The 323,180-nt window shown below is 57.0% G+C and carries 323 protein-coding genes, 2 tRNA genes, 3 pseudogenes and 2 riboswitches; of the genes and pseudogenes, 160 read left to right on the forward strand and 168 right to left on the reverse strand.

The genetic code is table 11. The features are described from left to right. The first annotated feature begins 282 nt into the window (after nucleotides 1-282). A complete protein-coding gene (locus ACR0BU_RS07665) occupies nucleotides 283-1,044 on the forward strand; it encodes an NAD kinase (protein WP_480736681.1) in 762 nt (253 codons plus the stop codon). Nucleotides 1,045-1,311: 267 nt separating this feature from the next. Here ACR0BU_RS07665 and ACR0BU_RS07670 read toward each other — a convergent pair whose 3' ends face one another. The 4 genes from ACR0BU_RS07670 to ACR0BU_RS07685 all read right to left on the reverse strand — a co-directional run bounded on the left by ACR0BU_RS07670 (nucleotide 1,312) and on the right by ACR0BU_RS07685 (nucleotide 7,667). Then, nucleotides 1,312-2,745, reverse strand: a complete 1,434-nt coding sequence (locus ACR0BU_RS07670; RefSeq protein ID WP_480736683.1) for an amidase family protein — start codon at nucleotides 2,743-2,745, stop codon at nucleotides 1,312-1,314. Nucleotides 2,746-2,838: 93 nt separating this feature from the next. Then, nucleotides 2,839-4,728 (reverse strand): propionate-CoA ligase PrpE, encoded by a 1,890-nt coding sequence (prpE, locus tag ACR0BU_RS07675; protein WP_480736684.1) that lies wholly within the window; start codon nucleotides 4,726-4,728, stop codon nucleotides 2,839-2,841. A gap of 232 nt (nucleotides 4,729-4,960) precedes the next feature. After that, nucleotides 4,961-5,350 carry a GFA family protein gene (locus ACR0BU_RS07680; protein ID WP_298936791.1) on the reverse strand — a complete coding sequence of 130 codons (390 nt, stop codon included), beginning with the start codon at nucleotides 5,348-5,350 and terminating at the stop codon, nucleotides 4,961-4,963. Nucleotides 5,351-5,393: 43 nt separating this feature from the next. Further along, a complete protein-coding gene (locus ACR0BU_RS07685) occupies nucleotides 5,394-7,667 on the reverse strand; it encodes an NADP-dependent malic enzyme (RefSeq protein ID WP_480736685.1) in 2,274 nt (757 codons plus the stop codon). Nucleotides 7,668-7,810: 143 nt separating this feature from the next. Between ACR0BU_RS07685 and ACR0BU_RS07690 the strand changes: the two genes are divergently transcribed. From ACR0BU_RS07690 to upp, 6 genes are all read left to right on the forward strand, one after another. Further along, complete coding sequence (locus ACR0BU_RS07690) at nucleotides 7,811-8,896, forward strand: cupin domain-containing protein (RefSeq protein ID WP_480736687.1); 1,086 nt, start codon at nucleotides 7,811-7,813, stop codon at nucleotides 8,894-8,896. A gap of 87 nt (nucleotides 8,897-8,983) precedes the next feature. Beyond that, entirely contained in the window at nucleotides 8,984-9,376 is a 393-nt protein-coding gene (locus ACR0BU_RS07695) for a cytidine deaminase (protein WP_299076599.1), read from the forward strand. Between the two features lie 4 nt (nucleotides 9,377-9,380). Next, the gene (locus ACR0BU_RS07700; RefSeq protein ID WP_480736689.1) at nucleotides 9,381-10,688 is read left to right on the forward strand and encodes a thymidine phosphorylase; all 1,308 of its coding nucleotides are present in this window, start codon (nucleotides 9,381-9,383) and stop codon (nucleotides 10,686-10,688) included. Continuing rightward, nucleotides 10,685-11,896, forward strand: coding sequence for a phosphopentomutase (locus ACR0BU_RS07705; RefSeq protein WP_480736690.1), 1,212 nt, complete (start codon nucleotides 10,685-10,687; stop codon nucleotides 11,894-11,896). Before ACR0BU_RS07700 ends, ACR0BU_RS07705 begins: the two co-directional genes overlap by 4 nt. Beyond that, a complete protein-coding gene (locus tag ACR0BU_RS07710) occupies nucleotides 11,893-12,879 on the forward strand; it encodes an adenosine deaminase (RefSeq protein WP_480736692.1) in 987 nt (328 codons plus the stop codon). Before ACR0BU_RS07705 ends, ACR0BU_RS07710 begins: the two co-directional genes overlap by 4 nt. Next, nucleotides 12,876-13,508, forward strand: coding sequence for a uracil phosphoribosyltransferase (gene upp, locus ACR0BU_RS07715; protein WP_299076587.1), 633 nt, complete (start codon nucleotides 12,876-12,878; stop codon nucleotides 13,506-13,508). The genes ACR0BU_RS07710 and upp overlap by 4 nt, the downstream gene beginning before the upstream one ends. 6 nt (nucleotides 13,509-13,514) lie before the next feature. Here the strand turns inward: upp and ACR0BU_RS07720 are convergent, their stop codons facing one another. Next, nucleotides 13,515-14,528 carry a hypothetical protein gene (locus ACR0BU_RS07720; RefSeq protein WP_480736694.1) on the reverse strand — a complete coding sequence of 338 codons (1,014 nt, stop codon included), beginning with the start codon at nucleotides 14,526-14,528 and terminating at the stop codon, nucleotides 13,515-13,517. A gap of 154 nt (nucleotides 14,529-14,682) precedes the next feature. Here ACR0BU_RS07720 and ACR0BU_RS07725 point away from each other — a divergent pair, with 154 nt between their 5' ends. From ACR0BU_RS07725 to ACR0BU_RS07735, 3 genes are all read left to right on the forward strand, one after another. Further along, complete coding sequence (locus ACR0BU_RS07725; protein ID WP_299076581.1) at nucleotides 14,683-15,618, forward strand: DMT family transporter; 936 nt, start codon at nucleotides 14,683-14,685, stop codon at nucleotides 15,616-15,618. Then, a complete protein-coding gene (locus tag ACR0BU_RS07730; RefSeq protein WP_480736696.1) occupies nucleotides 15,615-16,271 on the forward strand; it encodes a sulfotransferase family 2 domain-containing protein in 657 nt (218 codons plus the stop codon). The genes ACR0BU_RS07725 and ACR0BU_RS07730 overlap by 4 nt, the downstream gene beginning before the upstream one ends. Nucleotides 16,272-16,512: 241 nt before the next feature. Continuing rightward, nucleotides 16,513-17,223: a Hint domain-containing protein gene (locus ACR0BU_RS07735; RefSeq protein ID WP_480736698.1), complete on the forward strand. Its 711-nt coding sequence runs from the start codon at nucleotides 16,513-16,515 to the stop codon at nucleotides 17,221-17,223. Nucleotides 17,224-17,276: 53 nt separating this feature from the next. Here the strand turns inward: ACR0BU_RS07735 and ACR0BU_RS07740 are convergent, their stop codons facing one another. The 7 genes from ACR0BU_RS07740 to ACR0BU_RS07770 form a co-directional block, all read right to left on the reverse strand. Beyond that, a complete protein-coding gene (locus ACR0BU_RS07740) occupies nucleotides 17,277-19,478 on the reverse strand; it encodes a 3-hydroxyacyl-CoA dehydrogenase NAD-binding domain-containing protein (RefSeq protein WP_480736700.1) in 2,202 nt (733 codons plus the stop codon). After that, nucleotides 19,471-19,959 (reverse strand): cupin domain-containing protein, encoded by a 489-nt coding sequence (locus ACR0BU_RS07745; RefSeq protein WP_480736701.1) that lies wholly within the window; start codon nucleotides 19,957-19,959, stop codon nucleotides 19,471-19,473. The genes ACR0BU_RS07740 and ACR0BU_RS07745 overlap by 8 nt, the downstream gene beginning before the upstream one ends. Next, a complete protein-coding gene (locus ACR0BU_RS07750; RefSeq protein ID WP_299076566.1) occupies nucleotides 19,959-21,170 on the reverse strand; it encodes an acetyl-CoA C-acetyltransferase in 1,212 nt (403 codons plus the stop codon). The genes ACR0BU_RS07745 and ACR0BU_RS07750 overlap by 1 nt, the downstream gene beginning before the upstream one ends. A gap of 11 nt (nucleotides 21,171-21,181) precedes the next feature. After that, nucleotides 21,182-21,820, reverse strand: coding sequence for a glutathione S-transferase family protein (locus ACR0BU_RS07755; RefSeq protein WP_480736703.1), 639 nt, complete (start codon nucleotides 21,818-21,820; stop codon nucleotides 21,182-21,184). Between the two features lie 404 nt (nucleotides 21,821-22,224). After that, nucleotides 22,225-24,006 carry an acyl-CoA dehydrogenase C-terminal domain-containing protein gene (locus tag ACR0BU_RS07760; protein WP_480736706.1) on the reverse strand — a complete coding sequence of 594 codons (1,782 nt, stop codon included), beginning with the start codon at nucleotides 24,004-24,006 and terminating at the stop codon, nucleotides 22,225-22,227. A gap of 48 nt (nucleotides 24,007-24,054) precedes the next feature. Next, nucleotides 24,055-24,456, reverse strand: a complete 402-nt coding sequence (locus ACR0BU_RS07765) for a MerR family transcriptional regulator (RefSeq protein ID WP_120636255.1) — start codon at nucleotides 24,454-24,456, stop codon at nucleotides 24,055-24,057. Between the two features lie 275 nt (nucleotides 24,457-24,731). Continuing rightward, a complete protein-coding gene (locus ACR0BU_RS07770) occupies nucleotides 24,732-25,100 on the reverse strand; it encodes a MerR family transcriptional regulator (RefSeq protein WP_298936773.1) in 369 nt (122 codons plus the stop codon). 115 nt (nucleotides 25,101-25,215) lie between these two features. Here ACR0BU_RS07770 and ACR0BU_RS07775 point away from each other — a divergent pair, with 115 nt between their 5' ends. The 3 genes from ACR0BU_RS07775 to ACR0BU_RS07785 are packed head-to-tail and all read left to right on the forward strand — an operon-like array spanning nucleotide 25,216 to nucleotide 27,475. Then, nucleotides 25,216-25,635 carry a PaaI family thioesterase gene (locus ACR0BU_RS07775; protein WP_299076557.1) on the forward strand — a complete coding sequence of 140 codons (420 nt, stop codon included), beginning with the start codon at nucleotides 25,216-25,218 and terminating at the stop codon, nucleotides 25,633-25,635. A 1-nt stretch (nucleotide 25,636) separates the two neighbouring features. Further along, nucleotides 25,637-26,155, forward strand: coding sequence for a PaaI family thioesterase (locus ACR0BU_RS07780; RefSeq protein WP_298936771.1), 519 nt, complete (start codon nucleotides 25,637-25,639; stop codon nucleotides 26,153-26,155). A gap of 3 nt (nucleotides 26,156-26,158) precedes the next feature. After that, the gene (locus ACR0BU_RS07785; RefSeq protein ID WP_480736708.1) at nucleotides 26,159-27,475 is read left to right on the forward strand and encodes an MATE family efflux transporter; all 1,317 of its coding nucleotides are present in this window, start codon (nucleotides 26,159-26,161) and stop codon (nucleotides 27,473-27,475) included. Here ACR0BU_RS07785 and arsC read toward each other — a convergent pair. The 4 genes from arsC to ACR0BU_RS07805 are packed head-to-tail and all read right to left on the reverse strand — an operon-like array spanning nucleotide 27,472 to nucleotide 29,631. Further along, a complete protein-coding gene (arsC, locus tag ACR0BU_RS07790; RefSeq protein ID WP_480736709.1) occupies nucleotides 27,472-27,813 on the reverse strand; it encodes an arsenate reductase (glutaredoxin) in 342 nt (113 codons plus the stop codon). The two genes, ACR0BU_RS07785 and arsC, sit on opposite strands and share 4 nt — an antisense overlap. Continuing rightward, nucleotides 27,810-28,868, reverse strand: a complete 1,059-nt coding sequence (locus ACR0BU_RS07795; RefSeq protein WP_480736711.1) for a quinone-dependent dihydroorotate dehydrogenase — start codon at nucleotides 28,866-28,868, stop codon at nucleotides 27,810-27,812. Before ACR0BU_RS07795 ends, arsC begins: the two co-directional genes overlap by 4 nt. After that, nucleotides 28,865-29,296 (reverse strand): DUF1330 domain-containing protein, encoded by a 432-nt coding sequence (locus ACR0BU_RS07800; protein WP_480736713.1) that lies wholly within the window; start codon nucleotides 29,294-29,296, stop codon nucleotides 28,865-28,867. Before ACR0BU_RS07800 ends, ACR0BU_RS07795 begins: the two co-directional genes overlap by 4 nt. After that, nucleotides 29,293-29,631 (reverse strand): DUF952 domain-containing protein, encoded by a 339-nt coding sequence (locus tag ACR0BU_RS07805; RefSeq protein WP_480736714.1) that lies wholly within the window; start codon nucleotides 29,629-29,631, stop codon nucleotides 29,293-29,295. Before ACR0BU_RS07805 ends, ACR0BU_RS07800 begins: the two co-directional genes overlap by 4 nt. 108 nt (nucleotides 29,632-29,739) lie before the next feature. Here ACR0BU_RS07805 and ACR0BU_RS07810 point away from each other — a divergent pair, with 108 nt between their 5' ends. Both ACR0BU_RS07810 and mnmH read left to right on the forward strand, forming a co-directional pair. Continuing rightward, nucleotides 29,740-31,317, forward strand: coding sequence for a bifunctional metallophosphatase/5'-nucleotidase (locus ACR0BU_RS07810; RefSeq protein ID WP_480736715.1), 1,578 nt, complete (start codon nucleotides 29,740-29,742; stop codon nucleotides 31,315-31,317). Nucleotides 31,318-31,584: 267 nt separating this feature from the next. Further along, a complete protein-coding gene (mnmH, locus tag ACR0BU_RS07815) occupies nucleotides 31,585-32,637 on the forward strand; it encodes a tRNA 2-selenouridine(34) synthase MnmH (protein ID WP_299076539.1) in 1,053 nt (350 codons plus the stop codon). On the opposite strand, the gene selD is transcribed toward mnmH, so the two are convergent. The 7 genes from selD to ACR0BU_RS07850 are packed head-to-tail and all read right to left on the reverse strand — an operon-like array spanning nucleotide 32,628 to nucleotide 40,714. Further along, on the reverse strand, nucleotides 32,628-34,787 hold the full coding sequence (gene selD / locus ACR0BU_RS07820) for a selenide, water dikinase SelD (protein ID WP_480736717.1): 2,160 nt from the start codon (nucleotides 34,785-34,787) through the stop codon (nucleotides 32,628-32,630). The genes mnmH and selD overlap by 10 nt on opposite strands. Nucleotides 34,788-34,792: 5 nt before the next feature. Then, nucleotides 34,793-35,179, reverse strand: a complete 387-nt coding sequence (locus ACR0BU_RS07825) for a Na+/H+ antiporter subunit G (RefSeq protein ID WP_298936762.1) — start codon at nucleotides 35,177-35,179, stop codon at nucleotides 34,793-34,795. Between the two features lie 7 nt (nucleotides 35,180-35,186). Then, nucleotides 35,187-35,456 (reverse strand): K+/H+ antiporter subunit F, encoded by a 270-nt coding sequence (locus tag ACR0BU_RS07830; protein ID WP_298936761.1) that lies wholly within the window; start codon nucleotides 35,454-35,456, stop codon nucleotides 35,187-35,189. Next, complete coding sequence (locus ACR0BU_RS07835) at nucleotides 35,453-35,950, reverse strand: Na+/H+ antiporter subunit E (RefSeq protein ID WP_299076530.1); 498 nt, start codon at nucleotides 35,948-35,950, stop codon at nucleotides 35,453-35,455. The genes ACR0BU_RS07830 and ACR0BU_RS07835 overlap by 4 nt, the downstream gene beginning before the upstream one ends. Beyond that, a complete protein-coding gene (locus ACR0BU_RS07840) occupies nucleotides 35,950-37,491 on the reverse strand; it encodes a monovalent cation/H+ antiporter subunit D (protein ID WP_480736719.1) in 1,542 nt (513 codons plus the stop codon). Before ACR0BU_RS07840 ends, ACR0BU_RS07835 begins: the two co-directional genes overlap by 1 nt. Beyond that, the gene (locus tag ACR0BU_RS07845; RefSeq protein ID WP_120636239.1) at nucleotides 37,488-37,847 is read right to left on the reverse strand and encodes a Na+/H+ antiporter subunit C; all 360 of its coding nucleotides are present in this window, start codon (nucleotides 37,845-37,847) and stop codon (nucleotides 37,488-37,490) included. Before ACR0BU_RS07845 ends, ACR0BU_RS07840 begins: the two co-directional genes overlap by 4 nt. Then, nucleotides 37,847-40,714 carry a monovalent cation/H+ antiporter subunit A gene (locus tag ACR0BU_RS07850; RefSeq protein WP_480736720.1) on the reverse strand — a complete coding sequence of 956 codons (2,868 nt, stop codon included), beginning with the start codon at nucleotides 40,712-40,714 and terminating at the stop codon, nucleotides 37,847-37,849. Before ACR0BU_RS07850 ends, ACR0BU_RS07845 begins: the two co-directional genes overlap by 1 nt. Nucleotides 40,715-40,936: 222 nt before the next feature. On the opposite strand from ACR0BU_RS07850, the gene ACR0BU_RS07855 reads away from it, so the two are divergent. Together ACR0BU_RS07855 and ACR0BU_RS07860 are read left to right on the forward strand one after the other, a co-directional pair. Continuing rightward, nucleotides 40,937-41,407: a rhodanese-like domain-containing protein gene (locus ACR0BU_RS07855; protein ID WP_480736721.1), complete on the forward strand. Its 471-nt coding sequence runs from the start codon at nucleotides 40,937-40,939 to the stop codon at nucleotides 41,405-41,407. After that, nucleotides 41,407-42,219, forward strand: a complete 813-nt coding sequence (locus ACR0BU_RS07860) for a CE1 family esterase (protein WP_480736722.1) — start codon at nucleotides 41,407-41,409, stop codon at nucleotides 42,217-42,219. Before ACR0BU_RS07855 ends, ACR0BU_RS07860 begins: the two co-directional genes overlap by 1 nt. On the opposite strand, the gene mdoH is transcribed toward ACR0BU_RS07860, so the two are convergent. The 7 genes from mdoH to ACR0BU_RS07895 form a co-directional block, all read right to left on the reverse strand. Further along, the gene (gene mdoH / locus ACR0BU_RS07865) at nucleotides 42,220-44,091 is read right to left on the reverse strand and encodes a glucans biosynthesis glucosyltransferase MdoH (RefSeq protein WP_480736949.1); all 1,872 of its coding nucleotides are present in this window, start codon (nucleotides 44,089-44,091) and stop codon (nucleotides 42,220-42,222) included. Next, complete coding sequence (locus tag ACR0BU_RS07870; RefSeq protein ID WP_480736724.1) at nucleotides 44,088-45,587, reverse strand: OpgD/OpgG family glucan biosynthesis protein; 1,500 nt, start codon at nucleotides 45,585-45,587, stop codon at nucleotides 44,088-44,090. Before ACR0BU_RS07870 ends, mdoH begins: the two co-directional genes overlap by 4 nt. Continuing rightward, nucleotides 45,584-46,804 (reverse strand): OpgC family protein, encoded by a 1,221-nt coding sequence (locus tag ACR0BU_RS07875; RefSeq protein WP_480736726.1) that lies wholly within the window; start codon nucleotides 46,802-46,804, stop codon nucleotides 45,584-45,586. Before ACR0BU_RS07875 ends, ACR0BU_RS07870 begins: the two co-directional genes overlap by 4 nt. Nucleotides 46,805-46,833: 29 nt before the next feature. Continuing rightward, a complete protein-coding gene (locus ACR0BU_RS07880; RefSeq protein WP_298936752.1) occupies nucleotides 46,834-48,204 on the reverse strand; it encodes a tetratricopeptide repeat protein in 1,371 nt (456 codons plus the stop codon). 179 nt (nucleotides 48,205-48,383) lie between these two features. Next, the gene (locus tag ACR0BU_RS07885) at nucleotides 48,384-49,568 is read right to left on the reverse strand and encodes a CaiB/BaiF CoA transferase family protein (protein WP_480736727.1); all 1,185 of its coding nucleotides are present in this window, start codon (nucleotides 49,566-49,568) and stop codon (nucleotides 48,384-48,386) included. Continuing rightward, nucleotides 49,555-51,174 carry a thiamine pyrophosphate-binding protein gene (locus ACR0BU_RS07890; RefSeq protein WP_480736729.1) on the reverse strand — a complete coding sequence of 540 codons (1,620 nt, stop codon included), beginning with the start codon at nucleotides 51,172-51,174 and terminating at the stop codon, nucleotides 49,555-49,557. The genes ACR0BU_RS07885 and ACR0BU_RS07890 overlap by 14 nt, the downstream gene beginning before the upstream one ends. A gap of 79 nt (nucleotides 51,175-51,253) precedes the next feature. Then, nucleotides 51,254-51,712: a DUF302 domain-containing protein gene (locus ACR0BU_RS07895; protein WP_299886905.1), complete on the reverse strand. Its 459-nt coding sequence runs from the start codon at nucleotides 51,710-51,712 to the stop codon at nucleotides 51,254-51,256. Between the two features lie 146 nt (nucleotides 51,713-51,858). On the opposite strand from ACR0BU_RS07895, the gene ACR0BU_RS07900 reads away from it, so the two are divergent. Then, a complete protein-coding gene (locus tag ACR0BU_RS07900; RefSeq protein WP_480736730.1) occupies nucleotides 51,859-52,212 on the forward strand; it encodes a DUF1636 family protein in 354 nt (117 codons plus the stop codon). On the opposite strand, the gene ACR0BU_RS07905 is transcribed toward ACR0BU_RS07900, so the two are convergent. The 9 genes from ACR0BU_RS07905 to cbiE all read right to left on the reverse strand — a co-directional run bounded on the left by ACR0BU_RS07905 (nucleotide 52,200) and on the right by cbiE (nucleotide 59,045). Next, on the reverse strand, nucleotides 52,200-52,694 hold the full coding sequence (locus ACR0BU_RS07905) for a hypothetical protein (RefSeq protein ID WP_480736731.1): 495 nt from the start codon (nucleotides 52,692-52,694) through the stop codon (nucleotides 52,200-52,202). The genes ACR0BU_RS07900 and ACR0BU_RS07905 overlap by 13 nt on opposite strands. Nucleotides 52,695-52,757: 63 nt before the next feature. Next, nucleotides 52,758-53,456, reverse strand: coding sequence for a CbtA family protein (locus ACR0BU_RS07910; protein ID WP_480736732.1), 699 nt, complete (start codon nucleotides 53,454-53,456; stop codon nucleotides 52,758-52,760). A 4-nt stretch (nucleotides 53,457-53,460) separates the two neighbouring features. Next, nucleotides 53,461-53,631, reverse strand: coding sequence for a CbtB domain-containing protein (locus ACR0BU_RS07915; protein WP_298936745.1), 171 nt, complete (start codon nucleotides 53,629-53,631; stop codon nucleotides 53,461-53,463). Nucleotides 53,632-53,667: 36 nt separating this feature from the next. After that, a riboswitch (cobalamin riboswitch) is annotated at nucleotides 53,668-53,876 on the reverse strand. A 43-nt stretch (nucleotides 53,877-53,919) separates the two neighbouring features. Beyond that, entirely contained in the window at nucleotides 53,920-54,663 is a 744-nt protein-coding gene (gene cobF, locus ACR0BU_RS07920; RefSeq protein ID WP_480736734.1) for a precorrin-6A synthase (deacetylating), read from the reverse strand. Then, nucleotides 54,656-55,384, reverse strand: a complete 729-nt coding sequence (gene cobA / locus ACR0BU_RS07925; protein ID WP_298936743.1) for a uroporphyrinogen-III C-methyltransferase — start codon at nucleotides 55,382-55,384, stop codon at nucleotides 54,656-54,658. The genes cobF and cobA overlap by 8 nt, the downstream gene beginning before the upstream one ends. Then, complete coding sequence (locus ACR0BU_RS07930) at nucleotides 55,381-56,697, reverse strand: cobyrinic acid a,c-diamide synthase CobB (protein WP_480736735.1); 1,317 nt, start codon at nucleotides 56,695-56,697, stop codon at nucleotides 55,381-55,383. Before ACR0BU_RS07930 ends, cobA begins: the two co-directional genes overlap by 4 nt. Further along, complete coding sequence (gene cobM, locus ACR0BU_RS07935; RefSeq protein ID WP_480736736.1) at nucleotides 56,690-57,484, reverse strand: precorrin-4 C(11)-methyltransferase; 795 nt, start codon at nucleotides 57,482-57,484, stop codon at nucleotides 56,690-56,692. The genes ACR0BU_RS07930 and cobM overlap by 8 nt, the downstream gene beginning before the upstream one ends. Next, nucleotides 57,481-57,849: a cobalamin biosynthesis protein gene (locus tag ACR0BU_RS07940; protein WP_300072354.1), complete on the reverse strand. Its 369-nt coding sequence runs from the start codon at nucleotides 57,847-57,849 to the stop codon at nucleotides 57,481-57,483. The genes cobM and ACR0BU_RS07940 overlap by 4 nt, the downstream gene beginning before the upstream one ends. Continuing rightward, nucleotides 57,846-59,045 carry a precorrin-6y C5,15-methyltransferase (decarboxylating) subunit CbiE gene (gene cbiE / locus ACR0BU_RS07945; protein ID WP_300072352.1) on the reverse strand — a complete coding sequence of 400 codons (1,200 nt, stop codon included), beginning with the start codon at nucleotides 59,043-59,045 and terminating at the stop codon, nucleotides 57,846-57,848. Before cbiE ends, ACR0BU_RS07940 begins: the two co-directional genes overlap by 4 nt. Here cbiE and ACR0BU_RS07950 point away from each other — a divergent pair. Continuing rightward, nucleotides 59,044-59,793 carry a cobalt-precorrin-6A reductase gene (locus tag ACR0BU_RS07950; protein WP_480736737.1) on the forward strand — a complete coding sequence of 250 codons (750 nt, stop codon included), beginning with the start codon at nucleotides 59,044-59,046 and terminating at the stop codon, nucleotides 59,791-59,793. The two genes, cbiE and ACR0BU_RS07950, sit on opposite strands and share 2 nt — an antisense overlap. Here ACR0BU_RS07950 and cobJ read toward each other — a convergent pair. From cobJ to ACR0BU_RS07985, 7 genes are read right to left on the reverse strand one after another with little or no spacing between them, the layout of a single operon-like run. Continuing rightward, nucleotides 59,766-60,518: a precorrin-3B C(17)-methyltransferase gene (gene cobJ / locus ACR0BU_RS07955; RefSeq protein ID WP_300072348.1), complete on the reverse strand. Its 753-nt coding sequence runs from the start codon at nucleotides 60,516-60,518 to the stop codon at nucleotides 59,766-59,768. The genes ACR0BU_RS07950 and cobJ overlap by 28 nt on opposite strands. Continuing rightward, the gene (locus ACR0BU_RS07960; protein WP_480736738.1) at nucleotides 60,515-61,243 is read right to left on the reverse strand and encodes a precorrin-2 C(20)-methyltransferase; all 729 of its coding nucleotides are present in this window, start codon (nucleotides 61,241-61,243) and stop codon (nucleotides 60,515-60,517) included. Before ACR0BU_RS07960 ends, cobJ begins: the two co-directional genes overlap by 4 nt. After that, nucleotides 61,240-61,869, reverse strand: coding sequence for a precorrin-8X methylmutase (locus ACR0BU_RS07965; protein WP_480736740.1), 630 nt, complete (start codon nucleotides 61,867-61,869; stop codon nucleotides 61,240-61,242). Before ACR0BU_RS07965 ends, ACR0BU_RS07960 begins: the two co-directional genes overlap by 4 nt. Next, entirely contained in the window at nucleotides 61,869-62,996 is a 1,128-nt protein-coding gene (gene cobG, locus ACR0BU_RS07970) for a precorrin-3B synthase (RefSeq protein ID WP_480736741.1), read from the reverse strand. Before cobG ends, ACR0BU_RS07965 begins: the two co-directional genes overlap by 1 nt. Then, complete coding sequence (gene cobN / locus ACR0BU_RS07975) at nucleotides 62,993-66,286, reverse strand: cobaltochelatase subunit CobN (RefSeq protein WP_480736742.1); 3,294 nt, start codon at nucleotides 66,284-66,286, stop codon at nucleotides 62,993-62,995. Before cobN ends, cobG begins: the two co-directional genes overlap by 4 nt. A 3-nt stretch (nucleotides 66,287-66,289) precedes the next feature. Then, nucleotides 66,290-67,345 (reverse strand): cobalamin biosynthesis protein CobW, encoded by a 1,056-nt coding sequence (gene cobW / locus ACR0BU_RS07980; protein WP_480736743.1) that lies wholly within the window; start codon nucleotides 67,343-67,345, stop codon nucleotides 66,290-66,292. Then, complete coding sequence (locus ACR0BU_RS07985; protein ID WP_480736744.1) at nucleotides 67,342-67,731, reverse strand: DUF1636 family protein; 390 nt, start codon at nucleotides 67,729-67,731, stop codon at nucleotides 67,342-67,344. The genes cobW and ACR0BU_RS07985 overlap by 4 nt, the downstream gene beginning before the upstream one ends. A gap of 84 nt (nucleotides 67,732-67,815) precedes the next feature. After that, a riboswitch (cobalamin riboswitch) is annotated at nucleotides 67,816-68,022 on the reverse strand. 735 nt (nucleotides 68,023-68,757) lie between these two features. On the opposite strand from ACR0BU_RS07985, the pseudogene tnpC reads away from it, so the two are divergent. Continuing rightward, a pseudogene (tnpC, locus tag ACR0BU_RS07990) lies at nucleotides 68,758-69,561 on the forward strand (IS66 family transposase). On the opposite strand, the gene ACR0BU_RS07995 reads toward tnpC, so the two are convergent. The 3 genes from ACR0BU_RS07995 to ACR0BU_RS08005 all read right to left on the reverse strand — a co-directional run bounded on the left by ACR0BU_RS07995 (nucleotide 69,478) and on the right by ACR0BU_RS08005 (nucleotide 70,388). Beyond that, nucleotides 69,478-69,705, reverse strand: coding sequence for a hypothetical protein (locus ACR0BU_RS07995; protein WP_298936798.1), 228 nt, complete (start codon nucleotides 69,703-69,705; stop codon nucleotides 69,478-69,480). The pseudogene tnpC and the gene ACR0BU_RS07995 overlap by 84 nt on opposite strands. After that, entirely contained in the window at nucleotides 69,695-69,922 is a 228-nt protein-coding gene (locus ACR0BU_RS08000) for a hypothetical protein (RefSeq protein ID WP_298936730.1), read from the reverse strand. The genes ACR0BU_RS07995 and ACR0BU_RS08000 overlap by 11 nt, the downstream gene beginning before the upstream one ends. A 136-nt stretch (nucleotides 69,923-70,058) precedes the next feature. Then, nucleotides 70,059-70,388, reverse strand: a complete 330-nt coding sequence (locus tag ACR0BU_RS08005; protein ID WP_298936729.1) for a DUF202 domain-containing protein — start codon at nucleotides 70,386-70,388, stop codon at nucleotides 70,059-70,061. Between the two features lie 133 nt (nucleotides 70,389-70,521). Here ACR0BU_RS08005 and ACR0BU_RS08010 point away from each other — a divergent pair, with 133 nt between their 5' ends. The 3 genes and pseudogenes from ACR0BU_RS08010 to ACR0BU_RS08020 all read left to right on the forward strand — a co-directional run. Continuing rightward, nucleotides 70,522-71,007 carry a LysM peptidoglycan-binding domain-containing protein gene (locus ACR0BU_RS08010; protein ID WP_298936728.1) on the forward strand — a complete coding sequence of 162 codons (486 nt, stop codon included), beginning with the start codon at nucleotides 70,522-70,524 and terminating at the stop codon, nucleotides 71,005-71,007. Nucleotides 71,008-71,122: 115 nt separating this feature from the next. Further along, a complete protein-coding gene (locus tag ACR0BU_RS08015) occupies nucleotides 71,123-71,449 on the forward strand; it encodes a hypothetical protein (RefSeq protein WP_480736745.1) in 327 nt (108 codons plus the stop codon). A gap of 521 nt (nucleotides 71,450-71,970) precedes the next feature. Beyond that, nucleotides 71,971-72,475, forward strand: a pseudogene (locus ACR0BU_RS08020) (IS5 family transposase); the annotation flags it as partial. Between the two features lie 135 nt (nucleotides 72,476-72,610). Here ACR0BU_RS08020 and ACR0BU_RS08025 read toward each other — a convergent pair. Further along, nucleotides 72,611-72,684: transfer RNA gene (locus ACR0BU_RS08025), tRNA-Cys, on the reverse strand. A gap of 226 nt (nucleotides 72,685-72,910) precedes the next feature. Here ACR0BU_RS08025 and ACR0BU_RS08030 point away from each other — a divergent pair. From ACR0BU_RS08030 to ACR0BU_RS08040, 3 genes are all read left to right on the forward strand, one after another. Continuing rightward, on the forward strand, nucleotides 72,911-73,564 hold the full coding sequence (locus ACR0BU_RS08030; RefSeq protein WP_480736746.1) for a protein-L-isoaspartate O-methyltransferase family protein: 654 nt from the start codon (nucleotides 72,911-72,913) through the stop codon (nucleotides 73,562-73,564). A 95-nt stretch (nucleotides 73,565-73,659) separates the two neighbouring features. Continuing rightward, on the forward strand, nucleotides 73,660-75,078 hold the full coding sequence (locus tag ACR0BU_RS08035) for a TolC family outer membrane protein (protein WP_299076438.1): 1,419 nt from the start codon (nucleotides 73,660-73,662) through the stop codon (nucleotides 75,076-75,078). A 75-nt stretch (nucleotides 75,079-75,153) separates the two neighbouring features. Next, on the forward strand, nucleotides 75,154-75,948 hold the full coding sequence (locus ACR0BU_RS08040) for a hypothetical protein (RefSeq protein WP_480736747.1): 795 nt from the start codon (nucleotides 75,154-75,156) through the stop codon (nucleotides 75,946-75,948). A gap of 3 nt (nucleotides 75,949-75,951) precedes the next feature. On the opposite strand, the gene ACR0BU_RS08045 is transcribed toward ACR0BU_RS08040, so the two are convergent. Beyond that, nucleotides 75,952-77,409 carry a cobyric acid synthase gene (locus ACR0BU_RS08045; protein ID WP_480736749.1) on the reverse strand — a complete coding sequence of 486 codons (1,458 nt, stop codon included), beginning with the start codon at nucleotides 77,407-77,409 and terminating at the stop codon, nucleotides 75,952-75,954. 60 nt (nucleotides 77,410-77,469) lie between these two features. Here ACR0BU_RS08045 and ACR0BU_RS08050 point away from each other — a divergent pair, with 60 nt between their 5' ends. Further along, nucleotides 77,470-78,039: a cobalamin biosynthesis protein CobQ gene (locus ACR0BU_RS08050; protein WP_299076429.1), complete on the forward strand. Its 570-nt coding sequence runs from the start codon at nucleotides 77,470-77,472 to the stop codon at nucleotides 78,037-78,039. Between the two features lie 72 nt (nucleotides 78,040-78,111). Here the strand turns inward: ACR0BU_RS08050 and ACR0BU_RS08055 are convergent, their stop codons facing one another. After that, a complete protein-coding gene (locus ACR0BU_RS08055) occupies nucleotides 78,112-78,432 on the reverse strand; it encodes a DUF6280 family protein (RefSeq protein WP_120633238.1) in 321 nt (106 codons plus the stop codon). A 218-nt stretch (nucleotides 78,433-78,650) separates the two neighbouring features. Between ACR0BU_RS08055 and efp the strand changes: the two genes are divergently transcribed. Next, nucleotides 78,651-79,214: an elongation factor P gene (efp, locus tag ACR0BU_RS08060; protein ID WP_298936722.1), complete on the forward strand. Its 564-nt coding sequence runs from the start codon at nucleotides 78,651-78,653 to the stop codon at nucleotides 79,212-79,214. Between the two features lie 64 nt (nucleotides 79,215-79,278). Here the strand turns inward: efp and ACR0BU_RS08065 are convergent, their stop codons facing one another. Beyond that, nucleotides 79,279-80,220 carry an ABC transporter transmembrane domain-containing protein gene (locus ACR0BU_RS08065; RefSeq protein ID WP_480736750.1) on the reverse strand — a complete coding sequence of 314 codons (942 nt, stop codon included), beginning with the start codon at nucleotides 80,218-80,220 and terminating at the stop codon, nucleotides 79,279-79,281. Between the two features lie 111 nt (nucleotides 80,221-80,331). Further along, complete coding sequence (ygfZ, locus tag ACR0BU_RS08070; RefSeq protein ID WP_480736751.1) at nucleotides 80,332-81,069, reverse strand: CAF17-like 4Fe-4S cluster assembly/insertion protein YgfZ; 738 nt, start codon at nucleotides 81,067-81,069, stop codon at nucleotides 80,332-80,334. Nucleotides 81,070-81,142: 73 nt separating this feature from the next. Here ygfZ and ACR0BU_RS08075 point away from each other — a divergent pair, with 73 nt between their 5' ends. Continuing rightward, nucleotides 81,143-81,817 (forward strand): TIGR04283 family arsenosugar biosynthesis glycosyltransferase, encoded by a 675-nt coding sequence (locus ACR0BU_RS08075; RefSeq protein WP_480736752.1) that lies wholly within the window; start codon nucleotides 81,143-81,145, stop codon nucleotides 81,815-81,817. A gap of 7 nt (nucleotides 81,818-81,824) precedes the next feature. Here ACR0BU_RS08075 and ACR0BU_RS08080 read toward each other — a convergent pair. Further along, nucleotides 81,825-82,580, reverse strand: a pseudogene (locus ACR0BU_RS08080) (hypothetical protein); the annotation flags it as partial. A 199-nt stretch (nucleotides 82,581-82,779) separates the two neighbouring features. Here ACR0BU_RS08080 and ACR0BU_RS08085 point away from each other — a divergent pair. Together ACR0BU_RS08085 and ACR0BU_RS08090 are read left to right on the forward strand one after the other, a co-directional pair. Beyond that, complete coding sequence (locus ACR0BU_RS08085) at nucleotides 82,780-83,619, forward strand: EamA family transporter (RefSeq protein ID WP_480736753.1); 840 nt, start codon at nucleotides 82,780-82,782, stop codon at nucleotides 83,617-83,619. A 251-nt stretch (nucleotides 83,620-83,870) separates the two neighbouring features. After that, entirely contained in the window at nucleotides 83,871-84,521 is a 651-nt protein-coding gene (locus ACR0BU_RS08090) for a hypothetical protein (protein WP_480736754.1), read from the forward strand. Nucleotides 84,522-84,584: 63 nt separating this feature from the next. Here ACR0BU_RS08090 and parE read toward each other — a convergent pair whose 3' ends face one another. Together parE and ACR0BU_RS08100 are read right to left on the reverse strand one after the other, a co-directional pair. After that, the gene (gene parE / locus ACR0BU_RS08095; protein ID WP_298936716.1) at nucleotides 84,585-86,543 is read right to left on the reverse strand and encodes a DNA topoisomerase IV subunit B; all 1,959 of its coding nucleotides are present in this window, start codon (nucleotides 86,541-86,543) and stop codon (nucleotides 84,585-84,587) included. Nucleotides 86,544-86,746: 203 nt separating this feature from the next. Further along, complete coding sequence (locus ACR0BU_RS08100) at nucleotides 86,747-87,631, reverse strand: isocitrate lyase/PEP mutase family protein (RefSeq protein WP_300067112.1); 885 nt, start codon at nucleotides 87,629-87,631, stop codon at nucleotides 86,747-86,749. 127 nt (nucleotides 87,632-87,758) lie between these two features. On the opposite strand from ACR0BU_RS08100, the gene ACR0BU_RS08105 reads away from it, so the two are divergent. After that, a complete protein-coding gene (locus ACR0BU_RS08105) occupies nucleotides 87,759-88,367 on the forward strand; it encodes a carboxymuconolactone decarboxylase family protein (protein WP_299886987.1) in 609 nt (202 codons plus the stop codon). Between the two features lie 43 nt (nucleotides 88,368-88,410). On the opposite strand, the gene ACR0BU_RS08110 is transcribed toward ACR0BU_RS08105, so the two are convergent. After that, nucleotides 88,411-89,289 carry an alpha/beta fold hydrolase gene (locus tag ACR0BU_RS08110; RefSeq protein WP_480736757.1) on the reverse strand — a complete coding sequence of 293 codons (879 nt, stop codon included), beginning with the start codon at nucleotides 89,287-89,289 and terminating at the stop codon, nucleotides 88,411-88,413. A 222-nt stretch (nucleotides 89,290-89,511) separates the two neighbouring features. On the opposite strand from ACR0BU_RS08110, the gene ACR0BU_RS08115 reads away from it, so the two are divergent. Further along, nucleotides 89,512-90,876: an MATE family efflux transporter gene (locus tag ACR0BU_RS08115; protein WP_300067171.1), complete on the forward strand. Its 1,365-nt coding sequence runs from the start codon at nucleotides 89,512-89,514 to the stop codon at nucleotides 90,874-90,876. Between the two features lies 1 nt (nucleotide 90,877). On the opposite strand, the gene ACR0BU_RS08120 is transcribed toward ACR0BU_RS08115, so the two are convergent. Both ACR0BU_RS08120 and ACR0BU_RS08125 read right to left on the reverse strand, forming a co-directional pair. After that, nucleotides 90,878-91,279 (reverse strand): hypothetical protein, encoded by a 402-nt coding sequence (locus tag ACR0BU_RS08120; protein ID WP_480736759.1) that lies wholly within the window; start codon nucleotides 91,277-91,279, stop codon nucleotides 90,878-90,880. Between the two features lie 190 nt (nucleotides 91,280-91,469). Beyond that, on the reverse strand, nucleotides 91,470-92,675 hold the full coding sequence (locus tag ACR0BU_RS08125) for a pyridoxal phosphate-dependent aminotransferase (RefSeq protein ID WP_480736760.1): 1,206 nt from the start codon (nucleotides 92,673-92,675) through the stop codon (nucleotides 91,470-91,472). A gap of 92 nt (nucleotides 92,676-92,767) precedes the next feature. Here ACR0BU_RS08125 and ACR0BU_RS08130 point away from each other — a divergent pair, with 92 nt between their 5' ends. The 3 genes from ACR0BU_RS08130 (at nucleotide 92,768) to ACR0BU_RS08140 (ending at nucleotide 93,990) form a co-directional block, all read left to right on the forward strand. Then, nucleotides 92,768-93,160, forward strand: coding sequence for a helix-turn-helix domain-containing protein (locus tag ACR0BU_RS08130; RefSeq protein ID WP_299076396.1), 393 nt, complete (start codon nucleotides 92,768-92,770; stop codon nucleotides 93,158-93,160). Further along, nucleotides 93,157-93,414, forward strand: a complete 258-nt coding sequence (locus ACR0BU_RS08135) for a succinate dehydrogenase assembly factor 2 (RefSeq protein ID WP_480736762.1) — start codon at nucleotides 93,157-93,159, stop codon at nucleotides 93,412-93,414. The genes ACR0BU_RS08130 and ACR0BU_RS08135 overlap by 4 nt, the downstream gene beginning before the upstream one ends. Nucleotides 93,415-93,492: 78 nt before the next feature. After that, on the forward strand, nucleotides 93,493-93,990 hold the full coding sequence (locus tag ACR0BU_RS08140; RefSeq protein ID WP_298936708.1) for a MarR family winged helix-turn-helix transcriptional regulator: 498 nt from the start codon (nucleotides 93,493-93,495) through the stop codon (nucleotides 93,988-93,990). On the opposite strand, the gene ACR0BU_RS08145 is transcribed toward ACR0BU_RS08140, so the two are convergent. The 3 genes from ACR0BU_RS08145 to ACR0BU_RS08155 are packed head-to-tail and all read right to left on the reverse strand — an operon-like array spanning nucleotide 93,991 to nucleotide 95,827. Then, nucleotides 93,991-94,704 carry a DUF1194 domain-containing protein gene (locus ACR0BU_RS08145; RefSeq protein ID WP_300067103.1) on the reverse strand — a complete coding sequence of 238 codons (714 nt, stop codon included), beginning with the start codon at nucleotides 94,702-94,704 and terminating at the stop codon, nucleotides 93,991-93,993. Next, nucleotides 94,701-95,402, reverse strand: coding sequence for a DUF1194 domain-containing protein (locus tag ACR0BU_RS08150; RefSeq protein WP_298936705.1), 702 nt, complete (start codon nucleotides 95,400-95,402; stop codon nucleotides 94,701-94,703). The genes ACR0BU_RS08145 and ACR0BU_RS08150 overlap by 4 nt, the downstream gene beginning before the upstream one ends. Then, nucleotides 95,399-95,827 (reverse strand): VOC family protein, encoded by a 429-nt coding sequence (locus tag ACR0BU_RS08155; protein ID WP_300067101.1) that lies wholly within the window; start codon nucleotides 95,825-95,827, stop codon nucleotides 95,399-95,401. The genes ACR0BU_RS08150 and ACR0BU_RS08155 overlap by 4 nt, the downstream gene beginning before the upstream one ends. Before the next feature lie 175 nt (nucleotides 95,828-96,002). Between ACR0BU_RS08155 and thyX the strand changes: the two genes are divergently transcribed. Further along, nucleotides 96,003-96,908 (forward strand): FAD-dependent thymidylate synthase, encoded by a 906-nt coding sequence (gene thyX / locus ACR0BU_RS08160; RefSeq protein WP_300067099.1) that lies wholly within the window; start codon nucleotides 96,003-96,005, stop codon nucleotides 96,906-96,908. Between the two features lie 452 nt (nucleotides 96,909-97,360). Here thyX and ACR0BU_RS08165 read toward each other — a convergent pair whose 3' ends face one another. Further along, complete coding sequence (locus tag ACR0BU_RS08165) at nucleotides 97,361-97,567, reverse strand: cold-shock protein (protein ID WP_010439113.1); 207 nt, start codon at nucleotides 97,565-97,567, stop codon at nucleotides 97,361-97,363. 215 nt (nucleotides 97,568-97,782) lie between these two features. Here ACR0BU_RS08165 and ACR0BU_RS08170 point away from each other — a divergent pair, with 215 nt between their 5' ends. After that, entirely contained in the window at nucleotides 97,783-98,100 is a 318-nt protein-coding gene (locus ACR0BU_RS08170) for an ArsC/Spx/MgsR family protein (RefSeq protein WP_480736765.1), read from the forward strand. Between the two features lie 41 nt (nucleotides 98,101-98,141). Further along, nucleotides 98,142-98,510: a hypothetical protein gene (locus ACR0BU_RS08175; protein WP_299076375.1), complete on the forward strand. Its 369-nt coding sequence runs from the start codon at nucleotides 98,142-98,144 to the stop codon at nucleotides 98,508-98,510. A 1-nt stretch (nucleotide 98,511) separates the two neighbouring features. Here ACR0BU_RS08175 and ACR0BU_RS08180 read toward each other — a convergent pair whose 3' ends face one another. The 7 genes from ACR0BU_RS08180 to ACR0BU_RS08210 all read right to left on the reverse strand — a co-directional run bounded on the left by ACR0BU_RS08180 (nucleotide 98,512) and on the right by ACR0BU_RS08210 (nucleotide 104,508). Beyond that, nucleotides 98,512-99,030 (reverse strand): DoxX family membrane protein, encoded by a 519-nt coding sequence (locus ACR0BU_RS08180; protein WP_299076372.1) that lies wholly within the window; start codon nucleotides 99,028-99,030, stop codon nucleotides 98,512-98,514. Beyond that, nucleotides 99,027-99,788 carry an HvfC/BufC family peptide modification chaperone gene (locus ACR0BU_RS08185; RefSeq protein ID WP_480736767.1) on the reverse strand — a complete coding sequence of 254 codons (762 nt, stop codon included), beginning with the start codon at nucleotides 99,786-99,788 and terminating at the stop codon, nucleotides 99,027-99,029. The genes ACR0BU_RS08180 and ACR0BU_RS08185 overlap by 4 nt, the downstream gene beginning before the upstream one ends. Next, a complete protein-coding gene (gene bufB, locus ACR0BU_RS08190; RefSeq protein ID WP_480736768.1) occupies nucleotides 99,785-100,642 on the reverse strand; it encodes an MNIO family bufferin maturase in 858 nt (285 codons plus the stop codon). The genes ACR0BU_RS08185 and bufB overlap by 4 nt, the downstream gene beginning before the upstream one ends. A 71-nt stretch (nucleotides 100,643-100,713) precedes the next feature. Beyond that, nucleotides 100,714-101,016 carry a BufA1 family periplasmic bufferin-type metallophore gene (locus ACR0BU_RS08195; protein WP_120633216.1) on the reverse strand — a complete coding sequence of 101 codons (303 nt, stop codon included), beginning with the start codon at nucleotides 101,014-101,016 and terminating at the stop codon, nucleotides 100,714-100,716. A 221-nt stretch (nucleotides 101,017-101,237) separates the two neighbouring features. After that, a complete protein-coding gene (thrS, locus tag ACR0BU_RS08200; protein ID WP_300067092.1) occupies nucleotides 101,238-103,196 on the reverse strand; it encodes a threonine--tRNA ligase in 1,959 nt (652 codons plus the stop codon). Nucleotides 103,197-103,354: 158 nt separating this feature from the next. Beyond that, complete coding sequence (locus tag ACR0BU_RS08205; RefSeq protein WP_480736770.1) at nucleotides 103,355-103,765, reverse strand: MAPEG family protein; 411 nt, start codon at nucleotides 103,763-103,765, stop codon at nucleotides 103,355-103,357. Continuing rightward, nucleotides 103,765-104,508, reverse strand: coding sequence for a metalloregulator ArsR/SmtB family transcription factor (locus tag ACR0BU_RS08210; RefSeq protein ID WP_480736772.1), 744 nt, complete (start codon nucleotides 104,506-104,508; stop codon nucleotides 103,765-103,767). The genes ACR0BU_RS08205 and ACR0BU_RS08210 overlap by 1 nt, the downstream gene beginning before the upstream one ends. 125 nt (nucleotides 104,509-104,633) lie before the next feature. Here ACR0BU_RS08210 and ACR0BU_RS08215 point away from each other — a divergent pair, with 125 nt between their 5' ends. From ACR0BU_RS08215 to ACR0BU_RS08240, 6 genes are all read left to right on the forward strand, one after another. Then, the gene (locus tag ACR0BU_RS08215) at nucleotides 104,634-105,389 is read left to right on the forward strand and encodes an alpha/beta hydrolase (RefSeq protein ID WP_480736774.1); all 756 of its coding nucleotides are present in this window, start codon (nucleotides 104,634-104,636) and stop codon (nucleotides 105,387-105,389) included. Next, nucleotides 105,377-106,378 carry an alpha/beta hydrolase gene (locus ACR0BU_RS08220; RefSeq protein ID WP_480736775.1) on the forward strand — a complete coding sequence of 334 codons (1,002 nt, stop codon included), beginning with the start codon at nucleotides 105,377-105,379 and terminating at the stop codon, nucleotides 106,376-106,378. Before ACR0BU_RS08215 ends, ACR0BU_RS08220 begins: the two co-directional genes overlap by 13 nt. A 195-nt stretch (nucleotides 106,379-106,573) precedes the next feature. After that, nucleotides 106,574-107,503, forward strand: a complete 930-nt coding sequence (locus ACR0BU_RS08225; protein ID WP_480736776.1) for a formylglycine-generating enzyme family protein — start codon at nucleotides 106,574-106,576, stop codon at nucleotides 107,501-107,503. Between the two features lie 126 nt (nucleotides 107,504-107,629). Continuing rightward, nucleotides 107,630-108,055, forward strand: a complete 426-nt coding sequence (locus tag ACR0BU_RS08230) for a VOC family protein (RefSeq protein WP_300067082.1) — start codon at nucleotides 107,630-107,632, stop codon at nucleotides 108,053-108,055. Nucleotides 108,056-108,075: 20 nt separating this feature from the next. Then, on the forward strand, nucleotides 108,076-108,690 hold the full coding sequence (locus ACR0BU_RS08235) for a hypothetical protein (protein WP_480736951.1): 615 nt from the start codon (nucleotides 108,076-108,078) through the stop codon (nucleotides 108,688-108,690). An 84-nt stretch (nucleotides 108,691-108,774) separates the two neighbouring features. After that, nucleotides 108,775-109,491, forward strand: a complete 717-nt coding sequence (locus ACR0BU_RS08240) for an alpha/beta fold hydrolase (protein ID WP_480736778.1) — start codon at nucleotides 108,775-108,777, stop codon at nucleotides 109,489-109,491. Here the strand turns inward: ACR0BU_RS08240 and ACR0BU_RS08245 are convergent. Continuing rightward, complete coding sequence (locus ACR0BU_RS08245) at nucleotides 109,482-110,066, reverse strand: DUF6151 family protein (RefSeq protein WP_480736779.1); 585 nt, start codon at nucleotides 110,064-110,066, stop codon at nucleotides 109,482-109,484. The two genes, ACR0BU_RS08240 and ACR0BU_RS08245, sit on opposite strands and share 10 nt — an antisense overlap. A gap of 5 nt (nucleotides 110,067-110,071) precedes the next feature. Next, complete coding sequence (phaZ, locus tag ACR0BU_RS08250; RefSeq protein WP_299076343.1) at nucleotides 110,072-111,343, reverse strand: polyhydroxyalkanoate depolymerase; 1,272 nt, start codon at nucleotides 111,341-111,343, stop codon at nucleotides 110,072-110,074. 111 nt (nucleotides 111,344-111,454) lie between these two features. Here phaZ and ACR0BU_RS08255 point away from each other — a divergent pair, with 111 nt between their 5' ends. The 3 genes from ACR0BU_RS08255 (at nucleotide 111,455) to phaR (ending at nucleotide 114,524) form a co-directional block, all read left to right on the forward strand. Then, on the forward strand, nucleotides 111,455-113,257 hold the full coding sequence (locus ACR0BU_RS08255) for a PHA/PHB synthase family protein (protein ID WP_480736780.1): 1,803 nt from the start codon (nucleotides 111,455-111,457) through the stop codon (nucleotides 113,255-113,257). 131 nt (nucleotides 113,258-113,388) lie between these two features. Continuing rightward, entirely contained in the window at nucleotides 113,389-113,835 is a 447-nt protein-coding gene (locus ACR0BU_RS08260; protein WP_298936687.1) for a phasin, PhaP, read from the forward strand. A 134-nt stretch (nucleotides 113,836-113,969) separates the two neighbouring features. Continuing rightward, on the forward strand, nucleotides 113,970-114,524 hold the full coding sequence (gene phaR, locus ACR0BU_RS08265; RefSeq protein WP_298936686.1) for a polyhydroxyalkanoate synthesis repressor PhaR: 555 nt from the start codon (nucleotides 113,970-113,972) through the stop codon (nucleotides 114,522-114,524). A 58-nt stretch (nucleotides 114,525-114,582) separates the two neighbouring features. On the opposite strand, the gene ACR0BU_RS08270 is transcribed toward phaR, so the two are convergent. The 7 genes from ACR0BU_RS08270 to ACR0BU_RS08300 all read right to left on the reverse strand — a co-directional run bounded on the left by ACR0BU_RS08270 (nucleotide 114,583) and on the right by ACR0BU_RS08300 (nucleotide 123,438). Beyond that, nucleotides 114,583-115,797, reverse strand: coding sequence for a DegT/DnrJ/EryC1/StrS family aminotransferase (locus ACR0BU_RS08270; RefSeq protein WP_480736782.1), 1,215 nt, complete (start codon nucleotides 115,795-115,797; stop codon nucleotides 114,583-114,585). Between the two features lie 115 nt (nucleotides 115,798-115,912). Then, nucleotides 115,913-117,217: an NAD(P)/FAD-dependent oxidoreductase gene (locus ACR0BU_RS08275; RefSeq protein WP_480736783.1), complete on the reverse strand. Its 1,305-nt coding sequence runs from the start codon at nucleotides 117,215-117,217 to the stop codon at nucleotides 115,913-115,915. A 9-nt stretch (nucleotides 117,218-117,226) separates the two neighbouring features. Next, nucleotides 117,227-118,585: a glutamine synthetase family protein gene (locus ACR0BU_RS08280; RefSeq protein WP_299076330.1), complete on the reverse strand. Its 1,359-nt coding sequence runs from the start codon at nucleotides 118,583-118,585 to the stop codon at nucleotides 117,227-117,229. Continuing rightward, a complete protein-coding gene (locus ACR0BU_RS08285; protein WP_480736784.1) occupies nucleotides 118,585-119,265 on the reverse strand; it encodes a type 1 glutamine amidotransferase in 681 nt (226 codons plus the stop codon). Before ACR0BU_RS08285 ends, ACR0BU_RS08280 begins: the two co-directional genes overlap by 1 nt. A gap of 59 nt (nucleotides 119,266-119,324) precedes the next feature. Further along, the gene (locus tag ACR0BU_RS08290) at nucleotides 119,325-120,644 is read right to left on the reverse strand and encodes a glutamine synthetase family protein (RefSeq protein WP_480736785.1); all 1,320 of its coding nucleotides are present in this window, start codon (nucleotides 120,642-120,644) and stop codon (nucleotides 119,325-119,327) included. A 139-nt stretch (nucleotides 120,645-120,783) separates the two neighbouring features. Beyond that, nucleotides 120,784-122,970 (reverse strand): xanthine dehydrogenase family protein molybdopterin-binding subunit, encoded by a 2,187-nt coding sequence (locus ACR0BU_RS08295; RefSeq protein WP_480736787.1) that lies wholly within the window; start codon nucleotides 122,968-122,970, stop codon nucleotides 120,784-120,786. Between the two features lie 3 nt (nucleotides 122,971-122,973). Further along, nucleotides 122,974-123,438, reverse strand: coding sequence for a (2Fe-2S)-binding protein (locus ACR0BU_RS08300; RefSeq protein ID WP_298936679.1), 465 nt, complete (start codon nucleotides 123,436-123,438; stop codon nucleotides 122,974-122,976). Nucleotides 123,439-123,577: 139 nt separating this feature from the next. Here ACR0BU_RS08300 and ACR0BU_RS08305 point away from each other — a divergent pair, with 139 nt between their 5' ends. The 5 genes from ACR0BU_RS08305 to ACR0BU_RS08325 all read left to right on the forward strand — a co-directional run bounded on the left by ACR0BU_RS08305 (nucleotide 123,578) and on the right by ACR0BU_RS08325 (nucleotide 127,731). Then, nucleotides 123,578-124,201 carry a TetR/AcrR family transcriptional regulator gene (locus ACR0BU_RS08305; protein WP_480736788.1) on the forward strand — a complete coding sequence of 208 codons (624 nt, stop codon included), beginning with the start codon at nucleotides 123,578-123,580 and terminating at the stop codon, nucleotides 124,199-124,201. A 105-nt stretch (nucleotides 124,202-124,306) separates the two neighbouring features. After that, a complete protein-coding gene (gene dusA, locus ACR0BU_RS08310) occupies nucleotides 124,307-125,323 on the forward strand; it encodes a tRNA dihydrouridine(20/20a) synthase DusA (protein WP_298936677.1) in 1,017 nt (338 codons plus the stop codon). Nucleotides 125,324-125,362: 39 nt separating this feature from the next. Then, a complete protein-coding gene (locus ACR0BU_RS08315) occupies nucleotides 125,363-126,187 on the forward strand; it encodes a sulfite exporter TauE/SafE family protein (RefSeq protein ID WP_480736953.1) in 825 nt (274 codons plus the stop codon). Beyond that, nucleotides 126,181-126,966 (forward strand): hypothetical protein, encoded by a 786-nt coding sequence (locus tag ACR0BU_RS08320; protein WP_480736790.1) that lies wholly within the window; start codon nucleotides 126,181-126,183, stop codon nucleotides 126,964-126,966. Before ACR0BU_RS08315 ends, ACR0BU_RS08320 begins: the two co-directional genes overlap by 7 nt. 36 nt (nucleotides 126,967-127,002) lie before the next feature. Next, complete coding sequence (locus tag ACR0BU_RS08325) at nucleotides 127,003-127,731, forward strand: SpoIIAA family protein (RefSeq protein WP_480736791.1); 729 nt, start codon at nucleotides 127,003-127,005, stop codon at nucleotides 127,729-127,731. Between the two features lie 605 nt (nucleotides 127,732-128,336). Here ACR0BU_RS08325 and ACR0BU_RS08330 read toward each other — a convergent pair. Genes ACR0BU_RS08330 through ccmI form a run of 3 tightly spaced genes read right to left on the reverse strand, consistent with a single transcriptional unit; the run spans nucleotide 128,337 to nucleotide 130,277 of the window. Then, nucleotides 128,337-128,570: a DUF1289 domain-containing protein gene (locus ACR0BU_RS08330; protein WP_480736792.1), complete on the reverse strand. Its 234-nt coding sequence runs from the start codon at nucleotides 128,568-128,570 to the stop codon at nucleotides 128,337-128,339. 16 nt (nucleotides 128,571-128,586) lie between these two features. Further along, on the reverse strand, nucleotides 128,587-129,051 hold the full coding sequence (ruvX, locus tag ACR0BU_RS08335; protein ID WP_480736793.1) for a Holliday junction resolvase RuvX: 465 nt from the start codon (nucleotides 129,049-129,051) through the stop codon (nucleotides 128,587-128,589). Next, on the reverse strand, nucleotides 129,048-130,277 hold the full coding sequence (gene ccmI, locus ACR0BU_RS08340; protein WP_480736794.1) for a c-type cytochrome biogenesis protein CcmI: 1,230 nt from the start codon (nucleotides 130,275-130,277) through the stop codon (nucleotides 129,048-129,050). Before ccmI ends, ruvX begins: the two co-directional genes overlap by 4 nt. A 176-nt stretch (nucleotides 130,278-130,453) precedes the next feature. Between ccmI and ACR0BU_RS08345 the strand changes: the two genes are divergently transcribed. The 6 genes from ACR0BU_RS08345 to ACR0BU_RS08370 all read left to right on the forward strand — a co-directional run bounded on the left by ACR0BU_RS08345 (nucleotide 130,454) and on the right by ACR0BU_RS08370 (nucleotide 137,665). Next, the gene (locus tag ACR0BU_RS08345; protein WP_480736796.1) at nucleotides 130,454-131,698 is read left to right on the forward strand and encodes a sarcosine oxidase subunit beta family protein; all 1,245 of its coding nucleotides are present in this window, start codon (nucleotides 130,454-130,456) and stop codon (nucleotides 131,696-131,698) included. A gap of 298 nt (nucleotides 131,699-131,996) precedes the next feature. After that, nucleotides 131,997-132,326 (forward strand): sarcosine oxidase subunit delta, encoded by a 330-nt coding sequence (locus ACR0BU_RS08350; RefSeq protein ID WP_480736797.1) that lies wholly within the window; start codon nucleotides 131,997-131,999, stop codon nucleotides 132,324-132,326. A 67-nt stretch (nucleotides 132,327-132,393) separates the two neighbouring features. After that, nucleotides 132,394-135,408 (forward strand): sarcosine oxidase subunit alpha family protein, encoded by a 3,015-nt coding sequence (locus ACR0BU_RS08355; protein ID WP_480736799.1) that lies wholly within the window; start codon nucleotides 132,394-132,396, stop codon nucleotides 135,406-135,408. Continuing rightward, entirely contained in the window at nucleotides 135,401-135,967 is a 567-nt protein-coding gene (locus tag ACR0BU_RS08360) for a sarcosine oxidase subunit gamma (RefSeq protein ID WP_480736801.1), read from the forward strand. Before ACR0BU_RS08355 ends, ACR0BU_RS08360 begins: the two co-directional genes overlap by 8 nt. 768 nt (nucleotides 135,968-136,735) lie before the next feature. After that, complete coding sequence (locus tag ACR0BU_RS08365; RefSeq protein WP_480736803.1) at nucleotides 136,736-137,209, forward strand: hypothetical protein; 474 nt, start codon at nucleotides 136,736-136,738, stop codon at nucleotides 137,207-137,209. Between the two features lie 30 nt (nucleotides 137,210-137,239). Continuing rightward, the gene (locus ACR0BU_RS08370) at nucleotides 137,240-137,665 is read left to right on the forward strand and encodes a hypothetical protein (RefSeq protein WP_480736805.1); all 426 of its coding nucleotides are present in this window, start codon (nucleotides 137,240-137,242) and stop codon (nucleotides 137,663-137,665) included. A gap of 69 nt (nucleotides 137,666-137,734) precedes the next feature. Here the strand turns inward: ACR0BU_RS08370 and ACR0BU_RS08375 are convergent, their stop codons facing one another. Further along, on the reverse strand, nucleotides 137,735-138,124 hold the full coding sequence (locus ACR0BU_RS08375) for a hypothetical protein (protein ID WP_480736806.1): 390 nt from the start codon (nucleotides 138,122-138,124) through the stop codon (nucleotides 137,735-137,737). A 100-nt stretch (nucleotides 138,125-138,224) separates the two neighbouring features. Next, nucleotides 138,225-139,037, reverse strand: a complete 813-nt coding sequence (locus ACR0BU_RS08380; RefSeq protein ID WP_480736807.1) for an FkbM family methyltransferase — start codon at nucleotides 139,035-139,037, stop codon at nucleotides 138,225-138,227. A gap of 46 nt (nucleotides 139,038-139,083) precedes the next feature. Between ACR0BU_RS08380 and ACR0BU_RS08385 the strand changes: the two genes are divergently transcribed. From ACR0BU_RS08385 to ACR0BU_RS08395, 3 genes are all read left to right on the forward strand, one after another. Continuing rightward, complete coding sequence (locus ACR0BU_RS08385; RefSeq protein WP_299076272.1) at nucleotides 139,084-139,683, forward strand: superoxide dismutase; 600 nt, start codon at nucleotides 139,084-139,086, stop codon at nucleotides 139,681-139,683. Between the two features lie 4 nt (nucleotides 139,684-139,687). After that, entirely contained in the window at nucleotides 139,688-140,569 is an 882-nt protein-coding gene (locus ACR0BU_RS08390) for a metallophosphoesterase (protein WP_298936158.1), read from the forward strand. A gap of 222 nt (nucleotides 140,570-140,791) precedes the next feature. After that, on the forward strand, nucleotides 140,792-141,253 hold the full coding sequence (locus ACR0BU_RS08395) for a host attachment family protein (RefSeq protein ID WP_298936157.1): 462 nt from the start codon (nucleotides 140,792-140,794) through the stop codon (nucleotides 141,251-141,253). Nucleotides 141,254-141,295: 42 nt separating this feature from the next. Here the strand turns inward: ACR0BU_RS08395 and ACR0BU_RS08400 are convergent, their stop codons facing one another. Next, on the reverse strand, nucleotides 141,296-141,847 hold the full coding sequence (locus ACR0BU_RS08400) for an LOG family protein (protein ID WP_480736808.1): 552 nt from the start codon (nucleotides 141,845-141,847) through the stop codon (nucleotides 141,296-141,298). A 126-nt stretch (nucleotides 141,848-141,973) separates the two neighbouring features. On the opposite strand from ACR0BU_RS08400, the gene ACR0BU_RS08405 reads away from it, so the two are divergent. From ACR0BU_RS08405 to ACR0BU_RS08415, 3 genes are all read left to right on the forward strand, one after another. Then, entirely contained in the window at nucleotides 141,974-143,335 is a 1,362-nt protein-coding gene (locus tag ACR0BU_RS08405; protein ID WP_480736809.1) for a LysM peptidoglycan-binding domain-containing protein, read from the forward strand. Between the two features lie 75 nt (nucleotides 143,336-143,410). After that, nucleotides 143,411-145,210 carry an ABCB family ABC transporter ATP-binding protein/permease gene (locus ACR0BU_RS08410; protein WP_480736810.1) on the forward strand — a complete coding sequence of 600 codons (1,800 nt, stop codon included), beginning with the start codon at nucleotides 143,411-143,413 and terminating at the stop codon, nucleotides 145,208-145,210. A 45-nt stretch (nucleotides 145,211-145,255) separates the two neighbouring features. After that, on the forward strand, nucleotides 145,256-145,654 hold the full coding sequence (locus ACR0BU_RS08415; protein ID WP_299076260.1) for a DUF2147 domain-containing protein: 399 nt from the start codon (nucleotides 145,256-145,258) through the stop codon (nucleotides 145,652-145,654). 41 nt (nucleotides 145,655-145,695) lie between these two features. On the opposite strand, the gene ACR0BU_RS08420 is transcribed toward ACR0BU_RS08415, so the two are convergent. After that, a complete protein-coding gene (locus ACR0BU_RS08420) occupies nucleotides 145,696-149,493 on the reverse strand; it encodes an efflux RND transporter permease subunit (protein ID WP_480736812.1) in 3,798 nt (1,265 codons plus the stop codon). Further along, nucleotides 149,490-150,722 carry an efflux RND transporter periplasmic adaptor subunit gene (locus ACR0BU_RS08425; RefSeq protein ID WP_298936151.1) on the reverse strand — a complete coding sequence of 411 codons (1,233 nt, stop codon included), beginning with the start codon at nucleotides 150,720-150,722 and terminating at the stop codon, nucleotides 149,490-149,492. The genes ACR0BU_RS08420 and ACR0BU_RS08425 overlap by 4 nt, the downstream gene beginning before the upstream one ends. 225 nt (nucleotides 150,723-150,947) lie before the next feature. Between ACR0BU_RS08425 and ACR0BU_RS08430 the strand changes: the two genes are divergently transcribed. The 5 genes from ACR0BU_RS08430 (at nucleotide 150,948) to ACR0BU_RS08450 (ending at nucleotide 156,337) form a co-directional block, all read left to right on the forward strand. After that, complete coding sequence (locus ACR0BU_RS08430) at nucleotides 150,948-151,619, forward strand: hypothetical protein (protein WP_480736813.1); 672 nt, start codon at nucleotides 150,948-150,950, stop codon at nucleotides 151,617-151,619. Between the two features lie 42 nt (nucleotides 151,620-151,661). Then, nucleotides 151,662-152,984 carry a PQQ-like beta-propeller repeat protein gene (locus tag ACR0BU_RS08435; RefSeq protein WP_480736814.1) on the forward strand — a complete coding sequence of 441 codons (1,323 nt, stop codon included), beginning with the start codon at nucleotides 151,662-151,664 and terminating at the stop codon, nucleotides 152,982-152,984. A gap of 48 nt (nucleotides 152,985-153,032) precedes the next feature. Continuing rightward, nucleotides 153,033-154,496, forward strand: a complete 1,464-nt coding sequence (gene der, locus ACR0BU_RS08440) for a ribosome biogenesis GTPase Der (RefSeq protein WP_480736815.1) — start codon at nucleotides 153,033-153,035, stop codon at nucleotides 154,494-154,496. A gap of 164 nt (nucleotides 154,497-154,660) precedes the next feature. Further along, complete coding sequence (locus ACR0BU_RS08445) at nucleotides 154,661-155,647, forward strand: fatty acid desaturase (protein WP_480736817.1); 987 nt, start codon at nucleotides 154,661-154,663, stop codon at nucleotides 155,645-155,647. An 84-nt stretch (nucleotides 155,648-155,731) separates the two neighbouring features. Beyond that, the gene (locus ACR0BU_RS08450; protein ID WP_480736818.1) at nucleotides 155,732-156,337 is read left to right on the forward strand and encodes a helix-hairpin-helix domain-containing protein; all 606 of its coding nucleotides are present in this window, start codon (nucleotides 155,732-155,734) and stop codon (nucleotides 156,335-156,337) included. 54 nt (nucleotides 156,338-156,391) lie between these two features. Here the strand turns inward: ACR0BU_RS08450 and serS are convergent, their stop codons facing one another. Beyond that, entirely contained in the window at nucleotides 156,392-157,684 is a 1,293-nt protein-coding gene (gene serS / locus ACR0BU_RS08455) for a serine--tRNA ligase (protein WP_300066997.1), read from the reverse strand. Nucleotides 157,685-157,764: 80 nt separating this feature from the next. Then, nucleotides 157,765-159,432: a mechanosensitive ion channel family protein gene (locus tag ACR0BU_RS08460; protein ID WP_480736820.1), complete on the reverse strand. Its 1,668-nt coding sequence runs from the start codon at nucleotides 159,430-159,432 to the stop codon at nucleotides 157,765-157,767. Nucleotides 159,433-159,633: 201 nt separating this feature from the next. Here ACR0BU_RS08460 and yajC point away from each other — a divergent pair, with 201 nt between their 5' ends. From yajC to ACR0BU_RS08510, 10 genes are all read left to right on the forward strand, one after another. Next, nucleotides 159,634-159,921: a preprotein translocase subunit YajC gene (gene yajC, locus ACR0BU_RS08465; protein WP_298936143.1), complete on the forward strand. Its 288-nt coding sequence runs from the start codon at nucleotides 159,634-159,636 to the stop codon at nucleotides 159,919-159,921. Between the two features lie 33 nt (nucleotides 159,922-159,954). Next, complete coding sequence (secD, locus tag ACR0BU_RS08470; RefSeq protein ID WP_480736821.1) at nucleotides 159,955-161,616, forward strand: protein translocase subunit SecD; 1,662 nt, start codon at nucleotides 159,955-159,957, stop codon at nucleotides 161,614-161,616. A gap of 1 nt (nucleotide 161,617) precedes the next feature. Then, on the forward strand, nucleotides 161,618-162,586 hold the full coding sequence (secF, locus tag ACR0BU_RS08475; protein ID WP_480736822.1) for a protein translocase subunit SecF: 969 nt from the start codon (nucleotides 161,618-161,620) through the stop codon (nucleotides 162,584-162,586). Continuing rightward, nucleotides 162,579-163,325 (forward strand): TSUP family transporter, encoded by a 747-nt coding sequence (locus tag ACR0BU_RS08480; RefSeq protein WP_300066988.1) that lies wholly within the window; start codon nucleotides 162,579-162,581, stop codon nucleotides 163,323-163,325. The genes secF and ACR0BU_RS08480 overlap by 8 nt, the downstream gene beginning before the upstream one ends. Nucleotides 163,326-163,334: 9 nt before the next feature. Then, nucleotides 163,335-163,688 carry an Mth938-like domain-containing protein gene (locus ACR0BU_RS08485; protein ID WP_480736824.1) on the forward strand — a complete coding sequence of 118 codons (354 nt, stop codon included), beginning with the start codon at nucleotides 163,335-163,337 and terminating at the stop codon, nucleotides 163,686-163,688. Between the two features lie 67 nt (nucleotides 163,689-163,755). Then, nucleotides 163,756-164,370 carry a heme ABC exporter ATP-binding protein CcmA gene (gene ccmA / locus ACR0BU_RS08490; protein WP_480736825.1) on the forward strand — a complete coding sequence of 205 codons (615 nt, stop codon included), beginning with the start codon at nucleotides 163,756-163,758 and terminating at the stop codon, nucleotides 164,368-164,370. After that, nucleotides 164,367-165,023 (forward strand): heme exporter protein CcmB, encoded by a 657-nt coding sequence (ccmB, locus tag ACR0BU_RS08495; protein WP_298936137.1) that lies wholly within the window; start codon nucleotides 164,367-164,369, stop codon nucleotides 165,021-165,023. The genes ccmA and ccmB overlap by 4 nt, the downstream gene beginning before the upstream one ends. A gap of 61 nt (nucleotides 165,024-165,084) precedes the next feature. Next, a complete protein-coding gene (locus ACR0BU_RS08500; RefSeq protein WP_298936136.1) occupies nucleotides 165,085-165,858 on the forward strand; it encodes a heme ABC transporter permease in 774 nt (257 codons plus the stop codon). Next, nucleotides 165,855-166,013 carry a heme exporter protein CcmD gene (gene ccmD / locus ACR0BU_RS08505; protein ID WP_298936135.1) on the forward strand — a complete coding sequence of 53 codons (159 nt, stop codon included), beginning with the start codon at nucleotides 165,855-165,857 and terminating at the stop codon, nucleotides 166,011-166,013. Before ACR0BU_RS08500 ends, ccmD begins: the two co-directional genes overlap by 4 nt. Next, complete coding sequence (locus tag ACR0BU_RS08510) at nucleotides 166,006-166,545, forward strand: DsbE family thiol:disulfide interchange protein (RefSeq protein WP_298936134.1); 540 nt, start codon at nucleotides 166,006-166,008, stop codon at nucleotides 166,543-166,545. The genes ccmD and ACR0BU_RS08510 overlap by 8 nt, the downstream gene beginning before the upstream one ends. 14 nt (nucleotides 166,546-166,559) lie before the next feature. Here ACR0BU_RS08510 and ACR0BU_RS08515 read toward each other — a convergent pair whose 3' ends face one another. Next, nucleotides 166,560-167,261, reverse strand: a complete 702-nt coding sequence (locus tag ACR0BU_RS08515; RefSeq protein ID WP_480736827.1) for an SDR family NAD(P)-dependent oxidoreductase — start codon at nucleotides 167,259-167,261, stop codon at nucleotides 166,560-166,562. Nucleotides 167,262-167,390: 129 nt separating this feature from the next. After that, nucleotides 167,391-170,081, reverse strand: coding sequence for an aconitate hydratase AcnA (acnA, locus tag ACR0BU_RS08520; RefSeq protein ID WP_480736829.1), 2,691 nt, complete (start codon nucleotides 170,079-170,081; stop codon nucleotides 167,391-167,393). 225 nt (nucleotides 170,082-170,306) lie between these two features. Here acnA and ACR0BU_RS08525 point away from each other — a divergent pair, with 225 nt between their 5' ends. Beyond that, entirely contained in the window at nucleotides 170,307-171,008 is a 702-nt protein-coding gene (locus ACR0BU_RS08525; protein WP_480736831.1) for a DUF1223 domain-containing protein, read from the forward strand. Here ACR0BU_RS08525 and ACR0BU_RS08530 read toward each other — a convergent pair whose 3' ends face one another. From ACR0BU_RS08530 to purB, 4 genes are all read right to left on the reverse strand, one after another. Continuing rightward, a complete protein-coding gene (locus ACR0BU_RS08530) occupies nucleotides 171,009-171,932 on the reverse strand; it encodes a lysophospholipid acyltransferase family protein (protein ID WP_480736832.1) in 924 nt (307 codons plus the stop codon). 138 nt (nucleotides 171,933-172,070) lie between these two features. Beyond that, a complete protein-coding gene (locus tag ACR0BU_RS08535; RefSeq protein WP_480736833.1) occupies nucleotides 172,071-173,171 on the reverse strand; it encodes a flagellar motor switch protein FliG in 1,101 nt (366 codons plus the stop codon). Nucleotides 173,172-173,238: 67 nt separating this feature from the next. After that, complete coding sequence (locus ACR0BU_RS08540) at nucleotides 173,239-173,778, reverse strand: tetratricopeptide repeat protein (protein WP_299887171.1); 540 nt, start codon at nucleotides 173,776-173,778, stop codon at nucleotides 173,239-173,241. A gap of 369 nt (nucleotides 173,779-174,147) precedes the next feature. Next, complete coding sequence (gene purB, locus ACR0BU_RS08545) at nucleotides 174,148-175,452, reverse strand: adenylosuccinate lyase (RefSeq protein WP_298936169.1); 1,305 nt, start codon at nucleotides 175,450-175,452, stop codon at nucleotides 174,148-174,150. 89 nt (nucleotides 175,453-175,541) lie between these two features. Between purB and ACR0BU_RS08550 the strand changes: the two genes are divergently transcribed. The 3 genes from ACR0BU_RS08550 (at nucleotide 175,542) to ACR0BU_RS08560 (ending at nucleotide 176,956) form a co-directional block, all read left to right on the forward strand. Further along, nucleotides 175,542-175,874 (forward strand): hypothetical protein, encoded by a 333-nt coding sequence (locus ACR0BU_RS08550; RefSeq protein WP_299076195.1) that lies wholly within the window; start codon nucleotides 175,542-175,544, stop codon nucleotides 175,872-175,874. Nucleotides 175,875-175,888: 14 nt separating this feature from the next. Next, a complete protein-coding gene (locus tag ACR0BU_RS08555; RefSeq protein ID WP_480736834.1) occupies nucleotides 175,889-176,293 on the forward strand; it encodes a DUF6314 family protein in 405 nt (134 codons plus the stop codon). A 75-nt stretch (nucleotides 176,294-176,368) separates the two neighbouring features. Next, nucleotides 176,369-176,956: a biotin transporter BioY gene (locus tag ACR0BU_RS08560; RefSeq protein WP_480736835.1), complete on the forward strand. Its 588-nt coding sequence runs from the start codon at nucleotides 176,369-176,371 to the stop codon at nucleotides 176,954-176,956. 173 nt (nucleotides 176,957-177,129) lie between these two features. Here the strand turns inward: ACR0BU_RS08560 and ACR0BU_RS08565 are convergent, their stop codons facing one another. Beyond that, entirely contained in the window at nucleotides 177,130-178,344 is a 1,215-nt protein-coding gene (locus ACR0BU_RS08565) for a bifunctional alpha/beta hydrolase/OsmC family protein (protein WP_298936124.1), read from the reverse strand. A 284-nt stretch (nucleotides 178,345-178,628) separates the two neighbouring features. Between ACR0BU_RS08565 and ACR0BU_RS08570 the strand changes: the two genes are divergently transcribed. After that, nucleotides 178,629-178,823 carry a hypothetical protein gene (locus ACR0BU_RS08570; protein WP_298936123.1) on the forward strand — a complete coding sequence of 65 codons (195 nt, stop codon included), beginning with the start codon at nucleotides 178,629-178,631 and terminating at the stop codon, nucleotides 178,821-178,823. Between the two features lie 10 nt (nucleotides 178,824-178,833). Here the strand turns inward: ACR0BU_RS08570 and dddP are convergent, their stop codons facing one another. Next, nucleotides 178,834-180,177 carry a dimethylsulfonioproprionate lyase DddP gene (dddP, locus tag ACR0BU_RS08575; protein ID WP_480736836.1) on the reverse strand — a complete coding sequence of 448 codons (1,344 nt, stop codon included), beginning with the start codon at nucleotides 180,175-180,177 and terminating at the stop codon, nucleotides 178,834-178,836. A 123-nt stretch (nucleotides 180,178-180,300) separates the two neighbouring features. Here dddP and ACR0BU_RS08580 point away from each other — a divergent pair, with 123 nt between their 5' ends. Continuing rightward, nucleotides 180,301-181,044 (forward strand): heme-dependent oxidative N-demethylase family protein, encoded by a 744-nt coding sequence (locus ACR0BU_RS08580; RefSeq protein WP_480736837.1) that lies wholly within the window; start codon nucleotides 180,301-180,303, stop codon nucleotides 181,042-181,044. Between the two features lie 36 nt (nucleotides 181,045-181,080). Here the strand turns inward: ACR0BU_RS08580 and ACR0BU_RS08585 are convergent, their stop codons facing one another. The 5 genes from ACR0BU_RS08585 to ACR0BU_RS08605 all read right to left on the reverse strand — a co-directional run bounded on the left by ACR0BU_RS08585 (nucleotide 181,081) and on the right by ACR0BU_RS08605 (nucleotide 185,274). Then, on the reverse strand, nucleotides 181,081-181,989 hold the full coding sequence (locus ACR0BU_RS08585) for a hypothetical protein (protein WP_480736839.1): 909 nt from the start codon (nucleotides 181,987-181,989) through the stop codon (nucleotides 181,081-181,083). Between the two features lie 199 nt (nucleotides 181,990-182,188). Then, nucleotides 182,189-182,983 (reverse strand): lytic murein transglycosylase, encoded by a 795-nt coding sequence (locus tag ACR0BU_RS08590; protein ID WP_298936117.1) that lies wholly within the window; start codon nucleotides 182,981-182,983, stop codon nucleotides 182,189-182,191. 83 nt (nucleotides 182,984-183,066) lie between these two features. Then, the gene (locus ACR0BU_RS08595; RefSeq protein ID WP_480736840.1) at nucleotides 183,067-183,345 is read right to left on the reverse strand and encodes a hypothetical protein; all 279 of its coding nucleotides are present in this window, start codon (nucleotides 183,343-183,345) and stop codon (nucleotides 183,067-183,069) included. 151 nt (nucleotides 183,346-183,496) lie between these two features. Next, a complete protein-coding gene (gene glnA / locus ACR0BU_RS08600; protein ID WP_298936115.1) occupies nucleotides 183,497-184,903 on the reverse strand; it encodes a type I glutamate--ammonia ligase in 1,407 nt (468 codons plus the stop codon). Between the two features lie 32 nt (nucleotides 184,904-184,935). Then, complete coding sequence (locus ACR0BU_RS08605; RefSeq protein ID WP_050602105.1) at nucleotides 184,936-185,274, reverse strand: P-II family nitrogen regulator; 339 nt, start codon at nucleotides 185,272-185,274, stop codon at nucleotides 184,936-184,938. A gap of 169 nt (nucleotides 185,275-185,443) precedes the next feature. Here ACR0BU_RS08605 and ACR0BU_RS08610 point away from each other — a divergent pair, with 169 nt between their 5' ends. The 3 genes from ACR0BU_RS08610 (at nucleotide 185,444) to tig (ending at nucleotide 190,080) form a co-directional block, all read left to right on the forward strand. After that, entirely contained in the window at nucleotides 185,444-187,135 is a 1,692-nt protein-coding gene (locus ACR0BU_RS08610) for an NAD(P)H-hydrate dehydratase (protein ID WP_480736841.1), read from the forward strand. Nucleotides 187,136-187,440: 305 nt separating this feature from the next. Continuing rightward, complete coding sequence (locus ACR0BU_RS08615; RefSeq protein WP_298936113.1) at nucleotides 187,441-188,565, forward strand: porin; 1,125 nt, start codon at nucleotides 187,441-187,443, stop codon at nucleotides 188,563-188,565. A gap of 183 nt (nucleotides 188,566-188,748) precedes the next feature. Beyond that, complete coding sequence (gene tig / locus ACR0BU_RS08620; protein ID WP_298936168.1) at nucleotides 188,749-190,080, forward strand: trigger factor; 1,332 nt, start codon at nucleotides 188,749-188,751, stop codon at nucleotides 190,078-190,080. Nucleotides 190,081-190,175: 95 nt separating this feature from the next. On the opposite strand, the gene ACR0BU_RS08625 is transcribed toward tig, so the two are convergent. The 6 genes from ACR0BU_RS08625 to rpsF all read right to left on the reverse strand — a co-directional run bounded on the left by ACR0BU_RS08625 (nucleotide 190,176) and on the right by rpsF (nucleotide 193,960). Continuing rightward, nucleotides 190,176-191,030, reverse strand: coding sequence for an acyl-homoserine-lactone synthase (locus ACR0BU_RS08625; RefSeq protein WP_298936112.1), 855 nt, complete (start codon nucleotides 191,028-191,030; stop codon nucleotides 190,176-190,178). Between the two features lie 108 nt (nucleotides 191,031-191,138). After that, a complete protein-coding gene (locus ACR0BU_RS08630; protein ID WP_298936111.1) occupies nucleotides 191,139-191,840 on the reverse strand; it encodes an autoinducer binding domain-containing protein in 702 nt (233 codons plus the stop codon). A 237-nt stretch (nucleotides 191,841-192,077) separates the two neighbouring features. Beyond that, complete coding sequence (locus ACR0BU_RS08635) at nucleotides 192,078-192,563, reverse strand: transglycosylase SLT domain-containing protein (protein WP_480736842.1); 486 nt, start codon at nucleotides 192,561-192,563, stop codon at nucleotides 192,078-192,080. 154 nt (nucleotides 192,564-192,717) lie between these two features. Then, on the reverse strand, nucleotides 192,718-193,338 hold the full coding sequence (rplI, locus tag ACR0BU_RS08640; protein ID WP_299887200.1) for a 50S ribosomal protein L9: 621 nt from the start codon (nucleotides 193,336-193,338) through the stop codon (nucleotides 192,718-192,720). Between the two features lie 12 nt (nucleotides 193,339-193,350). Then, nucleotides 193,351-193,578, reverse strand: coding sequence for a 30S ribosomal protein S18 (gene rpsR, locus ACR0BU_RS08645; protein ID WP_058310770.1), 228 nt, complete (start codon nucleotides 193,576-193,578; stop codon nucleotides 193,351-193,353). A 28-nt stretch (nucleotides 193,579-193,606) separates the two neighbouring features. After that, the gene (rpsF, locus tag ACR0BU_RS08650) at nucleotides 193,607-193,960 is read right to left on the reverse strand and encodes a 30S ribosomal protein S6 (RefSeq protein ID WP_298936108.1); all 354 of its coding nucleotides are present in this window, start codon (nucleotides 193,958-193,960) and stop codon (nucleotides 193,607-193,609) included. Nucleotides 193,961-194,246: 286 nt separating this feature from the next. On the opposite strand from rpsF, the gene ACR0BU_RS08655 reads away from it, so the two are divergent. Both ACR0BU_RS08655 and ACR0BU_RS08660 read left to right on the forward strand, forming a co-directional pair. After that, nucleotides 194,247-194,765 (forward strand): hypothetical protein, encoded by a 519-nt coding sequence (locus tag ACR0BU_RS08655; RefSeq protein ID WP_298936107.1) that lies wholly within the window; start codon nucleotides 194,247-194,249, stop codon nucleotides 194,763-194,765. 125 nt (nucleotides 194,766-194,890) lie between these two features. Then, the gene (locus ACR0BU_RS08660) at nucleotides 194,891-195,463 is read left to right on the forward strand and encodes a YceI family protein (protein ID WP_298936106.1); all 573 of its coding nucleotides are present in this window, start codon (nucleotides 194,891-194,893) and stop codon (nucleotides 195,461-195,463) included. A gap of 67 nt (nucleotides 195,464-195,530) precedes the next feature. Here ACR0BU_RS08660 and ACR0BU_RS08665 read toward each other — a convergent pair whose 3' ends face one another. Next, nucleotides 195,531-196,757, reverse strand: coding sequence for a cytochrome b/b6 domain-containing protein (locus ACR0BU_RS08665; protein WP_480736843.1), 1,227 nt, complete (start codon nucleotides 196,755-196,757; stop codon nucleotides 195,531-195,533). 175 nt (nucleotides 196,758-196,932) lie between these two features. On the opposite strand from ACR0BU_RS08665, the gene fabD reads away from it, so the two are divergent. From fabD to mltG, 7 genes are all read left to right on the forward strand, one after another. Next, a complete protein-coding gene (gene fabD, locus ACR0BU_RS08670) occupies nucleotides 196,933-197,871 on the forward strand; it encodes an ACP S-malonyltransferase (RefSeq protein ID WP_480736845.1) in 939 nt (312 codons plus the stop codon). Between the two features lie 42 nt (nucleotides 197,872-197,913). Continuing rightward, nucleotides 197,914-198,651 (forward strand): 3-oxoacyl-[acyl-carrier-protein] reductase, encoded by a 738-nt coding sequence (fabG, locus tag ACR0BU_RS08675; RefSeq protein ID WP_299887211.1) that lies wholly within the window; start codon nucleotides 197,914-197,916, stop codon nucleotides 198,649-198,651. A gap of 210 nt (nucleotides 198,652-198,861) precedes the next feature. Then, entirely contained in the window at nucleotides 198,862-199,095 is a 234-nt protein-coding gene (locus ACR0BU_RS08680; protein ID WP_008756330.1) for an acyl carrier protein, read from the forward strand. A 138-nt stretch (nucleotides 199,096-199,233) separates the two neighbouring features. Next, nucleotides 199,234-199,773 (forward strand): GNAT family N-acetyltransferase, encoded by a 540-nt coding sequence (locus tag ACR0BU_RS08685; protein ID WP_480736847.1) that lies wholly within the window; start codon nucleotides 199,234-199,236, stop codon nucleotides 199,771-199,773. Nucleotides 199,774-199,895: 122 nt separating this feature from the next. Continuing rightward, the gene (locus ACR0BU_RS08690) at nucleotides 199,896-200,639 is read left to right on the forward strand and encodes a 1-(5-phosphoribosyl)-5-[(5-phosphoribosylamino)methylideneamino]imidazole-4-carboxamide isomerase (RefSeq protein WP_298936096.1); all 744 of its coding nucleotides are present in this window, start codon (nucleotides 199,896-199,898) and stop codon (nucleotides 200,637-200,639) included. A gap of 206 nt (nucleotides 200,640-200,845) precedes the next feature. Next, nucleotides 200,846-202,111 carry a beta-ketoacyl-ACP synthase II gene (gene fabF / locus ACR0BU_RS08695; protein WP_480736848.1) on the forward strand — a complete coding sequence of 422 codons (1,266 nt, stop codon included), beginning with the start codon at nucleotides 200,846-200,848 and terminating at the stop codon, nucleotides 202,109-202,111. Then, complete coding sequence (gene mltG, locus ACR0BU_RS08700) at nucleotides 202,112-203,272, forward strand: endolytic transglycosylase MltG (protein ID WP_299076142.1); 1,161 nt, start codon at nucleotides 202,112-202,114, stop codon at nucleotides 203,270-203,272. It begins immediately after the preceding gene. A 104-nt stretch (nucleotides 203,273-203,376) separates the two neighbouring features. Here the strand turns inward: mltG and ACR0BU_RS08705 are convergent, their stop codons facing one another. Both ACR0BU_RS08705 and ACR0BU_RS08710 read right to left on the reverse strand, forming a co-directional pair. Then, nucleotides 203,377-204,639, reverse strand: coding sequence for a DEAD/DEAH box helicase (locus ACR0BU_RS08705; RefSeq protein ID WP_480736850.1), 1,263 nt, complete (start codon nucleotides 204,637-204,639; stop codon nucleotides 203,377-203,379). Between the two features lie 325 nt (nucleotides 204,640-204,964). Next, complete coding sequence (locus ACR0BU_RS08710) at nucleotides 204,965-205,501, reverse strand: winged helix-turn-helix transcriptional regulator (protein ID WP_480736852.1); 537 nt, start codon at nucleotides 205,499-205,501, stop codon at nucleotides 204,965-204,967. A gap of 40 nt (nucleotides 205,502-205,541) precedes the next feature. Between ACR0BU_RS08710 and ACR0BU_RS08715 the strand changes: the two genes are divergently transcribed. Together ACR0BU_RS08715 and ACR0BU_RS08720 are read left to right on the forward strand one after the other, a co-directional pair. Beyond that, on the forward strand, nucleotides 205,542-205,919 hold the full coding sequence (locus ACR0BU_RS08715) for a VOC family protein (protein WP_298936089.1): 378 nt from the start codon (nucleotides 205,542-205,544) through the stop codon (nucleotides 205,917-205,919). Between the two features lie 495 nt (nucleotides 205,920-206,414). Further along, nucleotides 206,415-207,758: a DNA-packaging protein gene (locus ACR0BU_RS08720; RefSeq protein WP_480736954.1), complete on the forward strand. Its 1,344-nt coding sequence runs from the start codon at nucleotides 206,415-206,417 to the stop codon at nucleotides 207,756-207,758. A gap of 63 nt (nucleotides 207,759-207,821) precedes the next feature. On the opposite strand, the gene ACR0BU_RS08725 is transcribed toward ACR0BU_RS08720, so the two are convergent. Beyond that, the gene (locus tag ACR0BU_RS08725) at nucleotides 207,822-208,850 is read right to left on the reverse strand and encodes an adenylate/guanylate cyclase domain-containing protein (RefSeq protein ID WP_480736854.1); all 1,029 of its coding nucleotides are present in this window, start codon (nucleotides 208,848-208,850) and stop codon (nucleotides 207,822-207,824) included. 230 nt (nucleotides 208,851-209,080) lie between these two features. Here ACR0BU_RS08725 and ACR0BU_RS08730 point away from each other — a divergent pair, with 230 nt between their 5' ends. The 16 genes from ACR0BU_RS08730 (at nucleotide 209,081) to ACR0BU_RS08805 (ending at nucleotide 221,600) form a co-directional block, all read left to right on the forward strand. Then, nucleotides 209,081-210,244: a phage portal protein gene (locus ACR0BU_RS08730; RefSeq protein ID WP_480736855.1), complete on the forward strand. Its 1,164-nt coding sequence runs from the start codon at nucleotides 209,081-209,083 to the stop codon at nucleotides 210,242-210,244. Next, nucleotides 210,237-210,455: a GTA head formation protein, RCAP_rcc01685 family gene (locus tag ACR0BU_RS08735; RefSeq protein ID WP_480736856.1), complete on the forward strand. Its 219-nt coding sequence runs from the start codon at nucleotides 210,237-210,239 to the stop codon at nucleotides 210,453-210,455. Before ACR0BU_RS08730 ends, ACR0BU_RS08735 begins: the two co-directional genes overlap by 8 nt. A 26-nt stretch (nucleotides 210,456-210,481) precedes the next feature. Further along, nucleotides 210,482-211,027 (forward strand): HK97 family phage prohead protease, encoded by a 546-nt coding sequence (locus ACR0BU_RS08740; RefSeq protein WP_480736858.1) that lies wholly within the window; start codon nucleotides 210,482-210,484, stop codon nucleotides 211,025-211,027. 35 nt (nucleotides 211,028-211,062) lie between these two features. Beyond that, nucleotides 211,063-212,241, forward strand: coding sequence for a phage major capsid protein (locus ACR0BU_RS08745; protein ID WP_300066893.1), 1,179 nt, complete (start codon nucleotides 211,063-211,065; stop codon nucleotides 212,239-212,241). 169 nt (nucleotides 212,242-212,410) lie between these two features. Then, nucleotides 212,411-213,010: a head-tail connector protein gene (locus ACR0BU_RS08750; RefSeq protein ID WP_480736859.1), complete on the forward strand. Its 600-nt coding sequence runs from the start codon at nucleotides 212,411-212,413 to the stop codon at nucleotides 213,008-213,010. Then, the gene (locus ACR0BU_RS08755) at nucleotides 213,007-213,345 is read left to right on the forward strand and encodes a phage head closure protein (protein WP_299076117.1); all 339 of its coding nucleotides are present in this window, start codon (nucleotides 213,007-213,009) and stop codon (nucleotides 213,343-213,345) included. Before ACR0BU_RS08750 ends, ACR0BU_RS08755 begins: the two co-directional genes overlap by 4 nt. Further along, nucleotides 213,342-213,755 carry a DUF3168 domain-containing protein gene (locus ACR0BU_RS08760; RefSeq protein ID WP_298936080.1) on the forward strand — a complete coding sequence of 138 codons (414 nt, stop codon included), beginning with the start codon at nucleotides 213,342-213,344 and terminating at the stop codon, nucleotides 213,753-213,755. Before ACR0BU_RS08755 ends, ACR0BU_RS08760 begins: the two co-directional genes overlap by 4 nt. A 20-nt stretch (nucleotides 213,756-213,775) precedes the next feature. Beyond that, nucleotides 213,776-214,189, forward strand: coding sequence for a phage major tail protein, TP901-1 family (locus ACR0BU_RS08765; RefSeq protein WP_299076111.1), 414 nt, complete (start codon nucleotides 213,776-213,778; stop codon nucleotides 214,187-214,189). 5 nt (nucleotides 214,190-214,194) lie between these two features. Then, nucleotides 214,195-214,515 (forward strand): gene transfer agent family protein, encoded by a 321-nt coding sequence (locus ACR0BU_RS08770; protein WP_300066883.1) that lies wholly within the window; start codon nucleotides 214,195-214,197, stop codon nucleotides 214,513-214,515. Continuing rightward, nucleotides 214,512-214,721, forward strand: a complete 210-nt coding sequence (locus tag ACR0BU_RS08775; RefSeq protein WP_480736860.1) for a rcc01693 family protein — start codon at nucleotides 214,512-214,514, stop codon at nucleotides 214,719-214,721. Before ACR0BU_RS08770 ends, ACR0BU_RS08775 begins: the two co-directional genes overlap by 4 nt. After that, nucleotides 214,708-215,370 carry a phage tail tape measure protein gene (locus ACR0BU_RS08780; RefSeq protein WP_480736861.1) on the forward strand — a complete coding sequence of 221 codons (663 nt, stop codon included), beginning with the start codon at nucleotides 214,708-214,710 and terminating at the stop codon, nucleotides 215,368-215,370. The genes ACR0BU_RS08775 and ACR0BU_RS08780 overlap by 14 nt, the downstream gene beginning before the upstream one ends. A 15-nt stretch (nucleotides 215,371-215,385) precedes the next feature. Continuing rightward, nucleotides 215,386-216,018 (forward strand): phage distal tail protein, Rcc01695 family, encoded by a 633-nt coding sequence (locus ACR0BU_RS08785; RefSeq protein ID WP_480736862.1) that lies wholly within the window; start codon nucleotides 215,386-215,388, stop codon nucleotides 216,016-216,018. After that, nucleotides 216,018-216,905 (forward strand): DUF2163 domain-containing protein, encoded by an 888-nt coding sequence (locus tag ACR0BU_RS08790; RefSeq protein ID WP_480736863.1) that lies wholly within the window; start codon nucleotides 216,018-216,020, stop codon nucleotides 216,903-216,905. Before ACR0BU_RS08785 ends, ACR0BU_RS08790 begins: the two co-directional genes overlap by 1 nt. Continuing rightward, nucleotides 216,902-217,348: a C40 family peptidase gene (locus tag ACR0BU_RS08795; RefSeq protein ID WP_480736865.1), complete on the forward strand. Its 447-nt coding sequence runs from the start codon at nucleotides 216,902-216,904 to the stop codon at nucleotides 217,346-217,348. The genes ACR0BU_RS08790 and ACR0BU_RS08795 overlap by 4 nt, the downstream gene beginning before the upstream one ends. Continuing rightward, nucleotides 217,348-221,295, forward strand: a complete 3,948-nt coding sequence (locus ACR0BU_RS08800; RefSeq protein WP_480736867.1) for a baseplate multidomain protein megatron — start codon at nucleotides 217,348-217,350, stop codon at nucleotides 221,293-221,295. Before ACR0BU_RS08795 ends, ACR0BU_RS08800 begins: the two co-directional genes overlap by 1 nt. An 8-nt stretch (nucleotides 221,296-221,303) precedes the next feature. Next, entirely contained in the window at nucleotides 221,304-221,600 is a 297-nt protein-coding gene (locus ACR0BU_RS08805) for a DUF7742 family protein (RefSeq protein ID WP_480736868.1), read from the forward strand. Here ACR0BU_RS08805 and ACR0BU_RS08810 read toward each other — a convergent pair. Next, complete coding sequence (locus tag ACR0BU_RS08810; protein ID WP_480736870.1) at nucleotides 221,581-221,919, reverse strand: TraR/DksA family transcriptional regulator; 339 nt, start codon at nucleotides 221,917-221,919, stop codon at nucleotides 221,581-221,583. The two genes, ACR0BU_RS08805 and ACR0BU_RS08810, sit on opposite strands and share 20 nt — an antisense overlap. 84 nt (nucleotides 221,920-222,003) lie before the next feature. Here ACR0BU_RS08810 and cysE point away from each other — a divergent pair, with 84 nt between their 5' ends. Then, nucleotides 222,004-222,813: a serine O-acetyltransferase gene (cysE, locus tag ACR0BU_RS08815; RefSeq protein ID WP_480736872.1), complete on the forward strand. Its 810-nt coding sequence runs from the start codon at nucleotides 222,004-222,006 to the stop codon at nucleotides 222,811-222,813. A 66-nt stretch (nucleotides 222,814-222,879) separates the two neighbouring features. Here cysE and ACR0BU_RS08820 read toward each other — a convergent pair whose 3' ends face one another. The 5 genes from ACR0BU_RS08820 to ACR0BU_RS08840 all read right to left on the reverse strand — a co-directional run bounded on the left by ACR0BU_RS08820 (nucleotide 222,880) and on the right by ACR0BU_RS08840 (nucleotide 228,402). Next, on the reverse strand, nucleotides 222,880-224,184 hold the full coding sequence (locus ACR0BU_RS08820; RefSeq protein WP_480736873.1) for a pyruvate dehydrogenase complex dihydrolipoamide acetyltransferase: 1,305 nt from the start codon (nucleotides 224,182-224,184) through the stop codon (nucleotides 222,880-222,882). Between the two features lie 14 nt (nucleotides 224,185-224,198). Then, complete coding sequence (locus tag ACR0BU_RS08825) at nucleotides 224,199-225,569, reverse strand: pyruvate dehydrogenase complex E1 component subunit beta (protein ID WP_480736874.1); 1,371 nt, start codon at nucleotides 225,567-225,569, stop codon at nucleotides 224,199-224,201. A gap of 15 nt (nucleotides 225,570-225,584) precedes the next feature. Further along, the gene (gene pdhA / locus ACR0BU_RS08830; protein ID WP_298936060.1) at nucleotides 225,585-226,574 is read right to left on the reverse strand and encodes a pyruvate dehydrogenase (acetyl-transferring) E1 component subunit alpha; all 990 of its coding nucleotides are present in this window, start codon (nucleotides 226,572-226,574) and stop codon (nucleotides 225,585-225,587) included. 175 nt (nucleotides 226,575-226,749) lie between these two features. Continuing rightward, nucleotides 226,750-227,049, reverse strand: coding sequence for an FtsB family cell division protein (locus ACR0BU_RS08835; RefSeq protein WP_298936058.1), 300 nt, complete (start codon nucleotides 227,047-227,049; stop codon nucleotides 226,750-226,752). A 162-nt stretch (nucleotides 227,050-227,211) separates the two neighbouring features. After that, nucleotides 227,212-228,402: a phosphoglycerate kinase gene (locus tag ACR0BU_RS08840; protein WP_480736875.1), complete on the reverse strand. Its 1,191-nt coding sequence runs from the start codon at nucleotides 228,400-228,402 to the stop codon at nucleotides 227,212-227,214. Between the two features lie 134 nt (nucleotides 228,403-228,536). On the opposite strand from ACR0BU_RS08840, the gene ACR0BU_RS08845 reads away from it, so the two are divergent. Next, nucleotides 228,537-229,043, forward strand: a complete 507-nt coding sequence (locus tag ACR0BU_RS08845) for a peptidylprolyl isomerase (protein WP_298936054.1) — start codon at nucleotides 228,537-228,539, stop codon at nucleotides 229,041-229,043. Further along, nucleotides 229,036-229,593: a peptidylprolyl isomerase gene (locus ACR0BU_RS08850; RefSeq protein ID WP_299076066.1), complete on the forward strand. Its 558-nt coding sequence runs from the start codon at nucleotides 229,036-229,038 to the stop codon at nucleotides 229,591-229,593. The genes ACR0BU_RS08845 and ACR0BU_RS08850 overlap by 8 nt, the downstream gene beginning before the upstream one ends. A gap of 123 nt (nucleotides 229,594-229,716) precedes the next feature. Here ACR0BU_RS08850 and ACR0BU_RS08855 read toward each other — a convergent pair whose 3' ends face one another. From ACR0BU_RS08855 to ACR0BU_RS08885, 7 genes are all read right to left on the reverse strand, one after another. Beyond that, nucleotides 229,717-231,006, reverse strand: a complete 1,290-nt coding sequence (locus ACR0BU_RS08855; RefSeq protein WP_480736876.1) for a hypothetical protein — start codon at nucleotides 231,004-231,006, stop codon at nucleotides 229,717-229,719. Between the two features lie 208 nt (nucleotides 231,007-231,214). Then, nucleotides 231,215-231,904 carry an aquaporin Z gene (gene aqpZ / locus ACR0BU_RS08860; protein WP_299076060.1) on the reverse strand — a complete coding sequence of 230 codons (690 nt, stop codon included), beginning with the start codon at nucleotides 231,902-231,904 and terminating at the stop codon, nucleotides 231,215-231,217. A 187-nt stretch (nucleotides 231,905-232,091) separates the two neighbouring features. Then, nucleotides 232,092-232,901: a M90 family metallopeptidase gene (locus ACR0BU_RS08865; RefSeq protein WP_480736877.1), complete on the reverse strand. Its 810-nt coding sequence runs from the start codon at nucleotides 232,899-232,901 to the stop codon at nucleotides 232,092-232,094. Between the two features lie 132 nt (nucleotides 232,902-233,033). Then, on the reverse strand, nucleotides 233,034-233,534 hold the full coding sequence (locus ACR0BU_RS08870; RefSeq protein ID WP_120632856.1) for a bactofilin family protein: 501 nt from the start codon (nucleotides 233,532-233,534) through the stop codon (nucleotides 233,034-233,036). Beyond that, complete coding sequence (locus tag ACR0BU_RS08875; RefSeq protein ID WP_299887303.1) at nucleotides 233,524-234,849, reverse strand: M23 family metallopeptidase; 1,326 nt, start codon at nucleotides 234,847-234,849, stop codon at nucleotides 233,524-233,526. Before ACR0BU_RS08875 ends, ACR0BU_RS08870 begins: the two co-directional genes overlap by 11 nt. Nucleotides 234,850-235,025: 176 nt before the next feature. Next, a complete protein-coding gene (locus ACR0BU_RS08880; protein ID WP_480736955.1) occupies nucleotides 235,026-235,844 on the reverse strand; it encodes a ferritin-like domain-containing protein in 819 nt (272 codons plus the stop codon). Between the two features lie 87 nt (nucleotides 235,845-235,931). Continuing rightward, the gene (locus ACR0BU_RS08885; protein ID WP_298936043.1) at nucleotides 235,932-236,393 is read right to left on the reverse strand and encodes a peroxiredoxin; all 462 of its coding nucleotides are present in this window, start codon (nucleotides 236,391-236,393) and stop codon (nucleotides 235,932-235,934) included. A gap of 68 nt (nucleotides 236,394-236,461) precedes the next feature. Here ACR0BU_RS08885 and ACR0BU_RS08890 point away from each other — a divergent pair, with 68 nt between their 5' ends. The 4 genes from ACR0BU_RS08890 (at nucleotide 236,462) to ACR0BU_RS08905 (ending at nucleotide 243,014) form a co-directional block, all read left to right on the forward strand. Next, entirely contained in the window at nucleotides 236,462-239,851 is a 3,390-nt protein-coding gene (locus tag ACR0BU_RS08890) for a YhdP family protein (protein WP_480736880.1), read from the forward strand. Between the two features lie 44 nt (nucleotides 239,852-239,895). Continuing rightward, nucleotides 239,896-240,942, forward strand: a complete 1,047-nt coding sequence (gene queA, locus ACR0BU_RS08895) for a tRNA preQ1(34) S-adenosylmethionine ribosyltransferase-isomerase QueA (RefSeq protein WP_480736881.1) — start codon at nucleotides 239,896-239,898, stop codon at nucleotides 240,940-240,942. A gap of 112 nt (nucleotides 240,943-241,054) precedes the next feature. Continuing rightward, nucleotides 241,055-242,326 (forward strand): MFS transporter, encoded by a 1,272-nt coding sequence (locus ACR0BU_RS08900; protein WP_480736882.1) that lies wholly within the window; start codon nucleotides 241,055-241,057, stop codon nucleotides 242,324-242,326. Nucleotides 242,327-242,435: 109 nt separating this feature from the next. Then, the gene (locus tag ACR0BU_RS08905) at nucleotides 242,436-243,014 is read left to right on the forward strand and encodes a DUF924 family protein (RefSeq protein WP_480736884.1); all 579 of its coding nucleotides are present in this window, start codon (nucleotides 242,436-242,438) and stop codon (nucleotides 243,012-243,014) included. Here the strand turns inward: ACR0BU_RS08905 and ACR0BU_RS08910 are convergent. After that, nucleotides 243,011-243,445 carry a hypothetical protein gene (locus tag ACR0BU_RS08910; protein WP_298936037.1) on the reverse strand — a complete coding sequence of 145 codons (435 nt, stop codon included), beginning with the start codon at nucleotides 243,443-243,445 and terminating at the stop codon, nucleotides 243,011-243,013. The two genes, ACR0BU_RS08905 and ACR0BU_RS08910, sit on opposite strands and share 4 nt — an antisense overlap. A 215-nt stretch (nucleotides 243,446-243,660) precedes the next feature. Between ACR0BU_RS08910 and lpdA the strand changes: the two genes are divergently transcribed. Beyond that, nucleotides 243,661-245,055 (forward strand): dihydrolipoyl dehydrogenase, encoded by a 1,395-nt coding sequence (lpdA, locus tag ACR0BU_RS08915; RefSeq protein ID WP_298936035.1) that lies wholly within the window; start codon nucleotides 243,661-243,663, stop codon nucleotides 245,053-245,055. Between the two features lie 57 nt (nucleotides 245,056-245,112). On the opposite strand, the gene ACR0BU_RS08920 is transcribed toward lpdA, so the two are convergent. Beyond that, complete coding sequence (locus ACR0BU_RS08920) at nucleotides 245,113-246,498, reverse strand: M20/M25/M40 family metallo-hydrolase (protein WP_480736887.1); 1,386 nt, start codon at nucleotides 246,496-246,498, stop codon at nucleotides 245,113-245,115. A 335-nt stretch (nucleotides 246,499-246,833) separates the two neighbouring features. Between ACR0BU_RS08920 and hemA the strand changes: the two genes are divergently transcribed. From hemA to ispG, 3 genes are all read left to right on the forward strand, one after another. Beyond that, nucleotides 246,834-248,057, forward strand: coding sequence for a 5-aminolevulinate synthase (gene hemA, locus ACR0BU_RS08925; RefSeq protein WP_480736888.1), 1,224 nt, complete (start codon nucleotides 246,834-246,836; stop codon nucleotides 248,055-248,057). A 129-nt stretch (nucleotides 248,058-248,186) separates the two neighbouring features. Next, on the forward strand, nucleotides 248,187-249,395 hold the full coding sequence (locus ACR0BU_RS08930; RefSeq protein ID WP_480736956.1) for a helix-turn-helix domain-containing protein: 1,209 nt from the start codon (nucleotides 248,187-248,189) through the stop codon (nucleotides 249,393-249,395). Nucleotides 249,396-249,466: 71 nt separating this feature from the next. After that, nucleotides 249,467-250,588 (forward strand): flavodoxin-dependent (E)-4-hydroxy-3-methylbut-2-enyl-diphosphate synthase, encoded by a 1,122-nt coding sequence (gene ispG / locus ACR0BU_RS08935; RefSeq protein ID WP_480736889.1) that lies wholly within the window; start codon nucleotides 249,467-249,469, stop codon nucleotides 250,586-250,588. Between the two features lie 27 nt (nucleotides 250,589-250,615). Here the strand turns inward: ispG and ACR0BU_RS08940 are convergent, their stop codons facing one another. From ACR0BU_RS08940 to ACR0BU_RS08955, 4 genes are all read right to left on the reverse strand, one after another. Continuing rightward, nucleotides 250,616-251,581 (reverse strand): Hint domain-containing protein, encoded by a 966-nt coding sequence (locus ACR0BU_RS08940; RefSeq protein ID WP_480736891.1) that lies wholly within the window; start codon nucleotides 251,579-251,581, stop codon nucleotides 250,616-250,618. Between the two features lie 221 nt (nucleotides 251,582-251,802). Further along, complete coding sequence (locus tag ACR0BU_RS08945; protein WP_480736893.1) at nucleotides 251,803-252,828, reverse strand: agmatine deiminase family protein; 1,026 nt, start codon at nucleotides 252,826-252,828, stop codon at nucleotides 251,803-251,805. Between the two features lie 84 nt (nucleotides 252,829-252,912). Next, nucleotides 252,913-253,671: a DsbA family protein gene (locus ACR0BU_RS08950; protein ID WP_299076022.1), complete on the reverse strand. Its 759-nt coding sequence runs from the start codon at nucleotides 253,669-253,671 to the stop codon at nucleotides 252,913-252,915. Beyond that, nucleotides 253,668-255,050, reverse strand: a complete 1,383-nt coding sequence (locus ACR0BU_RS08955; protein ID WP_480736895.1) for a M48 family metalloprotease — start codon at nucleotides 255,048-255,050, stop codon at nucleotides 253,668-253,670. The genes ACR0BU_RS08950 and ACR0BU_RS08955 overlap by 4 nt, the downstream gene beginning before the upstream one ends. Between ACR0BU_RS08955 and ACR0BU_RS08960 the strand changes: the two genes are divergently transcribed. From ACR0BU_RS08960 to ACR0BU_RS08970, 3 genes are all read left to right on the forward strand, one after another. Continuing rightward, on the forward strand, nucleotides 255,049-256,212 hold the full coding sequence (locus ACR0BU_RS08960; protein WP_480736896.1) for a pyridoxal phosphate-dependent aminotransferase: 1,164 nt from the start codon (nucleotides 255,049-255,051) through the stop codon (nucleotides 256,210-256,212). The genes ACR0BU_RS08955 and ACR0BU_RS08960 overlap by 2 nt on opposite strands. 66 nt (nucleotides 256,213-256,278) lie before the next feature. Beyond that, nucleotides 256,279-257,499, forward strand: coding sequence for an N-acetylmuramoyl-L-alanine amidase (locus ACR0BU_RS08965; protein ID WP_480736898.1), 1,221 nt, complete (start codon nucleotides 256,279-256,281; stop codon nucleotides 257,497-257,499). Nucleotides 257,500-257,593: 94 nt separating this feature from the next. Then, complete coding sequence (locus tag ACR0BU_RS08970) at nucleotides 257,594-260,083, forward strand: penicillin-binding protein 1A (protein WP_480736899.1); 2,490 nt, start codon at nucleotides 257,594-257,596, stop codon at nucleotides 260,081-260,083. On the opposite strand, the gene ACR0BU_RS08975 is transcribed toward ACR0BU_RS08970, so the two are convergent. Next, nucleotides 260,077-260,910 (reverse strand): aminoglycoside phosphotransferase family protein, encoded by an 834-nt coding sequence (locus ACR0BU_RS08975; protein ID WP_480736900.1) that lies wholly within the window; start codon nucleotides 260,908-260,910, stop codon nucleotides 260,077-260,079. The genes ACR0BU_RS08970 and ACR0BU_RS08975 overlap by 7 nt on opposite strands. A 77-nt stretch (nucleotides 260,911-260,987) precedes the next feature. Here ACR0BU_RS08975 and prfB point away from each other — a divergent pair, with 77 nt between their 5' ends. From prfB to ACR0BU_RS08995, 4 genes are all read left to right on the forward strand, one after another. Further along, nucleotides 260,988-262,115, forward strand: a complete 1,128-nt coding sequence (gene prfB, locus ACR0BU_RS08980) for a peptide chain release factor 2 (protein ID WP_299076004.1) — start codon at nucleotides 260,988-260,990, stop codon at nucleotides 262,113-262,115. After that, nucleotides 262,116-262,823 (forward strand): M50 family metallopeptidase, encoded by a 708-nt coding sequence (locus ACR0BU_RS08985; protein WP_480736901.1) that lies wholly within the window; start codon nucleotides 262,116-262,118, stop codon nucleotides 262,821-262,823. A 128-nt stretch (nucleotides 262,824-262,951) separates the two neighbouring features. Next, nucleotides 262,952-264,352, forward strand: a complete 1,401-nt coding sequence (locus ACR0BU_RS08990) for an amidase (RefSeq protein WP_480736902.1) — start codon at nucleotides 262,952-262,954, stop codon at nucleotides 264,350-264,352. Between the two features lie 25 nt (nucleotides 264,353-264,377). Next, on the forward strand, nucleotides 264,378-265,160 hold the full coding sequence (locus ACR0BU_RS08995; RefSeq protein WP_299887353.1) for a DUF2189 domain-containing protein: 783 nt from the start codon (nucleotides 264,378-264,380) through the stop codon (nucleotides 265,158-265,160). Nucleotides 265,161-265,167: 7 nt separating this feature from the next. On the opposite strand, the gene ACR0BU_RS09000 is transcribed toward ACR0BU_RS08995, so the two are convergent. The 4 genes from ACR0BU_RS09000 to ACR0BU_RS09015 form a co-directional block, all read right to left on the reverse strand. Then, a complete protein-coding gene (locus ACR0BU_RS09000; RefSeq protein WP_298936015.1) occupies nucleotides 265,168-265,914 on the reverse strand; it encodes a helix-turn-helix domain-containing protein in 747 nt (248 codons plus the stop codon). A gap of 317 nt (nucleotides 265,915-266,231) precedes the next feature. After that, entirely contained in the window at nucleotides 266,232-266,792 is a 561-nt protein-coding gene (ilvN, locus tag ACR0BU_RS09005) for an acetolactate synthase small subunit (protein WP_298936014.1), read from the reverse strand. Next, nucleotides 266,792-267,196, reverse strand: coding sequence for a hypothetical protein (locus ACR0BU_RS09010; protein WP_298936013.1), 405 nt, complete (start codon nucleotides 267,194-267,196; stop codon nucleotides 266,792-266,794). Before ACR0BU_RS09010 ends, ilvN begins: the two co-directional genes overlap by 1 nt. A 5-nt stretch (nucleotides 267,197-267,201) precedes the next feature. Then, a complete protein-coding gene (locus tag ACR0BU_RS09015) occupies nucleotides 267,202-268,953 on the reverse strand; it encodes an acetolactate synthase 3 large subunit (protein WP_298936012.1) in 1,752 nt (583 codons plus the stop codon). 422 nt (nucleotides 268,954-269,375) lie between these two features. Here ACR0BU_RS09015 and ACR0BU_RS09020 point away from each other — a divergent pair, with 422 nt between their 5' ends. Beyond that, nucleotides 269,376-270,221 (forward strand): HalD/BesD family halogenase, encoded by an 846-nt coding sequence (locus ACR0BU_RS09020; RefSeq protein WP_480736904.1) that lies wholly within the window; start codon nucleotides 269,376-269,378, stop codon nucleotides 270,219-270,221. A 510-nt stretch (nucleotides 270,222-270,731) separates the two neighbouring features. On the opposite strand, the gene ACR0BU_RS09025 is transcribed toward ACR0BU_RS09020, so the two are convergent. Both ACR0BU_RS09025 and ACR0BU_RS09030 read right to left on the reverse strand, forming a co-directional pair. Next, nucleotides 270,732-271,379, reverse strand: a complete 648-nt coding sequence (locus ACR0BU_RS09025; RefSeq protein WP_298936010.1) for a response regulator transcription factor — start codon at nucleotides 271,377-271,379, stop codon at nucleotides 270,732-270,734. Next, on the reverse strand, nucleotides 271,376-272,809 hold the full coding sequence (locus ACR0BU_RS09030) for a cache domain-containing protein (RefSeq protein WP_298936009.1): 1,434 nt from the start codon (nucleotides 272,807-272,809) through the stop codon (nucleotides 271,376-271,378). The genes ACR0BU_RS09025 and ACR0BU_RS09030 overlap by 4 nt, the downstream gene beginning before the upstream one ends. 247 nt (nucleotides 272,810-273,056) lie before the next feature. On the opposite strand from ACR0BU_RS09030, the gene ACR0BU_RS09035 reads away from it, so the two are divergent. The 3 genes from ACR0BU_RS09035 to ACR0BU_RS09045 all read left to right on the forward strand — a co-directional run bounded on the left by ACR0BU_RS09035 (nucleotide 273,057) and on the right by ACR0BU_RS09045 (nucleotide 277,557). Continuing rightward, on the forward strand, nucleotides 273,057-274,139 hold the full coding sequence (locus ACR0BU_RS09035) for a TRAP transporter substrate-binding protein (RefSeq protein WP_298936008.1): 1,083 nt from the start codon (nucleotides 273,057-273,059) through the stop codon (nucleotides 274,137-274,139). A 119-nt stretch (nucleotides 274,140-274,258) separates the two neighbouring features. Continuing rightward, nucleotides 274,259-275,185, forward strand: coding sequence for a TRAP transporter small permease subunit (locus ACR0BU_RS09040; protein ID WP_298936007.1), 927 nt, complete (start codon nucleotides 274,259-274,261; stop codon nucleotides 275,183-275,185). 17 nt (nucleotides 275,186-275,202) lie between these two features. Further along, on the forward strand, nucleotides 275,203-277,557 hold the full coding sequence (locus ACR0BU_RS09045) for a TRAP transporter large permease (protein WP_480736905.1): 2,355 nt from the start codon (nucleotides 275,203-275,205) through the stop codon (nucleotides 277,555-277,557). A 140-nt stretch (nucleotides 277,558-277,697) separates the two neighbouring features. On the opposite strand, the gene ACR0BU_RS09050 is transcribed toward ACR0BU_RS09045, so the two are convergent. From ACR0BU_RS09050 to ACR0BU_RS09065, 4 genes are all read right to left on the reverse strand, one after another. Next, nucleotides 277,698-278,087: a VOC family protein gene (locus tag ACR0BU_RS09050; protein WP_298936005.1), complete on the reverse strand. Its 390-nt coding sequence runs from the start codon at nucleotides 278,085-278,087 to the stop codon at nucleotides 277,698-277,700. 7 nt (nucleotides 278,088-278,094) lie between these two features. After that, nucleotides 278,095-278,919, reverse strand: a complete 825-nt coding sequence (locus tag ACR0BU_RS09055; protein ID WP_480736906.1) for an arginyltransferase — start codon at nucleotides 278,917-278,919, stop codon at nucleotides 278,095-278,097. A gap of 75 nt (nucleotides 278,920-278,994) precedes the next feature. Next, nucleotides 278,995-279,426, reverse strand: a complete 432-nt coding sequence (locus ACR0BU_RS09060; protein ID WP_300066764.1) for an RDD family protein — start codon at nucleotides 279,424-279,426, stop codon at nucleotides 278,995-278,997. A 67-nt stretch (nucleotides 279,427-279,493) separates the two neighbouring features. Beyond that, complete coding sequence (locus ACR0BU_RS09065) at nucleotides 279,494-279,916, reverse strand: DUF2852 domain-containing protein (protein WP_480736907.1); 423 nt, start codon at nucleotides 279,914-279,916, stop codon at nucleotides 279,494-279,496. A gap of 148 nt (nucleotides 279,917-280,064) precedes the next feature. On the opposite strand from ACR0BU_RS09065, the gene ACR0BU_RS09070 reads away from it, so the two are divergent. From ACR0BU_RS09070 to ACR0BU_RS09090, 5 genes are read left to right on the forward strand one after another with little or no spacing between them, the layout of a single operon-like run. Next, nucleotides 280,065-280,448, forward strand: coding sequence for a nuclear transport factor 2 family protein (locus tag ACR0BU_RS09070; RefSeq protein WP_299075977.1), 384 nt, complete (start codon nucleotides 280,065-280,067; stop codon nucleotides 280,446-280,448). A gap of 49 nt (nucleotides 280,449-280,497) precedes the next feature. Further along, nucleotides 280,498-283,293 (forward strand): [protein-PII] uridylyltransferase family protein, encoded by a 2,796-nt coding sequence (locus ACR0BU_RS09075; RefSeq protein ID WP_480736909.1) that lies wholly within the window; start codon nucleotides 280,498-280,500, stop codon nucleotides 283,291-283,293. After that, on the forward strand, nucleotides 283,277-283,555 hold the full coding sequence (locus ACR0BU_RS09080; RefSeq protein ID WP_480736910.1) for a hypothetical protein: 279 nt from the start codon (nucleotides 283,277-283,279) through the stop codon (nucleotides 283,553-283,555). Before ACR0BU_RS09075 ends, ACR0BU_RS09080 begins: the two co-directional genes overlap by 17 nt. 39 nt (nucleotides 283,556-283,594) lie before the next feature. Next, nucleotides 283,595-284,803: an RSP_2647 family RNA methyltransferase gene (locus ACR0BU_RS09085; RefSeq protein ID WP_480736911.1), complete on the forward strand. Its 1,209-nt coding sequence runs from the start codon at nucleotides 283,595-283,597 to the stop codon at nucleotides 284,801-284,803. Further along, complete coding sequence (locus ACR0BU_RS09090) at nucleotides 284,800-285,348, forward strand: RSP_2648 family PIN domain-containing protein (protein ID WP_480736912.1); 549 nt, start codon at nucleotides 284,800-284,802, stop codon at nucleotides 285,346-285,348. The genes ACR0BU_RS09085 and ACR0BU_RS09090 overlap by 4 nt, the downstream gene beginning before the upstream one ends. A 63-nt stretch (nucleotides 285,349-285,411) precedes the next feature. On the opposite strand, the gene ACR0BU_RS09095 is transcribed toward ACR0BU_RS09090, so the two are convergent. From ACR0BU_RS09095 to ACR0BU_RS09125, 7 genes are all read right to left on the reverse strand, one after another. Continuing rightward, nucleotides 285,412-286,098 (reverse strand): M48 family metallopeptidase, encoded by a 687-nt coding sequence (locus ACR0BU_RS09095; protein ID WP_298935988.1) that lies wholly within the window; start codon nucleotides 286,096-286,098, stop codon nucleotides 285,412-285,414. 119 nt (nucleotides 286,099-286,217) lie between these two features. Further along, nucleotides 286,218-286,811, reverse strand: coding sequence for an NAD(P)H-dependent oxidoreductase (locus ACR0BU_RS09100; RefSeq protein ID WP_480736914.1), 594 nt, complete (start codon nucleotides 286,809-286,811; stop codon nucleotides 286,218-286,220). Between the two features lie 114 nt (nucleotides 286,812-286,925). Then, a complete protein-coding gene (locus tag ACR0BU_RS09105) occupies nucleotides 286,926-288,110 on the reverse strand; it encodes a vWA domain-containing protein (RefSeq protein ID WP_480736915.1) in 1,185 nt (394 codons plus the stop codon). Nucleotides 288,111-288,114: 4 nt separating this feature from the next. Continuing rightward, nucleotides 288,115-288,285, reverse strand: a complete 171-nt coding sequence (locus tag ACR0BU_RS09110; protein ID WP_298935985.1) for a hypothetical protein — start codon at nucleotides 288,283-288,285, stop codon at nucleotides 288,115-288,117. 16 nt (nucleotides 288,286-288,301) lie between these two features. Continuing rightward, complete coding sequence (locus ACR0BU_RS09115) at nucleotides 288,302-289,660, reverse strand: DUF2927 domain-containing protein (protein ID WP_298935983.1); 1,359 nt, start codon at nucleotides 289,658-289,660, stop codon at nucleotides 288,302-288,304. Beyond that, a complete protein-coding gene (locus tag ACR0BU_RS09120; RefSeq protein WP_299887586.1) occupies nucleotides 289,657-290,046 on the reverse strand; it encodes a GNAT family N-acetyltransferase in 390 nt (129 codons plus the stop codon). The genes ACR0BU_RS09115 and ACR0BU_RS09120 overlap by 4 nt, the downstream gene beginning before the upstream one ends. Nucleotides 290,047-290,209: 163 nt before the next feature. Continuing rightward, nucleotides 290,210-291,055: an AAA family ATPase gene (locus ACR0BU_RS09125; protein WP_298935982.1), complete on the reverse strand. Its 846-nt coding sequence runs from the start codon at nucleotides 291,053-291,055 to the stop codon at nucleotides 290,210-290,212. 384 nt (nucleotides 291,056-291,439) lie between these two features. On the opposite strand from ACR0BU_RS09125, the gene dksA reads away from it, so the two are divergent. Beyond that, nucleotides 291,440-291,862 carry an RNA polymerase-binding protein DksA gene (gene dksA, locus ACR0BU_RS09130; protein ID WP_120632936.1) on the forward strand — a complete coding sequence of 141 codons (423 nt, stop codon included), beginning with the start codon at nucleotides 291,440-291,442 and terminating at the stop codon, nucleotides 291,860-291,862. Between the two features lie 72 nt (nucleotides 291,863-291,934). Beyond that, complete coding sequence (locus ACR0BU_RS09135; RefSeq protein ID WP_480736917.1) at nucleotides 291,935-293,083, forward strand: FAD-dependent monooxygenase; 1,149 nt, start codon at nucleotides 291,935-291,937, stop codon at nucleotides 293,081-293,083. 4 nt (nucleotides 293,084-293,087) lie between these two features. On the opposite strand, the gene xth is transcribed toward ACR0BU_RS09135, so the two are convergent. Further along, nucleotides 293,088-293,867 carry an exodeoxyribonuclease III gene (gene xth / locus ACR0BU_RS09140; protein WP_480736918.1) on the reverse strand — a complete coding sequence of 260 codons (780 nt, stop codon included), beginning with the start codon at nucleotides 293,865-293,867 and terminating at the stop codon, nucleotides 293,088-293,090. A gap of 283 nt (nucleotides 293,868-294,150) precedes the next feature. Next, nucleotides 294,151-294,474: a HesB/IscA family protein gene (locus tag ACR0BU_RS09145; protein ID WP_120632998.1), complete on the reverse strand. Its 324-nt coding sequence runs from the start codon at nucleotides 294,472-294,474 to the stop codon at nucleotides 294,151-294,153. A 76-nt stretch (nucleotides 294,475-294,550) separates the two neighbouring features. On the opposite strand from ACR0BU_RS09145, the gene ACR0BU_RS09150 reads away from it, so the two are divergent. Beyond that, nucleotides 294,551-295,693: a deoxyguanosinetriphosphate triphosphohydrolase gene (locus ACR0BU_RS09150; protein ID WP_480736920.1), complete on the forward strand. Its 1,143-nt coding sequence runs from the start codon at nucleotides 294,551-294,553 to the stop codon at nucleotides 295,691-295,693. On the opposite strand, the gene ACR0BU_RS09155 is transcribed toward ACR0BU_RS09150, so the two are convergent. Further along, nucleotides 295,694-296,245: a putative pterin-binding protein gene (locus ACR0BU_RS09155; RefSeq protein ID WP_480736921.1), complete on the reverse strand. Its 552-nt coding sequence runs from the start codon at nucleotides 296,243-296,245 to the stop codon at nucleotides 295,694-295,696. 133 nt (nucleotides 296,246-296,378) lie between these two features. Between ACR0BU_RS09155 and argS the strand changes: the two genes are divergently transcribed. The 6 genes from argS (at nucleotide 296,379) to ACR0BU_RS09185 (ending at nucleotide 302,020) form a co-directional block, all read left to right on the forward strand. Continuing rightward, entirely contained in the window at nucleotides 296,379-298,124 is a 1,746-nt protein-coding gene (gene argS, locus ACR0BU_RS09160; protein ID WP_480736922.1) for an arginine--tRNA ligase, read from the forward strand. 39 nt (nucleotides 298,125-298,163) lie between these two features. Further along, entirely contained in the window at nucleotides 298,164-299,276 is a 1,113-nt protein-coding gene (locus ACR0BU_RS09165; protein ID WP_480736924.1) for an SPOR domain-containing protein, read from the forward strand. Continuing rightward, entirely contained in the window at nucleotides 299,273-300,280 is a 1,008-nt protein-coding gene (gene nagZ / locus ACR0BU_RS09170) for a beta-N-acetylhexosaminidase (RefSeq protein WP_480736925.1), read from the forward strand. Before ACR0BU_RS09165 ends, nagZ begins: the two co-directional genes overlap by 4 nt. Continuing rightward, nucleotides 300,270-301,058 carry a segregation and condensation protein A gene (locus tag ACR0BU_RS09175; protein ID WP_480736927.1) on the forward strand — a complete coding sequence of 263 codons (789 nt, stop codon included), beginning with the start codon at nucleotides 300,270-300,272 and terminating at the stop codon, nucleotides 301,056-301,058. Before nagZ ends, ACR0BU_RS09175 begins: the two co-directional genes overlap by 11 nt. Continuing rightward, nucleotides 301,055-301,711: an SMC-Scp complex subunit ScpB gene (gene scpB, locus ACR0BU_RS09180; RefSeq protein WP_480736928.1), complete on the forward strand. Its 657-nt coding sequence runs from the start codon at nucleotides 301,055-301,057 to the stop codon at nucleotides 301,709-301,711. The genes ACR0BU_RS09175 and scpB overlap by 4 nt, the downstream gene beginning before the upstream one ends. A 66-nt stretch (nucleotides 301,712-301,777) precedes the next feature. After that, complete coding sequence (locus ACR0BU_RS09185) at nucleotides 301,778-302,020, forward strand: hypothetical protein (RefSeq protein WP_298935969.1); 243 nt, start codon at nucleotides 301,778-301,780, stop codon at nucleotides 302,018-302,020. 3 nt (nucleotides 302,021-302,023) lie between these two features. Here the strand turns inward: ACR0BU_RS09185 and ACR0BU_RS09190 are convergent, their stop codons facing one another. From ACR0BU_RS09190 to ACR0BU_RS09225, 8 genes are all read right to left on the reverse strand, one after another. Further along, nucleotides 302,024-303,103 (reverse strand): 2'-deoxycytidine 5'-triphosphate deaminase, encoded by a 1,080-nt coding sequence (locus tag ACR0BU_RS09190; RefSeq protein ID WP_300066705.1) that lies wholly within the window; start codon nucleotides 303,101-303,103, stop codon nucleotides 302,024-302,026. Nucleotides 303,104-303,163: 60 nt separating this feature from the next. After that, nucleotides 303,164-303,240: transfer RNA gene (locus tag ACR0BU_RS09195), tRNA-Pro, on the reverse strand. Between the two features lie 61 nt (nucleotides 303,241-303,301). Next, on the reverse strand, nucleotides 303,302-303,874 hold the full coding sequence (locus ACR0BU_RS09200) for a MerR family transcriptional regulator (protein ID WP_480736929.1): 573 nt from the start codon (nucleotides 303,872-303,874) through the stop codon (nucleotides 303,302-303,304). 18 nt (nucleotides 303,875-303,892) lie between these two features. Then, a complete protein-coding gene (gene ihfA / locus ACR0BU_RS09205) occupies nucleotides 303,893-304,195 on the reverse strand; it encodes an integration host factor subunit alpha (RefSeq protein ID WP_120633007.1) in 303 nt (100 codons plus the stop codon). A 96-nt stretch (nucleotides 304,196-304,291) separates the two neighbouring features. Then, complete coding sequence (locus tag ACR0BU_RS09210) at nucleotides 304,292-305,263, reverse strand: beta-ketoacyl-ACP synthase III (RefSeq protein WP_480736931.1); 972 nt, start codon at nucleotides 305,261-305,263, stop codon at nucleotides 304,292-304,294. Between the two features lie 21 nt (nucleotides 305,264-305,284). Continuing rightward, entirely contained in the window at nucleotides 305,285-306,373 is a 1,089-nt protein-coding gene (gene plsX / locus ACR0BU_RS09215; protein WP_299075929.1) for a phosphate acyltransferase PlsX, read from the reverse strand. A 24-nt stretch (nucleotides 306,374-306,397) separates the two neighbouring features. Further along, a complete protein-coding gene (rpmF, locus tag ACR0BU_RS09220) occupies nucleotides 306,398-306,604 on the reverse strand; it encodes a 50S ribosomal protein L32 (RefSeq protein ID WP_037316137.1) in 207 nt (68 codons plus the stop codon). A 205-nt stretch (nucleotides 306,605-306,809) separates the two neighbouring features. Then, a complete protein-coding gene (locus tag ACR0BU_RS09225) occupies nucleotides 306,810-307,346 on the reverse strand; it encodes a YceD family protein (RefSeq protein ID WP_480736933.1) in 537 nt (178 codons plus the stop codon). Between the two features lie 84 nt (nucleotides 307,347-307,430). On the opposite strand from ACR0BU_RS09225, the gene ACR0BU_RS09230 reads away from it, so the two are divergent. The 3 genes from ACR0BU_RS09230 (at nucleotide 307,431) to ACR0BU_RS09240 (ending at nucleotide 310,621) form a co-directional block, all read left to right on the forward strand. Then, nucleotides 307,431-307,904 carry an outer membrane protein assembly factor BamE gene (locus tag ACR0BU_RS09230; RefSeq protein ID WP_299075923.1) on the forward strand — a complete coding sequence of 158 codons (474 nt, stop codon included), beginning with the start codon at nucleotides 307,431-307,433 and terminating at the stop codon, nucleotides 307,902-307,904. A gap of 99 nt (nucleotides 307,905-308,003) precedes the next feature. Continuing rightward, nucleotides 308,004-308,744 carry a GNAT family N-acetyltransferase gene (locus ACR0BU_RS09235; protein ID WP_480736935.1) on the forward strand — a complete coding sequence of 247 codons (741 nt, stop codon included), beginning with the start codon at nucleotides 308,004-308,006 and terminating at the stop codon, nucleotides 308,742-308,744. A gap of 68 nt (nucleotides 308,745-308,812) precedes the next feature. Further along, entirely contained in the window at nucleotides 308,813-310,621 is a 1,809-nt protein-coding gene (locus ACR0BU_RS09240; protein ID WP_480736937.1) for an ABC-F family ATP-binding cassette domain-containing protein, read from the forward strand. A 73-nt stretch (nucleotides 310,622-310,694) separates the two neighbouring features. Here the strand turns inward: ACR0BU_RS09240 and ACR0BU_RS09245 are convergent, their stop codons facing one another. Continuing rightward, a complete protein-coding gene (locus tag ACR0BU_RS09245) occupies nucleotides 310,695-311,240 on the reverse strand; it encodes a sugar O-acetyltransferase (protein ID WP_299075914.1) in 546 nt (181 codons plus the stop codon). Nucleotides 311,241-311,249: 9 nt separating this feature from the next. Beyond that, nucleotides 311,250-312,005: a 3-hydroxyacyl-CoA dehydrogenase gene (locus tag ACR0BU_RS09250; RefSeq protein WP_480736939.1), complete on the reverse strand. Its 756-nt coding sequence runs from the start codon at nucleotides 312,003-312,005 to the stop codon at nucleotides 311,250-311,252. Nucleotides 312,006-312,218: 213 nt separating this feature from the next. Between ACR0BU_RS09250 and ACR0BU_RS09255 the strand changes: the two genes are divergently transcribed. Further along, nucleotides 312,219-312,935, forward strand: a complete 717-nt coding sequence (locus tag ACR0BU_RS09255; protein ID WP_480736940.1) for a hypothetical protein — start codon at nucleotides 312,219-312,221, stop codon at nucleotides 312,933-312,935. Nucleotides 312,936-313,029: 94 nt separating this feature from the next. On the opposite strand, the gene tyrS is transcribed toward ACR0BU_RS09255, so the two are convergent. Beyond that, the gene (gene tyrS, locus ACR0BU_RS09260; protein WP_480736942.1) at nucleotides 313,030-314,283 is read right to left on the reverse strand and encodes a tyrosine--tRNA ligase; all 1,254 of its coding nucleotides are present in this window, start codon (nucleotides 314,281-314,283) and stop codon (nucleotides 313,030-313,032) included. A 63-nt stretch (nucleotides 314,284-314,346) separates the two neighbouring features. On the opposite strand from tyrS, the gene ACR0BU_RS09265 reads away from it, so the two are divergent. Beyond that, nucleotides 314,347-315,474: an anhydro-N-acetylmuramic acid kinase gene (locus tag ACR0BU_RS09265; RefSeq protein WP_480736943.1), complete on the forward strand. Its 1,128-nt coding sequence runs from the start codon at nucleotides 314,347-314,349 to the stop codon at nucleotides 315,472-315,474. 45 nt (nucleotides 315,475-315,519) lie between these two features. On the opposite strand, the gene ACR0BU_RS09270 is transcribed toward ACR0BU_RS09265, so the two are convergent. The 3 genes from ACR0BU_RS09270 to ACR0BU_RS09280 form a co-directional block, all read right to left on the reverse strand. Then, nucleotides 315,520-316,431 (reverse strand): fatty acid desaturase, encoded by a 912-nt coding sequence (locus tag ACR0BU_RS09270; RefSeq protein WP_480736944.1) that lies wholly within the window; start codon nucleotides 316,429-316,431, stop codon nucleotides 315,520-315,522. A 90-nt stretch (nucleotides 316,432-316,521) separates the two neighbouring features. Beyond that, entirely contained in the window at nucleotides 316,522-317,205 is a 684-nt protein-coding gene (locus tag ACR0BU_RS09275; protein ID WP_298935954.1) for a class I SAM-dependent methyltransferase, read from the reverse strand. A gap of 31 nt (nucleotides 317,206-317,236) precedes the next feature. After that, entirely contained in the window at nucleotides 317,237-317,656 is a 420-nt protein-coding gene (locus ACR0BU_RS09280; RefSeq protein ID WP_298935953.1) for a cupin domain-containing protein, read from the reverse strand. Nucleotides 317,657-317,739: 83 nt separating this feature from the next. Between ACR0BU_RS09280 and ACR0BU_RS09285 the strand changes: the two genes are divergently transcribed. Continuing rightward, a complete protein-coding gene (locus tag ACR0BU_RS09285; RefSeq protein ID WP_480736958.1) occupies nucleotides 317,740-319,158 on the forward strand; it encodes a protein adenylyltransferase SelO in 1,419 nt (472 codons plus the stop codon). Nucleotides 319,159-319,275: 117 nt separating this feature from the next. On the opposite strand, the gene ACR0BU_RS09290 is transcribed toward ACR0BU_RS09285, so the two are convergent. Continuing rightward, on the reverse strand, nucleotides 319,276-320,154 hold the full coding sequence (locus tag ACR0BU_RS09290) for a LysR substrate-binding domain-containing protein (RefSeq protein WP_480736945.1): 879 nt from the start codon (nucleotides 320,152-320,154) through the stop codon (nucleotides 319,276-319,278). 91 nt (nucleotides 320,155-320,245) lie between these two features. On the opposite strand from ACR0BU_RS09290, the gene ACR0BU_RS09295 reads away from it, so the two are divergent. Next, complete coding sequence (locus tag ACR0BU_RS09295; protein ID WP_480736947.1) at nucleotides 320,246-321,814, forward strand: trimethylamine methyltransferase family protein; 1,569 nt, start codon at nucleotides 320,246-320,248, stop codon at nucleotides 321,812-321,814. A gap of 41 nt (nucleotides 321,815-321,855) precedes the next feature. After that, on the forward strand, nucleotides 321,856-322,947 hold the full coding sequence (locus ACR0BU_RS09300; RefSeq protein ID WP_480736948.1) for an aminomethyl transferase family protein: 1,092 nt from the start codon (nucleotides 321,856-321,858) through the stop codon (nucleotides 322,945-322,947). The last annotated feature ends 233 nt before the right edge of the window (nucleotides 322,948-323,180 follow it).

Here is a 323,180-nt window from a genome sequence, read left to right on the forward strand (position 1 = left end):
TTCGATCTCATCACGCTGGCGACCCAGCTCGGACGTGATCGAGCCATAAAGCTCAGGGTCACGATCAGATAGGGACTGGGTGAAAAAACCGGTATCACGAAGATTGGCGTTCATTTGCGCTCCACATGGCTGGATGAAAATCTTGAAGATTTCCTATCGGAAACTCCGCGGGTGCAAAAGGCTTAAAACGACGATTTGGTCAACTGCGGCGTCAAGTCTGGCCTATCGGGGAAAGGTATGTTTGTTTCGGAACCAAATGTGCAGCACCGGAAACCGGAACAGATGAAAAAGAGAATCGCATTTCTTGCCAGCGATGCCAAAGTGGCACAAACGGCACGTGACGATCTGGTGGACAAATACGGAAACGCCGCCCCGCGGGATGCCGATGCCGTGGTCGCCCTTGGCGGGGACGGGTTCATGCTGCACACGTTGCACAATATGCAACATCTGGACACGCCGGTTTACGGCATGAACCGCGGAACCATCGGGTTTTTGATGAACGAGTTTCACGAAGCTGATCTGATGGACCGGCTTGCCGCGGCCGAAGAAGAGGTCATCAACCCGCTGGCCATGAATGCAATGGACCAGTCTGGCAAGCTTCACAAAGCCCTTGCGATCAACGAAGTATCGCTGCTGCGCGCGGGACCACAGGCTGCACGCCTGAAAATCAGTGTCGATGACAGGGAACGCATGGCCGAGCTTGTTTGTGATGGGGCTTTGTTGTCCACGCCTGCGGGATCGACCGCGTATAACTACTCAGCCCATGGCCCAATCCTGCCGATCGGTTCAGATGTTCTGGCGCTGACCGCGATTGCCGCGTTTAGACCTCGGCGTTGGCGGGGTGCGCTACTGCCCAAGATCGCCAATGTGCGTTTCGATGTATTGGACGCGGACAAACGGCCCGTGATCGTCGCCGCCGATTCCGTTTCCTTTCCCGATATCGATTGGGTCGAGATTCGCTCGGAACCTGCGATATCCCACCGGATTCTATTTGACCCAGGACATGGGCTTGAAGAACGGTTGATATCCGAGCAATTCACATAAAACGCCGGATCTACGCGATTTTTGACACGTTATGTGACCCAGTTCACAGGCGGTCGGTTCACCGTCGGCTAACCTGATCTTGCTCGGAGAACACGTCACGGTGGAAGTGAGTGGCCACCAAACGGCGTTTTCGAACAGTTGCGCAAATTTCGCGCTGGCGAGGGTGGGTGGTGCTACGCTCGTCATCAAAAATCCGAGCATATTTTAGTATGCGGACCCCGGGCAAAATAACCCGGGGTCTATTTTGTTTAGGGTGCGGATTTTGCCTCAGCCTCTCATTTTGTCCCAGAGTGGAATGCACATCTGTCCGACCCGAGCTTCGATCGCGGCGGCGGCATCTACGGCCAGATCTTCGCGCCAGCGCCGTGCAGCAATCTGAACGTTGATAGGTTGCGGTCCCTGTGGCAGTTCCGCCAACCGGGCAGGAACACATGCTGCAGGCAGCCCTAAGAAATTCATCGCATAAGAATAGACGGCGCAGCCCAAAACTTCGTGTACGCCTTCTACCCCTTCGGTGTCACGGTCGGGTTTGAAAAATGGCTGTGGCAGGAAGGGCGACAGGACAAGGGGATAGTCTTGAAGAAACAGTGACCACTCTCTGGCGTAGTGGCTGCGCTTGGCCAACATTTGCACCAGTTCGGTTTCCACGATCGGCGGGAACTCTTGAAAATAGACGTCAAAAATATCCCGAATTGTCTGCGAGCCCGCCGCTTCGATATCTGATTTCATCAGGGTCAGAACTTCACCCATCAGCGTCCGATACCCGATCCGACCGCATTCAAACACGTCTGGCGGATCAATTTCGTCGACGACATAGCCTGCATCGACCAAAGCCTCGTGGGCGGTGTCCAAGGCTTTCTCGACCTCGGGATGAAGCGCGTAACCAAAGGTGTTTTTGGTAAACGCCACTTTGATGGGGGCTTCTACAGGGGCACCGCGCCAGGCGATTGGCACGTGGAATGGATCACGCGGATCAGGTGCGATCAGGCTGGGCATCGACAGATGCAAGTCCGCGGCAGACCGGGTGATCAGGCCCTGAACCGACATGGATTGCGCCAGCAGACCTCTTTCGGCTTGCTGGCTGGGGTTCCATGCAGGGACGCGACCGAGGCCGGGTTTGACTGTCACCGCCCCGGTCGCCGCGGCTGGAAAGCGCAGGCTGCCACCAATGTCATTGCCATGAGCCAGCGCGCCGACGCCAGCCATCACGGCAGCGGCCGCACCTCCGGAAGATCCGCCGGGTGAAATATGCGCGCCCCAGGGGTTATGTGTTCGTCCATACAGTGGGTTGTCTGTATCCGCGCGAAACGAGAATTCTGGTGTGTTTGTTCGCCCGATCACAACGGCGCCAGCCTCTTCCAGATTGGACACAACCGGCGCGTCATCTGGCGCGATGACATCTTTCAGAGCGACCACGCCATTGGTGGTGGCATGTCCTTTCTGATCGACATTTACCTTGATCGTGACGGGCACCCCGTGCAGCGGACCGGTTGGCTCGCCTTTTGCCCGAGATTGATCAAGTGCACGGGCCCGGTGCAAGGCTTCAGCGCTCAGGTCTTCGACAATCGCGTTTAAGGCTGGATTCACGTCTGCCATGCGGTCAAGCGAGGCTTGCACCGCGTCTTGGGCGCTCAGATCACCGCTACGCGTTAAACTGGTCAAGTCAGTGGCGCTGAGCCGCCAGATGTCGCTTTGTGTCATGAACCCTCTCTGTCTTAGAACGACAGTAGGGGGCCTGTTTTGAGTTGCAAGCGAAAGCCGGAGAATTGAGGGCGGCTTTGGGCCGCCCTCATGTTATTGTGCGTAGCCGATGGTTTGCAGTGCCGACTTGATCTCATCCAGAATGACGGGATCGTCGATCGTGGCCGGCATCTTGTAGTCCTGACCGTCCGCAATCGACACCATTGTCCCACGCAGGATTTTGCCTGACCGGGTCTTGGGCAAACGGTCCACAACCACAGCCAGTTTGAAGGCAGCAACCGGGCCGATTTTCTCGCGCACCATCTTGACGACTTCCTGAGAAACTTCGCCGTGATCACGTCCGGCCCCAGCGTTCAGGCACAGGAAACCAACGGGCATTTGCCCTTTCAGCTGGTCCGAGACGCCAATGACCGCGCATTCGGCGACATCCGGATGTGCGGCCAAAACCTCTTCCATGCCACCAGTGGACAGACGGTGGCCAGCAACGTTGATGACATCATCGGTGCGCGCCATGATGTAGAGGTAACCATCCTCATCAATCATTCCCGCATCGCCGGTTTCATAGTATCCGGGGAAATGCTGAAGGTAGGATTTTTTGAACCGCTCCTCAGCATTCCACAGTGTCGGCAGCGTCCCCGGAGGCAGCGGAAGCTTTACTGCAATGGCACCCAGTTCGCCGGGTTTCATCGGGTGTCCACCTTCGTCCAGAATCTGAACATCATATCCGGGCATCGGTTTCGCAGGTGAGCCCAGCTTCACGGGCAGTTCTTCGATGCCCAGCGGGTTGCCTGCGATGGTCCAACCGGTTTCGGTTTGCCACCAATGATCGATCACCGGAACTTTCAGTGCCTTTTGCGCCCATTCGATCGTGTCGGGGTCTGCCCTTTCACCTGCCAGAAACAAGGCCCGTAGGCTTGAAAGGTCATATGTCTCAAGCAATTCACCCCTTGGGTCCTCGCGTTTGACAGCGCGGATCGCGGTGGGTGCGGTGAAGAAACTGCGCACTTTGTGTTCTGATATCACGCGCCAGAAGGTGCCTGCGTCGGGTGTGCCGACTGGCTTGCCCTCGAACACGATAGTTGTGTTGCCGTGGATGAGCGGCGCGTAGCAGATGTAGGAATGCCCGACCACCCAGCCAACGTCTGAAGCTGCCCAGAACACATCGCCCGGATCGACATCATAGATGTTCTTCATCGACCAGTTCAGCGCCACAAGGTGGCCAGCGGTTGGCCGAACGACTCCTTTGGGGGCTCCGGTTGTGCCAGAGGTATAGAGGATATAGGCCGGATCATTACCCGCCACAGGCACACATTCTGCAGGTTCGACGCCATATTGAAACCCGTGCCAATTGTAGTCGCGACCCTCGATAAGCTGGGCAACCTCTTGTTCGCGCTGGAAGACGACGCAAAAGTCGGGCTTGTGGTCCGCCATATCGATGGCACCGTCCAGCAAAGGCTTGTAGTGGACGACACGGCCTGGCTCCATCCCGCAGGATGCCGCGATGATCGCTTTGGGTTTGGCATCGTCAATGCGGACCGCCAACTCGTTGCTGGCAAAGCCGCCAAACACAACCGAATGAACCGCGCCCAACCGGGCACATGCCAACATCGCCTCAAGCGCTTCGGGGATCATCGGCATATAAATGATGATGCGGTCACCTTTTTTGATACCTTTGGCCCGCAATGCGCCAGCGAGTGTAGCAACGCGGTTGCGCAGCTCGACATAGGAAATTTCGCGTTTTGTGTGCGTGATCGGACTGTCGTAGATAATGGCGGCCTGTTCGCCACGCCCGTTTGCCACGTGTCGGTCCACGGCGTTCCAGCAGGTATTGACCTGCGCGTCGTTGTACCATTCATACAGCGGCGCATTGTCATCAAACAAAGCTTTGCTAGGGGCTTTGACCCAATCGATCCCTTTTGCGGCGTCCATCCAGAACGCCTCGGGGTTGGTTTGCCAGCTCTCATAAACGTCCTGATATGCCATCTCGTCCTCCTCCCAAAGCCTTGCGCATGTTGTTATGCATCCCTGCTGCTTCGAACAAGCGGCGCGATTGACGGCGCGTCAGTTTATCGCAAAATCTTTGCAGGGGACCTTGGATTTTCCTGCAAATTTTTGCAAACCCCTTTTTGTGCTGCAGCTTGGGTGCGCCGCTGCGAAGGTTTTGCAAATCTGCAAACTTAGTCGTGCAAAATCCCGCCGCAGCCGAAGAATCGACTCAGCCTGCGCTTTTGGCATAGCGTGGCAGACTGTCCTGAATACTTAACCACCTTAGATGATCCGCATGAAACACATGGAACCGAGGTGGCAGAGTATCCGGATCTTCAAGCGTCGCGGTGTAGAGGTGGATGTTCTCGGTGTCTTGGGCGTTGCGATACGCCATTTGAGTGCCACAGACCCCGCAGAAAAGTCGCTCCACAGCGTCAGATGACCGGTAGATTTTTGGTGCCTCCCCATGCCAATCAACGGAATCGTGCGGCAGCCCAAAAAACGCTGTGACAGGCGACGCGCAATTGCGGCGACAATCGGCGCAATGACAATAACAGCTCCAAGCGACCTGACCTTCGCTTTCCCAGCGCACCGCTTTGCAATGACAATGCCCTTTCATGCTGACCTCCCTGAATGGCGGCCAGCCAATAGGGCCGCCTGATCTAACCGTAATGCGCGACTGGCGTTCCGGCAATGGCAGCCATATTCAGCAATCCGCGCGCCGTGATCGCCGGGGTAACGATATGGGCCTTGTTGCCCATGCCCATCAGGATGGGGCCCACCTCGATTCCATCAGCTTTCATCTTCAGGATGTTGCGCACCCCACTGGCCGCGTCAGCATGGGCAAAGATCAGCACATTGGCGGCCCCCTCCAGACGCGATGCCGGGAAGATGCGGGCCCGCAGATCGGGATCAAGGGCCGCATCCAGGTTCATCTCACCCTCATAGACAAAGTCCCGAGGTTCCTGGTCCAGAATGTCCAGCGCGGCACGAAGACGCTTACCGGACCCTTCTTCCTGATTTCCGAATTGAGATTGCGAACAGAACGCGATCTTTGGTTCGATCCCAAACCGGCGGACATGGCGCGCCGCGCCGATCGTGGATTCAGCCAGTTCCTCGGGTGTCGGAAGTTGACGCACATGCGTGTCGGCAATGAACAACGGGCCATCTTCAAGGATCATCAAAGACAGCGCACCGTGTGGGCGTAAATCGCCATCGTCCAGCACCTGTTCGACATAGTTCAAATGCCACCGAAACTCACCAAAGGTTCCGCAGATCATGCTGTCCGCCTCCCCACGATGAACCATGATCGCGCCAATGGCCGTTGTGTTCGTGCGCATGATTGCCTTGGCCAGATCCGGCGTCACGCCTTGGCGCTGCATGATCTGATGATAAGAACTCCAGTAGTCATAATACCGTGGGTCATTTTCCGGGTTCACGATCTGGCAATCCTTGCCGGGACGAATGGTCAGACCCAGTTTTTCGCAGCGCGCTTCAATCACGTCCGGCCGCCCGATCAGGATCGGCGTTTCGGTGGTTTCTTCCAGAATGGCTTGGGCGGCGCGCAGGACGCGTTCATCCTCGCCTTCGGCAAAAACGATCCGGCGAGACGCAACGGCAGCGGCCTCGAAGACCGGGCGCATTAGCAGGGCAGATTTGAATACGGATTGGTTCAGCTTTTCCTTGTAGGCTTCCATATTCTCAATCGGCCGCTTCGCCACGCCGCTGTCCATTGCAGCCTTGGCGACGGACGAAGAAACAACGCCCACCAATCGCGGATCAAACGGCTTAGGAATCAGGTAATCTGGCCCGAAGGTCAGCTGTTCCCCCTTGTAGGCGGCTGCGGCTTCGGCGCTGGTTGTAGCGCGGGCCATGTCGGCAATACCATCAACGCAGGCGATCTGCATTTCATCGTTAATCTCGGTCGCGCCGACATCCAATGCGCCTCGGAAGATAAACGGGAAACACAATACGTTATTGACTTGATTGGGAAAATCGCTGCGCCCTGTGGCGATGATCGCATTTGGTGCAACCTCTCGCGCAGCTTGCGGCAGGATTTCAGGCGTTGGGTTGGCCAGTGCAAAGATGATCGGACGATCGGTCATTTTCTCGACCATCTCGGGCTTCAAAACGTTCGGTCCGCTGAGGCCCAGGAATAGGTCGGCGCCACCTATGACGTCGTCCAGGGTTCGCAAATCCGACTTCTGCGCAAACTGATCTTTGTGGGGGTTCATGTCCTCGGCACGGCCCTCATAGACCAGACCATGAATGTCGCACAGCCAGATGTTTTCCCGCTTGACGCCCAATTTGACCAACATGCTCAGGCAGGCAATGCCCGCTGCACCGCCGCCGGTTGAAACGACTTTGATGTCTTCAAACGACTTTCCAGCTACGTGCAGCGCATTTTTGGCGGCCGCGCCCACGACAATAGCTGTGCCATGCTGATCGTCATGGAAGACGGGAATGTTCATCCGCTCACGGCACAGCTTTTCGACAATGAAGCAATCCGGAGCCTTGATGTCTTCAAGGTTGATCGCCCCGAAAGTAGGCTCCAACGCGCACACGATATCAGCCAGTTTTTCGGGGTCAGGCTGATCGACTTCGATATCGAAACAGTCGATCCCGGCGAATTTCTTGAACAGAACGGCCTTGCCTTCCATGACGGGCTTCGAGGCGAGTGCTCCGATATTGCCCAAGCCCAATACAGCTGTCCCGTTTGATACCACTGCGACCAGGTTCCCACGTGACGTATAAAGCTCGGCATTGGCTGCATCTGCTTTGATTTCCAAACTTGCCTCGGCCACGCCCGGCGAGTAGGCGCGCGCCAAATCACGGCCATTCGCCATCGGTTTGGTGGCCTTGATTTCAAGCTTCCCGGGCTTTGGATGGGCGTGATAGTCTAGCGCGGCTTGTCGCAGGCTGGGTGTATCTGACATGGCGGGACTTCCTGTTGGATATTTAGTTTAACGTTAAACTATTGATGACCCAAGGGAAACAGGGAATTGAAACGACCCGCAGGCACGCTGCTGCTTGCAAAACCAAAGGCTCGCATTCACTGTCCCGCCTGAAGGAGAGCATCATGAGCGACACCATAGCTGAATTCCGCATTCCCACCAGAGAATTGCGTGATGACATCCCGTTTTACACCAAGGTGTTAGGGATGCGGATGGACATGATCTATCCTGCTGACGATCCCAGTGTTGCTGTGTTTTCCGGACACGGTCTGCGGCTGCGAATTGAAAAAGACGCGCCCGAGGCGCCGGGAACCTTGCGCATCCTGACGGAAGATCCCGGCAGTTTCCTGGATGGTCAGCGCAGTGTGGTGGCGCCAAACGGGACCCGAATCGAGATTGAAGAGCGCTATCCCCCTTTGGAGATGCCTGAAACCGTCCATTCCTTTGTGGTCCGCAGGTTGAAGGATCAGGCGCCATGGATCATCGGGCGGGCGGGAATGCACTACCGCGATCTGGTGCCCGACCGGCTTGGGGGGTCCATCATTGCCAGCCATATCCGCATCCCCGATGGCGGACCGGTGCCGGACATGGTGCATTTTCATAAGGTCGGGTTTCAACTGATCTTTTGCATCCACGGCTGGGTGGACGTGGTTTACGAGGATCAGGGCGACAAAATGCGACTGACGGCTGGGGATTGCTTTATCCAGCCTCCTGAAATCCGCCATCGGGTACTTGAGGCGTCAGACAATGTTCAGGTGATCGAGATTGGTGTTCCTGCCGAACACGTAACCGAGATCGATCATGATATGGATCTGCCTACCCCACATGTCCGACCAAATCGGGAATGGCGCGGTCAGCGATTTGTCTACAATCAAGCCAAGGACGCCGATTGGCGGGCGTTCCGCCTGCCGGGCTATATCTGTCGCGACACGACGATTGCTGAAAACACAAAGGGTGTCGCTGGTGTGGTGGTGGTGCGCCGGGGGCAGGGTGATCCAGTCTGGGCCAGCCACGATACCGATATTCATTTTACATTTGTCATGAACGGCGAAGTCACGCTGGAGGGTGAAGGCCGGGATTCCTACCGGTTGGAGCAGGGGGATGCATTCGTCATTCCGCCCGGTATGCGGACGCGACTGGCGGATCCATCGCAAGACGTTGAACTGTTAGAGGTCACTCTGCCAGGCGTTTTTGGTACGAAACTGGGGTGAATGATCGTGCAGGGGTCTTCAACTCCCCCTGTGCTTTCCTTTAAGGTATGTGTTTCTGACCAGATGATCAAAAATTGGGGAATCGCTATGTCGCTCAAAGACGCTGCCTTGTCCGTCCGGGAAAAAGCTTATGCGCCTTATTCGAACTTCAAGGTTGGTGCGGCGATCCGAGCCACGTCGGGTCAGGTTTTCTCGGGCTGCAATGTTGAAAACGTGGCTTACCCTGAAGGCACTTGTGCCGAGGCTGGCGCGATTGCTGCGATGGTTGCTGCCGGTGAACAGGAACTGGCCGAAGTGTATGTGGTCGCCTCCAGCCCTCAGCCAGTTCCGCCATGCGGCGGGTGCCGCCAGAAACTGGCGGAGTTTGGAAAGCGTGACGTGAAAGTGACGTTAGCAACCATTGATGGATTAGAGCTGGAAACAACAATCGGGCAACTTCTGCCCGGTGCATTTGATGCGTCGCATATGGAGGGTACGTGAGCCTATGGACGCCCGCTCGATCATTGCAAAGCTGCGGCAATCCGAAGTGCCCACGCGTGAAGAACTGATCTGGTTCGCACAAGGTTTGGCCGATGGCGGTGTCAGCGACGCGCAGGCCGGTGCTTTTGCGATGGCTGTTTGCATGGGCGGTTTGGGCGCGCAGGGCAGGGCTGATCTGACTGTCGCCATGCGTGACAGTGGTGAGGTACTAATCTGGGACGTAGACGGCCCGGTCATCGATAAGCATTCAACCGGCGGCGTCGGGGATTGTGTCAGTCTGGTTTTGGCGCCAGCTTTGGCAGAATGCGGTGCCTATGTTCCGATGATTTCAGGCCGGGGGCTGGGCCACACCGGTGGCACGCTTGACAAGCTTGAGGCCATACCCGGCGTCAGTACTCAAATCAGTCAAGACCGTTTGGCGCAAGTACTACGTGACACGGGCGCTGCCATCGTTGGCGCAACGGGTCAGATCGCCCCGGCGGACAAGCGGCTATATGCTGTTCGGGATGTGACAGCGACGGTCGAAAGCTTGGACCTTATCACGGCCTCGATCCTGTCAAAGAAACTTGCCGTCAGCCCGGATGCTCTGGTGCTTGACGTCAAAGTCGGCAGCGGCGCGTTCATGAAAACCATTGAAGATGCACAAAAATTGGCACGGGCACTCACCGAAACTGCGAACACTGCGGGATGTCGAACCTCGGCTGTCATTACCGATATGAACCAGCCCTTGGCGCCTGCATTGGGCAATGCGTTGGAAGTGGCCGAGGTGATGAAGACACTTACGGGTGCGACGAAGTCCCCATTAGCAGAGATTTCGGCCGAACTGGGCGGTGTGCTGCTATCTGACGCGGGGATGTGTGACACGGTGGATTTAGGTCGCACGAAAATCGCCGAGATCATCGCTGATGGGCGCGCCGCAGATCGGTTCGGTCGGATGATGGCCGCCGTTGGTGGCCCGGTGCAGTTTGTCGATACATGGGCGCGTTTCCTGCCCGAGGCAAACGTGATCCAAGAAGTGCCCGCACCCAGCGATGGATATGTCACCGCCATAGATGGCGAGGCGCTGGGCCTTGCTGTTGTGGCGCTGGGCGGTGGGCGTCAGGTGGAGAGTGATCAGATTGACCCGGCCGTTGGTGTGTCGCAAATTCTTCGGTTGGGGGATCGGGTTGCCAAGGGCGAACCGCTTGCATGCGTGCATGCGGCACGCGAGGACGCCGCGCAGCGCGCAGCGGCAACCATTTCTGCAGCAATGACGATTCACGACAAACCCATCGCGGCGCCGAACCCTGTGCACGAAAGGATCACCGCATGACCCGTGCATTTCTGGTGGTGATGGATTCCGTCGGTATCGGCGGCGCGCCGGACGCAGACCAGTTCTTCAATGGAGAAACCCCAGATGCCGGGGCCAATACGTTGGCGCATATTGCGCAGGCCTGCGCTGAAGGACGGGCTGAGGAGGGGCGATCAGGTCCCTTGCACCTGCCAAATCTGGATGTGTTGGGTTTAGGGGCCGCCACGCGGCTCGCGTCAGGGGATGCAACGCCGGGCATGGATGCCGACCCGACGGGCTTGTGGGGCTGTGCGCGTGAACATTCGCCCGGAAAAGACACCCCGTCAGGGCACTGGGAGCTGGCCGGGGTTCCCGTTCCGTGGGACTGGCATTACTTTCCCGACACAAAACCGACCTTTCCAACCGATCTCCGCCGGGCCGCAGCCGAAGCTGCCGGCACCGATGGCATCCTCGGTGATTGTCATGCCTCCGGCACAGCAATAATCGCCGAGCTGGGGGCCGAGCACATGCGCTCGGGCTGGCCAATCTGCTATACCTCTGCCGACAGCGTCTTTCAGATCGCGGCGCATGAGGAGAGCTTTGGCCTCGATCGGTTGCTGGACATGTGCCAGACGCTTGCGCCGCGCCTGCATGACATGAAAGTGGGCCGCGTGATTGCCCGCCCGTTTGTAGGATCGCCTGAGACAGGCTTTACCCGCACCACCAACCGCAAGGATTTTGCAATCCTACCGCCCGCACCGGTCTTGACCAACTGGGCGCAGGATGTGGGGCGTCGGGTTCACGCGGTCGGAAAGATCGGGGACATCTTCTCGATGCAGGGGATTGATACGCTGCATAAGGGATCGGATGCTGAGCTGATGCAGCATTTGTCCAACCTCGTGGACGAGGCAGAAGACGGGAGCCTGACGTTCGCCAACTTTGTCGAGTTTGACAGCCTCTATGGCCACCGCCGTGACATCAGCGGCTATGCTCGTGCGCTGGAGTGGTTTGACCGGGAACTTGGTATGATCCTGCAAAAACTGCGTCCGGGTGACCTGTTGCTGCTGACGGCTGACCATGGCAATGATCCCAGCTGGATCGGCACTGACCATACGCGTGAACAGGTTCCGGTTTTGATTGCTGGTTGCGGGGCAGGCCAGATCGGACAGGTTGAATTCGCTGATATCGCCAGCAGCATCGCCCATCATCTGAACATTCCGGTGCAAGGGCCGGGAAGGACTTTTCTATGACCGTCGCTAACCTACCCAAAATCGAACTGCATCTGCATCACGAAGGGGCCGCCCCTCCGGCTTTCATCCGTCAGCTGGCGCATGAAAAGCGTATTGATCTGAGTGGCATATTCAATCCGGACGGGTCATATGACTTCCGTGATTTCGCGCATTTCCTCAGCGTTTACGAAGCCGCCTGTGAAGTCCTAAAAACACCCGAAGACTTTCGCCGTCTGACATTGGCCATTCTGGAAGAAAGCGCCGCGAACGGCGTGGTTTATTCTGAAACCTTTCTTAGCCCTGATTTCTGCGGTGGTGGGGATCTACATGCCTGGCAAGACTATCTGAACGCCATTCAGGACGCAGCTGACGAGGCTGAGGATAAGTTTGGCATTACTCTGCGTGGCGTTGTCACCTGTGTCCGCCACTTCGGTTCTGAACAGGCCAAGCGCAGCGCCTATTGTGCCGCTGAAACTGCCGGCAACTGGATCACCGGATTCGGCATGGGCGGCAACGAATCCATTGGTGCCCAAGGTGATTTCAAATGGGCCTTTGAATGCGCGCGCGAGGCGGGTTTGCAACTGACCACACATGCAGGTGAATTTGGTGGCCCGGAAAGTGTTCGCGATGCCGTCCGCGACCTGAATGTCGAACGGATCGGTCATGGTGTGCGGGCTATTGAAGACCCTGACCTTATCCACGAACTGGCCGACCGGGGTATCACGCTGGAAGTATGCCCGGGTTCTAATGTGGTTTTGGGTCTGTTTCCAAATATCGAGGCCCATCCGATTGCGCGGCTGCGTGATGCCGGGGTCAACGTCACCGTCTCAACCGATGACCCGCCGTTTTTTCACACGACCATGCGGCGCGAATATGAGATGTTGAATGCAGCCTTCGGCTGGGAGGCGGAGGATTTTGCCGCTTTGAATGAAACCGCCCTGAACGCGGCCTTTTGCGATGAAGACACGCGTGCGCGGGTCAAGAAAAGACTGGAGATAACATGAGCGAACATCTGACCGTCGTTGATCACCCGCTGGTGCAGCACAAACTGACGCTCATGCGGGACAAAGGCACTTCGACCGCCGTGTTCCGGCAGTTGCTTCGCGAGATCACCTTGTTGCTGGCCTATGAGGTCACGCGTGAGCTGAAATTGACCACCCGCCACATCGAAACCCCGATGGAGGAGATGGATGCCCCCATTCTGGCGGGCAAAAAACTGGCGCTGGTGTCGATCCTGCGGGCCGGGAACGGGATGTTGGACGGGGTGCTGGAACTGATTCCATCAGCACGCGTCGGGTTTGTCGGGCTGTACCGCGATGAAGAGACGCTGAAGCCGGTCCAGTACTATTTCAAAGCGCCCGAGGGGCTTAAGGATCGGCTGGTAATCGCGGTTGATCCGATGCTGGCCACCGGCAATAGTTCGGCCGCAGCCATTGATCTGCTGAAAGAGGCCGGTGCCACCGATATTCGCTTTCTCTGCCTGCTGGCCGCTCCAGAAGGCGTTGCACGCATGAAAGAGGCGCATCCGGATGTGCATATCGTGACGGCCGCGCTTGACCGCCAGCTCAATTCCAAAGGCTACATCATGCCGGGTTTGGGCGACGCGGGCGATCGAATGTTTGGCACTAAGTAATCCAGCCTATTCGCCGCAGATATTTTGTAGCTGGACCCAGTCACGGTCCGGCAGCACCTGCTCCAGCGCGCGTCCAGCCATCGGGTCGGCCTCGATCAGGCCGAGCACCGTTTCGCCGGTGATGTCGCGCGCATAAGCGTATGGGGTTGAAGGAAGTGCCGCCTGTGCAAAGACGGCCAACAGGTCCTCTTCGCCGACAGTGGGACGGGGCTGTGACAGAACCTGTTCGGTGTACGTGTCCACAATACTCGGCGTCAGACGGCCAGTTGTCAGCAAACGGAAGGCTGTTGATGGCCCGGTCCGGTCCAGCAAGTCTTCCAGCGGATCCTGGTTTTCGGACCGTGCGCGTTCTGCGATGACATAGCCCGCGGCAACAGCGGGGTCTTCGTGATCCTCGACCAGCGAACGGCTTAGCAAAACAGTACCGCCAGGCAGGCTCAGGCTGTCCCTTACTCCGGCGGGCAGGATAACGATCTGGCGTACTCCAGTACGCCGGGCCAGCCGATCCAGTGAGGCTTGGGCGTCCTGTGAGGCGCATGCCTGACCTGAAACCCGCTCAATCCGATGTAGGATTGTATCGCCGATCTCCTGCCGTTTGACCTCAGGTACGACCGAGACCACATGGCGTTGCAAAGCGGCTGGTAACCACAACAGCAACACAGCAAGCACCGCAACAACAACCCCGCCGACACTTAGCCATCGCAAACGCCCCGGATGCGGGCGGGACCGGTCGATTGCGCGCTGGAGGCGGTCAATCGCCTCAAGCATCGTTGTCTCGGCCTCGGCCAGTTCCAGCGTTTCATCCGGATCTCCGTCAGGGTTGAAGATCGCAGGAAAATCCCCGGGGTTCTGCCGTTCGAGCGCGGCCAATGACCAATGCGTCAGTGCCTTGTCATTGAAATCGGAAATTGTAAGCGTGGCTTTACCAATCGACACAACAACCTCACGCCGCTGCTCATCGGGCGAGGGGCGCCACAGACCGGTGGCTTCGATCCGCTGGTACTGTTTCAGGGCCGTCATCGGGGTGAGGTCTGCTCGTTATTGTTTTGCGACAGCTTAGCATGGTGAAATCACATGGCGCAAACCTGTTGCGTCACCTTTCGGAATTGTGCTGGATACGTCAACGCGCAGAGGTTCGGGGTCGCCGACCTTTGAAACTGGGTAAAGGCGCAGAATGCAGTCAGATAAAACAACGTCACCGATACTCGCGTCGGTTCTTATGGTCAGCGCTATGGCGATCATCGGGGTGATCGATAACGTCGTGATCTTGCTGGCCGATACTATCGGGCTGTGGCAATTCCACCTGAGCCGGGCTTTGTTGATGTTGCCACTTATCGCAGGTCTGTCGCTTTTTGGGTTGGGTGGATTGAGGCCAAAGCGTTTGGGCCCGGTCATTTTGCGAAGTGTGCTGATCACGATGGCCATGTTGTTCTATTTTGCGTCGCTGGCGATGATGCCAATTGCGCAAGCTTTGGCGGGGTTATTTACGTCGCCGATTTTTGTGCTGCTGATCTCATCCTTGGGGCTGAAACAAACCATTGGACCTTGGCGCATAATGGCCGTTCTAATCGGCTTTACCGGCATTTTGTGTGTGCTGCAGCCGAACCCGGGCGAATTCGATGCCAAGACGCTTCTACCAGTTGTCGGAGGGTTGTTTTACGCGCTCAGTTCGATTGTCACCCGTAGCCACTGTTCGGATGAAAGTACCGTCGCACTGTTGGCCAGTATGATCATTACGCTGGGCCTTGCAGGTGCGATCGGAGTTGCAGTTTTGTCGGTGTTCCCCATCGCTTCACCGGAGGGGCCGGATGGGTTTGTTTTCCGGGGTTGGGTCTGGGACATGCGACCGGCCGTATCGTGGATCCTGATACAAGCCTGTGGATCGACCGTCGCCGTTTTCATGCTGATCAAGTCTTATCAGATAGGCGAGCCATCTTATGTGGCCGTTTTTGAGTACTCGGTAATGATCTTCGGCCCACTTTTTGCATGGGTCGCGCTAGGCCAGACCATCGGAACCATGCAGATCGCCGGTATCGCGTTGATCGCAACCGCCGGCGCGCTGCTGGGGTGGCGGGCAGGGCGCGCGCCCGCGGGGCAGGCGGCGACGTGATCATCTCGACCAGTCAACGCTATGTCTTTGTTCATATCCCTAAAACGGGGGGGACCTCGCTGATGCAGGCGCTGGAACAAGGGGTGAGCGAGGATGACATTCTATTTGGCGACACCCCCGTTGCAATAACGCGCCGTGCGCGGGCCAAAACGTTAGACGCTCGTGGGCGTTTATGGAAACACTCGACGCTGGCGGATATCGATGGGGTATTGCCTGAAGGTGAGTTGCAGAACTTGTTTGCCTTTACCATGGTACGCAACCCATGGGATCGGATCGCCAGCTATTACCATTGGCTACGGGTGCAGAAGTTTAACCATGCGGCGGTGGCCCTGGCGAAAACAACAGATTTTGAAAGCTTTGTATTAAATCCCGCAATGCTGCGCTCGTTTCAACAGCATTCTGCCGGATCCTACATGACAATGGCGGACGGGCGCGAGCACTGTCAGGCGTACATCCGGCTTGAGCATTTCGAACAAGACGCCGACCCGATGTTCAGGCACTTGGGCTACAAGGTGGATTTGTCGCATCTGAACCGCTCGACCAGACAGCAGGATTATCGCCAATACTACAAAACACAATCTGCCGAAGCGGTGGCGCGGGCCTGTTCAGAAGATATTCAGAGATTCGGATATCAGTTTGATACGGGGCGTTAACGATAGTTTCCAAACGCGCATAAAACGGCGTTAACTTCGCAGCTCTGTCCAAAGAATAGCGGTCAAACGAGCCCATGATGGCTCAATTTGGGCGCAAATATGTCGAAAATAAGTCGGACCTTCATTTTCGTGCTAGCACATATGGACAAGTTAATTGTGCCATAAGGGGGTGCGGCACGTGTTAGAAGTAGTGAGTGTTTCAGGTTTTTTAGATCAAACCGGTGATGTTGATCAGGCCTTTTTGAGTGAATCGGTAAACGCGCGTCGGAGCGGGCTGGTAGATGGCACTAAAGTCGCCACAACCCGTGGATGGAAACTGGTAGAACAACTTGTGGCCGGAGATCTGGTGCGCACGTTGGACAATGGCTTCAAAGAAGTGCGCCGGATTTCTACGAATACAGTAACCATACCCGCCGGTGAAAATCGTGTTGAGTATTTGCCGGTGTTTGTCCCTGTGAGGTCGGCCTACAATGGGCGACCGGTCTGGCTGATGCCCGAGCAGGGGATGGCCCTGAATCTCGGCAAGGTCGATCCCGAAATCAGTGGGTTTTCCATTGTTCCGGCCAGATTGCTCAGCGGCGCAGGCCAGCTGACGTCACAAGCGCCTGGCGCGACGTTTGAGGTCAGTTCGTTGTTCTTCGATGCGGATGAGATTGTCTTTGTCGAAGGTGGCCTGCAGGCATATTGCCCATCAGGACGTTTTACCATGCGAAACACGCCCGGGAATTCGGGCTATGATGTTGTTGAAGACGATGAAGCCATCGTGCTCGTAAATTCGATTGCAAAGAGTGGCGATATGTCGGCCCTCGCAAACCCATTGGGTGCATTGCCAGCGCCCATCCCGCAGGAAACGGTTTTACCGGTTCGTCCACCCAGTGGAATTCGCCGACCGGGTCGTCCGGGCCGGCCAGATGTGCCGGCCTTGTTTCTGCGGTCTGAATGGCAGACCTAACCAAACATTGAAAACGATGCAGGCGCGTGATTTCACGCGCCTGCATCACCGTTTCAAGCGGCTTTGGCTTCAGGGTCAAAGCGGCCATAGAAGCTTTGGCCTTTCTCTGCCATCTCGCGCAGCAGCGGTGGGCATGCAAACCGGTCTCCATACGCTTCTGTCAACTGGTCACAGCGCTCGGCCGCGTAAGGTGTGCCGATGATGTCCAGCCAGCTCAGCGGACCACCGGACCATGGCGCAAAGCCCCAACCCAGGATGGCGCCAACATCGCCTTCGCGGATGTCTTCCAGAACGCCTTCTTCCAGCGCGCGAACGGCTTCCAGAACCTGCGCAAACATCAAGCGTTGCTGCACTTCGATCAGTTCAGGCTGATCCTCTGCCAGCGGATACTTGTCCTGCAGACCTTTCCAGTATTCGGTGCGCTTACCCTTTTCGTCATAATCGAAGAAGCCAGCACTTGCCTTGCGGCCAAGGCGGCCCTGTTCTTCCATCCAGAAGATCAGATCGTCAGACGGGCTTTCTGGATAGGCGTTGCCCATCGCCGCTTTGGTCGCACGAGCGATCTTGGCACCCAGATCAATCGAGGTTTCGTCGGTCAGCTGGATCGGACCAACCGGGAAACCCAACTGACGTGCCGCATTGTCGATCAGGATCGGGCTAACCCCCTCGGTGATCATGCGCGCGCCTTCGTTGATGTAAGGGATGATGCAGCGGTTCGCGTAGAAGAAGCGCGCATCGTTGACCACGATCGGTGTCTTGCGGATTTGCCGCACGTAGTCCAGCGCCTTGGCGACCGCGCGATCACCGGTTTCTTTGCCTTTGATGATCTCGACCAGGAACATCTTTTCGACCGGCGAGAAGAAGTGGATGCCAATGAACTGATCCGAACGCACCGAGGCTTTCGCCAGATCAGAGATTGGCAGCGTCGAAGTGTTCGAGGCAAAGATGCAATCCTCGGGGATGATTGCCTCGACCTTTTTGGTCATCTCGGCCTTCACACCCATATCTTCGAACACGGCCTCGATGATCAGATCGCAGCCTTTGAGATTGTCCAGATCCGGCGTCGCGGTGATGCGACCCAGCATGGCTTCTTTCTTTTCAGCTGTGACCTTGCCGCGCTTCATACCCTTATCCAGATAGGTCTCGGTATAGGCTTTACCCTTGTCCGCGGCTTCCTGATCGCGGTCGACCAGAACCACTTCCATTCCGGCCTGAGCGGATACCAGCGCGATACCCGCACCCATCATGCCCGCACCCAGAACGCCGATCTTCTTGACCGACTGATCCGGTACACCAGCGGGACGCACAGCGCCCTTTTCCAGTGCTTCCTTGTTCAGGAACAGCGACCGGATCATCGCGCCCGACGACGGATTCATCAGCACGGAAGTGAACCAGCGCGCCTCGATTTTCAGGGCTGTGTCGAAATCAACCAGCGCCCCTTCGTAAACTGCGCTCAGCAGAGCCTTGGCAGCTGGGAAGGCGCCCTGGGTCTTGCCATGCACCATCGCCGAGGCGCCGACGAAGTTCATGAAACCAGCTGGATGGTAGGGCGCGCCTCCGGGCATTTTGTAACCTTTGGCATCCCAAGGCTTGACGATATCCGCATCTTTGGCGTTCAGTACCCATTCCTTGGCGGCTGCAAGCGGATCGGCGGCGATCTCGTCAATGTACCCTGCGCCTTTGGCCTTTTTTACGTCCAGCATCTTGCCTTCCAGTAGGAGCGGTGCAGCCGCGATGGCGCCGACCTTGCGCACCATACGGGTGGTGCCGCCTGCGCCGGGGAAGATGCCGACCATGATTTCGGGCAGGCCATATTTCGCCTTGGGGTTTTCGGCCGCAAAGATGCGATGTGTGGACAGGGGAAGTTCCATGCCAATACCTGCGGCGGTGCCCGGCAGGGCGGTGGCAATCGGCTTGCCGCCCTTCTTGGTCTTGGCGTCCATACCGGCCATTTCGATCTTGCGCAGCAGGGCGTGCATCCGCATCGTGCCATCAAATAGGCCCTTGGCGGGATTGTCGCCCGCTTCTTCCTTCATCACGGCCAGCAGGTTCAGGTCCATTCCGCCTGCGAAAGAGCCTTCTTTGCCGGACGTTACGACGATGCCTTTGACATCCTCATCGGCCAGAGCATGATCGATGCAATCGCTCAGCTGTGCAAGACCGTCAAAGGACATCACATTCATGGTTTTGCCGGGGACGTCCCAAGTGATAGTGGCGACGCCGTCCGCGTCTTTGCTCAGAGTGAAATCAGTCATTGCCATCTCCAATTTGGTCAGCCGTCAGCGGGCTGCCATCTTTGCGGGTGAAAGAGAATCCGTTCTCATCATCCTTCACCATCATGTCTAAATCGCTGTAATAGCCGGTCTCGGTCGGGGTCCGTGTGCCCACCACCAGAAAGGTCATGGGCGCATCGGTCTTGTTCACAAGGTGATGGCCGTTAGCTTCACCTGCGGGCCAGGCGGCGCAATCACCGGGCTGCATATCGTGTTCGCCATCATTGTCGATCAGCGTGCAAGAGCCGCTGAGGATGATGGCAAACTCGTCCTGCTCCATGTGGTAATGGCGCAGCGAAGACAGGCCCTGCGGTTCCAACCGCACGATATTGACCCCGTATTGAGACAGGCCACCTGCATCGCCGACGCGCTGGGCGAAACGACCTGCGGTTGCTTCGGCCAGCTTGCCGGGATAGGACGAGCCACCTTGAAACGGGATCTGAGAGAGGTCCAGCTTGGGCATCAGACGCGCTCAATGATAGTCGCCGCACCCATTCCAGAGGCGATGCACAGCGTTGCGAGGCCAGCTTCTTTGTCCTGACGCTCAAGCTCATCCAGCAGGGCACCGATGATCATTGCGCCGGTGGCACCCAACGGGTGGCCCATTGCAATCGAGCCGCCGTTGACGTTCACTACGCCGGGGTCAACATCAAACGCCTGCTGGAACCGCAACACGACCGAGGCGAAGGCTTCGTTCACTTCGAACAGGTCCAGATCGCTGATCTTCATGCCGTTATCGGCCAAGATTTTCTCGGTCACTGGAACCGGGCCGGTCAGCATGATGGTTGGATCGGTGCCGATCTTGGCAGTCGCCTTGATACGGGCACGCGGTTTCAATCCGTACTTTTCGCCGAATTCCTTGTTGCCGATCAGAACCGCTGCCGCACCGTCCACAATACCCGAGCTGTTGCCGGCGTGGTGGATGTGGTTCACGCGCTCAAGATGCGGGTACTTCAGCATTGCCACCTTGTCGAATCCAGGCATCTGCTCGCCCATCATCTGGAAGGACGGGTTCAACGCGCCAAGGCTTTGCATGTCTGTGCCGGGGCGCATGTATTCGTCGCGGTCAAGAATGGTCAGGCCGTTTTGATCCTTGACGGTGATCACAGACTTTTCAAAGCGGTTGTCTTCCCAAGCCGCCGCCGCACGTTTCTGCGATTCAACCGCCAGCGCGTCTGCGTCATCACGGGTGAAACCGTACTCAGTGGCGATGATATCGGCCGAGATACCCTGTGGCACAAAATAAGTGCCCATCGCCAGTGAAGGATCAACGGCAATCGCCGCGCCGTCGCTGCCCATTGCCACACGGCCCATCATCTCAACACCACCAGCGATGTAAGCTTGGCCTGCGCCGCCTTTGACCTGGTTTGCGGCCAGGTTCACGGCCTCCATGCCAGATGCGCAGAAGCGGTTGATCGCCAGACCGGGGATCGATTGGTCCAGATCCGAGGCCAGAACTGCCGAGCGCGCCAGACAGCCGCCTTGTTCCATCACCTGCGTGACGTTACCCCAGATCACATCCTCAACGGCGTGGCCTTCCAGGTTGTTGCGCTCTTTCATGGCGTTTAGGGTCACGGCGGACAGGCGCACCGAGGTCACCTCGTGCAGGCTGCCATCCTTACGGCCCTTGCCGCGTGGAGTGCGCAGGGCGTCATAGATATATGCTTCAGTCATGGGGTCTCTCCTTAAGCGCGATCCGACGGGTTGCCGGGCATCAGGTCATAGGGGTGTTTCCAACCAGGCTGCTCGGATAGACGAGTCAGCCAGGCGTCGATATGAGGCCAGTCGGCGCGGTCAAAGCCGAAAGGTTCGGGGTAATACAGATAGCCGCAGCAACTAAGATCGGCGTTGGTCACTCGGTCGCCAACGATCCAGTCGCGGCCGTTCAGATGATTGTTCAGAACGTCGTAGGCCGCTTTCAAACGCCCTTGATTGAAGGTGATGACATCCGGGTTGCGGTGTTCTTCGGGCAGAAAGTTGATCAGAAATCGGGTCAAGCCTGCCATCGAACTAAGCTTGTGGTTGTCCCACAGCACCCAGCGCAGAATGTCGTAGTTCTCTTCCCTTGTCTTGCCGCCGAACTTGCCGGATTTCTCGGTTACATAGGCCTGAACAGCGCCCGATTGACTGGTGCGGAATTCACCGTCGATAAGAACCGGAGCCTCGCCCAACTCATTGACCTCAGAACGGTATTCGGGTGTGCGCGTGACGCCTTTGAAGAAATCGACGAAGACTGGCTCCCACTCCAGGCCGGACATCTCGAGCGCCAACGCGGCCTTGTAGGAGTTTCCACTTTCTCCAAAACAATGAAGTTTGATGGTCATGCGATCGCCCCTCCCAAGGCGCTTTTGGCTCAGCCGGAATTGAGTATTTTTGAAAAGATGAAGGTTTAACAGTAACCTTTGATCAACCTTCTTCCAGTTCAATGGTTGTGCGGTACAGGCTGGAGAGCCGATGGCCGCAAAAGGTGAAGTCGTCCCTGTCCTGATGGCGAGTGCGCCCGGTGGCAGGGGCGCGTCTGATCTTCATCTTTTCACAAATACTCCCGCCGGAGGCATCCGGCCTTCAGATTGCCGCTGGTCGATGAGTGGTTCGAACTGCTTTTATCCTTTCGTACTCTTAGTCAGGAATTGAAGGCGTTCAGGCGCGCGGTCAGACCAAAGCACATTGCCATTCATGTCCACATGTATCCTGGGTCCGGGTGATTTCACCCGAACCCAGTTTGAGATCAGAAGTCTGCTGCGTCCAGAGCCATAACCGTGTCCGCGCCGGTCTGAATACGCGCCAGGTGCATGCCCGTAGCAGGCAGGCGACGCGCCATGTAGAAACGACCGGTGTTGATCTTGGTTTCGTAGAAGTCTTTGTCCGATGCGCCACTGTCCAAGGCTTCCTGAGCGGCTTTGGCCATATGTGCCCACATCAAACCCAGGCAAACATGACCGAACATGTGCATGAAGTCGTACGAGCCAGACAGGGCGTTGTTCGGGTTTTTCATACCTTCCTGCATGAAATACATGCCAGCGGCCTGCAGATCCTTCGACGCGGCTTTCAACGGTTCGATGAAGGCCTTGTCATAGGCTTCGTCTTTGCCGGCGTTTTCCTTGCAGAAGGTTTTGACCATGTCGAAGAAGGCCATGACGTGCTTGCCGCCATCCTGCGCCAGCTTGCGACCGACGAGATCCAGCGCCTGGACGCCGTTGGCTCCTTCGTAGATCATCGCGATGCGAGCGTCGCGGGTGTATTGCGACATGCCCCATTCTTCAATGTAGCCATGTCCACCGTAGACCTGCTGGGCCTGAACGGTCATGTCGTAGCCTTCATCGGTCAGGAAACCCTTGATAACGGGCGTCAGCAACGAAATCAGGCCGTCCGCATCCTTGTCGTTGGACCGATGCGCCTTGTCGATCATCGACGCGCCCCACAGGATGAATGCACGAGCGCCTTCGGTGAAGCTTTTCTGGTCCATCAGATTGCGACGAATGTCGGGGTGCACGATCAGGGGGTCGGCAGGACCGTCCGGATTCTTTGCACCGGTCACATCACGACCTTGCAGGCGATCCTTGGCGTACTCCAAAGCGTTTTGATAAGCAGCTTCGGCTTGGGACAGGCCCTGCATGCCGACACCCAGACGCGCTTCGTTCATCATGGTGAACATCGCGCGCATGCCTTTGTGCTCGTCGCCCAACAGCCAACCGGTGGCTTCGTCATAGTTCATGACGCAGGTTGAGTTGCCGTGGATGCCCATCTTCTCTTCGATCTTACCGACCGAGACACCGTTACGCTCACCGACTGAACCGTCTTCTTTGACAAGAAACTTGGGCACGATGAACAGGGAGACACCCTTGATACCGTCGGGCCCGCCGGGGATCTTCGCCAGCACCAGATGGATAACGTTGTTGGCCATGTCGTGATCACCGGCCGAGATGAAAATCTTCTGTCCGGAAATCTTGTAGCTGCCATCGCCTTGCGGTTCTGCCTTGGTCCGCATCATACCCAGGTCGGTTCCGCAATGCGGTTCCGTCAGGTTCATCGTGCCGGTCCATTCACAGCTGACCATGTTTGGCAGGTATTTGTCTTTCTGCTCGTCGGTTCCGTGCGCCAGAATGGCCGAGGCCGCACCATGGGTCAGGCCCTGATACATCACAAACGCCTGATTGGCGCCCGAGAACATCTCACCCACGGCTGTACCCAGCACATAGGGCATGTTCTGGCCTCCATACTCTTCCGGCATGTCGAGGCCAGGCCAGCCACCTTCCTTCATCTGCTCGAAGGCTTCTTTGAACCCTGTGGGCGTATAAACAACGCCGTTTTCCAGGCGGCAGCCTTCGGTATCGCCGACCACGTTCAGCGGATGCAGAACGTTGGTGGCGACTTTGCCTGCTTCTTCCAGAACAGCGCCGGTAAACTCGGCTTCAAGTTCGTTGTATCCCGGAATATTTGATTCCGAGATTTTCAGAACGTTATGCAGTATGAACTGCGTGTCTTTTGTTGGCGCGTTATAGACGGGCATGTGAAGCTCCCTTAATTCATATGTCCGGGTGACAGGCAGTCGAGAGGTTTACTCGGCGGCCTTCTTTTCCTGTTTCATCGAGGCAATGACTTTTTCGCCCCAACGCAACTGCTCTTTCAGATCGTCGATCGCTTGTGTCAGTTCTTCACGGCGCGATTCCATGTCCGCCAGGCGCTCGCACGCGATCTCGAATGTGCGGGACATCTGGGTCACCTGTTGGTCACCTACATGGTACAAATCCAGAAGCTGGCGGATCTCTTCCAGGCTAAATCCGAACCGTTTGCCGCGCAGGATCAGCTTGAGCCGGGCGCGGTCGCGTTTGGTGAATAGCCGTTTCTGCCCCTCGCGGTGCGGAAACAAAAGCTCTTTGGCCTCATAGAACCGCAAAGTACGGGGCGTGACGTCATAAGTCTCGCACATCTCGCGGATGGTCATCAGATCTTCAGTCATTCGTCATACTCTCGTCACTGGCATCATGAGCTATGAGTTGCGTAGTTGATACGCGCTTTACAACATGTGAGTGACGTTGACGTAATCCAGACGCTGCGTCACTTCTAAGTTGACGTAACATCTGAACGCGTAAGGAGCTTTTGACGCAGTTTTCTTTCCGTTGCGTCAACCGAATTGATGGCGTTTTTGAGCAGCGCGTCGAATAAATGGATGCGCATTCTTACGGGCGTGTCGGTTTCGAGCGGGGCGATTCTCTATCCCGACAGGGCGCTGTCTCAGCCTATTGACTTAAACGTTTGATCCCGAAGGCGCTTGAGTTCATCCATGGCTTCGTCCAGCTGCTGGCGCTGCTGACGAAGTTCATCCATTTGACGATCGGCCATTTCAACAAAAGTTGCCATCTGCGCCTTGTTCCCCTGATCTTCATAGATCAGCAGCCACTGCCGAATTTCTTCCAGTGGAAAGCCGAATTTGCGCCCACGCATGATAAGCTTCATGCGGGCGCATTCGCGCGGGCCATAGAATCTGGATCGGCCTTCCCGATCGGGCTGCAGCAACTCGATATACTCGTAGTATCGCAGGGTGCGCGGCGTCACGTCGAACTCGGCGCACATCTCTTTGAATGACAAACGTTTGTCGGACATTCCTGGTCTCCTCGCCAGCAACCTAGGGCGTCGTGGCGGCAAGCGCAACAGGTGGGCTTGCCCTTCGATTGGGCTGCGGCTCATAAAGGGGGGCAAGACAACAGGACAAAACCCAATGGTCGACAAGACAGTACTCGCCCGGCAGTTCATCGAGGCGATCCCGCACGCAAGGGCGCTGGGCCTTAAGCTGATGCAGATCGGTGAAGGTGAGGCCGAAATCTCGATGCCGTACAACGAGGATCTGATCGGAGATCCGCGTACTGGCGTCATTCATGGCGGCGCGGTGTCGACCATTCTGGATACCTGCTGCGGCGCTGCTGTGATGAGCCATCCGGCTGCACCTGGCGGCACTGCGACCATCGACCTGCGCATCGACTATATGCGCGCCGCGACGCCGGGGCAGACGATCACTGCCCGGGCCAGTTGCTATCACATAACCCGTAACGTCGCCTTTGTACGGGCGACCGCCATGGACGAAGATCATGACGACCCGGTGGCCACCGCCTCGGGATCTTTCACGGTTGAGGGGAAATAAAATGGCCAGACCCCGCCCCGAACCGATTCAAGTTGTCAAACACCGGCGCGATGCAGCATTGCGCGCGCTGGTGGATGGCGTGCCGTACATCCGTTTCCTCAATATCAGTTTCGATCGGCGAGGAGATGAACTGACAGGTGTCCTGAATTTTGACGACAAACTGATTGGAAACCCTTTGCTGCCCGCCATTCATGGGGGTGTTACCGCTGCTTTCCTGGAGGTCACGGCCGTGATCACCCTGAGTTGGGAGCATATGTTCCCCCGCATCGAAAGCGGTGAGATTGATGCGGATGCCATCATGACTGACAAGAGCATTCGATTTCCCAAAACAATCGACTTTACCGTTGACTACCTACGCTCGGGCCTGCCCCGAGACGCGTACGCGCGGGCGTTCATCAACCGCGCAGGTCGGCGCTATGCTTCAGTACGCGTTGAAGCCTGGCAGGATCACCACAGCAAGCTGTTTGCACAGGGAACGGGTCACTTCCTAATGCCGCAAAACCGCACCGACAAAAGCTGACACATGCAGGACGCGTCGGCACCGATAACCCACCGGCGGGTGCTTAAAGTTGCATTGCCGATTGTTCTGTCGAACGCCACGGTTCCGATCCTGGGGGCTGTGGATACAGGCGTTGTCGGCCAGATGGGCCTTGCGGCACCAATCGGAGCAGTCGGAATCGGCGCAGTGATCTTGTCGACGATCTACTGGATCTTCGGCTTTCTGCGCATGGGTACAACTGGCATGGCGGCCCAGGCGCGCGGGGCTGGGGACGTTGCTGAGACACGCGCCTTGTTGATACGCGGTCTCTTGCTGGGGGTCGCAGCAGGGTTGTTTTTCATCGTCGCGCAGGTTGCCGTTTTTGCTGGCGCTTTTGCGCTTTCCCCGGCCAGCCCCGAGGTCGAGGGGCTGACCCGTGACTACCTTGAGATCCGGATATGGGGCGCGCCTGCCACCATCGCCCTTTATGCAGTCACAGGGTGGTTGATCGCGGTTGAACGAACGCGTGGTGTGTTTGTGCTACAGCTCTGGATGAATGGCCTGAACATCCTGCTGGACCTGTGGTTCGTATTGAGTTTGGGCTGGGGTGTCGAAGGTGTCGCCGTGGCGACATTGATTGCGGAATGGACCGGGCTGGCCTTGGGGTTGTGGCTTTGCCGTGATGCCTTTGAGGGCAAGCTGTGGCGCGACACAGCGCGTATTTTCGACGCCGAGCGTCTGCGTCGGATGCTGCAGGTCAATGGCGACATCATGATCCGTTCGGTTCTGTTGACGGGTTCGTTCACAACCTTCCTGTTCGTCGGTTCTGATCTGGGTGACATCAATTTGGCGGCCAATCAGGTACTGCTTCAGTTTCTGGAAATCACGGCCTTTGCGCTGGATGGCTTTGCCTTCTCTGCCGAGGCGCTGGTTGGTGGTGCCGTTGGGGCCCGCGATCGGTATCAGGTACGGCGCGCCTCTGTGATGGCTTCGCAATGGGGCGTCGGTGGCGCCGTGCTGTTGGGCGCTGTCTTCTTTATAGCAGGGCCTGCATTGATTGATCTTATGTCCACCTCACCCGAGGTGCGCGAAGCCGGGCGAGAATACCTGATCTGGGCCGCGCTTGCCCCGGTGATAGGGGTGGCGAGTTGGATGTTCGATGGGATCTATATTGGGGCGACCTGGACGCGGGCAATGCGGAACGCGATGCTGCAATCCGTGGCGATCTATGTGGTGGCTTTGTTTGTTCTGGTGCCCGCATTTGGTAACCATGGTTTATGGGCTGCGCTTATGGTTCTGAACATTGCACGGGGCGTAACACTGGGCTGGCGCTATCCCAAGCTCGAAGCACAGGTTGCCTAAAGCAAGCCCAGCAGGTTTTCCGGAGGACGCCCAAGCGTGGCTTTTTCGCCTGCAATTGCCAGGGGGCGTTCGATCAGAATCGGGTTCTCAGCCATTGCACGTATCAGGTCCTGTTCTGGTGAGGATTTCGTCAGACCGAGCTCTTTGAACAGCTTTTCACCCGTTCGCATCATTCCAATCGCCGCCACGCCCAGCAGGGTTTGCGCAGTTCGAAGCTCATCCTCCGAAGGCGCATCCTCAAGATACTTCCGCAGCTTGATCTCCGCGCCTTGATCTTCAAGCAAGGCGAGGCCTTCGCGGGACTTCGAACAACGCGGGTTATGCCAGTATTCGATCACAACCAGCCCTCTCTTTTGCTGCCAACGGCTTGCGCCACAGTGTCAAATCCATCGCGGGCAAGCAACTGATCCAGCCCCTGTGCAATGTCCGAGGCCAAGGATAAGCCGCCATAGACCATTGCGGTGTAAAACTGCACCGCCGACGCGCCCGCGCAGATCTTGGCATAAGCCTGTTCCGCAGTGCCGATGCCACCAACACCGATCAATGGAATTGATCCGTTCGTCAATTCGCTAAGCTGGGCCACAACGCGGGTCGATTTTTCAAATAACGGCGCACCGGACAAACCGCCCGCTTCGCCCTTGTGCACGCTGCGCAAACCGTCGCGCGACAGTGTTGTGTTGGTAGCGATCACCCCGTCAACGCCGGTTTCTCGGGCGACCTCGGCGATGTCTTGCAGTTCCGCCGGAGTTAAGTCTGGTGCGACTTTCAGGAACACAGGGATTGTTTGGGGAAGGGTGTCACGGGTTTCGATCACACCGCTCAGCAGCGCGCTCAACGCGGCTTTGCCCTGCAAATCTCGTAGTTTCTCGGTATTGGGCGACGAGACATTGACCGTCGCGAAATCCAGATGTGCGGCGCAGTGTGCCAGCACCTTGGCGAAGTCGCCGGGCCGGTCGTCGCTTTCCTTGTTGGCGCCCAGATTCAGGCCAATCACCGCATTTTTCGGACGGTTGGCCAGTCGCTGGGCCATGATCTTCATGCCGTCATTGTTGAAGCCAAAGCGGTTGATGGCAGCCTTGTGCTCGGTCAACCGAAAAAGGCGCGGCTTTGGGTTTCCGGGCTGCGGTCGTGGTGTGACAGCGCCAACTTCGATGAAGCCGAAACCTGCCTGAGACAGCGGGCCAAGAACCTCACCATTCTTGTCAAATCCAGCGGCCAGTCCAACCGGGTTTGGCAAGTTCAGTCCCGCAACTTGGGTCCGCAGGCGTGGCGAGGTGACCGGGCCCGGGGCAGGAGCCAAACCGGCCTTCAAAGCCTTGATCGATATGGCATGTGCGGTTTCCGGATCCAAGCGATGTAAGGCGGCAAGCACCAGCTTCTCGGTCAGTTTCATCCGAATGCATCCCCACCATCGGCCGAACCGCAGCGGATAAGGCGCGACGTTTCCACTGCGGCCTGACGATGGATCACCGCAGCCTGATAGACTGGGTCGGTTACCATCTCAAGAAACGCATGCGCCGTCGGATAGTGGGCAATGAAGACCTCGTCCCAAATCTCATCTGATGAACCGATCAGGGTGGTTTGGAACTGGCCGCGCCACATGATCGACGCGCCCAGCCGGGCAATGACCGGCGCGGTCGCGGTGCCATAGTTGCGATAGGCTTGCGCGCCCGTCAGGCCCGCTTTGGCCAGATTGTGATCCGCCGGGTAGTTCGCCGTGGTCCGAAACTTGACCATATTCAGCATCTCGATAGGCTGATCCCGATCCAGCGCCTTGAAGGCTTCGAATTGCGCGCGTTCGGGATCGATATAGGCCGTCATACCATCTCCTCAGGGAAGCTATGGTACTGCCCGTCAAAAGGTAAGGGCCGAGACCAGACTACATCCGTCATCTGAATCTGCCGGTAAAGATGTGGGAACTCTGCTCCACCGCGCGAAACCTCCCATTTCAGATCGTGCCCCATTGCCGCTGCATCGCAGGCCAGAAGAACCAGATCTTCGACACCGGCAAAGTGCTTGGCGGCCGTTTCAGCAGCCTGTTCTGCGGACGAGAAATGCACAAACCCGTCGGTTACATCAATCGGCGCACCGTCCGAGGCACCGTTGGCCTGCAGGTGGGCCCATTCGTCGGCCCTAAAAATCTTGTATATCAGCATGACGTGGTGATGCCTCGCAAAGCGAGGGGAATCAAGCCGGATTTCCCCCTTTGACTCTTTCCTTTCCTCAGCGCACGATCTGGGAAAACAACAATAGGGAGTTTTAGTATGTTGACCCGATTTCTGGCTTCGGCCGCCATATTGGGCCTGACCGCAGGTATCGCGGCTGCCGATTACAAGTTGACCATTTTACACACCAACGATTTCCACTCTCGCTTTGAGCCGATCAATAAGTACGACAGCGGCTGCGGTGCCGAGGACAATGCCGAAGGAAACTGCTTCGGTGGATCGGCGCGTCTGGTGACAGCAGTGGAAGAGGCGCGCGGACGGGCAGAAAACTCGATCCTAGTGGACGGCGGCGACCAGTTCCAGGGGTCGCTGTTCTATACCTATTACAAGGGCAAAGTGGCTGCCGAGTTCATGAACAAGTTGGGCTATGACGCGATGACCGTGGGTAACCACGAATTCGACGATGGACCCGAAGTTCTGCGCGGCTTCATTGATTCGGTCGATTTCCCCGTCCTGATGTCGAACGCCAATGTGGCCGACGAAGAGCTGCTGACCGATAAGATAAAGAAGTCGACGGTCATTGAGATTGGTGGCGAGAAGATCGGTCTGATTGGCCTGACACCCGTAGATACGGACGAACTGGCATCGCCTGGTCCGAACGTCACGTTTTCCGATCCGGTACCGGCAGTTCAGGGCGAAGTGGACAGGCTGTCCGCGGAAGGTGTCAACAAAATCGTTGTACTCAGCCATTCGGGCTATGGCGTAGACCAACGCGTTGCACAGGAAACCACCGGCGTTGACGTCATCGTAGGTGGCCATTCGAACACCTATTTGTCCAACGTGTCCGACAAAGCAGCTGGGCCGTATCCGACCGTCGTCAACGGTGTTCAGATCGTTCAGGCCTATGCCTATGGCAAGTTCCTGGGTGAGTTGAATGTGACCTTTGATGATGACGGTAATGTCGTCGAAGCAGCGGGTGAGCCGCTGATCATGGACAACACGGTGACCGAAGATCAGGCCGCACTGGATCGGATCGCCGAACTGGCCGTTCCGCTCGACGAAATCCGCAACAAGGTCGTCGCCAGTTCCGCCGATGCGATCGAAGGCGACCGCGCCATTTGTCGTGTGCAGGAATGTCAAATGGGCAACCTTGTCGCGGATGCCATGCTTGCACGTGTCGCCGACCAGGGTGTTCAGATCGCAATTGCGAATTCGGGCGGTTTGCGGGCATCGATTGACCCGGGCGAAGTCACGATGGGCGAAGTGCTAACCGTCCTGCCGTTCCAGAACACGCTCTCGACCTTTGAGATCAGTGGTCAGGGCGTCATTGATGCGCTGGAGAACGGCGTGAGCCAGGTGGAAGAGGTCAAGGGCCGCTTCCCACAGGTGGCAGGGTTGACCTTTGCATGGGATGCCTCGGTTGCACCCAATGAGGGCCGCGTCAGTGATGTGATGGTGGCCGAAGGCGACGGATTTGTTCCGATTGATCCCGCCGCCACCTACCTGGTTGTGACCAACAACTATGTGCGAAATGGCGGCGACGGATACAGCGTGTTCGAAGGTGACGACAAGAACGCGTATGATTTCGGCCCTGATCTGGCAGATGTGACAGCAGAATATTTGGCGGAAAACGCACCATACCAACCGTATCTGGATGGGCGCATCAAGCAGAAGTAGACTGAATCTGGATTGAGAAAGCCGTGTCATGCTGATGCGGCTTTTTTCCTTCGGGCGCCTTTGGTGTTTGAGCTGGGTAATTGGCCATTGTTTCTGGACGAGGCGGGAAAAGAGGCCGGACGCCTCATGCCGCTGCGCGCTGGTCTACAATCGAGTTGTCCCGAGCGCAAACTCCATCCGTGCCGAAGTATGAGAGCCGGTTGAGGCCCTGGAAGATTGAATCCGAACGGCCTTTCCTTCGTTGATCCAGCGGGCTAGACCGCTCGCATGGCCGTGAAGCTTAACAACCTGACGCATCTCTATTCGCATAGTTTCGACACTGTGATCGACGTGCGCAGTCCGGCTGAATTTGCCGAGGATCATTTGCCCGGTGCGATCAACCTGCCGGTTCTGGACAATGAAGAACGCGCCCGGGTTGGCACGATCTATGTGCAGGAAAGCCCGTTTCTGGCCCGTAAGCTGGGCGCGGCACTGGTGTTTCGCAATGCGGCCAATCACATCGAAAACAACCTCAGCCATCACGAAGGCGGTTGGAGACCATTGGTGTATTGCTGGCGCGGAGGCCAGCGGTCGGGCTCCTTTACGTGGATGCTGCAGCAGATCGGTTGGCGGGCCGAAGTGATTGAGGGCGGTTATCGCAGCTACCGACGGCTGGTAAACGCTTATCTTTATCACGATCCGTTGCCGCACCAGCTGGTGGCTTTGGACGGATACACCGGAACCGCCAAAACCGAAATACTGGGGCAACTGCAAAGGCGCGGCGTGCAGGTTTTGGATCTTGAGGGGTTGGCCAACCATCGGGGGTCGTTGCTCGGGGATATGCCCGGCGGTCAACCGGGACAGAAGGCTTTTGAGTCTGCGTTGTCCGCTGCGTTTTGCGCTTTGGATGTATCCCGCCCGGTCGTGGTCGAAGCGGAATCATCCAAAATCGGCAACCTGATCCTGCCGCCCAGCCTGTGGACTGCACTGTGCGCGGCCCCTCGGGTTCAGATCACGGCCCCGATCGCGGCGCGCACGGCCTATTTGGTTCGCGCCTATGATGACATCCTTTCTGACGCCAAGGGCCTGCGAGATCGGCTGTTGCCACTGCGCTTTCATCGCGGGAATGAGGTTGTGAACGGTTGGCTGCAATTGATCGAGGAAGGCGAAAAACGGGAGCTCACCCGAGCATTGATGGAGAGCCACTACGACCCGTCTTATTTGAAGTCTCGGCGGGCCCGCGACGCAAACGTGCTTGCTCAGGTCCATCTTACAACTTTGGATGACCCGGGGCTGGCAGACGCTGCAGCACGGATTGAAACGCTGCTGACTCAGCTCTGAAAACGCAGCCCCGGTGTTTTTGTCAACTGCCCAATGATCGAGGCCGGGTAGCCCGCGTCGCGCAGATCCCGCAGAACGGTTTCAGCACCATCTGCCGCAACAGCCGCTAGCAGACCTCCAGCAGTTTGCGGATCAAACAAAAGCGCAGCCTTGCCATCGGACGGCAATTCCATTGCGATGGACCTGTTGTCGGCAAAGATCGTCGACCGAATGCCCTGATCGCTCAGATCTTGCGCGCCTTGCATCACCGGGACGCTGAACAGATCGAGCGTTGCGCCACAATCAGAGGCCTCGCAAATGCCTTGCAGGTGACCGGCCAGACCAAACCCGGTCACATCCGTCATGGCGTGTGCGTCCGACAGGATGCTGGCTGCCGCGCTCTGCGGCTGTGTCATATGCTGGAATGCGGCCGTGACCGAGGCTCCGTCTGCTTTGCCGGCCATCTCTGCCGCCATTAACACACCGCTGCCTAAGGGTTTGGTCAGGATCAGGGCATCACCCGGACGACCGCCCGCCAACGTGATCGGATCGTTTTCGCACAGGCCGGTTAAGGTAAACCCGATGGTCATTTCATCACCCATCGAGCTGTGGCCACCCACGATTTCGGCACCGGCTGCCCGCATCACATCATTGGCAATTGTCATGATCTCGGACATGGTGCGATGCTGCAACTCGGCTGACATCCGAGGCAGAATGACTGTCGCGGTAGCTGCTTGTGGCGCGGCCCCCATGGCCCAGATATCCCCCAAGGCGTGCACGGCTGCGATGCGAGTCATCAGGGCCGGATCCAGTGTGAAGGCGCGCAGGTGGTCCGAGGTCATAACCTGCCGCGTGCCGCCGGTTAGCAGCACTGCGGCGTCATCGCCGGGCAGCGAGATGACATCGGATCGCTCAGGTGGGGATAATGCTTGCAGAGCAGACCGCAGAGCACCGCGCCCGACTTTAGCGCCGCACCCTCCGCACATGGGTTTGTCACCCAAGGTCTCGCGCAGGCCGGACGCATGATCGCGGGGCAGGAGCGACGGTCGCATTTGCGGCAAATCGCGAAACTTGTTCATGAAGCTCTGATCGATGTGGTTCTTCCATGTCCACATTAATGGGCCGCTGAAAGATGTTCCAAGACGTTCGGCCAGCGCGGATTTTCGACCCAGTGAGATCAGTTTAAGGTAATCTTTCTGAGGGGCATACCGTTTCATTCTACCAGCGCCCAGAGCGGCCCGCAGATTGTTGAAAAGGATCGGCGCCTCGCGCACCGCGTATACGCCAGCTTTGGGACGTGGGTTTTCCGTGAGATGCACGCAATCGCCAGCGGCAAAAACCGCCGGATCACTGGATTGCAAATGCCCGTTCACTTGAAAGTACCCGTTCTGCAAGTCCAGGCCGGTGTTTGCGATCCAGTCATAGGGGCGGGCCCCGGCTGCGCCGGTGACAAATGTTGCAGGGATTTGGCGACCGTCTTCCAGCTCCACATGATCTTTGGCTATGCGCGCGATCGAGGTGTGCTCTATCACATCAACACCAAGATCGGTCATTGCGTTCCGGATTGTTGCCGCCGCTTTCTGATTTGTCGCGGTGAGGACCGATGCATTGTCGATCAGCGTCACTTGCGACGCTCGTCCTTTGGCCTTTAGTGCATGTGCCATTGCCATGGCCAGTTCAACGCCCGCAACGCCGCCGCCGATAACCACAATCGCGGCCGATCCGCTACCTTCCAGATACGCGGCCCAACACGCAGCCAACCGCCCCAAAGGCTTGGCGGGCACAGCATGGTCGGCAAAGCCTGTCAACGAAGGCATTTTTGATGTAATGCCAACATTGACGGATGCGACATCGAACGCCACCGGGGGACGCCCGGGCACGTGAATTTCTCGCTTTTGGGTGTCGATCCCGTTCACAGCCCCTAAGACCACCCTGGCCCCGGCAAACCGCGCCAGTCTGACCAGATCGATATCCAGTTCCGAACGCTCATAGTGACCGGCGACAAACCCTGGCAACATGCCCGAATACGGCGCGGTGGGTCCGGGATTGATCAAGGTTAAGCGGGCACCTGGCAGGGGCTTCATGCCCCACTTTCGCAACACCAGCGCGTGCGTGTGTCCTCCGCCAATCAGAACCAGATCGCGGGTCAGGGGCAGCGGGGGAGTGTGCATTTGTCTCAGTTCGTGCTGTGGTCGGGGACGTCTTCGACCTGCTCGACCGCGTGGGTGGCCCAAAGCTCATCCTCGCCCGCATCCGGCAGGTCCTCGGGCTTTTCATGACGGTGAATGTGCCATTTGGCAATGAACAGGGCCGTGATCGGGGCAGTGAGGAACAAAAACAAGGTGATCAGCAGCTCGTGCAGCGACAGATGCCCTTCGATCAGGACGGAATGGCAGATCGAGGCCAAAAGAACGCCGCCCACACCGAGGGTTGTCGCCTTGGTCGGAGCATGCAGGCGAGACATCGGATCCTTCAGCTTGATCATGCCAAACGAGCCGACAAAACCGAATATGCCCGAAACGATAAGGAAGAATGCGATCAGAAGTTCGAAGATAAATTCCATCAAACCCTCACTCGATAATGTTGCCGCGCAGCATAAAGCGGGCATAGGCGACGGTTGAGACAAAACCCAGCATGGCAATGATCATGGCAGCCTCAAAAAATATTTCGGTGCCTTTGAACAGGCCGTACAGGATCATAAGGGCAATGGTGTTGATCACCATCGTGTCCAGCGCCAGAACTCGGGTACCAACCCCTTCGGCCGTGATGATCCGCCAGAGACACATGATGATCGCTGCCCCAAAACAGGCAAACGCAAAGTGTATGGCAAAACCCATCATTCGAAAATCTCCTTCAGACGACGTTCATAGCGCTGCTTGATCTGATCCCGCACGGCGTCCGGGTCTGAGGTGTCAAGACAGTGGACAAGCAGGTTATGTCCTTGCGCCGACAGATCACAACTGACCGTGCCAGGTGTCATCGTGATAGTGCCAGCCAGAACGGTGATCGCTTCGGGCGTGCGCAATTCCAGGGGGATACATACCCAGTTCGGCTGCCGGTCGGCGTCACGCTTGAACAGGATGATCTTTGCGACCGTGACATTGGCAACAACGATATCCCAAAGCACGACCAGCATGTATTCGATCACCATCGGCCAGTTGCGTAGTTTGGGACGGTCTGGCCAGTAGGGCTGGGTGACGAAGGGGATAATAATTCCCAAAATCAAGCCAAAGACCAGCGAGTTCAGCGACGGCGCGTTTGCCAGAAACAACCAGACAAGCGTCAGTAGAATCGTCAGTTGGGGGTGCGGGAAAATACGGCGCAGTAGTCTCATCACTCTTCACCTCCCAGTACGGCCGAGATGTAACGCTCGGGCGTGAACAATTGCTCTGCTGTCTTGCTTGTGTACTCCAAAGCGGGCCCGGCAAACAGGGTTAGCAGGATCAGACCCGCAACCGCACCGAAGACCGCCGTAAAGGCCAGGCCGGGTTGCGGTTCGGGGGCAGATCGCTCATCCGTTTTCTCCTCCTCTGGTGCGTCTTCCCCCGCATATTCGACATCGTGGCTCTTCCAAAAGATCAGCGAACCGGCACGTGCCAATCCAACGATGGTCACGAAGGATCCGACCAGGATCACAAACCAAACGGCGTTGGCGTTTGATGCATCGCGTGCGGCGTCCAAAACAAGCAGTTTACCAACAAAGCCCGACAACGGCGGCATCCCTGCCATCGCGATTGCGCCAACAAAGAACAGGGCCGCGACCAGTCCGCTTTGCGGCATCGGTGGCTTGGGTGTAATTGTACCGCCGCGGCGTTCCATCACCAGATCAGCAACCAGGAACAGCAACGCTGTCGCCAACGTCGAGTGGAAGATGTAGTACAGTGCGGCCGCAGCTGCTTCGGGCGTGAACAACGATATTGCGATCAGTAGCGTGCCCATTGAGGCGATGGCACAGAATGCCACCATGCGGGCAATATGCTGCGCACCAAGGATACCAATAGCCCCAACCGCAAGCGTCAAAATGGCAGCCGGTTGCAGCCAATCGCCGACCAGACCTTGCGTCGCTTCGACCTCGGGCCCGAAAGCCAGCGTGTACATACGCAAGATCGAATAGGCCCCGACCTTGGTCATAATCGCAAACAGCGCCGCCACAGGTAACGGCGCGTTGGCATAGCTTGCAGGCAACCAGAAATGCAGTGGCAGAACAGCGGCCTTGATACAGAAAACCAGCAACAACAGCACGGCACCAACCCGCAGAAGGGCGGTATCTTCGGGTGGTAACTCTGCCACACGCACGGCGATGTCGGCCATATTCAAGGTGCCCGTCACACCATAGAGCGTTCCCAAGGCGAACAGAAACAAGGTTGAACCCAACAGGTTGTAAGCGACATATTGAACGCCCGCCTTCAAACGCACCGACCCGCCGCCGTGGGTCATAAGTCCATAAGATGCGATCAGCAGAACTTCGAAGAACACAAACAGGTTGAACGCGTCCCCGGTCAGAAACGCTCCGCAGACGCCCATTAACTGGAAATGAAACAGCGCGTGGAAATGGTTGCCGCGCTGATCCCAGCCGGACCCAATCGCATACAGTACTATTGGCAAGGCCAGGAGTGCCGTTAGCAACACCATCATGGCCGACATCCTGTCCAGTACCATGACAATGCCAAACGGGGCGGGCCAGTCGCCCAATTCATAGACCTGGATGTCCCCGCCAGAAGCTTGCGCCGTGATCGTCAGCGCAATACCCAGCAATGCGACCACACCGGCGACCGAGAAGATGCGTTGCAGGTCCAGATGATATCGCAAGACCATGATGATAAACGGCGCAAGGATCGCGGGCAGGACGATCGGCGCAACGATCCAGTGGTTCATGCGTCTTCTCCCGGCGCGTCAACGCAGTCCTGCGCGGTCATGTCGATATGGTCATCCTTCGAAGACAGATAGGCGCTGAGCGCGATCATCACGATCACCGCCGTCATCCCGAATGAGATCACAATGGCCGTCAGCACAAGCGCCTGAGGCAGCGGATCGGTGTAAGGAACCTCTTCATATTTGTTCAGAACTGCGGGCGCATTCAGTGCCAGCCGTCCGGTCGCGAATAGAAAGACGTTCACCGCATAGGTGATCAACGACAGGCCCAAAATGACTGGAAATGTTCGGCGGCGCAGGATCAGGAAAATCCCGGCAGCGGTCAGAACGCCTACGGCAGAGGCTACGAGCGCTTCCATCAGACCTGCTCCTTCTCTTCTTCTTCCGGCGGATCATCCCGCAACGGATTAATGTCCATTGGGAATTCCTGTGCCATACCGGGTTGCCATGCAAACCTGGACAAGCTGTCCAGCGCCAGCATGACGGCACCCAGAACGGCCAGAAACACGCCGGTGTCGAACAACATCGCGGTGGCCCACTCGAATTCTTCCAGTGGAGGCCAGTTGATGTAGCCGAAATCGCTGGTCAGGAAGGGGCGTTCGTTGAACCACGCGCCCAAACCTGTCGCAGCCGCGATCAGAACACCCCAGCCGATTGTCCCATGGTAATAGAACCTTTGGCGTTCGATGGCCCAGGTATAGCCGCTGGCCATGTATTGCATCAGATAGGCTATGGCGACGATCAGCCCGGCAATAAAGCCGCCACCGGGTTGGTTGTGTCCACGGAAGAAGATGTAGGCCCCAACCATCAGCGCGATCGGCATCATCACGCGCGTTACCACAACCATCATCAGCGGATGCGCGTCGCCCGATTGTGGCCAATGAGGTTTGCGGTTCAGCAGATAGCCACGCACATTGGTGCTCAGCACAGATTCCGTCAGGGCGTAGATGATCAGCGCTGCGATACCCAGAACGATGATTTCGCCAAAGGTATCAAACCCCCGGAAGTCCACCAGGATCACGTTAACCACATTGGTGCCGCCGCCGCCTTTGTACGAGTTTGCCAGGTGGAAATCCGAGATCGTTGGAAATGCGAAGTCGCGCATCATGATCGCATAGATCAATGCGCCTGACCCGATCCCGGCAACAACTGAAATTGCGGCATCACGCCAGCGTCTTGCAGGGGCGCTGTCCCATGGAGTTTCGGTTGGCAAAAAGTTCAGCGACAACAAGAGAAGGATCATGGTAACCACTTCGACCGAAATCTGTGTTAGTGCCAAATCCGGCGCGGAAAGGTAGTTGAAGGCAATGGATACGATCAGGCCGACAACACCGATAAGAACCAGGGATAACAATCGGTTGCGGTGGAACCACATGATCCCAAGCGTCGCGCCGACCAGACAGATCCATCCGATGATCGGGATAATTTGGGCTGGTAGCGGGACGCGTGTTTCGATCCCAATTGTTCCAGTCGAATACGCGTAGTAGCCCAACCCGACAGTGAAGGTGACAAAGATGACCGCATATCGGCTGAGAACACCGTTGTGCAACTCGTCGGTTATCAGACGGCTGAGTCTGGTGAATGCGTCGATAATCGCCTCAAAGATAACTTTTGCTTCAGGGCGCGGCAGGGCGTTCCAGATCTGCTCACCGCGTCGATGCAGGGCAAGCAGGAACAAACCACCCAGCGTAGCAACGACCGACATGTACAGGGCTGGGGTGAAGCCATGCCACAGTTTCAGCGAGTAATACGGCAGCTTTTCACCGCCAATGACCGCGCTTGAGACAACGGCAACCAATGGGCCGACGATTGCGGCTGAGTAGAGACCAATAAGCACGACCAATATGACAAGAAAGGCCGGTGCCAGCCACAAGCCAACGGGCGGGTCATGCGGCTTTGCCGGATAGTCATCACGCTGAGGCCCAAGGAACACGTGGCTTACAAAGCGGAAGGAATACGCGGCTGAAAACACCGCAGCCAGAACTGCTAAACCTGGCACCAGATAATGTGAATTCAACCAAGTGGTATGAACGGTTTCCTCCAGCATCATTTCCTTTGACAGGAAACCGTTTAGAGGTGGCAGACCCGCCATCGACAATGCTGCAATTGTGCCAATGGTAAAGGTGATCGGCATCAGGTGACGCAACCCACCCAACCGCTTTACGTCTCGCGTGCCCGTTTCGTGGTCCACGATCCCCGCTGTCATGAACAGCGCAGCTTTGAAGGTCGCGTGGTTGATGATGTGGAACATAGCGGCAACGGCCGCAAACTTGGTGCCAAAGCCCAAAAGCATGGTCACCAACCCAAGGTGCGACACCGTCGAGAAGGCCAGAAGCGCTTTTAGGTCATCTTTGAACAGTGCAATCACCGCACCAAGCAACATCGTCACCAGCCCCGTTGTTGCAACGATGTAAAACCACGCATCCGTTCCGGCCAGGACCGGCCACATGCGCGCCATCAGGAACAGTCCTGCCTTCACCATCGTTGCCGAGTGCAGATAGGCCGAAACCGGGGTTGGAGCTGCCATCGCGTGCGGCAGCCAGAAATGAAAGGGGAACTGCGCGGATTTGGTGAAACAGCCCAGCAGGATCAGGATCAATGCAGGCATGTAGTGGGGCGATGACTGGATCAGCTCTTTGTTCTGCAAAATGATACTAAGGTCGTAGGACCCAACAATGTTACCCAGGATCAGCATCCCGGCGATCATCGCCAAGCCGCCACCGCCCGTCACAGCAAGCGCCATCCGTGCACCTTGCCGCCCTTCGGGCAGGTGTTTCCAATAGCCAATCAACAGAAAGGAACTCAGCGACGTGAGTTCCCAGAAGATAAGCAAAAGCAATATGTTGTCGGACAGAACGATCCCAACCATCGCACCCTGAAACAGCAGCAGATAGGTGTAGAACTGACCCATCGGATCTTCGCGCGACAAATAGAATCGGGCATAGAGAATGATCAGCAATCCGATGCCAAGGATCAGCAAGGCGAACAGGAACCCAAGTCCGTCCAGCATGAAGTTCGCATTCAGTCCCAGCCCTGGCATCCAGTCGAACCGAGCGGTGATCACCTCACCTCGCAAAACCGCCGGGCTATGGATCAACAAACCCATAAGCGCCAAGAAGGTGGTCAACCCTGCGGCCGAGGCTGCTGCGTTTCGTCCCGCCCGGATCAGGAGGGCTGGGAAAACAGCTCCGAGAAAGGGAAGGGCCGCGATGAGGAATAGGGACAAGTGCGATACTCCGGTCTGGGCGGTCTATGTGTTCTTGGTTTTCTAAGGATAATTTATTGACTGTCCAGATATTGCAAGTTTTTCACAGAGTTCTACGGCAATCTCTGGATCGGGTTTGCCCTGCGTAGTAATGACGCGAACTTGATCCGAGGGTCAGAATTCAGAGCAGAAATGACTCTCGGCCTGTGGTAGAACCGGCGCGGCAGATCAAAGGAAGATGACATGTCGGACAAGGTGAACCGGACCCGCAGGTGGGTTTTGCTTGGTGGTGCAGCCGCCATTGCGACCGGTTTTGCGATCCGGGAGTACCGCTTGATCCCGCAAGATTATGCGGGTGGTCAGTTGGATGTGGCCAAGGCCTACAAGCAAGCCCAATCCGGTGATATTTTATTGGTGGACATCCGCACCCCGCAGGAATGGCAGGCGACCGGAGTGGGTGACGGTGCGCACCCTTTGGATATGCGACGCGAGGACTTTGTCCAAGCGCTTGAGCGTCTTACCGACGGCAACCCTGAAACCCCCGTGGCACTGATTTGTGCACGAGGCGTGCGGTCGGCGCGGTTAAGCAACCAGCTGACCGTGGCAGGGTTCACAAACATCATAGACGTACCCGAAGGCATGCTGGGTTCGGCCGCAGGCCCGGGCTGGATGCGTGTTGGGCTTCCAGTCAAAAGTTACAAAGAGGACACATAATGCGCGCGAAACACTTGATGGCTTTGTGTTTTGCTTTTTCCGGGCAGGCGGCTGTGGCTGCGTGTGGCGCGGACGAAGGCACCTGTGACATTTCATCTGGCAGCTACCACATCGAATTACCGGACAGCGAAAACCCGCCATTGGTGATATTTTTGCATGGCTACGGTGGCAGCGGGTCCGGCACGATGAAGAACCGGAGCATGGTCGAACCGTTGCTGGCCCGGGGATACGCAGTGATGGCGCCGGAAGGGGCCGTTCGAAATGGCCGCCAAAGCTGGAACTTTTACGATGGATTTGGCGACCGCGACGAAAAAGTGTTTTTGACCGAGGCCGTTCAGGACGCGACGGACCGGTTTGGCATAGATGGCGACCGTGTGGTTCTTGGCGGTTTTTCGGCCGGAGCGTTTATGGTGAACTACCTGGCGTGCGCAGCGCCCGAAACCTTTTCGGCCTATGTGCCGGTGTCTGGCGGTTTCTGGCGGCCCCATCCTGAAACCTGCGGCGGACCCGTGCGGTTGTTTCACACTCATGGCTGGGTCGATAACGTAGTCCCGCTGGAAGGGCGGCTTCTGGGCGGCGGCCGCTACCATCAAGGAGATATCTTTGCTGGTTTGGAAATCTGGCGCGAAGCCAATGAATGCGTTGACACCAAGCCTGATGGTTTTGGGACAACCGATCAATTTATGCGCCGCAGGTGGACATGCGCTGACGGCGGTGCACTTGAATTCGCTTTGTTCCCGGGCGGTCATACCGTGCCCAATGGCTGGGCAGATATGATGGTCGACTGGTATGAAGGGCTGCCGGGCGGTTAGTTACTCCGCCGGTGTCATGACACCTTTACCATCCAGCAAACGTTTCAGTTCCGTCCGGTGACGGCGGGCTGAACGGGTGATGGCGGGTTCGTTAAAATCCTCGCGCATTCCGACCATATGCCGGGCCACACCGACGGACACGCCGCTTAGCGCTGACAATGGTATTGCCAGCGCAAGGCTGATCGCAATTGGGGCCAACCAGAACGATACCAGACCTGCCAGGATACCGGCGCTAAGTGCAACACCGATGATCGTTTCCAGCGCATGGCACAGGATCAATGTCCGCAGGCTATAGCTGCCGCCATCCCGTTCCTGCGGTTTCCAGCCTTTTTGAATGCCAAGCACAGTCCGAAAGACGGCAATCATCTGCTGCACCATCAGGATCGGCGCATAAAGCACCGACAGGATCACTTCGGCCAGAAACGAAGTGAAGAACCGACGCTTTCCACCAAAGTCGGAATAGCGCACGCCGCTGAGGGGCAGGGCCGCGACCCCCAGAACTTTGGGGGCAAGCAGCATCGCGTACATGACGAGAATGATCAAGACATGCCGCGTTTCGGTCATTTCTGGCCATTGCGGGAACATCGGGTTGTCAGGGCTGAAATAATGCAGGACCGAGGCGTCTTCGCCCTGACCGATCAATGCCCACATCACCAGCAGCGCAAACCACAGGGGCGACATCAGATATCCCACGGCTCCGTGGAACATGTGAAAACGTGACACCGAGCGGAATCCACGCGACCCGAGCAGTTTCAAATGCTGCAGGTTGCCCTGACACCAACGCCGATCTCGCATGGCATGATCAATGAGGGTTGGAGGTGTCTCTTCGTACGATCCACGAATACGCGGCAGAAAACGCACAGCCCATCCGGCACGGCGGAGCAGACCAGCCTCGACAAAGTCATGGCTCATTATCAGTTCTTCCTGCCCGTTGAAGGACCGGAGTTTGGGCAGCCCCGCACACGTTGCGAAGGCTTTGGTTCGGATGATGGCGTTATGACCCCAATAATTGCCTTCCTGGCCGCACCAGCGGGCCAGACCTTCGGCAAAGGCGATGCCGTAAACGCCGTTGGCGAATTGCTGCATGCGGGCGAAAACCGACTGCGCGCCGATCAGTTGTGGGTAGCTCTGGATCAGGCCTGCACCAGGATCACGTGCCAGCGAGTCGGTCAGGCGGGCAATGGCGCGGCCGGTCATCAGGCTGTCGGCATCCAACACCAGCATTGCATCCCAATCCGAGCCCCAGCGGCCGACCCAGTCGGCGATATTGCCGACTTTACGGTCTGTGTTTTGTTCGCGGCGGCGGTAGTACAATTCCAATCCTGGGGCCAACGTTGTGCGCAGCGCTTCGATGCTGGCTTGCTCCTGTGCGGCAATCTCAGGGTCACGTGTGTCCGAAAGGACAAACATGGCATAGTGATGCTGCCCACCTCGCGCCTGCAACTCCTCCAGCATGGTTCTGGCGTTGCCAAGCACGAACCATGGGACCTCGTTGTAGACCGGCATCAGCAAGGCCACGCGCAAGGCTTGTGGACGTCCCTGACGGGCCGGGCGCTCCTGACGAGACAACGAGACCATGCCCAGCAATACGGTGCAGACCGTGAACGAGATCCAGAAGAAGTTAAAAGAGATCAGCGCCAGAAGGACGGCTTCGATCAGATTGATCCCCTCGGCCCCGAACCAATCGGTCATGACCCAGAACAAACCGAGTGTCGCAGCCATTGCCGGTGAAAACGCCAATGCCCTCCAGAACCCGGCTGAGTGCCGACCGGTGCGCGACGGCACTTCGGCATCTCGGAACCCGGCGCGAAAATCTTGCGCGGGCATCGCCAAAGGAGCCTGTGGCGGCATGATATGCAGGTCGTGGCTCATGTCGTCCATCTGTACAACCAGACTTCTGACGCGGCTTGTTTGCCAAGCCTTAGTTGGGCGCGCAATTCGACGTGGTCGCGATCGCCGGGCTGGAACGAGAAGGCCAGTCGTAGGCCACCAGTGTCGGGGTTCCGCTGCAAGACGCCTTCCGAGGTTTCCACATGCGGTGATTGCACATAGATATTGAGCGCTTCGGGGTCTTCAAACAGTTCACTGGCCTCGAAATCGATAACGGCTAGACGCCCTTCACCAAAAGTGTTTTCGCCCATGGCGGTATTGATCACGCGGGGCATCGGCGTGCGCTGCGGTTCTTCACCCCAAATCAGGCTGTAGGATAGGTCCACTTGCTGACCGGGCACATAGGGTTCGGCCGGACGCCAATAGGCAACGATGTTGTCATAGATCTCCTGGTCAGCCGGGATTTCCACCAGCGTAACTGTGCCTTTGCCCCAATCGCCTTGCGGCTCGACCCACAGACTGGGCCGTTTGTGATATTGGGCTTCGAGATCGGCGTAATCGGAAAACGTGCGCTTGCGCTGCATCAGGCCAAAGCCTCGCGGATTTGTATCGACAAACGACGAAACCTGCAGGCGAGTTGGGTTTGCCAACGGGCGCCAGATCACTTCGCCCACGCCATTGCGGATCAGCAGCCCGTCGCTGTCATGCACAGCGGGGCGAAAGTCGTCGAACCGACCGTGATTGGTTTGATCGAACAGGAACATCGAGGTCCCCGGCGCGATTCCCACGTGATCCAGTTCAACACGAGGGAACAGGGTTGCTTCGATCTCCATCGTGCAATCTGCACCAGCGGTGACGTTAAACCGATAGGCGCCGGTCACACTGGGGCTGTCCATAAGGGCGTGCACAACCATATTGCGCTGGCCGGGCTCAGGACGTTCTAACCAGAAGCGGATGAATTCAGGAAATTCTTCACCATCCGGATCGCCGGTTTTCAGGGCGAGCCCACGGGCCGACAGGCCATAAACCTCGTGCAGGCCAATTGCACGGAAATAGCTTGCACCTTGGAACACACAGAACTCATCCGTTTTGCCGGGACGGTGCATTTCCGTCCGCAGGCGTAAGCCTGAGAATCCAAGCGTCTCATCCACGGGAAGCTGCGGCACTTCGTCGGATTTATCGAACATCTCCAGATCAAAGGCGACGGGTTTGGTCATACCGTTTTCGACGGTCGATACCTGAACGGTCCGCGGGAAGTAGAGACCGGGTGTGAAGAAATCGATGTTGAACGGCGTTTCGGTTTCAAACCAAAGCGCACGATCCAGCCGGAAACGGATAGACCTGTATTGTGGATACGTCAGATCCTGCCATTCCTGTGGAACCATTTCGCGTTCGGCAAAGGGACGACTGGCCAGATCGCGAGCCAGTGCTATGACGTCATTGCGGTTAAACGGCACCTCTCCGCCCGATGCAAAGGTCGCGGGCGCCAGAAACAGCGCGGAAGTTGAAGCCAAAAAAGCGCGACGAGTTAAATTCATTTCTTCGATTTCCAAGGCTGTGACTTAAACCACGCGGCCAAATAGGCCACGCCAATGATCATGGCAAAGCCAATCATGTTAGCGACGAACACGCTGGCAAAATCCCGCCCAGTTTGATCCAGAGCGACGCCAATCAGCCGAGCGGCGGCCATCGAGAACACAAACACCGCCAGCGATTGTTGACCCACCTTGGTGATCAGTGTCAGCACCACCTGCCAAGCGCGCGCGCCGACACTATCACCAGATGCAATCAGGCGGTGGCCGTGTTCACCCGCAATCACCCAACCCAGATAGGCGAGCGACAAGAAGTGCAGATAGCGGAACAAGCCGAACTCAGTCTTTCCACGGAATTCCTTGGTCATGGGCCAGATGTCTCGGATTTGCTCAGCCAGACCCGGTGCGGCAGATTGGACCCACAAGAAGACTTTCCACGATCCGAATGGCGCCGACAGGATCAGAAACAGCGCTGCTGCCCAGATCAGGGATTTTGAGACGGGTGGGGCAGGGATCCAGCCGCGCATGAAGGCGAAACCGGTGAAAAACAGCAATTGCCAGCCAAACGGGTTGAAAAACCATTGCCGGTCAGACCAAGGCTCGGCCGGAAGGGCCAGAATACCTGTTTGAGCGACCAGCCAGATCGCAACCGAGGTTGCGGCAACAGCCCAGAACCCACCCCGTGATAACGCCATGAACAACGGCATCATCGCCAGGACCACAAGATACATCGGCAGAATGTCAAAATAGTTCGGCACGTAAGTCAGGGTAAAAATGCCGACCATCTGAGGCAGCGGATCGTTGAAGAAATGCTGCAGGTTCAGGGATGAGACATAACTTTTTTCAAACAGGCCGGAATTGTCCAGCGCAGCCATGCTCATGGCGACAAAGAAAAACAGGCAGACATGCGCCCAGTAAACCTGCCAAATGCGGAACGCGACGCGGGCACTGCCCAGCAACCACCCCTTGCGCAGGAATGCGCCGCCAAAAGCGATCGCCGAGGCCATGCCCGAGCAGAACACAAAGATCTCGGTCGCGTCGGAAAAGCCGAACCGGGCGGGAATCCACTTGGCCCAGGGGTCATTCGGGATATGGGCGATCAGGATGATGAACATCGCGATGCCGCGATAGAAATCCAGGCGCGGATCGCGCACACGGGCGGTCGGGGCCACGGCCGACGCCGTAACCGGAGCAAAATCAGAAGCGGGCGATACAGTCGCCATACGGTTTCTGTCCTTCTTGGTCTTTTTTGTTATTCTGCGGGGACGCTATGTGCGTCATCGCTGTCGCGGGCCGCGTCGATCAGGGCGCGGCGCGCAAGTGCGTAATTGTCTTCGCCTCCAGCGCGTTTGGCGCGGCGGTCATCCAGGATACGTTCCACCGCCTCCAGACGACCTGCGCGCAGGCCCGAATCGATGGTTATGCGTTCGAATACATCGCGTTGGGCGTGGCTGCCACCGGCCAATTGCATCGATCCTCGGGCGTTCGACAAGAAGTCGAAGGCGGCGCCATATTGGCCGTCGCCAAACGCCTCTAACCCTTTGGCCGCTGCGACACCGGGATCGGACATACGGATAGGTGTATCCCCATGATTACGCCCGGCGTCTTTTTGAATACGTTGCAGCATTTTGCCCGTGGCCTCGGACCGGTTGTCGCCGGTCAAAGCCAGCAAATAGTGCAGGTCTGCAAAAATCAGACATCCGTCTTCGGTTCGTGCCGCACTCAGATCGGCCAGTTCTTCCCATCTATTGCCGACATCCACGCCTTCCAATTCCAGGCGTGAGAGCAACGATGTGGCGTTTGAAATGTCCCGATAATCGTCAGTCTTATCTCGGCGGATATGTTCGTCATACAGCTCTATCACGTTCTCCACCTGACCAAGATCCAGATGCATCAAAGCCTTGTGCCACCAGACGTGATAGCGAAAGTTGTTGCAATGCGCCCACGCGTCCTCGCGCCCGGCCAGCCAATCAAGGCCCAGCTTAGCGTTTCCGGTCATTTCATGGACATGTGCAACCGCGTGGAGTCCCCAAGCATCGTCAGACACCATCCAAAGAGCCTGACGACCTGCGATCTCGGCTTTTTCGTAGGCACCGGTTTCTTCCAGCGCAAAGGAATGACAGCCAAGCAAATACCCACGCCCGGCGTGGTCGGGCTCATAAGCGGGCATGACGCGCTCGATCGAGCGGCGCATACCCTCGGAATCGCCAAGTACGAACCGTGTCGCATGGCTGAGCTTCATGGCCAGCGTATCGTCGGGATGGGCACGCAAAATCTCTTCGAATTTCTGCACAGCTTGTGTAGGCAGGTCGGCCAGATACAGCTCTAACGCTTGGACATACAGCTTTTCACGCGCCGAGACTGGCTGTCGCTGCATTGCTGTATTGGCCGCCGCCAGTGCCTCACTAGCAACCGGTAGCATCTCGCGTCGGCCCAGCAGAACCATGAACAAGCCCTTGATCGCGTGACCCAGCGCGAAATCAGGTTCCAGTTCCAGTACTTTTCCCAAGTGCTGCGGCGTGACCGCAGCATGCGCCATGAACCCCAGCAGAACACCATTCCAGGCGTCGACACTTGCCGTCTGGGTCAGGGTGTTCATTTGTCCAAAAACGTCTTGTTTCATACTTGGGTCCAATCTCATTGCGACATTTGTCATTGTTCGATGTAACAGAGTGTGCAGGCGGCTCGTAACAGTATCGACCCTGCTCTCGAATTGGTGAAAACCCGTGTGTGTAAAAAACGAAAAAAACCGCCGATTCAACGGCATGTTTCAGCAAGTTGCCGCCTAAAGAGGCAAGTGTTTCAATCCTCGAACGGGTTTTCGGCGCTTAGAACACGATCTGTGTCCGCCCCAAAAACAGGCGGAGCATCACGGTATGTTACAGGCGTGCGCGACAGATTCAGGGGATTCCCAATCAATTGGACTTCGCCTGGTTGGGCCTGCATGGCGACTTGCATTTGTCGGGCCGTAACCTGCTCTGTTGAGAAAACCTGATCAAGCGTCTGTACTGGTCCGACAGGTACCTTCCGTGATTCGAGCTCTGAAATAACGGTGGTCGTACTGTGGTTTTTCAGGGCAGGGCGCAAAACAGCGTTCAATGCGTCCCTGTTTTCCAGTCGTGCGGGATTGGTGGCAAAGCGTGGATCATGCGCAAGCGCGTCTTGTTCAATAAACGCGCAGAACCGTTTAAATTGGCTGTCATTTCCAACCGCCAGAATGACGTGGCCATCGGCCGTTTCATAGACCTCATAGGGCACGATATTGGGATGCCCATTTCCGCGACGTTCGGGGACAGAGCCTGAGGTCAAGTAGTTCACGCCTTCGTTTATTAGCCAGGCCACTTGCGTATCGACCAAAGCCAGATCGATCTGTTGGCCCTCGCCGGTCAGATCGCGGTGGCGCAAGGCGGCTAGAATGCCAACGGCGGCGTACATGCCGCACATCACATCCGCGATGCCAACACCCACTTTCATCGGCGCGCCATCCGGATCGCCGGTCAGGGACATGATCCCACCATACCCCTGCGCCATCAGGTCATAGCCGGGTTTTCTGGCATTGGGGCCGGTCTGACCGTAGCCCGAGATTGAACAGTAAACGAGGCCGGGTAGATCATCCGCCAAGCTTTTGTAATCCAGCCCGTATTTCGCCAAGCCGCCGGGTTTGAAGTTTTCGATCAGGATATCTGCATGGGACGCCAATCGCTTGATTTCAGCCTGTCCTTCGGGCGTGGTGATGTCGATGGCCACGGATTTCTTGTTGCGGTTGGCTGACATGAAATACGCGCTCAGATCCGAGCGGTTGCCATCGGCGTCTTCAACATAAGGCGGTCCCCATTGACGGGTATCGTCGCCGCCTGTGGCCGGGTTTTCGATCTTGATGACGCTGGCGCCCAGATCGCCCAACAATTGCGTGCAAGTCGGCCCGGCCAAAATGCGAGAGAGATCCAGAACCTTGACGCCCTTCAGTGGCCCATCAGATGCGGCCATCGTAACCTCCTCGGTCAATTTCCGCGGCGATGACGGTAAAGCGGTCGGCTGCCTGGGCTGCGTCCAGTGCGGCCCGCAGTTCCTGGCGGTTGTGCACGGTGTGACCGTAGCCGCCAAGCGCGCGACCTAGGGCGGCAAAGTCATGACGATCAAAATCAACACCGCGATTGCCCATCTGCCTTTGGCGCTGCTTCAGCTCGATAAGAGCGAGGCTTGCGTCGACAAAGACCAGAAAGATCGGGTTGCCACCGAACTCAGACGCTGTCGATAGCTCTCCGGCGACCATAAGGAACCCGGCATCGCCGGAGAAACTGATGACTGGGCGCTGGGGCTCAACCAATTTCAGGCCGATCGCCATCGGCACTGCACAGCCCATGGTGCACAATGCAGACGATTGGATCAGGCCGCGCGCCTCGCTACAGTTCCACATCTGACTCAGCAGGATGCGGTGCGCGCCGCTGTCGGCCGTTGCAAGCGTTTCAGCAGGCAGAGCGGCCCGTGTTTCCGCAATAACTGCGGCAGGCCCCCATTCATCATCCGTCGGGAAAACCCGAGCCAATGCGGTTTTGACCTGATCGGGTTCACTATTGGGCCAAGTCGCCCGGGCAGGATTTCCTTTGGCAATTGCTTCAAGGGTTGCGCCGGTGTCAGCCACCAGATTCAATCCCGCCTGATGCATATAGTGATCGTTCATCACCGCAGAAATATCGATCACGCGCGTTTCTTCAGGATCCCAGATTTCACGCCAGCCGGGGCGCATTTCGATTGGATCATAACCAAGACAAAGAACCAGATCGGCCTGCTCCACCAAGGGGACAAGATGTTGATCCGCCAAAGGTGACAACCCGGCCCCGCCAAGACACAGGGGATGATCCTCAGGCACCACGCCTTTGGCTTTGTACGTTGTCACGAAAGGGATGCCGAAATGTTCCAAAAACGCCTGAACAACGCTGCTCGATCCGTCATACAAAACGTCCAGACCAACAATGGCAAAGGGGCGTTCTGCCTCGGCCACCCAGCGTCGGGCTTTTTCAAGACAATTGCCCTCAGGCCCGACGGCCGCGGCTTTCGCCAATCTGCGCCGTTTCGGCGAACTGACGCGCGTATCCGCAACCGAGATTGGGACATCAATATGAACCGGACCGGGCCGACGCTGTGTGGCGAGCGACACGGCCTTGTCCGCAACGATATCTGCGCCCTCGGCGGTCAACAGGAATGTGCCTTTGGTGATCGAACGGTAAACCTGGCTGTGATCCATGACCTGATGGGTGTAAGTCAGCGCCTCATCCGCCTCGACACACCCAGTCAGAACGATCATGGGCACACGGTCCTGCAGCGCATTGGCAACCACGTTGATGCCATTCATCGCGCCGGGGCCAAGCGTGGCCACAAGGATTGCAGGCGCACCGTCGCGGTGATGCACAGCCTCGGCCATGAAACCGGCGGCGTTTTCATGTTTGGTCAGATGAAACGTGATTCCAGCCTGTTCCAGCGCATCAACCAAAGTCAGAACTTCACCACCCGGCATGCCAAATGCGTGGCGGCATCCGGCCTCGTAAAGGCGTTGGGCCAGAAGATCAGCCGCGCGGGGAGGGGTGTCCTGCATCAATCGTGCTCCGAATTACTCAATGTGACGCAGATTGCGGAGGACGCACCCGGACGCAAGGCGGATCACGCCAGTGTGACTATTTGACAGCGTTTTCTGCGATGTCCTGAAACCTGTTATCCAATTCTGATGCGATATCAGACAAGGCTTCGCCCCCCTCATAAACGTAAGGTGCAAAGACAAAACTTGGCGTTTTGTAAGACAGTGTCGCCGTGCCGTCGTCATCTTCCGTGACATAAAATCGGATGGGAGCCTCAATCATGGCAGCGGTTGAGGTTTCAAGCACGCGCACGGCAAAGTCGTTGTTGAAAACACCGATCACCATGTTGCCCGGAATCGTGATCCCTCGCGCGGCTGCCGCTTTGGTTGGCCCGGCCTGCGTGACAACGATCAGCCCGTTTTCTTTCACCGCTGCTTTTGTATCCGCCACCAGTTCGTCGTAGCTTTTCCCGGTGTCGTAAACAGCCCAACCGGACAAAGCTTCGTCGGCCAGTGCAGGTAAGGCCAGCAGACATATGATTGCCCCAAGAACTTTCATCCGATGACCTCCGCTTTTTTGGTCGGACCCTTGATGCCAGAAATCGGACGGATACGCACTCACATTCTTGTGCGGTCCAACGTGACGCGGACTTGCGCCTTAGTCGGTAAAGCCGCAGAAACAGGAAAACGAAAGGCAAGCTAAACGTGGACCAGACTCGCATTCTCATTTGCAACAGCTGTTCCGGCACCCGTGATCGCGATGCAGAGCGTCAGGCTGTGGCGCGCGCGCTTGCCAAGGCAGGTCTGGCAGAGCGTATTGAGCTGGCCGAGCATGCTTGTTTCAATGGCTGTCAGGATCCGGTGGCGCTGGCGCTTCAGGGGGACGGCATGGCCTCTTACGTGTTTTCCGGGGTCGATGTGGTGGCGGATGCGAATGATATTGCAGCAACCTGCCTGACCTATCTGGATAGCCCTACGGGCTGGATTGAAGACGCCCGGCCATGCGGGCGGCTTCGTTTGTGTTTGCGAACGCGCATACCGGCGCTTCAGTCGACCTGAATCACTTGTGAGGCGCTGACGGGAACCCCTTCGACCATTAGCTGGCTGTGGCTGTTGCTATTCAGCGAAACCTCGATTTCAACCTCGCCCTTGGGCAGGTCTGCAAGATGCATCCAATTGCCGTAGAGCCGCGCGAGCTTTAGGTCATTGGCATATACATGCGCGTGCCCTTTGCCCGGTTGGTCCGCAGCAGATGCGCTTTCCGGTGCGAATTCGAAGTTTTGCGGCAAGACATGCAGGTTCCAACCGGCCATGGGGTCTTTGACCACAGTAACTTTCACGCTGGGCGCGTTTGGTCCAGCAGGCAAGTTGATCACTGCAGAATGATCATGCGCTGCGGTCTCGGCCTGATGGCCTCCATGATGCGCGGGATCAGAATGATCATGGCCATCAAACGTGACGCCGTTGGCCGCAGCCAGCACAAAGCCAGCCCCACCACCAAAGATCAGGCCAATTGCAAACAAAGCAAGTGAGCGGGACATCTTGTATCCTTGAAAAGGGAAAAGCCCGCCGGGGTGGTTCCCGACGGGCCGTTAAGTCGCCAGTTAGGCATGCGCTTCGGCGTGCTTAGCCTCTTTTTGCCAGAAGTATCCTGCAAAAGACCCAACCAGAACCCAAGCGGCCAAACCGATGCCAAACGCTCGCGCCGCGAATAGGGCGCCGATCTCGGTCGGGACGGGGCCGGTGAAAAACTCTGGCTCGGGTGCGCCGATGATATGAGGCGCCATCAGCAGAACCGTAGCAATCACATAGCTGATGAGGTTGGAGCCAAAAGCGATCAACCACATGGCTACGGCAGCGGTTGCAACGGTCGCAAACCACCAGATCTGACGTGCGAAGACATCAGCGGCGGCCACACCCGGCACTTCGGGTGCTAGGGTGAAACCCGGTGCGAAATGCACTGCGACAAATCCGGCAAGCCCCCACAATATGCCCGTTCGGCCATCAACTTTATGGCCTTGTCCTTCGGCGATCGACATCAGTGCCACAACAATCAGCGAGTAGCCGGTGTAAGTCAGCATGGTGAAGATCACGCTAAGGGCGTCACGCTGAAGATCCGAGAAGATGCCTGGCAGTTCGGGATGTGCGGTGACGGCCGCGCCGCCGAAATGCACCAACTCACCTGATTCATACAGCTCTGCGTGCAGCAATACGGGTTGCACGAATACCAACTGCAGCAAGGCGGCAATCAGCCCCGCTGCAGCGCCAGCGAACAAAGCGCTGGTCAGAATGCGACTGAACATGGGCTCAGTGGCAGGGGAAGCCGGTGGCGTGACGCACGTCATGGGCGGCGTCATGCAGCGCGGATGCCTGCACGTGACCTGCCAGTGTGACGATGCCAAGGCCCAGAACTACTGCGAAAACTGCTGGAATTAGGCCTGCGCGCGAGGCGGATGCCTTAAGTGTTTGTGTTGTCATTTCTTGTCCTCCTGTGCCGTCGCACCCGACGGCCGGTGTTTCAATACTCGCCTGGCAGGTCTCCTGGCTCGCGGGTCGGTGCCTCTGTTCGCCTTCCCCCCAAAACTTCGGGAGTGGCTGGTTGAACACAGGCTCACCGCTTACAGTCGCGGGGGCGGCTTTGGATTAGACTTCAAAGGAAGGCGCACCAAATTCCCTCTTAGCATCCGGATATCTCCGGCAGGACCAGACGCTCCCATTTAGCCGGGAACGTCGCGCCGACGCAATCGCCATTTGCGACGTTTCGTGTCACACAGCGCGTTTTTTCAGGATATAGATATCCATGATCCAGCCATGATCAGCCCTGGCTTGTGCGCGGGTTGCAAGGATGTCTTCGGCCACTTCATCCAACGGTCCATGGATCAAGATTTCTTCTGTCATACCCACATAAGCGCCCCACCAGATGTCATAATCTGCCATTGCAAGGCTTTGAAACGAACATTCCCCATCCAGCATGACCGCGATTGTTGATACGGCTTCGGGCCAGCCTTCGTCACGCAGGCGGCGGCCGGTCGTAACGACATAGGGCGCGCCGATGTCGTTTATTGGAATTCCGTGCGCTGCGGTTAATGCCTGCAGAGCGGTAATGCCCGGGATCACGCGTTTGACGGGTTTGGGCTCCAACCGCGCGGCGATTCGAAGAGAGCTGTCATAAAGCGAAGGATCCCCCCAAATCAGCAACGCAACATTGCGCGCGTTTGGGTGCGAGTCGATTGCGTCCTGCCACCGTAGCGCGATGGCATCATGCCAGTCATCGACACCCTGCAGATAACCGTCATCACCGCGTCTTTTGGGAATGTCGAAATAAGCAATCGTCGGTTGGGTGTCCGTCACTTGCGCAATGATCTGCTCGCGTATTCCGGCCAGATCGGCTTTGTTCTCGCCCTTGCGCGGAATCAAGATCAAGTCCGCTGCGCGGATGGCTTCTGCACCCTGAAAGGTGACATGGTCCGGATTGCCGGTACCGATGCCAACCAGATTCAATTCATACATCGTCGAACTCCGCCAACGGGCCATACAAGATCAGCGCCGGAGCGGTTCCGATCTCGGATTGCAGCCTGTCCGACAAAGCCCCGATGGTCGATCGATGCAGCACTTGATCAGGGGTCGACACGGATTCGGCCATGAGCGCGGGCGTGTCCAGAGGCAGGCCATGCGCGTGCAACGCCTCGACCAGCAGTGGAAATGTCCGTTTGCCCATGAAGACAACGGTTGTGGCGTATGCATCTGCCAGCGCGGGCAGGTTCAGATCCTCCGGCAGTTTGCCGCTGACATCATGGCCCGTAACAAATTGGACCCGCCGCGCGGTCAGACGCCGGGTCAAAGGAATACCCGCGGCCGCCGCCGCTGCGATGGCGGACGGAATACCCGGTATGATCTCGTAGTCGATCCCAGCCTCGCGCAGGGCCACGAGTTCTTCCTCCAACCGCCCGAACAACCCGCCGTCACCGGATTTCAACCGAACAACCCGGGCGCCAGTTTCGGCATACTCAACCAACAACCGGCTGACATGGTTCTGTTTTGGTGAAGGGCGGCCTGCGCGTTTGCCGACGCCCACCAGATCCGCATCATCACGCGCATGGGTCAGAATCGGGCCACTGCTCAGATCATCAAACAGCACCGCGTCGGCGTTTTGCATCCGATCGACGGCTTTCAGGGTCAACAACTCCGGGTCACCGGGGCCAGAGCCGATGAACGAGACAAATCCGCTCATGCCGAGGCCTCTGCAATCAGGTGGAAGAACGTGCCCGTCACATTGCCTCGAACGGACCCGGTTTGTGGCCCTTCAGCGCCCTCGGCGTCGAAGACCCGGGCCAGAGGGGCGTCTGGCTGGTCCACAATTGAAGAATAGTGAAACTCGTGCCCGCGTAGGGCTGTGCCAGCAGTAAGCCCGGGCATGGGCGCCAGCAATTCAGCTTTGCGGTAGCCCAAGTTGAATTTGCGCTTTTCATAAGATGTCACAAGGCCCAGCAGACCGGCCATCTTGTGGCGCATGCCTTCCTTGTCAATCAAACCTTCGCCCAACGCCATATAGCCACCGCATTCACCATGGACAGGTTTGGTTTCGGCGTGTTTGCGTAGCCCTGCCAGGAATGTCTCGGCAGCGGCCAACTTGCCTGCATGCAACTCGGGATACCCGCCCGGCAACCACACGATGTCGGCATCTTTTGCTGGGGCTTCATTGGCCAACGGGGAAAACGGCAAAACCTCTGCCCCGGCAACGCGCCAGCCTTCCAGCAGATGCGGGTAGGTGAATGAAAACGCGGCATCCTGCGCCAATGCAATCCGCTGGGCTGGAGGCCGCGGCAGCGCGGCTGACGACGGCCCGTAGGGGCCCGAGGAAGCCGCACGTTTGATCGCCTCAAGATCCACATGTTCACGCAGAAACGCAGCGTATCCGGTGATGGCGCTTTCTAGATCGGGATGCTCAACAGCTTGGATAAGACCCAGATGCCGCTCTGGCAGGGTCAGATCGCCCCGACGTGGCAGGACCCCCAAAACGGGCAGCCCCGCGCGCTCCATGCCCAATCGGGTCAGGCGTTCATGTCTGGGGCTGGCGCACCGGTTCAGGATGACACCGGCAAAGGGCAGGTCGGGGTTGTACATCCGAAATCCCAAAGCAGTGGCTGCTGCCGATTGCGCCTGTCCACCCACGTCCAGAACCAGAACGACGGGCCATCCCATGCGCAGGGCGGTTTCTGCGCTGGTTCCATGCCCCAGCTCTCCGGGTTTTGCGACGCCATCGAACAAGCCCATTGACCCTTCGGCCACCACAATATCCGCGCCTTCTGCCTGTGCCGAAATCGCGTTCAGCAAAGGCTCTCCCATCGCCCAGCTGTCCAGATTGAACGAGGCGCGACCCGCAGCTGCCCGGTGAAAGGCCGGGTCGATGTAATCCGGTCCGCTTTTGAAGGGTTGAACGGTTAAGCCGTCATCTGCCAACGCCCGCAACAGGCCCAGCATCACGGTTGTCTTGCCAGTGCCCGAGGATGGGGCTGAAATCAAAACACCGGGGGGGTTAGTCATCTCCGTGGCTCCAGCTTGACCAAGGGCTTTCAGCGCTTTGCGGGCGATAGCGGCGATCATAGGTTCGCGAATACAAACAGCTTTCGTCGAACCCTTCACCAGCCAGTGCAGGGCCAACCAAAATCAATGCCGTGCGCGAGATGCTGTCGCCCAAGGCTTCTTTCATTGTGCCCAAGGTCGCGCGAATGACACGCTCATCCGGCCAGCTTGCGCGGTAGACAACCGCCACTGGGCAGTCCGAGCCATAGGCTGGGGACAGGTCGTCAATGACCTTGTCCAGATTCCCAATCGAGAGATGAATGGCCAGGGTCGCGCCCGTTTTGGCAAAGTTCACCAGCGTTTCGCCTTGGGGCATCGAAGAGGCCCGTCCAGGCGTGCGGGTCAAAACCACCGATTGCGCCAGTCCCGGCAGCGTGAGCTCAGTCCCCAATGTCGCCGCTGCTGCGGCAAAGGAGGGCACGCCAGGCGTGACGCTGACCGGAATACCCATCTCTTTCAAACGCCGGATTTGTTCGCCCATTGCGGACCAGACTGACAGGTCGCCTGAATGCAAACGGGCCACGTCCTGTCCGGCCGTATGGGCGGTCTGGATTTCTGCCATAATCTGATCCAGATCCATTGGTGCCGTGTTCACGACCCTTGCGCCTTCTGGGCAGTGGCCCAGAATTTCCTCTGGCACCAGCGACCCGGCATACAGACACACCGGGCAGGACGCGATAAGGTCGCGCCCGCGCAAGGTCAGCAGGTCGGCGGCGCCGGGTCCGGCACCGATGAAATGAACGGTCATGTTTGTCCTCCGATGGCGACGGCGCAGGTCGCAAGCCGGTCGTCTGAAATCTGTCTGGGTGAAAGTAGCCGTGCGCCAGATCCGGCGGCGGCAATGGCGGATGCTTCGGCGACGCTGCCGGTGCCGTATGCGGCACCGCTGCGAGGCGAACAGGTGAGGGTGCGTTGCGCAGCCAAATCTTCAGGCGCGACGAAATGCAGGGGCAGGGCGGTTGTCGCAACAAACTCCGCCAAAGCGGCATGGCCTGTCTTGTCCAAAACCGTGGCCAGCGCGTCCACGGTATGTCCACAACATGCCTTGTCAAAGGCTGCCCTTAGGCTGTCCGCCGTGGCGGTCGAAGAAAACCCAAGCCCTGCAACGATCATAGAGTCACGCTCCACTGCACCACCGGGTAGGCAGACTTCCAACCGCGCCGCGGGCCCAACGCACCAGCTTGCGCCAGTTCGATACGCAGCAGGTCCCCACCCAGTTTTTCCTGCCACGCCGCCAGTAGCGCTTCGCTTTCCAACGTAACGGCGTTTGCGACCAGACGGGTGCCCGCGCGCAGGTTCGCGCGAAGCCAGTCCAGCAACTCAGTGCTGAGCCCACCACCGACAAAGACAACATCTGGCAGGGTCAAACCGCTCAGGGCGTCAGGGGCGGTTCCATGAACAACGTCCAATCGATCCTGCCCCAAGCTGTCGGCATTGCGGCGAATACGGCTGGCCCGATCTTCCAACGGTTCAATCGAGGTGGCGGTCAGCGTCGGATCGCACATCAACCATTCGATGCTGATCGACCCGGTGCCGCCTCCAATATCCCAAAGATGTTCGCTCCGTCGCGGGGCCAACGCTGACAGCGTCAGCGCGCGAATAGGGCGCTTGGTAATCTGCCCATCCGTTTCGAATATGTCGTCCGGTTTACCTGCAACTTTTGGCAGAGCCCGGCCATCCCCCGCAACATCAAGACCGACGCAGACCGGATGCTCAAACGTCTCAAGCAGTGCTTGGGTCAGCGACATGCTGCGCGCCCGTTCGCGCGGTCCGCCAAGCGCCTCCATGACGTGCAGTGTTGTGTCGGCAAATCCGGTTTCTGTCAGATAGGTCGCCAGTTCCGCCACCGCTTGCCCGTTGCGCAGCAGCAGGATTGTTCGCAGCCCTGATGACAAGTGAGGGCGCAGCCGCGTCAGCGGGGCGGCGTGCAGGCCAAAGGTCAGCGTGGTTTCCAGCGGCCAACCCAGCCGCGCTGCGGCCAGTGAAAATGTGGATTGCCCGGGGATCGAGACCCACTCTCCGGCATCGAAACTTCGCGCGATAACCGATCCTGCGCCAAACCAGAACGGATCACCCGAGGCCAGAACGACTGTCGGCCGCCCCCGCAATTTGCTCAGGATTGGCAAACCATCAGCAAATGGAACCGGCCATTCAACACGTTTTGCGCCGGTTTCAGGAATCAGCGACAGATGCCGCGGCGGCCCCATGATGATTTCGGCCCGGTCCAGCACTTGACGGCTTGCCGGTGACAGGCCATCCAGTCCATCTTCGCCCAACCCCAGAATGGTCAGCCACGGAGCTTTATGCATGCCCAACCTCCTGATCCTTGGCGGCACGACCGAGGCCAATGCGTTGGCCCGCAGCATATCTGACCTTGGCGTTTCCGCGACCTATTCTTATGCCGGACGCGTCGACACGCCGCGGTCGCAACCTTTGCCGGTGCGGGTTGGTGGGTTTGGTGGGGCCGAAGGACTGGCGCGTTACATTCAGGATCACGGGATCACCCATGTGATTGATGCGACACATCCCTTCTCGGCACAAATGAGCCGAAATGCGATTGACGCATGTGTTTCTACGGGTGTTCGCTTGGCTGCGCTGACCCGACCAGCGTGGGCACACCAGGACGGGGATCGCTGGCAACGAGTTCCCGATGTCACGGCCGCTGTTGACGCATTGGCTGGTCCGACGCAGCGGGTCTTTCTGGCCATTGGACGAATGCACCTTGATGATTTCGCAGACCAACCTCAGCACCGCTATTTGTTGCGCCTGGTGGATGAGCCCGAAGCATTGCCATTGCCGAACGCGGACGTGGTTGTGGCGCGTGGGCCGTTCACGCTTGAAGGTGATCGCGCATTGATGGAGCGCCACGGCACCCAAGTGGTGGTGTCCAAGAATGCGGGTGGCAAGGGTGCGCGCGCCAAATTGGATGCCGCGCGCGCGTTGGGTATACCTGTCGTCATGATTGATCGCCCAGCATTGCCACTGCGGACAGAACTGTCGAGCGTCGCGCAGGTGTTGGACTGGCTGGATCATTCCGGTGTGAACCTCGGGGTGTAGACAATTGGAGTCCCGGACCGCTCAATTACTCGTGTCAGCGACGATCCTACAATCACCACTGTCTGCATATCTGCCATGTCCGGCGTCGCCTCGGCCAGAGTTGAAATGCGGATCGCCTCGTCCGGGCGTGAAACTGCCCGTGCAAACAGGATCAGTCGTTCGGGCTCGCATTCCTCGTGCAGGATTTCTAGCGTTTTAACAAAGCCTTCCGGGCGAGACTTCGAGCGAGGATTATAAAACGCCATTGCGAAATCCGCCTGAGCGGCCAGGCGCAACCGCTTCTCGATCAAGGGCCAGGGTTTGAGATTGTCACTGAGGTTGATGGTGCAAAAATCGTGCCCCAAGGGTGCACCGGCGCGGGCCGAGGCAGCGAGCATTGCGGTGATCCCGGGCAATACATCGATTGGAATGTTGCGCCACGTGTCCGGGCCGTTTTCCAGCGCTTCAAACACAGCCGCCGCCATGGCAAACACGCCGGGATCGCCTGAGCTTACGACGACAACGCGCCTTCCGTCTGCGGCCATTTGCAGGGCGTGTTGGGACCGGTCGATTTCAACCCGGTTATCACTGGCATGCAGGGTAAGCCCCTCGCGCTCGGCGACCCGTGCAACATAGGGGATGTAACCAACGATATCCGTCGCGTCGGCCAGCGCGGCGGTGACTTCGGGTGTCACCAGTTCGTCATTGCCGGGGCCGAGGCCTGCAATCTTGATCCATCCCGTCATGGTCGCCGTCCCTGGCCGTGCACAATTATGATCGAAAAATATGGGGTTATCTTATCGCAAGCCTCAGACAGCTTCGTCACTGTCTGGTTCGGCATCTGCGCATACTCTACGATCCACGCACGCTCATAAACGCCAGCCTTCTGCAGCGCCCGTTTCACCTTGTTGATATTGCGCCCAATTTTCATGACCACCAAAGCATCTGTTTGCGCCATCCGTTGCGCCAGATCTTCCTCGGGAAGGGTGCCCATCAGAATGGTCAGGACATCATCCCCCCAGGTGATCGGATCACCCGTAGCGGTCCAGGCGCCTGACATACCGGTGATGGCGGGTACAACATCTACATTAACGTCACCGCGCAATCGATTGTAAAGATGCATGAAAGATCCGTAGAAAAATGGATCACCCTCACAAAGAACAATCACATCTTCGCCCTGATCCGACAAAGCTTTGAGACGTGCCGCGCAATCTTTATAGAATGCGGACAGCAACTCGTTGTAGCGTGGATCGCTGAGCGGGATTTCGGTTGTCACAGGGTATTCCATCGGGAATTCGATGGCGTCCTCAGGGATCATGCCGTTTACGATTTTGCGCGCCTGACCACTGCGGCCAGGTTTGCGGAAGAATGCGACGTGACGGGCGTTTCGCAACAGCCGGTCTGCCCGCACACTCATCAGGTCCGGGTCACCGGGGCCGAGGCCCACACCGTATATCTTACCAGCACTCATTCTTTGCGGCTCGCGATTGCGTTGATCGCGGCGACTGTGATGGCGCTGCCGCCCAAGCGACCTTTGACGATGCAGGACGGAACAGGCTGTGCCTCCCACAGCGCATCTTTCGATTCCACTGCGCCGACAAACCCGACAGGGCAACCGATAATGGCTGCAGGGCGGGGGCAGTCGGGATCTTCCAGCATGTTCAGCAGGTGGAACAACGCGGTGGGTGCGTTTCCGATTGCCACCACAGCGCCGTCCAAGTCTGGACGCCATAGCTCCAGCGCGGCGGCTGAGCGAGTGTTGCTCATCTCAGCGGCTAGCGGGCGTACGCGTTCGTCATGCAAGGTGCAGATCACCTCATTGTCTGCGGGCAGGCGGAACCGGGTTACACCTTCGCTGACCATGCGTGCGTCGCACAGGATAGGCGCTCCTTTTTCCAAAGCGGCACGGGCCACGTGCACAAAATCAGGCGAGAAATGCACAAACTCCTCCAGCCCGACCATCCCGGCAGCGTGGATCATGCGCACGGCGACCTGTTCTTCATCAGTGTCAAACCGGGCAAGATTGGCCTCGGACCGGATCGTTGCAAAGCTTCGTTTGTAGATCGCCGCGCCATCGGTTTCATATTCATAAGGCATCAGATCAGGTCCATGGTCATAAGTGTGTTTGCGTCAAGCCCGCTTTGGCAGGGCTCATCCCCTGCGCGACCCCGTTTGACAAGATTAAATCGCCCTGCGTTGCCTACCAAAGTGACATCCGCGGGCCCCATGCGGGCGCAGCCCTTTGCGCAACCTGAAACGTGCAGGCTGCCACCCACGCGCGGTGCCAGGGCACGGGCGATATCGCGCGTTTCCACCTGAGCCTGCGGGCAGAACGGTGCCCCGGGGCAGGCGTCGGTGGTCATCAGCGGGTCGGTGCCGTCTGTTACAAAGTCCTGGGCGGATATCGCCGCCCCGCCTTCCAACAGGATCAACCGCCACGGGGTGACACGCAGGGCAGATGCGCCCGTGTTGTCAAACAGACTGCGCAGGCTGGCGGCGTGCAACTGGCCGAACGCCGCACCGTACACCACGCCTTGATCACAGGCGCCGAGGCGTAGGGCAGCTCCCACAGGTCCTGGCTCGTTGCCTTGCCAATCCTGCGGCAGGTTTTGAGAGGCGACCAAACGCGCCATGCGCCGTGCGTCCGTCGATGAGTTCTTTGAAAACCAACCCGCCAATGCAATCAGTTTGTCGATGGCTTCTTCCTCGGCGACACGGCGACCGGTTTCGGCACCATCGGCGCGCAAGATCAGATCACCCGAGTTTAACTCCAGCCGAATGTCCGCGGAATCACCTGCCAGCAAACGCTCGGGCCCGGTATCTATGGCAAAACCAAACTTGGCGGGAAGGGACGGTAATTCTCCCAACCGGTCGATCAAGCCTTGCGTCAACCGCATGGTCAGATCACCTGACCGGTAAAGCGGTGAGACCAGAATATTGCGACGTACTTCTATACCCGGTTCGGCATCCAGCAGATCCAGTTGTGCCAACTCTGTCAGCAACAGTTGATGATCATCGATCGCAACGCCACGCAGTTGCAGGTTCGAGCGGTTGGTCAGGTCGATTGTTCCGTTCCCAAATCGCTCTGCAAGGTCGCACAGACCCGGTACCTGACGTGTGTCCAACCGTGCCAGTCGCGGTCGGACCCGCACCACCAGCCCGTCGCCCGACATCATTGGCCGATGGGCGCCGGGGCACCAGCCCTGAACGATGGGGGCGCTCATCGCATCCCCTCCAGGTCGGCGCGGATCGAGTTTCGGCGCGTGTCCCACAACCCGGCATCCAGCAATGCGCGAAATCTGTCCTGCATGGCTTGATGCGCCTGCGGGTTGGCGTCATGCAGGAAGGCGTCCACCTCAGCGTCACCAAGGGTCGCGTCGTGATAAAGGTCGAATAGATACGGTGCGACGGTGCCGGACAGATGCGCGAACGAGGCCATGTGATCCAGCGTCGCCGCGATCTCGGCGGCCCCGCGGAAACCATGCCGCTGCATGCCTGCGATCCAGCCGGGATTGGCCGCGCGGGCGTAGACGACGCGGCTGATTTCTTCGGGCAAGGTGCGGGCGCGGGGGGTGTCGGGGTTGGTATTGTCCAGATGGTACAGCTGCGCGGTGCCGCCGGTGACTTTCTTGGCGGCGGCAAAACCAGCCTCATGCGTGGCATAATCATTGGCCAACAGCAGATCGGTCTCGGTCAGGTCCTGCAGGTGCACAAAGCTGTCTGCTTGTGTGACGCGTTGGGTGATGCCGTCAAGATCCTGCGCAATGTGCTCGCCTTCCAACGCGTATGAGCTGGCGTTCAGCCACGCTTCGCCCGCTTGGATGCGTGCCTCATCCGTGTAGGTTTCGGACAGCTGCGTCATGTTCAGGCCATAGCTGCCCGGTGCCGGACCATAGACCCGCGCAGCGGGCGCGAGACCGGCATACGGGTTCCAGTCTGCGGATTCGTCGCGGTCCGACAAGGCGCGCACGGCCTGACCGTATAAGGCCGACAGGGGCGGAAATACGTCGCGAAACAGGCCAGAGACGCGCAGGGTTACGTCCAGCCTCGGGCGGTCCAAATCGGTGATCGGCAAGACTTCGATGCCCGAAACGCGCTCAGATCCTGCGTCCCAGACCGGTTTTACACCCAGCAGGTGCAGCGCCATGGCGAATTCTTCGCCAGCCGTGCGCATAGTGGCGGACCCCCACAGGTCAACGATCAGGCCTTTAGGGTAGTCGCCTTCTTCTTGCAGATGCCGGCGGACCAGTTCTTCGGCCAGTTTCACACCTTGGGTATAGGCCGCGCGGGTCGGCACCGACCTCGGATCGGTGGTATATAGGTTCCGCCCGGTCGGTAGCACGTCGGACCGTCCCCTGTAAGGTGAACCGGAAGGGCCTGCCTCGATCCGTTTTCCAGCCAGCGCATCCAGCAACGCAGAGCGTTCTGCGTCGGCTGACGGTTCGGTATCGAAGCTGGCTGACACGGCAGGTTTGCGGCCATAGATATGTAACCCGTCTCCGAACTGGCTTTCTTTGATATCGCAGACAAATCGATCGATGCGGGTGATCGCCTCGGCGGTGCAACTGGCTTGGTTGAGGCTGAGATCGTTCTCCAACCCGATGGCTTTCGCTTCGTCGCGGATGTCTTCCTGCAATCTGTCGCGGCGCGTTGGATCCAGCCCGTCGGCGTTCGAAAATTCATCCAACAGCGATTCCAGACGAACCATCCGGTCCGGCGTGCCGCTTTCCTTCATCGGTGGCGGGATGTGCCCCAGCGTGACCGCTCCGATCCGGCGTTTGGCCTGTGCGGCCTCGCCGGGGTCGTTCACGATAAAGGGGTAGATCACCGGCAGATCGCGGATCAGTGCCTCGGGCCAACACGTCGCGGACAGGGCTACGGACTTACCCGGCAGCCATTCCAGCGTCCCATGTGCGCCAATATGGATCAGAGCATCGGTGCCAAGACACTTTCGCAGCCACAGGTAAAAGGCGACGTATCCGTGGCGCGGAGTCCGGGACAGATCATGATATTCATCGTCTCGCAGCTCGGGTGTGCCGCGCTCCGGTTGCAATGCTACGAATGCCTTTCCACGTCGAAGCGCCTTAAAGTGGAACGTGCCATCAGCTACGGCAGGGTCGTCCTCAGGTTGGCCCCAGACAGCTTCGAGATCTGATCGCAACTGCTCGGGCAGGTCCGTAAGTGCCGACAGGTAGTTCTCTAACGGCCACGATATCCGGGCGTTCAGCAAGGTTTCGGCAATCGGCTCAGCCGGGCCAGTGTCGTAGCCTTCCGCCTGCAAATCACTCAACATAGCCTCGGCAGAGGCCAGTGCGTCCAGCCCGACAGCATGGGCCATTTGCCAGTCCTTGCCGGGATAGGTTGAAAGAACCAGAGTAGGCGTTTGCTTGGCCACAGGTTTTTCGCTGAGGTTCAGCCAACCTGTTACCCGGTCGACAATCGCCTCAATCCGTTCGGCATCGGCGCGGTGGGCAAAACGAGAATACTCCAGATGCGGATCGCGTTTTCCTGGTTCCTTGAACGACGCGATGCCTGCTGACACCCGCCCGTCCACTTCGGGCAGAACCACATGCATGGCGAGATCGGCTGGAGAGAGGCCGCGTTCTGCCTCGGCCCACGCCTTGCGGCGCGCGGTTGACAGAGCGACCTGAAACACGGGCACGCCCGCAGCGTCCAGCGGTGACGTACCCGACGCGCCCTTGCCCGAGAACGAGGTGGCGTTAATGATGGCTGACGGGTTCAGCGCGACGACCTGATCCCGCAACCAATCTGCCGCAGCTGGTGCCTTCAGGGAGGGGGCAAACATCCCTACGGCCTCCAACCCCCGGCCACGCAGACTGCGGATCAGCGCAGCAACCGGCGCGGTATCCGCCGAGGTCAGGTAAGCGCGGTAAAACGTGACAAGCACGCGCCGGGCATCGCCAGCAAACGCGGCTTCGGCTGGCATCACACCACGATCCGGGCACCATGCACCGCATTCGGGAATTGCCTTGGACCCCATTACAGGCCCGGCATAAAGTCCTGCTGCCAACGCCATCTGCGCCAGTGCCGCCTGCGCCGCGACTTCGCCCCCGTTGTCACACAGATGCGCCAATCGCCGTAAGGTCGAGACGGGCAGGGTCGAATAGTCGTCAAGCCGCGTATCTTCACGTCCATCCGCTGGCAGCACAGCCAGTGCGATGTCTTTGGTTTGGGCCAGTGACAGAACCTGCTGTAGGCCATAGGACCAGTAAGGCACGCCGCCAATCAGGCGGACCAAGATGCCTTTGGCGCCTTCCAGTGTTTGTTCCACATATGTGTCAACAGAAAGTGGGTGCTTTAACGCCGTCAGATTCGCAAGCCGCAGCGTCGGCATCCGACCCTCGGATCCGCCACCGCGATGCCAGCCCGCCGCAAAAGCGCCAAGGTCACTGTCGGAAAAGGACAACACAACCAGATCCGCCGGGCTTTGGCCCAGATCGGTTGGGGTCTCGGTTTCCTCTAACCCGTGGCTTTCGCGGAAGACGACGTGCATGGCTTATTCGGCAGCCTCGGTCACACCCACGAGGATATGGCGAATTTCAGCCTCTTTGATGTCGTCATGCTCGGCGATCACCACCAGACGCGAGCGGCGCTCTTCACCCGACCCCCACGGGCGGTCGTACTGGTGACGCACACGGGCACCGACGGCCTGCACCAGCAGACGCATGGGTTTGCCCTGAACGGCCGCATAGCCTTTGACCCGCAGGATATTCAGCTCCTTCGCAAGACGTTCGATATTGGCGACCAGTTCGGCAGGATCGGCCTGTTCCGGAAGATCGACGATGACGCTTTCGAAATCATCATGTTCGTGATCATCATGGCCGTCATGATGTGACGGACGGGCGTCCATGTCATCCTCGGCAGCTGCCCCAAGCCCAAGCACAACGCGCACATCCACCGCACCTTCCGCAACCTCGACAACGGGCAGGGGCCGTGGGGCCTCGGCCGCTATGATCTCTTTGGCCTTTGCCACACCTTCGGGACCTGCCAGATCAGGTTTGGTCAGCAAGATGATGTCAGCGCAGGAAATCTGATCCTCGAACACCTCGGACAGCGGCGTCTCATGGTCAATGGACTCATCGGCCATGCGCTGGGCGTCGACTGCCTCGACGTTCGGCGCAAACCGACCGGCGGCGACGGCCTCGGCATCCGCCAGAGCAATTACGCCATCCACGGTGATCTTCGAGCGGATATCTGGCCAGTCGAAAGCCTTAAGCAACGGTTTCGGCAGGGCGAGACCCGAGGTTTCGATCAGAATATGATCTGGGCGCGGTTCCAGCGCCATCAGCGCCTCGATGGTCGGGATAAAATCATCGGCCACAGTGCAACAGATGCACCCATTGGCCAGTTCCATGATGTTCTCGGCCGGGCAATCCGGGATCGCACAGGATTTCAGGATGTCGCCGTCTACGCCCACATCGCCAAACTCGTTGACCACAATCGCCAGACGCTTACCCTGCGGGTTCTGCATCAGGTAGCGGACCAGCGTCGTTTTGCCCGAACCCAGGAAGCCGGTGATCACAGTGACGGGGAGTTTTTCGAGATTGCTCATTCCAGGGCTCCAATCGGGGGAATACGGGCCGCACAGTTCTTGCGGAAGTGTTCAGGACGCTCGCGCCATTTTACCAGGCCATCTTCGGCCGCCAGGTATCTAGTGGCACCTTCGACGATGATGTCGACATCGTCATCTTCGTTCAGGTTCTCATAGACGAAAGTCCAGCGGGTTGGCCCGCCGCGCAGGACGATCGAACAGCCCTGCTTGCAGTTCGACAGGCACTCCACGGGCTTCAGTTTCACGCCGTCGGGCAATTCTGCCTGTTCTAGCGCCTTGTGCAGTAAGGTGCCGGGGCGCTGCGCATCGTCTTCGATGGGCAATCCACGTCGGCAAGTTGTGCAAACCAGTAGTTCGACTGGTGTGGTCTCGGTCACGTCTCTCATCCCCCTTATCGGTTCATTGGGGGACGGGGTTTCATGCGGGCCACGCTGTTCGCTATGGTCCCGACACCGGAACACCCCGTCCGGTCTGGTCTTCGGGTGCTGGCAGGTCTCCCGGCTTGCGGATGTCAGAGCCTAGGCTCTGCCGGATGTCCCGCCTTCCCGGCCAATTGGCCAGTGGCATTGGGCACCCTCTCCGGTCACGGTCGCGGGGGCGGCTGCGTTTGGCGGTAGACCCGTTGACGCATTCCCTTTTCATCTGCTGTCGCAGACACCAACGAAAGGGACATGCGGCACGCGTGGGCCGCTTGTCAAGCGCGTTACGCGTATGGTGAGGAACCGGGGATGAAAAGCGACCTGCCAGCGTCTCTGGGCGTCATGATCGCTCGAGGCCCGCCAAAGCGCGGGCGTCGAAGCGCTGTCAGCGACCGATTTGGATTTCACCACCCCGAGGTCCCAGTTTGAGAGGCAAGACCACGAAGAGAAAGAGTCGGCTACCCGGTCGTTCCACAAGGTCGCGTCGCAGATTAACTTTGTCACCTGCTTGGGCAAAACGATTTGCCAATGGCTTGCGCAAAACCGATTTGGATCAAGTGGATGGAGGCGAGCGCCCGACCCGGTATCACTTCCCTAAATCGTTGAATAGCCATGATTATTGGGGGGTGAGGTTGGCTTGCGTGTCTCACTTTGTGTTGCACAACGCGCAAGTCAGTGTGACTATTGTCAATAAACAACCCTTATTCCCAGTATTCCGGCAAACCTCACCGCATAACGTCAATAACGCGGCGATCGCTATGCTTACAGACTCCGACGCCGCTCGCCGACGTAAAGCCAGAACTGTCTGCATAGTTCATACTGCAACGCCTAGTTGAACCCTTATCACCAAACATCAGAGCGACGAGGCTGAACGCGCGCCGAGGACCAGGCCCCTTGGCTCATGTGCTAGTCTCAAAGTCTGTCGATCATCTTCCATTATAGCCGCAATCGCAGATTTACGCCCGGGAGGGCACTGATCTGGATCGCTCGGCAATGGCCGATTGGGTTCGCCGGTCAACAGCACTGCTTGAACCCCTCGCCGATGAGATCGGGCGGATCGTCCGGCGTGGAGATGCGCTCTTTGCTGACGATATGCCCGTGAAGATGCAGACACCGGGGCAAAAGAAGACCAAAAGGGCCCGGGTCTGGACCTATGCGCGCGACGGGCGGCCATGCTCGGGCCAAACACCGCCCGGTGACTGGTATCAGTCTACCATTGATCGCAAGGTTGAGCATCCCGTCAGCCACCTTGCAGGCTACAAGCGATGGATCCACTCGGATGACTACTCCGGGTTCAACGGCTTGTTAGGTCACGATATGGCCGATGAAATGGCCTGCATGGCGCATGTAAGGCGCGAGTTTGTGGATGTGTTTGCATCCCAGGGCAATACTATCGCGGAGGAGGTCGTCCGTCGGCTCGCAGAGCTCTATGGCTTTGAGTAAGAGGCGCGGGGCAAACCGCCCGACGATCGCATCGCGCCGCGGCAATCGCACGCAAAACAGGTCTTCGATGATCTGGAGATTTGGCTACGCGCACAATTGCCCAAGATTTCTGGAGACTCCCCATTGGCCCAAGCGATACGTTACGCCCTTAGCAGGATACCAAAAGCGCGACCTTATCTCGAGAACGGGCACCTGGAGTTGGATAACAACACGACCGAACGTGCCGTCAAACCCGTGACCATAGGCCGGAAAAACTGGATGTTCGCTGGCTCAGAAAGTGGCTGCAAAGCAATGGCCATCACCTTCACCCTGATTGAGACCGCCAAACTCAAAAGCGTCGATCTCCAGGCGTGACTTGCCTGGGTCCTCGCCAAAATCGTCGACCACAAGATCATACGCCTCGACGAACTCCTCCCATGGCGCTACGCCGCCACTGCAGCGTAAAAGGATTTGTAGCGGTTCAACAGAGCGGGGCAACGGACGGGCACTATCCGCCAACATAGACTCCGGTTTTTGGCCGGTAGAAAATTTTCTGGTCGTGAAGCCGTCCAAGAAGGTCGCTAATCCGGTGTCGATACTCTTTCCTTTCAGCTTTTCCGACATCATCTTCGTTGGGCGGCTCATGGGTCAGGGAATTCAAGGCGCGGCGAAGCGAGTCTTCGATAATATCTATATCCTCGACGGATAGTTCGAACATATCGTTGTACTGGGGCATACTGAGACCTCTTATCTGGTTGCGAGCCTTAAGGGTGCACCACCAGCCCTGGGTTTTCCACCGCTCCTTATTGTTGAAGCGTGAGAGTCGGCGCGCTGTAGTCAGGTGATGCATTCCAACGATATCGCAAGCCGTGTCAGGCAACACCCGAGTCACGCTTTTCCGCTTCAATCAAACGCTTTGTACGCAGATAATCCAGGCCGCCTAAAACTAACACCAAGCCCGAAACCGGAAATGCCAAAAGCCCGATGCCGACTTGCATCGACTGTGCTTCATAAAAATGCAGCAAACCGAGCCCCGCGATAGCCAGGCCTAACGCGGTTTTCACGTAAGCCAGCAACGTTCGACGATTGGCCAACTCCGTGCGCACGACTGACAAAACCATATTGTCTATCTCTCGACGCCGCTTGGTTTGGTTATCGTTATCACTCGTGAGGTTCTGGACCGAGCTGACTTTCGGATTCATCTCTCACCGCTCCTGATTGTTGACCTTCGAAAGTCCGTGTTCCCAAAAAGATGTGTCTGATATCACCCGACGGATTTGGTCGCTGGGACGATTTGGGGTATGAGTTTCCTATTTAACTGTAAGGAGCTCAATTATGAATATCGAGATTCTCCAGCCGAAACCCTTTGATATTGTCGGCAGCACAATCATGATTGCAGGAAATGCTGTTGGCTTCGAAGGTCATCTTTCGATTTCTGTCAGCGAAGGGCACGTCGAGTTTAGCGGCGCGGCCTCAGCTGGAGCAATCGCACTGCGACAGTTTCAAGCCAAAGTAGAGATACCGGCCAATCCTAATTTCCAGCTTGATCGTCTTTTTGTGACGGTGACTGACGACAGTGGTGGTGGTGAAGGTGTGGTCCCTACTGTCCATGTTCCGGTGTTTTACGGGCCACGCATTCTGACCGACTATGTTGGCTATCGGAACTACACTGTCGCGCCGGGTGACACGCTGAGTTCAATCTCAACAGCGCACTACGGTAATCCAGGCCAAGTGTCCGTTATCCAGCGCGCCAACGCACACCTTATTGATGATCCCAATGTGATTTTTCCGGGTCAGGAACTACGCATTCCGATTGCCTAGCAGCAATTCCAATGAGTGATCCAAATGTCCACTTTGCGGACCAAGCTGCCATTGCTTGGTTGCCACCAGTCGATCATTGTTGTCCAATTGCAGTTGTCATCAGCGGAGTAAAATCGTGCCGAATGCCTCGGAAGTTAATGCAGTTTTGAACCAACTAACCAATGATGAAAGACGTTCACTGATCCTATGGTATCGAAACTACATGGTGTCTGTTACTGGAGTTGATCCCAGCCTGTTTGGAGTGGACTTTCAGGCGAATATGGATGCCGCGCTGCTGGATGGCGATAAGAATGGTAGTCTCAGAATTAGTGCGAAAGACGTAATCGTTGCAATCAACAACTCCGAATTGGGCGAAGAAACAGTCGAAATGAGAAGGCACTTTCACCAAGAGCTCGGAAGTGAACTGTGGTTACGGCTTACGGCGATTGGAAGCGGTATCTAGATGGGATTGGCACGGTCGCTTTGGGCTCAGAGCGGACCTTAGAGAGGAACATCCCTTCCCCCTCAAAGCAGAGTCGTTGTGACAGCTATTAAAGACGGCTGAGCATTCTTCACTAAAACCACACCCGCTCCATTGACTGTGCCGCTGACACAAATACTGGATTGCGCCAGATTCGCCGAGCAGGTTGAAAAGATGCAGTTATGCATGATTTCGCCCCGCCGTTTTGATGAGATCTCAAAACCTGCACGACAGTTAGGTTAACAACAAGACCGGGATTCGCCTGTTTGGGGCATCCCTTTTCATACCGCCGCCGGCATAGTTTCGCTATACCGTGAAGCATATCCCGCGTAGTAGATGTAGCAGGGCATCTGGGCAGATATGCAGTTCTGCAAATCTCGATACCGGCATGCCGGGACGGCTTCGTAGCTGGCAATAGCGGGAAATGGCGACCGTACTACGGTCAGGACCCATTGATTTCCGCTTAGGAGCGTGATTCACGGTTCGAAAACCGAGCGGTTAACATGTCTGATCTTTTCTGGCTGAAAGATCCGCAGATGGCGCGTCTTGAGCCCTTCTTTCCTAAGTCCCACGGCAAGCCACGTGTCGATGACAAACGTGTGCTGAGTAGCATTATCTTCATCGATCGCAATGGCTTGCATTGGTGAGATGCACCTGCCGAGTACGGTCCGAATAAGACCTTGTACAACCGATGGAGCGACAAGGGTGTGTTCGCCCGGATTATGGCGGGTCTGGCTGTCGAGCACAGCGGACAGAAGAGCGTCATGATCGACGCCACATATCTCAAAGCACAACGTACAGCCTCCAATCTGGGGGTCAAAAAGCGGGCGTGGACGCCTGATCGGTCGGACCAAAGGCGGCATGAACACCAAACTGCACGCTATCTGCGACAGCCAGGGCCGACCGCTCAGCCTCTTCGTCACCGCCGGTCAGGTCAGCGACTACATCGGGGCATGGGCATTGCTCAGCGGCCTGCCGAATGTCGATTGGCTACTCGGGGACAGAGGAATCTAAACCTAGGTTATGTGCCTGGAAAAAATGGGTTATTTTTGCTCCATGTTGCGGGATTTGTTGCGGGAAAATTCGTGCTAGGGGGCTTGAGAAAATATTGCTGTTTAAAAACAATGAGTTAGATTGTAGATTTGGAGGCGAGTACCGGAATCGAACCGGTGTACACGGATTTGCAATCCGCTGCGTCACCACTCCGCCAACTCGCCTTTTCAAGTAAAATCAAATACTTGCCGTGGTGTGGGTGGCGTTTTAGCAGCTTTCTCTGGAGGCGTCCAGTGGATAGGGCGCAAATTTAGCGGCGCGATTGCAAATTGCGGAAACGTGCCGACCGCATCCTGATCGGCAGGCGTAGATTGCGGCATCTGGGCCGTTGCTGCGCTTTGTCGGATATGGCACAAGCCAGATAACCTTGGGAATAGAACGAGAGATCCTATGACTGATTTCGTAGCCCGGCGCCGTACGATGGTTGATACGCAAGTTCGGCCCTCTGACGTGACGAAGTTCCCGATCATTGATGCCATGCTGACTGTTCCGCGCGAGAGCTTTGTGCCTGACGCGCAGCGCGAAGCGGCCTATGTCGAAGGGCTGATCGATTTCGGAAACGGGCGCTGTATGCTTGAACCGCGAACCCTGGCTAAGATGTTGGATGCGCTGAACATCTCGAATGACGAGATGGTTCTCGATATCGCGCCGGCCATGGGGTATTCTACAGCGGTTGCCGCCCGGATGGCGCAGCTGGTCGTAGGCGTCGAAAGCGACGAAACGCTGGCTGCCGAGGCGCAGACTTTATTGTCCGAGGCTGATGCGGACAACGCAATCATTCATGTCGGAGCGCTTGTACAGGGCGCGGTCGAGCATGGCCCATATGACGTGATCATGATTCAAGGCGGTGTCGAGCAAGTGCCGGACGAATTGCTGGATCAGCTCAAGGATCACGGTCGCATCGCTTGCCTGTTTGTCGAAAAAGGCTTGGGAACGGTACGGATCGGGCACAAAACAGGTGGCCGGGTCAGTTGGCGCGATGCGTTCAATGCTAGCGCTCCGGTTCTAGAGCATTTTTCCGCTGAGTGTGCATTTTCGCTATAGTCTGGCGTTGGATAATTCTGTCGCCTTGATTAGTTGAAATCAAAGACGCAAACTGCTTTTAGGGCAGCGTAATTTCTATTTGAGAGGATTTGGTTATGCGTGGAACAGCAACAGGCAAGCTGGTCAAAGCGTTGGCAGTGACCGCAGGTCTTACGCTAAGCGTCATGCCATTTCGCCCGGCATGGGCTGACAATTTGACCGATGCGTTTATCGGGGCTTACAACACCAGCGGTTTGCTGGAGCAAAACCGAGCCTTGCTGCGCGCCGCAGATGAAGATGTTGCCATCGCTCTGGCGGCGCTGCGACCCATCATTAACTGGACGGTCCGGGTCAGCCAAGACTATACGAAAACACGCCGCGGTACGACCGTCGCGACAACCAATCCCACCGACTTTTTCTCGGGCCTAACGCTCAGCCAGCTGTTGTACGATGGCGGTGCCTCGGCACTGGGAAAGCAGTCGGCGCAGGAAACGGTATTGTCGACCCGGCAATCACTTATCGATATCGAGCAGCAGATCCTGTTTCGCGCCGCGACCGCATATCTGAGCGTTCTTCTCCAGGAAGAAACGGTTCAAATCCGCCAAAACAACGTTGATCTGTCTAGCGAAGAACTGCGCGCCTCAAATGATCGGTTCGAAGTGGGTGAAGTTACCAGAACTGACGTCGCCCTGTCCGAAGCACAATTGGCCAGCGCGCGCGCTGATCTTGCCGATGCACGCGGCGATCTCAGCACCGCACAGGCGGAGTACGTGAATGCGGTCGGGAAACTGCCAGGGCGCACTGCTGGTCAGCCCGGGCTGCCGAACCTGCCGCGTTCGCAATCCGACGCGGTTAACCTGGCCCAACGGAATCACCCGTCTATCTTGTCTGCGCAGCATCAGGTGCGGGCGCTGGATTTGGTCGTTCAGCAACAGCGCGCCAACCTTGGCCCAAATGTCAGCCTGAATGCGGATGCCGGAATCACTGAAAGCTACGACGACGACAATTATACAAACGACGCGACTGTTTCGCTGAGCCTGACACAGCCGATCTACGCCGGTGGCCGTCTGGCCGCCGCTGTGCGACGTGCAATGGCCACCCGGGATGCGTCGCGCGCGAACCTGCTAAATGTGCAAAAAGACATTACGCAGGGCGTAACGGATGCTTATGTCCGCTTCGAAACCGCCACGGCCAGCCTCACCGCATCGACCGAGCGTGTCCGCGCATCGCAGGTCGCCTTTGACGGGATTCGGGAAGAAGCGACGCTGGGCGCACGAACAACGCTGGACGTGCTGACAGCTCAGCAAGATCTGCTTGATGCGCAACTGGCCGAAATTGCCTCGCGGACCGAACGTTCACTGGCTGCTTATCAGCTGTTGCAGGCGCAGGGGCTGCTGACCGCCGAACGCATGGGTCTTGCAGTTCAGATCTATGACCCGACGCTTTATTACAATCTGGTCAAAACGGCGCCGGCCAAGGTCAGCAAGCAAAGCAAGGATCTGGATCGCGTCCTCAAAGCGTTGCGGCGGGACTGATAAACAATACTTGTTGTTGTGAGGCTACGATTGTTTGGCTAGACTCGACCCCAAGGATAGAGCGGTAGAAAAACAATGTCTGATGGTGTCGTAAAAGCAGGTATCGAAGATGTCTTGTCTTCGGTAAAACGGTTGGTCAGTGACGACGGCCGCAAAAATTCAGTTTCGGATCAAGGGTCTGGGGGGCGTAAGCCCGGGCGGCTGGTTCTTACGGACGCCTTGCGTATTAGCAAACCCGCTAAGGTTGAGGAGGGCGCTGCCCCTCTCAAGCTTGACCCAGAGTATAGCGCCGAGGATTCGGCCAAACCGATGTTGTTGCGCGCCTGCGATATCGTTCGTACGGAGGCTGCGGCAAATCAGGATGACAAAACGCAGGGCGATACGGCAGACGCCCCGCAGGAGGCTGTTCCCCCGAATGATCCGGCAACCAGTTTAAGCTCCAAGATCGAAGCTCTGGAGGCTGCGATTGCACGGACCGAGGATCAATGGGAACCTGACGGGGACAGCGATGATGCCTACTCCGGCACCCCGACACGGGCGTTGCGGTGGAATGTTCAAGAGACGACCGCCGAGACGGAGCAGGAAGATCAGGTTGAACTGGATGGTCATGAAGCCGACGAAGCCGACGCTCAGGCGGCGACGTTTATTCGTGACCCTGAGGTTTCTGAACCGTCGATCTCTGAGGAAGACCCGGTAGATACCCTCGATCAGGTCATGGCAACCATGGATGAGGATGAGCTGCGCCACTTGATCGCCGAAGTTGTTCGGCAAGAGCTGCAAGGCGCATTGGGTGAACGGATTACACGAAACGTCCGCAAAATGGTTCGGCGAGAGATCGCCCGGGCATTGGCGGCGCTGGACGTGGAATAGTCTTCAGCTGATAGATGGCGGTTGAGCCAGATCCAACAGAAGATCCAGATCCATATGCTGTTCCAGATGATCGGCCAGAGCATCCAATGTCTGTTCGACCCCATCCTCATAGGCGGTCTCTGAATCTACGCCAAACCGGGACAGAAAGCTGGCGCGGAATGCATCGGATGAGAAGATGCCGTGCAGGTAACTGCCCATGATGCGCCCGTTCGGGCTTGCTGCGCCTTCCGGACGGCCTTCGATTTCCAGCCAGGCGCGGGTGCAATCCGGTCCTTTGGTATGGCCCATATGGATTTCATACCCGTCGACAGGTTCACGGTTCGGCAGCGCGTTGGCCTTGCGCAGTATGACCTGCTTTTTTCCACCCATAACCGTGTCGACATCCAATAATCCCAACCCGTCCACCTTACCCGGTCGGCCGTCGACGCCGTCGGGATCCGATATGGTCTTACCCAGCATCTGATAGCCGCCGCACAAGCCCAGAACATGCCCGCCTCGGCGCACATGGGCATAGAGGTCAACGTCCCATCCTTGCCCCCTGAAATAGGTCAAATCGCCGATTGTTGATTTGCTGCCGGGCAACAACACAAGGTCCGCATCGCCGGGCAGAGGGCGACCTGCAGGGACGATCTCGACACTTACAACGGGTTCCGCCGACAACGGGTCCAGGTCGTCGAAATTCGCCATCCTTTCCAGCTGTGGCACAACAACTTTACAAGCGCCGCCGGTGTGAGACCGGATATCCATCATATCTTCGGCAGGCAGTTTCCAGGCATCGTTAAACCAGGGGACAACGCCCAGACAAGGCCATCCGGTGCGCGCGGCTATGTCATCGCGCCCCTCGTCAAACAGGGACACATCCCCTTTAAAGCGATTGACGGCAAATCCCCGGATCATCTTCAGATCGGCCTTGTCCAGAACGGCTTGTGTGCCAACGATCTGGGCAATCACTCCACCCCTGTGAATATCACCTACAAGCACCACCGGCACCTGGGCTGCACAGGCAAACCCCATATTCGCAATGTCTCCTGCGCGCAGGTTGGTTTCAGCTGGGCTACCTGCACCCTCGATTAGCACAAGATCCGCGTCACGGCACAACCGGCCAAAGCTCTCCAATGCGGCGCCCAGCAGCTTGGACTTGTCCTTGCGATAGTCACCCGCCTTCATTGTGCCTGCACGCTGTCCGTGAACGATAATCTGGGCGCCAGTGTCCGTTTCGGGTTTCAATAGAATGGGGTTCATATCCGTATGTGTCGAAAGCTTGGCGGCACGGGCCTGCAGCGCCTGCGCACGGCCAATCTCACCGCCATTTTCGGTCACGGCGGCATTGTTCGACATGTTTTGTGGCTTGAACGGAGCAACCCTCAGCCCCCGTCGTGTGAAGGCCCGCGCCAATCCGGCCACCAGAACCGATTTTCCGACATTGCTGCCTGTGCCCTGAATCATGATGGCGCGAACCATGGTGAGTCTCCTATGTTTGACGCGCAGATGACCTGATTTGAGACCGAAGGGGAAGCCCGGATGAACACACCTGCACATCTATTGATCGGCGCTGCGGCTTTTGCCCGGCCTGCCAACGGGCGCATCCTGTGGGCAGCTTTGCTGGGGTCGCTACTGCCCGATTTGTCACTTTATGTGTTGGCTGGTGTTTCTTTGTTTGTACTGGGCATCCCCGAGCAGGTGGTGTTTGGCCAACTCTACTATTCATCCGCGTGGCAGACGGTCTTTGCGATCGACAATTCCTTTATCCTTTGGGGGTTGGCCTTAACGATCGGAATATGGCGAGGCTGGCGTGTATTAATCGTTGGGGCAGCGGCAGGATTGATCCATCTGGCAATGGATTTTCTGCTGCATGCAGGCGATGGTCGTGCGCAATTCTGGCCAATCAGCTCCTGGGTGTTTCACAGCCCTGTCAGCTATTGGGACAGTACCCATCATGCGTTTTGGGTCGCTCCGGTCTCAGCGTTGGCCTGCCTGACATCCTATGTCGTTTTGTGGCAACAAGGCATGCCGGTATGGGCCAAACTGTTTTTTGCCGCGTTGGTGGGTGCAGAAATCTGGGTGGCCCGCCAATGGCTGATGTTCTTCTGAGCAGGCAACGCGCAAAAGAAAAACGCGCTCCGATTGAAAGGAGCGCGCTTTTCTTCAAAAAGTCGACTTGATCTAGGCGGCTTCGGCTTGTTGTGCAGCGTTGCGACGTTCGCTTTCTTCACGCGACAGGGCCACGGATGTCCGCACGCCACGGCCGACGAACTCCATCAGGCCACCGACAACACGCTCGTTCGGGTCAATACCCGCGCACGACAGCACTTCGCGCCCATCGCGCGAACGCGCCCAGCGGGCGATCTGTTCCGGGCCATTGCCATACTTCTTGTCGTCAGCGATGGCGTCATCAAGCGCAGCCAGTACAACGGCCGCGAAAAGTTTCTTTGCACGATTGCCTTGTTCGTTGTTAAAGGCAGTGCCGTCAACGAAATCTCTCATCTCGTTATCCTTGTTGTTCTTGCTCTTGCAATTTCGGCATGACGGCTCTTATGACCTATTAGGTGCGATTCGGATACACCTAAAATGCATAGTTGCGTTGCGTCAGTTGCATGGCTTGCTGCATGTGCAGCACTAGGTCTCGTTGTCTTGTCAGGTGTGGTCCCGCCAGATATAGGGGCGGCAAACGACGCATCAACCGTTTGTGAAGGATTTAAGTCATGCCCAAGATAAATGGGAACGAAATTCGCCCCGGCAACGTGCTTGAGCATAATGGCGGGCTGTGGGCGGCCGTCAAAGTAGACCATGTGAAACCGGGTAAGGGCGGGGCATTTGCCCAGGTCGAATTACGCAACCTGCGCAATGGCTCGAAGCTGAACGAACGTTTCCGGTCGGCGGATAAGGTTGAACGGGTCCGGCTAGAGCAGAAAGACCAGCAGTTCCTTTATGAATCCGACGGCATGCTGGTGTTCATGGATTCCGAGACCTACGAACAGATTGAATTGCCTGCAGATTTGCTGGGCGAGCGCCGCCCGTTCTTGCAGGATGGCATGACTATTGTTGTCGAGTTCTATGAGAGCGAAGCGTTGAACGCCACGCTGCCACAGAAAGTTACGTGCAAAATCGTCGAGACCGAGCCGGTGGTGAAGGGTCAGACAGCAGCAAACTCGTTCAAACCTGCGGTTTTGGACAACGGCGTCAAAGTCATGGTTCCACCTTTTGTCGGCCAAGATGAGATGATCATCGTGAACACCGAGACCATGGAATACTCGGAACGCGCGTAAGGTTTGCGCTTTTCGAAACTGGATTGAAAAAGGCCGCGCTGGCAATCGCCGCGCGGTCTTTTTATTAGGTCTTGGAGGGACGCCGATAGCGGGCCGGGTCCGGGCCAAAAAGCTCTAGCATCAGCTCGTACTTGATGCGGTTGGCGCTGACCTGACGATAAAACGTAATCAGAAAAGCCGTGGGCCCCTGAATCCGGCTTAATCCACTGATTGCTGCGACGACTGTGCCAACATCGGTTTTTCCCTGCATCACCAGCCACCCGCCCAGCATGAGGACGCCCACCGTCCCGGCGCCGTTAATCACGCTCAGCAGGAATTTGGCGGATAGCTTCCAAATGAACATTCTGCGTCGTGTTTCGTAGATTTCATCGAATTGGGCATTGATGTCCTGTTCCGCTGTTTCGATGTCATCAGCCGTCAAACGATCTGTTGCGCTGCGCAATATCCGAACCCGTTCCGCAACAAACACATTCACCTTGCGCTGCGACATCAAGACGATCAGAATCTGAGGTACAATCATCGAAAATGCGATCAGGCCCAGACCCGGCTGCGTGGACGAGATATAGCCGATAACACTGACCAAGGTCCCGATCTGAACCACTGGGTCGGAAAAGGCGCCACCAGCGAATTTCCCTAGATCTTCGGCCTCGGCAGAGATAGCCGTTGTCATCGTGCCTTTGCGGACGGATTCTCCGGTCTCATCCACATCTGCGGCACGTAACAAAAGGCGCTGACGGATTAGCCGGATCATATCTTCACCCAATGTCCCTGCGCGATAGCCCAGGATCCATTTCAGGCTCAGGCTCAGCAAGATCACCGCCATCATACCCACGCCGAGCAGGATCAAACGCTTTGTTTCGATATGGTCCGAGGTCAGGTGATTGATGATGTCACGTTGAAACTCAAGCGGAACGGCTGCTAGCCCAGCCACCGCGATCGACAGAAGAATAAGGATGATCTGCCGCCCGGCGCTGGCACGCCAAATAGCCGAATACAGCTGCAGCATGTTGGTATCCCTGTCACTTCACCACCGCCAGTTTGACAGGGCGGTTCCAGAGTTCAAATGTTATGCGACCGAGCGGCACAACAAGCGTAACGGAATGGCAACAGGCGCGGGCTAATCGCCCAGCCGCACCACCGCATCCCCGGCGCGCATATCATCGCCCGCACGATCAAATCGCAGATAAGCAATCGCTTGCCCACCAGATTGCGTGAATAACGTCCCGGCGGGCTTTCCGTTCGACTCAATTGGCGTGCCAACTGGGGCAGTGCCGTCGATCTGCACGCGCTTTAGACCTTTGCGCAATTCGGTTTTGTGTTTCATGCGTGCAGTGACTTCCTGCCCAACATAGCAACCTTTTTTAAAATCCACGCCGTTCAGAACCTCAAAGCCAGACTCCAGAATATAGCTGTCCGGGGTCAGTTCAATTTCAGTCTCGGGAATGCAGTGGCGCACTCGGATGGCGTCCCAATCTGTTTCATCATCGCTTTCAGGGCCTGCTGCGTAAGCGCGCCAGCCCAGATCCGGATGGCGCGGGTCGGGCAGGGCGCCATTAGGTGTCGGGCCGGTGCCGCGCTGCAAGTTCAGGTCGGTGATTTCAATCGCAACATCCGCGCGCAGTTTGTACATGCCCAGGCGCTTGAACAGGCCGTCGGCCAAACCCTGGGCAACATCCAGCAGAATCGCATCACCGTCGCGTTTCAGAAAGAAATCTGCCAGATACTTCCCTTGTGGCGTCAGAAGCGCGGCGTACACCAGGCCGCTATCCAAGCCGCCCAAATCATTGGTGACCATATCTTGCAAAAAGCTCTCGGTGTCCGAGCCTGTCAGGCGCAGAATGCGGCGGGTCGGCATGGCTTGGTCCTCGTCATTTGCTTGGGCACCGTGATATAGGAACTCTCGCTGCCAAGACCAGAGGTTATCGGACGTGCCCGCCCCAATAAGCATCGTGATCCCAACCCTGAACGCTCAAGATGCGTTGCCTGCGTGTCTGCAAGCATTGATGGAGGGGCTGCACGGCGGTCTGATCCGTGAACTTGTGATTTCCGATGGTGGTTCCAGCGATCTGACACTCGATCTCGCCGAAGAGGCCGGAGCAACTGTGATCAGCGGAGCGGCGTCGCGCGGCGGACAGCTGCGTAACGGCTGCGCGCAGGCCAAGGGGGATTGGTTGCTGGTTTTGCATGCCGATACGGTTTTGCAACCGGGGTGGAGCGAAACGGTAGAACACCACCTGAAAACAGACACACCCGCAGCTTTCCGGTTGGCATTTCGAGCTAAGGGGATCGCACCGAAATGGGTGGCCGGCTGGGCCAATCTGCGCAGTCGTGTATTTGGGTTGCCGTATGGTGATCAGGGTCTGCTAGTGCCGCGTGATACCTACCTGTCGGCTGGTGGCTATCAGGATCAGCCGCTGATGGAGGACGTGGCTCTGGTGCGTGCGCTGCCGCAGATGACATTGCTCAATGTGCAGGCGATTACGAGTGCGGAACGCTACCAGCGGTCGGGCTGGGTTCGGCGGGGCGCGCGGAATCTGTGGACTCTGGCTCGGTATTTTCTTGGGGCAGACCCCGAGCGGCTGGCGCGGGCGTATCGGCGATAAGCGTCGTCCGCAGTTCCACTATGGATTTACCCAATCGGAACGGCGCGGCGAAACTGACAAGACACAGAGCGACAATCTGCAAAACCAGTATGTGTGCGTTGGATTGCAGATACTCCCACTCATCCTTCAACTTGCCGACCTGATCGATCAGATCGTCATAGCTCTGCGCTAGTATCAGATAGTCTCCGGCAATGGCCGGAACCTTACGACGCATGTTGTCGATCGCGGCTTGTGTCGGCTCGTCTAATGAGGTGAAAACAAGGAACTGGTCGATATCAAAGGCGTCGGCCTTGGCGGCCATACCTCGAATCTCGTCCATGTCGTCCTTGGACTGACCGCCGAACAGAAATTGCAGCCCTTGCAGCGGCGCGACCTCGTTCGTGACGGCAATGAACAGCGGCAGATCGGCGTTGCTGGCGGTTGAGGCCGACAGGAACTCGACCTTGTCACATAAAACGGCGGTATCTGGGTCAAAAGCCGGATCGCAGAAGCGCAACCGGAACCGCGCGGCGTCGCGATCAAAGGCCAGTGTCGCAGCATAGGCCACGTCGATCTGCCGATCCAGCCGAGAGCTGTCGGCCGTATAAAGCCCGGCCAGCACCGCCACCAGTGCACCGATGCCACCCAATACGACCCAAACCAGATCGGCGAGCTTCCACGCCCGGTGGCCCGCCGGTTTGCGGAACAGAAAGCCCGTGCCAATGGACCCGATCACAAAGAACATGATCAGCAAGGGCAACTGGTTGTCGGTCACAAAACTCATGCTGGCAACATTAAGTGCTCAGCGGTGTTGCGCAACAGTGTTCACGTGCAGTTGTAGCCGCTTGTTACCCACCGGTTAGATCGTTCAGGGCGCGATTGCATGCTCCCTTAGGACACGGTTCTGCGTTGAGTTTGGCACTGCGGTATGCAATTGACGACATTGGCTTATCATCGGCCGACACTTGCTTGAAGGTTCCAGTGTGTCCCTGTTTGTCATCACCATTGTTCTGACTGCGGCCTTGTTGCATGCCGTTTGGAACGCGATCGTTAAAACGGCCGCCGACCAGACAACCACTTTGGGCCTTGTGGCTTTCGGCCACGTTATCCCTGCGGCGGTGATGGTGCTGCTGTTGCCGCTGCCCAGTGCCGAAAGCTTTCCGTTCATCCTGATCTCGACCGTGGTGCATTTCGGCTATTACTTTATGCTGGGCAAAGCCTACCAGCATGGCGATCTGAGTGTGGTCTACCCCATTGCCCGTGGCATCGTGCCCGCGCTGGTGTCGCTCTGGGCGATGCTTTTGGTGGGGGAGGTTCTGCCCCCCCAAGCCTGGGTGGGGATTGCCCTGATCGCGCTGGGCATTCAGCTCAGCAGTTGGAGCGCATTGCGATCCGGCGTCGGGCGCTGGGCGCTGGGCTTTGCACTGGGCACCGGGTTCTGCATTTCGATCTATTCGGTGGTCGACGGCATTGGCGTGCGGCTGTCGGGCAATACGCTCAGCTACTGGGCGTGGGGCGCGTTCCTGCACCTGTTCATCGCTGGGTTCGTGGGGGTGCGCAAGCGGGACACACTGGCGGCGCTGCCCGCCAAGGTCTGGATGATCGGCATTCTGGGCGGGCTGGTGTCGATGACGGCCTATGGGTTGGTGCTGTACGCCAAGAACTTTGCGCCTTTGGGGGCAGTGTCGGCGTTGCGCGAAACTTCGGTGATCTTCGCGGCGCTGATTGGGTTTGTGTTTTTGCATGAGGGCAACTGGATGCGTCGTCTGGGGGCGGCGGTGCTGATGGCGGGAGGCGTTGCGCTGATCGGGTTAGCGGTTTGAGGGGTGTGCCGGGCTGAAGCCCGGCCTGCGCTGTGTTGAAGTGTTTCGAATTCACGCACGGGCTGGGCGCCAGGATTGTGGCGTTTTAGGATAGGTGTTCAATCCCATCAGTTTTCCACATCAAGATGCGTGTGAACATCCATCCTACGTTTACTCTTGTTCAATTGAGGTGAGGAAAACCCGACTTTCAAGAAGCCAGTTAGTGGTCTCAGATGCATCTATGGATTGGAAAGCAACAGGATTGATGCTGATTGTTTGACGAAAGGAAAATGCGAGTCTTGCTTTCAGCGGTAGCGCTAGTTTTTGGTGCTGCCTCGGCAAAGGCCGAGATTGGCACATCGGAAATCTGGTCGAAATGTCGATCAACGGCTTCTTGCGTAGTCGAATACGATCATCTCTCTACTCAAGACGTCGAGCCATTTCTATTTTTGGGCCGCGTTGTGGATAGTGATCACCCTAGATGGAGGCAGTATCGAAAGGCCATCCGTAAGTTTCCAGATGTCCAAAGCTGTTTGGCAAAAGAAGAACAAATGAAAGAAAACCCAAACTTGCTAAAGCTGGATTGGAAAAGAGTAGGTTACGGGAGTAGCGCGGAGGTTTGCATTTTCCGCATTTCGCGAAGTCTGGGTACTCTCGATAGAATTCAAAGCTGGATGAGTTATCACGACTTCCGAGTGGTGGGATACAGCAGATATAGAAGTGAGAACTTTGTTCCTACTAGAATAAACCAACCTGTCGGGAATGTCGCAGGCTATTGGTCGGTAGAACAGTACAGGGAAAGAAATCCTACGCTATTGTGGCGTTTCTTTGAGTTTGACCTGATTTATAGCTACGGAATTGTTTTGGGCGTTTCAGACGAGTTCAAAGTAGTGGGAGCTCATGTCTCCACGCCAACAAAATAGGCTCACGCAGTAGGCTTAACTCAAGTTATCGTCCAATACTTGGAGGGTTGGAGGCTCACTGAATCAAACATCCAACTCCTCCACAAACCGCGCGTTCTCCTGAATATATTGGAACCGCAGTTCGGGTTTTTTACCCATCAGACGCTCGACCAGATCGCCGGTCTCGCCGGGTTCGTCTTCGTCGATGGTGACCCGGATCAGTTTGCGGGAGGCCGGGTCCATCGTGGTCTCTTTCAGGTCCTTGGCGTCCATTTCGCCCAGACCCTTGAAGCGGGACACGTCGATCTTGCCCTTGCCACCCAAGCCTTTCTCTAACCACTCGTCGCGCTCGGCCTCGTCCAGACAATAGACGCGTTTGGCGCCTTGGGTCAGGCGGTAGAGGGGCGGGCAGGCCAGATACAGGTGGCCCGCGTCAATCATGGGCCGCATCTGGGTGAAGAAGAACGTCATCAGTAGTGCTGCGATATGCGCGCCGTCCACATCCGCGTCGGTCATGATGATGATCTTGTCATAGCGCAGGTCGTCGACATTGAACCTTGTGCCAAGGCCGACCCCCAGCGCTTGGGTCAGGTCACTGATCTCGGCATTGGTGCCAAGTTTGGAACTGGCCGCGCCCAGCACGTTCAGGATCTTGCCGCGCAGGGGCAGCAGGGCCTGCGTTTTGCGATTGCGGCCCATCTTGGCGGACCCGCCCGCAGAATCGCCCTCGACGATGAATAATTCCGTGCCGTCCCGTGTTGAACTAGAGCAGTCCACCAACTTGCCGGGAAGACGAAGTTTTTTAGTGGCGGACTTGCGTTGTGTTTCTTTCTCGGCCCGCCTGCGAAGGCGCTCTTCCGAGCGGAGGATCAGGAAATCAAGAATGGCTCCCGCGGACTTTGTGTCCGCGGCGAGCCAGTTATCGAAATGATCCCGGACAGAGTTTTCGACCAGCCGCTGCGCCTCGACCGTGGCCAGACGGTCTTTGGTTTGGCCCACGAATTCCGGTTCGCTGATAAAGCACGACACCAGTGCGCAGCCACCGGTGATCAGGTCTTCGCGGGTGATCTGCGCGGCTTTCTTGTTGTTGATCAACTCACCATAGGCCTTGATCCCCTTGAGGACCGCAGCCCAGAAACCCGCTACGTGGGTGCCGCCTTCGGGGGTGGGGACGGTGTTACAATAGGATTGGATGAACCCATCGCGCGACGGCGTCCAGTTGATCGCCCATTCGACCTTGCCGGGGGCGTTGAATTTCTCGGTAAAGTCCACGGTGCCCGCAAATGGCTGATCGGCATAGGTGGACGATCCGTTCATCGTCTCTTTCAGATAATCCGACAGGCCACCGGGGAAGTGGAACGTGGCCTCGGTCGGGGTTTCGCCGTCGTCGATGGCGGTCTTCCAGCGAATCTCGACGCCCGAGAACAGGTAAGCCTTGGAGCGGATGGATTTAAACAGCCGCGCAGGTTTGAACTTGTGATGGCCAAAGATGTCCGCGTCGGCGTGGAAGGTCACTGTGGTGCCGCGCCGGTTTGGCGCCGCGCCAACCTTTTCCACGGGCCCTAAAGGGACCCCGCGTGAGAATCGTTGTTCAAACAGTTGTTTGTCGCGCGCCACCTGCACAACCATCGAATCCGACAGGGCGTTCACAACCGAAGCACCCACACCGTGCAGACCGCCCGAGGTCTGATAAGCCTTGCCCGAGAATTTGCCGCCCGCGTGCAGGGTGCAAAGGATCACCTCAAGTGCGGATTTGTCGGGGAATTTGGGGTGTGGGTCGATAGGAATGCCTCGCCCGTTGTCGCGGACGGTCAGGGCGTAGTCGTCGTGAAGCTCGACCTCGATCCGGTTGGCGTGGCCCGCCACGGCCTCGTCCATCGAGTTATCGAGGATTTCGGCAACCATATGGTGCAGCGCACGCTCATCCGTGCCGCCGATATACATGCCGGGGCGTTTGCGAACCGGTTCAAGCCCTTCGAGCACCTCGATGGACGAGGCGTCATAGGTGGAGGTCGCGCTGGGCGTCAACAGATCGTCAGGCATGTGTGCTGCTCTTGTTTTTCAGTTTCCTCCATTATGGCAGGTGATGTGGTCCGGGGGAAGAGGGACGCGAGGTGTTGTGGACGGTTTGGCTTTGATTGACGAAAACAAACCAAACCTGGCAATTTGGGCAAAATGCCTGCTGCCCGGTTGGCAACCACTGCCGAATTTACGTTACCATCCAGAAGGGCCCTCGGCTCCTCGGCTCATCTGTTCAACAGCGCTTCGATTTCTGCCTCGCTCGCCGCACCTTTCAGGATCGTGAAGTCGCCCCGTTCCAGCATCGCTTGAGTACCCTCTATGACCACCTGTTGAGTAACCCTGGCAAGTCCGCCGCCAATTGAAATGCGGGATGCACCAAGTGCCCCCATTTGTTTTGTGGTCAGATCACGCATATCGCCTGCGGCCAGAATGTTGACCGGTGTTCCAGTGGCGGCCAGAGCGCGAGTGGTGTCCGCATCGACCAGCGGGGCATAGATCACATCAGCGCCTGCTTGGGCGAACGCTTGGCAGCGTCTCAATGCCTCAGCCTGATCATAGTTCCGCAATTGCCAACCGTCCGCCCGGGCCGTCAGCACAATTCCCGCCGCGCCAGCAGCGATCACCGCCGCTTCTATACGGGCCAGAGCAAGCTCAAATGGATAGGAGTCTGTCCCAGGAAAGGCAGTATCTTCAATCGAAACGCCTGATAGACCTGCCTTTGCCGCCAGTTGCACTGTTTCGGCAACTGTCTCGGGGCTGTCGCCAAATCCGTTTTCAAAATCGCCGTTCACCGGTACATCGACTGCAGCGCATATCTCGGTTGCATGCTGCAGGGCCAAGTCACGTGTCATCTGACCGCCATCGGTCAGCCCTTGCGTGAACCCATAGCCTGATGAGGTCGTCGCCAACGCCTTTGCACCCATGTTCGCCATTACCTTCGCTGACCCGATGTCCCAAGGGTTCGGCATCACCACCGGCTTGCTTAGAACGTGAAGTTCGCGGAAACGGTAGGTCAATTCATCGCGGCGCAAGACATGATCCTCTTTCGATTGATAACAAAAAAGCTCGCTATAGACGACATTCATCGCAACAAATGGCGAGGTCAACACGGGGTACATCCCATTTGTTCGAGACACCTTCCGAGATCAGGAAGATTGATCTACGAATTCACCTCGTAACCGGCGAGAACACCTCCTAGTCTCCGGACACCAATCAAAATCAAGGAGAACAGGCGAGATGAGCTGGATCAAGACTGTGCCGTTTGATGAGGCAACCGGCAGGCTGAGGAAACTCTATGATCGGGTCACCGGCCCTGACAACAATGTAGACAATATCATGATGGTGCATTCCTTGCGACCGCATTCGATGGAAGGCCACATGGCGATCTACAAGAATGTGCTGCACCATTCGGGCAATCAGATCCCCAAGTGGTTTCTTGAGGTTTTGGGCGTCTGGGTCAGCTCACTGAATCGCTGCGGTTATTGTGTCGAGCATCACTTCAATGGGTTGCAGCGCCTTCTGGGCGATGCAGCGCGAGGTGAAGCCATTCGCGCAGCGATAGAAGCAGGCAGACCAGAAGACGCGCTGTTGGACGCACGGCAGGTTGCGGCGATGGAGTATGCTCGGCAACTGACCCAAGCTCCGGCCGATCTGGTGGAAGGGGATGTCGTTAAACTGCGGGACGCCGGATGGGATGACGGCGAAATCCTCGAGATCAATCAGGTTTGCGCGTATTTTTCTTATGCGAACCGGACTGTTCTGGGCCTGGGGTGCTCAACCGACGGGGACGTTTTGGGTCTGTCGCCGAACAATTCGGACAACCCCGAAGACTGGGGTCATCGATGAGATGGATCTGCGTGTTGAAGTGTCGATTCAATGCGAACATGCCTCAATCTGTTGGGATCCAATCAAGAATTGCCTGCGCCATCGCGTCGGGTTTTTGATGATGCAGCCAGTGGTCGGTTCCTTGGATTGAGATACGGGTCAAGTTTGGCGCGAATTCTTCAAGCCCTTCTGTGGACACGGGAAGCAGCGCCTTATCTTCGGGTCCCCACAGCAAAAGATGCGGGCAGGGAACCATAAGCCGTTCGACAGGCAATTCGGGCAGATCAGTGCAGGGCTGGTCCGGGGCCGCCACGACCAGAGGTGAGGCGCGATACCAGTTCAACATAGCCTCCAACCGTCCGGGCCGTGCCCATTCGGCACGGTAGGCGTCCATTTTGGCATCCGACAACCAGCCAAGCCCCATCCCGTGGCGAAAGAACTGCTCAAGCTGGGCATAGTTGTTGGCAGACAGCCGATTGGCCGCATCCGGCGCACGGAGTTTGTTTATGTATTGCGAGGCCTTTGACTGTGCGCCGCCCGCGGCCATTGCCCGTTGAAACGGGACCGGGTGAACACCGTTTGCAACGATCAAACGATCCACCAAATCCGGTCGAAACATCGCCAGGCCATAGGCAACCGAGGCACCCCAGTCGTGGCCCAGAACCGTGACACGGGAATACTCTTGCTCGATCATCGCAGCCATATCCGAGACCAGTTGGGACAGCGCATACTTTTCAACACCCGACGGTGCCCAGCTTTGCCCATAGCCGCGTTGATCTGGCGCGATACAGTAAAATCGGTCGGTCAGGTGGGGGGCGAGATCACCCCACGCACCGCCGAACTCGGGGAACCCATGCAGCATCAGCAAAGGTGGGTTTTGGGGCTGGCCCCAGGCTCTGACAAAGAAAGGTCGGCTGTTCAGGTCGATAAGCTTGGTTTCCAATGTACCCGCCTTTTGTGTTCAGTTTGCATGCGAAACACACGAGACGCTAGCCGCTGCGTGATTGCCAGAATTGTAAACCGTGTTTCCTGTCTTGTAGCGTGTAACCTGGTACAAAAATCGTCACGTTTCGCGGGTAGCTTAACCCGCAGAATTTTGATCTCAAATTGAAATTTCAACGATCCGCTCTTGTCCCGAACTCGGGCCGCGCATATGGCTGGAATGATGATCAAGGTGATGACATATCCTGGCCATTTCCGAGCCATTGCCGTTCTGGGTCTGCCGCTGGTTGGTGGGCATCTGGCGCAGTTTGCGATCGGCCTGACGGATACGATCATGCTGGGTTGGTACGGGGTCGAGGCGTTGGCTGCAGTGACGCTGGCTGGCAGCTACTACTTTGTGTTGTTCTTGTTTGGTGCTGGGTTTGGCTGGGCGGTCATGCCGATGGTCGCGACCGCCGCTGCGGAAGCGGATGAAACCAGCATTCGGCGCTCGACGCGCATGGGGCTTTGGCTTTCATTGCTTTATGCGACCCTGGTGATGCCGTTGCTCTGGTGGTCTTATCCGGTTTTGATTGCCCTTAAGCAGGACCCGCAAGTTGCTGAAACCGCGTCAAAATATCTGCGCATTGCCGGATGGGGGTTGTTCCCTGCGTTGCTAGTCATGGTGGTGAAATCCTACCTCGCCGCGTTGGAGAGAACGCAGATCGTTTTGTGGATCACTGTTGTGGCTGCCCTGGTCAATGGGGTGACCAATTATGCGTTGATCTTCGGCAATTGGGGTGCGCCCGAGCTTGGCGTGATGGGGGCCGCCATCGCGTCGATCGTGACGCAGGTTGTCTCTTTGATCGCGGTTATTATCTACGCCGTACGTGTTCTGCCCGAGCACAGCCTGTTCCAACGGTTCTGGCGACCGGATTGGGAGATGTTCTTTAGCGTACTGCGACTGGGGGTGCCCATCGGGCTGACCACACTTGCCGAGGTTACCCTGTTTGCAACCTCTGCCATTATGATGGGCTGGCTGGGTCAGGTGCCGCTGGCCGCGCATGGGATCGCGCTGAACCTGGCGTCGGCCACGTTCATGGTGCATCTCGGTTTGTCGAACGCAGCCACCATCCGGGCAGGCAATGCGCTGGGCCGAAGAGACCGCGCACATCTTGAGAAAGGTGCAATTGCCGTGACAGGTATGTCGCTGGTGATGTCCGTTCTGACGATCATACTATTCTTGACCTGCGCCGAGCCGTTGATTTCATTGTTCATGGAAGCCGACGATCCGCAACGCACCCAGATCCTCATGATCGGCACCGGTTTGCTGGCTATGGCTGCTCTGTTCCAGTTGGTTGACGGGGCGCAGGTGATTGCATTGGGGCTGTTGCGTGGCTTGCAGGACGCCAAGATACCCATGGTGATGGCCGCGCTCAGCTACTGGGTCGTGGGTATTCCCGCGTCCTACTATTTTGGTTTCATCCGCGGAATGGACGGGATCGGCGTCTGGTTGGGCCTTGTTCTTGGTCTCGCCTGCGCAGCTGTCTTGTTGATGGCCCGGTTCTGGATGCGGTCCGTGCGAGAAGTCGGCGTTCCGGCCGAATAGATCACTCTTTGCTCAGCCGGTCTGCCTTTTTGCGTACCAGGACCGACCGCAGATCGTGCATCGCCATCAAAAGCCGATCAGTCACATCTTCAAGCTGGTCGTCTGAGGCCTTGGATTGGGCCCATTGCGTGGTCAGATTCAGGTAGTCAACCGCACGGTGAATATCGTCGATATCCCGTTGCGCCAACAGCGTTTTGCGATCTTCCATCCAACGCGCGATCTCGACCTTATCTGCGTCAGACAGGGTGCGTTGACCGTGCGGTTTCACCTCGCCATTGCGGATATTGATGACAGCGATCTGATCCATTTCGATCCGGCGCTGCCGGTTTTCTGTGTCGATTTTGAAAACAACCGCTCCGTTCTCGCGGACTCGAAAATAGTATTCGGGTAACTGGGTACTCATTCCATCTCACTTAAGTCTTGTGACACGCAACACGCCTCCATCGGGGTTACTTCTCGGAACCATAACGGGAACCTGGTCGTTTGTGGTATGAATTTCCAAAATCGCGGAAATTCACTGGACAAATCGTGATAATAAGCCCGGCCCAACGGGCGGGGCAGGTCGTTCATGACTTGGCCCGTTGTTGCCCGGGTTACGATTTCAAACTCTCGCAGAAATGCTGAATGCGCGTGCAGGCCTCGGTCAGAGCTTCATCCGAAGTTGCATAGCTGACACGAAAGTTGGGTGACAGGCCGAAGGCAGCACCAAACACTACGGCCACGTCCACCTCTTCAAGCAATGCAGTCGCAAAAGCCTCGTCGTTTTTTATGACAGTCCCGGCGGGCGTGGTCTTACCGATGAGACCGGCGATCGACGGGTAGACATAGAACGCGCCTTCAGGGGTAGGGCATGTGATCCCGTCAATGGCATTCAACATCTCCACTACCAGATTGCGGCGGCGTTTGAACGTTTCGTTGTTCGGGGCCAGAAATGACTGGGTTCCGTTCAACGCTTCGACAGCAGCCCACTGGCTTATTGAACAGGGGTTCGAGGTCGATTGCGATTGGATCTTGCGCATCGCAGCGATGAGTTCGGCGGGACCCGCTGCATATCCGATACGCCAGCCCGTCATGGCATAGGCTTTGGACACACCGTTACAGGTCAGCGTGCGATCATACAGCCCGGGTTCGACCTCGGCCGGGGTGCAGAATTCGAACCCGTCATAGGCCAGATGTTCATACATGTCGTCGGACATGATCCAAACCTGCGGGTGGCGCATCAGAACATCCGTCAGCGCTTTCAACTCGTCCCGGCTATAACCAGCGCCAGTTGGGTTCGAGGGTGAGTTGAAGATGAACCACTTGGTCTTTGGCGTGATCGCGGCCTCAAGCTGGTCAGGCGTCAGCTTGAAACTGTTTTCCAGCGTCGTTTCGACCACAACTGGGGTGCCTCCGGCCAGCAATACCATGTCTGGATAGCTCACCCAATAGGGCGCTGGGATAATGACTTCATCACCATCGTTCATTGTCGCCATCAGAGCATTGTAAAGCGTCTGTTTACCGCCCGTTCCGACCGAGATTTGCGCAGGCGTATAATCGAGCCCGTGATCGCGTTTCATCTTGGTGCAGGCCGCCTGCTTCAGTTCAGGAATGCCGTCAGGCGCCGTGTATTTGGTCTTACCTGCTGCAATTGCCGCTACGGCTGCGTCCTTGATGTTCTGAGGGGTGTCGAAATCCGGTTCACCCGCGCTCAAGCCGATCACATTACGTCCGGCAGCCTTCAACTCGGCCGCTTTGGCTGTCATCGCGATGGTGGGCGAAGGTTTTACGCGTGACAATGTCGCAGACAGGAAACTCATATTCGGCCTCGGTTTGTATGTTCAACCTGTCTGTCATAGGGTGCGCCCGAATGACGATCAAGCAGTATACAAAAATAGAATTGGAGCCCCAAATGAATGACGAGACCGACTGGTACGGACCGGACGCAGCAACATTTGGGGATCGCCTGGCAGGTGCGCGTGAAGCTGCTGGTATGAGCCAGTCTCAGATTGCGCGACGGCTGGGTGTCAAGAAGGCAACAATCGCCGCTTGGGAGAACGATTTGTCCGAACCCCGTGCGAACCGTTTGTCGATGATGGCAGGCATGGTGAACGTGTCTATCGTGTGGCTGTTGACCGGCGAAGGCGAAGGCATGGACGCCCCGCTGGACGCTGACGATACCAACCTGGATCTTGCCGGTGCTGTAGCCGAATTGCGGGCAATCCGAGGCGAAATGCGCGCGAGTTCAGAGCGTGCGGCACGCCTTGAGAAAAAGCTGCGCCTGATGCTGGAGCCTGCGAAGTGACTGAGGCACGCGACGTCAGGATCAAGCGCATGAAAATGCGGTCGATGCGACGGGGGATCAAGGAAATGGACTTGATCCTGTCTGCCTATGCAGATCGCAATCTGGCTGCGATGGATGCATCCAGCTTGGATAATTATGACGCGTTGCTGCACGAAAACGATCAGGATCTGTATCAATGGGTCACTGGTCAGATCCAGCCGCCGACCACCTATGCAGAACTGATCGCGGACATCGCGCAGACCTTTCAAAAATAACAGAAAACCCGGCTTAACCGATTTTTCGGGATTTCGGTTCATCGTGGCGGAAACACCACGACTGAATCGGAGGGTCGGATGAGTATGGAATTGCAGGTCTCCGCGTTGGGAGCCAAAGGGTTTATGACCAGCTATCTTGAAGCGTTGGCACTGGTAGAGCGGCTCCATCGGTTGCTTCTGGACGTCATCAAGGATGAATTCGAGCGTGTCGGCGAGCTTGAGATCAATGCGGTTCAGGCCTTACTGTTGTTTAACATCGGCGATCACGAGGTCACTGCCGGTGAACTGAAAAGCCGTGGTTACTATCAGGGCAGCAATGTCAGCTACAATCTCAAGAAACTGGTTGAGATGGGTTATATGCACCATCAAAGATGCGAGATTGACAGGCGCTCGGTCCGAGTTCGCCTGACCCCTCGCGGGCGGGAAATTAGGGACGTCGTTTCAGACCTGTTTGCCCGTCATGCCGAAGGGCTGCAAAGCCGGGGCGTACTGGGTCTGGAAGGGATCGAGGATATCACGGGTTCCTTGCGCCGGGTCGAACGGTATTGGACGGATCAGATACGCTATATCTATTGATCAGCGGCGCGCATCTGACAACACCAGCCCTTCCAGTTCCCGGATGAGCTTACGGGTCATGGCGTCCTCGTAGGCCTCAAAGCCCAACGCGACTTCGACAAACGCATTCGGCCCCAGAATGACCCAGCTGTTGTAGTAAGCGGACAGCTCGCCGATCTGAACATAGCGCTTGTCACCGTGACTGGGATCATCTGCACCGATCACCAGACCATTGATGGTAATGCCAGACGCAAGCAAAGCAGATTTCACGTCACGAGGATGCGGCCCCAGATTGTGTTTGCCGTCCCCCGACAAATCCAGCGTGCGTTTCCAACAGTCTTTTTGTTGCGCCAACAATCCAGCGCCGAACTGCATGGCTGATCCAACGGCTGTCCCTTGTGGCGCAGAACTTCGGGCAACCGCATCGAGCTTGGTTCTGATTTGCTCAAGATCTGAGAGCGAGCGAATGTCTGTCCAATTCAGCAGAACTCTGTGATGGCCGGGTTCGCTCCATTCAAAAATGGCGAGCCGTATCGACGCTGAGCTGTTCGAAAGGATCAACTGAGCAACTTCGGGCCGACGCAGCGCTGCGGCCAAGCCACCTAGTTGTAACCTGTATTCTCTGCTGTCTACGGATCCGGACACATCCAAACCCAATGCCAAAGCCTGACGGCACTGCGCCGACGCCGCCCCGGCCAGAAGGCTTAGCAACACGACCAGAACACGGAGTGTCATGGGTCTGCGTCTTGCAAAGCGCCTATTTGCAACCCGCGCAGTTCTCGCTCCAGCTTCCGGCGCATGGCGCGCTCGAAGTCTTCGAACCCTTGCGCCACTTCCAGAAACGCGCCGGGGCCATGCAGCACGTTGTTTTCAAAGAACGGGATCAAAAACAGCTCACCTTCGAAGTCTGCCGCGTTGATCACAAGACCGTTGACGACAGTATTGTCAAAAGGAAAGTGCCGATAAGCGATCTGAGGTCCATACCCATCATTGTTTGAGCCGTCACCTGAAAGGTCGATTGTCTGAAACAGACATTTCGGCGCTTTCTGCATCAGTGTCGCGCCAAATGCCAAGGCATACCCCATAGCAGTGGCCGAGCCTATATCGGATCGCGCGGACTGACTTATCTGGGACGAGGCGGTCAGCAGATCGCCTAGATCATCAATCAACAACCAGTCCAGAATGACCTGCTGGCTCGATCGCCCGCCCCATTCGTAAACCGCCAGGGCAACGGGCATGGGCGAGGCAAAAAACGCCTCCTGTACTTCGGGTGCGATCAACGCCGCGGCAAGCCCTTGTCTTTGCAGGGTATCTTCGAACTCGTCGACCGAAACGGATATATCCAAGGCGAGCGCCAGCGCCAGTCGACAGGGTTCTGCCTGAACCGGGTTGGCCACCACGGCCAACCCCAGTGCTATCAGTTGACGGATCACCAGTGACCGGTGTTTTCCATGCTGCTCCAGGGCTCAGCTTGGGCCAGCGCCTCACCATTTTGCAACAACTCGACCGAGATATTGTCGGGCGATCGCACGAAAGCCATTCGTCCATCACGCGGAGGACGATTGATCACAATACCGTTGTCCCGAAGGTGCTGACACATCTCATAGATGTTGTCGACGCCATACGCGAGGTGACCAAAATGGCGGCTGTCGCTTGGCAATTCGTCGTCCCCATCCCAGTTGTAGGTCAGTTCGATCGGTGCCTCTTCTTGACCCGGAGGTGCGAGGAAGATCAGCGAAAAGCGTCCTGCTTCGCTGTCATACCTGCGTATCTCCTTCAATCCGAGCAACCCATAAAACGCCATGGATTTCTCCAGGTCTTTCACGCGGACCATGGTGTGAAGATATGTCAGCCCCATTGTGGCTTTCCTTTTGCGATTAAACTTGGGGTCAGCTTAGCGCGCTAAGGGGACGAGTCGAGGGGGCAGGGAAACACAAATTAAAAAATGCGCACCAACCGGCACATCTCGCGGTTTCGGCGACGGGGATGACGAGATATAGTGGTTGGCGACTCATTACCAGAAAGGAAGTTTCATGCCGCTGTCTGCCGACCAATTGGCCGAGATCGAAGCGCAACGCGCGCAGTCGCATCCAACACGCCGCGTCGTTTCAGCGGGAATGGAAGACCACCTGTATACCGCTCACCAGGTTCTGGATCACGGGTTTGTTCGCGTGATCGACTATATGGGTGACGATTCTGCCATTTGTCAGGCTGCACGGGTGTCTTACGGCACGGGCACAAAGTCCGTTCAAAATGACGAAGGGCTGATCCGGTATCTGATGCGACATTGGCATTCGACACCGTTCGAAATGTGCGAGGTCAAGCTGCATGTCAAACTGCCGGTTTTTGTGGCTCGCCAGTGGATTCGTCATCGAACGGCAAACGTCAACGAATACTCGGCACGCTATTCGATCCTGGATCGTGAATTTTACATCCCGGCGCCTGAACACGTTGCTGCGCAATCCGAGGTCAACAATCAGGGTCGCGGAGATGCCCTGGAAGGTGAAGAAGCTGCCCGTGTGTTGGAAATGCTAAAGGCGGACAGTGCGCGCTGTTACGACAACTATGAGGCAATGATCAATCAGGACGGGCAGCAGGGTCTGGCACGAGAACTGGCGCGAATGAACCTTCCGGCAAACATCTATACGCAGTGGTACTGGAAGGTGGATTTACACAACCTGTTCCATTTCCTTCGTTTGCGGGCAGATCCGCATGCGCAATACGAGATTCGGATTTACGCCGACATGATGTGCAAGATCGTGGCTGATTGGGTTCCGTTCGCATACAAAGCCTTTGAGGACTACCGGCTTGGTGCCGCCAATCTGTCCGCCCAGATGGTCGATAGCCTTCGTCGTATGCTGGCAGGAGAGGTCGTTACCCAGGAAAACTCGGGGATGACCGCGCGGGAATGGCGTGAGTTTGAAGCCATTATTCGCTAAACTCGGCTCTAGCAGATAGCGTTTGTCTATACATAGCGTCATGGAACTGCCACTTTGGTTTCGTGACGAATGTCTCACTTATTCTTGCTGTATGCCTGTCCTTTGGGTTGGCTGCACCGGCTCCGGCGAAATCTCCGATCGCCAAGGTCATTTGCAAACCGACCGGGCGGCTTCATGACAAATCGAAGCGCCAATTGAGGTCAGAGCGCGTGGCAACAGGGATCTGCGGACCAGAACAGGTTAGGGAAATCTGGAGCGGTGAACGGGCGACTGGACCTTGCTCGTGACCTACGCAGCAGGCCGTCTTGCATCGTTGCTTTGGGCCAAAACTGGCTAACGCATGCTGCAGAGACGCCAGCACGGGGATAAGGCAGATGCCGACAAGGGGCGGTTAACGGCCGGAAATTGGCCGCCAACCTTAATTGATACTCCCGGCGCGGGGCAGGGGGGCGTTACAGGGGTTTTAAATCAGAAGCCATTTGGCGGCCGTCACGTCCGTCCTCCAACTCGTATGAGACTTTCTGATTGTCTGCTAGTCCGGTCAGGCCGGACCGTTCTACGGCTGAGATGTGAACAAACACATCTTTGCCCCCTTCATCAGGGGCAATAAACCCATAGCCTTTCGTGGTATTGAACCATTTCACGGTGCCGGTTGGCATGTCCCGTGTCTCCTTCTACTTACGCATTGTCCCACAAATTGGTGGGGGCCGTGGTCGGAGAAACGGCAAATCTTTACTGCTTCCAGAACAAGATACAGTCCGAATTGCATGTTTCACCTTTTTCAACATTGCATGGTGAAGTAAAAAATCAAGAATTACCGCCATAAATGGGCGGGTTTGCCCAAAACTGAGTCAATCGCTGGAGTAGGAAATATATGCGCCTTTATGGTTTGAAGACGTGCGACACATGCCGTAAGGCGCTGAAATTATTATCTGATGCTGAATTCATTGACGTTAGAAGCGAGGGCGTGCCAGACATTGTACTGTCGCAGGCTTTTGCCGATTTCGGCGATGCTTTGCTCAATACAAGGTCAACTACCTGGCGCGGGCTGGATGAAGAACAGCGCGCCCGCGTACCGATGGAGTTGTTGAAAGCCCATCCCACGCTGATGAAGCGCCCCTTGATCGAAAAGGATGGGGCGCTGTTGCTTGGCTGGACCCCCGAGACACGATCAAAGCTTGGTGTTTCTTGATCCAGTACTTATCTGCTCAAGCGCAACTGCGAGGATAGTTTATGCGTAACGCTGCCATGATTTTGGGCGTCATTGCCGGTTTGATCGGAATGATTGTGGGATTCTTTGGATATGGGTATGTCGAAGTGATCAACCATTTCGGCGATATCGAAGGGGTCGCGGAGCAGGTCGAAAATCCGGATTTGATCCAGGCCGCTTCGATCATTGCACCGCTGTTGGCTATTGTAGGCGGCGCCATGGCCCATGCCCGGGCTTTGATCGCTGGTATCTTGTTGTTGTTGTCGGCAGCCGGGATGTATTATGCGTTTGGATTTGGCGTTTTTACCATGTTCCCAATCGCCTTTGCCGGCGTCGCCGGTGTCCTTGGGCTGGCCGCGGGAAAACCGGATGAGCCCAAGGCGCATTTCTAAGTCATTTCAGGCGCAGGATTTTGTCTAACGACAATGGGCCCGCGCCATTGATGACGATTACCAACATCAGAAACGTCCACATCACGCGCTGATCCATAAGCGTAATTGCATTGTCGAAAAGGCCACCAAGCGCAACATTGTGACCATTCACATCAACCAAGGTCTGCACCCAAATAAACCCGATCATACCCAATGCGGCCAAGCGGGTCAGCAACCCAACCAGCAATAGGGCGGGCAGAACGAATTCCGCAACGGTGCCAAAGAATATGACAATACGCTGGAACAAGGTCATCTGCGAAACATCGTACAGTACTGCCTCGGCAGCTTTTGGAAAAATCTGACCAAATGCACCGGCAGAAGGGGAAAAGATCGAGCCGTCGATCTTCAGCATTGCCGAATTCCAGTAGTAGACTAGCAAAACGGCGACAAACACCAGCCGTGCAAGTGTTGGGATAAGCCAGTTGGACGCGTGGTCCACCTTTCCCAGAACGTTATTGTGAAGTGAGATCAGGGCAGTCATGTCTCCAGCCTTTCGATAGTCACAGAAGTTATTGCACCGCCCTGCAAAAGCAGTGCCAAAGTGGTGCCAAGGTCAAAATCGGGTGTTTCTGCAGCGGTTTGTTCAAACGCGCCGCCTATTGTCTCGCCATTTTGAAGACGCTCAATCCAGGCCGCACCACCGGATGGCAGGGTTTGCGGGATCGGGTCGTATTCGGGCCGTGTGATCAGAACATCTTCGGCCTGGGCATCGGGTTTTGGCGCGCCTGCTTCGGTGTTGAACCGCCAGATCGCGAAAATCGGCCAGTCCGAGCGAACAATCAGCATCGATGGGGCAAAGGTCAGCCGTGCTTGCATGACCGCAGCGGGCGACACAGCAAGTGCATCCTCTGGTGCAGCTTGGCTGTCGGCTGCATGGTAGGACCGCCGCAACGCTAGTTCTAACCGGGCGATATCCGGCAGGTACCCCAGATGTGACAGCTGGGGCATATCGGCCAGAAAATTTGGAAATTCTTCACCGTAAAACATCATCAGCGGAGATGACGGCGGGTGCTGACGCAGGAAGATCCCCGCAAGACCATCCATGTTCTGCTTACCGAGCAACTTGGTGATGACAGGAAACGCCTGATGCATCGCTTCGGTCAGGGACACGGCCACGTTGTTACGGTACACGCTGAAACGTCGACCGGCAGGTTGTTCCACAGCATCCGTCAGACCACTAGGAACAGGGACCTGTGCGTCCAGCAAGGCCGCTTGAAATTCCGTTTGGGACACGCTCATGCCGGTATCCGCTCCAACGCCGTTTGCGCACGCACGGCCTCTTCTCGGAGCACGGGCCAATCGGGGACATCCGTATCCCATTCGACCAGAACCGGTTTTGGGCCTGAGCGGTCAAGGACATAGTCCAGAAGAGCCCAGACCGGGTCCACAACTTCGCGCCCATGGCTGTCAATCAGCAGAGGGTGTCCGTGGTCGTCTTCATCCTCGTCGTGCCCGCCAAGGTGGATTTCGCCGACCTTATCCAACGGGTAGGCGTCGATATAGCCTTGCGGCGAGAAGTCCAGATTGGTGGCCGATACAAATACGTTGTTCACATCTAGCAACAGGCCGCATCCGGTGCGCCGCGCAATCTCCCGCAAGAAATCGGGCTCGGACCAAGTGCTTTCCTCAAAGGCCAGATAGCTTGAGGGGTTTTCAAGCAGCATCTGCCGTCCGACCGTTTCCTGCACCTGATCAATGTGGTCGCAGATATTGGCCAACGTTGCGTCCGTGTATGGCAGGGGCAGAAGGTCGTTCAGGAAATGGCTGTCATGCGTGGACCAAGCCAGATGTTCGGAAAAGCTGGCGGGGTTCAGCCAACTTACCAGATGCTTCAGCCGGGCCAGATGATTGGCATCCAGCGGTCCTTCGCTGCCAATGGATAGACCAACGCCGTGAACCGAGATTGGGAATTGCTCTGACAGATGGCGCAGTTGTGCCAAAGGCCGACCGCCATCACCCATGTAGTTTTCTGCGTGAATCTCAAGCCACTCGACAGGCTTAGCGTGTTCAAGAATCTGAGCAAAGTGCTGCGGCTTGTATCCAACGCCCGGTGCTGCGGGCAGACGGTTTGACCTGAGTGCATTGTCCAGCATTTGTCAGTTCCTTGATCACAAATAAAGGGGCGGGCGAAACGGCCCGCCCCCAAAACTTGTCTGGCCGAAACTTATGCCGGCAGATCGCGGTCCAGTGCTTCCAGCGAACCCTTGCGTGCGGTGCCGTTTGCTTCGGCAGGCAGTTCGATATCCGCACAGGTGCCAGCATCAACCAAAGTCCATGCGTTGCCCTGGTAGTCAACGGTCGAGGTGCCGGCGCAGGTGGTGCCGGGGCCTGCTGCACAGTCGTTCTGACCGGCCAGCGAAACGCCATAGCATTTCTCTTTGGCTTGTGCAGATGCTGTGGTGGCGGCGCCCGAAACGGCTGCGGCGACGGCGCTTGCGATGACCAGGGTTTTTGCGGTGTTCGACATCTCGGTAATCCTCTTAATGACTGCGTATGTCTGCTTGTGACAGTGACAAAGGTAATGGCATGTACGGCACAGTTAAATTCACGAGCCCGTGTCTCACAACCCCGTCAAAGAACGTCATGCGCTCTTGCAGGTTAACAAATTGTTTTTGAATTGAAAATTGTTAATTGTTTCAATCCGGCCCCTAAGGCGGGGCCGGATTTTTGGCGATTTGCTGCCGAATGTTACAGCCGATCCGGCGGGGTTGCCGCTTGTGCCAGCTCTTTTGTTACAGCCTCAAGCGGTTGAACCTGCGTTTGTTTTTCGCCCAGGCGGCGTACGCTGACCGTACGCTCGTCGACTTCGCGGTGACCAATGGCCAGTATGACGGGAACTTTGCCCACGGAATGTTCCCGGACCTTGTAGTTGATCTTTTCGTTGCGAATATCCGCTTCGGCCCGCACGCCTGCGGCTTGCAGCTGGGCAACGACTTCGTTCACGTAGTCGTCTGCATCAGACGTGATCGAAGCCACCACGACCTGACGCGGCGCCAGCCAAAACGGCAACTTACCCGCATGTTCTTCGATCATGATGCCAACGAAGCGCTCGAATGAGCCCAGGCAGGCGCGGTGCAACATGTAAGGACGCTGCTTGCTGCCATCGGCGGCGATATAGGTCGCACCCAACCGCTCGGGCAGGTTTGGGTCGACCTGGAAAGTGCCGCACTGCCAAACCCGACCAATGGCGTCGGTCAGGTAGAAGTCCAGTTTGGGCCCGTAGAACGCTCCATCCCCGGGTTCCAGCGTGAATTCGCGTCCGGTTGCCTTGATGGCAGATTCAAGTGCGCCCTCGACATGATCCCAGCTTTCGTCGCTGCCAACGCGTTTTTCCGGACGGGTGGCGAATTTGATCTCGAAATTGTCAAAGCCCAGATCCGAATAGACATCCGCAAGGTAGTTGATGAACTTGGCGCATTCGTCCTGAATCTGATCTTCGGTGCAGAAGATGTGCCCATCGTCCTGCGTGAAGCCGCGTACGCGCATGATGCCGTGCAGCGCGCCAGATGGTTCATAGCGCGAGCATGATCCGAACTCGGCCAAACGCAGGGGCAGGTCACGATACGATTTCAGACCCTGATTGAATATCTGAACGTGGCACGGGCAGTTCATCGGCTTAAGCGCGTTTACCGCCTTTTCCTTGGCATGTTCTTCTTCGACTTCGACGATGAACATGTGCTCTTGATATTTGTCCCAGTGGCCAGAGGCTTCCCACAGCTTGCGGTCCACGACCTGAGGTGTGTTGATCTCACGATAGCCACCTGCGCGCTGTTTGCGACGCATGTAGTCCTGTAACTCGGTGTAGACGGTCCAGCCATTGGGGTGCCAGAACACCTGACCGGGGGCCTCTTCCTGCATGTGGAACAGGTCCATTTCCTTGCCCAACTTGCGGTGATCGCGCTTGGCGGCCTCTTCCAGCATATGCAGGTGGGCCTTGAGTTTTTCTTTGCCGGTAAAGGCCACACCATAGATACGCTGCAGCATCGCGCGGTCGCTGTCGCCGCGCCAATAGGCTCCGGCGATGGACATCAGTTTGAACGCGTCACCCGGGACCTGCCCAGTGTGCTGCAAATGCGGGCCGCGGCACAGGTCCTGCCAGTCGCCGTGCCAATACATGCGCAGCGGCTCATCGCCGGGGATGGCCTCGATCAATTCGACCTTATAGGGCTCGTTATTGTCCGTGTAGAACTGGATCGCACGATCGCGGTCCCAGACCTCGGTCCGCACAGCGTCCCGCTTATTGATGATCTCCTTCATCTTTTTCTCGATGAGGCCGAGATCTTCGGGCGTAAAGGGTTCAGCACGGTCAAAGTCATAGTACCAGCCGTTTTCGATAACGGGGCCGATGGTGACCTTGGTATCGGGCCAGATTTCCTGCACAGCGCGGGCCATGATGTGCGCTAGATCGTGGCGCACCAGCTCGTTCGCCTGCTCTTCGTCTTTCATGGTGTGAAGGGCGATCTGCGCATCAGACTTGATGGGCCATTGCAGGTCCCAGTGCTGGCCATTGACCGTGGCCGAGATGGCCTTTTTAGCCAATGAGGTCGAGATATCGGAAGCGACCTGTGCGGGCGTGACGCCTGCGTCATAGGATCGGGAATTGCCATCGGGAAAAGTAAGGGAGACTGACTGTGAGTCCAGGGCCATATCGGCTCTCCTCGTCGGTTTGGCGCCCACTGAACGCCCGGTTGCGGGTATATGTGTCTGGGCTATTTGCCGCCCGATGGGCATGAAGTCAACTAGTAAGGGAGGTCGGTCAGAAAACGCCACTCAATTCGTGATCGCGTGGCGTTTTCCAAAAGTTGTCAGCCTGCAGCAAAAACGGCGTAGCCCATAATCAGGCAGCAGACCCAGCCAACCGTGAACAAAATCGGCCGGATCGGCATGCGGGCGATCCCGGTAATCATGCCGGCCGCGTGCAGGACGCGAATCCAGAAAAACAGGATCGCAGTCCAGTAGGTCAGCGTGGAAAACCCGTCCAATGCGTTAACGATCAACACCAAAACAGCGAACGGCATGGCTTGTTCCAGCAGGTTCAGCTGGGCCCGATGCGCGCGCTGCACCCAGGGGCGCAGGTTCGAGATCTGCGCGGGTCGGGCAAAAGCCTCTTCTTCCGAGGGGTCCGATGAAATGCCAACAACGTAGGGTATCCACATCGAGACCGCCAACAGCATGAGACAGGTAAGAACGCCTAATTCAGTGGGATAATCGGTCATCACACAGCCTCCTTCAGGGCCGAGCCCGTTTCCAGCCAGGTTTTGAGAGACGCAGCCAGTCGCGCCCAGCCTTCAGCAAAACCTTCCTGGCCTTCGGCAAGGTTATAGTGCTCGATGGTCAGTTTGCAGACATCGCCTTGTGGTTCGATTAGATAGACCATTTGCGAAGACAGGGCGTCTGGGCCCATGAACATCGGTTCAAATCCCATTTCTATTCGGGATTTTGGATCCAGCTTTTGGGTCACCTGCCGCAGCATTTCATTTCCGTCCGGCGTGATGAAATGCACGGTTTCACCGGGCGACACCTGGCCTCGTACTTCGTTACACAAAAAGTGGTAGGCAGCCATTTGTTCCGGCGTGGTCAGAGCGTCCCACAAGGCATCCTGCGTGCAGCGAATAAAGGTCTGCATCATGAAATCCGGTTTTCCCATTCGTGTCTCCATTTCCAATTTGAGTTTCATCGCGCTGACCGCGCGGGCTTGAGGTTGCAGAAAGGGTGCAACCCAGCGATCCACCATCTCCTGCAGGGGCAAGGGGTTAAGGTAGTGATGCTTGAAACGACCCTGCCTGCGGGTCAGGACAAGATCCGCTTCCTCCAGCAGTTTAAGGTGCTTCATGACGCCAAAACGGGTCATGTCGAAATGCTCTTCGAGCTGAGACAGGGATTGTCCGTCCTTCTGCCGCAACCGGTCAAGGATTTCGCGGCGCGCCGGGTCATTGAGGGCTTTGAATAAAATGTCCATGAAAGGCTTATACGTGATTCTATAGTCACGTGACAATATGGTCACCTAAAAATTATTGAATTCCGGTTTCCACTCATCCATTGGGCGGGCTAGGCTGGCGAAAATCAACAACAAAGGCCGGAATGATGAGCCGACTTCTGACAACCGATCAAGGGCGACAGATCGCCTATGACATGACCGAGGGGCGGGGGCCGACAATCGTGTTCCTGTCCGGGCTCAAGTCCGACAAAGAAGGTACAAAGGCCGTGCATCTTGAGGCTTGGGCGAAAGCGCGTGGACAAGGATATCTGCGGTTCGACTATTCGGGTCACGGCGAAAGTTCCGGCGAATTCACAGATGGCTGCATCGGCGATTGGCATCAGGACACCGCCGCTGCAATTTCTTCCCTGACACAAGGCCCCCTGATCGTTGTGGGATCTTCCATGGGTGGATGGCAGGCGCTGTTGCTGGCGCGCGCCGTGCCCGAACGGATTGCTGGGATGGTCACAATCGCCGCCGCGCCAGATTTCACCGAAGATGGATATTGGGCGTCCTTCAACGCAGACCAAAAGGCCACATTGGACGTGGTCGGCCATGTGGAATTGCCGTCGGACTATATGGAGCCTTACGTGATCACCAAGCGGATGATTGAGGATGGACGACAGAACCTTGTCCTTCGATCGCCGCTTGACCTGCCATTTCCGGTTCGCTTTCTGCAGGGCACAGCGGATACGGCCGTGTCCACAGAAACTGCGGTGCGTCTTTTGGAGCACGCGAGCGGTCCGGATATGCGATTGCTATTGGTTAAAGACGCGGATCATCGATTCTCGGACGGACCCTGCTTGGGTCTAATTGAAGACGCGATACTCGACGTAATAGGAGAACACGAATGCAGCGCGTAGGTTGGTTTCTGGGGCGCTTTTTGCTGGCGCTGTTTGTTGTAGGTGGGTTGGTCTACTGGTTTGGCCCTCGTGAAGACGTCAACCTGCACCCGCGCTTTGACACGGGCAAGTTTGGCGAAGGCGTTCAGGTCTATTTCAAAAGTTCGGAATCTGCCCATGACGATATCGTGCCGGGCGTTGAAAAGCGGGTCATCTGGCAGGACGGGTTCAAAGAGCAGCGCACGCCATATTCCGTGCTGTATATTCACGGATTTTCTGCAAGCTCGGAAGAAATTCGCCCGGTTCCAGACTTGGTCGCCGATGCGTTGGGCGCAAATCTGGTCTACACCCGCCTTCAGGGTCACGGGCGCAGCGGCGACGCGATGGGGCAGGCGACGGCCTCGGGCTGGATGCAGGACACCGCCGAAGGTCTGGCCGCCGCACGGGCTGTAGGCGAGAAAGTCATCGTCATGTCGACTTCGACTGGCGGCACATTGGCGGCAGCAGCAGTGCTTGATCCAGACCTGAGCAAGGATGTCGTTGGAATGGTCTTTGTGTCGCCGAATTTCGGGGTCAATGCACCGGGGTCTTGGATACCTGGTCTACCCTGGGCCAGAAACTGGTTGCCGATCCTCATGGGGCAAACACGGGATGTGTCTGGACCCAACCCCGAGAAAAACAAGTATTGGTCGTCCGTCTACCCGTGGGTTTCGGTTGTCCCGATGACGGCACTGGTGCAGACGGTCTATGCATTGGATTTCTCGGATGTTTCGGTCCCGGCGCTGTTCTGGTTCTCGGACGATGATCAGGTCGTGCGGCCCGAACGGACCCATCAGATCGCCGAAAACTGGGGCGCCTCCGCAACGGTCAAACTGGTGACAATGGGGCCAGGGGATGATCCGCATGCGCATGTGATCGCCGGACGCCTGATGTCACCAAACCAAACCGACATCGCAGTTGCTGGCATTCTGGACTGGCTTCAAGCACTGGGTGTTGAGCCGTCTGAATAAGCTGCGTTGTGCTTGAATTTTTTGCATTCACGCCGAGTTGGCGTGAAGCAGAGCACCAGTGACACCTTCCAAGATGGAACAGAGATGAATTTGAGCGACCACAAAAATAAAAAGATAAAACAATTCATAGAGGTAAACTAGGTAACTGAATTGGTATCAGCTTGTTTGCTCTGGCTCACGTGTCTTGCGCCTGGTTTGCTGATTGCGGAAGAAAGTAAGCTGTACAGTTTGAAAAATGGACAAACAGTTGCGCCGTTAGAGCAGTTTCAGGAATGCGAACAATGCCCTGAGATGATCGTCATGCCATTAGGTTCTTTCATGATGGGCGCGACACAGGAAGAGTCTCGAGACCCGTTCGACTTTTACGGCGAAAATGCAACTAAGACGCGAAGGGCGCAGGATGATATTCACATTATCCCGTACGAGCATCCGCGTCACGAGGTCGAAATTGACATCCCGTTTGCCATGGGACGAAACGAGGTGACCCATGCCGAATGGATGCGATGCGTGAATGCCGAAAGGTGTACACACAATCCAGAGCATCGGATTCTTCGGCTCGGCGGATATGTGCTCTTGGGACCTGATCATCCTGTCATCAACGTGTCTTTCGAGGATGCGCAGGAATACCTGAGTTGGCTAAATTCCTTGGTCGGTGATGACGTGTATCGCCTGCCGACTGAGGCAGAATGGGAGTATTCCGCCAAGGCCGGAGCGCAGACAAGGTATGCACAGGGCAATGACATAACCGCAGAGCAGGCGAATTTTTCCGGTGATGCCACAGAGACCACGCTTGGAGTAAGGCCGCCCGGCCTTGCTGATCGCGATATGTCCGTTCGGGTTGAAGAATTGGATGCCGCGAACTCCTGGGGTCTTCGTCACATGTCCGGGAACGTGCAGGAGATTACGCAGTCATGCTGGTCGGAAACGCACCTGGGGCTTGCCAGTGACAGCGAATACCTGAGTATCCAACCCGATACCAATAACTGTTGGCGTGTCTTGAAGGGTGGAAGTTACGCCAAGGGGGTTGACGGATTGAGGCCCGCCGTAAGGGGCAAAACCCCCCCGGGCTGGCGCAGCGACAGTCGTGGATTTCGCTTAGTAAGAGAACTGAATTTATGGAAGTAATCCAAAGTTTCAAATCTCAACGGTGAGACTTCAGGCGCTTGATTCCGGTTCTTGTCTTAAGCACAGTCTCGAAGTCGATGCATGGTCCGGCCGAAACCTTTAGAGTGAGATCAAAGGAACCAACCCGTGGAACAACGTGTCAGCCTTATTACTGTCGGCGTAGAAGACCCCGAAACCGCGGCCCGATTCTATGAAGCATTGGGCTGGAAACGGGTTGATAGCCCGGACGGGGTCATTGCCTATGACCTGATCGGTCAAACCTTGGGGCTGTACCCGATTTCGGCCTTGGCAGATGAGATTGGTGTTGATGTTGGTACGCTGGGCCAGGGGGCATTGACGCTCAGCTACAATTGTCGATCCAAAGAAGACGTTGCACAGCTGTTGACCCGCGCCCAGGCGGCTGGGGCCGAGGTTCTGAAACAGGCCTCCGACGTGTTTTGGGGTGGGCATCATGGGTATTTTCGCGCCCCGTGCGGCACGATCTGGGAGGTGGCTTATAACCCATTCTCGGCCCTGGGACCGGATGGCGCGTTTCGCTGGAACGGGTACTGATCATGCGCAAGCCGGGCAGCATGTGGAGCCTTGAGACCTTAGGTCGTGTGCGGCTGTCCCGGCACTTCTTCATGCGCGATTTTCTGTATTCCGAGATCGGAAGCTTCCATGAGAAACAAAACATCCCTGACAACCCTGATCTGGTCATCGCAACGGGCCGTGCCTTTTGCGAGACCCTTCTTGATCCGCTTGAGGAAACATTTGGTCGTGTTGCGGTGCGCTCGGGATATCGCTCTCCTTCGCTGAACCAGTTCGGCAATGAGAACAAGCTGAACTGTGCCCGCAACGACAACCCGCTGGAATGCCATATCTGGGACCGTGGGGAAGGGGATGCACAGATTGCTGGCGCGTCCGTGGTGATCCCGTGGTTTGCGGATCAATATGCAAACGGACGGGATTGGCGGGATCTGGCGTGGTGGATGCACGACCATCTCGACTATTCCGAGATTTGGTTTTTCCCCAAGCTTTGTGCGTTCAATCTGGTGTGGCGACCCAATCCAATCCGTAGGATCGACAGCTATATCGCTCCTCGGGGATGCCTGTTGCGACCGGGCGCAGAACCGAATGAAAACCTGCCGACCCGGCAAGCACGATATAGCGATTTTCCGACCTTGCGGTCCATCGCTTATCCGTGAAGTTTCCCTTGCCCGCCCACAGCAAAACTTTCATCCTTGGGGGAAACGGAAAGACCCGGATGACCGAGTTGATGGAGGCCCCGCGTGATTGAGCCGCTGGTGTTTTTGCCTGGTTTAATGTGTGACGCGCGATTGTTTCGGCCTCAGATCGATGTGATGTCGCGGGACCGCGCCGTCACGGTGGCACCGATATCTTCGGATGAGCGTATCGAAGAAATAGCCTCGGGCTTGCTGGATCAATTGCCGCATCGGTTTGCGTTGGCTGGCTTAAGCATGGGCGGAGTTGTGGCGCTGGAGCTTATCCGTCGTGCGCCCGAACGCGTCTCTCGACTGTGTCTTATGTCGACCGATGCACAGGCCGATACACCGCAAATCGCCGCCGGTCGCGAGGATCTGATCGTCGCCGCACGGTCCGGTCGGCTTGAGGAAGCTATGCGGCGCGTTGTCGGGTCGGATACTCTGGCCCCGGGGCCGCAGAGGATTCCGATCCTGAACAATCTGCTTTCAATGGCGATGGACCTGGGGCCGGAATTGTTCGTTCGCCAGATGCGGGCTTTACAACGGCGTCCGGATCAGCAGGGAACCCTGAGACGGATCAAAGTTCCCACGCTGATATTATGCGGTTCACATGATACGCTGACACCGGTTCGTAAACACGCCTTTATGGCTGATTTGATTCCGGGTGCTGTCCTGCAAACCATCGAAAATGCAGGGCATTTACCAACGCTTGAAACACCGAATGTTGTGATCGACGCATTGCGGAATTGGCTGAGTGTTCCCTGCCGGCCGGATTACGGGTAAAGCGCGTCGCGTTCGCTTTTGCTGATGACCGCAGGCGTTGCTACTGATTCACCGGTCTCGGCATTGAAGAACGGTGTGTTTTTCCATGCTCCGGTCAACCGTGATCTGGCAGCGCGTTTGAAAAGCCTATAGATAGCGGCCCCAATATTCTCGTGCTTTTGCGTTCCATCTGGCTGAGGCACAGAACCACGTGATATCACTGGGCCAAGCGCCGATGGCTCTGCAATGCGGTCCACAATCACACCGACAAACGGGAACTTGGGCGTTTTGAACGTGTTCGCTACCGGCGTGTTACAGCATGTCGCGTACCAGCGGTACATTCCCTTTGGGCTTAACTGCATCACAGCCAGGTTTTCGGCGCCCTGATGGAATTCGATCGCTTCGGGTGAAGTCTGCAATATCTCAACGGGTCCCGGAGAGGGGTCTGGTTGGTCAAAATACAGTTGGGCGGCACGGCAATCGGTACAAAAGCACTCGGCATGCGTGCCCGATTTTATCCCGTCTGGCTTGATATGGCCTTGTACAGAACCACAGCTACAGGCAAAGGCGAGATCGGAGTTTTCGCTTTTACCCATTGGTTTTAGGCCACCTTGTTGCGGTTCGCAGCGCGCCGGCGTGGTTTGCGGCTGTTCTGGTTCATGAAATCGATCACCAGAGGTCGAATGTTGTCACGCCAACTGCGCCCCGCAAAGATACCATAGTGGCCCGCACCGGGTTCAACATGGCTGGCTTTTTTGCTGTCTGGCAAGCCGGTGCACAGATCCAGCGCGGCAATACACTGGCCAGGTGCCGAAATGTCGTCATTCGCACCTTCAACGGACTTCACAGCAACATCAGTGATCTTTCCGATGTCCACTTTGTGCCCAGCGACGACAAATTCGTTGCGGGCGATCTCGCGGTTTTTGAAGACACGTTCGACCGTCGACAGATAAAACTCAGCCGTCATGTCCATGACCGCCAGGTATTCGTCATAGAACCGGTTGTGTGCGTCCTGGTCCGATGCTTCGTCCCGCGCAACCCGTTGGATCTGATCTGTGAATGCCTTGGAATGGCGATCGGCATTCATGGACATGAACGACGCCAGTTGCAGCAAGCCGGGATACACCATACGCCCGACGCCTTTGTATTTAAAACCGACGCGCTGAATCATCGTTTCTTCCAACTGCCCCATGGTGACGCGTCGGCCGAAATCGGTTACATCCGTCGGCGTTGCGTCCGGGTCAACCGGGCCACCAATCAGGGTCAATGTGCTGGGTTGGGCCTTGGGTTCAACCTCGGCCAGGTAGGCTGTCGCGGCTAATGTCAAAGGTGCAGGCTGGCACACCGCGACAACATGCGTGTCCGGTCCAAGTTCTTTCATAAAATCTACAAGATATAGGGTATAGTCCTCGACATCGAACTTACCTGCAGACACAGGAATATCGCGCGCGTTATGCCAATCGGTAATGTAAACTTCGCAGTTGACCAACAGGCTTTTGACTGTCGAGCGCAGCAGCGTGGCATAGTGCCCCGACATAGGCGCAACCAAAAGGACTTTGCGGGCTTGCTCTTCGCGACCGTTAACCCGGAAGTGAACCAGATCGCCGAATGGGCGCTCCAACACCGTGGTTACTTCGACCAGATGATCTTTGCCATCTTCGCAGGTAAAGGTCCGGATACCCCAATCGGGCTTCACGACCATGCGCTGAAAAGTACGTTCGGTCACCTCGCCCCAGGCCGCCACCAAGCTGAACGCGGGGTTCGGAACCATGGAAAACAATGGGTAAGAGGCCATCGCACTTGCCGTGGCGCCAAGCCACTGGTTGGTATTGCGCGTGGCTTCCATCATGTCGTAGGTCATCATGTAACGCATCGAACGGATCTCCGGAGTGTGAGCCTAAGAGTTCGGACCATTCGCCGCTTTGCCCCCCGGCACCCACGACGTTATTCTGCACAGCAGCGAGGCTAGGGGAGAATTGTTAAAATGACAACAAGTGAAGGCCACATGCCCGAAGCGACCGACGAACACATTGAACGCCTTAAAGAAAATATGGAAAAGGTCGAACAACTCTCCAAACGCCTGATTGAAGTTATGGCTGGAAAAAAGGCGCATACCGCTGCGCTGGACGGCCCGAATCAAGAGCTTTTCGCACGAGCAGCAACAGCCTATTGGGCCGAAGCTTGGCAAAATCCCGCCAAGTTGTTGGAACAGCAGATAGAATTTTGGGGAAAATCGGTTCTGAACTTCGCTGAGGCGCAGCAAGCCCTGACCACCGGTGAGGTCGAAGACGAGGATGCTAAGCCTGCCGACAAACGATTTTCAAACCCCTTGTGGGAATCCAACCCTTACTTCCGTCTGGTTCGCCAACAATACCAGACCAATGCAGAAGCGATCGCGCAGGCCGTAGCGTCGGTGGACGATTTGGATGCAAAGGACCGAAGACGCCTAAGCTATTTCTCGCAGCAGATCATCGACATGATGTCGCCAACGAATTTCCTGCCGACAAATCCGGACGCACTTCAAAAAGCGGTCGAGACAGACGGGCAGTCTTTGCTGCAAGGTTTGGAAAATCTGGTCGCAGACCTGGAAGCCAACGATGGCGAGTTGGTTGTCAAACTTGCCGATGAAAGTGCTTTTGAAGTTGGCGGCAACCTGGCGACCACGCCAGGGGATGTTGTCTATCGCAACCGGATGATGGAGCTCATTCAGTACAAGCCAGCAACAGAAACGGTTTTCGAAACGCCCATCGTTCTGTTCCCGCCCTGGATTAACAAATTCTACATTCTGGACCTCAAGGCCCAGAACAGCCTGATCAAATGGATCACGGAGCAAGGGTATACTCTGTTTGTCGTAAGCTGGATCAATCCAGACGAAAGCTATGCCGAAACCGGGATGGAGGACTACATTCGGGACGGTTTCCTGGCAGCGATCGATGAGGTCAAGAAGATCTGTAAGGTCAAGCAGGTCAACGCCGTCGGCTATTGCATCGCGGGCACCACGCTCAGCCTGACTCTATCGCTGTTGAAACAACGCGGCGATAAGTCGATCAAATCTGCAACTTTCTTCACGGCCCTGACCGATTTCTCGGAACAAGGTGAATTCACGCCGTTCCTGCAAAACGACTTCATCGACGGCATCGAAGAAGAAGTGAATAGAGAAGGTGTTCTGCGATCCTGGATCATGGGGCGCACAATGTCATTTCTGCGCTCGCGCGATCTGGTCTATGGGCCCGCAATCCGCAGCTACATGATGGGAGAAACGCCTCCTGCATTTGATTTGCTGTTCTGGAATGGTGATGGGGCCAATCTGCCGGCCAAGATGTCAGTCGACTATCTACGAGGCCTGTGCCAACGCAACGAATTCGTATCGGATGGCATCGAATTGATGGGCCACAAGCTGCATGTCAAAGACGTGGATGTTCCGTTGATGGCCATCACATGTGAGACCGACCATATTGCTGCATGGAAAGACTGCTATCGCGGCGTGCAACAAATGGGGTCACGGTCCAAGACCTTTGTGGTTTCGGAATCAGGCCATATCGCCGGCATCGTTAACCCACCCAGCAAGAAGAAATACGGCCACTACACCAACACAGATATGAAAGCGGAGTCGGACAGCTGGATGAAACAGGCCGACTTCCACAAAGGGTCCTGGTGGCCGATGTGGGAAGCCTGGCTGAAGAAGCGATCCGGCAAGCAAATCCCGGCCCGCGACACAGGTGATTCGAACCATCCGCGACTGGCTCCGGCGCCAGGCACCTATGTGGTGGCCAATCCAAACAACTGATTTCATTTTGAAACCTCCTTTTTCTGCAGCGCAGCAAGAAAAAACTTGCAATGCTGCGATGCAGCAATCATATTGTTTGCAAGCTGAGGAAAACCGGGGTGGGCCCGGCACAGCAAAAAGGATTTAGTACGATGGCAAAGACTCAAGACTTTAGCGCGATCATGAAAGACATGATGGGCGCGTTCCCTGTGGACACCTCCGCAATGGAAGACGCATTCAAATCGACCGCTTCGCTGAACGAAAAGCTGTCGGGCGTTGCTTTGGAAGCTGCTGGTAAATCGGCTGAGATCTCCAGCAAGTGGACCAAAGAAACTCTGGCCAAGATGACTGAAATGTCGAAAGCCAAGGCAGAGCCTGCGGATTACGCAAAAGCAGCAACCGATTTCGCAAGCGCGTCGGCTGAAGTTGCAGCTGAAAACCTGGCTGCTTTCGCTGAAATCGCGAAAAAAGTTCAGACCGAAACCGTTGAGCTGCTGATGGCGGCGGGCAAAGACGCTGCTGAAGATGCGACTGCTGCAGTTAAGAAAGCCACCAATGACGTGACAGCTGCTGCCAAGAAAGCAACTGCTGCCAAGTAAGAACGTCCGCGAGAGGCACCCATTCCTCCCAATTGGTGTTATCGCGCTGGGCAGGTCGATTGACCTGCCCTTTCTTTTTGTGCTGCACTCGCATAACCTGTGCTGCAACGCATCATCCTTGGGGAGGGTAAACGGTGTCGGATCAAGAAAAACCACTGCTGATCAAGCGCTACGCGAGCCGTCGGCTGTATAATACCGAGACCAGCGACTACGTCACGCTCGAAGATATTGCGGGTTTCATACGCGATGGCCGGGAAGTGCAGATCATCGATCTGAAAACCGGCGACGACCTGACGCGTCAATACCTGCTTCAGATCATCGCAGAGCATGAAAGCCGCGGCGAAAACGTTCTGCCGGTCAATGTTCTGAATGATCTTGTGCGCAGCTACATGGTGCCAGGCGGGGGCGTTATGCCACAGTTTCTACAAAGCTCGTTCGAGATGCTGCGCGAAAGCCAAAGCAAGATGATGGAGAACATGAGTGCCATGAATCCGATGTCGCAGATGCCGGGTTTCGAAGCGATGCAGGCGCAGCAGCAAGCATTCTTAAAGGCGATGACAGGGGGTCTGTCCGGTAAATGGTCAGGGCCAGACAAGGAAGAAGAAGAACAACCGAAATCCAAGGAAGATCTTGATGAGATCAAGCAGCAACTGGCTGAACTTCAGCAGAAGCTTTCGAAGTTGAATTGATTTTGGATCATCGCGCGAACGAAGGCCCGCATATTGCGGGCCTTTTCGGTTTTGGCATTCAGGTTCCGTAAACAGGGACCGGACCTGTGACTTCACCGACCGACGCAAGCAGGATATCGGCAATAATGTCCAGCTCATCTCGGGTCAGACGCACTGGTAGGCGCACATCGCAGGCTTTCATTAGCATATCACGGGTTTGGGGCAGATCGAATGTCTCGGGTAGGAACTGCCAGTTCCAGAACGCCCGCGCATTGTCCTCGCTTAGGCCAAAAACCTGAACCTTTACGCCGCGCGCCTCGGACGCGGCAGCAAAGGCGCGAATGTCACTATCGTCCATCCCGACCAGATTGAACTGGATCGAATCCGGCGCGCGGCGTTCGGGGGCCAACGGGGCAGGGACGTCGATGTAAGGCGATGTGTTCAGGCGATCCGCCACATAGTCGTGGTTTTCCAAACCGTCATGCACCCGCCGCGCCAGCTCGGGGATCTGAGGGCGGATCACAGCTGCGCTGAGGTTGCTCATCCGCAGATTATAAAGCGGCAACTGGTTCTGCCACTTTGCAAACGCCTGTTCCAATTCAGGTGTATTGTCGCCATGTGGGGCTTTGTGCTTTTTCCAGTTGTGTTCATACGCGCCGGACATGATCACAGCCCGTGCCACCAGATCAGCATCGTCGGTGATCAGGATGCCACCTTCGCCCGCGTTAATCATCTTGTACGACTGGAATGAGAAGCACCCGATTTTGCCGATGGTGCCGATGTTGTGGCCATGCCATGTGGTGCCCAACGAATGGGCTGCGTCCTCGATCACCGGAATGTCGCGCGCATCGCACAGTTCCATGATGGCGTCCATATCCGAGGTATGGCCACGCATGTGGCTGATGATCACGGCCTGAACGCTGTCGAGCTTGGCTGCAAAATCCACCATGTCGATGCGATAGTTTTCGCCTACTTCGCACAAAACCGGGATACAGTCGGCGTGCACAATCGAAGAGGGAACCGCTGCAAAAGTAAAGCCCGGGATCAGAACCCTTGCATCGCGCAGCAGGCCCAATGCCTTTAACGACAGGAACAGCGCGGCCGAGCAGGAAGACACCGCCAGCGCATATTTTGCTCCCAACAATTCGGCGAATTCCGCCTCAAGCAGGGCAACTGGCGCGTCTTGCGGCGCGGTGTAGCGGAACAGGTCCCCTGATTGCAGCAGGGCATCAATGGCGTCCCGTGCGGATGCGGGGATGGCTTCGGCGTCATGGACGTTGGGTGGCAGCGTCATATTTGGTTTTCCCGAATTCTAACTTTTGTTTATTTAAATTAAATGACCTGCCAATGCCAAGACCCCTTTCGCCTCTTCGGCGAAATTTCACCAAACTGTCGCAATGAGAAGCGGGTCAGATCCCCAATCGGTCCCGCAGCGCATACCAGGTCATTGCCAGCACCAGAAGCGGGCTGCGCAAGGCCGAACCACCGGGAAAGGGCAGAGCAGGCACGCGAGACATGGTGTCAAACCCTTCGGCCTGACCTTGTATGGCCAGAGCCATCAATTGACCGGCATGGGTGGCCGTTCCGACCCCGTGGCCGGAATAGCCCGATGCGGACAGGATGTTGGGGGCGACCCGCGTCAGATAGGGCATCCGACGCATCGTGATGCCTAGGGTCCCGCCCCAGGCGTAGTCGATTTTAACGTCTTGAAGATGAGGGAAAATCTGAGCCATCGGTTTGCGAACTGTGGCGGCGATATCTGACGGAAACTGATACCCATAGCTTTCACCTCCACCAAACAGCAGGCGACCATCGGCGCTAAGGCGGAAGTAGTTCACGACGAACTTTGTATCGGCAATCGCCACGTCCTGCGTCAGAACCCGTGCTGTGTCGGCCCCGAGTGGCTCAGTCGCGGCGATGAAGTTGTTGATGGGCATAACGCGAGAAGCCACCTGCCGGTTCAGATCGCCAAGATATCCATTGCAGGCCAAAATGACGTGATCGGCTGTGACCTGCCCCTGCGCGGTCTGAACGCAGACGCGCGGGCCTTGTTCGATGTTCAGCACTTCGGTGCTTTCGTGAATGCGGGCGCCTGACTTTGCAGCCGCTTTGGCAAGACCCAAGGCGTAGTTGAGCGGGTGCAAATGACCCGCCCCCATATCCAAAAAACCGCCCTTGTAAGTCGGAGACGGGCATAGCGCGTGCCCGGCCTCCGCATCCAAAACCTTGATCTGGTCATAGCCGTATTTGCCCGAAAGATGCGCGGCGTGCTCATGCAATTCGTCACGGTCAGAGTCGCTCAGCGCCATCTCGGCCACGCCGGGCTTGAGGTCGCAGTCGATCTGGTGTTCTGCAATCAAGGATTTAACCAGATCCTTGGCATCTTCGGCCAAATCCCAAAGCTTGCCGGCATCTGCGTCGCCCACCAGACGCTCCAGATCCTCCTGCGCCATCCGCTGCGCGCTGCCCAATTGACCGCCATTGCGGCCTGAGGCGCCGAAGCCGACGCGATGCGCCTCTAGCACCACCACGCGAAGCCCGGCGTTGGCCAGATGTAGCGCCGCTGAAAGGCCGGTGTACCCGCCGCCGACGACGCAGACATCTGCGCTGGTATCGCCTTCCAACGCTGGAAACCGGTCCATCGGATGCGCCGTTGCAGCATACCAGCTTGGCGGATACTCGGCCTTGCGGTCGTTGGAATAGAGCAGGTTCATCGCGTCGCCTCAGACGTTCATCAGCAGATGCTCACGCTCCCATGGAGAGATCACTTGCAGGAACTCTTCGTACTCTGCCCGCTTTACGATGCCGTATACCCGTGCGAATTCCGGGCCAAGGATTTCGTGTAAGGCGGTGGCTTCATCAAATAAGTCCAACGCGTTGCCCATCACCTGAGGAATGTCCCCTTCACCTTCATAGGCATCGCCGTGGAACTGGCGGCGGGGGCGTTCCTGCTGGGTCAGGCCCAGATAGCCGCAGGCCAGCGACAGCGCGATACCCAGATACGGGTTGCAATCCATTCCAGCGATGCGGTTTTCAACCCGTCGTGCCTCGGGACCGGACAGGGGGACGCGAATGCCGGTGGTTCGGTTGTCGCGCGCCCATTCCAGATTGATTGGGGCCGCGTGATCTTTGACATAACGACGATAGGAATTCACATAGGGCGCCATCACTGCCAAGCCAGCGGGCAGGTGGTTCTGCAGCCCGGCAATGAAGTGGTAAAACGCGTCTGTCTCTCCACCCTGAGGGCCGGAGAAGATGTTCTGGCCGTTTTCCATATCGATGATCGAGTGATGGATATGCATGGCCGAGCCGGGCTCGTCCTCGATCGGTTTTGCCATGAAGGTGGCGAAGCAATTGTGGCGCAAGGCGGCTTCGCGGATCAGGCGTTTGAAATAGAACACCTCATCGGCCAGCTTGACGGGGTCGCCGTGACGCAGGTTGATCTCTAACTGCCCGGCGCCGCCTTCCTGCGTGATGCCATCGATCTCAAAGCCTTGATGTTCGGCAAAGTCGTAGATGTCGTCGATCACCGGACCGAATTCGTCCACGGCCGTCATCGAATAGGCCTGTCGCGCCGCTGCGGGTCGGCCTGAGCGGCCCATCATGGGCTTGATCCCCTGTGCCGGATCGACGTTGGGAGCAACCAGGAAGAACTCCATCTCGGGCGCGACGATCGGGTCCCAGCCCCGATCATGATAGAGTTGTACAACGCGTTTCAGCACGTTGCGTGGGCTGAAGGGGACCGGTTCGCCCTCTCGGTCATAAGCGTCATGAATGACCTGTAACGTCCAATCGCCAGTCCAGGGCGCGGCGCTGGCAGTTGAGAAATCCGGCTTTAGGATCATGTCCCGTTCGATGAACCCGTCTTCGCCCGCGGCTTCGCCCCAGTCGCCGGTGATCGTCTGGTAATAGATACTGTCGGGCAGATAAAAGTAGGATTGCCGCGCGAATTTGGACGCAGGAACCGCCTTGCCGCGCGCGATGCCGGGCAAATCGGAAATGATACACTCAACTTCGTCCAGCCGGCGGCCTTCGAGGTAATTCGTTGCCGCCTGAGGCAGTTCGTCTGTCCAATCGGCCATCAGGCCCTCGCTTTCTTAAGGAAGTCCGCCATGTATCGTGCGATTTTGGCATTGTCGTCCGGGGCGGTTTGTCGGTTTGCAGCGTCCTGCATCAAGCTTTCCGGGACAACACCTTTGCCACGTGTGCGCATCAGGCCTGCAACGAATTCGTTGGAAAACTCTGGATGCGCTTGCACCGTCCATATCTGGTCGCCATAGGACAACATTGCATACTGGCAGAACTCGTTTTTTCCCTGAACTTGCGCACCTTCGGGCAAGACAGTCACCTGATCCTGGTGCCAGGCGTTTAGACACACGTTTTTGCCACCAAGGTCATAGGTCGTGCGGCCAACAGCCCATCCTCCCGAAAACTTCTCGACGGTGCCCCCAAGGGCCTGCGCAATGATCTGGTGGCCAAAGCACACGCCTATCAACGGTTTGTCGCTGCCGTGAATGTCACGCACCAGTTCTTCAAGTTTGGGGATCCACGGCAGATCTTCATAGGCGCCGTGGCGCGATCCTGTGATCAACCAGCCATCTGCGTCTTGCGCGCCTGCTGGAAAAATCCCGTCCACGACCGCAAAAGTCTGAAACTCAAACCCGTTTCCATCCAGAAGGGCCGGAAACAGAGAATCGTAATCCCCGAATTCGCTTTTCAGAACGTCAGGGGTATGGCCGGTTTGTAGAATACCGATTTTCATGGGTCACCGAATTTGATCAAATTAAATCTAGCGGACTCGGAAGCGCTGGGCAAGAGGGGTCAAACCGCCTCTAGGTAACTCAGCCAGTGTTGGTCTTCGGGGCGGTCTGCGAACCGCGCAATTTCCTGCCGTTTTGTCATCGCCATGTATCGGATCAGGTCGCCTGGAAAAATACGCGCAACCAGCGGGTCGGTTTCGAAGGCGTCGATAGCTGATGCCCAGTCGGAGGCCAGTTGCGGCAGGCCTGCGATTTCGTAGGCGTTCCCTGAAATCGGGTCCGGTGGTTGCAGGCTATCCTCGATTCCGAGCAGAGCTGCGCCCAACACGGCTGCCAGCATCAAGTACGGGTTGATGTCTCCGCCTGCCACGCGATGTTCAATACGCCGCGCTTCGGGCGCGCCGCCAGGAATGCGGATGGCAGCGGTTCTGTTTTCATAGGCCCAGCTTGCGCCGGTTGGGGCGTGGGCGCCGGGCACCAGCCGGGTGTAGGAATTGCCGTGTGGCGCAAAGATCAACGTGCTGCCGGGCATGGCCTGAAGGCACCCGCCGACAGCCGCCCGCAGGATGTCTGTCCCGTCCAGCCCACCATCATTGAACACATTGCGACCCTTGCTGTCGATGACCGAGAAATGAATGTGCATGCCGTTGCCTGCGTCGTCTGGATAAGGCTTGGACATGAAGGTAGCTGCAAACCCGTGCTTTCTGGCCAAGCCGCGCGTCAACGCTTTGAAAAGCCATGTATCGTCGGCGCATCGCATGGCGTCTTGATGGTTCAGGTTGATTTCAAACTGGCCAATTCCACTTTCGGAAATCGCGGTCTGCGCAGGAATGCCCATAGCCGCGCAGCCATCATAAAGGTCGGTGAAGAAGGCTTCAAACGCGTCCATTTCGACGACTGATAAAACGGCTTCCTCGGACAGACGGCGCCCGGTCATTGGGTTGGTCGGTGGTTGCGGGCGCGGGCCGGATGCATCAATCAGCGTGAACTCCAACTCCGTCGCCGCAACAACAGACCAATCCCGCTTGGCATAGCGCGACAACACAGTAGAAAGCGCATGGCGGGGGTCGCCTGCAAACGGCGTGCCATCGTCATCGTAAAGGCACATCGGCACCAAAGCCGTTTCAGAGTTGAGCCAGGGCATCGGCACAGGGCCCCGCCCGGTCGGCAGCAAAATCCCGTCGGCGTCACCAGTTTCAAACACCAGTGGGCTGCCTTCGATATCGGCTCCCCACAGATCGACGTTCAGGGCTGAAAATGGCATGCGCACCGAACCTTTGTTCAGCTTGCTGCCATATTCAGGCGGCACGCGTTTCCCCCGCATCTGTCCGTTCAGATCACAGGCGGTGACGCGAATATTGTGCAGGGCGCTCAGGTCCATCGGGGCCTCCGTTCCTCTCGTTACCCGAGATGTACTGGAGGTGCTCCGACTTGTCACGAAATTTGATCAAATTATTTCATTGCGGAGAATAAAGGTTCTCCGCGCCAGCCCACGAAGGGACCGGCGCGGGACGTTCAAGTCAGAAGAAGTTGACCCCATTTTCGACCATCGGCAGTTCCGCGACGTGGACACCTGACAGCGCGCTGATCGCGTTTGCCAGGGCAGGGGCCGACGGCGGCGTGCCAGGTTCACCCACGCCGGTCGGGGCCTCGGCAGAGGGTACGATATGTACATCGATTGCCGCGATGTCCCCGATCCGCAGTGGTTCATAGTCGGGGAAGTTGAACTGATCCACAGCGCCACTTGTCAGCGTGATCTGATCGCGCATCACGTGACCGATACCATAACCGATCCCGCCTTCCATCTGGGCGCGAACCACGTCGGGGTTCACTGCGATGCCGCAGTCAACGGCGCAGGTGACTTTTTCGATCCGAACACCGTTTTCTGGATCGCCTGACACTTCGACAACCTGAGCGGCGTAGGATCCGAAGGACTTATGCACCGCGATGCCTTGCGCCCGACCAGCTGGCGCATTGCCCCAACCGGCTTTTTCGGCAACCAGTTTCAGCACGCCCGCCTTTCGTTTCTGATCGGCATCACCATCATTCGCCAGATGCGCCAGCCGAAATTCGACAGGATCGCGTCCTGCAGCTTGCGCTGCGAGATCCATCATCGTTTCCATTGTGTAGGCGGTGTGAGTGTGGCCGACGGACCGCCACCACAAAACCGATGTTGCCTTTGGCGTATCGGTCAAACCCAAGGCCATACCGGGGATAGTGTAGGGGCTGTCCGCAATACCCTCGATCGAGCTGTGGTCGACACCGTCATGAACCGCGAAGGATTCGAACGCCGTGCCCTTCATGATCGATTGTCCGGCCACCTGATGATGCCACCCGATAATGTTGCCATCAGCATCCAGCCCAACGCGGACTTTGTGGCCAAACGCAGGGCGGTAGTATCCGCTGCGCATGTCGTCTTCGCGCGTCCAGACCAGCTTGACCGGGCGTGACCGGTCGGTGACCACAAAGGCCAGACCCGCCTCAACCTGGTAATCCGCGTCCGGCGTGGCACGTCGTCCGAAAGATCCACCAGCCAGCATTGTTTTGATCTGAATCTTTTCGGCAGGCAGTTCAAAGATTTGCTGGTAGGCCATATGCGGGCCTGTGGGCATCTGACTGCCATCATGCAGAACGATGTTGCCGTCTGCGGTTTGCTCGATGGTGCAGTTCAGCGGCTCCATTGCTGCATGGGCCAACAAGGGGAAGTAAAAGGTCTTTTCAATCACCTTGTCAGCGCCATCAATCGCCGCAGCAATTGCTGCCGCATCGGCTTTGTTCACATTGTAGGTAGGTTCAGAGTCCAATGCCGCCATGATCTCGGCCTTGATCTGATCCGAGTGACGGGTCTCGGCCGCAGACATATCCCATTCTACCTCAAGCGCATCACGTGCTTGCATCGCGGCCCATGTGTTTTCAGCATACACCGCAACGCCTGCCTGGTTCGGCAGGACCGCCGCGTTGATATAGCCGTTCACTTCTTTCGACCCGCTGTCATCAAAGCTAACGGCAAGCCCGCCTTTGGCTTCAGGGCGCTTGATCATGGCGATCATCTGGTTGGGCAGATGCACGTCCATCGCATACATCGCTTGCCCGTTCCCTTTGATGGCCGAATCCTTGCGTCTTACGGCCTCGTTGCCGATCAGGCGGAATTCTGCAGGATCTTTCAGGCGTGGTTCAGCCGGAACTTCCAGCTGAGATGCTGCGGCAACGAATTCGCTGATCGGGGCAGATTTGTCACCAGCTTTGACGATGCCTTCTTCGATAGTGACGGAAGACGCGTCTACACCCCAGTCTTGTGCGGCGGCGTTGATCAGCATTTCACGCGCGGCGGCACCAGCTTGACGATACTGCATCCACGAGTTTGCCATCGCGGTGGATCCACCTGTTCCCTGAAATGGACCAAACAAAAGGTTATTGTAGACCTGCGGGTCGGACGGGGCGAATTCGTATTCGATCTGGTCCATGCGCAGACCGATTTCTTCGGCGATCAACGTTGGTAGGCCGGTTGCAGGACCCTGGCCCTTTTCAAAATGCTTGACGATAGCAGTAACTGTGCCATCCGCGTCAATTTTCACAAACGGGTTGAACTGTGCGGAGTCAGTTGAAGCTGCCGCCAGCGCGCCGTCCGTGCGTGCACCGACCAGCAAGACGGCACCAGCAGCTGCAGCGCCCTTCAAAAATCCACGGCGGGAGGTGTTGATGGTCATGGATCAGGCCTCCAGAATGTCAGATGCGCGCTGAATGCCAGCGCGGATGCGTTGATAGGTGGCGCATCTGCAGGCATTGCCATGCATGTATGCGTCGATTTCATCGGCAGATGGTTTTGGATTCTCGGACAGCAGCCCAACCGCTGACATTACCTGACCCGACTGGCAATAGCCGCATTGAACCACATCCAGTTCGACCCAGGCCTGCTGTACCGCAGCACCGATCTTATCATCACCGATGGCTTCGATCGTGGTGATTTCGGCATCTTCAACGTCTTCGACATAGGTCTGGCACGAGCGTGTTGGCTCTCCATTCACATGCACGGTGCAGGCGCCGCATGAGGCGACGCCGCAGCCGAATTTGGTTCCGGTCAGCTTAAGCTCATCCCGGATCACCCACAGCAAGGGCGTGCCGGGTTCGGCGTCAACCGTGTGGGTTTCGCCGTTCAATTTCAAAGTCAAAGCCATAGGGGGACTCTCCTGTTCGCGCTGGTTTCCTGAATCGGTAAACTGGCGGGTTTACAAGTTACACAAATCTTCACGGGTGTAAACTGCAGAGTTTACGTAGCGTTTGACCCAAGCCCGTCAATAGGTCTATAGCTCTGACATGAACGAATGCAGTACACCAAACGCGTCAAAGCGCGCACAGATTATCGAAGCTGCCGTGGCCGAATTTCAGGAAAAGGGCTTTGCCGCTTCGAGCATGGATCGCATCTCGGCCCGGGCCGAGGTGTCCAAGCGGACGCTGTACAAATATTTCGAAAGTAAAGAAAATCTGTTCCGCTCGATTGTGATCGAGCTGTCGAGCCGGTTTGCCGAAGTATTGGAGATCCGATACGAAAAAGGACGCGGTATTCGTGAGCAATTGACTGAATTGGCCTGGGCTGAAGGGCGTATTCTCATGCTGCCAGACGTCATCGCGATGTCGCGCATGGTGATAAGCGAAACCTTGCGCAACCCGGCGCTCGCGGCTGAGGCACAGGGCAAACTGGACAAGACGGCTAGGTTTATCGACATGCTTCGCGATGCGTCTGAGGACGGTCAGTTGCGGATCGACAACCCGGAACAGGCCGGGCGCGAATTTATTGGTCTGATCAAGGCCCGCGCGTTCTGGCCGATGCTATTCACGGGCGAAGTTCTCAGCCAATCGGAAATGGCAGAGACGATTGAAAACAGTGTCGAAATGATAATCAGCCGATATGGCATCGCAGCCGAGAAAGCTGGTGTGTAAGTCTGACACGCTACCAATGGGAAGGTCGGGCGAGAATGTGTTAATCCTCTGCGGCCCGATTCGGACTACCGATATCTCGAGACAGGTAAACAGGATTGCAAACCCTTGTATGACGGAATCGTTGCTGTGACTGGCAAGGCCAACAAAGCCGCACGTTTAAGCGTGGCGCCGATGATGGACTGGACGGACCGCAATTGCCGGTACCTGCACCGGCTGCTGAGTTCGGAAACGCTGTTGTATACCGAGATGGTAACGGCTCCTGCTCTGGTCCGTGGCGGTGCCCTGCATTTGTTGGAGTACAATGATGCCGAACACCCGGTTGCACTGCAACTTGGCGGATCGGATCCGGAAGAGTTGGCGCGGGCTGCCCGCATTGGGGCGGATGCGGGATATGATGAGATCAACCTGAATTGCGGCTGCCCATCGGACAGGGTTCAGTCGGGCACCTTTGGTGCTGTGCTGATGAAAGACCCAATGCGGGTCGCTGAATGTGTCGCGGCGATGGGTGAAGCTGTGAATGTGGACGTGACCGTCAAGTGCCGGATTGGTGTCGACGCGCAAGAGCCGAGGGATGTTTTGCCCGCGTTTCTAGACCAAATTCGCACTGCTGGATGCGAGCGTGTCACGATTCATGCGCGCAAGGCCTGGCTTCAAGGCCTCAGCCCCAAGGAGAATCGGGACATTCCGCCCTTGGACTATGATCTGGTCCACCAGATGAAAGCGGATTTCCCGGATCTTCACATTTCCCTCAATGGGGGTGTCACGTCCTTGGATGAGGCGACGGCGCATTTGGATGCGGGCCTTGACGGCGTGATGATAGGACGAGCCGCCTATCACCAGCCAACAGATATCCTGTCCGAGGCTGACACACGCATATTCAAGACGGGGACTGCCCGTGATCCGATTGCCATTGTTCGACAAATGGTTCCTTATGTCGAACGGCATATTGCCAATGGCGGGCGACTGCACCAAATCACGCGTCATATGCTCGGGCTATTTGCGGGACGGCCCGGCGCGCGGGCTTGGCGGCGGGCGTTGTCCGAAGGGGCAGTGCATGACGGGGCAGGACCCGAGGTTATGTTGCAGGCGCTTGATCGCGTGGCGCCTTTGGCCGAGGTTTGATCGAAGGAAACTCCGGTTCAAAGCCGGACTGGGGGAATGATGCCCGAGACGATGTTGCTGGCCCAGATGCTGGGCCTTTTGCTTGTGATCGGGGCTCTGGCCGGCGTGCTGGCCGGTCTTTTGGGGGTAGGTGGTGGTATCGTTTTGGTGCCCGCTTTTTTCTATGCGTTCCAGACGCTTGGATATGGTGGTCCACAGCTGATGCAATTGTGCCTGGCCACATCCCTTGCCACGATCATCGTCACCTCGATCCGATCCGTTCTGGCCCATAACAAAAAGGGCGCAGTGGATTGGGATATCCTGCGCGGTTGGGGCCCCGGCATTGCAATTGGGGCCGTCTTTGGTGTTTTGGTGGCCTCCGCCTTGAGGACCGAGGCGTTGCAGGCGTTGTTTGGTGTTTTGGGTATGGTGATCGGGGCCTATCTGGGGCTTGGCCGCTCGGACTGGCGACTGGGTGACGCAATGCCCAAAGGCGTCAGGCGCGCTGCGCTGTCGCCATCTGTTGGGTTTCTGTCCGTCCTGATGGGGATCGGAGGCGGCAGTTTTGGCGTCCCGTTGATGAGCTTATTCAATACGCCCATTCACAGGGCGGTGGCGACGGCGGCCGGGTTTGGTGTGATCATTGCAGTGCCGTCTGTTTTCGGCTTTCTGTTTCTGGCTATTGATGCGGACCATCGACCACCTTGGACCATTGGGGCTGTGAACATTGTGGCCTTTGGAATCGTCGTGGCGATGACAATGATCACCGCGCCTTGGGGGGTTAGACTGGCGCACGCGATGGACCCGAAACCGCTAAAGCGCGTCTTCGCTGTGTTCCTGACGCTGGTGGCGTTAAACATGTTACGCAAGGCATTGGGGTGGTGAAAGATTTCTGGTCCAAGGGATGGGTAAAGTTTCCCTACGATCCGACTGTGGCTGAATGGGTGAACCATGCTCTGCCAGTCGCCTGCGAATCCGTCTCCAATCCTGCATTTGCCGAATGGATGGATTGCGAAGGCACTTGGTTTGTTGGCGTGGATGCCTTGCCCAATGATACCGAGGGCAGGGTGGCACAGTCCCGGCCACTGTCTGGCCCGGCTATCGATTTTCTGGCCGAGCATTATGGCAAATTGCCTTTGCACAAGGGGCAGGTCTCGGTCATCTATCCCGGCTATCCGCGTCCGCGCTGTGGGGAAAGCGAGGCGGCGGGTCGGTATCGCCGAAACCGCGATGCGGCCCATGTGGATGGATTGCGTCCTATCGGGCCAGATCGGCGCCGCAGGATCGACGAACCACATGCTTGGATTCTGGGCATTCCGCTCACCGAAGCAAGCGAGGACGCCGCGCCGATGGTCTTGTGGGAAGGGAGCCATATCCTCATCCGCGATGCGTTTGAATTCGCTCTTGCAGATCACCCGCACGAAACCTTGCACGAGGTCGACATCACCGAGGTTTATCAGGCGACACGTCGTGAGATATTTGAGACCTGCCGTCGGATCGAATTGCCTGCCAAACCTGGCGAGGCGTATCTGTTGCATCGCCATTGTCTGCACGGGGTGGCACCGTGGGGGGCAACTGCGACTGCGAGCCCCGATGGACGGATGATCGCCTATTTTCGACCGGAATTTGCCGGGGGTGTAGCCGAATGGATCAAACTTCCCTAACCTCTTGTCATTCATTGACATTGAGGGATTTGATCCATGATTACGGTTCATACAAATTCTGATGGCGCACTGATCGAGGTTGAGCTTTCCGGTCAGGTCACCAGCTCGGATTACACCAACACTCTGGTTCCTGCGATCGAGGCGGCCTTGGCCGAACATAACGCGGTGCGGCTGCTGGCAATCGTACAGCCTGAATTCAAAGGCTACGATCTGGGTGCGGCGTGGTCAGATACCAAGCTGGGCCTAAGTCATTGGCGCGGGTTCGAACGGATTGGCGTTGTGGCGGATCAGGGATGGGTTCAGACAAGTATTCGTCTTGCCGCTCCGATTCTGCCATGCCCTGTTCAGGTATTCGAAATGGCAGAACTAGAGGCAGCCCGCCGTTGGATGCGCGAGTCACTCGGTTCAATTCACGTCACCGATCTGGGTGATCCTTGTGTTCAGGTAAGCCTGTTGGGCAAGCTAGATCCTGAGGAATACAAGCAAACGGAAAAGGACTTGGACGCGCTGTTACAGGACCGGTCGGGCTTCCGCCTGTTGATCGATCTGAGAGACTTCGATGGTTGGCAGGGGTTGTCGGCCCTTGCGGCTCATTTCAGGTTGGCCAGCCGGCATATCGGGATGCTAGATCGCGCAGCCATTGTCGGAGACAAATCCTGGCAACACATGGCGCAAAGGGTGGCCAGCCATGTACTGGGGACCCGAACGCAGTTTTTCGGGTCTGAAGATTATGAAAATGCCAAGAACTGGTTGGCGATCGGGTAACCTCGTTTCCGACATTTCGACCGGGGTCCAGCACCGGTCGGACCTCTTCGAAACGCGGATATAGTCGCACGATGCTTAACGCCAAACCGTCGATGCAGGCGTACCGGAGACGTCACATTAAGACTCAACTCGAATTTTGGCGTGAAGGACGTCACGTAAGGTATCACTTTTTGAGTTTATTTCTTGACTGATTGGTCAAGAAAATAAAAGAGCGAGGGTATTCCCTCCAAACCAGCGGGAATTCTGATAACTCGCATTGCGTCGCTGTGGATCGCCACTCACTCAAGCCGTTGTCTTCGAACTCTTTCCCCCCTCGGAGTTCAGACCAGATCTACAGTGACGCAGGACAAACCAAGTCGGAGTATCCGAGAGGCGGGTTATGCCGTTTGCAAAAAACATACTTCGGATACGTACGTTTAGCATGTCCATCTCTGGTGCTCTACGTTCAGACCCGAGGCTCAGGCTCAGACGCTAACTACAAATCAATCCGAGATAGTCGAGCTGCTTCGACCCAAGCTTGAGGCGAACAATTTGCATACGATTCGACTGCATGCAGGTTTCATGCGGCTAAGAAAACACACAAGTAATTATTTAGAACAAAGGCCTTAGGGCTGGTTCAATCTGGCCGCTCGTCCGCCACGCCGCTTGCAAAGCCTTGGTTTGCGCTCTGGCAGATCTGCCATCACCTCGGCCCGCTCGGTACAGTCCATTTTGGACCACCTGGAGATCTCGTCGATGGTCCGATAGCAACCTGTACAGATCTTTTCGGTCGGATGGACGACGCAGATCTGGATGCAAGGGCTTTCGACCTCGTTCCGTTTCCAAACCATATTTGTCATCAGTGGTCTCCGACCGTTACAAAAAGCGCATCCTGTCGAGCGCCCCCTGCAAGATATAACCGGCAGCAACGTGATCGATAACCTGTCCGCGACGTTTTCGTGTCGTATCCGCCTCAAGCAGTGCCTTTTCTGCCGCAACCGTGCTGAGCCGTTCGTCCCAAAACCCGATTGGCAATTCGGTCAACCGCGACAGATTGCGGGCAAACGCACGAGTGGATTGGCAGCGCGACCCTTCGGTGCCGTCCATATTCTTGGGAAGGCCCAACAGGATGCCGCCAATTTCACGGTCATCCACAAGCTCTAGTAAACGGGCGGAATCCAGCGTGAATTTCTTGCGTCTCACCGTTTCCAAGGGGCTGGCAACCGTGCGCATTCGGTCCGAAACGGCAACACCGATGGTCTTTTCACCCAAATCCAGACCCATCAGCGCAGACACCGGCGATAGGGCTGCGGCAAAGACTTCAAATTCATCGTGAATCATTGTGCAATCCCGGCCTGAAGTGCTGCTGCGTCGATCATTTCCAGCGCGGCGGCGTTGTCAGCAAACACGATCACGGCTTCATCGCGGATGTCTATGGCGCGCTGGGCCTGACCCAAAACACCAAGCGCCGCAATCAGACGGGCCCATTCCTCGGGCGATCCTCCTTCGGTGGCCAGACGGTCGGACAGTTGGTTCACCATCCCCTGAATCATCTCTTGCCGCTCTTCCGGGCTCAATTCGGCTGCGGCAGCAACGTCACCCTGACTTGGGCCGGGTTGGGCTGTTGCGGCACTCAGGTCGGGAGCGTTGAAAACACCGGCCCGGAAGGCCAGTTCTTCAATCTGTCCGCGAATGGCATCCGCCCATGGCGCGCCAGGCGGGGCGTCCTGCACGGTTTCCATCCACACGCGGTAAGCAATATCCGGTCGCCCAACCTGGGCCAGCATCTGGCCCCAATAATACCGGGCCGGGCCATGCCGGGGATCACGCTTAAGCGCTTGGTCCAGGGCCTGTTCGGCCTCGGGCGAGACATATCCACTTGCCGCAAGGATCATCATCTCGGCTAGATCCGAGTAAGCGTCCGCTGTCGCCGCTTCGCCGGATAACTCAACCACTTTCTTCTGTGCCGTGTATCCTGCCGTGAAATTACCTGCGTTGGTTTCGTGCTGGGCCAGTAGCATATGGCCCTGCAGATCGTCGGGGCGTGCGGCAACCGTGTCGCGCAATTGCTTCAAAAGACTGGCATAGCTATCTTCCAACTGCCGAGGCACAGCTGGGGGCGCCAATTCTTCAGCGGCGGTTTGAGAGGGCCGATTGGCTCGGACCTCTTTGGCCATGTCCACCCTAGCGGTCAGAGGCATGTCTGGTAGTCCCACCGCCCCCATCCGGTGGTACATCGCCATGGCACCACCGATCAGAACCAGCGTAAGTAGCGCAATTGCAACGACCGATACAGATCGTGTTGGGCCACCGCTTTTGCCTTCGTCTTTCATTTGGGCGTCAGCTGCCAGAATGCGACGCGAGATTTCGGTGCGAACACGATCGGCATCGGCCTCACCAATCACGCCGCGGGCCAGGTCGCGGTCAACGCTCGCAAGCTGCTCACGATAAACCCGCAGGTCGTAGGCGGCCGCTGGCTCATCGCTGCGCCGGTTGCGCAACAGCGTGTAGCTTAGGAAAGCCGCAATCAGCAGCGCGACAAGAAATATCAGAACCCAGAACGTCATGGCCCCTCCGAAGTGGCTGCTCTGACTTAGACCCGCAAGCCGTCCGACAAAAGGGACAAATGGCCGCGAATGGCGCACATGTCGCAATAGTGCGTTATTGCGGCGTTGCACGGCAGGGGTAAACTGTCGGTACACGGCATATCTGCGCCCAATCACCGAACCGGATGGATTCGCATATGAAACACTATTCAGCCTTTGCTGTGGCGCGGGAAGCGCTGCGCCATCACACCGGATGGGAGCGCGCCTGGCGTTCGCCCGAACCAAAAAAGCGGTATGACGTCATCATCGTAGGTGCTGGTGGGCATGGTCTTGCGACCGCCTATTACCTGGGCAAGAACTACGGCATCCAAAACGTTGCAGTGATTGAAAAAGGCTGGCTGGGCGGCGGCAACACCGGGCGGAACACCACCATCATCCGGTCAAACTATCTTCAGGACCCGTCGGCGGCGATTTATGAAAAAGCCCGCAGCCTCTACGAGGATCTAAGCCAGGACCTGAACTACAACGTCATGTTCAGCCCGCGCGGTGTGATGATGCTGGCGCAGACCCAGCACGAAATCCGTGGCTATCAGCGCACCGCCCACGCCAACGCACTGCAAGGCGTCAAGACCGAGTGGATCACGCCTAAACGTGTCAAGGAACTGGTGCCGATCATCAACCTCGACGGCCCGCGCTATCCGGTTCTGGGCGCGCTGTGGCAGGACCGCGGCGGCACCGCGCGCCACGATGCTGTGGCTTGGGGCTATGCCCGCGCATGTTCAGCCATGGGCATGGACATTATCCAGCAATGCGAAGTGACTGGCGTTCGGTCGGAAAACGGTCGTGTTGTTGGGGTCGACACCACGAAAGGCGCCATCGATTGTGACAAGCTGGGCATGATCGTCGCAGGTCATTCCGGTCAGCTGGCCGAAATGGCGGGTTTCCGTCTGCCACTCGAAGCGATTTCGCTGCAGGCGCTTGTGTCCGAGCCGATCAAGCCCTGCATGGACGTCGTCGTGATGGCCAACACCGTGCACGGCTATATGTCGCAATCCGACAAGGGCGAGATGGTGATCGGCGGAGGGACCGATGGTTACAACAACTACACCCAACGTGGATCTTTCCATCACATCGAAGAAACCGTGCGGGCTTTGGTCGAGACGTTCCCGATGATCTCGCGCCTGAAGATGCTGCGTCAGTGGGGCGGGATCGTGGACATGACCGGCGACCGGTCCCCGATCCTGTCGAAAACACCTTTGGGCGGGTGCTTTATCAACTGCGGTTGGGGCACTGGTGGCTTCAAGGCCATCCCTGGTTCAGGCTGGGGCATGGCACAGCTGATGGCCACGGGTCATTCACCGCTGACCGAAGCCTTCACGCTGGACCGTTTCAAAGAGGGCCGCTTTATCGACGAAAGCGTCGCCGCCGGGGTGGCGCACTGATGGTGGCGTATTCTCTGGAGCGCGCCGGAAAACCGGCTGTCTCACTAAAAATCTTGCGGGTAGTCACCTTTCACGCCCTTGTTGATCGCCTTTCTGTGGTCATAACTGGCGTTCGGAGCGTGGGGGCTGTGTGTCTGTCGAAGGTCTTGAGAATATCGCCCGCGAGAGTGGCGTCTGATCAGCAGCCAAACCAATCCGATCAGCGCAAAAGTGCCAATCAAAAGCGTTATCAAAGGTCCTGTATTCATGCCTGCAATCTGGGCGTGGGGCCTTTGAGTTTCAAGCGAGGAGTGACGTCATGCTGATCCTGAATTGCCCGTACTGCGGCGTCGATGCCGAAGAAACAGAACTGGCCGCAGGTGGCGAGGCGCACCTGAAACGGTTCGGCCCAGGCTCATCGGATGACGAGTTCCACGACTACCTGTTCATGCGTGAAAACCCCAAAGGCGTTCATTTCGAACGCTGGCGCCATGCCAACGGCTGCGGCAAGTGGTTCCACGCGGCCCGTTGCACGCAAACACTCGAAGTCTTTGGCACTTACACTGCGCAGGTATTTGAGCCGCCGAAAGAGATCAAGGATGCCATCACAGCCAAACGCCCTGGTTGGACGTGGAGAGAGCTCGACTGATGCTTCATCTTTTTAAAAATACTCCCGCCGGAGGCTCCGACGCCTCCATCTGCGAAAGGTCCGCACCATGAGCACCCGTCTCGCAAATCAAGGCCGACTGATTGACCGGTCGAAAAAGGTCACCTTTACCTTCAACGGCACCTCTATGCAGGGGTACGAAGGCGACACGCTTGCTTCGGCCTTGCTGGCCAATGACCAGATGATGATGGGCCGATCGTTCAAGTATCACCGCCCACGTGGCGTGGTCGCCAGCGGTGCGGAAGAGCCAAACGCGCTTGTCGGTCTGGGGCAGGGTAGCCGGTTCGAGCCGAACCAACGCGCCACAACGACCGAGCTGTTCAATGGTCTGACCTCTGTGTCGCAGAACCACTGGCCGAACCTGGAGTTCGATATCGGTTCGGTGAATACTTATCTGTCCCGGTTCCTGCCGGCGGGTTTCTACTACAAGATGTTCATCCACCCCAAGCCATTCTGGAAACATGTGTACGAACCCTTCATCCGGCAATCGGCCGGTCTTGGCAAAGCGCCGGACAAGGAAACCAAGGACGCCGACACCTATGAGCACTTCTACGCTTTCACCGATGTTCTGGTCATCGGCGGAGGTGTCGCAGGGCTGCAGGCCGCCAAGGCTGCCGCGCAATCTGGCGCCAAGGTCCTGCTGATCGAGCAGAGCGCCCATTGGGGCGGTCGCGCTCCGGTTGACGGCGGCGCGATCAATGGCGAGCCTGTGGATAAGTTCGTGGAACAATTGGTCTCCGAACTGGAAACACTGGATAACGTAACCATGCGCGCGCGCTGCATGGGCGCAGGGGTCTATGACCACGGCTATGTGTTGGGCCACGAGCGTCTGAACGATCATAAACCGGGCACACAAGGCCCTCGTCACCGTTTATGGCGTATCCGCGCCAAGCAGGTTGTCACAGCGACAGGGGCGATTGAGCGCCCACTGTCATTTGCCGGAAATGACGTTCCCGGCGTAATGCTTGCCTCTGCCATGCGGGACTATACGGTGAACTGGGGTGTGACACCTGGCGAACGTGTGATTGTCGCAACGAACAATGATGACGCTTATCGTACAGCTATCATTCTGAAGAAAGCAGGTGTTGATGTGCTGCGGGTCGTTGACGCGCGCGCCGCCGCGGGTTCGCTGGCAGAAGAAGCGCGTCAGCTTGGCATCCGGGTGGATCCGGGCAAAGCCATTGCCAGGGTCAAAGGCGGCAAGCGCGTCAAGAAAGTCGCGATCTGCAATCAGGAAGGTGTTGGCGGTGCCCGTGAAGAGGTCGAGTGCGATGCGGTTGCCATGTCAGGCGGCTGGTCTCCGGTTGTTCACATGTGGTCCCATTGCGGCGGCAAGTTGATCTGGGATGACGCAAACGCTCATTTCCGTCCTGATCCAAAACGCCCGCCTTTGGGCGCGGATGGCGCAGGGTTTGTCGTAGCCGCCGGCGCTTCGAACGGGCCACTGGCGCTGGGCGACGTGCTGACCGATGCGCATGCGGCAGGCAAGGCGGCCGCTAAAGCGGCGGGTTTTAAGCCCAAGAACACCAAAGCGCCCACTGGCGAGGCGACGGCCGAAGCGCCAATGGAAGCGGTCTGGCTGATGCCAGCGAATGCCGAGATTCAGCTGCGCATGAAGTCCTGGCTGGATTTCCAGAACGACGTCAAAGTGTCTGACGTTCAGCTGGCAGCGCGCGAAGGATACGAAAGCGTTGAACATACCAAGCGTTACACCACTCTGGGTATGGCAACGGACCAAGGTAAGTTGAGCAATATCAACGGTCTGGCGATCCTTGCTGATGCTTTAGACTCCGAGATTCCTAAGGTCGGCACCACCACCTTCCGCCCGCCTTACACGCCTATTTCGATGGGTGCGATTGGCGGCGAGGCGCGCGGTGATACGTTCCAACCCATCCGCCAAACACCGATGCACAACTGGCACGACAAGAACGGTGCAGATTGGGAACCGGTCGGCCACTGGCGCCGGACTTATGCCTATGTTCGTCCCGGTGAGTCCGTGCATGACGCCGTAAACCGCGAAGTGACGAACACCCGCGAGAACCTCGGTCTGCTGGATGCTTCAACGCTCGGCAAGTTGATCGTCAAAGGTCCGGATGCGGGCAAGTTTCTGGACATGATGTATACCAACATGATGTCCACGCTGAAGGTCGGCAAATGCCGCTATGGCCTGATGTGTTCAGAAAACGGCTTCCTGATCGATGACGGCGTTGTTGCCCGTATCGACGAAGACACGTGGCTCTGCCACACTACTACGGGCGGCACTGAACGCATCCATGGTCACATGGAAGAATGGCTGCAAACCGAGTGGTGGGACTGGAAAGTCTATGTCGCCAACGTGACCGAGCAATACGCGCAGGTCGCCGTGGTTGGCCCCAACGCCCGTAAGGTTCTGGAAAAGCTGGGCGGCATGGATGTCTCGAAAGAGGCGCTGCCCTTCATGGAGTGGCGCGATGGCAAGATCGGTGACTTCGATTGTCGCGCCTATCGTATCTCTTTCTCAGGTGAATTGTCCTATGAGATCGCGGTGCCAGCTAGCCGGGGTCAAGCGTTCTGGGATGCTCTGATGGACGCGGGCAAAGAGTTTGGCGTGATGCCGTACGGCACAGAGTGTTTGCACATCTTGCGAGCCGAAAAAGGCTTTATCATGATCGGTGACGAGACCGACGGCACCGTGATCCCGCAGGATCTGGGGCTGCACTGGGCGCTGTCGAAAAAGAAAGAGGATTACCTAGGCAAACGCGCCCATTCGCGCAGCCATATGGCCGATCCCGAACGTTGGAAGCTGGTCGGTCTCGAGACTGTGGATGGATCGGTTGTCCCTGACGGGGCTTATGCGGTGGGTGAGGGCGTCAATGCCAACGGTCAGCGCAACATGATCGGGCGCGTAACCTCGACCTATTACTCGGCCAATCTGGGTAAAGGCATCGCCATGGGGCTGATCAAACACGGTCCTGATCGCATGGGCGAGATTGTCGAATTCCCGGGCACCGATGGCATAATCTACAAGGCAAAGATCGTGGATCCGATCTTCTTCGACAAGGACGGGGAGAAGCAGAATGTCTGAACCCATTAGCGCACTGAACCACGCGAGCTATGACGGTATCGCCCGGGTCGAAGAATGCGGCCTGCAGGGTATGATCACGTTGCGCGGCAACTTGTCCGACAAGGTTCTGATCAAGGCCGTGAAGGACGCGACCGGCCAGAAGATGCCGGGTCAGCGCGAGGCCAATGTCGACGGAGACACGGGCGTCTGCTGGATGTCATCGGATGAGCTGCTGGTTCTGGTTCCTTATGCCGAGGTTGAGGCCAAACTGGCAGCAATGAACAACGCGCTCAGCGGTGTCCACGCTTTGGCAGTCAACGTCTCGGATGCGCGCGCGGTCTTCCGTATCTCGGGTGCAAGCGGGCGCGAGGTCCTTGGAAAACTGGCCCCGGTCGAACTGTCGGTCGAGGCCTTTCAGCCCGGCCAAATCCGCCGCTCGCGCCTTGCGCAGGTTGCCGGTGCTTTCTGGATGGACGATGCCGATACCTTCCGCGTGGTCTGCTTCCGGTCGGCTGCAGAATACGCGTTCAACCTGCTGAAAGTTGCGGCACAGCCCGGCAGCGAGGTTGGGGTTTACTAGGCGCTCCAGAAACATTCACTGATTGAACTGTGGCCGCCTTACGACACTAGGGCGGCCATTTTCTTTTGATGTTGCGGTCTCATCAAGGAAACATCTAGGGGTTTAGTTGATCAATATCGAAACCGGCGTAGGTGCGTAGAACTCTCGCCTCAACGTAGAGCAAGAAGTCTGTCAATGAATATGGGTTAACCTATTGTTAAGATAATTTTTTTGTAAAGAAGAATGAGGCCTTGCTGATGGCCTTCTTGACCCACGCATAATAATTTCAAAGAAAAAATGACCAGAATACTGCTTGCTTGCTTGATAGCCCTGTACGCTCAAACTTCACCTTTGGTTGCAGAGACGTACACAGAGACATTTGAGTGTACGTTTGGCAAAGGTATCCGAAACCGCCCAACGCCAACGCGCGTTCTGTTTTCGATCGACGAATTTGGTCGTTCGGCTTTATTGCACAACGTTGAAATTCCAAAGATCGACACCCTGAAGGGGTCGGGTCAGATAACACGGAATAGCATTCGCCGGTTGTCGATCGCTTGGAGCGGGAGAGAATACATCTTTTCCGCAAGTGGAAGAAGTGTTGCATCCAACGAAACCCGGCCGCGAGCTGTAGATTTGCGAGATGTCGAGTTCACGATTTTTCTCGACCGCCGCACAATGAAGGCCAACGTGCGGTCCAACGCGCTTAGGTTAAATGTTTCGCGGGATGGCCATGCTAAAGGCAAATGCCTGCTTGTCACCGCGCCAAAGTAAACAAACGGAGCTTCAAATTTGAAAACTAAGATAATCACCTTGGCGTTGAGCCTATTGGTAACGCCCGCAGCCGGAATTGCCGAAACCTTCAAAGAAAGTTTCGAGTGCCATTTTGGACGTGGCCTTGTGAATCGCCCGACGCCAAGCCACCTGGTTTTTTCGGTAGATGAATTTGGCCGCTCGGCACTCATCCATGAGGTCGATATTCCCGACATCAACACTCACTCCGGACCCGGCCGGGTCAAGCGCGACAGTATCCGACGTCTTTCGATTGGATGGGTCGGTGAGAACTACGTTTATTCTGCAAGCGGACGCAGCATTGCGTCGAACGAGTCTGTTATTGATGCCATTGACCTGAAAACTCAGGAATTCTCAGTCTTTTTGGACCGGAAGACAATGAAAGCTACAGCTCGGTCGTCCTCACCTAGTGCCTATTTACCGCGGGATGGGTACGCCACCGGAAAATGCGTAGCGGTCGCAACGCCAAAGTAAATTCATAAGCATTTCGAGGGGTACTAAATCATGAAGTTTGCTATCACAGCACTGGTTGCTGGATTGTTTGCCGGGGCTTCTCAAGCCGAAGTCATAACCTACGATTGTAGCTTGCATAACCTTGAGCAGGGTTGGATTTCTGAACGGGTCATCTTGAGCGTGGATGCTGAAAACAAGCGCGCCCGTGTGTACGATGTCTATATCCACGAACTGGATGGACAGCCCAAGGACACCAAATTCAAAACCACCCGCAAGGGTGAGTACAGAATGACATGGAAAATGAATATTCCCATGAGCCAAGGCGGGACTGCTTATGTCAGCTATACCGCGACGTTGAACCCGAAAACGCAAGAGCTGAATCTACTAGCACGGTTCCCACAGGTGAATGCGACCAACCGCCCAAGAGGCGATGGGCCTTGTAAGGTGCAGTCGGGCGAGTCGCTCTACGGCTCTTGAGACCAGTGCGATTTATTCGCACCCGCTGCCAAGTGTGGTTGTCAAGCTCCGGTACTACCGGAGCTTGGCTTACTTTTGGATACGACAAGTCCCGGTGCCGTAAGGTTTGTTTGAGGCGTTTGTGCTGACAAACGCCATTCTTACAGTCACACTTTTCTTGGCGGGGTTGAGATTGGCTTGGTATCGAACACGCAGGTTACCGCCTGCAGAGGCTATCATTGTTCGGTTCCACGACAGTCGATAGCCTTTGGCACCGCGATCTTTGAACCGTGTGGCAAGCCACTCGGGATTGTCTGCAACCAGCGCCGCTTTGTTTTCTGCATCCACGCGAAACGCGTATTCCTTCGCAATCCAGCCGTGGCTGTCCTGCTTGGTCATCGTGCAGCTATAGTTTACGGTTTCAGCGAGCGCGCCTTGCGCAAAAAATGTGGTGATAAAAGCTAACGTAAGATACTTCATTTTTTCCGATACTCATTGATTTAGCGTGTAAGACTGATCAATTTATCCGAGTAAGCGCAATGGCAAAAACCCGCTCGGTGATGAAATTTCCGACACTAAATCAACCGTGCAACAAGATCGTCCGGTATTGTGCAAGCGCCTCGGGCTCCAATAGCATTTCGACCTGAACAGGTTGCAGCTTGTCGGTGGTGATATTGGGGTAGAAACTCAGTTGCTCCAGCAGCGTTTTGGTGCGTTCCAACCTGTCCTGTTCGGCCAAAAGGGGGGAATGTAACGACAGGTACAGAGTTGGCCGTTGTTTTCGTAGCCAGGGCAATAGTGTTGGTAACACAAAGAACTCGGCTCCTTCGATATCCATCTTGACCAGCGACACAGCAGATAGATCATTGGCGGCTTCGAACTGATCCCATGCAATCGTCAACGCATCGCTGCCGTGTGCGCCGTCATGCAGCAGTGAGCTGGTGGAATCTCCTGGTTCACCCCTGACCGAAGCCATGCGCGCTACGCCGAACTGGTCCGAAAGTGCCACCCCAAAAGCCGAAACGTTCTGGATGTCGTTCAGCTCCAGGTTCCACGCAAGATGTCGAAACGCCGTTGGATCCGGTTCGAAACACCAGACATGTCGGGCTTTGCGGGCACCATACAGCACGGTAGGGCCGATCCACGCACCTATGTCCAGATAATCGCTGGTTGGGGACAGATACCTGTCGAGCACGGAAAAGGTCTCGGGCTCCCAGTGGCCAGCCGCCGCCATGCGCCAGAATTTTGAATGATAAGGATCCAGGCGGAACGGCTCGCCGTTCAGGGTGCCCGCATAATATCCGCGGGCGCGGTAGAACATCTTGCGCGCCTGTGTCAGCATTGCCGCCTCCGGGTTTTCTTGTCTCAGCCCTTGACCTGCGACGGTTGCCAAAGCATTTAACCTTTGGAACCGCAACTTACATTTACAGGGGGCCGACATGGCTTTTGAACTTCCTGATCTTCCTTATGCACATGACGCGCTGGCAGCCAAGGGCATGTCCGCGGAAACGCTGGAATATCACCACGATCTTCACCACAAGGCCTATGTCGACAACGGCAACAAACTGATCGCTGGAACCGAATGGGACGGCAAGTCGCTGGAAGACATCATCGTTGGCACCTACGACGCAAACGCCGTCGCGCAAAACGGTATCTTCAATAACATCAGCCAGCTTTGGAACCACAACCAGTTTTGGGAAATGATGGGCCCTGGTGGCTACGCGATGCCCGGTGAGCTGGAAAAAGCTTTGACCGAAAGCTTCGGTTCGGTCGACGAGTTTAAGTCGCAGTTTAGCGCTGCTGGCGCCGGTCAGTTTGGCTCGGGCTGGGCATGGCTGGTCAAGAACGCTGACGGGTCGTTGGCTGTGACCAAGACCGAGAACGGTGTGAACCCGCTGTGCTTTGGCCAGACCGCGCTGTTGGGCTGTGACGTTTGGGAGCACTCTTACTACATCGATTTCCGCAACAAGCGTCCGGCTTATCTGTCGAACTTCCTCGACAATCTGGTGAACTGGGAAAACGTCGCGTCGCGGATGTGATCCATTGACCCGACGAGGGTTCATCAAAGGCCTGCTAGCGGTGACGCTGGCAGGCCTTTTTGCGTCCCTGTATGGGTTTTTCATTGAACCGGCTTTGCGGTTGCGCGTGCGGAAATGGCGGTTGAAGCGTCCGGACTGGGCCGCGGCACCTGTGCGTATTGCTGTTCTGGCCGATTTGCATGCGGGTGAGCCCCATGTCGGATTGCGCAAAATTCAGCAAATTGTGCGGCGAACAAATGCGTTATCGCCCGATTTGGTATTGTTGCTTGGAGACTACGCCGCAGGGCACAAGATGGTGTCCCGCGCAGTGCCAATTGCGGACCTGGCCCGCCTACTGGTCGGTCTGCATGCGAAACACGGCGTCTATGCCGTGTTGGGCAACCACGATTGGTGGGATGACCAAAACGCGCAAAAGCGCGGTGGAGGCCCTAACATCTATGCACAGGCACTTGAGCAGAACGGGATACCAGTGCTGTCTAACGCGGCAATCAAACTGGAATCGTTGGGGATCTGGTTGGCCGGACTGGAGGATCAGCTTGCCCTGAAACGAGGTGGTCAGGAGTTTCAGGGATTGGATGATCTTCCTGCAACGCTTTCGCATGTTACCGATGATGCACCGATTGTGATGATGGCGCACGAACCGGACATATTTCCCACCGTTCCCGACCGCGTGGCACTGACCCTGTCGGGGCATACACATGGCGGCCAGGTGCGTTTGTTTGGCTGGTCACCAGTTGTGCCGTCGCGATTCGGCAACCGGTATGCATATGGTCATGTTCGCGAAGGCGGGCGCGATCTTGTGATCTCTGGCGGAATAGGGTGTTCGATCCTGCCGGTTCGCTTCGGCGTTGTTCCCGAAATCACGGTGGTTGAAGTGTCGACTTAGATCGGTGTTTTTTTGTCGGTGGAAAGCTGCCGACCTGTCAACAATCGGCATGAGTACCCATTGTAAGAACGCCCTCAATACATAGCTATACTGTGCGGGAGGAGAGAACCGCCAATCAATATAAAACAGCCGGGCAGCGTGCCAAAACCAAGGGCGCGTGACAGAACAACTGTGCCCGATAGTCGAGGGATATCCACATATTAACCGTATCAGGAGATCACTATGGTCGCACTTGCACAGGGAACATGGGTTATCATTGCAGACGGGGAAAAGGCGCTGTTTATGGAAAACATAACAGATGCCGAAGATCCTAATCTGGTTGTCGTTTCGGTCGAGGAACAAGACAAACCGGTATCCAGACCATCAGACCGTGCAGGTCGGCGCAACGACGGTGGGCCAAAGCAGAAATCAGCGATTGAAGAAGCAACCTGGAAGGACCATGCAAAATCCTTGTTCGTGCAGGATCTGGCAGATCTTTTGAACCGCAAGGGGCTGAAGGGTGCGTATAAACGCTTGGTGCTGGTCGCCAGCCCACATGTCCTGGGCCTGCTCAGACGCCGGCTGCACAGTGAAGTCCTGACCAAAGTTGTGGCTGAAGTGGATAAGACCCTGACCAATCACCCGCTTCACAAAGTCGAACAAGTTCTCAGGAAAAGTCTGCAACCGGCCAGACGACCAGCCTGATCTTTCAAACGGGCGGCTCAGGCTGCCCGTTTTGCCACAGTGTCAGGCCAACTTTTCCCGTAAGACTGCCATCGCGGTTTCAGCGTCATCGACCCAGGAAACGAAGTCGGCCATAGACCCATCAGCAAAGCCCTGGCCAATTACTTGATCCAGAAGCGCATGCAGCGCGTCCCAATATCCACCCACATTCACAATCAGAATGGGTTTGTCGTGCAGGCCCAACTGCCGCCATGTCAGCGCCTCGAACAGTTCGTCCAACGAGCCCGGGCCGCCGGGCAGAACAACAACAGCATCGGCGTTCATGATCATGACCTTTTTGCGCTCGTGCATTGTCTCAGTGACTACGAAGCGTGTCAGGTCAGTCTTGCCGACCTCGCGTTGCAGTAGATGCACCGGAATGACGCCAAACGTGTCGCCTCCGGCCGCTTGGGCGGCGCGCGCGACCTCTCCCATCAACCCAACATCTCCGGCACCGTAGACCAGCCTCCAGCCTTCGTGGGCCAGAAGCGTCCCGAACTCATGGGCGGCTTCGGAATAAGCCTTATTCGCGCCATTGCGTGACCCGCAATACACACAGACGGATTTCTGAGACATCAAAGGGGCTCTCCGGGGTTGTGTCAGAAGTTTTGACCCGTGATAGCGGGATTGATAGATTGGCTCAACTGTCCGCCGGAACGCTTTTGACTCAAGATGTTCGCTGCGCGGAGCGAAAGGAAAAGAATGGACGCCAAATCGGGAAACGGAAACTCGGGCAATTTCATCTGGGGTGTCATTGCGGGTCTCATCGCGATCCTGGGAGCGGGTGGATTGTACCTCTCTGGCGCTTTTACCAGCGCGCCAGAGCCAGAAGACGCACTGCAAGAGCAAACCGTGTCCGCGCCTGCGCAGGAGACCGAACAGCCGGAACAAAGCTCTGCACCCGCCGAGGCTGACGGAAGCGCGACGGAAACTGACGAACAGACTGCAGAAACGCCGGCCGTACAGCCTGCAACTGAGCCCGCAGATCCGGCGAATGCGGAACCTGGTGAGCCGACCGAAACAGGGTCCGAAACCGCGCCGGCGGACAGCGCAGAGCAAGTGGCCAGCCCGCCCGTTTTGGACCAGATCTTCGTTGAAACAGATGGCAATGCGCTGTTGTCCGGTTCGGCTGAACCAGGTAGCCAGATACAGGTTCTGTTGGACGGTGAACCGGTTCACGAGTTTACGGCAGACAGCAGCGGTCAGTTTGCTGAATTTGTCTCGATCCCCTTTAGCGACGATGCGCAGGGTCTTGTGTTGCAGACAACGCAGGGTGATCAGACGGCGAAATCGGATGACTACCTGATTGCGGCGCTGCCTGAACCCGCCGAGGAAGAGGTTGCCAGCGCAGAAACCCCCGCTCAACCCGAGTCGACGACGACCGAGACGCCAGAGCAGCCTGCAACCGCAGATGCCGGGGATACGCCAGACCAATCCGAAGATGTTGCCGAAGCTGCGAGCACCGAAGTGCCATCCGCAGAGCCTGCCGAAGATACCAGTGATGACCAACAAGTTGCCGTCCTGCGATCGGGTGAGGAGGGGGTCGAATTGGTGCAACCCCAATCGACGCAAGACACGGACCCTGAGCAGGTGGCATTGGACACCATCGGATATTCGGACACTGGTGACGTACAACTGACAGGGCGCGTACAGGATGGGTCCGCCGTGCGCCTGTATCTGAACAACGAACTAGTGGCCGATCTGTCACCTGGAGAAGACGGCAATTGGCGTGGTGAGCTCGAAGGGATTGACCCTGGGGTCTATACCTTGCGGGTGGATGAGGTGACATCGGACGGAACCGTACTCAGCCGCGTCGAAACCCCCTTCAAGCGCGAACCGGTTGAGGTTCTGCAGGCCGCTGAAGCCGAGGATCGACCTCAGACATCGGATGAAACACCACCGATCCGTTCGGTGACCGTGCAAAAGGGCGACACGCTTTGGGCCATCTCACGTGACAGGTTTGGTGACGGAGTCCTGTACGTAAAGCTGTTTGATGCCAATCGCGAGTTGATCCGTGACCCGGATCTGATCTATCCCGGGCAGGTCTTTACAGTCCCTCAGTAAAAAACGCCTCTGGCCTATCACGGGCCAGGGTCTATCTCTGACCGCAGACAAGGCACGTGATGAGACGGAACACCTATGCAATCGGATGACGATACCGACGACCGCCAGTCCGGCTGGCGTACAATCCGAAAGGTTGCGCCGTATTTGTGGCCCGATGACGAGCCATGGGTAAAGCGCCGGGTGATGATTGCGATGGCAATGCTGGTTCTGGCCAAGTTGATCGCAGTTTACACTCCGATTTTGTACAAAGGCGCAGTTGACGGCCTGGCGGGCGAGGGAGTTCCGCCGCTTGCGCTGGGCGCGGTTGGGTTGACCGTTGCTTATGGTGTAGCCCGGCTTATGACCGTTGGCTTTCAGCAGTTGCGGGATGCAGCCTTTGCGCCGGTGGGCCAGCGTGCTTTACGGGCGCTGGCATTGGAGACGTTCGGACATATACATCAGCTTTCGATGCGCTACCACGTCACGCGGCGCACTGGCGGTCTGAGCCGTATCATCGAGCGTGGCGTCAAAGGCGTTGAGTTTTTGCTGCGCTTCTTGCTGTTCTCGATTGGTCCGCTAATCCTGGAACTGCTGTTGGTCGGCATTATCCTGATGTGGTTGTTCGACGTCTGGTACCTGGTTGTCGTGGCTGTCACGATCGCTTTCTACATCTGGTTTACTTTTGCGGTGACCGAATGGCGCGTGAAACTGCGGCGCGAGATGAATGATCAGGATACCGAGGCCAATCAGCGCGCCATCGACAGTCTGCTGAATTTCGAAACCGTCAAGTATTTCAATGCAGAAAGGCGCGAAGCTGAACGATATGACGTGTCGATGAGGGCTTATGCCGGCGCAGCACTGAAAACGGCCTATTCGCTTGCCTTCTTGAACTTCGGCCAGTCCTTCCTGATCACCTGTGGTCTGATCGGCGTTATGGTTCTGGCGGCTATCGGAGTGCAGAGCGGATCGCTTACCGTTGGCGATTTCGTGATGGTCAACGCCTATATGATTCAGATCACTGTACCGCTGAACTTTCTGGGCACAGTGTATCGTGAAATCCGCCAGTCGCTGGTTGATATGGGTCAGATGTTCGATCTGCTGGAGCAACCCGCCGAGGTGACCGACAGGCCGGATGCAACGCCTTTGCAGGTCAATGGCGGAGAGGTAACCCTGGACAACGTCCATTTCGGCTATGACCCGGATCGCGAGATTCTCAAAGGGGTGTCACTGTCCGTTCCAGCTGGTCAGACCGTGGCCATTGTTGGCGCGACCGGGTCGGGCAAGTCGACGATTGGGCGGTTGTTGTTCCGTTTCTATGACGTGACGGGTGGGGCTTTGAAGATTGACGGGCAGGACGTGCGGGATGTGACGCAGAACAGCCTGCACGCGTCCATTGGTGTGGTGCCGCAGGACACTGTGCTGTTCAATGACACGATCCGCTACAATATCGCTTATGGCCGGGATGGGGCGACGCAGGACGATGTTGAGGATGCGGCCAAGGCCGCCCAGATCCATGATTTTATCGCAACATTGCCAGAGGGCTATGACACCAAGGTTGGCGAACGTGGTCTGAAACTGTCGGGTGGCGAAAAACAGCGTGTGGGCATCGCGCGGACACTTCTCAAAAACCCGCCAATCCTGTTGCTGGACGAGGCGACCTCGGCATTGGACACCGACACGGAACAAGACATCAAAGATGCGTTGGCACGTGCGGGTGAGGGGCGGACCGTGATCACCATCGCCCATCGCCTTAGCACCATTGCCGAGGCCGATCAGATTGTGGTTCTGGAAAGCGGTGAGATTGTCGAACAAGGCACCCACGATGAACTGCTTATGCGCGAGGGTCGTTATGCGCAGCTTTGGAACCGGCAGCAATCGGATACTCAGGCGGCCTGATCGCAAATTGTTTAGGACGAAACACCGATATGTGGAGGCATTTTAATGCGTAGCACTTTATTGAAAGCTCTCGGACCAGCCCTGGCGGTTCTGCTGTTTCCGGTTATGGCTATGGCTGATCCTATTGTTGGGGTCTGGAAAACAGAACCCGACCGGAAGAACTTGATCTCTCACATCAAGATCACAGCTTGCGGAGATAATTTTTGCGGCAAAATCCAGTCAGCCTATGACGCCGCTGGCAAAGAAGTTCAAACTCCGAACATCGGTAAAAAGCTGTTTTGGGATGTGGCCAGTGAAGGCGATGGCAAATACGGCGGAGGGGAATTTTGGGTCCCTTTGATTGATGTCGATGCTGTCCCTCAGATGACCTTGCAGGGGGATCAACTGATGGTCAAAGGGTGCGAGCATCTGGTGTGTGCTCATCAAACTTGGACCCGCCTATAGACGGCAAACAAAAAGGGTCGGAAAACCCGGCCCTTGTCTGATTACTCCGCAGCTTTCAGTGGGGCTCCGGGTTGATGTTCCGATCTGTCGTCTTGCTGATCTGCCTGATCCGGAACGGATCCCGGAATGTCGCTCCAGACAATCTCGGTTGATTGCATTGCGCGGGCGCTGCGTCCGATAGCCATATCTTGCGCGATCTGACTGGAACGACCGGCCGTCACCCGGGCGAGAAGTCTGGCAATCCAAACGGCATAGGTCGCGACCCACACGCGCAAGGCCAGGAAGGAAGGCGTCACGATCAACGTCAGCACGGTGGCGATGCCCAGGCCGAACACAACCGCCGTCGCCAGCTGTTTCCACCACAAGGCCGTCGGGCTGTCGATGCTGTAACCACCATTGATGAAGTCCAAAGACAGGCCGAACATCATCGGTGTCAGACCAGCCATCGTAGTCAAAGTAGTCAGCAGAACCGGACGAATACGAGCCTCGGCCGTGCGGACAATTGCATCGATCCGGGGCATATAGCGGCTGTATTCCTGATAGGTATCAATAAGAACAATGTTGTTGTTCACCACGATACCCGCCAAGGCAACGATCCCCGTTCCGGTCATGATGATCGAGAAAGGCTGCTGCATGACCATCATCCCGATCAGCACGCCTGTGGTCGAAAGAACCACGGCCAACAGAACCAGAACCGAGTTGTAGAACGAGTTGAACTGGGCCAGTAGGATGACAAACATCAAACCCAGCGCACCTGCAAAAGCGTTTACCAGAAACGCGCCGGATTCGGCCTGATCTTCCTGATCACCGGTCCATTCCCAACTGATCGTTTTGGCGAAGGGTTCGGTGTCCAGCCACTCGGTTAGAACTGCAATCCGTTCGTTCGGGTTAATCAGGATTACCTGGGCGTCACCATTTTCCATGGCTGACCGCAGGCTTTCCACGCTGTCCGCGCCTGTCAACTGAACCAGATCGAACCGTTTACCATCCGTGGTGGTCAGGGTCGCGCTTGTAGACGCAAAGCCGTCTTCCAGTTCCCGAACAACGGCCAATCGCTGCTTGGTGCCATCGGGGCCGTCAGTCACAACTTTACTCAAGCCCGGTTCAACATCCGCTTTGACGTCATAATACCGTTCCTGATCCACGCGATTGATCTCGGCCAGCTTAGCCACCGGTTGCCGGGTCACGAAGTTGGACAGCGGTACAAGCCCGTCCTGCGTCCGGACCTTAAGAACGTCCAGTGTGGACAGCACGCGGTCTTCTTCCGGCAGGCGAACACGGATTTCGATTTCTTCATCCGTGGTATCCGGGCGCATTTCGCCCAATAGAATGCCTCGGGTCACCAACTGAACCATGGCACCAACGGTTGCGACGTCAGCCCCAAAACGGCCCGCCTTCGCCACATCAACGTCGATTTGCCAGTCGATACCAGGCAGGGGCAGGGTGTCTTCGATCTTGATCAGACCGGGGGTGGTTTCAAACGCCTCTCGTGCGGCATCCGTGGCCGAGGTCAGGTCATCCCACCCGTTTCCTTTGATGCGCAGGTGGACGGGTTTGGCCGAGGCCGGGCCTTGTTCCAACGGCAGAATCTCGACCACGAAGCCGGGAATTTTTGCCAGCTCGACGTTCAGTTCTTCAAGCACAAAGTCGCCGTCATATTCCGGCGCAACCACGTGCCGGTCAAACAGACCGCCAGCAATAGGCTCAGAGATATTCGGACGATCTTCCCAAGGGATGATTTCGAACTGGACCCGTCCTACCGTATCGGCCGGCGCGGATGCACCACCGGTGTTCTGGTTCAGCCCGCCTTCGCCAGCAAACGAAAAGACGTTGATCACGGCCGGGTGTGATGCGATCACTTGCTCGGCTTCGTAGACCATAGCGTCCATCTCGGTCAGCGAGATGTTGCCGCGCGCGCGCACATAAGCAGTCGCCTGTTCCGGCTCGCTTTCGACAAAGAACTCGACGCCGCGATTGTTGGCCCCATAAGCGGACATGACCATCATGACCGCGAAGCCAATGGCGACGATCGACACGATCGGCATGATTGGATTGCCGACCAGGAATTTAATGACATAGCCGAATGGTGTGTGTTCCTTGGCTGTATGTACGCGTGTTTCCGGCGCGCGTTCTAGTCTCGCAGCACCCAAAGTGACCGATCCGGCAAAAGCGCCTGCGATCACAAGAATTGCACCGAACACGACACTGCCCGGCGTGCCTGCGGGCAAAAGATAAGTTGGGTTCAACACCTGCATCGCCCCCAGGAACACGAGGTAGAACGAAGGGGGCACCAAGACCGCCCGCAGCCACCAGGGTGTTCGTGCCCTCAGCCAGTCGGAGGAGCGGTCAAAAACACGGCTGAGCCGTCCGGACACACCGCCCATGACCGGCAGGTAGATCAGCGCGACGATCAGAGACGCTGACAGAACAAAGATCAGCGTGACCGGCAGCATCCCCATGAACTCACCCGGTACGCCAGGCCAGAACAGCATTGGAAGGAAGGCACATAGCGTCGTTGCCGTTGATGACACGATAGGCCAGAACATCCGCTGGGCTGCCTCGACGTAGGCGTGCATTGGGCCGACGCCGTCCTTGATACGTTTGTCCGCGTATTCCACCACAACGATGGCGCCATCAACCAGCATGCCCACCGCAAGGATCAAACCGAACATCACGATGTTCGAAATGCTAATACCCATGACGGCCAAAAACGCAAAACACAAAAGGAAGGAGGTCGGGATAGCAAAGCCCACCAGCAAAGCGGCGCGCGACCCCAACGAGGCAAGCACCACGATCATCACCAGCGCAATCGCGGTCAGCACTGACCCTTCAAGCTGGCTGACCATCGATCCGACAATCCGGCTTTGGTCGTTTGAGGTGCCGACGTCGACAGCGGCCTGCAATTCAGCTGGCCATTTGGTCTGAGCATCGGCAATGGTGGCTTTGACCTGTTCAACTGTGTCGATCAGGTTGAAACCCTTGCGCTTGACCACCTGCAGCGCCACGGTTGGTGCGCCGTCAAAACGGGCTGTGCCTTCGCGGTCTTCAAAGGTGTAGTTGATCTCGGCGAGCTCTCCCAAGGTCACGACGCGGTCGCCGTTGACCTTGATCGGTAGCTCGTAAACGTCTTGCGCGGTTTTGAAGGATGATGGGATCTTGACCGAGAACGTGCCTTGTTCAGTTTCAACCTCACCCGCAGCAATCAATTGGTTGTTGTTTTGCACAACGCTGATCAGCTCCGCAGCCGTTACGTTATACGCTTCCAACCGCAGAGGGTCGATTATGACCTCCAGCAACTCATCGCGATTGCCGGCAATCCCGGCCTCCAACACGGAATCCAGCGCTTCCAAATCGTCCTGAAGGTCCTTGGCTACGCGGGCCATGGTTCGTTCGGGTACCGAACCAGTCAGGTTCACGATGACTATGGGAAACTCCGAGAAGTTGATTTCGTACAGGGAATATTGTTCAGCGCCTTCGGGGAATTCTGCCTGCGCCGTATTCATGGCATCACGCACATCCGCCATGATGGCCGTTTTGTCCCAGCCAAAATCAAACTCGAGCGCGACACCGCCATAGCCTTCGGCGGCAGTCGAGGACATTTCTTTCAGGCCATCCAGATCCGCAAGTTCGGTTTCCATCGGCTTGACCAGAAGGTTTTCTGAGTCTTCAGCGGAAATTCCCGGGAACTGGACCGAGACGAACAACGCAGGGATTTCAATGTCCGGCTCACCTTCCTTCGGCAGGCTTACATACGCAAACCCGCCAATGACCAGCGAGATCGCGATAAATGCCAGAACCATTCGGGCCCGTTCGGAAGCCCAGCTTACAATACCCGTCATTGCGAAGCTTCCCGATATGTCGGCGCAACCGTCACGCCACGTGTCACGAATTCCTGACCGACTACAATGACGTCAACAGTTTCAGCCAAACCGTCGATCCAGACACCTTTTGATGTGTCGCGCAAAATGCGAACGGGCATAAAGTCTACAACATTGCCGGTTCCGACGGTGCGAACACCCAGCTGTCCTTCGTTGTTCAGGGTCAGGGCAGATTGTGGCAACAGATGCGCTTTGGCCCCTTCGGCGGCAATCCGGATCGTTGCCGTTTGACCATCGCGGATGGTCAGGTCAGCGTTCGGTACCGTGATCTCGACTTCGAATGTGCGGGTGGTTTCATCTGCAGACCGGCTCAGAAAGGTAACCCTGCCCGTGACCTGCCGACCCGTAACCAGCTGGGCTTCGGCCTCAGAGCCGACAAGAACGCGGTTCACTTCGGTTTCTGGTACAAAGCCAACCAATTTGATCGGGTCCAATTGGATCACGGTCGCGCACAAGGCACCGGGCTGCAACAAGCTACCTAACTCAGCAGTGTCGCTTTCCAGCAGGCCTTTGAAAGGCGCCTCAATGGTCAGTCGGTCGATTTCACGCTGGGCCGCTTCGACCTCGGCGGCGGCGGCTTCGATACCGGCCCGAGTGGCTTCAAGCCCGGCTTCGGCCGACTTAATACCAGCCTCGGCGGTGCTCATTGCGGCCTCGCTTGAGATGCGGCGGGTTTCAGACCCGAACCCTGAATCGGACAGTTTACGGGCAGCCGTCAGATTGATGTCGGCTTCTGCTACCAGCGCATGCGCTTCTTCCAAACGTGCCTCTGCCTCGGGGACGCGGCTTGCGGCTTCAAGTTTGCCAGCCATCGCCTCTGCCAGGCTAGCGGGGCGGGTTCCGGGGTCTAGCTGGCACAGCAGGTCGCCAGCCTCGACAAATGCACCGCGGCGTTTGGGTTCTGAGATGACCGTTGAAGTGGTTTCAGCCAGAACTTCGACTTGTCGGTTTGCTTTGGTTTGCCCACGCAGCAAGACAGCGCTGTCGATTTCGCGCGCCTCTGAGCGGAAAGCGATGACACCAACGGCGGTTTCGCTGACACTCGTTTCTTCGGTTGCCTCGCCACCTTCTGTGGCGGGTACGTCTGCCTCGCCGCGACCAGCGAAGGCAAATAGCGCGTCGCGTTCAAAAACAAGGAAATACAGGGCGACAATGACCAAAATGGCGTTGATGAAAGAAATCAAACGCATGCAGTGCTTCTCCTAAGAACAATGCGCCAAAATTATTTGACGTGCATGCCTCAAAATGGGGCCGGGCATGTATCTTTTCCACACTAAACTGAATAGTTCGGTTTATTTTTTTTCGCAAGACCGGATCGACGCGGCGTATTTGTGCAAAATCGGACCCTTGGCTTGGCCGTGGTGCCGGGGTATGACATGGCGCACGATAGCAAGATACACAGCCTGGGGGCAGGAATGAGCGATACCGACAGTTTCATTGATGAGGTCACAGAAGAGGTGCGCCGCGACCGGATGTATCTGCTTTTGCGCCGGTGGGGCTGGATTGGTGTTGTGGCTGTCATCCTGATCGTTGGTGGAGCGGCCTATAACGAATACCAGAAAGCGCGCGACACCTCTCACGCGCAAGAGCTGGGCGACTCGATTCTCGCGGCTTTGGATGAGAATGATTCCGCAGCGCGTGCAGCAAGCCTAGATGGCGTTCAGGCGCAATCCCCGGGCGGTGATGCGGTGTTGAACATGCTACTCTCGGCCTCTCAGATAGACGCCGGATCCGAAGAAGATGCGGTCAACAGCCTCAACAGCGTTGCCGTTCAGGGTGAATTGCCCGAGATCTACCGCGCGATTGCAAGTTTTAAGGCGCTGCTGTTGCAGAGTGATACCTTGCCAGCCGCTGATCGCCGCCTGCAATTCGAAGCTTTGGCCGTGCCGGGGGCGCCGTTGCGCCTGTTGGCCGAAGAACAGTTGGCGTTGATTGACGTGTCCGAGGGCAATATCGACGCCGCGCTCGACCGGTTGCAAGCTTTGCGTCAGGATGCCGAAGTGGGCGTCGATCTGCAGCAGCGTGCGGCCCAATTGATTGTGGCGTTGGGCGGCGAACCTGAACCGCTTGTGGCGCAGCAGGGCTGATCTGGCGGGACAACAAACTATGACAGGCGAGTTCAGAAGAATATGGTAACAAGATTTTTTTCCCGTTTGGGAGTGCCAGCAGCTGCCGTTGCGCTGACGACACTGGCCGCCTGTCAGGAGCCCGAGATCATTCTGCCAGGTGCGCGCGAAGATATTCGCCCGGCATCTGACACCGAAACGGTGGAAACCCGTGGATCGCAACCCGTCAGTCTCCCAGCGCAAAATGCGAATGCAAGCTGGCCTCAAAGCCCCGGTACGGCGGCCTTTCGCACAACCAATGCTGCATTGCGCGGCACCCCGCAGTTGACGTGGTCGACGTCGATCGGCAATGGCGACTCGCGCAAGCAGCGCATCACGGCCGAGCCGGTGGTCGCTGGAGGGTTGATCTATACGCTTGATTCCGGTGCTACGGTTTCAGCTGTGTCGCCGCAGGGACAGCTTGTTTGGAACACCAACCTTATCCCGGCCAGTGACGGAGACTCGGATGCCACGGGCGGCGGAATGGCCTATTCCAATGGCGTCCTCTATGTCTCGTCCGGCTTTGGACGACTGACAGCTCTTGATGCCAAATCGGGCGCGATCCGCTGGCAAAAGCGTTTGAACGCAACTGGCAGCGGCGCGCCGTTGGTCAGCGACGGATTGCTGTACTTGGTCGCCGGTGATGAAACCGGTTGGACTGTGGATACCAAAGATGGCCGTATCGCATGGCAAATCGAAAGCACGCCGAGCGTTGGCAATGTTCTCGGGGCACCTGCGCCTGTCCTGACGTCGGATCTTTCGGTTTTTGCCTTTGGGTCGGGTGATATTACAGCGACGTTCCGCAAGGGCGGCATTCGCCGTTGGAACGCTTCGGTCGCAGGTGGGCGCCGGGGGCGCGCTGCAGCACAGATCGTTGATGTGACCGGGGGCCCTATAGTTGCAGGTGACACAATATATATCGGCAACCATTCGGGTCGTACTGTAGCATTTGATGCCGCATCGGGTGAGCGTCGCTGGACTGCTGACGAAGGCGCCGTCGATACGGTTTGGCCAGCGGGGAACAGCATCTACTTGATTAGCGACCGCAGCCAATTGGTGCGTTTGAATGCGTCGGATGGCACTGTCGTCTGGGCACAGGATCTGCCGGGTTTCGTCAAGGACAAGCCTAAGCGGCGCGGCCCGATCTTTGCCCATTACGGCCCAATCCTGGCTGGCGGGCGCATTGTTGTCGCGTCGAATGACGGATATCTGCGTTTCTTCAATCCGGTGGATGGATCGCTTGTGCATCGCGTTGAAGTGCCGGGTGGCGCGACGACAGCACCTGTCGTTGCAGGTCAGACCCTTTATGTGGTTTCGACCAAGGGCCAACTGCACGCTTTCCGTTGACGACAAGATGCGCTAAAGGGCGCGTCTGAGTCTTGAAAGTTGAGTATCATGTCGCTGACCCTCGCCATCGTGGGGCGCCCCAATGTGGGCAAATCCACACTGTTCAACCGCCTTGTAGGCAAACGACTGGCCTTGGTCGATGACCAGCCTGGCGTGACGCGTGACTTGCGCGAAGGCGAAGGGCGACTGGGCGATCTGCGGTTTACCGTGATCGACACGGCGGGGCTTGAGGACGCAACCGACGATAGCCTTGAGGGGCGCATGCGCCGCCTGACCGAACGCGCCGTCGACATGGCCGATGTCTGCCTGTTTATGATTGATGCGCGCGTGGGGCTGACCCCCACCGATGAGATGTTTGCCGAAATTCTGCGCAAGCGGTCAAAACACGTGATCCTTGCGGCCAACAAGGCCGAAGGCAACGCGGCTGATGCAGGGGTGCTAGAGGCCTACAACCTAGGTCTCGGCGAACCGGTTCGTCTTTCAGGCGAGCATGGTGAAGGGATGGCTGACCTATATGATCAGCTCATGCCTTTGGCGGATGCGGCCGAAGAACGGGCGGTGGATGACACCCCCATAACGAACATTGAACTGGATGAGGATGGCGAGGGCGAGACGCCTCTGATCACGGCAGAAAAACCATTGCAGGTGGCTGTTGTTGGTCGTCCGAATGCCGGAAAATCCACGCTGATCAACAAGATCATGGGCGAAGATCGCTTGCTGACGGGGCCCGAGGCCGGGATCACGCGCGACGCCATCAGCTTGCGTGTCGACTGGGCGGACCCTGACGGGAACAGCACACCGATGCGTATCTTTGATACCGCAGGCATGCGCAAGAAAGCCAAGGTTCAGGAAAAGCTGGAAAAGCTATCAGTTTCGGACGGGCTGCGGGCCGTCAAGTTCGCCGAGGTTGTGGTTGTTCTTCTGGACGCGGCGATTCCGTTCGAACAGCAGGACCTGCGCATTGCAGATCTTGCCGAACGCGAAGGCCGTGCTGTTGTCGTTGCCGTCAACAAATGGGACATCGAGGAGGACAAGCAGGAAAAGCTGCGCGATCTCAAAGAATCTTTCGATCGGCTGCTGCCACAGCTACGTGGCGCGCCGCTGATTACCGTCTCTGCAAAAACAGGTCGGGGGCTTGAGCGGCTTCGTGATGCCATCTTGCGCGCCCATGATGTGTGGAATCGACGAGTGCCAACGGCTGCACTAAACCGCTGGCTGACGGCCATGCTGGAGCAGCACCCGCCACCAGCGCCGCAGGGACGACGGATCAAACTGCGCTACATGACCCAGGCCAAAACTCGGCCGCCGGGATTTGTGGTTATGTGTTCCCACCCCGACAAGATGCCGGCCAGCTATTCCCGGTACCTGGTGAATGGTCTGCGCGAAGACTTTGATATGCCCGGCTCGCCTATCCGCCTGACACTGCGCGGGAAAGGGGATAAGAACCCCTACAAAGGGCGGCGCAAGAAAAACGCTGGTGCATTGGCCAAACATCTCAAGGGTAAGGCGTAACTGCGCCAATTTTCAGCACTTTTACTGTCAGGGCGTGACAGTCTGTTTTCGGCGCGCTAGCATTTGCTTGCGTGCATATGTTTTCGTGTGCGCTGCTTGTACACGGGTGATCCGTGCATAGTTTTGGAACAGTTTGAACCGGACCATCGTGGGGAGCGGGCTGGATGGATCTGAGGGAATATACTCGACAATACGCAGTTCAGGACAACGGGCTTGCTGCGCTAAGCTATTTCGGCACATTTGCGGTGTATTTCGCATCGCTGGCCCTGGCGATTACTTATGTTGACCGCTGGTACGTTATGGTGCCGGCGGGGATCGTCTTTGCCTTTTCTGCCGTTCGTTTATACGTGCTGCAACATGATTGCGGGCACCACTCGCTGTTTGAAACACGCGAGCAAAACGAATGGGCCGGGCATGGCCTGTCGCCTTTTACATTTGCGCCGTTCGAAGTGATGAAACAGAACCACAATCTGCACCACAGCGGTATCGGAAATCTGGAGCATAGAGAGACCGGCGAAATCCACACGATGACCCTGCGCGAGTGGCGCGCGGCGGATTGGAAAACCCGGCTGTATTACCGGCTGTACCGCAATCCGTTCATCCTTGTGCCGCTTGGTGCGCTGTTTACGTATTTCATTCGTTACCGTTGGCCCAAGAACACTGTGCGGTTCGGGGTAACGGGCGTTTTGCTCCACAACGTCTCGATCGTGATTTTTCTGGGCTTGCTTTACATGATTGCCGGCACTACCGGCATTCTTGTTTGGCTGGTATTCTCTTTTCTGGGGGGGATGCTGGGCGTATTCCTTGTGTATTTGCAGCATAACTTCGAAGATACGTATTGGGATCGCCGTCCGGACCTGAACCCGCAGTTGGCGGCCCTGGAAGGTTCATCGGCTTTGGATTTCGGCTGGTGGTTCGACAATGCCGTGGCCTGTATCACGCTGCACGACATTCACCACTTCAATGCGCGTATCCCGTCTTATCGGCTACGCGCTTGTCATTACAACCTGCCGCCCGAATTCACCCCTAGACGGATCAAATTTCCCGAGGCAGTGGCGGCTTTGAACCTCAAGCTTTGGGATGAGGACGCGAAACGGCTTGTGCCGTTCCCAAAGAACGAGCCTAAATCGGATCTGGCTCACAGCAGCTAGGACTGCAGGCTGAAGCTTTGAAAAGCTTGTAGGTTCGTATATCTTGCGTATATACGAATGTGCAGGGAGCAAAAGAAGGGACCAATGATGACCGCAGTGACCGATGTTAAAGGTGTAGGAGAAACGCTGGGCAAGGCGTTGAACTCCAACGGTTTCAGAACCGCAGAAGCGATTGCCAAGGCAAACCCCGCGGATTTGGTCAAGGTTCCTCGCATTGGTGCTGCTCGTGCGCTTGTGTTGATTTCTGCGGCAAAAGACGCCATCGCCTCCAAACCTGCAGCCGCTACTAAAGCAGCTGCCAAACCGGCGGCGCGTCGTGCACCGGCGCGAAAACCGGCGACCCGGAAACCTGCCACCCGAAAGCCTGCGGCACGTAAGACCGTTGCTGCCGCTGCTGCTGAAAAACGGGCTGAAGATGCCGCGCGCAAGGCGGCCAAGGAAAAAGCTGAGGCCGAGTTGGCCGCAGCCGAGGCCAAGAAAAAAGCCAAAGCCAAGGCCAAGGCCGAAAAAGCTGCCAAAAAACGCAAGGAGATGGAGGCCGCATTCACCAAAGCCAAGGACAAGGTGAAAGCCAAATCCAAAAAGGACAAAAAGTCCAAGAAGGATAGCAAAAAGAAGGCCGACAAAAAGAAAGACAAAAAGTCAAAGAAGGACGGCAAGAAAAAGGATGGAAAAAAGGCGAAGAAGTAATCTTCTTCGCCTTGTTACGCTCGCTGAACCGGCGTCTTGGGCGCCGGTTTTTTGTTAGCTTAGTGTGCCGTCAGTTTGCAGCGTCAGCTTTTCACCCAGGTAGGGGCCCAAAGGCTGCGGCAGCGATACGGTGCCGTCCTCGTTTTGTCCATTTTCCAGAACCGCGATCAGGCAGCGCCCGACGGCAAGGCCCGACCCGTTCAACGTATGGACATATTCCGGTTTGCCACCGCCTTCGGGACGGAACCGGGCGTTCATTCGACGTGCCTGAAATGCACCCGTGGTCGATACCGAGCTGATTTCGCGATACGCGTCCTGTCCGGGCAACCAGGCCTCGATGTCGAACGTACGGCGTGCACCAAAGCCCATATCGCCGGTGCACAGGACAACGGTCCGATAGGGAATGCCCAATTGCTCCAACAAGTCCTCGGCGCAGCGGAGCATGCGTTTCTGTTCTTCATCCGAATTGTTCGGATGGGTGATCGAGACCATCTCGACCTTTTCGAACTGGTGCTGACGCAGCATGCCTGCTGTGTCTTTGCCCGCGCTTCCAGCCTCGGACCGGAAACAGGCGGTATGCGCGGTCATGCGGATGGGCAGGGTGGCTTGATCCAGAATATCGCCTGACACCGAGTAGGTCAGAGTGACCTCAGATGTTGGGATCAACCACCAGCCATTTGTTGTCTGATAGCTGTCATCGCCGAACTTAGGCAACTTGTCTGTGCCATACATAGCCTCGTCGCGTACCAGAACCGGTGTTTGCATCTCGGTCAGGCCGTTTTTGTCGATATGCGTGTCCAGCATGAACTGGGCCAAGGCCCGGTGGATGCGGGCCACGCCCTTGGACAGGTTCACAAACCGGCTGCCGCTGGTTTTAGCGGCGGTTTCAAAATCCATTGCCGCCGCGACGGCCGGGATTTCATAGTGCTCTTTTGGATCGAAATCGAAGTTGCGCGGCGCACCCCAGCGATTGACCTCGACATTGTCGTTTTCGTCTGCGCCTTGCGGGACGTCATCGGCGGGCAGGTTGGCGATGCGCGCCAGCTGATCGGTCAGCAGCGCGTCCAGGTCCTTAGCCTCAGTCTGCATCTGGGCGATTTCCGCCTTTTTCTCGGCGACCAGCGCGCGCAGGCGTTCGAACTCGACCTCATCGCCGCGCCCTTTGGCGGCGCCAACTTCTTTGGACGCCTTGTTCTGTTCTGCCTGCGCCGTTTCCGCAGCCAGAATCTTGGCACGGCGACTCTCATCCAGGCGCAACAGGTCTGACGACACCGGCGCGTCCCCACGGCGCGCAAGGGCGGCGTCAAAGGCGGCGGGGTTTTCGCGAATGGCGCGGATGTCGTGCATGAGTCATGTCCTTAATGCGTGAATCACTAAAGGCGCTTATGCACTATCTCGCGGGCAGGGTGTAGCGCTGGCGTAGGAAATTACTCCGTGTTTGCATCATCCTGATCGTCTTCATGTGCAAGATGCCCATCCCAGGGTTCTGACGGGATTTTAGGTTCCGGTGGATCAGCCATGTAGGACGGGGTCATGATCTGTACGTTGTTCTCGTTGAACACGGCGACAATGTTGCGATGCAGGTCCGATTTGATCCGGGGAATGATGCTGCCACGGGTGGTATATCCGTTGATCTGATAGTCGATCGCGTAGTCTGCCAGCGCGGTCCACAGCACAAAGGGTTCCGGCTTGGTTTTGATGCTTTTGGTCCGATGGGCGGCCTCGATCAACATGGCCTCGACCTTGGCCGGAGGTTCTTCATAGCCAATGCCAACCGTTGTGTGCAAAAGCAGGCCACTGCCGTCGGTCTTTTTTGAAAAATTGATCACATCTGAGTTCATCAGCTGTGCGTTGGGGATCGAGATCAGCTCGTTCTTGATGGATTTCAGGTGTGTCTCCATCAGTTTGATCCGCACAACATCGCCGACATGTTCGCCAATCTGAATGCGATCCCCGATTGAGGTGGACCGCCGATAAATCACGAACAGCCCTGCCAGCATGTTGGATACAACCGAATTCGCACCCAGCGACAGCATTGCCCCCACCAGAATGGTCAGGCCCTGAAAGGCCGCTGAATCCGAGCCCGGAATGTAGGGCACAGCGAAGACAAGCGCGATCAAAACCACAACGACACGCGCAATGTTGAAGGTCGGCCCGATCCAGTGCTTGTCGAAATCGCGCATCTCAAACGTGCCAGCTTCGACGGCATCAAAAAATACGCGCATCCCTTTGATAATGTACAACGTCACCCATGTGATCAGGGCCAGCATGATCAGATTGGGGACATAACTGACGATGCCTTTGACGATCACCAGCACCGGGTCAGTGAGATAGGTCAGCAGAACTTCGGCGATGTATCTGGTTTCTGCAAAGGACAGCAGGACAAAGGACAGGTAGTAATAAAACCCCAGGAAAAAGACAACCAACAGAACGAAATTCAGGCCATAGCGGATCAAACCCGCGATGGCTTCGGCCTGGACATGTTCGGCAGTCGCAGTTTCAACGCCTTTCAGATAGCGCTGTACGATCTCGAAGGTGCGCCGTTTAATCCTGCGATATAGCCACATGATCAGGGTGACGAAAAGTATGAAACCAATGGTCCATGCCCCGGCCTCGATTGCGCCGGATACACGGGCCTGATCAGTTCGGTTCGCCCGGTAGCTGGCAATCGCCGCCCCGATGACATCGCCATGCAACTGACTGAGAACGCTCAGTTCAACTTGTTCCAGCTCAGCATCCGCCGCCGTGACAACCGAAACCTGAATGCCATCAACTAGGATGGCTGTGCCCAGCTCGGTCTGTTCATAGGTGATTGTGACACTCGGCGCTTCTGACGCTTCGGCGGCGTTGATGATCTGGTTTTGAACCCTTTCTGCCCGTTCGCTGGCGGGCAGGGCGCTTGTGCCGCGCAAGTGGAACAGCGCCTCACCATCTACGACCACAGGAGCCTGGAAAACATCCGATTGTGTGGCGTCGGTTTCCGCATTGTCAGACGCGTCTTCTTGTGCGTGAACCGGCCCGACCAATTGGATGATCAGAAAAACAGCAAGCAGGAAATGAACCAGCAACTGGAAGCGTTTGAAAAGATGGGGCATCGGTCCTCCTGCGGGCCGACTATATCCAAGTGCGTCTGCGTTCCTAGGACATATCTGCAACGTTCACGATCATCTTTTGTGTTTGGTGCGATATTCGGGTGGGTTGCAGCGCCGCGTTTGCTTGCAAACGCTTAAATCAAAGCATAGGTTCGCGCCAAATTTGCGGAAACACGCCGCAACATCTGAACAAAGGAATATCCCATGGATGGTGGCGCAATCGCCCAATTTCTCCCGCTGATCCTGATTTTTGCGATCATGTATTTCCTGCTGATCCGTCCGCAGCAGAAGAAAATGAAGGAACATCAGGCTATGGTTGAGGCTGTGCGCCGGGGCGATCAGGTCGTTACCCAAGGCGGTCTGATTGGCAAAGTGTCCAAGGTCAAGGAAGGCGACAACGAGATTGAAGTCGAAATCGCCGACGGTGTTAAGGTTCGTGTGGTCAAGTCGACAATCGCTCAGGTGCTGAACAAGACCGAACCGGCGAAGTAATTTCGCGCCACAGTTCCTTGAAAAGGCAGGGTAATGCTGCAAATTGATACCTGGAAGCGGGTTCTGATCTGGCTGGTCTGCGTGACTGGCCTGCTGATGGCCCTGCCGAATGCGTTTTATACGCGTGTCGAACAATCGAACGATGCCAAAGCCGCTATTGAGCTGGGCATCGACACACCCGAGATGCAGGCCGAGGCCGCGCAGTGGCCGAACTGGATGCCGTCGTCTCTGGTCAATCTGGGCCTCGATCTGCGCGGGGGTGCGCATCTGCTGGCCGAAGTACAGGTTGGTGACGTCTACGAATCCCGTATGGAGGCCATGTGGCCCGAGATCCGGGATGCGTTGCGGGATGAACGCGCAACGATTGGAACCATCCGCAAACAACCGTCCGACCCTGATGAGATTCGTGTTCGTATCAGCGAGCCCGCAGGTATGCCCCGCGCGCTTGAGGTTGTGCGCGGTCTGGCCCGTCAGGTGCAGACCCTGACCGGTGTGGGCGCCACGGATATCGAGGCGCGTGCCGAGGGTGACACGATTGTTGTGCAACTGTCCGATGCCGAAAAGCTGGCCTCGGATGATCGCACCGTTCGCCAGTCGTTGGAGATTGTGCGCCGCAGAATTGATGAGGTCGGCACACGTGAACCGACAATTCAGCGCCAAGGTACCGATCGTATTCTGATTCAAGTGCCGGGTATCGGTAGTGCCAGTGAGCTGAAAGAGATCATCGGGACGACCGCTCAGCTGACGTTCAATCCGGTGGTTAATCGCGGAACAGACGCGGATGCCGTGCCTGGGATCGGTGAAAGTCTTGTGCCTTCGTTGGACGAACAGGGACTGTTCTACATGATCGAGTCCGCCCCGGTTGTGACTGGCGAAGAATTGGTGGACGCGCAACCGGCGTTTGACCAAAACGGCCGCCCGGCGGTGAGCTTCCGTTTTAACACGTCTGGTGCCCGCAAGTTCGGTGACTACACCCGTGACAATGTCGGCTCACCCTTCGCCATTGTTCTGGATGACGAGGTCATTTCAGCCCCGGTCATCCAAAGCCATATTCCGGGGGGGTCTGGTATCATCACCGGAAACTTCACTGTCGAAGAAAGCACCAACCTGGCGGTTTTGCTGCGTGCTGGCGCGTTGCCTGCGGGCTTGGAGTTTCTCGAAGAACGCACCATTGGTCCCGAGCTGGGTCAAGACAGCATTGACGCCGGTAAAGTTGCGACCATTGTGGCATTCGTTGCCGTGCTGGTCTTTATGGCGCTCAGCTATGGTTTGTTTGGCCTGTTCGCCAATATTGCGTTGATCATAAATGTCGGGCTGCTGTTTGGTCTTTTGTCCCTGATTGGGGCGACACTGACGTTGCCGGGCATTGCGGGGATCGTTCTGACGGTGGGTATGGCGGTGGATGCCAACGTGCTGATCTTTGAACGTGTCCGCGAAGAACTGAAATCCGCCAAAGGCCCTGCGCGCGCGATCGAACTGGGTTATGAGAAGGCTTTGTCAGCCATTCTTGACGCCAACGTGACCACGTTCATCACCGCCGTCATTCTATTCGCCATGGGTAGCGGCCCTGTGCGCGGCTTCGCCATCACTCTGGGCTTGGGCATTTTGACATCGGTCTTCACTGCGATCTTCGTGACCCGCCTGATGATTGTCATGTGGTTCGAGCGCCGCCGTCCGAAAACGATCGAGGTTTGACATGAGACTGAAACTCGTACCCCAGAGCACCTCGTTCGATTTCTTCAGCCGCTGGAAGCTGTGGCTGGGCATCTCCGGCCTTATGATGGTGATCGCTTTCACATCTTTCATGCTGCAAGGTCTGAACTTTGGTATCGACTTCCGCGGTGGCACAACGATCCGAACGCAAAGCGCGCAAGAGATCGATGTAGGCATGTATCGTGATGCGATTGCGCCACTGGAACTGGGTGATGTCACAATCACCGAGATTTTTGACCCGACTTTTGGTCCGAATGAGAATGTCGCAATGATCCGCATCCAGGCACAGGAAGATGCCGAAGCGGTCGAAGCGTCAACGATCAGCGCCGTCGAAGCGGCGTTGGCGGGTGCCGTGCCCGACGTTAAATTCGTGTCTGTTGAATCCGTTGGTCCCAAAGTTTCCGGTGAATTGATCCAGACGGCTGTTATCGCGGTTGTTTTGGCTATTGGAGCAGTGCTTGTCTATATCTGGCTGCGGTTCGAATGGCAGTTTGCATTGGGCGCTGTGGCTGCGTTGGTGCACGATGTAATCCTGACAATCGGCATCTTCTCGGAACTGCAAATTCGGTTCGATCTGGCCATTATCGCGGCGCTTCTAACCATCGTGGGTTACTCGCTGAATGACACTGTGGTCGTGTTTGACCGGGTGCGAGAGAACCTGAGGAAATACAAGAAGAAGGACCTCAAAGAGGTTCTGAACATCTCGATCAATGAAACGCTTAGCCGGACAGTGATGACCTCGGTTACCACGCTGCTGGCTCTGATCTCGCTTTACGTGCTGGGCGGTGATGTGATCCGCGGATTTGTCTTTGCGATGATCTGGGGTGTGATCGTGGGGACGTATTCTTCTGTCTTCGTCGCGTCGACCATCCTTTTGTGGCTGGGCGTCAAGCGCGACTGGTCCAAACCGTCAAACACCTCTGGCAATCAATTTGCCAACGTCGATGCCTGAGATTTTTGGTCAGTCCCCACAGGGGCTGGCCATTATTCTATTTGCAGCTTTTATGGGCGGCATAGTGCGGGGCTTTTCAGGTTTTGGTACGGCTCTGATATTCCTTCCACTCGCAACACCTCATCTTGGTCCGTTTGGTGCACTGATCGGGCTGACGATCATGGACATCTTTGGTCCGCTGCCCAATCTGCGTCGCGCATGGTTGGTGGTGGACAAGGGCGATTTGACCCGGCTTGTTCTGGGCTGCGCCCTGGTCTTGCCATTGGGCCTTTGGCTGTTGACGCAGGTCGAACCCGAGGTGTTTCGCTATGCGGTCAGCTTCGTTGCCCTGTTCATGCTTGCAGTTTTGATCCTTGGTGTGCGGTATCGAGGCAGGGTCAGCCGAACCATGGTCACTGCTATCGGTGGGGCCGCCGGGTTTCTGGGTGGTGTTGCCGGTCTGCCCGGTCCCGCCGTCATTCTGTTTTACATGTCCCGCCCTTTGCAAATCGAAACGATACGGGCGACGATTTTGTTGTTCCTGTTCGGTTTTGATTTCCTGATCCTTGGATATCTGACGGGGATGGATCGTGTGACGCTGGCGACTGCCGGTCTTGGGCTGGCCCTGGCGGTGCCAAATCTGATGGGCAACTGGTTGGGCGGCTGGCTGTTCCGACCGGACCGAGAGCAGCTGTACCGGGCCGCAGCTTACCTTGCGATTGCATTGGCGGCCTTGTCGGGCCTGCCGCTTTGGGGCTAGAACGCATCTATGCGGTTGAACGAAATCACATATGGCAACGCAGTACCGATTGACGGCTACGGACCTGGCTTTTTTCGCATTGGCGGCAAGGCATACGAAGGTGCTGTCTTGACTGGACCTGAAGGCACAAGCGTTTGGGGCGGATATGCGGATCAGACGTCGCTATTGGCGCTGGCGGATAAGGTAGACGTTGTGTTTATCGGCACCGGTGCCGAGTTGGCGCACATTCCGCCTGCATTGCGAAACGCGCTGGAAGCCGCCGGAATGGGGGTTGAGAACATGAACTCTCCGGCCGCATGCCGCACCTATAACGTCTTGTTGTCCGAGGGCCGCCGCGTCGCGCTGGCCCTGTTGCCGGTCTGAGATCGCGTCAGTGACCTGCGGCAAATCCCGCCTTTTGCCCCCAACGGCAATGCGATAGGCGGGCCCCATGACATTGACCGTAACCGATCTGACCATCACCCGAGGCGGCGTCCCCGTGCTGGAGGGTCTGAACTTTGCGCTGGAAACGGGCAGGGCCCTTATTCTGCGCGGCCCAAATGGGATCGGGAAGACCACATTGCTGCGAACGCTGGCCGGGTTGCAGCCACCGCTTATGGGGACGATTGAGGGCGCAGAGGATCAGATCGCGTATGCGTCGCATTCGGACGGTTTGAAGCCGACCCTGACGGTGACTGAGAACCTGGCTTTTTGGGCCTCAGTTTTCGGCACAGGCAGTATTAAGCCTGCGCTGGATACTTTTGGATTGAATGAGTTGGCAGACCGTCACGCCGGTAACCTGTCCGCCGGGCAAAAACGCCGGCTTGGACTGGCGCGCATGTTGGTCACCGGGCGCCCGATCTGGATGCTGGATGAACCAACGGTGTCTCTGGACAAGGATGCAGTACAGATGTTTGCCGAAGCTGTCCGAGCGCATCTTGCAGAGGGCGGTTCGGCGCTGATTGCCACCCATATCGACCTTGGTCTAGACGGGGACATTCTGGATGTCGGTGCCAACAAGGCCAAGCCCGGCCCACTGGATGACTTCGACGGAGGCTTTTTATGATCGCCCTGTTGCTGCGTGATCTGAAACTGGCCTTTCGGGCTGGTGGTGGTTTTGGTTTGGGTCTGGCCTTTTTTTTGATCGTAACTGTTATGGTGCCGTTTGCCGTCGGCCCTCAGTCTTCGTTGCTGGCCACGATCGCGGCGGGGGTGTTGTGGCTGGGCGCGCTTTTGGCGTGCCTGCTATCGCTGGATCGACTGCTTGCGTTGGATTGGGAAGACGGGTCGCTGGATCTGTTGGCCACGGCGCCTTTGCCGCTTGAGGCGGTCGTTACAGTCAAGGCACTGGCTCATTGGTTAACCACTGGATTACCCCTGGTTCTGGCCGCTCCGATCCTGGGAGTATTGTTGAACCTGCCTGCTCCGGGGTTCTTTTGGCTAGTCATTTCACTGTTGGTTGGCACGCCGGCCCTAAGCGTGATCGGGACGTTCGGCGCGGCCCTGACCGTGGGCCTGAAACGGGGCGGTTTGTTGCTGTCGCTTCTGGTGCTTCCGCTTTACGTGCCGACGCTGATTTTTGGGGCCGAGGTTGCCCGCCGCGGTGCACTCGGAATGGAGACGCAAACACCACTGCTGATGCTGGCCGGGATCACGGCTGCAACCATCGCTTTGCTGCCTTTCGCCAGCGCAGCCGTATTGCGGATCAATCTGCGGTGAACCGCCACAGTTTTGACCGATGTCAATTGAGAACAACTCGGATTTGGACTAGATAAAACCCATGTCTATCGTAGCCAAAGCCAACGCCCTTTGGGAATACGCCAACCCGCGAAAATTCCTTGCGACCAGCGAGCGTGTCTTGCCGTTTTTCTGGATCACCTCGATGTTTTGTATCGCCTTAGGGCTGGTTTGGGGGTTTTTCTTCACACCGGACGATTACAAGCAAGGGTCGACGGTCAAGATCATCTATCTGCATGTCCCCGCAGCACTGATGGCAATCAATTGCTGGTTGATGATGCTGGTAACCTCGCTGATCTGGCTGGTGCGTCGACACCACGTCAGCGCGCTGGCGGCGCGGGCAGCGGCCCCGATTGGGATCGTGATGACCTTGATCGCTCTGGTCACAGGAGCGATCTGGGGACAGCCGATGTGGGGCACCTGGTGGGCCTGGGATCCGCGGCTGACCTCATTCCTGATCCTGTTTTTGTTCTATCTGGGCTACGTTGCGCTATGGGAGGCAATCGAAGATCCCGATACGGCGGCCGATCTGACCTCGGTCCTGTGTCTGGTGGGATCGGTCTTTGCGATCCTTAGCCGCTATGCAGTGAATTTCTGGAACCAGGGTCTGCATCAGGGGGCTTCGGTTCTTCGGGCGGGGGCCGTCACCGGCACAGATACCGAAGAGAAGGTCAGCAACATCTTTTTCTACCCGCTGTTGGTCTGCATCATTGGTTTTGTCCTGCTGTTTGTGGCTTTGGTTCTGTATCGCACAGGCACGGAAATTCGGGCGCGTCGGATAAAGGCGTTGCTGGCACGGGAGAGGGTAGGCGGATGATGCCAGATCTTGGACAATACACTGATACAGTTCTGACATCTTATGCGGCATCGATTGTGTTATTGGCGGCACTGATCGTGTTCAGCGTGCTGCGCGGTCGTAAAGTGCGGGCCGAGATGGAAAAGGTTGAACAAAGGATGACGCGAAATGGCTAAAATCTCGCCCCTGATGGTTGCGCCGCCGCTGATTTTTGGCGCCTTTGCCGTGCTGGCAGGGATTGGCATGTTCCGCGACGATCCAAATGCCCTGCCATCAGCCCGCGAAGGTCAGGCCGCGCCGCCGGTTGTCCTGACCGAGTTTCCGGGCAAACCGTTGTTCGATGACACAACGTTGCGCGACGGAGAGGTCAAGCTGGTCAACTACTGGGCCAGTTGGTGCGCCCCGTGCCGGGCCGAACACCCCAATCTTGAGGCTTTGTCGCAGGAAGGCATTCCGGTCTACGGGATCAACTATAAGGACAAATTGGACAATGCTGAGGCTTTCCTGACCGAGTTGGGCGACCCCTACGAAGCCATCGGACGGGATGAGCAGGGACGCATGGCACTGGATTGGGGCCTGTATGGCGTGCCGGAAACCTACGTGATTGACGGCGAAGGCACAGTTATTCTGCGGTTTGCCGGGCCAATAACTCAGCGCGTTATCGAAAGCACGATCCGCCCGGCGCTGGAAAAAGCCGCAGGCGGATAGCGGTGGCAATGCCGCTAGAGCCGATAGCCGCCCGTTACGCCCAAGACTTCTCCGGTTACAAAACCAGCAGCATCTGAAGCGAGAAACCGCACGACCTTGGCGATATCTTCGGGCGTCCCGGCCCGACCAAGCGCAGTGTCTTTCACAAACAGCGCGGTCAGCTCCTCGGGTCGTGGCGCTTCGGGGATGTTGATTGCGCCCGGAGCAATGGCGTTCACCCGGATGCCTGACGGGCCGAGTTCTTTGGCCATCCCGCGGGTCCAAAGGTTCAGGGCCGCTTTGCTGGCACCATATGTAACGGCATCTTTGGGTGGCAATACGGCGTTCATCGACGAGATGCTGACTAGCGACGCACCGCGTTTCAGGTGAGGCAATGCAGCCGCCAATAAGGCGGCCGGTGCCAACAGGTTGAGGTCGAGCATTGCCCTATGTTCTTCGGCTCGGAAATCCTCTTTCGGTGTGGATCGCACAAGGCCCGCATTGTTCACAATGACATCCACTTGGCCGAAACGATCGATCACCTGATCGACAACCTTTTCAGCCTGACCTGCTTCCGTCAGATCGGACTGGATGGCCAGAAGATCATCGCCAACAAGAGAATTGTCCGGTTCGGTCGAAAGCCAGGTGAAGGCAACGCGATGATCGCGGCTCAGGTCTTCGACAATTGCGCGTCCGATGCCGCGAGCACCACCTGTGATCAGAGCAACTTTTTTCATAGGGGCACCAAACCGTCAATTCGACCGGAAGGCAATGTCGCCACGTTGAAAAAGTGTTTGGTAAGGGGCCGCATCTCCAAAAAAGGGCACTCACCTGAGCGCCCTTTTTTGTGCCAATTTTTGATCGCGTTAGCCGGCCTTGGCCAGATTGCGCAGAACGTAGTGAAGCACGCCGCCGTTTTCGATGTACTCGATCTCGGGTGCGGTATCGATCCGGCACTTCAGTTGAATGGTCGTCTCTGCCCCGTCGGCATAGGTAATCGTGCACGGAACTTCCTGCAGCGGTTCGATCGAATCCAAACCATGGATCGAAACGGTTTCGTCCCCCGTTAGGCCCAGAGATTTGCGCGTGTCACCACCGGTGAATTCGAACGGGATGACACCCATACCAACCAGATTCGAGCGGTGTATACGCTCAAAGCTTTCGGCGATCACGGCCTTGACGCCCAACAACGCGGTACCCTTGGCCGCCCAGTCACGCGACGACCCCGCACCATACTGCTCGCCACCAAACACCACCAGAGGCGTGCCCTGATCCTGGTAGGCCATCGATGCCTCATAGACCGAGGTCTGCTTGCCGTCGGGGCCTTTGGTATAACCACCTTCGACACCGTCCAGCATCTCGTTTTTGACACGGATGTTGGCGAACGTGCCGCGCATCATGATCTCGTGATTGCCTCGGCGCGACCCATAGGAGTTGAACTCGCGCGGCTGAACCTGACGGTCGATCAGGTATTTACCTGCCGGAGTTGTCGTCGCGAAGGACCCCGCGGGTGAGATATGGTCGGTGGTGATCATGTCACCCAGAATCAACAAAACCTTGGCGCCCACGATGTTCGAGATCGTGCCCGGCTCAGGGCCCATACCCTGGAAATAGGGTGGGTTCTGGATGTAGGTCGAGGTTGGCGGCCAGTCATAGGTTTCCTGTTGGGGAACCTCGACCTCTTGCCACTTTTCATCCCCTTTGAAGACGTCAGCATATTTCGTTTGGAACGCTTCGCGAGTCACGGTCGCTTCGACCAAATCTGCGATTTCCTTCTGGGTCGGCCAGATGTCTTTCATATAGACATCATTGCCGTTTTTATCGGTACCGATCGGTTCCGACGTCAGATCGATGTCCAGTGTCCCGGCCAGCGCGTAAACCACGACCAGCGGAGGTGAGGCCAGATAGTTGGCGCGTACATCAGGCGAGATACGTCCTTCGAAGTTCCGGTTGCCGGATAGAACTGCGGTGGCAACCAGATCACCCTCGGCAATTGCCTCAGAGAGCTCGGTCTGAATGGGCCCTGAGTTGCCGATGCAGGTGGTGCAGCCATAGCCGACCAGGTTGAAGCCGATCTTGTCCAGATCTTCCTGCAGGCCAGCGGCCTCAAGATAGGCGGACACAACCTGGCTACCCGGCGCCAGCGAGGTTTTCACCCAGGGTTGCCGGTTGAGGCCCAAAGCAGCCGCTTTGCGCGCCACCAGACCGGCGCCGATCATCACGTATGGGTTCGAGGTATTCGTACAGGATGTGATCGACGCGATCACGACCTTGCCAGAATCTATGGTGTAGTCTTCGCCTTTGACAGCGACTTCCTTGCCCATGGGACGCTTGAACGTTTCGGCCATTTCTTTGGTGAAAGCAGCCTTGGCGTCTGTCAGCGCCACATAATCCTGAGGGCGTTTAGGGCCCGAGATCGCTGGAACGATGGTACCCATATCCAGCGACAATGTGTCAGTGTAGATCGGCGCATAATCCGCGCCACGCCAGAACCCGTTTTCCTTGGCATAGGCCTCAACCAGAGCAATTCGATCTTCGTCCCGGCCGGTATTGCGCATGTAGCGCAGCGTTTCGCCGTCGATCGGGAAGAAACCGCAGGTCGCGCCGTATTCCGGCGCCATATTGGCGATGGTCGCGCGGTCAGCCAACGGCAGAGTATCCAGACCACTCCCGTAGAATTCGACGAATTTCCCGACAACGCCTTTCTCGCGCAACATCTCAACTACCTTCAAGACAAGGTCAGTCCCTGTGGTGCCTTCGACCATCGCGCCGGTTAGTTCAAAGCCGACAACCTCTGGGATCAGCATCGAGATCGGTTGACCCAGCATCGCGGCCTCGGCCTCGATCCCGCCAACACCCCAACCCAGAACGGCCATGCCGTTTACCATAGTGGTATGGCTGTCGGTGCCGACCAGCGTATCGGGATAGGCGACTTCTTCGCCGTTCTGGTCGGTGTCGGTCCAGACGGTCTGGGCCAGATACTCCAGGTTCACCTGATGGCAGATGCCCGTGCCAGGGGGTACAACGCGGAAGTTATTGAACGCGTTCTGGCCCCATTTCAGGAACTGGTAGCGTTCCATGTTCCGTTCGTATTCGCGGTCCACATTCATCTGGAACGCGCGCGGGTTGCCGAATTCATCGATCATCACCGAGTGGTCAATGACCAGATCGACCGGGTTCAGCGGGTTGATCTTCTGCGCGTCACCACCCAGCCCCTTGATGCCGTCGCGCATCGCGGCAAGGTCCACAACGGCCGGAACGCCGGTGAAGTCCTGCATCAGCACGCGGGCCGGGCGATACGCGATCTCGCGCGGGTTCTTACCGCCATTGGCGCCCCATTCGGCAAAGGCCTTGATGTCGTCGACCGAGACGGAAAACCCGTCATCCTCGAACCGCAACATATTTTCCAGCACGACCTTGAGAGCGGCGGGGAGTTTCGAGAAATCGCCCAGACCGGCCTCTTGCGCGGCGGGGATCGAGTAATAAGAAACGGATTTGCCATTCACGCTCAGGCTGCGGCGTGTTTTGGCGGTATCCTGTCCGACTTTGATGGGCATCTGTGGCCTCCCTCTCAAATGACTTGGATTTTGGGATTCGCTGAAGGTTATCTGCATCACCAATGCCGCTGGTTCAAGGAGGAACAGCTAAACTGCGGCAATTTTTGTATACCATTGCACACATTTCAGTTGGGGCGGAGCAACATAGCCTCAAGAAACCTTGATTGGTTGTTGAGCGGCAAAGAGTTTATTTCTGTCACTCAACCCTTTCATTCGGGATACATCATGTTCAGAGCCGCCGCCACGACCGCCGTCTTTTCCATCCTCCTTGCTTGGTCCGCCGCAGCCGAAGATGATCCCGTCGTGATCGAGCTGTTCACCTCACAAGGATGCTCCTCCTGCCCACCAGCAGACAGAATCATGCATGATCTGGTCAAACGCGATGACGTGATCGGACTGGCGCTGCATGTGGACTATTGGGACTACATTGGGTGGAAAGACGAATTTGCAGACCCAGATCACACCTTGCGTCAGCGCGCCTATGCCCGGCAGGGCGGTCGGTCCATGATTTACACGCCGCAAATGGTCGTTAATGGCCAACATGACATCGTGGGCGCCAAGTTCCGCCAATTGAATCAGTTGATTGACACTCATCAGAAGGCCAAACCTGAAGCGTCAGTGACAGCCGTTCGGACAGAAAATGAAGTGGTTGTGGGCGTCACGCCTGCCCAGCTGCCAGCAGGGGCGGTTTACGATGTTCGGATCGTTCAGTACTCCCCAATGCGCCATGCGTCGATCAGACGTGGTGAACTGGCTGGGCACGAGTTGGACTATGCCAATGTCGTTGAGAACTGGCAGATCGCAGGTCAATGGGATGGGCGGACTGTGCAGCAATTCTCAGCAGATCTTCCTACGGAAATGCCTGCGGTTGTACTGATTCAAGAGACTGGTCACGGCCCAATTGTGGCGGCGACTCGCGTGAAATGATCAGGGCATATCCTCGGGCTGCACGCCAAGGCCATTCCAGTTCTTCCAGCGACGATGAACCCAGAACCATTGCCCCATATGCTGACGAACCATCTTTTCAAGATCGTCAGTGATGAACTGCGTCATTGTTTTGGGATCACTATGTTCGACGGGGTCATGCAGCATGATCTCAAAATCGATACCGTTGGGCTGGCGAATGGCATAGCACGGGATCATCACTGCGTTATACTTGATTGCCAGCTCTGCATTTAGCACAGATGTCACCGCCGGTTTCCCGAAGAACATCAGCTCTTCTCCGCCCTGCGCATGAAGGTCCGAAACGATCGCAATGACACCGTTCTTTTTAAGCGTCCGGACCATTTCGACCATGCCACGACGCCCCTGTTCGAACATTGGCGTGCCGGTTTTGTAGAACGCCTCGACATAAGCTTCATTGAAATACGGGTTGGCCATCCGACGGAAAAGGCAGCCAATAGGCTGACCGCTGTGTGCCTGCAACGCTATTCGCGCCGCAAGATAGTGCCCGAAATGGGCGGTGATCATCATGACCGGTCGGCCTTCGGCCAGGGCAGCGTCAAAGGCGGCAACGCCCGGGCCAGAGATTTTTGCAGTCTTTTGGCGTTCTGTGAAATCCTCGGGTGAGAAATGTTCCATGATCGCGCGACCGGCATTGTCTGGAACATCACGGCTAATCTGTTTGACTTCAGCTTCGGTCAGGTCCGGGCAGGTCAGTTTCAGGTTTCGGCGCACACGTGTGCGAAATCCCACGACAGGTGCAAGGCCACGCATGATCGCCCCCATCGTCGCGACGCGCCGCTCATAGGGCAGCATCCGCATTGCGCCAATGACCCCTTTGAGGAACAAACTGGCGACATAGTATTTACCAAGCTCAAATCTGCTGAGCTCCGACTTTTCGACGGGCATTGAGGCGTCTCACCGCGTGTTGCGAATTGCTGAACCAGACATATAGCCCGGCGCGCGCAACCTCAAGCGCCCACTTTCGGGGTGAGTTCTGAGCTTACAAAGCAAGCGAGGAATTCGACTAAGCCACTGTAGCCAAGTTTAATTTTCCTCGTCGTCGTTATCCGTTTCAATCAAGGAAATTGTCCCCTCGTCAACCATATCTCGAATGGCACCAACGATCTGTGTCATCGCATCTTCCGCTTCTGATTGCTTGACACGACCGCGCTCAGCGATTTCTTCCCGAATGTTGTCGGCCATGCGCGAGGACATGCTGGATAGCAAAAACTCGACCGATATCTTGTCATCATCCGCCGCAGCCCCGGCCAAAGCGGTCACCAGAACGGGTTGATCCACCTCTCTGAGAACCGCGGGCACGTCGCGGGCCACGATGCGGCTTGAGATATGAGCAAATGTGAAGATCGACTGCCGCACGACACTGGCGAATTCTGAATCTTCTTCATCCAACGCTGTCAGCAGACCATCGCGGGTTGTTGAGGCGGATTGATTAAGGATCGCCCCGACGCGAGCCCCAGGGCCATCGGTAAACGCCTGCGCTGGCCGCTGATCCAGCTGTGCTGCCAGAGACCAGCCGATACGTTCGACAGCTTCGGGCGTCACATTGGTTGTTTTGGCAACGGCATACGTAATCCGACGGGCGACCGGCCCGGGCAGAAGGCCAAGCAATTTAGCGGCCTTCGCAGTCTCCAGTTTGGACAATATCACGGCCGCGACTTCGGTGCTTTCGGCCTGTGCCATGGCCGCCAGATCCTCGGCCGGGATCTCGCGGAGGCGCTGCCATGGGTCACCGATCTGGCGCACTCCCGCAACTTTGCGCAATCGGGCGGCGGTCGCCGGAGCAATCTTGCCATTGATCGCGTCCAAAGCACCGGCAAGCCCATGCGGAAACGACAGACCAATATTGTCCAAGGCATCTCCGAACTCTTGGGCCACCGAGTCCAAGGTGACGCGGTCCACAAGGCCCATCTCGCCCAATTGGCGTGTCAGCTTTTCCTGCAAATCGTCGGGCAGATCTTCCAATGGGATATCTGCGCCCTCGTTCAACAAAAGCCGCACAACAATTGCCGCCTTTTGCCGGGCGTTGAGCGTGCGGGGAACAACCTGGGCTGCGGTGCCATCCCCATCGACGGCCGGAGGTTTTGCCCCCGGCACCATTTGTACTAGTGCGTTTGTGTCCTGCATCTGCCTGCGGTGCCAATATGAGTTCCACAGGCAGAATACGGAGAGTCGGGTAAAGAAAGGCTAAAGCTTAGTAGCTGTATGTCAGCCCGGTCCGGATCGCTTCGCGCAGAGACGCTTCGGCCCAGCTTCCTTCGCCACCACGCGCTTTGATTTCGCGCCACTGTTCAATCGCAAGTTCGGTTTTGCCTTCTGAAACAAAGCCCTGTCCCATATAACTGCGGGCAAGGATGTTGTCTGGATTGGTCGTGATGGCATTTTCGTAGAATGCGTTGGCCAGTTCCAGTTCGCCCATCTTACGGTAGGTGAAACCCCAATACGTCAGGACGCGATCGTCGTCCTGGTCCATGACCCGCAGAATGTCCTGGGCGTTTACGTACTGACCGTCATAGGCGAGTTCGCGCACTGCATCGTACAGTTGATCTTCGGTGAAATTGCTTTTGTTCGGCTTGACACACCGGCCTGCCGCTTCGTCGAAGACGCGTCCAAACAGGCATTTCTTGGTTGTGTTGGTCGGTTTTGGTGGGTTGCTGTCGCCACCTGCGGCGTGAACAACTGGGGCAAAGGCAAAGGCTTGAAGTGCAATTGCTGAAACTAATACGAGGCGCATTTTCCTACTCCGTTCTCGGGGCTGCTTTAGAAATCATAGTGTGATCATCTAAAAAGCTAACACCGGATCGGTGGATTCTATTCACAATGCGGACAAAAAAATGTCAGCTATTAACGGTTTTTTGACAGCTTTGGGATTCACTGTCCCACGAAGCGCCCGGAGCGCAGGATTGCGTTTGCTTGGAATGGCCACTGCAGGCGAGGCTGGCGGACGCCAAGCACACAAGCGCGAATGAGCACAATATGGTTCGGACCATGGTGGTTCTCCCTCAAGGAAAATGCCGGTTGAGGGTAACGCACTTTTGCCGACCTGGCAAAAAATCAGGGCCCGGACAGCATCCGGGCCCGACAGGACACTTAAAAAGGGTGCCTATTCGCCGAATACACGTGCGAAAATCGTGTCGACATGTTTGGTGTGATAGCCGAGGTCAAATTTTTCTTCGATTTCCTCGGGGCTCAGCGCAGCAATCACGTCCGCGTCACCCAGAAGCTCGGTTTTGAAATCCTTGCCTTCTTCCCAAACTTTCATCGCGTTGCGCTGAACCAGACGATAGGCGTCTTCGCGGCTGACGCCCGCTTGGGTCAGGGCCAGCAGCACACGCTGGCTCATGACCAGACCGCGGAACTTGTTCATGTTAGCCAACATGTTGTCGGGGTAGACGACCAGCTTGTCGATGACACTAGTGAGTCGCGACAGGGCGAAATCCAGCGTGACGGTCGCGTCAGGGCCGATGTTGCGCTCGACTGACGAATGCGAAATGTCCCGCTCGTGCCAGAGAGCCACGTTCTCCATCGCAGGCACGACGGCCATGCGCACCAGACGGGCCAGGCCGGTCAGGTTTTCGGTCAGAACCGGGTTACGCTTATGCGGCATTGCGGACGAGCCCTTTTGACCTTTTGAGAAGAACTCTTCGGCCTCCAGAACCTCGGTCCGCTGCATGTGGCGGATTTCGGTGGCGACGTTTTCGATGCTGCTGGCGATAACGCCCAACGTCGCAAAGAAGGCGGCATGTCGGTCGCGCGGGATGACCTGCGTGCTGATTGGCTCGGGCACTAGCCCCAGTTGATCACAGACATGTTCCTCGACGCGCGGATCGATATTGGCGAAGGTGCCGACCGCACCGCTGATCGCACCAGTTGCAATTTCGGAGCGGGCGTCGCGCATGCGGGACAGGTTGCGATCCATCTCTGCGTAAAAGCGGGCGAACGTAAGCCCCATGGTGGTGGGTTCGGCGTGGATACCATGGCTTCGGCCGATGCGTATCGTTTCTTTGTGTTCGATTGCGCGGCGCTTCAGAGCAGCCAGCAGACCTTCGAGATCGGCGATCAGAATGTCAGCGGCGCGGGTCAGTTGCACGTTGAAGCAGGTGTCCAACACGTCCGAGCTGGTCATGCCCTGGTGAACGAAACGTGCCTCGTCGCTGCCCACATGCTCGGCCAGATGCGTCAGGAAGGCGATGACGTCGTGTTTGGTGACGGCCTCAATCTCGTCGATACGCGCCACGTCGAACTCCACGTCCTTGGCCTTCCACACGGCATCGGCATTTTCGCGCGGGATGACACCCAGATCCGCCATCGCATCGCAGGCATGGGCCTCAATCTCGTACCAGATGCGGAACTTGGTCGCGGGCGACCAGATGGCGACCATGTCGGGGCGGGAATAACGTGGAATCATTGGCAGCGGCACCTTTTTGTGATTTGGCATGAGGCGATGGCGCGGGGTTTAAACGCACGCGCTCAAGGGAACAAGGCGCGAGTTCACGAATGAGACGGTTTGCCCTGATTTTGGCGATCTGGCCCGGATTTCTGGCAGCGGAAGAGTTTCGCAAACTGTCCGGCGATGAGATCCTTGCGGCACTGTCCGGCCACAAGCTTACTTATGGCGAAGGTATCTGGCAGACCTTCGACGACACTATGCTGACGCAGTACTATTCGGGACGTCCCAGTTCGGGCCGCTGGGCCGTGCGCGAGGATCGTTATTGCTCGCTCTGGCCGCCTTCGGATCTTTGGGCCTGCTACGACGTTCAGAAAAGCGGAGATACCATACGTTTCGTTGATGATGCCGGTGCGACAACTGACGGAACCTACGACAAGTGAGCCTGCCAAGCCGAATGTCTGATTTTGAAGGGCGTTGGAACCTGACACGCATCATTCGGGACGCAAGGGCTGGGCAGATCGTGCAGGCTATAGGTCAGGCAGATCTGCGCCAGACAGATGGCGGATTGATCTATGATGAACAGGTGAAGCTGCGCATTCCGGGACAGCCGGAAATGACCGGCACACGTCGATACCTATGGCGTGACGGGGGCGATCACATCGAAATTCACTTTGACGACGGTCGGTATTTCCATGCGTTGAAGCTGGGTGTGGTAAAAGCCGAAGATCACCATTATTGCCCGCCCGACAGCTACGACGCGGCCTACGATTTTTCGACATGGCCGCGTTGGAATGTGCGCTGGACCGTGTCCGGGCCGCGAAAATCCTACGAAATGCACACGGAATATATGCTGCGATAGCGTAATCATCTTGCAGATGCGGCGCGGGCAGGGCATTCCTGTCGCAGAATCTCGGTCCGTTTAGGGAGAAATAACATGAATGCAAACGTACTGGCCAACGCATTTGGCCCGCGTGAAGGAACGGCGCTGCGCGTCAAACAGGTGGTTCTGGTTGCACTGGGCATTGTCGCTCTGGCCGTAGCTGCCAAAATCAAAGTGCCGATGTGGCCGGTTCCGATTACGATGGGCACCTTTGCCGTTTTGACCATCGGTACCGCTTATGGTGCACGTCTGGGTCTGGTCACCATGATGGGTTACCTTCTAATCGGCGCGCTTGGCTTTGACGTCTTTGCAGGCTCATCAGCTGAGAAGTTTGGCCTGACCTATATGATGGGCGGCACGGGCGGCTATCTGGTCGGCTACGTGCTGGCAACCGCAATGCTGGGCGCATTGGCCGCGCGCGGTTGGGACCGCTCGGTCGGTAAGATGGCACTTGCGCTGGTGCTGGCGAACGTACTGATCTACGTACCTGGCCTCTTGTGGCTGGGTCAGCTGTACGGCTGGGACAAGCCGATCCTGGAATGGGGTCTGACGCCGTTCCTCGTCGGTGATGCGATCAAGCTGGGCCTTGCGGCACTGCTGATCCCGGGCTTGTGGAAATTGGTAGGTAACGCCCGCACGTAATCCCTGATTTTTGCAAAAAACAAACCCGCGCTTGGAGTAATCCAGGTGCGGGCTTTTCTTTGCGCTGGACGCTGTGTTGGCATGGTCTGCGCTTGTAGATCGATACCGCAGCCGATCCGTTGATCGTCGCCCTGAGCACTAGAACTGTTCTTGAAACGCCAACAGTGGTGCGCTCAGGGGAGCAGTTCGGTTGTAATATGCGCAGACCCTTCCAGCGTTCGGTGTACAGGACATTTGTCCGCAATCTCTAACAGACGTGCGCGCTGTTCCTGATCCAGTGGCCCGGTCAGCCGAATTTTGCGGCGGAACTGGTCGACTTTGCCTTCATTTGCCAGTCCGGCATCCTGTGCATGAACTTTGTCATGACACACATCGACACTCACGCTGTTCAGAGGCCAGCGCTTTCGGCGGGCATACATGCGGATGGTCATCGAGGTGCAGGCTCCCAGTCCGGCCGAGACAAAGCCATAGGGGGACATGCCCCGGTCCGTTCCGCCATAAGACACGGGTTCATCTGCGACTGCGTGATGGCTCGGGCCAGCTTGGATGTCCTGTAAGAAGCCGGTTGGGTCTGCTTCGGTGACCCGCACGACCCCTTCTGGTGCGCCCGGCGGCGGGGCAGGTGGCGACAGGCTTACGTAACGCGACACCCACGCAGTGATGACATCTGCCGCATACTCTGCGTCAGCGGCACGCGTAATCAGGTGATCGGCGTCATCGAGGGTGACGAAGCTTTTGGGATGTTTCGCGGCCATAAAAATCGCAGCGGCATTGTCGATACTTACGGTTTCATCGCGCGGGGCGTGTAAGACCAGCAATGCGGCTTTGAGATCCTCGATTGCAGGTGTCAATGCGGCCTCTGAGATATCATCTACAAACGCCTTGCCAATTCGGAAAGGACGCCCGCCAAGTGCAACCTCGGCGCTTCCTTCCTTTTGAATTTGCGGCAACGCTGCTTCGAAATGATGGGACACATGACCGGGATCTGCTGGTGCACCCAAGGTTACGACGGCTTTGATCGACGGGATGCCCGCCCGCGCTCGCAAGACAGCAGCGCCGCCCAGAGAATGACCGATCAAAAGGGCAGGGGCCATGTTTCGCCCTGCCAAAAACTGAGCTGCTGAAATCAGGTCTTCGACGTTTGATGTGAAAGTCGTGTTCGCAAACTCGCCTCCGGAATGGCCGAGTCCGGTGAAATCGAACCGTAATACAGCTATACCCATGGCCGCCAACCGTGCAGAGATACGCCGCGCGGCGGGGATGTCTTTGGAACAGGTAAAGCAATGTGCAAACAAAGCTGTGGCCAGCACGGGTCCGTCGGGCAGGTCAAGGCGCGCGGCCAGCTGGCTGCCGTCATGTCCGGCAAAAGTAATGCGTTCCGTGGGCATATCGGCTCCTTGGTTTGCTGGGGGAAGCACGCTCAATACTGTGGGCTACCCCGGCGTGTCACAACCCTTATGTCAAAGGCGTAACGGGAAGGTGAGGAGTGTGAAGGTAATTTTGACTGGGACTTGGAAAACGCATAACAGCGAAGCTTAGCCTCGTCCGGTGCCAAAAGCCGCTTCATGATAAATATCACAAAATATGATGCTTTCCCGAACAAACATTCGTTTCACTAATTTAACGCTCGAACCCATCTTGGCTTTGTAGTCGATTTACTTAGGAGGCTCAGATGACACATACAGCTTTAGCACCCCAAGCGTCTCGGATGCGTCTTGGAACATTGATCGCGATATTGATGACGGGCGCATTGGGATTTGCCCTTGGTCAGGCTTGGCCTGTCGCTGATTCCAACACGACGAGCCAGACAAGCGTGGACATCGAAGACTGGCATGGCAATGTCCGGCGGTCTAACTGGCCGAATTGAGGTTCCCGCCTCACTCAAGACCCATTAGTTGGGCGTCAAACGGATACTTGGACAGGTTCTCATAGCCATCCTCGGTAATGAGGACCTGATCTTCCAGTTTGATTGAAAAATCCCCTCCGACCTCGCCAACAGCAGCCTCGACGCACAACACCATCCCCGGCACCAACGGATAATCATAGGCACCAGCAACAGCCTTGTCGGGGTAAGCCACCAACGGCCATTCATCGCACAGGCCTACACCGTGCATCAGGCAACCGTATTTCTGTGCCTGAAACTTGTCGTCAAGTTTGTGCGTATTCGCCGTCAGTTCGGGGATCATCACGCCGGGTTTCAACATCTCCATATTGGTCATGATGTGTTCATGTGCATGTTGCATGGCGTAGATCATGTCAGGGCGGGGCTTTCGGTCTCCAATCCACCACGTGCGGGAAATATCGACGCAAATTCCATACGAGCCGATCAGGTCCGTATCAAACGCAATGATTTCATTTTGCTGGGTGATCCGTGGGCCGCATTCCTGAAACCATGGGTTTGTGCGCTGGCCCGAGGATAGCAACCGGGTTTCTATCCATTCGCCGCCACGACGGATGTTTTCGGAATGCAAAATCGCCCAAATGTCGTCTTCGGAAGTTCTGCCGTCTCCGACATTGGCGCGTGCGAATCTCTCCATTTCGGCCACCGCAGTTTCACAGGCGTTGCTGGCGCAGCGCATTGCCAGAATTTCGTCCTGACCTTTCACGGCGCGTGTCTTCTCGGTAACTTCTTCGCCTTCCATGATTTCAAAGCCTTGCGACTCGAGCGCGCGCAACCCGTGCAGCATGATCTTGTCCACCGCCAGCCGTTTGTTGCCTCCGCCATGCGTATCGATCAGTGCACGCACCTCGTTCGCGAATACATCGGCCGCTACATCCGTTTTGTCGCCCCGGTCGAAATAGAAAAGATCAGCGCCCGAGCGTTGCTCGCGCACCAGAGGGTTGAATGTGGAAAGGAACGGAGACTTTTTGTAGTCCCAGATCACCATATAGCCATCGGCGCACAACAGCACCGCCCGGAATGGGTTATGGGTATTCCATAGCTGCATATTGGTGCTGTCTGTGGCGTATCTGATGTTCAAGGGATCAAACATCAGCAACCCGCCATAGCCGCGATCAACCACGGCTTGTGTCAACCGTTTCCAACGGTATTCCCGCATCCGTTCAAGGTTGGGAAGCACCAGCCCGGCAGCCGCCCATTCATCAAAGGCCAGTTGAGGCGGCCCGATTTCGATCCGGTCGTTATCATTGGGAGTGCCATCACCCAATGTGTCGCCTCGGGTTGGATCAATCTTGCGGGTATCCCGATAGTGATGGTTCACAGCTAGCCTCCCTGCTTGCTGGTCAAGCCTGCGGATTCATCAATACCCCGTCTGAGAAAAATGCGACGATCTGGTTGTCGCTTTTTGACCGACACCAAGCTCAGCACATGATAAATCAGGTCTATGGCTATCATTTTGCAGGAAAAAATCCCCTACGACCCGTTCAGTCCGCGTGCCTTGCCGGGCGTTCAACCGGCCCAAATGGAAACGTGGCTGCATCAGGATGATGCCTTTGCGGCGCAGATGCAGCGGCGAGAAGCATTACTGGATGAACGGCGCGACGAAGTTCTGGCGTTGAGACGAGAAGCAGAACCCGCAGCGCGGGAGCTTTTGGATCTGGTTTTGACCCAAGCCTATCCGGGGGCCATCGATCATGCACAGCGACCAGATGGGGTGACGGTTCGTATCGATCGGACTGAGCCTTTGGAAACGCTCTGCAGATTGGTGCAGGAGGATTTCTGTATTCTGCAAAAGCAGGGTGATGAACATGTTTTGACAGGGGCGATCCTCTGCTTTCCAGCCAGTTGGCGATTGTCAGAGAAATTTATGCGACCGCTTGTTGATATTCATGTGCCGGTCGCCAGCTATGATGGCGATATTGCCCGGCGGGTACAGCGACTGTTTGACGGTATTCGGCCGGATCGGCCGCTCTGGCGGTTCAATGTTTTATGGTATGAGGACCCTGAACTTTTTCAGCCCCGTAGTGCCAGGGAGCCGCGCAAAACTCGCGACCGTGCTACCACATCTTACCTGCGCAGCGAGCGGCAGACATTGTTGCGCCTGCCAGAAACAGGCGCAGTTGTGTTTTCGATCCATACTTGTGTTCTGGCCGCTGACAGCCTGCCAGAAATGGAAAACCCCGCCTGACGGCGGGGCCTCCTAGGAGGGTCTTGGGTAGTTTGCTTACATGCCCAGCACGACGGCAACATCGGCAAACGCATTGCTGGCATTCAATGCGACGATGGCGACCGTAAAGACCAGGACTTGAGTGTTCAGACGAAAATCCTCGCCGCGAATCAGATTGACTGCGGCCATGGACATTGCGATCGGGGTCGACACGCTGGCAATAACACCTGTCACGCACCAGCTGCTTAGCCGCAACACATCGCTTGGCCGTTCGGGATCATCTTCCTCGGTCGTGGCGTGGGTGTGGACTGCGGCAGGCTCCTGCTCTTCCGTCCGGAAGGCGATACTCAGAAGTTGCTCGTCAGACAATTGAATAGGTCGAGGTGCTGTTTCCGGGGAATCGGTTTCTTCAATATCAGGGTCAGCGATGTCCAATCCGGCGAACTGACCTGTCACAGACCTAAAGATCTGCTTTCTGTCACGCTGTCGGCTTGGAGCCAGGGTGTCAAACGCGCTCATGAACTGTTCGATCGTCAGAACGGTATGAGGCGACAGCCACTCGACACGTCGGGTCGAACAGATATCAACCATACGGTAGAGGATGACCACGAGCATCAGTTCGGACACTTCGGCGTCGTCCATAAGCGGGGATACGGGTGTAACCGTGATAGCCATCCTGTTTCGGGGGCTTGAGACATAGGGTCTTACGATTGTCTTCAATCCGGCAGCACGGTCCATACGCTCATAACGGTCTTCTTCGTCACCGGTATCAGTATCCAGAGACAAACGCACCATATACTGGCTGGATACGATGCTGGCCTCTGTTTCGCTCAGCAACGCTTTACGCTCGACCAGATGGCCGTAATCTTCCAGCGTTGCGGCGACGATTGTGCCGAACCGCTCGATCGCGCCTTCAGTGTCGCCGTCGAATTGCAGGCCGCCATGGTAGCTGTTCTTCCGAGCCACTGCTTTGTCCCTTATCGCATTTCGTCTGGAAGATCATTCTAACGGTCGATCTGGGGGAGAATTTGGCAATAAATGCAAAAAAAACAAAAAATACAAAGATTGATTACGCTTTGGAAACCATGAAACTAAGGGCTTTGTTCGCCACTATGGCGAGAATGTGGCTGAATTGAGTTTTTGGGCGCTCAGAACCATGGCGCGTTCACCCGTCGATTCGGGCGGCCATAATCGCGATGGATTGCTGGTAAACCGTCGCCGCATTCCACTGCTGAATCACCGCGAAATTCGGCTGCCCCTGCTGATAGCCACGACCGGGTTTCCAGCCCTTCTTACGCAGGAAATTCGCGGTCGAGGCCAGCGCGTCGGTCATGTTGTAAAAGTCCACTTGCCGGTCGCCGGTGGCATCGACTCCATACGTAAGTGCGTTGCCGGGCAGGAATTGTGTATGGCCCAGCTCGCCATGTTTTGCCCCCTTTGTTGCCATTGTGATGCTGCCCTGATCGACCAGCTTTAAGGCACCAATCGCGTGCGGAACAAAGAACTCGGATCGGCGACAATCATAGGCCAGAGTGGTTATTGCTGACACAACCTGACTATCTCCCATGAAGTTCCCAAAGCCGGTTTCCATGCCGTGAATGGCAATCAGCACGCCCGCGGGGACGCCATATTGCCGTTCAAGAGCAGCGTAGAATTGCGGGTTCCGAGCTTTGCGTTTGCGCCCTTGCGCTACGATAGTATTGGCCCCACGCACTTGCATGAACTTGTCCAGCGAGTATTTGAAGCTTTTTTGATTGCGGTCTGCAGCAATCGTGCGTGTTGCGTACTGGGTTTGCGCAAGAGCCTGCAGTCCTTTCTTTTTCACACCCGATCTGCGCGCTTGCTTGGCGAAATCGGCTTTCCACGCCTCGAAGCCAGCGCTGGTATTGCCGCAAGGGGCGGCCAGCGCGCCCAATGGCAGTACAAGTGCACAGGCAATGAGAGAGGCGAAACGTAGCATGAGCATTTTCCTTTTGAGCATCGAGCCCAGATCAACTGGCCGGTTTGCATCCAGCCGACGCAGCCCGGTACGGATTGATAACTTTACAATCCACGCTGCAAATCATCTGCGGTTAGAACAGGTTGAATTTCGATCGAAGCGTCAAGGGCCGCAAATAGCGGTTCGTTGACTACGGGCATGCGGGCTTGGTCGTTTTCTTCGAAGATAACGATGCCCATCCGTTTGCCGCCCTCTAGCGCAAAATAGGCCGCTTCCGCGTTAACATCTTTAACCAAGGCGGCAATCGCCTGCCCAAGGGTTCCGTCTTTTTCGGCTTGGTTGCCCTTTTCGACCGGGATTGTGAATTTTAGCATCAGGCGCATGGAACTCTCCCAGAGTTTCGATCGCGGTTTCTCGGGTAAAGGCTCCGACGTTCGGGCGTGCCAGTCAAGGTGATTGCTTTCGACTTGTTATCAAACGGAAAAAGGGCGCCGAACCAACGGCGCCCATTCAAGTCTTCGAAAAGCCTATTGCTTAGCAGCTGTAGTACATTCCGTATTCTACAGGGTGCGGCGTGTGCTCGTAGGTTTCGACTTCTTCCATCTTCAATGCGATGTAGCCGTCGATCTGGTCTTTGGTGAACACGTCGCCTTGCAGCAAGAAGTCGTGATCGGATGCCAGAGCTTCCAGAGCTTCGCGCAGGCTGCCGCAAACGGTTGGGATGTCGGCCAATTCCTCGGCAGGCAGATCGTAGAGATTCTTGTCCATGGCTTCGCCCGGATCGATCTTGTTCTTGATACCGTCCAGACCGGCCATCAGCAGAGCAGCAAACGCAAGGTAAGGGTTCGCGGCCGGATCGGGGAAACGGGCCTCGACGCGCTTGGCCTTGGGGCTTTCGGTCCATGGAATACGGACACAACCCGACCGGTTACGGGCCGAGTAGGCGCGCAGAACGGGGGCCTCGAAGCCAGGGATCAAGCGCTTGTAGCTGTTGGTCGATGGATTGGTGAAGGCATTCAGGGTCTTGGCGTGTTTCAGAACACCACCGATGAACCACAGGGCTTCATCCGACAGATCAGCGTATTTATCGCCCGCAAACAGCGGCTTGCCTTCCTTCCAAATCGACATGTTGACGTGCATGCCGGTGCCGTTGTCACCTGCGATCGGCTTTGGCATGAAGGTGGCCGATTTGCCGTAAGCATGCGCGACGTTGTGGATGACGTACTTGTACTTCTGCAGCTCATCGGCCTGTTTGGTCAGACTGTCGAAGATCAGTCCCAGTTCGTGCTGACACGAAGCAACTTCGTGGTGGTGTTTGTCGACTTTCATGCCCAGACGCTTCATGGTTGACAGCATTTCTGAACGCAGGTCTTGCGCTTCGTCGATCGGGTTGACCGGGAAGTAGCCGCCCTTGACGCCCGGACGGTGACCCATGTTGCCCATCTCGTATTCGGTGTCGGTGTTCCACGATGCGTCTGTCGCATCAACTTCGTAGGATACCTTGTTGATACTGTTCGAGAAACGGACGTCGTCGAACAGGAAGAATTCTGCTTCAGGACCAAAGTATGCTGCGTCGCCGATACCCGAGGACTTCAGGTATGCCTCGGCTTTCTGTGCGGTACCGCGCGGGTCACGTTCGTAGGCTTCGCCGGTGTCGGGTTCGACGACCGAGCAATGCACGCAGATGGTCTTTTCTGCATAAAACGGATCGACATAGGCGCTGTCCGTATCGACCATCAGCTTCATGTCGGATGCTTCGATCGACTTCCAGCCGGCGATGGACGAGCCATCGAACATGAAGCCTTCTTCCAGAAAATCCTCGTCAACCTGATCGGCCATCAGGGTCACGTGCTGCAGCTTGCCGCGCGGGTCGGTGAAACGAACGTCGACATATTCTGCGCCTTCGTCCTTGATCAGCTGAAGAACTGCGTCCTTGCTCATTCTCTTGGTTCCTCTGATTTGAGATTGTTCAATTACAGCGCGTCCGAGCCGGTCTCACCGGTGCGGATACGGATGGCTTGTTCAACTGGCGAGACAAAAATCTTGCCGTCACCGATTTTGTCTGTCTTGGCCGCCGAGACAATTGCCTCGATTGCGGCATCCACCTGATCGTCGTCCAGAACGACTTCGACTTTTACTTTGGGCAGGAAGTCGACCACGTATTCTGCACCGCGATACAATTCGGTGTGGCCTTTTTGACGACCGAAGCCCTTGACTTCGATCACGCTGAGGCCCTGGACACCAACGTCCTGCAATGCCTCTTTCACTTCGTCCAGTTTGAACGGCTTGATGATCGCTTCGATCTTTTTCATCCCGGCTCACCTCGCATGGTTGTCAGAATGGCAGTGATCACGTCTAAGATCGTGCAGCAATGCGATTGCCGAATTGATCAGCGGTGGAAGTACTGAAATCAATCGGCAGGTGAAATTTTAGTCGTTTTGCACAAAAAGTAATCGAAATTGAATCGGGTTGGGGTTTGGGATGACAGAATTGCTGACAGCGGCGCAGATGCGGGCGATTGAAAAGGCGGCGATCGAGTCCGGCCAGGTGACAGGTCTGGAACTGATGGAACGGGCCGGGCAGGGCGTTGTCGAAGCGATTTTCGAGGAATGGCCAGAGTTGGCGAAATCCACGGGGATTGCGGTTGTGCTTTGCGGGCCCGGCAACAATGGTGGAGACGGTTTCGTTGTCGCCCGGTTGTTCAAAGAATGGGGCTGGAATGTCGAGGTTTTTCTCTACGGAGATGCCAACAAGCTGCCATCCGATGCGAGGACAAATTATGACCGTTGGTGCAAGTTAGGAGCAGTTAATGATTATCTTGCTGAATTGCCTGACTATCTTCTTACCCTGAATACAGAAGACACAGGAGTTGTTGTTGATGCGTTGTTCGGTACGGGGCTGACGAGACCTTTGAGTAAAGACGCTCAACTCAAACTGATGGGTTTTCATTCGCAGATGCCCGTTTGTTTCCTGCACCAGGTGTCAGTGGATGTGCCCAGCGGTAACGACAGTGATAGCGGGCGGTTTCTAACCGATGAAAACGATACGTTCGGGGCTATGCACACAGAACTCTGTGTGACGTTTCATCGCCCTCGCCTTGGACACTATCTGGGGAACCCATCATTCAACTCACTTCGTGTCAAAAGTATCGGTTTGGACGAACTGAATGAAGCGGCCCGTCTTCGCCAGCTCAAGGAGAATCTCAATAAGCTGTTTGGGTTTGCTTCTGGTGTGAAAGATACCGATGAAGTGAGGAAGCTTCTGTATAGTGGTGAGGGAACTTCCGCTCTGGCTGAAAGCACGAAGGATTACCCAGCTGAGTTGTTAACTGGGCCATCGGAGGACACCGAAAAATCTTTGGACAGCAACAAGTATTCGCACGGACACGCAATCGTCCTGACCGGAGGGCCGGGTAAAACCGGCGCGGCGCGACTGTCGGCTCGGGGTGCTCTGCGAATAGGGGCAGGACTAGTGACCTTGGCTGTTCCACCGGAAGCGGAGACGGAAGTCGCGGCGCAGGTGACGGCCATCATGTTACAGCGGGTCAAGGGCGCTGATGCGGTGTCCGCTTTGCTGCAGGATGAGCGGCTGAATGCTCTCTGCCTTGGTCCCGGATTGGGTCTGGAGAGGGCGCGTGATTTGGTACCGGTTGCTTTGGCGGCCAGACGCTCAACAGTACTGGATGCGGATGCGTTGACGGCGTTTGCGGATGATCCCCACGTACTCTTTGGTTTACTACATGAGAATTGCGTGTTGACCCCACACGGCGGTGAATTCGCGCGGCTGTTCCCCGATATCTCTGAGAAGTTGCTTGCAACTCCGACCAAGGGTCCGGCCTATTCCAAGGTTGATGCCACGCGAGAGGCTGCTGTGCGGGCAGGGTGTGTGATCCTGTTCAAAGGGCCGGATACTATCATTGCCGCACCGGACGGGCGGTGCGTGATCAATTCGGCACATTATGACCGGGCTGCACCTTGGCTGGCGACGGCAGGGTCGGGCGACGTGTTGTCAGGGTTCATCACTGGATTGCTGGCGCGCGGGTTCGCACCGATGCAGGCTGCCGAAACGGGTGCTTGGTTACATGTCGAATGCGCTCGGCTTTTTGGTCCGGGTCTGATTGCGGAAGATTTACCGGAACAGCTCCCAGAGGTTTTCAAACAGTTAAGTACCTGAACGCGTTGAGCAAGAAACGCCTGGGTTTCAACCCGTTGAACAGAAAGCGACACCTATGTGCGTTACTGCATAGCAGGTGTTCACCAGTTATCTCGGTCGACGGCACAATTTGTTTGTCCGACTCTGCGCCGACTCGTGTATGATGTTATAAGTACCTGTAAGTGAAATCATTTTTCGAAAGCTTGCGCGTTCTTTTGTTGCGAAAATACAATGCTAGCTTAGAACGGATCAGCGACCACTGGAACGCTCGCGATCTATAATCATCTGAGCAGTACCGGAAATCGGAATCTTTCAAGGTGAGTGAAATGACCTTCAATCTAAAACTCTCGTCCATAACCGCAGTATTGGCCGCTACAACGGCACTTCCCGCCGCGGCTGAGCTGAAATATGAAAACAATAGTGGTGGCTACGTCCTGTTATACGGCCAGCTCAACCCTGCAATCATATCCGTCGACGACGGGCAGCAGACAGAAACCCGTTTGTTGGACAATGCCATTTCGAACAGCCGCGTTGGTTTGCGCCTGTTGCAACCGTTTGGCAGCAATGAGTTTACATTCCGTTTTGAAACAGCGCTTGGGTTGCCAAGCTCGTCCGAATGGAACCAATTGGGAACCGACTTTAGCGGTTGGACGCGTTCGGATATTCGGCATGTGGATTTCGGTCTCAAAGGCAGTTGGGGTAAAGTTTCGGCTGGCCAGGGCAGTATGGTGTCGGATGGGGCGGCCGAGACCGACCTGTCTTATGTTGGAACGGCGCTGTATTCATTTACCAACGATGAAAACTCGGGCTTTTTCTATCGCGGAACGGACGGTGTTTTGAGTGACATCACAGTCGGCGATTCCAGCGATAACTTTGACGGTTCGCGCCGTGGTCGTGTGCGGTATGACACGCCAGACTTAAGTGGGTTCTCAGCTGGCATCGCCTATGGTCAGAATATCTTGTCCAGCAGTGATGACGATGACTATTATGATGTCGGCGTCGGCTATGAGACCACGTTTGCCGGAGGTATCGAATTCGCGGCATCGCTTGCTTACGCAGTTCGCTCGCGTGACGATAACTCCGGGGATCGCAAGGACACCATCGGGTCAGCTTCGGTGCTGATGCCCAGCGGGTTAAGCTTTACCTTTGCGGCAGGCACCCGTGATGAGGAAGAGGTCGGCGTTTCTGACCCGAGTTTCTGGTATGGCAAGATTGCTTACGAAGGCGATTGGGTGTCTTGGGGCAAAACCGGGGTTGGTGTCGACTATTACGATGGCTCCGACTTTGAAAGCGACGGCTCCAGCACCAAGTCCTGGGGCGTCGCGGTTGTTCAGCGGATCGACAGCATCAACACCGATGCCTACCTGAAGTACCGGACTCATGATTTTGATGACGGTACGTCTTTCGACAAGAACGAGGCCTGGGTTTTGGGCGCGCGCTGGAGGTTCTGATCCTGGCTGGGATTGCATAGACACGCCCCGGCCAGTTCCGGGGCGTTTTTTTGTCTGACACCCCATTAAAACAGGGCGGATTAGCCAGTTGCCCCTTGCACGTAGACGGCAGGACAAATAGAAGGCGTCAAATTTGCCTGGCGCGCCGTTTTGCGCGCCCCGAATCCTATGGGGACTACCATAATGCAGGTTACCGAGACGCTGAACGAAGGTCTGAAACGCGGCTATAACATCACCGTATCTGCGGCCGAGCTGGACAATAAGGTCAACGAGAAACTGACCGAAGCACAGCCTGAAGTCGAGATGAAGGGTTTTCGCAAAGGCAAGGTGCCGATGGCGCTGCTGAAAAAGCAGTTTGGCCAGCGTCTTCTGGGCGAAGCGATGCAGGAAACCATCGACGGTGCCATGAACCAGCATTTCGAAGACAGCGGCGAACGTCCGGCCCTGCAGCCCGAGGTCAAGATGACCAATGAGGACTGGAAAGAAGGCGATGACGTTGAGGTCGCGATGTCCTACGAGGCGCTGCCCGAGATCCCTGAAGTTGACCTGAAATCGGTCGAGCTGGAAAAGCTGGTGGTCAAAGCCGACGACGCAGCCGTTGAAGAAGCGCTGAACAACCTGGCCGAAACTGCTCAGGATTTCAAAGCGCGCCGCAAGGGCTCGAAAGCCAAGGACGGCGACCAGATCGTGTTTGACTTTGTTGGTAAGGTCGACGGCGAAGAATTCGAAGGTGGATCGGCCGAAGATTACCCGCTGGTTCTCGGCTCGAACAGCTTTATCCCTGGTTTCGAAGAGCAGCTGGTTGGTGTGAAAGCCGAGGAAGAAAAAGACGTTAACGTATCCTTCCCCGAGGATTATCAGGCCGAGCATCTGGCTGGTAAAGACGCCGTATTCAGCTGCACGATCAAAGAGGTCAAGGAGCCTGTCGCGGCAGAGCTGAATGACGAGTTGGCCAAGAAGTTTGGCGCTGAAGATCTTGATGGTCTGAAGGGGCAAATCTCGGAGCGGCTGGAAGCGGAATATGCAGGTGCGTCGCGCGCTGTCATGAAGCGCGCCTTGCTGGACGCGCTGGACACCAAAGTGTCCTTCGATCTGCCGCCCTCATTGGTCGAGGCGGAAGCCAAGCAAATCGCACATCAGCTTTGGCACGAGGAAAACCCCGAAGTTGAAGGCCATGATCACGATCCGATCGAGCCGACGGATGAGCACAACAAACTGGCAGAACGCCGTGTGCGTCTGGGCCTGCTGCTTGCTGAGTTGGGTCAGAAAGCAGAAGTTGAAGTGACCGATGCCGAGATGACCCAGGCGATCATGAACCAAGCCCGCCAGTACCCGGGCCAGGAACGTCAGTTCTTCGAGTTTGTCCAGCAGAACGCTCAAATGCAACAGCAGCTGCGTGCGCCAATCTTTGAAGACAAAGTTGTCGATTATGTCTTCGAACTGGCTCAGGTGGCTGACAAAGAAGTTAGCAAAGACGATCTGCAAAAAGCCGTTGAGGATTTGGAAGAGGAATAATCCTCTTCCTCCCCGTCAAGGGGCGCAAATAGAAGCGGAGCCGCCTGAAATTAGGCGACTCCGCATGGGTGGCTTTGTACTATGAGGTGAGGGGGTCAGGCCTCATGAGCAAAAGCACGGGGGGTCTTTAGCAGAGCGGTCTTTTGCTCTGGCGTGAACGTGTGAGACAGTGCCTCGATCAGCTTTAAGACATCTTGCCTTTCAGCTTCGTTTTTCGCCGCACTCATCTGCTCAACGAAATACTTCTCAAGGTCTGTTCGTGGTTTGTGGTCGTGGTTCGCAGGGCTAAGCTCCGCATCTTTCCGGCTTGCGAACAGCTCCAACGCCTGTTCTTCTTCGAGGAAGACATCGTGGTGAATGTCAGCGAAGTTTCTAACTCGTGAGATGCGTTCGTCTGAGCAATCTAGCAACGCGGCGAGCGCCGGGACTTTACCCATCTGCACTTTTTTCCCAACATAGTCGTAGGGTGCGTTGTCGGATCTTTTCAGAACGCGATCCATCACGGGATCAATCACGGTGATGATATCCTGAATGCCAGCATTCTTGGCATATTCCAGAGACCCAATCATTAGCTCGGATGTCGCATAAGCGACCGAGTTCTTGTCCTTGCCGCGGTTCAGGCGTTGGGTATCCACACAAAAGCGCGTCGATTCCCAGACGGTTGCGCTGCGCAATGGTGCTTCACCGTCCAGAATGGCGGAAAACACGTCGGACAACATGTGAGGTCCAGTGGTCTGTAGGGCACGCACGGCTGCGACGACATTCCCCCCGTCGTCGAGTCCGATTACATATGCCGGGTCCAGATGATCGAATTCGTCGATCTCTTTGCCATCTTCGATTTTGACGTCCCATCCCAGGCGCCCGCCAAATACTCTTGCTCTCAACTCAAACATTTCGTCAAGAACCTCGCCAAACAGGTGTCTGTTCAGCCCATCAACTACGATGATCATTTCTTTCCCCCTTCGAGTGGTTGTTCGGTAAACTAGACGTTACCGTTTTGAAGGGGTTTTTCTATTGGGGGTTTCCCGTATTTAGGCGGAATTTAGAAATTTTTTAGGTTACCCTGGGGTAATCAGGCCAATTGCTATTGCGCGACCCACTGCTTGCGGGGTCGTCAAGGCACTTAGCTTCTCTCTGCTTGAACGCAGATGAACCTCTACCGTGCGGTGCGAAATCGACAAAATATCGCCGATATCCTGTTGCGACTTGCCAGCGGCCACCCATTGTAAAATCTCGGCTTCGCGGGTGGACAATGTCGGATGATAAAGCGCGCTCGTGAACTCATCAGAGGTAACAACGTTGTCGTGAATGTGCACGGCCATCGACTGCAGATCGCCTATGACGTGCGTGTACAGTTTACGCCACTCTTCCTTGCTGCAGTCACGTGTGGCGCTGAGTAATCCAATGTCACCATAAGGACCGCGCACCGGGATCGTGACACCTTGGCTTGGAAGGCCAAAATCATGTGCGTCCCTGAAAACACGCTGAAAATCGGGGCTGCGTTCCAGTCGGCTCCAGTCTACAGGGGCAATGCTGCGGCGGCTCATGTGAATGGTCGGGTCTATCATAATCAGACCTTGCGACTGGTAGTGATCTTTCCACTCATCGCCATAGGTCACATATCCAGCCACGGTGCCCGCAGTTGGGTTCATGCCAGCATAGGCCGCATGATCCATATCGTGTTTTTCACAGATCTGTCGCAGAAACTCAGTATACCGAGTTTCTGAGTCCGGTAGGGTGCTTAGATCGACAATTTCCATATGTTGCCTACCAGCTGCGGCCCATCCGGCAACCCGATGGTGTCGTCGAGCGTGCCATTACCTTAGAGTGGAACCCATTTACCTCACGGCGATGAGAACACCACACTTTTCAAAACATGACAAGGCGACGCACGATTTGTCTATGCATTTCGCCATACTGGATCAGGTAATTAGAGCATTTTTATCACTGTGTGGCCTTGGCTGCTGGTCAAATCCAGAGGTTTTGGGCTCAAAACGCTAAGGCGCAGGCCTCAAACCCGTTTCCACCAACATGCCGCGGGCCTTAGCTTCGGGGTAGAAACCTTTCGCATAAAGAAAGATCGCCCGTTGTTGGTTTCCATCGGACAAAAGCCATGCGCCGTGCAGGTATTTTCCCGCAAATTCCAGGTTTGTATCTGCATTCAGCAGGCCCTCGGCATTGCCTGAGTAGCCCATCGAGCGTGCAGTAGCGGGTAAAATCTGCAGCAGGCCATAATACGGGCGGTTGACGGCCCAAGGACGATGCGTGCTTTCACGGATCGCCAGTTTATGAACCAATTCGCGCGGCAACTCATAGTGATCGGCCCATTTGTTGATTGAGGCGCGCAATTCCGGAGTTTCATTTGGATAGAGTGGGGGATCAAACGTCTGCGGGTCCCCGCGAGACACTTCTGCCCCGCCACAGGCGGCCAAAGGGGCCATAAGCAAGATTGCTGTAAGATGGCGACGCGAGAATACTGCCATGTTGATCTCCAAGCTGCGCGAGATGATGATATGGATCGAATGTCAAACCGCAAGCTTATGGTCAAAATCTGGCCAAATGTTGCTCGTCCCGAACACTCATAAAAAAAGGTCGCGCAAAAGCTGCGCGACCCTCAAATTTTAGAAGTCAGGGCGATTAGGCCTTGGCTTCGTCTTCTTCAGCCGGAGTTGCTTCGGGTGCCAGATCTTCGTCTTCCGATGCGGCCGAGCCGATATCGTCAAACAGTTCGGCGATCTCGAATTCAGCAGCGGCTTCTTCTTCAGCTGCCAGCTCCTGGATTGATTTTCCGGACGCTTGTAGTTCGGCTTCTTCCTGCGAGCGGGCGACGTTCATGCTGATTTCGACTGTAACTTCGGGGTGCAGACGAACCGCGACAGTATGCAGACCCAGATCCTTGATCGGAGCAATCAGGGCGACCTGTTTTTTGTCGACGGAGAACCCTGCTTCTGTGGCGGCGTCGGCTGCATCACGCGGGGTGACCGAACCGTACAGAGCGCCGGAATCTGAAGCCGAGCGAATCACGATGAACTGCTGACCGTCCAGCTTTTCAGCCAGTGCATCAGCTTCTTTCTTGGTTTCCAGGTTGCGCGCCTCAAGCTGCGCTTTCTGGGCTTCGAACGAGGCGATGTTGGCCTCGGACGCGCTCAGCGCTTTGCCTTGGGGCAGCAGGAAGTTGCGGGCGAAGCCAGGCTTCACGTCAACGACGTCGCCCATCTGGCCCAGTTTCGCAACACGTTCTAGAAGGATAACTTGCATGTCAGTCTCTCCTTACTTCACGGCGTAGGGCAGCAGGGCGAGGAAGCGGGCGCGCTTGATAGCACGGGCCAGTTCACGCTGCTTTTTTGCCGAAACGGCGGTGATACGCGAGGGAACGATCTTGCCGCGCTCGGAAACATAGCGCTGCAGCAGACGGGTGTCTTTATAATCGATCTTTGGCGCGTTATCGCCCGAGAACGGGCAGACCTTGCGGCGGCGGAAAAATGGTTTTGCGGCCATGGTTTAGTGTCCTTTCTTCAGGCTTTGATCAACGGCGCTCGCGGCGGTCGCCACGTTCGTCACGCTTCTGCATCTGAACCGACGGGCCTTCGACGTGGCCGTCGACCTTGATGGTCAGAACGCGCATGACGTCATCATGCAGACGCATCAGGCGCTCCATTTCCTGAACGGCGCCAGCGGGGGCGTCGGTCTTCAGGAAGGCATAGTGGCCTTTGCGGTTCTTGTTGATCTTGTAGGCCATCGTCTTGACACCCCAGTACTCGCTGTCGACGACATTGCCGCCGTTGTCAGCCAGAACGGTGCCGAAATGTTCGACGAGGCTTTCTGCCTGCGTGTTGGACAAGTCCTGACGCGCGATCATTACATGCTCATACAGTGGCATGTTTACTCCTGTTTATATCGAGGCGCATTTCAAAGGCGGGGCCAGTTCGTCCTTCGCGACCCTGCCACGAGAGGCTGCGCGATTCATAAATAGTGCGAAGGATGGCCCCGTATACACTTTTGTACGTCCGTAGCAAGCCCTGCCACAGATGCCTTCGAGACGCCGCCCAATTTCCTTTAGGCCGCCCAATTCCTGACGCTTTTCGGCTCAAAGTTGTTTCGCATACCGGGCACGACCCGGACGGATAAAAAACCTGAGACGGTATCGTTATATAGGGCGAAGTGTTATGACCGCGATGAACACTAATACATTCCAAGAACAAGCGTCAGGCACGCGTTTCGACCACTCTGTGCCCTTGATGATTTCATTTGCACCAAACTGGAAAGCCCGCTTGATCCTGTCGCGTGTTTTCGGCGCGTTCTTGATCCTGTCGGCGTTTTCCATGTGGCTGATGCCGGGATCGGTGGTTGGTGCAGATGTCTGGCCGCTGAAGCTGGCGGCATCGATGTTGTTTCTGATTGTTGGTGTCAGTCTTCTGACCATCGAAATTCTGGATCCTCGTCCTGACGCCTATTTCGATCCCATTCGTCAAGAAGTTCGGGTGTTGCAGAAGAACGAGGAAGGGCGCCCGCAAACTGTACTGCGCCGCAGCTATGACACCTTGGGCGGTGCCCGCTTCGACGATGATGAGGTGCAGCTTTATGACGTGGACGGCAGCCTGCTGATGAAACTACCGCTGCAATCGGCGGATGTCAGCCGAGCGCTGAAAGGGCAACTGAGCCAGAGCGTAACAATTTTCGCCTAGATTCTATTCTGTTCAAAAAGGAACAGACTCTGTGAATCGAAAGTACTTGTGTGCCGCCGTTAGGCGGCACATTTTGTTTTTGAGCAACCCAAACGGTTTGCAAACACAAAAACGCGGAGATTGTCATGAAATCCACCCTTCTTGCTGCTGCACTGGCCGTATCGGCGACGTCGGCATTCGCCAGCGCCGAGAAATACGTTCTGGACCCAAGCCACAGCCAAGTCGTTTTCAGCTATGACCACCTAGGTTTTTCGACCACCACCGGCATGTTCTCGGGGTTTGAAGGCGAAATCCTGTTTGATCAGGAAAACCCTGCGGCATCTTCCGTGAACGTATCCATGCCGGTGCTTGAGATGTTCACGGGTTGGAAGCCGCGCGAAGATCATTTCATGACCGAAGATTTCTTCGGCGCGGCCGAGGGCGACATGATCACGTTCGCTTCGACGGGTATCGAAGTAACCGGTGAAGGCACAGCCAATATCACCGGCGATTTGACCATGAACGGTGTGACGAAGTCGGTCGTTCTGGACGCCAAGCTCAACAAGGTTGATCAACACCCGATGGCCAATAAGCCTTGGGCTGGCTTCAATGCCACCACCACTGTTACGCGCAGCGAGTTTGATCTGGGCCAGTTCGCGCCCTTTGTCAGCGATGATGTGCAGATCCAGATCTCGGTTGAGGCGCAAAAGGCCGATTAACCCTGCCTTTCAGACACCAAAAAGATCGCCGGCGGCCTTCGCCCCGGCGGTTTTTTCATGATTGGAACTATTCGCCTCGGGTCGCTGTCAATTCGACTGCGACATTCACGGCGAAGGCAAGCGAATCCTCCGCGGGCATCTGAGCTCCGATGTCAAAATCCAGACGGTTAAGTTCAAGCTCGCCAAGCATCGTTGCGCTGTTGTCCTGCAGTTCAAGTGTAAAAGGCAACACCACGTCGAGTGTTTTGTCGCGAATGGTCAGAGGGCCGCGCGCTTCGTAACCGGCATCGGTTTTGAACAAATCGGCGTCAAATCGCGCGGTCGAAAACTGACCACTGTCGAAGAAATCGGCGCCCATGGCCTGATCAGTGACCGTGCCCAAGGCAAGCGATCCGATGGCCACTGCCACGTCGACCGAACCCGCAAGCCCAGGCTCGGGCGGATCGTCAAAAGTGATGGCAGCAGTCCACTCGGCAAATGTGCCAGTCACCGGGCTGCCCAATTGAGTGATGGTTATCGAAAGGGTGCCTTCCTGAACCTGCCAGTCTGATTGCACCGCTTCCAGTTCAGCAGATTCGATGCCTTGGGAGGAGTGATCTGAGAAGATACCCATGCTCCAACCGCCTGCCAGAACGGCTATCCAAACGGCAAGACCAGCAACGGCTGGAACAATAGAGTGATTCTGCTTGGGTGGTTCGGGTGCTTCGGACCGACCAGGTAGCATCCGGCGCAGAGTGCTATCTTTATCTACTACATGGTGCTTGAGGGCACCCATAATGTGTAGCGCCAAGGAGCCGACCAATACCCAAATGAACAACCAGTGCAGGCCAGCGGTTACCTCGGCTAGATATGCGGATTTGGGTACAAATGGCAGATTTTGTCCGAAGGGCCACAAGATTGGGGCGAAACCTTCGGCTGCGGCGTGGTGGGTCCAACCGGTCAGCGGCACCAGAACCAATGACGCATACAGCATCCAATGTACGATCTCAGCGGCGAAAGCCTCGGGTTTGTTTTCTGCGTTCAGAAGGCCTGGCTTGGTTTGCGTCATTGCCCACAAAATTCGGGCAAGCGCCACAACGAACACCGTAACGCCAACCGTCTTGTGCAGCGAAAACAACTGAGAGGCCGCTGCGATGTCTGCTTCGGTTGTCGGAATTGTCGGGTCATAAATGGCGTGCGCCAAGTTATTGGAGATCCAGCCAAGGGGTAGGGCGGTGAAGATCAATAATGCAGTCAGCCAATGGAAGGCTTTGGTCACGCTGCCGTAGCTGGAGAATGTATTGGTCGAGGACATTTCTTGACTGCTCCGGGGTTGCTCGGTTGAGCCTACACTAATGCCAACCAGTTGAGGCACAAGCCTGAGGAAATGCACAGCCAGGGTGCCAAAATGCAGGGCAAACGCAATGCTTGTGCCGCGACCCATGTCAGTTTACACCCCGCCGCAACTTGACGTCATCCATGAGGTTGCAATGACACTTGCGTTCGTTTTTCCCGGGCAGGGCGCCCAGGCCATTGGAATGGGCAAAGCATTGGCTGAGGCATATCCTGCCGCACAGGCTGTATTCGATGAGGTGGACGAAGCGCTGGGGGAGAAGCTGAGCAGCTTAATCTGGGAAGGCGATATTGCCGATCTTACACTCACCCAAAACGCACAGCCGGCACTGATGGCCACATCAATGGCCGCGATGCGCGCGCTGGAGGCTGAGGGCGTTTCGGTTACCAACGCATCATTTGTGGCCGGTCACTCGCTGGGTGAATACTCGGCACTGGCCGCAGCGGGGGCGTTGACCGTGGCCGACACAGCGCGTTTGTTGCGCACACGTGGTCAGGCGATGCAAAGCGCGGTGCCGGTCGGGGAAGGTGCGATGGCGGCCATCTTGGGGCTGGACCTGGAGGTTGTGCGCGCCGTTGCAGATGAAGCAGCGCAAGGCGAAGTCTGTCAGGCCGCAAATGACAACGATCCGACGCAAGTCGTGGTGTCCGGATCCAAGGCTGCGGTTGAACGCGCGGCTGAGATTGCCAAAAACAAGGGTGCAAAACGCGCAGTGATGCTGCCGGTTAGTGCGCCGTTCCATTGTGCATTGATGCAGCCTGCCGCAGATGTGATGGCAGAAGCTTTGTCCGCTGTCGAGATAGTGGCGCCTGCGGTGCCCTTAATCGCAAATGTGCGTGCAGACGTAGTCAGCGACCCTGACCTGATCCGGCAATTGCTGGTCGAGCAAGTCACTGGGTCAGTCCGCTGGCGCGAAAGCGTGCAATACATGGCGGCCCAAGGCGTGACCGAGACATGGGAAATTGGTGCGGGCAAGGCGCTGTCGGGCATGATCCGAAAGATTGACCGTGCCATTGCGGGCAAGGCTGTGGGCACACCGGAAGACGTACAAAAGGCTATCGAGGCCGAATCGTAAGCTCAAAACTCGTCACAAAAGACGAACCAAGAGGAAAACCGAATGTTTGATTTGACAGGTAAGAACGCGCTGGTCACCGGTGCATCTGGCGGCATCGGCGGCAATATCGCGCGCGCTCTGCATGATGCAGGTGCGACCGTAGGATTGTCCGGCACACGGGTCGAACCTCTGCAGGCTTTGGCGGATGAGCTGGGCGAACGCGCCCATGTGCTGCCTTGCAATCTGAGTGACTCTGAGGCGGTTGCAGCTTTGCCAAAACAAGCGGCCGAGGCCATGGGGTCCGTCGACATTCTTGTAAATAATGCGGGCATCACGCGGGACAATCTGTTTATGCGTATGTCAGACGATGAATGGCAGAGCGTCATTGACGTGAACATGACGGCCACCATGAAACTGTGTAAAGGCGTGATCCGCGGGATGATGAAATCTCGTTGGGGCCGGATTGTGAACATCTCGTCCGTTGTGGGGGCGATTGGCAACCCCGGTCAGGCCAACTATGCCGCGTCCAAAGCTGGAATGGTTGGCTTTTCCAAGGCTTTGGCACACGAAGTTGCCACACGAGGCATAACCGTGAACGCCGTCGCCCCAGGCTTTATCACAACGGCGATGACCGAAAAGCTGACAGAAGAACAAAAAGCAGGCCTGTTGCAGCAAGTGCCTGCCGGACGTATGGGTGAGCCCTTGGAAGTTGCAGCCGCCGTCGTGTACCTGGCTAGTCCTGAGGCTGCTTATGTTACCGGAAGCACCTTGCATGTGAATGGCGGTATGGCCATGTTGTGAACGCAGTAAGGGGCAAGTGCGAAAGCGTTTGCCTCTTGCGTCGACTGTGCTATAGGCGGCGCATCTATGCAGGGGTCGGTCGCTAAGGTCGGCCTTCTACTTTCCCGGAAAGCCGGGACCCTAACCGCCCGGAACGGGCAAACCAAAGCCACCCCGAGCGGGCAAGGGCAGAACCGGGCGTACCGCCCTGAAATGGAATGAGGAATAGACATGAGCGACGTCGCAGATCGCGTTAAAAAGATCGTTGTTGAGCACCTGGGTGTTGAAGAAGACAAAGTAGCTGAAAATGCTTCCTTCATCGACGATCTGGGCGCAGACAGCCTGGACACCGTAGAACTGGTTATGGCCTTCGAAGAAGAGTTCGGCATCGAGATCCCCGACGACGCCGCCGAGACCATCCAGACCTTTGGCGACGCCGTCAAATTCATCAGCGAAGCGTCCTAAGCGTTTCGAAGTCAAAGAAAACGGCGCTTCCGGGCAACGGGAGCGCCGTTTTTTTGTGCCTGCTCTGAATTCATGCTTGCGCAATGCTTTGACGCTTTGCACTGTTTCCCCTGAGGCATAATTCCAGGCGGGCAGGGCATGATAAGATCCACCCCGATGATAAACACGGCCCGCTTGACGCTATGCGCTATGCGGCCAGAAGATTTCGACAGGTTCGCCGAGATTTGGCGCGACCCTTGTGTGGTGCGCCATATCGGTGGGTTACCGCGATCGCGCGGAGAGGCCTGGGATTCCTTTTTGCGGAATGCTGGCCATTGGCATATGGCCGGTTTCGGGCAATGGGGTGTTCTGCAGCAATCGAATCGCAAGCTGATCGGGCAGGCCGGATTCTTCTATGGTAACCGCGACATGGGTGATGATTTCGATGGGTTCCCTGAGGCCGGATGGGTTTTAGCGCCTGAGGTGCAGGGTCAGGGCTTGGGGTATGAAGCAGCACAGGCTGCGCATGACTGGTTCGACCGGATCATGCCAGGGCCCCTGGTTGCAATGGTCGACGCGACCAACGGTGCGTCGCAAAAGCTTGCGAAAAAGCTGGGTTATGTGCTGTTGCGCGAAGCGGAATACAAGAACACGGCCGTGCATCTGTTGCGGCGGAACGGGCCGCCGGCCCGAGTGTGATTCCGCCGCTACTCTGACATGCCGCAAAATGCTCAAACTGTGCCGATCTTGTAGAATCGGGATGATCTTTCACGTGTATGGTATGCTGGATTTTCAGAGCGATTGAGCGGAGGAACAAGCTCATGAGGATTTACCCCACGATGGAATTGCAGAACGGCCGGTGTGTCACGCTGGACAAAGGCCGTCTGGAACAGGCGATGATCTGGCATGTGAATCCAACCGAAACGGCGCGCAGTTGGTCTGCGGCCGGGGCCGAATGGATGCACCTGACGGATTTCGATGCAATCGAAGGTCGGAATACCAATGTCGAGCTGGTCGAAGAGATCATCCGCACAGCGGAAATGCCCGTGCAACTGGCCGGTGGGATGCGCACCCGTGAACAGGTGGAGCACTGGATCGACAAAGGAGCCGGGCGGATTGTTATTGGTACGCTTGCGGCATGGGATCCGAACCTGGTCAAGGAATTGGCCAAGCTGTACCCGGATCAAATCGTGCTTGCCGTAGATGTGTGGCGGGGGTTTGTGATGACCGAAGGTTGGCGCAGTCAAAGCGCGTTTTCGCCTGAGGCATTCATTGATGCATTTGCCGACACGCCGTTTGCGGCCATTCTGGTCACCGATATCGATAGCGATATGGAAGACATCGAGGCGCAATTGGGCCTGATTTCGGGTCTGGCGCAGCACTCCCGCACGCCAGTGATCGCCAGCGGTGTGGTGCGCACATCCGACGATATTTCGAGACTTGCCTATATCCCTAATATCGCAGGTGCTTTGGTGGGGCGGTCCTTGTTCCGCAAAACCGTTGACCTATCCGAAGCGCTGGAAGTTGCAACAGCTGCACACGAGCGCGTGGCCCAGTTTCAGTAACTCCTGAACGGTTTGCGATCTGCCTCTCCCGTTTCATGGAGAGGCGGCTTTTTCGTTCTATCGGCATGAGCAGACAGGCATCGACCGTTTTGTACGCCGCCATCGGCGACAGGATGCCGGTGCGGAACATGCCGTTGCTCTTGCCCCCGGACCCCGGGCCGGGGTATGAGCGGTTCTCATAACAGGAAGCAGGCAAGAGGCACTTCATGCGCAGAGTCGTTGTAACCGGTCTTGGATTGGTCACTCCTTTGGCCAGTGGGGTTGAGGAAACCTGGTCGCGGCTGCTGGACGGAGAATCCGGCGCGGGACCAATCACGCAATTCGATGCCGAGGCAAGCGGGGTCACAACGACCTATGCCTGCGAAGTCCCTCGTGGTGATGGCACAAATGGCACGTTCAATCCGGATGACTGGATGCCACCGAAAGAGCAGCGCAAGATCGAGGATTTTATCCTTTATTCTATCGCTGCAGCTGAAATGGCTTGCAAAGATGCCGACTGGCTGCCCGAGGACGAAGAAGATCGCCTGCGCACTGGCGTTCTGATTGGTTCAGGCATTGGTGGGCTGGGATCGATTGCAAACACTGCGAACTTGATCCGCGATAAAGGTCCGCGCCGTGTGTCGCCATTCTTTATTCCGGGTGCTTTGATCAACCTGGCCTCGGGTCAGGTGTCGATCCGCCACGGGTTCAAGGGACCGAACCATTCAGTCGTAACCGCCTGTTCGACGGGCGCGCACGCGATTGGAGATGCCAGCCGTATTATCCGCGCAGGCGATGCTGATGTGATGATCGCCGGCGGTGGTGAAGGCTGCATTTGCGAGATCGGAATTGCCGGGTTCAATGCGTGCAAAGCGCTCTCGACGAAATACGCTGACAATCCCAAAGCCGCCAGTCGCCCTTACGACGTAGACCGTGACGGCTTTGTCATGGGCGAAGGGTCAGGCATCGTGGTTCTTGAGGACTACGAACACGCCAAGGCCCGCGGTGCCAAGATCTATGCCGAGGTGTTGGGCTACGGCATGTCTGGTGATGCATATCACATCACAGCCCCAAGCGAAGACGGTGATGGTGCTGAGCGTTCAATGAAAGCCGCGCTGCGCAGCGCTGGGTTGGAGCCGACCGATCTTGACTACATCAACGCTCATGGTACTTCGACCATGGCGGATACGATCGAGTTGGGCGCGGTAGAGCGCTTGCTCGGAGATCACGCCAGTGAGGCAACAATGTCGTCGACCAAATCTGCCACCGGACACCTATTGGGGGCTGCGGGCGCGATCGAGGCAATATTCTCGATCCTTGCCATCCGCGATCAGGTTGCGCCGCCAACGATCAATCTGGACAATCCGGCGGTTGAGACTGCACTTGATCTGGCACCCAACGCAAAGCGTGAGCGCAAGATCGATGTGGCTTTGTCAAACTCGTTCGGGTTCGGCGGTACGAATGCCAGCGTGATCTTTGGAAAGGTTGGATAAATGTGGCGGGCTCTTGCTTCTAATATGCTGACCGTTCTGGTTGTCGGCCTGTTCCTGGCGGGCGGGCTGATCCTTTGGGGTCAAACGCAGTACAAAGAAGAGGGCCCGCTTGAAACCGCGATCTGCTTGCAGGTCAAAAGCGGTTCGAACATGACAAATGTCAGCCGCGAGCTGGAGGATCAGGGCGCGATCAGCAATGCCACGATCTTTCGCATGGCCGCAGATTACACGGACAGATCACAGCAGTTGAAAGCCGGCAGTTTCCTGGTGCGTGAAGGCGCGTCGATGGAGCAGATCATCGGCGAGATCACGAGTAGCGGCGCCAGCACATGCGGGTCCGAAATTGAGTACCGTATCGGTGTCACACGCGCCCAGATCCGGGTTCGTGAGTTAAACCCGGCAACGCTGGATTTTGAGGACGTGGCGTCGTTTGACGCCTCTGAGGAAGAAATTCCGGCAGCGTACACTGAAAAACGGGAAGAGGCTGATACGCGATATCGCATCTCTCTGGCGGAAGGCGTGACCTCGTGGCAGGTGGTCGAAGCGTTGAAAGCAATTGATGCATTGACCGGCGAGGTGTCTGAGATTCCGGCCGAAGGTATGTTGGCACCCGACAGCTACGATGTGACGTCTGGCCAGGATCGCGCTGCGGTCCTGCAAGCGATGCAGGACAAACAACAGCTGCGGATCAATGCCGCCTGGGAAAGCAGGCAGGATGGCTTACCGTTGGAAAGCCCAGAAGAGATGTTGATCCTGGCCTCGATCATCGAGAAAGAGACAGGTGTTCCGGAAGAGCGGGGACAAGTTGCCAGTGTCTTCGTGAACCGGCTGAACCAAGGCATGAAGCTGCAAACGGATCCAACCGTGATCTATGGCGTCACCAAAGGTCAGGGGTCGCTGGGTCGCGGTTTGCGCAGAAGTGAGCTGCGCCGTGCAACGCCTTGGAACACTTATGTTATCGACGGTTTGCCGCCAACACCGATTGCTAACCCCGGTCAGGCAAGCCTTGAAGCTGCTGTCGCGCCAGAGCAGACGAATTTCGTGTTCTTTGTCGCGGATGGGACCGGTGGTCACGCCTTTGCCGAGACTTTGCAAGAGCATAACCGCAACGTTGCGAAATGGCGTGAAATCGAAGCGGAACAACAAAGCTCTGGAAACTAGAGCCACCGGTTAGAATTGCCGACCGGTTCAGAATATATGCTCGCGCGAGCCTATCGCCAGCGCGAGCATTGTTTCGCAGCGCGAACCAAATTTAGGCCGCTACACTAGGCTGCTGGCCGACGCTTTGGGCGGCGGCGCTTTGTATTGCCGGGCTTGGGGCTTCCATTGGCTGCCTTCGGTTTGAAGTTGCGGCGACGACTGTTTTGGCGCTGCGCAGGCTTCTTGGTCTCGATGTATTCCGGCATTGTGCCGCTGGCGACTGGAATATCGGCTTTCATCAGCTTTTGAATTTGACGCAGCAGCTCGACCTCTTCGCCCGAGCAGAAGGCGATTGCCTCGCCCTCACGACCGGCACGGGCGGTGCGGCCGATGCGGTGGACATAGTTGTCGGGCACCTCGGGAAGGTCATAGTTGATCACATACGCCACGCCGGGGATGTCGATGCCGCGCGCGGCGACGTCAGTGGCGACGAGGATGTTGATCTCGCCGGAACGAAAGGCCTTGATCGCGCGGTCGCGCTGACCCTGGCTTTTGTTGCCGTGGATCGAGGCGGCATTAAACCCATCTGCGACCAGTCCCTTCATCAGTTTCTCGGCACCGTGTTTTGTGCGTGAAAAGACCAGGGTTAGGGCATCCTTGTCCTTCGACAGGATCTCGCGCAATTTGATGGGTTTTCCGGGTTTGCTGACGAAGTGGAGCGACTGCGTGATCTTGTCAGCGGCCTTGCCCGGAGGCGAGACCTGAACCCGCTGAGGGTTATTCAGATAGGCGCGGCTGAGTTCCTCCATCTGTTTCGGCATGGTGGCCGAGAACAGCATGGTCTGGCGCGGCGTGCCCAGTTCCGGCGCAATGCGGCGCAGAGCGTGGATGAAGCCCATATCGAGCATCTGGTCGGCCTCATCCAGCACTAGATGCTTGACCGAGCTCATATCAACGGCGCGGCGATCCATCAGGTCGATCAGGCGACCCGGCGTGGCGACGAGGATGTCGGTGCCGCGCGATAGGAACATGATCTGTTTGTTGATCGACTGGCCGCCCACAACGGTAGCGACCCGTAGTTTCGTGTTCTTGGTCAGGTTGCGCAGGCTGTCGGCGATCTGGTTCACCAGCTCGCGCGTGGGTGCAAGGATCAGCGATTTGGCCATTTTGGGCGCGGGTTTGCCGGGCTGGGCCAGCAGGTGATCGATAAGTGGCAGGCCAAAGGCGAGTGTTTTGCCGGTACCGGTTTGGGCGAGGCCTAGGATATCATGACCCTCAAGCGCCAAAGGGATGGCCTTGTTCTGGATCGGTGTCGGTTGGGTCAGTTTGGCATTTTTCAGCGCGTCGTTCAGGGCGGGCGCGAGGCCCAGCATGTCGAAGTCGAACAATTAATATTCCTTTTTGATCCACGGGGTCAGCCCGCAGACATATCGTGACTGGCCACGCAAAGCGCGTGACCGACAGGGGTTGTGCGAGACCTCGGGACGTGCAGGCTTTTCCTGCCGCATCTGGCCATCGCGTTAAGAACCCTGCGTGAATGGGAACTGGAAATAGGTTTGGCGCTGTGGGGCTGGTTACGGCCCGCCGATGCTCACGCGTCAGCGCTGTGTTAGGGGCCAGATGAGGGTTTGACCCAGAAATGTCAAGCGCAGGCTTGGGTGGGACGCGTTGCTGGGCCGCAAATGACACATGCACCAAGGCAAAGGTCTTACCTCAGAGGAGAAGGTCAACAACCCGACTGATTGCGGCCCCTGTATTCACAGCTTTGTAAGTTGGAAATGGCATCCGACCCGAGGTTACAATGTCGCGCCGGATCCAATCTTGCGCCTCTAGCTGATGCAGGGAAGACGACAAGGCTCGATCTGTGATCGGTGACAGATCTGACTTGATCATTGAAAACCGATAGGGGGAACCGGTCAGCGCCAGGATTGGTACAGTCCATGTTTTGCGAAGTAGCCCGAATTCCCTTTCATCAGGCACTGTCTTAACGAAGGATTGAGCCATTTCAGCGGCCTGATGCCCAGTTGTGGTCAATCGGAACTCTGGGCGGAGCGGGTGACCGTGACCTGGGTTTCTTTCGATCATGCCAAGCTGAACAAGGTGCGCGAGACTGGACGCGAAGGCCGTTCTGCTGGCGTTGGTGGCGGCCAGAAGCGGCGCCTGTCGACCAGGAAGCCCTGAATGCAGTAGGGCCAGAATGTTCAGTGACCAGGCGCGAGAGGTCAGCTTGACAAGTGTACTAATGTCCATAAAGTATAGTTACTTTATTTTTAATAAATGGGGAAGTTCAATGCCACTTGTTTCGTTAAAAAACACTATCACCCTTGCGATTTCCGTTCGGGATCGGCATGCCAGCGCGGATTGGTACAACGACAAACTTGGATTTGAACTGGTCCATCACATTGATGAAGCGGGCTGGAGCGAATTGCACACCAATGTTGAAGGTGTGACATTGGGTTTGGGCGAACAGTCGGAGCCTTCACCGGGAAATAGCGTTCCCGTGTTCGAAGTCGCTGACATCGCCAAGGCGCGCGGCACCCTAGAGGCCGCGGGTGTGAAGTTCGACGGCGATACTGACACAATCGAAGGAATGGTCAGCACGGCCACGTTTTATGATCCGGATATGAATGCGTTGATGTTGGCACAGGATCTGACCATCAGTGGATGAGACAGGTCGGAAGTTTGTGACATGCTAGCAATTTATTAACCATCACCGTTCGGTCCCCGTTGCGTATGTGTTGCGCAAAACATTGACTTTACGTCCTTTTTTTCGTATGGTTTGTGTCATGCTAGAAGAAGTGGGCAACGGCCCCGGGGTGACCCGGTGGCCGTTTTTCGTTTCTCTCGTGCGGGAACACTCACGCATGAGGTCAATACGCAAACATGACTTTGATTACCCCGGAAGAGCGGATGTCCCAGACGGCAGAATTGTTGCAGTCACTAGAGGCGTCCATTCGCGGTCTGCGCCAAGCAGCGGAAGAATTGCGCAGGCAGATCGGAACCGGGGAGGATGCAGATCTTGCTGGTTCAGCCAAGCAACTCGGGCAGTTAGAGGGGCTGATCCGAAGTTGTCAGAAAGTGGAGACAAGCTTTGTCGAACAACATCATAGACAAGCCGGAATTGCCCAAGGTGGATACGCACTCGACCTTGAGCGCGCTCGATTTGAAGTCGGGTGCAGGTTGGCTCGCCTCCGCCGATGCTGCGGTGCGGGAGAGGTTTCTGAGTGAAATCGGGGAGGGGGGGCTATGCGCCCTCCCTTTCTTATTCGAGTTTTGGGCGCTGCCGCACCAATCACCGCCTGAAGGCGACTGGCGATCCTGGGTGATCATGGGCGGGCGTGGAGCTGGCAAGACACGAGCCGGCGCTGAGTGGGTGCGATCAATGGTCGAAGGGTCGCTGCCGTTGGACAGGGGTGAGGCGGGTCGCGTGGCCTTGGTGGGCGAAACCTTCGATCAGGTGCGCGATGTGATGATTTTTGGCGATAGTGGGATTTTGCACTGTTCGCCCCCGGATCGTCGGCCCGTGTGGAAGGCGTCGGAACGCAAGCTGGTCTGGCCCAACGGCGCCGAGGCGCAGGCGTTTTCGGCGCATGATCCCGAAGGTTTGCGCGGGCCGCAGTTCGATGCGGCCTGGGTGGATGAACTGGCCAAGTGGAAGAAGGCCGGTGAGACCTGGGATATGCTGCAGTTTGCGTTGCGGTTGGGGGAACGCCCTCGGGTCTGTGTGACGACCACGCCGCGGAATGTGAAAGTTCTGAAGGAATTGCTGGCGTCGCCCTCCACTGTGCAGACCCATGCGCCAACCGAGGCGAACCGGGCCAATCTGGCGGAGTCGTTTCTACAGGAGGTACGGGCGCGCTATGCGGGGACACGGCTGGGGCGGCAGGAGTTGGATGGGGTGCTGCCGTCGGATACCGAAGGGGCGCTATGGACGGGCTCGATGTTGGACGCGGCGCGGGTTGATCAAGTGCCGGAACTGGATCGCATTGTAGTCGCATTGGACCCAGCGGTTACGGCTGGGGCGGATGCGGATGCCTGTGGGATCGTGGTGGTCGGCGCGCAAGTGCAAGGACCGCCCGAGGAGTGGCGGGCGTTTGTTTTGGCAGACCGGACAGTGCAGGGCGTCGGCCCGGCGGGCTGGGCGCAGGCGGCGATAGACGCGATGGATGAATTCGGGGGTGAGCGACTCGTGGCCGAGGTCAACCAGGGCGGGCAACTGGTAGAAGAGGTCGTGCGGCAGGTGGACCCTCTGGTGCCTTATCGGGCGGTGCGGGCCTCACGCGGCAAGGTGGCGCGGGCAGAACCTGTGGCGGCTTTGTACGAGCAAGGGCGGGTGGCGCATGTGGCGGGGCTGGACGCGCTGGAGGAGCAGATGTGCCAGATGACCGCGCGCGGGTTTGAGGGGCAGGGTTCGCCCGACCGGGTCGACGCACTGGTCTGGGCCTTGCATGAGTTGGTGGTGGGGCCTGCAGGGGCGTATCGACGGCCTAGGGTGCGGGTGGTGTGAGATCTAGGATGGACATAAAACCTGATCCTCGGCCAGATCCATCGAATTCAGATAGGACTCTGATCAATAATAAAAATCCGCTGACCACAGGCTCAGTTCATCCTGCTTTCCCGGTGCCTTGAATGAGGGTAGCCGGGTAAGTCTTTGATGATGTTCGATTGGCAGTTGACACACAACGTCGTTCGACAGGACGATATCCGCATTGAACATTTTTGCGGCACCTTCGATGCGGGCAGCGGTGTTCATGGGATCACCTAAAAGTGCGATCTCTTTCTTCCAGTCCCCAATCTCACCGGCGGCGACTTCGCCGCAGTGGATTGCCACTCGTATGCGCGCCGCGGCGCTATATCTTTTTTTGTAAAATTCAGCGCGGCTTGCCAGGATCCGGTGCATTTCCCGGGCACATGTCAGGCAAGTAGCGTTCGCGAGCCCATTTGATAGTTTCCATGTCACGATGACCGAGTCCCCGACATATTTGTGTACGTCCCCGCGCGTCATCTCTACCGCATCCGCAAGATCCAGGGCCACATCGCGCAGGAAGTCATGAAAGCGGAGCTGACCGATGGTTTCTGCCAGCGCCGTAGACCCGATGACATCGGCGAAAAGAATGACACGCTGCTCTAACCGCGCTTTAGTATAGCGCCCTGTAAAGAGGGCGACAGTAGCCTCTTTTCCGAGTAGGCGCGTGACCTCGATACCGATCGAAAAGGCAAAGGCAATGGCAGCGGATATGGCAAAAAGTTCCGCGAAGGCTGGGCCTTTCCAGGGTTGATCGGTGTCGGTCAACATGTCAGGAACAAGCAGGCCGAAGACGATAAAGAGGCTATACGCAGCGCCCCGAAGGATCATCAGAAGGATAGGGCGCAATCGGCGTGTCATTCTGCGTTTCGGGTTCGAGAAAACCTGATATTCGGCAAGTAAACAACACAGAGAAATGACGAAACCGGTCAATGCGCCGGTCCAGATGTCACTCCACAACGTATCGGGTGACGCCCGCACGGCACCGATCACTGCGCCAGTCAACGAGGAAAGAGCGATCACTTTCGCCGAGACATTTATGGATCGGGAGAAAAACGCGCCCATTTGGTGCATATATAGGCCTTCGTGGCTGGAGACTAAAAAGTGAGGTAAGAGCGGCGGATACGCTCGTATCCTAAGGCCAACCTTCTTGGGTGCAAGCGAGATAGGGTTGTTTTTTCCCTCTGTTCAAGGGGGAGTGGTTGTTGCCCAACCCCCGCACGCCCCGTTCCCGAGGCTTAAACTTCTCTCCGTCATAACTCCTTTCAACAAGCCGGGCAGAGCGGTGGCTGAAAGGAGCACAGATGGTATTCGATTTCTTGCGTCGTAGATCGACTGGTGAGGCGCTTGAGACAAAGGCAAGTGCTGCGGGGCCGGTGGTGGCGTGGCAGACGGGTGGGCGTGTGGCGTGGAGCGCCAGAGATACCGTCTCGCTGACGCGGACGGGGTTTTCGGGGAACCCGGTGGGGTTCCGCTCGGTCAAGCTGATTGCTGAGGCGGCAGCTGCCTTACCTTTGGTGCTGCAGGATCAGGGACAGCGCTATGATATGCATCCGATCATATCCCTGATGCGCCGTCCGAATGCGGCGCAGGGGCGGGCGGAGTTGATGGAGGCTCTTTTTGGTCAGTTGCTGCTGTCGGGCAATGCTTATGTCGAGGCGGTGCAGGCTCAAGAAGGCTTGCCGATTGAGCTGCACGTTTTGCGCTCGGACCGGATGAGCGTGGTGCCGGGGGCGGATGGTTGGCCCAAGGCGTATGATTACGCGGTGGGCTGTAAGAAACACCGGTTTGCGGCTGATGCGATCTGTCATATCAAGTCGTTCCACCCTCAGGATGATCACTATGGGTTCTCGCCGATGCAGGCGGCGGCGATGGCGATTGATGTGCATAACAGCGCGTCGCGGTGGTCGAAATCTCTGCTGGACAATGCCGCGCGGCCTTCGGGCGCGCTGGTGTGGAAGGGCGGCGATGGCCATGGGGTTATGGCTGAGGATCAGTTCCGTCGCCTCTCGGATGAGATCGAGCAGAACTATCGTGGGGCGCGCAATGCAGGCCGTCCGATGGTTCTGGAAGGGGGGCTGGATTGGAAACCGATGGGTTTCTCGCCCTCAGACATGGAGTTTCAAAAGACCAAGGAAGCCGCCGCCCGCGAGATCGCGCTGGCCTTTGGGGTCCCGCCGATGCTGCTGGGGATACAAGGCGACGCGACCTATTCGAACTATCAGGAGGCCAACCGGGCGTTTTATCGCCTGACCGTGTTGCCCCTGGTGACGCGGGTGGCGGCGGCGGTGTCGGAGTGGTTGGCGGGCTTCACTGGTGAGGAGCTGGTGCTGAAGCCCGATCTGGATCAGGTGCCCGCGTTGTCTGCTGAACGCGATGCGCAATGGACGCGGGTGAGCCGTGCCGAGTTCCTAACGGATGCCGAGAAACGTGCGCTGCTGGGGCTGCCGGAGCGTGCCGATGAGTGAGGGATACCCGCCGTTCGACTGCGCGCCGGGCCTGCGTTTGGCTGCGCATGAGCAGGTGGCCGAGATCCAGCACGAGCATCTATGTCGGCGGCTGGATCAGATAGAAGAGATGATGGAGCGGTTGGAGAAGCGTTTGTGGCTGGCGGTTTATGGCGTGGCGGCGGTGATCCTAGCGCAGGCGTTTCAGTCTATTCTGGTAGCAACGCCGTGAATTCAGATGGTTATGAGGAATTGTTCATGGAATTGGAACGCAAGTTTACGCGGTTTGGCGACGGGCTGTCCGTTTCTGACGACGCAGTGATCGAAGGCTATGCCAGCCTGTTTGGTCAGGTCGATCAGGGCAGCGATGTGGTGCAGCGCGGGGCCTATCGCGGCTCGCTTGACGGGCTGGCCAAGGCGGGTCAGCGGGTCAAGATGCTGTGGCAACACGATCCGGTACAACCCATCGGCGTTTGGGACGAGGTGCGTGAGGATGACCAGGGACTGTGGGTCAAGGGGCGTTTGCTGGAGAGCACGCAGAAAGGTCGTGAAGCGGCTGAGCTGATCCGGGCGGGTGCCATTGATGGGCTATCGATTGGCTATCGCACCAAGCGGGCCGTGAAGAATGACAAGGGCCAGCGGGTCCTGACGGAACTGGAGCTGTGGGAGGTGTCGCTTGTGACGTTCCCGATGCTGCCCAGTGCGCGGGTGGCGGCAAAGGGGACGACCCCGGATGCCGAAGACATCCTGCGCAGTATTGCCGAGGTGTTCAACACTGCCCGGCTGGAGCTGGCGCGAACCTAGCGCGCCGTAACCTCACCCCCAAAAAGGAAGTGCTGATGAGGAAGACCGAAACCCCGGCCTTGACCGGAGAGGGTGTGCCCCTGGTTCAGGAGGTGAAGCAGGCAATGGCCAGCTTCGTAAACGAATTCAAGGACCTGAAGACTGAAGTTAAAACCAAAATGCAACAGACAGAAGAGCGACTGACTATGCTGGATCGTAAATCAACCATGGCGGCGCGTCCGCATCTTGCGGCGTCTATTGAGGACGGCGCACCGCACCAGAAGGCCTTTGATGCCTATGTGCGCTCCGGTGAAGATGACGGGCTGCGCGGGCTGGAGATGGAGTCGAAGTCTCTGTCCAGCGCGGTGAACAGCGACGGTGGTTATCTGGTCGATCCCCAGACCACCGAGATCATCAAGTCTGTTTTGAAGTCGACCGCTTCGATCCGCTCGGTTGCCGGGGTGGTGAATGTCGAGGCGAACTCGTTCGATGTTCTGGTCGACCATACGGATGTCGGTGCGGGTTGGGCGGATGAAAGCTCGGACACAACCGAGACGGCCACACCGATGATTGATCGCATCTCGATCCCGCTGCATGAGCTGAGCGCCTTGCCCAAGGCGTCGCAACGATTGCTGGATGACAGCGCGTTTGACGTGGAAGGCTGGTTGGCCGGTCGTATTGCAGACAAATTCGCGCGGGCCGAAGCGGCAGCCTTTATCAATGGCGATGGTGTGGACAAGCCTAAGGGCATTCTGACCCACAGAACCACTGCGAACGATGCCTGGATCTGGGGCAACTTGGGGTATGTGCCAACCGGTATCGACAGCGGCGTCGATGCAGATGCGATTGTCGATGTGGTTTACGCGCTGGGCGCGCAGTACCGCGTCAACGGTACCTTTGTGATGAACTCTAAAACCGCCGGTGTTATCCGCAAGCTGAAAGACAGCGATGGCCGCTTCCTGTGGTCGGACGGTTTGGCTGCGGGTGAGCCTGCGCGTCTGATGGGGTATCCGGTACTGATCGCCGAGGATATGCCGGACGCGGCGACCGACAGCTTCTCAATCGCGTTTGGCGACTTCCAGTCCGGTTACACCATTGCTGAGCGTCCCGATCTGCGTGTTCTGCGCGATCCGTTCAGCGCCAAACCGCATGTCTTGTTTTACGCGACCAAGCGGGTGGGCGGCGACGTCAGCGACTTTGCGGCGATCAAGTTGCTGAAATTCGGCACCGCCTAAGCGGTGACGGATCCGGGGGGCCTTGGCCCCTCGGGCGGCGGGCGCGGGCTGGCGTAAGACCCCCGCGTTGTCTAGCTGCTCCCCTCCGTCCGAGCAACGTGGGGCGGCGCGTGCCCGTCATTTTCCTGAGCGAGGCCCCCGGAGGGGTCCGAGATTGCGGAGTGAATAGATGATGTTGATCGAAGAAACCGCCATCGCGGATGCGGCGCTGCCGGTGGATCAGTTCAAAGCGCATTTGCGGCTGGGCACAGGGTTTGCCGAGGCGAGTCTACAAGACGAGGTCCTGAAGGGTTTTCTACGGGCGGCGATTGCGGCGATTGAGGCGCGTACAGGCAAGGTGTTGATCGGGCATGAATTTTCGTGGAGCCTGAACAACTGGCGTGATCCGGCAGGCGAGGTATTACCGGTGGCGCCGGTCACAGCGATTGATGCTGTAATGGTGACCGACACGGCTGGGGCCGAGACGGTCATAGACCAAGACGCCTACCGTTTGGAGCGGGATAGTCTGCGGCCTCGGATACGACCGGTATATGGCGCGCTGCCCGCGATTGCGACCGGTGGATCGGTCAAGATCGCCTTCACCGCAGGGATGGCTGTGGACTGGGATGGATTACCAGCCGATTTGGGGCAGGCGGTTCTGTTGTTAGCGGCGCATTACTATGAATACCGGGATGAAACGGCGTTGGGCGACGGCTGCATGCCTTTCGGTGTAACCAGTCTGATCCAGCGCTATCGGATGGTGCGGTTCGGCGCAGGAGTGGCGAAATGAAGACGCCACGTTTGAACCGAAAGCTGGTGCTTGAAGCGCCAGTGCGGGTGGCCGATGGCGCAGGCGGCTATACCGAGATCTGGGCAGCTCAGGGAACGCTTTGGGCCGAGGTCACGGCGCGCAGCGGGGCCGAGCGGCAGATCGCGGGTGTCCCCGTATCGCGTGTTGGCTATCGCATAGTTGTGCGGGGTGCGCCCGAGGGCTCGTCGATGCGGCCTGCGCCGGATCAGCGGTTTCGTGAGGGCAACCGCCGCTTCGTGATCCGGGCGATTGCCGAGCGCGACCCGCTTGGACAGTTTCTGACCTGTTTTGCAGATGAGGAGGTGGCGGCATGAGTTATGGCGTTTCGGCTGCTTTGCAGGCGGCGGTTTACCAGCAGTTGTCGGCGAATTCAGATGTCGTGACGTTGTCTGGTGGGGCCATTTACGACGCGGTTCCGGCAGGTGCAGTGCCGCAAACCTATGTGACGCTGGGTCCGGAAGATGTGCGCGAGGCCTCAGACAGGTCAGGTGGAGGGGCGGTGCATCGGTTCACGGTATCTGTCGTGTCAGAGGTCGCTGGGTTTGGCGCGGCCAAGACGTTGGCGGGAGCGGTATGTGATGCGCTGGAGAATGCGCCACTGACCTTGGACCGGGGCCGCCTGGTTGGGCTTTGGTTCGAACGGGCCTCAGCCAAGCGCACTGGAACCGGAGGTGCTGTGCGCCAGATCGATCTGAGATTCCGCGCCCGCGTGGAAGACAATTAAGCAATCATTGGAGAGAGCATATGGGTGCCCAGAACGGTAAGGACCTGCTGGTCAAACTGGATATGAACGGCTCGGGGCTGTTCGAAACCATCGCGGGGCTGCGCGCCACACGGGTCAGTTTCAACGCCGAAAGTGTGGATGTCACCAGTCTGGAAAGTCAGGGTGGTTGGCGCGAGTTATTGTCCGGGGCGGGGGTTAAATCTGCTGCGATTTCGGGCTCGGGAGTGTTCAAGGACGAAGGTACTGATGAGCGTACCCGGCAGCTTTTTTTTGACGGCGAGACGCCCGGATTTCAGGTGATCATCCCCGATTTCGGCATTGTCGAGGGGCCGTTTCAGGTGACCGGCATCGAGTATGCAGGATCACACAATGGCGAGGCCACCTATGAGATAAGCATGGCGAGTGCTGGTGCTTTGACCTTCACAGCGCTGTAACCCTGATGGCAAATCCATGGACGGGAGAGGTGGCACTGACCATCGATGGGGAGCGGCGGCTGCTCAAACTGACATTGGGTGCATTGGCGGAATTGGAGCAAGAGCTGGAAACAGTGTCGCTGGTGGATCTGGTACAGCGTTTCGAAGGCGGGGTGTACACCAGTAGCGATGTTCTGGCGTTGATCGTAGCCGGGCTGCGGGGGGGCGGTGCGAATGTGCGCCGGGACGATCTGTTGCGTGCTGAAATTGAAGGCGGGCCGATGGCTGGCGCACGTGCAGCGGCCGAGTTGCTGGCGCGGGCGTTCATGGTTCCCGGTGACGCATGAACGGGTTGGACTGGCCCGTCCTGATGCGGGCCGGGCTGGTCGGCCTAAGGCTGCCTCCGGATCAATTCTGGCGCCTGACGCCGGCTGAGTTGCGGCTGATGCTGGGTCACGGCGCAGGTTTGCCGGCGATGAACAAGGCTGGTCTGGATGCCTTGCTGGTAACCTATCCGGACAAGACACAAGGAGAGCGTGATGACGGATCGTGACGGCTTTGACGACTTGCAGGAACGGGGCGAGGCACTGGGTGACTCGCTGGGCGATGCTGCATCAATGGCAGCGGCTTTTGATGGACAGATGAGGCGGATCAGTGCCGCTTTTGAGGAAACCGGCAAGGATGTCGCCACGCTGGAGCGCGGCATGTCCGGTGGGTTGCGCAAGGCTTTTGATGGCGTGGTGCTGGATGGGATGAACTTGTCGGATGCGTTGGATGTACTGAAGAATTCGATGATCCGCACCGCTTATTCTGCGGCGATCAAACCGGTGACGGACCATTTCGGCGGCATGCTTGCGGGTGGCATTGGTGGGCTGGTGCAAGGGCTGTTGCCTTTCGCGGATGGCGGCAGCTTTAGCCAGGGTCGGGTGATGCCATTTGCCAATGGTGGTGTGGTCAGCGGACCAACGACGTTCCCGATGCGTGGCGGAACCGGTTTGATGGGCGAGGCCGGGCCTGAGGCGATCATGCCGCTTGCACGCGGGCCGGACGGAAAACTGGGCGTGCGAAGCGCGGGCGGCGGGCAGCCCGTGAACGTTGTGATGAATATCTCCACCCCGGATGTGCAGAGTTTCCGGCGCTCGCAAGGTCAGATCGCGGCTCAGATGAGCAGGGCGCTGGGCCGTGGCAATCGCAATAGATAAACGAGGGAGCAGGTCATGAGTTTTCATGAGGTAAGGTTTCCGGCGAGTCTGAGTTTTGGCTCGGTCGGTGGTCCGGAACGGCGTACGGATGTCGTGACTTTGGCCAATGGGTTCGAGGAACGCAACACGCCCTGGGCCCATTCGCGGCGGCGCTATGATGCGGGTCTGGGAATGCGGTCTCTTGATGACATTGAAACGCTGATTTCCTTTTTCGAAGCGCGCCAAGCTCAGATGTTTGGGTTTCGTTGGAAAGACTGGTCGGACTTCAAGTCCGGCAAGGCGACCGCCGAGGTCACGGGTGAAGATCAGGTCATCGCGCGCGGCGATGGGGTGCAGACCCGGTTTCAGCTGGTCAAAACCTATAGCTCGGGCGGGGTCAGCTATGTCCGCCCGATTGTGAAACCGGTGCTGGGAACGGTGCGTTTGGGTTTGGATCAGGACGAAGTTCGGGAGGGGGTCGACTTTGAAGTGGATCTGACAACCGGGACGGTCACATTTGCTGACCCGCCGCCCGAAGAGGTCGACATCACGGCCGGGTTCGAATTTGACGTGCCGGTGCGCTTTGATACCGAGAAGATCCAGACCAGTGTCGCCAGCTTTCAGGCGGGCGATGCACCAAGTGTTCCAGTGGTCGAGGTACGGGTTTGATGGCGGGCGATAAGCAGGGTTTGCACGCTCATCTACAAAGCGGGCTGACAACGGTGTGCCGATGTTGGGCGATCACGCGCACCGATGGGCAGGAGTACGGGTTTACCGATCATGACATTGAACTGCGATTTGACGGGTTGGTCTTCAAGGCCAGTACCGGCCTGACCGCCGCAGCGATTGAGCAGGCAACTGGTCTGTCGATCGATAATTCCGAGGCCATGGGCGCGCTTTCTGACGCCTCAGTGCGGGATGAAGATATTGAAGCGGGGCGTTTTGACGGGGCCGAGGTGCGTGCCTGGCTGGTCAATTGGGCCAACCTGGATCAGCGCATGCTGCAGTTCCGAGGATCGATCGGCGAATTGCGGCGCGCAGGTGGTGCGTTTCACGCCGAGTTGCGCGGGTTGACTGATTTGCTGAATCGGCCATTGGGGCGCGTCTATCAAAAGCCTTGTACGGCTGTGTTGGGGGATCGGGTATGCCGATTCAACGTCGTCACCCCGGGGTATTCGGTAGAAGCCGAAATTCTTGGGTTTGACGGCGGAACGCTGCTGCGCCTGCTCGGTGGAGAAACCGCGGATGAGGCTTGGTTCGAACGCGGCAGGTTGGATGTGGTGTCTGGCCCTGCAAACGGTTTGTGGGCGTCGATAAAGCAGGACAGTCGCATAGACGGTGGCCGCGAGATTACGCTGTGGTCCAGCATAGGTGGCGGTCTTGCCATCGGGGACAAGGTTAAGCTCACCGCCGGATGCGACAAGCGTATGGAGACTTGCCGTCTGAAGTTCAACAATACACTGAATTTCCAGGGTTTCCCTGATCTTCCCGGCGAAGACTGGGTGATGGCCGTTCCTAAGAAAAACAAGCCGAACAAAGGGGGGAGCATCAGGTGAGTGCGCGCAGAGAAGACATTGTCGCAGAGGCCCGCTCTTGGTTGGGCACGCCATATGTACATCAGGCGGCAGCCAAAGGGGCCGGTACGGATTGTCTGGGTCTGCTGCGTGGTGTCTGGCGGGCGCTTGTCGGGCGGGAACCTGAAGCTGTGCCAGCCTATAGCAAGGACTGGTCCGAACCGCAGGGCGAAGAACGCATGTGGGCTGCCGCGCAGCGACATCTGATTGAAAAGCCAAAATTCGTGTTGGAAGTGGGTGATGTGCTGCTGTTTCGAATGCGAGATCGAAGCGTCGCCAAGCATCTTGGCATCGTCAGTGAAACCGGCGAAGCGCCGCGTTTTATCCACGCATATTCCGGATACGGCGTTGTCGAAAACGCATTGAGCGATCCCTGGCGCCGCCGGGTGGTCGCCTGTTTTGAATTCCCGTTGGAGGATCTCTGATGGCTACTATTCTTCTTTCTGCCGCAGGGGCTGCGCTGGGCGGTTCAATCGGGGGCACGGTCGCCGGGTTGTCGACCGCGATCATTGGGCGCGCGGTGGGTGCCACGGTGGGTCGGGTCATCGACCAAAGGCTGCTGAGTCAATCTGTGATGGGAGATGGCAGTGAGGTCATTGAGACTGGCCGGATGGATCGATTCCGGTTGACCGAGACCGGCGAAGGCGCACCGGTCACGACCGTTTTTGGCCGCATGCGCGTTGGCGGTCAGGTGATCTGGGCGTCGGATTTTCTGGAAACCCAAAGCACCACAACCGACGGCGGCAGCGGAGGCAAGGGAAAGCCCAAAACACCCGAGGTTACGACCGTCACTTACAGTTACTCTGTTTCTCTGGCGATTGCCGTCGGTGCGGGTGAAATTGCCGACGTTGCGCGCATCTGGGCCGATGGTGAAGAACAGGAACGTGTCGGCCTGAATATGCGCATCTACTATGGCACCAAGGATCAATTGCCTGACCCGTTGATCGAGTCCATCGAGGGTGCAGGAACCGTGCCCGCCTATCGCGGAACGGCTTATGTTGTAATTGAAGACTTCCAATTGGCCGCTTTTGGCAATCGTGTTCCGCAATTCTCATTTGAAGTGGTGCGTCCTGCGCAGCCCGATATGCCGGATCATGACAGCTCGTTGCCTCAAATCGTTCGCGGCGTCGCGCTGATGCCGGGAACCGGCGAATACGCGCTGGCCAGCACGCAGGTGAACTACTCTAATCAGTTTGGTCACCATCGGGCAGCCAATGTGAATTCTGCTTCGGGCCAGCCTGATCTGGTGACATCGACGCAAGCGCTCGAGAAAGAAGTGCCGAGCTGTGACGCCGCATCGTTGATCGTATCCTGGTTCGGAGATGATCTGCGTTGCGGTTCATGCCAGATCCGGCCAAAGGTCGAACAGAAGGAAATCGACGGTCAGGGCATGCCCTGGACGGTGTCGGGACTGAACCGCGACAGTGCTCTGATCGTGAAGCAACTGAATGATCGCCCGATCTATGGCGGTACGCCTGCGGATGCGGCGGTGGTGCAGGCTATCCGGCATTTGAAAGCCACCGGAAAACGCGTCATGTTCTATCCGTTTATCCTGATGGAGCAATTGCGGGGAAACAGTTTGCCGGACCCGTGGTCTGATCGGCTCGAACAACCCCATTTACCATGGCGTGGGCGGATCACGTTGGATATCGCACCGGGGCGTGCGGGCTCACCGGATCAGTCAGCAGCGGCCGACGCTCAGGTTGCCGCGTTTTTTGGTCACGCGCGGGCCAGTGACTTCTCTGTTGGAAATGGCACGGTGTCTTATCACGGTCCTGCAGAATGGGGTTTGCGACGGTTCATTCTCCACTATGCGGCGTTGTGTAAGGCGGCAGGCGGCGTGACCTCGTTCTGCATTGCGTCCGAGATGCGCGGCCTAACACAGATCCGTGGCGCATCCGGGTTTCCTGCTGTCGGGCAAATGCGTGCGCTGGCTGCTGAAGTGCGTCAGATACTGGGGCCGAACACGAAGATCGGGTATGCTGCGGATTGGAGCGAGTATTTCGGCTACCAACCGACCGGAAGCGGTGACAGGTTCTTTCATCTCGATCCGCTTTGGGCCGATGACAATATCGACTTCGTCGGTATCGACAATTACATGCCGCTCTCGGATTGGCGTGACGGCGAAAAGCATCTGGATGCCGAGGCCGGTGCGCCGTCCATATACGATCTGGACTATTTGCGCGGAAACATCGAAGGCGGAGAAGGATATGATTGGTATTATGCGTCGCCAGAAGAAGCATTGGCCCAGATCAGAGCACCAATCGAGGATGATGCGCACAATGAGCCGTGGATCTGGCGTTACAAGGATTTGCGCAATTGGTGGTCGAACCCGCATCACGAGCGGATAGACGGTGTCCGGCAGGCAAACCCAACCGATTGGGTGCCGGGATCAAAGCCGATCTGGTTCACCGAACTGGGATGCGCCACAATCGACAAAGGCACGAACCAGCCGAACAAGTTTCTGGACCCAAAGTCGTCGGAATCCTTTTTGCCTAAGTACTCCAATGGGCTGCGCGATGATTTCATTCAGGTGCAGTACCTTAAGGCGACGCTGGGCTATTGGAATGATCCGCAGGTCAATCCGGTATCAAGCGTTTACGGCGGTCCCATGCTGGATCTGTCAAACGCCTATGTCTGGGCCTGGGATGCTCGTCCATTCCCAGCGTTTCCGAATTTGCGAAGTCAGTGGAGTGACGGTGAGAACTATGCGCGTGGCCATTGGTTGAATGGGCGTTCCGGATCACGAACTCTGGCATCGGTTGTGACCGAGATCTGTCATGGGGCCGGCGTTACGGACATTGATGTGTCGGGGCTCTACGGCATTGTGCGCGGCTACGTGATCGAGGACGTGACAAACGCGCGTTCGGCCTTGCAACCGCTGATGCTGCGCTATGGTTTTGATGCCATCGAGCGCGACGGGGTGCTGCGGTTTCAGATGCGAGATGGCTATGGGGCTGTGCAACTGGATCCCGATCATCTGGCCGTCAGCTCCGATCTAGACGGCACGGTCGAATATCGCCGGGAAGCCGAAGCCGAAATGACTGGCCGCGTGCGCCTTCGGTTTGTGCAATCTGACGCAGATCATGATGTGGTCGCGGAAGAAGCGGTTTTGCCCGATACCAGCACACATTCGGTTTCGGTCAATGAAATGCCATTGTCGATGACCCGCGCAGAAGGGCGGCAGACCGCAGAACGCTGGTTGAGCGAGGCACGGGTGTCCCGCGATACGTCCCGTTTCGCATTGCCGCCCTCGATGATGCATTTGGGTGCCGGTGATCTGGTGCGCCTGTCGGATGAGGATGGTGGAGCGGTTTATCGGATCGACCGTCTGGAAACAGCTGATTTGCAATTGGCAGACGCTGTTCGGATAGAACAGGGGGTCTACAAGGCCGCTGAATTGCAAGAGGATGCCTTAACCGTAAAGCCTTATGTGGCCCCTGTTCCCGTTCTGCCAGTCTTCCTGGACCTGCCGCTGATCACCGGGGCTGAAGTGCCTCACGCGCCATACCTGGCGGTTTCAGCCGACCCATGGCCCGGCAGCGCGGCGGTTTATTCGTCCGCCGCTGACGAGGGGTACATTCTGAGCGATGTGATCACCGGTCAGGCCATCATTGGCCGTACCGAAACGCCTCTAAGGCGGGCGAGTGCCGGGATTTGGGATGAAGGTCCGGCCTTGCGGGTCAATTTGATCGGGGGGGTATTGGAATCCAGCCCACGCGACCTATTGCTGAACGGTGTTAACCTTGCCGCAATTGGCGATGGCACGCCCGATAACTGGGAAGTGTTCCAGTTCTCCGATGCAGCGTTAGAGGCGTCGGGCACCTATGCCCTGTCTGGCCGGCTGAGGGGGCAACTAGGCACTGACGCATTGATGCCAGATATGTGGCCCGAAGGATCGTTGTTCGTGCTGCTGAACGACCGGGTCTATCAGACCAGCCTGTTGCGGACCGAGCGGCGCATCGCCAAGCACTACCGTATCGGCCCGGCGACGCGCGGATACGATGACCCGTCATACCAACATCTGGTCCAAGCGTTCGGCGGCAACGGTTTGCGACCCTACGCACCTGTGCATCTAAGGGCAAATTCGACCACCGTAGGGTTCGAGATGTCGTGGATACGGCGCACCCGGCTGGACGGTGATGATTGGTCTGGCCTGGATGTGCCCTTGGGTGAAGAAAGCGAGTCTTACCTGCTGCGCCTATTAGAAGGCGGCACGGTGGTGCGAGAAGTCGTCACGACCGAGCCCAATTGGTTGTATTCAACTGCGATGCAAGCAACCGATGCGCTGACGGGGCCATTCGAGGTGGAAGTTGCGCAAGTCTCCGCCGTTTACGGGCCGGGTCATGCGTCCCGTCTTACTATTGGGTAGGCTGTTTGATGCGCCCTGTTCTTCACGGTGATGTCAGTTCTGCGGCACGGGCTTTGTTATCTGTGCCGCAGATTGACCGAGAGCGTCTTTGCATTCGGATGATTGCTGAGGCTGAATTGGCCGACGCGCATGTCCTTAGAACCGGTCGGCTTCATCCGATCTATGGTAATGGCTCGCTCATGGTGGTTGCGCGAAACAGGTCGTTGCCGGACGAACCCGGTTTCGACGATCTTGGGTATTGTCAGTGTTTTGAAACGGTTCTGCGCCATCTTGTCCGATTTAAAATCAGCCAGCAGCACAGCTGACGCATTTGCTCGCCGCCAGATCCAAGTTCAGCCGCCCATTCGGAATGTCATCACCGCAATCCTCGCAATACCCATACTCGTCCTGTTGAATGCGGATTAACGCAGCCCTGAGGCGAAAGGTTTCGAGGTCACGGTTGGCCTGTTGTGCCTTCGCCATCGCCTGATTTTGTAATGCATCCATGCGGCTGAGGCGGCCAACGGCCTGCTGGTCTAGTTCTACAACGGCCTGCGCCGTCTGGCCTGACGCGGACAGCTGTACCAGTTCCGCCAAACGCGCGCGGATTTTTGTTTCGAAATGGGCGCGTTTTAACTCATTCATTCTTGTTGCATCGCCGTTCACAGGTTTGCGTTTGGTATTTTTGTCACTAAATGGCATTCTAGGCGCAGCAAAGGATCAAAAGCTATGTTTGAAACGCGCAGACAAGTGACGAATGTTGACCCGGTCTGGGATCGTATCACTTCTGAGGCCCACGAAGCGGTCGAGAAAGAACCCCTGATGGGTGGTTTGGTGCACGCCTGTATCTTGCATCACCGGAGTTTGGAGCGTGCCCTGTCCTACAGGGTGGCGGCAAAGCTATGCTCGAACGAGATGTCGATGATGGTTCTGCGCGAGATTGTCGATGAAGCCTATGTCGACGACCACAGCTTGCTTGAAGCCGCTCGTGCCGACCTGATGGCCGTCTATGAGCGCGATCCGGCCTGCCATCGACTGCTACAGCCGATCCTGTATTTCAAAGGCTATCAGGCCATGCAGGCCTATCGTGTGGCGCATTGGCTGTGGCGCAAAGGGCGTTATGATCTCGCGTATTTCTTCCAGATGCGGTCCTCCGAGATCTTCGGGATCGACATTCATCCGGCCGCGAAAATTGGCAAGGGCATCATGATCGACCATGCTCATTCCATCGTCATTGGCGAGACCGCTGTGGTGGGCGACAATGTCTCGATGCTGCATTCGGTCACGCTGGGCGGAACCGGCAAGGAAGAGGAACAGCGCCATCCGACGATTGGTGACGGTGTTCTGATCGGGGCCGGGGCCAAGGTTTTGGGCAATATCGAAGTGGGTCACTGCAGCCGTATCGCTGCCGGATCAGTGGTGTTGCAAGAGGTTCCGGCCTGTAAGACGGTGGCTGGTATCCCTGCCAAGATCGTGGGGGAAGCGGGGTGCGATCAGCCATCCATTTCTATGGATCATATGCTGGGCAAGGACCAATAGCCTGAGTTGAATGAACAAAAAAGCCGCCTCAAATTTGAGGCGGCTTTTTTGTGTGTGTTCGCCGGGTTAGGCCAGCATGACCATCGGGTTTTCCAGATTGTCGACTATGGCCTGCAAAAGCTGTGCGCCAAGCGCGCCGTCGATGACCCTGTGATCGACCGACATTGTCACGGACATGATGGTTGCAACAGTCAATTCTCCATCGTCGCCAACAACGGGTTTCTTTGCGCCAGTACCGACCGCCAGAATCCCCGCATGTGGTGGGTTCACAATGGCGTCGAAATTGTCGATGCCGAACATGCCCAGGTTTGAGACCGCGAAAGTGCCGCCCTGATATTCATGCGGCGCCAGTTTGCGTTCGCGCGCGCGACCTGCGAGGTCTTTCATCTCGGTTGAGAGTGCAGACAGCGATTTTGTGTCGGCGTCCTGCAAGACCGGAGCGAACAGACCGCCCTCGATTGCTACAGCGACGGCCACATCCGAGGGCTTCAGTTGCAGCACCCGGTCGCCTGCCCAAACGGCATTGCATTCGGGCACCTGTTGCAGCGCGTTGGCGACGGCCTTGATGATGAAGTCATTGACGCTCAGCTTCACGCCGCGGACTTCGAGTTGTTTGTTCAACTGGCTGCGGAACTTCAGCAGCGCGTCCAGCTTGATATCGCGGCGCAGGTAGAAGTGTGGGATGGTTTGCTTGGCTTCGGCCAGACGGGCGGCGATGGTTTTGCGCATCCCGTCCAGCTTGACCTCTTCGTACTCTCGGCCTTCGTACATCCGCGCGACCATATCCGCCGAAGGACCAGTCGGGGCCGCGGCCGCGGCGGGTGCTGCTGCCACGGGTGTAGGCGTGGCAACAGGTGTCGTTGCTGTTGCACCCTCTACATCGGCCTTGACGATCCGGCCATGTGGGCCCGAACCAGCAATCTGAGCAAGGTCGAGACCTTTCTGGGCAGCAATTCGGCGCGCCAGAGGCGAAGCAAAGATACGGTCGCCATCGGCTTTGACCGGAGCGGCGGGGGCAGGGGCGGGCGCCTCGGACACCGCTGGCGCGGCAGCCTCGTTGCCCGCGGCGGCTGCGGGTGCAGCCGCTGGGGCTTTGGCAGGTGCGGCGCCAATATCATCAGCGCTTTCGCCGTCTTCCAGAAGGATTGCGATGGCAGTGTTGACCTTGACCCCTTCAGAACCTTCGGGGATCAGGATCTTGCCGACGACGCCTTCGTCAACCGCCTCGAACTCCATCGTGGCCTTGTCGGTTTCGATCTCGGCCAGAAGGTCACCGGACGAGACGGTGTCGCCCTCCTTGACCAGCCATTTGGCAAGCGTGCCTTCTTCCATTGTCGGTGACAGTGCGGGCATCAGAATTTCAGTAGGCATCTGTCTGTCGCTCCTTACCGGTAGGTCACTTGTTTGACTGCGGCGATCACCTCATCAGTGGTCACCAGAGCCAGTTTTTCCAGGTTTGCGGCATAGGGCATTGGCACGTCCTTGCCGGTGCAGTTGATGACGGGGGCGTCGAGATAGTCAAACGCTTCCTGCATCACGACGGATGAGATATAACTACCGACCGAGCCTTGAGGCCAGCCTTCTTCGACCGTCACCAGACGGTTGGTTTTCATGACCGAATTGATGATCGCGCCGGTATCCATCGGACGGATGGTGCGCAGGTCGATCACCTCGGCACTGATCCCGTCTTCGGCCAGTTTGTCGGCAGCCTCAAGCGCGAACTGCATGCCGATGCCAAAGCTGACAACGGTCACGTCCGACCCTTCGCGCCAGATGCGGGCCTTGCCCAGCGGGATCGTCAAGTCATCCACCTGTGGCATGTCGAAAGACCGGCCATATAGGATTTCATTTTCCAGGAAGATGACCGGGTTGGGGTCACGAATGGCAGATTTCAAAAGGCCTTTGGCATCCGCCGCCGAATAGGGCGCGACCACCTTGAGGCCTGGAACCTGCATATACCATGCGGTGTAATCCTGAGAATGCTGGGCCGCCACGCGCGCCGCTGCACCGTTGGGGCCACGGAAAACGATCGGGCAGCCCATCTGACCGCCGGACATATACAATGTTTTGGCGGCTGAGTTGATGATCTGGTCCATCGCCTGCATGGCGAAGTTGAAGGTCATAAACTCGACAATCGGTTTCAGCCCCGCCATTGCGGATCCAACTGCGATGCCGGTAAAGCCGTGCTCGGTAATCGGGGTGTCGATCACGCGCTTTGCACCGAATTCGTCCAGCAAGCCTTGCGAGATTTTATAAGCACCTTGATATTCGGCGACTTCTTCACCCATCAGGTAGACATCTTCGTCACTGCGCATTTCCTCGGCCATGGCGTCGCGCAGGGCTTCGCGGACGGTCTGCTGAGCCATCTCGGCATCTGCAGGCCAATCGGGCGACAGATCAACGACCGGCGCGGCAGGGGCCGACGCAGGAGCGGTGGCCTCAGCCGCCACAGGGGCGGCATCGGCAACCGCTGCGGCTGCGGGTGCAGCCGCGGGCAGGGCCGAGGCGTCTTCGCCTTCTTCAACCAGAACCGCGATGGGCGTGTTGACCTTGACCCCTTCGGTGCCTTCGGCGATCAGGATTTTGCCAACGATGCCTTCATCGACCGCTTCGAACTCCATCGTGGCTTTGTCGGTTTCGATCTCGGCCATGATGTCGCCCGAGGATACGGTGTCGCCCTCCTTGACCAGCCATTTGGCCAATGTTCCCTCTTCCATAGTGGGTGAGAGTGCGGGCATGAGAATTTCGGTTGCCATGTCTTATTCGTCCTCTCAGGCGTAGATATCTGTCCAGAGCTCATCCAATGACGGCTCGGGGCTTTCTTTCGAGAATTCGGCGGCCTGGTTCACGACCTCTTTGATCTCTTTGTCGATTGCCTTCAGATCATCCTCGGTCGCATGTTTGCCAGACAGCAGCAGTTCGCGCACATGTTCGATCGGGTCGCTGTGTTCGCGGACCTTCTGAACCTCTTCGCGGGTGCGATACTTGGCCGGGTCAGACATTGAATGACCGCGATAGCGGTAGGTTTTGATTTCCAGAATGTAAGGGCCCTTGCCAGAGCGGCAATGTGCAACGGCCTTTTGGCCCGCTTCTTTGACGGCCAGCACATCCATACCATTGACGATTTCACCCGGGATGCCGAACGCCTCGCCACGGTGATAGATGTCTTTGGTCGAAGTTGATCGTTCCTGCGACGTGCCCATTGCGTATTGGTTGTTTTCGATCACGAAGACCACGGGCAGGTGCCAAAGGGCGGCCATGTTGAATGTCTCATAGACCTGACCCTGGTTGGCGGCGCCATCACCGAAATAGGTGAAGGTAACGCCACCGTTTTCTTTATATTTGTCGGCAAAGGCCAGACCCGCACCCAAGGGGACCTGCGCACCGACGATGCCGTGGCCACCGTAGAAATGCTTCTCTTTCGAGAACATGTGCATCGAGCCGCCCTTGCCCTTGGACAGACCGCCAATGCGCCCGGTCAATTCGGCCATAACGCCGCCCGGCTCCATCCCGCAGGCCAACATGTGACCGTGATCGCGATAAGACGTGATGCGCTTGTCGCCTTCCTGGGCGGCAGCCTCGAGGCCAACAACAACTGCCTCCTGTCCGATGTACAGGTGGCAGAACCCGCCGATCAAACCCATCCCATATAGCTGACCTGCCTTCTCCTCGAATCGGCGGATCAGTAGCATTTCGCGGTAATAGGTTTTTAGCTCTTCCGCAGAAACGTTTGGTTTCTTTGTGGTTTTTCGCGCAGCCATCGTGGCGATCTCCCCCTTCCGGACAGATAGTTTAGCTTTAAACTATCTCATAGAGTATTTGAGACAATCTGGCGAGTGGAAATGTGACGCAGCGTCGAAGCCCGCGGTTTCCGGCAGAGCTTAAGGCGTTGGAAGTCTTGAAGGATGTGTCTTAAGATCAACAGGCGGCAGGAGGCTATTGGATAACGATCTCGTCCGCGCGGATCATACCCAGGATCGATCGCGCTTGCTGATCGAGCAGGTCGAGATCCAGATAAGTGTCAGACAAGCGACGCGTCAGGTTTTCCATTTCGGCGATCTCGGCATCAAGCTGAGCCAGGTTGCGCGACAGGGCATCCCGTTCCGCAGCAATCTCGACCCGCCTGAACAGGCCATAGTCGCCTTGCACGGCAGCAAAGGTGAAATACACACCCAGCATGAAAGCCACCGAGAAAAAGACAACTGCGCCCAAACCGGGCCGATGGGAACGGGACACTCTGTTTACCGCCGTATGAAATCTGCCTCAAAAACGTGCCCTTTGCGGGCATCTGTCGGCACTATGTCACAGGTGATTCGCTATGTGAATCCCCTGATTCGCAAAAAGCGCCGAAATGCCTCTTGGCGCTTTGTCGTGATGTGCAAGCATCAGTAGGCCGGGTTAGTGCTCAAGTGCTGCAACACCCGGCAGTGTCTTGCCTTCCATCCATTCCAGAAACGCGCCACCGGCGGTTGAGATGTAGGAAAAATCATGCGCAGCGCCCGAAGCATTCAGGGCAGCGACCGTGTCGCCTCCGCCAGCGACCGAGACAAGTTGACCGGACCGGGTCAGCGCCGCAGCTTTCAGGGCAGCGGCATTGGTGGCGGTGTCAAACGGCTCCAACTCGAACGCGCCCAGCGGGCCGTTCCAAATCAGCGTTTGGCTTTGGGCAAAAACCTCGGTGATCTCGGCAACGCTGTCTGGGCCGGCGTCCAGGATCATGCCGTTATCTGGACATTGGTCGGCAGGCAGTACTTGATGCGGGGCGTTGGCCTCGAATTTCTCTGCGACCACGATGTCACTTGGCAGAACGATTTTGCATCCGGTTTTGTCGGCTTTGGTCAGAATATCTGCCGCCGTATCTTTCATCGCGGTCTCGGCCAGCGAGTTGCCGACGTTGATGCCCTTGGCGACCAGAAAGGTGTTTGCCATGCCGCCGCCGATCACCAGATAGTCGACCTTGTCGATCAGGTTGCCCAGCAGTTCCAGCTTGGTTGAAACCTTGGCCCCACCAACCACCGCTGTCACCGGACGTTTAGGGGCACCCAGCGCACCTTCCAGCGCCTCCAACTCGGCCTGCATCAAACGGCCTGCACAGGATGGCAACAGGCGCGCAATGGCTTCGGTCGAACTGTGGGCGCGGTGCGCGGCCGAGAAGGCGTCGTTGCAGTAGATATCGCCCAACCGGGCCATGCCAGCGGCAAGATCAGGATCGTTTTTCGTCTCGGCTGCGTGAAAGCGGGTGTTTTCCAGCAGCAAAACCTGACCCGGTTGAAGTTCTTCTGCTGCCAGTTCCGCTTCGACGCCGACACAATCAGCGGCAAACAGAACCTGGGCGTTGAAGGCGTTTTCCAGCGTGGGCACCAGTTGCTTCAATGACAGGCTCTCGCGCCGCTCGCCGCCGGGGCGTCCAAAATGGGCCAGCAGGATCGGTTTGCCGTCCGCCGCAAGAATGTCACGCACGGTTGGCACGATGCGCTGAATGCGGGTGGCATCCGTCACAGCCCCATCCACGACCGGCACATTAATGTCGACGCGCACCAGCACGCGTTTGCCGTTCAGGTCGATATCGTCCAGCGTTTTCCAGCTCATCGCGTGATCCCTAAGTGTTGAAACTGATTTAGGCGGTTCTTTTCCTGCATTTTGCCCTCAGGTCAATGCGTCACTTGGCATTCGTGCGCGTGCGTCATAGGTATTTGCGCAAGATAAAACGACAGGAGGGCCTCATGGCCGAGATCAAGGATCCCGAAAACACAATCATCGTCGAACTGAGTGGTGGCAATGTCATCATCGAACTGTTGCCGGATGTAGCACCGCAGCACAGTGCACGGATGAAAGAGCTGGCACGTGCAGGTGAATATGACAACGTGGCGTTTCACCGTGTGATTGACGGGTTCATGGCGCAGACCGGTGACGTACAGCACGGCGACATGGAAGACGGGTTCAATCTGCGCATGGCTGGCACCGGTGGATCGTCACTGCCAAACGTTCCGGCCGAGTTCTCGAAGCTGCCACATGACCGGGGCACATTGGGCGCCGCACGCTCGCAAAACCCGGATTCGGCCAATTCGCAGTTCTTTATCAACTTCAAGGACAACCATTTCCTGAATGGTCAGTACACGGTCTATGGTCGTGTGATCGACGGGATGGAGCATGTGGATGCCATCGTTAAGGGTGAGCCACCAGCGAACCCGGATCGTATGATTAGCGTCAAGGTGGCCGCAGATGCATAAGCTGGCCGCTGTTTTTGCCCTGCTGGCCAGCCCCGCGCTGGCCACGGGTCTACAGATCGAGGTCGAGGGTGAGGGCGCCAACGGCACGATCACAATCGACCTGTTTGATGACGTCGCCCCGAAACATGTCGAGCAAATCTCGGCATTGGCAACCGAAGGCCAGTATGATGGCGTCGTCTTTCACCGCGTGATCGAAGGCTTCATGGCCCAGACCGGGGATGTGGAATTCGGCGATCAATCCGCTGAAAACTTTAATATTAACAACGCTGGTCGCGGCGGATCCGCTCGTGCAGATTTGCCGGCTGAATTCTCGGACGTCACCTTTGATCGTGGAGTTGTCGGGATGGCGCGGTCGCAAGATCCCAACAGCGCCAATTCGCAGTTCTTCATCATGTTCGAACCAGGCCCGTTCTTGGACGGCCAATACACGGTTGTTGGTCAGGTCACCGAGGGAATGGATGTCGTTGATGCAATCAAACGTGGCGAAGGTCAGAACGGCGCGGTTGTCGGTCAGCCGGATGTGATGAAAAAGGTCACCGTCACAGAATAAACTTTAAGAACCCGGCGCCAATGGATGCGGCGGGTTCTAACTTGTCTGCCTGCTTGATGGTGACCGCACTTTTCCGGCAGAATTGATCCGCCCAAAGCCAGCGACGTTGACCAAAGCCCGGCGTCAGTTCACCTTCTCTGATGTCCGAGGTTCTGATCTGGACACGCTGTTTTTGATCCGTGCCAGCAATCCATTTTCGTTAATGTAGCGCTGATAGGCGCGGTAGGATGGCGCTTGTGACAGGCATCGTTCCTCGTGCCATGCGCGCAGGAAATAGATGGCATTCACACCCAGCAAAGCGATGCAATTGGCAACGCCCGCCCAGAAATCCACCGCGATGAAGGGGATCGAAACCAGCCACCAGCTGATGTTCTTGCTGATGTAAGATGGATGTTTGCTGATATTGTAGGGGAAGTCACAGGCGAGCCCCCGATATGTGAGGTTCGAAAACCTTAGGCCCATACGAGCTGCCGTCAGGCAATACATCCCCAAAAAGAACAGGATTGTGCTGCCCCAGATCGTATAGGCGACCGGGTAATTCCAAAGCCATGCGCCCCAGGCGAAATCGTCCTGAACATAGTTGAAGTAGTCTCGGGACAGGACTTGCCAGAATGGGGAATAGCAGATTATGCAAACCAGCCACCCTGAAACCGTGGTTTCGGTCCAGCGGATATGGGAAATCAATAGGCGCGTAGCAGTTGCATATCCTATGACAACAACGGTCAGGTCCAGGAAGAACGAAAACCTGAAAAGATACTCGTAGACTTCTGGAAACCCCGAGGCATCCCAAAGCGATCTGGACTGGAAAAACGTCCAGTCATAAACCAGATAACAGAACATCAGCGGCAGAAAGAACCCTTTGACGCCAAGGCCCAGCAGATAGACTTTCAAACCTCGCGCCTTGGTGGATTGGCGGCCCATGGTCAGGACAACCTGCCCAAGATGCCACATCCCGTCACGTGGGTGACGCATCATGAAATGAACCGATGTCACAACGGCCAAAACGACGCCCAGGATAAGCCCCCAATAGTCTGCCAATAGCGAGAAGAAAGGCGTGTACCAGTCGCCCCGGTACAGATCAGCCGACCAGTAGAGCAGCGCCAACAGGGCAGCGCTTGTGATCAATCCAACCAGCTTGATCTGAAAATCCCGAATATAGGTGGGGTCGGAAAAATTACGCAACCTGTAGACCAGACCGCTGCCCGGCAATCGATGCAGTTTGGCAAAGTAGAATTCGGACAACGCCATCAGACCGAAGACGGACAAGGCAAATAACACGGTTTGATCCCGGTCCGAAACACTCGGCATATCCGGCCACAGGTAGTGAAGAACCGGGATGCTGATCACAGCCACCAGACCGGTTGTTGCCGGGATCGCGGACGCGGGGCGTTTGAAACCAGTGCGGGATTTCATGAATTCGAACTCGTATACATATGGCCTGATTTTCGTGGCTTTTTACTGGAATTCAACCGGCCAATTCAGCAGTGCCGGAATCTTACACGATGTGTGACCTGCGAATTTCGAACGTTGCAACCTTGGTCGCACAAGGACCGGTCGGATCGACGCAATACAAACACGGTAGTCGACGCAACCGACATAGTTGCGCCTTTGAGTGGCTGTTTTACTTGTCTGCCGACATGATTTTCCAGATCACCGCGCCCAAGGCGCCACCGATTAGCGGAGCGACCCAGAACAGCCAAAGCTGCGATAGAGCAGGTCCATCGGCAAACAATGCCACGCCAGTCGATCGCGCCGGGTTGACCGAGGTGTTCGTCACTGGAATCGATACCAGATGGATCAGCGTTAACCCAAGTCCGATGGCGATTGGGGCGAACCCGGCCGGTGCTTTGTCCGATGTTGCACCCAGAATGATGAGAATAAAGAACGCGGTCATCACGATTTCGATCACCAGCGCAGACAGCATCGAATAGCCCTCGGGCGATGCGTCCCCATACCCGTTTGAGGCGAAACTGCCGACCCCGATAAAGTCCGGTGCACCGCTAACGATCAGGTACAGAACCGCCGCTGCTGCCATAGAGCCAAATACCTGAGCCGCCCAGTAGGGGATCAAATCCTTGGCTGGAAACCGTCCACCGATCATCAGGCCAAGGCTGACCGCCGGGTTGAAGTGACCGCCCGAGATATGACCGACTGTGTACGCCATAGTCAGAACCGTCAGGCCAAATGCCAAGGACACACCCAGCCATCCGATCCCGACATCAGCGACGCCCGCCGCAAGTACCGCACTGCCACAGCCCCCAAGGACCAGCCAGAAAGTGCCGAAGAACTCGGCCATGAGTTTGGAAGACATGAAAACTCCTAAGTCAAAACAGTCTTATGAAATTGTGCAACAAGACTTATCTTATGTCAGATTGGCGCGAATGGGGAATTTCGATTGATGTTTTGTCACATGCCAACTGGCTCGATGACCAATATCAGTTACCAGCTGACCGCCTTTCGCATGGCCGGCGCCGTTATGCGAAGTATCTTCGGACGGGCTAAACCCAGGTCGCGGGATCAAGGTGAAAGAGCTTTTCCAGTTGTTCGTAGACTTCCGGGTTCTCTTGTTTTAACGCCTGCGGTTTCTCAAAAAACACTTCGACGGCTACGGCAAAGAACTCTTCATGACCCTCTGCGCCATAGGGGTCGATAACAACTGGTTGCCCGGTTTCAACAGCGCGTACATGGGCATTGTAAGCTGTCAGAAAGACATTCTCCCATTCATCAAAGCTCTGTCCGCGGCTTAGAACGGGGACGCCATTTGTGCTGCCAGATAGATCGTCGATTTGATGCGCAAACTCATGAAAGACAACATTTTGGCCATCATGGTCATTCATCGCGCCTTGCTGACTGTGCGCCCAGGACAGGATCACCGGGCCGCGATTCCAGCTTTCACCGGTCCTTATGACTTCCTTCTCGGTCACGACATACCCGCTGTGTTTGCTTTGCCGGGATTTGAAGGCATTGGGATAAATCAAAATGGTCGTCAGGTTGTCGTACCACATATCATTGTTGGCCACGAGAAGACTCGCCTGTGCAGCAATCGACAGCTGCATCTCTTCTGTGACCTCCAGACCGTCACAACCGAAAAAGTTCACTTGATCCAGAAACAGGTTTACCTTTCCATCCAGCTTGGCGCGCAGGTCCGGCGGTAACCGTCGCACAATGGGAACGTGGCTTTCGATGAGGTCGCTTTGATACGTCGTCAGCGGAGCAGCCAGCAACGACTTACGCGCTTGCGACTTGGACCATTGGCGAAAGATCAGGGCCCCGGCGATCAGTGCGACAATTGTAAGAAAAATCAACATAGGGGAATTCTATCTGTATCAGACCCGAGTTGGAACTCTGATCACGTATCGACCTGCTCGTGGCAGCTTACCCCAACAAGAAACGCCGCAGGCTGACCTGCGGCGTTTGAATTTCTGTTGTTATGAAAGAACTTACTGTTTGACTTCGGCCGCCGGGTTGGCACCCGGTTTCGAGCTGCGGCCGGGGTTCAGCGGATCATCCTGACGCTGGACGGAGCCTTCAAAATGCGCGCCGCTTTCGATGGCGATGGTCTTGTGGATGATGTCGCCTTCCACACGTGCGGTAGAGGTCAGGCGCACTTTCAGGCCACGTACCCGGCCCACGATACGGCCGTTTACAACAACGTCATCCGCGGTGACTTCGCCTTTGATGGTTGCGGTTTCACCGATTGTCAGCAGGTGGGCGCGGATATCGCCTTCAACCGTGCCTTCAACCTGAATGTCGCCGGTTGTCTTTAGGTTGCCTGTGATGTGCAGGTCCGAGGACAAAACCGATGCGGGGGGCTTTGGCTTGGGCGCGGTGCTGGCCTTCGGTTCTGCCGGTGCTGGTGCCGCCGGAGTCGCCGGGGCAGCCGGTTTTGTTGCCTCAGCCTCTTTGGATCCGGGCTCGTTGATTTTGCTCTTAGAAAACATTTCTCGCAGCCTTGATGTAAGTCATTGGGTTAACAGGTTTTCCGTTCACGCGCACCTCATAGTGAAGATGCGTGCCGGTCGACCGTCCGGTGCTACCCATATCAGCAATATGATCCCCGCGCGAGACCCTTTGACCGACCTTTACGTTGATCTTGGTGTTATGAGCGTAAAGTGTCTCAATTCCAAACGCGTGTTTGATCTTGACCAGCCGTCCGAAGCCCGATTGCCAGCCTGCATGTGACACTACACCATCAGCTGTCGCGAAGATGTCGGTGCCCTGCGCACCGGCGAAATCTGCGCCGTTATGCATGCGCCGTCCGCCAGTTTTGGGGTCGCGCCGTGTGCCATATCCGCTGGTAAAGCGAACGGCGGCCCGAACGGGGCTGGCAAAAGGCGCTTTTTCTGCTGCGAGACGATAGAGGTTCAACTGATCCATCTGCTGCAGCAGTGTGTTGGCGCGGATCTCATCTGCGGACAGCTCTTCTCCGCGTGTGCTGAACGTTAAAGGGGTTAACGGACCGCCAATACCGCTATATCCGCGCCGGACCTCTTCGATGATACGATCTGTGGGCATGCCAGCCTGCCGGAACATTTTGTCTAATGGTTCGACCGAGATAACCATGGCCTCTTCCAGCTGACGGAAAATCTCGTCGCTGCGTTCCTGCATCAGTTGGATTTCGAGCTCGAGATCGTCGCGCTGATCCAAGGCGTTCTGCGCGTTTGCGGCGATCTGGTCACGCTCTTCGGCAGTGCGCGCCAGCGCTTCGGTCATGAATTCCATCTGGACAGGATTGGCGACGGCAGCCTGATACAAGTCCGCGCCTTCAGCGTCTTGTTGCAACTCTGCCAGTTCGGTCCGAACTGCCTCACGCTGCTTCATCGTCGCGCGCAAAGTGGTTTGGATCACTTCGATCCCGGTTTCCAGCTCGCGGCGGCGGTTTTCCGATGCCAGAAGTTCGGACTGCATCACTGAGATCTGGTCCAGCGCGGCGTTGAACCGATCTTGTGCGGCCAGTGCCTCATGCGCTCGTGCATCGCGTTCTGTCGACAACACATTCAGGCGCTCTTGATAGGTCGCTTGATCCCGTTTCGCTTGTTCGCGGAAATTTCCCGACCCGATACTGTCCATCAGCAGGATCGCTGTTGCGACTGCAGTCCAACCCACGATCACGGCGACACCTGCCACCGCAAAAAACTGAGTTTCCGAACTGAGACGTATAAACCGCGTGTCCTGATCCGATTTCAGGAACACACGACGTTCTGGAAATTGCCGTTCTAGTAGTGAGTGTAGTTTTATTGCCAGACGTGTTCTCACGCGCCTCACCTTTCATCCCCAAGATCGGGACCGGTCGTGAGTGGTTCGCCGCCCCTTGGGCGGACTGCATAAAGGGGCAGCCGCGTTCGGGCAAGTTTGTTGACTAATATGGGTCTGAGAACAGGCAATTCCCGCGCGTCATCGGCGAGAAGTTGCCGAAACCAACCTAAAAAGGATCACTTTGAGACTGAGCCGGGCGCGGGCACATCTTCGGTCAGAGGCCAGTAAAAATCTGGCGGCAGGCCCGCCTCGGCGCGTTTCTCTTCGTTGAAAGGCGGTTTCAGCTGCCCGTGAAAGTAGCGGCGGACCAGTTGATGAAACACTTCTTTCGGGTCCAGATTTTCGCGCCCGCACAGGAAATGAAACCATTTCGATCCATAGGCAACATGCCCGACCTCTTCGGCGTAGATCAATTCCAGCGCGGCGATCGCGTGTTCGGCCTTTGCGTTGCGAAATATGTCGATCATGCCGGGTGTTACGTCCAAACCCCGAGCTTCAAGAACCATAGGTACTACGGCAAGCCGCCCCATCAGATCTTCGGCAGTATCTTCTGCGGCGCGCCACATTCCGGCATGGGCGGGCAGGGCGCCATAGTGGCTACCCATCTGATCCAGGCACTCGCACACCATCTCAAAATGGCGCGATTCCTCTTCGGCGCATTTGACCCAATCGTCATAGAACCCGATGGGCATCGGGACATGACCAAAGCGGGCGATGATATCCCAATGCAGATCGACAGCATTCAGCTCGATGTGTGCCACGGCGTGCAGCAGCGCGATACGCCCGGCGTCTGTACCGGGGCGGCGTCTCGGGACATCACGCGGGGACAGCAATTCAGGTTTGTCTGGGCGCGCCGGATTCAACGGTGGTGCTGCGGTGCCAACCTCAATCTCGGGCGCGTCGCCCTTGCGCGCCGCAAACCATGCAGCGGCGTGGCGCTTGGATAAGGCGGTCTTGGCCCGCCCATCCGCGGTTGTCAGGACCTCAGTTGCCATCTCGGTCAGTGTTAAAGCCACGGGTTTGCTCCGCCTGTCATTGGTCTGGGTGCGGCATAAACCGGATGGCAACCCAGGTCGAGGGCGTTACAGCGCTTTGACCGCCTCCAGCACCGCGTCCACATGACCAGGCACTTTCACTTTGCGCCAGACATTTGCGATGCGGCCTTCGCCATTGACTACGAACGTCGACCGTTCGATCCCCATCGACTTGCGGCCATACATATTCTTTTCGACCCACACTCCGTAATCCTCGCAGACGGTCGAGTTCTCGTCCGATAGCAACGGCGTGGTCAGCCCATGTTTGGCGACGAATTTGTCATGTTTGGTCACGCTATCGCGTGAGATGCCAAAGACCTTGGCACCTGCATCGGCAAAGGCTTGAAGTTGCTCTGAGAAACCGATGGATTCCTTGGTGCAGCCCGGCGTATCATCACGGGGATAAAAGAACAAAACGACGGTACCGCCGCGCAGGTCCGATAAGGTCACTTCGCCGCCGCCGTCGCGGGGTAGTGTGAAATCAGGGGCGATGTCTGAGACGTCAGGCATTGGAAACTCCGCTAAAGATTCTTATAGGCTGCCCGATATCATAGGGCGGCACGGGCAGGTTGAAAGGCGTGGACACCAAATTGGCGCAGCAGGAACATGACGGGGGCGAACAGCCGGGTAAATCCCCGCGTCGTCGGTCGCGCCGTCGCACTGCGGGAATTTGGACCATGCGCGGCGTGTTGTTGCTGGTTTTTCTGGCCCTATTCGCGGGTTTCATGGTCATTGGCCAGCGCATGCACGCGCCTGCCTGGCTGCGAGACCGGGTCGAAGCGCGGCTGGAGCAAACGCTTGGCGGTCTGCAGATCCGTTTCGGCGATGTCAGCTTTGTCATTCACGAAGGGTGGCGGCCCCGTCTGAGGTTAACGGATGTCAGCATCAGCGACGCAGCAGGACAGCAGATTGCGCAAGTGTCCGATATGCGGGCCAGCCTTGCCATGCGTCCCTTGCTGCGGGGCCACGTCAGGCCGAAGCGCATTATCCTTAGCGGGGCACAGGTTGCCCTGACGCGCGGAAAAGACGGCGCGCTGACGCTGACCGTCGGCGCCGGAAGTGCGCCGGTGCGAGAAGCGCCAAACTTGGCGCAGCTGATCGAGACCTCGGATCAGGTCTTTCTGTCCGAAAACCTGTCCGCACTGACATCGGTGGAACTGGATGCGATTACCTTAGACTATCGCGATCTTCGGCTGGAACGATCCTGGGTTCTGGATGGCGGGCATATATTGGTAACCCGCAGCGCCAGCGAAATGCGGTTGGCGACGGGGTTTTCCGTTCTGGCTGGGCGTGATTACGTCAGCACGATCGAGGCAAATTACACCAGCGTTCTGGGGTCCCCCGCCGCGCGGTTCGGGGTTTCAATCACGGATCTGCCGGCAGAAGACATTGCCGGTCAAAGCCCTGCGCTGGGTTGGTTGCAGGTGCTGAGAACGCCGATTTCAGGCGCGTTGCGCGGCAGTATTGATGGCAAAGGCGCCGTCGGGCCATTGTTTGCCACGTTGAATCTTGGCGCTGGCGCAGTGCAACCAAATCCGGAAACCCGTCCCGTCCCCTTTGAATCTGCGCGCACATATTTCACGTATGATCCGCGCCGTCAGGCGCTCGATTTTAACGAGGTTTCCGTAAAGTCCGCTTGGGGGTCGGTGCAGGCCGAAGGCACTGCGTTCCTGGCTGGGGTCGAGGACGGCATCCTTGACAGTTTGGCGGCACAGCTGCGTTTAACCGGCATTAATGTAAACCCGGCAAAACTGTTTCCCGAGGCCCTTCAGCTGTCTCAGGCGGATCTCGACTTCAAGATGGAGTTTGCGCCCTTTCAGCTGCACCTTGGGCAAATGACCGTCTACGACACGGATCACACCGTGCGTGCGTCGGGTAATCTGACGGGGCGGCCAGACGGCTGGGCTGTTCAGCTGGATGCCCATCTGGATGGCATGTCATCGGAACAGGTTTTGGGATATTGGCCCGAGCGTCTGGCCCCAAAGCCACGCGAATGGGTTACAGAAAACCTGTACGAAGGCGACCTCTCGGACATGGATTTCGCCTTGCGGCTAGAGCCCGGAGGCAAACCAGATATCTATCTGGATTTCGGGTTCGAAAAAGCCAAGATCCGATTTGCCAAAACGCTGCCTCCGATCGTTGGGGCACAGGGGCAGGCCAGCCTGATCAATGGCAGATTTACCGCAACAGCCGAAAACGGGGTGGTTCAGGCCGATCAGGGCGGCGGGGTAGATGCGTCGGGGACGTCTTTTATTATTCCAGATACCGATATCAAAAAATCCGCACCAGCGATTGCGCGGATCAGGGCAAAAGGCAGCGTAACGGCTGCGTTGTCGTTGCTGGACAGACCTCCGCTGGAACTGCTGACCAAAGCCAACTTGCCGGTCGATCTAGCTGATGGGTCGGTGTCTTTGTCCGGAACACTGTCACTACCGTTGAAAAAGGGCCTGAAGTTTCAGGACACAGAATTCCACTTCGATGGCGATCTGGGGAATTTGAACAGCGGCCGACTGGTGCCAGGGTTTACGGTCAGTGCCGACATGCTTGATCTTAGCGGGGATCAGACAGGTGTTCAGATTGAAGGTGAGGGACTGTTCGATGGCGTTCCCATTCAGGCGAAATGGCGGCAACCTATTGATGGAGAGACCGCACAACGCAGCGAACTGACTGGCCAGATCGAGCTATCCCCGCGGTTGATGCAGGCGATTAACGCAGGCTTGCCGCAAGGTATGCTAACCGGGCAGGGCACTGCGGATATCGCCTTGGGGATCGGCGCAGGCGAACCACCCAAGCTATCCGCGTCCTCAGACTTGGAAGGGGTCGCGCTTGCCATTCCTGAATTGGGCTGGCGCAAGACCAACGGCAGCAAAGGAAACCTAACGGCCGAGGCGACATTGGGACAGAGGTTGAGTGTCGACTCGTTGCGGCTGGACGCTGCAGGTCTGCGCACGGCCGCATCTATCTCGTTTCGGGAAGATGGCGGTTTTGACCGCGTCCGTTTCAGCTCGTTCGAGATTGGCGATTGGCTGGCTGTTCCGGCAGAGCTGGTGGGGCGTGGCGCTGCAGTGCCAGACATTCGGATTCTGGGTGGTGTTATAAATCTAGGCCGTGCAACGTTTGCCGAAGGCGGAGGGGCCGGGGACAGCTCGGCAGCCGCCGGGCCAAAACTGGATGTAGCGCTGGATCGATTACAGGTCACTGAAACAGTCGCCTTAACCGGGTTCAAAGGCTCGTTTGCGACCACTGGGGGCATCAATGGCGGGTTTACGGCACAGGTCAACAGCGGAGCCTCTGTTCGCGGGCAGGTTATCCCGCGTGGCGGTCGCAGCGCAGTCACCCTTACGTCCGAGAACGCAGGCGCCGTTCTGCGATCAGCCGGTCTGCTGACGCAAGCACGGGGCGGCGGTCTTGATTTGCAGTTAGAGCCGGTTGGCGCGCCGGGCAGCTATGACGTGATCCTGAAAATCATCAACACGCGCATTCAGGACGCACCGGCCATGGCTGCATTGCTCAACGCCATCAGCCTGATCGGGCTGCTGGATGAGATGGCAGGGCAGGGCATATTCTTCTCGACGATCGAAAGCCGGATGCGGCTCACGCCGACGGAAATCAAGGTGTTGAGCGGCAGCGCCGTTGGCCCTTCTATGGGGTTGTCTTTTGACGGTACCATTGATCCCGTCGCAGGGATGTTGAATTTGCGTGGCGCCATCTCTCCGATCTATCTGGTGAATGCGATTGGCAGCGTGTTCACCCGCAAAGGTGAGGGCATAATAGGTTTCAACTATACGCTGACCGGACCGCTGGATTCGCCGCAAGTGTCCGTGAACCCATTGTCTGGCCTTGCCCCATTGTTCTTGCGAAATCTGTTGCGGGCGCCAGCCCCCACCGTTTCGGACGGACCCAATGCGCAGCCGCAGAAACCTGATGAACCGAAGCGTACTTTCGGATCCCCCCCCAGAGACAACTGACCGGGGATATGGCCGAATCTTTTCCTGCCTAGTATGGCGCATCCATGAAACTCAGCGATTTTGATTTCCAACTTCCCGAAGACCTGATTGCAACGCGGCCCGTCAGCCCGCGCTCGTCCGCGCGCCTTTTGGTGGCGCATGGGGGTGCGATCGCAGATCGTCACGTGTTTGACCTGCCGGATTGGCTGCAGCCCGGCGACCGGTTGGTGTTGAATGACACGCGGGTGATCCCGGCGCGTCTTAGCGGGCGGCGCCATCGGCACAGCGTGCAGGGCGCGGTTTCGGCGGCGATCGAGGCGACTTTGCTGGACCCACGGGCTGATGGGACATGGTCCGCACTGATCAAGCCTTTGAAAAAGGTAAAGCTGGGCGAAGAGATCTTGTTTTCGGACCAGCTCAGCGCGACGCTGGAGCAGGTCAGCGATGGTCAGGCCTATCTGCGCTTCAACCTGACAGATGATGATTTCGACGCCGCGCTGGAACAAGCAGGGGCCATGCCACTGCCACCTTACATCGCCGCCAAACGCCCTGCAGACGACAAAGACAAGATGGACTACCAGACGATCTGGGCGCGCAATTCCGGGGCGGTCGCCGCGCCAACGGCGTCGCTGCATTTCGACGAACCGCTTATGAGCGCTCTGGCCGAGCGCGGTGTCGAAGTCAGCCATGTCACATTACATGTGGGGGCGGGCACGTTTTTACCGGTCAAGGTCGAGGACGTGACCACTCATAAAATGCATGCCGAATGGGGATGTGTCAGCGCGGCGGCAGCCGAAGAAATCCGCGCGACCAAGGCCGCCGGAGGGCGGGTCATTCCGGTTGGTACAACGGCCCTGCGCCTGATCGAAAGCGCGGCGCGCGGTGGCGTGATCCAAGACTGGGAAGGCGAAACGGATATCTTTATCTATCCGGGCTTCAAGTTCGCTGTGACCGACGCTTTGATGACCAATTTCCACCTGCCGAAGTCTACTTTGCTGATGCTGGTCTCTGCCCTGATGGGGCAAGAGAGGATGCAAACCGTCTATGCCCATGCGATTGAGCAGAACTATCGCTTCTTTTCTTACGGGGATGCGTCGCTTTTGATCCCCTGAAGGGCGTGTTCACGGGATCGACATTTGGGAATGTCGTAGACAAGCGCGACCAGAGCGTTTTTTGATCGCAAAACGATTCCAAAACTCAGGTTGATTTAGTTCGGAGGCCCCAATGCTTCAGGTCCTTTCCAGCGCGTGGGCGCTATTGCTCGGTATGGGGCTGCTTATGGTCGGCAACGGCCTGCAGGGTACCCTTTTGGGCGTGCGCGGAGACATTGAAGGGTTCTCGACGCTAGAGATGTCGTTTGTGATGTCCGCCTACTTTGTCGGCTTTCTGGGGGGGTCGCGCCTGGCCCCCGAGATGATACGACGGGTAGGCCATGTGCGTGTATTCGCCGCTTTGGCCTCGTTTATTTCCGCCGTCATGATTATGTACCCCATGCTCACAGACCCGATTGCATGGTCGCTGGGCCGCGTCGTGATCGGGTTCTGTTTTTCAGGAGTTTATGTCACAGCAGAGAGTTGGCTGAACAACGCGGCGAGCAACGAAAATCGTGGTCAGGCCCTGTCACTATACATGATCGTGCAGATGACGGGCGTTGTTACCGCGCAGGCGCTGTTGCTTGTGGGTGATCCAGCAGGGTATGAAACCTTTGTAATTGCATCCATTCTTGTGTCTGTATCGTTCGCGCCCATCTTGCTCTCGATCTCACCAACGCCCGCCTTTGATACAACCAAACCAATGACACTGCGCAAGCTTATGGAAACGTCGCCGCTGGGTTGCGTTGGCATGTTCCTGCTGGGTGGAGTGTTTTCGGCCCAGTTCGGGATGAGCGCTGTTTATGGAGCACAGGCAGGACTGTCGCTGATCGAGATTTCGTCATTTGTGGCGGCTTTCTACATTGGCGCCGTTCTACTGCAATTTCCCCTGGGATGGGTATCAGACAGGGTTGATCGACGTATTTTGATCCTTCTGGTGTCAGCGGTTGGAGGCGGCGGTGCATTGATTGGCATGATGTTCGGCACCACTTTCACAACCTTGTTGTGTGCGGCTTTTATCATCGGCGGCATGACAAGCCCGCTGTATTCACTGCTGGTTGCCTACACAAACGACTATCTGGAATATGATGATATGTCGGCGGCCTCTGGTGGGTTGGTCTTTATCAACGGTCTTGGTGCGATTGCCGGGCCAGTGATCACAGGGTGGTTGATGGGTAGTGGAGTTGTCGGACCACCGGGATTTTTCCTGTTTATTGCTACCTTGATGTTTGCGATGGCGGTTTATGCGCTCTATCGGATGACACAGCGTGCCTATGTGCCTGTTGATGAAACCGGAGCCATCGCCCCGATCTACCCAACCTCGTCACCGATCGCGATGGAAGTCGCGCAAGAGGTTGTCATCGAAGCTGCGCAGGAAGAGCAGGACGCGCAGGATACCGCCTAGGACACGAAAATATGTCGTAAGTGTTGCAATATGTTACTGTAACACTTCTGTAAAACCGACTTAAATGACGTTACGTCCCTGGGGAGGGCAAAAGACGGAGTTTAAGGCAATGGTTGGGCCTGAAGAGGTATTGAGTTTTTGGTTAGACAAGGTTGGTCCCGAAGGGTGGTATCTGCAGGATGACGCGTTAGACGCTGAAATCCGTGACCGTTTCCAAGAGGCCTGGAAGGCAGCGAGTGAGGGCAAGTTTTCGCTCTGGCTGACCTATCCAAGCGGGGCATTGGCATACATCGTTTTGATGGATCAATTCCCTCGGAACATGTTCCGCGGAGAGGCGAGGGCCTTTGCATCAGATCGCGCAGCACTCGCAGCCGCGAAATGTGCGGTCGACAGAGGCTGGGACCTTAAGATTGATGAACCGGCGCGGCAGTTCTTCTATCTGCCGATGATGCATTCTGAGAATTTGTGTGATCAGGAACGCTGCGTGCGCCTGATGTGCCAGAATCTGAGCAGTGACGATCCGAGCAATCTTTTGCACGCCCGGGCGCATCGTGAAGTAATCCGCAAGTTCGGCCGCTTCCCGTATCGCAACGAAGCCCTGTCTCGGCCAACAACCGAGCCAGAGGCGGCCTATGTGAATATGGGCGGCTACGGTTCGACGGTTCGTGAATTGCAAGCTGCGGGTTAAGTCTCCGGCACACATCCTCGAATGTCTTTGACCCGGTCGGCCACTGCGTCGGCCGACAGGTCTATGGCCTGTTCGATCAGCATCTCAGGAGACTCTGCCATTTCCGCGAACCGGGCTTGGGTGGATTGAAGTTTATCTTCCACTGCGTTCAGTTTATCCAGAGCCTCCGCGATACGCGCCGCAGTTGCGCTGTCGAGAGTGCCTCCGTCCACAGGAATCGCGGCCAAATCACTCCGCAGGGCAGCCAACTCACCGCGAATTCCCTGGGCTTCTTCCCTCAGCGGGGTGACGATCTTCAGGTTCTCAGAGAAACTTGTGGTGATGTTGTCCACTGAAGATGCCAGTTTCCATCCCAGGAACAAGCATAATGCAATCAGTACAAGCGTGGCGTTCAGCAGGGCGAGCACTAAATCTTTGAGCGTCTTGGCCATGGTAAGCCTTTCGAATGACTTGTGAAAAGGAACGTCCAAGGGGCATTTGTTCTTCTTTTCTAGCCTTTGTAACGTCCCGGGTATAGGCTGAAAGCAGCACAACCTGAACATGCCGATCTTGCGTCGCATATGTCGCGCAGGCAGCGTGTTGATGCGTCGCGGAATTTAGTTTAATGGTAAACTAAATTTGAACCGACCTGCGCCGAGAGGGACATATGGCTGCACAATCTTTTGATCTGATCGTAATCGGCGCTGGTCCTGGGGGCTATGTGGCTGCAATCCGCGCCGCTCAGCTGGGTCTGAAAGTGGCCGTGGTCGAGCGCGAGCATTTGGGCGGGATCTGCCTGAACTGGGGATGCATTCCGACCAAGGCGCTTTTGCGCTCGTCCGAAGTGTTCCACCTAATGGAGCGCGCCAAGGATTTCGGCTTGAAGGCGGACAAGGTCGGCTACGATCTGGACGCCGTTGTAAAGCGGTCGCGCGGCGTCGCCGGGCAGCTTTCCGGTGGTATCGGTCACTTGCTGAAGAAAAATAAAGTGACCGTAGTGATGGGAGAGGCAACGATCCCGGCCAAGGGTAAAGTCAGCGTCAAAACCGACAAAGGCACTGAGGAGCTGACTGCCAAGAACATCGTTCTGGCCACCGGTGCGCGGGCACGAGAATTGCCGGGGCTTGAGGCCGATGGCGATCTGGTCTGGACCTATAAGCACGCACTTCAGCCGCCTCGGATGCCTAAGAAGCTGTTGGTGATCGGTTCGGGCGCTATCGGTATCGAGTTTGCCAGCTTCTACAATACGCTTGGCTCCGATACGACGGTCGTCGAAGTCATGGACCGCGTGTTGCCGGTCGAAGATGCCGAAATCAGCGGACTGGCCAAAAAGGCCTTCACCAAGCAAGGCATGACCATCATGGAAAAGGCGATGGTCAAGCAGCTTGATCGCGCCAAGGGCAAAGTGACCGCGCATATCGAGGTGAAAGGTAAGGTTGAGAAACACGACTTTGACACCGTGATTTCTGCAGTTGGGATTGTCGGTAATGTCGAAGGCCTCGGGCTCGAAGCTTTGGGCGTCAAGATTGATCGCACGCATGTGGTGACAGATGAATTCTGCCGCACGGGCGTCGAGGGTCTCTACGCTATCGGCGACATCGCCGGGGCGCCGTGGTTGGCGCACAAAGCCAGCCATGAAGGCGTTATGGTCGCAGACCTGATCGCCGGGAAACACGCGCATCCGGTGAAACCTGAAAGCATTGCCGGCTGCACCTATTGCCAGCCCCAAGTGGCATCTGTGGGCTACAGCGAAGCAAAAGCCAAGGAGCTTGGCTATGACATCAAGGTCGGTCGCTTCCCGTTCATCGGCAACGGCAAGGCCATTGCTTTGGGCGAACCCGAAGGTCTGATCAAGACCGTTTTCGACGCAAAAACCGGAGAGCTTCTTGGAGCCCACATGATCGGTGCCGAGGTGACCGAGTTGATTCAGGGGTATGTTGTCGGGCGTCAGCTGGAGACAACGGAAGAGGACCTGATGAATACAGTCTTCCCGCATCCGACATTGTCAGAAATGATGCATGAAAGCGTTCTGGATGCCTATGGCCGCGTGATCCATATGTAAATCTGCTTAGACCCAATCAAAAAAAGGCACCGTCAATCTGGCGGTGCCTTTTTTAATTTATTTGGTCAACGCATCCAGAATGCGCGCCCATGAGCGGATGCCCTTGTGAAAGCTTTTGACATCGTATTTCTCGTTCGGCGAATGGATGGCGTCATCATCATTGGCATATCCAACGAGCATGGAATCAAGCCCAAGCTCTGTGTTGAAGTAACCAACCACAGGAATTGATCCGCCCATACCGGTGAATACAGCCTCGCAGTTCCATTCGTCCGACAACGCGCCGCGCGCGGCTTCGAATTCAGGACGGTCCAGGTTCATGACCGAGGCAGGGGCACCTTCCAGATCGTTGTCCCAGATGACTTTGGCATCCACGGACAAGCGGTCCTCGACATGTTTGCGAATTTTGTCGCGCAGCGCGTCGGGATCCATGTCGCCAACCAGGCGGCACGTTATTTTACAATGAGCCTCTGACGGGATGACGGTTTTTGATCCGGCGCCGTTATAGCCGCCCCACAGACCGTTCACCTCAAGGGTCGGGCGTGCCCATTGTTGCTCCAGGGTTGAATACTTCTTTTCACCATGGGGTTGGCTGTACCCGACCGAGTTCAGATACTCTGCCTCATCAAATCCGCAGCTTTGCCATTGGCGCAGCTGCTCGTCAGACACCTCATGAACACCGTCATAGAAGCCTTCTACCGCGACGCGCCCGGTTTCGTCGTCGTGGAAAGAGGCGACAATTTTCGAAAGTTCGCGCAACGGATTCAGGCCGGGACCACCGTAGTGACCGGAATGCAAATCGATCCGGGGGCCGACAATGGTGAATTCATCCTTCAGCATCCCGCGCAGTTGGGACGCAATCGACGGCACGCCGCGCGACACCATCGACGTGTCGCAGACCAGCGCCAGATCCGCCTTCAACTCGGCCGCGTTTTCGCGAAGGAACGGCACCAGGGACGGGGATCCTGATTCTTCTTCCCCTTCGAAGAAAAAGGTGATGTGACAGGGCAGGGACCCATGCACCGCTTTCCAAGCTCGGCAGGCTTCGACAAATGTCATCAGCTGCCCTTTGTCATCTGACGAACCTCGCCCCCGAATGACCGGGCCATGGTCTGAATCTTCGATGGCCGGGTCAAATGGTTCACGATTCCAAAGCTCCAAAGGGTCCACCGGCTGGACGTCGTAATGGCCATAAAACAGGACATGCGGCCCGTCGCTGCCCTCACCAACATGTCCGACAACCATCGGGTGGCCGGGTGTTTCCCGTTTCTCGGCCGAAATGCCGATGCTTTGCAGGTCGGCAACCAGCCAGTCTGCGGCCTGACTGACCTGTTCGTTGAAGGCAGGATCGGTTGAGATGGACGGGATGCGCAGCAGCTCCATCAGGCGGTCGATTGAAGTTTGCAGATCTGCATCGATCTGGTTCAGCACGGCGTCTAGCGACATGGGTGGCTCCTGCTTTTGGGTGTTTTCAGGCGCGAACCTATCAGCGCTATCGCCGCCGTCCAGTGCGGTTCAGGCGGAAATTGGTTTAGTATCGGAAACCTGCCGATCCCGGATAGTTTGCCTGCGTCGTTTCCTCGCGTCTGATGGACGTAACTTTACTTGTCGGAGCAAGCGCAAACTTATATTTGATGCAAATCAAAGTTGGGTTCACTGGTTCGGCTGTAGGCAGTTAGGTCAGAGGAACGCAAAAACCGCGAAAACAGTGTATACTGTGCGTTGTGGTGGAATACATTGTCCGGGGTCGGAATGATCGCCAGGCATTCAAGGAGGGTCCGTTGGACTATACTGCTCAGCTCGATTCAGCGATTGCCAGGCTGCATGACGAAGGACGCTACCGGACCTTCATCGACATCGAACGTCGTAACGGACATTTTCCGCACGCGGTGCGCACACGCCCTGATGGGTCACATCAGAACATCACTGTCTGGTGCGGCAATGATTATCTCGGCATGGGTCAACACCCAGTGGTTCTGGATGCTATGCATGACGCCGTTGATGCGGCCGGGGCAGGATCCGGCGGCACGCGCAATATCTCAGGTACCACTGTCTATCACAAACGCCTCGAGGCGGAACTGGCCGACCTGCACGGGAAAGAAGCATCGCTGCTGTTCACCAGCGCCTATATTGCGAATGATGCCACGCTCAGCACGCTGCCGAAGCTGTTTCCTGGCCTGATCATTTATTCTGATGCGCTGAACCATGCCTCGATGATCGAAGGCGTGCGCCGCAATGGCGGGGACAAGCGCATCTTCCGTCATAATGATGTCGCTCATCTGCGTGAGCTGCTTGAGGCTGACGATCCCGCTACGCCCAAGCTGATCGCGTTTGAATCTGTCTACTCGATGGATGGCGATTTCGGTCCGATCGAAGAAATTTGCGATCTGGCCGATGAATTCGGCGCGCTGACTTACATCGATGAAGTGCACGCCGTTGGCATGTACGGTCCGCGCGGCGGTGGCGTGACCGAGCGTGACCGGCTGGCCCACCGTATCGACATCATCAACGGGACACTGGCCAAAGCGTATGGCGTCATGGGTGGCTATATCGCGGCAAGCGCCAAGATGTGTGACGCTGTGCGCTCTTATGCGCCGGGCTTCATCTTTACGACATCCTTGCCACCCGCTGTCGCAGCGGGGGCAGCGGCTTCGGTCGCCCATCTGAAACATGCGCCCGAGTTGCGCGCGCAGCATCAGACACAGGCCAGTATCCTCAAGCTGCGTTTAAAAGGGCTGGGCATGCCGCTGATCGATCACGGCAGCCACATCGTACCGGTGATCGTTGGCAACCCGGTGCACACAAAGAAGCTCAGCGACATGCTGCTGGATGATCATGGCATCTATGTGCAGCCAATCAATTTCCCAACTGTCCCACGCGGAACCGAGCGTCTGCGCTTTACCCCGTCTCCGGTGCATGGACCCGACGAAATGAACCGTCTGGTGCACGCGATGGACGAACTTTGGTCACATTGTGCGCTAAATCGCGCCGAACTTGCCGGATAACCTAACGCCAAAGTGTGCAACTAGTTTGTCGCGTGTTAAGATTACGCTAACAAAAGTAGCGGACGAATCGTTATGGGGACGATTCGCTGCGAGCGCGACACACGCGGCGGGCAGAATGGGGCAGTAGGAATGATTGGGCGCAGATCACAGCGCGATTCCGAAGAAGACATGGAAGTCAGGCCAAAGGGCTATGACGACTATGAGGTGCGGCTTGGCGATACGATGCGCGGCGAACGCGCGACGATGGGTAAGTCTCTTCTGGATGTACAACGCGAACTGCGGATAAAAGCCAACTACATCGCCGCCATTGAAAATGCTGATCCTGACGCATTTGACACACCCGGCTTCATCGCCGGGTATGTGCGTTCTTATGCGCGATATCTGGGAATGAACCCGGACGAGACATTTTCTTCCTTCTGTCAGGAAAGCGGGTTTGAAGTCGCACACGGAATGTCTGCAGAGGCGTCGGTCGTGCGCAAGCCCACCGGCGATTTGCCTTCGCGCGGGCCGATGGGGCGCGATCCGTTCATCTCACCCAACACGCCGTACATTCCGGGCAAAGAATCATTGGTCAGCCAGATCGAACCGCGTGCTGTTGGTTCCTCACTGGTCTTGCTCGCATTGATTGGCGGCATCGGCTATGGCGGCTGGGCTGTTTTGAACAAGATCCAGCAAGTCCAGGTGAGCCCTGTTGAACAGGCCCCTGTGGTTCTGTCCGATCTTGATCCGCTGGACGCAGCGCGCAACAACAGCAATGTTGATGAAACTACGTTGGCGTCAAACTCCGAAGCGCTGGATCGTCTTTACCGTCCTCAGGCGCTTGACGTGCCGGTGTTGGTGGCGCGTGATGCTCCGATCTCAACGCTCGATCCACGGGACGTGGGCACCTTCCGCCCGCCTGAGCTGCCACAGATTCAAGTCGCTGAGATACACACAGTCGAAAGACCTTCGCTGCCACAAGTTGTCGAGCAGGTTGATACGACCCTGAAAATCGTGGCTGTTGATCCGTCTTGGATGCGTGTAACCGCAGCCGATGGCAGCGTGATCTTTGAGGGTACGCTAGGTACAGTCGAACAAGGCAGCACCTTCGAGGTGCCGTTGACCGAGGAACCACCGCAACTTCGCGCCGGTGCATCAGGCTCAGTCTATTTTTCAATGGATGGTGAACACTACGGACCTGCTGGCGCGCCGGGCACGGTTGCCAAAGGTGTCGTCCTGTCCAAGGATGCGGTCTCCGAAGTCTATAGCGTTGCCGATCTGAACTCTGAACAGAACAGCGCGCTCAAGCAATTGGTGGCCGAACTGCAGACCGAGGCGACAGAACAGCCCGCCGAGTGATCTAGCCATTGCGGAGACCTGGTTGCCGAACTATCTAAAGATGCAACCTACGCAGACGCGGATCCGTCCATATGTCCCTCAATCACGTACGTCCCTGGCGCGATATCTATCGCCGTAAATCCCGTCAGATCATGGTTGGCAACGTGCCAGTCGGAGGGGATGCCCCTATCGCCGTGCAAACCATGACCAATACGCTGACCACCGACGTTGCAGCGACGGTTGCGCAGGTTCAGGCCGCCGCCGAAGCAGGCGCGGATATCGTGCGGATTTCAGTTCCGGATGAGGCATCTTCGAAGGCGTTGAAAGAAATCGTGCGTGAAAGCCCGGTTCCGATCGTGGCGGACATTCACTTTCACTATAAGCGCGGCATCGAAGCGGCCGAAGCCGGTGCTGCCTGTCTGCGGATCAATCCCGGGAATATCGGGGATGAAACTCGGGTCAAGGAAGTCATCAAGGCAGCGCGTGACCACAATTGTTCGATCCGGATTGGCGTGAATGCAGGCAGTCTGGAAAAGCATCTGCTTGAGAAGTACGGCGAGCCGTGCCCCGAGGCGATGGTCGAAAGTGGGCTGGAACATATCCGCATCCTGCAAGACAATGATTTCCATGAGTTCAAGATCAGCGTAAAGGCCAGCGATGTCTTCCTGTCGGCGGCGGCCTATCAGGGTATTGCCGAGGCGACTGACGCGCCAATCCATCTGGGCATCACCGAGGCGGGCGGGTTGGTCTCTGGCACCATCAAATCCGCCATCGGTCTGGGAAACCTTTTATGGATGGGGATCGGCGACACGATCCGCGTCAGCCTGTCGGCCGATCCGGTGGAAGAGGTCAAGGTCGGGTTCGAAATCCTGAAGTCACTTGGCTTGCGGCATCGCGGTGTCAACATCATCTCATGCCCGTCTTGCGCGCGGCAGGGGTTTGACGTGATCAAAACGGTCGAGGCGTTGGAACACCGCTTGGAGCACATCAAGACGCCGATGTCCCTGTCGATTATCGGCTGCGTCGTGAACGGTCCGGGAGAAGCGTTGATGACTGATGTCGGTTTTACGGGTGGCGGGGCAGGGTCTGGCATGGTCTATCTGGCCGGCAAGGCCAGCCACAAGATGTCAAACGATCAGATGATCGACCACATCGTCGAAGAGGTCGAGAAAAAAGCGGCCGCGCTTGACGCTATTCAGGAAGCGGCAGAGTAGCTTAGTTCCTTCATATTGTGTTGAATGTCAGCGCTGAGTGGACGGTGCAGGCGAGAGCAATCGGCTTTCATTGACCGTCAATGATGTCCGGGCTGTATGCGAGAATGCCAAAGGTTCTTTACCAGCCAATTCGGGAAAAAGTTCAAAGATTTCGTCGCGGGCGCTTTGACACAACGCTCCAAGACTTTGATCTGCCGGAAACAGGCTTTCTGTCGGCACGCCATCCGAATAGATGATCTCATGTGTGTCGAACAGGATGTGGTAGTAGTCTACATATCCGCCGCGTTCGAAGAAAATGGATCTGTCATTGACCAGGGCTTTCGCGGGAACCAAAACCTCGTCCTCGCCGAACAGCAATTCAGCCCGCCAGCCAGAGATCAACAGCCTGTGCTGCGGCGATAGTTTAAGAACGCGGGTGTTGCCAACTGCGCCCTTCTCGAAAACGACCGGGGCGAGTTCGCCAGCTGCAAACCTTCGGGCAGAACCGATCCAACGAATGGGTTGTAGGCCGTTATCTTTGGTGACGATCTGAGCGTCGACCGCCAGATCTTCGACCGCAACCTCGCCATCCGCAGTTTGTATCTTTGTCCCGGCTACAAAGCAGACAACCACTTCGGACGGAACGTTTACAATTCCAGAAGCAGTGTAGGTGGTTCCGGTGACAATCGGCGTACCGCCGGGATACTGAACAAGATGTGTCGAGATGAAGTTGGATCCACCGCCTATCACCATGCCCAAAGCATCCGGACCGCCGGTTCCGTCGATCTGCTGCTGCCAACCAAAGGCAAGGGTTTGTCCAACCCAGCCTGCGGGCAAAGTGCCTGTTACGCCCGTGATTACCGGAAGCGCGGCCGTTTCTGTATCGGGGTTGTTGTCACCAATGCCAAATGAGTCATCGTCTGAAAACGTGATCGTGCCAACAACGCCCAAGGACGTAAAAGTTCCCCAAGCCGTACCGGTTACACCGATAACGTCGATACTGAACGTGGGCATCCGACCCCCCTGACAAACTAAACGCGCAACAAATCTCTCGGTTAGGTATCATGTGAAACGTTCTTAAAAAGGGTGAAAAAGTGCAAATAAGTTGCAATTTTCCAGTTTTTCGCGCGTCTTGCATCACCAAGACGAGCCTTAGTGTTCACTGAATTTCTGATCATATTGTGGCAGATCTGCGTTCTTTGGAACGCAGGGCGGGGAAAAGCCCGTACATTCTTCTATACGAATGGCATCTGCTGCGTGGCGCAGTGAATGCCCCCGCCGAGCTCTCCCAACACGTCGACATTCAAGGACACGATCTCTCGCCCCGGATAATGTCGCGCCAGTGTTTCACTCGCGATGGAATCTGTTTCCGGATCACCAAACTGCGCCATAACGACCGCACCATTGCAGACATAATAATTCGCGTAGGAGGCGACAAATTCGGGGCCGTTGGTGCGTACAGAATGCGGTTCCGGAATGACCTCAACTTGCAGGCCGTTAGCCGCCAAACGATCATATGTCTCCAGTGCGGCAACGTGGAACCGATCAGACATGTCAGGATCGTCGGGCAGGTTTATCAAAACACGCCTTGGACCTGTGAACCTTGCAAGACTGTCGATGTGATAATCTGTGATGTCTTCACCGTACACGCCCTCTGACCAGATCATGTGGCGCGCGCCGTATGCGGCAAGCAACCGCTCTTCGATCTCGTCCCGGGACAGGCCAGGATTGCGGTTGTCATTCACCCACGAGCTTTCGTGCGCCATAAGCAGGCCATGACCGTCTTGTTCAACGCCTCCTGCCTCGCCCTTCAGACCGGTTGGCAGCAAGGGCAGCCTTAGGCGTTCCGCTACTCGTCCGGCGACACGGGCGTCGTTTGTGTGCACCTGCTTTTGGCCCCACCCGTTGAACTGAACATGGCTGACGGCTAATTCCTTTTTGCCGTTGATCGCGAAAATCGGCCCGGAATCCCGGCACCAAAGGTCCTCGGTGGGTATGTCCCAAAGCTGGACTTTGGCCGATAGTTTGCGGCGAGCCTCAGCGTGACGTTCGGCCGCCGCCAACATAATCACGGGCTCAAAATCTGAGATCGCATTGGCGATGTCTGCGATGGTTTGCTGGACCATCTCCAAAAAAACCGGATCCCGATAAACCTTACGGCTAACCGGCCACTGCATGAATGTCCGCTGATGCGGGGCCTCTTCTGCAGGAACAACAAAGCCGGTATCAGTCTGGCCGTATGATTTGCCGGGCAAACTCATCAATCCCACCGCTCCTCCGGCGAGAACAAAATCTCGCCGGTTTATCACAGACCGCCGCGCCATCATCAGATCATTTGTTCCCGCTTAGCCCCGATCAGCGCGCACGCCTTCGGCGATTTGCAGCATCTGATCCGCCGATAGATACCCGCGCAACATTTCAGTGCCCAAAACAAAGGACGGGGTTCCTGAAATCTGCATGCGCTGCGCCAGCGCGCGGGTCTGCGAGATTTCATCGGTGACCTGCTCGCTGTCCATGGCCGCTATGATCGCATCGCTGTCCAGTCCAAGGCCATCTGATATCCGGCGCAGAGTTACTTCGGAGGGGTCGCCGCTAAACTCCAACAAGGCATCATGTACCTGCTTATAGGCATCGTCACCCGCGACGTGCTTGGTCGCCACGGCAAAGCGTGACGACAGCACCGATGCATCGCCCAGGATCGGGAATTCCTTGATCACCAGGCGAATATTGCCGTCCTCAGACAGCAGGCTGGCCACTTCGGGCACGGCACGACGGCAATAGCCACACCGGTAGTCCATGAATTCGACCAGAGTGATATCGCCCTCGGGGTTGCCGCCAACCCAGCTATAACCATCATTGAACAGCTCATCCACATTGGCCGCGACAAGTTCCTTATCCGTCTCGGCCTCGGCAGCGGCGTTGCGCTGTTCAAGGATATTGATCGCCTCGATGATGACGTCTGGGTTTTCCAGCAGATATTCTCGGACCTGCGCGCCGAACTCGGCCTTTTCGGTCTCGGTCATCGCGTTCAAATCCAACGCCTGTGCTGGGCTGGTGAGCAGGGAAAGCCCCAGAAGGGCGGGTGCAGCATGTCTGAGGATCATTTCCGTTTCCTTTTCGATTTCTTTGCGCGTTCTGAGGCAATCAACACATCCTGCGCCCTTTGCCAACCCGGAGACCCTTCGGGCAATTGCCCAACGGCCCGTCTTGCATGGATACCTGCATCGGCCAAGCGGCCTTGCAGAGCATACCGTTCGGCGGTGACAGCTGACGCCATTCCGTTGTTGCCAACCTGCGCATATGCCGCGCCCAGATCCCGCATCAACCGGGCATTCCGATAGTCACGTGCACGCGCCTTTTCAAGGACTTGCAGGGCTTTCTTCGTCTGGCCCTGACCCAGCAACGCACGGCCATACCCGGCCAGAATCAACGCGTTGTTCGGAGCCATTTCAACGGCCTGACCATAAGCTGTGATTGCGTCCTGAAACTGCCGGTTTTCCAGCAGAATTTGCCCCTTCAACTCGTAATAGAACGGATCATCCGGGCGAATGGCCAGCGCCGCATCAATTGCCGCGCGGGCGCGGGCAAGATCGCGATTCTGGTGATGGGCCGAGGCTTCGCGCATCAGGCGGATATCGCGGTCAGTTTCTTCCTTGGCACGGCGTAGTGTCCATGTCGGTGATCTTAGGAACGCCGACAGCTTGCCCTTAACGCGAGCAAACCAATAGTCGGCATTGGCATTTGGCTCTGCCTTGTCCCCAAATTCGTCCAAAAACGTCTCGGCCGCGCGCAGGCGTTCGCGGCTGGTGGGGTGGGACCGCATATATGGGTCTTGATTGGCGGTGCTCAGCAATTCCTGACCGGCGAATTTGCGGTGCAGTTTGACCATGCCACTGGGCGAAATACCTGCCCATCGCAAATAGCTGGCTGCGCTGCGATCGGCCGAGGATTCTTCAGCCCGCGTATGACCCAAAAAACTGCGCAGGGCCGAGGCAGATGTTCCGGCGGCGATGCCGGCTGCGGCCTCTCCGCCGCCCGCAGCCGCAGCGATTATGGCCAGCGCGGTGCCGAGACCTGCGTTTCGCTGCGCGGCACGCAAGTTTTCAGCGCGGCGCGCCAGGTGGCCATTGGCGATATGGGCGGCCTCATGCGCGATGACGGCTTGCAGCATTTCGGGGCTGTCCACGGTCAGAATCAAGCCGTAGTTCAAGTAGATGGCGTTGTAGTCGATGACAAAGGCATTGAACGTGTTGTCATTGACCACAAAAATTCGAACGCGGTTGGTATTCAGCCCGGCGGCGCGCAGGACCGGAAAGGCCAGTTCGCGCAGCCCATATTCGATATCCGGATCCCGGATCAGGCTTTGCGCGTTGCTGGATGCCGCGGCTGTCAGCCAAACGGCAACCGCCAGCATCAGGGCCGGGATTGACGCCAGACGGGATACGCGTTCAAAAGCCATGGTTGCAACATGGGAGATGGGCATGAGAAACTCAACCCGATCCGGGGTCGATCCCTTCATCGTGATGGATGTGATGGAGGCCGCACGCAAGGCGGAAGAAGCCGGACGTCACGTGATCCACATGGAGGTCGGCCAGCCCGGAACCGGAGCGCCAAAAGGGGCGGTAAAAGCCCTTGCCCAAGCCATGGAACAGGCCCCGCTGGGCTATACAGTGGCGTTGGGTCTGCCCGCGTTGCGACAGCGGATCGCGCGACTTTACGGAGAGTGGTACAATGTCGACCTGAACCCGGAACGTGTGGTGATTACACCCGGGTCTTCCGGTGGGTTTCTGCTGGCCTTCACAGCACTTTTTGACAGCGGCGATCGTGTTGGCATCGGTGCGCCCGGCTATCCATCTTACCGGCAGATTCTGAAAGCTCTGGGACTGGTTCCGGTCGACCTGCCCACAGCTCCGGAAAACCGTTTGCAGCCGGTGCCCGCAGATTTCGCAGGAATAGATCTACAAGGTCTGATGGTCGCATCCCCCGCGAACCCGACCGGCACCATGCTGGATCACGCTGCGATGCGCGCACTGATCGGTGCGGCTCAGGAGCAGGGAGCCTCGTTCATCAGTGACGAGATTTATCACGGTCTGGAATATGAGGCCAAAGCCGTCACTGCGCTTGAACTGACCAACGAATGCTATGTGATCAACTCATTCTCCAAATACTTCTCGATGACCGGGTGGCGTGTGGGTTGGATGGTGGTGCCTGAAGATCAGGTGCGGGTGGTGGAGCGTATTGCCCAGAACATGTTCATCTGTGCGCCGCACGCCAGTCAGGTGGCTGCACTCGCCGCAATGGATTGTGAGGACGAGTTGCAGGCCAATCTGGATGTCTATCGGCAGAACCGCGCACTCATGCTGGACGGGCTTCCCAAAGCAGGCTTCACCAATATCGCACCGCCAGATGGGGCGTTTTATGTCTATGCCGATGTCTCGGACCTGACCAATGACAGCCGGGCCTTCGCGTCAGAGATTCTGGAAAAGGCCGGTGTTGCCGTGACGCCAGGGTTGGACTTCGACCCGCAACAGGGCCATACCACCCTTCGGTTTTCCTATGCGCGCGCCACGGCTGACATTCAGGACGGGTTGGACAGGTTGCGTCGCTTCATGTTCGAAAAGGGTGCGATCACCGAACAGGTCTGAAGCGTTCACAAAGCCCCCCGGTTGGTATAGGGTGCGTTCCAAACGATCTCGGGAAAACTTGAGGCCATGAGCAGGATCATCTTTTGCATTGCGCTGCTCTGGGCGCTGGCCGGTACGGCCGTCGCGCAGGACTTCAGCGCGCTTGCCCGTGTGCAACCGGACCAAAGCCGGATTGTCGATACCGGGCGCGCGGGTATTCGCGTGGACATTGGCCTTAGCCAAGGTGTGCCATACCGCATTTTCACATTGCGCGATCCCTACCGGATGGTGCTGGATTTTCAAGAGGTTGACTGGACCGGTTTGACCCGAAAGCAGTTCCTGAAATCCAAACGCGTCAGCGACGTGCAATTCGGCGCCTATGTGCCCGGATGGTCCAGACTGGTTCTGGATCTCGGCGCCCCGATGGCTGTGGAATCGGCGAACCTGAAGATTGACGAAGGATCCGGTTCAGCGCTGTTATCGCTTTCCCTGAAAGGTACGGATTTCGACGCATTCAATGCGACTGCGGGTGCGCCGCGCAATCCGGGCTGGGACTTGCCCGAACCGGCGGTGACCAAGCAGGTCCGGCCGCGTGATGGAGACCGTCCGCTGCGCGTGATGCTGGACCCTGGCCACGGCGGGATCGATCCGGGGGCCGAATTTGGCGGGATCGACGAAAAAACAATGATGCTGACTTTTGCCCGGGAACTGCGAGAGCTTTTGTTGCGATCAGGTGGTTATGAGATCGTGTTGACGCGTGTCGAGGACCAGTTTGTTTCGCTCGAACGACGCATCGCATTGGCCCATCGGGCCGGGGCGGATTTATTCATTTCACTTCATGCCGACTCGTTGTCCGAAGGGCAGGCGCATGGCGCTGCGGTTTATACTCTGTCCGAGGATGCCTCGGACGTGGCCAGTTCAAAACTTGCTGAGCGACACGATCGGGGCGACTTGATTTCGGGGATCGACCTGAACGGCACGGATGATCAGGTGGCCGATGTACTGTTGGATATTGCGCGCCAGGAAACCAAGCCACGCACGGATGCGCTTGCCCGGGCGCTGGCCAATGGCATGGCGCAACAGGGCGGGCCAATGAACCGCCGCCCCCTGCGCAAAGCCTCGTTTTCTGTGCTAAAAGCGGCCGATATCCCGTCGGTTCTGGTTGAACTTGGGTTTCTGTCCAGCCCTCGCGATCTGAACAACCTCAAAGATCCTGAATGGCGTGCGAAGATGGCATTGGGGATTTATCAGGGGTTGGAAGACTGGCGTCAGCAGGACCTGATCCGGCACTCCCTGATTGGTCAGTGACCCGACGACGCAAACCAGCTAGAATATGCTTGTTGTTTTGACCCTTGAGCAGCGCGACACTATATAGGCGGCAGCGCGAGAAAAAGGCAGTAACGTGATCCGGTTCATTCTTTCGATTTTTGGGGCTATTTTCAGCCTTGTTACATTGGGTATCTTCATGGCTGCGTTGGTTGTTGGCGCGGTGTTCTGGATGTACGGGCGCGATCTGCCCAGCCACGAGTCGCTGGCACAATACAAGCCGCCGACAATCAGCCGTATCTATTCCGGCGAGGGGCAACTGATCGACGAATTTGCGCAGGAACGCCGCTTGTTCACGCCGTCCGAAGAAATCCCGGACTTGGTGAAACAGGCATTCATTTCTGCCGAAGACAAGAATTTCTACACCCATCAGGGCTACGATCCGCGTGGCATTATTGCGGCCGGTGTCGAAGCTGTCCGGTCTAAAGGCGAAACTGTTCGTGGTGCATCGACCATCACCCAGCAGGTGATGAAGAACTTCCTGCTGTCTGGAGACCGCCGGGCCGAACGCAAGATCAAGGAAATCATCCTCGCCACGCGGCTTGAGGATACGCTGGACAAAGAACAAATCCTCGAACTTTATATGAACGAGATTTTTCTGGGCCAGAACTCCTATGGTGTAACGGCTGCGGCACAGACATACTTTAACAAAACTCTGCAAGAGCTGGACCCGCATGAGGCCGCAACACTGGCCGCGATGCCCAAAGCGCCTTCTGATTACCATCCGGTTCGGCAAAAACAGCGCCTTCTGGATCGCCGAAATTATGTTCTGCGCGAGATGCGCCAAAATGGTCATATCGATCAGGCGACCTTCGAAGTTGAGGTCGACCAGCCCTTGCGCTCGGTTCAGAATGGTGACTTCGAAAGCTTCCGCACTGCATTGCCGCCCCGGGATTACTTTACCGACGAAATCCGCCGCCAGCTGAGCGAGGATTTTGGCGAAGGTGAATTCTTCACTGGTGGATTCACAGTACGTGCTTCGGTCGATGAAGAAATGCAGGTCGAAGCCGCCCGGTCTCTGCGTGAAGCCTTGCAGAAATACGACCGCTCTCGCGGCAAGTGGCGCGGAACTGGCGAAGTGATCGCCGAAGAAACCTTGGCAGACGAAGCGCAATGGCGAGAAGCACTGTCGATTATGGAGATCCCGCGCGATGTGGTTCTGCCGACCAAGTGGTATCCGGCGGTTGTGATGGATGTTGCGGAACAATCCCTGACGGTCGGGATTGAAAATGGTCCGGCAGATGGCGTCATCCCGCGTTCCGACATCAAGTGGATGCAGGGCGATTTCGCAGCGAATTTCAAACGTGGTGACGTGATACTCGTCGTCGCCGGGGAAGAGGGCCAATGGTCCGCCCGACAGGTACCCGAAGTGCAGGGCGGCTTTGTCGCGATGGACGTGAACTCGGGCCGTGTTCTGGCGATGCAAGGCGGGTTCTCGTATCAGGACACGGTGTTCAACCGGGCCACGCAGGCGCAACGCCAGCCGGGGTCAAGCTTTAAGCCCTTTGTCTACGCGGCTGCGTTGGATAGCGGATACAGCCCCGCGACCATTGTGGTGGACGCTCCGATTGAAGTGAACACGCCGCAAGGCCTGTGGCGGCCCAAGAACTCTTCCAACAAATTCTACGGCCCGACGCCACTGCGCACGGGGATCGAACAATCGCGAAACCTGATGACCATTCGACTGGCGCAAGAGGTGACGATGCCCGTTGTCGCCGGGTATGCGGAGCGGTTCGGTGTCTATGACCGTATGGGCGCGTTTCTGGCCAACTCGTTGGGGGCAGAAGAAACCACCTTGTACAAGATGGTGGCCGCCTATGCGATGTTCGCGAATGGTGGCGAGAGGGTTGAGCCCACATTGGTCGACCGTATTCAGGATCGGTTCGGCAAGACAATCTATCGGCACGATGATCGTCAGTGCCTGGACTGCAATTCTAACTGGTTGCAACCGGATGAAGCCCCGACGATTGAGACCAACCGCAGCCAGGTTATGGATGCAGTCACCGCGTATCAGTTGACGTCCATGATGAAGGGCGTCGTAGATCGCGGAACGGCCTCGCGTGTTGTCAATCTACCGGTTCCTACCGCCGGCAAGACAGGCACGACAAATGAATCGAAGGACGCCTGGTTTATCGGATTTACCTCAAACATCGTGGCGGGTTGCTACATCGGGTATGACCGCCCGCGCCCGATGGGGCGTGGCGCATACGGTGGTACATTGTGCGGACCAGTCTTCCAGAGCTTTATGGAACAAGCCGTGGAAAAATACGGCGGCGGTCCCTTCGACGTACCGCCGGGCGGGCGTTTCATAAAGATCGACCGATTCAGCGGCGCGCGTCTGCCTGACAACGCCAGTGGCGACTATGTTGTGGCCGAGTATTTCCGCGATGGCGTCGATGGCTTCATTGACCGGATCTACGATGGTGGTTTTGCCATCGGATCTGACCTGCCGCTGTTCGAAGAGGTGCAGCGCGCGGGCGTTGAGGTGCAGACATCTACTGGTGAGACTGTGACCGTCGGCCCCAAAGCTACGCAAGGCGATCTGTCGACTGGCGGGCTTTATTGATTGGCAGCCTTTAACAGCAGGCGCAACAGATCGGCTTCGGCATCTTCGGTGACGAGGCCGCTCGCTCGCCAGAACATCGACAAAGCGCACTTTGCCGCTGCCCATTTTGCCAGGCGCTGGCGCGGTACAGCCATCGCATCAGCGTAAAGTGTCAGGCACTGTTCTATTTGCTGCGTTTGGCGAACAAGGCCTTTCATGCCTTTGGGATGACGCAGCGCATTTGCCAGCTCAAGCGCGGAATCTCCCAGATATCCCTTGGCATCTATCGCGCGCGGTCCGGTTTGGGTCTGAATGACGTTGTCATGATGCAGGTCCCCGTGCAGTGGAACTTGCGCGGTTTGCTTATCCAAAAGATCGCGGGCCAATCCGATCGCTCGTTTCATGTCCTTCGCCAAAGAGGCGGGGCACGTCTTGGCAAATCGGCACTCAAACACCGGGGCAAATACTTGGGCCAGAGGCTTCAATCCAGCGCAGTCAATCATTGGACGGTGATGCAGACGGCGCGCCGTATCCGCCAAGCTTTGAACCGCTTTGTCCGGCTGCCCGGATCGTGCAATATCGCCAAGGGTCGGCCCGGACAACCATTCCATCAGCACTGCGTTTTCGGCAACTTCAAGAATTCTGACAGCCCCGCGATCCCGCCACGCTGATAACAATTGCGTCCCAGGCGCCTCGTTCCCGCGATCCAGTCGGCGATACAGTTTGAGCGCCGCGTGCGTTCCATCGGCTTGCTGCACTTTCCAAACCTGTGCAGCGCCGGTATCTGCAACGGCGTCAAGCAGTATAAGTGCCCATCTGTCCAGAAACTCTTGTGGTGCGCCTTGCATTCACGCCTCGCCTGTCTTGTGGTGCCTCGCACCTCTTGCTATCACGCAGGCCTGATTGAGCAAGTTGGGACCGTACCATGCGCGCCGAAACCCAGAATATCGTGGCGGAAATCGAAAAGTCGCTAGAGCTGTTGGCGCAGCGCATGGACTATGAAACCGCACCGCACCGGTTGGAGGAATTCAACGCGCGTGTTGAAGATCCCAATTTGTGGGACAGCCCTGAAAAGGCGCAAAAACTGATGCGCGAGCGTCAGATGCTTGTGGATGCAATTGAGACCTACGAGTCGATCAAAACAGATCTCGGTGACAATATCGAGCTGATCGAACTGGGCGAAATCGAAGAAGATGAAGAGGTCGTCCAAGACGCCGAAGGGGCCATCAAAAGCCTACAGCGAAAAGCGGCCAAGAAAGAGCTTGAGGCTCTGTTGGACGGCGAAGCAGACGGAAACGATACCTTCCTTGAAATCAATTCGGGCGCGGGCGGTACTGAAAGCTGCGACTGGGCCTCGATGCTGGCGCGCATGTATGTACGTTGGGCCGAGAAAAAGGGATACACGGTCGAGCTGCAATCCGAGACCTCGGGCGAAGAGGCGGGGATCAAATCGGCAGCTTACAAAATTTCGGGCCACAACGCGTATGGCTGGTTGAAATCCGAAAGCGGTGTGCACCGTTTGGTGCGCATCTCGCCCTTCGACTCGGCGGCCAAACGGCACACGTCGTTCAGTTCTGTCTGGGTCTATCCCGTCGTGGACGACAATATCGAGATTGACGTGAACCCGTCTGACATTCGTATCGATACCTACCGATCCTCTGGCGCGGGTGGTCAGCACGTCAACACGACAGACTCGGCGGTGCGGATCACGCACATTCCGACTGGGATCGTGGTGACCAGCTCTGTCAAATCGCAGCACCAGAACCGCGACATCGCCATGAAGGCCTTGAAATCGCGCCTGTATCAGCAAGAGCTGGATCGCAGACACGCCGATATCAACGCAGCCCACGAGGCTAAGGGTGACGCGGGCTGGGGCAACCAGATCCGGTCTTACGTTTTGCAGCCCTATCAGATGGTCAAAGATCTACGGACCAACCACGAAACGTCGGACACCAAGGGAGTGCTGGACGGAGATCTAGATGAGTTCATGGCGGCGACACTCGCGCTAAATGTGGCTGGCAAAAGTCGCTCCGAGGCGCAGGGCGAAGGCTAATTGCGTCAGCGTCTGACCTTTGCTGCAAACCTGATCACAGGCCATTGGCAGTTGATCGCCATTGTCGCAACCGTGTTCTTGTTGTGGAACACGCCGTTCATTTTTCCACTGAAGATCCTTGTTGTCTTCCTGCATGAGCTTTCGCACGCTTTGGCTATTGTTCTGACCGGCGGCTCTGTCGAAAGCTTCTCGGTTTCGCCCCAGCAGGGTGGTCTTGTGATCGGGCGGGGCGGCAACCGGTTTGTAAGTCTGTCTGCCGGATATCTGGGATCGCTCTTACTTGGAATGGGCCTGCTGATCATCGCCTTGCGCACAGATATGGACAGGGCCGTGCTTGGCGTGTTCGGCGGGGTCATGTTGCTTGTGACGCTTCTTTATGTCCGCGATCCCTTTGCCATGGCGTTCTGCGCGGGTTTTGGTGCAGTTATGCTGGGTGCTGCTTGGTATCTGAGCCGCAAGCTCTGTGATCTGGTACTACGAGTTATCGGGTTGACCAGCATGATCTACGTTCCGTTTGATATCTTTGACGACACCATAAGGCGCGCCGGTTTACGCTCGGATGCGTACATGCTGGCCGAAGAGTTTGGCGGAACAACGTTGATGTGGGGCGGGTTATGGTTGGTCCTCAGCTTTGTCATGATCATCTATTGTCTACGCTATATGCTGGGCCGCGATAGCAATCTGCGGTTTGACATCCGCGCCAGGTAGCCAAAACTCTCAGAACAGTGTGTTCGATTGGCAGGGTGAAAGATACATCCAAACTACGGGTTTAATTGAGTTAAAGCCCCGGCTAGGCTGATCGCAACAACAGAAAAGCCATAGCAGCTGAGGCCCCAATGACCCTAACCCAGACCTCTGCAACTGCATTGCTGTCGGAGATATGCGCCAGTCGATTGTCGGCATCGGAATTGATGCGCGCGACGTTGGACCGGATCCAAGCCATCAACGGTGAAGTTAATGCGATCGTGGCATTGCGCGATGAAGATGACTTGATGGCCGAGGCCAAAGCTATGGATGCCGCGCCAATCAAAGGCGCATTACACGGGCTGCCGATTGCGGTCAAAGATCTGGTCAATGTCGCAGGGGTTGTGTCATCGCAAGGGTCCCCGGTTTTTCGTGACTTCGTACCGGAAAAAGACGATCTGATAGCAGCCCGAATGCGACAGGCCGGGGCGATCCTGATCGGCAAGACAAACACGCCTGAATTTGGACTGGGGTCTCACACGTTTAACCCGGTCTACGGTGCCACACGAAATCCATATAACAGCGCACAGACCTGCGGCGGGTCGTCCGGTGGGGCAGCGGTTGCGTTGGCGACCGGTATGGTCGCTCTGGCCGATGGGTCTGACATGATGGGCAGCCTGCGCAACCCAGCAGCCTGGAACAACGTCTATGGATTTCGTCCAAGCTGGGGACGGGTCCCGCCCGAGCCTGTGGGCGATGCGTTTCTGCATCAACTGTCGACGCTTGGTCCGATGGCGCGTAGCCCCGAAGACCTGGGCGTGCTTCTGGATGTGATTTCAGGCCCCGATCCACGTCTTCCTCACGTTCATCACAGCGATGCTGTCTCGCCCGTCCAGGCTGCCGATTTGAAGGGGATGCGAATTGGATGGCTTGGGGATTGGACGGGCGCATTCCCGACCGAGGCGGGCATTTTGGATGTTTGCGAAACTGCGCTGGACGTTTTCGAAAACCTGGGCGCATATGTTGACCCGATAGCGGCGCCATTTGATGCCGAACAGATCTGGGACAGCTGGATCACGCTGCGATCCTGGAGTGTCGCGGCGGGGCTGGAGCCATTGCTGGAACAACGGGCATCCCTGAAAGACACCGCAATATGGGAGCTGGACCGAGGCCTCGCCATGACAGCGATGGATGTTCACCGCGCCAGTGCCATCCGATCCGATTGGTTCAGGCGGGCAGAAGAGTTGTTTCGCGACTATGATGCATTGGTGCTACCTTCGGCTCAGGTGTGGCCATTTGAGATCGAGGTGCCTTACCCCACCCAGATTGCGGCGCAGTCGATGGACACTTACCACCGGTGGATGCATGTGACTTTGCCGGTAAGCTTGCTGGGCTTGCCCTGTCTAGCGGCACCTGCTGGCTTCGGATCCAACGGGTTGCCAATGGGCCTGCAAGTGTTTGGCCCGCGCGGTGCGGATGCAAAACTGCTTTCGATTGGTGCAGCTTATCACGCCGAAACCCAGTGGCCGCAAAAGCATCCGGCAATGATTTAGCGCTATAAGGGAGGAGGAACAGAACATGGAAAAGCCGTTTGGTGCTCCACAGATGCGGCCGGTAGATGCGCAGATGCTGCGTGTATCCCTGCGGCAGGCCTGGGCTGACTTTCTGCGTGCGCCACAGTTTGGTTTGATCTTTGCTGGCTTCTATGTGCTGGCCGGTTGGGCAATCGCGTGGATCACGGTTCAGACAGGAACGACCTATTGGCTGGTTCTCGCTGCTATCGGGTTTCCGCTGATCGGTCCGTTTGCAGCCGTGGGTCTATATGAGGTGTCGCACCGGTTGGAGCAGGGCGAACCACTTGATCTAAAGTCGATTTTCGGTGTCGTTTTCCAGCAAAGCCGCCGCCAGTTGCCCTCGATCTGTGCCATCATAGTGGTGATGTTTCTGTTCTGGTTCTTTCTCGGTCACATGATTTTCGCATTGTTCATGGGGCTGTCGACAATGACGAATGTGTCCTCGTCGATTGATGTGTTTCTGACACCCAACGGATTGACGATGCTGGCGGTCGGAAGCGTTGTTGGGGCGGTGTTTGCGACCGTGCTTTACATGCTCACTGTTCTGTCGATCCCAATGCTATTGGATCGGGAACTGGATTTCGTCACTGCGATGATCTCAAGCTTTTCGTACGTCTCGGCCAATGCGCCCATTATGCTGGTCTGGGGGGCGTTCATTGCTTTGCTGACATTCGCGGCAATGGTGCCGTGGTTTTTGGGGTTGCTGGTCATTCTGCCCCTTTTGGGACACGCTAGCTGGCACTTGTACCGTCAGATTGCGCAAGGCAGCGACGAGGATTCACAATAACGGGTGATCAGGTGGTACGAGCCTCGGCCAATAGCGAACTGGTTTTCGAGGCACCGCAGTTTGATTTCCGCGCGGTGTCGAGCACCGCAGCCGTGTCCGCGTCAAGATGCTTGAGAACAACAGGCATAGGGCTTTGTGCCGAGGAAGGTTTGGTCACTGTGCCGAACCATCGGGTGGCATCACCTTCCAGGTCACGGGTCACCAAATAGACACGGCTGTCTTCCCCGTTGCGGCGCGATATCAGCATGTAAATGTGATCGTCGGCGCACACGGCAAACCCTTGTCTCTCGCGCGCCAAAGGCGGGGCATCGGGCATATCTCTGCGCGCGGTAAATCCGCGCAAAAGCGTGCATTGCGGCAGATGTCGCGCGTAAAGAAGACTAAGCTGTCGGTTGGATGATTCACCTTCAGTGACTGCATAGAAGCCCGGCGAAAGCGTATTTCTGTCATTTGCCTGAACACCCGACGTCAGAAAACTGGTCAGGGTGGTTAAAGTGCGGTTTTGATCCAGCGCCGGGATATCATCTATAGGCTTCAGCAGAATTCGGGCATCTACATTAAAGAACCTGCAGATCCGGTCGAGAACTTCAGCTCGAGGCACGCTTTCGCCAAACAGATACCTGTTGAACTGGGTGCGATTGACACCCAACTGACGACACAAAGCCGCAACAGACGGGTAGTCCTGTGTCAGCTGCCTGAGGTTGGCACCAAACATGGCGCGCAATTCAGCAGGGCTGCGAGTGTTGTTCGTCATAGTCGTCCCGGGCATTGGTCAATGCATAGTGCAAAAACGACAGCGTTGACCCGCAGGCCGTACGCATATCAAGAAATCGTACAGATGACCCCAAGCAACGTTTCCCCACGTCGCGTTGCGGCATCGAAGCTAGCGACCCGGATGGCAAACGCAATAGGCTCGACGTGAAAATGTGCGATCTTTTGGATGAAGAAGTCGGGTTATTGAAAGTCTAACGCGCAAAACCGATGGATTGCGTTGGAATTCCAGGTGCAATGCCACCCGGAGTTATCCCCGCCCCAGTCTTTTATGCAATCTAGGGCAGGGACGACTTTCGATCAGTCGCCACGCAGCAGGGCGGCGACTCCGGTGCGGGCAATTTCTGCAAGGCCTAAAGGGCGCATCAGGTCGGCAAAAGCATCGATCTTGTCCGGCGCGCCGGTGATCTCAAAAATGAATGAGTTCAGCGTGCTGTCTACTACGTTCGCACGGAAGATATCGGCCAGTCGCAGCGCCTCGACCCGCTTGTCGCCGTCACCCACCACTTTGATGATGGCCAATTCGCGTTCGACCGACGAACCCTCGACCGTCAGATCATGTACATCGCGTACCGAAACAATGCGGCCAAGTTGAGCCTTGATCTGTTCTATCACCTGCGGCGTGCCGGTAGTGACGATGGTAATGCGGCTCAGGTGGCCGGTATGATCCACCTCGGCCACCGTCAGGCTCTCGATGTTGTAACCACGGCCCGAGAACAAGCCGATAACACGGGCCAGGACACCCGGTTCGTTCTCGACAAGAACCGCAATGGTATGGCGTTCCTGTACGTCCGAGAAGGTTGGCCGTAGATTATAGGCCGAATGGCGTGTGGAGCCTTTTTTGATATGTAGGGCAGACATTAGACATCGTCCTTCTTTAGAGTATCCTCAGGAAATGGGCCGCGTACCATCATGACATCCAGTGCTTCTTTCGCTGCATCCCTCAGCTCCTGCCATGCAGAAAGCTCAAACACTTCCTGCAAGGAAGGCAGCGAAGCAGGTGATTTTTGGCAAACATCATTGAATACGCAAGAGTATTTCCGAAGCGCGATTTCCTCAGATTGTGAATACAGAGGCCCTGAGAGCTGTGATTGGTCACCATGGAAGACGTCATCAAATTGATTGATGACCTCACTTGGAACCGAAACCTCGGGAGCCTCATTTTGGTATTTCAGTTGAGCAGGCCACGAAGACGCCAGTTCCAACGCCTCAATTTGACGATTTCGAAGGCGTTGCCTGACAAGCATATTCTCTTGGTACGCCATCAGTCTCAAACTAAAACCGATCCCTTGCTATCGATCACGCCTTGCGTTTCGGCCTCGCCCAGCAGCATCTCGTTGTGGGCTTTGCCTGACGGGATCATGGGAAAGCAGTTCTCGTGCTTTTCGACGAGGCAGTCAAAGATCACCGGGCCGTCGTAATTGATCATCTCCATGATCGCATCGTCCAGATCAGCAGGGTCGGAACACAGGATACCCTTGGCTCCGAACGCCTCGGCCAACTTGACGAAATCGGGCAGGGCTTCGGACCAGCTGTGCGAATAACGCTCGCCATGCAGCAGTTCCTGCCACTGGCGCACCATGCCCAGACGTTCGTTGTTCAGGATGAATTGTTTTACCGGCAGACGATATTGAGCTGCAGTGCCCATTTCCTGCATGTTCATCAGCCACGACGCCTCACCAGCCACATTGATCACCAGAGCATCCGGGTGGGCCATCTGCACCCCGATTGAGGCGGGGAAGCCATAGCCCATGGTGCCCAGCCCTCCGGATGTCATCCAACGGTTGGGATCTTCGAAGCCAAGGTACTGCGCGGCCCACATCTGATGCTGACCAACTTCGGTGGTGATGTACCGATCGTGCTTTTTGGTCAGTTCCTCAAGCCGTTCCAACGCATATTGCGGTTTGATGGTCTTTTCGCTGTTGGTGTACGCAAGGCAATTCACCTTGCGCCATTCAGCAATTTGACCCTGCCACTGCTTAACGTTCGCGGCATCCGTTTTGCGGCCGCGCGCTTTCCAGACCTTCAGAATATCCTCAAGCACATGACCCACATCGCCGACAATCGGGATGTCCACACGGATCACTTTGTTGATCGAGCTTGGGTCGATATCAATATGCGCCTTTTTCGAATTGGGCGAGAACGCATCGATCCGTCCGGTGATACGGTCATCAAACCGCGCCCCGATATTGATCATCAGGTCGCAGTCATGCATCGCCAGATTGGCTTCATAAAGACCATGCATGCCCAGCATGCCCAGCCAGTTCTTGCCTGAGGCCGGATAGGCGCCCAGACCCATCAGGGTCGAGGTGATCGGGAATCCGGTTGCATCCACCAACTCGCGCAGCAATTGGCTGGCCGCGGGGCCGGAGTTGATGACGCCTCCGCCGGTGTAGAAGACGGGTTTCTTTGCGGTTTCAATTGCGGCAACCAACTCGGTGATCTCTTCCAGATCACCTTTCAGAACAGGTTGGTAGTGTGAGCTTGACGGTTTTGGTGCGCTGTATTCACCATTTGCAAACTGCACGTCCTTTGGAATGTCGACAAGAACCGGGCCGGGGCGGCCCGAGGTTGCGACATGGAATGCCTCATGCATCGTTGTGGCCAGCGAATCCGTGTCCTTCACCAACCAGTTGTGCTTGGTGCAGGGGCGGGTGATGCCAACGGTGTCTGCCTCCTGAAAGGCGTCCGAGCCGATCATGAAGGTGGGCACCTGTCCGGTCAGAACGATAATCGGGATCGAATCCAGCAAAGCATCTGTCAGGCCGGTCACCGCGTTTGTGGCACCGGGACCAGAAGTCACAAGCGCGACACCCGGCTTGCCGGTCGAACGGGCATAGCCTTCGGCGGCGTGAACCGCGCCCTGTTCGTGACGCACCAGAATGTGACGGATGTCGTTTTGCAGAAAGATCTCGTCATAGATCGGTAGCACGGCGCCACCGGGGTATCCGAATACCGTGTCCACGCCCTGATCCTTGAGGGCCTGAACTACCATCTTTGCGCCGGTCATCTCACGTGTCATCTGCTTTGCTCCGTTCGCGACATGTGTCTTGCGTTTGACAAAAAAAAGCCCCCGATCATTCGGAGGCGCATGGGTTCGATTATGGTTTACCGTTACCGGCCCATGCGCGTGTTTCCTACGATTACGACTAGCGTTCTCATCGCCAGAGGCTCCTTTTTGCTTGGAAGGGACATTATGGGCGAGCGAAAGGGGCGTCAACAGGCAATTGCGCCAATTTTCTAACTTGAGGGCGGGATTTTGCGACATTTTATTGCGCAAATTGCCGCATGATCAGAACATCCGGGAAAATTTAGGAAAAAATAGCCCCGTGTGCGGTTTTTCTGACTTGTCCGAAAGCGTCAGGCCGGTGTCCAAAACTGGCATGATTTGAGATCTCTGCTGCGTCACGCTGATCCTGAGAGCGCAAACACGGGAGGCGGCGTATGCTACACGATTTAGTGGATCTTGGACGGTATCCGATCGATCGCCCGGATTCGCCGGCGTATGACCGGATGATCGAGGATTTGCAGCGCGAGCTGGGTCAGGATGGATGTGCTGTGATGCCTGGCTTTGTACATCCGAAGGGGATTGAACTGTTGGTCAGCGAGGCAGAAGCCGTTGCGCCCTTGGCGCATCGTTCATTCAACCGCACCAATGCTTACTTCACCAAGGACGATCCGAGATTTGGCGTGGGTCATCCGATCCGGCGGTTTTACGACCGTTCAAACGCTTTTGTCCCCGCTGATAATTTTACCAAGTCCGGTCCCTTGCGGAGGATCTATGAATTCAAAGGATTTCTTCCCTTTATCCGTGCGGCATTGGGGAAACCGGCCGATCGGTTTTTTCGGTATGATGACCCGCTTGCGGATGTGATTGTCAACGTGGTTGAAGAAGGGCAGGGGTTTCCCTGGCATTTTGACACCAACAATTACACCGTGACGCTGGCCATCCAGAACGGTGAGGCAGGCGGGGCGTTTGAATATGCGCCCAATTTGCGCACATCCGAGGATGAGAATTTCGACAAGGTTGCATCGGTTTTGGATGGCAACGGGGCCTTGGTTCGTCGCCTTGAACTGCACCCGGGGGATCTGCAGATATTCAGGGGCCGGTATTCTCTGCACCGGGTTGCGCCGGTGACGGGTAAGCGCCGGCGGTATGTCGGCATATTCTCGTTCGTTGAAGCTGAAGGCATGTGCGGTGGCATTGAACGGACCCGGCAACTTTATGGGCGTGTCTTGCCGCACCATCATGCCCGTGAAGGGATGCGTAAGGATCAGTTGCTGGATTGAGAGGCGCCAGCATGTAACGGCGTTTTTTCAAGCGGGATGTCTCGGACGCCAAGGCTATCGCAGTTCACGCCGTTTATATTGTGCAGTTCACTGAAGGCGCAGATCGATTTTTACTTCGGCGGCCGTGGGTTACGTGCGGGCTTACGCAAGAGAACCATGCATTTTTGCGCAATAGCTTGGTGGCGATCAGTTGGCTGAAATACCCGCTCCGAACTGATGCCAAGCTGTTGCGCGATGACCAATCCTTTTCCATTGATGTTGAGGGGATAGACGCGCTTTTTGAAGTCTTGTGTCTCAGGCTGGAGGATTGCCGGACGGGCGTGTCCGGCCTCCGTTCGACCAATCTTATCAACAGCGTGAGTTCGATGAGTTGGATGAAAAGAGCACGTTGGTGTTTTCGGGGAAGGCATTCAAAGCGGGGCGTAAATGCTCCCGCCCATCGTCAACGCGCTTTCAGCGCATGTCCTCTGGTTGGGCTGCGCAGCGCTGCGCGCTGCGGGTACGCATAAGTTAGAAGCCGACCCCGGTGCCTTGCAGCACGCCATGTTCAAGCGCGTAGCGGGTCAGGCCGGCTGTTGAAGAGATACCCAGTTTGCGTTTGATATTCTTGCGGTGTGTCTCGACCGTGCGCACTGAGATATCAAGCGTCTGGGCAACCTGTTTGTTGGATTTTCCCTGCGCCAGCTCCAGCAGAATTGTTTGTTCCCGACCGGTAAGCGCCTCGCGTGTGCTGTCACCTTTGGGCTGCAGGGACAGGCTGGCACCGGTGCACAGATATTGCTCGCCGCGCATAACCGCATCGATGGCCTGTTTGATCTCTTCCGTCGGAACATCCTTAAGAATATACCCCTTCGCGCCATGGTTGAGCGCGGTCGAGATGTATTCAGGGCTGTCATGCATTGACAGGATCAGAACGCGGGTTTCGGGCAATTGTTCGAGAATGATCTCGGTTGCGCTGAGCCCGCCAAGGCCGGGCATGTTCAAATCCATCAACACCACATCCGGCGCCAGTTGCGTGGCCTGATCCACCGCCGCCTGCCCACTGCCCAATGTTCCAACCACCGCGATCTCGTCATAGGATTCGAGGATGGATTGAATACCTTCGGCGACCATTGGATGGTCATCAACGATCAGAACTCGGATCTTTTCGGCGCTCATGTACCGGCCTTTCGGTTCGGAGTTGCGTCAGTCTGTGGCGGCAGCAAATGGCTCAGCGGCAGGCTGGCTTCGATCACTGTGCCGCCGCGCGGCCCGCGTGATGACAGAATGCGCAGTGATCCGTCAAGCTGCTCAATGCGCTCCTGCATGTTGCGCAAGCCGATACCGGTGCCAGTTTGTCCCGGTTCTGAACGCAACCCCCGGCCATTGTCGGTGATGCGCATGGTCGCCCCCTTTTTGTGCCCGCGCAGATCAATTGTAACACGAGATGCATCTGCGTGGCGTTCAATGTTTGTAAGGGCTTCCTGCGCAATCCGGTAGAGCGCGATCTTGCTGTCTTGATCCAGCCGGTTGCGGAAGACCACGGTTGAGAAATCCGTTTCAATCCCCGTGCGGTCGCGGAAATCATCGGTCAGAGCCTTCAGGGCAGGGCCAAGACCAAGATCATCCAGCACGCCGGGTCTTAAATCACGGCTGATGCGGCGCACCTCGGTGATCGCCGATCCCAGATGATCGATACCCTTGTCCAGTGGCGCACGTGCCCCCTCATCATCGCCGCGGGAAAGCCGTCGTCGGGCGTTGTCCAACGCATAGCGGACACCCACAAGGATCTGGCTGATGCCGTCATGCAATTCGCGCGCGACCCGGCCGCGCTCTTCTTCCTGAGCGTCGAACACGCGCTGCGTCAGCTCTTTCAACTTGGCGTCTGCGAGACGTCTTTCGCGGATGTTCAACAACATTCCCGAGGCGAACACGATCAAAACTGCAGCGGTCACAATTGCGCCGATATACATAAATGTGCGCTGTACCCGTGCCTCAACCTCGGCTCGGGCATTGGCGACAGTGGCTACGATATCGTCAATGAACACGCCGGTGCCCACAACCCAACGCCAGTCTTGCAACCCAACCACATAGGCGATCATCCGGGCCTCTTCCCCGGTTGACGGCTTTTGCCACATGAAACTGTGCCACCCCGCACCTTGTCGCGCGAGGCGAATGAACTCATCCACAATCGGAGTGCCGTCGCTGTCGGTCAGGCCTTCCCAGTTGCGGTTGATGAATTGAGTCTGACGAGGGCTCACCAGATTTTTGCCGTCGTAATCATAGACAAAAAAGAACCCATCCTGACCATAAATCATGGCAGACAAGATTTGCGAAACAAGATTCTTTGAAACTTCGTCATCCGGTTCGGCCCGGCCATAAATATAGGCAAACCCGTTTCTGGCCTGGGTTACATAGTTCCGCAATTCTTCCTTCTTGGCCTCGATCAGGCTGCGCTCCAGCGCCCGGATTTCCCGCTCGGCGGTTGCGCGCGCCTCATAGGCGACCAGCACGGCAATCGCCGCAACGGCGAGGACCAAGGGAATTGCCGCTACCAACGACAGTTTCTGGGCGTAGTTCAGCGAGACCATGTTTCGAAATCTTTGCATGGTCGAATCGATACGCAAGCGGCGGCGAAAATGCAAAAAGATTGGGCGCGCGCGGGTGATATTGCCCCAGTTACCCGTCCTAGGCTGGCAAATCGCCCATATTTTTTGGCGAAAACCGGAAAGAAAGCCGGATCTCTACGCAGTAATAGGTATTCCTTTTCAGGTCGCGGACACTAGTCTGACGCTCACTGAATGCGACAGGCCCAAAGTTTCTTGGGTCAGGACTATTAAGGGGAGGAATACTCATATGGATCGTCGTTCATTTCTGAAAAAATCCGCGCTGGGCGGCTCGGCTGCTGCGGCAACCACTTTGGCAGCACCGGCATATGCGCAGGGCAAGCGCACTCTGACCATGGTCACCTCGTGGGGTCGTGGCCTTGCGGGCGTCTTTGACAGCGCTCAGCGTTGTGCCGACAGCATCACGACTATGTCGGATGGCAATCTGAACGTTGAAATCAAAGCAGCTGGTGAACTGGTTGGCGCCTTCGAAGTGTTCGACGCCGTGTCGTCGGGTCAGGCCGACATGTACCACGCGGCGGATTACTACTTTGTCGGTCAGCATCCGGGCTATGCCTTCTTTACCGCAGTTCCATTCGGAATGACCGCGCAGGAACTGGTGAACTGGTACTACCACGCCGGTGGCATGCAACTGCATGACGAATTGGGCGAGATCTTTGGCCTGAAATCCTTCTTGGCCGGCAACACTGGTGCCCAGGCAGGCGGCTGGTTCTCGAAAGAGATCAACAGCCCTGAAGATTTCAACGGTTTGAAATTCCGTATGCCAGGTCTGGGTGGCGAGGCGCTGGGTAAACTGGGTGCATCTGTTCAGAACATTCCGGGTTCAGAAGTGTATCAGGCCCTGTCATCCGGCGCGCTTGACGGAACCGAGTGGATCGGTCCATGGGCCGACGAAAAGGCGGGTTTCCAGGAAATCACCAAGACCTACTACACCGCAGGCTTCCACGAACCGGGCGCGGGACTGTCGCTGGCGACAAACCGCGAGGTTTATGACAGCCTGTCAGCAGCGCAGCAGAAGATCATCGAGATCGCCGCAGGTGAATGCCACCAGTGGAACCTGGCGCAATTCCTGGCCAATAACGGCGCGGCGCTGCAGCGTCTGCAGGCCGCTGGCGTCAAGGTCTTGGAATTCCCTCAGCCTGTTTGGGATGCCTTTGGTCAGGCAAGCCAGGAAGTGCTGGATCAGTATATGGGTGATGACCTGTTCAAGCGTATCCACGACAGCGCAATGACGTCGATGGCGGCGTCCTCGGCTTGGAACAACCTGTCATCGGGTGTCTATACCGCAGAGCGTGACCGCGTTCGCGGCTAACATACACCGCTGAGATCAAACGGTTTCCCCGCGACTGTGGGGAAACCTTTCCTGTTGCAATTGCGTGGGTTGGACAAGCCCAATAATCAGCAAGGCAACTGACGCGACCTGGGGACAACATGCAGGACGAAAACGGTATCTCGTTCTTCGGCGCCCTGTGGAACGGACTGGTCTGGTTCGTTCAGAACATTGCCGAAGCCTTCTATAATTTCGGATACGCCATCACGCATCCGCATCTCTGGCTGAACTGGTCGGACAAAGAAGCGATCATGCGCTTTGTCTATTACGGCGGGTCGGTCGAGTTCTTCTTTGTGATCTTTGCCCTGTTTTTGGTTTTGACGGCTATCGGCCTGTACTACCGGAATTTCATGTGGGGCATCGTGCGGGGCCTTGAGGGCTTTGCCAACACAACCGGGCGGTTCTTTGCCTGGGCGGGTTTGTTGATGGTGATCCAGCAGATCGTGATCGTTTTCATGCAGCGGGTTTTTACACGACCGGATATGGCCTTTGGCTTGGGTATTCCGTTCCAGATGGATATCAGTTGGTTCGCGGAAGAGCTCAAACTCTACAACGCTATGGTCGTCTGCCTGTGTTGCACCTACACCTTCGTGCAGGGCGGACATGTGCGGGTTGATCTGATCTATGCAGGGATAAGCCACCGTGCCAAACGTGTTGTGGATATGCTGGGCGCGGTTCTGTTCATGATGCCTATGGCTGTGCTGACCTGGATGTATGGTTGGTATTTCATGTGGCGCCACCTGATCGTACCGAAACCATCAGCCAGCGATACACTGGATCGCTTGGTCATGAAATCCCGCGCGATGCGCTGGAATGTCGAAACCATCGGGTTCAGCCCCAACGGATTCAACGCTTACTTCCTGTTCAAAATCCTGCTGGTGGCCTTTGCGGCGATGGTGTTCCTGCATGCGATCGCGTTCCTGTACCGCTCGTATCTGGAATATGTCGAAGGACCGGAAAGCGCTGGAAAATACCTCGACAAGGACAGCCTTGGTGAGGGTGAAGAAGCCTACGAAGGCGCACATTAGGGACGGAGACCCAGACAATGTTATTCGGACTTGATGGCGTCGAGATAGGCCTCATTATCGTATTTTTCTGCCTTTTCGGAGGCATCCTTTCCGGTTTCCCTGTGGCCTTTGCCATCGGCGGGGCCGGGGTAATCTCATTCGGAATCATCGCTGCGCTGGACAGTTCCGGCCTGCTGATACATCAGGCGATCGATACAAGCTCGCAGATGTATCGGGATCTGGTTGCGACAGGCGTCAAACCCGACGCGGTATCCGTTTTCCGATATCCGGACTTGCCGAGGATAGGCGAGCCTGTGTTCCCCTCGGGCTGGGAAACTGCGCTGGACCGCAACGTATCCTTCATCGTGAACCGTATGAACGAACGTGTTCTTGCGGGGCAATCTATCGAAACGCTGCTGGCAGTTTTGATGTTCGTTCTGATGGGCATCACGCTGGAACGGTCGAAAATCGCGAATGATCTGCTAACCACAATGGCCCGGGTGTTTGGCCCGCTGCCGGGTGGTCTGGCTGTATCCATTGTGGTTGTGGGCGCGTTTCTTGCGGCCTCGACCGGGATCGTCGGCGCAACCGTGGTGACGATGGGTCTGTTGGCCCTGCCGACTATGTTGCGCAACAACTATTCGCCGGAGCTGGCGACGGGTGTGATAGCGGCTTCGGGGACATTGGGACAGATCATTCCACCTTCGATTGTGATCGTTCTGTTGGGGACGCTGGCCGGAGACCTGTATTCATCGGCGCAGGAAGCCCGTGCAGTTGAGGCAGGTTGTAGCGATGCGTTGACCTATCTTGGTGAACCCGCGGTTGTGTCGGTCGGCACGTTGTTTCAGGCAGCCTTGCTGCCGGGGATCATGTTGGCGTTGCTTTATGCGCTTTATGCATTTGGCTATGCGCTGTTGAACCCCGACAAGGCACCCGCTGTGCCGATGTCCGGTGGAAGTGGCGAACCGATCACCCGCGCGGAAGGCCTGACCTGGTTGCTGGCAGCCCCGGTGGGTCTGATCGTTGGCGCCGTGTTTCTGGGCAGTGTTGGACTGATCGGCAGCCAGAACGTCACGGTATCAGCATTCTCGGATGTCGGGCAGGGTGCATCACTGCGCACCAATGTGCCTGAAGAGTGCAAGATTTCGATGATTGATCTGCATGGTCAGGCGGCGTGGGATCAAGCGATTGCCGAGCAGGAAGAGATCGACGCAGCTGGTGGTGTATCGAATGCGGAACGCCTGAGTGAGGAAGATCTTGTCGCGGCGCGTGACGCGAAGATTGCGGCAGCAGCTCCGATCGGGAATGGCGTGGCGGTTATTGCAGTTCTGCTGGGGCTGACGTTGGTTTTGGGTCGGGGCATCGCACCGTCGCGGACACCGCAGCCTTTGATCGTTGGTGCGATTGGTTTGTTGTTGATGCTGCTGGTCGATGTCTTATTCATCTCGCCAACAACATCGTCTGGCTGGACTTTCGTTCGATTGGCAGGCCCATTTGCCCTTGCCATGTATGGCTGCAAGGAAGCCGCTGCGCGCTGCGCGACAAATGATCTGATCCGGGTGGTGTTCCCACCTTTGGTTCTGATCATCGCGGTGCTGGGCTCGATCCTTGGCGGTGTGACCAATCCGACCCCAGCCGCTGCTTTGGGTGCGGGCGGCGCGATCATGCTGGCGGCCTATCGGAAGCTTCAGGATCAGGGTCGGTCCAGCAGTGTGATCATCTGGTCGACCTTTGCCGTCATCATCTGCCTGCTTCTCGGCGTGAATTTCGATTTGCGCGTCAATCAGGGCGGGGTGTCGTTCGAAAGCTGGGTCGCGTTCTTCCTTGCTTATGCCGCCTATATCTACGCCCTGTTTGGCTTGGTTTACGGATGTTGGGTCTTGTTCACCGGTGGCGTCCTGACGCCTGTGGTGCGCGAGACGGCCAAGGTGACGTCGATGGTGTTCACCATCCTGATCGGGTCGCAATTGCTGAACCTGGTGGTGATCTCATTTGGTGGAGAGCACTATATCCAGCAATTCCTCAAGAGCTTTGACAATGAATTCACCGTATTCCTGATCGTGATGCTGGTGTTGTTCATCCTTGGCTTTGTGCTGGATTTCCTAGAGATCATCTACATCGTCATCCCCATCGTGGGTCCGGTGATCTATGGCGGATCGTTTGATCCGAAATGGGTCACAATCATGGTGGCTGTGAACCTGCAGACGTCGTTCCTGACGCCTCCGTTTGGGTTCGCGCTGTTCTATTTGCGAGGGGTGGCACCAAAAGAGGTGACGACCGGGCATATCTATCGAGGGATCATCCCATTCGTGATCATTCAGGTGGTGGGTATCGCGATCTTGTGGTTCTTCCCAACGATCGTGACCATCGTGCCGGATCTGATCCCGAATTGAGGATCGGCGAAGCTACTGGTTAAAGGAAAAGGGAGCCAATCGGCCCCCTTTGCTTTGTGCCGGATATTAAGGGGCTCTGCCCCTTCTTGGCCTTAGGCCAATTCAACCCCGGGATGCTTTCAGCCAGATGAAGATTTGGATCAGGTGAATTGAATCAGATCCCATCGATTGCCGAACGGGTCGCGCCAAACTGCAACGGAGCCATAGGGTTCGTGGCGGGGGGCTTCTTCGAAGGTGACGCCTTTGGCCAGCATGGCAGCGTGGTCGCGGGTGAAATCGTCTGTTTGCAGAAAGAAGCCGACGCGCCCTCCGGTCTGATTGCCGATTGCAGCGTGTTGTTCCGACCCGACCGCTTCTGCCAGCAAAAGCGATGCGTCGCCCGACCCCGGAGGCGTTACGCGGACCCAGCGTTTCCCTCCCCCAAGATCGATGTCCTGTACCAGTTCGAAATCCAGCGTTTCGGTATAGAACGCGATGGCATCATCATAGTCAGGCACCACAAGGGTGACTGCATGGAGGGATTGCTGCATTTGACTTCTAGCCTTTGGTCGGGTGACGATCCGGCAACTGAATGTTGGCGACCTGCTCGGCGATCGGGGCGGATGAGAGTGGATGATGTGACGGATCCTGATACGCGGTCGGGTCGTCGATCTTCTGCCATTCGCCCTGAACATAGGCTTCCAACCCTGCGAACTTGGCTTTGTAGCCCATCTTGGGGCTGCCTGGGACCCAATAGCCTAGATAGATGTAGGGCAGGCCAGCCTCGCGGGCGATATCGATGTGGTCGAGAATCATATAGGTACCAAGGGAATTCTGCGGCTGCACAGGGTTATAAAACGAATAGACCATGCTAAGCCCATCATCCAGGACATCGGTCAGGCTGACGGCGATCAAATCGCCGTTTTCGGGATCCGTGTATTCGACGATACGGCTGCGGATCGGGGTCTCTTCGATCATCGCCGCAAATTCAAACACGTCCATGTCCGCCATACCACCGTCGGCATGTCGGTTGTCGAGATATCCGCGAAACAGATCGTACTGCTCGTCGGTTGCCCAAGGAGATTTCGCGCTGCGTTGCAGGTAAGAATTGCGCTTGATTGCGCGCTTCTGACTTTTTGAGGGTTGGAAGGCTGAAACGTCGATCCTTGCGGACAGACACGCAGAGCAGTCCGTGCAGGAGGGTCGATACAAGACGTTTTGTGACCGGCGAAACCCTTGTTGCGACAGCGAGTTGTTTAGCTGATCCGCGCCTTCGCCCTGCAGGGCGGTAAACAACTTCCGCTCCATCCTGCCCTCAAGATAAGGGCAGGGCTGAGGGGCTGTCACATAGAATTGTGGCGCAATGGGCAGCGTGTGTCGCATGAAGGTCCTGTGTAGCCTCAAACCGGATGATAGCAACGGTTTTTCTGGCCGCCAAGTGATTCACACGAAGGATTTTCAGGCGCGTTGATTGATCATGACAGTGCCGAGGAACGCATCTGTCAGTCCCTGACAGCGCGCGCTGGTCATCATCATGATAACCGAGATGATCTGGATCACCGGGAACATCATGCTGACAAAGTAGCCGGCAGTGTGGGCAATCGCCTTGCCGGTGTCCATCTTTTCACCGAATGCATCGCGCAGCTCGATCCCCATGAAGCGCATGCCCAATGTGGCCGATCCGTTCGCGATCGTGACGACGCGGTAGACAAAACTGACGACCGCGTAAATCAGCGCGAGGATGAAAAACCCAAGTCCGAAAGTCAGCAGGATTGCCACGGTGCACAGCAGTGAAATAAAGGCGATATCGAACAGCCAGGCGACAAAGCGTTTTGTCGTCACAGACCTGTAGAATTCAGGTTGGCGATCGGGATCGGGCAGGTTTGTCATAATCGGAATATCCAGGTGATGGTGTCAGATAACCCTGTCCCGAACAATCGGAACAGGGCAAGCGGGATCAGGCAGGTTCACCTTTGTCAGTTTCTTCATGGTTCTCGCGAGCGCGATCATTCATGAACTGGTCGAATTCTGCCTTGTCTTTGGCTTCACGCAGTCGGCGCAGGAAGGCTTCGAAATCCTGTTGTTCGCGTTCCAGACGAGCCAGGGTGTCCGATTTGTAAGCGTCAAACGCACTGTTGCCGGACGGCTTCATCGTGCTCATGTGGCTTTGCCAGGATTTGCGGCGACTGCAGGACTTGCTGAACATTCGTTTGCTCCAGATCATATAGGCCAGAAAGGCAAGGCCGATCGGCCAGAAGAAGATGAATCCAAGGACCATAGCAGCGATCCAGGCGCCTTTGCCTTTGTCGTCAAGCCAGGCCTCGGCACGATAGAACCATCCCGGGTTTTGCGGGGTGACGGGTTCAGTTAGTGCAGTCATTTGGGCTCTCCAGGGTTGATGTAAATTCCTTTCACATTGTCTAGATGGGGTCCATTTAGCTGGATGCAAGAGGTCGATGTGAAAAAGATTTACATTTTGCGATTTGGTTGACGCGGCATGGGATCACGCGCAGTTTGCAGGTATGAGTATGACTGAAAACAAGGCCGCCCCGACGGTTGACGCGATCCTTGATCTGGAAAAGCAGGTCTGGGCCGCGCTGGTCTCGGGCAACGCGCAGGCAGATCGAGCTTTGCTGAGCCCGGATTTTCTGGGGGTCTATCCTTCTGGATTCGCCAACAGGGATGATCACGTTGGCCAATTCGCCGATGCGCCTACCATGGCGACATTCGAGCTGAGCGAGGCCAAGCTGATGGTTTTGACGCCAGACATTGTCCTGCTGTCTTATCGTGCCGATTACCAAAGGCCGGATGCCGATAGGTGGGAGACGATGTTGATTTCTTCGCTCTGGGAACGGCGGCACGAGGTTTGGGTAAACAGTTTCAGTCAGGACACGCCACTGGAGACAACCTGAGGGGTTTGCCCCATTGACGACCCGACACGGCAATGCGCAGGTTGCGCTTATGACTGATGTTCTTACCATCTCCCGCCTGCCGCGCGCTTTTGATCCAGCTCTGGGGGATGAAACCCGTGCATTGGTGCCGGAGTTGTCTGCTGAACATGGCGAGTTGATTGCAGGGACGGCCGGATCAAGCCCGTACCTGAAGGGCCTGATCGAAATTGAGAAGCCATGGCTGCCTCAGGCGTTGCAGCACCCGGATCAGGCGATGACAGATGTGATGGCCGCCGCGCGGGCCTTGCCGCCAGATCAGCTAAAGCCGGGTTTGAGGAAAGCCAAACGCCGCATGGCCTTGCTGACTGCCCTTGCAGATATTGCCGGGGCTTGGCCCTTGGAAAAGGTCACGTCAGCGCTCACGGATTTTGGTGCATTGGCGGCGGATGTCGCGGCCAAAGCTGAAATCGCGACCCTGGTGCGGCGCGGCAAGCTACCGGGGATGACAGAAGACGACGTCCAATCGGCCGCTGGAATGGTCATCCTGGCGATGGGTAAAATGGGCGCGCATGAGCTGAACTATAGCTCGGACATCGACCTGATCGTATTGTTCGATGAGACGCGCTTTGATCCCGATGATTTCTACGACGCTCGGCAAGGCATGGTGCGGGCCACGCGCAATTTCTGCTCAACGTTAAGCGAAAAGACAGCCGATGGCTATGTGTTCCGCACCGATCTTAGGTTACGCCCGGATCCTGCTGTCACACCGGTCTGCATGGCGATGGAGGCGGCCGAGCGATATTACGAAAGCCTTGGTCGCACGTGGGAACGTGCCGCCTACATCAAGGCACGCGCCTGCGCAGGCGATATAGCAGCCGGAGAGCGGTTTCTGGATGGCCTGCGCCCCTTTGTTTGGCGGCGCCATCTGGACTTTGCGGCCATTCAGGACGCCCATGACATGCGCCTGCGTATCCGAGAGAACAAAGGGACCGGCGGGGCATTGTCGATCCCGGGCCATGATATGAAACTGGGGCAAGGCGGCATCCGCGAGATTGAGTTTTTCACCCAGACACGCCAGCTGATCGCCGGAGGGCGCGATCCTGATCTGCGGGTGCGGGGTACTGTGCCGGGCCTTGCTGCGCTGGCCTCAAAAGGATGGGTGCCAACGGACGTCGCAGATAAACTGACCGACCATTACCGCGCCCATCGCGACGTCGAGCACCGTATTCAGATGGTGCATGATGCCCAGACCCATAAGGTGCCTCAATCCCCGGACGGGATCGAACGCGTTGCCTGCCTGATGGGGATCAACAGTGCGGCGTTGACCTCGGATCTGACTCGACGCCTGATTGAAGTTCATGAATTGACCGAAGGTTTTTTTGCGCCGGGTCAATCAGCGGGCTCAGTTCAAGTGCAAGAGGTCGCATTCGACAAGAGCATTCTGGCCCGCTGGACCACCTATCCGGCGTTGCGCTCACAACGGGGGCGGCGCATTTTTGAACGCCTCAAACCGGAACTCCTGTCGCGGCTTGCGAAATCCGCGCAGCCGGATGAGGCGTTGCTGGCTTTGGATGGGTTTCTCGCAGGGCTGCCAGCAGGTGTGCAGCTGTTTTCGCTGTTCGAAGCCAATCCGCAGTTGATCGACTTGCTGATCGATATCGTCGGGACCTCTCATGCATTGGCCACGCATTTGTCCCGCAACGCCGCTGTTTTTGATGCGGTGATCGGCGGAAGCTTTTTTGCCGACTGGCCCGGGCAGGCGGCGTTGCAGGCAGAGCTGGCAGGTGCCTTGGCTGAAGAAACTGACTACGAAACGCAGTTGGATTTTGCCCGTCGCTGGTGCAAGGAATGGCATTTCCGGATCGGTGTGCATCACCTGCGTGGGTTGATCGATGGGGCGCAGGCGGGTCGCCATTACGCCGAATTGGCGCAGGCGGTTATCGCGGCGATCCTGCCCCACGTGGCCGCAAGTTTTGCTCAAAAACATGGGCCTGCACCGGGACGCGGGGCCGCAGTCCTGGGAATGGGCTCAATCGGGGCAGGGCGGATTAACTCGCAATCTGATCTGGACATGATCGTGATCTATGACCCGCAGGATCAGGACATGTCCGACGGTCCACGACCGCTTGCAACGCGCACATACTACGCCCGTTTCACGCAGGCCCTGATTACGGCATTGTCTGCGCCGATGTCGCAAGGGCGTCTTTATGAGGTCGACATGCGCTTGCGCCCGTCAGGTAATCAGGGGCCAGTCGCGACCAGTTGGGCCAGTTTTACCAACTATCAGCAAAAAGATGCATGGGTTTGGGAACATCTCGCTCTGACACGTGCCCGTGTGGTGGCTGGGGATGCCGGCCTGGCGGAAGATATCGAAACGTTTCGCGCTGACTTTCTGTCCAGTTCGCGCAACCGCGATCAGGTCCTTCATGAAGTGGCCGAGATGCGCGCGCGCCTGGCAGCGGCAAAATCACCTGCGGGGATCTGGGATGCCAAGAACGGGCCGGGTCGCTTGTTGGACATCGAATTGATGGCCGAAACCGGGGCGCTGTTATCAGGCAGCCCGCAACGCGATGTGCATACCGGACTAGACGGGGCGGTCGCTGCAGGCTTGTTGGATGTCGCGCAGGCACAAACGCTGAAAGACAGCTATGACTTATGCTGGTCGGTGCAATGTGCGGCGCGGCTGCTTTCGGGCAAGGTCATCGAGGCTGACAAAATCGGTGACGGCGGTACGGCGTTTCTGTGCCGCGCCACCGGTTATGAACAGGTCGAACAGCTGCAATCCGCATTGCAGGACAGTTACATCACCGCCGCCGGTCTGATCGGCAGCGTGATCAAGGAGGGCGAAGATGGCGCGCAGCACTGATCCGAACGATCCCAAAGGGCTGATCCGCGAGGCTTATCGCATCGATGGCATCGCTTTGCCCGAATGCCGCAGCATCTTTCTGGATTGGGCTTTGAGCTTACCGGATAATCTGGATCAGAAACAGGCGCTGACCGATCTGCACGCCGCTTATTACGCGCAGGATTCTGAACACCCGATGACACAGGTGCTGGCCGAAGGGTTGCAAACTGCCCAAGCCCCGAAACGGCGTGGCGGATGGCGCGCCCGTGACCGAGAGACATAGGGGCTTTTCCATCAGCGCCTTCGCGACTATGAGGGCGTCATGACGCAAAATGCCGTGACAGACCGCCCTCGTATCCGCCTGAAACCCAAAGCCAACGCGCGCGGCCTGCGCCATGGCTTCCCATGGATTTATGCCAACGACATCGTAACCGACCGCCGCACCCGCAAGATCGCCGCCGGGGCACTGGCTGTTCTCGAGGATGACAAACGCACGCCCATCGCTTTGGTTGCGGTTAACCCGGAGTCAAAGATCATGTGCCGGGTCTTGGACCGTGATATCGACGCGCAATTGACGGTCGACTGGTTCGAAACCCGTTTAAGCCGCGCCTTGGCCTTGCGCGCGCGCCTGTTTGACACGCCTTATTACCGGCTGGTCCATGCCGAAGCAGATGGCTTTCCTGGCGTGATCATCGATCGGTTCGGCGATGCCTGCGTGATCCAGCCCAACGCCGCCTGGGCCGAGGCACATCTGGACGTTTTGATCGATGCTTTGGTCAAAGTTACTGGTGTGACAACTGTGCTCAAGAGCGCCTCCGGCCGTACGCGCGGTCTGGAAGGTCTAGACGACCTGAGCTTGACCCTGCGCGGCGCAGCACCCGATGCACCTCTGCCCGTGCCGATGAACGGCGCGACCTATATGGCAGACCTGACCGGGGGGCAAAAAACCGGCCTGTTCTATGATCAGCGCCCGAACCATGCCTTCGCCGCAGGGTTGGTCCATTCCGGCGCGCATGTGCTGGACATGTTCAGCCATGTCGGCGGTTTTGGTTTGGCGATGCTGGCAGGTGGCGCAAAGCACGCCTTGTGCGTAGACGGGTCCGCCCCGGCATTAGAACTTGCAACGCAGGGTGCCGACGCTTCCGGGTTTGCTGGCCGGTTCCAAACCCGACGAGGCGACGCTTTCGACGTTTTGACCCAGTTGGGCGAAGAGGGGGCGCAGTTCGATGTCGTCATCTGCGATCCACCAGCCTTTGCACCGTCAAGACAAGCGCTGGATGCCGGATTGCGGGCCTATGAACGCATTGCCCGCTTGGCCGCGCCACTGGTTAAACCGGGCGGCTACCTCGGCCTGTGCTCTTGCTCGCACGCCGCAGACCTTGGACGGTTCCGCGATGCCTCATCTCGTGGCATTGGCCGTGCCGGGCGACAGGCGCAATTGATCCACACAGGCTTTGCCGGGCCAGATCATCCGCAACTGCCACAACTGGCCGAAAGCGGGTATCTCAAAGCGGTGTTCTACCGGTTGTGAAGGCGGTTCTGGATACCTGCATCATCTACCCGACGGTGATGCGTGAGATGTTGTTGGGTGCGGCTCAACTGGGCCACTTTACCCCAATCTGGTCTGCACGGATCCTCGAAGAATGGGCGCGTGCCGCCCGAAAGCTGGGCCCTGAGGGTGAGATGCAGGCGCGGGCCGAAATCGCACTGACACAAGCACAATGGCCTAACGCCGAACAAGGCGCTGCTCCGGGGCTCGAACAACGGCTGTGGTTGCCGGACGCCGCTGACATCCATGTTCTGGCCACCGCCATCGCCAGTTCTGCGGATGTGATCGTCACCGTCAACGCAAAAGACTTTCCCAAAAACATCCTGGCCGAGGAAGGTCTGGAACGACACGATCCCGACAGCCTCTTACTGGGGTTCTGGCTCACTGATCCTGAGGGCCTCGAACAGGTCGCAAGCCGTGTGCTGGCCGAGGCCAATCGGCTTTCCGGAGCGCAATGGGCCTTACGGCCTCTGATGAAAAAAGCCCGCCTGCCGCGTCTGGGGAAAGCGCTCAGCCAAAATCCTTAATCCCTTCATCTGGCTAGAAATATCCCGGAGAGCGCGAGAGGCTGGCCTCTCGCTGCCGGTCGATCAGCCACGCCCCCAACGCTGCTCAAGCGTCTCAAGCGCTGCAATACGCTCATCCGTCTTCGGGTGGCTCATCAACCACGCAGGCACCACGCCCGAGCGTTGTTCGGTCAGCGCTTCAAGCTTATGAAACAGGGACTTCTGCGGCCCGATCCCAATCCCGGCCTTGGTCAGCAGGGCGGCCGCATACTCATCCGCCTCATACTCATCCGCACGGGACAGGCGCGACGCCAGTAGGCTCGTCAGCGCATTGGCAATGATGGCACCAATAAAGGGAATGAACCGGTTCAGAACCATCATCAGCGCTGTACGCATGGCATTTTGCCCGGAAAAATCGATCATCCGACGCCGGGCATGGCCGAGTGCCACATGACCCAACTCATGCGCAATGACGCTGGCCATTTCTTCTGCTGAAACCTCACCATTCCGGAACTTGCGATAGAACCCACGCGTGATGAATATCCGCCCATCCGGTGCAGCCAATCCGTTCACAGGATCGATCTCATAAATATAGACGGGAACACGGTCCACATCCAACGCCGCCGCCAGCCGGTCTGTCAGGCGTTTTAGTGCAGGGTCAGCCAGCTCTGTCGATTTTGCATCCAACTCGCGATGCGTGCGCCAGACAGAAATCCGGTACATCACAACGGCATAGGCAATGGCCAGCAGGATCGGCGTTAAGCGGAGCATGGGTTAGATATGGGATTTCAACCGCGCAAGAGCAAATGTAAAGTTGCATTCTGGCCGGAGAACGCCTCCAAATTCAACTTAGATCAGGCTAACTCTTTGATTTTGAACAACAGCGAAGCCTAGTCCTGCCGGGGTGACGGCAGGGTTGATCCGATGTCATAGCTTCGCTCCAAAAGCGCTTGCCGCCGTTTTGCTGATCCGGTCGACCCGTGGAGCACTTCGATCTTACGGGGCGAAAGGCCAAAATAGCCGAACGTTCCTTTGGTCCAAGCGGTCTCAAGTGCATGATGATATCCGGCGGCTTCCATTTCGTCTGAACGCGCCCCGGCAGGGATCAGCAACACCCCGGATCGAGGTTTTTGCAGTGACTTTTCCGTATCCTGCAACTGGTCGTAGGCCCAGCCCCACGTCCAAACCCGATCCACCCAGCCTTTCATCATTGAGGGCATACCCCACCAGAACAAAGGAAACACAAGGCAGATGGCATCGGCACGAGCGATCCGCTTTTGCTCGGCTGCGATGTCCGGCGGCGGCGTTGAGCTTGCATCCCCTTCAATATCCGCCATAGACCAGCGCGGATCAAAACCTTCGGTATGTAGATCGGCAAGCTCGACGGTGTGGCCAGCTGTTGTGGCACCTTTCATGAATTGTGCAGCGCTGGCCGCCGTAAACGAGTTCGGGTCCGGATGATCCAGAATTGTCAGTACGTGCAAGGGTAAGCTCTACGTTGTTGTCAAATGAACTTTGGTCACTGTGGAGGCTCAACGTAGCTTGAGGTCAAGAGGAGATGTTCGCCGTGTATTCGGCAATAAACTGGTTAGAGACTACTACCGTGTCAGCTCTCGCATTCCTTGCTCAAGCCCCGCCAATGTCATCGGGACCATCCGATCCTCGAAAAGTTCTCGGATCATGCCGATGGAATGGGTGTATTCCCAGTATTTCTCGGGCAACGGGTTGATCCACAGGTTTGAAGCCCACTGTTCGCGTGCGCGCTGCAACCAGACCTGACCGGCCTCCTGGTTCCAGTGCTCATTGGCGCCACCGGGATAGGCAATCTCATAGGGGCTCATCGAGGCGTCGCCGACGAAGATGCATTTATAGTCCGGCCCATAAGTGCGCAGAATTTCGTGGGTAGGCGTTTGCTGATCCCAGCGACGGCGATTGTCGCGCCAGACCCCTTCATAAAGGCAGTTGTGGAAGTAGAAATACTCCAGATGCTTGAACTCGGTGCGGGCAGCGGAAAACAGTTCCTCGACCACCTTGATATGCGGGTCCATGGATCCGCCCACGTCCAGAAACAGCAGCACTTTGACAGCGTTGTGACGTTCGGGCCGGGTTTTGACATCCAGATATCCATGCTCGGCCGTGGCGCGGATGGTGCCGTCCAGATCCAGTTCCTCGGCTGCACCTTCGCGCGCCCAACGGCGCAAGCGTTTCAGGGCGACTTTGATGTTGCGCGTGCCCAGTTCAACTGTGTCATCTAAGTTCTTGAATTCGCGCTTGTCCCAGACTTTCACAGCGCGCTGGTGACGGCTTTCTTTCTGACCGATCCGCACGCCTTCGGGGTTATAGCCATACGCCCCGAACGGAGAGGTGCCAGCGGTGCCGATCCACTTGTTGCCGCCCTGATGGCGGCCCTGTTGATCCTTGAGCCTTTCGCGCAAAGTGTCCATCAACTTGTCAAATCCGCCAAGGGCGTCGATCTCGGCCTTTTCTTCTTCTGACAGGTGCTTTTCGGCCATTTTGGCCAACCATTCGGCGGGGATATCAACCGCATCAAGCACCTGATCGAAAGTGATCTCGTTCAGGCCTTCGAAACTGGCGGCAAAGGCGCGGTCGAACTTGTCGATATTGCGCTCATCCTTCACCATCGAGACGCGCGCCAAGTAGTAGAACGCTTCGACATCATAGGTTGCCAAACCCTTTTTCATGCCTTCAAGAAACGTCAGATATTCCCGCAAAGAAACGGGAATGGCTGCTTTTCGGAGGTTCTCAAAAAAGGGCAGGAACATCGCGCTAAACCACCAACCGGACCAGCACCATCGAGATTATGAGACCGGCAAGCGCAAAAGCGATTCCAAACCCGGCGGCATATTGCGCCATATCAGCCGCGTTTCCATTGCGTTTTCGCGCAGTCAATGCGCCCAGGATTGCACCTAATAACGCCATTCCGAGAACTACTAACATGGCTGTGTCATCCGCCTCAGTTGCTGTTGGAAGGTCTGACTGTCGCGTCCTGCAATAGGGATTGAACCACCAGATCCGAGCCAAAGCCGTATCGCGCCCATCCCAGACTGTCCAGCCTGACTGCGCGTGCCTGTTCCGGCTTTCCGGCCTGTTTGAGGGCTTCGGATTTCAACAACAGTAGCGTGGCAAGAATTGAGGCGTTTTCGGCCCGCGTCATGACGTTGATGGCCTGATCAAGCTGGGGCAGAGCACTGGGGCCCTGATCCTGCGCCAACGCAAAAGCTGCAGTCTGGGTGGTTACATGGGCACGGTGGACCTCGGTTCCCGGCGTTTCGCGCAGGAATTGCAGGGCAATCTGGAACTGGCGCTGCGCCTCTTGCGGGTCGTTGAACTGCATCATGCGCCCCATCAGATAGTGCGGATACGCCCGGCGGTGATCGGTCCAGCCCAGCTGCTGACCGATTTGGGCGGCCTTTCGGGCCGCCCGCATTTGTCTGGGTGAGCTGGATCCCGGGCCCAGCGATTTCTGAATCGCATCAATCCATTCGCGCGGTGTGTCCGAAATCGGCTGCGCGGGCAGCCTGTCGCCGCGCGGGTTCAGGCGACTCAGAACACCGGGAATGACAGCAGCGACCTGGTCGCGGGTCATTCCGGTTTGCAGCTCGGGGGCATAAGCTGCTCGCAGGATCAACATGTCAAAGCCGGTCAGAACGGTATGGATGTTGTCGTCGTTGAACACCGAGTCCGGCAGGTGATAAAGGTCATTCAACGGCCCCAGCGCTTGCGCCAGCTCTTCATGCAGGCAGTCGCGCATCTCTTGCGGGCTGACATCATAGGGGATAAAGATACCGATCCGTTCGCGGCTGCGCAGCTCGGTCCAGCTGCTTTTGGCCTTACGTCGATCGCGGCTGTATTCCTCAAAGCTCGAAGCGTTGGGTACAACGAAACAGGCTGCATTCGGCAGGATACGATGGATCTGCCTCTGGCTGACCGCCTCGATTGTAATATTCGCCTGACCCTCGTTGATCTGCCGAATGTCGAGCCTTGCCTCGCGGCGCAGTCGTTCAAGCAACTGGCCAAGGTCGCGCCGCATACTGGCGGTTGACGCGCCGGTCAACCGCACCGTGATCGGCATTTCGAACCGGGTGAAAACAGGCAGTTGCGCACCGCTTTCCAGTTCGAAATGCAAGGATACAAAGTCAGCGGCAATGTTCTTGTTGGATCGTGCGGGCGGGGCAGGTCGGGGGGCGGGGAAGGTTTTTGTCGGGGGCAGCGAGGCCTCGATAACCTTGACCTCAGCCGGCAACTCGATCGTCTCAACAGACGTGCAACCGCATAGTGCCACTGCCAGAACAAGAGCGCCCCACCGGATCATGAGCGGTTGTACTTAACAAACGGTGTCAGTGTTCCGATGCGATCATAAAGCTGACGCGCCGTATGATTGAACTCTTGTGTCAGCCAATAAACGGATGGAGCGCCTTTTCGATCTGCTTGGTCATAGACCGCCTGTATCAGGGCGCGGCCGACACCTGTCCCCCGGGTCTCGGGTCGGGCGTACAGGTCCTGAAGATAGCAAACCTGTTCCACTTTCCAGGCATGTCGGTGAAACAGAAAATGCGTCAGGCCAACAAGTTTGCGATCTTGCTCGGCGACGAAACAGGAAAAGTCTTGCGGGTCGTCGCCAATCAACCGCGAAAAGGTCGTGGCATAGATCGCTTCAGGAACGGTGGTTTCGTAGAAGGCGAGGTAGTCCCGCCACATCTCGGCCCATGCGTCCCTGTCTTCGGTGCGCAGGGCGCGAATTTTTACTGCGTGGGCCACGGGACACGTCCTGTTTTGTGTGTTCGAGCCGAACACAATCTTTCTGATGCTGACATCCGGTCTGCGCCAAGGCAAGCCGCGATCACCAGATGTTCAAGCGGGTTCAGCCTTTGCGGCGTGCCATAAAGGCTAGACGCTCAAAAAGATGCACATCCTGCTCATTCTTCAGCAAGGCACCATGCAGTTTTGGCAACGCGTTGACTCCGTCGCGCTTGAGGTCCTCGGCAGTCAGGTCTTCGGCCAGTAGCAGCTTCAACCAGTCCAGAACCTCGGATGTCGACGGTTTCTTCTTCAGCCCCTGAGTCTCACGAATTTCATAAAACTGCGTCAGCGCGGTTGTTAACAGCGCATCTTTGATGCCGGGGTGATGCACCTCGACGATCCGGCGCATCGTGGCGTCATCGGGAAAGCGAATGTAGTGAAAAAAACAGCGGCGCAGAAACGCGTCCGGCAGTTCTTTTTCATTGTTCGACGTAATAATCACGATCGGACGGTTTTTGGCCCGGACAGTCGCGCCGGTCTCATAGACGTGGAACTCCATCTTATCGAGTTCCTGCAACAGGTCGTTGGGGAATTCGATATCGGCCTTGTCGATCTCATCAATCAGCAGAACCACCTTTTCATCCGCCTCGAACGCCTGCCACAGCTTTCCCTTGCGGATGTAGTTCGACACGTCATGCACGCGTTCTTCACCCAACTGGCTGTCGCGCAACCGGCTGACCGCATCATATTCATATAGGCCCTGCTGCGCACGGGTGGTGGATTTGACGTTCCACTCGATCATTTTCAGCCGCAACGCACCGGCCACTTGTCTGGCCAGCTCGGTTTTACCGGTGCCCGGTTCCCCCTTGACCAGCAATGGGCGTTCCAACGTCACAGCGGCATTTACAGCGATGGTCAGGTCGTCGGTGGCAACATATTCAGCTGTGCCTTGGAAACGTGCGGTCATGGGCCCCTCGTGTGGTTATGCGCGATGAACGAGCAAGAGTGTGGTGTCCGGGTTACAGAGGGGCAACGTTTTTGACAACCCAGGCCCCTGCGTCGGATGAAGCGAATTTTTACAACAAGTCCAATCTGTTTGGTTTGATTCGGTGAGAATCCGCTCATGCAGCACATGAAAATTGCCTTGAAATCGCCTGCTGAATTTCACAGAAAAACAAGGTTTTGTTGTTTTAAGTCTCATATTTAGACAGGCCCGACTAACGGCGTATCGGTGCGACGTTTGTGTAGTGACATTCTTACGCGCGTCGGATAAACGCTGCGCAGAAGGGGGTGCCAAATGTCAGGTGAAACGACCGCGACCGACGTTTCTGGCCATACCAAGGGAGCCAATATGAAGCAGGAAGTTTTTCTGCCGGAAGATTATCGCCCGGCCGAAGATGAACCGTTCATGAATGATCGACAGCTTGAGTATTTTCGTCGCAAGCTGCTCGATTGGAAGACTGAACTTTTAGCAGGCAGCCGCGACACGATCGAAGGATTGCAGGACAATACCCGCAACATTCCCGATGTAGCTGACCGCGCAAGCGAAGAGACCGACCGTGCGCTGGAGCTGCGTACGCGGGATCGTCAACGCAAGCTTGTGTCCAAGATTGATTCCGCATTGCGTCGGATCGACGAGGGTGAGTATGGGTATTGCGAAAAAACAGGTGATCCTATCTCGCTGAAGCGTCTGGATGCTCGTCCGATCGCGACCATGACGCTTGAGGCACAGGAACGCCATGAACGCCGCGAGAAAGTCCACCGCGACGATTGATCGCTCGGATTTGGCGAAGCAAATACGCCGGGGCTTATGGCTCCGGCGTTTTTTGTGCGATAAGTCTGCCTTATGAATGTTGAAAATCTGAAAGTCGGCGTTGTTGGCGCCGGAATTGGCGGCTTGGCGGCTGCGATTGTGTTGCGTCAAAAGGGTGCCGATGTTGTCGTTCTGGAACAGGCGCCTGAAATCGCTGAAGTCGGGGCTGGTTTGCAGATCAGTGCAAACGGCCTGACCGTTCTCAAGGCGTTGGGTGTTCTCGGCGACGGTCCTGATATGGGGCAACGGTCCTACGGTACGATCCTGCGCGACTACAAATCCGGGCGCTTTATCAGCCGGATCGGAGAGCCCGCTGCCGGTCCGACATACTACTACCACCGGGCGGATCTGATTGACCTGCTGCTCAAATCCGCAGGTGAGGTTGGTGTTGAGGTTCGCCTTGGCAGTAAAGTTCAGGAAATCAATGAACACCCTGAAAGAGCCGAAATACTATTGGCCACTGGGGATATCCTGCCGGTGGATTTTGTGGTTGCAGCAGATGGTGGCCGCAGCGCGATCCGCCCCATCCTGAACGGAGAGGAAATCCTTGGTTTCACCAACCAAGTGGCGTGGCGTGCGACGATACCGTGGGATCGCGTGTCGAAACTGCCCAAAGCGCATCTGACCATGGGGCCCGGGCGCCACGTGGTAACCTATCCGCTGCGCGATCAGAGCCTTCTCAATATCGTTGCCATCGAAGAGAGGTCGGATTGGCAAGGCGAAGGCTGGCGTTTGAAAGGCGATCCGAACGATCTACGCGCACGGTTTTCGGATTTTGGCGGCAAAGTGAACGACGTATTGCAGGAGGTTCAGGATACTTATCTCTGGGCTTTGTTCCTGCGTCCGGTCGCGCGAAAATGGCAGAACGGGCGCGTCGCTCTGCTTGGGGATGCGGCGCATCCGACGTTGCCGTTCATGGCCCAGGGCGCATGCCTTGCGCTTGAGGATGCATGGATTTTGGCGCGGTCTTTTGAAGGCAACGATGTTGCCGATGCATTGAGCGCCTATGAGGCCGCACGCACAGCACGGGCTCGGAAGGTTGTCGAATTGGCCTCAGCCAATGCGCGAAACTTTCACTTGCGCGGACCCGCGCGCATTGCAGCCCAAATGGCTCTGACGGCGTTCGGAGGTCGATTGGGGCGCCGATACGACTGGATCTACAGCTACGACGCAACCGCCTGAGCGATCACAGATCGAGATTGACCCAGACGGGAACATGATCTGAGGGTTTCTCATGCCCTCGAACCTCAGCGTCGATCTGACAATCCCGCATGAGGTCTGCGGCCTGCGGAGTCAGCAGGAAATGATCGATGCGAATACCGTCATTCTTGTTCCATGCACCCGCCTGGTAGTCCCAGAAAGAATAGTGACCAGGCCCGTTGGTACGCGCCCGGAAGGCTTCGGTGAACCCCAGGTTTAAAATCATGCGAAACGCCGCGCGGCTTTCGGGCCGGAACAACGCATCCTCACGCCACGCATCCGGGCGTTTGGCGTCCTCGGCTTGCGGAATGATATTGTAGTCGCCAGCCATCAAAGCTGCGTCTTCGCTGGCCAGCAAGTCGCGCGCCCGGTCGTACAGGCGTTCCATCCATGCCAGTTTATACTCGTATTTTGGTCCAGGCACAGGGTTGCCATTTGGCAGATACAACCCACAAATTCGCAAAGCTTGCTTGCCAATGACCGTCGCCTCGATCCAGCGCGCCTGTTCATCTTCGTCATCACCGGGAAGGCCGCGCGTGACATCCTCGAGCGGGAACTTCGACAAGATCGCCACACCGTTAAAGCTTTTCTGCCCGTGGGTTTCGACATTGTACCCGCGCTCTTCGAACAGCTCGCGGGGGAAGTTCTCGTCAATCGACTTGATTTCCTGCAGCAGAACGACGTCGGGCTGCGCATCATCCAACCAGCGCGGCAGAGCCTCGGCCCGCGCCTTGATGCCATTGATGTTGAATGTGGCGATTTTCATGCGCAATCCTCCGAAACACTATGGCAACCTATCGCCCAGATTAGAACCAACGGCAAGTTGCTAGGCGATGTTGCGAGGCTCTGCCTCGCGCTCCGGGATACTTTTGGCCAGATGAAGAAACGCATTCTTAACCAATTTATTTGACCAAGTGTATGCGGTACAGGCGGGGACGCCGATGACCGTGCCAGGTGAAGCTCTCCGGCGTAACGGTCGGAGAGCAGACCCCTGCTTCATCTGGCTGAAAATATCCTGGGGGTTTGGGGGCAAAGCCCCCAATTGGCGATCACATGGAAAAGGATGTGCCGCAGCCGCAGGATGAGGTGGCATTGGGATTGTTGATCACAAAGCGCGCGCCGATCAGTTCCTGGGTGAAATCGATGACGGCGTTTTCGAGAAATGGCAGCGAAATCGAATCTACGATCACCTTCTGACCTTTGCCTTCCAGCACAAGGTCATCCTCTTTCGGCTCATCCAGCGCGATTTCGTATTGAAATCCGGAACACCCGCCGCCTTCCACTGCGACGCGCAGGGCCTGACCCTGATCCGCTGCGCCGATTTCGGCAAGGCGTTCAAAGGCGCGTTCTGTGACTGATGGGGGCAGATTCATGCCGGACTCCAAAGGTTTCTTTCCTCTACGCTCTACAATATAGAAAGTGCAAGGACAGGCGACAAGGACAAGACCATTGGAGCGAGCAGGTTTTGCCTCTGATCCAGGCCGCGCAAGGGGGCGGCTTGTACCAGAGGAAGAAAGCAGTTTCCGGACATGCTTTCAGCGCGACCGGGACCGGATCATCCATGCAAGTGCCTTCCGACGGCTCAAACACAAAACGCAGGTGTTTGTGGAACATGAAGGCGATAACTACCGCACGCGGCTGACCCATTCGATCGAAGTGGCGCAGGTGGCGCGTACGATTGCGGGTGCGTTGGGGCTGAACCCCGAATTGACCGAAGCGGTTGCCTTGGCGCATGACCTTGGGCACACACCATTTGGCCACACTGGTGAAGATGCGTTGCACGCGCTGATGGCGCCCTATGGCGGGTTCGACCACAATGCCCAAGCCATTCGAATCGTGACCAAACTGGAACGTCACTATGCCGGTTTCGATGGCTGTAATCTGACTTGGGAGTGCCTTGAGGGTATTGCCAAACACAACGGCCCGGTGCTGGGTGAACTGCCTTGGGCCCTGGCGGAGTTCAATGAACACTTTGATCTGGAATTGCACACGCATGCCAGTGCTGAGGCGCAGGTCGCGGCGTTGTCAGATGACGTCGCCTATAACAACCACGATCTGCTGGACGGGCTGAGGGCTGGGCTGTTCTCGGATGACGATATCCGGCAATTGCCTATTGTTGGGGATTGTTATGCTGAAGTGGACCTAAAATACCCCGGTTTAGAAGCTTACCGCCGCCGTCACGAGGCGTTGCGCCGCGTGTTCGGCGTTATGGTGGCTGACGTTATCGACACATCGAGTGATTTGCTTGTCGGTTCAGGTGCGCAAACGGTCGAAGAAATTCGTAACATTGGCTACCCGGTGATCCGGTTTTCCAATGACCTTTGGGTGCAACTGAAGGAAATCAGGGCCTTTTTGTTCACGCGGATGTACCGGGCGCCCAGCGTCATGACCGTTCGGGACGAGGTGAGCAAAGTCGTCGAAGATCTATTTCCCATCTACCTCAGCGACCCCAAACAAATGCCTGCGCGGTGGCATAGCGATATTGAGGCGGCAGGTAGTGAGACGGCGCTGGCGCGAATTGTCTCGGACTATATTGCGGGTATGACGGATCGCTTCGCGTTGCAGGATCATGCGCGGCTTATTGGGGGCTGATCACTCAACCCCGATATAGGCTAGTGCCCACACCTGTTGCCCGGATTGTTCTTGCGCAAGACCGGCGTCATCAGTGGGTGGAAAAACAATCATTGTCGGACCGTAGCCACCGATTCCCATAGGCGCACCATCCGCATGGGTTGCGACAATCGGTTGATGTGCAGTGATGCTGTCCCATGGAATCTCCGCCTGATAGCCGTCCATGGCCATAGGCATGGCCGTTGTGCCCTCGGCCCCTGCCACTTTCATAACTTCTGAAAGGTGTGGGCCGGAAAAGGCGATGTCGCGTTGGTTGCCTTCTGGGCCATAGGTGATTGTGATCTCGACTTGCTCAAGCTGATCCAGCATCGCGGCGTCAAACCCCGCGCCGCCGTTATGCTGGACTTCAAGATATCCAAGCAATCCGCCATCATTTTCGTCGCGCGCGGGCAGGTTTGTCTGGGTCACGGCGCCGCCCAGCGTTAACAACACGTGGCCTTGCGGGGCGGGCATTTCAGCCCATACCGGTGTCGCAGCGGTCAGCAGTAGGCTTAGCGGCAGTGTAAGGCGCATGGATCGATCTCCGGTTCCTGAGTTTATGCCGAGATTAGCGAGCTTTGACGCGAAACCAAGCCCAAACCGATCGCTTGCATTGACCTTGCCGCCTTGCGTGGTAAACCGCCCGGCAAGCAAAAGGACATCCGAAATGAACCTGTTTTCCGAGATCCGCGGCCTGGTGCTGGACGCGCTGGCACAGATGCAGTCCGAAGGCGCTCTGCCCGAAGGGCTTAGCTTTGACAACGTGGCGGTCGAACCGCCGCGTGACGCGGCACATGGAGACATGGCGACAAATGCGGCGATGGTGTTGGCGAAGCCTGCCAAGATGAAGCCGCGCGACATTGCCGATCTGTTGGCCGGGAAACTAGCGGCGGATGACCGGATCACCAGCGCCGAAGTGGCAGGGCCCGGCTTTCTGAACCTGCGGCTTGCGCCATCGGTTTGGCAAGGCGTTCTTGCCGCGGTGTTGGAACAAGGCACGGATTATGGTCGCTCGACCATGGGGCATGGGCAAAAGGTCAACGTGGAATACGTTTCGGCCAACCCTACCGGTCCCTTACATGTAGGTCATACGCGGGGTGCTGTGTTTGGCGATGCGCTGGCAAGCCTTCTGGCCTATTCGGGCCATGACGTGACACGCGAATACTACATCAACGACGGCGGCGCACAGGTGGATGTGTTGGCACGGTCAGCGTATGAGCGGTACCGCGAAGCCAACGGTCTAAGCCCCGAGATTGCCGAAGGGCTCTATCCCGGCGACTACCTGATCCCGATCGGTGAGGCGTTGAAAGAGAAATATGGCAACAGCCTGGTCGACAAGCCCGAAAGCGACTGGCTGGAAGATCTGCGTGAGTTCTCAACCGAGGCGATGATGGACCTAATCCGCGCCGATCTGAAGGCGCTGGGTGTCGAGATGGACGTGTTCTTCTCGGAAAAGTCGCTCTATGGCACGGGCCGGATCGAGGCTGCGCTGAAGTCACTGACCGACAAGGGGCTGATCTATGAAGGCGTGCTGGAGCCACCCAAAGGCAAAAAGCCCGAGGATTGGGAGCCGCGCGAGCAGACACTGTTCAAATCGACTGAACACGGCGACGACGTAGACCGCCCGGTCAAGAAGTCAGATGGCAGCTGGACCTATTTCGCCCCGGATATCGCCTATCACTACGACAAGGTGAGCCGTGGGTTTGACGCGCTGATCGATGTGTTCGGTGCGGACCATGGTGGCTATGTCAAACGGATGAAGGCGGCTGTGTCAGCCCTGTCCGATGGTCAGGTATCGCTGGATATCAAGCTGACCCAGTTGGTGAAACTGTGGAAGAACGGCGAGCCGTTCAAGATGTCGAAACGGGCAGGGAACTTTGTCACCCTCCGCGATGTGGTCGATCAGGTCGGGCCGGATGTGACGCGTTTTGTCATGCTGACCCGTAAGAACGACGCGCCGCTGGATTTCGATTTCGACAAGGTGCTGGAGCAGAGCCGCGAGAACCCGGTGTTCTACGTGCAATATGCCCATGCCCGGGTCATGAGCGTGCTGCGTCGCGCGGCTGTGGCTGGGATAGACGCGGAGGATACCACACTTAAAGGCGCCGACTTTGGCAAGATTGATCACGCGTCTGAGCTAACTGTCGCCAAGAAACTGGCCGAATGGCCACGGCTGGTCGAGATCGCCGCGCGCACTAATGAACCGCACCGCGTTGCCTTCTATCTGTATGAACTTGCAGGGGATTTCCATGCATTGTGGAATAAGGGCAACGAAGAAACCCAATTGCGCTTCATTCAGGATGGCGATGTGGCCACAAGTCAGTCAAAAATCGCACTGGCCCGCTCCGTTTCTGTTGTGATTTCAGCGGGCTTGGGTATTCTTGGCGTTACTCCGGCGCAGGAGATGCGGTAACCAATACCGCCCGAACCGCCGGCCTGAGGCAGACAAGAAATGACCCGCGCACCGTTTTTTAAGGCGCAACCGGGCAGTGAGGCGGATATGTCGAGTTACGATTACTCGGGGCAAGCGCGCCCCGAGCAGATGCAATACACGAATCAAGCGTATTCTGACGATGCGTATGGTTATCCCGAAGGTATGCAGGATTATGAGGCCCCGCGCGGCGCAGCCGGGCTGGCACGCGCTATTAATATGTTGGGCGCCGTTGCCTCGCTGGCGCTGGTCGCAGGTGTTGCGGTTTGGGGATACCAACTGGTGATGCGCGATGTCAGCGGGGTGCCCGTTGTGCGCGCGGCGGAAGGGCCGATGCGCATTCAACCCGAAAACCCGGGTGGAACACCCGCCGATCATCAAGGTCTTGCAGTTAACGCGGTCGCCGCGGAAGGGTCGGCCGCGGCCCCGGCGGATCGTTTGATCCTCGCGCCGCGCCCGGTCTCTCTCACAGATGAAGATTTGCCAGCGGGTGAATTGAAGCCGACGCCCGCGCTGCATGTTGTTGAGGAGCCGATTTCCAACAATGAGGCTGCCGAATTGCGCCAGAATGCCGTGGATGCTCTGGTTGCAGAGCTGGCTGGACAAGCCAATGCATCTGGTCACCCGGCAGAGCAAGGGGTTCAACTGGCCGCACTGGTAACACCCGAAGAAGAGCCGGCCATTGATCCGGCGGATCTGGCCGCATCGCTCCCTGATCCAGCTATTGCAGCGCTGCCGGGCGTGCGGCGGTCCTTGCGACCACATAACCGTCCGGCCCGTGCGCTCAGCGGCAGCGTGTCGCCAAGCGAAAGTTCTGAAGACGCGATCAACGCAGCCGTCAAAGCCGCTGCTGGTCTGGATGTCGATCCCGACACCCTGAGCAAGGGCACACGCATGGCGCAGCTCGGCGCGTATGAAAGCGCGGAAGTTGCAAAGGCGGAATGGGCGCGGTTTGACGGTAGATTTGGTGAATATATGGATGGAAAACAGCGCGTTATTCAGCAAACTTCAAGTGGCGGCCGCACCTTCTACCGACTGCGCGTGCTTGGGTTCGAAGACCTGAGCGACTCGCGCCAATTCTGTGCCGCTCTGGTTGCCCAAGGCGCTGATTGCATCCCGGTGGCCGTACGGTGACATTCGGTGCCACGATCACCGATGCCGAGGGTCTGCGTCTAAATCCGGAAGAACGGGCCTTGTTCCGCCAGATGAACCCGTTCGGGTTTATCCTGTTTACTCGCAATATCGAAAGCGCGGATCAGGTGCGGGCCTTGTGCGACGACTTCCGCGAGGCGGTCGGGCGCAATTGCCCGATCACCATTGATCAGGAAGGCGGACGGGTACAGCGCCTGCGCGCACCTTTAGCGCGCGAATGGAGACCGCCGCTGGATCATGCCAGGCAGGCTGGGGATGAAGCCGAGAGGGCCATGTACCTGCGGTATCGTCTGATAGCGGATGAACTTTTTTCTCTGGGGATCGACAGCAATTGCGCCCCAATGGTGGATATCGCTCAGCCGGAAACACATGCGTTTTTGCGCAACCGCTGTTACGGGTCAGATGCCAAGGCCGCCTCCCGGATTGGCCGCTCCGTCGCGCAAGGGCATCTGGATGGCGGCGTCTTGCCGGTTGTAAAGCACATCCCGGGCCACGGCCGCGCGACGTTGGACAGTCACCATGATCTGCCACATGTGAATCTGTCGCTGGATGAGCTGGAGCACAATGATTTCGCCCCGTTTCGCGCGCTGAATGATCTACCAATGGGTATGACGGCGCATTTGGTATACGATCAGATCGACCCGCAGCCAGCGACGATATCTGCCCCGATGATGAACTTGATCCGCGATAAGATCGGGTTCGATGGTCTGGTGATGACCGATGACATCTCGATGAAAGCGCTCAGCGGATCACTGTCCGAGCTGGCAGGGCTGTCGTTGCAGGCGGGGTGTGATCTGGTGCTTCATTGTAACGGAACATTGTCCGAACGCTCCGAAGTCATGGAGGCCGCTGGTCAAATGACCGACACGGCGCAATCCCGCGCGGAACGGGCTTTGGCTATGCGCAAAGCCCCTCAGGAACTTGACATACAGGCCGCCGAGGCGGAACTATCCCGCCTAATGGGCGGGCAGGTGTATGAACGATAACCTTTTCAGTGAAGACCCGGTCTCGGTTGCGGATCGGCTTGCAGCCGAGGCGCTGATTGTCGATGTGGACGGGTTCGAAGGCCCGCTTGATGTGCTGCTGACATTGTCACGGACGCAAAAGGTTGATCTGCGCAAGATTTCGGTTCTTGCCCTGGCTCAGCAGTATTTGGCCTTTGTTGAAAAGGCCCGTGCGTTGCGGATTGAATTGGCAGCGGATTATCTGGTGATGGCAGCATGGCTTGCCTTCCTGAAATCGCGCTTGTTGCTGCCGCCTGACCTGGATGACGAAGGTCCATCTGGCGAAGAACTGGCCGCACATCTGGCATTTCAACTGGAACGTCTGCAGGCCATGCGCGATGCGGCGGCGCGCCTGATGGCGCGCGATCAACTGGGGCGAGATTTCTTCCGGCGCGGGCAGGGCGAAGATGTCACCCGCATCCGTACAGTAACGTATTCTGCCACGTTGTTGGACCTGATGCAGGGCTATGCCCGCATTCGCACGCGCGATGAATTCCGACCCTTTGTTATGGACCGTGACGCGGTGTTCACGATGGAACAGGCGCTGGAACGGATGCGCCCGCTGATCGGATTCGCCGGAACCTGGACTGATATGGAAACCTATCTGCCCGAGGGCTGGGATGCTGATCCGGTGCGCAAGCGCTCGGCCACTGCGGCGACGTTTGCAGCCTCGCTGGAGTTGGTGAAAGAAGGACATATGGAGATGAAGCAAAGCGAGAGCTTTGCGCCGATCCAACTGCGCAAGAGGACCGAGACTTGACTGACGCCCCCAAAGACGATGGCACCGGCACCCTGTTCGAGGCGCCTCCGCTGGCTGAGCAGGAGCGTATGGTCGAGGCTGTGTTATTTGCCAGTGCTGAACCCGTGACGATTGCCGATCTCGAAGTACGGATGCCTCATGGCAGCGACGCGGCGCAAGCGGTGGAAGTTCTGCAAAAGCGCTATGAAGGGCGCGGTGTGCGTGTGGTCAAGGTGGGTGAGGCCTGGGCCATTCGAACCGCCCCCGACCTGGGGTTCCTGATGCAAAAGGAAACCGCTGAAACCCGCAAGCTTAGCCGGGCCGCGATCGAAACTTTGGCTATTGTAGCCTATCATCAGCCCTGTACCCGGGCCGAAATCGAAGAGATCCGGGGCGTGTCGGTGTCGCGTGGAACCATTGATCAACTCCTTGAAATGGAGTGGATTCGTCTGGGCCGCCGTCGCATGACACCGGGCCGTCCGGTGACGTTTGTGGTTACCCCGCAATTTCTGGACCATTTCGGGTTGGAAAACGCGCGTGATTTGCCGGGTCTCAAGGAATTGCGTGCCGCTGGACTGCTGGAAAACCGGCCGCCTCCGGGCGCGATGCCCATTGGCGAGGGAAGCGACGACGAAGCGGACGAGGATCAAACCGAACTGTTCGAAGAAGAGTGATCGCACGGCCCTTTTGTTGCCGTACAGATCGCTTATGTTGTGGGTCAGGGAACCGGAGTTGAACAGATGAACGCAAATCGGATCATCGACATGATCGTGCGACAGGTGGTACGCCGCCTAGTCACACGGGGTGTGGACAAAGGGTTTGATCTGGCTGATCGGACCACCCGTAAACCTGGCCAGACATCCGCGCCACCCAGTGATCCTGAAGCCAAGCGCCAAATGGCAGACAGCTCAGGGCGGCAAAAACAGAACATGAAACAGGTGCAGCAACTGACACGTCAGATGCGACGATTCATGAGGTTCTGAAGATCAGCCTGGAGCTTTGAAGTGTTTAGACAGCTTCAAACCCTGGCCTTGATAGTTTGAGGCAATGCCGGCACCGTATAGCTGCGTTGGCATTTCGGCCATGCGTTCATAAACCAGCCTGCCAACAACTTGCCCGTGCTCCAGCACAAAGGGCGCTTCGTGACAGCGTACTTCCAGCACGCCGCGCGATCCTGCGCCACCTGCTTCGGCATGGCCAAAACCGGGATCAAAGAAGCCTGCATAGTGCACGCGAAACTCGCCAACCATCGCCAGATAGGGGGCCATTTCGGCTGCATACAAGGGTGGGATATGCACGGCTTCGCGGCTGACAAGGATGTAGAAAGCACCGGGGTCCAGGATGATACGCCCGTCCTTGGTGCGCACTTCTTCCCAGTAATCCTGCGGATCATATCCACCGATGCGATCCAGATCGATCACGCCTGTATGTGGTTTGGCGCGGTATCCAACCAGATCGGTGCCCGGCAATTGCAGGTCTACCGAAAACCCTAACCCGTCTTGAATCACGGCGGGTCCGTCCACCAAGGGCGAGTCTGCATGTAGTGTATTCAGCTCATCATCTGACAAAACGGCCTGACCCTGACGGAACCGGATCTGGTTCAGCCGCATGCCGGGCCGCACCAGCACCGAGAAGGAACGCGGACATATCTCAGCATATAGCGGGCCGGTGTATCCTGAGGGCACCCGGTCAAACTCGGTGCCGCCATCGGTGATCGTGCGGGTCAGCAAGTCCAATCGACCGGTCGAGCTTTTGGCATTGGCCACAGCATTTGTGCCGGATGGAAGCGCGAGCGACTCCATAAGCGGCACAAGATAGACGCAGCCCTTTTCCAGAACGGCCCCGCCGCTGATATCGATGCGATGCATCTCAAACTCTGTCAGGCGATCTGCAACCGTTCGGCCCTCGCCAGCCAGGAACGAGGCGCGCACCCGGTAAGCCACTGTTCCCAAACGAAGGTCAAGGCTGGCCGGCTGAATTTGCGCAGGCAAAACGTCTGGGCTGGCCGAGATTTCGCCACGCCCGATCATTGCTTCGATCTGCTGGTTAGGGCACACGCCTGTCATTCTATTCCCCTCTGCGACAGAGGAGGATCTGGCCTGTCTGCCATAAACGTCGGTGTGATTTGGTCGGGCTAGCAGGACTCGAACCTGCGACCTTCCGTCCCCCAGACGGACGCGCTACCAGGCTGCGCCATAGCCCGACGTTGAGGTGTTCATAAAGACTTTCCCGGCAGGGGCAAGAGGAAAACAAAGCCTTTGTACCTATCCTGCCGCCCGGTTCTCAATTCGATTCAACAGGGTACGCAATTCTTTGGCAACCGGTGCAATCTGGCGCAAAAGCTGATCGTCAAATTCGGTTTTGCTCCAGGCTTGCGTGGCGATTCCACCCAGCAGGGGGGCCTCGTCCAGGTATCCCCGGGCAGCGGGTTTCCGAGCCTCAGACACTGCCGTTGTTTCATCCGTATTCTCAAGATCCATATGGATTTGCTCAGCCGCTGGGGCCGCATTCTGTTCGGATGAAAAGGGCACAACAACTGCGTCTGACGTTTCCGGCATGTCATCGAGGCTTGGAGACAGCGAGGCCACATGAGCCACACCCTGTTCGCGCAAAATGCGTTGAACGCCTTTGATTGTAATCCCTTCCTCGTGCAGCAAACGTTTGATACCGCCCAGAAGGCGCATGTCATTCGGACGGTAGTACCGACGTCCACCAGCGCGTTTGACCGGTTTCACCTGCGTGAACCGGCTTTCCCAGAATCGTAGCACATGTGCCTGAACGCCGAGCCAATCCGCAACTTCACTGATGGTGCGAAAGGCGTCGGGCGACTTGCTCATAACCGTTATGTCCTGAACTTACTTGCGGTTCCCGGCTGCGACGCGATCCTTCATCAGATGCGACGGGCGGAAGGTCAGCACGCGACGCGGCTGAATAGGAACTTCTTCACCGGTTTTGGGGTTGCGGCCGATGCGGGCGGTTTTGTCCCGAACGCTGAATGTACCAAAAGATGAAATCTTGACCTGTTCCCCACGCACCAGCGCGTCAGACATATGATCAAGAACGCTTTCGACCAGTTGCGCGCTTTCATTGCGTGAAAGACCGACTTCACGAAAGACGGCCTCGCTCAGATCCATTCGGGTCAGTGTTTTGTCGCCCATGCTTTTTCCCCTGTTGATATCAAAGCATAGGGTGATGCGAAATTCGCTGTCAATATCAATGAATTGCAAGCGGCTGTGTAAGCTGGAAAGTGCCTGTCACCAGCGCAGAACTACGGCACCCCAGGCCAGACCCCCACCAATCGCTTCGGTCACGATCAGATCACCGGGCTTTATTTGTCCGCGCTCTTTGCCGACAGACATGGCCAAAGGAATCGACGCGGCCGACGTATTGCCATGATCCTGAACCGTCACCACGACATTTTCCATCGGCAGGCCCATTTTCTTGGCCGTGCCCTGAATTATGCGGATATTGGCCTGATGTGGGACAATCCAGTCCACATCGGCGTTGCTTAGGCCCGCGCCGGCAAGGGCCGTTTCCGCGGTCTTCGACAGCTTCTCCACGGCATGGCGAAACACCTGATTGCCTTGCATCCGCAAATGGCCAGTTGATTGCGTGGACACGCCGCCATCGACATATAGCAAGTCCTTGTACCGACCGTCGGAATTCAGATCGGTGGACAGGATACCCCGGTCTTCGGCGGTTCCCTGAGCCTCTTGCGCTTCCAGCACCAATGCGCCCGCGCCATCCCCGAACAGAACGCAGGTAGAGCGGTCGGTCCAGTCCATGATTCGCGAAAACGTCTCGGCGCCGATCACCAGAACGCGTTTGGCCTGACCGGACAGGATCAGTGCGTTGGCGTTGCTGAGGGCAAAGACAAAACCAGCGCAAACTGCTTGTACGTCGAAGGCAAACCCCTTTGTCATGCCCAGACGCGCCTGAACCATTGTCGACGCGGACGGGAATGTCAGATCAGCCGTCGACGTCGCCAGAACGATCGCATCGATGTCATCGGCCTGAAGGCCCGCGTCTTTCAACGCGGCCTCGGCTGCTTTGGTTGCCAGATCGGACGTTGTTTCGCCTTCGGCAGCGAAGTGGCGACGCTCAATCCCCGAGCGGGTGCGGATCCACTCATCCGTTGTATCCAAGGTTTTCTCAAACTCGGAATTGGGGACGACACGTTCCGGCAAGTAATGCCCGACACCTACAACAACTGAACGGCTTGCCATTCTGGGGTACTGCCTTTTTTGTTATTTTTCGGTCTGCGGCGCAGCCTGCGCGGCATCTTGTGCAAGCTGGGCAGTCGATGCAACCCGTGCCGCCAATTTTTCCGCAAATCCGGACTCAGCCAGGGTAAAGGCCAGCTTGACCGCCGCTGACACACCTGTCTCGTCGGCCCCACCATGGGATTTCACGACCGTGCCGTTCAGCCCCAAAAATACGCCACCGTTTACACGGCGCGGATCAATGCGCTTTTTCAGGCGTCCCAGTGACGTGATCGCAAGAACGGATGCCAGGCGCGACAGGGGGCTGTACTTGAAGGCCTGACGCAGCAGATCGCCGATCAGGCTTGCTGTGCCTTCGCCGGTTTTGATTGCGACGTTGCCGGTAAACCCGTCGGTCACAATGACATCTGCTTTGTCGCCGGGAATGTCGCTGCCTTCGACAAAACCGACGAAGTCAAAATTTGCCTGATCCGCGAATTCCGAGATCATGCCGTGCGCTTCCTTAAGCTCGGGGCGACCTTTGTGTTCTTCCGTGCCCACGTTCAGCAAGCCGATACGAGGGCGGTGCTGCGCCATGCCATTACGGGCGTAGGATGCGCCCATCAGTGCAAACTGAAGAAGGTCCTTGGCATCAGCGCGTACATCTGCGCCGACATCCAACATGACGTTGAAACCCTGCGGGTTTCGCGATGGCCAAAGAATCGCAATTGCAGGTCGATTCACGCCCGGTAGCTTGCGCAGGCGCATCATCGATAGCGCCATCAACGCTCCGGTATTGCCGCAGGACACCGCGCCATGAGCTTCACCATCGCGCACGGCCTCCAATGCTGACCACATCGAGGTCTGCTTGCCATTGCGCACAACTTGGCTGGGTTTGTCCTCCATCGTGACGACGTCGGGGCAATCACGAAAAACGACGCGCCCATCAAGGACACGTCGTTTGGCAACTAGTTTGCGCAGCGCAGCTTCTGGACCGTGCAGCAGGAACCCGATCTCCGGGTTTTTCTTAGCGGATCGCGCAAGCCCTGCAATGACGACCGATGGACCAGCGTCCCCACCCATAGCGTCAACCGAGATGGTGATCCGATCGGGTTGCGTGGGCTGCTCAGTCATTCCCTGGTCTGCGCTCGATCAGGCTTAGGCCGCGTCTTCATCCAGGTCGATTTCGTCGGCCTGTGCGACGACTTCACGATCGTCGTAGTGGCCGCAGGATGCGCACACGTGGTGCGGGCGCTTCAGTTCACCGCAGTTGGCGCATTCGTTCGGGTTTGCAGCAACCAGAGCGTCGTGCGCGCGGCGGTTGTTGCGGCGCGACTTGGAAACTTTGTTCTGTTGGACAGCCATGGTCTCAACCTTTGTCTACTAAGGGCGAGCAGATTCGCTGCCAGCCGGGTTTCATATTCCGTTTTATCGAGGTTTGACGCGCGTTTAGGGGACGAGCCCCGCGATGTCCAACCCAAAATCCGATGAGCGCGCGAAAATACTGCGATTCTCGACATGTTCAAGCGCTTTTTCTGACCGCCTGCTATGACAGGAAATCAGACCCCTGTCACTCGTCTTTTTTGAGCGCGTCACGCAATCCTGCCAATCCCGCAAAGGGTTTCACATCCGCGTCTGTCATTGGCTGTTTGCCGGGTTCGGTATAACCAGTCGACCCCAATTCGGCACCATCCTTGCGCGGATATTGTGGCAAGGCCAGCGACAATGCCTCGATCATAACCTGGTGTGGGTCAATTTCTGCACCCAAAGGTTCGGTTTCGTCATCTTCGGGGATTTCGTATTCGGGCTCGTCTGGGTTGGTCCATTCGGCTATAAAAACGCGGGAAACCGGAATGTCGATCCGGGTCGTAACCGGTTCCAGCGTCACGACACAGGGTTGAATAACGGTTGCCCCCAATTTGCCGGTCAAAGCCCAGTCCCGCTTGCCCTGACTGCGCAGCTCGCCTGTAAAACTGAGTTTGCGCAGGCCAAGCAATTCAAGCTCGTTCTTAATGTCGTTCTGCACCTCTGCGTCGGGGCGCAGGTTAAAGGCTGTTGGGGCGTTTTGCGGCAAATCAGCCACCCGCAATGAAGTAACGTTGCTCATTCGAGAGTCTTTCCTGTGTTGAACCGTGGCAGCGGTTTCTGTAATCGGATAGAAGCCGCAAGAGGCCAAGGCAAGAGGGTGTGCATGTTGAAGGTTGTGAATAAGGTGAAACCGGCGACGAAAGCGCTTGTCTTTGGTGCCTGCCTGGCAATTGTCGGCGCATGTACGCCGATCTTCAAGAATCATGGATATGTACCACCTGCCGACGAATTGGCCGAAATCCAAGTCGGTAAGGATACACGTGACAGCGTAACCGAAGCCATCGGCGCGCCGGGCGCGTCAGGCGTCGTTCAGGATTCGGGTTTTTATTATGTCCGGTCGCGTGTCCGTCATTACGGCCCGAAAAAGCCCGAAGTTGTATCCCGCGAACTTGTAGCCATCAGCTTTGACCAGCGCGGAGTTGTAAGGAATATCGAACGGTTTGGCCTGGAAGACGGGATCGTGATTCCGCTTGAGCGCCGCGTGACGGATTCGAATGTGCAGGACAAAGGGTTCTTGCGTCAACTGCTGGGCAACATCGGGAACTTCAACCCGGCTAATGTCATTGGGTCCAACTAATTCAGGCCAACATCTTGCGATGGTCACACGGCATTCACATGTCGTGTGATACGGAACACGCAAGGATCTAATCGGTCAGCAACCGCGGAGGATGCGACCATGGCAACGGCAGTTTTGCTGAGCAAAGGGCGATACCAGGCCCGTTTGGCGCGATCGGCCAAGGATGTTGCCGCTGCACAAGCGCTGCGCACGCTGGCCTTTGGCACAAAGCAACCCGATCAGGATGATTTTGATACGTTATGCGCCCATGTTCTGGTCGAGGACATGCGCTCGGACGGTCAACTGGTGTGTTGCTTTCGCATGTTGACGATAGAAGATGGTGCCGAGATCGGGCGCAGCTATTCGGCCCAATACTATGACCTGACCACCCTTGCTGATTTTAGCGGTCGCATGGTGGAAATGGGCCGGTTCTGCGTTCACCCTGATTGGAAAGATCCCGATATATTACGGGTCGCGTGGGGCGCGATGACCGCCTATGTGTATCAGAATGGGGTGGAAATGCTGTTTGGTTGCTCCTCCTTTGCCGGAACTGAAACTGCCGAGTATCTGGACGCTTTTGCGATGCTTCGGGATCGCCACCTTGGCCCCACGCGCTGGTTACCGCGGGTCAAAGCGCCGGACGTTTTTCGGTTTGCCTCTCGGTTGCGTCGCAGGCCCGACGCTAAAAAGGCGATGCTGAGAATGCCGCCGTTGTTGCGCACCTACCTGATGATGGGCGGCTGGGTCAGCGATCATGCGGTGGTGGATCGGCACATGAATACGTTGCACGTGTTCACGGGCTTGGAAATCGGGACGATTCCGCCGGCACGCAAGCGTTTGCTGCGGGCCGTGGCCGGGTAATTTGAGTATTTCTAAAAAGGTGAAGGCAAAGCGTTGACGCTTAGATCGCGCCAGTTTAGCTGGCGGGCATGGCGAGAATTCCTTTGTTGCAGATGTCTGGCATTTCTCTGACTTTCGGGGGTGATCCAGTGTTTTCCGGCTTGGACCTTGTGGTACAACCGGGTGATCGCGTCGCTCTGGTGGGGCGCAACGGTTCTGGAAAATCCACATTGATGAAAGTGATGGCCGGTCTGGTTGAAGCGGATCAGGGGGATATCGTGATTCCGCCGGGCAAATCGGTTGGGTATATGGAGCAGGATCCAACCATGGCGGGGTTCGCGACGCTTGGCGATTATGCCTCGAGCGGATTGGAGCCCGGTGAGCTTTATAAGGTTGAGCGTGCGGGTGAGGGGTTGAAGTTCGATCCAGCTCGACCAGTCGACACCGCCTCGGGCGGGGAGCGGCGACGCGCGGCATTGGCCAAGCTGATGGCCGAGGCACCCGATTTGATGTTGCTGGATGAACCAACCAACCATCTGGACATCGAAGCGATTGCGTGGCTGGAACGTGAATTGAGCGCGACGCGGGCGGCTTTTGTTCTGATTTCTCACGACAGGGCGTTTTTGCGCGCCTTGACCCGCGCTACCTTGTGGATTGATCGGGGTGCGGTGCGGCGGCAAGAGCAGGGGTTTGAGGGCTTTGAGGCCTGGCGCGACAAGGTCTGGGATGAAGAAGACCAGCAGCGCCACAAGCTGAATCGCCTGATCAAATCCGAGGCACGTTGGGCTGTTGAAGGCATCAGCGCCCGTCGCAAGCGCAATCAAGGGCGTGTCCGGGCGTTGCAGGCGCTACGGGCCGAGCGAGCATCGCAAATCAAGCGGCAGGGATCCGCCGCCATGGCCTTGGAATCGGGCCCAAAATCCGGGCGCAAGGTGATTGAGGCCAAGGGCATATCCAAGGCCTTCGGCGATCATCAGATTGTGCGCAACTTTGACCTTTTGGTGCAGCGCGGGGATCGCGTGGCCTTTGTCGGGCCGAATGGCGTCGGCAAAACCACGTTGCTGAAAATCCTGCTGGGACAGGAAAGCCCTGACGAGGGCTCAGTCAACTTGGGAACCAATCTGGAAGTTGCGGTCTTTGATCAGACCCGCGCGCAGTTGGACCCGGAAATGACCCTGTGGGACAGCTTGACCGGAGACCCCGAGATGCGAGTGTCTGGCAAGGCTGATCAGGTGATGGTTGGTGGTCAGCCCAAACATGTTGTGGGTTATCTCAAGGAATTCCTGTTCGACGAACAGCAGGCAAGAGCGGCCGTTAAGTCCTTGTCCGGAGGGGAAAAAGCGCGCTTGTTGTTGGCTAAGCTGATGGCAAAACCCTCGAACATGCTGGTGCTGGATGAACCGACCAACGATCTGGATGTCGAGACACTGGATTTGTTGCAGGAACTGCTGGATGACTACGACGGTACGGTCCTGTTGGTGAGTCACGATCGTGATTTTCTGGACCGTGTTGCGACGACAACCATCGCGATGGAGGGGAATGGCCGTGCGACGGTGTATGCTGGCGGGTGGTCGGATTACATCGCGCAGCGCGGAGATCATACAGAACTAAAAGAAGAAAAAGCAAAGAGTTCAAAGCCAAAGGTAAAGCAAGATGCCAAGCCCAAAACCGGCTTGTCATTCTCAGAAAAGCACCGGCTTGAGAAACTGCCATCCGAAATCGCCCGTCTGGAAGCTGAGATTGCCAAGCTGGAAGAGCTGATGTCGGACCCGGAATTGTTTACCCGCGAACCGGTCAAGTTTCAAAAAGCGACAGACGCGCTGGTCGAGCGGCAAGAAAAACTATCGGCCAGCGAAGAGGAATGGCTGACGCTGGAAGAGAAGGCCGAAGGGCAATAGGTACAACTTGTATGTCTTGAAACACCCGGATCTTTCGAGGTGCACAGTACTCTGATGGTCGCAAGTCGACTGTTTAGTCGATAGGGCGTGCAGGGTTGCCAACAACGGTCTGATCTGCTGCCACATCTTTGGTCACGACACTGCCTGCGCCAATAATTGCGTTATCGCCGATGGCGACACCAGGCAGGATGATGGCACCTCCACCGACCCAGACATTGCTGCCGATTGTGATGGGCAGTGCGATCTCAAGACCTTTGGCGCGTTCGATCGGGTCTTTCGCATGCTGGGCGCAATAAATTTGGCTTTTGGGTCCGAACATGGTGTCGTCGCCAATTTGCACGCGGGCCGTATCTAGAATAACGCAACCGGCATTGAAATAGACCCGGTCACCAAGGTGGATGTTCACGCCATAAGCGCAATGAAAGGGCGCTTCGGCAAAACAATCGGCACCGGTGCGCGCAAACAGGGCGCGCAAGGCCGGTGCCATCGCGCCCCTCGTGTCCGGGTCACAGCTGTTATGTGCGTGCACCGCGCGGCGCGCTTGGGCACGCAGCGCGTCGAGTTCCGGGTCCAGGCAGCTATACCAGTCGCCGGCTTCCATTTTTTCCCGCTCGGTCATGATTAACGCCTAGCGCATCCGCAATGCACCGTCGATACGGATGACTTCTCCGTTGAGATAGCCCATCTCGACGATGAACCCGGCCAGTCGTCCGTATTCGTGCGGATCACCCAGACGAGCGGGGTTGGGAACATCGGCGGCGAGCTGCTGTTGCACCTCTTCTGGCAATCCGGCTAGCATCGGGGTCATGAAGATGCCGGGCGCTATGGTCATCACCCGGATACCGGTTGAGGCCAGATCGCGGGCCATCGGCAGGGTCATGCCAACCACTCCGCCTTTCGACGCGGCATAGGCTGCTTGGCCTTTCTGGCCGTCAAAGGCTGCGATCGAGGCGGTGTTGATGATCACACCGCGCGCGCCGTCTGGTTCCGGTTCATTCTTGGCCATTTCGACGGCGGCCAGGCGCGACACGTTGAAGGTGCCGACCAGGTTGATGTCGATGGTGCGCTGGAATGCGTCCAAAGGGTGGGGGCCATCCTTGCCCACCGTCTTGATGCCGTAAGCGATGCCTGCGCAGTTCACCGCTGCCGTGATCCGGCCCATTTTGTCCGTCGCTGTTGCCATGGCGATGGCGACGGACCCCTCGTCAGTCACGTCGGTTTGTGCAAAGTGCCCGCCAATTTCGGCAGCGACCTGCGTTCCGCGATCTGCATCCCGGTCCAGGATTGTGATCTGAGCGCCCTGCGCGGCAAAATGGCGAGCCGTGGCCTCACCCAAACCCGATGCGCCGCCGGTGATGATAGCTGCGGTTGAGGATAATTGCATGGCAGGCTCCCTTTGGAGTGATTTGAACAAGTGTTCATTTAAACGGATGTTGCCGGGCGTGTCCACATCTTCGCTGTGCTTTCTCAAGACAAGATCAGGCGGTCCTCATCTGGTTTTAATGTTGGGCGCCCACATCGACTGCGGATGCAATGTCGCGAACAAGCGACGTAGCGAGAGGAGTGATACGCTATGCAAAAGAGTAAGAGAGTAGGGATGGCCGCATGGGTTGCCGCGCCCATCTTTGGGGTTTTGGCGGCTGGCAGTGCAGCTGCGGCGCCCGAGGTTTGCAACTGGAAAACCGCACGGGATGCGGCGAATAGTGGGGATTACACGACGATGTGCGACTGCACGCATGTCACCCCTAGTTTCTTGCAGCGCCTTCAGAACCGGTCGGATTTTTCAACTACACTGCAAAACACCGGCGCGATGTGCCCCGGATTGGCGTCATTGCTGACCGATGTGCCAACCGCGTCTATTGGCACGGCGGCCGGTAGCAGCCGGGGTGAGGATCGGGGCTCGGACCAATTCGCGCAGGTCAGCCCGGCTGATCCGGGCGACAATGGCAGCAGCGGCCCAGGGAATGATGGCGGCACCGGGCCGGGCAATGGCGGCGGTGGCAATCCCGGTGATGGCGGCAATGATGGTCCCGGCAATGGTGGTGGCGACGGCCCCGGTGACGGCGGTGACGGCCCGGGCGACGGCGGTGACGGTCCCGGTGACGGAGGCGGCGGCAATGGCCCAGGCAAAGGCGGTGACGGTCCCGGCAAAGGCGGCGGAAAAGGTGGTGACGGCCCCGGTAAGGGCGGCGGCAAAGGTGGCCACGGTGGCGGCAAGGGCGGCGACAACGGTGGCGGCAAAGGCGGTCACGGCGGCGGCAAAGGTGGCGATGGAAAAGGTGGCGGCAAAGGCGGAGGCAAAGGCAAAAGGTGAGTTTTGCCTGCCGCCCAATCGGCATCTTGGTTTGAAACAAGAAAACGGCCACCCGAAGGGGTGGCCGTTTTCTTGAGCGATCAGGTTTTGGTTCTTATCCCAGCTGGACCAGAGCGTGGCGCTTTTTACCGGCGCTTAGCTTGATGGGGGACGACAGAGCGCCCGCATCAATCATCAGACCGGCATCCGTTAGCGGTGCGTCGTCCATCTTGGCACCGTTTTCAGCAATTAGGCGCTTGGCCTCTTTGCCGGATTTGGCCAGACCGGATTTGACGATCAGCTGTACGATGGACATGCCACCACCCAGATCCGCTGCGCTTAGGGTCAGGGTCGGTAGATCGCCCCCCACGCCGCCTTTTTCAAAGACTTCACGCGCGGTTGCTTCGGCGGTTGTCGCCGCTTCGGCCCCGTGCAGTAGCGTTGTGATCTCATTGGCCAGACGGATCTTGGCTTCGTTGATCTCAGCCCCTGCAAGCGCTCCCAGACGATCACATTCATCTACCGGCAGTTCGGTGTAGAGTTTCAGAAAACGTCCGACATCCGCGTCGGTGGTATTGCGCCAGAACTGCCAGAATTCATAGGGCGAGCGCATCTCGGGATTCAGCCAGACGGCACCGTCCTGAGACTTGCCCATCTTTTTGCCGTCGCTGGTGGTCAGCAGGGGGCTCGTCAGGCCATAAATCTCTTGGTCCAGTACGCGACGCGTCAGGTCGATGCCGTTGACGATGTTGCCCCACTGGTCGCTGCCGCCCATCTGCAGAACACAGCCATAGCGGCGGTTCAGTTCAAGGAAGTCATAGGCCTGCAGGATCATGTAATTGAATTCCAGGAATGACAGCGACTGCTCTCGATCCAGCCGGGACTTCACTGATTCAAAGGCCAACATCCGGTTGACCGAGAAGTGCCGCCCGATATCGCGCAGGAAATCGAGGTAGTTCAGGCCGTCCAGCCATTCGGCGTTGTTCAGCATCAGAGCCGCGTTTTCGGCGTCGGTATCATAGTCGATATAGGCCGAGAACACCTTTTTGATGCCCGCAATATTGGCATCGATCTGTTCGGGGCCCAGCAAAGGGCGTTCATCCGCACGAAAGGACGGGTCGCCCACTTTAGTGGTGCCGCCGCCCATCAGGGTGATCGGTTTGTGGCCGGTTTTCTGGAACCAGCGCAGCATCATGATCTGAATAAGGCTGCCCACATGCAATGACTGTGCCGTTGCATCAAAGCCGATATAGGCCGGTTTACACCCGCTGATCAGCGCCTCATCAAGGCCCTGATAATCGGTGCAATCGGCCAAAAAGCCACGCTCCATCATCGTTGCGATGAAATCCGATTTGGGATGGTAGGTCATGTCTTGCCTCAGGGTTGTAATGCGGGGCACCTTATAGGCGTCGAGTGGCAGAAGGAAAAGGCCATGAATAAGGCCGTAGCAAAACGCGGGGCCCTGCGTGCGCTTGGGGCGATGTCAGGAACTTCGATGGATGGGGTGGACGCGGCGGTGATCGAAACCGACGGGGTCGCGATTTTTGCCTTTGGCGAAAGCGGGTATCGTGCCTATTCAGACGAAGAGCGCGCAGTTTTGCGGGCCGGAATGGGGCATTGGCACGGGGATGAGGTCGAGGCGGCTGGCGACGTAGTCACCATGGCCCATTGCGAGGCGCTGTGTGAGTTTGAAGATATCGACCTGATCGGATTTCACGGGCAGACTCTGGCGCATGAACCGCGTGGGCGGGGCACCTTGCAGGTTGGCGACGGGAATGGCCTTTCGCAGGCGCTGGGCGTGCCGGTGGTTTGGGATTTTCGCAGCGATGATGTTCAGATGGGGGGCGAAGGAGCGCCGTTAGCCCCATTTTTCCACTTTGCTTGCGCCAAGTGGATCGAGGCAGAGGAACCATTGTGTTTTCTGAACCTCGGCGGGGTTGGCAATCTGACCTATGTTGATCCGTCTTTTGAACGGCCTGAAATCCCCGGCGCGCTTGTGGCCTTTGATACCGGCCCCGCCAATGCGCCGGTCGATGATCTGATGCAGGGCCGCTTTGGATTGTCTATGGACAAAGATGGCGCCATTGCCCGCGAAGGAACGGTAGAGACAGGCGCTTTGGAATTGTTCCTGAGCGAGCCTTTCTTCGCGCGCATGCCGCCAAAATCGCTGGACCGGAATGACTTTGCCGAGATGATCGGGCTGGTTCGTGACTTGCCGGATGCGGACGCGGTGGCGACGCTGACCGGGATGTGCGCTGCCGGAGTTGTGCAGGGGATGGAGTACTGCCCAAAACCGCCCTCGCGTATGCTGGTAACCGGTGGAGGGCGACACAATCCGGTTTTGATGGAGATGCTGCGGGTTGCGCTGGATTGTCCTGTCGAGCCGGTTGAGGCGGTGGGGCTGGACGGTGACATGCTGGAAGCGCAGGCCTTTGCCTATCTGGCGGTCCGGGTGGCGCGTGGTTTGCCCACCTCGTGCCCGGGAACCACAGGTGTGAAGGTGCTGGTTGGGGGCGGTGTCGTGTCAGCCCCGAACCGCGGAAAGGCGGCCAAGTCGTAGGGGGCGCTGCCCCCATCGCGCAAGCGCGACTCCCCCGGGATATCTTCAGCCCGATGAAGAGCCTGCCTTGGCTGGCAGGTGCTCTATGTAGTCAGCCGCGAATTCTGTGTAGCCGTCTGATGTGGATTTCAAGTGAGCTTGGGTCCAGGCATGAAACCCTGGCAACTGGTGGAACGGAACATTCGGAAAAGCGTGGTGTTCGGCGTGGTACGGCATGTTCCAGGCCAAGAACCGGACGATACGGTTGGTGAACGTTGTGCGAGAGTTTTCCAGCATGTTGGCCACCGGCGGGCAGAGCCCATGTTCTGCCAGAAGATAGAGGCGCAGGAAGGGTTGTGCGACTAGCACTGGCAGCAGCCAGAGCCAGACCAGCGCAGATGTGAAAACCAAGCTGAGGGCTGCGAGGCCATAGCCGACCAACAGGACGCGCGCCTCGGTTGTGATTGCGCGATGTTGGCGCTCGGGCAGGTAAGGGGCATCGATCCGTCCCAAGGCGTTGCGCATGAGCACCCGAGCCATTGCGGACCAGTATGGCCAGCCGATGAGGTAGACGATCAGGCTGCGCCAGGTGTTGGGGCGCGGTTTGCCGTCGAGTTCGGGGTCGTTTTCCGGGTGATTGGTCCATTTGTGATGGGCCAAGTGGAAGTAGCGAAACCACGTAAAGGGCAGGGCAATGGGAACTGAGACCAAATGTCCGACTATATCGTTGAGCCAGTTGGTTCTGAACGGTGTTTTGTGGGTGCATTCGTGGCTGAGGGTGAAGAGGAACACCAGCAGAATGCCCTGCGGCAGGATCAACAGCGGCCAAAACGGAACCTGCGCGATCAGTCCGGCTGACGTTACCGTCAGTGCCAGAAGATACAGTGCCAGATGCCTGAGCCCGGCAGCGTCAGAGCGCCGCTGGAGATCGTCTTTGATCTTAGGCGGGATAGACGCAATGAGGGAGCGGTGATCCATAGCAGCCAGAGTGGCCCGTGCGAGCGCTGCTGGCAAGTTGGTGAGCGATCTGTCTGTAGCACTAATCGTGTAGCCCGATGAGGCAAGCCGTTAGTTCGATGTTTGCTGGGGCTGCGACTGTGGCATGGCGTTGGCAATCATCTCGCGTGTCCAAATCCCCATCGAGCGGTGCTGACGGTGACCCAGATCCGGATCGTACACGTCGAACATGTCCTGGTTCGTTGTTTCGTGAACATAGTAGAGCGGCAGCGGGAAGTTAAACGGTTCCATCATGGGGTTGAACCGTCTAAACCCGCCATTCCTCAGGAGGTCGTGATTGAGGCGAATATGATCAATCGAAAACATTATGAACGCGATGTCCGCCGCCAGGGCGTTTTGAAAGAAGGCCCATTTCGCTTCGTGTTTGAGATGAAACAAACACTCGCGGCACATAATCAAATCGGCGGCCGGCAATGGGTCGGAACACACGTCCAATACGGAAAAAGACACTTTGTCGGATGTGAATTTTTCTGAAACGTCTTGTATCACTGACGTTGAGATGTCCGTACCGTGGTAGGCTTCAAGCTGCGATAGATCGACAGTCTGCATCCATGTCCAATCGCCACATGGTGCGTCCAGAAACCGCCGGATTTTGAGTTGCTCGAAGATCTGCGGCAACGCAGTGCGCAAGCGCTCGGTGGCGGCCAAGGTCGATCCGGGACCAGAACGTGGCGCTTTACCTCTTTTCCCTGACCAATCATGGTTCTCGAACGCTTTTTTCAGGTCTTCACGCATCTGATCTGCCCTAAACTCTTAACCACTGACGTTAGGCTTTTGGGATATCGAACCCCGGGTCCGCAAGTTCGAATCCAGAAAACTCAAACCCGGGGGAGACGGTACAGCTGACCAGCGTGTAGGCTCCGGTGCTGCGGGCGGCTTGCCAATGGCCTTTCGGAACGATCACCTGGGGCGCGCCTTCCGTCAGGTCCGGGCACAGCTGGAATTCTTGTGCGGGCCCCTGATCCGTCTCGCTGAGCGATAGGACCAGAGGTGCGCCGGCATGATAAAGCCAGATCTCGGTCGCATCGACCCGGTGCCAGTGGCTGCTTTCCCCGGCTTGCAGCAGGAAGTAGATGCAGGTGCCAGTGGCGCGGCCAGCATTGTCGGCACGCCAGGTTTCTTTGAACCAGCCACCTTCCGGGTGTTGCTGCAGTTGAAGTTGATCGATAATCTGTTGTCCGGTCATCGGTGCCTCATGTTTTGGCCGATTATGCACGGGATGGCGCGATCCGCTATGGCAATCATGCGCGCAGGTCATATGTTTGCCGCATGACACTGACAATCCCGTTTGATAACTCGTATGCCCGCCTGCCAGATGCGTTTTATGCACGTCAGGCGCCGGTCCCTGTTCGCGCACCGCAGCTGATTGCGTTCAACGCAGATCTCGCGCGGCTTTTGGATATCGCACCGGGGGATGTGCACGAGCTTGCCGAGACCTTTGCCGGCAATGCCATACCCGCCGGGGCGGAGCCGCTGGCGCAGCTGTATTCCGGGCACCAGTTTGGCAACTATAACCCACAACTGGGGGATGGTCGGGCGGTTTTACTTGGGGAAACCGTGGGCACCGATGGTGTGCGTCGTGACATTCAGTTGAAAGGCTCTGGTCCGACGCCGTTCTCGCGGCAGGGGGACGGGCGGGCTTGGCTGGGGCCCGTTCTGCGCGAATACGTGGTGTCCGAGGCGATGCACGCGCTGGGCATTCCGACCACCCGCGCTTTGGCCGCGGTCGAGACCGGAGAGGTCGTCCTGCGCGAAGGGCCTATGCCTGGTGCGGTGCTGACCCGTGTGGCGCGCAGCCATCTGCGGGTCGGGACGTTTCAGGTCTTTGCTGCCCGGGGGCAGATCGAGAGCTTACGTCGCCTGACGGAGTATGCCATCGCGCGCCATTATCCGCAGGCTGAGGGGCCGATGGGCTTGTTGCGTGCTGTGCGTGACGCTCAGGCCCAGTTGATTGCAAGTTGGATGAGCGTGGGGTTCATTCACGGGGTGATGAACACCGACAATTGCTCGGTTGCCGGTGAGACGATTGACTATGGGCCCTGCGCCTTCATGGACAACTATCACCCCAACACGGTCTACAGCTCGATCGACCGGGCAGGGCGATATGCCTATTCCAATCAACCGGATATTGCCGTCTGGAACGTGGCACAATTGGCCACCGCGTTGATCCAGCAGATGGAGGACAAGGGAGCAGCGGTTGAAGAGGCGACTGAGATCGTACACGCGATGCCCGATCTGTTGCAGCGGAATTGGATGGCACGCTTCCAGGCCAAGATTGGTCTGACGACGACCCGTGACGAAGATTCTGAGCTGATCTCGGACCTGCTGGTGCGCATGGCGCAGAATCATGCGGATTTCACCAACACTTTCCGCGCGCTGGGCACGGACAAGGCACGGGATCAATTCACTGATCCAATGGCATTTGACGGATGGGCCGAAGGTTGGCAAGCGCGGTTGGCGCACGAAGAAACCCCGACCCAGGTAATGCACGCGGCCAACCCGGTTTTCATCCCGCGCAACCATCGGGTCGAACAGATGATCGAGGCGGCGGTGCAGGGGGATTACACGCCCTTTCATCGTCTCAACAGCGTGCTGGGGCAGCCTTTCTTGGATCGGCCGGACAATGCCGACCTGACCCGCCCGCCGTCGCAGAGCGAAGTGGTACAGGCTACATTCTGCGGGACATGATGGAGATTTCGGGCGCTGTTGTTTCTGAGATGGGGTCGTGGCTCGAATGAGCGCTGGCGCCTTTGAGCCTACTTTGTCCGATGCTGGAGACCTCTCGAATGATCGCTTTTGCAGCCGCTACAGATGTGTTGCGCCTTGAAGCCAGTCACTGAATTCCCGCACAGCCTGACTGTGCCGGCTGCCAAACGGCTCAACAATGAAGTACCCGTAATCGGACAGCTCTTTTTCTGAGAGCCGTACAAGACAGCCATCATCGAGTTCCTGAGCAACAAGATCATCCATGAGAGCCACCCCCTGTCCGTTCGCGACGGCCTGCACGCGCACATTGGGATCTGGAATAATAAGCGTGTCGCGGCGCGGGTCCGTCTCAAACCCAGCTTCTTGCCTCCAATCTGTCCAGGCATTGCTGTCATCATGGTCCCTTAGAAGCACAAACTCGGCGAATGCGGCTTCAATCCCAAGCCGAGCGACTTTCTCCAGAGCTGCTTTATTCCCAACCGGCCAAGCTGGCATGTTGAGGAAGGGTTCGACCGTGGCATCGTCCCATTGGCCATTTCCCCATCTGATGGCAATGTCGATGCTCTGATTTTCAAGGTCAAAAAGCTGCGTCATGGGTTGTAGCCGCAGCCGGATGTCCGGATGTCTTTGCATGAAACCCGTGAGACGCGGCGATAACCACCGTGCTGCAAAATAGCTAGAAAGCCCGACCGTAAGGCCCACGTCGCGTGCTCTGGTAAACTCGTGCAGACTTGTCTCGAGAGCCTCGAACCCCGGACGGCATGCCTCAAGTAAGGCTCGTCCTTGCTTGGTCAGGGTGATCCCGCGTGGTTCACGGCTTAGAAGCGTCGTCTGAAGTTCGTCCTCTAGCACTCTAACCTGATAGCTTACGGCACCTTTGGTCATGTTGAGGGCCTCCGCAGCGGCGGACAGGCTTGGATAGCGCGCAATCTCAACGAAGAGGCGCAAGGTATCATGTCTTCGAAAGGGCATTGCCATGGGACTATCGTATAAAATTTTTGAACGAAGAGTGTAGAATTATTTGATCCTCTGAACTCTTTTTCTCAACTATTATGACAAAGAAGAGGAGATGTTAGGAACATCTGGGTTGGAAAATTTAGACATAAACATTCAGCCAAAGTTGCGAAAGGCGGCGCGGCGCGGTCGTTCCGCGCGCCGTGGTGCACCCGACAGCGTTGTGTCTTACACGAAACGAAAGACTCCGGCGTACCAGCTCTTCAACGAACTGGAGCTTGGTGCCATCGAGACGCAAGCCGATTGGATACTTGAAAACATCGGGGTTGAGTTTCGCGGGGACGAGACGGCTCTGGACCTGTTCCGAGATGCAGGTGCATGGGTCGACGGCCAGCGTGTTACATTTGAGCCAGGGCACGCGCGCCAAATGTGTGCCTCTGCGCCCAATCAATTTACGCTTCACGCGCGCAACCCGGCCAAGAGCGTTGAACTTGGTGGCAACAACGTTGTGCTTATGCCCGGCTATGGATCCCCCTTCGTGAGCGACCTTGAGCGAGGACGCCGCTATGCCACGCTCGAGGATTTCCAAAACTTTGTGAAGTTGACGTACTCCACTCCGTATCTGCACCATTCTGGCGGCACGGTGTGCGAACCCACAGATATTCCGGTGAACAAACGCCATTTGGATATGGTGCTGGTGCACCTGACGCTCTCGGACAAACCATTCATGGGGGGTGTCACATCCCCTGTTCGCGCTCAAGACAGCATTGATATGGCGCGGCTCGTGTTCGGTGAGGCATTCATGGACGAGAACGCTGTCATTCAAGGCAACATCAACGTCAACTCCCCCCTAATATACGATGATACAATGTCCGGCGCCTTGCGGGTTTACGCCAGCGCCGGTCAATGTGTCTGTGTCTCGCCGGCGATCTTTGCCGGCGCTATGGGGCCTCTTTCACCTGCTGCGGTTGCCGCGCAGACGCTCGCCGAGGGGATGGTAGGGATTGCACTGGCGCAGTTGGTGCGGCCTGGCTGTCCGGTGGTCTTCGGCAGTTTTCATTCAACTATGAACTTGAAGTCCGGAGCGCTGACTTTTGGTTCACCCGAGGCAAATCTGGCATCCATGGTTCTTTCCCAGCTGGGTCACCGCTTAGGTGTGCCTGTTCGATCAGGCGGCGGCCATGTTTCCGGTTCCAACGCCGCCGACGGACAAGCCATGCAAGACAGCGTCGGGGCGATGTGGGCCACGCTCCTTTCGGGCGCGCACCAAGTCTGGCACGCTGCGGGCTGGCTCGAAGGCGGGCTGGTTATGTCCTATGAGAAATTCATCATGGATATCGACCATTGCGGGGCGATGCTAAAGATGCTCCAGGGTATCGATGTGAGTGATGAAGTCTTTGGCCGCGACGCATACTTCGAAACAGGTCCGGGCGAGAACTTCCTATCGACTGCGCATACGCTACGCCATTTTGCGACGGCTAACTTTCAACCTGACATCCCAGAGGCTGGGCCATTCGAAACATGGTCCGAAAACGGGAGCCTCCGGGCTGATCAACGCGCCACAGCGCGATGGAAATCCATGCTCGCAGGCTATCAGGCACCGTCGATGGACGAAGGTATTCGGTCCAGGCTGGAAGACTTCGTGGCCGAACGCCAAGCCTCAATGAAAGACGAGTGGTACTGATGAACTGGTCCCACTTCGGAGAGAACCACTGGAGATCGTACATGACTGAAGAACTAAGCCGCACATCCGCCCTCGCGTCACGGCACACCGCGCTTGGATCAGGCCTAGAAGACTGGAACGGGATGGGCACTGCTTGGACCTACAACTCCGATCCCAATGATGAACACGATGCTGTTCGTGAGGCAGCGGGGATGTTCGATATGTCCCCTCTCAAGAAGGTGTTCGTGGGTGGGCCGGACGTCGTCGCAACCCTCGATCACCTGACGACACGCGACATCTCGAAAATCGATCCGGGTAAGGCTGCCTATCTCTGCATTCTGACAGAGAATGGTGGCATTGCCGACGATGCTATCGTGTCAAACAACGGAAACGATGAGTGGATGATCGTGCATGGGTCCGGCGATACCATGGCTTTGCTCAAGGCATCTGCCAAAGGCCGCGATGTGCAGATCGAGTTTTCCGACGACCTGCATGATCTGTCAGTGCAAGGGCCCAAGTCACTCGAAATTCTCGACACCGAGTGTGATATCAATCTTGGCGATCTCGCCTATTTCGAGCACGCATCGGCGCGGCTCTTCGGCCATCCATGTCGGATTTCACGCACCGGCTATTCGGGGGAGCGTGGCTACGAGATATTTGCAGACGCGTCTGTCATCGGCGATATCTGGGACAAGCTTGTAGAGGCTGGCGTCACGCCGTGCTCATTCACTGCGCTCGATAAGGTTCGCATCGAAGCGGGGCTTTTGTTCTACGGATACGACATGACTGAGGACAACACACCCTGGGAGGTCGGGCTTGGGTTTACCGTCAGCGGGTCCAAAGGGGAGTTTCGCGGTAAGACGGCCGTCATGGCCGCCAAAGGGAAGGAGGCAACCCAAAACGTCTGCCTCGACATTGACCATTCCGACATGATGGCTGGCGGCGAGACGCTTTACCTCGATGGAAACGAAGTTGGTGTGATTAACTCTCCCTGTTATTCGCGCCGCCTCGGCAAATCACTCGCACTTGCTCATCTGCATCCTTCTGTCGAAATTGGCACAACTCTGAATGTTGCCGGAGATGATATCGAAACAAAAGCAAAGGTGGTTTCGATGCCGATCCATGATCCACGGAAGTCGAAGACTCATGCTTAGGTTTTCGATGTATTGTGTTCGTTGCTTTTTACGGTGAACTCGCAGAAGCGGAGATTGAGCCGCGAGCTACCATCGACAGCTTCGTCCACACAACGGAACCCTACTGTGCTGGCTGCCACGCTGCGCTTGCGCAAGTCGGCTTCGAGCCCATAGTTCCGAATGCTGCGAGGTGTATAGATGACCTCTTTGCCATGGTCAGTGACAAAGGCGGGCCAACCTCATCTTCTTGCTGC

The organism is Ruegeria sp. CK2 (genome assembly GCF_056536585.1).

Excerpts from the sequence above, each read along its gene's own strand:
- ACR0BU_RS07665 (WP_480736681.1), top strand. The coding sequence starts at position 283 with ATGAAAAAGAGAATCGCATTTCTTGCCAGCGATGCCAAAGTGGCACAA.
- ACR0BU_RS07670 (WP_480736683.1), bottom strand. The coding sequence starts at position 2,745 with ATGACACAAAGCGACATCTGGCGGCTCAGCGCCACTGACTTGACCAGT.
- prpE (WP_480736684.1), bottom strand. The coding sequence starts at position 4,728 with ATGGCATATCAGGACGTTTATGAGAGCTGGCAAACCAACCCCGAGGCG.
- ACR0BU_RS07680 (WP_298936791.1), bottom strand. The coding sequence starts at position 5,350 with ATGAAAGGGCATTGTCATTGCAAAGCGGTGCGCTGGGAAAGCGAAGGT.
- ACR0BU_RS07685 (WP_480736685.1), bottom strand. The coding sequence starts at position 7,667 with ATGTCAGATACACCCAGCCTGCGACAAGCCGCGCTAGACTATCACGCC.
- ACR0BU_RS07690 (WP_480736687.1), top strand. The coding sequence starts at position 7,811 with ATGAGCGACACCATAGCTGAATTCCGCATTCCCACCAGAGAATTGCGT.
- ACR0BU_RS07695 (WP_299076599.1), top strand. The coding sequence starts at position 8,984 with ATGTCGCTCAAAGACGCTGCCTTGTCCGTCCGGGAAAAAGCTTATGCG.
- ACR0BU_RS07700 (WP_480736689.1), top strand. The coding sequence starts at position 9,381 with ATGGACGCCCGCTCGATCATTGCAAAGCTGCGGCAATCCGAAGTGCCC.
- ACR0BU_RS07705 (WP_480736690.1), top strand. The coding sequence starts at position 10,685 with ATGACCCGTGCATTTCTGGTGGTGATGGATTCCGTCGGTATCGGCGGC.
- ACR0BU_RS07710 (WP_480736692.1), top strand. The coding sequence starts at position 11,893 with ATGACCGTCGCTAACCTACCCAAAATCGAACTGCATCTGCATCACGAA.
- upp (WP_299076587.1), top strand. The coding sequence starts at position 12,876 with ATGAGCGAACATCTGACCGTCGTTGATCACCCGCTGGTGCAGCACAAA.
- ACR0BU_RS07720 (WP_480736694.1), bottom strand. The coding sequence starts at position 14,528 with ATGACGGCCCTGAAACAGTACCAGCGGATCGAAGCCACCGGTCTGTGG.
- ACR0BU_RS07725 (WP_299076581.1), top strand. The coding sequence starts at position 14,683 with ATGCAGTCAGATAAAACAACGTCACCGATACTCGCGTCGGTTCTTATG.
- ACR0BU_RS07740 (WP_480736700.1), bottom strand. The coding sequence starts at position 19,478 with ATGACTGATTTCACTCTGAGCAAAGACGCGGACGGCGTCGCCACTATC.
- ACR0BU_RS07745 (WP_480736701.1), bottom strand. The coding sequence starts at position 19,959 with ATGCCCAAGCTGGACCTCTCTCAGATCCCGTTTCAAGGTGGCTCGTCC.
- ACR0BU_RS07750 (WP_299076566.1), bottom strand. The coding sequence starts at position 21,170 with ATGACTGAAGCATATATCTATGACGCCCTGCGCACTCCACGCGGCAAG.
- ACR0BU_RS07755 (WP_480736703.1), bottom strand. The coding sequence starts at position 21,820 with ATGACCATCAAACTTCATTGTTTTGGAGAAAGTGGAAACTCCTACAAG.
- ACR0BU_RS07760 (WP_480736706.1), bottom strand. The coding sequence starts at position 24,006 with ATGCCCGTCTATAACGCGCCAACAAAAGACACGCAGTTCATACTGCAT.
- ACR0BU_RS07765 (WP_120636255.1), bottom strand. The coding sequence starts at position 24,456 with ATGACTGAAGATCTGATGACCATCCGCGAGATGTGCGAGACTTATGAC.
- ACR0BU_RS07770 (WP_298936773.1), bottom strand. The coding sequence starts at position 25,100 with ATGTCCGACAAACGTTTGTCATTCAAAGAGATGTGCGCCGAGTTCGAC.
- ACR0BU_RS07775 (WP_299076557.1), top strand. The coding sequence starts at position 25,216 with ATGGTCGACAAGACAGTACTCGCCCGGCAGTTCATCGAGGCGATCCCG.
- ACR0BU_RS07780 (WP_298936771.1), top strand. The coding sequence starts at position 25,637 with ATGGCCAGACCCCGCCCCGAACCGATTCAAGTTGTCAAACACCGGCGC.
- ACR0BU_RS07785 (WP_480736708.1), top strand. The coding sequence starts at position 26,159 with ATGCAGGACGCGTCGGCACCGATAACCCACCGGCGGGTGCTTAAAGTT.
- ACR0BU_RS07795 (WP_480736711.1), bottom strand. The coding sequence starts at position 28,868 with ATGAAACTGACCGAGAAGCTGGTGCTTGCCGCCTTACATCGCTTGGAT.
- ACR0BU_RS07800 (WP_480736713.1), bottom strand. The coding sequence starts at position 29,296 with ATGACGGCCTATATCGATCCCGAACGCGCGCAATTCGAAGCCTTCAAG.
- ACR0BU_RS07805 (WP_480736714.1), bottom strand. The coding sequence starts at position 29,631 with ATGCTGATATACAAGATTTTTAGGGCCGACGAATGGGCCCACCTGCAG.
- ACR0BU_RS07810 (WP_480736715.1), top strand. The coding sequence starts at position 29,740 with ATGTTGACCCGATTTCTGGCTTCGGCCGCCATATTGGGCCTGACCGCA.
- mnmH (WP_299076539.1), top strand. The coding sequence starts at position 31,585 with ATGGCCGTGAAGCTTAACAACCTGACGCATCTCTATTCGCATAGTTTC.
- selD (WP_480736717.1), bottom strand. The coding sequence starts at position 34,787 with ATGCACACTCCCCCGCTGCCCCTGACCCGCGATCTGGTTCTGATTGGC.
- ACR0BU_RS07825 (WP_298936762.1), bottom strand. The coding sequence starts at position 35,179 with ATGGAATTTATCTTCGAACTTCTGATCGCATTCTTCCTTATCGTTTCG.
- ACR0BU_RS07830 (WP_298936761.1), bottom strand. The coding sequence starts at position 35,456 with ATGATGGGTTTTGCCATACACTTTGCGTTTGCCTGTTTTGGGGCAGCG.
- ACR0BU_RS07835 (WP_299076530.1), bottom strand. The coding sequence starts at position 35,950 with ATGAGACTACTGCGCCGTATTTTCCCGCACCCCCAACTGACGATTCTA.
- ACR0BU_RS07840 (WP_480736719.1), bottom strand. The coding sequence starts at position 37,491 with ATGAACCACTGGATCGTTGCGCCGATCGTCCTGCCCGCGATCCTTGCG.
- ACR0BU_RS07845 (WP_120636239.1), bottom strand. The coding sequence starts at position 37,847 with ATGGAAGCGCTCGTAGCCTCTGCCGTAGGCGTTCTGACCGCTGCCGGG.
- ACR0BU_RS07855 (WP_480736721.1), top strand. The coding sequence starts at position 40,937 with ATGTCGGACAAGGTGAACCGGACCCGCAGGTGGGTTTTGCTTGGTGGT.
- ACR0BU_RS07860 (WP_480736722.1), top strand. The coding sequence starts at position 41,407 with ATGCGCGCGAAACACTTGATGGCTTTGTGTTTTGCTTTTTCCGGGCAG.
- mdoH (WP_480736949.1), bottom strand. The coding sequence starts at position 44,091 with ATGAGCCACGACCTGCATATCATGCCGCCACAGGCTCCTTTGGCGATG.
- ACR0BU_RS07870 (WP_480736724.1), bottom strand. The coding sequence starts at position 45,587 with ATGAATTTAACTCGTCGCGCTTTTTTGGCTTCAACTTCCGCGCTGTTT.
- ACR0BU_RS07875 (WP_480736726.1), bottom strand. The coding sequence starts at position 46,804 with ATGGCGACTGTATCGCCCGCTTCTGATTTTGCTCCGGTTACGGCGTCG.
- ACR0BU_RS07880 (WP_298936752.1), bottom strand. The coding sequence starts at position 48,204 with ATGAAACAAGACGTTTTTGGACAAATGAACACCCTGACCCAGACGGCA.
- ACR0BU_RS07885 (WP_480736727.1), bottom strand. The coding sequence starts at position 49,568 with ATGGCCGCATCTGATGGGCCACTGAAGGGCGTCAAGGTTCTGGATCTC.
- ACR0BU_RS07890 (WP_480736729.1), bottom strand. The coding sequence starts at position 51,174 with ATGCAGGACACCCCTCCCCGCGCGGCTGATCTTCTGGCCCAACGCCTT.
- ACR0BU_RS07895 (WP_299886905.1), bottom strand. The coding sequence starts at position 51,712 with ATGAAAGTTCTTGGGGCAATCATATGTCTGCTGGCCTTACCTGCACTG.
- ACR0BU_RS07905 (WP_480736731.1), bottom strand. The coding sequence starts at position 52,694 with ATGTCCCGCTCACTTGCTTTGTTTGCAATTGGCCTGATCTTTGGTGGT.
- ACR0BU_RS07910 (WP_480736732.1), bottom strand. The coding sequence starts at position 53,456 with ATGTTCAGTCGCATTCTGACCAGCGCTTTGTTCGCTGGCGCTGCAGCG.
- ACR0BU_RS07915 (WP_298936745.1), bottom strand. The coding sequence starts at position 53,631 with ATGACAACACAAACACTTAAGGCATCCGCCTCGCGCGCAGGCCTAATT.
- cobF (WP_480736734.1), bottom strand. The coding sequence starts at position 54,663 with ATGTATGAATTGAATCTGGTTGGCATCGGTACCGGCAATCCGGACCAT.
- cobA (WP_298936743.1), bottom strand. The coding sequence starts at position 55,384 with ATGAGCGGATTTGTCTCGTTCATCGGCTCTGGCCCCGGTGACCCGGAG.
- ACR0BU_RS07930 (WP_480736735.1), bottom strand. The coding sequence starts at position 56,697 with ATGACTAACCCCCCCGGTGTTTTGATTTCAGCCCCATCCTCGGGCACT.
- cobM (WP_480736736.1), bottom strand. The coding sequence starts at position 57,484 with ATGACCGTTCATTTCATCGGTGCCGGACCCGGCGCCGCCGACCTGCTG.
- ACR0BU_RS07940 (WP_300072354.1), bottom strand. The coding sequence starts at position 57,849 with ATGATCGTTGCAGGGCTTGGGTTTTCTTCGACCGCCACGGCGGACAGC.
- ACR0BU_RS07950 (WP_480736737.1), top strand. The coding sequence starts at position 59,044 with ATGCCCAACCTCCTGATCCTTGGCGGCACGACCGAGGCCAATGCGTTG.
- cbiE (WP_300072352.1), bottom strand. The coding sequence starts at position 59,045 with ATGCATAAAGCTCCGTGGCTGACCATTCTGGGGTTGGGCGAAGATGGA.
- cobJ (WP_300072348.1), bottom strand. The coding sequence starts at position 60,518 with ATGACGGGATGGATCAAGATTGCAGGCCTCGGCCCCGGCAATGACGAA.
- ACR0BU_RS07960 (WP_480736738.1), bottom strand. The coding sequence starts at position 61,243 with ATGAGTGCTGGTAAGATATACGGTGTGGGCCTCGGCCCCGGTGACCCG.
- ACR0BU_RS07965 (WP_480736740.1), bottom strand. The coding sequence starts at position 61,869 with ATGCCTTATGAATATGAAACCGATGGCGCGGCGATCTACAAACGAAGC.
- cobG (WP_480736741.1), bottom strand. The coding sequence starts at position 62,996 with ATGAGCGCCCCCATCGTTCAGGGCTGGTGCCCCGGCGCCCATCGGCCA.
- cobN (WP_480736742.1), bottom strand. The coding sequence starts at position 66,286 with ATGCACGTCGTCTTCCGCGAAAGCCACGGGTTAGAGGAAACCGAGACC.
- cobW (WP_480736743.1), bottom strand. The coding sequence starts at position 67,345 with ATGAGCAATCTCGAAAAACTCCCCGTCACTGTGATCACCGGCTTCCTG.
- ACR0BU_RS07985 (WP_480736744.1), bottom strand. The coding sequence starts at position 67,731 with ATGAGAGACGTGACCGAGACCACACCAGTCGAACTACTGGTTTGCACA.
- ACR0BU_RS08000 (WP_298936730.1), bottom strand. The coding sequence starts at position 69,922 with ATGCCCCAGTACAACGATATGTTCGAACTATCCGTCGAGGATATAGAT.
- ACR0BU_RS08005 (WP_298936729.1), bottom strand. The coding sequence starts at position 70,388 with ATGAATCCGAAAGTCAGCTCGGTCCAGAACCTCACGAGTGATAACGAT.
- ACR0BU_RS08010 (WP_298936728.1), top strand. The coding sequence starts at position 70,522 with ATGAATATCGAGATTCTCCAGCCGAAACCCTTTGATATTGTCGGCAGC.
- ACR0BU_RS08030 (WP_480736746.1), top strand. The coding sequence starts at position 72,911 with ATGACTGATTTCGTAGCCCGGCGCCGTACGATGGTTGATACGCAAGTT.
- ACR0BU_RS08035 (WP_299076438.1), top strand. The coding sequence starts at position 73,660 with ATGCGTGGAACAGCAACAGGCAAGCTGGTCAAAGCGTTGGCAGTGACC.
- ACR0BU_RS08040 (WP_480736747.1), top strand. The coding sequence starts at position 75,154 with ATGTCTGATGGTGTCGTAAAAGCAGGTATCGAAGATGTCTTGTCTTCG.
- ACR0BU_RS08045 (WP_480736749.1), bottom strand. The coding sequence starts at position 77,409 with ATGGTTCGCGCCATCATGATTCAGGGCACAGGCAGCAATGTCGGAAAA.
- ACR0BU_RS08050 (WP_299076429.1), top strand. The coding sequence starts at position 77,470 with ATGAACACACCTGCACATCTATTGATCGGCGCTGCGGCTTTTGCCCGG.
- ACR0BU_RS08055 (WP_120633238.1), bottom strand. The coding sequence starts at position 78,432 with ATGAGAGATTTCGTTGACGGCACTGCCTTTAACAACGAACAAGGCAAT.
- efp (WP_298936722.1), top strand. The coding sequence starts at position 78,651 with ATGCCCAAGATAAATGGGAACGAAATTCGCCCCGGCAACGTGCTTGAG.
- ACR0BU_RS08065 (WP_480736750.1), bottom strand. The coding sequence starts at position 80,220 with ATGCTGCAGCTGTATTCGGCTATTTGGCGTGCCAGCGCCGGGCGGCAG.
- ygfZ (WP_480736751.1), bottom strand. The coding sequence starts at position 81,069 with ATGCCGACCCGCCGCATTCTGCGCCTGACAGGCTCGGACACCGAGAGC.
- parE (WP_298936716.1), bottom strand. The coding sequence starts at position 86,543 with ATGCCTGACGATCTGTTGACGCCCAGCGCGACCTCCACCTATGACGCC.
- ACR0BU_RS08105 (WP_299886987.1), top strand. The coding sequence starts at position 87,759 with ATGAGCTGGATCAAGACTGTGCCGTTTGATGAGGCAACCGGCAGGCTG.
- ACR0BU_RS08115 (WP_300067171.1), top strand. The coding sequence starts at position 89,512 with ATGATCAAGGTGATGACATATCCTGGCCATTTCCGAGCCATTGCCGTT.
- ACR0BU_RS08120 (WP_480736759.1), bottom strand. The coding sequence starts at position 91,279 with ATGAGTACCCAGTTACCCGAATACTATTTTCGAGTCCGCGAGAACGGA.
- ACR0BU_RS08125 (WP_480736760.1), bottom strand. The coding sequence starts at position 92,675 with ATGAGTTTCCTGTCTGCGACATTGTCACGCGTAAAACCTTCGCCCACC.
- ACR0BU_RS08130 (WP_299076396.1), top strand. The coding sequence starts at position 92,768 with ATGAATGACGAGACCGACTGGTACGGACCGGACGCAGCAACATTTGGG.
- ACR0BU_RS08140 (WP_298936708.1), top strand. The coding sequence starts at position 93,493 with ATGAGTATGGAATTGCAGGTCTCCGCGTTGGGAGCCAAAGGGTTTATG.
- ACR0BU_RS08145 (WP_300067103.1), bottom strand. The coding sequence starts at position 94,704 with ATGACACTCCGTGTTCTGGTCGTGTTGCTAAGCCTTCTGGCCGGGGCG.
- ACR0BU_RS08155 (WP_300067101.1), bottom strand. The coding sequence starts at position 95,827 with ATGGGGCTGACATATCTTCACACCATGGTCCGCGTGAAAGACCTGGAG.
- thyX (WP_300067099.1), top strand. The coding sequence starts at position 96,003 with ATGCCGCTGTCTGCCGACCAATTGGCCGAGATCGAAGCGCAACGCGCG.
- ACR0BU_RS08165 (WP_010439113.1), bottom strand. The coding sequence starts at position 97,567 with ATGCCAACCGGCACCGTGAAATGGTTCAATACCACGAAAGGCTATGGG.
- ACR0BU_RS08170 (WP_480736765.1), top strand. The coding sequence starts at position 97,783 with ATGCGCCTTTATGGTTTGAAGACGTGCGACACATGCCGTAAGGCGCTG.
- ACR0BU_RS08175 (WP_299076375.1), top strand. The coding sequence starts at position 98,142 with ATGCGTAACGCTGCCATGATTTTGGGCGTCATTGCCGGTTTGATCGGA.
- ACR0BU_RS08180 (WP_299076372.1), bottom strand. The coding sequence starts at position 99,030 with ATGACTGCCCTGATCTCACTTCACAATAACGTTCTGGGAAAGGTGGAC.
- ACR0BU_RS08185 (WP_480736767.1), bottom strand. The coding sequence starts at position 99,788 with ATGAGCGTGTCCCAAACGGAATTTCAAGCGGCCTTGCTGGACGCACAG.
- bufB (WP_480736768.1), bottom strand. The coding sequence starts at position 100,642 with ATGCTGGACAATGCACTCAGGTCAAACCGTCTGCCCGCAGCACCGGGC.
- ACR0BU_RS08195 (WP_120633216.1), bottom strand. The coding sequence starts at position 101,016 with ATGTCGAACACCGCAAAAACCCTGGTCATCGCAAGCGCCGTCGCCGCA.
- thrS (WP_300067092.1), bottom strand. The coding sequence starts at position 103,196 with ATGGCCCTGGACTCACAGTCAGTCTCCCTTACTTTTCCCGATGGCAAT.
- ACR0BU_RS08205 (WP_480736770.1), bottom strand. The coding sequence starts at position 103,765 with ATGACCGATTATCCCACTGAATTAGGCGTTCTTACCTGTCTCATGCTG.
- ACR0BU_RS08210 (WP_480736772.1), bottom strand. The coding sequence starts at position 104,508 with ATGGACATTTTATTCAAAGCCCTCAATGACCCGGCGCGCCGCGAAATC.
- ACR0BU_RS08215 (WP_480736774.1), top strand. The coding sequence starts at position 104,634 with ATGAGCCGACTTCTGACAACCGATCAAGGGCGACAGATCGCCTATGAC.
- ACR0BU_RS08220 (WP_480736775.1), top strand. The coding sequence starts at position 105,377 with ATGCAGCGCGTAGGTTGGTTTCTGGGGCGCTTTTTGCTGGCGCTGTTT.
- ACR0BU_RS08235 (WP_480736951.1), top strand. The coding sequence starts at position 108,076 with ATGTGGAGCCTTGAGACCTTAGGTCGTGTGCGGCTGTCCCGGCACTTC.
- ACR0BU_RS08245 (WP_480736779.1), bottom strand. The coding sequence starts at position 110,066 with ATGGGTAAAAGCGAAAACTCCGATCTCGCCTTTGCCTGTAGCTGTGGT.
- phaZ (WP_299076343.1), bottom strand. The coding sequence starts at position 111,343 with ATGCGTTACATGATGACCTACGACATGATGGAAGCCACGCGCAATACC.
- ACR0BU_RS08255 (WP_480736780.1), top strand. The coding sequence starts at position 111,455 with ATGACAACAAGTGAAGGCCACATGCCCGAAGCGACCGACGAACACATT.
- ACR0BU_RS08260 (WP_298936687.1), top strand. The coding sequence starts at position 113,389 with ATGGCAAAGACTCAAGACTTTAGCGCGATCATGAAAGACATGATGGGC.
- ACR0BU_RS08270 (WP_480736782.1), bottom strand. The coding sequence starts at position 115,797 with ATGACGCTGCCACCCAACGTCCATGACGCCGAAGCCATCCCCGCATCC.
- ACR0BU_RS08275 (WP_480736783.1), bottom strand. The coding sequence starts at position 117,217 with ATGAACCTGCTCTATTCCAACGACCGCAAGGCCGAGTATCCGCCAAGC.
- ACR0BU_RS08280 (WP_299076330.1), bottom strand. The coding sequence starts at position 118,585 with ATGGCCGATTGGACAGACGAACTGCCTCAGGCGGCAACGAATTACCTC.
- ACR0BU_RS08285 (WP_480736784.1), bottom strand. The coding sequence starts at position 119,265 with ATGAAAATCGGTATTCTACAAACCGGCCATACCCCTGACGTTCTGAAA.
- ACR0BU_RS08290 (WP_480736785.1), bottom strand. The coding sequence starts at position 120,644 with ATGGACCTGAGCGCCCTGCACAATATTCGCGTCACCGCCTGTGATCTG.
- ACR0BU_RS08295 (WP_480736787.1), bottom strand. The coding sequence starts at position 122,970 with ATGACCATCAACACCTCCCGCCGTGGATTTTTGAAGGGCGCTGCAGCT.
- ACR0BU_RS08300 (WP_298936679.1), bottom strand. The coding sequence starts at position 123,438 with ATGGCTTTGACTTTGAAATTGAACGGCGAAACCCACACGGTTGACGCC.
- ACR0BU_RS08305 (WP_480736788.1), top strand. The coding sequence starts at position 123,578 with ATGAACGAATGCAGTACACCAAACGCGTCAAAGCGCGCACAGATTATC.
- ACR0BU_RS08315 (WP_480736953.1), top strand. The coding sequence starts at position 125,363 with ATGCCCGAGACGATGTTGCTGGCCCAGATGCTGGGCCTTTTGCTTGTG.
- ACR0BU_RS08325 (WP_480736791.1), top strand. The coding sequence starts at position 127,003 with ATGATTACGGTTCATACAAATTCTGATGGCGCACTGATCGAGGTTGAG.
- ACR0BU_RS08330 (WP_480736792.1), bottom strand. The coding sequence starts at position 128,570 with ATGACAAATATGGTTTGGAAACGGAACGAGGTCGAAAGCCCTTGCATC.
- ruvX (WP_480736793.1), bottom strand. The coding sequence starts at position 129,051 with ATGATTCACGATGAATTTGAAGTCTTTGCCGCAGCCCTATCGCCGGTG.
- ccmI (WP_480736794.1), bottom strand. The coding sequence starts at position 130,277 with ATGACGTTCTGGGTTCTGATATTTCTTGTCGCGCTGCTGATTGCGGCT.
- ACR0BU_RS08345 (WP_480736796.1), top strand. The coding sequence starts at position 130,454 with ATGAAACACTATTCAGCCTTTGCTGTGGCGCGGGAAGCGCTGCGCCAT.
- ACR0BU_RS08350 (WP_480736797.1), top strand. The coding sequence starts at position 131,997 with ATGCTGATCCTGAATTGCCCGTACTGCGGCGTCGATGCCGAAGAAACA.
- ACR0BU_RS08355 (WP_480736799.1), top strand. The coding sequence starts at position 132,394 with ATGAGCACCCGTCTCGCAAATCAAGGCCGACTGATTGACCGGTCGAAA.
- ACR0BU_RS08360 (WP_480736801.1), top strand. The coding sequence starts at position 135,401 with ATGTCTGAACCCATTAGCGCACTGAACCACGCGAGCTATGACGGTATC.
- ACR0BU_RS08370 (WP_480736805.1), top strand. The coding sequence starts at position 137,240 with ATGAAGTTTGCTATCACAGCACTGGTTGCTGGATTGTTTGCCGGGGCT.
- ACR0BU_RS08375 (WP_480736806.1), bottom strand. The coding sequence starts at position 138,124 with ATGAAGTATCTTACGTTAGCTTTTATCACCACATTTTTTGCGCAAGGC.
- ACR0BU_RS08385 (WP_299076272.1), top strand. The coding sequence starts at position 139,084 with ATGGCTTTTGAACTTCCTGATCTTCCTTATGCACATGACGCGCTGGCA.
- ACR0BU_RS08395 (WP_298936157.1), top strand. The coding sequence starts at position 140,792 with ATGGTCGCACTTGCACAGGGAACATGGGTTATCATTGCAGACGGGGAA.
- ACR0BU_RS08400 (WP_480736808.1), bottom strand. The coding sequence starts at position 141,847 with ATGTCTCAGAAATCCGTCTGTGTGTATTGCGGGTCACGCAATGGCGCG.
- ACR0BU_RS08405 (WP_480736809.1), top strand. The coding sequence starts at position 141,974 with ATGGACGCCAAATCGGGAAACGGAAACTCGGGCAATTTCATCTGGGGT.
- ACR0BU_RS08410 (WP_480736810.1), top strand. The coding sequence starts at position 143,411 with ATGCAATCGGATGACGATACCGACGACCGCCAGTCCGGCTGGCGTACA.
- ACR0BU_RS08415 (WP_299076260.1), top strand. The coding sequence starts at position 145,256 with ATGCGTAGCACTTTATTGAAAGCTCTCGGACCAGCCCTGGCGGTTCTG.
- ACR0BU_RS08420 (WP_480736812.1), bottom strand. The coding sequence starts at position 149,493 with ATGACGGGTATTGTAAGCTGGGCTTCCGAACGGGCCCGAATGGTTCTG.
- ACR0BU_RS08425 (WP_298936151.1), bottom strand. The coding sequence starts at position 150,722 with ATGCGTTTGATTTCTTTCATCAACGCCATTTTGGTCATTGTCGCCCTG.
- ACR0BU_RS08430 (WP_480736813.1), top strand. The coding sequence starts at position 150,948 with ATGAGCGATACCGACAGTTTCATTGATGAGGTCACAGAAGAGGTGCGC.
- ACR0BU_RS08435 (WP_480736814.1), top strand. The coding sequence starts at position 151,662 with ATGGTAACAAGATTTTTTTCCCGTTTGGGAGTGCCAGCAGCTGCCGTT.
- der (WP_480736815.1), top strand. The coding sequence starts at position 153,033 with ATGTCGCTGACCCTCGCCATCGTGGGGCGCCCCAATGTGGGCAAATCC.
- ACR0BU_RS08445 (WP_480736817.1), top strand. The coding sequence starts at position 154,661 with ATGGATCTGAGGGAATATACTCGACAATACGCAGTTCAGGACAACGGG.
- ACR0BU_RS08450 (WP_480736818.1), top strand. The coding sequence starts at position 155,732 with ATGATGACCGCAGTGACCGATGTTAAAGGTGTAGGAGAAACGCTGGGC.
- serS (WP_300066997.1), bottom strand. The coding sequence starts at position 157,684 with ATGCACGACATCCGCGCCATTCGCGAAAACCCCGCCGCCTTTGACGCC.
- ACR0BU_RS08460 (WP_480736820.1), bottom strand. The coding sequence starts at position 159,432 with ATGCCCCATCTTTTCAAACGCTTCCAGTTGCTGGTTCATTTCCTGCTT.
- yajC (WP_298936143.1), top strand. The coding sequence starts at position 159,634 with ATGGATGGTGGCGCAATCGCCCAATTTCTCCCGCTGATCCTGATTTTT.
- secD (WP_480736821.1), top strand. The coding sequence starts at position 159,955 with ATGCTGCAAATTGATACCTGGAAGCGGGTTCTGATCTGGCTGGTCTGC.
- secF (WP_480736822.1), top strand. The coding sequence starts at position 161,618 with ATGAGACTGAAACTCGTACCCCAGAGCACCTCGTTCGATTTCTTCAGC.
- ACR0BU_RS08480 (WP_300066988.1), top strand. The coding sequence starts at position 162,579 with ATGCCTGAGATTTTTGGTCAGTCCCCACAGGGGCTGGCCATTATTCTA.
- ACR0BU_RS08485 (WP_480736824.1), top strand. The coding sequence starts at position 163,335 with ATGCGGTTGAACGAAATCACATATGGCAACGCAGTACCGATTGACGGC.
- ccmA (WP_480736825.1), top strand. The coding sequence starts at position 163,756 with ATGACATTGACCGTAACCGATCTGACCATCACCCGAGGCGGCGTCCCC.
- ccmB (WP_298936137.1), top strand. The coding sequence starts at position 164,367 with ATGATCGCCCTGTTGCTGCGTGATCTGAAACTGGCCTTTCGGGCTGGT.
- ACR0BU_RS08500 (WP_298936136.1), top strand. The coding sequence starts at position 165,085 with ATGTCTATCGTAGCCAAAGCCAACGCCCTTTGGGAATACGCCAACCCG.
- ccmD (WP_298936135.1), top strand. The coding sequence starts at position 165,855 with ATGATGCCAGATCTTGGACAATACACTGATACAGTTCTGACATCTTAT.
- ACR0BU_RS08510 (WP_298936134.1), top strand. The coding sequence starts at position 166,006 with ATGGCTAAAATCTCGCCCCTGATGGTTGCGCCGCCGCTGATTTTTGGC.
- ACR0BU_RS08515 (WP_480736827.1), bottom strand. The coding sequence starts at position 167,261 with ATGAAAAAAGTTGCTCTGATCACAGGTGGTGCTCGCGGCATCGGACGC.
- acnA (WP_480736829.1), bottom strand. The coding sequence starts at position 170,081 with ATGCCCATCAAAGTCGGACAGGATACCGCCAAAACACGCCGCAGCCTG.
- ACR0BU_RS08525 (WP_480736831.1), top strand. The coding sequence starts at position 170,307 with ATGTTCAGAGCCGCCGCCACGACCGCCGTCTTTTCCATCCTCCTTGCT.
- ACR0BU_RS08530 (WP_480736832.1), bottom strand. The coding sequence starts at position 171,932 with ATGCCCGTCGAAAAGTCGGAGCTCAGCAGATTTGAGCTTGGTAAATAC.
- ACR0BU_RS08535 (WP_480736833.1), bottom strand. The coding sequence starts at position 173,171 with ATGCAGGACACAAACGCACTAGTACAAATGGTGCCGGGGGCAAAACCT.
- ACR0BU_RS08540 (WP_299887171.1), bottom strand. The coding sequence starts at position 173,778 with ATGCGCCTCGTATTAGTTTCAGCAATTGCACTTCAAGCCTTTGCCTTT.
- purB (WP_298936169.1), bottom strand. The coding sequence starts at position 175,452 with ATGATTCCACGTTATTCCCGCCCCGACATGGTCGCCATCTGGTCGCCC.
- ACR0BU_RS08550 (WP_299076195.1), top strand. The coding sequence starts at position 175,542 with ATGAGACGGTTTGCCCTGATTTTGGCGATCTGGCCCGGATTTCTGGCA.
- ACR0BU_RS08555 (WP_480736834.1), top strand. The coding sequence starts at position 175,889 with ATGTCTGATTTTGAAGGGCGTTGGAACCTGACACGCATCATTCGGGAC.
- ACR0BU_RS08560 (WP_480736835.1), top strand. The coding sequence starts at position 176,369 with ATGAATGCAAACGTACTGGCCAACGCATTTGGCCCGCGTGAAGGAACG.
- ACR0BU_RS08565 (WP_298936124.1), bottom strand. The coding sequence starts at position 178,344 with ATGCCCACGGAACGCATTACTTTTGCCGGACATGACGGCAGCCAGCTG.
- ACR0BU_RS08570 (WP_298936123.1), top strand. The coding sequence starts at position 178,629 with ATGACACATACAGCTTTAGCACCCCAAGCGTCTCGGATGCGTCTTGGA.
- ACR0BU_RS08580 (WP_480736837.1), top strand. The coding sequence starts at position 180,301 with ATGGCTATCATTTTGCAGGAAAAAATCCCCTACGACCCGTTCAGTCCG.
- ACR0BU_RS08590 (WP_298936117.1), bottom strand. The coding sequence starts at position 182,983 with ATGCTACGTTTCGCCTCTCTCATTGCCTGTGCACTTGTACTGCCATTG.
- ACR0BU_RS08595 (WP_480736840.1), bottom strand. The coding sequence starts at position 183,345 with ATGCGCCTGATGCTAAAATTCACAATCCCGGTCGAAAAGGGCAACCAA.
- glnA (WP_298936115.1), bottom strand. The coding sequence starts at position 184,903 with ATGAGCAAGGACGCAGTTCTTCAGCTGATCAAGGACGAAGGCGCAGAA.
- ACR0BU_RS08605 (WP_050602105.1), bottom strand. The coding sequence starts at position 185,274 with ATGAAAAAGATCGAAGCGATCATCAAGCCGTTCAAACTGGACGAAGTG.
- ACR0BU_RS08610 (WP_480736841.1), top strand. The coding sequence starts at position 185,444 with ATGACAGAATTGCTGACAGCGGCGCAGATGCGGGCGATTGAAAAGGCG.
- ACR0BU_RS08615 (WP_298936113.1), top strand. The coding sequence starts at position 187,441 with ATGACCTTCAATCTAAAACTCTCGTCCATAACCGCAGTATTGGCCGCT.
- tig (WP_298936168.1), top strand. The coding sequence starts at position 188,749 with ATGCAGGTTACCGAGACGCTGAACGAAGGTCTGAAACGCGGCTATAAC.
- ACR0BU_RS08625 (WP_298936112.1), bottom strand. The coding sequence starts at position 191,030 with ATGATCATCGTAGTTGATGGGCTGAACAGACACCTGTTTGGCGAGGTT.
- ACR0BU_RS08630 (WP_298936111.1), bottom strand. The coding sequence starts at position 191,840 with ATGGAAATTGTCGATCTAAGCACCCTACCGGACTCAGAAACTCGGTAT.
- ACR0BU_RS08635 (WP_480736842.1), bottom strand. The coding sequence starts at position 192,563 with ATGGCAGTATTCTCGCGTCGCCATCTTACAGCAATCTTGCTTATGGCC.
- rplI (WP_299887200.1), bottom strand. The coding sequence starts at position 193,338 with ATGCAAGTTATCCTTCTAGAACGTGTTGCGAAACTGGGCCAGATGGGC.
- rpsR (WP_058310770.1), bottom strand. The coding sequence starts at position 193,578 with ATGGCCGCAAAACCATTTTTCCGCCGCCGCAAGGTCTGCCCGTTCTCG.
- rpsF (WP_298936108.1), bottom strand. The coding sequence starts at position 193,960 with ATGCCACTGTATGAGCATGTAATGATCGCGCGTCAGGACTTGTCCAAC.
- ACR0BU_RS08655 (WP_298936107.1), top strand. The coding sequence starts at position 194,247 with ATGACCGCGATGAACACTAATACATTCCAAGAACAAGCGTCAGGCACG.
- ACR0BU_RS08660 (WP_298936106.1), top strand. The coding sequence starts at position 194,891 with ATGAAATCCACCCTTCTTGCTGCTGCACTGGCCGTATCGGCGACGTCG.
- ACR0BU_RS08665 (WP_480736843.1), bottom strand. The coding sequence starts at position 196,757 with ATGTCCTCGACCAATACATTCTCCAGCTACGGCAGCGTGACCAAAGCC.
- fabD (WP_480736845.1), top strand. The coding sequence starts at position 196,933 with ATGACACTTGCGTTCGTTTTTCCCGGGCAGGGCGCCCAGGCCATTGGA.
- fabG (WP_299887211.1), top strand. The coding sequence starts at position 197,914 with ATGTTTGATTTGACAGGTAAGAACGCGCTGGTCACCGGTGCATCTGGC.
- ACR0BU_RS08680 (WP_008756330.1), top strand. The coding sequence starts at position 198,862 with ATGAGCGACGTCGCAGATCGCGTTAAAAAGATCGTTGTTGAGCACCTG.
- ACR0BU_RS08685 (WP_480736847.1), top strand. The coding sequence starts at position 199,234 with ATGATAAGATCCACCCCGATGATAAACACGGCCCGCTTGACGCTATGC.
- ACR0BU_RS08690 (WP_298936096.1), top strand. The coding sequence starts at position 199,896 with ATGAGGATTTACCCCACGATGGAATTGCAGAACGGCCGGTGTGTCACG.
- fabF (WP_480736848.1), top strand. The coding sequence starts at position 200,846 with ATGCGCAGAGTCGTTGTAACCGGTCTTGGATTGGTCACTCCTTTGGCC.
- mltG (WP_299076142.1), top strand. The coding sequence starts at position 202,112 with ATGTGGCGGGCTCTTGCTTCTAATATGCTGACCGTTCTGGTTGTCGGC.
- ACR0BU_RS08710 (WP_480736852.1), bottom strand. The coding sequence starts at position 205,501 with ATGGACATTAGTACACTTGTCAAGCTGACCTCTCGCGCCTGGTCACTG.
- ACR0BU_RS08715 (WP_298936089.1), top strand. The coding sequence starts at position 205,542 with ATGCCACTTGTTTCGTTAAAAAACACTATCACCCTTGCGATTTCCGTT.
- ACR0BU_RS08725 (WP_480736854.1), bottom strand. The coding sequence starts at position 208,850 with ATGCACCAAATGGGCGCGTTTTTCTCCCGATCCATAAATGTCTCGGCG.
- ACR0BU_RS08730 (WP_480736855.1), top strand. The coding sequence starts at position 209,081 with ATGGTATTCGATTTCTTGCGTCGTAGATCGACTGGTGAGGCGCTTGAG.
- ACR0BU_RS08735 (WP_480736856.1), top strand. The coding sequence starts at position 210,237 with ATGAGTGAGGGATACCCGCCGTTCGACTGCGCGCCGGGCCTGCGTTTG.
- ACR0BU_RS08740 (WP_480736858.1), top strand. The coding sequence starts at position 210,482 with ATGGAATTGGAACGCAAGTTTACGCGGTTTGGCGACGGGCTGTCCGTT.
- ACR0BU_RS08745 (WP_300066893.1), top strand. The coding sequence starts at position 211,063 with ATGAGGAAGACCGAAACCCCGGCCTTGACCGGAGAGGGTGTGCCCCTG.
- ACR0BU_RS08750 (WP_480736859.1), top strand. The coding sequence starts at position 212,411 with ATGATGTTGATCGAAGAAACCGCCATCGCGGATGCGGCGCTGCCGGTG.
- ACR0BU_RS08755 (WP_299076117.1), top strand. The coding sequence starts at position 213,007 with ATGAAGACGCCACGTTTGAACCGAAAGCTGGTGCTTGAAGCGCCAGTG.
- ACR0BU_RS08760 (WP_298936080.1), top strand. The coding sequence starts at position 213,342 with ATGAGTTATGGCGTTTCGGCTGCTTTGCAGGCGGCGGTTTACCAGCAG.
- ACR0BU_RS08765 (WP_299076111.1), top strand. The coding sequence starts at position 213,776 with ATGGGTGCCCAGAACGGTAAGGACCTGCTGGTCAAACTGGATATGAAC.
- ACR0BU_RS08770 (WP_300066883.1), top strand. The coding sequence starts at position 214,195 with ATGGCAAATCCATGGACGGGAGAGGTGGCACTGACCATCGATGGGGAG.
- ACR0BU_RS08775 (WP_480736860.1), top strand. The coding sequence starts at position 214,512 with ATGAACGGGTTGGACTGGCCCGTCCTGATGCGGGCCGGGCTGGTCGGC.
- ACR0BU_RS08780 (WP_480736861.1), top strand. The coding sequence starts at position 214,708 with ATGACGGATCGTGACGGCTTTGACGACTTGCAGGAACGGGGCGAGGCA.
- ACR0BU_RS08785 (WP_480736862.1), top strand. The coding sequence starts at position 215,386 with ATGAGTTTTCATGAGGTAAGGTTTCCGGCGAGTCTGAGTTTTGGCTCG.
- ACR0BU_RS08790 (WP_480736863.1), top strand. The coding sequence starts at position 216,018 with ATGGCGGGCGATAAGCAGGGTTTGCACGCTCATCTACAAAGCGGGCTG.
- ACR0BU_RS08800 (WP_480736867.1), top strand. The coding sequence starts at position 217,348 with ATGGCTACTATTCTTCTTTCTGCCGCAGGGGCTGCGCTGGGCGGTTCA.
- ACR0BU_RS08805 (WP_480736868.1), top strand. The coding sequence starts at position 221,304 with ATGCGCCCTGTTCTTCACGGTGATGTCAGTTCTGCGGCACGGGCTTTG.
- ACR0BU_RS08810 (WP_480736870.1), bottom strand. The coding sequence starts at position 221,919 with ATGAATGAGTTAAAACGCGCCCATTTCGAAACAAAAATCCGCGCGCGT.
- cysE (WP_480736872.1), top strand. The coding sequence starts at position 222,004 with ATGTTTGAAACGCGCAGACAAGTGACGAATGTTGACCCGGTCTGGGAT.
- ACR0BU_RS08820 (WP_480736873.1), bottom strand. The coding sequence starts at position 224,184 with ATGCCTACTGAAATTCTGATGCCCGCACTGTCACCGACAATGGAAGAA.
- ACR0BU_RS08825 (WP_480736874.1), bottom strand. The coding sequence starts at position 225,569 with ATGGCAACCGAAATTCTCATGCCCGCACTCTCACCCACTATGGAAGAG.
- pdhA (WP_298936060.1), bottom strand. The coding sequence starts at position 226,574 with ATGGCTGCGCGAAAAACCACAAAGAAACCAAACGTTTCTGCGGAAGAG.
- ACR0BU_RS08840 (WP_480736875.1), bottom strand. The coding sequence starts at position 228,402 with ATGAGCTGGAAAACGCTGGACGATATCGACCTGAACGGCAAACGCGTG.
- ACR0BU_RS08845 (WP_298936054.1), top strand. The coding sequence starts at position 228,537 with ATGGCCGAGATCAAGGATCCCGAAAACACAATCATCGTCGAACTGAGT.
- ACR0BU_RS08850 (WP_299076066.1), top strand. The coding sequence starts at position 229,036 with ATGCATAAGCTGGCCGCTGTTTTTGCCCTGCTGGCCAGCCCCGCGCTG.
- ACR0BU_RS08855 (WP_480736876.1), bottom strand. The coding sequence starts at position 231,006 with ATGAAATCCCGCACTGGTTTCAAACGCCCCGCGTCCGCGATCCCGGCA.
- aqpZ (WP_299076060.1), bottom strand. The coding sequence starts at position 231,904 with ATGTCTTCCAAACTCATGGCCGAGTTCTTCGGCACTTTCTGGCTGGTC.
- ACR0BU_RS08865 (WP_480736877.1), bottom strand. The coding sequence starts at position 232,901 with ATGTTGATTTTTCTTACAATTGTCGCACTGATCGCCGGGGCCCTGATC.
- ACR0BU_RS08870 (WP_120632856.1), bottom strand. The coding sequence starts at position 233,534 with ATGTTTTCTAAGAGCAAAATCAACGAGCCCGGATCCAAAGAGGCTGAG.
- ACR0BU_RS08880 (WP_480736955.1), bottom strand. The coding sequence starts at position 235,844 with ATGGCAACTGAGGTCCTGACAACCGCGGATGGGCGGGCCAAGACCGCC.
- ACR0BU_RS08885 (WP_298936043.1), bottom strand. The coding sequence starts at position 236,393 with ATGCCTGACGTCTCAGACATCGCCCCTGATTTCACACTACCCCGCGAC.
- queA (WP_480736881.1), top strand. The coding sequence starts at position 239,896 with ATGAAACTCAGCGATTTTGATTTCCAACTTCCCGAAGACCTGATTGCA.
- ACR0BU_RS08900 (WP_480736882.1), top strand. The coding sequence starts at position 241,055 with ATGCTTCAGGTCCTTTCCAGCGCGTGGGCGCTATTGCTCGGTATGGGG.
- ACR0BU_RS08905 (WP_480736884.1), top strand. The coding sequence starts at position 242,436 with ATGGTTGGGCCTGAAGAGGTATTGAGTTTTTGGTTAGACAAGGTTGGT.
- ACR0BU_RS08910 (WP_298936037.1), bottom strand. The coding sequence starts at position 243,445 with ATGGCCAAGACGCTCAAAGATTTAGTGCTCGCCCTGCTGAACGCCACG.
- lpdA (WP_298936035.1), top strand. The coding sequence starts at position 243,661 with ATGGCTGCACAATCTTTTGATCTGATCGTAATCGGCGCTGGTCCTGGG.
- ACR0BU_RS08920 (WP_480736887.1), bottom strand. The coding sequence starts at position 246,498 with ATGTCGCTAGACGCCGTGCTGAACCAGATCGATGCAGATCTGCAAACT.
- ACR0BU_RS08930 (WP_480736956.1), top strand. The coding sequence starts at position 248,187 with ATGATTGGGCGCAGATCACAGCGCGATTCCGAAGAAGACATGGAAGTC.
- ispG (WP_480736889.1), top strand. The coding sequence starts at position 249,467 with ATGTCCCTCAATCACGTACGTCCCTGGCGCGATATCTATCGCCGTAAA.
- ACR0BU_RS08940 (WP_480736891.1), bottom strand. The coding sequence starts at position 251,581 with ATGCCCACGTTCAGTATCGACGTTATCGGTGTAACCGGTACGGCTTGG.
- ACR0BU_RS08945 (WP_480736893.1), bottom strand. The coding sequence starts at position 252,828 with ATGAGTTTGCCCGGCAAATCATACGGCCAGACTGATACCGGCTTTGTT.
- ACR0BU_RS08950 (WP_299076022.1), bottom strand. The coding sequence starts at position 253,671 with ATGATCCTCAGACATGCTGCACCCGCCCTTCTGGGGCTTTCCCTGCTC.
- ACR0BU_RS08960 (WP_480736896.1), top strand. The coding sequence starts at position 255,049 with ATGAGAAACTCAACCCGATCCGGGGTCGATCCCTTCATCGTGATGGAT.
- ACR0BU_RS08955 (WP_480736895.1), bottom strand. The coding sequence starts at position 255,050 with ATGCCCATCTCCCATGTTGCAACCATGGCTTTTGAACGCGTATCCCGT.
- ACR0BU_RS08965 (WP_480736898.1), top strand. The coding sequence starts at position 256,279 with ATGAGCAGGATCATCTTTTGCATTGCGCTGCTCTGGGCGCTGGCCGGT.
- ACR0BU_RS08975 (WP_480736900.1), bottom strand. The coding sequence starts at position 260,910 with ATGCAAGGCGCACCACAAGAGTTTCTGGACAGATGGGCACTTATACTG.
- prfB (WP_299076004.1), top strand. The coding sequence starts at position 260,988 with ATGCGCGCCGAAACCCAGAATATCGTGGCGGAAATCGAAAAGTCGCTA.
- ACR0BU_RS08990 (WP_480736902.1), top strand. The coding sequence starts at position 262,952 with ATGACCCTAACCCAGACCTCTGCAACTGCATTGCTGTCGGAGATATGC.
- ACR0BU_RS08995 (WP_299887353.1), top strand. The coding sequence starts at position 264,378 with ATGGAAAAGCCGTTTGGTGCTCCACAGATGCGGCCGGTAGATGCGCAG.
- ACR0BU_RS09000 (WP_298936015.1), bottom strand. The coding sequence starts at position 265,914 with ATGACGAACAACACTCGCAGCCCTGCTGAATTGCGCGCCATGTTTGGT.
- ilvN (WP_298936014.1), bottom strand. The coding sequence starts at position 266,792 with ATGTCTGCCCTACATATCAAAAAAGGCTCCACACGCCATTCGGCCTAT.
- ACR0BU_RS09010 (WP_298936013.1), bottom strand. The coding sequence starts at position 267,196 with ATGGCGTACCAAGAGAATATGCTTGTCAGGCAACGCCTTCGAAATCGT.
- ACR0BU_RS09015 (WP_298936012.1), bottom strand. The coding sequence starts at position 268,953 with ATGACACGTGAGATGACCGGCGCAAAGATGGTAGTTCAGGCCCTCAAG.
- ACR0BU_RS09020 (WP_480736904.1), top strand. The coding sequence starts at position 269,376 with ATGCTACACGATTTAGTGGATCTTGGACGGTATCCGATCGATCGCCCG.
- ACR0BU_RS09025 (WP_298936010.1), bottom strand. The coding sequence starts at position 271,379 with ATGAGCGCCGAAAAGATCCGAGTTCTGATCGTTGATGACCATCCAATG.
- ACR0BU_RS09030 (WP_298936009.1), bottom strand. The coding sequence starts at position 272,809 with ATGCAAAGATTTCGAAACATGGTCTCGCTGAACTACGCCCAGAAACTG.
- ACR0BU_RS09035 (WP_298936008.1), top strand. The coding sequence starts at position 273,057 with ATGGATCGTCGTTCATTTCTGAAAAAATCCGCGCTGGGCGGCTCGGCT.
- ACR0BU_RS09040 (WP_298936007.1), top strand. The coding sequence starts at position 274,259 with ATGCAGGACGAAAACGGTATCTCGTTCTTCGGCGCCCTGTGGAACGGA.
- ACR0BU_RS09045 (WP_480736905.1), top strand. The coding sequence starts at position 275,203 with ATGTTATTCGGACTTGATGGCGTCGAGATAGGCCTCATTATCGTATTT.
- ACR0BU_RS09050 (WP_298936005.1), bottom strand. The coding sequence starts at position 278,087 with ATGCAGCAATCCCTCCATGCAGTCACCCTTGTGGTGCCTGACTATGAT.
- ACR0BU_RS09055 (WP_480736906.1), bottom strand. The coding sequence starts at position 278,919 with ATGCGACACACGCTGCCCATTGCGCCACAATTCTATGTGACAGCCCCT.
- ACR0BU_RS09060 (WP_300066764.1), bottom strand. The coding sequence starts at position 279,426 with ATGACAAACCTGCCCGATCCCGATCGCCAACCTGAATTCTACAGGTCT.
- ACR0BU_RS09065 (WP_480736907.1), bottom strand. The coding sequence starts at position 279,916 with ATGACTGCACTAACTGAACCCGTCACCCCGCAAAACCCGGGATGGTTC.
- ACR0BU_RS09070 (WP_299075977.1), top strand. The coding sequence starts at position 280,065 with ATGACTGAAAACAAGGCCGCCCCGACGGTTGACGCGATCCTTGATCTG.
- ACR0BU_RS09075 (WP_480736909.1), top strand. The coding sequence starts at position 280,498 with ATGACTGATGTTCTTACCATCTCCCGCCTGCCGCGCGCTTTTGATCCA.
- ACR0BU_RS09080 (WP_480736910.1), top strand. The coding sequence starts at position 283,277 with ATGGCGCGCAGCACTGATCCGAACGATCCCAAAGGGCTGATCCGCGAG.
- ACR0BU_RS09085 (WP_480736911.1), top strand. The coding sequence starts at position 283,595 with ATGACGCAAAATGCCGTGACAGACCGCCCTCGTATCCGCCTGAAACCC.
- ACR0BU_RS09095 (WP_298935988.1), bottom strand. The coding sequence starts at position 286,098 with ATGCTCCGCTTAACGCCGATCCTGCTGGCCATTGCCTATGCCGTTGTG.
- ACR0BU_RS09105 (WP_480736915.1), bottom strand. The coding sequence starts at position 288,110 with ATGTTCCTGCCCTTTTTTGAGAACCTCCGAAAAGCAGCCATTCCCGTT.
- ACR0BU_RS09110 (WP_298935985.1), bottom strand. The coding sequence starts at position 288,285 with ATGTTAGTAGTTCTCGGAATGGCGTTATTAGGTGCAATCCTGGGCGCA.
- ACR0BU_RS09115 (WP_298935983.1), bottom strand. The coding sequence starts at position 289,660 with ATGATCCGGTGGGGCGCTCTTGTTCTGGCAGTGGCACTATGCGGTTGC.
- ACR0BU_RS09120 (WP_299887586.1), bottom strand. The coding sequence starts at position 290,046 with ATGTGGCGGGACTACCTCGCCTTCTACGAAACCACCGTTCCTGAAGCG.
- ACR0BU_RS09125 (WP_298935982.1), bottom strand. The coding sequence starts at position 291,055 with ATGACCGCACGTTTCCAAGGCACAGCTGAATATGTTGCCACCGACGAC.
- dksA (WP_120632936.1), top strand. The coding sequence starts at position 291,440 with ATGAAGCAGGAAGTTTTTCTGCCGGAAGATTATCGCCCGGCCGAAGAT.
- ACR0BU_RS09135 (WP_480736917.1), top strand. The coding sequence starts at position 291,935 with ATGAATGTTGAAAATCTGAAAGTCGGCGTTGTTGGCGCCGGAATTGGC.
- xth (WP_480736918.1), bottom strand. The coding sequence starts at position 293,867 with ATGAAAATCGCCACATTCAACATCAATGGCATCAAGGCGCGGGCCGAG.
- ACR0BU_RS09145 (WP_120632998.1), bottom strand. The coding sequence starts at position 294,474 with ATGAATCTGCCCCCATCAGTCACAGAACGCGCCTTTGAACGCCTTGCC.
- ACR0BU_RS09155 (WP_480736921.1), bottom strand. The coding sequence starts at position 296,245 with ATGCGCCTTACACTGCCGCTAAGCCTACTGCTGACCGCTGCGACACCG.
- argS (WP_480736922.1), top strand. The coding sequence starts at position 296,379 with ATGAACCTGTTTTCCGAGATCCGCGGCCTGGTGCTGGACGCGCTGGCA.
- ACR0BU_RS09165 (WP_480736924.1), top strand. The coding sequence starts at position 298,164 with ATGACCCGCGCACCGTTTTTTAAGGCGCAACCGGGCAGTGAGGCGGAT.
- ACR0BU_RS09175 (WP_480736927.1), top strand. The coding sequence starts at position 300,270 with ATGAACGATAACCTTTTCAGTGAAGACCCGGTCTCGGTTGCGGATCGG.
- ACR0BU_RS09185 (WP_298935969.1), top strand. The coding sequence starts at position 301,778 with ATGAACGCAAATCGGATCATCGACATGATCGTGCGACAGGTGGTACGC.
- ACR0BU_RS09190 (WP_300066705.1), bottom strand. The coding sequence starts at position 303,103 with ATGACAGGCGTGTGCCCTAACCAGCAGATCGAAGCAATGATCGGGCGT.
- ACR0BU_RS09200 (WP_480736929.1), bottom strand. The coding sequence starts at position 303,874 with ATGAGCAAGTCGCCCGACGCCTTTCGCACCATCAGTGAAGTTGCGGAT.
- ihfA (WP_120633007.1), bottom strand. The coding sequence starts at position 304,195 with ATGGGCGACAAAACACTGACCCGAATGGATCTGAGCGAGGCCGTCTTT.
- ACR0BU_RS09210 (WP_480736931.1), bottom strand. The coding sequence starts at position 305,263 with ATGGCAAGCCGTTCAGTTGTTGTAGGTGTCGGGCATTACTTGCCGGAA.
- plsX (WP_299075929.1), bottom strand. The coding sequence starts at position 306,373 with ATGACTGAGCAGCCCACGCAACCCGATCGGATCACCATCTCGGTTGAC.
- rpmF (WP_037316137.1), bottom strand. The coding sequence starts at position 306,604 with ATGGCTGTCCAACAGAACAAAGTTTCCAAGTCGCGCCGCAACAACCGC.
- ACR0BU_RS09225 (WP_480736933.1), bottom strand. The coding sequence starts at position 307,346 with ATGAGCAACGTTACTTCATTGCGGGTGGCTGATTTGCCGCAAAACGCC.
- ACR0BU_RS09230 (WP_299075923.1), top strand. The coding sequence starts at position 307,431 with ATGTTGAAGGTTGTGAATAAGGTGAAACCGGCGACGAAAGCGCTTGTC.
- ACR0BU_RS09235 (WP_480736935.1), top strand. The coding sequence starts at position 308,004 with ATGGCAACGGCAGTTTTGCTGAGCAAAGGGCGATACCAGGCCCGTTTG.
- ACR0BU_RS09240 (WP_480736937.1), top strand. The coding sequence starts at position 308,813 with ATGGCGAGAATTCCTTTGTTGCAGATGTCTGGCATTTCTCTGACTTTC.
- ACR0BU_RS09245 (WP_299075914.1), bottom strand. The coding sequence starts at position 311,240 with ATGACCGAGCGGGAAAAAATGGAAGCCGGCGACTGGTATAGCTGCCTG.
- ACR0BU_RS09250 (WP_480736939.1), bottom strand. The coding sequence starts at position 312,005 with ATGCAATTATCCTCAACCGCAGCTATCATCACCGGCGGCGCATCGGGT.
- ACR0BU_RS09255 (WP_480736940.1), top strand. The coding sequence starts at position 312,219 with ATGGCCGCATGGGTTGCCGCGCCCATCTTTGGGGTTTTGGCGGCTGGC.
- tyrS (WP_480736942.1), bottom strand. The coding sequence starts at position 314,283 with ATGACCTACCATCCCAAATCGGATTTCATCGCAACGATGATGGAGCGT.
- ACR0BU_RS09265 (WP_480736943.1), top strand. The coding sequence starts at position 314,347 with ATGAATAAGGCCGTAGCAAAACGCGGGGCCCTGCGTGCGCTTGGGGCG.
- ACR0BU_RS09270 (WP_480736944.1), bottom strand. The coding sequence starts at position 316,431 with ATGGATCACCGCTCCCTCATTGCGTCTATCCCGCCTAAGATCAAAGAC.
- ACR0BU_RS09275 (WP_298935954.1), bottom strand. The coding sequence starts at position 317,205 with ATGCGTGAAGACCTGAAAAAAGCGTTCGAGAACCATGATTGGTCAGGG.
- ACR0BU_RS09280 (WP_298935953.1), bottom strand. The coding sequence starts at position 317,656 with ATGACCGGACAACAGATTATCGATCAACTTCAACTGCAGCAACACCCG.
- ACR0BU_RS09285 (WP_480736958.1), top strand. The coding sequence starts at position 317,740 with ATGACACTGACAATCCCGTTTGATAACTCGTATGCCCGCCTGCCAGAT.
- ACR0BU_RS09290 (WP_480736945.1), bottom strand. The coding sequence starts at position 320,154 with ATGGCAATGCCCTTTCGAAGACATGATACCTTGCGCCTCTTCGTTGAG.
- ACR0BU_RS09295 (WP_480736947.1), top strand. The coding sequence starts at position 320,246 with ATGTTAGGAACATCTGGGTTGGAAAATTTAGACATAAACATTCAGCCA.
- ACR0BU_RS09300 (WP_480736948.1), top strand. The coding sequence starts at position 321,856 with ATGACTGAAGAACTAAGCCGCACATCCGCCCTCGCGTCACGGCACACC.